Genomic DNA, 461,373 nt, shown 5'->3' on the forward strand with positions numbered 1-461,373 from the left:
AAAAAAATAAGTTAATGGCATTATCCATAAACCGCAATATGACACGATGGATTATCATCGTAGCTTCTTTTATCATTATCTCACTTATTCTTTGGAATACCTATGTGTTTTTTCAGAATTTTAAAAATGAAGAACGTAGCAAAATGGAGATTTGGTCATTTGCGCAAAGAGACTATTTTCAAGCCATTCAAGATGCCGATTTAAATGGAAATGATGATGTGTTTGCCGATTTAGATTTAGCTCTGGAAATCCTTAACAATAACAATACAACTCCGATGATTCTTATCAATGCCGATTCGACAGTTGAGAATTATAGAAACATCATTAACAAAACTGAAGTTGATTCAATCCATAACATCAAAGAGGAGACCTATGTCAAAGAAAATCTTAAAGCGCTTATTTTGAAATATGGCAAGGAAAATGAGCCCATTAAAATTGAAAATAACAAACAAACCCTTTACTACGGAAATTCGCTACTATTAAACAAACTTAAATATTATCCCTTAGCCTTATTGCTAATCATACTTCTATTTGCAGCTGTTGCCTATTTTTTCTACAAGAGTGCAAAAACAGCCGATCAAAATAAACTCTGGACAGGTATGGCTAAAGAAACTGCACATCAAATTGGAACACCTCTATCGTCTTTAGTAGGATGGACTGAAATTTTAAGAAATGAACAAGTCAATCCGGAGTACTTAAAAGAAATCGAAAAGGACATCACCAGACTTCAAACTATTACAGACCGATTTAGTAAAATTGGCTCTATGCCTACATTGGATAAAATGGATGTCGTTAAAGAAACTTTAGATTCATATGAATACCTCAAAGCGCGATCTTCAAAATTAATTGATTTTGAAATTTCAGTACCACAAGAACATTTGTATGTCAACCTCAACAATCAATTATACAGCTGGACAATAGAAAATCTAGTAAAAAATGCTATTGATGCAATGAAGGGAAAAGGAACTTTAAAATTAGCGATTACCAACGATGATAAGTATGTGAAAATTTCTATTCAAGATACAGGAAAAGGGATTTCTAAGCAAAATTTTAATTCGGTATTTCAACCTGGATACACCACAAAAAAGCGTGGTTGGGGATTAGGATTGTCTCTGGCTAAACGAATTATTGAAGATTACCATAATGGAAAAATAAAAGTACTTCAATCTGAAATTGGAAAAGGTACAACCATGCAAATTTCATTGAAATTATTATCTTAGTTGCTGGTTATGAATGAAAAACAATACTTTACACTAAAAGAAGTTCAGCTCAATAACAACTGTCCTGAATGTTATTCTAACGACGGTTTAGAGTTGACATTCAAACAACGTTTTATTGAAAATAAATTCTACAAATCGATTACACAAGAAACCATTCATGACATGCATTGTAAAACGTGTAATACAGATATTTTTCCTGTGCGATGGACCAATGATATTGAGCAGGTTGTTGCCTATCAAGAACGTGCTGTGGTACCAAAACCAAAATCCTTAAAACTAAAACAACTGGCTTGGGTTGTCATTATTGCTGATGCCTTGTTGTTTATTGTAGTGTTGTTATTTATTACAGGCATCTTAAAATTTTAATTACAAAAACGACGCTATCTTACTGGCAATCATTTCAAACGCTTTAGAATCTAAATGTGTTTTGCTTATAAAACGAGCATCTTCCATAGAGTTTAACGGAATTAAATGCACATGTGCATGAGGGACTTCTAAACCAATAACTGTTAACCCAACTCGTTTACAAGGGATTGCTTTTTCTATAGCAATAGCAACTTGTCGCGAAAACTCCATAAGACCATGATAGGTCACTTCGTCAAGATCAAATAGTTTATCTACTTCTTTCTTCGGAATACAAAGTGTGTGGCCTTTCGCATTAGGATTAATGTCTAAGAACGCTAGATAATCTTCTGTTTCAGCTACCTTATAACACGGAATGTCGCCATTTATTATTTTTGTAAAGATGGATGCCATGGCTATTAATTTTAGAGTATATGTAAATATAAAAAGATTCCTCATTAGGAGGAATCTTTTGACTATATATTAACAAGTTTGGGAGTTATCTTGAGATTTCCAAGACATCAAACTTCATGACACCATTTGGCACTTGCACTTCAGCAACTTCACCAACCGACTTTCCTAAAAGTCCTTTTCCGATAGGAGAATTAACCGATATTTTTCCTGATGCTAAATCGGCTTCACCATCAGCAACCAAAGTATAAGTCATCTCCATACCATTGGTTTGGTTTTTAATTTTCACTTTAGATAATACCAACGCTTTTGATGTATCCATTTGAGACTCATCAATCACACGAGCACCAGCTAATGTTTCCTCTAATTTAGAAATTTTCATTTCTAACATACCTTGAGCTTCTTTAGCAGCGTCATATTCGGCATTTTCACTCAAATCACCTTTATCTCTTGCCTCAGCTATTGCTTGCGACGCTCTTGGGCGTTCTATATCTTTAAGTTGCTTTAACTCGTCTCTTAATTTTTTTAATCCTTCCGCAGTATAATAAGATACTTTACTCATAATTCAATCGTTTACTTAATGTATGCTTAATCACTATATTCAAAATATCCCGAAACAAGTTCGGGACTAAAGAAAAAATCTCGCTGTCACGAGATTAGTAATACAAAGATACAAAATATTTAATTCAACATTTAAAATATTGTAAATTGCGGCTCTAAATGAGCACTTAACAAATTAAAATATGCGATTCGTTATCCCAAAAATTCAACACCTAAAAAAAGCACTACTAATGCTGCCTATTTTCTTTTTAACTAATTGTGGCAGTGATGATAACATAAACAATTGCAATTTTTTATTTAATGTTGGTGTGAATGCTACACTGAATTTAAATCTACCCGAATACAGTCAACTCCTCTTTACCAGTAATTCGGTTTACGTTCCTAATCAAGGAAATGCTGGAATTTATGTAACTAATGTTGGTAATGATAATTACCGAGCTTGGGATGCTGCAGATCCAAACCATGCACCTTCATCATGTTCGCTTTTACAAATAGATGGTGCTAATGTGACTTGTGGTTGTGCCGATCAAAATGAATATAGTCTCTTCACCGGACAATCGTTGGGCGATCAGTTACAATGCGGACTTAAAGAATATCGCGTTACCCTTTCGGGTGCAAATTTGGTTATTAGCAATTAAAAATGTAGCGTTAAGCCTATAAAAAAACTCCCAATAGATACTATTAGGAGCTTTTGTTTTATAATGAGTTGTTCTTCGGAAATTTTAAAACTTTAAAGTCACTCCCACTAAAAAGTTAGTTGTAGCTTGCGGATAAAATCCTGCGAAATATCCAGTTGAAATTCCAGTAGGACTATCACTATCTTCAAAATCGAATGACCCGAAATAGCCATTAGACACATACTTTTCATTAAAGATATTATTGACTAATCCAGAAAAAATAACTGATTTAAAAATGGATTTTGGTTGCCACTCATAGGTGATATTGAAATCGTTAATAAAATAGCTTTCTAGTTTTGAATCTGGGTTTTCAGTATTACCCATAAACTGCTCACCGACATATTTACTCAATAATGACATTTGAAAGCCTTCTCTTGGTTGAAATACTAATGCATTGGCTGCAATAAATTCTGGAGAAAATGAAATATCAGTTTTACCTAAATCAAGTAATTCACCATTAACAGATTCGAAAGTTTCCTTGTTTTTGTTTGAGCTAATTGTAAAATTAGGTTGTACTGAGAATTTATCAGTCAAAGCCACAGCAGCATCAACTTCTAATCCTAAACGGTAACTATCGCCACTATTTGCTCTTACAGGATCTCCAGTAGTATCAATTTGACCCGTTAACACTAGTTGCTCATTGTATAACATATAATAGCCATTAACATTCAATCTGAATTTCTGTGTGTTATGTCTCCATCCCAATTCAAAATCATTAAGCTGCTCCGGTTTTACAGTCGCATTATTTTCAAAATCACTTCGGTTAGGCTCACGATTTGCTCTGGCATATGAAAAATACAAACTGTTATTTGAATTGACTTTATAGGTAATTCCTGCTTTCGGATTAAAGAAACTGTAATTTTCATCAACATTAAACGGAAGCCTGTCTGAAGTCAGTCCAGATGTTTCATATCCAACAAGTCGCAATTGTAAATCGCCATACAAACTCACTTTATCATTGATTCTATACGTCGCTTTTGTAAACAAACTCCAATCTGATTTTTTTCCGTTACCTTCATAATAACGATCTCTAATTTCGCTATCGCTGGCAAATTCGGCCCAAATGATTTCCCCAAAATGATCGCCATCATAAATACTGTAGGAGGTTCCGAAAAAGAGATTGACCTCATTATTTTTATAGTTAGCACTTGCGTTTATTACATAAAAGTCATTATCCAGCCAACGACGTCTAATCAAATCGGTAGTACTCACAGTTTCATCGCCAATCTCGATAGGTGTTAAATCATAATCGGCAAAGTCTTCATCTTCTTTATATTGTTCAAAATACCCTCTTCCGTAGGTATAATTCAAACCTAAATTAGTAGACCATCGGTTATTGTAACGTTGATTCCAATGTAACTGATAATGGTCTTGATTGTAATTGTCAACCTCATTATCGTAGAACTGAGGATTTCCGTCGGCATCCGTGTAAGCACCAGACGGATTAAAAGTTCGGTTGTCTTCTAAAGTTTCAGCATCAATACCATTCCAGGCCTGATAAGTCACTTCTTTTCCACCAAATGTTATGGCTTTAATTAAGGTATTGTCATCTACATAAGACCCTTGTAAAAAGTAGGATTTTAAATCGGTTTCAGCTCTATCAATATATCCATCTGAAGTAATATTTGATAAGCGACCCGCAATTTCAATATGGTCATTTATTAAACCTGTACTAAATTTTACCGTATGTTTTCTGGTATTATAACTTCCGAAGGCATTAGAAATTTCGCCATTAGATTCTGAAGAAACAGCATCAGTGAGTACATTGATACTAGCACCAAATGCTCCCGAACCATTGGTTGACGTCCCAACACCTCGTTGCAATTGTAAACTTTCAACTGAGGACGCAAAATCACCTAAGTTCACCCAAAAGGTACCTAACGATTCGGCATCATTATACGGAATTCCATTAATAGTTACATTGGTCGACTGCGCATTAATCCCACGAACTCTAATACCTGTATACCCAACTCCTGCTCCAGCGTCGGTTGTGGTCACCACAGATGGTAAGTAGTTTAAAAGCACCGGAATATCTTGCCCTAAATTACGTTTGGCCAACTCTTTTTTACTAACATTAGAGTGTGTGATTGGTGATGTCGCGTTTACTCTAACCGCTTTTACTAAAACCTCATCTAATGTTTCAGTCTTGGTAGAGTCTTGCTGTTTTTCATTGTTTTGTGCCAGGGCACTTACGGATAGCACAAAAAGTGCTACAAAAAGAAATGTGTTTTTCATTACGATTATACGTCATAATCGAATAAAAAGAGGTCATTATTCTTTGTTAATAATTAAAATTATGAACATTAATATAAATGTGATTAGAAAAATGCTTTAGCATTTTTTTGCACTCACTAAAAATGTCTACTGGACATTTTATTAACGTTCGCTTGCTTCCTAAACAGCATTACCTGTTCTAGGTTCAATGGGTATGATCTCAGCCGAAAATAGGCACCCCTTTTTTGAGAACGCTGCAAAGATAATTCAGAATTATCATTTGATCATCAAGAATTGCTGAATTTTTTTTAATCAATTTCAGGAGGTTTTCTGTTGGCTTTTTTTTCAGAAGTTCTACGCTTATTTGCTAGCCGTTTCTTAATTACTGCCTTAGGAGTTTTTGTTGGGATACGTTCTTTATCTTCTATCAAATTGGTTTTGAGTAATTCTAAAAACCGCTGTATAATAATGGCTTTATTTCTAAATTGACTTCGACTTTCACCACATTGCATTATTAGAACATGTTCCTTTGTTAATCTGGATTGTAAATTAGTTTTTAGGCGTTCTATTTGAGCTTCACTAAGCGCTAAAGAATTGTGCAAATCAAAACTTAGCTCTACTTTAGATGCCGTTTTATTGACGTGTTGCCCTCCTGCTCCTGAGCTTCTGATTGCTTTAAAGGTCAATTCATTTTTTATGGCATGCTCATCAAACATTAGTACTTAATTTGATGAGGCGCTTTAAGCAAATCATTGACCGTTTTAACCGGGTTAAAAGTAATTAAGGGCACTTCTACAAAAATGGTATTCCAATTAGCCATGCTACCATTCCATAACCCAGGAAGTTCTAATGCTTTGAGATCTTTTCCTGTTTTAGTTTTCATGGTGATGAATGCTGCTTTGGCATCTATGAACTTCTTTAAATCGAATTTTTCACCTTTGTAATTTTTAATTCCGCAAACCAAATCTACAGGATTAAAATGTGTAGCGCCTTTTAAAATATCTTTTTGTTGCTTGCTTTTTTTATTGATTTGGGCAGACTCTACGATTTGTAGAGAGGTATTTCCGCTTTCATCTTTTATCCAAAATGGGCCTCCACCAGGTTCGCCTTCATTTTTTACCATCCCACAAACACGGATTGGTCGATTTAGTTTTTCAGCTAAATATTCAATTTGATATTTAAGAGAATATTTTTCAAATTCTGAACTTATCCTCACATTCATTCTATTCACTAAAAACTCTGCAATTTCAATGAGTTCATTTTCAGAAAGATTGCCTTTATCAAGCCGGTTAAGATATATAAAAGCCTGCTCCTGAACTTTAATTAAAATTCCTGCAAGTACTTTTTTATACTTTGCTACATCGGCTTTGTATTTATACGTGACTACATTGTCGATGTTCTTAATGAAAATAATATCAGCATCAAGATCATTTAAGTTTTCAATAAGGGCACCATGACCTGATGGTCTAAACAATAAAGTGCCATCATCGTTTCTAAACGGTTTATTTTTAGGTGTAACAGCTATAGTATCTGTCGATTCTTTTTGATAAGAAAATGAAATATCAAACTTTGAACCTGTTTTTTCTTCTACCTTTTTTTCAATACGTTTAAATTCTTCGTCGAATTTATGATTGTGTTTTTCTGAAATCGTAAAGTGCAGTTTTGTAGCATCTTCATTAGATGAATACAAAGCAGACTCATACAAATGTTCACCAAAAGCGGTTGAAATTTCTTGGTTTTTATAAGTATGAAAAGGCAATAACCCTTTTGGGAAATTCCCATAATCGAGCTTATCAGCATCCAACATCATTTGAATGAACTTTAAGCGTTGTTCATTAATAGATAATGCATCAAAATCTGGATATGCTTGTTGAAGTCGTTCCTGTACAATATGGTAAAACGGAAACTTATCTAAACCAATAAAAAACAAGGACAAGTCTTTGCTTTTATGTCTATTGATATAAGAATTGATACTTTCTTTGTTAAGATCATATTCATCTAAAAACTGAAATAAAAACTTAAACATTCGTGTCGCTGCTCCAGAAGCTGGGACAAATTTCAAGATACAAACCGAATCTTTTTTGGCTTCAAAGCTGGAAATAAAGTCTTCTATTTGAGCCTTAGACAATCTTAAAATTCCTTGATCTATTGTTGCTTCAGATACCAGATTTGCATAAGGGATACCATCTTCAAAAAGTTTAATTTGTTGTTCAACTTGTTTTACAGTTAAGCCTTTGCGTTCTATGTGATTTATGTCTTCTTTCGAAAAGTTCAATGCGTATGGTTTATAAGTTTTTCTATATGATCTTTACATGTATTTAATCGTTCTTTGAAGTCGCCTTTTACCAGTACATATGGTTTTTTAGTAGCAACTAATGCTTGTTCAAACTGATTAAACAATTCTAATCTGTTATTGGGTTGATCTCGAATACCATCGGCTTCCCAAACTGTGTCAATATAAGTTAAAAAATACAAATCGTAAGTATTTTCTTGGGCATATTTTTTGACTTCTTGCGGACAATATCCATCGTAATAAAATTGAGAATACACTTGAGTTTCTAACAAATCGGTATCGCAAATCAAAAGGGTATTGGCGAAATGAAGTTGTTTGTTTTCCAAATGCATTTGTCCGATAGCAATTGGGAGCACATCATCTTTGGTTATTGACAGGTTGTTTTTTGCCTTAGCTTCGGCATAACTACGTGAAAACTCCTCAACATATACAGTGTTATAATAGGTAGCCAGTTCTTGAGCAAGTGTTGATTTTCCAGTAGATTCTGGGCCATACAACACTACTTTTATACAGTTTGGGTTTGTATCTGTGATTTGTTTAAGCTTTTCTTCCATGCTAAATAGCCAAAAATGGCAATAAATGTAAATCCTAAATATTGAAAACTAGTGAATGTAAATCCTTTATAAAAATAAAGTGGTACTGAAATTATATCTCCAATTATCCAGAATATCCAATTTTCTAATTTGCGTCTGGCCATGAGCCACATTCCAACAAAAAATATCGCAGTTGTAATGGTATCAACATAAGCAACCCAACTGGTCCATTTATCAAAGGCTTGATATACTATATATACAAATGCTAATGTCGCTATAAAAATTACTACACTTATTTGTTTTTCTTTTGACGTTGTTCTGGATATTGGTGTAACGTGTGTATCATGTACTTTTCTTGTCCATATGTACCAGCCATAAACACTCATGATAAAATAATAAACATTTATCATCATGTCTCCTAATAATTCCCATTTAACAAGTAAATACACAAATATAGCTGTACTTATCATACCTGTCGGAAACACCCAAATTTTATTTTGTTTGGAGGACCACACAGACAAAAAGCCAAATATTACAGCCGTTATTTCTAAAACAATATCAGTATTAGAATAGGTATTATATTGCCCAAAGAGAAACTCAAAAATGTGGTTCATAATCGTAGCGATCAGATTTAACGATTTTCATATGAAGCAATCCATTTTCAATAAGTTCAAAAGCCTCTTTAATTTCGACAGTCAACAGAGTCATGACCTCATCATAGGGGCCATAAACCTGAGTGCTCAAAGGGTTTTCAAGTACTTTTAAATGAGATGCACGAAGCTGTTTAATAAAATGAATAATGGCAGGCTCGTAATCGTCATGTAATGGAGTTAATGTAAGTTCTACAGATATGTTCATAATATTTTCCGTAAAAACGGGAGTCTTTTTATTGTTAATTTCATACTAGAATTTTAAGGCATCAAAGAAGTGTTCATCTTCTTCAAAAGCGGTTCCTATAACCACTAAATCTGCTCCAGCTTTATAGGCTGCATCTAATTGTTTTTTCGTTTTAATACCACCTCCAACAATTAAAGGGATATCTAATTCTTGTTTTACAAAACTAATAATTTCTAGTGGCACAGGGCTTAATGCTCCACTTCCAGCTTCTAGATATATGAGTCGCATCCCAAGTAGTTCACCTGCCTTAGCCGTATGAGCTATGCGCTGGAGATTCTCTCTAGGTAAAGGTTTAGTTTTAGTGACCTTTTCCACGGAAGTTTCCTTACCGTTTTCAATCAAAATATAACCTGTTGGAATAATTTCTAAGTCTGAATCTTTAAGTTTAGAAACTGCTTCAACATGTTTTCCGATAAGGTAATCAGGATTATGGCCTGAAATTAAAGACAAAAATAGTAAAGCATCAGCTTGATGCGTTATTTGGCTAACATCACCAGGAAACAAAACAATAGGTAATTCTGTATATGACTTAATTTCATTTACTAAAATTTCCGTAGCATATTCATCAACGGTACTTCCGCCTACAAAAATATGAGTCGCTACAGATTGATTTATTTTCTCAACAAAAACAGCAGCCTTTTTAATATCCATTTTATCAGGATCTATCAAAACAGCCAATAAGGTTTTACCTTCAGAAATTGCGCCTAATATGTTATTATAAACTGCTTTCATTTTAAGTGATAACATAAGCACATGTAAATCCTTCAAACTCTAAAAAATGCGTATTGTATCTGTATTTTTTATTATTATAATCAATCCATGCTATTGTTTCACCATCTTCTAACATAAACGGAATCACTAAAAAATGCTCTCTAAATAACATGCCTGGTGTCGCAAATAACTTGTATAGTGATTCTTTAATTCCCCAGATAACAGTAAGCTTTTTTATGTAATCTGCATCGCTTTTATTTAGATAATTAAATTCATAGTCTACAAACTTTTTAGCTATAATAGCTATTTTATCACGTTGCTTTTCGATATCTATACCAACTTCGGCATCGCTAATAATAACTCCAGAAAAGATAAACGAATGTGTAATCGATATATGTTTACCATCCTTTAAATGAGGTTTACCATTAGCATCATAAAACAAATCCTGATCTGTGTATCCAAAATCGCGTAAAAGATGCCTCACACTTAAAAAACCACGCTGATGTAATTCGCTTTTCATTCCCAAAACGCGCTCTAAGCTATTTGGTTTTAAATTTAAAGGCTGAAGTAAATCGTCGTACGACTCTGTAATCTTCCAGATTTTAACAGTAGTTTGTGAGTTTACTTGGATAGTTTTATAAAGTGGCATTTAATTATCTGAAACTTAATGGTTATCTTTGCAGCGCCTTAGGCGAATTAACATATTTAGACAGGCGAATTTAACCAATTTTAAAGTCTAAAGCCAAAGGTAAACCATATAAATAAGAAAGAATAAAATAGACAAATGGATAAAACTATGACTTACGTACCTTACAAAGTAAAAGATATGTCTCTTGCTGCTTGGGGAAGAAAAGAAATCGAGCTGGCTGAAGCCGAAATGCCAGGACTTATGAGTCTTCGTGAAGAATACAAAGATTCTCAACCACTCAAAGGAGCTCGTATTGCAGGATGTTTGCATATGACCATTCAAACTGCGGTTTTAATTGAAACCTTAATTGCTCTTGGCGCTGAAGTTACTTGGAGTTCTTGTAACATTTTTTCAACTCAGGATCAAGCTGCCGCTGCAATTGCAGATGCTGGAATTGCTGTATATGCCTGGAAAGGCATGAACGAAGAAGAATTTGATTGGTGTATCGAACAAACTTTATTCTTTGGAGAAGATCGCAAACCATTAAACATGATTTTAGATGATGGTGGAGATTTAACCAACATGGTTTTAGACAAATACCCTGAACTAGCTGAAGGCATTAATGGTTTATCTGAAGAAACTACTACTGGAGTTCACAGATTGTATGAGCGTGTAAAGAACGGCACATTGCCAATGCCAGCAATTAACGTTAATGACTCGGTTACAAAATCAAAGTTTGATAATAAGTATGGCTGTAAAGAGAGTGCTGTTGATGCCATTCGTCGTGCAACAGATATTATGTTGGCAGGAAAACGTGTGACTGTTTGTGGTTATGGTGATGTTGGTAAAGGTACTGCTGCTTCGTTTAAAGGTGCAGGAAGTATTGTGACGGTTACTGAAATCGATCCAATTTGTGCACTACAGGCTGCTATGGATGGTTTTGAAGTGAAAAAATTAGAAACTGTTGTTGGTAATTCTGATATAGTTATCACTACTACAGGTAACAAAGATATTGTACAAGCGCGTCATTTCGAAGCGTTAAAAGATAAAGCTATCGTTTGTAATATTGGACATTTTGACAACGAAATTGATATGGCTTGGTTAAATAATAATCATGGTCATACTAAAAATACAATCAAACCTCAAGTTGATAAATATACTGTAAATGGTAAAGATATTATTATTCTAGCTGAAGGTCGTTTGGTTAATCTAGGTTGTGCAACAGGTCACCCAAGTTTTGTAATGAGTAACTCGTTCACAAACCAGACCTTAGCACAAATTGAGCTGTGGAACAATGCTGATGCCTACAAAAACGACGTATATATGCTACCTAAGCATTTAGATGAAAAAGTTGCAAAATTACACTTAGAAAAAATTGGTGTTGAACTAACCGAATTACGTGATGACCAAGCGTCATACATTGGTGTTTCTAAAGAAGGTCCTTTTAAACCTGAGCATTACAGATACTAATCATTGCTTTGAAAAAGAAATTTAGTAATCAAAGAATCCCAAACATTTACGTTTGGGATTTTTTTATTTCTAAGTAAAAAAGTTCTTAACTTCACACAAATAAAGTTTATGAGCTTAAAAAAGTTAAATTACACCTTAGATAGTTTAGAGGCAAACATTGAAAATCATCGTGTTTTAAATCCAAAAATATCAAAAGCAGATGTTGCCTGGCATTTGGATCACAGCCTCAAAGTCATCAATAGTGTGATTGCTGCTATGCAAAACTCAGATCATACTACATACAAGAACAATTTTAGTTTCTTAGGAAAAGTGTTCTTCACTCTTGGGTTTTTCCCCAGAGGAAAAGCCAAAGCTCCAAAACATGTAAAACCTCCAGAAATAATTCTTAAAGACGATCTTATCTCGCAAACCAAATTAGCAAAAGCCAATATTGAAACAATTGCTGGTTTAGACAAGAATGCCTATTTCAAGCATCCATTATTTGGAAATGTAAATACGTCGAGAGTATACCGGTTTTTATGGTTACACTCAAAACATCATTTAAAGATTATCGATGAGATATTAAATGCAAAGTGAAGCGGTATTTAATGTGATGGCACCTGTAATCGGTCATTAAAAATCCACTTTTTGACTAAGCTAGAATTGGTTGATATTTCAGCAAACACATAAATATTCGAAACAAAACAAGCTGATGTTTCGGCTAACTCCATGACAACTTTATTATCGCAATAACTCGAATGTAAAAAGTAAAGCTCTTTATCCTTTATAAGCACATAACCAACATGATTATCAAGGCCGACAAAATAAATTCCATCCTGATAAACCGAATTTAGTTTTTGTTTTAAAGACTCAAATGTTTGGTTTCTATAAATTTTAAGTTCAGAATTTGATTGTAGCATCCTAGCCTCAATCAATCCTGCTTGTTGAGCCATTTTGTAACGATTAAGATTAAAACCCAAATGCTTTAGCGTCGTCGACACAAAATAGCCACAGGCTATTTCTCCTTCATTTGGACTATTGGTGTGACCATTAAAATCCCATTGGGTATTATACCAATGTGGAACAATCTCGTTTAACAATTTAGAATATAAATATTTTGAAGCCGTATCAATTGCTTTGGTCGATTGGGTTTGATATAAACGGCTAAAATAGGCTCGATCGACAATGATCTTATCAATATTAGCTTTATAATCGCCTGTAGGTTTAAAGTTTATATTAAGTTGTAATGAATCTAATTCTGGCGCTTTAATGTCAAGCAAGACCTGAGAGGTTTCATCAGTTTTTTGAGTAATAACTACTTGTTTATCAGCGCTCATCTGACATGACATTACTAATACTAGAACTAAATATAAAAAAGATTTGATTGCCTTAAAAGATTGATTATAGTACTACAACTCTTTTTTATTATAATTATTATCATAGTATATTTACATATGCAACTTACACCAAAACTGACCAATATAGACACCTCGATTTTTACAGTCATGAGTGCTCTGGCTCATAAGCATAAGGCAATTAATTTATCTCAAGGTTTTCCTAATTTTAAAAGTGACCAAAAGCTTATTGATGCCGTTTCAAAAGCAATGCATTCTGGATATAACCAATATGCACCTATGGCAGGAAATTTAGATTTACGCAATGCCATTTCTAAAAAATTTGAGTTGCTGTACCAAACAACTTATCATCCCGAAACAGAGATTACAGTAACTGCTGGAGCTACACAAGCTATTTTTACTATCATTTCTACTTTTGTAAAACCAGATGATGAAGTCATTATTTTTAAGCCTGCTTATGATTGTTACGAACCTGCAATAAAACTCAATGGTGGCAAACCTATTTCTGTAGCGTTATTAGCACCAGAATACTCTATAGACTGGAATCATGTTGAGCAGTGTATTACTTCGAAAACAAAAATGATCATTATCAATACGCCTCATAATCCGAGTGGAACTGTGATGCATAAAACTGATATGCTTAAACTTCAGGAGTTAACTGACGGAACAGATATAATTATTTTAAGTGATGAAGTGTATGAGCATATCATTTTTGATGAAAACCTACACCAAAGTGCGTGTTTGTTTTCAAATTTAAAAGCACGTAGTTTTATTACTGCTTCCTTTGGAAAAACATTTCACAATACGGGATGGAAAGTCGGTTATTGCTGTGCACCAAAAGCACTTATGGAGGCCTTTCGAGCTGTGCACCAATTTAATGTGTTTTCGGTACATCATCCCACGCAAAAAGGACTGGCCGACTATTTAGATGAACCCAATCATTACCTAGAATTATCTCAATTTTACCAAAAGAAACGCGATACGTTTTTAAACCTTATTAAAGATTCGAGGTTTTCATATACACCATCAAAAGGCACCTATTTTCAAGTGTTAAACTTTTCTGATATTACTTCAAAAAACGATATAGATTTTGCTACATATTTAACTACAGAAAAAGGTATTGCTTCCATTCCAATGTCGGTTTTTAATGACCACAATCGCGATGATAAAATGCTGCGTTTTTGTTTTGCAAAAACGGATGAGACCTTAAAAGCCGCTGCTGACATTTTGAACAAAATTTAACTTAAATTTAAGTGACCTATACACTACTTTTGTGTCTTAATTATAACTTTTAAAAACACATTTAATGAAATATATAATAATCATAATAGTGATGGCTTTCAGTGTCACAATGAATGCCCAACAAGTTGAAAAAGACGGAAAAACCTATGAGGTAAAAAAAGATAAAATTTTTCTTAATGGAGAAGACGTCACTGAAACTCTAAATTTAGAGGAAAGGGCAGCTATTTTAAAACAGGCAGCTACGATTTCGGAAAAAATGAAAATGAAAGAAAAAGCTGAAAAAGAAGCCGAAAAACTAGAAAAAGACAAGAAAAAAGCTGAAAAAGCTCAGAAAAAAGCTGAAAAAGAAGCTAAACGCGCAGAAAAGGCTTTGAAGAAAAAGCAAAAGGCGCAGGATAAGTTCGAAAAAGCGAATAAGAAGCTAAAAGATGCCGAAAAAAAATATGAAAAGCTAAAACGCAAAGGCAAACTTTCTCCAAATGATGAACTTAAATGGTTGGATAAACTTGAAGGTTTAAGAGAGGATGTCGCCAAAGCAAAAAAAAAGATGTAAATTGCTTTCTTCTAAGACAAAAATCTATTTCAGTCTAAATTTTAAATTCTGAAATAGATTTTTTTTTGCTTAAAATTTGTAATTTTAGTTCATGTATGACATATTAAAAATAGCATTAGTACAGTCTAATTTAGTTTGGGAAAATCCAGAACAAAACCGAATTAATTTTCGAAATACAATTGAAGCTATAACTGACCCAGTAGATCTTATTATACTTCCTGAGATGTTTACATCGGGATTCACAATGAATGCCGATCCGGTTGCCGAAAATATGACTGGAAAAACCATCATTTGGTTACAACAATTAGCTCAACTTAAACAAGCCGCAATAACCGGAAGCCTTATTATTAAAGAAGATCACAAGTATTACAATCGGTTATTGTTTGTACATCCTGATGGTACTATCGATCACTATAACAAACGTCACACTTTTACATTGGCTGGTGAACATAAGGTTTATGAGTCTGGTGCACAACATAAAATAATCACATATAAAGGCTGGAAACTAAAACCATTGGTATGTTATGATTTACGCTTTCCGGTATGGTCGCGAAACACTGAAGAATATGATGTCTTATTTTATGTTGCTAACTGGCCTAAAATCCGCATTGCAGCCTGGGATACTTTATTAAAAGCACGAGCTATTGAAAACATGAGCTATTGTGTTGGAGTAAATCGTGTAGGTTTAGATGGAAATGGTTATGAGTACTCCGGACATTCTGCTGCTTATGATGCTTTAGGCGAGCGTTTAGACACTATTCCTGAGGCTAAAGAAGCTATTGACATCATCACACTCGATAAAGAGCACCTATCAACATATAGAACTAAACTAGGCTTTTTAAAGGATAGAGATACCTTTACTCTAAAATAAATTCAATAATTGGATCCCAATTGGCTCTGGCATCGATAAGTTCGGGATAATGACTAATGCGTTCAGGCTGTTGTTGTTTGAGGTAATTTCCAGAATCCCATTTTTGATTACCATTAGTATCAAAAACAACTCGTAAAAAGTATTTTCCAGGGTTTAAATTTCTAAAATCAAACAACTGTTCTTCTGATGCAAACTGCTCGTAAACAACCTCTTCCTTTTCATTAGTTAATTGAACAATAACGGGATAAGTGACATTCCTTAAGGTTATTCTCATATTAGAATAATCGGCATAGGTTTTTGTACGTGCAGCAAAATTAAGAGTATCATTTACATTTCCGAAGAAATCCTCTATAGCACCTGGCAACATGGTAATGTTATAGTTGTTAGATTGCATTTTTTCAAACCTAATTTGTACTTTATTTTCTAAGGGTTGGTAACTGGATTCGAAAGGAACAATCACCGAATCTCTATCCATAACAGTAATACGGTTTTTGTTTAATTTTTGAATTGGAATCGTTGTTGTGTACTCAAAATCTTCGCTAAAACCCAGGGTTCCCGACGACAAAGATTGCACAACCAAGGTATCTTTATCAATTTGCCTAAAGCGATGGTTAACGGTATCTATATATGTTTTATTTCGGATAACAAACTTTGCAGAATCGAGTTCCATTTTAGGCTTATACCAGTAAAATAACGTATCAGAACTCGGGTCTTTAGTAATTCTATTTTCAAAGCCTTCAGGTTGGTCTCCCAGCATTTCTATCTCCATAGATTTATGGTCTCCTTCATAACCGAAAGCAATCTTTTGTCCTGCAACTTGTTTTGGTCTTTTGGCGTCAAAATTTAATGCTTCCTTAAATACTTTTATAGTATATAACGAATCGGTTGGTGCAGTAATAAATCCTTCATAAAACCCTATTTTATCATTGTTTTGCTGAAAGGTATAATTTCCGTTTTCCTCTTTTAGAGCTATTAACTTATAAGTTCCGGGTTTAATATTATCGATACTGAATGTTGTTATACTATCTAAGGTATTTGTAATGTATTTAGGTTTTTGTTTATAGACAGTTGAATCTGTATAGGTTGAATCTTGCTCATATAGCATAACCGAGACAAAAGTGTCAGGTTTTCTTTTTTCAGCATCAATAATTAGTCCTTTAACAGACAAAGAATCAATATAGTCACCTGTTGAAAACACATATTTAAAGTAGTCGTATGGGTTTTCTTCATTGTTATCTACAATACTCTGGCCAAAATTAAAAGCATAAGTAGTATTATCTTCTAAAGTATCGTTAATAATAATCTTGATGTATTTACTTGCCGTACTTAATGGCGTCACAGTAGGCTCTGTGCTCATCGGAGGTGATACTATAAGTTGCTTTTGAAGGTTTTTAATTTTGACATATTCATCAAAATAAATTCGTATTTCTTTACCCTTGAAATTTGTTGAGTAATTTTTAGGTGTAGATCGTATAATTTTAGGCGCATCTACATCTTTTGGTCCTCCAGAAGGTGTTCCCCTATTGGCACAACTCGCTAACATAGCGATGATGGTAAATAGGATAAATCCTTTTAAAACATTTTTATGCATTCCCGTGTGAAATTTCAACAAATTAACAACAAACCACTTTATCCGCAAAACAATTAACGTCGTTTTAATCTGTAATTGCCATTGTTGCTAAGCTCAATTTAAGACCTTCAATCTTTAGTAAGCAATTGGCACAATCTTCAATGGTAGCTCCAGTTGTAATAATGTCATCAACCAGTAACACGTGTTTGTTTTTTAATGCAGTGTCATTTACAATTTTGAAATTTGTGGTCTTTTGTGCATTTCGTTTCAAACGATCTTTAAAAACTTGGGTTTTAGTGTTTTTGGTTTTCACTAAAACTGAAGTATTAAAATCGGCATTTAAGGCATTGGCCAGAGCTTTTCCAAACCAATCGACCTGATTATAACCTCTGGATTTTAATTTTGTTTTGTGAAGTGGTACAGGAACAACAACATCAATAGTTTTATAAGCTTCAATAACTTTTAATTCTTCTCCAAGCCAGTCGCCCAAAACTTTTCCTATTTCTTGCTGACCTCTGTATTTTAGGTTATGCATTAATTGTTGAACAATTCCTTTTTTAGAAAAATGGAGTAAAGCAGTTGCCTGATTTAATTTTACTCTTCCATAGAGCATTTTATGAACTGCATTGTCTGTATCACTATGAAAATTTGTTAGCGGTAATTCATGTCTGCATGACGTACAAATTTGCTGCTCGTTGTCGGACAAATGTGTACTACAAGCACTGCAATTTTGTGGAAAAAACAAGTTTAACAAGTTTTTTATCATTTCAACGAATAAAATTAAGTTTCTATAACATATTATCTAGTTTCGCAAGATAAAATAACGATATTAATAATGATAGTTAACCCTCAATCATTTAACTACAGATTAATTATTGGTTCTTTAATAGTAGCGGTCGCAATTTTAACTGTTTACAGTTTTACGAGTTATAAATCCATTGTAGCGCACCAGCAATTTATAGAACAGGAAAAGAAGCTAGTTGAAAGTGAATTGTCCCAAATAATCACACGCTATGATGACGTTTCAATTTCAAATGATCTGATTTCTTCGCAGCTAGAAGATGCTAAAAGAGATACTAAATTAGCTTTAGATTCTCTTAGAATGCTTCGTAGTGACCTGTCTGTAATTTCAAAATTCAAAGCTCAGCTCTTTAATCTAAAACTTAAAAATAAGGCTTTATTCAAAACCATAGATTCATTAGACGAGGTTAATCAGGATTTAGAGCAAGAAAAACTGCTCGCTTATAACGAATTAAAAAAACAAAAGCGTGAGAATTTTTCTCTTTTAAAAGAAAACAAAAATCTGGAAAAGAGTCTCGAAAAAGGAGCGCTTCTTACTGCCAATTCATTTAAAGCTAAAGGATATGAAAAATTCTTTGGAGCCAAGCGTTCAAGTAATAAAGCAAAACGTGTTCAGAGTATAGAAGTTTGCTTTACACTTGCCGAAAATGCTTTAACTGAAGCTGGCGAAAAAGAAATTTACGTTCAAATACTCAATCCGAAAAATAATGTTGTAGCCGATAAAGGTGCAATCAATTTTGGGAATTCTTCACTGATTTATAGTGCTAAAGAATTAATCAACTATGACAATAAAGTTAAAGAAGTTTGTCTAGATATTGATGCCGACATTGACGAACAACCTCTGGTGAACGGCACCTACTATATTTCTATTTTTCATAAAGACAGAAAACTAGGAAGTACCGAAGTGAAACTTAAATAAATAACAAGACATAAATAATTAAAAAACCGCTCTGTTAATTGGAGCGGTTTTTTATTTTTGCACTATGGCAAACGAAGATCAATTTAAGAAAGTAATCTCTCACGCAAAAGAGTACGGTTACGTGTTCCAAAGTAGTGAAATCTACGATGGATTAAGTGCAGTCTATGACTATGCTCAAAATGGAGCAGAATTAAAGAAAAACATACGCGACTACTGGTGGAAAGCCATGGTACAGATGAATGACAATATTGTAGGTATTGATGCGGCTATTTTTATGCATCCTACAACATGGAAAGCTTCTGGCCACGTCGATGCATTCAACGATCCTTTAATTGACAACAAAGATTCTAAAAAGCGCTATCGTGCTGATGTTTTAGTTGAAGATTATTGTGCTAAAATTGAAAACAAAATTGAAAAAGAAGTCAAAAAAGCTGAAAAACGCTTTGGAGATGCTTTTAATAAAGATGAATTCATATCTACCAACGGAAGAGTTTTAGGCTATCAGGAAAAAATTGACAGCATCTTAAAACGTTTAGGACAATCTTTAGAAAAAGAAGATTTAGCCGATGTAAAAGCACTCATTGAAGAGTTAGAAATTGCCGATCCTATGACAGGTTCAAGAAACTGGACAGACGTTAAGCAATTTAACCTCATGTTTGGAACTAAACTTGGAGCTAGTGCCGAAAGCGCTATGGATTTGTATTTGCGTCCTGAAACAGCTCAAGGTATTTTTGTTAATTTTTTAAACGTTCAAAAAACGGGACGTATGAAAATTCCTTTTGGAATTGCTCAAACCGGAAAAGCTTTTAGAAATGAGATTGTTGCCAGACAGTTTATTTTTAGAATGCGAGAGTTTGAACAAATGGAAATGCAATTCTTTATCAAGCCAGGAACTCAAAAAGAATGGTTTGACCATTGGAAAGAAACACGAATGAAATGGCATTTATCACTCGGAATGGGTAATGATAATTACCGTTTTCATGACCATGAAAAATTGGCGCATTACGCTGATGCTGCAACAGATATTGAATTCAAATTTCCATTCGGATTTAAAGAATTAGAAGGGATACATTCACGTACCGATTTTGATTTAAAGCAGCATGAAGAATACTCTGGTAAAAAACTTCAGTACTTCGACCACGAAGATAATGCCAGCTACACGCCTTATGTTTTAGAAACGTCTATTGGTTTAGACCGTATGTTTTTAGCGGTATTTTCTAATGCTTTAGAAGATGAAACATTAGATGATGGAAGCGTGAGGACTGTTTTAAAACTGCCAGCAGTATTAGCACCGACAAAAGCGGCTGTGTTACCATTGGTTAAAAAAGATGGATTACCTGAAATAGCGAAATCTATTATTGAAGATTTAAAATGGGATTTTAATGTAACTTACGATGAAAAGGACGCTGTAGGAAGACGTTACAGACGCCAAGATGCCAACGGAACACCTTTTTGTATCACAGTAGACCACGACACCTTAGAAGACAATACTGTTACCATTCGCCATCGAGACACCATGGAACAGCAGCGCATTAACATTGCAGACTTACGGGACATCATTAAAAAAGAGGTTGATGTAAAGCATTGGCTTCAAAAAATGAAGTAAGAGTTCTTTTTTGATCAAACTTACAGAATAAAAAAACGCGCAAATAGTTATTTGCGCGTTTTTTCATAGTAATTAAAAGTAAAATCGTTAAAAACGATAACCAACTGTAATTCCTAATTTCCCTACAAAATCAATACCTGATTCGTTAGCATTAAACAAATTACGGCCTACACCAAGACTTAGTTCGCCAACAAATCCATTATTAGTTACCCACTTGCCTCCTAATCCGATACCTAAAGCAAAGTCTGTAATATTATCCTCTTCTACACTTAGAATATCGCCTTGATTGTCAAAATAGGTAATTCTGTTTCCTTCTACATTATTTAACATTCCGAAACCTTCTAAAAAGAATCCTGCAGCGTATTTCTCACCAAAATACAATCTATAATATGGTGAAATATAATAGTTAAGATCCGTATCCAGATCATTATCATAAACAACAAAACCATTGATTCCTATGGCTGATTCTTCATTTAAAAGGTATTCATACGTACCTTCAAATGCGCCAACAATTAATGATAAGGCATTTAGTTTTACTTCACTTTTAGGAAAGTCTACATCCTGATCTGCAATATCTTCATCTTGAGCAAATAATGGTATGGTAAATAAAAAGACGAAAGCACATAAAATAGATTTTTTCATAGTTATAAATAGTTAAGATTAATTAGCATATTGTAGCAACAATTATACCATTAAAGATGGTAAAAGCATCTAAAGGTTGCGTTAAAAAATTAAAAATAAGCTTTCAGTTGAACAGTCCCTGTATGAATCGTTTTGCTGGTTTCGGTCTTTCGTCCGAAATAATTTAAATTCAAATCTAAAAATTTAGTAAGTTTCTTTTGAGCTAATAAACTCCATGTAAAATTATTTCCGGGTTGTAAGCCTTCTAAAATCTGATAGGCTACAGGTGTATTTGCATTTCCGGTAAATTCATTTTTAAAGAAATTAACTTCACCAGTCAATGCCAGTTGATTCGTGTTATTATAAGTAAAAGAGAGTCCGTAATTACTCTGTAACAATTGCTCCATACTTCCAATAGTATTGTCTTTTGAAGTGTATTGATAAAACACATCAAATCGTGCATTTTCATTAAATATGTATGATAATTTGGGCTGAAACCTTACTTCATCCAGCTTGTAATTACGTGTGACAAAATTTTCATTTAAACTTTCATTCGTCTCCAAACTAGACTGTAAATTTATCAACCAGCTCGTCCAGAATTTATGGTTGAATTGCACTTGATGACTCTGCAATTTATTCTCCTGAAAACCTATTGACAATGTCGTTCTGTTGGTATTTGATAAAAAGGTATAAGATGTTGTAAAATGCTGTTGTCCTCTATTAAAGAATACTACATTTCTAATGCTATTATTTAATGCCAATTGGCTTTCTTCATCTGTCGAAAACGGATTCAAATCAAACTCCTCACCTTCTCGTTTATTTTTCCTATCAATTAAAAAAGAGGTTTGATTATAAAAATGAGACCAGAATTTCTTCATGTTATCTTCGGAAACAGACCATTGTTTCGGATTAATGGTCAGCGTTTGGCTAAAGCGATTTTGATGGGTTTTCACAAACACCTGATTAGGCAACAACACCCGAATATAATCCCCTTGATCAGAAAATTGAGCAACTTCAAATTCATTGAGTTCTTGTATACCATTCTCGTTATAATCTATCCAGGTATACGCACCTTGACCAGGTTCTACTTCAACATAGGTAAAATCCTGTTGTGGTAATGTTCCCGAATTGGTTTCAAAAACCGTATTCCAAAGCACTAAATTATTCCATAATTTTTGACTAAAGTTTAATCTGGAGTTTAATGAATTTTCATCTTCAACACTATCATCATCACTTTTTAACCTACGGAAATTGGCATAAATACCTAAATTGGTATTTTGATTTTGAATGATTTTTGATTTTAAATAATAAGTGTTAGAGCTATTTACACGTTTAACCTCATTGGCCCTTAAGCTATCATTCACTCGGTGTTTATAACCAATTTCAACAAAAACACCTGTACTGTCGCCATAACCTGTAAAGGCTTCATAAGACGTAAAACGCTGACTCAAATTGGTTAATTGATTGGTTGCTCGTTCGCGTTGTTCGCTATCTTCAAGAGCTATTTTGGCTCCAACCCATTGTTTGTTAAAAGTATAAGTTACTCTATTAAATGAACGTATAAACGTAGAGGTCGACAAGTTACTTTTATTACTCAAAAAACTTGAGTTTGTAAATATATTGAAGTCTTTTAATTGAAGATTAGCTAATACATTATGACGGTTTCCGTTAAAATTTTCAGAGTAATTCAGATGTTCAAACTTATACGTTGCAATACCCTTTTTCGAATGTATGAGGTCTAAACCCGAAGACCATAACATCTGGTTTCCTAAGGGATTTTCGAGATTCCAATCTCTATCAAATTCGGCGCGATACAGTCGCTGGATGGTATTAAAGTTTTTATTGATAATATCGACATCAGCATAAGCATTAAGATTCCAGAGGCTGTCAGTTTTAATAATAGTCTGGTTGACTTTAAGTTTGGCGGCAAAACCGTCATTATCATTATCATCTAAACTAGAAAATAAGTTAACATCATTTTTACTTCCAGAAAGTTCAAAAAAGATGTCGGTTTGCGCACTGGGTTTATAAGTTCCGTTAACCACTGCAACCTGAAGTTTTTCGGGTGCAATTAAACGCACAATAGGGTCGTAATTTCCTTGCGGAATGCCATTAACAGGAGCGATATATTCAAAAATGTTTTCAACAGCATTACTGTTTATCAAGACATAATTACCTTGGTTTTCACCAACCAGAGTAAACCGAACGCTAAACAATTCGTCATCTGGATTGTTTGAAAATACAAATACTTCATTGCCATCAACAATATCTTTTCGATATAATATTCGGTTGTCATCAAAAGCTTCAGCAACATCAGAAGGCGCAACCATTAAGGTTTCGTCGTCTCCAGCATTTGATAAGATTTCAACCTGTTCAGGAGACAGGTTTTGTTGTAATGGCTGGTTTTTTGCATCAGCTTCAGAATAGACAAACACCCCAAGTTTTAACGTTTCTGTTTCATATGATCCGCCTCCAAAAATGGTAAACCTCGAAAAGTTTCGCTCACTAAATTGGTAATCAACAGTGATACGCATTTCTGAAGTGATTGGATACGTTGAATTAAAAATAATCTCTCCAGCATTATAATCGATAATATAATCTTTGTTTTCACCACGTTCAATAGGAATGCCGTTAACGTAAACCGTTTCACTTCCCGAAACAATTAGCACAAATAATTCGTTATTGGGTCCAGTAAGTTTATAGGGTCCTTGATTACCTTCTTGAGCAGTAAATTTACTCGTTGTAAATTGTCCACGCACTAAAGCTCCAGAGGCGAAGGCATTTGTTTTTGATGTTTCACCATCAAAATTAGCACTAACCTGCAAGCCCTGTACACGCTTGGTGAAATTTGCAAAATAGCTATTGGTATTAACCAAATCGATATCTCCGGCTCTAATGTTCCAAGAGTCGCTAAACAGCTCTATAAACACTTGATCAAATTCGTCTAAGCGTTGCGAATATCCACTTTCCTGCAATGGTATATTTGCATCTTGAATGGAGGCTCTAAGTGAGACTTTATCACTTAATTTTCCGGAAATTTGCAAATCGAGTTCACTATTTAATACTGAATTTTGATTGTTCCCTAAGGTCACACCTCTCGAGATACTTCCAGATGTACTTAAACCATCAAACGGCGTAAAACTTTGCTCTACATTAGATTGGTTGAGTTTATAAAGTTTTTGAAGATTGCCAGTGTTTTGTACAATTATCTTATCGTCGAGCTGAAAATATTTCCGCGTTAAAAAATCGGGATAACGCAAATAATCGATAGCTACAGAATCGACATCGATAGGTTTTTTAAACCTGAGAACTGCCTTAGCAAAATCAACACTGTAATAAGACGTATCGATTGTGGTTTGATCTTTCCGTTTTAATATAAACCAACTTGAATTTATACTCACAGTATCGATTTGTATCGAATCTTTAACAGCCACTAGTTTACGCCTGTAATTAGAGCTATCTTCTTGAGCTAAAGCACAAAAAGACATCATAAAACATAAAATAGAAATAGCAATTTTCATTCCCTATATAAACTTCTAAAGACAGAAATTATTTTATGGTTAAAATGCCCTTAAAATAATAGTGTAAAAGTACAGTATTATTTAATTTAGACCGATAATAGACATTTAACAAAAAATATCTAATAAATTTATATTATGAAAATAGTTTCTTACAACGTAAATGGCATCAGAGCAGCAATGAACAAAGGCCTAATCGACTGGCTTACAAGTGCAAATCCAGACGTGATTTGTTTGCAAGAAATTAAAGCCATGAAAGAGCAAGTTGATATAGAAGCTATTGAAAATGCAGGTTACAAATACAACTATTGGTTTAGTGCGCAAAAGAAAGGTTATAGTGGAGTTGCTATTTTGAGTAAAACCGAGCCTGATCATGTTGAGTATGGAACAGGTATTGAATCTATGGATTTTGAAGGCCGAAATATTAGAGTTGATTTTAATGGTCTATCTATTATGAGTATGTACTTACCTTCTGGAACCAATGACGCGAGACTGGCACATAAATTTGAGTATATGAATATGATTCATCAGTATTTAAATGACTTACGCCAGGAGAAACCAAATTTAGTTGTATTGGGAGATTATAATATTTGTCATGAAGAAATAGACATTCATAATCCAAAAATGAAAGGTGTCTCGGGATTTTTACCTGAAGAGCGTGAATGGCTTGGGAATTTTATAAATAGTGGTTTTATAGATTCTTACAGATATCTACATCCCGAAAAGCAGGAATTTTCCTGGTGGAGCTACAGAGCCAATTCTAGAGCTAATAATAAAGGCTGGCGTTTAGATTATGCTATGGTGAGTGAGCCTTTACAAGAAAATATAAAACGTAGCGTTATCCTTACTGAAGCTGTCCATAGTGACCATTGTCCAATTCTAATTGAAATAAAACACTAACATTAAAACAACTTAACCTGATTACCATGATTAAAAAATTGTCATTAATAGCACTTAGTTTATTATTAACCACATCTTGTGTTTCTAAAAAAATATATACCGATTTAGAAGATAAATATGCTAACCTGAAAAAAGAAAACCGAAAATTATCTGATGATAATGCCAGTTTACAAACTGCTTTAAATAAAGCTAAAAATGAACTCAGCACTTTGCAAGATAACTATGACAATGCCATTGCTAACCGAAACCGATGGGAAGGCGAATATAAAGCTTTAGTTAACGAACATAAAAACCTTGAAGATTCCTATGAGGCATTAGAAAAAAACAGTAGTGCTTCTATTGCTGCAAATTCAAAAAAGAATAGAGAACTACTGGCACAACTAGAAGCTAAAGAACAAGCCATATTAGCTGAAAACAGGAGACTAGAACAGCTTAAAAAAGAATTAGAGTCTAGATCACAGCGCGTTGCCGAATTAGAAAATGTGATTGCTTCTAAAGATGCAGCCATGACACAATTAAAGAATGCAATTTCTAAAGCCTTAACCAATTTTGAAGGTAAAGGCCTCACTGTAGAACAACGCAATGGTAAAGTATATGTATCTATGGAAAATAAACTTCTTTTTGAATCTGGAAGCTGGGCAGTTGGCACACAAGGCAAACAAGCGGTAAAGCAGCTTGGTGAAGTTTTAGCTGATAACCCAGACATTGCTATTTTAATAGAAGGTCACACAGATAATGTCCCTTATAAAGGCAATGCACAATTAAGTGGTAACTGGGATTTATCAACTAAGCGCGCCACAGCCATCGTTAATATATTGAGAGAAAATGCGAGTATTAACCCAGAGAATTTAACAGCAGCTGGTCGTGGTGAATTTGCACCAATTGCCAGTAATGATACTGCTGAAGGTAAAGCCAAAAACCGTCGTATAGAAGTTATTTTAACTCCTAAACTGGATGAGATCTCTAAGCTTCTGAACGATATTTAATATCTAAAATCTTAACATACATTTAGATGGTTCTGTTTATATAAGCAGAACCATCTTCTTATCTTTACATTTATAAAAAAACAAGGCAACTAGGTTCGCAGATGATAATCGAACCCTATTAAACTAAAATAATGAGATTCTGAAACAAGTTCAGAATGACGATACTATGAGATACACAACATTACCAAAAACCGATATAAAAGTTAGTAAAATATGTCTTGGGACTATGACCTGGGGAAATCAAAATACTCAAGAAGAAGGGTTTGCCCAAATGGATTTAGCTTTAGACAAAGGTGTTAATTTCTTTGATTGTGCAGAATTATATCCTGTGCCAGCTACTGCTGAAACTTATGCAGAAACCGAACGTATTATAGGAAACTGGTTTGAGAAAACAGGACATAGAGATAAAATTGTATTAGCTACCAAAATAGCAGGAACAGGTGATTATACAGCGCATATTAGAACTAATGGATTTAGTAAAGCAGCACTTCATGATGCTGTTCATAATAGTTTGAAGCGTCTCAAAACCGATTATATTGATTTATACCAATTGCATTGGCCAGAACGTGATACCAATACGTTTGGAATTAGAGATTATACACATAATCCTAATGACCCATGGACTGATAATTTTAATGAAATTTTGCATAACCTCGATGAACTTATCAAATCGGGTAAGATTCGCCACGTAGGAATTTCAAATGAAAAAGCATGGGGAACCATGCGTTACTTAGAAGAATCTAAAACCAATAAACTTCCGCGAATGATTACCATTCAAAATGCGTATTCGTTATTAAATCGTGTGTTTGAAGGTGATATGGCAGAAATAGCCATTCGTGAGGAGATCGGACTCTTAGCTTATTCGCCAATGGCATTTGGTGTGCTTTCAGGCAAATATATTAATGGGACCGCAGGTGAAAATGCACGATTAAAGTTATTTCCGAGATTTTCGAGATATAGTAGTGCTAAGGCTACCGAGGCTACAAAACGTTACATGCAAATTGCTAAAGATCACAATATGACTTTAGCACAAATGGCTCTGGCTTTTGTAACCGACAGACCATTTATGACGAGTAATATTATTGGAGCAACTTCTTTAGAACAGCTGGAAGAAAATATTGATAGCGTCGATATTATACTAAACGATGAGATTCTTAAAGCAATTAATGACGTGCATGCAGAGATTCCTAATCCTGCGCCATAAGTAACATTATGACAGCTAAAATAAACTTAATATTATTCATTTTAATGATTAGCTCTATGAGCTGTAAAGCTCAACAGACAAATGGCTCCTCATCTGACGTAATTAGTATTACGTCAAAACTAATTGGCGCTTGGGTTTCAGAGGATGACGCAAATTGGACCATAGAATTTACAACAGATGGAAAATGTTATTGGCACTACACCAATGACGATACAGATACTCATGACTTTTCAGTATCTACATCATCACCTCAATGTGGATATGATGTTAGAACCAATGTTACGGAAGACTTTTATCTACGTTTAATTGACCAAAGTGATGCTTCAGAAAGCTGCTATGAAATACTAGGTGTAAATGAAGATTCCCTATCACTAAGTACAATTAGCTTAACTGTGAAAAATTATCTATTCAATAAACAGTAGATATAATATACTCATTAAAAACAAAAACCCCTTTCCGTTATACGAAAAGGGGTTTTAGATATTATTTGATTTCCTTACCATTTTTGTCAAAAAAATGATATTCAAGATATGTGTAAGCATCTCTAGGTAAAACTTTTACCCATTTTTTGTGTTCTAAAAACCATTTAGAACGTACTGATGGAAACCCTTTGGTTAAAAAGGCTGCTATAAATGGATGCGCATTTAAGGTTATCTTTTTATAGTCTTTTTTGAAAAGCCTTTCTAGGTCTTGCGTAATGTTTTGAATCACTTTAATAGGTGCTTCAATTTCACTACCTGCAACACCATTAGGATTTTCTTCTTTTGTTTTAATGTTGCGTTCTGGGCGAACACGTTGTCTGGTAATTTGTATTAGACCAAACTTACTAGGCGGCAAAATTTTGTGTTTTGCCTTATCATCTTTCATTTCGTCACGAAGATGATTGTACAATTTTTTTCGATTCTCTGCTTTATTCATATCAATAAAATCTACTACGATAATGCCTCCCATATCACGTAAACGCAATTGTCGGGCAATTTCTGAAGCAGAAATCATATTAACTTCTAGAGCAGTGTCTTCTTGATTTTTTTCTTTGTTAGATCTGTTCCCACTATTGACATCAATAACATGCATCGCTTCGGTGTGTTCTATCACCAAATAAGCACCTTTTGCCATAGATACTGTGCGACCGAAAGACGTTTTGATTTGACGTTCGATGCCGAACTTTTCATAAAGTGGCACGCCATTTTTGTACATCTTAACTATTGATTCTTTTTTAGGAGCAATTTCTTGAACATAATCTTTAATTTGTTCATACAGCACTTCGTCATCTACTGTAATTCCTGAGAATGAATCGTCAAAAATATCTCTTAAAATAGAAGAGGCTTTGTTCATTTCACTCAAGACTTTACTAGGATGATGTGCTTTGTTTAATTTTCTACACATTGCTGTCCATCTATTCAGCAAATTCTGTAAATCTTTGTCGAGTTCGGCAACTTTTTTGCCTTCTGCGACCGTACGAATTATAACTCCAAATCCTTTTGGTGTTATACTCTTGACCAAACGCTTTAAACGTTCTTTTTCTTCTTTAGATTCAATTTTTTGAGAAATTGAAATACGATCAGAAAATGGTACCAAAACTATATAACGACCAGCAATAGATAACTCGCTACTAATACGAGGACCTTTGGTTGAAATTGGTTCTTTTACAATTTGTACTAATAGAGACTGATTTGACTTTAAAACATTGGCTATGCTTCCGTTTTTGTCAATATCTTTCTCAAACTGAAAATTTTTCAGTAAAAAATCGGTATGTCTACCTGCGCTTACACGTTTAACGAATTTTAAAAGTGAAGGCAATTTTGGTCCTAAATCATGATAATGCAAAAATGCATCTTTTTCATAACCTACATTTACAAATGCAGCATTTAGACCAGGAACAGCTTTGCGTATTTTGGCAATAAATATATCACCAACAGCAAAGTTGTTATCATCTTCATCTTTGTGTAACTCGATAAGTTTTCCATCTTTTAATAAGGCAAAATCAACAATATCAGAACTCGATCTAATAATCAATTCTTTTTCCATGTTGTTAATTTTAATCTATCTCAATTCATTTTGAAACAGATGGATTTTATTTTGACACAGGATATTTAATCCAGCAAACTCATGCACCACGTAGGTAAAACGCAATGAAACTCATGAATTTTATATCAAAGAACGTTGTTTTTATAAATTGAAAAAGTAGTTAAAAAACTACTTTCTCAATTTATTTCTTTTTGTGACGATTAGCGCGTCTACGTTTTTTACGCTTATGCGTCGCTACCTTGTGTCTTTTTCTTTTTTTACCACTTGGCATAAATAAGTCTTTTTTAAATTAATGTTTGTTTTAATGTTTTAGTTGACCTCAACATTGGTCTTAACACCTTCTACAAATACTTTTGCAGGTTTAAATGCAGGAATATTGTGTGCTGGTATCTTAATTGTTGTGTTTTTTGAAATATTACGTCCAGTTTTTTCAGCTCTTGTCTTTACGATAAAACTTCCGAAACCTCTAAGGTACACGTTATCTCCTCCTTCTAATGAAGATTTTACTTCTTCCATGAATGTTTCAACTGTTGCTTGAACATCTCCTTTCTCAATTCCTAATTTGTCAGAAATTTTAGCTACTATATCAGCTTTTGTCATTGTTATTAATTTTTAGGGTTATCTATTAATTATAAGGGATGCAAATATAGGTAATTTAATTTCAATATTTCAAGCGTAATTAATTAAAATTTAACCTAGTAAAGATTTATTTTTGCAAATATTTATTCTTTTAAATGAATTTTACGAAAATTTTAACACATTGGTATTCAGTAAATAAGAGGAGTTTGCCTTGGCGAAATACTAAAAATCCCTATTACATTTGGTTGTCTGAAATAATTATGCAGCAAACTCAAATTAAACAAGGATTACCATATTATGAAGCTTTTGTTACCAATTACCCAACGGTTTTTGATTTGGCTCAGGCAAATGAACAAGATGTTTTGAAACTCTGGCAAGGTCTCGGTTATTATTCTCGTGCTCGAAATTTACATGCTTCAGCCAAATACATAGCTCACGAATTAAACGGCCACTTCCCTACAACTTACTCCGACTTACTAAAATTAAAAGGTGTTGGTGATTATACTGCCAGTGCTATTGCTTCAATTTGTTTTAATGCACCTACGGCTGTTGTTGACGGCAATGTTTACAGAGTACTTTCCAGATATTTTGGGATAGACACTCCTATTAATAGTACTAAGGGCATTAAAACGTTTAAAACTTTAGCAACGACCTTACTGGATACTAAAAACCCTGGAGATTATAATCAGGCAGTTATGGAATTTGGTGCTACACAGTGCAAACCTAAAAATCCAGATTGTACTGTATGCCCTTTAAAAAACAGTTGCGAGGCACTTCAACAACATCGTGTTGATCAACTTCCTGTTAAACTTAAAAAAACTAAAGTCACAAACAAACATTTCAATTTTTTAGTATTCATTTCCGAAGATCAAAGAACACTCTTTGAAAAACGTTCTGAAAAAGGAATTTGGCAAAATCTGTATCAGTTCCCTTTGATAGAAAGTGAAGATGCAATTTTGTCTGAAGACTTTAAAACCCATCCTTTAGTTAGTCGGTTTTTTGACACTATTGACTTTTCATATAGTCTTTACAATACTGAAACGATAATTCATAAACTATCGCACCAGCACTTATACACAAAATTTTGGATTATTGAAGTGAAACAACTTCCTGAAAAAGGTATTCCTATTTCAAAACTAAAAACGTATCCTACACCTATATTGATAGGTAATTTCATAGATTCTTTTAACTTTTGACGCAGTGCTTTCAAAATTTTAGCAACTTAAAACATACTGTTTTTATTGCTTTATAACTAGTTAAAGCTAATTATGGGCTTTCATATTTTTTTTATACTTTTATTAACCAACTTATTGATTTCAAAATGTTTAATTTTGCAGTCTAAATTAAAATGAAATATGTCAGGAACATTAAATAAAGTGATGCTTATTGGGCATTTGGGAGATGAAGTTAAGATGCATTATTTTGATGGTGGAAACTGTGTTGGACGATTTCCGTTAGCAACGAATGAAACTTATACCAACAAGCAAACTAATGAACGTGTCACCAATACCGAATGGCACAATATTGTGGTTCGCAACAAAGCAGCCGAAATTTGTGAAAAGTACTTATCTAAAGGTGATAAAGTCTATATTGAAGGACGCCTCAAAACCAGAAAATGGCAGGACGATAAAGGTGCAGACCGTTATTCTACCGAGATTCAGTGTACTGATTTTACATTTTTAACAACTAAAAATGAGAGTCAAGGTGGAAATTCGCCATCTTCAAACCCTCAGCAAGCGGCTCAAAAACCTGCTGCAAATCCTGTTTCTGAACCTTTAACTGAAGATAACGATGATCTTCCGTTTTAAATAAACTAAACTTAAATTATTTACCTTGGATCCTGAACCCACGAGTTTAATAATCACAATGCTTTCGGTAAACGTATCATTCGTTTCTGGACTTATTTTACTTTTTATTTTACTATTGTTTTCTGCATTAATTTCTGGTGCTGAAGTTGCATTTTTCTCACTAATCAAATCTGACATTGACGCAGGTTTAGAAGAGAATCCAAAAAAATTTAATATTATTTCAAAGCTTCTCTCGCGTCCAAAAAAACTATTGGCTACAATCCTTGTTGCTAATAATTTTATCAATATCGGGATTGTTATTTTGTTCTCCTATTTAGGAGAAACCATGTTTAAAAACATTGAGGTCACCTGGATGAGATTTATTTTAGAGGTCGTTGTCATCACCTTCTTAATTTTACTCTTCGGAGAAATCGTCCCTAAGATTTATGCGAGTAGAAATCGTGTTAAATTTTCAACATTTATGGCCATTCCTTTACAGGTTTTAGATGTGATTTTTTCACCCATAAGCTTACCAATGCGACATGTTACTCTAACGATTCATAACAAGTTAGGTAAGCAAAAATCTAATCTTAGTGTTGATCAACTTTCACAAGCCTTAGAATTAACTACCGATGGAGACACTACTGTTGAAGAGCATAAAATATTACAAGGTATTGTTTCCTTTGGAAATACAGACACCAAGCAAGTGATGCGTCCTAGAATGGATATTTTTGCGCTTAATGAAGACACGCCGTATATTGATATAATTCCTGAAGTCATTAAAAATGGATATTCTAGAATCCCAGTTTATAAAGATAGCATTGACAATGTTACTGGTATTTTATATATCAAAGACTTACTACCACACATAGAGCGTAAAGAGTTTGAGTGGACCACATTACTTCGCGAACCGTTTTTTGTACCTGAGAATAAAAAACTGGATGACCTTATGGTCGAATTCCAAGAGAAAAAAGTCCATTTAGCTGTTGTTGTCGATGAATATGGTGGCACCTGTGGAGTTGTATCCTTAGAAGATGTTATTGAAGAAATTGTAGGTGATATCAGTGACGAATTTGATGACGATGATGTTATATACACCAAAATTGATGATAAAAATTATTCGTTTGAAGGTAAGACTACTTTAAAAGATTTCTATAAGATTTTGAAATTTAATGATGAAGCAACTTTTGAAGAATACAAAGGTGAAGCTGAAACCATTGCTGGGTTTGTTTTAGAGATTTCTGGTATTTTCCCAAGACGTCACAGTAAAATAAATTTCAAAAATTACGTTTTCACTATAGAAGCAATTGACAAAAAACGTATTAAACAGATTAAGTTTACTATTTTAGACTAATGACCTTAAAAAAAATTATTATTCCACTACTGGCTGTTGCTTGTTTTTCTTGTGGTAACGACCCATTACCTAAGCCTAAAGCCATGTTGAGGCTAGAGTATCAAAAACCAGAATACTCCAAAGTAGATGTACGCTTACCTTTCACTTTTGAAAAGAATAGCAATGCCGATAAAATTTCAAACATCAAATTAGATGGTATTAACAATACGTATGGTGTTGATATCAATTATCCTAAAATGAAGGGCACCATCTATCTCACTTACAAAAAAGTCAATGCTACAAATCTTGACACCTTACTGAGAGACGCTCAAAATTTAACTCAAAAGCATACGATAAAAGCCGATGAGATTGAAAGTATCATATATGAAAATCCTAGTCAAAATGTGTATGGGATGTTTTATGAGGTTGGTGGCAATGCTGCATCTCAATCTCAATTTTATGTAACAGATAGCATCAATCACTTTTTAAGTGGTTCTTTATACTTTTATGCGAAACCCAATTATGATTCGATATATCCAGCTGCAGTATATCTTAAAAACGATATCAAGCATATTATGGAAACAATAGCGTGGAAAAAATAACGATATGCATTTTGTATTAATACTAAAAAAAGCCTTGACAAATTTGTCAAGGCTTTTTTAATATTCTAGTGAAAATGATTAACTCAATTAGTTAGCAACCCATTCTCCACCCATTTTGATTAGGCTGAAATCTTCTGTAGCGTTACTTCCGATATAAACATCAACAGTAACAATATACTTTTGCTCTTCAGCTGCTCCTGGATCTAAATTGTCTAAAATTAAACCTAAAGCAGTGATCATCATCTCGTCACTCCAGTTTGTGCTTCCTCCAGTTCTATTGAAGTTACCAAAGTTATCAAGGTTACCTGCTGCAGCTTCAAAACCTGGCTCATCAATTAATGCAGCTGCGGCTAAACTATAATCAGAACCTTCTAAGGTATATCTAATCGTATTATCTGGTACCCAAATACCATTTTCTAATCCAAACTGTAAAGAAGTTTCAATAACACTTTCATGACCTATCCATTCTCCGTTAGTATACGTGTATAAGTTACCTCTTGTTCCTAATCCGCTGTTACTTGAGAAGTACTTGTAAATCACAAAGATTTCATCTTCTTCCTGAGCAAAAGGATAGTTAAGTTCTAAAAATGTTGGTAAGTAGTTATCAGCTGGTGTACCACTACTAAAGTTATTGAAAGCACCTGGTTGTCCAGAACCTTCACCCATTGAATCGTAATCAGAAGTACTTAAATAGTAAACACCTTCAGCAGCTTCCCATTCACCACCTTCGTATACGAAATACTCACCTTTAGCATCTGTTTCGCCAGAAACACCAATAGCTCTTACAGCTAAATCCTGCACTCTCCATCTTGGAGAATCTGAATCTGTAGAACTATACTTAAGTGCAATATGAATTGTTTCGTCATCATAATCTGAAAAATCAAAATCTTCTGAAGTTGTTAAATTTCCGTAGATCGTTTTATCAAAAGCAAAAGCCTCCCAAGTTGCAGCCATGATATCTCCTCCAGTTGTATAGTCTGTAGATACTAAAATATCGATTAAAGTATCATCACCTAAGAAGTCGATTTCCTGAGTAATCTGTAATAATAAATCAGACTGACCTGTTAGGTCAATTTCAGGAGAAACTAACCATTCTTCGACAGCATTAGGCATTGTAGTAAAACCAGAACCTTGAACATTAGATGAACCAACTGTCCATCCTAAATCGGCAGGTCCAGAAACATCTATAGATTCAAAACTATCGTAATCTGCAGGGAACTCAGCGCTATATAAGTTAGCTAAACCAATTTCAGGAGTTGCTACATACTGGTCATACTCCACAAGAACGATTTGTCCTTCTGTTGGTGCTGCAATTTGAGCACTTAATACAGCTGGAATCTCTTCAGTTGGATCAACATTTGGATAGAATCCAAAAGCATCACTTCCTGTTGTAGCATAATCAGCATTTGTAAATTCATAAGTATCGGCACCTGTGTAATCACTTACACCTTCTGCAGATCCTACAAATAAGTTATACGTTACCAGAGCAGAAGAACCATCTCCAAAGAAAGGGTATCTGTCGGCTAGTAAACCTGGTATAGCAATTCTAGCATCTTCATCAGAGCTAAAGTTTCCGAAATCTAATTCTAACTCGTCATAATCATCATCAGTTAATGTATACTCTACATCTCCAATAACTGGATTATCCTGATTAGCAAGATCATTATTAATATCTTCAACAGGATCACATCCTGTGAAAATTGCGCCTAAAAAGGCTAATACATAAACTATTCTTTTCATTGTTCTATTTTTTTAAAATTTAAGTTTTGCTCCAACACTAAATGTTCTACCAAAACCATAGTATACTAATGCTGTCTCTGCATTTGATCCTGTACCATCTAATGCATCTGCAATATAATGGGTATTAAACACATTGTTCATTCTAGCGGTTAATGAAGCATCAAACTCTCCAAATGAGAATCCGTGAGTAATTGCTGCATCAAAAACGCCATAAGCAGGAACTTCCCAAGGATCAGGAGCACCTTCTGTACCTCTATCACTAGGATCGAAATCAGCATATAAACGATCAAAGTAGTTGTAATCAACACTCAATCTTGTTTTAGCACCAAATTTATAGTTAAGTCCGAGTGCCATTGTTGTTTGAGCAGCATCACCAACAGGTGTATCTTCGATAAATAAATCTACCGTATCAACGACTTCTTGTTCTTCATTTAAAATTTCAACACCAGTTACATCTTCTTCCCATCTCCAGTCTCCTAAAGAAACCATACCTGTGATATCTAATCTATCTGTCGCTTTATAGACAAAATCAACTTCGATACCTTGGTGGATTGCGTTTACACCTAAAATGTTAGCAAATCCTGTTTCATCTTCACTTAATTGAAATGGAATTGTTTCTGTTCTATCTCTCCATGCAGTTCTGTATAAGTTTACATTAGCAGATAATTTATCACCTCTAAATCCGTAACCTAATTCAAAACTTAAGATTTTCTGGTTTTCAGCATTCTCATTAATTTCTTCGTTATTAAAGTTAGGGAAAACCGCATCAAAATCTGCTGCTTTTTCAAAATACCCTAAGTTAACGAATACATTATGCTTATCTGTAAGTCTGTAGTTTGCACCACCTTTAGCTCCAAAACCAAAGAAGTTATAACGATCTGTTTCTCTTAAAGGATCGTCTGGAGTATATTGGAAATAATCAACTCTTTTGTAAGACGTGTTTGAGGCATTTAAAGAAATAAATGTGTTAAACTTTTCATTTACATCATACTCTAATTGAGCAAAAGCACCTAGCCATCCTACAAGACCATCGTTATAGTAAGATACTTTATCACCTACTCTAGAGATTCCTGTTGGATTATTTACATTATCTTCATTTATGATAAACTGACCACCTAATAAATCGGTCACTTCTCTAAAGTGAATTCCTTTATAGTTTCTGTAATCTAAACCAGCTAAAAGTACTAAGTCATCAGACAAATCTGATTTTAAAGTTGATAACACTCCATACCAGTTATGGTCATTACGTGATGCTCTTAATGCAGCACTAGAACCATTAGCTCCATGAGCAATGTTTTCTTCAACAATACGGTCAAAATCTAAAGGACCAAACTCTCCAATACGGTAATCTGGGCTTGTAAATTTAAATCTTGCATCACCTTCAAATCCTGGTGTCTCAGCATCACTTCCAAGAGTTCCACCTCCACCACCAGATCCAAACGATACATAAGCAGCAGTTGAAATACTTGTTTTGTCATTAAGATCCCAATAGTGATTTAATGATATTTGAGGTTTGTGATAGAAGTTATCTTCTATAAATGTTACTTGTCCATTTTTATATCCCCAATCTGAGTTATACTTGATCCCATCTTCACTACGTCTGTAGGTATCAATTAAATGTCTGTTTTGTCTTTGACCGTGACGTTGTTTTGCTCCAAAAGCTGTAAATGATAATTTGTGTTGGTCATTGATTTCTTTAGATACGTTAACAAAATAAGATACCGCATTAAACTGTGTTCCTCTAACATATCCGTCACCATCTGTTTTAGCAGCTGAAACTGTAGCAGCAAAACCATTATCCATTAATCCTGTAGAGTACGTCACACCAAATTTAGTATAACCATCGTTACCTAAAGTAGTCATGATGTTTCCACCCTCTTCAGCATCGGTTGTTTTAGTTAAGATGTTAATTGTACCACCAACAGAAGGCACAGCAACTCTAGCAGCACCAAGACCTCTTTGTACTTGCATAGAACTTGTTACATCACCTAATCCTGCCCAGTTACTCCAAAATACACGACCATTTTCCATATCGTTTACTGGTACACCATTAATCATTACAGCAACGTTTTCAGAGTTGAATCCACGTAAGTTAATACGTCCATCACCAAAACCACCACCAGATTTAGTAGCATACACACCAGGCGTAGATTTTAATACTTCAGGAAATTCTTGAGTTCCTAATTTCAATTGAATGTCAGCAGCTCTTACTGTAGATACAGCAACAGGTGTTTTTCTATCAACTGCAACAGAAGCAATAATTTGAACTTCTTGTAAACCAACTTCACTAGATTCTAATACAATAGTTCCTAAGTCCTGCGTTGCAGAAAATGGAATAGTTTTAGAAGTGTACCCAACGAAGGTAATCACGATTTCTCCAGAAGAAGCTTGTGTTTTAAGGGTGAAATTTCCATCAAAATCGGTGTTAATACCATTTGATGTCCCTTTTTCAACAACATTCGCACCTGGTAATGGCTCATTGAAATCTGAACCGACAACTTTACCAGTAATTGTGCTTTGTGAAAAGGCAAGTGTAGTACAGCAAAATACAACAAATACCAATAAACATTTTGAAAATTTTTTCATTGTTTAAGAATTATTTAAGAGTTTTAATTTTCGGCAAAAATACGCTTGAACTGGCGATACTATATTACCTTAATGTTAAGAATTATTAACATTCAAAATTACTTAAAATTTTCTTAAAATTTTGTGTTTAGACGCTTTCAGCTAAACAATTCTTCAACAACTCTAACGCAGGCTTTTATAGTGTTTAATTAGGTTTTTAGTCGAACCATCATGATTGTTGATAACATTATCATCTTGCAACTCTTTTAAAATTGAATTTGCAAGTTGTTTTCCTAATTCTACACCAAATTGGTCATAACTAAAAATGTTCCATACAATTCCTTGAACAAAAATTTTGTGTTCATACATCGCGATGAGTTTACCTAAACTTTCAGGAGTTAGTTTATCGACAAGAATCGTTGTTGTTGGTTTATTTCCTTTAAACACCTTAAATGGTGCTAATTCGTTTCGTTTTTCTTCGGAAAGATCTTGTGCATTTAATTCTTCTAAAACGGCCTCTTTAGACTTCCCATTCATCAAAGCATCTGTTTGAGCAAAAAAGTTAGACATAAGCTTGTCTTGATGGTCCTGATTCCCGTGAAGTGATTTTGAAAATCCGATAAATTCGGCAGGAATCAATTTAGTTCCTTGATGAATTAGCTGAAAAAATGCATGTTGTGAGTTTGTTCCTGGTTCTCCCCAAATAATCGTTCCTGTTTGATAATCTACAGCATCACCATTTCGGTCTATACTTTTACCATTACTTTCCATTATCCCTTGTTGCAAATAGGTTGCAAACTGATTTAAATATTGCGAATACGGAATAACGGCTTCACTTTCAGCGTTAAAGAAATTATTATACCAAACACTTAATAGCGCAGTAATTACAGGAATATTTTTATCAAAATCTTCAGTTTTAAAATGGGTATCCATTTTATGTGCTCCTAGAAGAAGTGTATCGAAATTCTCAAAACCAACGGCAAGGCTTATGGATAGTCCTACCGCGCTCCAAAGAGAAAAACGTCCGCCAACCCAATTCCACATTGGGAAAATATTATGTTCATCAATTCCGAATGCTTTGACCTTTTCAATATTAGTAGATACAGCCACGAAATGTTTAGATACTGCATCTTTAGGCGCATGATTTAAAAACCATTGTCTAATTGTATTGGCATTGGACAATGTTTCTTGAGTTGTAAATGTTTTTGAAACAATTACAAATAGTGTCGTTTCCGGATTTAAATGTTTAATAACTTCATTGACATGATCGCCATCTACATTACTTACAAAATGTGTTTTTAAGTGGTTTTTGTAAAACGACAATGCATCTACAACCATTGCTGGTCCTAAATCTGAGCCACCAATTCCGATATTTACAATATCTGTAAATGGTTTATTTGTATGGCCTTTTATGTTTCCATTAATGATGTCGTTGGCAAAGTCTTTAATTTTATGTTTGACTTCAAAAATTTCGGACATTACATTGTTGCCTTCAACAAGAACCTCAGCATTTTCTGGATTTCTTAATGCCGTATGCAATACTTCACGACCTTCGGTTTGATTTATAACCTCACCTCCAAAATACTTTGACATGGCGTCTTTTAAATCGACTTCATTTGCCAGCTCAATTAACAAATCAAGCGTTTCTTTAGAAATTCGATGTTTTGAATAATCTACGAAGAAATCGTCCCAAGAAATAGACATTTCATGTGCTCGATTTGTATGCTCGGCAAATAATTCTTTAAGGTGCTTATGTTCAATTGTTTTGAAATGCGCTTTTAATTTTTGCCAAGCTTTGGTTGTTGTCGGATTGATGGTTTTTAGAGCCATTAGTGTATTTTTGATGTTAGTGTCTCCTCTTCGATTGGTAATTCAATGGTATTGTCTTCAAATTGAATATGATCCAGCTGAGATTTTAAAGGTTTAATAAATTCGGTGTACTTTGATTTAAGCGAATCTGGAATAGATTCGGCTGCAGGCAATTTTTCTTTAAAAGGATCTACTTGTTTTCCATTTTTCCAGAAGCGATAACACACGTGCGGACCTCCTGTGTTTCCTGTCATTCCTACCCAACCAATGACATCTCCTTGTTTGACAAAATCTCCTTTTTTGACATTTTGGGCTTTCATATGAAGGTATTGGGTACTGTAGGTTCCGTTATGTTTAATCTTTACATATTTCCCATTTCCACCACGTCTGGTTGACTCGGTTACTGTTCCATTGGCAGTTGCAAGAATTTCTGTACCTATTGGAGCAGCAAAATCGGTTCCTCTGTGTGGTCTCAGTTTATAACCGTAATATTTGATACGTCGATTGAGATTATATCGTGACGAAATTCGGCTAAATTGTACTGGTGCTTTTAAAAATGTACGTCTTAAACTTTTAGTGTTTTCATCAAAATAATCGGAAATATTCTTAGTACTATCAACCTGAAAATTAAATGCATAAAATGGTTCGCTTTTATGCTCAAAATAAGCAGCCTCGATGCTTTCTATTCCAGCGTAAATGGTATCTTCAATAAATCGTTGTTTATAGACAATTTTAAAACGATCACCTTTTTGAAGTCTGAAAAAATCTATAGTCCAAGCATAAATATCGCTCATATCATTAATAAGCTGATATGGTAATCCTTGAGACTCCATTGTTTCAGACAAACTATTCATCACGATACCTGAAGCTTCTTTCTGCACAATAGTTATCGGCTTTTTCCCTGTGTAAGCTTTAATAGAATCGGTCATTTTTATGACGACATAATCAATACTATTAGGCTGGTAAATAAAACATTCGGGAGTTTGAAGAGAATCTTTAGCACATAATAAGGTATACGGCTTACCTGCTTTAAGTTTTGTAATATCAAAACTGTCTTTCGTTTTTTCGGCAATGTTAAAAATCTTAGGGTAGCCAATGTTGTTACGCTCTAGTATTTCACCAAAACTATCACCTGCTTTGATGGTATCTCGTTTTACTATATAGTCTTCAAGAACAAAGCCAAACTCTTTATCAGGTTCTGGCTCTACATAAGTTTCTAAAGGTGTTACATCTGGCTTTTCGTCTTCTTTGCATGACATAAAACCCATACAGATGAATAGTGCTATTACTAAGTATTTTGATTGCATTAAGTTAATAAGTTATATGTTTTCTCCCCAATTTTCAAGTTCTTCTTTGCTCCAAAGTTCAGGAAAAAATATGCGTTTTTGGTATTTTGGGTGCATATATTTTTTCCAGTCGCTACCACCTGTAGCTTCACCATCACCTGTACCACTTTCGATATAATGTCTTGCTGCATTATAATGCGCCATAACCCAAGTGATATTGACCGTATAATCAAAGTGTCTCATTGCTTTTACCAAATCTTCATCTTGTTGATCTTTTTTAGGTAATTCTTTAAAACGTGACCAGAGATTTTTAGTATTATAAGTTTGCATAAAGCGAATAAAATCACCTTTGTAACGCTTTTCAAAGTTAACTAACAAGGTAGATTTTTTACCTGTTTTGTAGTCTTTTCCGGCAGCTTGCCAGTACAAGTGTTCAAAAGCGTGTTCAAAAGGCGTATTTCTATCAATAGTTTTTCTAAATCTAAAGTCGATAAGGTTTATAAGTTCAGTTGACGCAAATTCAATCATTCTATATTGCGCACTTTGAAATCCGCTGGCAGGAGTCAAGGTATATCGGAATTTCATGTATTGTTCAATTTCCATACCTTCTCTCATGATATTGAATGAGGTTGTAAGCATATCAAAATAACGACTTATACGCATGATTTTATTTTCGAAAAATTGAACATTCAAGTCTTCTTTTTCGGCGACTTGTTGAATCTCCCATAAAATCATTTTAAAAATAAGTTCATTAATTTGATGGTAAGCTATAAACACCATTTCATCTGGAAGCGTTGTACGCTGTATTTGTAGATTAAGCAGTGCGTCAGTTTGTATATAGTCCCAATATGTAATAGGCTTGCTGTAAAGCAAGCCATATAGGTGATCGTCTGTATCTTGGTCTATTGAAGTATACTTCTCCTGAAGTTGTTTTATTATATCGTCAAATTGTTGTGGTTCACTCATGTTAGTTAGTCAAATTCTACTTGTATAGGATGCTTTAATCCTTTAAACGCTTCGAGGTCTGCTCGCAATGAACCTACGGCTAAATCGGCCTTTATTTTCAATGGAATTTTATTATCATCTGCGCTTACCCATAAGGTTAAACTCTCCTGCTCTTTAAATACGCGTCCAGCCATTACATAAGGTCTGAACTTTAATGTTTTCATTTTACCACCAAGATCTGTATCTATGGTTTCTCTACCTAAATATTTAAGCTTGAAATTATAGTTTTCTTCATCAAAAAACATATTAAGCGATACGATATCACCAACTTTGATATCATTTGTATTGTAATTATTTCTTAAATAATAAAACGCAGACACCATGTCTTGTACATCTTGTTCTGTAGCAATGGTCTTTTTTGTTTTATACTTTTTGTTTTCAACTAAAGCTTCTTTTTTTTGTTGGTCAAATTTAATTTCGATGTCTTTTGTATGACCGCCTTCATCTATCTTTCTGATAAATTTATAAGGCATTCCTGTTTCCTTATCAAAATAGCTTTCATATCTATCTTTAACTTTAAAAAACCACTTTATAGCTCCTGTAGTCCAACCTTTACCTACTACATGATATACTGGTTTTCCGTCTAATTTTGTTTCATTAACAGAAAGCGTAGCATTTCCAGCTTTGAGAAACCCGCTGTAGCTCATTCTAAATTTAAACCATTCACCATCTTGAAATGCGCTTTTCTCCTGGGCAAAAGAGGCTTGCATACAAAATAATACACCAATTATAAGTAGTACTTTTTTCATTGTCGTAATTATTATAAATGAAACTTTTAGCGTTTCATTTTATTGTTCAGTAGGGAGAAATACAATTACTATTCCAAAAATATAAATTTTATTGAAACCTTTATAAATAAAGGTGTTATAGTTGTGTTAGATTTTATAAAAAACTCCATCGAGTTGCGATGGAGTTTTTAGTATTTAAATTGAAATTATAAGGTTCCTCTTTTAGCCTGTTCTCTTTCAATAGATTCGAACAAGGCCTTAAAATTACCTGCTCCAAATCCTTGTGCTCCCATTCTTTGAATAATTTCAAAGAACAATGTTGGTCTGTCTTCTACAGGTTTGGTGAAAATTTGAAGCAAATAGCCTTCTTCATCGGCATCGACAAGAATAGATAGTTTTTGAAGCTCTTTGATATCTTCTTTCATCATATCCATGTGAGAACCCAATCGGTTAGGAATATCGTCATAATACGCTTGAGGTGGTGGAGGTAAAAATTCGACACCTCTCGCTTTTAATTGCGCTACTGTTTTAATAATATCATCGGTTGCTACTGCTATGTGCTGTACCCCTGAGTCTTCATAAAAATCTAAATATTCTTCGATTTGGGATTTTTTAGCTGCTTTTGCGGGTTCGTTGATTGGGAATTTTATGCGTCCGTTACCATTACTCATCACTTTACTCATTAATGCAGAATACTCGGTATGGATTTGTTTATCGTCAAAAGACAAGAAATTAACAAAGCCCATCACATCTTCATACCATTTTACCCAGGTATTCATTTGTCCCCAACCTACATTACCAACCATATGATCGATATATTTTAAGCCCACAGGTTCTGGGTTGTAATCAGATTCCCATGGTTTAAATCCTGGTAAAAATGTGCCTTTATAATTTTTGCGTTCTACAAACATATGCACTGTTTCACCATAAGTATAAATTCCGGCTCTAACGACTTCTCCAAATTCATCGGTTTCGACTTTTGGTTCCATATAAGATTTTGCACCACGCTTGGTGGTTTCTTCATAGGATTTTCTGGCATCATCCACCCATAGCGCAACCACTTTTACGCCATCGCCATGCTTTACAATATGATCGTTGATAGGAGATTTACTGTTTAATGGCGTTGTGAGCACCAATCGTATTTTATCTTGTTTTAAAACATAACTTACAGAATCCTTTGAACCTGTTTCTAAGCCTTTATAGGCATAGGATTGAAAGCCGAATGCTGTTTTATAAAAATGTGCCGATTGTTTTGCGTTTCCGACATAAAATTCGACATAATCTGTTCCTAATAGTGGTAAGAAATCTTGAGCTTCTTCAAAAATTTTCTCTAATCCGTAATTGACACTTTTTACTTCTTTTGCCATGATTGTACTTATTTATGTGTTTGTTCGTTAATGCATTTTGCCTGCTAACGAATGTTTTGTGTTTGTTTTTAGCCCTGATTGAAGCGGCATCCTTTTTTGTTTTTCTCAAAAAAGATACAGCTGAAAGCAGGAAATAGCTTCTAATACTACTCGAAAATTTATTCTAACCAGGATTTAAAATACGCTTCATCTGCAATTTTCAAAGCCTCTTCTGTGATTTGTAATGGTTTGAATGTATCGACCATCACAGCCAGTTCGTCGGTTTTAACTTGTCCGATACTACGTTCGGTTGCACCTGGATGCGGACCATGCGGAATTCCTGCAGGATGTAAGCTGATATGGCCAGCATCGATATCATTTCTGCTCATAAAATCGCCATCGACATAGTAGAGCACCTCATCACTATCGATATTACTGTGATTGTATGGCGCCGGAATACTATCGGGATGGTAATCGTATAAACGCGGTACAAAACTGCAAACTACAAATGCATCGGTTTCAAAGGTTTGATGCACTGGTGGCGGCTGGTGAATTCGACCTGTTATAGGTTCGAAATCATGAATTGAAAACGCGTAAGGATAATTGTAACCGTCATATCCTACAACATCAAAGGGATGTGATGCGTAAATCATTTCGAATATATCGTCTTGTTTTTTAACTTTCATAAGAAATTCGCCAGACTCGTTATGGGTTTCTAATTCTTGAGGCTGACGTAAATCGCGTTCACAAAATGGCGAATGTTCTAACAATTGACCGAACCAGTTTCTATAGCGTTTTGGCGTGTAAATTGGTCGGCGAGACTCTACAATGAAGAGTCTGTTGTCTTCGGTATCGAAATCCATTTTATAAATAATCCCGCGCGGAATGACTAAATAATCGCCATACTTAAAGTCTAGGTTTCCGAGTTGAGTTCTAAGCTTTCCTGATCCTTTATGAACAAAAATAAGTTCATCGGCATCAGAGTTTTTATAGAAATAATCGGTTGTTGACTGTTGAGGAGCTGCTAAAATAATTGTACAATCGCTGTTGGTTAGTACCGCTTTTCTACTTTCTAAATAATCAAGTTCTGGTTTTACTTGAAACCCTCTAAAGCGATAAGATTGAATATGATTTGCTTTTGCAATTTTAGGTGCAACACTGTATTGTTTTTTAATGGCTTTAACCTGAGTTGGCCGCTGCTCGTGATAGCTATTGGTTGACATCCCGTCGAAACCTATGGTGCCGAATAATTGTTCGGCATAAAGGCTGCCATCTTCTTTTCGAAATTGTGTATGTCGTTTGGGTGGAATTTTTCCTAATTTATGATAAAAAGGCATCTTTTTAATATTTAAAAGTTGATCTGTTTATACGTTTTGAGGTATAAATTAAAGTGTTTTAAAGATACAAAAAATGCTAGCTTATTCAGGATTTCTCTTGATAAGAAAATGGAGGTGGCTTAATAAATCTTTAAAGATGAGATTTGACATGATTCAAATATCGGGAAAATTAATAATATTTTAAAACCAAAGTTGCTGCTATTCGCTGTAACTGTAAATAAATCCTGCTTTTAGTCCTTAAAAACCTGATAATTAAGATGTAATATAAATTCAGCATGTTTTTGTCATTTCGACATAAATCACTTATTTTTAAGTAACTAAACAATTAATTATGATGTTTAAAATTAACTTATTGGGTTTGGAGTTGAAATTACCTAACTCAGTGTATATCTTTATTTGGTGTTTTTGTGGCATCTGTATTCTTGGGTATTATTTTATCATGGATATTGTTAGTCCTGAAAGCATAACTCCTTCAAAATATAAACTATCAACACAAATTTTTTGGTTTTTATTTTTTCTGTGGTACGTTGTTAAATATCTAAAATCCTTAAATACAGATAACTCCTAGGGGTTATCTGTATTTTTCTAATAATAATAATTATGATGTATTATCTTCTAGCGCCTTTATTTGCATTAGCTTTTACTAAACGTATAAGTTATTTAAGCAATGCCATAAAAAACCAGAATAGAGATAAGATAAAATTTGAAACACTATTCTTGTTTCTAACGATTATAATTTCAATTGGATTAGTAGCAACTATTCAATCGTTAAAATTCTAATAAACTGTCTGCTTTTATAAAGGCTTAAAACCAGAATCCAATATTAAAATACCAGATGCTTTCTCGTTGTTCTGGTGAGTATGCGAATTTCGCTTGTACTGGCCCTAAAAACGTTTCAATCCCATACCCTAATCCATAACCTCTATAATCGGGAAGTGTAAACCATTCTCCCGATTCGAAAATATCATCGTCAACATTTGCCCAGTTAGTTTCTAAAGTAATGTGATGCTTATCAAAAATCTCATAGTCTGCACTGGCATAAGCTTTCACATAACTATTACCTGTTAAGGTTACAAAATCATAGCCCAAAAATGGAACAAAATTATTGATGAAGTTATTTCCATAACCGCCTAAAGCAAAATCTAAAGTTGTTGTAGACTTATCGCCGATTTTAAACCCTCCACTAGTTTCAAGGTTAAAACTTAGTTTATCTGACAAACTAAACGCATAGCCAATATCTGCTTTAGCAATTGAAAACTGATCAAAATTCTTGTTGAATTTAGAAGCATAGATATACGAATGAAAATCTCCACTGAAATAAAAACCTGATGATGGGTAATATTTGTCATCGTAAGTATCCAGTTTTAATGTACCAAAAGCACTAAAGTAATCGGTATGTTCAAAAAGAAATTCATCTGTAGTAGTATTGACAGTAATGGTTTTTGATTTAATTGTCAATCGCTTGTGCTCTGCACCTAAGCTTAGCGCAAAGTCTTTTCTAAACAAAGTTTCGAGATAAAACTGATTGGTTTGATCCTTTAATTTAACATCGAGCTGATTAACACCTATTGCATTAATTTCAGCGTCATTAAGTATCACCTCACTATTAACACCCTTTTCAAACTGATTATATCGTGATCGTAATCCAACACTCCAATAAAAACCCTTGTCAATTAAATAGTCAAAGTTATATCGCACATTATCACCTAAAATAACATCTAAGGATGCAATATCATTTTTAAAAAGCAGACGTTTTTTAGTGAGATTTACAAGTAATGCACTTTTGTATAAATCATCATAATGAAGTCCAAATTTTAGAAATGTAGTTGTCATATTTTCTTGAACTTTAGTACTTAAATCATAACCCTCTTGATCCTTTGATTTTTTGAAATCATATATAAACGAGTCAAAATTATTTGTTGCAATTAAATTATTTACTCCAGTATTAAAGTCGTTGTAACTCACCTTTTCGCTTCCTTTCAATTTGAGTTTACCAAGCACATATGATCTGGTATACCGCTGATTACCTTCAATATTAATTGTGTTGATCACAATACTATCTTTACTGATTAAATCTAATTCAGACCTATAATTACGTGGTTTAAGTTTTGGAAGTTTTGACAACTCATCACATCGTTTTAAGGCGGCTAATTTTCCGTTTTCAATAATTTTTTTACCTTCTTTAAATGAAACTACCGAAAAATCTTTTATATCTGGTTTGATATAAATATCGGTCTTTTTCGACTTCAATTTCATATCATTGATCGTTCTGAAATTATTAATTTGAAGCAGTACATCAGGAGCCGATGTCATTTCCTCCCTAGTTGCCAAACCATCTTGAACATCAACACCAATTATAATATCTATGCCTTTTTTCCTAAGTTCATCTATTGGGTAATTATTTACTACTCCTCCATCAATTAACAGGTTGTTATTGATATTTACGGGCTGAAACAAAGAAGGAAAAGCACCACTTGCCGTAATGCATAAAGGTAAATTTCCGGAGTCTAACATTACTTGCTCTCCTGTTTCCACATTAGTTGCTATACAAAAAAACGGTATGGGAAGCTTATCAAAATCACTTATTTCACTCACGTGAAGTGTCAGTTTAGATAATAAGTTAAATACATTTTGACCACGAGATAAAGCTGAGGGCAACTTGAGCTTAAACTTATTAAAAGGAAGTGCAATAGCATACTTTTCGGTGTTATCGCGCTCATAAAATGTTTTGGCCGAACGCGGTAAATTATCATTAATCACCTTATCAAAATCTAAACTTCTAAAAATAGAATCCAATTGATTACCAGAATACCCAGAAGCATATAAAGAACCTACTATAGCTCCCATGCTTGTTCCAGCGATATAATCTATTTTAATTCCTAAGCTATCTACAACTTTTAAAACTCCAATATGAGCAAACCCTTTTGCTCCACCACCACTCAAGACTAAACCAACTTTAGGTTCATCTATATCAGTTTTCGTTTGTGCTTCCGAAGGAAGCATCACACAAATGAGTAATATGATGAGGATAAAATATTTCACTTTTTACTGTAATAATCGATTATTTTTTGAGCTCTAGATAAACCAACAACAGCTTCTAAATCTTCTTTTTTTGCTTCGGAAATACGCTTAACCGACTTAAATTTTTTTATTAAGGTGATAACGGTTTGCTCTCCAATTCCGGGAATCGTTTCTAATTCTGTTGTTAAGGCACTTTTACTTCGTCTGTTTCTATGATGTTCTATTCCGAAACGGTGTGCTTCATTACGTAACTGCTGAATGATTTTAAGGGTTTCACTTTTTTTATCTAAATATAAAGGAATTGGATCGTCTGGATAAAATAATTCTTCTAAACGTTTCGCTATTCCGATAATTGCAATTGTATTTCTGAGATTTAAAGCATCTATGCTTTTTAGTGCTGAAGATAATTGCCCTTTTCCTCCATCGATTATGATCAATTGAGGCAGCGGTTGATTTTCATCCAACAAACGCTTATAGCGACGGTATACGACTTCTTCCATAGATGCAAAATCGTCTGGACCTTCTACTGTTTTTATGTTAAAATGTCGGTAATCTTTTTTACTTGGTTTTCCATCTTTAAAAACAACACAAGCAGCAACCGGATTTGTACCTTGTATATTAGAATTATCAAAACATTCGATATGTCGAGGCTCTTCAGGCAATCTTAAATCGGTTTTCATCTGAGCCATAATTCGGTTGGCATGACGGTCTGGATCTATGATTTTAACCTGTTTGAAACGCTCCATACGATAATATTTAGCATTTCTAAGTGATAAATCCAAGATGTGTTTTTTATCGCCTAATTTAGGAATAGTGATCTTCACATCATCCCCTAAATTGACCTTAAAAGGCACGTAGATTTCTTTCGAATTGGAATGAAAACGTTGTCTGATTTCGACTATAGATAACTCCAACAATTCTTTATCTGTCTCGTCTAATTTTTTCTTAATTTCTAATGTATGTGATCTGATGATACTTCCGTAGGATAATTGCAAAAAGTTGACATATGCATAACTTTCGTCACTCATTATACTAAAGACATCTACATTACTAATCTTAGGATTAACTATGGTAGATTTAGCCTGATAATTTTCTAAAACTTCAATTTTTTCTTTGATACGTTGGGCATCTTCAAACTTCATCTCTTGAGACAACTTCTTCATTTGCGCTTTAAATTGCGATAATGAATCTTTAAAATTTCCTTTTAAAATTTCTCTAATCGCTACAATATTTTGGTTGTAATCATCTTCGGTTTGTAAGTCTTCACAAGGGCCTTTACAGTTTCCCAAATGGTATTCTAAACACACTTTATATTTCCCAGCAGCTACTTTGTCTTTAGAAAGATTAAAATTACAGGTGCGTAGCTGATACAGTCCTTTAATCAAATCGAGTAAGGTATGTACCGTTTTCATGCTGGTATAAGGTCCGAAGTATTCTGAACCGTCTTTAAACACACGTCGCGTCGAAAACACTCTTGGAAAACGTTCTTTTTTTAAACATATCCAAGGGTATGATTTATCATCTTTAAGCAATACATTATAACGTGGCTTATATTGCTTAATGAGGTTATTTTCTAAGAGTAGTGCATCATTTTCTGTCTCAACAACAATGTGCTTAATATGTCTTATTTTTTTTACTAATACTCTGGTTTTACCATTGTCGTGTGTTTTGGTAAAGTATGAACTTACTCTTTTTTTGATGTCTTTGGCCTTTCCAACATAAATGAGGTTATCATCTTCATCAAAATACTGATACACACCTGGTTGATGAGGCAAGGTTTTTATTTGTATGTCCAGAGCAGGCTTTTGCATTGTTCCAAAGTTAATATTTACTATTTAAAACAGCTTTTATATGTGTTAAAAAATTAAATGAAAAAATGTTTTTTAGAACCGACTAATACTTACCTTGCGCCACTTTTTAAACCCTTTAAATGACAAAAAAAATTATTGGACGTGTTGATAAGATTGACTTTCCAAAATTGAATTTAACCCATATTGATGTAAAGATAGATACTGGTGCCTACACATCAGCAATTCACTGTTCGAAAATTATAGAAAAAGATAATACATTGATTTGCACCTTTGAAAGCAAAGGACATCCAAACTTTAAAAGTGAAAATATTGTATTTGAAAATTATACATTCACAGATGTAAAAAGCAGTAACGGATTTAAAGAAAATCGTTACAAAATAAAATCTGAAGTCATATTCTTTGGTAAAACTTATAAGATTAACTTAACTTTAAGCACTAGAGACGATATGAAATTTCCCGTTTTAATAGGACGACAATTTCTTAGTAAAAAATTTCTAGTTGATGTTAACTTAGAAAACGTTTCTTTTAATAATACGCACAAATGAATATAGTCATTTTATCAAGAAACCCTCATTTATACTCTACACAAAGATTAGTAAAAGAAGGCGAAAGCAGAGGTCATGACATGGAAGTTATCGACCCTCTTAAATGCGATATCATTATCGAAAAGGAGAAGCCTACCATCTATTATAAAGACCGATATTTAGACTATGTCGATGCTATTATTCCAAGAATTGGTGCTTCGGTTACCTTTTATGGATGTGCTGTAGTGAGACAGTTTGAAATGATGGGTGTATTTACAATTGTTACCTCAGACGCCATACAACGCTCTAGGGATAAATTACGCAGTTTACAACGTTTAAGTAAAGCTGGTATAGGCATGCCAAAAACGGTGTTTACAAATTACTCACGTGATGTAGAAGAGGTTATTGAACATGTAGGTGGAACACCTGTTATCATAAAACTATTAGAAGGAACGCAAGGTTTAGGAGTTGTTTTAGCGGAAACTAAAAATGCTGCCGAATCTGTTTTGGAAGCCTTCAACGGATTACAGGCACGAGTCATTGTTCAGGAGTTTATTAAAGAGGCTAAAGGTGCAGACATTAGAGCTTTGGTTGTCGACGGACAAGTTGTAGGTGCTATGAAACGTCAAGGTAAAGAAGGTGAGTTTCGATCTAATCTTCATCGTGGCGGAAGTGCAAATATTATCAAATTAGATACTGACGAATTAAAATTAGCAATGAATGCTTCCAGAGCTTTAAAACTACCTGTTTGTGGTGTTGATATGTTACAATCTGCAAGAGGCCCTTTGCTTTTAGAAGTTAATTCTACACCAGGATTAGAAGGCATTGAAGGCGCTACAGGTAAAAATATAGCACGAGCAATTATTACTTTTATAGAACGTAATAGAAACTAACGCAACACTACAATGAGCAACAAAGAGATCTTAGAAATTCTTGGAGAAGAGGTGCCTTTAGGGAAAAGTGCTACAGTAAGTTTTAATGTCGCCAAACTTCATACACAAAATAGTATTGATGTTCCTGTCATTATTGAGCGTTCAAAAAAACCTGGACCAACCATTTTAATAACCGCTGGTATTCATGGTGATGAAATTAATGGTGTTGAAATTGTCAGACAAATTATCGCTAAAGGCATTAACAAGCCTAAAAAAGGAACTATCATTTGTGTACCTGTAATTAATGTGTTTGGTTTTATTAATTTAAATCGTGAATTTCCTGATGGACGAGATTTAAATCGCGTATTTCCTGGAATTAAAGGTGGATCTCTAGCCAGTAGAGTGGCTTTTAAACTTGTAACTGAAATTTTACCACATGCCGATTTGGTAATGGATTTTCACACTGGTGGTGCCGATCGATTTAATGCTGCTCAGGTTAGAATTATTAAAGGCGAAAAAAACTTAAAAGAACTCGCAAAAGTTTTTGGAGCTCCTTTTGTTTTATATTCAAAAAACCTCAACAAATCTTTTAGAAACACCTGCTATAAATTAGGAATTCCGATATTGCTTTTTGAAGGTGGAAAATCATTTAATATTGATAACACCATTACAAATACAGGTGTAAATGGTGCTAAACGAGTATTGCATCATTTAGGAATGCTTAGCAGTAAATTTAAAGTCTCAAAGCCTAAAAAATCCTGTGTGTTTATTTCAGATAGCAAATGGATTCGCGCCAACTACTCTGGCATGTTTAAATCTACAGTTACAATTAACACCAAAGTACAAAAAGGTGATATCATTGGTAATATAACCGATCCTTACGGAAGTTTTAACCATTTTATAAAAGCGCCAAATGATGGGTACATTTTTAATATTAACGAATCTCCAATCACATATCAAGGCGATGCTATTTTCCATATTTCAACACAGGTAAAAGATGACTAAGGATCAATTGCGAAGCGTGCATAAATTGTTACGAAATAAACTGTCTCAAGAACAAGTTGAAACGCTAAGTCTAAATATTGCAAACCAGCTTCTCACTTTAGCTATCTGGGACTATGAGTTTTATCACTTATTTCTGTCGATTACAGAACACAATGAGGTTAATACAGATTATATTTTAAATATTCTCTCCGGAAAAGATAAACATATCGTCATTTCTAAGAGTGATTTTCAGACTTTAGACATGTCGCACTACTTACTTACGGATAGTACTAAAATCAAAAAAAACCGATGGAATATTCCAGAGCCAATTGATGGCATTTCTATCGATCCTAAACAAATTGATGTGGTATTTATTCCGCTTCTCGCATTTGATAACACTGGAAATCGTGTAGGCTACGGCAAAGGTTTCTATGATAAATTTTTAGCGAAATGCAGACCAGATACGATCAAAATAGGTCTTTCATTTTTTGATAGTGCTACGCTTGTTACCGATGTTTTTGAAGGCGATATTAAATTAGATTATTGCGTAACTCCTGAAAAGGTTTATAAGTTTTAAGCTTCAACGGTTGTTTTAGGTTTTTCTGAAACAGTAAAAACACGCTTATTAAAGACTATTAAAATTCCAATTCCTGTGCTAATTGCCATATCTGCTATATTAAAGACAGGGTCGAAGAAACTAAATGACTTGCCTCCAAAATACGGAATCCAATCGGGTAAATATCCACTCCAGATAGGAAAATGAAGCATATCTACAACTTTACCATGAAATAATGTATCATAGCCTTGTTCAGGCAAAAATGAAGCAACCTGTCCAGAACTTGAATCGAATAAAACTCCGTAAAATACAGAATCTATTATATTTCCAACTGCTCCTGCCAGAATAAGTGAAATCGCAAAGATTAATGTTTTAGAACCAGCGTTTTTTATTGATTTTTTTAACCAGTATGCAATTCCGATAACGGCTAAAATCCTAAAAACCGTCAAACATACTTTTGCAGTTCTGTCTGACATAAATGTTATAAAATCACTCAATTTTGTTCCCCAAGCCATACCTTCATTTTCTACAAACGCGATTTGAAACCAATCAAAAATTATGGTTTTATCGTTTAGTGCAAAATGAGTCTTGATATAAATTTTACTTATCTGATCAATAAGTAATATAAGGATGATAAGGAGTGTTGCTTTTTTTAAAGACATTGTTCTGTATTAGAAACCACAAAAATAGGATTATTATTGATAAACGTTACGCCTATAAAAAAACGTCTCAAAAGAGACGTTTTGTATATTGAAATGATAAAAATTTACTTCTGCATATTTTTAGCTTCTATACTCAATGTTGCATGAGGCACTAATTCTAATCGCTTTCTATTGATTAGTTTTCCTGTAACTCTGCAAATACCATAGGTTTTATTTTCAATTCGGATTAAGGCATTTTTAAGATCACGAATAAACTTTTCTTGACGAATCGCTAACTGAGAATTAGATTCTTTGCTCATAACGGCACTACCTTCATCAAATGCCTTAAAGGTTGGTGATGTATCATCTGTTCCATTGTTATGATCATTCATATAAGCACTTTTGATAAGTTCTAAATCATGCTGTGCTTTTTCTATTTTATCCTGAATAAGCGCTTTAAACTCATTTAAATCTTTATCAGAATATCTTACGGTATTATTTGCTCCCATAATTCTACAATTTTTTAATAAACAACTTGGTATTTACATCATCAAAGGCAATTTCTATACCATTATTTAAGTCTTCTAAAATTTCCAATTCATCGGTTAATGTTTCGGTTTTTATGTACTCTAAATTTGTGTTTATTGCGTTAATAATTTGTTCGTCTCTTTTAAACTGTACTGCAATTCTATCTGTAAGTTCAAAACCTGAGTCTTTGCGTAAGTTCTGAATCCTATTTACCAATTCTCTTGCAATACCTTCTTTTCTTAAATCTTCGGTCAGTGTTACATCTAATGCGACAGTTAAAGCTCCCGAACTAGCCACAAGCCAACCTTCAATATCTTTGGATGTAATCTCAACATCTGATTGTTCTAATGTAATACTTTTTCCATTAATTTCAACGACTAAAACTCCGTTTTGCTCGATTTTTTTAATATCATCAGCATTAAAGTTGTTAATCGCCTGAGCTACAGCTTTCATATCTTGTCCAAAACGCGGACCTAATACTTTGAAATTTGGCTTTATTTGTTTTACCAATATATCTGAAGCGTCCTCTAAAACCTCAACATTTTTGACATTGACTTCAGATTTAATCAAATCGGCAACCGCTAAAATTTCGTCCTTTTGTGTTTGACTATCAATAGGAATCATAATTTTTTGTAATGGCTGACGCACTTTAATTTTTTCTTTAGCTCTTAACGACAATACTAATGAAGAAATTGTTTGAGCGCTTTCCATTTTACGTTCCAAACTCTTGTCTACATAGCAAGCATCAAAGGTTGGGAAATCTGCCAAATGCACACTTTCAAAAGCTTCCTTTTGAGTAACAGAATTTAAATCCATATACAAACGATCCATAAAGAAAGGCGCTATTGGTGCTCCTAACTTAGCGATAGTTACCATACATGTGTACAAGGTTTGGTATGCTGAAATTTTATCGGTTTGATAATCGCCTTTCCAGAAACGTCTTCTACTTAAACGCACATACCAGTTACTTAAATAATCTTGCGTAAATTCTGAAATAGCTCTTGCTGCTTTTGTCGGCTCATATTCGGCATAATATTCGTCAACTTTTTGAATTAAAGTATGCAATTCGGATAAAATCCAACGGTCAATTTCTGGGCGTTCAGCTAATGGAATATCAGCTTCAGCATAAGTGAATGTATCAAGATTTGTATATAAAGTAAAGAACGAATAGGTGTTGTAAAGCGTTCCGAAGAACTTACGTTTCACCTCTTCAATACCATCTAAATCAAATTTTAAATTGTCCCAAGGATTGGCATTCATAATCATATACCAACGAGTAGCATCAGCACCATAGTTCCCTAAGGTTTCAAAAGGATCGGTTGCATTACCAAGACGCTTAGACATTTTTTGTCCGTTCTTATCCAAAACTAAACCATTAGACACGACGTTTTTATAGGCTACAGAGTCAAACACCATCGTTCCAATAGCGTGTAAAGTATAAAACCAGCCACGAGTTTGATCAACACCTTCGGCTATAAAATCGGCTGGAAATGATTTATTATCATCAATGAGCTCTTTATTTTCAAACGGATAGTGCCATTGTGCATAAGGCATAGAACCAGAATCGAACCATACATCAATTAAATCACTTTCACGTTTCATTGGTTGTCCTTTTGGAGAAACCAATACAATCTCATCAACGATATTTTTATGCAAATCGATTTTAGAATAGTTTTCATCGGAATTATTCCCGACTTCAAAATCGGCAAATATATCTTTTGAAAGCACACCTGCTTCAACGGCTTTTGCCATTTCATTTTTAAGTTCTTCAACCGAACCAATACAAAGTTCTTCTGTGCCATCTTCAGTTCTCCAAATTGGTAGTGGAATTCCCCAATAGCGTGAACGGGATAAATTCCAATCATTGGCGTTGGCGAGCCAGTTTCCGAAGCGTCCAGTTCCTGTAGATTCAGGTTTCCAGTTGATGGTATTATTCAATTCTACCATTCGCGTTTTCACATCGGTTACTTTAATAAACCATGAATCTAACGGATAGTAAAGTATGGGTTTATCTGTACGCCAGCAATTAGGGTAACTGTGTTTATATTTTTCAACCTTAAAGGCTTTGTTTTCTTCTTTTAATTTGATGGCAAGCTCAACATCAACCGAGCGCTCAGGTGCTTCCCCATCATTGTAATATTCGTTCTTCACATATTTTCCTGCAAACTCACCTAGCTCTGGTCTAAAACGACCTTGTAAATCAACAAGAGGTACCAAATTACCGTTTTCATCTTTAACTAATAGAGGCGGCACTTCTGGTGTTGCTTGTTTGGCAACTAAAGCATCATCAGCTCCAAAAGTAGGTGCAGTATGTACAATACCTGTCCCGTCTTCGGTAGTCACGAAATCACCAGAAATGACTCTAAAGGCATCTTGCGGATTATCATTTGGAAGTACATATGGCAGCAATTGTTCGTAGGTAATTCCGACTAAATCAGCACCTTTAAACTCTTTAACCACATAGTAAGGAATCTTTTTATCTCCTGAATTATAGGCTAACAATTCAGATTTATCATCCACCAAATGAAACTTTCCAGAGAATTGATAGTTCACTAATTTTTTAGCCAGAATCACATTCATAGGTTGAAATGTATACTGGTTATAAGTTTCTACCAATACATAATCAATCTTTGGCCCTACAGTTAATGCCGTATTACTAGGAAGCGTCCAAGGTGTTGTCGTCCATGCCAGGAAGTAGATATCGCCTTCGTTTTGTAGAAATTCTGGTAATGAGTTTTCATTTGCCTTAAACTGTGCAACAACAGTAGTATCGGTTACATCCTGATAAGTTCCTGGTTGATTGAGCTCATGCGAACTTAAACCAGTCCCAGCTTTAGGCGAATAAGGTTGTATAGTATAACCTTTATATAGTAAGCTTTTGTTATAAATTTGTTTAAGCAACCACCAAACGCTCTCCATGTATTTTGGATCGTAGGTGATATATGGATCGTCCATGTTGACCCAGTATCCCATTTTTTCTGTAAGGTCATTCCAAACATCGGTATAACGCATGACTGCTTTACGGCAAGCTGCGTTATAATCTTCGACAGAAATGGTTTTCCCAATATCTTCTTTTGTGATGCCCAATTCTTTTTCTACGCCTAATTCAATAGGCAAACCATGCGTATCCCAACCAGCTTTACGTTTTACTTGAAAGCCTTTCATCGTTTTATAACGTGGGAAAATATCTTTGATAGCACGTGCTAAAACATGGTGTACTCCAGGTAATCCATTTGCAGAAGGTGGTCCTTCAAAAAAGACGTAAGGTTTATGACCTTCTCTTGTGGAGATACTTTTTTCAAAGATGTCGTTTTCTTCCCAGTAGTTAAGAATGTCTTCTGCAACTTTAGGTAAGTCAAGTCCTTTATATTCAGGAAATTTAGCGCTCATGATATCAATATTCTAATCGAGTCGCGAAATTAAGGAATTTTGATAAAATTATATGTGTGTAAAGGGCAAAAAAGAGAATGTGAGACGAACATGTAAACTTGAATAACAAAGATATATTAGCCAAGGTTTGAAAAAGAGCAAAAAACGAATTAAAAAAAGATAATCTTTAACAGAATAAGTAAGGCTATTAAGGATAAGATTCTTTTTGTGTTTTTCATTGGAAGTACGAAGAATTAGTGTTCATTTAATAAGACACTGATACCCGTAAAAAGTCACATGAGAATCGATTTTTTGAACGTGTTTATCCGTTTAATCTAAAATACGATAATGGTCATTTTTAAATCGCTTAGCCTTATCCAAAAGGAGTTTAGCTTCCTGATCACTGACATTGGTTTTGGACACCACATTTTTAAATCCTTCAGAATAGATTTTTTTAACGGGTTGACCTGCTGTACTTGAGATTATACACACCAGATTATGCTTATGAAAATAGTAGCTTTCCTGAACAGTTGTATTTGAAATTTCGGTATTTTTTATTCTGAAGAGCTCTCCAGAGCTTTTATCAAAAAGTACTGAGTATTTAAATCGTCCGACATCTTTAAAGCCATCCTTATCGGTTAAAGCACCTTCAGTAAACTCTTCAGTTAAACTGGCGTTATTATCTATTTCGGCAATATAATCTTGTGTTGTTTTGATAAATGACTCCTCTGTTTTAACTGTTTTATTTCCACAAGAAAACACAACTAAAACTACTATTAAAAACGCTAAACAATTTCTCATTTTACTAAAGTACGTCATATAAATAGAAAATAAAAAAGGCCATTTCAAAAACTGAAACAGCCTTACTTTAATTTGTATCAAATATTTAATTGATTATAATTTTTTTGGTTTCCACACGAGATTTCATTTTAAGGTACACGACATAAGTCCCAGAGTTTACATTTGAAATCTCAAGTCCATTATCTAAATCATCGGCGCTAACATTAGAAAACTCTCTTACAGATTGCCCTAAAATATTAAGCAGTAAAAGTTGATCAACATCCGTTTGAAGTCCTTTAGCAAACAGCTTATCCGTATCATTATTAAAATAGATAAGATTGTATTGATAATTATCGTCTTCGGTAGATAGTGTATCACCTTCTAATTGAAATACTATTTCAAATCTTGTATGAAATACGCCTGTTTCCGAAGTGAATTCATAAGATTGGTTCGTTTTCAAATCAAAATAAGCACCTGTAAAGTTATCTTTTAAATAAACAGGTTGGTCATTATCAATATTCTCAAAATGCGTTGCTTTAATCGCATAACTATAGTTTCCTGATGCATTTAAAGCTAATGGTACTGATTTTTCATCGGAAATAGAACTGTATGATTGTATTAGCATTAATTCATCATCTAATAACAAATTTAAATCATCATCATTCTCATTTGAATTTTTAGCATCGTACCCATAATCGTAAGCATCGGAAGTAAAGTCGCTAAATCCTAATAACAACTCTCGACGTGATGAAGGACCATCAACAGAAGTAAATTCTAAACGAATTTTTTGCATTACAGCATTAGCTTCAGAAGTTGTTTCATTACTTTGAGAACCATCATTTCTCATAAACACAGCACCTGTATCTGATGTTCCGTTAGCATCGGCTTCTTTTATAAAAAGTCGCTGACTATTTTTAAAAGTAACTGCTCCATTAGATATAATTTCGGTCACGAATCCTTGTCCGACAGGCAAGTATCGCGTTGGTAGTTTAGTTCCTTCTTCTAGCCCGCTACTTCCTCCATCTAAACCAATAAATTGAGATGCTCTTACCGATCCTATTTTATTCACTACCGCATAACCACCATTATAATCACTTAAGAAATGTGAGTCACCACTCCATTGCTGCCATAATTGAATTGAACCACCAATAACACCTGCATTATCATCGATAAACTCATGTACATCAATTGCTGAAGGATATGGATTTCCTAATAAATAATCTGTTTTTGAAATTGAAGGGACTGAACCGCTTCCACCTGTATCGGTAACACTAATAGTTATAGTTCCGTTATTAGGTTTCCCTTCAAATAGATATTGTTGTTCTGAATCTGTTGTTCCTGTTCCTTTTTGAGTATAGCCAACTCCAGGCTGTATGGCTGTATTTTGAGTAATTGACACATAATCATTGTATGTGACTCCATTTTGGTAAGTATATAGCCAACGAGTACTCACTCGACCTATTTGATGGTGTGCACTTGTAAATTGTATGGCATTACCATCTCCTTTTTTTAATAGGTTTAATGCAAAATCACTGTTATTTGGATGATTAGTACTTGTATTATTATCTATCAATGATGACGCTGAAGAAATGCCTACAGGAGAAGCCCAGTAGTTGTACCAATACACACTCGAATTTCCTTCTTGACGTCTTAATATTTTCCCTGCAGATGACGTTACCAAATCACTCTTTTCACCTTGGACTAATTGTGAATCATCGCTTAAATCCAGTGTTCCGTTGAGCTCAAAATACCAGGAGTTTTCTACTTTATGATCACCATTTATAGTTAATTTTTTATTCGCATCAATAAATAAACCTAGATGCGTATGCGAATTTGTAGAAACCACATTATTGTTGACCTTAACGATGCTCCAGTCTTTATTTGTTGCAGCATTTTCAATATCCCAGACATCACCATGCAACCAAGTTGTTTCTGCGCTCCAATCACCATCAGCATGTGTTTCGAATGGCATAGGAGCTGTTTGCTCTTGTAAGGTGGTAATATTATTTAAACGTAAGGTGTTTGAGTTAAGAGAAAAGTCTGTTGTAATATTATTTTTAATATCAGTCATTGGGTAATAAGCCAGAAGGTTTGACCATGATACTGTATTTGAATTTGTAACATCAACAATATCCTTAGGAATCACTTTTCCTCTTAAAACACCAGCATTATTTTCTATTTCCTGAAATACAATTTGTTGAATTTGACTTTTTGATAAGGCTATATCAAAAATGCGAACCTCATCGACTTTTCCGTTGAAATATTCTTTATTCGTTATATCACTTGATTTTCTACCAATTTCAAAATTACCATTAGAATCACTTGAATTCTGAGTTTTTTCACCAATATGATTGGTGTAAATCGTATCAGAAACTAATTCGCCATCAATGTATAAAAACACGGCTCCTGTAGCATTAGAAAATGTTCCAACGACATGGTGCCATTCGTTATAATTTACACCAGATGTAGGGTAAGCTGTGACAGTTCCGGCAGGAGTTCTTAAAGTAAAGCCTAACATATTGCCATCCTTTGCAACTAATCGGCATGAAACATCTTCACCTGCAATAGTAGAAAGGCTCTGCACTGCATTTTCTGGATCTATTTTTACCCAAGCCATAATAGTCACTTGGTCTAAATCGTTTAAGAAACCATTACACGATAAATAATCGTCAAGACCATCCAAATCTAAGTTAGAGGCTACTGGCGGATTAGTATCAAATAAATCGCGATAATCTAAATCACCTCCTGAGGCTAAATCGCCATCTGCATCAGGTAAAATTGATAAATCTGTAGGGTCGTTGATATCCTCATTTACATCGTAGATTGGATCGTTAACTGTAGATTCGAAAATATCATCTAGTCCATCGTTGTCTGTATCGTTTCCTGAAACAGCATTAGCCATGCCATTTTCAGAGATATCAGGGATACCATCGTTATCAGAATCATCATCAAGAAAATCCAGTATGCCATCGCCATCTGTATCAATAGCTGTAAATCCTCCACTTGGATAATTTGTATAAACACCTGCAGCGTTTACACTTCCCGATGGTGGTAAATAACCAATAGTTGATTGTGCTTCTACATTATCTGGAATTCCATCATTATCACTATCAATATCTTTATAATTAGGTATTCCGTCATTGTCGGCATCTGTATAGACAATAACAGGGTTTGTGAAATTCGTAACACAAGAAAATTCTAAACTAAAATACCTAACAACATTATTAATATTTGCTCTAGCAAGTACTCCTAGCTGGAACGTGATGCTCGATAAATCAAAATATCTGGCTTTTACATTAATTGTTGAGAATGCATTTGAGGTACCTTGATAATTAACATTTCCTGAGGTAGCTACTAGGAAATCGTCTTGTTGGGTTATCGTAACATCTGTTGGATCATCAATAACATAACTGTAAGGAGTTGGAATTTTAACACGCTCAGCTTTGAGATTATCACCATCAATATCATTAAGATTGATAAATACTTCTGGGACTACGATAGGTGTAAATGTTCCTGACGTTACAAATTCAACTTTAAACTCGGCGTAGCCTTCTTCTCCTGCTGTTAAACTAGTAGATCGTACACCTGGCTTTAAGTAGGGCGTTTGCGATGAATTATCATCTAACAAATCACAAGTTGCATTAACAAAACTATTAACAGTCATAATGGCATCAATACCGACACCTACATCAGCAAACCTAAAGACTTCACCTGTAAGTTCAGTATATGTTAAACCATCTCCAACTTCTTCTGTTGGAGGATTAGAAAAATCAAAATCGTTTTCAGCACCACATTCATTAGCTGTAATTATGGAGCTACCTTGCTCAATAACATCCAAAATACCATCGTTATCATCATCTTCATCAATTGAATCGATAATAGTATCTCCATCAGTATCTTGGGTATAAGAAAATTGTGGAACTGAAAATAGCAGTAGGATTAATACTAAATGTAGTAGTTTTAGCTTCATAGCACAACGGTCAATAATTTCAGACTATAAGTCCAGTAGATTTATTAGAGGGACATCTATTGAATATGAAGATCTTAACTATACTAATTTACCTCATATTCAGTACAATAGTAAGCATTTGTTCGATATTGAACAAAGCCTCTGCAGTGCTTATTAGATAAAGTGTTTGAGAAATCAGTTGAAATGTAAATTACCTGAAATGAAATACCAAAAAAAGCGTTTAAAAACTAGTGAAATGAGCCTTTTTAAACCAGAAAACCAACCAGATCTTCAATTTTAGAAATCCGTTGAATTTTAATAGAGGTGTCTTTTAAAGTAATTTTATTGTATTTAGATACAAAAATGGTTGAAAACCCTAGTTTTTCAGCCTCTAAAATACGTTGTTCCACACGCTGCACTGGTCTAATTTCACCTGATAATCCAACTTCAGCTGCAAAACAAAAATCTTTTGGTATTGCTTCATCTTCATTAGAAGACAAGATAGCAGCAACAACGGCTAAATCAATAGCTGGGTCATCAACTGTAATTCCACCTGTAATATTTAAAAACACATCTTTAGCTCCAAGTCGAAAGCCTGCACGTTTTTCTAAAACTGCAAGTAGCATATTGAGTCGTTTGGCATTGAAACCTGTGGCACTTCGTTGTGGTGTTCCGTACACGGCTGTACTTACAAGTGCCTGAGTTTCTATCATTAGTGGACGCATACCTTCTAAAGTTGCTGCGATGGCATTTCCGGATAATTCTTCATCCTTTTGAGAAATTAAAATCTCTGAAGGGTTAGACACTTCTCTCAACCCTGACCCTTGCATTTCATAAATACCTAATTCGTTTGTAGAACCAAACCGATTTTTATTAGCTCTTAAAATTCTGAAAATATGATTGCGATCACCTTCAAACTGCAAAACGGTATCGACCATATGTTCCAATATTTTTGGTCCGGCAATGTTTCCGTCTTTAGTAATATGACCAATCAAAATAACTGGAGTTGATGTTTCTTTTGCAAATTTGATGAGCTCTGTTGTACATTCTTTGATTTGAGATATACTACCAGAAGAAGACTCGATATAGTCACTATGCAATGTTTGAATCGAATCTACAACCACAATGTCTGGTTGTAAAGTTTCTATTTGCTTAAAAATATTTTGGGTTTTGGTTTCTGTAAGAATATAGCAATTATTAGAATTGGGATAAATACGTTCAGCACGCATTTTAATTTGCTTTTGGCTTTCTTCACCTGAAACGTATAAGGTTTTATAAGGTAATTTTAGTGCTATTTGAAGTAGCAGTGTGCTTTTACCAATACCTGGCTCTCCTCCTAAAAGCGTTAATGATCCAGGCGTTAAACCTCCACCTAGAACACGATTAAACTCCTCATCTAAAGTATTTAACCTTGCTTCTTGCGAAGTGTCAATTTCATTAATTTTTAAGGGTTTGGAGGCGCGCTTAGAGGTGTTGGCAGGTGTTTTCCAGTCACTCTTTTCTGGTTTCTGAATTACTTCTTCTGTAATGGTATTCCACTCTTTACAAGCCGTACACTGACCCTGCCACTTAGAATATTGTGAACCACAGTTTTGACAAAAAAAGGTCGTTTTTAATTTAGCCATATTCGTTTTCCGAAGCCTCGGAAATTCAAGAATTAAAGTTTCAGCTAAATTAAGATTTTTTAATTGATATCTTTAAACCAACTCACAATAAACAGCATTTTAATTGCTGCTAATTTTGAACGGTTAATCGATAAAATTGAAGCCTTTATTTTATGATATATACCTTCAAAAAAGTAATCGGTAGAATAAATACTGTATTTAGTTTTCTTCGTCTTCATCATCATCTTCTTTTTCACTATCCTCGGCTACTACTTTTAAGTCTTCTACATGCGACATGATAAAATCTCTGTTGATGTGAGCCATTTCATCAAGTATTAAAGCAGATTCGTAAAGTTTTACTGCCTTTTTAGTCTTTCCTGATTTTTCAGCATATTGTGCCATATAATAAGTACCAAAAGACGATCTAGGGTTAAGTTTATTAGCTAATTTTCCAATTTTTTGTATCGATTCTAAATCTTTGCGCTCTTCGGCAACTGTGATAAGCTGTTGTAGTTCTTCTTCTGAAATAGGCTTAAAAATTCCGAACAAATCATCAATACGCTTATAGCGATCAACAATATAATCATCTAAAGTACCTTCATATGGAAGTACTTTTTCTTTAAGTTCTTTCTCATCAAGAGGTTTATACAATTCAAAAATACGATCCATAGCTTTAGACAAAGCACCAGTTACTAACTGATAATGCGAATCGCCTTTAAGCTCATCAAAGTAATAGGTTAAGTGTTGGTTATCGTTCGTTTTTAATGTTTCGTGAGCCGTTAAAATAGTCTCTCTAATAGGTTTTATGTCTCCATCTGAAGTTGCCATATAATAGAAAATATCATCTTCTAACCACTCCAAACGCGTTACCACATTTTTGCCCATTGTCCCTTTAAAATCTGGACTTAAATTAATATACGCCTGAAATACTGGTTCCTCATGAAATAAAAAGGCATTAATAAAATTACCCATGATATTGTGACCTACGGCTACTTTAAATTTACTGGTATTGTAATTGGCATCTATATGCGGAATTAATTCTTGCTCAACAAATTTATAAAAGCGATCACCTGATTCAAATGGCAAACCTGATACCTCATCGAAATAGCTATCATAAAAACGCTCTTCACCTTGAATGATGCCAACAACAATAGATTTTGGCATTTCATCAAAATGTGTTTGAAAACTCACTTGACCATTTACAGGTTCAAATAAATACTCACCATCAAAAACGATAATTACAGGGTGCTTTAATTCTGACTCCGGATCATAGTCATCTGGAAGCTTAATTTTTAAATCTCTTGTTGTATTGAGGTTTCGAGATTCGAAAGTCTCGTAAATGACTTGCGCAGAAATTTGAGCACAAAAGCATAACGAGATGATAAAAAGTAGGGCATTTTTCATCTTAAGTAGGTTTAATTTAGGGACAGTAAATATACCTAAAATAAGTTAAACTACTAATTTATTCGATGAAATGCATAAAATTAATTAATTTCGATCTTGAATGTCGTAGATTTTATCCAGCAACATATCTTTAGAAATAAACTCTGAAGCTTCTAATAAAAGGCCAGACTGGTAATTTTGTAAAGCTTTTTTCATATTACCTTCCATTTCATAATACTGACCAGCATAATAGGCACTTATCATAGACTCTGGATATTCTCTTCTTGCTAATTTTGACAAGTTCTTCAATGCTTCAACATCGTTCTTTTTCTTTGCTGCAGCTAAAATAGCTCTAAGATCATTTTCGACAACCTTTTTTTCAAAGCCATAGAAAAATTCAATATCCTCATACTTTTTCATTAGATAATCATAAGGGCTACCTTCGTAAGCAAGGACTTTTTCTTGATACTCCTTTTTGTTGATTGGTTTATATAATCCGAAGATTTCGTTAATGGCTTTTGGAATTCCCAGTCCTACTAATGAATAATGATCTGCATCTGTAAAATCATCAAACCTATAGTGCAATTTGGCATTCTCAATTGCACTTAAACCTGTATTAAAAGCTAAGATATCTTCCCTTAATACTTTAACGTCATTATCAGAAGTCGCCAGGTAATAAAATGTATCTTCAAGAGTTGTGGCAAGTTTTTCTTGTAATCGAACAGACATTTCCGGAGATAAATCTGGACTAAATGCGATGTATCCTCTAAATAAAGGTTTGTCTTTAAATAAATAGTAATTTAAAAAATTTGCACTTTGGTCATGACCAACAACAATTCTAAAATCTGAGGTCAAATAATTATCATTAATATATGGAATAAGCTCCTGACCAATGAATTCAAAAAACTGAGAACCTCCTTCGTCAGACGGAAAATATGTTTCATCACTGTATGATAAATCTGCATCTCTGGTTTTTGCCTGGTTGACACCAACAATAATAGATCTAGGCATGTCTCCCCAATAAGAATGGTAATCTGCATTACCAATTATAGGTTCAAATAAATAATCACCATCAAATACAACAACTAATGGATATAAAATATCGCCTTCTGGATCATAATTTCTAGGTAATTGAATTTTAATCTCTCTAGATTCTCCTAATCTGGAAGACTCTATCGTTTCGTAAATGACTTGCGATATCGTTATTTGACTACAAAGGCAAAAACATATAAGTAAGAAAATTTTATTCATGACGGCTGCGTTTATTTACTAGAGCAAGGTAAAAAATTATTTAATTCTATTATAAATTGGTAAATATATAAACGATAAACTACCAGCAATTATAATCATTATGGTTTGAGAAGACCACATAATCCATCCAAAAGCATAGCTTGGGTCTTTAGCAATTTGAAATGTCGTAAAAGCAGCCATAACAGCGGCAGGATAGACAAATATTCCTCCATTAGTTGCCGCAATTGTAAAGCTTGCCGATATAAATGCTACTAATATAGCACCAACACTAACCTTGTCTAAATCTGGCAATGCAAATGTAGTCACATAAAACATTAACAAATACATGCCCCAAATAAATAAGGTATGCGCAATAAATGCCCATTTATGTTTCATTTTAAAAATACTCAAAACACCTTCCATAAGGCCAGTCATAAATGTTTTGACTTTTACCGCAAACTTGGACTGGCTTCGTTTTATAAACATGTATAGGGCAACAAGAATGATAATACCTATAACTCCAAACAGGATTAATTTTTCAGGATGAAATGATTTTTGTAGAAGGTTGAGAATAAAATCAAATTCTAAAATCAATGTTATGGTAATAATACCTAACATGACAATTAAATCTGCCATACGCTCAGCAACTATAGTTCCAAAGCTTTTTTCAAAAGGCACGTTCTCATAATTAGTTAATACAGCAGCCCTTAGTACTTCTCCAGATCTAGGAATACCGTAGTTAGCCAGGTAAGTAATAAAAACAGCCATAATACTATTGGGCAATTTTATTTGATATCCCATAGGTTCCAGAAGGTATTTCCAGCGATAGGCCCTAGACAAATGACTTAAAAAGCCAAAAAACACACCTAAACCTATCCACCAATAATTAGCAGACTTAACATAAGGAATGATTTCATCAATAGGTAGCTTAGAAAAAGTAAACCAACCAAAAAACACAGCTAAAGCTAGCGGAATTATTAACCTTAGGCGTTTTTTTAGTTTTGGGCTCAAAATTTATTTTAAAAGATTAGTAGCCTCATCAGGGAACACCAATGAAGGCTTAAAAACTTTGGCGTCTTCAATATCCATAAACGCATAAGTAATTAAGATAAGTGTATCTCCAACTGCTACTTTACGAGCAGCAGCTCCATTTAAGGTTATTTCACCACTATTTCTAGGTCCAGGAATACAATAAGTTTCTAGGCGTTCGCCATTATCATTGTTAACGATTTGAACTTTTTCACCTTGAATAATATTTGCGGCTTCCATTAAATCTTCATCAATAGTTATACTACCAATGTAATTAAGGTCTGCGCCTGTTACTTTTACTCTGTGAATCTTAGATTTTACTACTTGAATTTGCATGAGGCAAAGATAATTAATTTAGTGCGATATTGTCAATAAGTCTAATATCATCTGCATATACAGCAATAAACGCCCTATATGACTTTTGGTTTGATTTTCGTTTAACAGTTTTGAGCGTTTCTACATCTGCTATAATAAAGTATTCTAACTCTAATAAATCATGTGTAGCAAATTGCTTAGTCACCCATTCTGTAACCTTATTAGCACTTTTTGTGCCAAACTTTTCTTTGGCAGTCTTAAGAGTTTTGTAGATAAAAGGTGCTGCTTCTCGGTATTCTGGTTTTAATCTCATATTACGAGAACTCATCGCTAAACCGTCTTTAGCTCTGTGTATTTTACACCCAATAACTGTAACTGGAATGTTGTTTTTTTCTACAAGTTTTTTGATAATCATTAGTTGTTGAAAATCTTTTTCTCCAAAATAAGCCTTATCAGGTCTTACAATTTCAAAAAGGCGTTTCACTATAGTACCAACACCATCAAAATGTCCTTCTCTGAAGCGACCTTCCATTTCATGCTCTAAACCATCATATGAAAAAGATACAGACTCTACATGTTCACCATAAATATCATCTACACTGGGAGCATATACTATGATTTTTTCTTCGGAAACGGTCTTTAATAAGTCAACATCACTGTCTAGAGTTCGAGGATATTTAACCAAATCCTCCTTATTGTCAAACTGTGTTGGGTTTACAAAAATACTCACAACAACAAAATCATTTTGCAATAAACCTTGTGTTATTAAAGATGCATGACCTTGATGTAGCGCTCCCATTGTAGGTACAAAACCAAGGGTTTTCTTTTCAGACTTTAACTTGTCTACATAGGTGATTAAGTCTGTTTTCGTTTTAAAAATCTTCATACCATAACAAAAGTTTAACAGCGTGCAAACTTAATATTTTACTAGCAATCTGCATAAATTTTTGTAATTTTGCATGTTTTTTACTTTTAATTCCTAAAACGACAGATTTATGAAAGATAAGAGAATATTGTATGTGTCATCTGAGGTTGTACCATATTTACCAGAAACCGAGATTTCTTCAATGTCATTTGAAGCTCCAAAAATGGTAAACAAACAAGGAGGGCAAATACGAATATTTATGCCGCGTTATGGGAACATAAACGAACGAAGACATCAACTCCATGAAGTGATTCGATTATCTGGAATTAATCTAGTCATCAATGATTTAGATATGCCTTTGATTATCAAGGTAGCTTCTATTCCGAAAGAAAGAATACAAGTTTACTTCATCGATAACGAAGAGTATTTTAAAAGAAAAGCAACCTTAACAGACGAAGATGGTAAGTTGTTTGATGATAATGATGAACGCGCAATTTTCTTTGCTAAAGGCGTTATTGAAACTGTTAAAAAATTAAACTGGTCTCCAGACATTATACATGTTAATGGTTGGTTAGCAGCACTACTCCCACTATACTTAAAAGAATTTTACAAAAACGAACCGTTATTTACAGAAAGTAAAATTGTGACCTCTGTATACAATCAAAGCTTTGATGGTACGTTAGATAAGAATATGATTAATAAAGTGAAATTTGATAATGTAGAGGATAGTAAAATTGAAATTTTAGAAAAGCCAACGTATAATAATCTCATGAAGGTTGCAATAGACAATTCTGATGCTCTTATAAAAGGGTCTAGCGAATTACCTAAAGAACTTGATGAGTATTTAGAGGCTTCAGACAAACCTGTTTTAGACTATTTCCCATTAGAGGATTTTGCCGATCACTATACTGAATTTTACAACACTAAAGTTTTAGATTAGTAAACACATTTATGAAAAAAAGAAAAATTGCCCTTAAAAATTTGGCAGTATTAGCGCTATTAATAAGCTCCTTTATTGCTTGTGATAAAGATTTTTCAGATATTGATTCTGATATTATCAATAATGATAACGCAAGTCATTTTAATACTAATTCTCAAGACTTCGACGTTATTGCATACACCAAAGTACTAGACCCTGTTCAAACAAGCAGTTTACCTATAAATATGATAGGGGTTTATAATGATCCAAATTACGGAATGACAACTGCAAGTGTTGTTACGCAAATATCCTCTCCAACCATAAATCCTGATTTTGGTGAGGGTGTTGAACTAGACTCTGTAATATTAACTATTCCATATTTTAGCACACCTACCGAAATAACTGAAGAAGGCGAAACCTTATATGATCTGGATTCGGTTTTTGGAAGTTCACCAATTAAATTATCTCTTTATGAAAGCAACTACTTTCTAAGAGATATTAACCCAAATAGCGAAGACAATATTAACGAACCTCAGTTGTATTATTCTAATATGTCTACTGGTTTAGATAATATCAGTTCTGCATTACTTGAAGGTGTAGAAATTCCTGTAAACAACGGTGACATTGATTTAGATAATTTTGTACCTAGTGATACTCAAATCAGACTAACTGATGGAGATGAAGAACTTACAGGACTTCTTGCTCCTTCTTTACGACTAAGCCTTGGCGTTGGTTATTGGTTTAGCAAAATTATTGATATGCAAGGTGAACCTGAATTGAGTAACCTTAATAATTTTAGAGATTATTTTAGAGGAATTTATATTAAAGCAGAACCTATTAACGGTTCAGGAAATATGATGCTTTTAAATTTGCTCAACAGTGGCGCTAACATCACATTATATTACACAAAAGATAATGATCTTGGAGAAGAAGTTAGACTTGATGGAACATATACGCTAAATTTTAATGGCAATCGTGTGAACTTCTTATCGAATGACTTTACAATCCAACAAGGTAATGACGTTGAAGGTGATGAAAGTTTATACCTAAAAGGCGGACAAGGTTCAATTGCTGAAGTTAAATTATTTAATGGTGATGATATTGACGAAGATAATTCTACCAATAATATTTTCGAAACATTTAAAAACGAATTTGTAGAAACTGATGAAGAAGGCAATTTTGTCAGCAGTAAAAAGTTAGTTAACGAAGCAAATCTTGTATTCTTCGTCAATCAGGATTTGGTCAATGGAGGCGAACCAAATCGTGTCTATATATACGATATTGATAATCAAAGACCTCTTCCAGATTATAGTTTAGACATTGCTAACACATCGTTTCCAGAGTTTTCCAGAATCAATCACTTAGGTAGATTACAACGAGAAGGTGATGAGTTTGATGGCGATGGTATTAAATATAAACTCCGAATTACAGAACATATTAACAATCTATTGTTACGTGATTCTACAAATGTTAAACTTGGTTTAGCTGTATCAGGAAATATCAACTTAGAAAATAATTCATTTCAATATGATATTTTAAATACATCAGACACAGACGAAACGATACCTGTTAGCGCAATTGTTTCGCCTAGAGGAACGGTTTTGTTTGGAAACAATACCAATACAGTTAACGATGAAAAAAAGCTATATTTAGAAATATTTTTTACTGAACCAAACAACGAATAAATATGTGTGGAATTGTCGGATACATAGGACATAGAGAAGCTTACCCAATTATTCTCAAGGGACTAAAACGATTAGAATACAGAGGTTATGACAGTGCTGGAATAGCGCTTTATGATGGTACAGATATTAAATTATCTAAAACTAAAGGTAAAGTTGCTGACTTAGAAACCAAACTCGAACAGGAAATTTCAACAAGCGGATCGCTTGGTATTGGTCATACACGTTGGGCAACACATGGTGTTCCAAACGATGTAAATTCTCATCCTCATTACTCAAATTCTGGTGACTTAGTTATTATTCATAATGGAATCATCGAAAATTATGAGTCCTTAAAAAAAGAACTTATAAAAAGAGGGTATACTTTTAAATCTGATACCGACACCGAAGTTTTAGTCAACTTAATTGAAGATGTCAAGAAAAATGAAAACACCAAACTAGGTAAAGCTGTGCAAATAGCATTAAATCAAGTTGTAGGTGCTTATGCTATTGCTGTTTTTGACAAAAATAAACCTAATGAAATTGTCGTTGCTCGCTTAGGAAGTCCTTTAGCAATTGGTATTGGAGAAGATGAATTTTTTATTGCCAGTGATGCATCGCCATTTATTGAATACACCAAAAATGCGATTTATTTAGAAGATGAAGAAATGGCAGTTGTACGTCGTCATAAAGGTGTGAAAATTAGAAAAATTAAAGATGATTCTTTAGTTGATCCTTATGTTCAAGCCTTAAAGCTCAACTTAGAGCAAATCGAAAAAGGCGGTTATGATCATTTCATGCTCAAAGAAATTTATGAGCAACCTAATGCTATTTTAGATACCTTCAGAGGTCGGTTATTAACTAATGAAGCGATTATTAAAATGGCTGGCGTAGAGGATAACATGAAAAAATTCCTCAATGCTAACCGAATCATTGTTGTTGCCTGTGGTACTTCATGGCATGCTGGATTAGTTTCAGAATATATATTTGAAGATTTAGCACGTATTCCTGTTGAAGTTGAATATGCTTCAGAGTTTAGATACAGAAATCCGATAATTACTGAAAATGATGTCGTTATTGCTATTTCTCAATCAGGAGAAACTGCCGATACACTGGCCGCAATTAAACTAGCAAAATCTAAAGGAGCTTTTGTTTTTGGAGTATGTAACGTTGTTGGCTCTTCTATTGCCAGAGAAACTCATGCTGGTGCCTATACACATGCAGGTCCAGAAATTGGAGTAGCTTCAACTAAAGCATTTACAACACAAATTACAGTATTAACTCTCATTGCGCTTCGTCTTGCTAGAGCAAAAGGAACGATATCTAGTTCAGATTACAGACATCATTTAATCGAATTAGAACTAATTCCGGCGAAAGTGAAAAAAGCACTTGAGTCTGATGCTTATGTCAAAACTGTTGCTGCAATCTATAAAGATGTACACAACTTTTTATACCTAGGACGTGGTTACAACTTCCCTGTTGCACTAGAAGGCGCATTAAAACTTAAAGAGATTTCATACATACATGCTGAAGGGTATCCTGCTGCAGAAATGAAACATGGGCCTATTGCATTGATTGATGAAAATATGCCAATTGTCGTTATTGCTACTAAAAAAGGACATTATGAAAAAGTTGTAAGTAACATTCAAGAAATTAAATCTCGAAAAGGTAAAATTATTGGTATTGTTACTGAAGGTGACCAACAGGTAAAAGCGTTAGCAGATCATGTAATTGAAGTTCCTGAGACTATTGAATCACTTACACCATTATTAACTACGATTCCTCTACAGTTGTTATCTTACCATATCGCATTGATGTTAGGTAAAAATGTAGATCAACCACGTAACCTTGCCAAAGCTGTTACTGTGGAATAAAACAAAATTACACTCATTTTATAAAATAGGCTGAAAATGTATAAAACTCATTTTCAGCCTATTTTTTTATGCAAAAAGCAATTTTAAGATGCTTTTTTTGTTAAAAATATATTATGCGTGCATAATTTTTGTGCTTTTTTTCATTTCAGTATCATTAAATTATTTATATTGCTTTACTAAATTTAACTAATTCCCTAAAATGAAGACAATTATTAAGATTATGATGCTGTTTTGTTGCGTGTTTACATTTGCACAAACAACAGTTAAAGGTAAAGTCAGCGATAATAATGGAATTCCACTACCTGGTGCCAATATTATTGTTGTTGGTACAACCACAGGTACAATTTCTGATTACGATGGAAACTATACACTAGTAGTGGATCAGGAGCCTCCCTTTTCAATTCAAGTCAGTAGTGTTGGTTTTGAAACTGTAACAGTTGAAATTACAACAAACCCTCAAACCATAGATATTACTATGATTGAAGGCACCTCACTAGACGAAGTTGTTATTTCAGCTTCAAGAACTCCTGAACGTATTTTTGAATCTCCTGTAACCGTGGAGCGTTTTGGACTTAAAGACATTAAAAATACATCGGCACCATCCTTCTTTGATGGTATTGAAAACTTAAAAGGTGTAGATTTAAATACAAACAGTTTAACTTTTAAATCGGTTAACACTAGAGGTTTTGCAACCTTTGCCAATAACAGATTTATGCAACTTGTTGACGGAATGGACAACTCCTCTCCTGCTTTAAATTTCGCCTTAGGAAATTTATTAGGGATGTCTGAGTTAGATGTTAATACCGTTGAACTTCTGCCAGGAGCATCATCTGCATTATATGGTGCAAATGCTTTTAATGGTATCATGTTTATGACGAGTAAGAACCCTTTTGATCATCAAGGTGTAAGTTTTTATGCAAAAACAGGAATCACATCTAGTGATAACGCAGGAGACAATAATTTTGTTGATGCTGGAATAAGAGTTGCTAAAGCGTTTTCAGATAAGTTTGCAGCTAAAGCGTCTGTGTCATTTTTAAATGGTACTGAATGGTTTGCTACAGATTACAGAGATTTCGAAAACCCAGGACAAACAAGATTAGACCCTTCTTATGATGGTTTAAATATATATGGTGATGAAGTGTCTACAACGTTAGACTTTGATGAGATAGCAGCAGGTGCTTTACCAATTCCTGTAGCTACAGATTATGGTTCTTCTACTATTAGCCGTACAGGATATGAAGAACGTGACCTTATGAATTATGAAGCCGAAAGTTTAAAAGCAGATTTTGCTTTGCATTTCAAACCTTGGGCTGATGATTTCGAAATTGTATTAAACTCTAAAATTGGTAGAGGTAATACTATTTATCAAGGTGCAAACAGATATTCAATTCAAGACTTTTTTATGCAACAGCATAAATTAGAAGTAAGAAATGACAACTTTTTTGCTAGAATTTATACAACTGCAGAAAAAGCTGGAAATTCTTACGATACTAGGTTTACAGCTATTAACGTCAATAGATTCTGGAAAGGAGATACCGAGTGGTTTACAGATTACGCTGGAGCCTTTATTGGAAACTTAGCAGGCCAAGGCATTTTTGCTAACCCAACTCAAGATCAAATTGCAGCTGCGCATGCTGCCGCTAGAGCTGCTGCAGATACAGGGCGTTTATTACCTGGAACTGCTGAATTTGACCAAGCATTAGAAACCATTACTTCAGATGGTAATTTAGAAACTGGTTCTAAGTTTACTGATAACTCTAAAATTTATCATGGAGATCTTAACTACAACTTCAGCCATCTTATCGATTTTGCTGAAATCATGGTTGGAGGATCATGGAGACAATACTCTTTAAACTCAGGAGGAACAATCTATACTGATAATGATGGTCCAATTGAATATAACGAATATGGTGCCTATACTCAAATTCAGAAAAAATTAATGGACGACAGATTAAAACTAACAGGTTCTATTAGATATGATAAGTCTGAGTTCTTTGATGGTTTTGTATCACCAAGAGTTTCTTTTAACTATACTGCAGATGAAGATGAAAAACATAACATTCGTGGATCTTTTCAAACTGGTTTCAGAAACCCATCTACTCAAGATTTATTCATTGGTTTAAATGCAGGACGTGCTATTTTAGTAGGATCAGCTCCTGATAACTTAGATCGTTATACAGCAACAAGTGCTCAATTAAGTACTGCTGGACAACTAATCGCAGGATCGAACACTGTACAACTTAATGGAGGTGATGCATATACAAATGCGTTTAGCTTAGCGTCAGTAGAAGCTGGAGCTCCAGCATCGGCAGATGTAAGCTTAGTTAAGCCTGAAAGAGTTACTGCATATGAAATTGGATATAGAGGTAAAGTTAACAAGTTTATCATCGATTTAAGTGCATACTATAACTCTTATGAGGATTTCATTTCTAACCGAACTGTACTAACACCTCTTTATGGAGAAGTTGGAGATAATACGCTATCATTGCTAGCCTTACAAAATGGCGATTTTCAAGCGTATCAAACCTATACAAATTCAAATGCTGATATAAGCTCTTATGGTGCTTCTATAGGTGTTGAAACTAAAATCCTAAACGGATTTGACTTTGGTGTAAATTACACCTATGCTAAATTAGATTATGACGAAAGTCAAGATCCTGATTTTGAAACTAATTTTAATACGCCAGAACATAAAGTAAAAGCATCTTTTGGGAAAACAGATTTATTAAAAAACTTTGGTTTTAATATTAACTGGAGATGGAATGATTCATTTTTATGGGAATCGACTTTTGCTGATGGTATTATTCCGGCAAGAAACATAATAGATGCTCAAGTGAACTTAACTGTTCCTTCGATAAAATCAACTTTTAAAGTAGGTGGTGCAAATATTTTATCTCACGACTATGTTAGTGCGCCAGGTTCTGGTGCTGTGGGAGCTCAATACTTTGTGTCATGGACTATAAATCAATAAAAAATACAACTATGAAATTAAATAATAACATATGGCTTTTAGCTATACTTTTGATAGGGTTTACAGCCTGTGAGAGTGATGATGATACACTTGCTGATCCTTTAATTGAAGAAACAGATGTTAACACGCCTACACCTGTATATACAAGTGGAACTGCAGATTTTTCAACTTTCGTTGCAATAGGAAATTCTCTAACTGCAGGATTTTCTGATAATTCACTGTTTATGAAAGGACAGGAAGTCTCTTTCCCTAATATTCTTTCACAACAATTTGCATTAGCAGGAGGAGGAACATTTACGCAACCAACTATTAATGACAATGTTGGTGGACTATTACTTGGTGGAATGCCAATTTCAGGACCTCGATTAGTATTCGATCCCGTAAACCAAGTGCCTGTTTCTTTTAATGGAACACCAACAACAGACATTTCTAATGTTGTCCCTGGACCATACAACAATATGGGAGTTCCTGGAGCTAAAAGTTTTCACTTATTAGCACCTGGATACGGAAACATTGCTAACTTTCCTGCTGCAGCCAATCCTTACTTTATAAGAATGGCATCGTCGCCAAATGCAACTGTTTTAGAAGATGCATTAGCGCAAAATCCAACATTCTTTTCTCTGTGGATTGGTAACAATGATGTTTTAGGATATGCAACAACTGGTGGTGACGGATCTAATCCAATTACAGACCAAGCAACTTTTGATGGTGCAATGACTGCCTTAGTGTCATCATTAGCTGCAAATAATACTAATGGGATAATTGCTAACATTCCAAATGTTACTGATGCTCCTTATTTTACAACTGTACCATTTGCTCCTTTAGACCCTTCTAACCCAGCATTCGGTCCTCAAATTCCAACATTAAATGGAATTTTCGGACAATTAAATCAAGTGTTTGCTTTTTTAGAAAGTCAAGGTGTACCAAATGCAACCGAACGTTCAATCGTATTTTCTCAAACAGCAGCAAGCGCAGTAGTCATCAAGGATGAATCTTTAGCCGACTTATCGATGCAAATTGCTGGTGTATTAAATGCCAGTCCAACATTCCCTGCTTTTGTAGAATCTTTTGGTTTACCTGCAGCTGCAGCTCCTGTTGTTGCTAACTTATTAGGTTTTGTTTACGGTCAGGCTAGACAAGCTAATGCTAATGATTTAATTGTACTTCCAAGTTCATCAATCATTGGTACTGTAAACGCAGACCAATCGGCATTCTTACAGTCACAAGGATTACCAGAAGCATTAGCAGATCAATTTGCTGTTGAAGGTGTATCATTGCCTTTGGAAGATAAATGGGTTGTTATTCCTACTGAGCTAGCTGAAATTCAAAATGCAACAACTGCATTTAATCAAACTATTAGCAACTTAGCAACACAATTTGATTTAGCCTTTTTTGATGTGAATACATTTTTTAATGGTGTAGCATCAAGCGGTTATCAGGCAGGTAGTGCATTTATGACTGCAGATTTTGTAACAGGAGGAACATTCTCACTTGATGGAGTTCATCCTTCACCAAGAGGTTACTCTGTAGTAGCCAATCAAATGATTGACATTATTAATACGAAATACGGTTCTAATTTACCTACGGTAAATCCTGTAGATTATACAGGTGTTTACTTAGATTAAATAGAAATTCAACACATAATAAACACCTTGATTCTGATGTCCAGAATCAAGGTGTTTTTTTATACATAAAAAAGCCTTAAAAATTACTTTAGTTTTAAATTAAAAAATATATCTTTGCAGCGCGAAAAACGAATGTTTTTTCAATCGAAATATCTAAACATTAAACACATAAGTAATGTCAAAAGTTACAGGTAAAGTTGCACAAATAGTAGGTCCAGTTATCGATGTTGAATTCGGAGCTGGTGCTGAACTTCCAAAAATCTATGATTCTTTAGAAATTAAAAAAGCCGATGGCTCTATATTAGTACTTGAAGTACAGTCTCACATTGGTGAAGACACTGTGCGTACAATTGCGATGGATTCATCTGATGGTTTAAGTAGAGGAACTGAAGTTTCTGCAACTGGTGCTCCTATTCAAATGCCAATTGGTGGCGATATCTACGGACGTCTTTTTAACGTAATTGGAGATGCTATTGATGGTATTGGAGATTTACCAAAAGCTGGTGATAACGGTTTACCAATCCACAGACAAGCACCTAAATTTGAAGACTTATCAACGTCTACAGAAGTTTTATTTACTGGTATTAAAGTTATTGATTTGATCGAGCCTTATGCTAAAGGTGGTAAAATTGGTTTATTTGGTGGTGCTGGTGTAGGTAAAACGGTATTAATCCAGGAGTTGATTAACAACATTGCTAAAGGACATGGTGGACTTTCAGTATTTGCTGGTGTAGGTGAACGTACTCGTGAAGGGAACGATTTACTTCGTGAAATGTTAGAATCAGGAATTATCAAGTATGGTGACGATTTCATGCATTCTATGGAAGATGGTGGTTGGGATTTATCAAAAGTTGATAAAACTGCAATGAAAGATTCTAAAGCAACTTTCGTTTTCGGACAAATGAATGAGCCTCCTGGAGCTCGTGCTCGTGTAGCACTTTCAGGATTAACTATAGCAGAATATTTCCGTGATGGTGCTGGTGACGGACAAGGAAAAGATGTTCTTTTCTTCGTAGATAATATCTTCCGTTTTACACAAGCTGGATCTGAGGTATCTGCATTACTTGGTCGTATGCCTTCTGCGGTAGGTTACCAACCAACATTAGCAACCGAAATGGGTGCGATGCAAGAACGTATTACATCAACTAAAAAAGGATCTATTACATCTGTACAAGCGGTTTACGTACCTGCAGATGATTTAACCGATCCTGCTCCTGCAACAACCTTTGCTCACTTAGATGCAACAACTGTATTATCACGTAAGATTGCTGAGTTAGGTATTTATCCTGCGGTAGATCCATTAGATTCTACGTCAAGAATTTTAACAGCCGATATTTTAGGTGCTGAGCATTATGATTGTGCACAAAGAGTAAAAGAGTTATTACAACGCTACAAAGAATTACAAGATATTATTGCCATCTTAGGTATGGAAGAATTATCTGAAGAAGATAAAATGGCTGTAGGTAGAGCAAGACGTGTACAACGTTTCTTATCTCAACCATTCCACGTAGCTGAACAGTTTACTGGTATTCCTGGTGTATTAGTTGATATTAAAGAAACAATCAAAGGGTTTAATATGATTATGGATGGTGAATTAGATCACTTACCAGAAGCAGCATTTAACCTTAAAGGAACTATCGAAGAAGCTATTGAAGCTGGAGAGAAAATGCTTTCAGAAGCTTAATCTAAAATTACAGAAACATGTATTTAGAAATTGTATCACCAGAAGCAACCTTATTTAGCGGAGAAGTAACTAGCGTTACAGTACCAGGTGTTATGGGAGAGTTTGAAATGTTAAACAATCACGCACCTATCATCTCTTTACTAAAAGAAGGAAACGTAAAAATTAATGGTAATATTACTTTGGAAGAAGAGGTTGAATCTTTATTCAACAAAACAGATAAAGGATTTTGGTTACCAATCACTTCTGGAACAATTGAAATGAAAGATAATAAAGTGATTGTTTTAGCCGACTAAAATAATTATTATATCATATAAAAAACGCCAAACATAACTGTTTGGCGTTTTTGTTTTTTACACTGTTTTAGACTTTCTTAATCACATTGGTGACGATGCCCCAGATTAAAAAATTATTGTCTTCTGTAATATTTATAATGGGATAGTTAGGATTCTCTGGTTGTAACCAAATTTCATCAGCACTCACACGTAAGCGTTTTACTGTAAATTCACCATCTAAAAAGCAAACAGCAATTTTATTGTTTTCGGGCTCTAAACTTCTATCAATAACCAATAAATCGTTATCCTCCAATCCTGCTCCAATCATAGATTGCCCACTAACACGTGCATAAAATGTAGCCTCCTTATTCTTAACGAGTTCTTCATCTAATGATAACCGCTGTTCTTTAAAGTCATCTGCTGGAGACGGAAAACCGGCAGATATTCCTGCATCAAATAATGGTGCTGCGGCACCTTCAATAGTTTCGGGTGTGAAGAAGATTAAACTTCCAGGCGTTTGTGTTTTCATTTTACTACAATAATATCGTTAATATTTGTGGTGTATCTTGGGGATAATCGCTCTTGTCGCATTTTCCAGGTGCGTTTTAAATCTTGATTCCCTAATTTAATTTTATGGCTTTTATACTTTGAATTTAAATGATCAATAGATTGCATCAATGGTTGATGCTTGGGGTTTTCGGCATCAAATAAATGCAACTGGTGATTATTTGTTTGAACCAAGCCAGTAACAATCACTCCTGCACGTTTGTACTTTATTCCCGTTTTAAAGATAGACTTTACAGCATTAACAGCACAATTACTTATAATTAAAGATGAGTTTGTAGGATAGGACAAACTTACACTTTTACTGGCTCGATGCTGTTCTAAATCTTTTTTATGTTTGTCGCTACTTAATAGCACTATCACCATATAGCAACTCGACCCTTGCTTACGTAATTTTTCAGCACAACTCGTTGCAAAGGTAGAGATACGTTCTTCTATATTATCTATATCAGAATAGGTGTATTCAAAACTTCGTGTGGTCGCAATAGCACGTTTATTTTTAGGCTCATCTAACAAAATTTTAGAATGCCCTTCTAAGTCTTTTTTAAGCTTCCATTCGGTAATCGAAAAGGTTTTGCGTACCCAATCATCAGATAATTGAGTAAAATCATAGGCTTTTTTACACCCTTTTGCTTGCAATCGTTTATGCAAACCACGACCAATTCCCCATACATTTTCAATATCAATCCATTTTAAAGCTTTGATACGCTGTTCTTCTGAATTGATCACATAAACACCTTTGGTTCGCTTCGGAAACTTTCGCGCGACTTTATTAGCGACCTTAGACAAGGCTTTGGTTGGAGCTATTCCGACACAGACCGGAATGCCTGTCCATTTCAAAATACGCATTCGTATCTCATTTCCGTAGCTCTCAAAATCATAATGATCAAAGCCCTTAAACTCTAAAAAAGATTCGTCGATACTGTATACCTCAACATCTGGAGTAAACTGTCTGAGAATATCCATAACGCGACTACTCATATCACCATATAAAGGATAATTAGATGATAATACATGAATACCATGAGCCTTACAGAAACTATCCCATTTAAAAATAGGAGCTCCCATTGGTAAGCCTAAGGCTTTTGCTTCATCGCTTCGTGAAATTACACAACCATCATTATTACTCAAAATAGCAACAGGTTGTCCTTGTAAATTAGGGTTAAAAACACGCTCGCAAGACGCATAAAAATTATTACAATCCACAAGTGCAAACATATGTGTAAATATACAACAAAATGTTTGAATTTAATTTGCGGCAGACTGTTAAAATTTAGTCTTTAACGTACTCCAAAATATCTGCTGGCTGACAATCTAAAGCTTCACATATGGCTTCTAACGTTGAAAACCGAATAGCCTTGGCTTTACCCGTTTTTAGAATAGAAAGGTTCGCTGTGGTTATACCAACAATTTCAGCAAGCTCATTGCTTTTCATTTTTCGCCTGGCGAGCATCACATCAAGATTAACTAGTATTGGCATAATTATATGGTTAGTTCGTTGTCCTCTTCGGCTTGTTTTCCACGTTTGAAAATTTCGGCAAGTATATAAAATGCCAATCCTGCCGGAATTAAAAAGGTAAACTCTGCTTTGAGCTCATTAAAAAAGTTAAATGTTGATTCACCAATAAGCGCAAGAAGAAATCTTAAAATTAGTACACTAACCGTATATTGAATAAAGATATCTCCTATTTTTTTGAAATACTTGATGTTAGTGTCGCTAAAATAATTTCCGCTGTCTATCTCTTTCAGAATTGATAAAAAATATGAGAACCCATATATAAGATAAGCTCTCCAAAAAAATAAGGCAGCACTAATAATGTAATAACTCCACTGAATGGCATTTTTTGATGTCAACCAAGACTCATTACTGTCTGCTGATTTTGCCCAATTTTGAAATGCCTTGAATTGATTAAAATCAAATTCACGTATATCATTCAGCAATATCGAAACTGCCGATAGCAAAACAACCCATGTTATAATGATCAAAATAGTTGTATTGTCTTTCATGATTATATTGTTAATTCGTTTTCTGATTGAATAGCAATAGCGCGTTTAAATAAGGAGGCTACAATAAAAATGACACCTGCCATAAATACATAGGCCGATGCTCCTATATCAATTTGCGCAAACATCACTTTAGTAGCCAACCAGGTCAAGTAGACCTTTCCAATAGCACCTAGTATACCAACACTTAATGACACATAACTAATTTTAAAAATCAACTTCAAGACCTCATCCTTAAAGGGCATATTATAATCCACTTGCTTAAAAATCTTTATAAGAAGGTAAAACATATAGGCTTTAAAACTGGCCATCAATACAAGTAAAATTACAACGCATATAAAATAGGTGGTATTAAAATCATACATATCAGAAAGGTCTATACCCATATACAAGTTTTCAGTAGCATTCTTATTGCCGAAAAGACTCAAAATAGATACAATGGCTATTGCTCCAGCCTTTATACAATAACCGATAAATACAATCCAAGACACAACATTCATCAGTTTAAAAATCTGTTTAGTTTTCATTTTATTATTGTTTAACGATAACAAATATATAAAAATTATTGATAAACAATAATTTTTTATCTAAAAAGAATAATTTAAAGAACCACAAATTACTCAGCATTAAGGGTTTCATTGCCTATATTTGTACTTATGGACGCAACGATTAGATACATACGAAAAATACCCATTTGGAAAATTATGATTGGGTTTGCCGCATTAGGTGTTGGTGTTTTAGGACTTATTGTACTAACGCCATATGCATTAGTGCCACTTCTTTTTGGAGTCATGATGCTAAAGACTGAAGGCTCTGAAATCGATTTGGAATCCCAGACCTACCGAAACGTCAATGCCTTTTTAGGTTTTACTTTTGGAAAATGGCAAAAACTGCAAAATCCAGAATACGTATCTGTATTTAATACCACCGAAGATATAACCGTTAGAGCCTTAACTGCTGAAACGACTAACACTTTTCCGATTATTGTGTTGAATATCTTTTACGAAAGAAATAAAAAAATAACCGTCTATAAAACCAAACAAGTCAAAGATGCTTTTGAGGTGGCCTCACATATTGCAGATGCCTTATTAATTGATCTTTTAGATGCGACTGAAAAAGGAGATTATAAATGGGTAGATAAAAATCACCTTAGAACGCATGGCGACATTGTATACATAGACTAATTATTAGTAATGCTCCCTAAAAAACTCCAATACAAATTAAATAAACGTCTGCAAGACAATGCCCTTAGACGATTAAGCGAATCGAATACGCTTGTAGATTTCTCATCTAATGATTACTTGGGATTTTCCAGGTCTCAAACCATATTTGATCAGGCTCATATCCTTTTAAAACAAGAAGATATGATGCAAAATGGAGCAACAGGATCCCGATTATTATCTGGGAATCACAAATTATATACCAGTACAGAACAACAGATAAGTACGTTTCACCATTCGGAAACTGCCTTAATTTTTAATTCTGGTTATGCTGCTAATTTAGGCCTGTTTTCAGCTGTTCCACAACGAAATGACATTATTCTATACGACGAATATTGCCATGCTTCTATACGTGATGGGATTTCAATGAGTCATGCAAAAGCCTACAAATTTGAGCACAACAACTTAGACGTTTTAGAACAGCTCATTGAGCGTCATACCGAAACTGATTCGGCATCTCTGCAGGAGATATATATTGTTACCGAATCGGTTTTCTCAATGGATGGAGACTCTCCTGATTTAAAACGCTTATCAAAAATTAACCAACAGTATAATGCCAATCTTATCATTGATGAAGCTCATGCGCTTGGAGTTTTTGGCACAAAAGGAGAAGGGCTCGTCAACGAATTACACATAGAGGATTCTGTTTTTGCAAGAGTCATTACCTTCGGAAAAGCGCTTGGTTGTCATGGCGCAGCTATTTTATGTAGTCAGGAGCTAAAAGATTACCTTATCAACTTTTCAAGACCATTTATTTACACAACGGCATTTCCTCCTCATAGCATAGCTACAATATCAGTATCTTATGATGCACTTGATACTGAAAGTGGTCTTTCTGCTATTACAATCCTTCAACACAACATTCACTTTTTTAAACTAGAACTCAAACGCCTTAATTTGCAGCAATTATTTACACAAAGTGATTCGGCCATTCAATGTTGTATGATTTCTGGAAATAAAACTGTAAAAACTATAGCAGATATGCTTCAGCAACATGGGTTTGATATTAAAGCTATTCTTGCTCCTACTGTTCCAAAGGGAAAAGAACGTCTTCGGTTTTGTTTGCACAGTTATAATTCTTCAGAAGAAATCACCAAAGTCTTAGAGTTACTTGCTACTTTTGTTTAAATATAATATTTCTTTATGATAGATAATTATACTGTACTGGCAACATTTCCGTATTCTACTGAAGCACAGATCACGAAATCTAAACTCGAAAACGAAGGTGTTTCGGTACTACTATTAGATGAAAAAACGGTAGATTCTGATCCCTTGATAAGCCAGGCAATTGGAGGTGTAAAACTTTTGGTAGCTAATGCCGATTTTGAAAAAGCTTTGCAAATTTACAATGATATAAGACCTTACGAAGTTGATTCAGAAGGAAACGCCATAGCATGTCCGTCCTGCCAATCTAATCATATTTTAATAGCTCCTTTAGAACGCAAAAACCTTTTTTATATGTTATTTCCATTTTTTGAAAAGACAAAATACATTTGTAACGATTGTAAAACTATCTTTTAAATGAGTACATATTTCATCACAGGTATTGGCACAGATGTAGGAAAAACAGTTGCAGCAGCTATCATTACTGAAGCCTTAGAGGCCGATTACTGGAAACCTATTCAAGCTGGAGATTTAGATAATTGTGACACTAAAAAGGTGCAACGTTTGATATCTAACACAAACTCTAAATTTCATGCTAATAGTCATGCTTTACAAACACCAATGAGTCCGCATGCAGCAGCAGACATCGATGGTATTACTATAAATTTAAAAACGATACAAGCTCCAAAAACTAACAATCATTTGGTAATAGAAGGTGCTGGAGGCTTATTGGTCCCGATAAATAGCACACAAACAATTTTAGACCTCATCCAACCCGATTATAAGGTTATTGTTGTGTCAAGACATTATTTAGGAAGCATAAACCATACATTGTTAACCCTAAATACATTAAAAGACAAAGGCATTGAGGCTTCTGTTATATTTAGCGGAAATGAGCATAAAACCACAGAAGACATTATCATGACTATGAGTAATGCCCACGTTATTGGTCGCATAGATGAAGAACCGTATTTTGATAAAAATGTAGTAAAAGCATATGCTGAATTATTTAAAAAAGACATAAACACAAACTAATATCGTTGCATTCTGAAGCTTCAACAGTTATCAGAAGTCACCTAAATAATGAGATGCTGAACCAAGTTCAGCATGACGCTTATGACACTAAAAGAAAGAGATAAAAAGCACCTTTGGCATCCACTCACTCAGCACAAAACGCATCCAGATCATATCGCAATTATAAAAGCTAAAGGTTGCGAATTAACTGATGAAGAAGGCAATACTTATATCGATGCTATTGCCTCGTGGTACACGTGCATGTATGGCCACTGTAATTCGTATATCACAAATCGCGTTGCTGAGCAAATGCAAACTCTGGATCAGGTCGTTTTTAGCGGATTCACACATCAACCAGCTATCGAGCTTTCAGAAGCATTAATAAGCATACTTCCAAAAAATCAAAAGAAACTCTTTTTTAGTGATAATGGTTCGACTGCAGTTGAAATAGGCATCAAAATGGCTTTACAATATCATTTTAATAAAGGAGAGACGCGCAATGTACTTGTCGCTTTTGAAGATGGTTTTCATGGCGATACTTTTGGAGCAATGAGTGTATCAGGGTTATCTGTATATAACGGACCCTTTGAAGATTTCTTTCTCGATGTTAAACGTATTCCTACACCTAACGGAAATAATCATGAGCAAATTTTAGAACAACTCCGAAAGTTGATTATGACTAATGATATTGCAGCTTTTGTTTATGAACCTTTAGTTCAAGGTGCAGCCGCTATGAAAATGCATGATGCTGAAGGCTTAAATACTATATTAAAATTTTGTAAAGACTATGGTATTCTTACCGTTGCCGATGAAGTAATGACAGGTTTTGGTAAAACAGGACATTTTTTTGCTTCAGATGGTATAGAGGAAAAACCAGATATCATGTGTTTAAGTAAAGCACTAACCGCCGGATTATTACCTATGGCAATAACAAGCTGTTCACAAGACATTTATAACGCGTTTTATAGTGACGACATTAAAAAGGGATTATTTCACGGGCATACCTATTCTGCAAATCCCTTAGCCTGTAGAGCGGCTTTGGCTGGTATTGAGCTATTAACATCTGATGATATTCAAAATCGCATCAAGCGTATTATCAACTCACATCAACAATTTGGCGAACATATCAAACCACACCCAAAAGTGGCATCAATAAGACAAACCGGAATTATTTTCGCCTTAGATCTAGATGTTAAAATGGAGCGCTACGGAAATTTACGCGACCGATTATTCGATCATTTTATGACTCATGGTGTGTTTTTAAGACCTTTAGGACATACCATTTACATTTTGGCACCATATGTCATTTCAGATACAGAGCTTAAAAAAGTATATAGTGTCATTGAGGAGGCCTTAGATATTTTATAAAACAGTTTCTCTGCTATTAATTTCGTTGACTAGTATATTTTTTTTACTTTTACTTATCTCACTATATTAAAGTTAATACAGTTTTGTTGACAGCATTCCGTATTAACGGCATGCACAAATAAATTTTTACAAACTCAAAACCAACCCATTATGAGTAAGAAATTGTGCTACGCAGTGATGTCGCTGTTTATGTTTTCCGTATGTTATTATTCCTGTGAACAAGACCATTACAAAGAACCTGAGCTTGTACCTAAAACGTATAGTTTTAATATTCCTAATAAGGCTAATTTCAATTTTTCTCAAATTTCAGAAAACAGGTCATCTGTCATCCCTTACACAAATACCCTACAGGTAAAAAACATAAGTGACGACGACTTTACATTAGATTTTATTGTGTTTTCATTTAAAGACGATGTATTAAACTACAACAATTTAGCCTTTATAAAACAGGCCAGCACTGAGATCACATCAGGTAGTACTACAGACTCTATAGCGTTAGAGCAAACCAATCAATTGTTTACGAATACAAATGTGATGACGTCGATTTTAAATTTCAGTAATCCAAATAGTGATCACGACTTTAACGGTTTATACACTGGAGAACTTAATGTCTATACACCTACAGAAACCGATACTACATTTCAACGAAGTGTGACTTGCACTGGCTTTGTGGATTATCAAGGTGCCTTTAATTTTTTTATTGAAAATGAAGATGAAAATGATGTTTCACGATTAGAGGGTAGCTTTAATTCGCAGCACTTAATCTCCGGAAACATATTAGATCGAAATGCGTCTAATCTATCTGCGATAATTAATAGTCCGCAAGACACATTACAGTTCGATGACAATCATCTAACGGGTTATATCAACTATACGAATAACACAGAAGCACGTCTGTTACATTTCAATTTAACCAAACAAAACTAATATCATGAAACTAAAACTTACTATCCTACTATTATTTGTTGTGTTTGGTTTGCATGCACAAAAAGAACTTCAACCTTATACATTTTCTTTATCTGAAAAGGAGAAAACTGAAACCATAATGATATACGCTTCGGCAGAATCGATAAACAGCATTACTTTCACTCTAAAAAATGAAAAAAATGAAACTTTAAAAACAAAAAAAGATAATAGCGAAGAAGTCGATATTACCTTTAAAGTCTTTCCATTTACCGAAAACTCTTTTAGGACTCATTTGGTAGAAGCAATCAATAGTATAGAAGAAAAAGACGAAGCTAATAAAGAGTATAATATTTTTAAAACAACGCTTGCACCTCTTAAGCAAACCGAAGAAGACGACAAAGCATCAGCTGATGATGACTCTAAAGAACAACTTGCTTCACTACTAAGTAATCGGAAAAAAACTGTTCAAAGGGTTAGAAATATTTTTCAGTTTTTTGATGCTCTTGCGATAACGGCATTTCAATATGATACCGAACCTGTTGCGGGAATTTTAAAATATGAGCAATCTGTAATTATCAGAAAAAATAATATTAATGGCATAGACACAAAAGATTACTTTAAAAAGGTAACAAAACATGTCACCAATTTGATCATCAAGGCAAAAGACAGTAAAGAAAACTTTTTACAGAACTTGAATCAAGAAGGCACTAATAAAAACTATCTTGACGGAGATCCTTTTTTAACCTTTCTGACAAAAAAAATTGAAGTAAAAGCTGATGATAATGATTATATATACAAAAGATATTACAGTAAAAATCTAGAAAATGAGATCAACTGTTTAAAAAATCAATTTCCTGAAAGTGAAAAACTTACCGAAATCATTCAACTCAGAGCCAAGCTGAATTTAAGCACATTAGATAAATGTCATCAAGCGCCAAATCCCAACACATCAAGTGAAACAACGAGCTCAGAAAGCACAACGAGTGGCACAAACAAATCAAATACAACAACTACAGAAACCATTGAGGACACTTATCTATCAAAATTATTCGACTATTACCAAAGCTTAAAACGAATCAATACAAGTTCAAAAACTAAATCTATATTCGAAATTCATGTTAGTAATAAACTTAAAGAATGGTATGCTACGTACAAATTTGGTGAATTTATGAAAGGCGAATTAGCTAATAATTACTTTAAAGAGAAATACCGTAAAAACCTCTGTGAAAAGATTGAATCGGCATATTCAAAATTAATTGATGATTCCAACAAGAAGATTGCTAATCTAAAAAAAGAGACATCAAAATATGAAAAAACTAAAGACTCATTAACGCAGCAACTGTTATTAAATGACGTCGATATTAAAAATGCTCTTGTAAGTAAAAATCAAAATTTAATTGACAGCTACTTAACACCTAAGCAAACGAAATTACAAGAGTTACTCGTTGAAAACAAAACTAATATAACTAATGGAGAAGCTACTGTTAAAGAGATGGGCTCCAGAATTAAAGCATATGAAATTTCGAGAATAAAATTTGCTGATAAAGCTAAAGGCTTTCAAAACGACATTAACTTTTTAATTGCCCAACGAAGTAATCAAATTGTAGATATCCCATTTTGGAAATTTGATGTCGAAAATATAGAAATTGATTTTAATGACGGTTTTATCGAACACATAACAGTTACAGGTAAAGCCGTTCATCCGGAAATTGATAAAATTGCCATTCTCAATTCTATTAAAGGTAAGTATGAGGTTTTTTATACAGACGTTAATCTAGATGACGCATTTAAAGGATTTTATCAAGAACCTTATATCAAGGATATTTTTAAAGAAACAATGAAAAAAGAGTATAAATTCGATAATGAATTTCCTATTGGCTTTAGCTCTAAAACAGATTTTGCAGATTTAAAAGGTTACACATTATACGCTTTTGAAGGATTCGAAAAAGTATTTTCACTACCACTCAACAATGTAATTAGTTTATATATTCAACGTCATCAAAATGACCGTTTGGATTTTAGTCCTAAAGATCAAGTGTTAACCTTGCCCTTAGACGATCCAGATAAGAATCATCAAGTCGAGCTCAAAAAAGAGAAATCCTCTAAAATTTTAAATGCTAAAATCTTTACCGATTTTAATGGTTTAAAAGAAAGTGAACCTAACGGATTAGTTCAAATTGAAATCGAAAAGCAAATTCCATTATGGACCAAACGCATGCCATTAGGTCTGGGAAGGAGCTCAAATTATGGCTTTGCCAATTATGCTGTGTTCAATTTAACCTGGGCAAAACTCAACGAAGAAGATCGTGAGCTACAAGTTAAAAAAGCAGAAAGTTTTGTAAATAATGAATCACAGATTGATAATTACATCACCTATCTGGATTTAATACGTTATGAAAATGTATCTGTAGGTGTCGACTTAAATATTGTTTCTTTTGATTTTCCGCTTATAAAAACCCGTTTAGAACTTAATGGAGGCGTGCATTATGGAAGAGTTAAAGTTGTAGACGACATCCCTGTTGCAGATGAGCAAAACCCCGAAACTACGACACGCTTATTCGAAAAAGACGTCAATATGATTCGTCTTTATCCGGATGTGATTTTAAGAATTCGCCCAGAAGAGCGATTTGGTGGCTACCTTCGATTTAGACCATTTAGAACTATCGTTCCAGATAACGAGGAGTTTTTCTCGGTGTATTCAGCAGAAGATTTCCTAGAAAACCCAGACAGGTCTGAAGCGCTAAAAGACCAACGTTGGTTACAACGATACGAGTTTGGAGCGTTTTACACCCCTTCGGCAGATAGCGATAATAAGTTTTTCTTCCGTTATAGATATACCAATACTTCCAAATGGGAAACGAATGGTTACAGTGAAATACAATTAGGATATCAAATCTATCTAAAGTTTTAAATTTGACTAGCGGTTATTTTTTTTGATGAGGGTTTAAATCTTACTTTTGCCTAAAATTTAAACCTTTTGCAGCAACCCATTTCCATAACTGCTATTTCGTCAATTTCACCTTTAGGCACTCAGCCTGAAGACATCTGGACTTCCTACAAATCTGAGTCCCACTGTTTTACCCAAAAACACGATGCTTTAGTTGCTAAGATTGCTACAGACATTAAAAAGTCTATCAAGGTTTTAAGACACTCCAACCCAAAGTATAAAGCTCTAGATGACACAGTTTTATATGCTATTTATGCCTCTCGACAAGCTGTAAAAAATGCCAATTGGAAGGCTACAGATAACTTCGGAATCAACATTGGTTCATCTCGTGGTGCAACTGCCTTATTTGAAAATTATCATAAAGCTTTCCTCAGTAAAAACAAAGCTGAAACATTAACATCACCAACCACAACCTTAGGAAATATCTCCTCATGGGTTGCACATGATTTACAAACCAAAGGCCCAGAAATCTCACACTCAATCACCTGCTCTACAGCATTACACGCCATGCTTAACGGAATTGCATGGATCAATTCTGGTATGTGCGACAAGTTCTTAGTTGGAGGTAGTGAAGCACCTCTTACACCTTTTACTATTGCTCAGATGCAAGCCTTAAAAATTTATTCGGAGGCTAAAAATAATACGTTTCCAAATCAAGCATTAGACCCTAACAAAACTCAAAATACTATGATTTTAGGTGAAGGTGCTGCAATGGCATGCCTTGAATCTGGTGAAGTACCAAATGCTTTAGCTAAAATTATAGGCGTCGGTTATGCTACCGAAATTTTAGAACACAATGCATCGCTATCAACCGATGCAATTTGTTTTCAACGCTCCATGACTATGGCTTTAGGCAAGCTAAATCCAGACGATATCGATGTTATTGTCACACACACGCCTGGAACAATAAAAGGGGATCAAGCCGAAATAAATGCTATTCAAAAAGTTTTTTGTAACAAAATTCCTTCATTAACTACCAATAAATGGAAGATAGGTCACAGCCTTGGTGCTTCCGGACTTTTAAATATTGAAATGGCACTTATGATGTTGCAACATAAAGAATTCATTTCGGTACCTTACCTAAAAGTTGACACACCTAAACGCATAAAAACAATTCTTGTAAATGCTGTTGGATTTGGTGGAAATGCTGTGTCTATTTTGCTTTCAAAATAAAATTGTAAGAACCTTTTAAAGGTCTTATATTTCAATATTAATTTTTAATACGAACCGATTATGGAATGGTTTTCTGCTTTAGATGGATTCTCTCAATTCTTTTGGATTATTGCGCTAATAGGCTCACTACTCTTTGTCTTTGTAATCATCACAACTTTTGCAGGAATTGATGGTGGCAGCGAAATTGGTGACGTAGATGCCGATATTGATGCCGACACCGGAATAGGCTTTCAGTTTATTACCTTTAAAAACCTTGTAGGCTTCTTTACTATTTTTGGATGGACAGGCATTGCTTGTCTTAATGCCGGATTATCAAAACCGCTTAGCGTTATAATTGCCGCTGCTTGCGGACTCCTAATGATGGCCATAATGGCTGCCATGTTTTTTTCGATGCAGAAATTAGCCGATAGCGGAACTCTAGACTATAAAAATGCTGTCGATGCGATTGGCGAAGTCTACCTCACTGTTGGCGCAAATCGTTCAAAAATGGGCAAAGTAAGTGTTCGTGTTCAAGGCACTTTAAGAGAACTTGAAGCCCTTTCCGATTCGTTAACCGAACTCAAATCCGGAACCATTATTCAAGTTGTAGATGTTACCAGCAATGGTATATTAATCGTAGAACAAACTAAAAAACCTATAGAACCAATTAAAACAAAAACCTATGAAATTCCTTCTGACACAACCAGACTTTGATTTAGGCTTTCCAATAGTTATCGTTATTGCGATACTCATTGTATTTGTCTTTCTAATTATTCTTATTAAACGTTATAAACGCTGTCCTTCAGACCGTATTTTAGTGGTCTATGGAAAAGTTGGTGGTGGTCAATCTGCTAAATGTATTCATGGTGGTGCTGCCTTTATTTTTCCTGTAATTCAAGACTATGAATTTTTAGATCTAACACCTATTTCAATAGAAGTTAATCTTGTTAACGCTTTATCAAAACAAAACATTCGTGTTAATGTTCCGTCGCGATTTACCATTGGTGTTTCTACCGAACCTGGTGTGATGCAAAATGCTGCCGAACGTTTATTAGGGCTTGCACAACAAGATGTACAAGAATTGGCTAAAGAAATTATTTTCGGACAATTACGTTTAGTTGTTGCTTCTATGGATATTGAAGAAATTAATAGCGACCGAGATAAGTTTTTAACTAATATTTCGCAATCGGTAGAATCTGAATTAAAGAAGGTAGGACTCAAATTAATCAACGTAAACATCACCGATATTGTTGATGAATCAGGTTATATTGAAGCTTTAGGTAAAGAAGCTGCAGCGCACGCCATTAACGCGGCTCGTAAATCGGTTGCCGAAAAAACCAGAGATGGATCTATTGGTGAAGCTAACGCTGTTCAAGATGAACGTACACAAGTTGCTGCTGCAAATGCTCAGGCTGTTGAAGGTGAAAACACTGCAAAAATAGCCGTCGCCAATTCTGATTCCTTACGTCGTCAACGTGAAGCCGAAGCTGAACGTGTCGCTATTGCTGCCGAAAAAGTACAAAGCGCTAAAGCCTTAGAAGAATCCTATGCTGCTGAAAAAGATGCCGAAATAGCCAGAGCAGAACGCGAACGCTCATCTCAAATGGCCGATGTTATCGTTCCAGCTGAAATTGATAAACGCAAAGTTGAAATTGATGCCGAAGCCGAAGCTGAAATGATTCGTCGCAAAGCAAAAGGTGAAGCAGATGCCATCTTATTTAAAGCGCAAGCTGAAGCACAAGGTCAGTTTGAAGTCTTAACGAAACAAGCTGCTGGTCTGCAAGAAATCGTTAAAGCGGCCGGAAACAGCAGTCGTGATGCGGTGTTGTTATTAATTGCTGATAAATTGCCAGAATTAGTAAAAACCCAGGCCGATGCCATTAAAAATATCAAAATTGATAAAGTTACCGTTTGGGAAAATGGTGGCAATGGTGAAGACGGAAAATCGTCTACCGCAAATTTCTTATCTGGAATGTACAAATCAGTGCCTCCACTTCAAGAGATGTTTAATATGGCTGGTATGGATTTACCGGAATACTTAAAAGGGAAAGACAAAACTAAAACGGAAGACCCAAAAACACTTCCGAAGCAAACAGATCATAAAGAAAGTTAACCCATATAAAAATCCGCCACTGAGCGGATTTTTTTTGTTCATTGGTTTATAATTATATTTACACGAAACATTCTAATTATGACATCAATTATTAAAACATGCTTCACTTTAGTTTTATTTCACACCATTGCCTTTTCGCAAACCGATCCTAACATATTTGATAAGTTCGAATCTAAGTTTTATACCATTGATGGCTATCAAATCAACGTCGAAGTTTTAGGTGAAGGTGATCCTGTTTTCTTTCTGCCTGGCGGACCTGGAAATTCTCATGATTATATGCAAGGTGCTTTTGGTCACTACTATAAAACAAATACGGTTGTGTTTTTTGATTGGTTGGGTCGTGGAAAAAGTGATAATGCAAAAGATGTTTCCGAATACAGTGTAGAAAGCGATGTGGAGATGATTGAAAAACTTCGGAAACTTTTAAAATTTGATACAATATCACTTGTTGGTCATTCCTATGGTACTGTTCCAGCACAGGCGTATGCCATAAAATATAAGGATAATGTGGATCGCATGGTTCTTATTAATGGGTTTCATTCTGGAGCGATGTGGCAAGCCAATTGTGATAGTTACAACCATTATGCTAAGACACATTTTCCCGAAAAATGGAAAGTTGTAGATTCATTACGCCATTTAGGTTATGTATCAAGTCAAGAGCCTTTAAAAACCGTATATGGTAATTTTCCGACCAAATACGTTTACTATCACAATACCAAACTAAAGTCCAAATCGCCTAAAACAAAACACCGAAGTTGGGCTGGTGACGTTTATACAACAATTATAGGTGTAGATGGTGATTTTGATGTATCGGGAAGTATGATTAACCAAGATTACAGACAACATTTAAAAGACGTAAAAGCCAAAACTTTAATCGTTGCAGGCCGTTACGATGGTGTATCAACACCAGAATTTGCTATACAATACAAAACGTTTATGCCGCAAGCTCAATTTGAAATGTTTGAGCAAAGTGCTCATAATCCATACCTTGAAGAACCTGAAAAATTTTATGCGCTTTTTGATAAATTTATGGGTATAAAATAGGTATTTTTGAACGCTATAAAGACGAAACAATATGAGTAGAACTAGACATAATTGGACGAAAGAACAAATCCTAGACATCTATAATACACCTTTAATGGAATTGCTGTATAATGCAGCAACAATTCATCGTAAACACCATGACCCAAATACGGTTCAGGTCTCTACGTTATTATCTATAAAAACAGGTGGTTGTCCTGAAGATTGTGGGTATTGCCCACAAGCAGCACGTTACCACACCAACATTGAAGGTAATGATTTAATGACAGTTCAACAGGTGAAAGCTCAAGCTTTACGCGCAAAATCTTCAGGAAGTTCTAGAGTATGTATGGGAGCCGCCTGGCGTAATGTAAAAGACGGCGAAGAATTTGATCAGGTTTTAGAAATGGTAAGAACCATTAACAAACTGGATATGGAAGTCTGCTGCACACTTGGAATGATTACCGAAAATCAGGCGCAACGTTTAGCCGAAGCGGGTTTATATGCCTACAATCACAACTTAGATTCTTCCGAAGAATATTATAAAGAAGTGATTTCTACGCGTGGATATGAAGACCGCTTAGAAACTATTGATAATGTTAGAAAAACTAATGTAACCGTGTGTTCTGGTGGTATTATTGGCATGGGAGAAAAAGAAGAAGACAGAGCCGGAATGCTAGTCGCTTTATCGACTTTAAATCCGCAACCAGAATCGGTTCCTATTAATGCCTTAGTAGCTGTTGAAGGTACGCCTCTTGAAGACCAAAAACCGGTGTCTATTTGGGATATGGTAAGAATGGTCGCAACGACAAGAATTGTTATGCCTGAAACTCAAGTGCGCTTAAGTGCTGGTCGTACCGAAATGACCAGAGAAGGTCAGGCTATGTGTTTCTTTGCAGGAGCAAATTCTATTTTTGCCGGAGACAAACTTTTAACAACTCCAAATCCTGATGTCAATGCCGATATGGAAATGTTTAAACTGTTGGGCTTAAATCCGCAAAAGCCATTTATTAAAAAAATGCAGCCTGAAACCGTTGAAGCTCAAGATTCTCAATATCAATCTTTAGGAGAAAAACCTAAATGGTCCCGACCTGAGCATTCTATCGAGCGAAATGAAGAGGCTAAACTTAAAGCCAAGGCACTTAAATAACCTATGCCAATACTCGTTGCTATTATCTTTATAATTTTAGGTATTCTTATCAAATACGGCAAAATGTATATGCTTATTGCTGGCTATAATACCATGTCTAAAGAAGAACAAGATAAATACGACATCGATGGTATTGCCAGTGTTTTTAGAAATGCCATGTTTGGCATGGCTTTTATATTAATTTTAGGCACTATCATATCCAAATGGTTAGCAAACCCTAAACTAGAAACCTATGCCCTTTTTATAGCATTGGCTATTGGTTTACCTTATCTGCTCATTGTATCTAATTCTGGCAAATACAAGGTTAAAAAAGACAACTAAACATTTATTTTATTATAAAGCTTAGACATAATGGCTGAAATTCTATGTTTGAATTGTAAATTTTAACATACAATTAATTGGGTTTGGTAACGTTTTCTTAACTTTGAACACTAATTTTTTTTGATGCCTACATTGAATCTTCAAGACATTCCTCGTGTGAAGAACATCACCAAAGAGGAGTTTATATCCAGCTACTTTAAACCGCAAAAACCTGTGGTTATAGAACGCTTTATAGAAGATTGGCCTGCTTACAACAAATGGAATCTTGATTATATGAAAACCATTGCAGGTGATAAAACGGTACCGCTTTACGACGACAGACCTGTAGACTATAAGGATGGCTTTAACGAGCCTCATGCAAAAATGAAAATGAGTGCTTATGTAGATTTACTAAAGAGCGAACCTACCAAATACCGCATTTTTCTTTGGAATATCCTAAAGGAAATCCCACAATTACAACAAGATTTCTCCTATCCCGATTTTGGCTTGAAATTAATGAAAAGCTTGCCAATGCTGTTTTTTGGTGGTAGAGATTCTCATACGTTCATGCATTATGACATTGATTTGGCGAATATTTTCCATTTTCATTTTGAAGGTAAAAAGCAATGCATCTTGTTTGATCAAAAGCAAAACGATTATTTATATAAAATTCCGCATTCCCTAATTACAAGAGAAGATATCGATTTCTCTAACCCAGATTTTGAAAAATGGCCAGCTCTTCAACATGCAAAAGGCTGGACTTGCGAATTAAATCATGGAGAAGTGCTGTATATGCCCGAAGGCTATTGGCATTATATGAAATATCTCACTCCAGGATTTTCAATGAGTTTAAGAGCTATTGCAAGACATCCTAAAAACTTAGGGAAAGCCTTGTACAATGTTTTAGTCATGCGTCATTTTGATAACCTCATGCGACGTGTTAAAGGACAAAACTGGATTGATTGGAAAAACGAACAGGCTATTAAACGTACAGAAAAGAGTTTTTAGCAAAAACACTTCAGTATTAAAAACTTGTAATATATTTGCCAACTCAAATTTTAGACATACAATTATGAAAAAATTACTTTTAGTTATCGCTTTAGTTTCTGTTTCATTAGTAAACGGACAAGCATTTGAAGGAAAAGGAGACCAGAAGTTTCAAGTTGGAGCTAACATTCAAGATGAAGCTACAGGTATTAATGTAAGTTTTGATTACGGATTAGGAGATAATATTTCAATTGGTATATCGTCTGCTTACGCTTTAGGAATTGATGATAGATTAGATGCTGACTTTGGTGATCGTTTCGATTTAAAAGCCAGATTTAATGCCAACTTAGGTAATGTGTTAAACATCGATGAAAATTTTGATGTTTATCCTGGTTTAAGCCTTAGTTTAAAAAACTTCGGAGGTCATGTTGGTGCGCGCTATTTCTTTTCTGATGGCTTCGGAATATTCACAGAAACAACATTTCCGTTAGCAAAATACAGTAATGACAAAACAGATATAGGCTACTATATTCACAATCAATTTGCTGTAAATATTGGAGCAACATTTAATTTGTAATCCACATAAAAAGATAAAAAAAGCATCCTGATTCAATTTAGGATGCTTTTTTTATGGAATTAATTCCCGTATTTTATCGTAGACCAAATGTGATTCCCAACCGCGATACAACAAATAATCAGCTAGTTTTTTACGCTTCTTTTGAGTGTTTGATGCTTTGATGGTCTCAAACTTTCGCTCTGCAAGCGAATTAAACGTCTCATAATAATCTACATCGTCAATCTCTTTTAGAGCTATAGCAATAAGCGTATTGTTAATATCTTTTCGCTTCAATTCTAATTGTAAACGTTGTTTTCCCCATTTCTTTATTCTGAATTTTCCTCGCACAAAAGCTTTAGCAAAACGTTCTTCATTTAAAAAGTTATGTTGAAGTAAATGAACTATAATCTGGTCTCTCGCCTCAGGAATCATCTTCATATCATATAATTTTTGGGTCACTTCTTTATGACAACGCTCTTGATAGGCACAATACTGTTCTAAGCGTTTTTGCGCTTCGTCGACGGTATACGTTTTTGATAGATTCATACTGCGAAAATATAACAATTTGTTAATAAATGTCATACCTTAATCGCCTAGCTTATAAGTATTTTTGCGTAAATTTGCATGTTTGCTTCATAAGCAAGCTAGATATATTTAAATAATTCATCCCTATGAAAAAGAATTACTCCTTTATATTAATAGCATTGCTATGCGCTGTTTTGTCTGGTTATGGGCAAGGTTCGGAAACTCTTACTAATTTAAATGCTTCAGCTTCAAGTTATGTTGATGGCTCTTATACTGGTGATAACGGAGTTACATGGTCATATACTACTGCTAGAACAGTAACAGCTACTGATAATATAACTGGCACTTCAATTGGTTTCGGAAGACCTGGAAATGGTCCTGTGCGATCTTTAAGTGCAACATCAAATGCTAATGGCGTTGGAGATTTATCTTACACTGTTTCATCTTATTTTACTGGAGGTACTGCAGCCGACAGAACTATTGAGGTTCATGTTAATGGAACCCTTTACGATACTTATACTCTAGCTGCTGAAGGTCCAGATTATAGTAGAACTGTTACAGTAAACGAAAGTGGAGCCGTATTAATAGAATTTTTCTCTGTAGGAACCAGGCAAATGGTTTTAGATGATATTTCTTGGACTGCAGCTGCTGTGACCGATCCAAACTTAGCAATTTCAGGAACAACAAATCATGGAAATTCTTGTTTAACTACTGCTGCATCAACAATTCAATACACCATTAGCAACAGTGGCATTTTACCAGCTGCTGGTATAAATGTAAGTTCTGATGATGCTCAATTTGTTGTATCTAACCTCTCATCAACAGCAATTGCGGCTTCTGGCTCGGCAACTTTCGATGTCACATTTACGCCAACAGCGCTTGGCGCACAAACAGCTACTATATCGGTTACAAGTACTACACCAACAAGTAATTCACCTACTATAAATATTACTGGTACTGGTATTTCAGCACCAACTATTTCAACACAACCTACTAATCAAAATGAAGTCATTCCTAATACCGCAACGTTTAGTGTCACTGCTGCAAATGCTGTAAGTTACCAATGGGAAGTTAATTCTGGTTCAGGTTGGGGTAATGTTTCCGGAGGTACAGGAGCAACGACCGATACTTATACCACTGCTGCAACTTCGGCTGTTATGGATGGTAATCAATACCGCTGTGTGGTTACTAATGCTTGTGGTTCTACAACATCTAATCCTGCAACATTAACACTATCTAACAGTTCTCCTAATAACGCTCAAAGTTTAAGTGGTTGTTTTGAAGATACTTCTGTTATTTTAACATGGAATAATCCTGCAACGCCACCAACTGGAGGCTATGTGATTTTTGCCATAGCTGGCACTACCGACCCAACATCTCCTCCAAATGATGCGGATACTTATACGGCAAACTCCGACTTTAGTGCGGCACCTTTTGAAACACCTGCATCTTTAGGTAAAGTGGTATATAAAGGCAATGGCACAACGGCTACTGTCACAGGTTTAACAGAAGGAACAACCTATTCGTTTAGAATTTTCGCATACAATGGCGGAACACTCACTGGCTGGTCTAATGGAACATCTGGTGGTAGTAATTTAGAAGGACTTGCTCAAGGAGATATTAGAAATTTTACAGCAACACCACTAACCAATCAAGTCACATTAAATTGGTTAAACCCATTACCAACTTCTTGTTTTGACGATATCCTTATTGTTGCCAATGAAGGTCCTGTGGTATTTACGCCTACAGGTGATGGTTCTGCTTATACAGCTAATTCAAATTATACAGGTCCGAATCAAGTGGTGTATAAAGGTTCAGGAAACACCGTTGCAGTAACCGGTCTTACCAATGGAACAAGCTATTGTTTTAGAGCATTTATCGTAAGAGGAACGACCTGGACTGGAGGTGTTGAAGTGTGTGCTGTACCATCTTTAACCTATTGTACTTCTGAAGGTGATGGTGGCGATGGTTATTTTACTTTGATTAACAACGTGAGCTTTAATACTATTGACAACCCTTCACCTATAACTACTGATAATGCGTATTCTGATTTTACTTCAATTTCAACAGATGTTGTTCTTGGCGAAACTTATAATCTTGAAGTACGCGTAGAAACAGATGGTGCTTTTACAACAACTGCAAGAGCATGGATAGACTGGAATAATAACGGATCTTTTGAAGCCAGTGAACAATATGAATTAGGGAATGCTTACGACGTTATTGATGGTGCAACCGACGGTAGCCCATTAGCTATTGAAGTTCCAACCAATGCCGTGATTGCAGCAACAAGAATGCGTATTTCAAATAGATATGGGACAAACGCTCCTACATCATGTCTAACTCCTTTTGATGGTGAAGTTGAAGATTATACGATAAACGTTATTCAACCTGCTACTGCAGAAATGAATATCAAAGGAAATAATATCACTATTCCAAATGGCTTTAATGATGCCGCTAATGGTGGTTTAAATCAAACACTTTTTGCTTCTACAAATGTAGGAGCCAATGGTCCTGTTAAGATTTATACTATTGAAAACATTGGTGCAACAACGTTAAATTTAACAGGTGCTCCAAGAGTACAACTTGCAGGTGCACATCCTGGAGATTTTACAGTAACCGTACAACCTGGAGCTACAGTAGGATCATTAGCAACATCTGAGTTTAGAATTCGATTTGATCCAACTGCAGATGGTGTTCGTACAGCTATTGTAACCATACAAAATTCTGATAGTGACGAAAATCCATACACTTTTGCTATTCAAGGTACTGCAGTATGTAGTACAACATTAATCAGTTCGATTTGGCCTAATCAAGGTCCGGAAAACACAGAAGTCACGATCACATCAGCAAATGATTTAACTGGAGCTACAGCAACCATCAATGGTTTGCCAATGACTACTGTATCGTCTTCAGCTACCGAACTGGTTGTGCTGGTTCCAAGTGGTGCTTCATCTGGGAATATTGCCGTACAATTCAGTACAGGCTGTTCGTCTACGAATTCATTTACAGTAATTGATACTGCAATTAGCGGATGCGATACCACAAATGCGAATACACTTAGCGAACTTTTTATAAGTGAAATTACCGATGCTGAAACCGGTAGCTCATCTTACGTAGAAATATATAATGGCACACCTAATACTGTAAATCTTTCTGATTATGCTGTGAATGTGTATAACAACGGGAATACTAGTCCTTCAAGTTCTAATGCTCTTAGTGGTAATTTGGCATCTGGAGGAGTTTACGTCATTACAATTGGTACGACATCGTGTTCACCATTAAATAACTTAAGTGTCACTCCAGATCAAACGTTTGGTTCATCAAGTGGTATTAATTTTAATACTGACAGCTCTGATGCGATTAGTTTGTATAAAATTTCAACCGATACAGACGTTGATATATTTGGCCTATATGAAAGTGACAATTGGGCAAATGGATTAGGAATAGGTGTTGACGGTGTTAATTTCCGTAGAAGAAATGATACATCGCCGCTTCCAAACCCAACTGAACATCACTTTGATATTAATGAATGGGATATCATCGATTGGACAAATTGTGGTGATTCTGATTATGTCGATATTGGTCAATTTGATTTTTCAACAGGTGTTCCACCTACAGTATCAGTACTTAATTCACCAACATTTAGCTGTACAACCACTGTGCAATTATCTGTTACTGGAACTGAAGGTGTTTCTGGTAATCAAGGATTGACTTATCAGTGGTATTATTTAGTACCAAGTGCAAATGCCTTTGTCGTTGTTCCTAATACTGCCGATTTTAATAACGTATCAACTAATGCAACATTAGACATCGTTAATCCATTATCCTATGTCGATTATCAATTCTATTGCCAGGTAAGAGAAGATAATGCTACATGCTATGTTGCTTCTAACGCTGTAAAACTTTCGGCTATTACAACAATTTGGGATGGTAGTGACTGGACCAATTTTACAGCTCCTACTGAAGACGATATTGCTATTATCGATGGAACTTACGATACCGCTGTAGATGGAGATATTGATGCTTGTCAGTTAATCGTTAATTCAGGTACTGGTCGTATTTTAAATATTGCAAATTCTACTTATGTCAGAGTTGTTAACGATCTGACAGTAAACGGAAATGTTATCGTAAAAACAGATGGTGCATTTGTTCAAGACAATGATTTAGCAATTGTTGACGGAGACGTACTAACTACAAGAGATAAAATTTCCGTAGAAAAAGAAACAGCACCTTTAGCAACGTATCAAGAGTACACCTATTGGAGTGCTCCAGTTGAGGGAGAGCTCATAAGTAATGGGTTAAATGAAGCTGACCCGCTTCGTATCTTTTGGTTTAATGCGGAAAATTATCGTGATTCGACCCAAGAAACCAATAATGATGATGCCGCAGTTCCTGGTCAAGATGACATAGATGACATGGCACCTTTTGACTGGCAGCCAGCTGCTCAATCTTCTACCATGCTTCCTGGAGTTGGATACGCTGCAACACATAACAGTATTGGTTTTACTCCTTCGCAATACATATACATTTTTGAAGGGCCTTTTAATAATGGTATTATTGAAGTTGATTTGTACCGAAATGATGCTGAAATGGCAGATACCAACTGGAATTTTATAGGAAACCCTTATCCTTCAGCTATTGATGCAGATGAATTTTTAAATACGCATACCTATGATGCGACAACCAATCCTACTGGTGTGATTAATGGTGCTATTTTCTTCTGGTCTCATAATACGGCTGCTGATGGAAATACAAATGGTAATGAGGTTCTAAATTACTCACAGAGTGATTATGCTGTTATAAATGGAACTGGTGAAACAGCTGGAGGTGATGGCTTACCAGTAGATCGTTTTATTCCTTCTGGCCAAGGCTTTTTTGTATCGATGCACAATAGCGCCTCATCAACAGTTTCATCTGGATCTATTAGAACAACACCTATTGCTTTTAATAACAGTATGAGAGTTACTGGAAATAATACACAGTTCTTTAGAAACGATAATAGCTCTGGTCCAAACAAAATTCGATTGAATTTAACAACCGAATCTGGTGTATTTAATCAAATCTTAATTGGATACGTTAATGGTGCTACAGATGCTGATGATGGTATGTATTTTGATGCTCATAAAAATTTGTCTGCCAATGCAAATTCTATCATCTACTCTTTATTAGATACGCCTGAGAGCAAGAAATTTGCAATTCAGGGTAAAGACCCAAATAACTTAGGTTTAGATGAAATTATCCCTCTAGGGTTCTACACTTCGATTGAAGAAGCAACTTTATACACGATTGAAATCGCTGATTTAGAAGGTGCGTTTATGACTCAAAATACAGTGTACCTAAAAGATAAGTTACTTGGCATTGTTCATAATTTATCGGAAAACAACTATACATTCACTTCGGAAACAGGAGAATTTAATGATCGCTTTGATATTGTGTTTCAAGCTGAAGCCCTTTCGGTTACAGAAAATGAAGCCTCTTCAAATGACTTATCTATAACTGAACTTGGTGATAGTGATGTGGAATTTTCGGTAGGACAAGGTTTTGTTATCAAGCAGGTAGAAATCATTGATGTTGTTGGACGAACGATTTACAAATTAAAAGGTAATAACAGCACCGAAGTTTTTAACTTATCGCGTTTAAGTCAAGCGGCATACATTGCTAAAGTGACACTTTCTAACGGACAGGTTATTACCAAAAAAGCGGTAAAGAGACATTAAACCAAATAATGGTATTGTAAAAAAAGAGGCTTCAGTTTTGAAGCCTCTTTTTTTATAAACTATAACGTAGTGAAACGATGAAGTTTCTACCTGGAGCTGCAATACCTGAAGAATACGTTTGATAGCGTTGATCTGTGATGTTTTCTAAAGATGCAACTATTGTAGCTGCATCAGTGATATCATATTGTGTTCTTAGGTTAAGTGTATACCAAGATGGCGCATATGGATTTCCATTACGATCTAAAGCGTAGATATAATCTTTGACCTGTTCGGAAGGTGCCAATTGGGTAAACGACAATTCATTGTTGTATTCTGCAAAAGCATCAATTTGAACTTTATCATTTTGCCATACAAAATGGGTGTTTCCAAAATTTGGAGCAATATGTCTCACAGGAACCTCAACACCTTCATCTTCTTCAGTTCCTCCAATAATATTGTATTGTGAAGTGAGTTTAAACTGTTTGGAAAAATTGAGTTGAATTCCAGCTTCAAATCCGTAAATCCAGTTTTTTGATGCATTTTGAATAGCTTGAACGTTACTCAACTCGCCATCATACTCAATTTGAGACTCACCATTTAAGGTAAAGTCTCTTCGGATTAACGCATTATCTAAAAAAGTATAATATGTTGCCATATCTATTATAAAAACCTCATCAAAATTAAGCTTTAAACCCAATTCGCCTCCATAAGCATACTCAGGTTTAAGATGTTGATTAGGCACCACAACCGATCCTGGTTCAGAATCAAATACTTTACCTATATCATCTATATTAGGCGCTCTAAAAGCCGTTGACGCATTAAATTTCCATTGTATCATATCATTAGGTATCCAGCGTATTCCAGCTGTTCCTGTTAGTGCTCCAGTATTGAGCTCTGTACCATCAAACGGTAAGTTTAAATATTGATTATTTGCTTTAAAATCTGCATTTGCCAATATATGGTTGTATCGTAATCCAGATTGAAACACAAACTTTGCATTTGGTTTATGTTTAAAACTCGCATAAGCTGCTATAGATTGCCAGTTAGAACCATTTGGATACCTAGACACTGTTGGACTTGTAGTATTAGACACAATATTAAAGGTTTCTCCTGTAGATTTCACGTGATTATATACATATTCTAGTCCGTAAAAAAGTTTGCTTCTTTCGTTTAAATCTTTTTCTAAATCGACATTTAACGAATACGCATCTACAGCCTCTTCTCTTATATTTCTTTCTTCAGATTGAAAATCTCTATCTAATCTACTTTCCTGAAAATTTTGATATGCTAAAGTCGCTTGAACTTTATCGTATAAATTAGAACTACTGCTTAATTTAGTCACTTGAAAGTTTCCCATGAACCAGCGTTGCGGACCGTAGTTCCATTCGGCTGACCTTAAATTTTCATCTCTGTATCTTATGAGTCTGTCATATCGCGAGTAGGACGACGTTGTGGTATAATACAATCCTAAATCAAAACTCAAATCTTCAAAAGGTTCATATTTTACCTTTTGCAAAACATTAATCTGGTCATAACCTGTAGGAGTTTGAATACGTGGAATGTTGTTTTGAACGATAACATCTTCACCATTAATAGTCTCGACATATTCTGGTCTCAAATAATCCTCTGGACCATGAGCTCCCATTCGTAAATCATCAAAATCGGTATAACTTACACTGGTTAAAAACGCCCATTTTTTTAATCCGAAATTGACATCTATATGTCCTGTCTTTTCTTTATTTGCTGTAGCGTACCGGGTTGCAACGTTGGCATTAAAGTACAAGGAATCCCTATAGGATAATTGAGGTTTTTTTGAATAGAAACTCATCACGCCTCCTATGGCATCACTTCCATAAACGACCGAGCCTGCGCCTAAGGTAATTTCGGTGTTTTGAACAGAAAACGGATCTACAGAAATCACGTTTTGTAAATTTCCGCCTCTGAAAATAGCATTGTTCATTCTAACACCATCTACAGTAATTAGTAGTCGGTTGGTAGAAAACCCTCTTATCATTGGGCTACCACCACCTAACTGACTTTTTTGAATGTAAACATTACCTGTGCTTTCGAGTAAATCGGCACTGGTTTGTGGATTTTCAAATTGAATATCTCCAGCATTAATATTGACTATCGTTTGAGGAATATCTCGTTTACTTTGTTCAAACTTAGAAGCAGAGACAACCACCTGATCTAAATTTTCAATACTTGGTGTTAAATAAACGATATAATTGTCCTTTTTAATATCTGACTTTTTCAATGCTTTTTTGATATACAGTATATTCTGAAAATAAATCATTTCGTCCTCAGAAAACTGGTCTAATGACGCCTCGCCTTCCAGATTGGTAATAGCAGATTTATTTTTTTTAGTATTGAAAATCGTAACACCAGATATTGGAGTATTAGTTGCATCTTCAACAACTCTAACCGTTTGTGAGTTACATATTGCCAAGGAAAAGATAAAAAGTACGGAAAGCGTAAATTTCATAAAGATTATTTAAATACCTGATTGAAAATTTGCAGAGATTTTGGTTTTTTAAAACTGCCCAAATGTAATTCAAAATATAACAATAGCATCGTTAGAAAGGATAGTCTTTGTTTTGAATTTAGTTTTACATTATCTAATTCATCAAAATTTGTGCCTAACAGCGCTTTTAAGACTGTTAAATTTTCACCTGAAATACTGTATAAATCTTGCTTTTTAGACTCAAATGACCCACTGTTTAAATTAAAGTACATGTGATTGACATCTGTTGTGTCAGGGTAAAACCCTAAGTGCTTGGTCAATTTAAGTAAAAATAATAAATGGAAATTTGAAAAATCATCTTTGGTATCAAGCCATCTAAACGTCGTTTCGATATAATTATAAAGGCTTAGATTTTCTTCTTCTTCTCGCAATACCGAAGCCAATACTTCTGCTAAAAACATCGTGATGGCACTTTTTAATACATTGGTGTGCAAACTGGTAAAACTATAATCTAGCCTTAGATCTTTTATGGTTTGCAGAGATTGATTTTCTCTGTAATTTTCTTCGATTTGAAGTTGAGAAAGCAACTGAAAATAGGCAACCTTAGAATGTCCTTTTTTACGATTTAAAACCCCTCGTAACAAATAGCTCACTACGCCTTTATGGGACGTAAAGCATTTAACAATAAGATCATTATCTCTATACCTTAGTTTCGAGAGAACAATAGCTTTGGTTTTAATTAACATGGAACCTGTTGTTATCTAACGATAAGCACTTTTAATACTTTAGTTTCAAAAGAGTCTAAATCTGATATTAAAAACAAATAAACACCCGAAGCGACAACATTACCTCTGAAGTTTTTACCATTCCATACACCAGTGCCTCCATCGATTGCAAAATTGTAGTTTGCTGAAGATGATCTTTGGTTGACTCTGGATTGCGCTTCGGCAACAAGATTGCCTTCAATATCTGTAATCTTAATATTTACATTTTCGGTCAACCCACTAACTTTTACACCATTATTAATATCATTTAAATCATCAAAACCTAAGATATTATATTCTGGTCTTACTGGGTTTGGATAAATATAGGCTTCTTCTAATGTTTCTTTGGGTTTAGTTCCGCCAGAAGAAAAAGACACCAAACCTCTGCTTGTTGCAAAATAGACTCTCCCAGATTCAGAATCTATGGAAATATCACTAATAGAATTTGACGGAAGTGGAGAATTATCGCTCGTAAAATGAAAGATTGTTTCTTGTCCGTCAGGTGAAAAATAAAACACTCCAGAATCTAAAGTTCCTATCCATTTATTATCAGATCCATCAATTTTTATATCTGTAATAAACTGACTGGAGAGTAATTCGGTAGGTATGCCATTTTCGAGAATCACAATTTCGTTTACAGTTGGTGCTGGATTATCGATAAAATTTGTCGTATTAAATAATACCCTTAAACCAGATGAAGTGCCTATCCAAAGTTGATTTCTACTATCTAATGCTAAGGCTGTCACTTGAGCTGTTGGCATGTTTTGTTCTTCATTGAAAAGGTTTTTAATCTGATTCGTATCCGTATCATAACCAATAACGCCGTTGTTATAAGCCGATATCCATTTCATTCCACCAGTTCCAACAACGATGTCACCAAAGCCGCTTTCATCAAATATATAATCTGAAATTAATTCTGAAAAACTATAACCTTGCCATTGATCGGTTGAAGGGTCATAAGATTTTAAAGGACGCTCAACTTTTGAGGTCATCGTCCACAATACACCATTACTATCAAATTGAGATGCTGCTTGTCTAATTTGAGGTACATTAGGTAATGGGATTTCCAATCCGCTATTATTTTCATCATACAAAATTGTAGCTTGCTCATCGTTCATTTCAAGAATTCCATCTATAAATGAGCTGATATAGACCTGACTGGGATTAAAAGGATTAATTGCTATATCACATAAGTTTCTGGCATTTAATAAGCTATCAAAAGGAATATTGTTCCACGCTTCTTCTCTGTAAACACTAATGCCTCGACTTCTTGCTGGTGATGGATTAAATGATACCGTATAATCTCCATAAGTGGCCCATAAAACCCCATTTCCTGCTTGAATTTTAAATGCATCATTACGTGAAGGTCCCTCTGGTAAAATGATCTCAAATGGTTCACTACCATCATCAATAGTTTTTAAAACCCCTGTACTGTTTGTGCCGATGTAAATATGATCTTCCAGAAATGTTGCGCAGGTAAAACTGGTATCAAAATCAGCATTGGTCGTAGCGGTTTGTAGTTGGTTGAAATTTTCATCATATAAAAAAACATCTTCAATCAATGTGACAACCAAGTGGCTATTGACAGCATTGACATCAACTGGCAAGGTAGGATATGTAATTAGAGGGTTAAGGTTGTCATTGATGAGTTCATGTAAAACATTATTTAATTGAAGTACATAAAGTTTACTCCCTAAGGTTTGAATCGCAGGGAAATTACCAACAGTTACAGTTGACCATTGTTGATAGTCAATTAAATTTGGATTATCTAGTGACGCTTTTCTCAGGCCATTTCCGGAGCTACAGGCAGCATATATCGCGTTATTGAAAATGGCTGTTTGGTTGATGACAATCTGACTTCCTCCGTTACCAATAAAATAGGTATCACCAAATTGTAACTGATTTAAATCGTATATGGAAATTCCGTAATCTGTTGAAATATAAACAAGGCCATTATCTTCATTGAAATGGTTGATGTGCTTAAGTGTTGGAGAAATTGACTCTTTCTCAAGAATATCAACAACCGATAATATTTCAGAATTAGAATCAAAAACAATTTCTATCAATCCAGACTCGTATCCTATCATTAATAATTCGAAATCTTCACTATAAGTAATCGTCGAAATATTACCTCCTGACAGACCATTAATTGTGGTTAAAGTTTCTATTTCATTAGAAAACACGTCATAACTAAAAACTGCGTTTTCAGAAGCGGCAAAAATTTTATCATTCCCCTGGGTGATATCTTTGATTTCAAAAAATGAAAAATAGCCTTCCCAAAGTGTAGAAAAATCTTGAGAAACACCTTTAAAAGACATAAGGGCTAAAAGTATAAATACTATTCGCTTCAACATATTAATTAATTTTGTCAAATATATTTATATCTAACGACATTTTCTTCAATATCATATAAGACCTATTAATAAAAAAGCTTTCAGCGGTAAACTGAAAGCTTTTAATTTTATGTTGATACGTTATTAAACGACACCTTGAGCAAGCATTGCGTCTGCTATTTTAACAAACCCAGCAACATTTGCACCTTTAACGTAGTCTATATAACCGTCAGATTGTGTTCCATACTCCACACAAGACTCATGAATATCATCCATAATTTTGCGAAGCTTTTCATCCACTTCCTCTCTTGTCCAGTTAAGTCGTAAAGAGTTTTGGCTCATTTCTAATCCTGAGGTAGCAACACCACCAGCATTAGATGCCTTTCCTGGTGAGAATAACACTTTAGCTTTTTGTAAAGCAGCAATGGCTTCTGGAGTAGTTGGCATATTTGCTCCTTCTGCAACTGCTATAACTTTATTATCAATTAATTGCTTAGCCTCATCTCCATTTAATTCGTTTTGAGTAGCACATGGTAAAGCAATATCACAATTTACAGACCATGGTCTTTCGCCTTCATGATATGTTGCTGATGGATATTCATTAACATACTCGCTTATACGGCCACGCTTTACATTTTTAAGATTCATTATAAAAGCTAATTTATCAGCATCTATGCCTTCTGAATCATGAATATAACCACCAGAATCAGACATAGTAATTACTTTAGCACCTAATTGTGTTGCTTTTTCACAAGCAAATTGTGCCACATTTCCTGAACCTGAAATAATAACTGTTTTTCCTTCAAATGAATCGCCATTAGTTGCCAGCATATTTTTAGCAAAATAAACACAACCATAACCTGTTGCCTCTGGTCTAATTAACGACCCACCGTAGCTAATTCCTTTACCCGTTAAAACTCCTGTAAATTCGTTTTGTAATCTTTTATATTGACCAAATAAAAATCCTATTTCGCGTCCTCCTACTCCAATATCTCCTGCTGGCACGTCGGTATTAGGTCCAATATGTCTAAATAACTCAGACATGAATGATTGGCAAAAACGCATAACCTCATTATCACTTTTTCCTTTAGGGTTAAAGTCAGATCCTCCTTTTCCTCCTCCCATTGGAAGTGTTGTTAAAGAATTTTTAAACACTTGTTCAAACCCTAAAAACTTAAGAATACTTAAGTTTACCGACGGGTGAAAACGAAGACCACCTTTATATGGTCCGATAGCAGAGTTAAACTCAACTCTGAAACCTCTATTTACCTGAGTGTTTCCTTGATCATCAATCCATGGCACTCTAAAAATAATAGTTCGCTCTGGTTCAACCATACGTTCTAAAAGCATTTTTCCTTGATATTTCGGATTTTCCTCAATAAAAGGGATAACAGTTTCTGCAACTTCGTGCACAGCTTGTAAAAATTCAGTCTCATGACTGTTTTTATCTTTTACAAGATTTAAAAAAGCTTCAATTTTATCTTTCATGTATTAAAGTATTATTAATCGATCTTGATTTTTGTACTACAAAGATACATTATCTTTAAAATGTACGTACTTTTTTTTTAATATTCTCAATAGAAGTTTAATACACTATTAAATTATCATTATACCGTTGTTCGGATATTTTTACATTTCGTCTAATCATTTGGTAGTTCATCCAGTTTTTATATATTTGTTAGCAAACTAGCCCTCAGCAAAATATGACCTATGACGCTTAATTTTAAACAATTAACATTTATATTCGTATTCATACTTGGTATAAACGAATGTTATTCGCAGCTTGGTTTTTCACACGAAATTGGTGTTATAGCTGGTCCAGTAGCCTTTCAATCAGACTTTGGTGTAAGGCAAGATTTTGAAACTAACTCAGGTAATACTGGTATTGGGATTGGGATTGTTCATTACATTAATTTTGCTTACAGAGCAGATTGTAACTGCTATTCTACAGATACGTATTTCAACGATCATTTTAAATTAAGAAATGAAATTTCTTGGAATAAAACCAAACTCAATCACTTTGGAAAATGGGTAGATGCTTCCAGAACTAGTGCAAATGCTGAACGTTTACGTCGTCACTCTGGAGTTGCTCAAAACTTTGATATTGGTACTCAAATAGAGTACTTTCCTAAAAGTATTAGAGATTTTCAAGGTTTTGCATATTCTTTTGCACCTTTTATTAGTCTAGGTGTACACTTTACATCCTACAATCCTACAGTTGAAACCACATATGGTGATGGTAATATTGAAAACATGAACAATTTCTATCAACCATGGGTTAATGCTGCTAATCCGGACACTAATGATGATCCTTTTCTATTTAATGGAAGTGGCACTGGATGGTCTGTTGTAGGTAGTGTTGGTACACGTTATAAATTAACGGTTCTCTCTGATTTGATGGTCGATTTAAGATGGCAATATTACTTTAATGATGAAATTGATGGTTTAGATCACAATCTGAGTTCTAACAAAGCTAATGACTGGCTTGTTTGGCTAAACTTTGGATACATCTATTACCTCGATTAAAACAACTTATAGACATAAAAAAAAGACCAAGCCATCATAGTTTGGTCTTTTTTATTTGAACTTAAAATACTATTATCCTATTGCTTGTTTTAAATCGGCAATTAAATCTTCTTCATCTTCGATACCTACACTCAATCTAATTAAAGAATCTACAACTCCCGTTTTCTCCCTTTCTTCCTTAGGAATACTTGCATGTGTCATACTCGCTGGATGACCAGCTAATGATTCTACACCACCTAAAGATTCTGCTAAAGTAAAAATCTTAAGATTTTCTACAATTTTGATGGCTTCTTCGTAATTGTTGCCTTTAGTCGTAAAAGATACCATTCCTCCAAAATCATTCATTTGAGCTTTAGCGATGTCATGATTTGGGTGACTTTCAAATCCTGGCCAGTATACGGCTTCAATTTTAGGATGGTTATTTAAAAATTCGGCAACAGCTCTACCATTTTCACAATGACGTTGCATTCTAATGTGTAATGTTTTAATTCCTCTTAAAGCTAAAAAGCTATCCTGAGGACCACAAACAGCTCCACTTGCATTTTGTATAAAATACAATCGGTCAGCCAGGTCTTTATCTTTTACAATTAGTGCTCCCATAACCAAATCACTATGACCTCCAATATACTTTGTAGCCGAGTGCATGACAATATCAGCGCCTAAATCTAATGGACGTTGTAAATATGGCGTAGCGAAAGTATTATCTACAGCTAATAATAACTGATGTTTTTTAGCAATCGCTGCTGTAGCTTTGATGTCAATAATATTCATCATTGGATTGGTAGGTGTCTCTACCCAAATGAGTTTTGTTTTCTCATTGATATAGCGTTCAATATTTGACACGTTTTCCATTCCTATGAAATGAAATTTAATTCCGAATTTCTTAAAAATACTCGTAAACAATCTATAAGTTCCTCCATAAAGGTCATTCGTTGAGACCACTTCATCTCCTGGTTCCAACAGCTTAATCACAGCATCAATAGCTGCTAACCCAGATCCAAAAGCTAATCCATGTTTTCCGTTCTCAATACTGGCAAAAGCATTTTCTAATGCATTTCTGGTAGGATTGTGCGTTCTGGAATACTCGTAACCTTTATGACCTCCAGGTGTAGATTGCGCGTAAGTTGATGTTTGATAAATTGGAGGCATGACACTTCCGTAAGCTGGGTCGTGTTCTTGTCCTCCATGTATTGTTTTTGTGTTGAATTTCATAAGTTATTGTTCTGTTTTTTCTGAAAATCATAAGTCGGAAAATGACTAAAATCATTTCATTGCCTTATAGCAAACAACAAATTTAAGGTTTAATTCGTTGTATTCAAATCTAAGTAATACCTTTATTGAATGTTTAACAGAATCTTGGATATTTTGAAAAAAATCAGCCTGCTATTTACCCTATTAGCCTTAGTTATTTCTTGTAATAAAGAGGTGAAAATCGATTTTACTGAAACCCATATAGAAACTTCAGAAGCTGCTGATATTTCTATCAATTTTCCTAAAGCTGAAGGGACCGAAATTATTGCCAATCGTATTAATAATACGCTTCAGAATTATATCATCAACCAAACTAACATTTCAGAAGATTCGTTAGAACATGTATCTATCCATGATGCAATTTCTAGGTTTAATTACGAGTTTAATAGTTTTAAAAACGATTTTCCAGAGTCATCTCAACAATGGGAAGCGTTTATTGATGGTGAGGTCACCTATAGTTCACCAGAAATTATTTGTATTGCAATAAATTCTTATCTCGATACTGGAGGTGCTCATGGAAATACCAATGTGAGGTTTTTTAATTTTAATCCCCAAACTGGTACTGTGTTAAATATGAAAGACCTAATAAGCAACCAGGAAGGACTTTCAAAAATTATAGAACGTGAGCTATTAAAAAATATTAAGAACGACACTGAAAATCAACCAACTGAAGATGTTTTCTTTGGAAAAGACTTTCAACTACCAGAATCAATAGGCTTTAGTGATGAAGGCCTAATTGTGTTATATAATCCTTATGAAATTGCCGCATATGCTCAAGGCATTATAGAGTTTACAATTCCGTTTACAGAGGTTAATTCGTTTTTAAACGTAAATTAATCTGCATTTTGGGATAATCGCTTAATGATTGGTTCAACCGTAAGCCCTTGACCAATAATAGAAAATACGACGATGATGTAAGTCATGACTAAAAATAATTCGCGATGCATCTCTTCGGTTAAACTAAGTGCTAAAGCAATAGAAATACCACCTCTTAATCCGCCCCAAGTCATAATTAAGTTGGTATGTTTTACAAACTGTAGTTTTTTATCAAAGAATTTTATTGGTAGCCATAATGACACATATCGACTTAGTAGCACAAGCGGAACAGCAATTAAACCTGCCAGTATATAATCTAAACTAAAGGTAAGTACCAGCATTTCCATCCCTATCATAACAAATAAAATGGTATTGAGTAACACATCGATTAATTCCCAGAACTTATCAACGTAAGTTTCGGTAATTTTAGACATGGCCGATTGTCTTACGGTATCATTCCCTACAATTAATCCAGCAGTAACCATGGCTAATGGTGCAGATAAATGCCACTGGTGAGCTAACAGGCTTCCTCCCATAACTGTCGCAATGGTTATAATTACCTCAACTTCGTAATCATCAATAGACTTTAGTAACTTATAGGTGATGTATCCTAAAATGAGTCCTAATGCAATACCTCCCAAAACTTCTTGTCCGAATAACTTAGCAATCTCACTAAATTCAATAGCGGCATCTGGCTTGGCAGCAATAGCAAAAATGGTTAAAAACACAACCACACCAACACCATCATTAAATAAGGATTCACCAACAATTTTAGTTTCGAGTTTTTTAGGTGCACCCGCTTTTTTTAAAATGCCTAATACAGCTATTGGATCTGTTGGAGATATTAATGCTCCAAACAATAAACAGTATATAAATGACACATTAAGGTTTAAAAGCTGAAGTAAATAATAGGTTAATATTCCGACCAAAAATGTAGATACCAAAACGCCGAGAGTTGCAAAAACCATCACAGGCCATCGCTGGATCTTCAGCTGGTTAAAATTAGTATGTAAAGCGCCTGCGAAAAGCAAAAAACTCAACATGATATCGAGTAAGACTGTTTTAAAGTCAATTTGTGAAATGAGTGCTTTTTCTCGTAATAATAAAGTATCATCAAACTGTCCGATAGCCACAACGATAATTGTAAAAACAATGGTGATGAGCATTAACCCAATGGTAATGGGTAGCTTTAAAAACTTAACATTGATATACCCAAAAAGTGCTGATAATACAATTAAAACCGATACAATTGCATAATAATCCATAGGTCTCTAAATTTTCGATAAAAGTAACTATTTTTCTTTTGAAATCTATTTACTTTGCACAATGGAAACTCATAAAATCCCGCATTGAGTTATATCAATATTTGTAATATCACCATGAAAAAAATATACCATCTAAAAACTTGTAGTACCTGTGTAAGAATTATTAAAACTTTAGACTTACCTGATGACGTTATATTTCAGGATATTAAAACTGAAGAGATTACAGTAAAACAACTAGAAGAACTTGCAAAATTAGCTGGTAGCTATGAGGCGTTGTTTAGTAAGCGCGCTAAACTCTATAAAGACATGGGGTTAAAAAATCAAAATCTCACTGAAAAGGATTTTAAGCAGTACATTTTGGAGCATTATACGTTTTTAAGCCGACCAGTTTTGGTTTATAACGATCGAATTTTTATTGGTAATAGTGCAAAAACAGTAGAAGCCGCAAAGGCTTTTATCCACTCTAATGAATAGCAGGAAGTTTGCAATTATAGCATTATCGTTAGTTCAGCTTTTATATGGTTTGAATTACACCTTTGCGAAGTTTCTCATCAACGAAGGGTTTATAAAAACTTTTGGATTAACCCTTTGTCGCGTTGGTGGAGCTACGCTCCTATTCTGGATATTTGGCTTCTTTTTCAAAGCTGAAAAAATTGACAAAAAAGATTACTTTACCTTCTTTCTTGGAGCTGTATTTGGTGTGGCCATAAATATGCTCCTATTTTTAAAGGGCTTAGAACTTACGTCTCCAATTCACGCCTCAGTGATTGTTACAACAACGCCAATTATCATTTTGGTTTTATCGTCTTTCTTTTTAGCTGAAAAAGTAACAAAACTCAAAATTCTGGGAGTTGTTCTCGGGTTTTGTGGTGGAATTCTACTAACCGTTTTAGGGAAATCTACTCGTGTGGGAGATAATGTTCCCTTAGGAAACCTCTTTATTTTCATCAATGCGATTTCCTATAGTATTTACATCATAATTATTAAGAAATTAACGGCTAAATACCATCCATTTACATTTATTAAATGGCTATTCTTATTTGGACTACTTATGGTAATTCCTTTTGGATACACCGAAGCTTCTGAAATACAATGGCACACCTTTACACCTTATGTCTGGCTTTCGGTAGCCTTTGTCGTCATTGGAGCAACATTTGCAACCTATGTTTTAAATCCGTTAGCATTAAGATCGCTTAAAGCGTCCACAGTTGGAGTATTTATTTATCTTCAACCTGTAATTGCTGGTGTATTTGCGATTCTTATGGGAGTAGACGTTGTAAGTCCAGTAAAAATTATTGCGATGTTACTTATTTTCTCAGGCGTTTATCTGGTGTCTAAAAAACCAAAAGTATCAGCTTAAATTTTTAGGGACTTTCCCTTCAACTCTGGTATCTTCTTTGGTAAGCGTTTTAAAGTTTTTGGTTCTTGGAAATAACTGTGAAAATTTCAATAAGGCTTCTGGCAAGGTTGTTAGTTTTCGGGTTTTTAAATCTATCCAGGCGCCTAACATATCACTTGAGGCTAAATGTTCGCCTTTATCATTGTAAAAATTATGCTCAAATTTAAAGAACATTCCATCCTCACTTAAGCCAGATAATTCTAGACTTACAGTAACAGGTTTTCCTATAAATGACTCTTTATAGTAATAAGTATGTTCATAAAATACAACTGGTCCAACACCATGTTTTGAAAGTGTTTCCATAGAAAATCCGTATTCTATAAAAAAGCCCATTCTGGTATGACTCATAAAGTTGGTGTAAGCCGAATTGGCTAAATGACCATTCGCATCAATATCACTCCAGCGTATTTCAAAATTCTTTTTGTACATCAATATTTTTTTTAAGGCTGCAAAGTTATAGTTTTTTGATAATGTGAAGCTATGATTTATAACTTTATGATTTTGCTTACCTTTGCTCAACTTTTAAAATTCGTTCATGATACAATCAATGACTGGTTATGGTAAATCTGTTATACAGCTACCAACCAAAAAAATTTCAATTGAAGTCAAATCACTAAATAGTAAAAACCTTGACCTCAACACACGTATGCCTTCTATGTATCGTGAAAAAGAATTAAGCATTAGAAAACTAATTGCTTCAAAGTTAGTGAGAGGTAAAGTAGATTTCTCGTTATACATGGAAATCACAGGTGAAGAAACCTCAACACAAATCAATAAAACGGTTGTTAAACAGTACATCAAACAATTGAGAGAAGTTGTTGATGGCGATACTACCGAATTATTAAAAATGGCGATTCGTTTACCTGACGCAGTAACGACCGAACGTGATGATATTGATGAAAATGAGTGGAAGCAGATTGCTGAAGTTATTGACAATAGCTTAGAGAAGATTCAAAAATACCGATTGGATGAAGGCAAAAGTCTCGAAGCCGATTTTATCAATCGTGTTGAAAATATTTCGAAATTGTTAGACGACGTTATTGCTATGGATCCTGATCGTATTGAAGGTGTTAGAGAACGTTTAAATAAGGGGATTTCAGAAATTAAAGAGAAAGTAGACGAAAACCGTTTTGAACAAGAACTCGTGTATTACATTGAAAAATTTGACATCACCGAAGAAAAAGTGCGCTTAAAGAATCACTTAGATTACTTTAAAAAAGCTTTAAAATCTGATGATTCTAATGGAAAAAAATTAGGATTTATCTCTCAGGAAATGGGACGAGAAATTAATACTATAGGTTCAAAATCTAATTATGCACCAATGCAAAAACTGGTGGTTCAAATGAAAGATGAACTCGAAAAAATTAAGGAACAGTTATTGAATGTGCTGTAATATACATGAACTTTAAAACAAACTTGTGTCAGAAATAAAAAATAAAAAAAGAGGAAAACTAATTGTCTTTTCAGCACCATCAGGTTCAGGAAAAACAACCATTGTTAGACATTTACTCAAACAGAAAGAACTTAATTTAGAGTTTTCAATTTCAGCAACATCCAGAGAAAAACGTGGTAATGAAATTCACGGAAAAGATTATTATTTTCTAGACATCAAAGATTTTAAAAACCGAATTAAAAATGATGAGTTTTTAGAATGGGAAGAGGTATATCGCGATAATTTCTATGGCACATTAAAAACGGAGATTGAACGCATCTGGGGAAAAGGCAAACATGTGATTTTTGATATTGATGTGTCTGGCGGACTCAGAATCAAAAAGAAATTTCCTGAGGAAACCATCGCTATTTTTGTTAAGCCACCAGATCTTAATGAACTTATTATAAGGCTTAAAGAACGTGGTGAAGAAAGCGAAGATAAAATTAGCATGCGTGTTGCCAAAGCACCTGCCGAACTCGCTACAGCGCCTTTATTTGATAAAATTGTGCTCAATAAAGATTTAGATAAGGCACTTGAAAACGCTTATACTTTAGTTTCAGATTTTATTAAACAATAAACTATGAAAATCGGACTCTATTTTGGGACGTTTAATCCCATTCATGTTGGTCATTTAACGATTGCAAATCACTTAGCCGAATTTAGTGATCTCGATAAAATATGGTTTGTAGTCACTCCACACAGCCCTTTTAAAAAGAAAAGTTCTTTGCTGGATAATCGTCAGCGTTATGAAATGGTGTATCGTGCCACCAAAGAATATACGAAACTCGAGCCTAGTGATATTGAGTTTAATTTACCTCAGCCTAATTATACCATAAATACACTCACTTATCTTCAGGAGAAATATGCTGAGCATGAATTTGCATTGATTATGGGTGAAGACAATCTGAAGAGTTTTCACAAGTGGAAAAACTACGAACTCATTTTAGAACATCATGACATTTATGTCTATCCCAGAATTTCTGAAGGAACTGTAGAAACTGAGTTTGACAATCATAAAAAGATTCATAACATCGATGCTCCAATTATGGAGTTATCATCAACATTTATTCGTAAATCTATAAAAGAGGGAAAGAATGTTAGACCAATGCTACCCGAACATGTATGGGAATATTTAGACGAAATGAATTTTTATAAATAACATACAATATTTCACCGTAAACTTACGTTTAACATTAATGTTAATGTTAAAAACTAATTTTAATAATAGTTTTTTTTTTGATGAAAAAACCATTATTTTTATAGTCTTAAAAAGTTTAAATCCCACATGAATTACACTCTTATCATAGGTCTTTTTTTCTTAGCGATATTATTGTATAAGGTTTTTGAATGTGTGCGCAGGAATCGTCTCAGTACGCTTGGAAAAATTAAGTTTGCGATTTCTGCAGTTTTAATTCTATCCTTCTTAACAACTGGCTATTTCCTTACCTATCCCGATTCATTGTACTGGTTTATTTTCTCAGCTGTGATTATATTATCTCTTAGCTTATCCTCTTCTTTAGTTAGAAACGAGTTAAAACGCTATATGGAACTTAGCAGAAAAGATAAAATCATCAATGCTTGTTACTACACACTAATATTAGTGTCTATTACTATTATTTTTTAAAAGTGATAAAAAGCATTTTTTAAATGCTCTAAGGACATTTCCTTTTTATTCAGAACGATAGCAATTATATCAAAACGAACTTCAACATCCAGTTGATTGGTATTTACAAATGCATCGATAGCTTTAATAATTCGTTGTATTTGTTTGGGTTTTAAAAAATCCTGAGGATTACCAAAACCTCGACTAGCACGTGTTTTAACCTCAACTACAGCTAGTATATTTGATTTTTGGGCAATGATATCGACTTCGGCTTTTTGATAGACATAATTACGAGCTATAATTTCATACCCATCTTTTAACAGAAAATCAACTGCTAAGTCCTCACCTTTTTTTCCTAATTCATTATGATTAGCCATTTATCTTTTATAATTAGCATCAATATAGCGTATCGCTTCATCCTGACTTAAAACTGCAAATTTTTTATAACGATGGTGAACATCGACAATTTCATCTAAAGCCTTTTCTATTAGCGCTTTGTTTTTCCATGTATTGAGATGTGCAACTACTGTGTTTAAACAACCATTTTTATAAGCTATTTGTCCGAGTACATGAACTAAAGTGTCTGAAACACGTTTGGTATCATCAAACTCCAGCGTTTTAAGAAGCGGCAATATATCTTGCGGATGCGTACGACCGCGAAGTTCAATACCATGACAAATTTCTCGTCTAATTTCTTTATCAGGATGCTTGAGATAGGTTTTACACCATGCTAAAACAGGAACAGGGTTCTTCTCTCCCATTTTTTTAATAGAACCTATAACGGCATTTCTAACACGATGGTGTTGGTCAAATAACCCTTTATCCATATAGTGCTGAACCTTATCGAAATGAAATTTACCAATTTCGCCAGCTGCATTTATAACCGTCTGGCGAATCAATTCATCTTCAGATTGCATCAATGTATCTAACACTGAAAAAATCGCAGATTGTAAATCTGGATGTTTATAGAAAATTTTGCCAATAGCCAGATAGGCTGATTTCCGAATATAAGTATCCTCATCTGAAAAATAACTGATACTGTTTTGTGATTGACCATGTTTTAAATCAGATGTAATAACGTCGTTGATCTGTTTTACCAGCTCATCCCGTTCTGATTTTTTTAGATCGTAAAACCCCATAATTAATCATCAAATGTAAGTATCGTTTTATCCTTACTAACCTTTAGAGTAATCTGATGTCCTAAAACCATGGCTCTATTGTCAGGTTCGTGGCCTGCAGGCATATTGAAAGCAATTGGAAAATCATAATCTGAAAGCGCATCTAAAATTAATTGCTCAACAGATGTTCCCCAGAGTGTAGTGTTCTTTCGCAATTTTGTCATATCGCCAACCAGAACACCATTACAATTATCAAAATAACCAGCACGCTTCATACTTTGTAGCATGCGATCAATATGGTATTTGTATTCTCCAATTTCTTCTATAAAAAGGATTTTGCCTGATGTATCGATACTTGTTTTAGAACCTAACATGGTATGAAGCATTGTTAAGTTTCCGCCAACTAATGGTCCGCTTGCTTCTCCTGTTCTATTATACTCAGATCCGTTTAATGTATAATTAACTGGCTTACCGAAAATCGTAGATTTAAAGGTTGCAACGGTTTCTTTGATATCTTCTAAATCTTTAGTTAAACTCACACCCATTAAAGCATGAATAGATTGAAATCCTTCATTATGTATTTGATTATGTAATGCCGTTATATCACTATAACCAATTAACCATTTTGGATGCTTTTTAAATTTTGTATAATCTAATTTGTCTAAAATTCTAACTGCTCCATAACCACCTCTGGCACACCAAATAGCTTTTATACTTGGGTCGTCTAATGCATTCTGAAAATCCTCACATCGTTCGTCATCGGTACCTGCAAAATGATCGGCCTGCTTAAATACGTGCTTTCCAACAACAGTCTTTAAGCCAAAACTATGTAATAGCTTTACAGCACGTTCCACTTCTTCATCTCTATTTTTTAGTATTCCTGATGGCGCAACTATTGCTACAGTATCTCCTGCTTTTAAGTAAGGTGGTTGTATCAAAACAGCTTGGTTTTTTAGAACAGATTTATCCTGAGCAGTTACATTTCCGAAGAAAAAACAGAGTAAAATCAGGAATAAAAAGTAACGGATTTTTGACATATTGTAAATGTACATTTTTTTTTAGATGTTTAAATTTAATAATTCTTAAAGCATCAATTATTTACAAAATTAGGAACGTAGATCATCATTGAATTATTAGATTGAGAATGTTAAGTATTTAATTATAGAAATCCTGTCTAAAATTTATAATACTCACTTCAAAATCCTTTGTAAAATGTGTACTTTTGTGGCTTGCTAAAACACATTCAAAATGTCTAAACGATATACTATTACCGCAGCTTTACCTTACACTAACGGCCCAATTCATATTGGTCATTTAGCTGGTGTGTATGTACCTGCAGATATTTATGCTCGCTATAAGCGTTTAACGGGAAACGATGTCGCTTTTATTTGCGGAAGTGATGAACACGGTGTACCTATTACAATTAAAGCAAAAAAAGAGGGGGTTTCTCCTCAGGATATCGTTGACAAATATCACGCTATTATAAAAAAATCTTTTGAAGATTTCGGAATTACCTTTGACAATTACTCTCGTACTTCTGCAAAAATTCATCATGATACAGCATCAGAATTTTTTAAAACACTCTATGATAAACATGAGTTTGTTGAAGAAATTACGGAGCAACTTTACGACGAAGAAGCGAATCAGTTTTTAGCCGATCGTTTTGTGACAGGCACTTGCCCAAAATGCGGAAATGAAGAGGCTTATGGTGATCAATGCGAAAACTGTGGTTCGAGTTTAAACGCCACAGATCTTATTAATCCGAAATCGGCCATCACTGGTAATGTTCCAACACTTAAAGAAACCAAACACTGGTTTTTACCTTTAAATAAGCATGAAGATTTTTTAAGAGAATGGATTTTAAAAGGTCATAAAAAAGACTGGAAACCTAATGTTTACGGACAAGTAAAGTCGTGGATAGATGACGGTTTACGTCCAAGAGCAGTAACACGTGATTTAGATTGGGGAATACCTGTTCCTGTTCCTGGAGGCGAAGGCAAAGTACTTTACGTATGGTTTGATGCACCTATTGGTTACATTTCTGCCACTAAAGAATGGGCGGCAAAAGAAGGTAAAGACTGGGAACCTTACTGGAAAGATAAAGACACCAAATTGGTTCACTTTATCGGTAAGGACAATATTGTATTTCACTGTATTATTTTCCCTTCAATGCTAAAGGCTGAAGGCTCTTATATCTTACCAGACAATGTTCCTGCAAATGAGTTTTTAAATTTAGAAGGCAACAAATTATCAACCTCTAAAAACTGGGCGGTTTGGTTACCAGATTATTTAGAAGATTTTCCTAACCAACAAGATGTTTTACGTTATGCTTTAACTGCCAATGCTCCAGAAAGTAAGGATAATGACTTTACCTGGAAGGATTTTCAGGCGAGAAATAATAATGAGCTGGTAGCCATCTTCGGAAATTTTATTAATCGTGTTGTTGTTCTAACCAATAAATATTACGACGGTATTGTACCAGAAGCTTCAGAGTTTACAGATATAGACACCGAAACATTAGCTGCAGTAAAAGCGTATCCTGCAGTCATTGAAAGTTCTATTGAGCGTTACCGTTTTAGAGAAGCGAGTCAGGAATTGATGAATTTAGCACGCTTAGGTAATAAATACCTTGCTGACGAGGAACCTTGGAAATTGGTAAAAACTGATGAAAAGCGCACCAAAACAATAATGTTTGTGGCTCTTCAAATCGCCAGTGCTCTAGCAACATTAAGTGAGCCTTTTTTACCATTCACTTCCACAAAACTGAAAGGGGTTTTAAATACTGATGCTAATTCCTGGGAGGACATTTCAACAAAAGATATACTTCTCGCATCTGGTCATCACATTGGAAAAGGTGAGTTGTTATTCTCAAAAATTGAAGATAAAACCATTCAAGAACAGCTCGATAAATTAGAAGCCAGTAAAAAAGCTAACGAGGCGGCAAATAAAGTTATCGAACCGCAAAAAGACCTCATTACTTTTGATGATTTTACCAAATTGGATATACGCGTCGGGACTATTCTTGAAGCTGAAAAAATGCCTAAAACAAAAAAGCTACTTGTCTTAAAAGTAGATACAGGAATCGATACAAGAACCATTGTTTCTGGTATTGCAGAAACTTTTACACCCGAAGAAGTTATAGGAAAGCAAGTTACGGTTTTAGTTAATCTAGCTCCTAGAAAATTACGAGGTATCGAAAGTGAAGGTATGATTTTAATGACCGAAACTCCTGAAGGACAATTGGTATTTGTAAATCCGGATACAGCGGTAGATAGTGGTTTACAAATAAGTTAGGAGTCTAATTATTAATGGTCTGCTTTTTGCAAACCTATTTAGTATTAATCATAAATACTCAAAAAGAATGAAATTAATAATGCTAAACCTTTTTGCGATACTTGTTTTGTTAACTGGTTGCAATTCGAAAAACAAACAAAATAATACTAGTACAGACGCTGAATCTAAAGTCGAAACCTCAAAAGTGCCTATATCTATTGAAAATACCACATGGAAACTAGTAACTCTTATGGGACAAGATGTAAGTCATAAAAATGCTTATATCATTTTTTCAAAAGATCAGAAAGTATCAGGACATGGTGGTTGTAATAATTTTAGTGGGACTTACAGTATCACAGCTAATTCAAAATTATCAATTTCTCAGGTTGCTAACACATTAAGAGCTTGCGAACATATGGATGTAGAGAACACATTTATGTCTGTATTAGAAAAAATTGACAACTACTCGCTTAAAGACAAAACATTGAGTCTCAATAAAGCAAAAATGGCACCATTAGCTGTTTTTGAAGCCGTCGCAAAATAAGATCTATTTTCATACTACAACAGGAAATACGCTAAGGTTGTTTTGTAATTAGATAGACACGTGTTAGATTAAAGCCTTAAAAACAAGGGCTTTGCATGTTTAAATTATCAATAAAATACTGTTGTTTTTGATAATATGGCAAAAATTTACAGATAACACAGCAGATAATTTATCAAAAAGATAAAAATTGTATATTAACATCTTCTAACCAAATTTTTATTTTTTATGAAAAAAACTACGTCTTCTAAATTATCAAAGCAACTTACCAAATATGGAGCTTTAACAGCTGCTATTGCTGGTGTTGCTGATGCCAGTGGGCAAATAGGATATACCGATATCGGTCCTCCTGATTTTGTTGGTGGAGCCAATCTTGAGTATATGCTGGATTTAAATAATGATGGTACCAATGATTTTAGAATCTTTAATGTAAATTCTTCTTATACATCTTCTTATGGAGGTATATACATTTCTAATCAATTATTTATTAGTCCTTTAGCTGCTGGGAACGAGGTATTAGGTTCTGGTGGTGGTACTTTCGCATATCCATTTGCTTTAAGTGCAGGTGAGGCTATTTCTAGTGGAGGTTCTTCTTGGAATGATAATGGATTCACTTCTGGATTTCAATCACTAAATTATAGCTCTTGCAGTTATGGAAACTGGTGTGATATTACTGATGGCTTTTTAGGTCTTCGTTTTGATGCAGGTGGAGGAAACATTCATTATGGCTGGGTTCGTTTAGATGTAGGAACCGCTAGTGATGTATTTACTATTAAAGATTATGCTTGGAATTTAACTGTTGGTGAATCAATATTAGCTGGACAGCAAACTCTGGGTGTAAATGAAAGTATTTTAAATGATGTTAGAATTGTTGCCTTAAACAAAAGCATAGGATTATACAATCTACCTGAAGCGACTAGCTACAGTTTAGTTAATATGACTGGAAAGCGTATCTTAGAAGGAACAACTTCTGGTGATAGTTTTGTAGTCGAGGCAAATACTTTAGCGAGTGGAGTTTACATCATTGAATTAACTGATGCAAATTCAAAAGCTGTACTAAGAAAGAAACTGGTGCTTTAAATTACCTTTCTAAAATAATCAAAAAGCGTTTTTCTTGATAAGAAAAACGCTTTTCTTTTAAGCCTTATTTCTATATAATGTTTTATCTACACAGCCTAACATGGCTTCTTCATTCATCGCTTTTCCGATAAATAAGGATACTTTTTCAGCTACACTTTGCGTCTCATTCAATGCATCCTTGTAGTCTATATAAATTAACTCTACACCAGGTTCTTTAGACTTCCACGATTCTACTTGTTTTAAATGATTCTCATAGGTTTGAAATAGTTTTACTGGTAATGTTTCAGTATCTCGACCTATCATTTTTTGTTGAGATTTTACGACTTCATTTAAATCTCTGGTCATAAAAATCACTTTATAACGATATTTTGTATCTAAAAACTTAAGCAGTGGTGCAACTACTTTGAGCGCTTTATTTTGCGCTTTTCCTAACCAGCTATTATCCTTATGAAGTGCCATTACGGGATTATATTCTAAATAGCCTTTAGGATTAGAAATATCGGCTTTTCTATTAGAATCTGTTAAGATATCAAGTCCGCCACTCTGAAGCATTTGCATCATTAGAGAGGTTCCAGATCTAGGCAAACCAGAGACAATAACAATCTGATCTTCAAAATATTTGTTATTCGTTTTATCGTTAAACTCTAAAGCATGATCTGTTTTCTCTTTAATATTTTCAATCGCCTTTTCAGCACGATAATGGGTTTTTGGTTTAAGTGCCGCAGCCGTTTCATAAGCTTTTTTAGCGTTGTCTAAATCTCCTAGTTTCTCTAAAGCTTCACCAAGCGTATAATGTGCTTCAGGAAAATATTTAATAAGTTCAATAGCAGTTAAGGCATGTTCGGCAGCTTCTTCGTAATCATCAATTCTAATTAAAACATAAGCTAAAGCCTGATGATACCTTGCATTATCAATTTCATACTTCAATGCATGTTCAAAAGCATCTTTGGCATCCTGAAAACGATTTAAGCGTGTGTATATTTTTCCTATTTGAAACCATACCTCTCCATTGGGCTTATTGTTTTTTGCCTTTACTAAAAGCGCCAATGCTTCTTTGACTTTATTTTTACTTAATAGAATTTTAGCTTCAGAAAAGTAGGTCTTGATTTCAAATTTTTTGTCTCTGGTTCGTAATTCATTAAGATAGATTTCAGCTTTATCATATTCTTCTAAAGCCAGACTTATGGTTAACAAGTCCATATAATAAGGAATGATATCAATAGGATCTTTTTCTTTTATTAATTCTAATAAAATAGACTTAGACATCTCGTAATCTTTTTTGCCCATATATACTTTGGCCAAGTTGTGCTTAAGATCACATTTTGTTTTTAAAATTGCGGTTTCTATATTCTCATCTGGTCGATCTATATAACCCAGTTCTATAAGTTGCTCAAGAGCCTCTTGGTCATTTAGAGTACTATTCTCATTATTACCAGCATTTGAGTGCTCACCAAAATCACCTTCTACACTTTCCCAGCTTTCAATATACTTTGGAGGTTTGGGCGTTTTAAAAATGTCTAGAGCTACTTTTCCATCCATATCTCTACCAACAGGCAAATCAAACATGTGCAATAGTGTTGGCGCCACATCAATAAGTCCAAGACCAAAGGTTTTTTCATTCTGCTTAATGTTTGGTCCAGCAGCTACAAATATGCCAAACTGCCTATGTTCTAAAGCTGGTGCTGCCTGATATTTTGGCATTTCCAAAATACGTTTGTTTCCCGATTCATAACCATGATCAGACATGACAATAATGGTAGTATCCTCTCCTGCCAAATCGATCATTCGCTCTAGCATCATATCTTGAAAACGATAAGCACCTGAGATAACATCTTTATATATTTCAAATAATTCTGTAGGTATAGGTTTCAGTTTTGGTGGGTAAAACTTCATAAAGGCATGGCAGAAATGATCAATAGCATCATAATAGACTGCCATAAAATCCCATTCTGAATGTTGCATAGCATGTGTTGCTGCACAATGAACAGAGACATTTTCAGCTAAAATTTTACAAAAGGTAATAAGGCTCTTACTTTCTTCCGTATTAATTTTATCAGCTTTAGGAATAAAAGGCAGAATATGTGCCTCAGTAACCTCTTGAGGAAACATTCTTAAATCTTGTATCTCTTTTAAATAATCGGCAGGATTTACACTTCCCTTTGGAATAGGACTTTTTTTCCTAATATCTTTATTAACCTTTTGAAATTTATCTGAAACAACTATACCATTTATAGGTTCGGCAGGAAAACTTGGCCACCAACCTATCAGGTTACTCTTTAAACCTTGATTGTGAAAAATATTCCACAAGGCTCTGGATTTTCTAGAATGAACCGTAACTGGCTGAATTCCTTTTAAATCTGGCATAATTTCTAAAAACCCTAAAACACCGTGTTTGTCTGGCGTTTTTCCTGTAGCAACTGTTGACCATAACATGGGAGAATATGGAGGATTCATTGTTGCCATATTACCATATACACCTCTATCGATAAGTTTTTTTAGAGCTGGCATTTGACCTTTGGCCAGTAAAGGCCCTATGATTTTCCAATCGGCAGCATCCCAGCCAATAAGTAATACTTTATTTTTTTTCTTCATCGTTTTGCTTCAATTGCGCTTCTTTTTTTACTGCCCTCCATGCTCTTATACCTACATCACCTAAAGCTAATAATCCGAGTGATCCTTTTTCGGTGATTTCAATAGAATGTTTTTGTGGTTTTTTATCCATAATTATATGTCTTGTCAAACATAAAAATAGAATAATTATGCGATGTATATTTACATTTTTCCAATTTTAAATATTGAACTATAATTTTTGTGATATTAATATCTAGCAGCTATAAATACTAAGAATTATTCATGATTAATCACTCTCAAAAATCTCAATATTTATAGTAAAGTTAATCTGTTACAGTTGAGTTCTAGTTGAATATGTTTGTTAAAAAAGCTACATAGGAATAAGGCCTAGAATAAAATTGATGATAAATAAGCCTTATGAAAATGAACAATTTAAATGTTAAATTTTATTTAGATTTAATTTAAATAACTATTTTTGCATTGTTTTTCAGCAAAAGTAATGGGTAAAAAAAAAAAAATAAGAAACTGAAAAAAGAGCGTGTTAAAGTTCTTCAAGATTCTGGCATTGACAGTTTAGGTAAAGTAAAATCTAAATGCTGTAAAAAATTCAAAAAATCTGAATTTAAGCGCTGTAAAAAATGTCCTTGTTTTGATTTAATCAAAAAAGTGGCTTAAATCTTTTAAGCTTTTGTAATGTTTTATTCACTAATCAGACTTAGTGAATATGACACACACTTTTAAAGAATTTTCTACCAATGCCATTTTCAATATTGGAAACGAAACCGATTTAAAATCATTTCAGACTCCAAAACAAGCTGAGTTTTATACCTTTATCTGGGCTCAAACCGAACCTATAGACATCATTATTGATAGCCTTCCAATAAGCTTAGCTCCTCATAGTATTTTAGCATTAACTCCTATACAATATTTACAATATGTAGATGGACAAAACGCAATTGTGTATCAGTTTAACAGGGAGTTCTATTGCATAAAAGATCATGATCAAGAAGTGAGTTGTGTAGGTGTTTTGTTTTTTGGAAACGTTAATATTCCGATAATTCATCTGGATGAAAGCGAACAGCGAAAGTTTAATATACTTCATGAGGTTTTTATTGATGAATTAGACACTAAAGACACTATTCAAGCCGAAATGTTACGTATGCTTATGGCTCGATTTATTATTAAGAGCACGCGATTACTTAAAGCAAAAGAAGGCATAGTTGAAACTGCTAAAAGTTCGAAAGTTAGTCTATTAAGATCATTTAATTATTTGGTAGAGCAACATTACAAAACCGAGCATAGTGTTTCTTTTTATGCTGCCCAACTGTTTAAATCTCCAAAAACATTATCTAATAATTTTGCCAAGTTTAATCAAAGTCCGTTACAAATTATACACGAACGCATCGTACTTGAAACCAAACGGCTTTTAATTTATACCGATAAAACTGCAAAAGAAATTGCTTACGACGTAGGTTTTGAAGACGCCTCACATCTAAGTAGATTATTTAAAAAATATACTTCTCTATCGCCTTCAGACTTCAAAAAACAGCTAAACACTTCAAGTCAGGAAAAATTGACAAGCCAATAGGCAAATTGTTCATTCTTTAACATGAGTTAGCATTGCATCTTTGTATCGTTAAATCAAAACAGTATAAAGATGAATTTAAAACACATATCTATTTTCAATTTAATTGAAATATTCACAAAAAATCACTCTAAAATCGCACATACTATCAGTCCGAAAACTCATTGTGAACAAAAACATATTCACGATTTTTATTGTGATGCCGAAAAACCCTTTATCAGTCACATTTCCGAAGCAAAAGTTTAGAAAAGGGAAAAATTGACATCTCACAAGGAAAAAATTCTATTCTAAACCCTTTAACAACATTGCATCTTTGCAGTGTAAATAATTAATAAACATTTAAAATACATATTATGAACACATTTAATGTACCCACAAAAGAAAACGTAAGCCCAAACAATCAGGCTATTTTTGACAACCTAAATAATGCTTTAGGATTTGTACCAAACCTATATGCAACATATGCTCATAGTGATACAGCCCTTGAAAACTACTTGACATTTGCTAATGCAAAAACCTCGTTAACCGCTAAAGAAAAAGAAGTTGTAAACCTTGCTGTAAGTCAGGTAAATGAATGTCTCTATTGCTTATCTGCTCATACAGCTATTGGAAAAATGAACGGATTTACAGAAGATCAGATTTTAGAATTAAGAGCTGGTTTTTCTACAACCGATTCAAAATTTGATGCATTGGCAAAATTAGCCAAAAACATCACTGAAAACAGAGGAAGAACAACGCCATCCGTTTTAGAAGACTTCTTTAATGCAGGCTATACAAAAGGTAATTTAATTGATGTTATTTCTTTGGTAGGTGAAAAAACCATTTCGAACTACACACATAACACAACTCAGGTTCCTGTTGACTTTCCTGAAGCTCAACCTTTAACATTACAAACTATATAATCATAAAAAACAGAAACAAAACACATAAAATCATGAAAAAAATCATTTCAATTCTCGTCATTGCCTTTGCATTTACATTAACTACAAATGCTCAAAATCATATGAGTAAAGACAAAGCGACCGTAGTTGCTTTAGAACAAACAAAAGGAGAATTTACCCAAAAGGAAATTACCTTAAAAGCTGGTGCTTATATCTTTGAAATCACTAACAGTAATGTTGGCCATGACGTAGGCTTCGTTCTAGCTCCAAAATCAAATCCTGATGCTCATATCAAAACGGCTTATGTAACAAAAGCGGTTCAAAACAATTCAAAAGAGACATCAAATATTACAACCTTGGAAAAAGGAGAGTATGTTTACTTTTGTCCGTTAAATCCAACACCTCAATACACATTGATTGTGAAGTAGTGTACATCACTAAACAGGGATTATAAAAAAGGAGTGTTTTTAGTTTTAAAAAACACTCCTTTTTTTATGCTGAATTTCTACTAGCATTAATATTTCCGAAGAGTGAGCGTGTCACAATTTTCTCAAAAACAGCTATCTGCTCTTCATCCCTAACCTCAGCTTTTTCTAGCTCCTGAATTTTCTTAAGAGCATATTGCTGAATGGTTAAAAGCGGTAAAACGATAGACTCTCTCATGTCAATAGACGCTTTACCTGCAGGTTCTTCTTCCATGAGTTCCTTTGATCCCGTAAGTTTTAATAAGAGACGTTTTGAGGTTTCGTACTCGGTGTAAATGATGGTCCAAAATGCACCAAATTCTTCGTTATCTGCCATATATTTTGTCAGATCAAAAAATGATTTTGATAAAGACATCATACTGTTTTCTACTAGAGTTTTAAAGAAGCTCGAGCTTGAATACAGCTTTTTTACACGATCAAATTGACCTTTTTCCTCATAGTACTTAAGGGCTGTACCAACTCCAAAAAAGCCAGGTACATTTTGTTTTAACTGACTCCAACTGCCAACAAATGGAATTGCTCTCAAGTCTTCAAAAATTAACTTATCAGATGTTCCTCGTTTAGATGGTCGACTACCAATATTAGTTTTCGCATAGTATTTTAAAGTACTCATACGCTCTAAATAAGGCACAAACATTGGGTGGTTCTTAAATTCTGAATAGGCTTTGTAGCTCAAGCTTGCTAAATCATCCATGACTTTGATGTTTTCCTTAAGCATCGCAGCATTGGTATCATTTAATCGATTTAAAATACCAGAACTTATTAATTGTTCTAAGTTATATTGAGAAGACTCTAAAGTTCCAAAATTAGAACTAATGGTCTGACCTTGAATAGTTAACTGCACTTCTTTATCTTCGATTGTTGGTCCTAAAGACGCATAAAACTGATGTGTTTTCCCACCTCCTCTAGCTGGTGGTCCTCCTCTACCATCAAAGAAAATAACCGTTACATCGTATTTTCTTGACACTTGAGTAAGACGTTCTTTAGCCTTAAAAATAGCCCAGTTTGCCATTAGGTATCCACCATCTTTTGTACCATCACTAAAGCCTAACATGATAGTTTGCCTATTTCCACGTTTTTTCAAATGCTTCGCATAGTCTGGATTAGTATATAATTCTTCCATAACAGCAGGTGCATTTTCTAAATCGGTAATGGTCTCAAATAAAGGTCCTATATCTACGGTTAATTCCTCTTGAAATGCAACAAGCTTCAGCATGGCGTAAAGCTGCATTACATTAAGTGTGGTTTGGTTATTACTGATAATGTATCGACTTGCAGCTTTCTCACCATTGGTTTCCTGAATGGTTTTTATCGCCTTCATCGTATTTAATGTCTTTAAAACGTCTTCTTCATCAAATAAAGATACATCGACAGAACCCTTAATTTTTGAAAGCACTTTAACTTGTTCTTTTTCAGTTAAATCATGATAGTTTTTTGGGAAAATAGAACTTCCAGAAGCAATAACTTTATCGACCATTGCATTAAAAACTGCTGCATGAGCTCTACTGTCTTGACGAATATCTAATATTCCGAAGTGAAAGCCAAACAACTGTGTTTTATTGAGCAAACTGTTCACTTCGTCAATATATAAGGATTGATGATCTTTTTTAACAATTGCTTTAATGTCGTTTAGTTCTGAAACTAAATGCGCTAAAGTAATTGGGTTTTTCTGAGATGTGGTAAATGCTTTATATAATTGAATTTCAATTTTAGATATACGATCTTCAACACCGTTAAAAGTCAGTTTACGCTTTAAGCGTCTGATATCTCTATAATAATTTTTAAGTATGGTTTCTCGTAACCTAGCTGCAACTTTAAGTGTAATTTCTGGGGTTACAAAAGGGTTCCCATCACGATCACCTCCTGGCCAGAATCCTATATTGATGATGTCGTTTTCAATGTGTTTCCCTTCAAATATATTTTGCTGTATATAGTCGTAAATTTGTCCGAAAGAATAATAAAAAACATGCTCTAAATACCAAATTAAACTCACAGCTTCGTCATAAGGTGTGGGCTTTTTATGCTTAAAAAAAGGCGTTTTTCCTAGTTGAGCAAGAAGGTCATTTATTCTTAACAGATCATTTTCTTTAATCGCCTCGGTTAAATCTGTAATAATTCCCAACACACTACCAGGATAAAACTGGGTTGGATGTGCTGTTAAAACAATTCTGACTTTAAATTCTTCCAGATAGCGCTGTAAATCTTCAAGCTTGTTTTCAGAAATGGCTGATTCTTTTAAGCTTCTCAGCGTTCCGATACCATCCATATTATTTACTATTGGAAATGCTGCATCCTCAATAGCATCAAATAAAACCACCTGTCTTTCGATGTATTGAATAAACCTGAATAACAAATTTAACTGACTTTCTTTTGAACGTCTTGCCTGATATTTTTTGAAAAATGTTTCAACAATAATTGTTGGATCATCACCTGCCTTAAACCCTTTTTGACAGGTTTCATGAAACAAAGGCAATAACGCACCTGTTTTAGTTATTGAATCGAAAGGTAAGGTCATGAAAATACTGTTGTATATCTGGTATTTTGACTTTACATTTTGCTTAAACCTTGTTAGTTTGGGTTGTGTAGACATCTTAAAACTTTTTATAAAGGTAGTGAAGCTTCATTATTTTTATAAATAATTCAGCGTTTTTGCGAAATTCCCAAAATAAAGACAATCAATTGATAATGATTTATTTATTTACGTGTTTTATTGCTAATACAATTATGCTTTTAAGTCATAAAAAAAACCAAAATAGGTTTTGATTTAAATATAATTATTTTAGATTTGATCTTATCAATATAGTATTTTTTCTACACTTTTAAATCGCTCTAAATGAAACCATCATTTTCTATTATTTGCCTCAGAATCAGTTTACTTTTTTTATGTATTTTCTCCTTCCTTACTGGGTTCTCTCAAGAAAACACGAATGTAATTGAGTCATATGCGACATATTCAAAATTACCTAGAGAAATAGCTTACGTTCATTTGAATAAATCAATATATATCAAAGGTGAATGTATTGGCTTTAGTGCATATATACTAGATAAAAACACTAAAAAACCCTCTAGTATAACGACCAATCTGTACTGTACGGTTTCTAATAAAGACCGCTCAATTGTAAAAAGTCAAATGATAAAAGTTAACAACGGTTATGCCGTTGGAACTTTTGATGTTAATGAAGATTTTACATCTGGTGACTACACATTTATGGCCTATACCAACTGGATGAAAAATTTTGATGAACAGAATATTTTTGTAGAGTCTATAAAAATTATTGATCCGGAAACGGATAATATTATTAAATCGGAAACTATTGAAAATAATTTAGACGCTCAATTTTTACCAGAAGGCGGACATCTTGTTGCTGATATTCAAAACACTATAGGTATTGTTGTAAAAAACACAGAAGGGTTTGGTGTGCCTCAGATAACAGGCGAAATTTTAGACAATACCAACACTGCTGTAAGTTCGTTTAAAACTAATGACTTAGGCATTGGGCGCGTATTACTCACTCCAATAATTGGGCAATCTTATACGGCTAAAATTGAGCATTTAGGTAAAACATTCAACTTCAACATTAGTGATATTAAACCAAGAGGCATAGCCTTATCTTTAACAGATCTGGGTAAAAATGTAGCCATCAAACTCAGCACCAATACATCTACCTTATCAGATATCAAAAATAACACCTACAAACTTGCCATACATAATGGAAATGAAATGAAAGTGATTGATTTTGGTTTTGAAAACCTAGACGTGTTGAAACTCATAAAAAAGCAAGATTTAAATCCAGGTATCAATATTTTTACGGTCTTCGATAAAACTAACAAACCTTTATTAGAGCGTCTTTATTTTAATCATGATAAAGTTAATATCCGTTCCGTTAATAATCCTAAAGTCACAAAAGATTTTGATTCTTTAAAAGTTAGTTTTTCAGTAAATAAGCTTAGTGCTAACACAAAACACAATATGAGTGTTTCCGTTTTACACTCAGACACCAAGTCATATGGTAGCCACCAAAACATTGCATCATACACTTTATTGCAACCCTATGTGAATGGCTACATAGAAAATGGCGCCTATTATTTTCAAAATATTGACCGAAAAAAGAAATATGAACTTGATAATCTTTTAATCACTCAAGGATGGAGCAGTTATGATTGGAATACGATTTTTAATAAACCACCTACAAATACATTTGTATTTGAGAATGGCATCGGTTTTCAGGCCAATATCAATTCAAAAAAATCTAATCAATTTTTAATGTTTGCGCTAAGAGAAAGCAAAGGTGACGTATTTGTCGTTGGAGATTCTGAAAAAAGCTTTATTAAAACCGGACTTTTTCCTAGTGATAATGAAAAATTAAACATCGGTGAAATTAACAGTAAAGGTAAAATGGATGAGCCTAATCTTTATATTCAATTTTCACCTTCAAAGATTCCAGAATATATCAATTCATACAAGGTTTTAAAACCAAACTCAATTCCGTACACTGTAGCCACTCAAATACAACCGTTTGCATCATCAATTTTAGATGGCACTCAAGAACTCGATGAAGTTCTTATCGAAGCTAAAAGGGAAGAAACCAGAATGGAACAACTAGAACGGCGAGCTGCTGGAACGCTCGATTTTTTTGATGACAGAAAGCGACGATCTAACAGAACTTTAGCACAGTATTTAAGCAGAAAAGGCTTTGTAACTTCAGATTATGGAGGCATATTAACTATTACAGTTAGAAATCCTTTAACACCAAACAACACAACTCCAGTTGTGTATTTAAATGGTAGTTTACTCTCCGATTTCGGATTTCTAGCAACGTTTGATATGAATAGTGTTGATTATATTGAAATTAACAAATCTGGTGTTGGAGAAGGTATGCGAGGAGGTGCTGGTGTTATTAAATTATGGACTGATCCCAACATTCAATTTAGATCGCAGTATGGAGAAAACTATAAGGATTATGAGTTTCCGTTAACCTTCTCAAAAGCAAAAACATTTTACACACCTAAATATAATTTTTACAAAAGTCAGTTTTTTAAAGAATATGGTGTGGTTGGTTGGAAACCAAAAGTTGTATTGGATACCGATGGAATTGCTAGATTTCAAGTCTTTGACACCTCTAATGATTATATTAAAATTTTTGTTGAGGGAATTGATAATGATGGAAATTTTATAATAGATGAAAAAATTATAACAGTCAATTAATGGTTTACTATCACATAAGAATGTGAATTAATTGATGCTTAAAAACTTAGTTAAAAGCCATTTCAATTTTATATGATTAAATGAGACTTTTCAATAAAAAAAGAATAACTCAATCTATAATAGCTTACTTAACGGATTTATAAGAGTAAAATCTTTTGGATTGACTTAGGTCTATAATAGAGTTATTTTGTAACTTTAGACCTTAAAAATCTTTAAAAGAAAAATTAATGAAAAACAAAACTACTTACATTAGAAATTTTTATTTAAAAGCTATAGATAAGCGTTTCGTACTTACCCTTATTCTTGCTTTAACATATTCAACGTTTTCGTTTTCACAAGTTCAAGTTGTTGGAGGTCCTTACTATATGGATGGTCCTGCATGTGAATACCCGGAAGTTTTTGACATAAATAATGAGGCCATTTCAATTCCTAGTGCTGTTACAGTTTCTTCTGGAGAGGCAAGAGGAACAGCAACATGTTCTGTAATTAATGTGACCTATAATGGTTTTTCTGGACCAGCTCAAACGGCTTTCCAATACGCTGTTGATATTTGGGCTAATACCATAGAATCTACTGTGCCTATTACGATCAATGCGAACTATGTAGAACTTAATCCTGGTGTTTTAGGAAGTGCAGGTGCTACGGGATTTTATCAATTAACTGGAGGAGATATATTACCTAATACTATTTACCCAGCTGCTTTAGCAGAAAAATTAGTTGGTACCGAATTAGGTGGAGCTAACTCTATTGATATCCAAGCTAACTTTAGTAATCAAATCAACTGGTATTTTGGATTAGATGCTAGTCCTAGTTTTAACCAGTTTGACTTTGTATCTGTTGTATTACATGAACTTGGTCATGGCTTAGGTTTTCTTGGTTTCGGAAGAACAAATGCAAATGGTACAGAAGGTCTTTTAAGAAACTCTGGGTTTTTAAGCCCTTATGATAATTATGTAGAAAATGGAGCAGGGATTGATATCGATCAATTTGCCGATCCTTCTTTCGCACTACTCACTCAGTACACAAGTGGAGATTTATTTAGCAATAGTCCTTTAGCAACTGCTGCAAATAATGGAGTTCGTCCTGAGATTTGGGCGCCAAGTAATTTTAATCCTGGATCTAGTTATAGCCATTGGGATGATAATGTATTCCCAAACAATAATGAAAACTCATTAATGACTCCATCTATTGGAAACGGTCAAGCTAATCACAATACAGGACCAATTACACGTGCGCTTTTCGAAGAAATGGGATGGACTATTTGTGATGCACTTAGCGTTGATGAATTCACATTAGAAAGTCTGCAAGTTTCTCCTAATCCATTTAATGAGGATATAAGAATCGTACTTCCAGGAAATTATAACGATAGTGATTTTAACATTTCAGTATTTGATATCAATGGAAGAGTTGTTTTTGAAAAAGAAACATCAAGCATTAATAGAATTATTGATCTTAATTTATCTGAACTACAAACTTCAGTATATTTTATGAAAATCAATGATACCAATAGTGGTTTATCTGTAACTAAAAAAATTGTAAGACAATAAGCTAAGCTTAAGGTCACATATAAAAAAACCCACAACGTTTTGTTGTGGGTTTTTTATTTTCAATATATAATAATATCATTATTTACTTAACATCAACAATTCGTTGCAGATGATTTCAGTTGTATAGCGTTTTACACCATCTTTATCTTCCCATGAACGGTTGGTTAATTTACCTTCAACAGCAATTTCTTTGCCTTTTGTAACATAATCTTCAACCACTTTTACAAGTCCGCCACGAACGACAATATTATGCCAATGTGCGCGCTCTACCTTGTTTCCTTCTTTGTCTTTGTAGCTGTCATCTGTAGCTAAAGAGAATTTAGCCATTTTGTTTCCGTCTTCGAAGTTGATAATTTCTGGATCTTGTCCTAATCTTCCAATCAACTGTACTTTGTTTCTAAGTGCATTCATAATTTTTAAATTTATGCTTACCAGTAAAGGCAAGCGTGTTAAACAGTTAATACTATTGAACCTTCATTGATTCAACAGTGCAAATATGATATGGTTTGCAAATCAAAGTCGGTTGTTACTTATTTAAAGGGAACTATATACAACAATACACTAAAAAATGAAAAAAACAAACACAGATTACGTAATTGAGGAACTTAAGAGAATAACATTTCCATTACCTAGAAAACGAATGACATCGTCTCAGTTAAAAGAAATTGAGAATCAAATTGAAGAAATAGAGGAATCTATATTAGTTTTTAAAGAACATATGAAACGTTTTAAAACTTAATCCCATTCAACAGTTAACTCATCATAACCTAAAGTGTCGGGGGTTACTTTTAATGTGATTAAATTTTCGTGGTGCATTATTTTTAGAATTACATAAACTTCATTACCATGTTTTAAATAATCACCCTTTCTAGGTACTGATTGAAGATTAAGTACTGCAATTTCATTACCATTTGATTGATTTACTATTCTGAATTTCATTTGGTTGGTTTTTAAAAGTTAAACATCTAATATACAATAAAATGAAAAATATATTTAACAACAATACACCAAGAGGTGCGAAAAAAATTAGGCTATGAGTGATAAACTAATTTTTCAATTATTTGACATGATTTGTTTTATAATAAACTCATATATAAGTATTAGACCTAATATTATTCCTATTATCCAACTTAATTTCTCAATCCAAGAATTTTTACTAGCGGTATTCTCGGTCTTGTGGACTATATTTTGTTTTATTGGTTTATTAAATTCTATTTTTCGTGATGACTGAGCAATACTACCTATGGTAGAATTTGAAAAATCATTGTTAGTAACATTTGCTAACGGCTTGGTTGGTTTGGAGTAATCACGACCTTTGTCAGTTAGGTATATTTTATTTGAGCCTTGAAATTCAGCGTAATTATTTAAAACTAAGTGTTTTCTAATATCAAAACTTAATTCTTGATATTGTTTTATTTCTAAATCTGACAATTCAAGTTCTTTTGCTAAAGAGTAGACATTAAATTTATCATATCTAGGCGCTCTTGTAAGAGTTAAATCTATGAAATCTTGTAACGCCTTATCTTTACCTTGTGGGTATTCAACTGGAAGACCGAAGTTATTTGCTTTAGCCATAAGTTTATATATTGGTTTAGTTCACTAATCTACAAATAATTAAAACACAATTATTAGAATTAAATTACACTAAATATTTGTTTTAGTGTAATTAACTTCTTATATTTGATATATCAAAAACCAACAGCCATGTTTAACAAAGAAGTAAAATCAATCCTAGACTTAATACAAGCATTTCCAAATGAACAAGCTTGCATCGAACACTTAGAGGTTTTACGTTGGAGTAATGGCGTTGTGAGTCCTTTTGAGCCTACTTCTAAAGTATATAACTGCAAAGGAAACCGTTATAAGTGCAAAGAGTCTGGTAAGTACTTTAATGTAAAGACTGACACTATATTTGATAATACAAAAATGCCATTACAAAAATGGTTTATTGCTATATGGTTGGTTACTTCACACAAAAAAGGTATTTCATCTTTACAATTAGGTCGTGATTTAGGCATAACTCAAAAAAGCGCTTGGTTCATGTTACAGCGTATTAGAAACTGTTTTGGACTTAATGATGATAATCAAGATAAACTACAAGGTGAAGTTGAAATAGACGAAACTTACGTAGGTGGTAAAGCGGGAAACAGAAGCGCAAAAATAAGAGCGGACAAATCAGAAGCTACAAAAGAACACTATAAAAAGTCAACTGTATTAGGTATGGTTGAGCGTGGTGGTGATGTTAGAGCAATGCATGTACAAAATGCTACTGAAATATCGTTGTTACCTCCTATCGTTAATAATATCGCTTTTAATAGTTCTATTTACACAGACGAGTTAACGTCTTACAATAAGTTAGAGCGTGTTTACGACCACCAAACAGTAAAACATGGACGTGGTGAGTATGTAAGAGGTCGTGTATCTACAAACTCAATAGAGAGTTTTTGGGCGTTGTTAAAGCGTGGTATTTACGGAATATATCACTTCACGTCTAAAAAGCACTTACAGTTATACGTTGACGAGTTTGTATTTAGATATAACACTCGTAAAAACACTACTGAAAGTGAAAGATTTAATTTACTTTTGAGTAATATTGAGAATAGAATTACTTATAAAGACTTAATTAATGGCTAATATTAAGAAAATACGAATAGATGACGAGTGGTATTGCTCAATTAATGATGTTTTAAAGCTAATGAAAGACACTAACGATATAGACGATTCAATAAGAGAACTTAAAAAGCTAAATACTATTGTAGTTAAAGCTAGAGGTTCTAAAAAAGAAGATGAACCAGAGTTATCAGATTTTAATAAAAAGCTAAAAAAAGGGCTGGATTGGAATCCTAAGAAAGAGGGTTAGACTAAAATTGAATATTTAATAAATCTGGATAAGTAGAACAAACCATGCTTTTTATTGATTTCTCTAATTTTTTTAAATCGCTATTATTTCTATTTATTAGTACATAAGAACTTGCATTTGGATATGATTTATGCATAAATGTTTTATCACCTATTAATTGCGGTATATGATAAGTATATAATCTAAACCTTTGGTTTTTCTTATAACCCTCTACTTTTTCTGATTCAACATCAATTGTCCTAGCTCCAATAAATCCAAAAGACGCATTAGGATGCTTTATTAAAAGTTCTGGTATCGCTTTTGCACAGGTAATCAATATATTGGCTACGTCACCACGATTGACGACTATTGAATATTTTCTAGGACTTGCTTTATGTATTTTTGCGTAGAACTTAACAGCAATAAAATCATATGCATGTAAATCACAATATATTATATAATGTAATTTTGTTACGGATGAAAAAAATTTGTAAACGTATCTATATTCGTGAGCAGAACACTTTGGGTGAGTTTGAATAAATCTTATATTATACCCTTTGTGTGTTAATTGCATTTAAGGCACTAGCATAGGTCGTACAGCCCCATTAAGTCTAACAACTTTTCCATTAGTCAAGACTTGTCTTAACTCAACAGCCTCCACATCTTCTAAAGATACCCAACCTAGACGGTCTCCTTTAGTTTTTAAGGATTTTTTATAAGTAACTTTATTAGAGTGTACATGCTTTTTTATATGTCTCTTAACTGTTCCCATTGGTTTATGATGTATACTATTATATATTATAACACTATTAATCAATACAATATTACAATATGTATGCCATATTTTGTATGTTACAACACAACTAAATATCTATCGTGTGTGTGTCTTACTATAGACAAAAACTATAGCTAGTCTAGACTAAAAAAGCTATAACCATAGATTTTATCTATACTTATAAGACGTAATTTACTTATATAAGTTACACTTTAACTATCAGATTTACAAAGACTTTAACACTTAATTTTGTATATTTCATACCTTAGTTATACTTAAATACATTGTAAATAATGAGTAAACAAAAGGCAGTTGAAGTACTAGAAATGATTTATAAGCACTCAAAAGAGGGCAAAGACGTTCGTTACGTAGATAATCTTGATGTTAAAGGGTTTGTTGTAGAATTATTTAGTAAATTTGATATTAGATAGCAATTCGTTTTCGGACGTGTTTCTGGGTGGTCTGTTTGGAATCAATAACAGAGTATAGAATAGTTGCTGTTAGTTCTTTTCATAAAAAGGTTTGTTTCGACGTTAAACGTCTCGCAAGATGCATATAGATAACTAGTAAGTCTATGGAACAAATTCTTTAATAGATAATACCCTAATTCTTGTTGGGTTTGTCAATAGTGAATTCTAGTGTAAAGTTGTATGTAGTTCCCTATTTAAAATCGTTTGTAAACGTTTGTAGTCGTTTGTAAATGTTTTAAAATATTGATATATAGGCATCTATATATATTTTAACTCTTGATTCAAATAAATAACTTATCTTTAAATAAAAAACATTGAAGTTCATAAAGTCAGTCCTAATTTGTATTGTTATTTGCTTAATTATAGCCTGTTCTAAACCCGAAACTGGCCATTCTATTTCAAATACTGTAGAAACTATTGACTATGATGATGGTGATGGAAATACAGGAGATGGGTCTGAAGCATTGTCTATTAATGAACAATTACAACCGTATTACGATAGATTTATAGATGAAATGTTAGCAAGAGGTGAAGACTTAAGAGATATACCTATTAGCATTTTACTGGTAAGTCCAACCGAACAGTCTAATAATTTAGGATATTGCGGACTCGGATACTACAACTATGATGGTACAGGTAATTCTAGAGTGGAGATAGTTTACAATTCACGCTGCTGGATTAATTTAACCGATATTGAAAAGGAAAATTTAATGTTCCACGAGTTTGGTCACGCCTTATTAAACCGTCCACATATTTCTAGCCCTCATACGTTTCCTAATGGTTCGGCTAGATCAATTATGTGCAGTTCTGGGTATTGCTCAGGATTTGGGATTTATAGTGTTCACCAAGATACGCAGCGCAGTTTTTATCTGGACGAATTATTAGATGTAAATATAGACGCGCCCTATTGGTCGGCTTCAAAAAGTTCAAGTACAACCTTAGAGGAGGATGACATCACAGCAAGTGCAAGTGGATGGGTTTCTGAATCTATACTTCAAGATAATAATACCTCTAACCCTTATAGTTATTCGGTTTCTAGTGCTGATTACTTATCCTCGTCATATGCTTTGGCGATTACTGCTACAGCAAATTCGCAAAGCAATTCTTATGGCAATTGGTATAAGGATTTTGTGATTTCAGATTTTGACGACTGTTCGAATATTGTTGCTGAAATCAATTTTAAAACAACAGCATACCTTTCAAATGGATATCTCAATGTATTAATTGATTTATTTGATGATGTAAATTCTGAAACTGAATTTCATCGCTATTATACCGAACCTGGTACAACTGAAGTTGGTTCAGGATATTACAGAATACAAACCAAAGCTATTTGCATTCCTAATGAAACCGCAAAAATTAGAGTGCGATTGTATATGAAAAGTGAATCAAATGCCACAGCATATTTTGATAATCTTAGAATTATCTTATTCGAATAATTAAACATACTATGTCAAAACAATGTCCAGAATGCGGCGATAAAATAGTTGGCAGAATTGATAAAAAATTCTGTAGTGATGCCTGTCGTAATGCCTATAATAATGCGATTAATAAAGACAGTAAAAACCTCATTAGAAATACCAACAACAGACTTCGAAAAAACTATCGCATATTAGAAGAATTAAATCCAGATCAAAAAAAGAAAATTTCCAGAGCACGACTAATAGAAAAAGGATTCGATTTTAATTATTTCACAAGCATCTATACCACAAAAGCAGGAACAATCTACTATTTTGTATACGATCAAGGCTACCTCCCTTTAGAAGATGAGTATTATGCCTTAGTAAAGCGCGAACGTTAAAAAACTGTAACAACAGAGCAAAGTTGTATACTAATACTATACAACCAAACCAACTAAAATGGCTACTCCATTCATTATTTTTCTTATTATTTGTGCTTTTGCCATAATTGGCTACTTAGCGTATTACTTTAACGGAAAACAAGTAATTATCAGAACGCTTTCTAATATTCCGCATAAGCCAGCTTCAAGTTTAAAAACCAACGAACTTTCAAAAGTTACCGGAAAAGCACTTCATGTTGAAGAACCACTTATAGCACCTTATTCAGGAAGAAAATGTGTCTTTTATCAAATAAAGATTCAGCAAAAAGTAAGTTCTGGTAAAAGTTCTCATTGGAAAACTTTAGTTAAAGAAGAACGGTTTCAAGATTTTTTTGTTGATACCAATGGTGATTTTGTTATTGTTAAACCTCAGGAACATCCTCGAAATTACATCTGTCATTTGGTAAAAGATGAAAAGCAATCCTCAGGAACATTTAATGACCCAACGGCAAAATTTGTTGCCTTGTTAAAAAGATATGATATCGATGCTGAGACCTATTTTGGATTTAATAAACGCCTACGTTACTACGAAGGTATCATAGAAATTGGAGAACGTATAACCGTTGCAGGAATTGCTAAATGGAAATCGCTAAGCGAACCATTACCCGAATATCCATATTCTAAAATAGCAACTTTGGAAAGTGAAGGCAAACAAAAGTTGATTATTACAGACTTACCTGAAGTACAACCAAATCACAGAAAGAGGTAAACGACTACTTCCAGTTTTGTCCTTTTAACTCGATAGCTGCAATTAAGATATCTTTCTGGCTGATTTGCCCTACCAGTTTGCCATTTTCTACAATAGGAAAACGTCTTATTTTAGACTCAAGAAACTTGTTAGCCGCATCAAAAACATTCATGTTTCCATCTATGGTTTCGACATTTTTTGCCATTCGGTTTTCAACAGTATGTTGCTCCATTGGCATATTGTAATAACGACTTTCACTAATTTGCTTGAGACAATCCCCTTCAGAAATAATGCCAACAAGTTCATTGTTATTATTGACTACTGGTCCTCCAGAAATTTTGTTTTTTATTAGTGTTTGAATGACTTCCTCTACTGTTTGTTCTGGTTTAAAAGTGATTAAATCACGAGTCATAAAATCACTAACCTTTATTGCTGTCGCTGTTGCAGAATTCTGCTGCTTCCTTGCGCCTTGAAAACTTTTAATGCCCATAACCAATTATTTTTTTGTGTTGAATTTAAAGTTACTGAAAATAAGTGAATTATACCACATTCAAAATCAGCTTAATAATTTGTACATTTCAAGACACTTAAAAAATGACTATTGAATCCTAAAATTTGTATTATTGGTTGTGGATGGCTTGGATTTCCTTTGGCTAAAAAATTAATAGAATCAGGCTATAATATTCATGGTACAACGACTTCAGAAAATAAAATTGAACATTTAAAAAATGCTGATATAAGCCCATTTCTAATTCGTTTTTCACCTGAAGGTATTTCGGGAAATCTCAAAGCATGTCTTTCAAACTGCCAAATACTCATTATTAATATTCCGCCTGGATTACGACAAAATAAGGAGTTAGATTATGTTCAAAAAATGAAACATCTTTTATTTGAGGTTGAAACATCTTCAATTGAAAATGTGTTATTTATAGGATCTACATCGGTATATGATGATGATATAACATGTCCGGTTATCACTGAAGATTCACCAACGTCCAAATCTAAAATTGCGTCAAAATTACTCGACGTTGAAGCCCAATTTCAGAAAAGCAAACACTTTAAAACGACTATTTTGAGATTTAGCGGACTTTTTGCAGAAGATAGGCATCCTGCGACATACTTGTCTGGGAAAACACAACTTAAAAATGGAAAAGCTCCTGTTAATCTTATTCATCGGGATGATTGTATTTTAATTATTCTGAAACTGATAGAAAATCAGGTTTGGAACCACATATTCAATGCTTCAACAACACCTCATCCATGTAAAAAAGACTATTATACTTCGGTTTGCAGAAGGCTTGAAATTCCAATTCCTGAATTTGATAATTCTAGTATAAGTAAAGGAAAAGTTATAGATTCTACAAAGTTGGTACAGCTTTTGAATTATAATTTCAAAGTAAAACTTTAACAATTAGCAGACTTTTAAGAATTTATGCCAGATATTTTTTTAGTTTTGGCGCAATTAATCACGAATACAATGAAAAAACTTATACTTCTTTTAGCAGTAATTACAACATTTGGTGCCACAGCACAAAATCAATCAGAACTTTTAAAACATTTTGAAGGCTATTACAAGCAAATGAAAGGTCAAGGTGATGTTCAAGGTGTAATCAATGCCATGACACATTTAAATGTCATACAACCGAGTCAGCAACGCTTAGACACTCTAGCTTATATTTATGTATCTGAAGGTAGAAACTTAGAAGCATTGAACACTATTGGTATTGATAAAAATGCTACAGATTCTGACTTAAATACCGAAGTAAAAGCCATAGCATTAAAAGGTGTGAACCAACCAGAACGTGCTTTAGTGTTTTACGAAGAGTTATTTAAAAGAAATGCTAATTCTTACCTGGCTTACGAAATTGCAGATTTAAAAATTCAAACTCAAGACTTAGCTGGTGCTAAGGCAAGTATTGATTACGGTTTAACGAATGTAAAACCTGAAATGAAACGTGCATTCTACGAGTCTCAAAGACCTTATGAAGTATCTCTCAAAGGTGCATTAACTTATTTAAAAGCACTTATTTTATTTAATATGAATCAAACCGATAATCTTGACACCGCTATAAATTTACTCAACGAAGCCATGACTATGGATTCTAATTTCAATTTAGCAAAATTGAGTAAGGATGCTCTTGTTGCAAGAAAAACAGAGAAGGCAGAAAAGAAAGATTAATCAATATTACGGTTTCAATCAATAAAAAAAGCACCCAAAATTGGGTGCTTTTTTATTTATAATTAATGTATTATTACCAGATTCTAACTCGCTTTTCAGGAGCTAACCACATCGCATCACCTTCTTGTATACCAAATGCCTCATAGAATGCATCGATATTTTTTAAAGGTTGAATAGCACGTACCATACCTGGAGAATGCGGATCTGTTTTAACCTGACTTTCTAATCCGTCTGGTCTGCTTAAAGTTCTCCAAACGGTTGCCCATGACATGAAGAAACGTTGTTCGGCAGTAAACCCATCGATATCCTCTGGTCTGCCATTTTCTTCAAAGTATAGTTGTAAGCCATCATAAGCACCAAGCACTCCTCCAAGATCACCAATATTTTCTCCTAAAGTGAACCTACCATTGATAAAGACGCTGTCAGCGACTTCAATAGCAGAATATTGCTCTACAAGAGCATCTCCTCTTTTCTTAAATTCAGATAAGTCTTCTGGTGTCCACCAGTTAATTAAGTTTCCATTGCTATCAAATTGAGACCCTTGATCATCAAAAGCATGAGAGATTTCATGACCAATTACGGCTCCAATTCCACCATAATTTACAGCTTCGTCAGCCGTATAGTTGTAGAAAGGTGGTTGTAAAATAGCTGCAGGGAAAACAATTTCATTATTTAAAGGGTTAAAGTAAGCATTTACCATTTGAGGTGGCATTCCCCATTCTGTTTTATCTACTTTTTGACCTAAATCAGCCAAAGACTCTTTTAAACTCCAATCTGAAAAAGCCATCATATTTTCAGCATAGCCATTCCCTTCTTTAATCATCAACTCAGAGTAATCTCTCCACTCATCTGGATATGCAATCTTCACTGTAAATTTATCTAGCTTTTCAATCGCTTTTACTTTAGTTTCTTCGCCCATCCAATCCAGTTTATTGATTCTGGCTTTAAAGGCTGTTATGACATTAGCAATCATTTTTTCAGCCTTTTCCTTTGCTTCAGGTGGAAATTTAGCATCTACATATAACTTTCCGATAGCTTCTCCAACACGTCCGGTAACATGATCCATAGCACGATCTTCGGCAGGTCGTTGCGATTCGGTTCCACTTAAAGTTTTACTGTAAAATTCCCAGTTTGCTTTTTCAATTTCGGTCGTTAAATATCCTGTTGCTCCATTTAAAGTACTCCATTTCATCATAGTTTTGATGTCGTCTATACTTGTAGAAGTCAATATGTTTTGAAGCGCTTTCATGTACTTTAGTTCAATCACATAAACAGTATCTAGTTTTTGTTCTATACCCATATCAGCTATAAATTTATTCCAGTCAACTGCAGGAGTTAATTTTGATAGCTGTTCAATACTTCTTGGGTTATTTAAATTACTAAAGTCACGACTTTGTGTTTTATCCAGTTGTGGCTCAGCTAACTTCGTTTCTAGTTCCAAAATCATTTCAGCAGCTTTTCTGGCTTCATCTTCACTGTAATCGACATATTGCATCATTCTAGTAACATGATCTACGTATTGCTGGCGACGCTCTTTAGATTTTTCATCTTGTAAAACGTAATAATCACGATCTGGTAATCCTAATCCTCCTTGGGTAATATAAGGTGCGTATGTGCTACTGTCATTAATATCTGGAAACACAGCAAGGTTATAAAACGGAGCACCTACACCGCTTGTTTTAGCATAAACTGTTTGTACATCAGATAAGTTTTGTATACCATCAATTGCTTTCATTAATGGCTCTAACGGTTTTGTACCTAATTCGTTTCTGGCAGTTGTATCGAGTTCAGATTCAAAAAACAATAATGCTTTCTTCTGATCGCTACCTTCTTCGTAAGCGTTTAATTCTTTTGCTGTTTTTACAATTTCTAAGACATCATTTCGAGTAGATTTACGCAGTACTCCAAATCCGCCCCAACTCACTTCTTCTTCTGGAATTTTAGTTGTTTTCATCCAGTTTCCGTTAACATAATTGTAAAAATCATCTTTAGGATTTACTGAAGTGTCCATGTTCTCGAGATTAATTCCTGGAATTTTCTCAACCATAGCAGTCTCCGTTTTTGGCTCTTCTTTACATCCTAAAAATGCAAAAAGTCCAAACACAGAAACCACCAAAATACTTTTGATATTGGCTTTCATAATGTTTGTTATAGTTATTTTGATTAAAATTAGTTATTAGTTAGAAGCCTGAAGATTTGATTTGTTACATATTAACAAAATATTAAGATAAATAAATAACTCATTTGGGCTTCTTATTCAGGTTTTAGAACATTATTTTTATCAAACTCAAACTTTTTATTGATTTGTAAATTGAGGTTTGAAACACTTATTAAAAGTTCCTTAACAGCTTGAAGCTGTTCTTTTTTTTCAATGTTGCTAATCCTTAAAAGGCTATTCAACTTTTGAGTTTTAGTTTCAAAAGCGGTGGTCCTAGCTAAAATTTCATTGGTTTTGAGTTCTTCTGGCATTTCATTTCTAAATTCTAGCAAGAAGGTTTTTAATAGTATACTTTCGCCTCTAAAAAAGTTAAGATCTCCTTTGTTAAGTAACTCGATTTGTGCATTTAACTCTCTAAATTTTTGCCAATCTGCTACAGCTTTTTCAGAATCTGCACTTAATCCGTAATCGGGATATCGCAATGCTTCAATGTCTTTTTGAGAAATGGTTCTGGCATCTATTTGCTCTTGAGTTTCTTTGATAACTCCAGAAACATTATCGTCATTACAATTGGTCATTAACAGCAAAAAACTAAAACAAAAAACCGCTATAAAACGCATCATGAGGTGTGTACAATTTGTCGTAAATATAGGTAAAGCGAATAAATCTCATAAGCAATTAAGAAAAAATTAATGTGATGTTAATTTTGTAGTTTTATGTTTTATCTACTCCTAATTCTTGTTACTTTTGCTAGGATTTAACTTCTTATTTATGCCTAGAGTTTTAATTATTGGTGCTGGCGGACAAATTGGGTCTGAGCTTACGTTTAAACTAAAAGATATTTACGGATCAGAAAACGTCGTCGCTACTGATATTAACTTTAATAATCTGGATGTGGTTAACTCTGGCTTATTCGAAATTGTAGATGCGCAAGATTACAACTCCATTAGAACTTGTGTAGAAAAGCATCAAATAGATACTATTTATCTCATGGCTGCAATGCTTAGTGCAACCGGAGAAAAGTATCCTATGAAAGCCTGGGATTTAAATATGGATTCATTGTTTCATGTCTTAAATCTGGCTAAAGAAGGATTTATTAAACATATATTCTGGCCTTCAAGCATAGCAGTTTTTGGCCCTACAACACCTCAGGTACAGACACCTCAACATACAACCATGGAACCTACAACGGTTTATGGTATTACAAAACAGGTTGGTGAACGCTGGTGTGAATATTATCATACCAAGTATGGTGTAGATGTAAGAAGTTTACGTTATCCAGGAATTATTAGCTGGAAAACCATGCCAGGAGGTGGCACTACAGATTATGCTGTAGAGATTTATCATAAAGCCATTTTAGAAGGTGAATACACTTGTTTTTTATCAGAAAACACCGAGCTACCTATGATGTTTATGGACGATGCAATTAATGCAACTGTACAATTAATGCAAGCTAATCCTGAAGACGTTAAGATTCGCTCATCTTATAATTTAGCAGCCATAAACTTTACACCCAAGCAAATTTCCGAAGCTATACAAAAGCATATTCCCGAATTTAAAATCTCTTACGAACCAGACTTCAGACAGCAAATCGCAGATAGCTGGCCAAAATCTATCAATGATACTTCGGCGCGAACAGATTGGAACTGGAAGCATGAATTTGACTTAGAAAAAATGACTTCAGAAATGATTACCCAGTTGCGTAAGACTTATAAATCTTCTGAAAAAATCTCCTAATACGTGATGACATTTTAAAAGTTTAAAGATGTACCTGTAAAGAGGTATTAATCTTAAACATATTAAAATGAACTCAAAACTAATTCCTTTAGCCATTACTTTAATTGGAGCACTATGCTTTGGTGGAAGTTTCTTTATGTCTAACTCTACTTCTGGAGATTTAGACGTCAGTATAGATAAAACGGCTTTTATCATGCCAGCAGCGCATCGTGTGTATGCAAATCCTGATGCTCTAAATGGGAAATACTATTTATTTAAAGCTAAAATCACAAATAATAGCAACACAACCTTAGAGGATGTCACTGTAAAATACCGAGTTCCAGATTATATAGATTGGACTGAACTTACGGTTTCTGGAGAAATGTTTCCGGGACAAACGATTGTTATTCCTTGTTATCCTAAATTTAAAGATAATATCACTGAAAAAACTACTGAATCTGTAGAAAAAGCTGAAATAGAAATTACTTGGGATGGTGCTGAAGAAGATGACATCATTGAAGAAGAGTTTACATTTAAATTAACCAATAGAAATGAATATGTGTATACAGGTATCAAAAAGGAAGAAATAAGTACTTGGTCTGATGTATATGATAATGACGCACTCATAGCTTGTTTTGTAACACCTAATGATCCTGTGGTGAAATATTACACGCAAAATCTTCAGGAAAAACTAATGAAAGGTGAAGCTGCATCAGTAACAAAAAAACCAGAAGATGGTGTAAAATTCTTAGCTGGAATATACGAAGCTACTAGAAAATCTCACATGGTTTATAGTGGCACTAAAGGTATTCCACAATCTACTGATGATGTCGCTTCGATGATACAACAAGTGAGATTACCTCGTGAAGTAATTACCGGAAACACTGGATTATGCATAGAATTGAGCTGCTTATACGCAAGTGTGTTATCTGCTGCTGGAATAGATCCTGTTATCTACATGGTTCCTGGTCATGCCTATCCTGGATTTAGAATGAATGGTCAATATTATGCCATCGAGGCTACAGGGATTGGAGGCGAAGGGCTAGGTAATATCATGTCTGCAGAAGATGCATTTAAGCAAGGACAAAAACAACTTCAGGAGTTTATTCAACGATCACAAAGTGGTGATCCGCGTTACACTATTGTTGACATTCATGCCGTAAACCAACAAGGCGCAACAGCAATGGACTTAAAGGACAACGATTTTATGCGAAATAAAGTGGATGATATTGTTGCATCCTGGTCTAATGGACAGCCTGTAAATCAAACGAATAATCCTAAAAGACCAAGCAATAATACAATTAACGTTCCTGATAATCGTGTAAGAACAACCAGTGCACTTTCATTTTCAATTCCAAATGGATGGCAAACCATGATGAGACCTGTTCAGGATATGCCAATTCTAACAGCACAAGTTGTTGCTCCAGACCAAATGACAACAGTAAGTATATTTGATATTCCGGTCTCAAATACACAACAGGCATTAGCAACCATAAATCAATATTTCTACAATTATGGCATGGAAATGCAATACCAATCCAACGGAAATAGTATTACGGGTCAAACCTATTCTCAAAACGGAACCTTTAATTGGGTAGGCAAAACATTACGTACCAGCAATGGAATTCGATTTGTAGCCGTTGGAGCTCCAGACTATCTCTACAATCAAAATTCAGGAATTATAAACCAAGTTTATAACAGCATTAGATAAACCTAAAATATATACACATGAAAACACTTAAAACACATACAACTGCTATTTTACTTATACTGTCATTGGTTTGTTATTCGCAACAATCCAATCAAAAAATAGAAATGAGAATTGATAATATTGGTAATGCTAAAATTAATATTTCCATGACCATGAATGCTGCGCAATGGCAACAGTGGAACGGTACTTATGGTGCTAATCCTTCGGCATTGAAACGTGATATTGAACGTAGCATGCCTGCTTTTATCGTAGACGATTTTAAACTCGATAAAGATGACATGAATAGATCATTTAACTTAAGTCTAAATGCTTATGGTGTTTGCAAAATTGATAAACGAGGACGATGGGTTATGGATACCGATCAAAAAGATGCTCAACTTACAAAACTTACCGATTACAAATACATGCTTGTTAGTAGTCCTATGGAATTTGGTGGTGCAATTCAGCAAACCTACATTATTGAATTTCCTGAAACAGCTCAAGATATTAAAGTTGATACAGATTCGTTTGGAAAATCAGTTTTTGAATTTGAAATGGATAATCCTTCATCAAATTTTAATGTTTTACGCTGGTCTGGATTATTATTAATTATTGTTGGTGGAGGCTGGTTTGGAAAAAACGCCATATCAAAACAGTAATGATGACATTATACTATTATTTCGATGTATAGTCAATATATAAAAAAATAAAACGAGTCGTTTAACGTGGAAAATTAGATTTGGCAGTATAGTATTTGTTGAACAATGAAATAATTGTATCTTTCTCATGCTTAGCTATTAAAGATGAGGGAGGCTTACAAAATTGATCACCAACTACAACTAATTACCGCTATTAAAGACAATAATTCTATTGCCTTAAAAGAATTCTACACGTCAAATTACCCAAAAATTGAAGCATTAATTTTAAAAAATAGCGGATCACAAGAACATGCAAAAGATGTATATCAAGAAGCGTTTATCAGCATGTGGAATAACGTAAGAAACGAGTTATTTACACCGCAAAATGATTCAGCTTTACAAGGATATTTATATCAAATTGCTAAAAACAAATGGATGGATATTCTACGATCAAAGCGTTTTAGGACAACACAAGCATTAACCGAAGAACGCATGGTGTATTTAAAACAAGATGATACAGTTGATGACCACAATGCATACGATGAAAAATTAAATACAACCATGACTGCTTTCAAGGACTTAGGTCAGCCTTGTAAAGATTTATTAAAGACCTTTTATTTTGAAAAAAAATCTTTGCGCGAAATCGCTTTAGATTTAAATATTGAAGAGACCTCTGTACGTAATAAGAAATACAGATGTATGGAAAAATTACGTGCCATAGTTTTAGCCTCTAAATCATAAACAATTGAAAGATAATAGCAACATATCACAAGAATTATTAGAAACCATTGAGCGTTATTACAACGACACAATGTCTAAGCAAGAACGCATAGACTTTGAATTACGCTTAGATGAAAGCTCTGAGTTTAGAACTCAGGTTGAAGACATCAAAACTTTAATTTTAGGCATTGAAAACCAATCGTTAAAAGAGCAATTGGATGTTTTTCATAAAGACATTCCAACGCACTCTGAAACGCCATCGGCATCAGGCATTTTCACCTTTCGGAAATTGGCTGCGGCTGTCATCATACTCTTGGCTGTCACAGGTTTTTGGTGGTTTAACACGCCTCAAAATGACAAATTATATAGTAAGTATTTTACTCCAGATCCAGGTCTGCCAACAACCATGAGTAGCAATTCAAACTATGATTTTTATGATGCTATGGTCAATTATAAACAAGGTGATTACCAAACAGCCATAGCTAAATGGGACGCCATACAACCTAAAAATGACACCTTGAATTATTTTTTGGGTGTTGCTTATTTAGCAAATAAAAATGAAGCAAAAGCCATTGGGTTTTTAAATAAAGCTACTCAAAACACAGATTTTCCGTTACTAAATGATGCACATTATTATTTAGGTTTAGCGTATTTAAAAGATGGTGATATTGACTTCGCAAAAAAGAACTTACAGAAGAGTTCGAATGAAAACAGTAAAAAATTACTCGAAAAATTAGATTGAGCTCATGGAATCATTCAAGAAATCACTTATTGCGCTATGTTTCTTGACGGCTTCCCTTGCTTCTGCTCAATACGCAAATTCTGAAAGTTTAAAACAGCTAGATAAACTTATAAGTGAAAAAAAACACAATGAAGCTAAGCGTTATCTTAAGGAGAGTATCGACATATTTAAAGCAAAAAAAGACTATTATCTTCTAACCGATTATATTTATTATACAGGTAAAATTAACCTTCAGCTTTATGATAAAAAGCGAGCCAACACCTCTGTACAAGACTATGTAGAATCATTAACCTCAGCAACAGATTCTGCAAAAGTATTACGACAAATTAAGCTAGAGCTTGCCACATATTATGAACTTCTTGGAGAGACTCAAAAAGCGTATAATTCAAACTTAGAGGCGCTCCAGATCACTAAAAACTGGAATGAGGCAACTCCAGAGCATTTGGGACTGATTGAAAATAATCTTTGTGTGCTCTTAACAAGAAAAGGAGATATTGCAAACGCTATAAAACATGGCAACAATGCACTAAAACACTACGAATCGTACCCTAAAACAAATAAAACTAATCTTTATGTACTTTACAGCACCATGGGTGGCTCAATGTGGTATGAAGCCAAAATTGATAGTGCATTATATTTTTATCAAAAAGCTGAAAAGACCTTAAAATTGATGGAACCAAATCCTACAAATTCATTTTATAGGCCAGCTATCTTAAATAATAATATTTCAGCAATCTACTCTACTCAAGGTAATTTGGAAAAAGCTTTAGATGCCATGAAATTCACGGTTAATAATCTTAATCAATATATCGCTTCAGATGTTGCTGATTCTAAAAAGGAAAACGGTTATGAGTTCCTATTTATGTCTATTGAAAACTTTGCTGGAATTTATAAGGATATCGGTAATTTAGAAAAAGCAAAAGAACTGTTAGAGTATTCATATAACGCGAAGAAAAAACACTTTGACTCGGAAAGCCCTGAATTATACAAAGCGAAAATTTTACTAGGACAAATCCATTTAGCATTAAAAGATTACAATCAAGCTAAAACTTTTTTAGACGATGGTCTGTCACATATTGAGAGAACTGAAAGCGGTAATAATTTTTGGGCTGCTGATGGACATTCCTATAAAGCAAGACTTCATGAGGAGTTAGGTGACATTAGCCTTGCAAAACAGCATTATGAAAATGCCGAAAATCTATACCAAGCTGCACTTCAGGGTGCTTATGACAATATTTATTTAGATTTCATCATAAATGCGAGTCATTTTTACGCCAAAAACGATGATGAAGAAAAAGCATTGGCCATGGCACAAAAAGCCTATGAATATATTAAGGAAAATCAAGGTTCAACGACTGCCTTTGAAATTCAACAAGCGTTAAATCTTGGTGAAATACATTATGAATTAGGAAATTATAACGCTGCATTAAACAACGCTGAGACGACTGAAGAATTGCTCAAAAAAATGCTTCCTACACAAACCAATCCTTTAGATTCCACAAAAATTATTCTATACAAACCACAAACTATTTTACTTAAATCGCGCTCAGAATACAAACTAAACGGAAAAAATAATTCTATTGCTGACTTAAAAATGCAATTTAAGACCTTAAAAGAAGCCATTTCTATTGTAGAAAAACAAAAAACATACCTTGGAGATGATACAAGTGTTTCACTTTTAATTGAAAGAAATTCTGATCTTTTTGAGTTTACAAAACAGCTGGCTTTAGATTTATATAAAACAACCAAAGACAAGGCTTACCTCTTAGAAGTGATAAGTATGCACGAATCTATTTTATACAATAAGATTAGAGCTCAATTAAACTCAAGAACTTCGATGACTTATGCCAATATTCCTAGCAACATCCTTGAGCAAGAAAAGATAATTAAAAATGCCATTCAAGAATCTTTAGGAAAAAGTGACAATTTAGAAGCTTACATAAAAGCCAATTCGCAATGGAAAACGCATTTGGAAACGTTAAAAAAAGATTATCCAAAATATTATAATCTGCGATTTGCTTCTATAGCTAAATCTTTAAAAGACATTGAAACCAAACTCCCAGAAAACACAACAATAGTTCGATATATCTATGTCGATGAAGAACTATACGCCAATCTAATTTCAAAAAGCGGAATAGAAATTTTCAAACTCCATCCAGAAGGGTTAAACTCAAAAATTACCAGTTTACAGGATGAAAATGCCTTATTTCAAAACAGTTTCAATCTCTCCTACGAGTTGTATCAACAATTATGGAAACCCTTTGAACAATACATTAAAACGAAAAAGGTCGTTATCATTCCTGATAGGGATTTATTCAACCTCAATTTTGAAATGCTTACTAATAAGGAGCTTTCCGATCCTAAGGAATTAGCAACACAAAGTTTGCTTTCACAATACACAATCTCGTATAATTACAGTCTTTTTTTAATTGACAACGGAAGTCATAGTGTTTCGTATAATAACAATTTTGTTGCCTTTGTTCCCGAGTTTAATGATCAAATGAAATCTGATTATCTATTATCTATTAAAGACTCCCTAAACATCGACAAAACCTACCTCACCTTGTTACCGCAACCCTTTACAAAAGATTTGGCAAACCTTTCTACGCGATTATTTAAAGGCACCTCTTTTTTAAACGAAAATTCAACAGAGCATATTTTTAAAAATAGCGCCAAAGAGCACAAAATAATTCATATTGGTACACATGCCGAATCGAACAATATTTCACCTGAACTATCACGATTGGTATTTGCCAAGTCTATGGATTCTACAAATACCGACGATAATTATTTATATACTTATGAAATATATAACACCAATCTCTCTTCAAATTTGGCGATTTTAACTGCTTGCGAAACCGGGAAACCCACCTACCAAGCTGGAGAAGGCATGATATCGTTGGCACACGCCTTTAATTATGCTGGTAGTGAAAGTATGTTAACCAGTTTATGGAAAATAGACGAACAATCCAGTGCTCAAATCATTCAAAGCTTTTACAGATATATCAAAAAAGGATTACCAAAAGATGAAGCCTTACAAAAGGCAAAGTTAGATTATATCACAACCGCAAAAGGAAGAACTACAGCTCCGCAGTATTGGGCTGGATTGGTTCTCATTGGAGACACGTCACCAATTGCTTTAAAAAGCACTCCAAATCTGGCCTTTTGGTTAAGTATCATTACTGTATTTCTAATATTAATTATGGTAATTTTTAAGAAAAAATTCAAAAAAACTAACTCATGACAACCTCATAATTTTTTTTATCTCAATTAAAGATGAAATCGTATAACATTAAAGGAAATAGGAATCGAAAATGTAATGGGTATCCACTACTTATCATGATTATTTTGGTCCTTATCTGTCCATTTTTATCCTATTCGCAATCTGAGAGCGATTATTCAAAAGAACGTATTCAACATTTAATTGATAATGACTCATTAGATCAAGCCGAAACGGAACTTCGTATCCAGAACGACTATTTCACGTCCATAAAACAATATGATTCCTTATCAAACTTAGTTTATTTTCATGGGAAAATTGCCCTTCTAAAAGATGATCCTGATTTTTTATCAAAAAGTGAAAGTGCTCTTGAGCAATTAAAACGTATGACGAATAACCCAGAAGCGCTATACAATGCTTATTCTGATATGGCATCGCTCACTGTCGAAAACGGAATGAATCAAAAATCGTATGATTACAATGCCTTAGGTTTTATTGAAGCTGAAAAAACAAGTCAGGATCGATTGAATAAAATGTCGAAACGAGCTTATGGAATGTCAAGTACGTCTTATTTTATGAGACAATATGATGCTGTTAAAAAGCATGGTAAACAAGCCTTCAAAATAAACCAGCAAAACCCTAATGCAAGTGCTGTAAATATCTACAATGCTTGTAATATTGTTGGTGTAATGATGCAAAGTGAGAACAAACTAGACAGTGCGCTCTATTACTATGAAAAAGGCGTAAAAGCTCTGAAAAAAGCAGATGGTAACGATATAAATGAGCGCTATTATTATCCAGCCATACTTTCAGGAAACATGGCGATTATATACATGAATCAAGGGAAGTTTAATCAATCCTTAAAACTCCAGCAAGACGCGATTAGGAACTATAAAATTACTATCGATTCGTCACAAAACAACCCAAGATTAAGCAATATTAAATACAATTATCTGTCTACCATAAACGATATGGGGAGCAATTATGTAAAGTTAGGTCAAATTGAACGTGCGCAGCAACTCTTTGAATATAATTACAACAAAGCTAAAGTCTATTTTCCTGAGAATAGCATTCAGCAAATTGTATATATTAATCAATACGCACAAGCCAAATGGGTCATAAATGATCGTGAAGCCGCCTTACAACTCATCAATGAAGCAGAGGCTAAATTTAAAAATGTATCAGAAAACTATGCTGGTTACATGACCTTTTCCATGGCAGCAAAAGCGAATATTCTTGAAAACTTTAACCGCATCGAAGAGGCTTATGAGGCTTATAAATATAGTGACGAGCTTTATGACATTGTCAATCCAGGAAATTATAGCCATGACCGACTTACAACACTTCGTGAAGCGACCTTATTTTACTCAAGAAATGGATATACAAATGAAGCCAATAACAATGCGAATCGAATTTTAAATATCATAAAAGAATCGGTTGAAGAAGATGATCTCGAAATGATAAAGACTTATAATTTTATGTCTGAAATTCAATTTAACCTTAGAAACTACGAAACATGCCTAAGTTGGTCTGACAAAGCTATCGCTGTTATTGAGAAAAATGAAGCCCTAAAAAGTGCTGATTCGGTATTTTGGAAAGGGCTGAAAATTCCGTCCACTCTCTATAAAAACAAAGCCAAATACGAGCTTATTGATACCACTAATGTTGCTGCACTTAGCAAGATACACCAAACTCTAAAAAAGCTTATTGATATTCACAATGTGAATACTGCAAAATATGCTTCAGATGGTGATAAAAGTCACTATTTAGAAAACACCAAACCACTCTTTAAGTTTTCAATGAAAATTGGACTCAAGCTTTATCAGTTGACTAACGATCCTATCTATTTAGATTATGTCATTTCAATTCACGAATCGACCATTTACAATCGTATTCGCTCTAAAATCGGACTAAGAGATGATATGAAATTTAAGAATGTTCCGAAGGCAATTCTGGAAAAAGAAACTGCAATAAAAGATAGCTTGGCAACCTTAAGATCGCAAATCGATATTGGTGATGAGACCATTCAGAAATTCATGGCTAAAAATGAAGAATGGTACCACTTTTTGGAAAATTTAAAACAAAAGCACCCAAAGTATTACCATATGCGTTATGAGATGGTAAAACAATCCTTAGGAACGGTTCGGGAGAACATCCCATCGAACACAACAGTCGTTCGCTATTTTTTTACAGGTGATGAACTTTATGCCTTTGTAGCCAACGCTAACACCAATACACTGTATCAATTGGATACCACAAATTTGACCAATCAAATTGAGTTGATTTCTACAACCATGTATGATTTGGAAGATGAGCACATGTTTAGAACACTACATCAATTATATAAACAACTCTGGCAACCACTCGAAAAGTCTATCACAACAACAAAGGTTATAGTTATTCCTGATCGCGAACTGTTTAATCTGAGTTTTGAAACCTTAACGACACAACCCATTAATCATTTAAAAACCTTAGCAGATTCAAGTTTACTTTCAAAACATATTATGTCTTATAATTATAGTTTGTATTTATTAGACAAAAACAAAACAATAGGCCAATATGACGACGATTTCATTGCATTTGCTCCTGGCTTTAACAAAATGATGAAAGAGCAATACAGAATCAATATCACTGATTCTTTATCTGTAGACAAAACCTATCTCACACTTTTACCACAGCCATTTACTGAAGACCTGGTCATTGAATATTCACGATTGTTTAATGGTCATTCTTTCATTAATGAAAAGGCCTCCAAACAAGTGTTTACAAAAGAAGCCAAAGAACACAAAATCATTCATATTGGCACACATGCCGAATCTAATAATAATGCGCCAGAGCTGTCTCGATTGATATTTGCAAAGACTATAAATGACACTATTATTTCAGAAGATAATTCGCTATACACTTACGAAATTTACAATCAAAACCTAGCTTCAAATCTGGCTATATTAACAGCTTGCGAAACGGGTAAACCTACTTACCAAGCAGGTGAAGGTATGATTTCATTAGCGCATGCGTTTAATTATGCTGGTAGCGAAAGTATCCTAACAAGCCTATGGAAGATCGATGAACAATCTAGTGCCCAAATCATAGAGTACTTTTACGGTTATCTTAAAGAGGGCTTACCAAAAGATGAAGCACTTCAAAAAGCAAAGTTAGAGTATATTACAAATGCTAATGGAAGAACTATGGCTCCGCAATATTGGGCCGGATTAGTATTAATTGGAGATACGAATCCCATTGAACTTAACAACTCTTCAAACCTCGTGTTTTGGTTAGGTATTGCAGTTATAATTCTAATTTTAATTGCAGTTATTATGCGTAAAAAACGTAAGGCATAAAAAAGAGTTTCCATATTACTGAAAACTCTTTACTTAAATAATAAACCCTAAAAATAATTCCCCTATGAATAGCATTAAGTTTATTAATTAGACATCGCAATTCTCATAAAATGTGAGCATGAAAAAGTCATCAACACGATGTATTGATGACTTGCATTATTAATTACTCTTGTTTAATTGGATATCATCACTCTCTTAATAACGATTTGATTTGTTGATTTATCATTAATGTTTAAAAAGTAAAGACCAGATGTTAATTGACGAATATCTATCATCGTTCTGGTAGATGTAAAGTCTCCCTTATTTACAATTTGTCCCAATTGATTAATTAAGTGCCAATCTCCGTTAATTAATGTTTCAGATTTGATATTTAAAACATCTTTTGCTGGATTTGGATACACACTTAAAATTTCCGCAATAGTAAGTTCATCAACATCTAATGTGGCATCAGGACCTAATAAATAAATTGAACCATCTTTAACTTCTACTGAAAAAATCACAAAATTACCACCATAATCGGCTTCGATAGTCTCTGGAATATCAGTTACTGTAAGTGAAGATGAAGTCACTATTTCAAAAATTGCATCACTAGACGGCAAATAACCTAAAACAACATTAAAATCACCACTGATGTCAGCATTATTTTGAACCACAAGTCGGTCATATTCGGTGCCAACGGTTGGTCCATCTATTTCAATATTAAAAGTTGTATTTGTTCCTGTGGTAAGATTACCTGCAATGGTTAAAACACCTGGTGAACTTCCTGGAGATATTTCAGAATTTAATTCAAAACCAGAAGGAAATCGAATGGTTCCACTTCCACCAAAATTAGAAAATTGACCTTCAGTAAACGCTTCTTCTATGACTAAGGTTCCTTCATCACTAATAATATCTGAACCATTATACAAATCTGTCAAGTTTATAGTTGAAATTCCTGAACCTGCTGTTTTTTTAATTCCTCCAATACCTTGAATTTGAAAGGAATGATTTGTTCCGCTATCATAACCAATAGTAATATTATCGGCATTAATATTATAATTAACCAAATTAAAAATTCTAATTCTTCCATTATTAATATTTAAATCTCCTTGATTATGTTCAATATCTGTTTCAAAAGCCCAGATTTCAAAATCATCTTCTATTTCTTTTAAACCAGGACCATCTATAATTAAACTTCCGTAATTAATTAAAAGCGATTGAACATTGACATCTTGTTTTGAAATTTCACCAGCATTCCAAATAATTGTACCTCCAACATTATTATTAATTAATGAATACATCGACAAGTTTCCATTAATGACAAGCGTATTATTTCTTCCAACGATAATCTCTTTAGCACTTGTAGTACCTGCGCCATCTGTATACGCTATATCACCTACACCAGGTTGGTTAAAATACACAATGTCGTCTGCGGTTGGGAGACCATTTGGGTCCCAATTGGCAGGATTGTTCCACAGGCCGTCTCCGCCTTCACCATCCCAGGCTATCGCAGAGGCATAATTTATATCGGTTACTGTATAGTAGATTCCATCAGACTCGCACTCAACACCAAAAGTAACTTCAATACCAGAGGTTTGATTTTCAGGAACAAAAAGAGTTGTTGCTGTACCACATGAACCTTGAGCTCCTTCAATAATTTGAAAAGAATCTCCAATTTGAGGCCCAAATCCAGGCATATAAACTACCATAGAACCGTTAAAAAAGTAATTTCCCTCACAACTTATTTGTGTGAAAATATCAACTTCATTGACATATAATTCTACTGAACTTGTTACATCAACAATAAAGTCACCTAATAACACAATATCGCTTTGGGTAAATAGGGACGATCCATTTCTAAGCTCAAGAGTTCCATAAGGTTCAAACGTAAAGCCTTCGTAGTAAACAAAACCATTATCAATTAAAATATCATCACCATACTGAGGCACATCAAAATAAGACCAGTTAAAGGGGTCACTCCAACTATAACCATCTCCTTCTCCAGTAAATTCGTTTTGAGCTAAAGCACTCATTGAGACACAAAGAAGTGTCATAAAAAATAAAATTCGTTTCATAATTAATAGCATTTATATGTTTATATATGGATACATCGAAACACTATTTAAATGTGAGCACAAAAAACCAACCTAAATTTTTTACATTTAATTAAGACAAACTTTTTATATTGCAGTAATCATGAAATTCAAACTTCTTTTTATTCTTGTCTATAGCTTATTGATTTCTTGTAATCAAGAAAACAAGCAGCAACCTATTGATGCCTTTGATACTGAAAACTTAAACTATGCCAACAAAGTTTTATTAGAAAGTGTCATGGAAGACGCGTTCACTCCTCCTGTTGCCAGTAGAATTTACGCCTATGCACATCTTGCACATTATATTACATTACAAAGTGTTGAAAACGACAGTTTATCTGAAATAACCTCTAAAATAAATGGTTTAGATCAGTTTACCATCCCTGAAACTTCAAATATAGATGCTAAACTTTCGGCCTTATTAGCTTTTTCTAGAATTGGAAAAAAACTGATTTACTCCGAGCAATATTTTGATGAATTAACAAATACCTTAAAAGCCAAAGCAAAAGAGAAAGGGCTTTCAGAAGCACATATTAATCGTTCAGAAGATTATGCAGTGTATATTACAAAACAACTTAGTGATTGGATTGATAAAGATATGTATATCGAAACCAGAACATATCCGCGTTTTACCAGTACCAAAAAACCTGAAAATTGGAGAGAAACGCCTCCAGATTATACCAGTGCCTTAGAGCCTTATTGGGACAACATTAGAACACTCGTTATAGATAGCGCTAATGTTTATAAAGCTAAACCGCTTCCTGAATATGATACTGACAAAAATTCGGACTTCTATAACATGGTATATCAGGTGTATGAGGAGTCGTTAAGTTCTACTGAAGAAAAAGGAAAAATTGCCTGGTTTTGGGATTGCAACCCTATTCTAACAGTACATAAAGGACATATGGTGACGACGATTCACAAGTTTACACCTCCTGGACACTGGCTCAATATTATAAGTCAGATTACAGATAAAGAGCAATCCGACTACTATACTACAACAAAAGCTTATACCTTAACAGCAACAGCAATGTTTGATGCTATTATAGGTGCTTGGCATGTTAAGTACAAAACCGATTTGGTAAGACCTGTTACTTATATCCAAGAATATATTGATCCTGAATGGAGCCCTATTTTACAAACACCTCCTTTTCCTGAATACACAAGTGGTCACAGTGCAACGTCTGCTTCAGCTGCAGAAATATTGACAACACTATTTGGAGAAAACTATGCTTTTACAGATCAAACCCAACTACGATTCGGACTGGAAGAACGTTCTTTTAATTCATTTAAAGAAGCAGCAAATCAAGTGAATTTGAGTCGTTTTTATGGTGGTATTCACTACATGCAAGGTGTAGAAGAAGGTGGAAAACAAGGTACATTTATTGCTCAACAAATATTAAAAAAACTTCAACCCTAATACTGTGTATTATCTAAGATTTATAATTGTTTTGAGTAGTCTGCTATTATTTTTCAACTGTAAAAAAGATGAAAAAAATAGCGCTGATAATCCTAAAACAGCTAACACACCTACCACTCCCGAACCTGCATTATTTGAGTTTTTAGAACCCTCTCTGACTAATGTTTCTTTTAAGAATGAGATTACCGAAACAGAAACGTTTAACATTTTACTCTATGAATACCTTTATAATGGTGGAGGTGTTGCCGTTGGAGATATTAATAACGATGGATTAGACGACATCTATTTCTCTGGTAATACAGTTGAAAACAAACTCTATTTAAATTTAGGAGACTTCAAATTTAAAGACATCACCAGTACAGCACAAGTTAATGGTGGTAATGGTTTTAAAACCGGTGTAACCATGGCAGATGTTAACAATGATGGCTATTTAGATATCTATGTTTGTAAATCTGCAGTAAACGAAACCGATTTTAGAAGAAATTTTCTTTATATCAACAATGGCGATTTGACATTTACTGAAAGTGGAAAAGCGTACGGTTTAGATGATACTGGATTCTCAGTTCAAGCCTATTTTTTTGATGCTGATGGTGATAATGATTTAGATGCCTTTGTTTTGAACCATCCAAGTAACATGGTTGAAGCCAATAGCATAAAAGTTGCTCAAAACGAAAATGGAGAACTAACGATGGTCAAACCTAAATCGTATGAACATATCTCAAACCGACTTTATGAAAATAACAACAATCGCTTTAAAGATATCTCTGAAAAATCTGGTGTCTTAAATGATGCTTTTAGCTTAAGTGCAGTTATTGGTGATTTTAATAATGACTTTAAACCCGATATTTATGTGTGTAATGATTATATAAAACCCGATAGGTTATTTATAAATAAAGGAGGAAATCGATTTGTTGATGAAATTGAATCCTATTTTAATCATACATCTTTCTCCTCAATGGGATCTGATTTTGCCGATGTGAATAACGATGGAAATTTTGACTTATTGACCTTAGATATGTCTCCAAAAGAAAACTACAGACGAAAAATGATGATGATGGCTCAAAACTATGATAAGTTTGAGAAAATGACAACCTATCAGTTTGGAACACAATATTCGGCAAATGCTTTACAAATAAATAATGGTAATAATCATTTTTCGAATATTGCTTTTTTAGACAATCTGGCACAAACCGAATGGAGCTGGAGCACACTACTGGCCGATTTTGATAACGATGGTCTTAAAGATATTCATATTACTAATGGTTATAAAAGAGATGTCACTAATAATGACTATGCGCGATACAAAATGGATGTGCTTCAAAAGCAATTTAATGCTAAAGAAATATCCTTAAAGCATTGGATAGAAGAAATCCCAAGTCAGCCTGTTTCTGCATTCTTATTTAAAAATCAGGGTCAAAGTAGATTTGAAGATGTATCTCATACTTGGAATAGCGGTCACGCCACATTTTCTAATGGTTCGGCGTATTCAGACTTAAACAATGATGGATATCTAGATCTTATTGTCAATAATATAAATGAGTTGCCATTTATCATGAAAAATAAAGGTGGTAGTTTATTTGACAATGCGTATTTAAGCCTTGAACTTGAATACAAAAAAGGAAAAACGAATATTGGAACTCTAGCAAAATTAACTCTCACTGACGGATCTGTTTTAACTGAATTATACAATCCCACTCGTGGATTTTTATCATCATCACAACACCGTTTACATTTTGGTATAAAAAAGGGCTTAGCTGTTGAAACACTTGAAGTTATTTGGCCAGATCAACAAGTTCAGCGTATCGAGAAACCCGAATTAAATCAAATTCTAAACATTAGCAGAACTTCAAATCCGAAGTATATCAATTCTAATATGACTTCTAAATATTTTGAAGATGCAACATCAAAACTAAGTGACGCTTTTACACATACAGAAAATGATTATATAGATTTTAAACGTGAAATTTTATTACACCATAAATACAGTGAAGAAGGACCAGCAGTAGCTATCGCAGATGTTAATAGTGATGGCTTGGAGGATGTCTATTTAGGTGGTGCTTTAGGCTTTGCAGGGAAATTACTCCTACAAACCTCATCAGGAGGTTTTAAATTAGAACCGCAAACCGATTTTGATTCAGACCGTATATTTGAAGATACTGACGCCTTGTTTTTTGATGCCAATTTAGATGGACATTTAGATTTATACGTCGTTAGCGGCGGAAATGAACATCAGGCCAATTCTAAAAACTACATAGACCGTTTATATATTAATAATGGAAATGGTCAATTTATAAAAGATACAGCAGCAATTCCTGATATTTTTGTAAGTGGCTCGGTTATTAAGGTTCATGATATTGATAATGATGGTCAATTGGATGTCTTTATTGGCGGACGTGTTACTCCTGGTCGTTATCCGGAAATTCCTAAAAGTTACCTTTTAAAAAATGATAATGGTGTATTTAAAGACGTCACATCACAATGGTCTCAAGGGCTTTCAAATATTGGAATGGTTACTGATGCTGAATTTTCAGATATAAATAATGATGGCATAAAAGAACTTATCGTTGCCGGAGAATGGATGTCGGTTTCTGTATTTCAAATGGAAAATAACCAATTCGTTAATTCAAGTAAAAACTTTAATCTGACAGACACTAAGGGTTGGTGGAGATCAATTACTGTGAGCGACATCAACAATGATGGTTATAATGATATTCTAGCTGGAAATTTAGGACTAAATTCTTTTTTCAAAGCATCTCAAGCAGAACCAGCAACATTACATTATAAAGATTTTGATAACAATGGAAGCGTTGATGCCATATTATCAACCTATGTCAATAACGTAAGTTATCCTGTACACAACCGAGACCGAATGCTCAGCCATATGGTGATGTTAAAAAAGCGTTTCACCCGATACGACCCTTATGCAAACGCTACAGTTCTTGATTTATTTACTGCTGAAGAATTGAAAGACGTTAAGGTTTTAGAGGCAAATCATTTTGAACACACCCTGTTTTTGAATCAAGGCGGTCAATCTTTTACACTAAAAGTACTCGCTAATGACACTCAAATATCTGTATTAAATGATGCCCTTATTTTAGACCTCAATCAAGATGGTAAAAAAGATATAATTACTGGTGGAAATTTTTACGGAACCGATGCAGAATTTGGCAGATACGATGCATCAATAGGTACTGTTTTAATGCATACAGAGGATTCTAATTTTAAAAGTATTTCCAGTTCTGAAAGTGGCTTTAATATTCCGGGTAATGTGCAACATGTAAAACCAATTACCATAAATAAAGACCAATATATTTTAATTGTCAGAAACAATGATAAATGTAGTTTATTGAAACTAAAATAATACAGTGTAGAAGCAAAAAGCACCTTAATTAAGGTGCTTTAAGTGTTGTAAGTTAAGTTTCGATTTATAAGGTAAAATGTTCTGCAAATCGACGTTTTCCTGAAGTCATTCGAATGTAATAATCTCCTTTTTGCTCTTCAGATAGTGCATAAACACGCTCTAAGATTTTATCACCTTCTAATACGTCTTTATAAATAATCTCATCATTATAATAAAGTGCAACTTTTAAAGGTTCATTATCTAATGCCAATTGGGAGACATACAGTTGATTGTTATCTAATCTTGCCATAGGTTTAAAAACCCTTGAATCTCTGTACGTTAAAAATGTAACCTTATTAGCGTCGATTTTAAAAGGCTTAACAAGAATTTCTACATCTTTATCTAACTCAATAGTGTAATATCCATCTTCTAAGGCTGTAAGATCAAAGTGTTTTGCATATTTACCTTGTCCTGAAATAACCTCTTTATGTAATATAACTCCCTGACTATCTTTTAGAGTCAATTGATATCCCTTTTTAACATCAAGAAATTCGAATTTAGTCATACGAATTGCTGGAGTTCCATCTTTAATTCCTTCTGCGTAGCCTATTACAATAGTTAACATCATTGCTACAATTAATACTTTTTTCATTGTTTTCATCACGATATAGGTTTTAATGATTAACAGTACAAATGTATGACGCTTTAGTCCCTTAGAAAACAACAGATTTGGCAAATTTATATAGTATATTAACTTTAATAATTCAATAAAATTTACTTTAAGTTAATATAGTATACTTTTGTGATAATTTTGAATAGAAAATAAAAATCAAATACTGTAATTTTGTAAGTAACATAATTACTATGAAGCAAAGAAAACCTACTTTAGAAAAGATTAGTCCGAATTTTGGAAGTTCAGTGTTTGTAAAAAAAGGCACTTCCGAAGATAATGAAAGTAAGCCCTTCTGGCATTTTCACCCAGAAATAGAATTGGTCTATGTCAACAAAGGACAAGGAAAGCGTCATATTGGTAATCATCTGTCGTATTTTAACAATAGTCAGTTGATTTTAATTGGTTCTAACTTACCACATAATGGGTTTACAGATCGATTAACTCAACATGGCTCTGAAGTTCTGGTACAATTTAGACCTGAATTTTTAGGAGATAATTTCTTCGATATTCCAGAAATGACCGCTATTAACGCCCTCTTTGAACGTGCTAAAAACGGAATTTTGTTCAAACCCGAAACTAAACGTCGAGTTGGTAAAAAAATTCAAAAGCTTAATGAAGTAGAAGGCTTTGAACGTGTGATGCTACTCTTAAAGATTTTAGATAAGCTCTCTAAAGCTAAAGATTATGAAATTTTAAATGCTGACGGGTTTGTTTTTGAAACCGAACTTCAGGATAGTGCTAAAATTGATATCATATACAAACACATTAATAACAACTTTCAAAATCATATATCACTTGATGAAATTGCCGAAAAAGTAAGCATGACCGTTCCTGCATTTTGCAGATACTTTAAAAAATCAACTGGAAAGACCTTTACAAAACTCGTGAATGAGTATCGCATTGTTCATGCGACTAAACTACTTTCGGAAAGCCAAATTACTATTGCTGATGTTGCTTTTGAATGCGGTTTCAATAACTTTTCACATTTCAATAAACTATTTAAAGAGTTCACTGGAAAAAGTGCTTCAAAATATAGAGGAGAACTTAAACTAATGGTTAAATAATTTAGCTTGCTAAAGATGAAAGATAAGATAGAGACAACTTTAGAGTATTATCAAACAAAAGAGAGGCAAATACTTGATGCTGTTAATTCTAATTCTAAGTTAACTGCTGAAGATATTATTCATTATGGTGAAGAAATGGCTATTATTGTTTATAAAATAACAGCTTTAGAGATTGCCAAAGAAAATTAAGATTTATTTTTCTCCATCCCATTCGGCATAGAACTGTTTCAAAAACCCTTCCATATACTGATGCCTTTCTAGAGCAATTTTTTGCCCTGTTTTAGTGTGCATTCTATCCTTTAATAGTAAAAGCTTTTCATAAAAATGATTAATCGTAGGTGCTGTAGAAGCTTTATAGGCTTCCTTGGTCATATGCAAATTTGGCTTAATTGATGGATCAAACAATTTACGGTTTTTAAAACCTCCATAATTAAAGGTTCTGGCAATTCCTATGGCGCCTAATGCATCGAGTCGATCGGCATCCTGAACCACATCAAGTTCTGGAGAACGAAACTGTTGTTCTTCATTTCCACCTTTAAAAGACACATGTTTTATGATCTTAACAACATGCTCAATTACAGCAGAATCTACATTTAATCTGAACAAAAACTCACGTGCTTTCTGAGGGCCGATTGTTTCATCTCCATCATGAAATTTACTATCGGCGATGTCGTGTAACAAAGCACCTAAAGCCACTACAAATTGATCTACTTTTTCATGTTTAGAAATTAGTAATGCGTTATTATAAACTCTTAAGATATGAAACCAATCGTGTCCACCTTCGGCTTTTTCAAGTTCTTTTTTTACAAAAGCCTTAGTTTGTTTTATAATCGTTTCTGAAGTATTCATTATTTAAAATTAAAAGTCTTTCAAGTTCTAAAAATAAATGATCAATGTTGTATTGAATTATTTCAAACGCGCAGGTTCAACCCATTTAAATTGGTAAGAGTTTTCCGGAATGGTTATTCGGTCTGCTAGTCGTAACATTCGCGCAGGTAATTTCATTAAATAATCTCTTGCTCTTTCGGCATCATCAGAAAGATTTTTAATATTACTAATATCCCATCTATCGATTAATTTTTGCAAAATATCAACATAATCGGCAGATGTATATACACCAATTCGCTGAGCTGTATTTGAAAACTCTTCAAATGCAGTCCCAATTTTATCTCCAGATTCTCTAAGGAAATGTGCTGGCATGGCTATTTTTTTCTTCATCATATAATGAAAAGCCATCATCATCTGACTCGGATCTACCTCAAAAATGCGCTCTACAAATTCAGAATACGCATGATGGTGTCGCATTTCATCACCAGAAATAATTTTACACATCTTTGCTAATTGCTTATTACCTTTTTCTTTGGCAATCTTAGCAACTCTATTATGGGAAATATAAGTAGCCAGCTCTTGAAAACTTGTATACACGAAGTTTTTATAAGGGTCTCTATCTGTACCAATATCAAAGCCATCTGCAATAAGATACTGAGTCGTTTTTTCTATTTCTCGCATATTGACTCGTCCCGATAGATACAAATATTTATTAAGCACATCTCCATGTCTGTTTTCTTCGGCTGTCCAGTGCATAACCCATTTTGACCAGCTATTTCGTCCAACCTGATCAACGCCTTCTACGTCCATCAACCAAGATTCATACGATGGTAACGCTTCTTCTGTAATCATATCTCCAACTAAAACTACCCAGAAATCATAGGGCAATTCTTTTGAAAGTTCTCTAATTTCTTTTACCTCATCATAAAAGTTATCACTTTCAGAATCTGGTAAAAAATCTGTAGGTTGCCAGATTTTTTCAATAGGAATCAGGTATTTTTCGATAAGATGATCAACATCTTTTTCGAGATGTTGCATAACTTCCAGCCGTACATTTTTCAGCGACATATATAAACGGATTAATGGTTAGTAGATCGCGTCAATAATCGTATGTTCTACTCTACTAACTAACGCTCTCTTATCTGTAAAGGTAGCTATTTCTAAAGGCTTATGAACAGTAAATTTAATATGATTTCCAATTCCCATCGGAAACTTACCATAACGTAACATTTTCCATGAGTTATTTACCGTAACAGGAACTATCCAAGCAGAAGGTGTTTTTGATATTAAAAGATCAAGTCCTTTGGTTTTGAAAGGTTTTGGAGTTCCGTCTTTACTCCTAGTACCTTCAGGAAAAATAACACCTGCACGATTGGTACTTTCTAGATAGTCGGCAAACGTCATCATAGCTGGTAAAGCCTGCCGAGGATTTTTCCTATCAATCAAAACCGAACCGCCATGTCGCAAATTAAACGATACGCTCGGTATGCCTTTTCCTAACTCTTTTTTAGCAACAAATTTCACATGGTGCTTTCGCATATACCACATAATAGGAGATATGTCATACATACTTTGATGATTAGACACAATGAGTAGTGGTTTATTTTTGGGAATATCATGTGGGTTATTCCAGGTAAACCGCGTACCTAAAACATTTAGACAACGCATTAAACTATACTGAAGTGCATCAACAGATATTTTATGTGCCTGATAGCCAAAGACTTTAAAACAAAACCACTGAATTGGATGAAAAAACAACAGTGTGATTCCGAAGACTATAAAATAGATAACTGTTAAAGGATAGGCTAGTAGTTTTCTCATGAGACAAAAATAATTCAATGTCGTATATTCACAAAAAAACCACGATTAAATCGTGGTTATAATTATTGGAATACGGTTATGCTTTCTAACAATGATCGTTATAAGCATCCATAAGGTTTTCAGCAATTAATTCAGCTGGACGACCTTCAATATGATGACGCTCTAACATATGAACCAATTCACCATCCTTAAATAAAGCCATGCTTGGTGAACTTGGAGGAAAAGGAACCATATGTGCTCTTGCAGCATCAACAGCTTCTCTATCGACACCTGCAAATACAGTTACAATATGGTCTGGACGTTTTGCATTTTGCAAACTTTGTCTCGCTCCAGGACGAGCATTCGCAGCGGCACAACCACAAACCGAATTTACGACAACTAAAGTCGTTCCTTCTTTTGCTAATGCAGCTTCAACAGCTTCAGCTGTTTGTAATTCTTCAAAACCAACGTTGGTTAAATCCTCACGCATAGGTTTTACTAATTCTGCTGGATACATATATTTTGTTTTTAAATTAATATTTAGACTGCAAAGATACGTAAAATTAGTAGCTATTTATAAGTATTCGGTAAGCAGTTTAAATGCCGTTATTTAAGTTTTCAATAGTTCATCTAAATGTTTTTAATTTTTATTTGACTTCATTTTTCAGTAACAAAGTCTGTATCATTTCTACTAACAAATAGTATATTTGGTATTCACATTAAATAAAATAGATACATGAGTTTTGCAAAATGGGTAGGAGGCGCTTTAGGATGGTCATTTGGTGGTCCTATTGGAGCTATAATTGGTCTTGCTATTGGAAGTTTAATTGATGGTGCAGCCGAACAAAAAGGGTTTTTACTGGGTGATGGAAACTCACAAAACAGACAAAGTTCTAGGCCATCATCTCGACATCGTACACAATCGAGAACAAGAACGCGTCCTCAAACGCAATCTGGTGATTTTGAAGTGAGTTTATTAATTCTAGCTTCGGTTGTTATAAAAGCCGATGGTAAACAAGACCAAAGCGAGTTGAATTATGTACGCCAACAATTTGTAAGCATGTATGGAAAAGATAGAGCCAATCATGCGTTTAGGCTATTTAAAAATATAAGTAAGCAACAAATTCCGACACGAAAAGTTTGTTTACAAATTAGAGAAATGATGGATCATTCCTCACGATTACAGTTGCTGCATTTTCTCTTCGGAATAGCCAAAGCAGATGGTATGGTAACCGATGATGAAGTTTCACAAATTTATATGATTTCTGGCTATTTAGGAATCAGCTCTCGAGACTACTCTAGCATTAAAGCTATGTTTTACAATAGCAGTGATAATGCCTATAAAATATTAGAAATCACCAAAGAGGCAACTGATGAAGAGGTTAAAAAAGCCTACAGAAAAATGGCAAAAAAATACCATCCAGATAAAGTTATTCACTTAGGCAAGGAGCATCAAAAAGGTGCTGAAGAAAAGTTTAGACAAGTTCAAAAAGCTTATGAACACATACAGAAAGAACGTGGGTTTTAATCTTTTAATAATTTGATTTTATTCAGGTGAAGACTTCAATATCTATCTAAAATGCAATCAGATATGTCTTGTTAAATGCCTATCTATTAGACCTGAAAGCTAACTTTTGTGAATTGTGCGTATTAATTTGAGGCATAGAATTTGTGATAAACTTTTAGCTAATCAATACTATTACTAATGACATTCTCGATTTCTTTTTTACTGCTTTTAAGTGCTGTTATTACAAATGCACAAGAGGTTACAGGAACCTACCAGCTACATTCTAAATCTGATGATTTTGAACTTACCCGAACACTTACACTTAATGCCGATGGTACCTTCGATTATTATAATTACAGATGGGTAGAAAGAGGTATTCCTCAAGATACGCATACCTACGGAAAAGGAACATGGACTCAAGATGATAAGGTGATTTCTTTTTTTACTGAAGCTGAAAGTTTAGATGATAAATTCACCTTAGATTTTAGTGGTACAAAAGCCCGGTTTATTAGTAAATCATCAAGAGATAAGTCTGACCGCTCCATTAAAACTGCTCTAAGATTTTACGAATCTGAAATTTTTTGGATAAAAGGAATGAAACTTATTAAACAATAAATCAACCTCTAAACAAAAAGAAGTCATCTTTCATGTCTTCAATTTGTGCGTCTTCATTAGTAATAATGTAATCTATAGCTTGTGTTGTAAATTCATCACCTTTTGAAGTTAAGGATACTATATGATTATCGATGATTATCATATTATTTTTTAAAGCTAAATCTAAAACCGTTTTTGAACGCACTTTTTGCCAATTAATGTGCTCATTTAGATGGTTAACATGACGCTCTTGCACTTCATCATGATTTTTTAAATGGAGTAAAAAGGTAAGTAACGAGACTTCTGTGCGCTGTTGTTTTTCTCTATACAATACCGCTATCACACCTTTACTAGGAGCAAATAAGTATACCATTAAAAATAAAAATCCGAGCATTGTTGTTATCGATCCAGCAATAGAGGCATCGAGCCAATGAGCAAACCAGTAACCAGAAATCGCACTAAACACGCCAAAAATAATTGAGAGTAGCAACATCTTTTTGAGATCTGTAGTTAGTAAATAGGCAGTGGCAGAAGGCGCAATCATTAATGCCACAACCAAAATTGCACCTACAGCATCAAAAGCGCCTACTGTAGTAACAGAGGACACGGTCATCAAACCGTAATGAATTATTACAGGAGAAAAGCCTAATGACGCTGCTAAACCTTTATCGAAAGTACTCAGTTTTAATTCTTTAAAAAATGCGATTAGCAGGATGATGGTAATGATGAGTATGCTTCCAATAATCCATAACGATTTCGGACCAACATCAACTCCCGAAATTATCAAACGATCAAAAGGTGCCAGGGCTAGTTCTCCAACCAGAACAGCATCAATATCGAGATGAATATCATTGGCTCTTTTGGCAATCATAAGTACTCCAATACTAAACAACACAGGAAAAACCAATCCTATTGCGGTGTCTTCTTTTACCAATCCTGTTTTTTGAATGTATTCTACCAAGACTACTGTGATGACTCCAGTTAAAGCTGCCAGAACGATTAATAAAGGTGAGTTTAAATCTTGAGTTATAAAAAATCCAACCACAATTCCTGGTAATATAGAGTGGCTAATTGCATCGCTGATCATGGCCATTTTCCGAAGCACTAAAAACGTTCCAGGAATGGCACAAGCAACAGCAACAAGGCTCGCTATGAGTTGTATTTCTAGTTGAGCGCTATTCATCATTCTTAGTAAGTTGGTTATATAAATTTAATGCCGACTCAAAGCCTTCGTTGGTTAAACTCCATGTAGAACCATCGAGTGTTACATAATTTTTTTCTACCAGTTTTTTAAGGGTTCCTTTTGTATATCCTTGAAAATTATTCAAGATTTTAATTTCATGAGGATGAGATATATTATCGTGTGTTATTGCAATGTCATACATAAATGACAAGGTTTTGTGCAGTTGTAAATCACGTCGATTTTTAATAAATCGAATTTGCTTAAATAATAAACCTCGACTTGGAGAGAACACAAAAGAAATAAACACAAAAACCGCTGCAACCAAAACAATGACCGGACCCGTAGATAAATTATTCTGACTGGCACTAATTGCAGTTCCGAACACACCAGAAAACGCTCCAAATATAGCAGCTAAAAACACCATTGTAGCCAAACTATTAGTCCATTGTCTGGCTGCTGCTGCAGGTGCTAAAAGCATCGCACTCATTAACACCACTCCAACAGTTTGGAGTCCTAGTACTATAGCCAGAACTATAAAACTTGTAATCAATATATCTATTGTTTTTGTATTGAATCCTAATGTTTTTGCATAATCTTTATCAAAGAGTAAAATTTTGAATTCTTTCCAGAACAATAACAGTACGAAGAGGCAAATCCCTGTAACTATAACCATCATCCAGACGTCACTTTCAACAAGCGTAGCCGCTTGACCAAATAAATATTTGTCTAATCCTGCTTGATTTGCATTGGGTTGCTTTTGAATAAATGTGAGTAGGAGCATTCCGAAGCCAAAAAACAACGATAATATAAGTCCAAGTGCTGTATCTGATTTAAGATGCGTTTTGGTGATAATACCTCTAATCCAAAACGTACCAATCAACCCACTCACTAATGCGCCTAGTAATAACGTATTACTATCTTTTGCTCCTGTAATAAGAAATGCAATGGCAATTCCGGGAAGTGCAGCATGTGAGATAGCATCACCAAGTAAACTTTGTTTTCTGAGTACAGCAAAGCTTCCCAACATGCCAGTGACAGCTCCAAGAATTGTGGTTCCGAGTGTAATGGTTCTGAGGGTATAGTCAGAAAATACTAAAGAGAAATACTCCTGAATAGTCATTATTCTTGTATACTTACTTTATAATTAATACCATAGGTCTTGGTCAAATTATCATCGTTGAAAATATCCTTCACCGGACCTGTGGCTATTTTTTTCACATTTAAAAAGGTTACCCAATCAAAATATTCGGGAACAGTTTGTAAATCATGGTGAACTACAATAACTGTTTTTCCTGCTTTTCTTAATTCTTTTAAAATATTGATGATAGCAATTTCGGTCGTAGCATCAACACCTTGAAAGGGTTCATCCATAAAATAGATAGATGCATCTTGCACAAGAGCACGTGCTAAAAATATACGCTGTTGTTGTCCTCCTGATAACTGACTTATTTGTCGGTTTTTAAAAGGCAGCATCCCTACTTTTTCAAGGGCTTCTAAAGCTGCTTTTTTTTGCTTTTGTTTTGGGCGTTTAATCCAGCCTAAACTTCCGTAAGTACCCATTAATACAACATCTAAAGCTGTCGTTGGGAAGTCCCAATCTACACTCCCCTTTTGAGGTACATAAGCAACTAAAGACCGTTGCTTTTCATATGATTTCCCATAAATAGATACACTTCCAGCTATAGGTTTTAAAATCCCTAAAATAGATTTAATTAATGTCGATTTACCAGCACCATTAGGACCTACAATCGCCATCAAAACACCTTCAGGTATTTCTAAATCAATATCCCAAAGCACAGGTTTGTAATTATATGCTACTGTTAAATCATCTACTTGTACAGCGATTTTATGACTCATTATTTTAATGCGTTTACAATTGTGTTTACGTTATATTCAAACATTCCAATATAGGTACCTTCAACTGTTCCTGCATTTCCTAATGCATCAGAATAGAGTGTCCCTCCTATTGTCACTTCATGACCTTTAGATTTTACGGCTGCCTGTAAGGCTTCAATGGTTCGTTTGGGTACTGAACTCTCAACAAAAATAGCTTTGATTTGTTTTTCAATAATAAAAGCAGATAACTTCTGTACGTCTTGAACTCCAGCTTCAGTAGCAGTAGATAACCCTTGTAATCCAACCACTTCAAAATCGTAAGCTTTTCCAAAGTAATTAAAGGCATCATGAGCTGTCACCAAAATTCTTTGATCCCGAGGGAGCTCATTAACAATACCAACAACATTGTTTTCGAGAGCTGTAAGCTTTTCTAGATAAGCCGCTAAATTTTTTGAATAGGCTTCGGCATTTGTGGGATCTTTTTCTGAAAGCACCTCAGCTACTTTTTTTGAAAATTGCTTAAAATAGTTAATATCAAACCACACATGAGGATCGTAATTTGAAGCAAAATAATCAGACCCAATCAAAGTATTTTTATCCAGCGTTTCTCCGAGAGCAATTGGTGTTTTAGTTGCAGTACCCATTTTTTCAAAAACCTCAACAAGTTTACCTTCTAAATGCAATCCGTTATAAAAAATCACATTAGCATTAACCAATTTGGTTACGTCTCCTTCACTGGCTTTGAACAGATGTGGATCAACACCACTTCCCATTAAACCCTGAACATTTACATAATCTCCACCTATATTTTTCACCAAATCGGTAATCATGGTGGTTGTGGTTACGATGTTTAGTTTACCGTTAGTTGGTGTCTCATTTTTACAACTGAAACTTACTATGATTAATACTAGGAATATAATTTTTTTCATTTTTATTTTTTTAATAATCATTATTAGTTAGCGTTCATTAAGCATTCTGAAACTTGCGCCGAAACCCACTAATATATCTTGTCCTTTGGTGATACTTGTTCCGAAATAGGCATCTAATTGCAAATCATTCGACACCAAATACGTAAAGCCTGCGTCCCAGTAATGGTTGGCCAAACTATCTTCGGGCAAATCGCCATAAAGTTCTGCGTATATTCCAAATTTATCCGTAATACTATAACCATAAGCAAGCGTATAGATAGCGGCAGCTTCAGGAGAATCATTTCCCCATTGAGCTCCAATATTATAGCCTAAACTGGATTTTTCGCTTAAGGTATGTGAGAGAGAAAATCTAAAATCGACACCTGTTGTTTCCGGACGGTAATCTTGAGCCGCTGAAAACAATGGAAAAACGTGACCAATTAAAGCTATTTCTGGCATACCATTTTCTTCTTTGGCAATATCAATTTTAACACCCAATAACAATGGAGATAAACCGCTGCTTACATTCGCTAATTTATTGCCATTAACTTTAGTTACACCTTCTACAAAATCCCAGCCCAAACGTAATTCTAAATTATCTAGAATTCCATAACGAATAAGCGTTGTATTATAGGTATAGGATTCCTGCTTTATAGAATTCTCTTCAAAAGATTCATACACTCCTCCTGTTTCGATTTGGAGAATTCCTTTTCCAACTGTTGATGAAGCTTCAGTAGCATCTGGTCTATCAGTTATCAGAGGTTCAGATTTAACACTTGTTTGGGTATCACTTTGTGCAGCAATTGCAGTAGTGACTAGCATGAATAAAATAATTACGTAGGTGTTACTAGTTTTCATCAACATAAATAATTTTAGTAAAATCTTCATTTAAAACAATGGTGTTTGAACCAATTAAAATCTGAGTCATTTTGTTATTAACAAACTGCTTTGAAACCGTAAGTGTATTTCTGTACTTAATCTGGTTTTGAGCACAAAATTCAAAAAACTCTTTATCATCGCTCATTAATCTTGAAATCATATAGGTTTGACCTTCTTTAGCTTCAGACAATGAAATTGAAGTGTTTTTAGTCGTGATTTCTCCTAACGCATTCGGAATAGGGTCGCCATGAGGATCAAATTTTGGATGTCCTAAATACTCACTTATTTTTTCTGCCAACAAATCCGAAGTTTGATGCTCTAAGAGTTCCGCTTCACGATGAATATCATGCAAAGACATGTCAAACATTTTAAACAGTAAAGCTTCCCAAAGACGATGCTTCCTAATTACATTGAGAGCCATTTTAGTGCCTTTTTCCGTAAGTTGGAGTTCTTGATATTTCTCGTAATTCAATAATTCTTTAGCAGCCAGTTTTTTCGCCATATCTGTTGCTGCTGCATTAGAAATACCTAGCTTTTTTGCAATATTCCCAGGCTTGGTATCCTTTATATCATGCATATTATTCTTGTAAATAGCTTTTACAAAATTTTCTATCGCTACAGACATTTATTATTGCTTTAAATTATTTTTAAGTATACTTAAATATTTTACAAAAGTAACTAAAAAATTTAAAGTTAGGACAACTTTATTAGAATTAGTAACTTCACATCATTATTAAAACAACCATTTATGTATCGATTATTCTTTCTGTTGCTAATTATATTAGGTGTTCAAGATATCAATGCCCAATCTGAAAAAATACCATTTCAACCATTAGACGTCTTTGAATTAGAATGGGCATCTAACCCTCAAATTGCTCCTGATGGCTCACAAATTGTATATAGAAGAAATGGTTATGACATCATGAAAGATACATCTAAAGGCAGTCTTTGGATTATTAATGCTGATGGTTCTTCACACCGAAAATTGACGTCTCGAGAAGTAAACGAATCACAGGCCAAATGGTCACCTTCAGGTGATAGAATAGCATTTGTAAGCGCTACTGATGAAGGTTCAGAATTGTATATGTATTGGACTAAAACTGGACAAATCGCTAAGCTATCTCAGCTTGAAAAATCACCAGGCAATATCACATGGTCTCCAGACGGAACACAGATAGCATTTACGATGTTTATATCTCAAAAACCACCTGTTGTAGCCGAGATGCCTGCTAAACCTAAAGGTGCCGATTGGGGAAAACCTGTTCGAATTACAGACCGGTTAAAACATGAGGCTGATGGCAGAGGCTACATGGAACCTGGATTTACTCATATTTTTACAATACCTGCTGAAGGAGGTTCGCCACGTCAGCTAACCACAAATGATTATAATCATAATAGTAATTTATCATTTTCACCCGATGGGAACTTCATTTATTTTTCTGCAAATCGAGTAGAAGATTGGGAATACCGCTTTAATAACAGTGAGATTTATAAAGTCAATATTACAACAAAACAAATAACAACCTTAACGTCGCAAGATGGACCAGATTACAATCCTATAGCCTCTCCTGATGGTAAAACTGTGGCTTTTTTAGGTTATTTAGACAAAGTTCAGGCGCATCAGAATACCGTTTTGCATTTAATGAATACTGACGGCAGTAACCGCAGAATTATATCATCAGCCTTAGATGAAAGTGTCTCTAATATCTCGTGGGACAACTCCGGAAAAGGGCTTTACTTTACTTATGATTTCAAAGGAAATTCTAAAATTGCCTACATCACAACTTCAGGAAAAATCACTAAGCTAGCTGATAACTTAGGAGGTACAACACTAGGACGACCTTATGCTTCAGGTTCATATGCTGTGGCTAATAATGGTACGCTGGTTTACACACAAACCCGACCAGAATATCCTGCCGATTTGGCTATTATTCAGAATAAAAAAGCACCAAAACTAATTACGAGTTTAAATGCTGATGTTTTAGGCCATCGTGAATTGGGAACGACCGAAGAAGTATGGTATACATCTTCGGTTGACGGTAGAAATATTCAAGGATGGATTGTTAAGCCTCCCTTTTATGACAGTTCTAAAACGTATCCGTTACTGGTAGAAAATCATGGCGGACCAATTTTAAATTATGGCGATCGTTTTACTGCCGAAATTCAATTATACGCTGCAGATGGTTACATAGTTTTCTATCCAAATCCAAGAGGAAGCACAAGTTATGGTGAAGAGTTTGGGAACTTACTATATAATAATTATCCTGGTGAAGATTATAATGATGTTATGGATGGTGTTGATTATTTAGTCAATAAAGGCATCGTAGATAATGAAAAGCTCTTTGTTACTGGAGGAAGTGCTGGAGGTATAATGACTGCCTGGATTATTGGAAAAAATGATCGTTTTAAAGCTGCAGTTGTAGCAAAACCTGTAATGAACTGGATAAGTAAAACCTTGGTTGCTGATAATTACTTTGGCTATGCAAATTCTAGATATCCTGGTCAGCCATGGGAAAACTTTGAAACTTACTGGAAATTTTCACCAATTTCACTGGTAGGACATGTAGAAACACCAACTATGGTTATGGTAGGTCTTAATGATTTGAGAACACCTCCTAGTGAAGCTAAACAGTTATATCACGCATTAAAGTTGCGGAAAATTGAAACTGTTTTAGTTGAAATTCCAGATGCATCTCATGGTATTGCCAGCAAACCGAGTAACTTAATTACTAAGGTTGCTCACACTTTAGCATGGTTTAAAAAGTACAACAAGTAGTGCTTTAAAATTGCTTTGTTAACATCTTAGTGACAACCACAATCGTCTTGTCCGCAAGCTTTGTTGGTTGCTACTTTTCTCTTCGGAAACAGGCCAAACTTTTGCAATAAAAACCATATCGCTAATGCTAGTGAAGTAAATACTAATATATTTTGGATAATAGTGTTCATAATTAGTTTGTCGTTTTATATGCTGTAACTTACTTTAAAAACTGGTAGGCTATCAACGCTACAATATAAGCAAATACACTCATAATAACCAGTTGTAATATAGGCCATTTCCAACTATTAGTTTCACGTTTTACAATTGCTAATGTACTCATGCATTGCATTGCAAAGGCATAAAACAGCAATAAGGAAATCCCTGAAGCCAAAGTAAATAACTTTCCTCCGGTTGTACGGTTGGTATCTTTAGCCATTCTATTAGTTATGGTATCCACATCATCATCCTCAACACTATAAATCGTCGCTAATGTACCAACAAACACTTCTCTGGCAGCAAATGAACTTACAATTGCAATTCCTATTTTCCAGTCGTATCCTAGCGGTTTGATTACAGGTTCTATGGCACGACCAGTGATTCCTATAAATGAATGTTCGAGTTTGTGCGAAGCTATTTTTTGTTGCAAATCTTGTTGAGATAAATTACTGGATGCATATTCGGTGGTAACAATTGCTTCAGCATTATTAAAGTTTTCACCTGGACCATAAGATGCTAAAAACCATAATACAATCGAAATGGCCAAAATGATTTTACCTGCACCAAACACAAATGATTTTGTTTTTTCTAAAACGGTTAAAGCTACATTTTTAAACAGCGGAAGTTTATAATTAGGCATTTCAACCACAAAAAATGTTTTGCTCTTAATCTTTAGTATTTTATTTAAAATCCATGCCGAGCATACAGCGGTTCCAAACCCTATCAAATAGAGTAACATTAATGTTAATGGCTGATAACCTAAGCCAAAAATACGTCCTTCAGGAATCACCAATTCAATAATGATTAAATATACAGGCAAACGAGCAGAACAGGTGGTAAATGGAGTAACCAGTATGGTAATTAAACGCTCTTTCCAGCTTTCAATATTTCGTGTAGCCATAATCGCAGGAATTGCACATGCTGTACCTGAAATAAGAGGCACAACACTTTTTCCGCTGAGTCCAAAACGTCGCATAATACGATCCATTAAAAAGACAACACGACTCATGTATCCACTTTCTTCTAAAACAGCTATAAATAAAAACAAGAAGGCTATTTGCGGAATAAATATTACTATGCCTCCAAGTCCTGGTATGATACCTTCAGCAATTAAATCGGTAAATGCACCTTGAGGCATGATGTTTTTTGTCCATTCGCTTAAGGAAGCAAAAGCTCCATCGATAAGCTCCATAGGCACCTGAGCCCAATCGTAAATGGCTTGAAATATGGTCAATAAAATCACAAAAAAGATAAGATAGCCCCAAACCTTATGGGTTAAAATTCTATCTAATTTAATTCGTAAATCTTTAGCTGTACTGAGGTCAATAGACTGTCCTTTTTTGAGTGTATTATTTATAAATTGATAGCGCTTAATCGTTTCTTTTTGTTGCAAGCGCTTCAAATCTGCATTACTCTTTGTTTTAAAACTATCAATTGCATCAACCTGATTTCTATCTATTGTTCCAAAGTTGACATCTTGAGTAATCACTAGCCAAAGCTTGTATAGCAACTGGTTAGGAAATGCATGTCGCAGTTTATCAAAATACGTATTATCAATTTCAGAAGCATTTAAACAAGGTGTAATTGATAAGTCTTTGTAGTTAGATATCAAATCTTTAAGCCCATTAATACCAATTTTTTTTCTGGTACTTATAAGTGCAATTTTTGTCTTCAGTTCTTTTTCCAAATACGGAATATCCAGTTGAATACCTTTATATTCCATACGATCAGACATATTAATCACTAAAATAGTAGGAATCTCTAAGTCTTTAATCTGAGTGTAAAGCAGCAGATTTCGCTTCAAATTTTCGACATCACTAACTACGACAGCAACATCAGGAAAATCTTTATCTTTTTTATTAAGAAGTAATTCTATTACTAGATTTTCATCTAATGACGAAGCATTTAAACTATACGTACCTGGTAAATCAATAATATGTGCTTTAACACCTCTGGGTAATTTGCAAATACCTTCTTTTTTCTCGACAGTAATCCCAGGATAATTACCTACTTTTTGGTTGAGACCTGTAAGTGCATTAAACACCGAAGTCTTTCCTGTATTAGGGTTTCCAATAAGGGCAACATTAATTTGTTTAGGCATTAGAAATCTCTATTAAAATGTGAATAGCAGTTTCTTTTCTAATAGCGAGATGTGTTCCATTAATATTGAGATACATCGGATCTGCAAAAGGAGCAACTTGTAAAAGTTTTACCGAATTGCCTGGCAAACACCCCATTTCTAATAGTTTAAGTGGAATATGAATGGAAGAAACATCTGTAATGATAGCCTCTTGACCTCGTTTTATATCTGCTAAAGTGACCTGCACGCTTATTTAGATTGATTTTAAAGAAGCAAAAATAAGTGAAAAATTCAGTGTAAAAAAATTGTTGTGATAAAACTATTGATATTCTCTTTTCAGTCGCTTTATATCCTGAAGTAAGGAGTCTACTGAAGCCGGACTAATACCATTATATAACCCTCTAATTTGCTTGTCTTTATCGATGAGAGCAAAATTTTCGGTGTGCACCATTCCGTAGTCTTCAGAATCATCATCCTTTACGACTAAATATGATTTTCGTGCTAAATCATAAATTTGTTTGCGATCGCCTGTAACCAAGTTCCACTTTTTATCATTGACGCCTTTTTCAATGGCATAACGTTTCAGTTGTGCTACAGAATCAATTTCAGGAGTAACCGAATGAGATAACAGTAACACCTCATCATCATGCAATATGTCTTGTTGAATACGATACATCTGGTCGGTCATAATCGGACAAATAGTTTGGCATGTCGTGAAAAAGAAATCGGCTACATATATTTTATTGTCATAGGTCTTTTGAGTAATCGTATCACCATTTTGATTGATGAGTTTAAAATCGGCTATTTTATGATATTTCTTTTTGTACTGAATGGTACTATCAACTAAGGATGCATCGACTCTGTTGGGTTGGTAAATTGGCAATGGTTTTTCAACATCCAGAATAGAATAAATTACTGAAATAATAAGTACTGAAACTACTAATAGAACAATGAAGAACATTTTAAACTGCTTGATATAGGCTATCATGTGCTGATTTTTAAAGTAATACTGTAAGATTCGAGTGCAAAAATACGACACAATACCAACAAAATGACTACTTTTAACAAGCTATATTAGAAAAAGAAAAAAATAATTTGATATGAAGTTAAGACTACTTATTCTCTTTGTATATACATGCTCAATGTCATTTTCACAGGATTTTGACGGTACATTAAATAGCATTCGTGAAGCAGAAGCAAAATCGGCATTGAGTCATATCATGCAACGCTCAAACCTCAATACTGGGAATTATGATTTAAAATATCACAGGCTAGAACTAAACGTCGATCCTTCGGTAGCTTTTATTTCGGGCGCTGTGACTTCATATTTTGAAGCAAAAAGTGATATGAGTTCTATTACTTTTGATTTAGCATCAAATATGATTGTTTCTCAAGTATTACAACGTGGTAATCCCTTGGCATTTACTCAAAATACAGATGATGAATTAATCATTACGCTACCAACGACACTAGCTACCGGAGTTTTAGATTCGTTAACAGTGAGTTACTCCGGAAACCCAATAAGCTCAGGTTTTGGTTCATTTGAACAAACCACACATAATGGAGATCCTGTCATCTGGACCCTTTCTGAACCTTATGGTGCTAAAGGCTGGTGGCCTTGCAAACAGGACTTAATTGATAAAATAGATTCGGTAGATGTATTTATGACTACGCCTCAATTTAATGCATCCAATGAGCCGTATATATCTGTTTCTAATGGGTTGGAGCAAAGTCAAATTATCAACGGAAACGAGAAAACAACACATTTTAAGCATCGCTATCCAATTCCTGCGTATCTCATTGCCATCGCTGCAACCAACTATGAAGTATATTCGCATACAGTTCCTAACAATGGAAATCCTTTTGACATTGTCAATTATGTATATCCGGAAAATTTAATTTCTGCACAAAATAGCACACCAGTTACTGTTGACATTATGAACCTTTTTACCAACCTATTTGAAGAGTATCCATTTGCTAACGAAAAATATGGTCATGCACAATTCGGCTGGGGAGGCGGTATGGAACACACCACAGTTTCATTTATGGGAAGTTTTGATCGCAACTTAATAGCTCATGAACTTGCGCATCAATGGTTTGGAAATAAAATTACCTGCGGAAGCTGGAAAGACATTTGGTTAAATGAAGGTTTTGCTACATACCTCTCAGGAATTGTATATGAAAACTTAGATAATAACAATAATTTTATAGCCTGGAAACAACAACGTAATGCGTCAATAACCTCTGCTCCTGATGGCGCTGTGTATTTAAGTGATATTGATACAACAAATGTCAGTAGAATTTTTAATGGCCGACTTTCTTATAATAAAGGCGCAATGGTATTACACATGTTGCGTAAAAAGCTTGGAGATTCCAACTTTTTTCAAGCGCTACAAGAGTATCTGGCAACACCTATACATGCTTTTGACTATGCAAAAACTAATGAATTTATAGCCATAGTAGAAACGTCTTCTAGTGAAGATTTAACTGAATTTTTCAATGACTGGCTGTACAATCAAGGGCATCCGAGTTATACTGTTTCCTGGAATCAACCCACTGATAATGAGGTTTCCATAACTTTAAACCAATCGCAAAGCCATGCGTCAGTCTCTTTTTTTGAAGCACCTGTTCCCATTCGTTTAATTGGTACACTTGGAGAAGAATTAAATCTTATTTTAAATCACACCACTAATGGAGAAACCTTTACAGAAACTGTTAGTTTTGAAATTCAGGACATTATATTCGACCCAGAATCTGATTTGATTTCGGCAAATAACGTGGTTTTACATACCGAAGAATTTGACTCCAACAACACACTAATTGTATATCCTAATCCAACTACTGATGTCCTATATATTGAAAAACCTGATTTAATGAGCGTTTCAGAAATACGCGTTTTTAATACACTCGGACAGTTAATTGGTTCTTACAACTGGCAACAGACTATAAATACGAGTTCTTGGTCTTCAGGAGTATTATTTGTTCAATTTCAAACTAACGAAGGTAGCATTATTAAATCGGTGTTAAAAAATTAGGCATTAAACAGATTAAAATTTTCTAAATCACCCTAAAACACTACTTTTGTCGCTTAGAATTTTTTAGGATTAAAGACAATGGAGTTTGTAATAAGAATATCTCAATTTTTACTGAGTCTTTCATTACTAATCGTATTACACGAATTAGGACATTTTATACCAGCAAAATTATTTAAAACCAGAGTAGAAAAGTTTTACCTCTTTTTTGATATAAAGTACTCTTTATTTAAAAAGAAGATTGGTGAAACCGTTTACGGAATTGGATGGTTGCCTTTAGGCGGTTATGTGAAAATTGCTGGAATGATTGATGAAAGTATGGACAAAGAGCAAATGAATCAACCACCTCAACCCTGGGAATTTCGCTCTAAACCAGCCTGGCAACGCTTAATTATTATGCTTGGTGGAGTTACAGTTAACTTTATTTTAGCTTACGTAATTTATGTTTTTATTGCTTTTATTTATGGTGATAAAACCACTAAAGTTGAAAGTCTAAAAGACGGCTATTGGATTGAAAACAAACTGCTTCAAGATATTGGTTTTAAAACCGGAGACAAGATTTTAAAGGTTAACGACTTAAAGGTTGTTAATGATTATGACGTACGCTCAAATATTATCGGAGCCGAGTCTATTACAATTAGAAGGAATGGGCAAGAAAAAGTCATCACACTTCCTGAGGATTTCTTAGGGCAATTTTCTTCAGCAAAAAGTAGAGATTTATTTGAACGTAGAATCCCATTTATGATTGGCGCTATAGCTGATACTTCATCAAATAAAGATGTTGATGTAAAACCAGAAGATATTATTACTACTATTGATGGCAAACCTTTGCGATATTTTGATCAGTTAGATTCATTAATGACTGGATATAAAAATCAAACCTTAAACGTTGAATTATTAAGAGGAGATGAAACCATTACTCGACAATTAAAAGTTGACCAAAATGGCAAATTCGGAATTCAAGCTGCCTTAGATTATGATCGTTTTGCTGAATTAGGCTATTTTGATATTGCTATTCAAACCTATACTTTCGGTGAGAGTTTTGGTGCTGGAGGAAGAGATTTCGTAGAAACCCTTCAAAAATATGGTGCTCAATTAAAAGCCATATTTAATCCAAGTACTGGTGCTTACAAAGGCGTTGGTGGTTTTAAGGCTATTTATAGCATTTTCCCGAGTGTTTGGAGTTGGCAGGCATTTTGGGCATTAACCGCCTTCTTATCAATTATGTTAGGCGTTCTTAACCTATTACCAATTCCAGCTTTAGATGGTGGTCATGTCATGTTTTTATTATTTGAAATGATCTCTGGACGAAAGCCAAGCGAAAAGTTTTTAGAACGCGCTCAGCTGGTTGGATTCGTGATATTAATTACATTGGTACTGTTTGCCAATATCAACGATTGGATTTAGAAAAAAATTAATTATTTTTTTTAAAAAAATCTTTTTTTAAACTTAAAAAATAGTATATATTTGCGCTCGCTAATGCGATAAACACTCCTCCTTAGCTCAGTTGGTTAGAGCATCTGACTGTTAATCAGAGGGTCCTTGGTTCGAGCCCAAGAGGAGGAGCTTCATTAAAAATCCCACCATTTCTGGTGGGATTTTTTTATTTTCAATCTCAAGCAAAGCCCATATAACTAATCATCTTCCTTTCCATATCTTAATCATTTCTGGGTCAAACTTGGCATAACCTCTTCGTTCTGGATCTTCTTGCAAGTTTAAATAAGTCTTGTAAAAGCGAACTATAGCTGCAAAACTGTATCCATATACACTAGTATTGGTAGGAACAACCATAACCCGTTTATTAGATCTACCTGTTTTTTCATAATCGGCACCAGTTCCTGGTAAGGCAGCATATACATTAGTTTTTGTATTATATGCCATTTGCCCAGAATAGGTATGGCAAAGACCTCTAATCAAAAAATCTTTTACCTCTCTTAGTGTACGAGTAAATCTGCGATTCGAGATGTCACCTGCAGTTCTTGACCTATAGAAAAATAAAGGGTCGTAACTAAAATGTTCTTCGGCAAAGGCTCTAGAAAATGTCAATGAAAAACTATCGGTGTCGATATGACTTCCATAACGCTTTCTAGAAAACTCCACCGAATTATACACTTCTTGAATAACTTTTTTATACAATCTACTTGCCGCGCAACCCCAAATCCAAATGCGAGTGTCAGTATTAAAAGCATTTATAAAGTCTACCCAATCTGTAAAATTCATATTGGTGGTGTTAGTGTCTTTTCGTCGTCCATCTTTGTCCCATGGATCTCGCAATCTAGGCGTGACACCTGTATGTTGATATGCCTCCCTTTGATAAGAGTTTACTAAAACAGGTCCTCCTCGCCAACCATGACCAACTACTGAAAACTCATACACATGACCAAGATTATTCTTTCCTATATTTCTAATAAAATCATAAGCGTCTGCGATGGATATGACATTAGTGTCTTGCTGAATAAAATGACGTTCAGAAGAATAATGTACGCTATCATTTATGGCATCATACTCCTCAGAATGTGTTTCCCAATCTATACCAGTACCATTTGGTGTACCTTCGTCAATTCTTCCAAAGCGCACATCAAATAACACAAATTTGATATTAGAATTATTCTGCCATGAACTGTTTTGATCTAATAGCACATTAGCTCTTCGTTTACAAATGGTAGCCATATTCGTTCTGCCATGATGATACTCGTATCCCGCAACTAAAATGATGTAGGTTTTCATGGAATTTGCTGTATTGGTATCTGATGAATTTGAGATCTAGATCGTAATGTTCTCTCAGCCTGTTCTCTAACTTGCGTTGATATGGAATCGTTGACATCTTGAATTTGATATGTTCTTACAGGTTGTATTCTAGAATAATCGACGTACCTGAATACCGAAGGATTACTAGCCAATACACCACGTATATCTGTATTGGGTCTTGTTGGTGGATTGTTATCACCTCTTACATTGTTGTCTTCTAAGGTTTCGACCAGTTGGTTAATAGCAACTTCATATTGTGTTACCATTGCTAAAAGCTGTGACATATCTGAAGTTAATGTATTAACCTCAGCGCTCAATTCATCATTTTCGTTAGCAATTGGCAGGCTAAAAAATCCAACAATTGCAGTTGATACTAATACTAATGTCATAAAGCCCCATATGGTCTTTACCGCAATACTTCTTGGTTCTTCGCGTTTCAATTCTGAACGCATTAAATAATAGGTTAATCCTATCATAATTAATGCAAATCCAGATACGCCGTAGCTCAATAGTTCTCCTCCTAATGATTCTAGTAAATTATCCATTTTTTTAAGGTTTTATGATTATTTCTTTTGTTGTAACTTCGTTATAATTAGTCTTTTCTTTTCGACCATCTATATATCTTTTAGTGATTTTAAACAGCAATTTTCCCTCTCCTTCATAAGTGTAATGAATGGGTTCTGGAATTCCGTCTACTGAAAATTCCTTTTTAGGTAATTTTTCTTCAGTGCCATCCTCATGTTCTAACTTAAATTCAACACGAACATAATCCAAATCTTCACTTTCAAAAGATGGACCGTCCCATCTAATAAGCAGACCTTGATCTGGTATGATATCTTGTATTTTTAATATTAGTGGGCCACCTGTAGTTTTTCCTTCCTCTAAAACAAGTAATTCTCCATCTGTAGTTATAACCGTAAATGTATAAGCAACTGTATCTCCTTTCTCAAGCACAGGAATACTAATCTCATCTAAGCTAAAATCTGGAGCTTTTGACTTAAAGCGTTGATTAAATTCGAAATCATCTTCAGAAGACTTATAAGTCACTTCTAACATAATTTCTAAATGTTTATCGGGATTTGCTCCTATTGTTACAGGAATAATAGTAACATTCTTAAATTCAAAAGGATCTGCTATAATTAATTCTTCGTCAATTAAAGCCACTGCATTTTCTTTTAAATTTGGTCGTCCATCTGAAAAATAAAAATGACGTTCCTCTTCAATATAGGCATTGCTCTCAGGATGGTTTCTCACTTTCCAAATGACCTCATTATGTGTTTCTGAAAGACTCAAAATCTCTTGATTTAGTTGCTTACCTTCTAAGTCTTTTGAACGTATAAAAACATCAACACCTTTAATTTTATCTGCATCAATGTGTCCTAATCTAAAATTGAAAACTTTCAGCGGCACAAGCACTTGAGGAATGATGACCAAGTCCTGTGAGCTGCTAAAAACAACATCACTAAAAATAGTGGTTGGTGAATGGATATTCTCGATATCTTGACGATAGGTAAATTTAACTTGGTAATAGTAACCCGCTGGCTCGTCGGCTTCTGTAATCCATGCAATGTCTTGTTGTTCTTGATTATTTTTTGTTATGGTAAAACTTGTCAGTGGCGAAGCATCATTTGGAATTTTAAATCCGTCCTGGCCTACAGTTTCTTTTTTACCATCTTTTTTCCTCCAAATTAAAACCTCAGCACTTAGTAAATCATCATCTAATTTATTAAAATCATGAAGTAGGTTAACTTCAAGGTGGTTTTCTCGCCATAAATCTCCAAAAACAACAGTTTGCGTGTACTTCTCTATTTCATCTTTTATTTGATTCCCAATTAACCATAGGTGCGACTGCGGATTATGAGTTTTTAGTGTTGCTGATCGTTGGCGGTAGTCTACTGAAATTTTCTTGTTATGAAATAATTTTTTCTGCTGAAATTTATAAGCTGCTCCAATCAAAATACCATCTCCAGGTGTAGGATTCGGAACACCACTTGGTAAATCTGGAAATTCTGGTGAGACATAAGGACTAAAAAGCTCTCGCATGACCTTATCAGTAAACTCCTTTATCATCTCATCAATCATCTTTTTGGTATCGGGATCGGTAACTTGAGACAAGACATTGACTTTAATATCACCATCTTCGATGAGTTTTTCTTTAATAAATTCAAACTCTGCTTTCGCGGAAACAGTCAATTCTCCATATTTTATTGCAGCACCTGCTGCAATAGCATGCGTTACTTTTTTATGACAACGGTCTAAATCTGCTTCAATAGTCATGTCTAAAGCAGGACGCATGGCTTTTAATTTTAAATCATACAACACACCTCCAACAGAACTTCGCTCACCTTGTAAAGCCCCAGCTATTAGGCTAGCGCCTTTCCGGTCTAATCGTACATTGAAAACAGCTTTTAAATCACTACTCATTAACGATGGTTTTTTTGAACCAATGACGCTTTCAACAAAAGCATCTTCGGAAATGGTATCTTCATCTTGCGTAGTCGTATCTAAAGCAATTAAATCGATAGATCCATCGGTCCATTCGGGAAGGGCAAAAAAGAAATCTTCTGGTAAGTGATGCTGGTCTATTAAAATATCTCTAGCTTCTTCTAATAAGGCTTCATTAGCAATACATTGCACACCTAAAGACATGATGGCTCCTGAGGTGTCTTCTAAAGCCTCAAGACCTCCTTTTATTGCTGTTCCCTCACGAAATATTTGTAAAAAAAAGTCGAATGATGATTCATTATCTTCGTGAATCACTGGTGCTAAACCTACCTCATTTGGTAAGTAATACACCACTTTTTCTTGCTCATGATCTCCGTAGAAAATGATATTTTTATATACACCATATGGTTTTGATAAGTCTAACATAATTACCAGATATCGTTAGGAATAGTTATTTTTATATCTTCATTTGTAGTGGAAATCCACTCCGATTTATAGCGATTTCCACTCTTGCTTTTCGCTTTGTATCGGTACTTATAATTTCGCTTTGAAGCATCAATCATAGGATGTGTGAATCGCAAGGTTTCACCAACCGATTGAAACACTAACTTTTCAATGTCATCCGAATCAATTGCGATGTCATTCTCTGAGTCTTCATATACAATTGTGATACTTATTTCTTTGATTTCTAAATCCTCAAAATCAGGAGCATCAACTAACGTAGCTTTTATACTTCTTTCGGGTTTAGTATCATCCTTAATCATTAGAATAGGTCCTGTATGTTCTTTCCAAGCGCCTCTAATAATGTTTCCTTCGGAAGTAATAACAGTATTTCTAAATTCTAAAACTTCTTTTGGTGTCTCTAAACTCGTCACGACAGAAAATGTAGAACTATCTTGATCTTTCGTAAAATTGAACTTTTCCTCAATCCATACTGCTCTGGTATGGTCCCAAACACGTAATTCGCTAATAATTTTGGAAGTATTATCCCAATTGGATTTGGTCATTAATTCAACTGACCACTTATTTTCAAAAGGATTTGGAATAAAGAAACTGAAATCTGTATGATTGGGTAGCGTTAAGGTATATTCTTCAGAACCTACAATGTAATACTTAACTTCAAGATCAATTTTAACAGGATTCAACTTACTATATAACAAAGACAATACTTTTTGATCTTTACCGTCTTCGGTATCCTTCAATAAAAATGTTTGTGAAAGCAATTTATTATTTGAATCCTTTTCGCTAACAACAACTGTAGTTTCAATGAGGTGTGTGTGATTAAAAATATCGGTATCATCAACTCCAATTTGAAGTTTGACATTTTCAAAATATTCAGTAGGATTAAAATAAATAAATTCTGAATTGGTCTCTTGCCAATCTACTTCCATCTGAGATGGTAAACCTGTACCTTCATTATCTAAGTAGATGGTTGCTTTATATTTATACAGGTATTCGTTTTTTAACTGTCTGGTGTACTTAAAAGTTCCTTTTAATTCGGTTTCCCCTTTATTAAAAATGGATGTATGGTCAATGTCTTTAGTATTGGTTGTGGCGTCCCAAACTTCGCAATCGATTTTTACGGTTCTAATATTATTAATCGTAAAGGTATCTGCTGCTAAATCTAGAGTTATAGTTTCTGTTCTAAATGGTAAATCATCAAGCTCTATCCATTTGAGACGATCTTGCATACCGCCAATATCACGAATCATACTTGATAATAAGGCTTGAGGATAAAACGGATATTTTTTAACTTTTCGTTCTCGAAGATCTACAATCAATTCATTTGTTTGTACCTCATGATTCTCACGAAGAATATGAAATGAGCCAGGATGTACCGATGAGTAAATCATCCCAAAAGCTTGAGCAATTCTGTTCTCTATTTTTTTACTGGCGCTCAATGGAGGCACCGAAGGTTTAAACAAGCGCTTAATAGCTTCCGTTTTTAATTCATTAAGTAGTGTTTTAGAAGCATACTCTGTGACGTCTGGATCTAATTCTTCTATCTCCATTTCTACCATACTTGTTTCTTTGAGGTCATCAAGCGTACTTCCTATTTCCTCTCTATAAAACACATAGTTTTTAACTTTCATGTCTTCAAAATGCTTATAAATACGATCCCATTTGATGCGCATTTTAGCTTTAAAAGTGGGAGCAATTCCTAAGATATTTAATTCATAGTACACATGTCCAGCGACAAGATCTTCATTAAGTGCAGCAACAAGACGCTTGGCTTCTTCACCATCGGTTTTAACAACTAAAGCAGCACGATTATCACCAAAAATGGAAGGCGAAACTCCCGATGTGACATACCAATCGTCAGGATTAGGATTTTCTCCAGCCGAAGCTAGAATCATATAAACCTTTCCGTCGGTTACAGTTACAGGCATTAAACGTTTGGCTGTTTTTCCCCATTTCTCTTTGATTTGCTCTTTTGCTTTTTCTAATATGTCTTGAGAAACTTTTAGCGACACTTCCATAGATAAACTCGTATCGATGACTTGTTTGATGTCTTCGCTAGTGCTGCTCTCAGGCAAAATGGTATAGGCCGATATTGCTGGTCCGGAATCTTTTTGCACAATAGAGGGTTGGATATTTGCGTAATAAAACGTTTCTGGATCTATATCATCTCTAAAGATGGTTAGATTTCCAACGCCCATAAATGGTGGTTGATAGCTTAACATGATCTTATGAGTTTACATCTTTAATAATTAAAAATTTGCCCTTCCCTTCTAAATTAGAAACCGTAATTCCATCACCTTGTTCTGGATACAGCGTCATTGCGTAAGAGTAACTATCGTGGTGATCATCTATTCTTGGAATAAACCAATTAATAGGTTGGCTCGCGTTATCTGAACTCAAAAAGAATTGATGATTTATATTTTGATTTTCATGCTCATAAGTCAGTTCTAAAACTGCATTTTGATATTTCTCTCCAATTTTTAATCGACTCACATCAATTTTCACCTGAAGTATTGGTAAGATAACAGTCTGGTCTCCCGAACTGTTTACCCATCCACTTTTAGAAAACAAGTTATCACCTATGAGTTTGTATCTGTATTTAAAATCTTGTTTATCTTTATGTAACTGAACCAATTTTGCAGTTACTGATTCCCAGTCATCTTCAGCAGATAATTCAACTTTATCTTCACTCGTAAATTGACTTTCGGTATCTTCATACTGAAATTCTACAATAATTTTTTTTAAGCTTTGGTCTGGAGACATGCCTAATTCGACATCTAAATCTAAAGTGTCTTCATATGGATTTGGTGTGAAAATATCTTCAGATTGATTTTGAGAGAAATAGAATTTTTGTTTAGGCATTTCAATGACTTTTCCATTTTTACTGAAATACTTAACAGTATATTCTATTGGAGCATCAATATTGGTATATAATGCTCTTTCTAATTTCTTTCCATCAATCTCCTCTGGAGTAAATAATAAGGAGGTTTTAAAATGCTCTGGCGCATCAGGTGTTTTATAATTAACATCAACTTGGATTCCAGTAATCTTATTATCTCCAGATAATGAACTTAAGGTTGTATGAGGTTTAAAATTGGCGACCATTAAACCTATCTTTCCAACCTCAACATTAATAAGTCCGTTGGTTTCTTTCGTAGGTATTCTTAACGGTTCTGAAACCCCTTTGAAGTAGACTTCTGAAGTATATTTAACGACAGCATCGTCTTGTTTAGGTCTTCTAAACAACCATTTATCTTTACTTTTAGTCTTATCAAATAGCCATGATTTTGATTTATTTGCAGAATCATATTGAGCTGTTACTTTGACTGAAGACACGTAAGGCGCTTCTTCCCAAGCTGCATTTACTTGTATAGGAATTTCAACAGTTCCGACGATATCATCAGCTAAGTCGACAATTTTAGTGACATTTTTTTTATTTTCTTCGCTAACATCTTCTAAGAAATTCATGATGGTAGCTTGAGGTGACATAGGCCACTCAACAACATCACGTTGTGTAAAACGCAACTCTACAAACGATTTCACTTCTTCTTTCATGAGTTCTATCATAGAGCTTTTTCGCTCTTCCTCAGTCATACCGTGAATTCTTGATTTTATAATTTCTTTTACCTTTTCTTCAATGAGTTTGATAGCCATCGTGCGAAGTTGATTGACATGTTCATCAGAAATTTTAGTAGAACCTTTATTGATTTCAATATTCATCAGACCTTCTTCGGTCATGGTCTCTACAACACTGCTTACATCAATACGTTCGACATCAGCATCAGAGCAGCCTTGGTCTTGGTTTTTCCAAACCCGATCTACTTTACGCTCAATAGTTGACTCTTGATGAGATCCTGCCCAAGCTCTAATTTCTAAACTTGGTAACCGAAGTTTTACTTTTAAATCATAACGTGCACTTATGGCTTTGTCTCCTTGCTCTAATGCTTTATACCAAACCGCAGCACCATCGGCACTTAGTCTAATAGCAAAAGCCGCATTATTATCTCCAATTAAACTTGCTGGACCACCAGCAGAAGACCAAGACACCAAGCCACCTTCTTTTTCTTCTAATAAGGTCACCGTACCTTCGGTATATTCTAAGGCACCAAAGACGATTTCTCCCACTTCTGGAACATCAGGTGTTGGAATAGTATCTTGCCCTTTAGCCCTTGCAATTAAACCAAGTCGTTCCTTTTCTAGTTTTACGATATCGTGTCGCCTTTGCTCTTGAATTTTCATTTGCTTGAGTTTTTGAGCGACTTTTGTCTTTTCCTCTTCTGAAATTCCTAAGTTGATATCAAAGTTGATGTATCCACCGGCTAATCCCGATGTTGAAGTATCTGTACCGTTGGCTTTATCGGTCCAAAACAAACCATTAAATACAGGCATATCACCATCCATACGAATTTGAGGTGTTGAACGTGCTAAGTAGAACATATTTGGGTTTTCATCATCTGGGTAAGCGATGATATCGTCTAATACTGATATTTGTGGTAAAGTTGTCATAGTCTTATGGTCTTAATGTTAAACTTGTGGGTAGATATATAAATGTTCTACACCTGTACTTTCACTACTCTTCCATTCTCCTGGAATTGAGGGTTGTAATGTGATATTGGTTTGGCGATATTGGTATTTTCTATTGTCATGATTTGAATTTTGTAGCATCTGCTGGACCGTACTAGACATCTCAACAAGATGTCTTGGGTTGGCTCTATTTAATTCATAAGATCCAATGATTTCGCCATCATCGCGTCTAATTTCTACAAGAACACCGATGATTTTTTTGAAAGGGTCTTTCTCTTCTTCAGACCAAGAGTCCCAATTTTCATATAATGGAGACGTGATGTTAAGGTGCCACATTTCAGAATCTCCTGTAGCTCGATCTATTACAGATGCCATGATAATCTCTGGACTAATATCTGCTCGCATTCCATGCGGTTCACAGACCAAACTATTCCATACCATATTTTCTACTGAAAGTTCGTCGATATCTAATGGATTAATAAACACACCCTGTTTATCACCAGCTTTCAGACTTAGCGGCCAGTCTATTCCGGTGGTGCCTAAATCATAATCTGCATCATAAATAAAATTACCATTTTTAGACAGCATCGTGAGTTCGACGCCTTCAACGTTAACTTCAATAGTTGTGTCATTTTTTAAATAGAAACCCGATGGCACATTTCCTTGTTGATGAAAATCTTCAATCTTATCGACAGTAATAGGAATGTTTTTTAGTTTTTTGAAATTAAGCTCTACATTGATAGGCCTGCTTTTTTTAACCACCAAACCATCTTGGGTCTCTTCTTCTAATTCAAAGTATATTTTACCGATGTCTATGCCGTTGGTTAATAACTCATGTTTAAAAGCTTCAAAAGACTCTAAACTATGATCTGCAGTAATTGTAAATCCTGAAGGATTAATTTCGGCTAATGTTTCTGTAATTCTTTGAGAGAATAATGCCTTATCACTTAAAAACCGTTCTTCTACATTAAAAGAGACGTTTTGATAGCCTCCTAAAACATAATTTTCAACATATTTAATATTTCCTTTGGAGAGTTCTGATAAATCTCCCATCAAATCCTTTTTCGCTCTAGGGTGGAAATAAGGTTCCATATAAATAGTCATATTGATACGATACTCTTTACTCCCATCGTCATCTACATGTTCATATAAATTAAGGTACAATTTGGGTTCTCCAGTGTCGTGATTAACACCAATGCGATACACTTGTGGTAAAAAGAACACCTTATTTGGGTCATTGGTTAACCTGTAGTAATACGAATGACTTATGTCGCCATTTTCAATTTTATTCTCTTGTTGCCATTTGTATTCCTTAGATTCTAACTCATCAAAGAACCCTTGAAAAACACTAGCATCTTCACGATCATAAAGTAGGTTAAGTTCACTTGTAATGATTACTTTTTGAGGTTTTGAAGCTTGTGTTCTTTCAGGTTTAATAGCAAGATCAAGAAGTCTCGGCTGTAAGACGGCATGAAACATTTGTAAGCGAATTGGCTTTGTGCGTTTTAGGTACACCATTTCTGGGTTTGGTCGACCCACATAACACGTAGTATCAAAGCCGTGCTTTTTTATAATGTTAAATGCCTTGTGTGCACTGTTTTTATCAATTCCGAAATCGAACAACGACCTGTTACCTTCAACAATTTTCCAGCGTTTACTTATATATTTTACTTGGAGTTTGGAGGTGTTAAAAGCTAGCGCATCTTCGCCTTTAAGTTTCCCAACTGGCGGATTATTTCCAGAAAGAAAATAGCTGAATGTTTTACCAACAGAGCATCTTCTATCTAATTTATAGTGTTTAATGATATTGAGTGCTTTTTTTGCGTCTTGATTGGTTGCAAAATTCATAAACGGTTTGGCACCAAATAAAGCCATCATTCCCGTTTTCTTTTTACCAGAAATTAAAATTCTATTCTGTACTACAATCAATTTTGAAGCATCAAACGCTGTACAAGTATCTTGGACCTGAGGCCGTCGTCTAGGCGGTTTAGGTTGTATTCTTGGGTTTGGCGGATTAGGCTTAGGAGGATTACTTGCAGGTTTTTGCCACCATACATCTGCCTTAACTACTAGTTTTGATGCTGTACTTGGAGTGACTAATGCTTCATAAATTTGCTCTTTGTCTTCATCTTTGATAATGGTGTGCGCATAGATATGTTTTAATTCGTTAGGTTTTTGAACAGGCAACATTTGTATGACCTCTAATGGCAAAGTCTTCAAGCTCTCATCAGATTTATATTGCAATTCAATTTGTACCGTTCTAAAGTCTAGCGGTATGACATTGGATTGAGGATGAAATGCTTTAACAATTATATTGAGATGCAATATCCCTTCATTATCTTTTGTAAATTGAAATCCCTTTTGACCTGGTAAGCCTCCATTTTCAATAGCATTAGGCAAAAGCTCAAATTGAGGCTGACCATAATTTTTCTTATTATAGGAATATATTTTATCAGAAATAGGCGCCTCATTTAACATTTGAGTCGCATTATTTTGTAAGGTAAGTGCCTGAAAATTTTTCATGATTGCAGGTTTTACCATATAACTCAATTTACTTGCCTTATATACTCCAGCTATTTTTGGAGGGTTTGTTTCTTTTGACATCGTTTTGTGTTTTTTAAAATTCCGGATTAGTTTTCGTCTGCCATTGGATCTGGTAGAGGTGCTTCTTCAGGATTTTTTAGTAATAAAATGCCGCCTTTAATAGTTGCTGGATCTATGTCTATCATTTGATTAGTACCAGCAAATTTTAAGGTGTATTCAAAGACATTACTTCCTGGACTGAAAGCCATAATTTCAAAAGTTTTCATAAAATCTTCTGATGTAATTCGAATGGTTTCTTCCTTGAGATATTTGTTTTCTACATCGTTATGCTGCACATTGACATAAACCACTTTCCATTTTGTCCAATCCAACATTCCTCCATCGATGGTGAGCGATTTTTGATAACGCTTTAAATCGATTGGATCAATGTTTTCATCACTTGTAGCTGTTTTCCATTCAGATGTTTTTACTAATCCGTCTGTGAATTGAGCAAAGTATCGGTATTGAAATTGGTTAGTAGCACCTTCACGTAATCTCATATTCCAATCCCAAGTTTCTGATCCTGAAAACCATTTTGAGAATTCTTCGTTAACGGCATTAACTTCATCTTTATAGAGAATTTCAACCTTTGCAGAGGTCACATAATTTGGATCCATTAATACATCGAAAGATGCTTTGACACGTCCTACTAAATCGTCATCAATAACTAGTGTTTCTCTAGTATCTGTTATATAATCTGATTCGCTTTGTGTCCCATCTAAATAAATCCACTTTTTCTTGTATCTGTAGCTTTTATCTTTATGACCATACATAAAGCATTTCCAATTTCCTAAGGGAGAATCTTGAGTTAAACGTATTTGTTTTTTAGAATCTGGTTTATTGGGTTCTGAAATGTATTCAAGGTCTACAATTGCTTCTTTAACAACTGCCCAATCGATATCACCAGCACTCACTTTAGTTGTAATAAATCCAAGTTTATCGTATGAAATATTAAGCACTCTATCACTTATATTATCTAGTACAATTGGAGGTGGTGCATCGGCTGTACCTCTATATGAAATTTTAGCTTCTGCTTTGTAGAAATCTATAAGTTCGCCATTGGCGTTTCTAGCCATACTTACTCTAAATGTATGCACTTCGCTTCCGTTTTCGAATAGGAATGACCTTGCATTTTGACGCACAATGCCTGTTTTATGATCTTTTTGCTTATATGATAAGTTGACAATCACCGAATGGATGTTATCGGCTTCAAAGTCGGCATTAACTTTAACTTGAACTTCCATCATTTGAACCTCAGGACTACTAACATCTAATATTTTTACAGCTGCTTTACGCTCGCTATCTGTAAGTTGTGCCAAAAGAGAACCACTAGGGTTGACCTGAAATTCTACAGTACTATTCTTTTTAAAATGAAAATTTATATTTGAAATTTTATTTTTTGAAATTTTATTCTTGAAATAATAGGAATGATTTTGGTCTTTTACATGGTCGAATTTTTTGGCTTCTTCAGTAGTACTTCCTGGACCAGTTTGAGGCGTGGTTCCTTCTTCAGAGGTCTCTTGATCTTCGATAAATGCGGTTTCAAAAAATGATTTAATAATGGTATTGGTAACCATATCCATGATATTAGCCATTAACGCTTGTTGCGCTTCTTTTTCTTCTTGGCTTCGTTCACCCGTAACCAGGTCATCATTAACTTCTACTCTTATCACCTTGTTTTGCCTCATCGTCTCTACCAAATTGTGAATTTCACTTTTGTCGATATCGACTTTACTATCAAAAGTTGTTGTTTTTTTACTGATGGTGCGTCCTAAAAATTTTCGGGTACGTGTTCGTTTTCCTTGTTTGACATCTCTTATAAACTCATTGTTTTGTGTTTCAAGAAAGTTATAGATGTCGGTAGATCGTGCAGATACTTTAATTTCCATATTTGCGATATAACCGATGGCCAAACCTGTATAGTTTACAGTAGCTAATAGTGGTGTTTTTTCACTGTTTCCGTCGTCATCTTTAACACCTTCAGATAGTGCTTGATACATGAGTTGAGATCCTTCAATACCATAAGTTGCATACAGTGACGCAGAATTCCAGCCAACCAAAGAAGGTTTTACCTCACCACTTGAGCTTTTAGTAAACGTATCTCCAAAACCAGATAAAACGTTTAAAGTTACTGTACCATTTTTCCAGTTAGGCGCTGCAATTTTAGGTTCTACTCTTTTTGTTAAAGGTTTTAGACGGTACCTTCTATTATGTCTTCTTATTAATACACTTTTATTATTGTTATTTAGCATTTTACGCAAATAATCAAGTGCTTTTTTTTCTTCCTCATTTGTGAGTGCTAAGTCGACCGTAAGTAATAATTGACCTAATTGGGTTTCTACTAAATCTTTATTAGCACTACTCGCATAAGCTATTTCAGCATTTCTTGAAATCAAATTATAACTAAAAGCCAATTTATTGTCCTGATCTCTTTTAATAAGTGGCGTTGATCTAATCGCGTAAAACGTATCTCTTTTTTTATGATCAAAGTAGAAGTCTACATTTGATATTCCTGGGATTGTAAATTTATCTGTTAATGAAAGCATGATCTTATGTTTTAAAGGTTATTTATCTTAATTGATTGTTGTAATTGGCAGCATTAACTGTGGTGAATTTGGAGGTACAACAAAGTTGAGTTCTTCCTGAGTTCCATCATCAGAAAATAATTTTACTGCTGCATTAAGTGTGATTGTTACAGGCACATTTGGTATGATGGCTGTTTGCTCTAAAGTAGATTCGTTTAAGAACAATACACTACTACCAGGATGGTCTTCATCAGTACTTGTTAAGGTCACTTCAATAGCGACTAATTTTCCGCTAAATGTTGTTGCTCCAAGTAACAAAGCCACTTTTAAAGTTCTGAAGCCACTATTATCTAGGTTTATAAGCGGTTGTTCGGTATCATAGTTAATCCAATCCCCTTCTAGAAGCCTTCCGTCGTTTAGTACAAAGCGACTACGACCATTCCATGCTCTTGGATCGTCTTCTTCAACCAACACTGCGAAAGATTTTTTAGGGTCTTCGGGTGTTAGATTTAAAGTAGTTTCCTTTTCTTCTGCATCAGCTGTAGCATATTTAATATCAATTAAAGCTTGTTTTATTAAATCGTGGCTTCCAGCTAAATTAGGAGTGATACTAAAAATCCTAGCTAATGGTCTATCAACAATTACTTGAGAGTCTTTTAAGTTTTCTTCTTCAAATACTAATTTTTCATCTTTAAAGAAAAATTCTGTTCTTAAAAAATAATCGTATTGGTTCTCTGTGGGTGGATGAATAAGGTAGCGCTTCATGGTTGCTTCACCTTCTTTAAGAATTGTAGTTCGTCCGTTTCCACCTTTTTTTGGTGCGAGAAACACCTGTACAGATCGGATTCCTTCATCTTCAAATTGCAATTCTCCTGTTTGGATTTCAACTGGAATAAGCGGTGAATGTGTATCCATATTGATACTCAAATCACGTTTAGTTTCATCTTCAAATACTTGAGAAGTTACTTTCGTCTCTGGACTACCGATAATTGAGCCTGTTTTGTGAATAAACTCTACATAATAATCATAACTCAATGTTCTGTAGTCATCTACAAAGAATTTAATTTTATCACTAAGATTATTTTTATCTAAGGTTAAACTATGTTCATGTAAGCGTTTTGTTTTATCACCTTCATCACCTTTATAACCATAGGATAAGTGAACTACGGCTTCTGTAATATCATACTCATCAAAATCGAAACTTGCTCTAACTTCTAATTCAATTTCTTTAAAAGGTCCCTCTCCAAGTTTTACTAGTAGTAATTGAGTATCTGTATCAAATGACGTTCCTGCGACAGATAAGGGTCCGTTAGGATGGTATTTAATTGTTTTGGCTTCAGATTTATTAAATGTAAATTTTCGTTTAACTTGTTCAGATATTTCTCTTCGTCTTAACGTATAACCAACATTAATGTCGACGTCAAAGGCTTCATCAGTTTCATCCTCTTCGGTATCGTCATCATCGTCGTCGTCTTCATCATCGTCTTCAGTATCAGGAGTTGTAATAGCATCTGATGGTTCTTGATCATCATTACTTGTTTCATCTGTTTCACCTGTTGCTCCTTCTTGATCTTCAGCGCTATCACCAGTGTCTTCTGTATCTTCATCTTCAGTTTCATCTATACCACTGTCATCGTCTTCAGTCTCATCCTCGTCTCCATCTTCGGTATCCTCTCTATCGTTGTCGGTATCTGTTCCGTCAACACTTCCTTCATCTCCTTCTTCACCATCTCCAGAGTCGTCAGTATTGGTATTGTCTGTTTCTTCTTCAGTATCATCTTCGTCATTAGTTGTAGGTGGATCATCTTGTTCATCACCACCTGGAGGACCGTCGGCATCGCCACCTTCCCCATCTCTAACTCTATCTGCAATAGTTTCATTTATAGCTGCACTATAATCTTCGGTAGGAATAGCGGTAGCTTGAAAGATTGTTGGTCCCATTAATTTTTTCACCAATTCAATTCCAGAAGGATCATTAGCTAAAAGGCTAGTTTGTGATTCACCTTGAGCGTATATTGTCTCTTTAACTTTTATAGAGCCTTCGCTCATGAGTGCTCGAATCATGACATCTATATCAGCACTTGCTGCTATTTTTACATCATCATTTTTTACGCTAGCATCCAAATCGAAGGTATGGTTCCAGAAGTCTTCAGTGGCTTTAAAATCTACTTCAATCTCAAGATTATAAGCTTTCATAACACCTAAATAGCTAAGGTCATATATCACAGAAACTTGAGTTTGCCCTTTTTGTTGAAGCATATTCCACATGGCTTGGGCTGGTTTGTTACTGAGTCGAACTGAAAACACAGCCGTTTGCCTCAAGTTTAAAGATGGTTTTGTTGAACCCGCTATCGTTACTTTTAAATCTTCTGTATTATTTTCGTCTGAGCCATCAGTTCCAAACATGACGAGTTTTACATCGCCATCTTTAAAAGGCACTAAAGAGAGGTTAACGCCATCACCATATTTTGAAACAAGTTCACTTTTAATGGCTTCAAATTTATCTTGTGAGGGTCCTAGTTCTACTTGAAGTGTTAGGAAGCCACCAACTCTAGACTCATCATTATCAAAATTGGGGTCGTCCCCTTCTATAATGTCATTATCAGTATACACCATATACTGAATACCTTTACCATCATCTGCTATTTTGGCTTTTTCTTCTGGTAAACAATAAAAACTATTTGGATCTGTATAATCTTGATAAACGACGCACCCTTGAATAACTTCTTGTTTTTCTATATTTAACATGATTTCTGTTTTTTTTGATTATATATTTTGCTAATTTTTATACACCTAAGCTCCTAAAAGTGCTTTCATTAGCGTAACCTAATGCGCTACCGTTTAATGTGTCTTTTTGAAACCTGATAAGAGCTTGAGCCGTTCCACTTCCGAAATCGCCATCAATAGTGCCAGAATAATATGGGTTTCCTGTTCTAGAACTTCTCATTCGAGTTAAACCTCTTTGAAGTCGTTCTACTTGAGACCCTGTAGAGCCATGTAAGACTTTAAATAATGTAGGGTCTGATGAATTAGCCTCAGAAATAGCTAAGACATCGGCACTGTCTAATAGCAAGTATTTAAAATTGGTTTGATTTTCAGCAAAATGGTCATAAGCGTTACTTATAAATTTATCCCAAGCATTCCAGTCGCCATTACTTTGACCTCTAGGAATATACTGTGGTGGGCAACCGACAATAACTTGACAGCCATAACTGCTGTAGTAATCAGACATACAAAATATTGGCGAATAGTTTGTCCCTCTAATAGATCTAACTCTTGTTGTGTTTGGGTTGTTTCTGGCACAATGAATATTATCTCCAGGGTTACTTACTGAAATTGATGCGGTAGGACCATAATCGATAACAGGCTGACCTGATTGTAAGGTATAGTTGGCTCTTCTTAAAGTGATTTGGCTATTAAGCCTAAGCGCCCTATGAGGTTGGTATCCAGAATTACTTCTAGGGTGTTGTCCTTTTCTATAGTCATAAAACCCAGGAACCATGCAATTGAATTGATGTTTTCTCTTTCTATTTCGTTGCACAACTTTTAAGTTAGGAACTGTGCTTCCTGGAAAAACAGCGATTTTTTGTTGTGCAGGTAACCATTGTCCTATCACACATCGTGGATAATAGTAATTAACTCCAACTCGCTGTAATAAATGATCACTTTCAAACTTTATATGGTCTGAATAATCTAAAAGACACACATCATTTGCTGCAGGTAAAGCTCCTCTAATTGCAAAAAGAATCATTTCATCTTCTCTGTTATGAATATCTATACTGTTGAAATGACATACTTGTCTTAAAACTTGGTCGGAAATTGTAAATGAATATTGTGACATTTTAATTAGTTTTTATAAAGTTGATAATTGTCCAAGCATTGCCTTGCGAGTGTCTCTATTAAAAACCCCATCAATGGTTAAATTTGGAATTGTAGTTTGAAATATTTTAAGAGCCGCCTCGGTTTTTGGCCCGAAAATACCATCTGAAGTACCTGGTTTAAAACCACATAATTTTAGGGCATCTTGTAATTGCTCTACTTCAACTCCAGTACTCCCTCGTTTTAAAACTTTAGTGCTTAATTTCATTTTCTTTATAGGTCTTAATCTTCTAAAACCTAAAAGCTGATTTGCAGCATAAGCAGTTTCACCTACTTGATTGGATTGATTTCCACCAAGTGTGTAAATTCTCGTTTGATCTTGAGAATATCCCATAAATACGCCAACATGTCCCTTATATGAATTTGGAGATTCTCTCCAAAATATCACAATGTCTCCTGGCTCTGGGTGTGATACCGGAACCCCTACATTTAACCAGGATCTCGCATTAGCTAATTTTGTAGATTCTAAGCCAGCTTGTTGTGCAATCCAATTCATAAAAATGCTACACCAAGGAGTTTCATCATCGTTTATATGATTAAAGCCCGATTCTTGTGCATATGATACTATTCTCGGATTATGTTGTCTACCAGGAATCTCTCTCGTTCCAATTTCCTTTGATGCTATGTGAATTAAACTACTCATGGCGTTCTGATATTAGATATTATGATTTGTAAGTTCTCCATCGGCATTGATAATCAATACATCGCTAAGATGAAGTAATGTTAATATTGAAGGCAGCATTGATAACGGATATGTTACATTGATAAAACCGCCTCGGTTTATAAAAGCAGGTTTGTGTTTTTCCATAGGTTTTGAAGAAAATTGGAAATCGGCAATGATGCTTTGACTCTGATTTTCATCATCATCTTTATGACTCGTTTCAAATCCATATAACCTTATAGCGGTTTTTGAAGGAGATGTTTGTATAGTGTACCTATGAATTTTTGCTGGATAAGTGATCATTGTAGTCTTGTATTTTTACTCGTAAATATTCGTTCTAAATTGTAAGTAAAAGTACTAACAGATTGTATTATATTTGAAATATAAAATACTGTTTTTCAGGTGGTTATATTCCTGTATTTAAGAAAGAAAAAACCTTATCAGATATGGGAAATTCCTCTAGCACAAAAAAATAACCCCTTTAAAAAAAAGGGGTTTTATGACACATAAATAGTTAGTGAATTATAGTATATAATGCTTTACAAGCAACTATTAAAAACTCAAGATGAATTTACTGCATGAGTTTTTGTTTAGAGGACTTTATTCTATGTCGCATCTTAGGGAAGTTGGTCTTATTAAATTACAAATTCACAATTTTATTTTTGATGGCATAAAGTACTAGTCCAATTTTATTTTTAATATGGAGTTTTTGAAATAAGGTATCTCGATACCCATCAATAGTTTTCGGACTTAAAAACATTTTTTCGGCAATCTCTTTATATGTGAGTTCAGAGCAAACTAATTTAATAAATTCAATTTCTCGTTCTTTTAATTTGTTTTCAGAAGGCCCTTCATCATTTAAAGAGTTTATTAAAATATTAGCCACATTCTTGGTATGATAATACCCAGTTTCTAAGACTTCTTTTAGTGCTGTTTCTAGAACTTCTTTTTCTACATCTTTTAATAAATAGCCTTTAGCTCCAGCTTTTAGCATCTTAATAATAGTTTCATCATTGCCTTCTACCGAAAGTGCAATGACGCTAATTTGGGGATATTCTTTTTTAATAATTTTGGTAGTTTCGATACCATTTAAAATTGGCATGTTTACATCCATTAATACAATTTCAGGAAGCGTATTCGAATTTTTAAGTTGTGTTAAAAGTTCCTCCCCATTTTTACAGATATAAGGCACTTCAAAATTGTCAAAAGAATTTACTAGACCAGCTATAGCTTGTGAAAGCAATATATGATCTTCTACGATAATTACATGATGTGTTTTCATAGGTTAATATTTATATGTAATTATTAATTTGGTGCCTATATTTGGTTTAGAAAAAATTGAAACATTGGCATTAACCAGCTGTGCTCTATTTTTAATATTGTTTAACCCAATCCCTGAGAAATTATTCTTTTTTTCAGAGTCAAATCCTTGTCCGTTGTCCTTGGCTGTAATTAATAATTCTTCAGGTTTGTAATTTACTTTGACAACAAGATTACTTGCTTTAGCGTGTTTGATTGTATTTGAAAAAAACTCTTGCAAAATCCTAAAAAATACAATTTCAGTTTTTTCATTTATTTTTTTTTCTTGACCTTCAATCTGAATAGAAGCATTGATAAAATTAAGCCTGTTAAAACGCTCTATTTCTTGAGCTATAGCCTCTGTAAACTTCATTTTCTTGAGCACATCAGGATTAATTTGTTTAGAAAGTGATCTCAGTTCAGTTAATCCTTTATTCAATGTGTCTTTGACCTCTTCAATATCAGATGCGTTTTGTAATTGTATTTTGGCTAAGGTTAACAATTGACCTATATTATCGTGCAATTCCCAACTGATATTTCTAAAGGTTTCTTCTCTTATTTCTATTTGCGTTTTGGCTATTTCTTGTTCAAAATGTTTTTCAATTTCTTTCTGCTTTAACAGTAAAGTATTTTTACGTTTTTGAAAAATCAAAAATAAAACCACTAGTATTAAACACAGAAATACGAGTGTAAAAACTGCTACTAATATTGTTTGTTCTTCTCTCCCCATATAAATCCTATAATAAAACAAACATTTAATATTATACTTAAAATACTACTAATTTCAAGAATGTACTCTAAGTTTACGACTTCCGTAAAATAATTTCTTATCACTCTTATAGGAAGATTTCCTGATAGGTATAAAAGGTAGCCAACACTAATCCAAAACAGGATGTTTTTTTTAACAAACAAAACCTCGTTTGTATTTAATAATTCTGAAAAATAAAATACAATGCTTATGATTAGAAAAATTGAAGCCATTAAAAAAGGAATCGTTTGTACTTGGATAAAATAATTTTCAAAACATAAATTGATAAAAAAACCAATGATATAGGTTAGTAAAAATATTTTAGTCCATTGTTTATGCTTTGCCTTGCTTAAAGACCTGTTGAATAGTAAAAACAGAAACGAGAAATTAATGAAATGAAAAACATTATAAATAATAATATTGTTAGTATATCCTATTTTTTTTAATAAAAAACCGAAAAACTCGTTGATGGCTGTATACCATAAAATAATTAAAAAATACTTTAGAAAAGTGCGCTTGTATTTGAAGTAATAAATAGTTCCAATAATTGCAACTATCAGTTCTATGTACTTAATACTACTCCTTAATGAAAAAGACGACACCTCTATCAACATATTAATTAATTATTAGGTGGCGGAGACATTTCTCCTTCATTAAAGATTGTACTGATGGTCGTTTTATTACTTTCTTGGGCTAATAGGCTTCTTGCACCAAAACTACTTTCTAAATTAATATCTGTTTTGTTATAAGTATCTAATCGAAGCTTCTTATCGTAATCCAACATGAGTTCTTCGACGATTTTAAAAGACCCTTTTAATACATTATCTCCTTTGGATTCAATAACAAATGGTAAATGATTTAAGTTGACATTTTTTTCTGTTGATCTTTTATTTTTAACAGTTGGTATCATGAAAAAAGTCTGCTGTCTCGGATGTTTAATACGTTTCCCATTAAATTCATTTGAATTTGGATATGCAGCAAAATATAGACGTAGTCCGCTAACATCCTTTGTAGGGTTTTCCTTTTGTATCGTCTCAACAAAATGGATGTATGTTTTCATATCATCTAAAGAAACCCAAACAAATTTGGTATCTTGAAAAGTACTATCGTTGTAATGGTTTTGTAGAATAGGTTCAATTAAATTGGTTCTACTATTATGAAATTCGTGGAACATATCAATGCCTTGTTGTTCTGAGATGATATGCTTTTTAAATAAATTATCGAATGTCTGTTTTTTCTTTTTCTCACAAGAAAAGACAGCAATTACTATTAGTAATAAAATAACGGATGAGCGATAAAAAGTTTTCATGTTAGCTGTTTTTGAGATGTTAAAGTTAATTTGTACGATGTTATATAATGGCAGGAAAAACCCCTAAAGTGATAGCGTGAATGTCCTGTTTTTTTGTTGTATTTCATCATCCAACTCAAAGCAAAAACAAGAGTAAAAAACATCTTGATTTTTTGAAAGTAGTTATAGATGCTTTGTAATTAAAATTAAGCTAATTATTTGGTCTTTTTTGTACGTAGTTCTACGTATATATTCTTCCCTAATAAATATACAAATAATTGATTTTCAATACAATATATTTTTATTTATAAAATTGAAAAGAGATGGATACGGCGTTTTAAGCCATTAAACTCATTTTATTTGAGCTTGACAGCTATGATATTCTAACAATGATTTAAAGCAAAAAATTTAAAATAACTTCATCTGACCATCCTTATAAATCTCATGTAATTCAGTGTTAAGCTTAGGTATAGATTTCCCTTTAAAATATTTAAGTCGTGCTAATGCCACAAGATCATTAATTTGCTTGGCAATTTGCCCTTCACCTCTCATGCGTTGCCCAAAACGTGAATCATTGAGTGTGCCGCCATGACAATTTTCAATTTGATGCAATACCTTGTCTGCCCTATCTGGCATGGTTTTATGAATCCAGTCTGTGAAAATTTCACCAATCGCTCCATTCAATCTAACAATGGTATGGGCTATACTTGATGCTCCAGCTTCAGAAACCGCCTTTGCTAATGGTAAAATCTCATGACTGTTAATAGATGGGATTATTGGTGCTAACATTACGTTAACTGGGATACCATTATCGCTTAAAACTTTAACCGTTTCCAGACGTTTTTTTATGGTTGCTGTTCTAGGTTCAAGAATACGTCTAGTGGTCTCAGATAAAGATGTAATAGACACATTTACACTTACCAAATTATCCTGAGCTAAAGCCTTAAGCATATCTAAATCTCTAAGAATTAAAGCATTTTTTGTAATAATACCTACTGGGTGTTTATATCTTAAAAAGACATCTAAACATTGTCTTGTAATTTGAAATTGTTGTTCCGCAGGCTGATAGCAATCTGTATTTCCAGACATAATAATAGGGTAAGCTTTCCAGCTTTTACGCTTGATATAGGCTTCTAATAATTTTGGCGCATCTTTTTTAACTAAAATTCGTCGTTCAAAATCTAAACCAGCACTAAATCCCCAAAACTCATGACTATTTCTAGCATAGCAGTAAATACAACCATGCTCACAGCCTTGATACATATTCATTGAATACGCCATCCCAACATCTGGACTCTTCACTTTATTGACTATAGTTTTAGGAAATACTTGAAGGTATAAGGTTTTATTTTGATCAGGAACTTCACCCTCTTTATAACAATACTCTAAAAAATCATCACGCTGTTCGTGACTCAATTCAAAAAAACGATTGTGTACATTTTGTTGAGCACCACGACCTTTTATGAGAGATTTTTTAAACATATTTTGTGATTTTTTGTAAAATTACAAAATTATATAATACAAAAAATCACACTATATTTCTTTTATCAACAAATTGTTTTTTATTGTCCTGGAAAATCAGCTTCACGCTTTTCTAAGAATGCTGAAGTTCCTTCCTTGAAATCTTCGGTTCCAAAACACTTACCAAATTGTTTAATTTCTGTTTTAAAACCATCGACGCCATCTTTATAGTTTGCATTAATCGATTTGATAGCGCCTTTAATTGCCACAGAAGAATTTCTCATAATTTTACCAGCTATCTTTTCAGCAAGTGCTATCAACTCACCCTCACCAGTAACATGATTTACCAAACCATATTCTAAGGCCTTATTTGCGTCTATCATTCCGGCTGTCATAATCATTTCCATAGCACGACCTTTACCTACTAATTGTGGTAAACGCTGTGTCCCACCATAGCCAGGAATAACACCAAGAGAAACTTCTGGTAAGCCCATTTTTGCATTAATACTTGCAACTCTAAAATGACAAGCCATAGCCAATTCTAAACCACCTCCTAGAGCAAAACCATTAACTGCAGCAATTACAGGTGTCGATAAATTTTCGATATAATCGAACAATAACTCTTGTCCTTTTGCTGCTAATTTTCCTCCTTTTTTAACATCAAAATCTGCAAATTCACTAATATCGGCTCCTGCCACAAAAGCTTTTTCACCACTTCCAGTTATAATAATGACTTTTGTATCCTTACTCTCGTTTGCAACTTCAAGTGCATCGTGTAATTCTTGAATAGTATCTCTATTAAGTGCATTAAGTTTACTTGGTCTATTGATCGTAATTTGAGTAATTCCGTTACTTGTCTGTGATAAAATATTCTGGTAAGTCATAATGTATTGTCTTATTAAATCTTCGGAAATGTAACCGTAAAAATGGTTCCTTTGCCTTGTTGAGATGTAAAGGTAATATTTCCTTTATAAGTTTCAACAATATTTTTAACCATAGCTAGTCCTAGTCCCATTCCGCTGGTTTTTGTGGTAAATTTGGGTTCAAAGATTTTACTTTCATTTTCTTCGGAAATACCAACTCCGTTATCTTTTACAGTTAGTTTTACCATCTCATTTTCTAATGATACTCTGACTTCAATTAACGGATCAATTTTGTCTTCTGGGATAGCTTGAATTCCGTTTTTAACCAAATTGGTAACAACACGTATCAATTGCGTACGATCAAAATTTGCCATGATGGTATCATCTTCAGAAGAAAATCGTATATAATCTTCGCTAAAAATATCTAAGCCTAATTTAACAATGTTTGACACATTAAGTGTTTCATTTTGTTGAGCTGGCATCTTAGCAAAATTGGAAAAGGCAGAAGCTATAGAACTCATGGTGTCTATTTGCTGAATAAGCGTTTGACTATATTCATCTACTTTTTGATGGATATGTTCATCTTCGGGATTAAATTTTCGCTGAAAGCTCTGAACACTCAATCGCATAGGAGTTAAGGGGTTTTTAATCTCGTGAGCAACCTGCTTAGCCATTTCTCGCCATGCTTGCTCTCGTTCGCTTGTCGCTAACTTTACTGCGCTTTCCTCTAGCTCATCAATCATACTATTATAAGAATTGACTAAGGTTGATATTTCTTCACTGGATGATGTGATATCAATTCTTTTATTACGTTTTTCTAAACGCGTTTCATTAATCTTATCGGAAATTGTTTTTAAGGTTCGGGTAATATACTTTGATAATAAAAAAGCTAAGATTATGGCAATTAGCATCATAAATAAATACGCATAACCCAAACGTTCTAAAAACTCGTTAAGCTCTTTATTTAAGAAATCGTCATTTTCTAAATACGGTAAATTTAATATCGCTAATGGCTTAGATTTGGTATCGTATAAATAGGAATAGGACGACTGAAATGTTTCACCGTTTTTCTGATTTTTCACAACATACCGATGTTCGGCCGTATTAGAAATTTCATTTAAAACATCGGTCTCTATACATCTTGAGATTGAATCGTTTGCAAAACTAGCTTTCGACGTAATTAAAAGCGTGCCATCGGTATTATATAGGTTAATTCTTAAACTATGTATTTCAGCAATTCTATAAATTTCATCTTTAAAAATAAGAGGCACTTTATCTGTTTCAACAGGATAAGTTGTTTCTCTAATCACATAGTTAATATCACTAATTATGGCTTTTTCTTTGCGCTCTAAACGCTCTTTGTGATAATCAATTGCTTCTTCGTTATATTGATATATGGTCACACCTGCTATAAGTATAGATGCAATGAGCACCAATAATATCATAGCAATGAAAATGCGGACTCTTAAAGACAATTTATTTAATCTCATCTTAATTTTTGTAGTTCCTTAAATGTATCAATAATTGAGCCATTATCAAGCATCAGGGTTTTTACGTCTAATATTTTTATACCATTTAAAACCTAACATCAGTAAAATTCCAAGGGCCAAAATTCCTATAACTCCAAACACCCAATTGATGGCACTTTTCAGAATAACTAAAAACACCACTGCAAACAAAATAAAAGTAGCACCTTCGTTCCATAACCTCATAAAATTTGATGTTTTATTTACCTCATCCCGTTGCAATTGCTTATAAAACTGATGTGTTTTTAAATGATATAAAATTAGCAAAACAACAAAGGTTAACTTCACATGCATCCATGGTAGCTTTAACAACACTGGGTTTAAAACCAATAACCAAACAGCAAAAAAAGTGGCTAGTATTGCCGAAGGCCAAGTGATGATATTCCATAAGCGTTTCGCCATTAATTTAAGTTGCCTCCCAAGAATTTCTTTTTCAGGCGATGGTTTTTGAAATGCTTCTATTTGATATACAAACAACCTAGGAATATAGAACAAACCTGCAAACCAGGTAATAATAAAAATAAGATGTAGTGCTTTTATATAATTGTAATACTCCATTAATCTTCTACAAATAAATAGTTTAAATTTTTAGCATTGAAATCTTTATTAAACTGACTAATTCGGTCTGCAATCATCCCATTAAATACATTTAACTGCTCATTGATTTTAGCCGTCAATTCATCTTTAACAGCAATATCTTGATCTGTTGGCGGAAAATCTCCCATACTAACTAATGAATTTAAGTGCCCTAATTTATTGGTTAATCTAATTGGAAAATTCAATGGGTCTTGACCACTTCTGTTTTTCGTTTGATACAAGGCTTCTTCTATTTTGGTAAAGTCCTCTTTGAGACTTTTTGCATCTTCTAACAACTGTTTTAAGTTGTCATTGTCTTTATATTGGGTTTCAAAAGCCGTGAGTTGTTTATTGATAGTTCTAATTTTCTTTATGGATTTGTGAGCATTATCCATAGTTGCATTAACATCTTTAATAAATTCAAACTGCTTTTGCATATCGGCTTGCGTACTTTCTGCTCTCGGATCGGCAAGAATATTAAATGATTGTGATGTTGATTCCCCATTCACATTTAAATGTACTTTATAGGTTCCAGGAATAGCCTTAGGACCACTTAAACTTGCCCACCAGAGAATCATGCCATCGAGTTTTTCGGCACCATCATAAGTCATATTCCAAACAAATTGATTCATCCCTTTCTTCACCTCTAACTTATCTTTCTTTTTGTTTTTTGAAGAGAACGTTTTAATGGTATCGCCTTTAGTATCGAAATAAGTTAAGGATACTTCATCAGTTTCGGCATCATAATTTTTTAAGTTAAAATAAGTCATCACACCATTAGGATGATTAGTTCCTGCGGTTTTACTGCCTTGTCTATAACCACCATCCATACGATACGTGTCTTTAGGCTTAAAAAGTTGAGACGCTTCAGAATTAGAACCATACAACTGATGTAAAACGGTCAAATCATCAATAATCCAAAGGCTTCGTCCTTGAGTAGCTACGATCAAATTATTGTCTTTTAAAGCTAAATCTGTAATTGGTACAATTGGAAGATTTAACTGAAACGGCTTCCAGGTTTTACCATCATTAAATGAGATATACATGCCTGTTTCTGTTCCTGCATACAGCAAGCCTTTCTTTTTCGGGTCTTCACGAAGTACTCTTGTAAAATGCTCGGGATCAATGCCGTCAGTAATCTTCTTCCAGGTTTTACCATAATCGGTCGTTTTATATAAATATGGCGCAAAATCTCCTGTTTTATATTTAGTCCCAGCCACATAGCAGGTTCCTGCATCAAAAGCACTTGGTTCAATACTATTAATCATCATCCACTCTGGCATTCCTTTAGGTGTTACATTCTCCCAGTTTTTTCCGCCATCTCTGGTAACATGAACTAATCCGTCGTCACTTCCAACCCAAAGTAATCCTTCAGTAATTGGTGATTCCTGAGCAGCAAAAATGGTACAGTAATACTCCACAGATGTATTATCTTGAGTGATTGGTCCACCTGATGATTTTAACTTTTCAGGAGCGTTCCTGGTTAAATCCGGACTCACAATCTCCCAGGATTGCCCTTCATTTTCGGTCACATGTACATGTTGTGAAAAGGTATACATACGATCTGGGTTGTGTTTTGAAAATATAATAGGAAAATTCCACTGAAAACGATATTTCATACCTTCGGCACCATGACCCATCGGGTTATCTGGCCAAACATTGATAGCTCTAATTGTTCCGCGTTTGTGATTAACTCGTGTTAAAAATCCGTCATAACTTCCACCATACACAATATCATTATCTTCGGGATCGATAGCAATATGAGCCGACTCTCCTCCTGCTGTACTTTCCCAATCGTCTTCGGTAATTGAACGTCCGTCAGTTCTATGCGGAATTCTAACTGTTGAATTATCCTGCTGTGCCGCATAAATACGATAAGGGAAATGATTATCTGTAGTCACCCGATAAAACTGAGATGTAGGCTGATTGTGATAAGTACTCCAGGTTTCACCTCCATCATATGTAACTTGAGCTCCACCATCATCTCCAATAATCATTCGGTTGGGATCTTCTGGAGCAATCCATAAATCGTGATGATCGCCATGAGGCGCATTGTAAGTTTCAAATGACTTTCCACCATCGGTACTTTTATGATAACGTACATTTAAGACATATACCACATCGACATCTTTAGTATCAGCATAAACCCGTGTATAATACCAGGCACGCTGACGCAATTTTCGTTCGCTATTGACTTGATTCCAGGTTTCGCCACCATCATCACTTCTGTATAAACCGCCTTTATCTTTATGTTCAACGATTGCCCAAACCCGTTGATTATTCACTGGAGAAACCGTTACACCAATAATACCGAGTGTGCCTTCCGGAAAGCCTTTTTTGGTTGAAATTTCGGTCCAGGTTTCACCTTTATCTGTACTTTTCCACAGTGCAGAACCTTCACCTCCTGAACTTAAACTATAAGGTGTACGTTGCACACGCCAGGTTGAAGCATATAAAATTCTTGGGTTTGTTGGGTCAATCAATAAATCGACAACACCAGCCTGTTCATTAGCAAATAGAGTTTTCTTCCAGGTTTTCCCACCATCAATACTTTTATAAACACCTCTGTCTGTAGTGGGCTTATAGATGTTTCCTAAAACAGCAGCATAAACGATATTGTGGTTCGTTGGATCGACCGAAATTCGCGGTACGTGACGTGAATTTTTCAATCCAGAAGACGTCCATGTTTTTCCGGCATCGACACTTTTCCAAATGCCATAACCAGAAGATACATTACCACGAACCGTTTTTTCTCCGCCGCCAACATACATCACATTAGGATCGCTTTTTGAAACTGTAATAGCACCAATACTTCCGCCGAAAAATCCATCAGAAATATTGTCCCAGCTTCGTCCGCCATCTTGTGTTTTCCAAATGCCTCCACCAGTTGAACCAAAATAATACAGGTTTGGTTTGTTAGGCACACCTGTTACAGCAGCACTTCGTCCGCCACGAAAAGGGCCGAGAAGGCGATACTCTAAAGCATCATATTGGGATTCATCAAAAGATTGGGCGTCGAGTTGTGTTACATTTCCGAAGAGAAACACACACAAGAATAAGGTAATTAGTCGCATTGTTTGGATGGTTTTAATGATAGCTTAAAAATAAGCATAAAAAAATACTATGCTACAGACTTATTTAATTTTAACTTCACTTCACGACGCAAGAAGAAAGCCGTAACGAGTGTTGACAGTACATCTGATATTGGAAACGACATCCAAATACCGAGTTCACCAAAAAATAGAGGCAGTATATACATCAGCGGAATAAAGAAAATAGCTTGTCTTGTTAAGGTTAAAAGTAAAGCAGGTAAAGCCTTACCAACCGCCTGAAAATAAGCTGCTCCTATAAGTTGCAAAGCGACAATAGGAACTGCAGCAAAGGCCCATCGCATATTGTTTGGTGTCACCTTAACAACATCCATATCGGTTGTAAACCATTTAGTAATCACTTCTGGAAAAACCATCAAACCAATAAATACAATCGCACCCAAAAGTGTGGCGTATTTTATAGCCGTAAAAATAACTTCTTTAACACGGTCAAATTGTTGAGCACCATAATTATAGCCTGCAATTGGAATAAATCCTTGGGTGATACCAAATACAGGAAATAGCGCAAACATCATCATTCTACCAACAATGGCATAAGCCGTTACTGAAGTTTCACCTCCAAAATTGAATAAGGCATTGTTAACGAGTAAGAAGGTCACACTTACTACAGCTTGTCTTGCTAATGTTACGAAGCCCAAAGATCCTATTTCGGAAACTATCGTTTTATTTAATTTGAAATGTGATAGGTTGATTTTTAATTCGGAGTTTTTCGACAAAAAGTACCATAGAATAAACAGAAACGACACAATATAAGAGCCTGTGGTTGCCCATGCTGCTCCTTCCATTCCCATGTCTAACACGTTGATAAAGATGTAGTCGAAAAGTAAATTTCCGATGGATGGAATCAACATGGCGTACATTGCAAATTTAGGATTGCCTTCAGCTCGAATCACATTATTACCCATCATGACGAATCCTAAAACAGGCACACCATAAAGAATGATCTCATAATAGATTTTTGCCGGATCGAAGATGTTCCCTTTTCCTCCAAAAGCAGGAATAAGTGTATCCACAAAATAGAGTCCGAAAACCGCAAACGAAATTGTAAATAAAAATGTAAGCGTGATTTGGTTTCCGAATGTTTTTAAAGCTTTTGGTTTGTTGTCTGCACCTAAAGCTCGAGAAATAATAGATGAACCTCCAACACCAATTGCCATTCCTAGAGCGGCAATAAAAAAGGACACTGGAAGCACCACATTAATGGCAGCTATAGCTGTAGCACCAATCCATTGACCCACAAAAATGGTGTCAACTAAAATATTGAGCGACATGACTAAAATCCCTATAGACGCTGGAACCGCCTGCTTAATTAAAAGTTGCCCTATGGGTTGCGTTCCTAAATCTTTAGAGGAGGTTTTTGCCATTATGCTTCAATACTTGTAGAAGTTGCCCATTCGTTAATCCATTTTGATAGTAAATCAACAAATGCTTTATCGTCATTTAAGCATGGAACCGTTGTAAAATCTTGTCCGCCCATTTCATGGAAAATTTCTTCCCCTTCCATTGCGATTTCTTCAAGTGTTTCTAAGCAGTCGCTAACAAATGCTGGTGTGACTATCGCCATTTTTTTAATACCTTCTTTTCCTAAACGTTCAATGGTTCGGTCGGTGTAAGGTTGTAACCATGGGTCAAATCCTAAACGCGATTGAAAGGACGTTGAAAAGGTGCCTTCTTTTAAATTGAGTTTTTCACCAACAAGACGTGTGACTTCCAAACATTGGTGTCTGTAGCAAAATTCGTGAGCTGGTGATGGCGTAGCACAACAACTACCATCAATTTTGCAATGTGATTTAGTGATATCACTTTTTCTAATATGACGCTCAGGAACACCATGATAAGAGAATAATAAATGCTCATAATCTTTCCCTTCTAAATGTCGAGCGATAGAATTTGAAAGCACTTCGATATAATCTGTATTGTTGTAAAACGCTTTTAAATCCTGAATTTTTAACTGCGGAAAATGGGCTTGTCGAATCTCTTCAGCCAGGACTAAAATAGTCTCGGTAGTAGCCATTGCAAACTGCGGATACAACGGAATTAAAAACACCTCATCAACGCCTTTATCGACCAATTCCTGAAGTCCTTTTTTAATAGTCATACTTCCGTAGCGCATTGCTAGAGCAACAGGAAAATCTACCTGTTCTTGAATTTTATCTTGTAGCCTTTCAGAAAGCACAATAAGCGGAGACCCTTCGTCCCACCATATTTTTTTATACGCAGCTGCAGATGCTTTTGGTCGTGTGTTTAAAATAATTCCTTTAACCAAGAGCGTTCTTGCCCAAAGCGGGACATCGATAACGCGTTCATCCATTAAAAATTCACCTAAATATTTTTTGACATCTTTAGGCTCAGGACTATCTGGCGATCCTAAATTGACGAGTAAAACTCCTTTCATGTATGTCTTTTATTTTAGCAGTTTTGAAATAATACTTTGAGTGCTACTAGTTACTTCTTTAGTAAATCTGTTCTGATCTTTTCAGGAACAATTGTATCTACTAATTGTTTCATAGCGTCATCATTTCCAATAAATTTCCAATCCTTATATTTTGGATCTTTAATAGCAAACATGCTAGAATCCATATTGACAACCAATGACATTGTTTTAAAATCTGAAGTCACATTATCAGCACCAAATTGAGAATCCATAGTAGCTTTCATAAAGTCTAAAAAGCCTTTTCTATCCTCCTCAGGTTTATCTTTTTCAGACACAAATGTCATTCGCATTTTACTGTTATAGAATACAGCAGCGTAAGTTACACCTTCATATACTTTATTATCTGTAACACTCGTAACGTTGTTTGAAACAAACTCAATTGTCATATCCTTAGAGCTAAACATTTGTTCCATTCCAGCCTTCATTTGTTCTCTGGATGCGACTTCAAATACTTTTGGATACATATAATCTAAAACCCCATCAAAATTTTGATTGGTCATGTAGTCATAATACGTTTGGGCATGTTTTCTAATTTCTGCCTGAGATTGTGAGAAGCTTGACAGCGTAAATAATAAGCTAATTAATAGGGTTGTAAAAAGTTTCATATAAATGGTTTTGTTTTTGCAAAAATACGACAGTAATTGTTATGTTTAATGAGATTTACTATTCTTAGTATAAGTTTAACCCAAAGCCATCAAATACTTTTTAGGTGTTGTGCCATATTTCTTTTTAAATGCTGAAATGAAATGACTCGATGTACTGTAGCCAACTTTAAGTCCGACTTCATTAACATTATGGTTACCTGCTTCCAGGAGTTTTCTAGCGACTTCCATTTTATAATCGAACAAAAAACTGAATACAGAGTCACCATAAATTTGCTTAAAGCCTTCTTTGAGTTTTTTCAAACTCAGCCCAATTTCATCAGATAATTCCTGAAGTGTTGGCGGTTCGGCCATTCGAGCAATGATGATATCTTTTGCTTTGCGAATTTTAATCACATTAGTTTCATCAACTAAAAACGGACATTGCTCAATATCGGCATCTTCACTTCTGTTAAAATACAAACTTAAAAGCTCTAAGGCTTTACCTTTAAAGTAAAGGTGCTTGATAGACGAATTTAAATTATAGTTGATTAACTGATTTAAGGCAATCGCCATCGATGGTGTTATTTTTCCGTCTTTATAGTACTTTTTATCCTTGTTATCATCACTTAAAAAAGTGATATAATCTGCTTCTTGTGAAAATAACCCATGAAATTTTTTAATTGATACCAGTATCGACACCAACCAGGACTTAGCATGTACCTCCAAATGAATAGGTAAATCACGTTGCGGATTATATAACAACAACGAGTTTTCTTCTTCTATTTTAAGTCGGTAATTTCCATTATTGAAAATAAATTCACTCGATCCTTTAATACAGAAGTGAAATTGAATAAACCGACTATCAATCTCACGTTCAACAGTTTGCACCTCGTCCGTTTCATTTTGATAAGTCAGCACAAAAAACCCATCGTCTAATTTTGTTTCATTAAACGAACCGCTAGCGATGTTTTTTAAGCCAGAATCTTCCGAATTATTTTTAATGTTATTTAGATTCATTCTAAACAAAAATGATTTAAAGTGTTGATTTTACTACAAAAATATGACATTTATCATAGTATCAGAAGAAATGCCAATAAAAAACCAGAAACGATACTTAAAGTTCTTCTAGCGTTGTTTTTTATCCATTGACCTTACTATTTTTGTTCTCGTAATTTTCCAAATCAGGTATGGAGCACTACAATACGTCAAAAGGCACTACATTTTACGCGATTGGTCTCAGCTATAAAAAAGCCGATGCCGAAATACGTGGTCATTTTAGTTTGGACGATACAGCAAAACTTGCGGTATTAGAACAAGCTAAACAAAATGGTATTGAGAGCATTGTAGTAACTTCAACATGTAACAGAACTGAAATTTACGGATTTGCTGAACATCCTTTTCAACTCATTCAATTGCTTTGTGATAATACGGTAGGAACTGTTGAAGAGTTTCAACGTGTGGCTTATGTGTATAAAAACAAAGATGCTGTTTCACATATGTTTCGTGTAGGCTCAGGATTAGATAGTCAAATTCTTGGTGACTTTGAGATTATAAGTCAGTTAAAAATTTGTGCAAGACTATCTAAAAAACACAACTTATTCAATCCGTTTTTTGAACGCTTAATCAATGCAGTGATTCAAGCTTCAAAACGTATCAAAACAGAAACCGAAATCTCATCTGGTGCAACATCAGTCTCTTTTGCGTCAGTGCAATACATTTTAAATACGATTGAAAACGTTTCTGAAAAAAACATTCTACTCTTTGGCACTGGTAAAATTGGAAGAAATACCTGTGAAAATTTAGTAAAGCATACCAAAAATGAGCACATCACATTAATCAACCGTACTAAAGATAAAGCTTTAGCCGTTGCTGGTAAATTTAATGTGCTGGTTAAAGATTATGCGAATCTTCAGGAAGAAATCAACACCTCTGACATCTTAATCGTTGCTACAGGCGCTCAAAATCCAACAGTAGATAAATTGTGTATTCAATCGTCAAAGCCTTTATTGATTTTAGATTTGTCCATTCCGAAGAACGTAAATCACAACGTTACCGAATTAGATAATGTAACTTTAGTACACCTTGATGATTTATCTCAAATTACTGATGAAACTTTAGAACGCAGAAAAGCCTATATTCCTGTTGCCGAAGCCATCATTGAAGACATTAAAGCCGATTTCAACGCTTGGCTAGCAACCCGAAAATTTGCACCAACTATAAAAGCGTTAAAACATAAATTAGCAGATTTTGCTACTGCCGAATTAGATACACAACGCAAAAAAATGAGTGATTTCAATGAGGTGCAAGCCGAAGTGATTAGCAATAACATCATACAGAAAATTACCAATCACTTTGCACATCATTTAAAAGGCGATGATGTTTCTACAGATGAAAGCCTCGAACTCATAAAAAAAGTGTTTCAACTAGAAGCTACAAAAGACAATGTCTAAACTCATAAGAATTGGAACTCGCGATAGCGAATTAGCGCTATGGCAAGCCAAAACCGTACAATCACAACTCGAACATTTAGGTCACAAAACACAACTCGTTCCTGTTAAATCTACAGGAGACATTGTACTTGATAAACCTATTTACGAGTTGGGTATTACTGGCGTATTTACTAAAACATTAGATATCGCATTGCTCAATGGCGAGATTGATATTGCTGTACATTCGTTAAAAGATGTCCCAACTTTATTACCTAAAGGTATTGTTCAGGCGGCCGTTTTAAAACGCGGAAATGTTAGAGATTGTTTAGTATTTAAAAGTAACGAAGAGTTTTTATCACAACGTGATGCTGTGATTGCAACCGGAAGCTTACGTCGTAGAGCACAATGGCTTAATCGTTATCCAACACATACTATCGTTGGTTTGCGTGGCAATGTAAATTCACGTTTACAAAAATTAGAAGACAACGACTGGAATGGCGCTATTTTCGCTGCAGCGGGTTTAGGTCGCCTCAATATGAAGCCTGAAGAAAGCTTTAATTTAGAGTGGATGATTCCTGCGCCTGCCCAAGGAGCCGTTATGATTGCAGCGCTTGAAAATGATGAAGAAATACGTACAATTTGCAAAGAGATTAATCATGAAGACACTCAAATTGCAACATCTATAGAACGTGAATTCTTAAATCGCTTAGAAGGTGGATGCTCAGCACCAATTGGCGCTTTAGCTTTTGTAAAAGAGGAAGAAGTCCATTTTCAAGGCATCTTATTAAGTCTTGATGGAAGTAAAAAAATAGAAGTCCAACGTACTGTCGCTTTAGGTAAACACGATGAACTCGCTCAGTTTTGTTCCGATTTTATAATCGAGCGTGGCGGAAAGCGCTTAATGGACGATTTAAAAAAATCATCTCAGGAGGTTAGTATATTTTCGACCAAAACCTTAACCGATGATCAAAAACAATTGTTTCATGATGCTGTGGTTTCTGATAGTACCGATTTTATAAAAATCAGCCTCAATCGTATGACGCATAAAGTCTTACGACCAATGCCAAAAAATGTAATCATTACCAGCAAAAATGCTGTTGAGGCCTTGCTAACCAACTTTGCACCTCAAGAATTACAATTTGAAAACATCTATTGTGTAGGCCGACGAACCAAGCGATTGGTAGAACGTAAAATAGGTCCTGTAAAACATACCGAAAACAACGCTAAAGCCTTAGCCGAATATTTAGTAGACTATATTGAAGGGACTCAAGTCACCTATTTCTGTAGCGATATTCGTTTAGATGAATTGCCTGAAATTTTAAAAGACAATCAAATTGAAGTCAATGAAGTAACCGCTTATGAGACTAAGTATGATGCTGTTAAAATTAAAGACACGGTTAAAGGGGTTATGTTTTATAGTCCGTCAACAGTTCAAAGCTACAAACAGGAAAATGAAAATGATGATATTACTGCATTTTGCATAGGAGAAACTACTGCAAAAGAAGCCCGCAGACATTTTAAAGATGTTAGAATTGCTAAAGTTCCAACGGTAGAAAGTGTCATCGCGCTGGTCAACCAGTATTTTGAATAACGAAGCGTCAAGCTGAATCAAGTTCAGCATTTTAAAGGAATAAAAAACAATGATAAAAAACGATTTATTTTTAAGAGCACTAAAAGGCGAAACCGTTGAGCGTCCACCAGTTTGGATGATGCGTCAAGCAGGACGTTACCTTCCAGAATTTATGGAAATCAAAGCAAAGTATGACTTTTTCACACGTTGCCAAACGCCTGAGCTTGCCAGTGAAATTACTGTACAACCGATTCGTCGTTACGGGATGGATGCCGCTATTTTATTCAGCGATATTTTGGTCATTCCACAAGCCATGAATATTGAAGTCCAGATGAAACCTAATTTCGGACCTTATTTACCAAATCCGGTTCGCACTCAAAAAGACGTCGACAAAGTTATTGTTCCCGATGTTAAAGAAGCTTTAAACTATGTGTATCAAGCCATTAAGGCGACTAAGGAAAAATTAAACGACGAGATTCCGTTAATCGGATTTGCAGGTTCGCCGTGGACGATTTTATGTTACTGCGTGCAAGGTCAAGGCTCTAAAAATTTTGATAAAGCCAAAGAGTTTTGCTTTACAAACCCTGTGGCGGCACATCAATTATTGCAAAAAATCACCGATACTACCATTGCTTATTTAAAAGAAAAAGTAAAAGCAGGATGTAATGCTGTTCAGGTGTTCGATTCTTGGGGAGGCATGTTATCACCTGTTGATTATCAGGAGTTTTCATGGCAGTACATTCAACAAATTATTGATGCGTTAAAAGCCGATGCGCCTGTGATTGCCTTCGGAAAAGGCTGCTGGTTTGCATTAGACACCATGGCAAAATCTGGTGCTTCTGCTTTGGGTGTCGACTGGACTTGCTCTGCCAAAAACGCACGCTATTTAACTGGCGGAAACATTACTTTACAAGGTAATTTTGACCCGACACGTTTGTTTTCTCCGCCTTCAGACATTAAAAAAATGGTCCACCAGATGATTGATGATTTTGGTAAAGACAGATATATTGTAAATTTAGGTCATGGTATTTTACCTAATATTCCGTTAGATCACGCGAAGGCGTTTATTGATGCTGTAAAAGAATATAGGGCATAAGTTGCGTTGGGCGTTACCTAAAGGTCGCGCTCTCACCAGTCGCTATCAAAGATGAGCTCCAACAAAGGCTCCATCGCTAACGCAAAATTGAGATACAATGGTTACTTTAGTCCTAATTTAAAACAGACGTAATTAAAGTGTTATGATAAAAAATATTCTAAAAGGCATCCAGGCGTATTCAGGTGCTTTGGCATTAATTTCAAAATTAAAGCTTTGGAAATACTTTTTTATTCCTATCATCATTAGTATCATCACTGCAACTATAATTGGATTTACAGCCTATGGTTTATCAGATAATCTTGGTCGATTTCTGGCAAAGGTCTGGATTTGGGATTGGGGAAAAGACACCTTTACATCTGTAACAAGTGTTATTGGAGGCATTATCATAATCGCTATTGGTTTGATTCTCTACAAACACATTATAATGGCATTGTCTGCGCCATTTATGAGTCCAGTATCCGAAAAAATAGAAGCTCATCTCACAGGTATAGAAAAACACCATCACAGAAACACCTCGTTTAAAGAGCAACTCTGGAGAGGGATTAGAATCAATATGCGAAATTTAGGCAAAGAACTTCTAATCACACTCCCTATTTTACTCTTAAAATTTATTCCCGTAATCAATATTTTTTCTACGGTCTTATTGTTTTTGATTCAGGCGTATTATGCAGGTTTTGGTAATATGGATTATACACTAGAACGCCATTTTAAATACAGAGAAAGTATTCAGTTTGTGAGAAAATACAGAGGAGTTGCGATTGGAAATGGTATCGTATTTATGCTCTTTTTATTAATTCCGGTTATAGGCGTAATTTTAGTATTACCAATGAGTGTCACAGCAGCATCCTTAAAAACGGTAAATCTGCTTAAAGACGACCAACTGTTAGGAGGTCATAAAACCTTAGTGTAAAATGATACAGTTCGACGGTTTTGAAATCAACCCTATCCACAGTGGTGATGCCTGGAAAATCTGTGACTTTATGGTGGCCAATGCCGATCGCTTAAAACGCTATTTCCCAAAAACCTTAGAACAAAATTTAAACCCGACGCTCTCTCAATTTTTTGTTGAAAAAAAAGTCAAAGCCTTTGAAAACAAGTCTGAGTTTTTATTCACTCTAAAAAAAACGGAAACACGTGAACTTGCCGGACTCATATACATCAAAGAAATCGATTTGGACAATAAGCAGGGAGAATTTGCCTATTGCATTGGGTATCCTTTTGAAGGGCAAGGCTTAACATCAAAATCAATAGAAGTTTTATTGCAATATGCCTTTGAAACCATAGGTTTAAATACGCTTCAAATCATTGTACATAAAGACAATATACCAAGCGTTAGAGTTGCTAAAAAGAATGCTTTTAAATGGCAAAAAACATTAGATAAAAGTTTTACTCCTCCTGGAGAAATAGCTCTGGATATGGAACTATACGAATTATATAAAAATGAAAGATAAATTTTTCAACTACATACACGACTTACAAGATACCATCACTTCAAAGCTGGAAGCCATTGATGGTAAAGCGACATTTCAAGAAGATCTCTGGAAACGTCCTGAAGGTGGTGGTGGAAGAACACGTGTCATAGAAAATGGTGCTGTTTTTGAAAAAGGTGGTGTTAATATTTCTGGGGTTCATGGAAAACTTCCTGAGTCTATGCAAGCCTATTTTGGTGTTAAGGATGCCGATTTTTTTGCCTGCGGACTAAGTCTTGTTCTGCATCCTAAAAACCCAATGGTGCCAACTGTTCACGCCAACTGGCGCTATTTTGAAATGTATGATCAAAAAGGTAATATTGTAGATCAATGGTTTGGTGGCGGACAAGATTTAACGCCTTATTATCTGTTTGAAGACGATGCGACACATTTTCACCAAACTTGCAAAACTGCTTGCGATAAACACCATCCAGAATTTTATCAAAATTATAAAGCGCGTTGTGACGACTATTTTTACAACGCTCACAGAAATGAAGGTCGTGGTGTTGGTGGTTTGTTTTTCGACTATTGCAAACAAACAGATGCGATGAACATGCAAAACTGGTACGACTTTGTCACCGAAGTTGGTAACAGTTTTTTAGAGGCCTATGTGCCCATTGTTGAAAAAAGAAAAGGTTTAGACTACACCAAAGCGCAACGGGATTGGCAGGAAATTAGACGTGGTCGCTATGTAGAGTTTAATCTCGTTCATGATAAAGGCACGCTTTTCGGATTAAAAACCAACGGTCGTATTGAAAGTATTTTGATGAGTTTACCACCTCATGTCCAATGGGTTTATGACCATCACCCAGAAAAAGGCAGCGACGAAGAAAAATTAATAAACGTATTACAAAACCCTATTGATTGGGTTTAAGACATTAAAAAATATACTACTATGTTTCCACTTAGACGAAACCGAAGATTAAGAACCAACGAAGCGATTAGAAGCTTAGTTCGTGAGACCATTATTACACCTAATGATTTTCTTGTGCCACTTTTTGTCGTTGAAGGAAAAGGCGTTAAACAAGAAATTCCATCGATGCCAAACTATTATCGCTTTAGCCTTGATTTATTAGAACACGAAGTCAAAGAGTTATGGGCACTAGGTTTAAAATCGGTGTTACTCTTCGTAAAAGTACCAGACCAATTAAAAGACAATAAAGGCACTGAAGCTTTAAATCCTGACGGACTCATGCAACGCGCCATAAAAACCGTAAAAAATGTGTGTCCACAAATGTTAGTCATGACCGATGTGGCACTTGATCCTTATTCGTCATATGGTCATGATGGTATTATTCAAAACGGCATTATAGTCAACGACGATACCGTTGATGTCTTAGCAGAAATGAGCCTATCTCATGCTCAGGCTGGTGCCGATTTTGTCGCACCAAGCGATATGATGGATGGTCGTATTTTAGCTATACGAGAAGCCTTAGAAGATGATGGATTTACCGATACTGGAATTATGAGCTATTCGGCTAAATATGCCTCAGCATTTTATGGTCCGTTTCGTGATGCTTTAGACTCTGCGCCTGCAGATGTGAAAGATATTCCGAAGGATAAAAAAACCTATCAGATGGATTTTGCCAACCGTTTTGAAGCTTTAAAAGAAACTGAAATGGATATCGATGAAGGTGCTGATATTGTGATGGTAAAACCAGGTTTATGCTATTTAGATATTGTTAGAGAAATTAAAAATGAAGTTGATGTTCCTGTGGCTGTTTATCAGGTTTCCGGAGAATATGCGATGCTTAAAGCTGCCGCCGAAAAAGGCTGGTTAGACCATGACGCTGTGATGTTTGAACAAGTTACTGCGATTAAACGTGCTGGTGCTGATATAATTGCGAGTTACTTTGCCAAAGATGTTGTAAAATTATTATCGTAAATTCGCAATACTAAAACTAAAATCAATCCATGGGATTACTCATTTTCTACGCACTTATTTCAATTTTCTTTTCATTCTTATGCTCTATCTTAGAAGCTGTACTTCTAAGCATAACGCCTACATTTCTCAACTTAAAGAAAAGTGAAGGTAAAGCCTATGCCGAAGACTTAGAACTACTAAAAAAGGATGTTGATCGCCCACTTATTGCGATTCTGACTCTAAATACAATCGCACATACTGTGGGAGCGATTTTAGTTGGTGTACAAGCTAAAGTGGCTTATGCAGAACTCTACGGAACCACCTCAAGAAGTATTTTTGGTATTAAATTCACAGAAGACTTAATGGTTGGTGTCGTATCAACAATCATGACAATTCTTATTTTAGTGGCTTCGGAAATTATTCCGAAAACCATCGGTGCTACTTACTGGAAACAACTAGCCAATTTCACAACCAAAGCTCTAAATGTTTTAATCTTTCCGTTAAAATGGACTGGAATTCTTTGGATTCTTCAACTTACAACGAAGTTAATTGGCGGTAAAGGTCATGGCAGTGTGCTAAGCCGAGAAGGATTTTTAGTTATGGCAGATATGGCTCATGAAGAAGGCGTATTTCAGGAAAATGAAAGTAAAATTATTAAAAACTTACTCACCTTTAAAGAGGTCTTTGCCAAAGATATTATGACTCCAAGAACAGTCATGAAAGCTGAAGACGAAACGACAACCGTTGAGGATTTCTTCAAAAAGAACATGAACCTTCGTTTTTCACGAATTCCTATTTATTCTGATAACCCAGATAATATCAAAGGCCTGGTATTAAAAGATGAGATTTTTAAGGAAATGGCTTTGGATAATGGGACTAAAAAACTATCAGAATTAAAACGTCATATTATTGTTGTGGATCGCAACTTAGCGATTCCAAAATTATTCGAACAATTGGTAGAAACTCGTAATCATATGGCACTTGTGGTTGATGAATATGGTTCAGTAAGTGGTTTAGTAACTATGGAAGATGTGATAGAAACCTTACTTGGGTTAGAAATTATGGATGAAAGTGACAATGTCACAGATCTTCAATATATGGCTAGAAAAAGCTGGGAATCACGAGCTAAAAAATTAGGAATTCTAGACGATAACGCTTCCGAAGACAACAACCAATAATGGAAACTTGCATCATCAATTCGCCTCTTGGTTTTACCAAAATTATTGGTGATAAAGATGGTATTACGCAAGTTACTGTTCTAAATTCTGAAGAAAAGGAAACGGATATTATTCCTGACGAACTGGAAGATTGCGCTATTCAGCTACAGGAATATTTTGAAGGTTCACGTACAAAATTTGATTTAAAATTAAATCCGCAAGGCACTGAATTTCAAAAATTAATCTGGACACTTCTTGAGGAGATTCCCTACGGAAAAACGGTTTCGTATTTACAATTATCAAAACGGCTGGGTGATGTCAAAGCGATTAGAGCTGTTGCTAATGCTAATGGTAAAAATCCATTGTGGATTATAATACCTTGTCATCGTGTTATTGGTAGTGACGGAAGCCTTACAGGATATGCTGGAGGACTACACAGAAAACAGTGGTTGCTGGAACATGAAAGCCCTTATAAACAACAATCTTTATTTTAATGTATAGGTACTTAAGTCAAGTATTAAAACGTTTTGTTAAGCCTTCAACTTTATTTAAATATGGCTTCAACTGGTCGCCCATGTATAGGCGAACCACTGCTAAATTAATTGAAGTTAGTGACGATTTACACAAGGTGGTCATCACGATGAAACCACAGTGGAAAAATCGCAATTTTGTAGGTTCTATATTTGGAGGAAGCATGTTATCGGCTACCGACCCAATTTACATGATCCAGCTTATACAAATCTTAGGTGATGATTATGTTGTTTGGGATAAATATGTTGAAGCACGCTATAAAAGACCTGCTAAAAGCAAAATATTTGGTGTGTTTATATTTTCCGAAGAGGATATTAAACAAATAAAACAAGATGTAGCTCTAAACCATGAAATTGATCTTGTTAAAACGATGAGTCTCGTGGATAGCAACCAAAATAATATTGCTACTTTTAAGAAAACAATTTATATCGCAGACAAGCAATTTTACAAGGAAAAGTTAAAACAACGTCGTACATAAATACAATGAAATACAAATGAAATTTTTAAAAAAATTCTTCAAATGGACATTAGGCATTATCGCCTTATTGGTGTTACTCTTATATATTTTTGATTACGGTTATATCTTAAGAGGTGTGCGTGTGGTCTATTTTACAGGACATGACACAGCATTTATCGATGACTACCCGTATTTTGAAAACGATACCATTAACAAAGGAGCCACTACAGATGAATGGGCTAATCATAAAAATTATAATACCGTAACACCAACACCAGCCTTAGAAAAAGCAAATCAAGATTGGGGAACTATAGCCTATGTGATTATTAAAAACGATAGTATTTGGTTTGAAACTTATTATGATGGTTTTGATGATACATCAAAAACCAATTCATTTTCTATGGCAAAAAGTTATACCTCAGGCTTATTAGGTAAAGCAATTATGGATGGTTATATCGAGAGTTTGGACCAACCGCTTAGTGATTTTTTCCCGGAATACAGCTATGCAAAAACTACTGTGGGAGATTTGTCGTCTATGGCATCAGGATTAGATTGGGTAGAGCATTATACGAGTCCGTTTTCAGTAACAGCCAGAGCAAATTATGATGATGATTTAGCTGAAACCATTTTAAATCAAAAGGTCGTAAAAACTCCTGGAGTTGCATTTGAATATTTGAGTGGCAGCACCCAATTATTGGGAATGGTCATCGAAAAAGCAACAGGAAAAACACTTTCTAATTATCTCTCTGAAAGCTTCTGGAAACCTTTAGGATCGTCGGAAGATGCACTTTGGCAGTTAGATGACGAAGACAACAGACTGGCTAAAGCATTTTGTTGTATCGCTAGTAATGCTAAAGATTTTGCCCGATTTGGAAAGTTGTATAAAGATCATGGACAATGGAACGGACAACAATTATTAGATTCTGCATTTGTAGCAAAATCCATTACACCGCGATTTCCTGAAAGTCCAGAATATGGATATGGATGGTGGCTTAAAGACGTTGGAGACAAAAGTTTTTTTATGATGCGAGGACACTTAGGGCAATACGTTATTGTTGAGCCGGATGACAATGTTATTATCGTTAGATTAGGACATCGAAAATCTCCAGATAACAATACACATACATTTAGTAACGATATTTCTTTGTATATTGAAGAAGCTTACAAGATGTTAGGCACACCTATCAATTAAATATAAATCTCTAAACATTAGAATGACTTAAAACCTTTTTCACTCATGATTTCGAAATTACATATAGAAAATATTCTATTTTTAGATATTGAAACGGTTCCTGAAACCGAATATTATTCTGAATTGGATGACACCAAACAGCAACTTTGGGAACATAAATCACAGTACCAGAGGCGTGACGAATATACTGCTGAAGCGTTTTACGAGCGTGCAGGAATTTGGGCTGAGTTTGGTAAAATCATCTGTATTTCGGTTGGTTATTTTAAAATGGAAGGCGACATCAGAACGTTTAGAGTTACTTCGTTTTATGGTGATGAAGTCAAAATCCTGAAGGACTTTAAAAACCTGTTATTGACTCATTTCAGTTCAAATAAACATTTGCTTTGCGCACATAACGGTAAAGAATTTGATTTCCCATACATAGCCAGACGTATGATCATTCACAATATTGAATTACCATATAAGTTAAATCTCTTCGGAAAAAAACCTTGGGAAGTTCCTCACCTGGATACCTTAGAACTTTGGAAATTTGGCGACTATAAAACCTACACCTCTCTAAAATTACTGACTAATGTATTAGGCATTCCTTCTCCAAAAGATGATATTGATGGCAGTGAAGTATATCGCGTGTATTATAAAGATCAAGAAATTGACCGCATTATCACCTATTGCGAAAAAGACACCATCGCTGTTGCTCAAATTTTCTTAAGATTACGTAGCGACGACTTATTACATGATAATGAAATTATTCATGTATAGAACCAAAACTTTAACTCTAGTTAATGACAACTTTTTGAGTTTTCTTTTGAACACTATTCTTTAATGCCACAATATAAGCGCCTCTTGCCGCAGATGACACATCAATACGATGTATAGTCTGAGTACTGTCTAAAGTTATGTGTTTAACCAGTCGTCCCTGAATGTCGTAGATGCTTAGATCTGTATCCTCAATCAACTGCCCTTTGATATACACAACTTTTGTATTAGTACTTGTATAGATCTCAATAGTGTTGTCTTCAGTAGAAACTGTACTTAAAGTGTCTTCGTTAAATCGTAAAAAGTATCTTCCTATATTACTTAAGTCCTCATTTAATGTTATGGTATAATCACTATTATTTAATAAGGTAAAAGTATTATTCACACTGTCTTCTAAATAGACTTCTATATTTTCTGGTAATGTGCTTTCAGAAATACTAATGGTTAATTGCTGACCTTGAGCTATATGAACACCTAACGGAATCACAGCGTTAGATAAAGCATCAAACCCAAGAGATTGAATTGCCATATCAATACCATTATTATCTTCTAATAGGTGAGAATACAAAGCGAAATTTGAAGGCGCCTGGTCTCCAAAGACGCTAGAATCATAGTTAAAGTCCATTCCGTTAGAAGCATTATTGGTAAAGTAGAAATCTGTTTTATAAACGCCTTGCGTAGTATGACTTAACTCTAATTGTAGATGAACAATACTTGAACTTCCGTCTTGTCTGCCTAGTATAAAATCATCTGAACTTCCTATACTTCGCATTGTTGGTGTAAAACTTATCAAGCCGCTATTAGTTGCAGAGGCTACTAAAAATCCTTGACCTGGTGTGATAATAGCATTGGGATTAGCATCAGAATAAGCCTGATTCCATATTTCCCATCCATTAGAAGCGTTGCCATCATAACCATAGATTCCTGCACTTTGAGTATCAAACTGTGAACTATTTACTGAAAGAAAATCGGAAAGCTTTATATACGACGGATACGGATTTCCTACTAAATTCCATTCTGGATTATTAGGTCCATTATTAACTATAGGTAGACTTAATGCTCTAGTAGTAACTAATCCATCAAATGTAAAGGTACTTGCATCTGTAGATGCTGATCTGTAACCAATCCCAGCATACATAGGTGCTGTTTCAGTAGCTGAATACAATACATAAGTATCTGTAATTTTATCAAATGGTCCGAATAAATATAACGTGTTACCCGTATTACTTACAATATTAGGATTAGCTTGCCTGAAATTTAAAAACGATTCCCCAAATACTGGTGGTGCAATAAGGTCATTGCCTCCAGTACTAGCTGTCGTGTTTACATGACGTTTGTACTGCACATTTCCGATAACAAAATTGTTGACAATCAAACTTGCATATTCATTAGAATCGGATTCTAAAATAACATTGTCATTAGTAATTAAATTACCATTAACCGATAATGACTTTGCTTTTTCAATAATTATTCCTGCGCCAGTATTAACTCTTATATCATTGATTTGAATATCGTCAGTAACTGTATATGTTCCATCTAAAACAATGGCATTATCAGTTCCTGTTAATGCTGATGGTGCATATGGCGTCCAAGCGCTATTTGTGTAAATTAAATCTCCTGAACCAATAAGTTTTACCGTATAGTCTTCTACTTCACCCCAGGTGAATTCTTCACAAGAGGTAGGAATCCCATTATACTTTAAAGACACACGCATTCTTGTATCTGTTTCAGTAGCACTTAACGGAATAGTAAAATTACCACTAATAGGTGTATTGGTCGTAGGTGCTTGAGAAAACACAAGTTCACCTGAGTCTTCAAAATCACCATCTTTATTATAATCAATCCAAACAGCATAACCTTCAGAATAAATCGTGCCTGTCCAAGTAGGTGTTATAGTAATCGTATACTGGTTGCCTTTTCTCAAAGTCGTTGATATATTGGTAAAATCAGAATAAAACTGAGCATCTGAAGAATTATCTATAGTGTTTAATTGTACACGGCTAATATATTCATCATCAACATTCTCACTTTCAGAAACACAATAACTTAAAACTTCCGGTAATGTCAATATTGCCACTTCATTGCTATCTTCTGACTCGTTTCCTGCAGCGTCTTTAGCTATCACTTTAAATACGTAAATCGTTTCAGGAGTTAAGCTTGTAACTTGATAATTTGTCGTTGGGACATTCGCAATAAGCGTTCCATCCTGATACACATCATAAGTCACTACACCTAGGTTATCGGTTGATGCTTCCCATGCTAAATCTACTGTAGTATCAGTAACATTGCTTGCTAATAGATTTAATGGTGTTGTAGGACTTTCTGTATCTGGCGCGAGAGTCGTAATAGAAACCGTATTACTTTGAGGAGAGCTGTTTCCAGCAGCATCTTTGGCAATAACATAAAAATCATAGTTGGTTAAAGGGCTAAGTCCTGTAACTTGATAAGAAGTCGTTGGTATTGTAGCTATCAATACGCCGTCTTGATAAATTTCATACTCAGTAACAGCAATATTATCAGTTGAGGCATCCCAACTTAAGTCTACAGAATTAGCAGTGATATTAGCAGCTGTTAAATTTGTTGGTTCAGTAGGCGCTTCAGTATCTGGAATAGCTGCTTCGGTAAAACTCCCTGTAAAAACACCTCTTCCGTAGGTAGAAGCAATGACCTGATTCGTTGTATCATCACCGCTCACATCCCAGTAATCTAACGACGTTACGCTCACATCACTCATACCGTTATAAGACTGAGTCCATGACGGATTAGCAGTATCAAAATCTATAGTTTGCCAAACACCTAACTGGGTTGCAACAATAGCTTCGTTAGGACTTAAAGGATTCAAAAGAAAGTCTCTCACAGGTATATTAGGAAGATCTCCTTCTTTACTTACCCAGTTTTGACCTTCATCATCAGAATACCAAATGCTTGTTACCCCATAATTATGAATGGTAACAATTAAATCTTCAAAGGTTTCACCAAATCTAACTGAAGACACAGAGCCCACGAAAGGCGTTGTAATTGTTGTCCACGTCGCGGAAGAATTAGTCACATTAGTTAACCTTAATAAGCCTCCATTTGCTGTCCCGACATACCATGTATTTGCGGCAAAAGGTGATGCTCTAAAAGCGGTTGGTTTTGATGTTAAATTCGTAGCATTAGAAAGTGTACCACTAGATGCATTGTTAACATTAATACTTCGAATAGAATAAGACGTACCCGAAGAATTGTTCGACAATAATCGATTAGCATCATCATCATAACCCATTTGATTCACAAAATCTCCAGTCGTTTGACTATTAGCTAAAGACGTGGCACCTCCATTAATTCGGCTCACACCATCCCATGGTAGATCAAATCTGTAGATAACATTAAATACGTAAGTGGCAATCATATAATCACCATCTTTATCTACAAAGGTGTAAAAACCATCACCATCACTTAATTCTTCAGAAGAATTTATACCAGGCGATGTGTTTCCGTCTCTAAAAGCCTGAGTCCCGTTATCTTGTGCGCCAGCAGAAAAAATACCATTGGTGTCACCTGTTCCGTCAGGACCTATTCCTGCTTTAACAAATTGCGTGACATTATAACCGTTGTTTCTGGTGCTAATCGTTCCTCCTGCATTACTCGAATAAGATATACCACCATCATGCCCAAAAAGCATAGCTGTTGAAGAGTTATTTCCAAATGCAATAGAATGCTGATCAGCGTGAACAAATTGATAACCAAAACCACCATACCAATGCGAAAGCTGTGTATATGTTGTTCCTCCATTAGTTGTTTTAAACAAATCGATTCCTCCTACATAAAATGTATCATCATCGGCAGGATCAGCTTCGATTACTAAATCGTAAAATGCTTGTCCGCGACAAAAGTCATTTGCGGCTATATTGGTATCGGCATCGTTAGGTAAATTTAATGAGGTAATACTTCCAAAAGCATTTGTAGTTTCGTAAATATGAACAGGAGAACTATTACCTTCTGTTAATGCATAAATTTTATTAGCATTAGTTGCAGAACACTCCAACTCTACTCTATCTGAATCGGTTAATGGAGACGCTGCAGCTTCTGTCCATGTACTTCCGTTAGTAGAACTAAATACACGGCCTCCACCTTCTCCAATAGCAGAACTAATTGTCCCTACCCATATTCTATTATCTGCACCAACTTCAAAATCGTTTGGAATATAATAATATGTTTCTCCGCCAAAAGAATGTTGCATATTAGCAGATTCTATTCTATTCCAATTAGCACCACCATCTGTAGAACGATAAATTCCTGAAGATTGTAAACCCAGCCAATTATTGGGATTAGCTGCGTCACCATATATATGAGCACCAACTGCCACGAAAAGTTCGGTAGATGTTCCATTATCCCATGCTAAAATATCATTGACGTAATAAATACCTGATAGGAATAAGTTTGCAGCACTAAAGTTAATATCTCCACTATCTGCTGGTGGGATATTTATGGCGTTCCATGTTGTACCACCATCTGTAGTAACATAAACTCCATTACCTACAACATCACCTGCGGTGTATTGTTCTCCTGTACCAACATACCATATATTAGAATTTCTTGGGTCTACGGTTATTGAAGTTACTGATAGATTGCCAGGTACATTATCTACTCTTGCCCAGGTTGAAGCAGCACTACTAATGTTAGTGTTTTTCCATAGTCCACCACTAACACCACCTGCATAAACCGTATTATTTGTCAAATCATTAGGGTCAAACATAATAACACGGGTTCTTCCTCCAACATTGTCGGGTCCTCTTTCTACCCAAGCATTATCTACACTACCCGGAGATCTAAACAAACCTCTTTGTTGCACCAATTGCTCACGTAATAACGATAACTCACCATCATCTAATCTACCCGTAGAAGGATTTAAAGTGAGCTCCCACATTTGCTCAAAATAGCGATTAGGCGGTAAACCATTCTGTTTACGTTTTTTCTTATCCCATGTTAGGGTATTTTTAAACGGACTATTATTTAAATAGGTTTTATGCTTTTCTCTTAATTCTTCAACGGAAAGTTGAGCTTCTATTTCAGTCTTTTCTGATTGAATATTAAATAAATAAAGGGCACCTACAGATAATACAGTTAGGCAAAAAACTATAGTGGGGTATAATTTTTTATTCATATGAGCTTGGGTTAATTTCTGAAAATAAATGATTCAGATGAAATTTTATAATGTGTTAAAACGCTGAAAATAATGAGTTTTGGTTAAAACTGAAGTACAATAAATAGTTTATTTGATTATCGGTATTAAAAATTAAGAATTACCTTACAAAAACCTTTCGATTACTTGCTATACTGACTCCTCATTTGATAAATTGAACTTGGGTTTAGGTCAAAAACAAAGTCCAGACATTATATCTGGACTCTATATCAATTAGTTAAATGTGAAAGTAATAAGGTGTTTTGACCTCACACTCATTATATTATAAGTATTATTTAATCACTACTTTTTCAGTTCTCTCTTGTATACCATTCTTTAGAGTTACCACGTATACTCCTGTTGACATTGACGACACATCTATACGATGGGTATTTTGATCTTTACTTAAAGACCATGTTTTAATCAACCTACCTTGTATATCATGTATTGTGAGTTGCGTATCTTTTAGTAGATTTCCTTTAACAAACAATGTTTTAGGCTGAGTTGTAGTATACACCTCTATTGTGCTCGATTCTGTACTAGATGTGCTTAAAGTAGACTCGGCAAACCTTAAATAAAATCGTCCAGTACCAGAAATATTAGTATTAGCTGTAAAAGTATAGTCTGAGGTATTCAATAACGTAAATGTGTTAGTAAGGTTATCCTCTAAATATACATCTACATCTTGAGAAAGGGTACGTTCAGCAATACTGATCGCGACTTGTTGACCTTCGGAAACATGAACTCCAAGAGGAATAGCAACGTCAGATAAATTTGTCGTACCTATAGACTGAATTCCATAGTTACGTCCCTGATTCTCTTCTACTAGATGAGAATAGATTGAAAAACCTGGAGCGGTTCCAAATAATCCAGAGTCATAATTATAGTCTAATCCTAAAGATGCATTATCAGTAAAATAAAAATCGGTAAAATATAATTTAGAAGTACCACTCATTTGCAACTTTAAATGTGAAATAGCCGAACTATTATCTTGTCTTCCTAAAATGAAATCATCATCACTTCCAATAGTTCTCATAATTGGTGAAAATTCGATGTCTTCCTGATTGAAAGCAGAAGCAATTAAGAACCCTTGTCCAGGTGTAATTTTTGCATTCGGGTTCGCATCAGAATAGGCTTGATTCCAAATGGTCCAACCATCAGAAGCATCTCCATCATAACCATAAATTCCTGATCTCTGAGCATCAAACTTAGAGTTGTTAGCGCTTAAAAAGTCTGACAAGTTTATATAAGACGGATATGGGTTTCCAATTAAGTTCCATTCAGGATTTGTTGGTCCAGATATCACAACCGTTGATTTTACATTATTGGTCTTCACTGCACCTTTAAACGTAAAAGTACTTGCATCTGTTGATGCAGCTCTATAACCTATTCCTGCTTCTAACGGAGCTGTTTCAGTATTTGTATATATTACATAGGTATCAGTAACTTTATCAAATGGTCCAAATAAAAATAAGGTATTGGCTCCATTACTTAATATGTTAGGATTTGCAGCCCTAAAATCAATAAATGATTCTCCATAAACCGGAGGAGCAATTAAATCATTTCCACCTGTACTTGCAGTTGAGTTTACATGACGCTTATACTCTACAATTCCGAAAACAGAATTTGTAACTATTAAACTAGAATACTCATCAGAATCAGATTCTAAACTCACATCATCACTAGAAATTAAATCGCCATTAACGGTTAAAGATTTTGATTTTTCAACAATAATTTCAGCACCATCAAAAACTTTGATATTATTAATTTGAACATCATCTGTTACATTGTAAACGCCATCTAAAACTAAAGCATTTTCTATTACTGTAGTTGGAGAAGGTGCATAAGGTGTCCATGAGTTATTAGTAAAAATCAAGTCATCAGAACCTGCAAGTCTTATAGAATAATCTTCCACTTCACCATACTGAAATTCTTCACAAGCATCTGGAACGTCGTTAAATTTAAACGATACACGCATTCTTGTAACTTCTTCTAGAATATTACCTGTATCAGGAACTGTAAATGACCCAGAAACTGAAGCATTAGAATTAGGTCCAGCTGTAAAAACTTGCTCACCTGAGTCTAAGAAATCTCCATCTCTATTATAATCAATCCATACTGCATAGCCTTCATTATATGGTCCACCAATAAAAGTTGGAGTAATGGTAATAGTATAAGTTTGACTCTTACGTAAAATAGTGCTTATTCCTGTAAAATCAGAATAAAATTGTGCTCCTGAGGTGTTATCAATTGTATTCAACTGAACACGACTTATATACTCAAAATCAACATTCGAACTTTCTGAAACACAATATCCCGTAACGTCATCTAAAGTTGTGAAAGTAATTGCTGCGGCATATTCTGAAGTCTCAGAACTAGAACATTTACTTCTTATTTCTACGATATATTCCGTAAGTGGTAATAGCGCTGTTAAGTTTTGTGTATTTGTTGAAATATCTAAAATATCATTCCATATTGGATTTCCATATTCACGATATCTTAAGTCAAAATCAAATGGAGGTAAGGCATCCCAATTAATTGTTGCTCCAGTAGCTGTTATTGAGTTAACAGCTAGCCCTGTTGGTTCGGCTGGAGGCGTTCCTAAATTTTCCCACTCACAAATCATATTGTTAAATTGATAATCATCCCAGCAATTCGTTGCTGTTGGCTCAATTGGTTCTGTGCCTTCGTTAACCCAAGTACAATATGTTGGAGATGTATCATCATTGTCAAATTGATAGTCATCCCAGCAGTTCGTTGCTGTTGGCTCAATTGGCTCTGTACCTTGGTTAACCCATGTACAATACGTCGGAGATGTATCATCATTGTCTAATTGATAATCGTCCCAGCAGTTTGTCGCTACTGGTTCTATTGGCTCTGTACCTTGGTTAACCCATGTACAATACGTTGGAGATGTATCGTCAGTATCAAATTGATAATCGTCCCAGCAGTTTGTTGCTATTGGTTCTACTGGCTCCGTACCTTGATTAACCCATGTGCAATACGTTGGAGATGTATCATCATTGTCAAATTGATAATCATCCCAGCAGTTTGTCGCTACTGGCTCGATTGGCTCTGTACCTTGGTTAACCCATGTACAATACGTTGGAGATGTATCATCATTGTCTAACTGATAATCGTCCCAGCAGTTTGTCGCTACTGGCTCGATTGGTTCTGTTCCTTGGTTGACCCATGTACAATATGTTGGCGAAGTATCATCAGTATCAAATTGATAATCGTCCCAGCAGTTTGTCGCTACTGGCTCTATTGGTTCTGTACCTTGGTTGACCCATGTACAATATGTTGGTGAAGTATCATTAGTATCAAATTGATAATCATCCCAACAGTTTGTCGCAGTTGGTTCTACTGGTTGAGTGCCACTAACATCCCACATACACGTTGTGTAATTATAGTTAGCAGTTTCCCAACATTCTAATCCTGATGGAGCATCTTGTAATGTGATAGTAACTACAGCTGTACATGTGTCTACATTTCCATTGGTGTCAGTCACAGTAAGTGTAACGTTATTATCACCTTCATCAGCACATGTGAAACCTGTTTGAGATGCCGCAATTGAAGCTATACCACAATTATCAGTAGATCCATTATTTATTTGAGCAGCTGTAATTGTAGCATTTCCTGAAGCATCTAACTGAACAGTAATATTTTGACACACAGCTACCGGGTTTTGGTTATCGACAACTACATTTACAGTAAATGATGCTGTATTTGTGTTTCCATTTCCATCGTCTACTGAATAACTGATGGTTGTTAATCCATCAGGAAATGTGCTTCCACTATTAAGACCTGTTCCGTCAGTTCTTACAGGTGTTAAGCCTGTTCCGCAATTATCAGTAACGGTAGGATCTGTCCATGTTGGCTGATTATTTCCGCAGGTTAATGTAATATTAGCAGGAACATTAACAAATTCAGGATCTACTTGATCTTCAACAGTAACTGTTGCGATACATGTATCTGTTTGATTATCTCCATCGGTCACTGTCAATGTCACATCAACAGGTGTTCCAATATCACTACAATCAAAAGTATCTATATCGATACTTAAGTCGGTAATTAGAACATCATCTGTAGAACCACCATCAACATCTGCAGCAACTATAGTTGCATTACCAGCAGCATCTAACTGAACTGTTATGTTTTGGCAAAGAGCGATTGGTGGATTAGATCCTGTGGCTGGATCGGCTTCTATGTTAATATTATCAAGAGCCATATCACTACTCCAAGACGAACCAGTTACACCTCTAAATCGAATTAATATAACTTTACCATCATAAGAGGAAAGGTCAATATCAGCAGCTGTTTTCCAAGTATTAGCACTATCGTCATTAATTATCGTTTCTGTAGTCCAATTAAGACCATCATCTTCACTAACTTCTAGAGCTACATATCCTATTTCTGCTGGGTTTTCTGTTGAGCTACCTAAATCTGCACCAAACATATGGTAATCAAAACTTATTTTAGCATTTTCCCAATCTGTAAAATCGATACAATCACTGGTAATGATTGCTGTTTTTAACGGACTACCAGCAGGTGTCACATTAGTAGATGCTTCTGTATATACATACCAGGTAGATCCAGATCCTGTTGTTGGTCCTGTATTATTTGAAGGTGTACCACCACTGTCTCTGGTCCAATCGATATCATCATCGGTATTATTAACACCCTGTTTCCATTCATTAATGAAACTTGCATTATTTTCAAAACCTTGTGTGTATGGGAATGACGATATAGTACCATCTAAACAAGCTTCCAGAGTTGTAAATACTTCAGAGCTTGTATATGCTGAAGTCGATGCGGTACACTTTGTTCTTACCTGAACTTCGTATTCAGTAAAATTAGTTAATCCACTAATAGCATAAGTATTCATGGTTAAGTCTAAAACGTCCGTCCAAGGTGTTGTACCAGTTTCTCTATATCTTAAATCGTAAGTTGCCGAAGGGACTACATCCCAAGTAACATCAGCTGTTGATGTCGTAACATTACTTACAACAACATTAGTTGGTACACTGGTAACACATGGAATCTTAATTTCTGTGATTTTAAAATCATCAAAGGTAAACCCTTCAAAGTCGGCATTATAATATGAATCTTGTCTGTTTGATGAATCTGTAAAGAATACAAACCTGAAATTAACAGCACTTTGTTGAGAGAATGTCGAATTGTTTGAAGCATCAATGACAATTTCTTCCATATACCATCGGTCTTGAGTATCACCATCGTATAATGGTTCGCCATCAGGTTGGAAATCGTTATTGGTATTGCTTTTACCTGAATAGGTGTTATTCTCATCTGGCGCACCAGGTTTTGTGAGTTTTCCGCAAAGTGGTGTCCAGGTACTTCCATCTAATGAGGCTTCTAATTGTACGTAATCAAAACTACGCTCTAAATCCCATTTTGCATAGAATTGTACAAGAGCTGTAGAAACACCTGTTAAATCAATTGTTGGATTTAACTGTATTCCATTAGCTAAGCTATTTGAGTATGTCGCTGCACTGTTTGATTTAATTGCAGAGTTACCAGTAGAGTTTGGGTAGTTATCTGTAGTAGTACTCCATGTACCACCAGTTCCTACAGCTGTCCAGTTTGATAAGTTGTCGGTTGCATCGTCAAAAATAACATTTGTTGGTGCATAAGTCTTTTTTATATTGGCTTCATATAATACGTTATCAGACGCATAATCATTGGTGAATACAACTTTAAACTCGACCTCATCATCAGCCTGAATCCCACCATTTAACGTATAAGGAATGCTAACAAATCGCTGGTCTAATACCTGAGCAGCTGAAAAACTTTCAGTTACCGAGTTTGTAGCGCCAGGAATAGTAATATTTGATGAAACTGCAGTTACAGTAACTGTAAAATCTGAAGCTTTCTGACCAAGATTTTCGATAGCAAATTCTAAATTTCCTGATGTTGCTGTTATATCACTTTGATTTAAGTCGTGTATTTTTCCGTATTTACCACTAAAATATGCAGCTAAAAAGTTCATACGCATGGCACGTTTAGCAATTGGTAAGAAATTAGAAGGCGCTGGCCAAAACCCACTACCAGTAGAACCTGCTTCAGACCCTGTTCCATTTTCTGGAGTCCAGGCTAAGGTTTCTTTTCCAGACCCTGTTCCTGTTGGTGTACCATTAGCACTTGTTCCTGCTGGACCACCAAGCATCCAGTCATTCATATTTCCACTGTTAAGAGAACTAATTGAGGTACTTGGTCCATGAGCATACCTGTTATAATAGGTCATATCATGGTTGTATTTTGAGTATTCGTCTGGTCTTGGATTGGTAATGTTTGTTCCTGCATAAGCATGGAGCATCGCATTTTTAAAGGAGTGATGATTTAAAGCTAATTCGAAATCATGGAGTAAAAAGAAATCACGCATAATTTGTGTTTCATTTTCTGAAAATGGACCTGTACCCATATAGGTTTCACTACATGAGTCTGTCGATGAACCACCATTTCCCCAATAATAGGCTGAGTTTCTGTTTAAATCAATACCTTCAACATATGTACCACATGATCCAGGAGCTGATGTGTTTCTGTTTTTACGTTGTAATCCACCTCCATTTGGCGCAACAGTTTGATTGTATACAAATCCATCTGGATTAAAGACAGGGATAAAATATAACGCCTGATTATTAACTAAGTTTCTTATCGCTGGATCGGTATCGTAATTTTCTAATAAGTACCACATGAAAAACAACTGATTCATCACTGTAGCTGATTCTCTTGAGTGAATAAGCGATTGGTATAAGGTCTCTGGTTCACCAGCTTCATCTAAATCTGGATTGTCAGAAATTCTAACATAATAAATAGTTCTGCCTTCAAGTGTGGTTTGGTTAGAAGGAGATGCGTCTGCTTTTGCTGAAATCAGATTTGGATACTGAGCACGCATATCATCTAATTCGTCTAGAACCATTTGATAAGTTAAACAACCTCCAAATGAATTAGGTGAACTGTTAGGATTTAAGTTCCAGTTTGCAGGAGTTGCCCAATCGATCTCATCACATCCATCATATTGACCAACATTGTTTAAAACCTCACTCACACTATACCTAGCATTTTGTAAGGCCATTTGTTTTTCTTGTTCTAACTCTAAACGAGCTTTAGGTAAGTCTGAAATTGCTCTTTCACTGTAGAATTCTTCTAAATCATCAATTAAAACGGTATAGCTTATACCTTGATTAGATAATTGATTAAGGTCATTTTGACTTAATTCTATTTGTAACTTATCCTCAGTAAATATAGCACCACAGGTCATATCTATACCTGCATTATCCAGTGATTGAATTACTGAATCATTAATATTGTTAATTGTGACTCTTTTGTAAATATCTTGCGAAAAGGAATTTTGAATCACTAATAGTAGTAAAACAAATAAGCAGGTAATTTTTCTCATTAGTTTGGAGTTTTAACGAATTTATGTCAATTAATTCGGCTGCTAATATATCACTTTATTTATAATTTACTCCATAAAATGCAAAAAAAACCGATGAAATGCATTTATCTTTATTGGACAAGAATCTATATATCTGATTATCAATAATATGAAAATACGAGTACAATTACAAATAATGAGAGACATATGATGTTTCTTTTACATTCATTAAGATTACAGTATAAAAAAAAGCTCAGACACGAAGTCTGAGCTTTTAGTATTAAGTTAACGGTTAGTGTTTATTGCTTAATAAACTTCTTAGTCATTGTTTCTTCTCCGTCATTAACTTCAATGAAGTATAATCCAGATTTTAAACTAGAAACATTGATTTCTTTTGCAGAATCTCCTCTCATCATAGTTTGACCTAACATATTTAAAATTCTATAAGATGCTTTCGCATTATCAGGTAACTTGACAAATAGTGTATTTCCTTTGACTGGATTTGGATAGATAACAAAGTCATCTTCAGAACCAAAACTATCATTTACATCAACCGTTCTGATAACTTCTAATGTGTTACCTTTTCCTCTAGATCCCGAACCAATTCCTGTTATAGTAACCTGATCTATATAAATTTGGTCATTATTTCCAGAAGCATCGCATTGGAATCTAAATTGAGAGTTACCAGCAAAATTATACTGAGATGCATCTAAAGTCACAGTAGCAGTATAGAATGTACTATTATTAAAGTTTGTTCCTCTAGCATAAGTTGCAACAGTAGTCCATGAAGACCCATTATAATAACGTAACCAAAAATCTTCTCCATTTTCCATACTATTTGCATAGAAGTAGAATTCAACTTCAACCTGATTGTAAGGTGTTAAGTTAAATGAAGGTGAAGTCATTGCTGAAGCCGTTCCAGAGTTATCTCTTATTCTAATAGAGTAAGAACCTTCATATGAACGTGATCCTGAATAACGAAAACAATCGCTTCCGCCATCAGACCATCCATCCCAGCCAGACTCGAAGTAACCTTGATGTAGTACATCAGTTCCGCCAGTAGAGCAAGGTGCACAACTTGAACCTCCACAATCTACGCCTGTTTCATCTCCATTTTGGATACCATCATCACAAGTTGGATCAACAGCACATGGCTCACAATTTGAACCACCGCAATCTACGCCAGTTTCATCACCGTTTTGAACACCATCACTACATGTTGGAGCTGTTCCGCCACCTACACATATTTGTGTTGCTTCTGAACTACTAAACGAACCTCCTGAAGCTAAAACTCCTGAAGCATCTGTCACGCTATACGAACCATTTCCGTATGAACAGCAAATTCCGTCTCCATAAGTATCTGTAATAGTAAATGTGTAGCAACCATCAGGTAAGCATAAATCTTCGGTATAAGTCGAACCATCTGCTTGATTACCATATGTTCCTCCAGAAGCTACAGTAGAACCTGATGCATTTGTAAGAGTCCAAGCCGTTTCTTCAGGATAATTATCAAATGTAATTGATAAATTAACTTCATTATCAGAGCAACCTGATTGACAAGGTGCACAAGATGAACCTCCACAATCTATTCCTGTTTCATCTCCATTTTGAATACCATCTGTACATGTTGGAGTTGTTCCTCCACCATCACATTTATTTGAAAGTGCCAAACTTCTTCTTACACCTCCAGCAGCTAAAACAGCTCTCATTCTATCTTTTTGACCCTGAGTAAATAAGTTCATACAAGAATCGTTTGTATAATCCATATAGTTTTGAACCATATCGGTAGAGCCACAAGATACTTGTCCAATTGGACAACCTCCATTAGATGTTTGGTGTGTTGGTGTATCTGCTACAAAATCATTTCCACAGTTAGAATCACCCCAAATATGACGTAAATTTAAAAAATGACCTACCTCATGTGTTGTTGTTCTACCTAAATCGAAAGGTGACGATAAGTAGAATCCTGAACCTTTGGCAGAACTACCAAAATATTGAGGTCCCATTACTACACCATCAGTTGAAGCACTACCTCCAGGAAACTGAGCATAACCTAAAATTCCTCCACCGATATTACAAACCCACATATTTAAATACTGTGATGTATCCCATGCATCGACACCTCCTTGTGCACTACTTTTCATAGCATCATTAGTTCCCCAACTGGTTCTCGTTGATGATTTTCTTGTAATACCTGTTGTTGCATTTCCGTTTTCATCTACTGATGCCAGACAGAATTGAATTTCCATATCTGCTGCTTGTGACCAAGCATTGTCTGCATCAGCATTAGTACGTCTAAAATCTTCATTTAAAACGTCTATTTGTGATTGAATTTGAGCATCACTGATATTTTCATTACTTGTTCTGTAAATAACGTGTACTACAACTGGAATGGTAATTATGCTTCCATTGACACTTTTCGCCGTTGGACTTTGTATGTAATTTTGAGTGAATGTTTCTATACGTTGCATTCGAGCTTCCAAATCAGGATTTTGTTGTTTTCTGATTTCTAAATTTTCCATAGCTCCGCAATTTCGTTCAATGGCATCTTGGGCAAAGACACAAAACATTGATAGAAAGCATAATAATGTTAAAGTAAAAGTTCTTTTCATGTTGATAGTTTAAAAAATTAGTGTTAAAGTTAAATATTCGCTCATGAAAGTATTAAAATAATGTTAAAATCAAAATTTTACGATAACGTTTTCGTTGAAGCGCATGAATAAAAAACACGACTACGGTTTTACCGTAATTTGGCTTAAATAAATTCTTACATTTTAGCCTTTTTAATTTTCTGAAATTTAAATTCTTGTTATAAAAAAACCCAGACATGAAGTCTGGGTTTTAAATTTAAAATGTTAGAAAGTTAATCTTTCAGGAATCGTTTAGTTTTAGTTTTATCTCCAATAGATAATTGAAGCATATACATTCCACTTTCTAAACTTGACACATCGATGGTTTCAGTGAACGTACCTTTAAGCACAATTTGTCCGATCATGTTTGTAACCTGATAATGCTGAGCTTCAAGTCCGATTAACGACACATTAAGTGTTTCTTTAACTGGGTTTGGAAACAATTTAAACTGATCTATAGTCGTTTCACTTGAAGTTGTTGTATAACCAAAATCATTCGTTGCTCCGCCAACACAGAAGCTTGTCGTTTCTGAGCTGGTAAATGAACCTCCACTAGCAAGTACTGTTCCGCCGTCGGTTAATGTATAAGATCCGTTTCCGTAAGAACAACAAATTCCATCACCATAAGTATCATTAATCACTAAAGAATAACAACCTGCTGGTAAATCAACATCAATATTTAAAGTTGAACCATCAGACTGGGAACCATAAGTTCCTCCTGAGGCAACAGTAGAATTACCACTATCTAAAATAGTCCAAGATGTTTCTTCAGGATAGTTATCAAATACAAAGGTTAAAGTTACTGTTGTATCTCCTCCAGAGCTTCCGCCAGAAGTCAGACTTACAGCATCAACTGCCATATCGCCTTGCCAAGTCGTTCCGGTAATTCCATTGAACCTCAATTGAACTGAACCTCCTGTATAAGCTGACAAATCAACAATAGCTTTTTGCCAAGAATTACCTTGATTACCAGAAGCACTCCAAACTGAAGTCCAGTTGTTTCCATTGTCACTGCTTGCTTCTAAGCTTAAACTTCCCATAGATGATGCACCATACATATGGTAATCAAATGAGAATGTCGCTTGCGTTTCGGCACTTAAATCATAACACGGCGAATTTAAAATAGCGCGTTTTGTAGAATAATTAGGTGATGATGATTCCATATATACATAATATGAACCTGCCGATGCACTTGAAGGTCCTGTATTACTAGAAGGTGTAGTTCCCGAACGTAATGTCCAGTTAAAATCATCTCCCGAACCTTGAGACCAAGCCCCTAGAGTATTTTCAAATCCTTCAGTATAAGGGAAAGAAGACACACCTCCTGAGCATCCGCCAGTTGAAGGTTGCGTAACGATAACTGTTCTAGTACGTTGCGTTGCACTGTTTCCAGCAGCATCACTTACGTTATAGTATCTTGTATAAGTCCCAGCAGAATTGGTGTTAACTGTTCCTGTAATAACGATGCTTGAGGTTAAATCACCATCAACATTATCAGTAGCCGTCGCTCCCAACTCATTATACGTATCTCCTACTTCAAGGTTTATTGTTGATGCACCATTTAAGGTAATTACAGGCGCAGTTGTATCTGCAGGCTGAGTTACAATTACAGTTCTGGTTACTTCTGTCGCATTATTCCCAGCAGCATCACTCACATTATAGGTAACGACATAAGTTCCTGCATTATTCGTATTTACAGTATCACCACCAATAACAATACTCGACGTTAAGTTTCCATCAATATTGTCTGTAGCTGTAGCTCCCAGTTCATTATAAGTATCTCCAACTTCAAGGTTGATGGTTGAAGCACCATTTAAGGTAATTACTGGTGCTGTTGTATCTGGAGTTCCGCCTCCTAAATTTACCGTGTAATCTTCAACTTCTCCATACGTAAAACTTTCACATGCAGTCGGAATTGCATTATACTTCATTGAAACTCGCATTCTTGTATTTCCAATGTATGTTCCTGACGGAATTACAAAACTTCCACTTACAGATGCGTTTTGTGTAGCCGCTTGTGTCCATACTTGTTCTCCAGAATCTGTAAAATCACCATCATGATTATAATCTATCCAAACCGAATAGCCTTCAGCATAAGTCGTACCTGTCCAAGTTGGCGTTACTGTTATTGAATAACTCTGACCTTGATTAAGATTCGTTGAAAGGTTTGTAAAATCTGAATAAAATTGAGCGCCTGACGCATTATCAATACTACCTAATTGTACACGACTTATATATTCGTCATTTACATTTGTACTAGCTGAAGCACAATAATTAAGTTGAACTTCAGTCGTCGTAAAGTTGACTGAACTGGAGTACGATGATGTTGAATTATCAGGACATTCACTTCGTACCTGAACTTCATAGGTTGTCTCAGGAGTTAAACCTGTTAAAGACGTAGTAGTTCCAGACACAGAAGAGGTTATCCATGATGAGCTTCCGACCTGACGATATCTAAAATCGTAAGATGCTCCAGTTACAACATCCCATGACACGGTTGCTGTTGACGACCCATAGCCATCAATAGACACACCTGCTGGAGTTGTTGCATTGCATACAATTGGAGTTCCAGATAAACCAGTAACAATCAACGAATAATTTTGGCTTCCACCAGTTAAGGTGCCTTTATGTGTAATTGTAATCGTATAAGTTCCTGAAGCATTAGCTACATCTACTCTTTCATAAGGATCTTTATTATTATCTCCTTGACCATTAGTTGTAACTCCGGTCAATCTCCAAGGCGTATATGTTGTTCCGCCTTTTGTTACTCTAATATCTAAATCGTTAACTAAAACAGCATTGTTTGAATTGGCTGTAGTTGTAGCAGTACCTGCTCTGTCTGTCCAAGAAATTGAAGCATATAAATCGTTAATCCCATCAGAATCTACTGTGATTTGGTAAGATTGACCATTAGACAGAGTTAATTCTTCAATTTTAGATTCGTTTCCATTGTTAGTGATTGCTTCTGCCGCACGCTTGGTATTCATTAAACCCCATCCATAAATTGCATCAGGTCCATTAGCTCCGGCATCATCTGCAGTATGAAGTGCTAATCCTTTCAAAGTTGCAGCTCTCATATAACTTCCATTGACATTATTGGTATGTTGTTGAAGTAATAATAAGGAACCAGCTACATTAGGCGAAGCCATTGAAGTTCCTGTAATACTATTATAAGCGGTATTACTAGATTCGTAAGTTGAATATACTGACGTTCCATTACCTGTAATATCAGGCTTAATTCGATAATCATCTGTCGGACCTTCGCTACTACTGCTATTAATAGTCACACTAATTAAATTTCCATTAGCATCTATATTAGCATCTTGAGCATTAGCAACAACCATATTGTTTTTAGATGTAGCATGGCCCGAAAGTTTATCATAAGAAGAGTTTCCATCCAAAGGTGCTCCATTAGCCGAATTATCAGAACCATCATTTCCAGCTGCAACTACCATTAAAAAATAAGGTGCATTGTACATGATTTCATCCCAATCTCTTGACTCTGCGATATAACCTCCAAAATAATAGTCCGGTAACCATGGTTGTCCTGTATTTGGGTTTCTAGCTGCAAATCCATAGGAATGATTTGAAACCAGCATTCCGTTTCCTGATGCTGTTGTCGCTTCTGTGGTATCATTATTCCAATCATAACCAACAGCGCTTGCTTGTGGCGCCATTCCTTTTGCATTCGCAACAACACCTGAGGCAATTATAGTTCCTGTAACGTGTGCAGAATGATAATGTAAGGCTGTTGTACCATCACCAATAGAGAACCTATTATTGCCGCCTGGCCCATCATATTCTTGATGAGTAGTACGTGCTAAACCACCATCCCAAACATGAGCTGTCATATTTTGCCCTTCTAAATTGAGTCCTAAAGAACCTCCTGAATTTAAGTGATTTGCTCGAGTAGATCTTGCCGCACTGACATTAAATGTTCTATAATAAATAGGAGTGCCTTCAGGTGAGATTTTTTGAAGTTCCATATAGGTATCTTCATTTTTTATAATTAAAGGCCAGCCGTTTTGTATTGCTATCTGTGTAGCTCTATCTTTTTCGGCTTTAGCTTCTTGTTCAAGTCTTTTACTTAAATCCTGAATTGCTTGTTGATCATAACGACTAGTGATTTGTTCTTTTTGAGGACTGGTTTGCGAATATGCGGTTAGAACCGACAACATAAACACAATTAAATAAATACCATTTAAATAGTTTTTTTTCATGTTAATTAGTAAAATTTTAAGTTGTTTATTTTTAAAAATCGATTGAAAGTATTAAAATTTTAACAATATCAAAATTTAACTACAACGTTTTCGTTGAAGTGCACAAATAAAAAAAATGGTTACGGTTTTTCCGTAAATCAATAACAGAAAATGACTACATTTACCTATGCAGAACTCAAAATTACTCGATATAAAAAATCTTTCGATTTCTTTTTCTTCTGAAGGTATCGAAAGTGAAATTATCCATAACATATCCTATGAATTACAACCCAATGAAATTTTAGGTATAGTAGGCGAGTCTGGTTCTGGTAAATCGGTTTCTTCTCTGGCTATTCTGGGTTTACTTCCAAAGCGTATTTCAAAAATAACACAAGGAACAATTACATTTAATCAACAAAATTTAACATCACTAAGCTCTAAACAGTTTCAAAGCATAAGAGGAAATGAGATTGCAATGATATTTCAAGAACCTATGAGTTCTTTAAATCCGTCTATGACCTGTGGAAACCAAGTTTTGGAAATCCTACTTCAACATACAAGTTTGTCTAAAGCTGAAGCGAAAGCTGAAACCTTATCTCTTTTTGAAAAAGTAAAACTGCCATTACCAAAACGTGTTTACAGTGCCTATCCTCATGAAATTTCAGGCGGACAAAAACAAAGGGTTATGATTGCTATGGCTATTGCCTGTAAACCAAAAATATTAATTGCAGATGAGCCTACTACAGCATTAGATGTTACTGTACAAAAAGATATTATCACACTTCTCAAACAGTTACAGTTAGAAGAACAGATGAGTATTATATTTATTTCTCATGATTTGTCGTTGGTTTCAGAAATTGCAGATCGTATTATGGTGATGTATAAAGGAGCTATTGTTGAACAAGGTGATGTGACTCAAATTTTTAAATCACCAAAACATATCTATACTAAAGCTTTAATTAATTCTAGACCTTCGATGGATAGCCGTTTAAAGCAGCTGCCTACAATAGATGATTTTATGAATAATACTTCAAATTCTGAAATTATCACTTCTGAAAAACGATCTCAAACTCAAAAACAGATATACGCTCAAAAACCGCTTCTGGAAGTCATAAATGTCGAAAAAGAGTTTATTTCAAAATCGGGTTGGTTTTCAAAACCTCAAACTTTTAAAGCTGTCAATAATGTCTCTTTCAAATTATATAAGGGCGAAACTCTAGGGCTTGTAGGTGAATCTGGATGTGGAAAATCAACACTTTCAAATGCTATTTTACTTTTAAATAAAGCAACTTCGGGTTCAATTATGTATCAAGGAGTTGACATTACTAAGCTTTCAAAATCAGATATTAGAAAACTCAGAAAAGATATTCAAATTATATTTCAAGATCCATATGCGTCGTTAAACCCGAGACTCACTGTAGGTAAAGCTATTATGGAGCCTATGAAGGTTCATAACATTGGAACTTCTGATACCGAAAGGAAATCAAAAGTTTTGGATTTGCTTTTAAAGGTTGGGTTAGATGAAAGTTATTTTAATCGCTATCCACATGAATTTTCGGGAGGACAACGTCAGCGTATTGGAATTGCTAGAGCTATTGCTCTTGAACCTCAACTCATTATTTGTGACGAATCAGTTTCTGCCTTAGATATTTCTGTACAAGCGCAAGTACTTAATTTGTTAAATGAACTAAAAACAAACTTTGGCTTTACTTATATATTTATTTCACATGATTTAGCTGTGGTTAAATATATGTCAGATCAATTAATTGTTATGAATAAAGGTAGAATTGAAGAACAAGATGATGCTGATAACATCTATAATAATCCAAAACAGCCTTATACCAAAAAACTTATTCATGCTATTCCTAAAGGATTATAACATGAATAATTTTTTAGTTAAGGTTAAGATGTTTTTGAGCAATCTTAGGGTGTTTTGAAAACCAGTTAATAACTTGTTTTCGGTGTTCGTAGGTTTAGGTAGATTTGGGGCAAAAAAGTTCATTTGGTTAAAATTTACGATAGATTTGGGGCAAAATCATTTCGTAAGCGTTTTAGGTAAATTTGGTTAATTAGGTTATTTCGATTTGGTTTTGCTAATATGAAACTTATTTTCAATAAATCAGTTAAATGACAAAATAAATCGATGAAATGCATTAAATTTTAACATTTAACATGTATTTAACAGATTTTTCTTACAAAATAATAATCATTTTTTACCATCAGTCATAAAAAAAAGCCACTCATTAAAGTGGCTTTATTGATACATATTAATAAATTATCATATATCCATTTCCGGAATTTCGCCATCAATAATTAATTCGCCTTCGGTAGCCTTTTTTATATCCTCTACCGACACATCTGGTGCACGTTCTAAAAGTTTAAATCCTTTATTGGTCACTTCTAAAACAGCCATATTAGTTACCACTTTTTTTACGCAACCAACTCCTGTTAAAGGCAATGAACATTGCTTTAATAATTTGGATGCTCCAGCTCTATTCGTATGCATCATGGCTACAATAATATTTTCTGCACTCGCAACTAAATCCATAGCGCCTCCCATACCTTTAACCATTTTACCTGGGATTTTCCAATTGGCAATATCGCCATTTTCAGCTACTTCCATAGCACCAAGAATAGTTAAATCAACATGCTGACCTCTAATCATTGAAAAACTTGTTGCCGAATCAAAAAAACTTGCTCCTGGCAATGTGGTAATGGTTTGCTTTCCTGCGTTGATAATATCTGCGTCTTCTTCGCCTTCAAAAGGAAATGGCCCCATACCAAGTACACCATTTTCACTTTGAAATTCTACTTCAATATCATCCCTCACATAGTTGGCTACTAATGTTGGAATTCCGATACCGAGATTTACATAGTAACCGTCTTGGACTTCCTTTGCGATACGTTTTGCAATTCCGTTTTTATCTAACATAATTATTGTCTTTGTCTAACTGTTCGTTGTTCAATTCGTTTTTCATAATGTTCACCTTGAAATATGCGCTTAACAAATATCCCTGGAATATGAATTTGATTAGGATCGAGTGTTCCAACTGGCACTAACTCTTCAACCTCAGCAACAGTAATTTTTGCAGCGCCGCACATATTAGGATTAAAATTACGAGCTGTTCCTTTAAAAATAAGATTTCCAGCTTCGTCTCCTTTCCAAGCTTTTACAAAAGCAAAATCGGCTTTAAACGCATATTCTAAAACATACATTTTACCATCAAATTCTCTGGTTTCTTTACCTTCAGCGACCTCTGTTCCAAAACCAGCAGGAGTATATACTGCTGGAAAACCAGCTTGAGCTGCTCTACAACGTTCGGCAAGGGTTCCTTGAGGAATCAATTCAACTTCGAGTTCACCTGATAGCATCTGGCGTTCAAATTCATCATTTTCACCCACATATGACGAGGTCATTTTATCAATTTGTTTGCCTTGTAATAACAAGCCTAATCCAAAATCATCTACGCCTGCATTATTAGATATGCATTTAAGTCCTTTAGTTCCTATACGCACTAATTCTGCTATTGCATTTTCAGGAATTCCTGAAAGTCCAAAACCACCAAACATAAAGGTCATATTATCTTTAACACCTTCAAGTGCTTCTTGAACATTAGCTACTTTTTTACTAATCATTTGTTATAAATTTACTCTTGGAAAATTACGAAATAAAAAAGCCATTCAAAAATGAACGGCTTAAGATTTTATAATAAATTAGGTATTAAAAATCTAGAACACCATCAAGTTCATCGGCAGGATTTGCGCCTTCATCACCATTACCTTTCCACTTGGCACAATCAACCTCAATGGATAGGTTTGCAGGTTTTTCAAAATTATCTTTTGAAATCCCTAATTCTTCGTCTGCATAACAAGACTTCATATACATGCCCCAAATAGGTAATGCCATTGAAGCGCCTTGACCATATGAAATATGTTTAAAGTGTGCTGCTCTATCTTCGGCACCTACCCAAACTCCTGTGACTAAATTTGGTACCATTCCCATGAACCAACCATCACTTTGATTTTGTGTTGTTCCTGTTTTTCCTGCAATTGGATTTGTTAATTCGTAAGGATATCCTGTTATAATTTCTTTATATAGGGTTTGGTTAGCTCTCCAGCTATCTCGAAGTCTGCTTCCCGATCCCGATTCGACAACACCTTGCATTAAATTAACTGTAGTATAAGCAACCTCAGCACTTAAAACATCTTTAGTTTCTGGAGTAAATTGATATAGAATTGTTCCGTTTTTATCTTCAACTCTGGTTACCATTACTGGTTTATTGTAAACACCTTTATTAGCAAATGTAGCATAGGCTGCGACCATTTCATACACACTAATATCTGGTGTTCCCAATGAGATAGCAGGAACGGCAGGAATTTCAGAAGTAATACCTAAGTTTTTAGCCATATCTACAACAGGTTCTGGACCAACTTTATCCATTAATCGTGCTGTTGCTGTGTTTACTGAATTTCCTAAAGCAGATTTTAATGTCAAAAACCCATCGTATCTACCATCAGAGTTTTTAGCTGTCCAAGGCTCTGGATTACCATATTTTTCAGCTTCTATTGTGATTTGTTGTCTTGGGATAGTATCACAAGGTGATAAGTGTAATTGATCTATAGCTGTAGCATACACAAAAGGTTTAAATGTAGAACCTACCTGACGCTTTCCTTGTTTTACGTGATCATACTGAAAATGTCTGTAATTCATTCCTCCTACCCAAGCTTTTACATGGCCAGTTTGAGGATCCATAGACATCATACCTGGTTGTAAAAAAGATTTGTAATAGCGCATAGAATCGATAGGCTTCATCACCGTATCTATTTCGCTAGGTTGCCCATCTTTCCAAGCAAAAATGCTCATTTGAACAGGTTTTTCAAATGACGCTACTATTTCTTTTTCAGATTTACCTTGTGCTCTCAAAACCCTCCAGCGTTCAGAACGTTTCATACTAGCGTTCATTAAATCTTTAATCTCTTGAGGTTCAAGATCTAGAAATGGTGCTGTCTTATTACGGTCTGGTGTATTTTGATTATCAAATTCGGCTTGAAGTCTTGGCATATGTCTAGCTACTGCATCCTCGGCATATTCTTGCATTCTAGAGTCTATAGTTGTGTATATTTTAAGTCCGTCGTTGTATAAATTATATGTTGAGCCATCAGGTTTAGGATTCTTTTTAATCCAGTCTTTCATAAACTTGTCTAAGTATGCTCTAAAATAAGTTGCAGTTCCTTCACGATGCGATTCTGGAGAATAGTTTAAATCCAATTCTGTTTTCTGTAAACTATCTTTTAGTTGTTCTGAAATGTACTCGTATTTATTCATTTGAGCCAATACCACATTACGTCTGTTTTTTACTCCTTCAGGGTTGCGGTGAGGTCTTGGATTGTATAATGAGGAATTTTTAAACATTCCCACAAGCATAGCAGATTCCTTAAGCTCTAGATCTTTTGGCTCTTTTCCGAAGTAAATACGTGATGCACTTCTAATCCCATCGGCATTATTTCCGAAGTCATAAATATTAAAATACATGGCTATGATTTCTTCTTTGGTATACTGACGTTCCAAACGAATTGCAATAACCCACTCTCTAACCTTTTGAAAAACACGCTGGATTTTATTTGAAGAGACTTGCTTTGTGAACAATTGTTTGGCTAATTGTTGAGAAATGGTACTGGCTCCTCCGCCTCTTCCCATTTTTACAATAGCTCTCATAGTGCCTCTAAAATCAATACCAGAATGGTCGTAATGTCTAATATCTTCGGTTGCAACAAGAGCGTCAACCAGTTGTTTTGGCAGCTCTTCATAATCTACTGGTGTTCTATTATCGTCTAAATAAAATTTTCCTAAGGTTTTACCATCAGAAGAAATGATTTCTGTTGCTAAAAATGTTTTAGGATTTTCAAGAATGGTATGATCAGGCATTTCACCTAATGCGCCCCAAGACGCTAATAAAAACATAAAAAAGAATGCAAAAACACCTCCTGCAAATAGCATCCAGAAGCGTCTTACATATTTTGAAAAGTCTTGAGCGTTATCCTTAGCAGGTTTTTTCTTTGCTACTGTTTTTTTTGCCATAATCAATGAGTTTGCGAATGCTCTATTCTAAAACCAACATCTGTGATGCCTTCTAATTTATCAATGCCATCCACACTTCCGTTTTGTCTCATGGCATGTTGTATGGTAACGGTATACTCTCCTGATTCATTAAATATGAAAGGCGTTTGATATCCTTTATACCATAATTTATTTTCTTTAACATCGGTAAATCCTGTTCCTAAAAAAGTCCCATCTGGATTTGCCATTTTATATTCTAATGTGTCCTTAACTGTTTTTCCATTAGGATAATTAAGCTCTATAATCAAAAATAAGTTACTGTATTTATATGCTTCGGTATTCCTTAAATTAACATATAAATTATAGGTATTTGTTGAATCTGGCGGATTGATTTTAAATTCTACTTTATTGTCTTTATCCCATTCATCTGGCACCGATTTATATTCGTCAAATACACGATTAGCATCACAAGATACTGTAACTACTATTATAAATAAACAAATGAGCCAGCACTTATTTTTTTGCATTACTATTCTTTGGTTTTTTGTTATGCGGTCTTTGTTTGTTTCTATTATTTCTACGTTTCTTTTTACGTTTTGGACTATCAAAACGTGTTAAACTGTCTTGACCAACAACGTTTTCAAACTCTGTTTTAGTATCTTCTATAAGTTGAGATGCGTATTCTTCTAAACTTGCTACTTTTTCTTTTCGCTTATTTTTTGCAATAATTTCATTGGCCTGTTCAGTCGTTAATACGTGCCAATTCATCCATTCGCCTTCATATGCATACCACATATGGCCTTTAAAAATATCAGTTTTTTGACATACAGCTTTTCCTTTTTCTGTATACAATCTTGTTTCAGTTTTAGGAAATGCTTTTAATGCATCAAGGTAGGCATCTAATTCGTAGTTAAGACAGCATTTTAACTTCCCGCATTGACCAGCGAGTTTTAGTGGGTTTAATGATAATTGCTGGTAGCGTGCTGCTGAAGTGCTAACAGATCTAAAATCGGTTAACCATGTAGAACAACACAGTTCTCTTCCACAAGAACCAATACCACCAAGTCGGGCTGCTTCTTGACGAAAACCAACTTGTTTCATTTCAATTCTAGTTCTAAACTCTCTTGCAAAAACCTTAATCAGTTCTCTAAAATCGACACGTTCTTCAGCGGTATAATAAAATGTCGCTTTACTAGCATCACCTTGATACTCGATATCAGAGATTTTCATTTTAAGCTTTAAATCGATAGCAAATTGTCTTGCTTTGACTTTCATTGGTTCTTCCTTATCTCTTGCCGCCGACCAAATATCAATATCTTTTTGGCTCGCCTTTCGATAAATTTTTAGAACGTTTTCTTCGTCATCAATATTGATTTTTTTACGTTTCATTTGCACTCTTACCAGTTCACCTGTAAGAGTTACCATACCAATATCATGGCCTGATTTGGCTTGTGTAGCAACAATATCTCCTATGCTTAGTGTTAGATTTTCTGTGTTTTTGTAGTATTGTTTTCGTCCATTTTTAAAACGGACTTCAACACCTTTGAAGGGTTCTTGACCTTGCGGTAACGACATGTTGGCCAACCAATCAAAAACAGTGAGTTTATTGCAGCTATCTGTACCGCAAGTTCCATTGTTTTTGCATCCTTTGGGTTGTCCATCCTTTCCAGTTGAGCAACTGTTACAACTCATGAAATGTTATATATAATCCAGTAAACAAATGTGTTTCTGAATGACGATTAATATTAATTTTGAAATGTAAAGATAAGATTATTTATTCACAAAAATAAGGAAAGAGATACCGACTAATTTTACAAGGGTATTTAAAATATAAAACCCTATATTTAAACATGTTATAAAATTTATTGCTCACATTTTCATCTCAAATCGATGATAAAGCATAACACTTTAAAACCATTGATTATGAAATTTAAAATTACACACTGTTTACTTACTTTTTTCTTTTTAAGTTTTAGCTATTCTCAATCTCCAAATCAAAATGCTAATGGAGGCGAATTTGTTTTTAATTCAGACAAGTCTCCATGTTTAACTACCGAACAAAGAAACCATATAAAAGAAACATTACAAGCTAATGAAGGTCTGCTAAAACGTGAAAACGCACTTTTTGCTTCTCAAAACCGAGGAGGAGGTCATCCTTTATTTATTTGGCCATTAAGAAAAGCTACAGAATCAAATTACAATGAGATTTATGGAATTTCTGGATATGTAGATCATAATCCCAGTTATCCAAATCAATTAACCGATTACAATTGTGGCACTAAATCTTATGATACTAATAGCGGTTATAATCATCAAGGCATCGACATGTTTACCTGGCCTTTTGGATGGAAAATGATGGATAATGATGAAGCTGAAATAATTGCTGCTGCTCCTGGGCAAATAATTGCAAAACACGATGGTGAGTTCGATCGAAGCTGTAATTTTAATAATAATATCTGGAACGCTATATATGTACAACACTTTGATGGTAGTGTTGCTTGGTATGGACATATGAAAAATGGCTCATTAAATCCGAAAAACGTAGGTGATATGGTTGCCGAGGGCGAATATTTGGGTATTGTTGGCAGTTCCGGAAACTCTACAGGACCTCATTTACACTTTGAAGTGTATACAGATAACAGCTATACTCAATTGGTAGATCCTTATGCTGGAAGTTGTAATAACATGAATGTTGATTCTTGGTGGCAATCGCAAAGACCTTATATCAACCCAGGAGTAAATGCTGTATTGACACATGATGCAGACCCTATATTTCCAGCCTGTCCAACAACCGAAACCACAAATGAAGAGAATCAATTTGACCTCAACCAATCCATTCATTTTGCTATATATTTAAAAGACCAGATTGCGGGAACAAGTGTAAACCTTAGACTTATTAGACCTGATAATACAGATTTATACAATTGGAATTTTGACTTAACCGACAATTATCCAGCATCATGGTGGCGATGGATTTTCACATTGGATATTCAAGGCGAATGGAAATGGGAGGCGACTTATGGTGGAGACACTGTAACTCATGCTTTTAACGTTGGTGATCCACTGAGTGTTGAAGATAACGATTTAAGCCAAACTTCGGTGTATCCTAACCCTTTTACCGATCATGTGCAAATCATTTCAGATAAAAAAATTGTGAAAGCTAAGGTTGTAGATGTTTTAGGTAAGTCTGTTCTTTCAATTGAGCAGTTTTCCGAAGGTATTCAGAGTCTTAATCTTGAAAACCTCTCGAATGGTCTATATATTATAAAACTCGAAAGTGATTTGAAAGAGACAAAAACAATCAAACTTGTTAAAGAATAAAAAACAATTAATTAAACTCTATCTCGTAGTTTAATCTATTGGATAGAGTTTTTAATTCTGATTTCGATTTAAATGCATTAGAAAAAAGCAATTGGCTCCACCCTATTTTTTTGGAATAATCATTAAATGACTCTTCTCTCCAATTAAACCCTTCTTTCCAGAATTTATTGGGAGAGACATAACAAAACGTATAATCAAAAATTAGGCTAGACTGGTTTTCTCCCTGAAGTGTCGACAAGGTTTCAGGAGCCATTAAAATGATGTGATTTTCAATGCAATTAGCTCTTATTTCTGAAATCATTTTAGGATAATCCTTTTCAAGAGATGAAATATTAAAATCGTTGTACTCTGTATTTCCTATTTTTTGAATAGGTCTAATTTGAAGAATGTCAAATCCTTTTGCGCTAAAGTGTTTGAAGAAATCCTTTAGTTCGTAGAAATTATCTTTATTGAACGTATAATTAATTCTGACTTTAAAATCATAGGTTGCTTTTAACTTAGCAAAGGCCTTAAACGCATTTTGAAATTTTTCATAGTTCGCTTTTTTCATGAAATTCTCATAACTCTCTTTAGTTACACCATGAAGTGATATGGTGAATTCATTAAGTCCTGCTTTTAATAAGTCTTCTATTTTCTCTTCAGTAAGTAAATTAGCATTGGTCGTTATAGAGATATATGGCACCTTATATTGCTTACCTAATTCTACAATTTTAACTAGGTTTTTGTAAAGTGTAGGTTCGGTTCCACAACCTATTTGAAGTTTTAAAGCTCTTTTGAAAATGGCCTTAGCCACTTGATCTAAGTCATCATCTTTAAATTGACCTTTGAGTGTTTTTACATAATCTGCATCGGTGAAATAGCACATTTTACAACGTAAATTGCATGCCATAACAGGATCTAGGTTAACTGCTAAATAACGTTTATTGAATTTATGGAGCAGGTATAGCGCTAGAAATTTAATTCTGTGGCTTTTAATTTTTCTGTTAAGTTGTAAAAGTTTGTAGATGTTCATTTACACAGTTTTCTTAAAGGTATCAAAAATATTCCTTAAGTCTTTTTTATAGGGTAAATGATCTGCTCTTCCTTTTTTAAAGATATCGTTGCTATTGCCTTGACCTTTGCGAAGTGCTTTTTGTTCTTCATGTGGTAACCTGTTAATTTCCATACATGATGTAGAACAGCAGTTTTCCATTTTTTCTTTACATTCATCACACTGGATAAACAACAAGTGACATGCTTCATTAGCACAGTTCGTATGCATGTCTGCTGGTTTTCCGCATTGATGACAATTGGCAATGACATCATCAGAAATACGCTCAGACCGTCGTTGATCGAACACAAAATTCTTGCCTAGAAACTTATTCTCTAAGTTATTAGCTTCAACTTGTCTCACATAATTTATAATACCTCCTTCAAGCTGAAATACATTTTTAAAACCTTTATGTTTATAATAAGCACTGGCTTTCTCACAACGAATACCACCTGTACAGTACATCACTAATTTTTTATCCTCTTTATGAGCTCTTAAGTCTTCTTCGATTAAATCTAGAGATTCTCTAAACGTATCTACATCAGGAGTAACAGCATTTTTAAAGTGACCTATTTCACTTTCATAGTGATTTCTCATATCGACCAGAACCGTGTCAGGATCTTCTATGAGTTCATTAAATCTCTCAGCATTAACATGAACACCTTTATTAGTCACATCAAAAGTATCATCGTTTAAGCCATCGGCTACGATTTTATGACGTACTTTAACTTTCAGTTTTAAAAAGGCGAAGTTATCGTGTTCTACAGCAATATTTAATCGCACATTTTCTAAAAATGATATGGTATCCAAATGTTGCTTAAAAGCATCGAAGTTTTCTGCAGGCACAGAAAGTTGAGCGTTAATTCCTTCGTGAGCAACATAAATTCGACCCAAGACATCTTGTGCGTCCCAAGCTAAAAACATGTGGTTTCTAAAAATTTCGGTGTTGCCAATTTTGGCGTACTTGTAGAAAGAGATTGTTAAGCGTTCTTTTCCTGCTTTTTCAATAAGTTCGGCTCTTTCTTTAGCACTCAAGTTATTGTACAGTTGCATGCTATACTAATTTTAAGGTTAAAGAATTATTTTGCAAAGGTATTCTTTTTAATAGAATATCAAATGAGTACAATAAAAAAGCCCTTTAGACGATCTAAAGGGCTTTTTTGAGGACTAACTCGTTATTTATATTTTTAATTTGTCTTAAAAACATATAACGAGTTATCCACCATCGGCCTTACAGTTACTGTTAGTCTGTACAGAAACTGTAACGCCTGAAGTTTTGTTAAAAATAATTTTTCTAAAAAATCGCATTTCTTTTTTATCAAAAATTAAATGTTGGATATGCCAGATTTGGCTTCTTTTTCATAGCAAGATTTCCCAATCTCAATTGGTAGATGCAAAAAGTTTAAAAAGGTTGCGTCATTCCATGAAAAAAATTAAAAGTTGTTGTATTTTAGCTAACGTTTCAAAATTAAAAATACAGATAGATGAGCAGTGAAAAAGACGCAAAATTAAAAGCGCTAAAATTAACCTTAGACAAGTTGGATAAAGCCTACGGAAAAGGAACGGTTATGAAAATGAGTGACCAAGCCATAGTTGATGTAGAAGCTATTTCTTCTGGTTCTTTAGGATTAGATATTGCTTTAGGAGTTGGTGGTTATCCTAGAGGACGAGTTATAGAAATTTATGGACCAGAATCTTCTGGTAAAACCACACTGACATTACATGCCATTGCCGAAGCTCAAAAAGCGGGAGGTATTGCTGCTTTTATTGATGCCGAACATGCATTTGACAGAACTTATGCTAAAAATTTAAATGTTGATATCGATAACTTGATTATCTCTCAACCTGACAATGGAGAACAGGCTTTAGAAATTGCCGATAACTTAATTCGTTCGGGAGCTATCGATATCGTTGTTATAGATTCTGTTGCTGCTTTAACTCCAAAAAGTGAGATTGAAGGTGAAATGGGTGATTCTAAAATGGGATTACATGCACGATTGATGTCACAGGCTTTAAGAAAATTAACAGGTTCTATTAGTAAAACGAATTGTACTGTTATTTTTATAAACCAGTTAAGAGAAAAAATTGGTGTTATGTTTGGGAATCCTGAAACCACAACTGGTGGTAATGCTCTTAAATTTTACGCTTCAGTTCGTTTAGACATTAGACGATCTACTCAAATTAAAGAAACTGATGGTACAGTTGCTGGTAACAAAACCAGAGTTAAAGTTGTAAAAAACAAAGTAGCTCCACCATTTAAAATGTGTGAGTTTGATATCATGTATGGTGAAGGTATTTCAAAAGTTGGTGAAATTTTAGATGTCGCTGTCGAGCATGAAATCATTAAAAAAAGTGGCTCATGGTTTAGTTATGGTGACACCAAACTAGGTCAAGGTCGAGATGCTGTTAAAGCATTGATAAAAGACAACCCAGAACTAATGGATGAGCTTGAAGAAAAAGTACGGGCTATCATCCATTCGGCAGAATAAAAAACTCATTACAATAAAAAAATCCCATTATTTGGGATTTTTTTTTGTTTCTAGACGCAACCTTTCTTTAAATTATGCATCTATGTAGTGAAATCTTTTGTATTTCAAAATTAAATTATGTGTATGAAGAAAATTTTTTTATTAAGTTTTTTAATGTTATCACTGTTTTCATGTAGTGTTGAAGATAGTGCCCCAAACTTCTATTATGAGGTTTTACCTATAGAAAGTGTTGATATTCCTGACTCGTTTGAATTTGGAAATGTTCATGAAATTAAGCTAACTTATTTTAGGCCTTCTGGGTGTCATGTGTTTAACAACTTTTTTTATGAAACAGATTTAAACCAACGAACAGTTGCTATTATAACTACTGTTCTTCCTGATACAGATTGTAATCAGGAAGCTGTATTAGAAGAAGTGGCTTTCAATTTTGAGGTTAATAGCACTGGTCCCTATACATTTAGGTTTTGGTTAGGAGTTGATGAAAATGGTAATGACACTTACTATATTGTAGAAGTTCCAGTAGACGATCAGTAATAGAATAAATTAACTAAACTAAATTATGTGAGTTTAGACCAACTCATAGAGCGATGTAAAAAAAATGATGCTCAAGCACAAAGTCAACTATATAAGCTATATGCGAGTAAACTGTTTTCGATTTGCTTGAAGTATTCGCGAAACTATGTCGAAGCCGAAGATAATTTGCAAGACGCATATATTACGATTTTTAAAAAAATAAATCAGTTTAAAAATCAAGGGTCTTTAGAAGGTTGGATGAAGCGTATTACGATTAATACTGCGTTACAACGCTACAGAAGTGTTGGTGTTTTTGACATCGTTAATGAAGGGCAAATTGAAGATGTGACTGTAGATATCGATGATGATCATATTCACATAGATTTTTTGTTAAACATCATTCAAGAGTTACCAGATCGCTATCGACTGGTTTTTAACTTATATGCCTTAGACGATTATTCGCATAAGGAAATTGCAAAACTGTTAGATATTTCTACAGGAACATCAAAATCAAATTTGTCAAGAGCACGTTTGATTTTAAAAGAAAAAATAGAACAATACAAAGCGAGACCCAACTCGCAAAGTTTATAATGAGTGAAAAAAAGAATATAGACAAACTCTTTAAAGAGCAACTGAAAAATTTTGAAGTTGCTCCTAACGATGCTGTCTGGGAACAAATAGAACGCGAACTTCATAAAGACAAGCGCAAGCGCAGGGTAATTCCTATCTGGTGGAAGGTTGCTGGTGTCGCTGCTGTCTTGGCTCTGTTATTTACTGTTGGAACTAAAGTATTTAATACCAATACTGAAAACACTTTAGACCACGATGTCGTTAACACCAATACTAATAATTCTAAGGAGGACATCAAATCAAATCCTGATAAAGATGAGACAACTAAAGGTTCGCCTATTAAACCTTCAGAAGATTCAAATACTACTGAAATTGTAGATACTAAGGTTTCAGAAGAGCAATTCAACCCATCAACTAACACCAATGTTTCGAAGGAGCAATTCACAACTAATACAAACTCAGATTACAAAAATTCTGTGACAACTTCCTCTTCAGAGGATCAACCTTTAGAGCAGCAAAGTGAAAAGAATTCGGTTGTAAACAAATCTCAACAACGTGAAGCCATAGCATCTTCTGATAAACAAAATAAAGACCAAACACAGACTAAGGCAACACAAACTAATGCAGTGGTTAATAACTCTCAAGATTTAAAACCTGAGTCTGAAGATGATCAAAATAAACTCAACAAAGAGCAATCTGAAATTGATCAACTCATCAAAGCATTAAAAGATAGTAATTCAACACGTGTAAGCGCTTCTGATAATTCAGAGAAAGACAATGCATCATCTGTAATAGACAGTTCAAAAGCAAATGAAATTATTAAAGAAGATAATGCAATTGAAACTGCTATAGCTGAAGCTCAAAAAGACAAAGATTCCATTGCAGAAGCCGAGGCACCACTAAAACGATGGAGTGTAGCGCCTAACGTAGCTCCAGTTTATTTTAATACGCTTGGAAAGGGATCTTCTTTAGATAATCAGTTTATAAACAATACCAAAGAAGGAGATGTCAATGTAAGTTATGGTGTAAAAGGAAGTTATGCCATTAGTGAGAAATTAAAAATCAGAGCAGGAATCAACAAGGTTGATTTAGGCTATTCGACTAATAATGTGCTTTCGTTTGATGGCACAAGTCCTGCGGCTAGTGCTCAGCAAATAAAAAATGTGAGACTTAACGATTCTATTAATAACAGTGCTTTTGTAAGTGCTAATAATATCAGTTTTGCTACAGGTCCCGAAATTTTATTTACTAAAGAGCAAGGCTCTATAAGTCAGCAACTTGGTTTTATTGAGGTACCAATTGAGCTTGAATATAGCTTAGTGGATAAAAAAATTGGAGTAAACCTTATTGGTGGTTTTAGCACCTTGTTTTTAAGTGATAATGAAATTTATTCGGTTAGAAATAATGGAGACAAAACACTCGTTGGAGAAGCAACCAATATTAATGACATGAGTTATAGTGCCAATTTTGGACTTGGTGTGAATTATAATATTTCAGAAAAATTACGATTTAATCTTGAACCGACGTTCAAGTATCAAATAAATACATTCACTGATACGTCTGGTGATTTTAAGCCATTCTTTATTGGAGTGTATACAGGACTTAGTTTTAAGTTTTAGGTTTTTTAGTTGGTTAGATAATTATTGCAATATTATATGCAATGATGACGAAAAGCTGCTCTGTGCCAAGGGCAGCTTTTTTGTATTAAGAATTGAATGCATGCAATTGATTTAGTAATAAATCATAGGCTTGAGTATTTAAGCGTTTAGTATCCTCAACGGTTAAGCCTTCGGTTGAAATAAATTTATGCATTTTAACACGCATTTGCCCTGGGCTGCCGCTAAAAAAGGTGTATGAAAATCGCTTTTTATTATCTCCAAACGTAATTGGTACTATAGGAATGTGATGGTTTATTGCCATTCTAAAGGCGCCATCTTTAAATTCGTCTAACACTATGTGTTCGTCTGGAACACCGCCTTCAGGAAAAATACAAATACTCATACCTTGTTGTAAACGTCGTTGCGCTCTTAAAAAAACAGCTTGTCTGCTTTTAGGACTGCTTCTGTCTACCAAGATACTTGTACGCTTATAGAAAAAACCAAATAGCGGAATTTTAGCCAATTCTTTTTTCCCAACAAATACAAACGGATTTTTAACTGTCACTAACATCAACATGATATCTGCCATTGAAGTATGATTGGCAATAAACATATAGCTTTTATGAGCTTCAGGGATTTGTTCTCGTTGTATTTTTACATTGAATCCCATACCTATTAAAATAAAGCGAGCCCATAACCTAGATATTTTAAAAAAGAAAGGGTACCATGATTCTTTTAAAATGGATACAATCAAAATAGGAAATAATACAACAATAGGTAAAGCCACTAAAATGTAGAACCAAATGCGATATAAAACCCAAAATATAGATTTGAAAAACTTCATGAGGCTCAAAACTAGTTAAATTAATTCAACAATTCTACTAAAAAAATTACCTTTGCTGACGATATCAAATGAAATAGTAATTAAATAGATTTTCGTTTTACGAAAAGAGCATATGGCAAGAATACTTACAGGCATACAAAGCACAGGAACACCACATTTAGGAAATATTTTAGGTGCAATTTTACCAGCGATTGAAATGGCTAACGATACTTCTACAGAATCGTATTTGTTTATTGCTAATATGCATACTCTAACTCAGATAAAGGATGCCGATTTATTACGTCATAATACCTATTCGGTTGCAGCCACATGGTTAGCTTTTGGTTTAGACATTAACAAAACTGTATTTTACAGACAGAGTGATATTCCACAAGTAACAGAATTAGCCTGGTATTTAAATTGTTTTTTTCCGTATCAACGTTTAAAGTTAGCTCATGGTTTTAAAGATAAAGCCGATCGTTTAGATGATGTCAACTCTGGGTTATTCATGTATCCTATGCTAATGGCTGCCGATATTTTATTATATGATGCTCATATTATTCCGGTAGGAAAAGACCAATTACAACACATAGAAATGACACGTGATGTAGCGACCCGTTTTCATGCAAAAATGGGAGAAACCTTTGTTTTACCTGAAGGAAAAGTACAAGAAAATACGAAACTCATTCCTGGAACCGATGGTGAAAAAATGAGTAAAAGCCGTAATAATTTTATCAATATTTTTCTTCCTGAGAAAAAACTACGCAAGCAAATCATGTCTATAGAAACTGATAGTACACCACTTGAAGATCCTAAAGACTGGAGTACTTGTAACTGCTTTGCACTTTATAAGTTATTAGCTTCGGAAGCAGAAATTGCAACGATGAAATCCAATTACGAAAATGGTGGTTATGGTTACGGTCATGCGAAACAAGCTTTATTTGAATTGATACTTGAAACATTTGCAACTCAGCGTGAACGTTACAATCACTATATGGAAAACCTCAACGAAATTGATGCTGCATTAGCGGTTGGAGCCGAAAAGGCAGCACGTGTAGCCAATGATGTATTACAACGAGTTCGTGAGAAAGTTGGGTATTAAATTAACTCAAATAACTTCCCAGGAAGCGGTCGTGTCACCCCTTTTAATTCCATAGTCAATAAAATACTAGCCACTTTAAAAATAGGCATTTGACATTCTAAGGCAATAACATCTAATAGTTGTTTACCATGTCCTTTGAGGTAGTTATAAATTACTTTTTCTTCGGAAGTTAATTCGACAAACAGTTGTTTCTGTATCGAAGGCTTTTCTTCTCGTTCTAATTCCCAGTTTAACATATAAGCAATGTCTAAAGGGTTAGAAAGCATGTGTGCTTGCTGTGTTTTAATTAAATTATTACATCCTATACTCTGATTATCAGTAGTACGACCAGGAACTGCAAAAACATCGCGATTGTAGGAGTTGGCAATATCTGCAGTAACTAAACTTCCGCCTTTTTCAGCAGATTCAATAACTATAGTCGCTTCACTTAAGCCAGCGATAATTCGGTTACGCTTTAAAAAATTGTTCCGATCAAAAACAGCTGAGCTCCAAAAATCGGTTAAAAATCCGCCGTTTTTTTCTACATCAGCCATATACTTTTTGTGTGACTTAGGGTAAATTTGATTCAATCCATGGGCTAAACATGCTATCGTTTGTAAGTTGTTTTTTATTGACGATTTATGTGCTGTGATATCTGTTCCGTAGGCAAAACCAGAAACGATTACCGGATTAAAAGGCGCTAATTGTTCAATAAGTTTTTCGCAAAATGCTACACCATAGCTTGTGATCTTTCGAGTGCCTACGATGCTAATTATTCGCTGTGATTTGAGTTCTATACAACCCGATTGAAATAATAACATCGGACCATCAATACAATGTTTTAATTTTTCAGGATAATTGTCATTAGTAAAATAGAGGCATGTAATGTTATTCTCTTTGATAAATTGTAACTCGGTTTCGGCTTTGCTTCTATGAGACGCATCAAAAAGAGTACTAATTGTCGTCGTACCAATACCATCAATTTTAAGCAAATTAGACCGTTTTTCTTTTAGTACGCCTTCTGCAGAACCACAATATTGAATTAACTTTTTGGCAGTAACATCACCAATTTTTGGCACATGCTGTAAGGTGAGCGTATAAATTAAATCCTGATCTGTCATTAATATAGTATATTTTCTATGCGCAAGTAACAAAAAATTAGCTTGTTAATAAATACTTTTCTGGATGTTTTATTCGCATTAAAAAAATTTTAACTTTGTTTTTATGCAATTAGAGACTTACATCAGCGACTTACTATATCGATATGATTGTGTTATTGTACCTCAATTTGGTGCATTTTTGACACATCGTGTTTCTGCCAAAGTACACGAAACAACACATTCATTTTATCCACCTAAAAAGGCCTTATCTTTTAACGAGCAGTTACAAACTAACGATGGACTTTTAGCAAATTATATTGCTGAAGTTGAAAAGGTGCCTTACCAAGTTGCTGTCGAAAAAATTGCAAAACAAGTTAAAGCTATCAAATCATATTTGATTGAAGGCGAAACGATAGCATTAAACAATATTGGTGATTTAATTTTAAACACTGAAGGAAATATCAACTTTGAACCTTCTCATCATATCAATTATTTAACTGATGCTTTTGGCTTATCTCAGTTTTCTTCAGTAAATATTACGAGAGAAGTTCATAAAGAGACCGTTGAGGAACTTGAAGACGTTATTCCTTTAACCATAACTCCTGAAAAACGTAAAAGCAGACCCTATCTTAAATATGCCGCTATTGCTTTAATTGCTTTAACTATTGGAGGTTTTGGAGCATCTAAATTTTATGCAGGTCAAATTGAAAATCATAATCAATTAGCACAGGAAGAAGCTAATGAGCAATTAGATGCTAAAGTACAAGAAGCGACTTTTGTGATCGAAAATCCATTACCTGCTGCAACATTAACCGTTGAAAAACCTACCGGAAACTATCATATTGTTGCTGGAGCCTTTCGCGTTGAAGCAAATTCAGATAAAAAAGTGCAACAGCTTAGGGATTTAGGATTTAAAGCACGTAAAATTGGCGTAAACCGCTATGGTCTTCATGAAGTTGTGTATTCTAGCCATACCGATCGTTTAGAAGCCTTAAAAGCCTTAAGAACGATAAAACGCACTCACAATCGCGACGCTTGGTTATTAGTGAAAGCTATAGACTAATCGCTATCTATTTTATTTCTTTATATTATCTTAAATCGTTTACTTAGGATTTAAAATCGGCTTACCTTTGCACGAATTAAACCCAACAGTTAAATGGAACCAAGAACAGCATTTCAGTCTAAAACAATTATGACCGATTTGGTATTACCAAGTGAAACCAATCCTATAAATAATCTTTTTGGTGGTGAATTGTTAGCGCGAATGGACCGAGCTGCAAGTATTGCTGCTCGTCGTCATAGCCGACGTATTGTCGTAACTGCTTCTGTAAATCATGTCGCTTTTAACCGATCTATTCCTTTAGGAAGTGTTGTCACTATTGAAGCAAAAGTTTCAAGGGCATTTACAAGTTCTATGGAAGTCTTTCTTGATGTCTGGATTGAAGACCGAGAATCTGGTGAATGTATTAAAGCTAATGAAGCCATTTATACATTTGTAGCTGTTGATGAAACCGGTCGTCCTGTAAAGGTTCCTGAACTCATTGCTGAAACTAAGCTAGAAAAAGAACGCTATGATGCTGCTTTGCGACGCAAGCAATTAAGTTTAGTTGTGGCTGGGAAAATGAAGCCTGGCGATGCTACTGAGTTAAAAGCCTTATTTTTTGATTAAACTTTTGGTATGTAAGCTCTACTGATAAACTCAACTTATGAGACCCTGAAACAAGTTCAGGGTGACGTTAGCGATGCTGCCCGATTAAAAGCCCTATTTATTGATTTAACTTTTGGTGTTTAATCCTTAATTATCTATGTGAATTCTAATTGATGGTAATCTCTCTGAATATTATCCTATACTTATCATACGCCCGTTATCAATCTTATAAACAATGGTTTTTCGTCATTCTGAACTCGTTTCAGAATCTCATAACGGAACAATATTATTGTGAGACCCTGAAACAAGTTCAAGGTGACGTTAGCGATGCTACTAGGTTAAAAGCCTTGTTTTTTGATTAAAATTTTGGCATGTAAGCTCTACTGATAAACTCAACTTGTGGGACCCTGAAACAAGTTCAGGGTGACGTTAGTAATGCCACGCGACTAAAAGCCCTATTTATTGATTAACCTTTTAGCATTAAATCCTTATTAACTACCAATGTGAATTTTAATTGATGGTAATCTCTCTGAGTATTATCCTATGCTTATCAAACTCCCGTTTATCAATCTTATAAACAATGTTTTTCGTCATTCTGAACTCGTTTCAGAATCTCATAACGGAACAATATTCTTGTAGGACCCTCAAACAAGTTCAGGGTGACGTTAGCGATGCCACCCGACTAAAAGCCCTATTTATTGATTTAACTTTTGGCATTTAATCCTTAACTACCAATGTGAATTCTAACTGATGGTAATCTCTCTGAGTATTATCCTATGCTTATCAAACTCCCGTTTATCAATCTTATAAACAATGTTTTTCGTCATTCTGAACTCGTTTCAGAATCTCATAACGGAACAATATTCTTGTAGGACCCTCAAACAAGTTCAGGGTGACGTTAGCGATGCTACTAGGTTAAAAGCCTTGTTTTTTGATTAAAATTTTGGCATGTAAGCTCTACTGATAAACTCAACTTGTGGGACCCTGAAACAAGTTCAGGGTGACGTTAGAGATTCCACCCGATTAAAAGCCCTATTTATTGATTAACCTTTTAGCATTAAATCCTTAACTACCAATGTGAATTCTAATTGATGGTGATCTCTCTGAGTATTATCCTATGCATATCAAACTCCTGTTATCAATCTTATAAACAATGGTTTTTCGTCATTCTGAACTCGTTTCAGAATCTCATAACGGAACAGTATTATTGTGGGACCCTGAAACAAGTTCAGGGTGACGTTAGCAATGCTACTGGGTTAAAAGCCTTATTTTTTGATTAAAATTTTGGCATGTAAGCTCTACTGATAAACTCAACTTGTGAGACCTTGAAACAAGTTCAAGGTGACGTTAGTAAAGTTTACATCTTATAAATCCATGAAGCTGGATTTTCAGGTTTGGAATCTTTATAGATATTGAATCCTAACATAGATTCACCTTCGCTATTGGTAAACACCTCTCCTATCACCTGATTTCTTGTGACTTTATCACCTGGTTTTACATAAAACTTAGATAAATTTCTATAAATAGTAATATAATTACCATGTCTTATCATGATAATTGGATTGTAATTTTTTTGAACAATCACTTTAGAAACTTCACCTTCAAAAACGGCTTTTACTTTTGCACTCTTTTCGGTAGCAATCCTTACACCATTACTCTTTATTTTAACCGTTGGATCAATAGGAGATTGTTGAGTTCCATAGCGTACTTTCACTACACCTCGTTCAACAGGCCAAGGTAGTTTTCCCTTATTTGAGGCAAAATTCTTAGCTATTATTTTTGCTTTCGGTGTTAATGCAAAACCTTTAGAAGACGAAGAGTTTCCTGCTTTTCTATTAGATTCAGCGATAGCCTCTTTGATGACGCGTTCAATTTCTTTATCAATCTTATCAATTTGCTGCTGTGTTTGTCTGATTTTTGACGCATACGAACTCATGTTTTTTCGTATGGAAGCCATTAATTTTTCTTGCTCTTTTAATTCTTTTTCGAGTTCTTTTTTGGTAATTCTGTTCTCAGCAACCAGTTGATCTTTATCTTTTTTCTGACGTATTAAGTCGGTATTTAATTCTTGTAATTTTAAAGTTTTAGCTTTAATCAAATCGCCTTGCTCTTTTTGATAATCGGCATACTGTTTAATGTATTGCAATCTTTTGTATGCTTGCTTAAAGTCTTCTGAAGATAGAAGAAACATCACTCTACTTTGTTCAGATTTACTCTTATACGATTTGACAATCATTTCAGAATAATCTTGTTTCAGTGTTGATAATTGATTTCTCAAACTTGAAATTTCATTTTGATTAGCGTTAATTTCACGAGTCAATAAGTTGGCCTGATCATTAGTCACTTTTATTAAATCTCGTCTCACACTTACTTTGTAATTGAGATCTTCAACCAGCGAGATAACCGATTTTTCCTTTTTTTGATCTGAAAATAATAATGAATTGAGCTGATTTAATTCCTTCTGAAATTTGAGACGTTTAGCCTCTAGTGCCTTTTGCTTTTCACTTTGTGCTTGTATTGAAAAACTATTCAATACGACTAACAGAACAAGTATATAGGTTGATTTATTTCGCATTTTCTAAAATTATTTCTTCAAAACCAGAAGGTATTCTAAATGGGAATCTCACATCTTCGTTAACAGAAACCGATTTATACTCCATGACCACATTAAGTTCTTCGGAATCTTCAACAGCTATAATCTTAAGGTTTTTGGGTAGTATCTCTTTTTCGACTTGCTGATAACTCAAGTAATCTATTTGCAGGAATCGCTTTTTTAGAGGTTGAAGCAATTGCTGAGAATCCATTTTAAAATGTGATGGATTAAATAGTAAAAACAACTCTAGTAAAGCACCTTGGTTTTTAGGTTGAAGAATATAGGATTTGTCATTGGTAGAAATGATATAATTATCATCTTTTAAATTAAAAAGCGCTTCTCCAATTAATAAACTTTGAACCTTTTTATAATCGAGGTCAATTCCCAATAAATCACTTAGTAGCTTATAATCACCATCAAAATACTGGTTATTGATTTTGTCATAAAACTTAACACTATCTGGTGTAATCATTGCTCTGGCAAGACCAAGCGTTGCGCTAATCCATATGGTCTTATCCTTTTCCATACGTAAATTAACGGTATATGACGATTCTTTTAAGTCTTGAATTACATCAATCTTAACTTTAGCCTGAAGTGTTTTAAATTTGGCATCTTGCTTACCATTTTCTTTAATTAATTGTCTTGCAGATAACTTGTCGTCGACCTCTCCTTTTGTTACAATACTGCGAGCAGATTTACAGGAAACACATAGTCCAACAAACATACACACTAATCCAATGTTTAAAATCCTCATATATTATTGATCTTTCAATAAAGCTTGCGCCTTTTTAGCAAACGCTTCAGATTGGCTAATATTATTTAACTGCTTATAAGCCTCACTTAATTGTTGGTAGAAATCGGCTTGCATTTTTGGATTTTCAACAATATAGTCCAAGCCCATTTCCAGACTTTCAATAGCTATTTCAGGCTGTTTTATTTTATTGTTTGCAACTCCATTAATTAAATACAAAATAGGCTGCGCCGGAAAAATTTCTATAGCCTCCATACTTTTCTCTGCAGCTTGTTCGTCTTTGTTTATATCGATTTGAAGTAAAAGCACATCTCTAATTATTTTAAACTCATTGGGTTCTTGAGTTAAAGCTTCTTCATAATAGCTGAGTGCTTTTTCTTTATCATTAGATTTTAAGTAATATTCGGCTAATTCTAATAACGTCTTTACACTTTTATCTTCACTTACTAAAGCTGTAATCTCTACCAAATCACCTTCATGTTCTGGATGAGTTCCAACAAACTTAACAAAGTCATTAAGCACTTTTGTTTTAGCTTCAGGTTTAATCACAGGACTGGTTAACACCACTTTCATCGAATTTATAGCATTGTCGGTATCATTTTCATCTAAATAAAACTTGTATAATGCCAAATGCACCAACTGTGACTCCGGATTAATACTTTGTAGGCGCTTTGCAGCATCAAACGCTTTTTTTGTTTCACCTGTTTCACTATACCTATAAATGAGTCTTAAATAGTTAGATTCATCTTCAGGGTTGCTTTTAACACGTTCTTCTAGGTTGTCTATACGATCATCATGATTCCCTGTGATATTGTAAACCTGATTACGCAAATAATCACGATCTTCACTGTAACCTAATTGCTCATCCATTTCATCAAGCAATTTAAGGGCATCTTTATATTTTTTCACGCGAATATACAGTGACGCTAAATCTTGTTTATAATCTGGATGAAACTTGACCAGTTGCTTTACTGTTTTTAAAGCTTTATCCATTTCATCTTGCTGGATATAAACATCATATAATTCGTCTAAAAACCATTCGTTTTCAGGTGATTTAGACACTGCCTTCTTTAATGCATCTTCAGCAGCTCCAAAATTTTTAAGGGCTTTGTAATTTTTTCCTAATTCGTAGTATAATACGGGATCATCATCATTTAAATCGATGCATTTTAAAAGCGCATTTGCCGACTTTTGGTAGTTTTCAATCCCTTTCTGTTTAAGCGCTTCAAAGAAGTATTCTTGAAATTTATCTTCCACATTACCCAAATCGTCATCTGGACGCTTATTAAAATCGACTTGTGCAAAACTGCATGTAGGAAACAGAGCTATTCCGAAGATTAAAAGTAGGATATATAGTTTAGTTTTCATGATGTAGATACTTCGTATGTACTGCTCTTAAGTCAACAATTATTCCAAAACTGAATAATCACCAATACTAATGGCAGTGAAATTACCATCATAAGTAACGTGGTTACCAATCATAGCATTGTCTAAATTAGCATTTTTAATCTTAGTATGGTTTTGAATTAAGCTATTTTTAACGGTTGAATTGTCTATAACACAGTTATTTCCAATAGAAACATTAGGTCCTACAGTTGTATTATTAAGTTCGACATTTTCACCTATAAAGCAAGGTTCTATAATTGTAGAATTATTATTTTTTACTGTTTTTGATACCATTTGCTCTTCACCATCTTCGGTTAAGAAACCTAGCATTTTGGCATTTGTATCTAAGGTTACGTTTTTATTTCCGCAGTCCATCCACTCATCAACCGTTCCTGTTTTGAAAACTTTGCCGTCAGCCATCATACGTTTTATTCCATCATTAATCTGGTATTCACCTCCATTCATAATGTTTTCGTCAAGCACCTCTTGAAGCTTGTCTTTTAATACCGCTACATCTTTAAAATAATAAATTCCGATGACCGCTTGATCACTTACAAAAGTTTCTGGCTTTTCTACCAGCTCAACGATGTCTTCATCTGCATTAAGCTTAACAACACCATAAGCTTCGGGATTAGCCACTTTTTTAGTCCAAATAACACTATCGGCATTGGGATCTAAATCAAATTCAGCACGAATTAAAGTATCTGCATAAGCCACAACGGCTGGTCCTGATAATGAAGGTTTTGCACACATGATTGCATGACCAGTTCCTAAAGGTTGGTCTTGACGGTAAATAGAAGGTTTAGCGCCTAAGCTTGTAGCTAAATCTTTTAAACTATCAACCACGTCGTCACCAAACCAAGCAGGATCACCCAGAACAAAAGCTATTTCATTTATAGGTTGTTTTAATACTTTTGCAATGTCTTTTACCAATCGGTGTACAATAGGTTGTCCAGCTACTGGGATTAATGGTTTAGGTACTGTTAAACTGTGAGGTCTGAGGCGAGATCCACGACCTGCCATTGGTACTATTATTTTCATGAGTTAATCTTCAATATTTACTTGTAATTTATGTTTTTTAGCTATCCTGTTAAAAGCCTCCAGTTGATCTAGTTCTTTCATTTCAGAATATATAAAGCCGATATGTTTTTGTGCATCAATATTATATGGCGAATCCATTTCGACATAGAGGTAATAGGCTTTAATCATATTTTCTAAAGCAGGTTCATAGTCTTTTTGAAAATATAAAATTCTGCCCATTCCGTAATAACCTTCGGGATCATCATCATAAATTGATTTATAGTTCTCATAAGCCTGTAATGCATTTGTAAGATCATTTTTAAGTGAATAGGCTACAGCAATATTCATGAGCGGCATTTTTCCCTTCGGATCAATGGCTAGAGATGTTTTATAACACCTAATCGCTTCATCAAAATTATTTACTTTTCGGTAACTATACCCTAAATTGTCCCAAGCAAAAGCAAAATTTTTATCTTTTTTAACCGCCTTATTAAATAACACAATTGCGCTGGTATATTCTTGCTTTGCAAAAGCAAGTTGCCCTTTTTCATAAAACTTCATGGCTTTTTTACGATCTGAATATGAGTTTTCACTCGCCTCATTATCGGTAAAGTAAATTTGCTTCATTTGTGGGCAATTCTCATAGAGATACTCTTCAATACGTTCGTAGTTCTCATCCATGATAATGATATTTTGATTGTCAGTATCAACAGATATAGAGTCTATTTTAGAAATGTCTTCAATTTTACTGAGTGTATCATTCACTTTTTTTAAACCAGATGTCATCATTTGGTTCATCTGATACATCATATTGGCGGTTGTGATACATGTCTTTATTTTTTCACTTTTCTCTTTCTTACTTAGATCAAAATCTATCTCATTAATACATGTACAGGCTTCTCTTGAAATGTCTTTGATTTTTTTAGAGATATCATCCTCTTGTGATATTGAGCTGAAGCTAGATATTAAAGCAAAAATAATCAGTGAAATTTGTTTCATGTTTGTCATTTTTATTTTGTTCCGGTACTTCCAAAACCACCTTCTCCACGAGCTGTTTCAGATAATTCGTCAACATCTACCCATTCAGCACGTTCATGCTTAGCGATGACCAGTTGAGCAATACGCTCTCCGTTATTGATTATAAAATCGTCACCAGATAAATTAACTAATATAACGCCTATTTCTCCTCTGTAATCTGCATCAATCGTTCCAGGTGCGTTAAGAACTGTGATTCCTTTTTTAGCAGCCAATCCGCTTCTGGGTCTTACTTGAGCTTCTATACCAACTGGCAACTCGATAAATAGTCCCGTTCCTACAATACTTCGTTCTAAAGGTTTTAATGTTCTTGGTTCAGATAGGTTAGCACGTAAGTCCATTCCTGCTGAAGCAATCGTTTCGTAATGTGGTAAATCGTGATTTGACTTGTTGATGATTTTGATTTGCATTTTATCGTTTTAATAGTTGTTTTATTTCCTTTTTTTCTGAAAAGAACACAATACTCAAAAATACAATTAACATTGAAATTCCTATCATATAATTGGCTCTAAAATAATAGAATGACAAAACAGACATGCTAATGGAGAGTGCCATATACAATCCTATCTTTTTTAGGTTATACGGGATTGGATAGTATTTTTTTCCGAAGTAATATGACAATAGCATCATAATACTATAAGCTGCAAGTGTTGCAATTGCTGAAGCTTTATAGCTATAGGTTTTGATAAAAGCAATATTAATTATAAGCGTTATAACGGCACCTATAATTGAGATATAAGCTCCAAATTTTGTTCTGTCTGTAATCTTATACCATACTGAAAGGTTGTGATAAATTCCTAAACAGAAGTTGGCCAGTAATATAACCGGAACAACCCACATCGCTTCCCAATACGCTTCACTTCTTACTATTAAAGGTTTTAAAATATCTGCAAAAACGACTACTGTCAGCATAATAACAGACCCGAAAGCAACAAAGAATTCTAAAATTTTAGCATAGTTTTTTTGAGGGTTATCACTTTTAGCATGACTAAAAAAGAAGGGTTCGATTCCCAATCTGTATGCGGTAGCAAATAAAGTCATAAACAGTGCTATTTTATAACATGCCGAATACATACCTATTTCGGTTTCGGCTACATCAGGAGGAAGCAATCTATCTAATAAAATACGATCAAAAGTTTCATTTATCGAAAATGCAACACCAGCAATTAAGACAGGAAAGGCATATCGAAACATGGTTTTCCACAGTTGCTTGTCAAACTTATACTTTACATTTATATAAAAAGACGTTAGTAAAATCAGTGTCACAGCACTGGCGATAAGGTTAGCTATAAAGATGTAACTGATTTCAAAATTAGGCTTATAAATAGCGTCAAACACATTACCATCAACAGCTAAGTCTTGTAATGCCAGTAAAAAGAATAAGTTGAATCCTAAATTAATTATGACATTTAGAATTTTGATAATTGCATAGCGCATAGGTTTTTGAGTCGCTCTCAACCATGCAAAGGGAATAATAACTAAAGCGTCTAAGAGTAAAATCCAAATTACAAGATTAATGTATTTGACATCAATTTGGATGATTGATGCTATGTGATTCTGACATAGTAGAGCTAAGCTGAAAAAACAAAAAGAGGATACTATCAGAGAGATGGTTGATGTCCCTACTACTTTACTTTTGTCTTGTTCTTTATTAAAAAAACGAAAGAATGCAGTTTCCATTCCGTAGGCTAAAATCACATTAAACAATACAAAATATGAGAAGATAACCGACACTTTGCCGTATTCTGCTACTGAAGACAACACACCTTTTGTCGTATATAATGGCACTAATAAGAAACTTAACATTCGAGGTAAAACAGTAGCTAAACCATAAATGAATGTTTGCTTAAAAAGAGATTTTAAAGTGCTCAAGAGTTTTAATTTGTTCTGCTAAAAATACGTTTTTAGCAAACATCAACAAAGATAAGTTAATGCTTATTTGCAGGAGCGCTAGGGTAATTGAGAGGCGCTTTTTCAACCACATTAGAAATCTTATAATATTCTATTTTTTCTCCTTTTTTGTAACTGACAACACATTCGTTATCATTAAGTTTGAAAGGGATGTTCTCTTTTTTTTCTGGCATCTTATTTACGTATTCCTCTTTTGCATCACTGCTTAAAATAAGGTCAGTAGGTTGATTGATTTCAGTTTTAAAGCGTCCGATATATAATGGCTTGTCAGGATACGTTTCTAACTTAGAGCCTTTCCCTCTAAAGTAAACACTATCCAATTGAATAGAAGTGTCAGATACAGGAATAAAAATAGTTAAGCCAGAACCTCCTCCTTTTACTCCAGCGCTCCAGCTTTCACAATACACCTCGCCAAACTGAACAGGTGATTTCTCTTGTAATTTTTGAGCCGAAGAGCAGTGAGAAAAACTTGCCATAAGTGTCAATATTAGTAATAATGATGTGATTTGCTTAAGTATTTTCATGACCACAGATTAGGTTTCATAAATATACGATTTCAAAATTTGTGCCATAAAAAAAGTCTTGCTGTGTAGCAAGACTTCATATTATTATGGTAAATGCTTATTAATCTTCATCATCATCAAGTGTTGCCATTCCTGATGAAGCAGCTTTTAAATAAATTGATGGAGGTCCGTTTTCATAATACGTACCTGCCACTTCATTTAATTGCGTAATTTTATGATATTTCACTACTCCGTTCTCGATATAGCTAATAACACATTCGTAATCTTTTAATGTAAATGGGTAGTCGTCTGGACGCTCAGATTTTTTAAAAGTATACCCTTTTGTTGTATTTTGAAGAACAGCGACATAGCGGCTGTCTTTTCTTTCTAATTTTCCTTTTAAGTTTCTGAAATAGATACTATCTATTGTTACATTTTGACTAATATTAGTCACAGGAAGATACACATTTAAGCCTGTAGTTCCCACTTTTATACCAGCATACCATTCTTGAAATGATACTGTTTTAATGTTAAAGGGAGTTTGAATTTCAAATTGGGTAGCGGCTACTTTTGGACTTGCACATTGAAAAGTAGTTGAAATAATTGCCACAAAGGCCATAGTGAAAGTCACTTTTTTTAATGATTTCATGTCGGTTAAGGTTAAGATTTGGATGAGCAATATATACAAAAAAAATCATTTAATCGGCTAAATGCAATTTTTATCGACAACCTACATTATTAGCAAATCTCACAATACCCAATTAATGACTATAATTATGCTCACAATCCAATCTAAACCACTAATTACCCATGCTTTACAATTATGAATTAAGCTAAGACTCAATGGTTTTTACATCTGTAGGCCTTTTAATATTGAGAGTTCTTTTTTGATTTGATTTCTAATAAAAAATCCCATTACAATTAAGATAATTACTGCCGAACAAATAATATATGTATAAAAACCTTCAGAAAGTTCCTTCTTAAAAGTAGGCAATAACAGTATGAAGCCTAAACTATATAAAATGATAATAATAGGTGTTGTGATATAATGCGTTCTTATTCTGCTTTTATAATAAGTAATTATGTTGGTACGAAAAGCCGTTGAATTTTTAGTGATATCTATGCCCTTTAGTTTTTTAATACTAAAGTATTCAATAAAGATTCTCACTAATAATGAACTTATCATTAACAATAAAGCTAGGGTTACTGTTCTGTTATTAAAGGCCTCCACATAGAAAAAAAAGCCTATTAATATAACTACTGTAATCCATAAAACACGATTCGTTATAGCTTGCTTTTTCCTAAGACCATTCATTTTACTGACTATTAATTTTGAACCTTCATCAGGTGTGTTTTGTTGAGGTTGGTTTTCCCATTGGGATTTTAAATCTTCAAATGTTGTCATTTTTTAACGCATTTAGTTAATTCGTTCTTGATTCTATGGATTCTTACTCTAATGGTTTCGTGAGATAAGCCCATAATTTCTGCTATTTCTTTTTGTGGCAATCCTTCTAGTTCTAATAGAATAATACTTCTATTTTCACTGTTTAAGCGGCTAATACAAGTATAAAGTTGCTTAAGCTTAGTTTCATTGTCTTTTAAAAAATCATCATTAGACTGTTCGGGTTCATTACGTTGCGATGAAAGTCTAACCATTTTTTTCTTTTTTCTCAATTCCAAAAGGCAGGTATTCACCGTAATTCTGTAAATCCATGTCGATATACTAGATTGGTTTCTAAACGATTCTAAATGTTCCCATACTTTAATAAAAACATCTTGAGTCAAATCCTTTGCAAGCATACTATCACCATTAGTATATCCTAAACACAAGCGAATCACTTTAGAATAATTAGCGTTATAAACGGTTTCAAATTTGTGCTCTAAGGATGTCATGGTTATTGTAACTCTTCTTTAACTCTAGTTAATAACCATTCGGGCTGATCGAACATAATGAAATGTGCAGAATCTTTAGCATACTCAATTGTATAGTTCTTTAAATTTTTATACTGAGTTTCATAAGTTGTCTTCACTACATCTTCACCATAAGGCTGAGTAGCAGCGAGAATAGTTATTGGGATAGTAATCTTGGCAATTGTTTCTCTTAAATCTAATTTAAGTAAATCTGTATAACCATACACATAAGTTTTTCGGTCTGCTTTTAGCATCCAATCTTTAATTAAAGCCTGCCTATCTTTATTTAAAGACATTGCACTGGCCATTTGTGTAGCCATAAGTTCAAAACTCTTCGCATCCATCTGCAATAATCTTTCATTATACGGATTATCATATACTATGGTTTCACTATTAAAATTTGGCATCATCAATGCACCTGTTGAAGGTAAGGCGTCAACAACAATTACTTTGTTGTATCTGGCATTCTCATCTGCAGCTAGCCATAAACCTAATGTCCCTCCCAAGCTATGTCCTATTATTGTTGCCTCTTCCAATTTATGGTCTGAAATATATTTACTAATACTGCTCTTAATTTTAGACAACCATGGCGTATCTATAGGAGGCACGTCACCAAACCCAGCAAAAGTAAAGATATGACACTCGTTGGTTTTAGATAAGTTGGCTACTAAATCTTCCCAAACCGCTCCAGTACAAGTAAATCCTGGAAATAATACTATTGGATCTCCTTGACCTCTAACTTCAACTTCAAAGGCTTCACTTTGAGCGTTTAATGTAATACTCCATATAAAGAGGGTAAATAGGATAATGTTTTTAATTGTTTTCATATTGTAAATGTTTATTGATTTTTCTCTTTAGATACAAAATCAATAAAATGTTACAGAAAATTATTAAGAATAAAAAAACCCAACGCTTTCACATTGGGTTTTATAAGTTTATGTAAGATGCTGAAACGCGTTCAGCATAATGTCTAAAACAGTTAGTTGTTTAATGCTTCTGCACCACCAACAATTTCAAGAATCTCGTTAGTAATTGCAGCCTGACGTGCTTTGTTGTACGTTAATTTAAGCTGATCTCTAAGCTCTGTAGCATTATCGGTTGCTTTGTGCATTGCAGTCATACGAGCGCCGTGTTCTGAAGCGAAACTGTCTCTTACCGACTTATACAATTGTGTTTTTAATGACTTCGGAATGAGTTGTTCAACGATTTCTACTTTTGAAGGCTCAAAGATATAATCGGTGTTTGTATTAGTGTCTCCTTCCATTGGAACAATTGGTAAAAACTGCTCGGTCATTACAATTTGAGTCGCTGCATTCTTAAACTTGTTATAGATAATTTCAATTTTATCATAATCACCTGCAACGAACTTATCCATCAACATTTCAGCAATTTCGGCAACGTTATCAAAAGTTAAATCATCAAAAACTTCACTTTTATTTGCAATAACACTGTTTGTCTTCTTGAATGCATCATTTGCTTTCTTTCCAATGGCTAAATAAGATACCTCTTGGTTTACGTATTTCTGAGTAGCAAGATTAGTAACCTCTTTAATGATATTAGAGTTAAAAGCACCTGCAAGACCTCTGTTAGAAGTTATTGCTACAAGGAGTACTTTTTTTACTTCACGTTGATCAGCAAATTTACTACCAGAATCACCTTCTAACGTCGCACTTAAGCTTTGTAATAGCTCAGTCAACTTATCAGAGTAGGGACGCATAGCAGTAATAGCATCTTGAGCTTTCTTCAATTTAGCAGCAGATACCATTTTCATGGCACTGGTAATCTGCATCGTTGATGATACTGAAGATATTCTGTTACGTATTTCTTTTAAGTTTGCCATATTTCAAAATATGAAAATATCCCTGTTCCAATACAGAACAGGAATGTTAATTATGCTCTATACTTTCCTGATAAGTCTTTAGCTACACTTGTTAATGTATCAATAACCTCATCAGTTAATTTTCCTGATTTTAATGTTGCAAGCGTATCTGAATGTTTCGCTCTTAAGAACTCAATAAAATCTCTTTCAAATTCTTTTACCTTGTTTACAGGAACGTCTCTTAATAAGTTTTTAGATCCTGCATAAATGATTGCAATTTGATCTTCAACTGTAAACGGATCGTTTTGTGCTTGTTTTAAGATTTCAACGTTACGCTTACCTTTTTCGATTACATTTAAAGTTACTGCATCTAAATCTGAACCAAACTTAGCAAATGCTTCTAATTCACGGAACTGAGCCTGATCTAGCTTTAATGTACCAGATACTTTCTTCATCGATTTAATTTGCGCATTACCACCAACACGAGATACAGAAATACCTACGTTAATTGCTGGACGTACACCAGAGTTAAATAAATCTCCATCTAAGAAAATTTGTCCATCAGTAATAGAAATTACATTGGTAGGAATATATGCAGAAACGTCACCCGCTTGTGTCTCAATAATAGGTAAAGCCGTTAAAGAACCTCCACCTTTCACCATTGGTTTTAAGGTTTCTGGTAAATCATTCATTTGTTTTGCAATCTCATCATCATTAATAATTTTTGCAGAACGCTCTAATAATCTTGAGTGTAAGTAGAAAACGTCACCTGGATACGCCTCACGTCCTGGAGGACGACGTAATAATAAAGAAATCTCACGGTAAGCAACGGCTTGTTTTGATAAATCATCAAATACAATTAAAGCTGGTCTACCAGTGTCTCTAAAATACTCTCCAATAGATGCGCCAGTCATTGGTGCATATACTTGCATTGCAGCAGGATCTGATGCATTTGCAGCTACTATTGTCGTATAGGCTAAAGCGCCTTTTTCTTCTAGAGTTTTAGCAATGTTTGCTACTGTTGATGCTTTTTGACCAACAGCTACATATATACAATATACAGGGTTACCTGCATCGTAAAATTCTTTTTGATTTAAGATGGCATCAATACAAACTGTAGTTTTACCAGTTTGACGGTCACCAATTACCAACTCACGTTGTCCTCTACCTACTGGAATCATTGCATCAATAGCTTTGATACCTGTTTGTAAGGGTTCTGTAACGGGCTCACGATAGATTACACCAGGAGCTTTACGTTCTAGTGGCATTTGATAAGTTTCACCAGCAATTGGACCTTTACCATCGATTGGATTTCCTAAAGTATCAACAACACGTCCAACAATACCTTCACCTACATTAATAGATGCGATACGTGATGTACGTTTTACTGTAGATCCTTCTTTTACTCCTACTGAAGCTCCTAATAATACGATACCTACGTTATCTTCTTCTAGGTTAAGTACAATACCTTCTAAACCGCCATCGAATTCCACTAACTCACCATATTGAGCGTTAGCTAATCCGTAAGCACGTACAATACCATCACCTACTGTTAATACTGTTCCAACTTCGTCTAATGAAGCTCCTGCTTCAAAACCTGAAAGTTGTTGTTTTAAGATTGCTGATATTTCAGCTGGTTTTACTTCTGCCATCTTTATTTAGTATTATTTCTAAGGGTTATGTTAAAATGAACCGTTAGAAAATTTTAATTTAATGTAAATTCTCTTTTTAATGTATTCAATTGATTAGCAATACTAGCATTGTACTGGTTATCACCAACACGTAAAATGAAGCCTCCAATGATGCTTTCATCAACTGTATTTTTAATCTCTATTTTTTTAGCACTTGTTAATTCTTTAACCTTAGCAAGCACTTTGTTTTTTAAGTCATCTGTAAGTTCAACAGCTGTAGTAACATAAGCCACTTCAATGTTTTGTGCTTTTTCAAATAACTCAACATATTTTGTAGCGACATCTCCTAAGATGTTAACTCGCTTATTTTTAACTAGGATATCTAACAAGCCTGAAAGCATCGGGTTAGCGTTAGGAAACACTTTTAATAAGGCATTTTTCTTATCGCTAGACTTAATCACAGCACTTTGAAGCATCTCTTTTAAGTCCTTATTATCGTTCACAGATTTAGCCACTAATAGCATATCCTCATTTACTGCCTGAGCTGTATTTTGAGTTTGTGCCAAGTCTAAAACTGCTTTTGCGTAACGAATTGCTGCTCTTGTTCCTGCCATATCTTAGTTTAATTTAGCTTCACCTAACATCGACTCTACCAATTTTAATTGCTTGTCTTTGTTTGATAATTCTTCTTTAACAACTTTTTCTGCAATCTCTAAAGATAAGTTAGCAACTTGTGCTTTAAGATCTGAAATCGCTGCTTGTTTCTCACTAGCGATTGCAGCCTGAGCTTGTTCTATAATTTTACTCGCTTGAGTTGAAGCTTCTCCTTTAGCATCTTCGATCATCTTATTTTTAAGATCTCTAGCTTCTTTAAGCATAGCTTCACGTTCTAAACGTGCCTCTTGTAATAACTTTTGGTTATCAGCCTGAAGATTTTGCATTTCCATCTTAGCCTTTTCAGCTGAGTCTAAAGCATTTTTGATGCCTTCTTCACGATCATTTACGGCGTTTAAAATTGGTTTCCATGCATATTTCTTCAAAAGAAATAAAAGCAATAAAAACAACGCTGTTTGAAAAATGAATAACCCTAAAGAAAATTCTCCTAATAACTTTTCCATAATTTATATTATTGTTATCTCGTTAATTTTTAAATAAAGCAACCTTGCAACCAACCGTTACAAGGTTACTTCTTTTGGTTTTTAATTATACCGCAAATAATGCAGCAAATCCAATACCTTCAATTAAAGCTGCTGCAATAAGCATAGCTGTTTGGATTTTTCCGTAAGATTCTGGTTGACGAGCGATTGCTTCCATAGCAGAACCACCAATTTTACCAATACCAATACCAACTCCGATTACAACTAAACCTGCACCTACCATTACTGGGATTTCCATAATAAATATATTTAAAAATTAAACATTCAAAATTAATACAATTACAAGTGTTGTACTTCACCTTCATGCGCTTCAGCATGATCATGAGTTTCAGCAGCGAAACCAAAGTAAAGTGCTGATAACATTGTAAATATATATGCTTGTAGCAATGCTACTAATACTTCAATAAGCGAAATAGCAAATGCCAAACCAAATGACATTGCTCCTCCCATCCAAGTTCTAAATAAGAATATAAGACCTATTAAACTCATCAATACAATATGTCCTGCCTGCATGTTTGCATACAAACGAATTAATAATGAGAAAGGCTTAATAAATATTCCTAAGACTTCAATTGGGATTAATATGATATATAAAGGAAGTTTACCGTACCAAGGCATAGAGTCTCCTAACGGATCAAAAATATGCTTCCAGTAATCTTTTGTTCCTGTAAAGTTTGTCAATAAAAAGGTCAATAACGCAAGAGATGCTGTTACGGCTATATTACCAGTAACATTCACGCCTAATGGAGTTAAACCAAAAATATTTAGAAACCATATAAAGAAAAATACGGTTAATAAAAACGGCATGTATTTCATGTATTTCTCTTTTCCAATATTTGGAATAGCAATATCGTCTCTAATGTAAAGAATGATTGGCTCGAAAAAACGACCAACGCCTTTAGCTATACCACCATTATTTGAATATGATTTGGCTAACCCTCTAAATAAGAAAAACATGAGTAAACCTGTAATAAGAATCATCACCACACCTTTTGTGATAGAAAAATCTAAAGGTTTTACGTTAGTAGCATGGTGCTCATCATCATAATTGATAGTGCCAGCAGCGTCTGTTTTATAAATTTTTCCGTGGTATAACTTGTAATAGCTATCACCTACCTCAGCTACTGTTTCACCATGATGAAACTTTGATGAAGAAAATATTTTTAAACCATCATCCCAAAGAATTACTGGTAATGGAAACCCTACGTGTGCTTTATGTCCATCATCCTTAGTGTAGGAAAATAAATTAAAATCGTAAGAATCCTGAAGGTGATGTTGAATGTAGGCTTTACGTTCTGCTTTTTTGGCAGCTTTAGTCGCTTCGTCTTGTTTTTCTAAATCACAAGAAAAAAAGCACAACATCAATACAAATAAGGCAACTAGTTTTTCTATTCTATTTCTCTGCATATCACTTTTTATAATAGTGGCTTAAAAATCGCTGCAAAGGTATGCTTTTATCTCAAAAACAAAAACTATTTTAAACTTTATTTGTTGGAGTGAATTTCTTGAGTTAAAATGTAAGTTTTATTCAAGATTATTTAACCATTTAGCCAAGCTAGAAGTTTCAATTACTAAGCACAAAAGGTATGGTATAAAAAATGCGGCAAACTCAAGTTTAGATATTGTTCCATCGGCCTTGTATGCACCATAGAAAAGAATGAAAAATACAACAAATTTAAAAATACTTCCTGCCAGAAATAAAAAGCCAAGTTGTTCTTTGTATTTCTCTTTCATTTTAAGCAAAAAGCCATATATAGAAATAGCTAAAACAGCATTTACAACATAGGCAAGAACAATTTTGTTTTCAAATAATGGATGTTGAAGATAATACAAAGCCAAAAGATGAATACCAAACGCAATTGCAAGGATTAAGATAAGTTTTGAGGAAAACCTGAGTAATTGTTGACTCATTTATTTGTGAATTCTATTAAGTTGTTTGACGACTATAAACAGGGATGCGGCGACACCAAATAAGGTACAAAATATGATATAAAGTTTATCTCCATCATTATATGTGCGATCTAACCATTTACCGAGCATAACAAAACCGTAGATAATAGCTCCCATTTCGAAACCAATACCAGTAAGAATTGCAGCATTTCTAAGTTGTTTTCCCTTTTTCTTGATTGGTGGTTTGTTGTGGTCTTTGAATTGTGGTTTGTTGTCCTGCTCCATGACTTAACTCTTTTGGGTTACCTTTACCTCGCATAAGGCATGTTGCGTTAAATGTTGCTCCAGGTTCAACTGCTAATTTACCTACTTCTACTTCGCCTTCAACATGAGCAGATGATTTTAATGATAAGGTATCAGATAGCATTAATTTACCTGAAAATTTACCTTCAATATCAGCATTAGCACTTTTAAGGGTTCCGTTGATTATTCCTGTTTTTCCAACTACTACTTTTCCGGGAGTTTTTATATTTCCTTGGATTGATCCTTCAATTCTGAAATCACCATCACTTATAATATCTCCAGTAATGATAGTTCCTTTAGCAATTGTATTTTGTTGTGAAATTGTGTCTGAAGCCATACGTCCTGTTTTTTTATCTGAAAACATAGGTCAAGATTTATTGAGATTCTAAGTATTCGTTAATGTTTTTATGTCGTTGTACAATTTCGTAGTTAGGCGAAGAAATTGAATAAAAATTTCGGTCAATTTTATTTTTGTTTTCTTTTAGGATTTCTGCAAAACCTGATGCTCCCTGGCTACTTGTGAGTCCGTGAACCACAACAAAAGTCGTATTCGCATCATACACATCCACAGAGGTTGTTAAGTTGAAATGGTTAACTTTTGAAGTTGCATCATCTAACTGTTTTACAAAATCTTCAATCTGATCTTTTTCCTCATTAGAAAACGGATAAAGTACATTGAAGTGCTTAGCATCATCATTACTTACAAACTCTTTTTTAGCTAAAACCGGAATAACGTTTTCTAAAATCTCTTTAGCTTTCTTTCCTTCTTCAGAATTTGGATACGTTAGCGCAATAAAGTTAACCCCTTTTTTATAAGCCTCAAATCCATGTAATCTACCATTTGCAGACGCTTTTAAGATTTCAAATTTAGGCACCATAGGATCGCCTTCAAATTGAGCAATATAGGTTTCGGCCTTAGAAATCACCTCAGCATATTCCTGATTTCCAAATTGTTTGAAAATTCCAGCGTATAAGCTTTCAGGACTGTTTTCATCTGAAGAAAATTCTGATTTAGGGTTTAATAATATTTGTGCATATCTCGATTCGGGATAATTATTAATAATATCCTCCTTCATAGCGTTTGCCTTAGAGGACAAGCCTAACTCCATATAAATCTTGTGCAGGTTATATTTTGAAGGTAGAATCAAACGGTCTTCAGGATTATTTTGAAGCAATGTTTCCAATTTTGATTTAGCCAGTTCGTTTTCTTTAAATTTTTCTTTATAAATCAATCCTAACTGATAATATGCATAATTTCTATCTGTAGCAATACTGTCGATAACCTTTTGATCTGAAGGTATCTTAGCTATGTAGAATTCTGGATCAAATCGTTCTTCATTAGTTGCATTAGCTGCAACATCTTCAACTTGAAATGTACCAGCTCCTTTCGCTGCTGTATTTGATAATCTCCAGTTATCTTTTAACTCTCTATTTCCCCAAATTTTCACAAACTCATTTTTTCCGTAGGACACAGTAGTTTGATTATAAAAGTAGAAATCCTGATCTTTTCCAGCATCTTTACTTCCAGCGTCATTTCGTGAAGAGTTGGTCGAACCTGCATTATTAGCCAACTTGTCGAGCCCAGTATTTGAATTGCGTCGCTCTTCGGCCTCGGCTTTTTCTCTTTCAGCTTCGGCTATGGCTTTCAACTCGTCTGTATACGTTTTGAAATAGGCAAGTCGGTCGGTTTCAGACAAGTTAACCAATCTTAAAATACTGTCATTCACCTGAGCGATATCTTCGTAATAGATCACATCTTCAAGATTCTCGCGTTTACGCTTGATTACACGATAAGGCTTTGAATTAAGCTTCATATGAATCATTGTGCTATCATAATAGGCTCCAGCTATTTTGTAATTGGCTTTATCAAAACTCATATCACCAAGCGTTGCATAGTCTCTGGCCTGTAGCTCTTTATCTCCTAAATTGGTTCTCAGGGATTTATTATAATACGCAAAAGCCATAGAGTCTCTTTGATTTTCTCTGTGAAATTCTGCAATTCGGTAATAAATTTTATCTAAAAAAGGACGGTTTTCGCGATCTTCTTCTAAGTCGGTAAGGTATTCTAAAAATTCTATTTGGTTTCCATTTTCCATATCGAAGTTATTCGATTTGGCTAAGTGAGCATTAATGTAATACGGTCTTGGTATTTTACGATGCATTTCGATTACTTTATCAAAAGCAATATTAGCACTGTCTTTCTCTCCAAACTCATTATATAATTGACCAATAATATAATTAAAGCGTGCTTTTTCTTTATTTTTTTTAGTGTAATCGGCAGCAATGGCTAATTGTGTCAATGCACTATCTTTTGCTTTAATATTGAGATAAGCTTGAGCTAAAATAGACGTTGCATCTGCCAAATCCTGGTCTTCGAGTTCTTCATTTTCTAATAAGCGCTTAAGATTTTCAATAGCCAATTCGTTATTTTCTAATCGAATGTTGGCTTTTTCTCGCCATACTTTGGCCGTATTTATCTTATCACTAGCTGGGTATTTGTAGAGTATGTAATTGAATGCTTCTAATGCAGGAACAAAGCGTTGGTCAAAATAACGGGCTTGACCTAATAACAAATAAGCTTCATCTATTTGTGGATTATGTTCTTTTCCTTTGATATTCATGCCGTGCTTTTGCACTGCTTTAATCGCTTTTTCTTCGGCTCGTTCGAAGTCTTGATTTTTAGATTGTCCAGGTAAGACAATTTCATCCTTAACTTGCATACGTTCAATTGGAAGTAACTCCCAGAAGTTATCTGTTGCAGCATCATCAACAGTTTCTCTACCTTTCTCCAGTGCAATATTTCCGTTGTAAAGAATATTATATTTAGTACCTAAAGCGTGGAAATTTCGGTTAATGAACGTGTCTTTTTTACGGGAACAACTTGTGATAAACATTGAGCCGCAAAAGAGTACGATAAAGACTTTAAAAGATGTATTCAAGTGGTTTAGTTTTTTGTAAATATTATAACTAAAATCGCTTACATATATTATGCAATGCTGTAAAAATAAGCATCTTTTTGAATTATTATCTAAAAATGGCAGGTTTTTAGATGTATTGCTGGCTTCTACACCATCTCTGTACCCGAAAAATGGGCTTCGAGTTCTTTAAGTGTAGCTGCGTTGGTTTCAAGGTCTTTGATAACTTCCCCTTTTTCTAAAACCACGATACGCTCACACACGTCAGTTACATGTAATAAGTCATGACTAGATACTAAAACGGTAACCCCTTTCTTTTCTGCTAGGTCTTTAATAATTCCTTTTAAGCGTATTTGTGTGGTAGGATCTAAATTTGCAAAAGGTTCGTCTAAGATTATAACTTCAGGATTTCCGATAAGTGCAGCAACGATACCTGCTTTTTTCTGGTTTCCTTTACTTAAATCTCTCAGGTATTTTTTCTGACCTAAAATTTCACCATGAAAAAAGTCTTCAAACTGTGATATTACGTTATCGACATCGGCTTTATTTTGTCCGCGAAGCTCTCCAATAAAATAAAAATATTCTTCAGGTGTTAAGTATCCGATAAGAAAACTTTCATCGATAAAAGCTGACGTAAATGGTTTCCAGTCTTCGCTTTCATCTACCACAATAGCATTGTTTGTGATGTTTCCTGTAGATGGTTTTATGAGGTCTAGTAACAAACTAAAGTAAGTTGTTTTTCCGGCTCCATTATTACCTACTAGTCCAAAACTTTGTCCTTTAGGGATATTTAATTCATCTATTTTTAGAACAGTTGTTCCGTTATATGCTTTTGTAAGGTCTTTAGTATGTATCATATGAATATATATTATTAGCTATCTTGACTAAAGGCGTCAATCATTTTATACTTTGAATCTAAATATTTCTGTGTGATAAATTTTATAAGTTTTTGGTGTAGTAATATCCCTGTTATACCTAAAAGCGCCAGGGCAAGTAATCCTATTTCAAAACTTATGAAGTACGCTGTTATTCCAAATATTGCTGCAGGCAATAACATTAGAGGAATCCCGATAATCCATTGTACAGCTCCTGTTCCCTGATAATTAAATGCGGCTCTTTGATTTAAATCGATTTTCTTGCGGTTAAAAGAGCCTCCATACATGATGACATAGCTATTTACACCAATATTATAAATTGCTGCGGCAAAGTGTGCTGCCAAGATTTTCCATCCAAAATACACATAAGGTATACTTAAAACAAACATGATAATTACACTCAAAATCATAAGTGTATACTTAGATTTTAAGTACTGTTCATACTTGATGTTCTGGCTCATAAGCATTTTATAGTATCCACTATCCCAAGCCGGAATAAACTGCCCAAAGTTGATTAAGAAAATCCCAGTAACAAAGATTCCAACAAACCCAAAAATCATAGGCGAATCGGCAAACTGAGGGTTTGGATAAAATACCAAGCCATATAATAGTCCTAATATTAATAAAAACATAGATGAGCGCGGTCTTTTATTTCGCCAGATTAATTTTAAGTCTAACTGCATAAAAGGTGCAATATCTCCAAAGCGCTTTGTCCACTCCATTGAAGAGGCATTAACTTCGCTAACCTTGCTCTTTAACGAACTATCCAGATACAGTTTAGATTTAAGCATTTTAAAATTGATGATATACAATCCTATTAAGATAGCTATCGGAATTACAATGTAAATCGGATTATTATATATGCCCATAAACGCATTGGATACTAAATTTGTAAACGACACAATATTAAAATGGTTTAAAGCAAATAAACTTCCGGCAAATACGATAATTGGAAGGTAAGACAGTTCTCTTTCCGAAGAAAAACTTTCAATAATAAAGTTTAAGAAATTGATGATAAGAGTTACAACGATAATACCTAAAAACCAGAACAATACTGAAAGTTTAGGATAGCCATTAAAGAGTAACATGATACTAAATGGCACAAACGCAAATAGTGGTAAGAAATTAAAAAATGAAAAGCCTGACTTTCGTAAAACATAATGAACTACTTTGTTGCGTTTAACGGGCAATGTTAGTAGTGGCTTTACTGACATTACAGGTAACTTCTGTAAAAAGAAACGCATTAACATATCGCCTAGAATGTAAAAAAACATGAATCCGTTTACGATAAGAAAAGGATCTTTATCTGGGAATGCTTTTTTTAACCCTGGATATAACGCAAGTCCCATTGCTAAAAACGATACCATAAAGTAGAGTGCGAAAAAGATCATTAAAATTTTAAGCCCTATACTTTTATTAAAACTTGCCGAGCGAAAAAACTGCTTCCATTCGAGGTTTAAGAAATGTTTTAGTCTCATGTTTTGTGGTTGCTTGTTAGTATCTGGTTTGATTATTCTAAAATTATGATTTCTTTTGATATGAACTGTTAGTAGAATTTAACTTCATTTTGTTACAACTTAAATATAAATCCTAGAACGATTTCTTATTTTTACAAAAAAATAACTCTATGTCACAATTTCATAAGCTCGCAATAAACTCAATAACGCAAGAAACAGAAAAATCAGTATCCATTGGTTTTGATGTTCCTGAAGCACTAAAAGCTACGTTTCAATTTAAAGCAGGGCAATATATTACTTTAAAAACTACAATTAATGGTAACGAAATAAGACGAGATTATTCATTATGCACCTCTCCAAAAAGTGGTAATTTAAAGGTGGCTGTTAAAGAAGTTGAAGATGGTACCTTTTCCTCTTATGCCAATAACACATTGCAGGTTGGAGACATTTTAGAGGTCGCTCCACCCAAGGGTCGGTTTGTATTTGAGCCCAATGATTCTAAAACAAAAAACATTGCTGCTTTTGCTGCTGGTAGTGGAATTACGCCAGTATTGAGTATCATAAAATGTGCGCTTGAAGAGGAAATTCATAGTAAAATCATTTTGGTTTATGGAAATAAAACCACCAAAGACACTATGTTTTTAAATGAGCTTCTCGAACTTCAACATCAATACAGTTCTCGCTTTTCTATTCAGTTTGTGTTTAGCCAAGAAGATGAAGACGATGCCATATTTGGTCGTGTTGAAAAAAGTACTGTTAATTATGTGATGAAGAACAAATATAAGCACGTCGAGGTTGATGCTTATTATCTTTGTGGACCTGAAGGTATGATTCATACTGTAAAGGATGTTTTAACTGAACATGATATCGATGAAAATCGTATTCATTTTGAATTATTTAAAGCAGCGAAACCTACTGAAATAGAAAGTAATACAATTGCTGATGGTAGAACCAAAGTAACAGTTTTGTTAGATGATGAAACATCTGTATTTGAGATGTCTCATAAGCAAACGGTTTTAGAAGCAGCTTTAGATGAAGATATCGATGCGCCTTACTCTTGTCAGGGAGGTATTTGTAGTAGTTGCATTGCAAGAGTTACTGAAGGAAAAGCAACCATGAGACAAAATAATATTTTAACCGATGGTGAATTAGCTGAAGGCTTAATTTTAACCTGTCAAGCACATCCAACAACATCCACATTGGTTGTTGATTATGATGATGTTTAATTACATTTTGTCCGAAAATATTGTCTTTAATCGTAATAATCAGCATTTTATCGAAAAACACGAATATATTCTTACAAATTCTTGATAGGCAATTTTAATCAAAATAAATTCGTTCCAGATTAGAATTTAATCATTAGGGATTATCTAAAAAATTCTAAATCTTGCCTCATTCTTCTGGAATGAGGCTTTTTTATTTTAGCAGCTCTGTTATTTTATCTATAATTTGCTCTGTAGTAATAGTTCGCATGGCATTTTGATATCCTTCTGGAAGTGCATTACCATATACTGATGTTGGTATTTTTGGAAATTGTGTTCTGTCTGCAAGAAGTGCAGATGCCATAGTGTGATTAAATGGCAAAAAACCAGCATAAGGGTGTGTCACTCCCCAAATGGTAAGGACTTTAACGCCTAACATGGCAGCTAAATGCGCATTACCTGAATCCATAGCCAGCATTAAGTCAAGGTTTGAAATAACATCCAGTTCTTCTTTTAAGGTAAACTGACCTGCTAAATTAACAACATTGTCATATTGGTTTGCAAACTCTTCAAGTGTTTGTGCCTCTTTATCTCCTGCTCCAAATAAAATAACCTTATACGTTTTTGAGAGTGTTTCAATAACCCTTTCCATTAAATCTAAAGGATACATCTTTCCTTCAAAAGCTGCAAAAGGTGCAATACCAATCCATAGTTTTGAATCTGTCCCAATACGAGTATGTACAGTTGGTTCCAGATTTGATTTCTCTGGAAAAACAGGTGTTTTTAAATCGATGTTATAGCCTAATTTTTCAAAGACATCAGCATAGCGTTGGTGCGTTGTTTTAAGTTGTTTAAATGCGCTTCCATCAACTAAAGCTTTTTTATCCTGTCGTCCTTTGTCTATTTGTACGACTTGTTTTCCGAAGCAAAAGAATTTTAAAATATTGCTACGTAAGACATTATGCAAATCTGCAATGGCATCAAAACGCAATGCTTTAAGTTCTCGGGATAATTTCCAAAGTCCAAAAACACCTTTGTGTGCACTGTTGATTTTGGCTTCAAAAACCTGAACATTAGGAATGTCCCTAAAAAAAGGTTTAAAAAAAGGTTTGGTTAGTACTGTTAGTTGTACTTCAGGATATTGAGACGTCAATGCTCTTAATACTGGCACAGTCATAGCGACATCTCCCATTGCGGAGAGACGAATTACTAGAATGTGTTTAGGTTTTGGCATCTCAACAAATCAGATGAGATCCTGAAACAAGTTCAGGATTAGGCGTTCTTACTTCTGTGAGCGTAGTACAGGATTTAACTCGTCGTCATTATACATTTTCATTTGCTTATACACTTTCATGTATTTATCACCTTTACTAATATCATCTAAAAGCGTATCAATCGCTGTAGATAGATCGACACGTTGCTCTAATAAAATATCAAGCTTTTTTTGGCAAGCTTCTTTGTGAGCATCAGAAGCATCTTCACGTGTTGCTTCTTCATTCATATGATATATTTTAAGTGCTAAAATGGATAATCTATCAATTCCCCATGCAGGACTTTCGGTATTAATCGTAGCATCTGCTTTAGGTGTTACATTCTTATATTTTTCAAGAAAATAACTATCAATATACTCAACCATATCGGTTCTGTCCTGATTAGAAGCATCAATTTGGCGCTTAAGTTTTAGAGCCGCAACTGGGTCGATTTGTGGGTCTCTAATGATATCTTCATAATGCCATTGAACAGTATCTATCCAGCATTTACGATACAATAAATGCTCTAACAAATTTGAGGTTTTATCGTATGCATTTGTAAAGGGTTGATCTACAGTATTAATGATGTGATATTTTTCAATAACATCCTGAAATATTTTATTTGCGCTTTCTGAAAACATAATCTCTAATTTTAAAGTGCAAATATAGAAGTAATTATTAACTTTATCTCCCTTAAAAGTGACTACGAAACATGCATATACATCATCTAGCTCAAGAAAATTCTATTTTAAATTCTTTTATTTCTGAAATAAGAGATGCTCAAATTCAAACAGACCGAATGCGTTTTAGGAGGAACATAGAGCGGATTGGAGAAGTTTTATGCTATGAAATGAGTAAAACATTAGATTATAAACCAAAAACCATTACGACACCTTTAGGAAAAAGTAATACACAGTTATATACTGATGAGATTGTGCTCTGTTCGATTTTAAGAGCAGGCGTACCACTTCATAGTGGTTTACTTAATTATTTTGATGATGCTGAAAATGCTTTTATTTCGGCCTATAGGCATCATAAGCACAATCCTGAAACATTTGAAATTATTGTCGAGTATTTAGCCTGTCCGAGTCTTGAAGGAAAAACACTCATACTTGCCGATCCTATGTTGGCCAGTGGCCAATCTATGGTTGCTACTTTTGAAGCGCTTAAGCCCTTTGGAACTCCTAAAAATATTCATCTGGTGAGTGTGATTGGTGCTCAGGATGGTGTGAATTTTGTGAATAATCACTTCGGAAAAGATACACATTTATGGATTGCAGCTATAGATCAAACATTGAGTGATAAAGGATATATCATTCCCGGTTTAGGTGATGCAGGAGATTTAGCATTTGGAAAAAAACTACAACATTAATAGCGCTATAGGCGTAAGAATGATAGTCCAAAGTAACGTTTCTTTAAACCAGTTTTCTGAAATCACTTCGAGGTAATTTGTCATAATTATTGACAGTGGAGCAAATAAGAAAATGAATTCACTTCCGTTTTTTGATGGTGCAAACACAACTATTAACAAAGCCAGAACTGCAGTGATTATAATCAATTTAAATGAAGGTCTGTAGGATTTCATTTGCGACTTTATATTTTTAATATAATAGAATAAAGCCCAAAGCCCAAAAGATAATAATAAGGTTGAGGCTACAATAACCTGTTTAGAGTTTAATGTTGTGTAATCTAAGCTATAGTCAAATAAACTATGAGCAAAGTCTAATATATCAACATTGAAAATGATAAGATAGCATATAGTGATAACTCCTACTGTGGCAATACCAATGAGTGGAATGATATAGTTTTTAATATCAGTAATTCCGTAAGTTAATAATGCTATAAAAATAAGTGCAAAAAACACCCACGACCAAAAATAGAATAATGTCGCCACAGCAATCCAAAAAGAGGCGTCAAAAAGTTTTTTCTTTATGTCTTTTTGAGTTCTAAGACTTATTAAACGTCTTAATGCTAATAAAACAAAGAGATTCGCAAATATGATTTCAGAGTTTAAAATAGCCTGAGGTAGCATTGCAAAGAACAGTACATAAAGTACAATATTGTAACTGTTCTTTTTAGTTAGGCTATTTCGTGTCACAAGAAAATCAAAGACAAATACTGAAAACAAACACACTAAAAACAACCCTGTTTGCTTCGAAATTAAATAGATATCAATCCCTTCTGAGAAGGTGTTTAATTTAGACAATACAAAAACCACAAGCAGTATTATGCTTACCACTATGTAATGAATCGGTTTTGATTTGCTAAAAAAATTTGAAATCATTGTTATGGTTTTGTCTCTTTACTATTTTAAAATGAAAAAAATATGTAATTTTGCACTGTAAATATATGATTATACCCTTGAAGCTCGCAATGAGGTTCTAAAAAACATCTTATAATGAAAGACTTTTTTTACGCAATACAAGATTTATTCGTTAATGTACTATTCGCACCTTTTGATGCTCTAAGAGCCCTAGAACTTGAAAATTGGTGGTCGGCTAATTTTATGTCTTGGCTTTTTATCATTGTTGGTATGGTAGCCTTTGTATATTGGATGCTTCAGCTTAAAAAATATAATGATAATAATGAGGAAGATAAAACGATATCTTCTCATTCTTACCTATAAATCGAAACCAATATCTTTTCGATAATTCATCTTATCAAAATGTAGTTTAGCTATATTTTGATAAGATTTTTTTATGGCCTCTTGATATGTATCTCCATAAGAAGTTATAGCCATAACACGTCCGCCAGAGGTTATAATTTTACCATCCTTTAAACTTGCACCAGCATGAAACGGTATGGAGTCTTCAATGTGTTGCAAACCTGTTATTTCCTTTCCTTTTTCATAAGCTTCTGGATATCCTCCAGAGACTAACATTACAGTAGTTGCCGCGCGTTCATCAATTTCAATATCAATTTCGTTTAAACGCTCATCGGCAATAGCCTTAAAGATTTTAACCAAATCGGTTTTTAGTCGTGGTAGCACAACCTCTGTTTCCGGGTCTCCCATTCTCACATTATATTCTATCACTTTAGGGTCGTCTCCTACTTTTATTAAACCAATAAACACAAAACCTTTGTAGGGTAAATTATCTTTTTGCAATCCGTTTATTGTCGGCTTTACGATGCGTTCTTCTATTTTATTTAAAAACGTATCTGTAGCAAAAGGCACTGGAGATACTGCTCCCATACCACCAGTATTTAGTCCTGTGTCGCCTTCTCCTATACGTTTGTAATCTTTTGCTGTTGGCAAAATTTTGTAGTGTTTTCCATCGGTTAATACAAAACAACTTAATTCAATACCATCCAGGAACTCTTCAATAACAACTTTAGAACTTGCGTCTCCAAATTTAGCATCAACCAACATGTGTTTTAATTCAGCTTTCGCTTCATCTAAGTCGTTAAGAATTAAAACCCCTTTACCAGCGGCTAAACCATCGGCCTTCAATACATACGGCGGATTTAAAGTCTCTAGAAAAGCATAGCCTTCGTTTACTGTTGTAGCGTCAAAACTTTGGTACGCTGCTGTTGGAATATGATGCCTAAATAAAAATTCTTTAGCAAATTCTTTACTGCCTTCAAGCTCAGCAGCAGCTTTTTGCGGACCAATAACATCAACGTGTTTTAATTGGTCGTCGTTTAAAAATGCATCGTGAATACCTTGAACCAAAGGATCTTCTGGCCCAACAACAACCATATCTATATTTTCCTTTAACACTAAAGCCTTGATAGCTTCAAAATCGGTTACGCTAATATTTACATTAGTTGCAATTGCTGCAGTACCAGAGTTACCTGGAGCTACAAAAAGCTTTTTACACAATGGACTTTGAGCTGTTTTCCAAGCAAATGTATGCTCTCTTCCGCCAGAGCCAAGAATTAAAATAGTCATGGTTTTAATTTGTTTGCGTAAAAATAATCGTTTTTAGCTTTTAAGTTAACTTCGCAACAAGACTTTTTTTTCTTTACTTTACAATAAATACAAACACTCGCTTTTTTTGAACATTTTTAATTTTTCATTACGACTTAATGGCTTTCCTCTAGAAAAGGCAAGAGAAGAATTAGCTGCAATTCAAGAAAAAAATGATAGAGATTATGATGCTCATATACATGACAAAAGGCAAGCTATTTTTCAATACCATATAGAGCATAATCCGTATTATAAATCTTTAGTTAAAACTTCTAGTTATAACGATTGGAATACAATCCCAGTCATGACCAAACGGGATTTACAATTACCCTTAAATGATCGCTTAACTAAAGGCTTTATTTCTAAAAACGTTTACGTCAACAAAACATCAGGTTCATCAGGTGATCCTTTTATTTTTGCAAAAGACAAATACTGTCATGCATTAACCTGGGCTGTTATTCAAAATCGTTTTGGCTGGTATGGTTTAGATTTTAACACCTCTAAACAAGCTCGGTTTTATGGCATTCCTTTAGATAAAAAAGGCTATTACAAAGAGCGTTTAAAAGACAGTTTAACTAAGCGTTACCGATTTTCGGTATTTGATTTAAGTGATGCTGCATTCGAAAAGCACCTCAACAAATTTAAATCAACTGCTTTTGATTATATCAATGGTTACACCAGTCCTATTGTTCAGTTTGCTAAATTTTTAAACCGAAAACAATTAAATTTAAAAACAATTTGTCCAACATTAAAAGCATGTGTGGTGACTTCGGAAATGTTATTTCATAATGATAAATTGCTCATGGAAAGCTCTTTTGGAGTTCCCGTAATTAACGAATATGGCGCTTCAGAATTGGATTTGATTGCATTTCAAAATCCCGATAATGATTGGCAGGTCAATAGTGAAACTCTATTTGTTGAAATTTTAGATAAAGATGATAACCCGCTTCCTTATGGAGAAGAAGGTCGTGTTGTCATCACATCACTTTATAACAAAGCTCATCCGTTTATAAGGTATGATATTGGCGATATTGCCATCCTTTCAAAACAAAGTACGCTTAGAACTCCTCTATTAGAAAAATTAGTTGGACGAACTAATGATATTGCCGTTTTACCTAGCGGAAAACGGGCTGCTGGATTGACCTTTTACTATATCACAAAAAGTATTATTGAAGATGATGGTAAGGTTAAAGAATTTGTTATCGAGCAATTAGATAAGCATCATTTTAAGATTATATATGTCTGTAACGACCCACTTTCCGAAGAAAAAATTAAAGCAATTACTAAAGAAATGGAAACGTATCTTGAAAGCGGACTAACGATTTCTTTTGAAAAACAAGACCATTTAAAACGTTCTAAAAGTGGAAAACTCAAGCAATTCACCTCTTATGTTACAGATGAACGATGAATAAAACTGTTTTAATTATTACGAGTTATTTCCCTCCGGAAATTGGAGCTGCCTCTAATAGGATATTTCAATTAGCTGAGGGGTTACATAACGCCAATTGTAATGTTACTGTTTTAACACCTTTGCCTAATTATCCTACAGGGAAAATATTTGATGACTACAAAGGAAAATTTACGCATCAATCTCAAGAAAACGGCATTACGGTTAATCGGCTTTGGGTTTATGCCAGTAATTCAAAAAATAAATTATTGCGTTTAATAGCAATGTTATCTTATAGCTTTAGTTTGATTTGGTTTTTTATGTGGCATAAGATTCCTAAAACGGTAATTATACAGTCACCTCCCTTGTTGGTTGCTTTTACCTCAATGCTATTTTTACGTAAGAAAAACAGAAACCTTATTTTAAATGTAAGTGACCTCTGGCCAATAGCAGGTTTTGAACTTGGTGCATTAAAAAAGAATTTTAGTTATAAATTATTAGAAAAAATAGAGCGCTTTAATTATAAAAAGGCTAGCATTATTTTAGGGCAAAGCGAAGAAATATTGACTCATGTAACCTCATTATATCCAGACAAGACTACATTTTTGTATCGTAATTTTCCAGAATTTAAAGCTCCTATAATAGAACATCATTCTGAAAGTGGAACACTTAAAATTGTTTATGCCGGACTTTTAGGAATAGCTCAAGGTATTTACAAACTTTGTAATGAATTGGATTATTCTGGTCTAGAATTCCATATTTATGGCTCAGGTGCTGAGCAGAACAAAATTGAAGCCTTTATTTCGCAACATCCAGAATTGCCCATCTTTTTTCACGGTCGCGTGACAAGAGAAGCGTTACACCAGGTTTTAATGGCTTATGATGTCGCGATTATTCCTTTATTAAACAGGATTTACGGAAGTGTACCTTCAAAGATTTTTGAATATGCGCACTTAGGTTTGCCAATGCTTTATTTTGGTGGTGGTGAAGGTGAAACTATTATTGCAAAACATCACTTAGGCTGGATTGCTGAAGCAGGAAATTACGAGCATTTAAACACTGTTATTTCAACCATTAAGGCGGAACATATTTCGGAAGAACGCAAAAAAATGATTCAGAAGGAAGCAGTCTCAAACTTTAGTTTTAAAGCGCAAATGAATCGTTTCAAACAGTTAATTTAATAAGCTTTGTCTTCGCCTTTGATGGCATTGGTAAAGGTTTGTGTTATGATTTTTAAATCTAATAGTAAAGACCAGTTTTCTATATAGAAAATATCATACTTTACGCGCCCAATAATGTCTTTATCTGTTTCTACTTCTCCTCTAAAACCACTTATTTGAGCAAGTCCGGTAATACCTGGTTTAACAAAATGTCTTACCATAAACTTGTCTATTTTTTTAGCGTACATATTGGTATGACTTACCATATGAGGACGAGGTCCTACGACAGACATATCGCCAAACAGTACATTAAAAAACTGTGGTAATTCGTCAATACTCGTTTTCCTAATAAATTTACCAATTTTGGTAATTCGCTGATCTCCTCTGGTTGCCTGATAAAGATGAGCGTTTTTGTTTGGGGTCATCGACCTGAACTTGTAGCAGTCAAATTCTTTATAATTAAAGCCATTTCTGGATTGCTTAAAAAATATTGGGCCTTTGGATTCCAACTTTATCAAAATTGCAATTATAGGTGTTAACCAAGACAATATGAAAATAATGACCAAACTCGAAAATACAATATCAAAAAACCTTTTAATTACCATATTAAAAGAATCTTCAAGAGGAATATTCCTCAACGATAATATTGGAATATAATCGTAGTACTCGTACTTTAATTTTTTTGAATAGATGTCTTTATTATCCGGTAAGAATTTTAATATTTTAAGGTTATTATCAGCGAAGTCTGCTATGTCACTTATTTGCTGATTGGAGAGTTCACTTATAGAGCAATAGATTTCATCGATATCCTCTTCAATGATATAATCAAAGTAATCCTGAAGTTTGGTTTCTTTTTTATCTTTAAAGCTAAATGTTTTCAGGTGCACATAGCCATACTCAGGGTTTTTGTTAAAAAAATTCTCTAAGGCGTGGGTTTTTTTATTAGCGCCAAAGATTACAGTGCGTCTAAAGTTTCCGCCAAAAGACACGCGGTATTTCTGCAACAAATAATACACTGTGAATTTAAAAAATGCGATGCCTAAAAACACAAATAAGATATACTTAAATATAGTTAGAGGGTAAATATCTAAGTTGTGATAATAGCCAGAAAAAGCAAACATAACAAGTGTAAACAATACCATCTGAGATAGTATCAAAGAGAAAATTTTAACCTCTCTTGTGTATCTGTACACTTCATAGAATTTAGAGTAAACAGATAATGTTACCCATGCTATTGAAGAAAAAACGACAAACACAACGGGATCTATATTTTTAAAAAAATACAGAATAGCCAAACCATTTATGATACTTAAATCTATTAAGTATGAAATTGGCCTTAAATATCCTGAATATCGTCCTTGTTTAAATAAACTCAATTTACGCTTTAATGTGTTTTGAGAAATCTCTATGTTCTCTTTTAAATAAATCTTCTTGAGACAAGCCTTTAAAATATTCAAAGGTAGTCTTCATGCCCTCTTCTCTATTTATTTTCGGTTCCCAATTTAATATCTTTTTTGCTAATGAGATATCGGGTTGTCGCTGCATTGGGTCATCTACAGGTAAATCTTTATAAATTACTTTTTGAGATGTATTCGTAAGTTTGATAATTTCTTCAGCAAAATCACGTATTGAAATCTCATTTGGATTTCCAATATTTACAGGATAAGCGTAATCACTTAGAAGCAATCTATAAATACCTTCAACCTGATCATCTACATAACAAAATGAGCGTGTTTGCGAACCATCACCAAAAACGGTTAAATCTTCGCCTCTCAATGCTTGTCCCATAAATGCAGGAATTACTCGTCCGTCATTTAATCGCATTCTAGGGCCATAGGTATTAAAAATTCTAACAATTCGAGTTTCCAATCCATGAAATCGATGGTAAGCCATGGTAATAGATTCCTGAAAACGCTTAGCTTCATCGTAAACGCCTCTTGGGCCTATAGTATTAACATTTCCGTAGTAATCTTCGGTTTGCGGATGAACTAGTGGATCTCCATAAACTTCAGAGGTCGATGCAATTAATAATCTGGCTTTTTTAGCTTTAGCCAGACCTAAAAGATTATGTGTTCCTAAGGAACCAACTTTTAAGGTTTGAATTGGTATTTTTAAGTAATCTATCGGACTAGCAGGTGATGCAAAATGTAATATATAATCCAGATGTTTATCAATAGAAATATGTTTGGTGACATCATGCTCGATGCATTCAAAATTGGCATGAGACTGTAAATGTTCTAAGTTTCGTTTGTCTCCAGTGATATAGTTATCCATTCCAATAACATAATACCCTTCTTTAATAAAACGATCACATAAGTGAGAGCCTAAAAAACCAGCTGCTCCTGTTATTAATACATTTTTCATGAATTAGTGGTATTTCTTCCTATTGATGAATAGTAAAACCCTTCATTTTTAACATCTTCTAAATCGTATAAATTACGTCCGTCAAAAATTACTGGGTTTTTCATGTTTGATTTCAATTTATCAAAATCTGGTGTTCTAAATATACTCCATTCTGTACATATAATCAAAGCATCAATATCTTTGGTTGTATCGTACATGTTTTTGGCATAAGTTAGCGTATCTCCAAACTTTTTTTCAATGTTTTGCATTGCCTCAGGATCAAACACTTTTAAGGCTGCTCCTTTTTTTAACAAAGCTTCTATGATATATGCCGATGGTGCCTCTCTAATATCATCGGTTTCAGGCTTAAAGGCAAGTCCCCAGATTCCAAAAGTTTTTCCTTTTAAATCATGATTAAAATACGCATCAATTCTGGGAATAAGTATCTTTTTTTGCGTGTCATTAACCTCGATAACTGATTTCAAAATATTAAACTCGTAATCATTGTCTTGACCAGATTTAAACAGAGCTTTTACGTCTTTAGGAAAGCATGAACCTCCATAACCAATACCTGGAAACAAGAAACGTTTTCCAATTCGGGAATCGGTTCCCATTCCTACTCTTACTTTATCAACATCGGCTCCTACTTTTTCACAAAAGTTTGCGATTTCATTCATAAATGTAATTTTGGTCGCCAGAAATGAATTTGCCGCATACTTTGTAAGTTCGGCAGAACGCTCGTCCATTACAATAATTGGATTTCCTGAGCGAACAAAAGGCTTATAGAGTTTTTTCATTAAAGCTGTAGCTTTCTCTGAGCTAGAACCAATAACAATTCGTTCAGGTTTTAAAAAATCGTCTACAGCAAACCCTTCTCTAAGAAATTCAGGGTTTGAAACAACATCAAATTCGACATCAGTTTCTTTAGAAATTACTTCTCTAACCTTATCAGATGTTCCAACAGGTACTGTACTTTTATCTACAATAACCTTATAATTTTGTATGGCTTTTCCTATGTTTTTAGCTACTCCAAGCACATAAGACAAATCTGCCGAACCATCTTCGTCTTCGGGTGTTGGCAGTGCTAGAAAGATGATGTCACCATGGTCTAACCCTTCGTTTAAAGAGGTTGAAAATTTAAGTCTGTTTGCCTTAATATTTCGTTCAAATAATATATCTAAGTGAGGTTCATAAATTGGAACAACACCATTTTGCATTTGTTCCACTTTACTTTGATCTATATCTATACAAAGTACTTCATTTCCGGTTTCTGCTAAACATGTTCCTGTGACTAAGCCTACATAACCAGTGCCTATTACTGAGATCTTCATTAATTATGATATTTATAAACAAAAATAGAAAAATTAAGACGGTAGAATATAATAATTCATTTAAAAAAATCCTTTACTTTTCTAACTCTAAAATAAAGTTGTCTAGGATGTTTTCTTTAGAATAATTTTTAACAACAAATTGCTCAGCATTTGCACCTAACTGAGTACAGAGTTCTTTGTTATTTTTTAGTTCATTAATACAATCTATAACACTATCTACAGAGTTATCACTGAAATAGTAACCGCCTTGTGATTTTTGATAGACTGTAGCTACTTCAGAAGCTTTATTTCCGGTCACTATAGATGGTTTTGAACTCGCCATCATACCTAGCAACTTCGAAGGCATTACAGTATCAATAACATCACTTTTTTGAAATAAGACATGAACGTCTGCACTTGATAATAGTGACGGAAGCTCTTCATATGGCACTAAATTGAAGTGTTTAACGAAGTCATACTGTTGTATTTTTTGAACGACTTTAGTTTTTTCTGCACCTTCACCAACAACAATAACTTCAATTCCCGTTGAGGTTTTGAGCCCTTCTAAAACCGCGAAGAAAAAATCCCAGTCTTGTTTGGCTCCAATGTTTCCTGAGTATAAAATTTTAAAATTATCTGACTTAAGATAATCGTGCTTTTGAATTGTTTTTACTCGAAACTTTGAGGTGTCTAACCAATTTGTAAGGTAATATGTGTTGGCGTTTTTAACCTTTTTATTTAGTTTATTAAGCATTCCGTTGCTAATAGTACTAATGGTGTCAGCGCGCTTTAATAAAAACTTTTCTACCCAAAGAATACATGTTATGAAAAAGGATTTATTGCTGCTTAGAAGTCCGGAATCAATAGCAGCATCAAATTCAAAATCCTGAATATGAATCCATAGTTTAGATCGGTATCTAAGTTTTAAAAGCCATCCCAGGAGAATTGATGAGGTAAAAGGAACAATACAGATGACATAGTTGGGCTTGTCTACCTTAAAAAGGTTTATAATATTTCCGAAGGTAAAGCTAAGTAAATGAATAATTCGCTTTGAAAAGGTAGGATTAGAAGGTACATATTGCTTATACCTGTATACCGTTACATTATTGATAACTTCCTTATACCATCTGGTTTTATCTTTGTAATCTGATCTTATTTGCCATTGAGGATAGTAAGGAAAGCCAGTAATTATAGAAACGTTGTAGCCTTTAGACTGTAAATATTCTGCTTGTTGAGTTGTATATAATCCAATCGCACTATCTTCTGGGTAATAGTTGACACCAACAATTGTAATATTAGTTTTACTCAAGTTATCTTTTCTTTAAAAATTTTGCTGGAGATCCTACGTAAACTGAAAATGGTTCTAAATCATCAATTACAGAACTTCGGGCTCCTACAACAACACCATCTCCTACAGAAATTCCGGGAGCAACAAAAACATCTGTTGCCAGCCAACATTGGTCTCCTATTTTTATTTTTTCAGCATAAATATCAAAACGCTCACTTTTATAATCATGCGAACCAGTACACACATATCCTCTTTGAGAAATCACTGTGTTTTTCCCTATTTCAATGTCTCCCAAAGAATACAATACGACATCATCACCAATCCAACTATTCTCACCAATCGTTATTTTCCAGGGATATGTCATTTTAACGCTAGGTCTTAAAATGACATTTTTACCAATTTTAGCACCAAAAAGTTTTGCTAGGAAACGTCTCCAACCGTATAAAAATTGAGGCGACATTGCAAATAAAGTACCCTGAACTATCCACCACAACTGTACGGTAATTGCAGATTTACCCCTAAATCCTTTAGGTGTTTTGTATAAATTTAAGTCTTGTACTGAATTACTCATGTGCTAAATTAGGCCTTAAATATACTAACTGCATTTTCAATAAAGCTTTTTACTCGGTATTTTTCTTTAGCTTCTTTATAGTTATTACCTTGAATCACACTTGCTTTTTGCTGATTTGCCGCAATATCTTTAATCGCATTTGCAATACTTATCGGGCTTTCTTTTTCAACATAGAACCCATTGATAGATTCTTTAAATATATCTGGTATGCCTGCGTGATTTGTTGTTAAAACAACATTGGCTGTAGCCATTGCCTCTAGTATTGAAATTGGCTGACCTTCCATAGCGTACCACGTTGGAAGAATGAAGGTGTTGGACCAATATAACAAGTCTTTTTTCTCTTGTCCGCGAACCACGCCACAATATGTCGTATGCTTTAAACTATCGAAATAGCCCAAAGCTTTACTTTTATTGGTCTCATCAATATTACCTGCGATTTTCGCCTCGTATTCAAAGCCTTCTGCTTCTAATATTTGAAGCGCTTCAAGCAAAGCAAATATGCCTTTTTCTTCCATGAGATTACTTAAAAAGACAAGTTTGGGTTTTGTAAAAGATTGAAGTTTTTCTTTTGCCTGTTCTGGTGAAGGAAATACATAGTCTTCAACAAAATTATACAATACATAAATGCTTTTATTTTCAATAAATGGCGACATGTTCCCTGTTAACGTTTCAGATAAAACTATACCTTTCGTTGTTTTGCTCAACAGCATTTTAAATATGCGCTTTTTTATTCCTTTAAGCTGACTGTATTCTTTGCCTACATAGTTTCCATGAATATGGGTTACTAACTCCTTTCCTAATAGTTTCGACAAGAGTATGAATAAGGTGTATTTCACTACACCAAAAAAGGTTTGACCAGGTGTTATATATACGATGTCTGCTTTAAAAATTTTATACGCGTAGAAATTTAACTTGAGATAAAATAGAAGCTTTGAAATTGAGAAGGCACCTAAACTTTCATCAAACTTATTATAAGAGGTATTGATAGTATCTACAGTATAGTCACCATACTTGGCTAAGTTATCAGCAACAACCTGGTTAGCTAAAGAGACTCCTGTTGTGGGCTCTGGAATTGGACCAATAATTAATACATTTTTCATTACTCTTCTTGAGGTGCTTCTTGTAGGCTTTTAAACGCGAGCAAATTAATAAAAAAAGAGAAGAGTAACGCTCCGTTTTGTCTTTCTAATATATTTTCTGTCATTAATGCCGATAAGAATATAATTATAATAGAAAAATAAATAAAGTTACGTCTTTTGATGGCTAGTTTAAAATTATAAACAATCATATAACCCAAAGCTAATACTCCTAGAATACCTGAGCTTAACCAAGCGCTTAGAAACTGATTGTGCGAATTAAAATAGAGTCCATTAAATATGTTGCTTTTTTCCTGATAGCAGCTTAAAAGCACGCCTTTAGTATCTCCAATACCACAACCAAATATTGGGTTGTCGTAGATTTTAGCTAAAGCACATTTATAAATGTTGAGTCGGTAACTTGTTGATCCCAGAGTGCCATTTTCAGAATTAAAAAAGGCATTAATAAACTCCATATATCTATTTCGTATAGGTTCAATAAAATATGAAAATGCTAAGAATACTATTAATATTGATACATAGGTATAAATAACTTTCTTATTCTTTTTTCTTAGGAAATACACTGCAAAAAGCAAAGTTGTAATTGCTATTATCCCTTTCCGCGCCAGCATGACAAGTATTAATACTAAAAAAAGTATTGAACTATAAAAGAGAATACGTTTTGCAATTGATTTAAAATAATGTGATATCTGTGTAGCTATAAGTAGTGAAATAGAAATGTATAATGAGGCATAAATGGGATGCATCGAATACTTTCCGTATTTAGAATTTATACGTTCGCTATAGTCTCTAAAAATGAATTCGTTTAAATGGTCATTGAAAATATTTTGTATAAGCACACAAACAAAAAACAAGGCTGTAGATATGTAAAAAATAAGATAAAACTTCTTTAAGAAATTATCATAGTTAATAGTATAAGTACTATTTATTAAATAAAACCCTATTGAAAACACAGGCATAGAAGCAATTACCATCAGCCTTTTTAATCCAAGATCTAAATCGCTTGAGTATAATAGTGATAAACTTAAAATTAAAAACAATGATGTATTAGCAACTAATGGTTTTATTAATGTAGCGTTGTATACTGGTTTTTTTAGCGCTAATATGACTATAAGTATTACAAATAAAAACAAAGAAATATTTCTTAAATTTTCAGGAAGTAATATTGAGGCTCCTAAAAAACAGATGCTAAAAAAGTGAAAGTTTACCAGTTTATCTTTTGTGAGCCTTTTTATCATTTAGAACTTTTTTTAAAGGACATTTTAAGAACTAAATCAATGGCTTTAGGAACAACTAATACGCCTATTAGTGTTCCAACGAAATACGAAAAACCGTTGGTAAAATCACCTCGTAGCAAGAACATGAGGTGTACAGCAAAATAAAAAGCCATAATTTTTTTTAACGGATCATTTCCTTTGAGCCAATACAGAAACTTGACTACAAAATAAGCCAGAAAAAAACTCAATAGTATGACTCCAAAAACACCAAAGTTTATATAACCCTCGGCAACGATAGGGTTAGAGAGGTTACTGTATTCAAAGCCATAATCTTCGATGACATAATCTCCAATTAACTCACCAGTTGAAATGGGCTTGGAAGTCCACAAACTTCTCGGAATAAAAAACAGCAAGCCACTTAGTATTTGATAACCATACGAAAGCCCATTTTTTACAGTATAATCTACAGTAGCCATTACATTTGCAAAAGCATCATAATGCAGTGTGTTAAATGTTTTAGTAATGCTTTCCCGGTTATATCTTTCAACTATTAAACCTGGATCGGCTATTATTTGGTCTATTGAAGCATCTAAATGCGTTAAACCAGATATCATTGGAAATAATATGACCAGAGAGAAAAACAAAAACACAAAAGACTTAATATTTGAATTTAGCAGTTTAGGCGTAAATAAAAATAAGAGCGTTATATATATAGGTCCAATGGCGTTTCTCTTTTCTGTTAGAGGGTTTTTGAAAAAAAGGAGTAGCGCTAAAAACAATATCAGAACAAAAAATATGACTATTGTATTGGTGTTTAATTTCTTTTTACTCTTGGTTTTGAGGTAAGCATAAGCAAGTACTAGAGCACCAAATGGCATCATAAACAATACCTTTTTCAGTATTAACTGACTTGACACAGATAATTCATAGAGTCTTGTACTTCTCCAATGTGACTCGGTTAATAATGTTACGAGGTAATCAAAACTCATAACCAGAGTTGTAATTCCTATTATTAACATTATGATCAAGTTTAGTGGCAGGTATTTACTTGATTTATACGTTGTTATTTTAATGGTTTTTCGTTTTCGTTTTTTGAAAAATAAGTACGCCCAAAAAAAGATGATATGAGATATTAATATCAAAACATTGGTGTAGAACACTGCGCCTTCCGAATAGGGAAAATAATTAGGAAAAAGGTTTTCAGAGTCTGTAAATGCTTTGATTTGCACCATGGGAGCAAGCAAGAAAAACAAGAAATTAAATGTGATATACGCTGATAAAAAAGGCGAATAATCCTTTTCTATCTTGAGGTGATACAGGAATATGATGGTTAACATTAACCAGGTCATAAAAAAAGAAGTCCAAACAAATAAGTTAACAAAAAATGATGTAAACAAAATTGCACTAACAGCTAAGTATAAGACTATAATTATATTACTTAATTTCATGTTAGGTAGTTATTGTTTTTTCAATTTTAGGCCTTCTTAAATTTAAATATAGACAAATTAATTTTATCCTTTTTTAACACATAGAGTAAACCCAAAATATTCCAAAATGTAAACGAAAATGCGGTACTTACAGCAGCTCCTAGCATTTCATATTTAGGGATTAATACCAAGTTCATAATTATGTTTAATATGAGGGCAACCAGTAGCACTCTCTGAAAAAACACTTGCCTTCCTGTCATGTTTAAATACAAACCTACTGGTCCGCACAATGTATTAATTATTTGACCAAACAAAATAACATACAAGGCTTGTTTAGCCAATACGTAGTTGTCACCAAAAAATGATAAAATCAAATCAGAAAATATAATAATCCCAATAATTAAAGGTATTGACAAAGATACGTTTAAAGTGGTTGCCTTGGTAATAACGCCTTTTAAATCCTTTTTGTTGTTTTCAAAAAACAGTTTGGATATTTGAGGAGCAATTGTCGCATTAATTGATGTGAGTATAATGCCAACAACTGCTGAAATTTTAATAGCAATCCCATAATATGCAACAGTAGTAAATGTATAATATTTCTCTAGAACATAAATGTCAAAACTCTGCATAATCAATAATGAAATTAAGCTGAAAGACATGGGAAATGACACCTTTAAAATTTCCTTATAAGAAATATTTAAAGCCGCTTTTGAAACCTCAACTTTTTTCATTTTTAACACTATAAGTATAGAAGAGTAAACAGAGAGTATTAGAAACGAGAGTATGAAAGCATCAAATAATAAATCGATTCTTTGGACGTAAATTAATACCAGAATCAAAACCAAAAGCACTCCAAAACGACCAATGTTTCTAAGTGTTTCAGACGTATAAAGCAAGTCTAAGGCTCGTAATACCTCCAGGTTAAGTAAAGTGATTGCAAATGGTAGTAATGCGATAAAAACTTTGGTTAAAACATAGGTTAGTTGTTCATCTTGAAAATAAGCTATGTTTAGAAGCTTAGACGCTATTAAAAAGCAAGTGAGAATCACCACATACATGGTCAATAAGAGCTTGATTTTTTTCTTGTATAGCGATACAATTTTACCAAAGGCACCTAAGGCGTCTAACTTTCCTGAAAATTGCAAAAAGGAACTATTCATTCCTAATAATGTAAGTGCACTTAAGACAATGATTGTAGAATTAAAATAATTGTATTGTCCAACAAGTTCTTCACTGGCATTATTGGTGATAAATAGCAATACAAGAATTTGTAAAACTGCTCCTGATGCTCTTAAAACTAACACATAAAGGCTCTTTTTAACAACAGAATCCTTTAATGTATTTAAAAGCTTATTAATGGAGGTCATATAGATGGTTTACAACGTTTTTTTACCAGTCTAGGCTATCTTCATAACCCAGCTCAATTAGCATGTCTCCTGCGTGTTTTTTAAACACATTTTTGGCGTCTTCATTAAAATGATTTTTCCAATCACCAGAGATTCCTTTTCTTAAAAAACTATTCGTGTTTTCTTCTCCAGGCTTTCGTTTGGTTTGGTTTTCAAACGAAAACTTATTGACGATGCTTTGCACATGTGATGTATCAAAATCATCTTCATTAAAAAATTGCATGAGTTTGGTCGTTTCAGAAAATGTATCTTTTAACATGTCTTCATATCTGATAAGATACACATTTTTCTGATTTTTAGAGGCCTCTAACCATTTTTGATTATAGGCTTTCCAGTTTCCAGGATAATTAAAAAAGATGAGTTTAGAAGGTTCGTCTGTAAACAAAAATTCAATATATGTAGCTAGGTTATTTTCTATATCACTATAATCTTCAAACTTAAGTTTACTTCGATAATAATTAACCAGTTTAGGGTCCTTTTTGTTTTTATCATTCCAAACCAAATGGTGGAAATAAGACGATACCATAATATCCCGACCATCTCTTAAAAGCCAAACTATGTATTTGTTTTTATCAATCAAATATTTAGGTTGATAATGGCTGTGATATACCGCCTTTTTTAGTATTGGATATTTATTCCTCGGAAAAGGTAAGTTTAAACAGCCCGATATAAGTTGTGCCAACCAGGTACCACCAGATTTAGGATATTCAACAACTAAAACAGACTCATTAGCTAAGGTAACTGAGTTAATATATAACAGTCTCGTAGCATGTTCAAATTTACCTAGTATCTGTTTTAATTTCATAGTTATTATTAAGTTTTAAAAATGTGGAAAAAGAGTTTACTCGGTAATAAATGAGTTAATTACCTTTCTTCTCAATATTATTGTTGGTGTATGCGTACCATCTACTTTGTTTGTTTTTATTGTATTGGTTAACGCGTCGAAGGTAATGTGCTTATTGAAAGCAAAATAGTCATTTAATTCATCTCCAGTGGATGCAGATATCGCTTTGTCTCCATAAGACACATCGATACTTTTAATTTGAACTTCTTTAAATTCAGCATTTCCAAGACTGATAAAAACTTCTTGAGAAATATTATCAGGATCAAATTTAGCAGTAATTCTATCAAACCCTGTGCTTGGTGAAACTTTTTCAGTAATATGAATATTCTTTGTTTGTAATTCATCAACAACAATATTATTCATCATAATTTTAAAGACATCATCCTTATTGGTTTTAAAATGAAGTGTCATTACAAACGATTTTTTCTCTTCTTGGACTTCAGTGATTTTTTGAGTCTCCTGCTCTTGCTCTTTTGGACTATTATTGCATGTAAAACACAACATAGCTACTACTGAAATAAATATAATTTTTTTCATTATAATTTTATTATTAATTAACTTTTTCAAACCTTAACGTATTCGGCACAAAATATATATTACCACTAGTATGTGTTGGAGCTTCCCATCTAATAACTTCTAATGATTTATCTGTAGGACCACAAATTACATTTACACTATTTGACTGAACTTTACCAAAAAGAGTACATCTAAACCAACCGTCTCCCAGCGATTCTATTTGTGCCTTTTCATTAGTAAAATCACCATTTTTAGAAACACCATCAACAATACCTTTGTCTAAATTGAATACTGCATCGACTCTATTAGGATAAACCCCCTGTATTCTTAGTCCGAAATTACTATTATTATCTCCTTTTTTGACGACTAAACTTACCTTATGTAATTCGCCTTTTAGACTTTCTCTTTTAGATATTAAATATGCGGTTTGATCAGCAACAGACCTACTGACTTTATAAACCTCTTGATTTTGATGTTGAAATTCAGACGGTTCTAAATTCACCCTTATTGTATTCCAATGTGTTAAACTAATAGTGGATTGTACAGGTTTAGCAGGTATTGGAATCGAGTCTTTTTCAATTTGAGGCTTTATAGTTTCAGTATTAATTACAACAGGTATGTTTGTTTCCTTCGTAAGGATGTCTAAAAACATTGGACCTGCTTTTTTTATTCCAAATTTATTGAGATGTACCAAATCACTAAAATCATCGTAGTCCAAGTTTAACTCGTTAAATGACGTATTCAAATTCACATAGGTGACATTTTGAGCCATCAATAAATTTTCAATGTATTTGAAAAACCCAAAGTCATTTTTTTCATATAACATGTTAATTGATGGCGCCGTTACAAAAATCACTTTCAGATTGAGTTCTGAACATTTATTAACAATATCTAAAATTAAGTTTTCATATTCCTGACTCAATTTATACGCTTTGGCATTAGCAATTTGTGTTGGATATTGAGCAGCCATACCTTTTAGGTTTTTTCTCAAATTTCGTTTTTCCTGATTCAATTTTGTTGATACAAATAATTCGAATCCATTTGATTTTCCAGCCTTTAAAACTTTTAATCTGTTATGCGTTTGTTCAATGTTTTCAGGTAATTCATTATGAAATCTAACAGTCGGGCTTAGTACTTTAGGATAATCTTCGATCGAATAAAATTTCTTCAGAATTTTAAAGTAATCGGCAGAGAATTTAACTTCATCCAAAGCCGCCATTTGTAAAAACTTTAAACGTTCGGTATCATAATCCTTAAACTGCCAAGGTGAAATACCAACAATTAATGCTTTATTTGGTTGTAAATCTTCATTGTCGATAAAATCAAGAAAAAGTCTTCTCGTAATCGAAAAATGTTGCGCCGAGCTTCCTATGTTTAGACTGTTAGTCCCCAAAATACTATCAAAAGAACGAGTGTCAAATGATCGAGTGGACAAGGAGTTGCCCATATAGATAAAATCATAATCGACTTCTTTATCTTTTAACTTATTGTAAGCTTGATGAAACAGTTCATCTTGCACACAAAATCTATCGATAAAGCCTATAAAAGCTATAGCGATAATGATAAAAATAAGTGCTTTAGAATATAATTTTAGCATTTCTTTTTTTTAAAATTGAAAGTATATGAACTGAGATTTATCTTCGTTACCATACATTCCGAACAATACTATTGTCATAAAAATCACGACATAAACACTCCATCTAAAAAATATAGATTGTTTATTTAAAAGTGATACTATTTTTAATCTATTGTGATAGACTTCAAAAACCAATAATAATAAAATAAAAATTAACAGGATGATAAGGTTACCTTGACTTAGCCCCATATCGTATAGTCGATCTGTAAATATTACAGTAAAGTTATTATTAAAACTATTCTTGATGAGTGTCGAAGCCGTTTTAAAAGTATCTGCTCTAAAGAAAATCCAGGCAAAAACTACTATAGAAAATGTTATTAAAGAAAAGAATAACTGATTTGAAAAATTGTCTTTGTCTAAATTAAGCTTAGCAAATACTTTTTTTCTCAGTTTGTATGTGGCTTTTTCAAGAACAATAATTACTCCATGAATAGCTCCCCAAATGATAAAATTTAGTGCAGCACCATGCCATAATCCACTTACTAAGAACACAATAAATAAATTAGCATAGGTTCTATACTTTCCCTTTCGGCTTCCGCCTAATGGAATGTAAACATAGTCTCTAAACCAAGTCGATAATGAAATATGCCATCGTCTCCAAAACTCGGTAATTGATCTTGAAAAATAAGGGCTGTCGAAATTCTTCATCAAATCAAACCCCATTGTTCTGGCTGCTCCGATAGCTATATCTGAGTATGCTGAAAAATCGCAATAGATTTGAAAGGCAAATAAAATTGTTGCAAGTACAACTTCTATCCCTTGATAGTCTGCTGGGTTATTGTATACTTGATTCACAACTACAGCAGCCCGATCTGCAATGACCATTTTCTTAAACAGACCAAAGGCCATTAGCAATAAACCAGACTTTATCTGTTTATAGTTGAATGTATATGTTTTATAAAATTGAGGCAATAAGTGTGAGGCTCTTTCAATTGGTCCTGCAACTAACTGAGGAAAAAACGAAACGAAAGCGAAAAAAGACAACCAGTTTTTTGTTGGTTTGAGTTGGTTTCTATAAATATCAATCGTATAACTCAGTGTCTGAAATGTATAAAAACTAATTCCTACCGGAAGAATAATATTCAACGTTGATATTTCAAGGTCTTTTCCAAATAACTTAAATCCTTCTACAAAGGATTCAATAAAGAAATTTGTGTATTTGAAGTAAACCAGAAATCCAAGATTGACAAACAGACTTACTAAAAGCAGCCCCTTTCTTTTCTTTTTATTTTCTGTTTTATATAGTTGTTGTCCAACAATGTAATCGACTAAAGAACTTATCGCAATTAAGCCTAGAAAACGCCAGTCCCACCATCCATAAAAAAAATAACTTGATACTAAAATCAAGCTATTTCTCAACGTTAAGTTTTTAGATACTACCCAGTATAAAGTAAAAACAATAGGAAAAAATATTGCAAAATCTATAGAGTTAAATAGCATCCTTAAACCACAAAATAAAGATTAAACAATCATTCCTGCTGCAACCGTTTCGTTAGTTGCATCGTCTATAAGTATAACACTTCCGGTAGTTCTATTTTCTCTGTAAGAATCAACCATAAGCGGCTTGGTTGTTCTTATCTTTACTTTGGAAATATCATTCATTGTTAGCTCTTTATCTTCAGTATTACGATCTAAGCTTTCAATATTTATTTTATAAATAACCTCTTTTATCATCGCCTTCTGTTCATTACTTGTATGGCGTATGCTATATTTTGCTCTTGGTTTGGCTGGATTATTATGCAACCAACATAACATGACTTCGATATCCTGAATAGGTTCGGGCTTGTTGTTTGAGCGTACTATCATATCACCTCTACTAATGTCAATATCGTCTTCTAAGGTGATTGATACAGACATTGGTGCATGCGCTTCTGACAAGCTTTTGTCTAGTGTATCTATCGATTTTATTTTTGAGGTAAAACCTGAAGGCATCACAGTAACATCATCTCCTACTCGTAAAATTCCACTAGCAACTCTTCCAGCATAACCTCTATAATCTCTATGGCTTTCACTTTGTGGTCTTAATACCGTTTGAACAGGAAATCTTGCATCAACTTTATTAATATCACTACTAATATGCATCGTTTCTAAGGTGTGCAATAGCGGAGCGCCTTGATACCAATCCATGTTTTTTGAGCGATTAACTACATTATCGCCATTAAGTGCACTAATTGGAATAAATCGAATGTCTTGTACTAATAATTTGGAAGAAAACTCTTCAAACTGATGAATCACTTTATTGTAAGCATCTTCAGAATAATCTACCAAATCCATTTTGTTTATACATACGATAACATGAGGGATTTGCAACAACGACGCTATAAATGAATGTCTTTTGGTTTGTTCAATAACACCATGTCTGGCATCTACAAGAATTATAGCTGCATTTGCTGTTGAAGCTCCAGTAACCATATTTCGTGTATATTGAATATGTCCTGGTGTATCTGCGATGATAAATTTACGTTTAGGTGTTGTAAAGTATCTGTATGCAACATCTATAGTAATTCCTTGCTCTCTTTCGTCTTTAAGTCCGTCTGTAAAAAGTGCTAAATCGACACCTTCATGGCCTTTCTTTTTACTTGTGTTCTCAATAGCCTGTAATTGATCTTCAAAAATAGACTTAGAATCGTATAATAAACGTCCTATTAATGTACTTTTCCCGTCGTCAACACTTCCTGCTGTTGTAAAACGTAATAATTGATTATTATCTAACATTTGTAGTTTCTTTTTTTAAAAATATCCTTGACGTTTTCTATCTTCCATTGCCGATTCTGAACGCTTATCATCACTTCTGTTTCCACGTTCTGTTTGACGCATTCCAGAAACTTCATCTGCAATTTTTTCTAATGTATCTGCATCAGACTCGATACCTCCTGTAATAGTGATATCACCAAGTGTTCTAAATCGAATTTTCTTTGTTACAATTTCTTCATGATCCTCTAATACTAAAAATTCAGAATTAGGAATCCAGCTATCTTGTCTCCAAACCACTTCACGTTCGTGAGCAAAGTATAACGAAGGAATGGCTATGTTTTCTCGTTTGATATAGTTCCAAACATCCATTTCTGTCCAGTTACTTATAGGAAAGGCTCTAAAATGTTCACCTTCAAAATGTCTTCCGTTAAAAATATTCCAAAGCTCTGGTCTCTGGTTTTTAGGATCCCATTGTCCAAAATCGTCTCTGTGTGAGAAAAAACGTTCTTTAGCTCTGGCCTTTTCTTCATCTCGTCGTCCTCCACCAATAGCACAATCAATTTTATTAGATTCGATAGCATCTAAAAGTGTGGTAATTTGAAGAGCATTTCTAGTTGCATTTTTTCCTTTTTCTTCAGCTACGCGTCCTTCATCTATGGACTCTTGCACAGAACCTACAATAAGTTGAACTCCTAAATCAGCAATAATATCATCTCTAAATTTTATCGTTTCAGGAAAGTTGTGTCCTGTATCAACATGCATTAGCGGAAATGGTATTTTTGCAGGATAAAATGCTTTTTTAGCCAAATGCGTTACAAGTATGGAATCTTTTCCTCCCGAGAATAAAATCACCGGATTGTCAAACTGTGCCCAGACTTCACGTAAAATAAATATCGCTTCGCTCTCTAATTCGTCTAAATAATTTAAATAGTACTTACTCATTTTTGAGTTGTAATTTTGGTGTTATAAAATCAACGATTCGTTTTACAGAATCTTCTATAGGTTCATTTTCTGTTTTAATTTCAATATCAGGATGTTCTGGAGCTTCATAAGGCGCAGATATTCCGGTCATATTTTTAATTTCTCCCGCTCTGGCCTTTTTGTACAGTCCCTTTACATCTCTTCGTTCACATTCTTCAATGCTGGTATTGATATAAACTTCGACAAAGTTAACATCTTTAACGATAGTTCTAATGTTCTCTCTATCTTTTTTATAGGGTGAAACAAAAGCTGCTAAAACCACTAAACCTGCGTCTATCATTAAATTAGATACTTCGGCAATACGTCTTATGTTTTCAGTTCTGTCTTCTGGAGCAAATGAAAGGTCGTTATTAATCCCTTTTCTTATGTTGTCACCATCTAATGAATAGGTGCTTATATTTAAATCAAACAATGCCTTTTCAACTAAGTTTGCAATTGTTGATTTACCAGAACCTGAAAGGCCTGTGAACCAGATTAAAAATGAATTATGATGATTAGCTTCTAGTCTATCGTTTTTTGAAACCTGATAGTTATGCGGTATGATATGTTTAGCCATATTATTTTTTTTTACCGAAAAAAAAGTGTCTAATTCTACCTAAAGGTAATTTTAGCCATAATCTTTCATGTAAATAATAAAGTGCGAATTTCGTAAATAATTCTGTAAGTGCAATATATAATGCAATTTGATCAAAAGATTCTAATACAGAACCTGAAATAATGAAAGTCATTGTCGTTGCAATAACACGCCAGGAAATGGTTTTTTGTAAGGTTTGTTTTTTGGTAACTAACTTATTGAAGAGAATTTTTTGCCAAACCCTTTCGTGAGCATAATACACAAAAAACTTTATTAAAAACTCAATAGACCCAATCTTTATGGCACTTTCAATACTGCAATTGCCAGTTAAGCACGTGATAAGTAGAACCACTAAGATGGTATCAGTCGTGGCTACAACTCTCCATGAGATGCCTTTAAGAAGACTTCTGATATGGGACTCTTGTTTGTATGTATTCATATATCAGGTTAGTTCTTCGACACTATAAACCACGGATTTAATAGGTTTTCTTTATTATAAAGCAGTGGTTTGTTGGTTTCTTTAGATATTACATCAATTCCAACAGCATTGCAAATGGCTTGACCAGCAGCAGTATCCCATTCCATGGTTGGTGCAAATCTAGGGTAAATATCTGCATTTCCTTCAGCGACAAGACAAAACTTAAGCGAGCTTCCTTTTGAAACTATTTGCACCTCTTTTCCAGTCGCTTTTAATTGCTCGACGAAATCTAAAGTCTCCTGACTCATATGAGATCGACTCCCAACAACTTCAACAATCGTAGTGCCTTCTTTCGGACTAAGTGGCTTCGAGTGCTTTACAACCTCTTCAAATGTCGCATTATGAGTATCTAGCTCAGCTTTAAATGTCTTGTTTATTGTGACATCAGCATAATACAAGGTTTTAATTGCAGGCACATAAATAACACCTAATTGAGGAACGCCATTTTTTACTAATGCTATATTTACAGTAAACTCTCCATTTCGTTTGATAAACTCTTTAGTTCCATCAACAGGATCTACAATCCAGCAAGTTTCCCATTCTTGTCTTACAGCATAGTCTATTTGTTTATTTTCTTCACTAATAATAGGAATTGGAGTGGGCTGTAAAAACGAATTAATAATATCGTTAGCCTTTTTATCAGCCTCTGTTAATGGTGATTTATCATCTTTAAGTTCAATATTAAAAGCCGTGTCATACACCTGCATGATCACCTCTCCTGCTTTTAAAGATGCTTCTATAGCTGTTTTTAAATTCTTATTTGTTTCGATACCAGTCATACATTTCTTTTATTCCGTTCTCTAAATTCATTTTATATGTCCAACCTAATGCCTTGAGTTTTGACACATCTGTTAGTTTTCTTAGTGTGCCATCTGGCTTATTGGTATTGTAGTGCAATTCTCCTTCAAACCCAATGATTGTTTTAATGGTTTCAGCCAGTTCTTTAATCGAAATATCTTCACCTGTACCAATATTGATATGTGTATTTCGTATCTCTTTACTACCTTCGGAAAACGTATCTTTAAAATCTCTGTTTTCCATAATGAATACACAGGCATCTGCCATGTCTTTAGACCATAAGAATTCTCGTCTAGGTTTTCCAGAACCCCAGATTTCAACTCCTGAATCTGATACGCCAAATGACGATAAATATGTTTTTGCCTCTTCTATACTAGAAAACCCTGTGTCTGATAAGACCTCATCATATTGATTTTCATGTAACAGTTTTGCTAAATGAATTTTTCTAATGAGCGCAGGAAGTACATGCGATTTTTCTAAATCAAAATTATCATTCGGACCATAAAGGTTCGTAGGCATTACAGAGATAAAATTAGTCCCATATTGCAAATTATAACTCTCACACATTTTAATTCCTGCAATTTTTGCAATTGCGTAAGGTTCATTTGTATACTCTAACGTATCTGTAAGAAGATAATCTTCTTTCATAGGTTGCGGTGCATTTTTTGGATAAATACACGTGCTGCCAAGAAATAATAATTTTTTCACATTATGCTTGTAACTTTGATGAATTACGTTGTTTTGAATCATCATGTTAGCATAGATGAAATCGGCTCTGTAGACATTGTTAGCTACAATTCCGCCTACTTTAGCTGCCGCTAAAAATACATACTCTGGTTCTTCAGATTTAAAAAACTCAGCAACTTTAGATTGATTGGTAAGATCTAATTCTTTATGTGTTCTGGTTACAATGTTTGTATATCCTTTTTGCTGAAGGTTTTCTAACAATGCACTTCCAACGAGACCTCTATGACCTGCGATATATATTTTTGAGTTTTTATTCATTAGTATCTGAAATATAGGATTTAGAAATTAATACTTGATTAGATTCTAACTTGCCTTCAATAATATTAATTTTCAAATTATTGGATGAATTTCTTGTTTCACCAACCAAACCTAATTCACTATCAGGTTTGCATTAAACTTGATTACTTATTAATACTCATGGAAGCTTTTTAAAGGTCATTATTCAAAGTAATTTTTGATTCTATAACCACCATCTTTAAGATATTGCTGCTTTTGCATTAGTTTTAAATCACTAGACATCATATCTTCTACCAGTGCTGGTAAATCATATTTAGGAACCCAACCAAGCTTTTCTTTTGCTTTGGTAGCATCTCCAATCAGTAAATCTACTTCTGTTGGTCTAAAGTATTTTTCGTCAACAGCAACAACTTCTTTACCAATTTCAATTTGATAATCTGGATTGCTACACGATTTTATATATCCTTTTTCATTTGAACCTTCGCCTTTAAATTCAAGTTCAATACCAACATGCTCAAAACACATTCTAACAAAATCACGAACTTTAGTAGTTTTTCCGGTTGCAATAACCCAATCTTCTGCGGTATCTGCCTGAAGAATCATCCACATCATTCTAATATAGTCCTTAGCATGTCCCCAATCTCTTTGAGCATCTAAGTTTCCTAAATAGATTTTATCCTGAAGTCCTAAGGCTATTTTAGACGTTGCTCTGGTAATTTTACGGGTTACAAAAGTTTCACCTCTTATAGGTGATTCGTGGTTAAATAATATCCCATTACATGCATACATTCCGTAAGCTTCTCTGTAATTAACCGTAATCCAGTAGGCATACATTTTGGCTACTGCATAAGGGCTTCTTGGATAAAATGGCGTTGTTTCTGTTTGCGGTACTTCTTGAACTTTACCGTACAATTCAGATGTAGATGCTTGATATATTCTGGTCGATTTTTCTAAACCTAAAATTCTAATTGCTTCCAAAAGTCTTAATGTTCCTACACCATCAGCATTGGCAGTATATTCTGGTGTTTCAAAAGATACATGCACATGACTCATCGCTGCAAGATTATAAATCTCATCAGGCTTTACATCTCTAATAATTCTAATAAGATTTGTGCTGTCTGTTAAGTCGCCATAGTGTAAGAAAAAGTTTTGGTTTTCTTCATGAGGATCCTGATATAGATGATCTATTCTGTCTGTATTAAATAAAGACGATCTTCTTTTAACTCCGTGAACAATATACCCTTTCTTTAATAAGAATTCACTTAAGTAGGCTCCATCTTGACCTGTAACTCCTGTAATTAATGCTACTTTTTTCTGCATTTTTTCTGTTTAAAACTTTAAAATAATCTATTCCTTAACCTGTTTAATAATCTGCAAATGTATGATTTTTGTTGGTATTTTTCATCTCAAATAAAAACCTTAATCATAAGTTAAGCTTTTAAGAACATCATCAACGCTATCTTGCCACCTATTAGGCTCTTGTTTTGTTAATGAAATAACCTTGTCATTACTTAAAACGCTGTATATCGGTCGACTAGCTTTTGATTCGAAAATTGGAGTGGGAATTACTGCCGAACTTCTTTTAAAATACTGTGCTATATACAACCCAACATCGAACCAGGTTGTTTCTCCTATAGCTGAAAAGTGATATATCCCGTACGCTTTTACCCTGTTGGTTATTAAGAACATTATGAAATTGGATAAATCAACACAGCTTGTTGGAGTCCCCTTTTGAGTTGTGATGATACGCAATTGATGCCCTGACTTTAATTTACTGTAAACTGTTTTTATGAAGTTTTTATTAAACTTCGAATACAACCAAGAGGTTCTGATTATAAAATAGTTGGAAAGATTAGATTGGATATGTTCTTCGCCTAAGCGTTTAGATTTTCCGTAACTATTAATTGGATGAGTTGGGTCATTTTCTTTATAAGGTGTTGTACTGTTTCCGTCAAAAACATAGTCGGTAGACATATGAATCAATACGGTATTATGAGCTTTACAGGCTTTTGACAAATAGGCTACGGCATGCGCGTTGACCATCATGGCCTTGTCAGTTTCGGTTTCAGCTAAATCGACATTAGTATACGCTGCACAGTTCACACAAAAATCAATTATGTTGTCTTTAAAATAACGCTGAATCTCTTCTTGATTTGTGATATCCAGTTGAGACTTTTCTAAAAAGGTAAACTCTATTGCTTCTGCAAACCTACCAGAAATTTCCCTGAGAGTCTTACCTAGTTGACCGTTAGCTCCAGTGACTAAAACTTTACTTCTCATTCAAATACGTAGATAATGTTGGTAATGCTTTGTCTTTATCTGAAAGAATGATGTCTTCATCTGAAATTCCCCAGTCGATATTTAAGTCTTTGTCATTGTAAATGATACCTCTTTCGGAGTCTTTGTGATAAAAATTATCACACTTATAGTTGATAACTGTATGAGGTTCTAATGCTATAAAACCATGAGCAAAACCTCTAGGAACGAATAATTGTTTTGCGTTTGTTTCAGATAATTCTATACTCAAATACTGCTTAAATGTTGTGGAATGTTCTCTTAAATCGACCACAATATCGCGTATGCTTCCTTTAACAACTCGCACTAATTTTGCCTGTGCATGGATACCTTCCTGAAAATGTAATCCTCTTATAACATTTTTGCGGGACGACGATTCGTTATCTTGAACAAAGCTGATGTTCTGGTCTGCTATGTCATTAAACTGATTTTGATTAAACGATTCAAAAAAATAGCCACGTTCATCCTTAAAAACTCTGGGTTCAATAATAAAACAATCTTTGATAAACGTATTGGTTCTCTTCATGCTTAGCGCTCTAAAATATTCAATAAATGTTTACCATAACCACTTTTGATAAGGGGTTGTATTAAAGCATTAAATTCTTCTTTATTAATATAACCCATTTTATAAGCAGTCTCTTCAATAGCTCCAATTTTTAAACCCTGTCGCTCTTCTATCACCTGAACAAATTGAGACGCCTGCATTAATGAGTTAAATGTACCTGTATCTAACCACGCTGTCCCTTTATCTAATACACTTACTTTTAACTGTTTTCGTCGTAAATAGGCTTTATTAATATCGGTTATTTCTAATTCACCTCGATGACTAGGTGTTATGCTTTTAGCAATGTCTATTACCGAATTATCATAAAAATAAATACCTGGTACGGCAAAATTTGATTTTGGTTTTTTGGGTTTTTCTTCTATAGAAATAGCATTACCATTAGAATCAAATTCGACCACACCGTAACGTTCTGGATCATGAACATGGTAGGCATAAATGATACCACCTTCAGGGTCATTATTGGCTTGTAATAATTCTTCAAGCCCAGTTCCGTAGAAAATATTATCGCCTAATATGAGTGCAACTTTATCATTTCCGATAAAATCTGCTCCAATAATAAAAGCTTCTGCTAAACCCTTAGGTTCGTCTTGAACAGCATACTGAAAATTGCATCCAAAATTTTTACCGTCACCTAATAACTTTTGAAATAAGGGTAAATCGTTAGGTGTTGAAATGATAAGAATGTCTTTAATTCCTGAACTCATTAAAGTTGATAAAGGATAATATATCATTGGCTTATCATAAATAGGCATAAGCTGCTTACTTACGGCTAATGTTATTGGGTGCAGCCTAGAACCGGTGCCTCCTGCTAATATTATTCCTTTCATAAAATTATAGTTTTAGAGTATAACAACAATACTATTGTTTTTAAACTCAGCTGTATTGCTTATCATAATACGATTGATACGCGCCACTAGTCACATTATCAAGCCAGTTTTTATTATTCAAATACCAATCTATTGTTATTTTAAGTCCTTCCTCAAAAGTAACAGATGGTTGCCATTGTAACTCATTTTTGATTTTGGTGGCATCAATTGCGTATCTCAAATCATGACCTGGACGGTCTTTGACAAAGGTTATCAAGCTTTCAGAGTGTCCCTTTTCTCTTCCTAATACCTCATCCATTTGTTGACACAAGTGCTTGACTAAGTTAATGTTTTTCCATTCATTAAAACCGCCTATATTATAGGTTTCACCTGTCTGGCCTTTATGAAAAACGGCATCAATTGCTCTAGCATGATCTTTAACATATAACCAGTCTCTGGTATAATTACCATCGCCATAAAGCGGTAATGGTTTATTTTGAATACTATTATTTATAAATAGTGGAATTAACTTTTCAGGAAATTGATTTTCACCATAATTATTTGAGCAATTCGAGATAACATAAGGAATCTTATAGGTTTCGCCATAAGCTCTGACAAAATGATCTGAACTTGCTTTGGAGGCCGCATAAGGCGAGTTTGGATCGTAAGCAGTTGTTTCGGAAAACAAACCCTCGTGTCCAAGTGTACCATAAACCTCATCGGTGCTTATATGGTAAAATAACTTTCCTTCGAAATCGTGTTTCCAACATGCTTTAAAAGCGTTTAATAACACAATTGTACCAATCACATTTGTTTTAACAAAAACCAATGGATCACTTATAGATCTGTCGACATGAGATTCTGCAGCCAGATGAATAACGCTATCAAACTTATATGTTTGGAAAAGTTTATTAATAAATATTTCATCTGTTATATCGCCTTTAATAAACGTATAATTAGAGGCTGATTCAACATCAGAGAGGTTTTCCAGGTTGCCTGCATAAGTTAAGGCATCAAGGTTAACTATTTTATATTCAGGATATGAATTGACAAATAATCTTACAACATGAGAACCTATAAAACCAGCTCCTCCAGTAATTAAGATGTTTTTATTTTTCATAGTTTTTAACAAAACGTATAGCATTAATAGCTATAAAGATAAGCATCATAAATACCAATGCTAAAGCAGGTAAAATCAAAGAATAGCGTTTAGACAAATCATTTGATCTTAGTCCTATTTCAGAAAAATCGGAAAGCACATCATAATACACGCTTTCTTCAATTTTAAGCTGATCTAAAACTCGAATGGAGTCTCTCAAACGAAGTTCACTTTGAAATAAATCAAATTCTCGTGTAGGTATTCGTTCTTGAGTTAAAGGCATGAAACCTTCCATACCGATTGTAACTGCACCTTTTTCAGATTCTTTATTTAGTATTTTGATATATAATGCCTGAAGAGAGTCTATTTTTCTTAGATTTCTTAAATAGGTCTCCTTTTTCACTACCAGTGTAGAATCTCGTATTCGCATTCGTTTTTGAGAATATTTATTTTTACTAAACTCGGTATCAAATCCATTGGATAGCTTTTTAAAAACATCTCTTTTGCTAGCTTCAACTTTTACACTAAATAAATCACTAGAGTATAAATCCCTATTATCGACAAAATCTTCAAAACTAACATCTTGCGCTCTGACACTATCTATAGATTTGATGTAGCTATCATATTGAACAACCAGATCATTTTCAGTTTCTGGACCTATTTCAATTTCAAATCCTTTTAATGTCCTGGCTTCGTCTTCAGAAATTTCAAAAATGGTAGAAAGTTCTCCAAGGTTTTCACTTTCTAATAAAGAGTTATAATAGTCAATATTACTAACTAATTGGTATTTTGATTCGAAATAAGGCTTTATTAACATCTCTGAGTAATAAAGCGGTTCTTTCATTTTCTCTATACCAAACCCAATTAACAAACTTCCTAAAAGCACAATAGCAATGAGTTTAAAATTGTCTATAACGGCTTTTAATAAATATATTATATACGAAAAAATGCCTTTGAAAATACAAGATATAAAACCAAATATTTTATCAAAAAACCTTCCAATTGCATTAAACAAAACCCCTAAATCTACTTCTTCATTTGGGTTGTTATTAGGTAAATTTTCACTCATGTCGTTATATTAGTTATTAAATATTTGTTGTAATATTTTTCTGGTTATTAAGTATGTTGGTTTTACACCTGATGTTCCTAAACCTCCTGAGGCTAATGTGCTTCCTGTTTCTAACGGATTATCACTTGCATAATAGGCATATCTTACTTTAACATCGGGATTTATACTACCTCTAACTTTAGAAGCTGCTTGAATTGCTTTTTGATAGTGTGCTCCTTCCATTTCTAATCCTATCACATTCCATGTCGAATTGTAGAAGAATTTCAATATTTCCTTGTTTTGTAAGGATGTGCCTAAAACAGTAATCATAGAACCTTCATACACATCTACTCCTTGATTATTTAAATCGGCTTTGCATAATTCGTTTTCGAACGGATAATTATCTGCTGTTCCTTCAAAAATATGAGCAGAAGGAATCATAATGTCGCCTTTGCCACCTTCCAAAATTCCAGCTTTACCCATAATTGAAACAGATTCTACATTGAGATGTACTTTCTCACCATCAACTTTTATGGGCTTGAGAAGCTCATCGATTGTTTCATAAGCCTGTTCTCCAAAAGCATAATCCATAACAAATATGACTGGCTTTTCTGCTTTATCGAAACCATCACCTACTTCAATATCTGTTAAAGAAAAATCTATTTTCTCTGTATCAAAAATTTGAACATCAATATTGGTTCCTGATGTGTCCTTAATATAAGTCATCCCTCTCTGCAACGCTACTTGAGTGATTTTATTGCGTAATGCTTTGTTTTCTTTCTGGCTTATCGCTTCGTATACTTCAAAAATGTCTTTTTTTGAGGTCATCGTCTTTAACGCGATTGGAGCAAATATAGAATTCATAACGCTATGCATATTGGCGCTAATTACGTGTATTGGGCGTTTTAAAAGGTTGTTGTCATTCAACACGGCTTTTATATTATCTGCCCAAATTTCACCATGAATATGGTGTCCTAATCGCTCTCTTAATACAGGACTAAATGTCACTGTACGTTTATTATTATTTATAACCTCTTCTATAGCTAGTTTTCCTAACCAATACACAATATGAAGTAAGCGTTCGGGTTTGGTTTTGGTGGTAAACAACGCATGCGCATTGGTAAGTTCTTCAAAGGTTCTTCCTAAAATATTTGCGGTATGTGTAATCGCAATTTCGCGCTCTTGTTGCGTGAGTTTCTTTTTAGAGAGTACCGCTTTTTCTAGCTTAATCCAATCTCTTGTGGTTGTTCCTTTATCATCAATTAAAACACGCTTACTTATTTTATGAGATTCTACAAAGAGAAAGGTAAGATGCGTTAATATGTCATAAATTTCAGAGCGACCCCTTGTGATTTCGATGTTCATTTGCTCATCATCAATACGGTAGCAGTTACGACGTCGTTTTGGAGGTATGATTGGTTTGAAATGTGAATTTCCATAGCCTTCATCACTTGTTAAATTAATAAATGAACACTCTTCAATTCCTTCTGGAAGTCTATCTATAACATATAGTAACCCTTCTAGCTCTGCCTTTTCTTCTGAAATAGAGCCATAAATTTCTGGTCTTAATAATAGTAAGGATTCTCTTAGTGTTTCACCAGAAACACCCATCGGTTTATAAAAACCACGATTGAACAAATGACGCATTGTAATGTACATTCTTTCAATGGCATTTGAACTTTCTTGAGCCCTTGTTCTTTCGTGAATTTTCTTTTTATTCATTCGCATAAGGTTTGCGAACAAATATAGTATTATTTCGTTAATTTCTGAGTGTATAACGCATCAGCGATTTTTCTATCGTTAGATAGTCTCGGAATCTTATTTTGACCGCCTAATTTACCGATGGATTTCATATAGTCCTGAAAGCCATTTTTCTTCACAACTGTAATTTGAATTGGTTGTAGAACCTTGCCAATAATTAAATCATAATAATAGCTGTTTTGTTGTTGCATAGAGGCGTCAATACGTTGTGCTAAAGCTGATATATTGTCGGGTTCATCTTCAAATTCAATAAACCATTCGTGAAAGGGAAGTCCAGACTCTGGATTAATTTGTGGCGCTACGGTAAACTCAGACACACTAATTTGAGTTGATGCTGTTGCATCCCGAAGTGCATATTCGACTTCTTTTCCAATAACATGCTCACCAAAGGCAGAAATAAAATGTTTGATACGCCCAGAAACAATTACTCTGTAGGGCTTGATAGATGTAAACTCAACGGTATCTCCAATATTATAGGCCCAAAGACCTGCATTGGTTGAGACAATCATGACATAATTCACTCCAAGTTTAACGTGTTCAATTGTAATACGCTTAGGGTTTTTATCAAAAAACGTATCGGCTTCTATAAATTCATAAAACATTCCTGAATTTAACTGCAATAGCATTCCTTTTTCGTCTTGTTTATCCTGATAAGCAAAAAACCCTTCGCTGGCAGGATAAAGCTCTATACTGTCAACTTTTCGACCGATAAGGTTTTCAAATTTAGAACGGTAAGGCTCGTAATTAACACCTCCAAAAATAAACAGGTTAAAGTTTTTAAACACATCACCTACCTTCTGCCCTGTTTTACTTTGTATTTTTTCAAAATACATTTGTACCCAAGATGGGATTCCAGAAATCACAGTCATATCTTCTGGTAATGTTTCCTCAACAATAGCCTCAACTTTGGTTTCCCAATCGTCAATACAATTGGTTTCCCATGACGGCATTCGGTTTTTTTGAAGATATTTAGGGACATAGTGTGCTACAATTCCTGATAAGCGACCTAACTGTACTCCGTTTTTATCTTCTAAAATTGGACTTCCTTGTAAAAATATCATTTTCCCATCAACAAATGCGCTATTACCTGTTTCGGCGATGTACATCAAAATTGCATTTCGAGCTGCCTCAACATGTGTCGGCATACTTTCTTTGGTTAAAGGAATGTATTTTGCTCCAGAAGTTGTTCCAGAAGTCTTAGCAAAATATAAAGGCTTTCCTTTCCAAAGTATATTTTCTTCACCAGCAACCACTCTATCTACATAAGGTTTAAGTGCTTCATAATCTCGAATTGGCACTCTGTCAATAAAATCTTGATGCGTCTTTATAGATTTAAAATCATGGTCTTTACCAAATTCTGTATGAGACGCTTCTTCGATTAATTTTAGAAATACTTTATTTTGCGTTTCAACGGGTTTATTTGACCATTTGAGAACAGATGTTTTTACACGTTTTGCAAAGAGCTTTGCTAGTAGTGGTTTGAGAGCTAACATTAATTAAAGTCTATAAAATTTGTTGGATTTACAGGGTAACCTCTGTTCCATAATTCAAAATGTAAATGCGGTCCTGTTGTCAACTCTCCAGTATTCCCTGTCATTGCTATAACCTCACCTGATTTTACTAAATCACCTTGTTGTTTGGTTAATGACGCGTTGTGCTTATATACGGAAATGAGCTCATAACTATGCTCGATAATAACGACATAACCTGTTTCTGCTGTCCACTCTGCAAAAATAACTGTGCCATCAGCTGTAGCTTTAACAGGAGTATCTTTTGCAACAACAACATCTACAGCATAATGTCTATCTTTAATATTGTAACCTTCTGAAATGGTCCCGTTTACTGGAGGAAACAACACAAAGTTAGATGATGAAATCGTAGATTCAAATACATTATACTTGTCTTCTTTATCAACTAAATCCCTTAAAAGAGAATCTTCTTTAGTCGGTTTTAAATCTAAGTTACTCGCATCAATACTTGATGCGTCAATAATAGAATCTCGGTTAAAATCTACGGTACTCACATCGCCAGTTAATACTTTTTTAATCGAAGCATAATACTGCTCGTTAAGGTTGATAACCTGCTGTAATGAGTCGGTTTTATAATTTAATACTGTAGCTTGTTTTTTTAAAGCCGTAGACGAATATCCAGGAATATATTCTTTAAGCGATGTAAATGCGATTAAAAAAATGGTACCTGCAATCAATATAATTGTTCCTAAAGATAGAATCACAAAAACATTAAGACGTGTTAATTTTATTGCAAATCGTTCCTCAAAAGTATCTTCGTTTAAAACAACCAAACGGTATTTGTGAAGTAGTTTTTTAGAGAATTTTTTGTCTTTATCTTTTGTTGCCATAGGAATACAAAATTAAATAAAATAAGCCCAAGTTTTAAGCGCTACTCTTAAAGTTTGTGATTAAACGCTTATTTTGAAGTTTAATTATTAACTTTGCAATTCAAATTTAAACGTTATGATAGCATCAGGCATATTTTTAGCTTTTGGAGCATGGCAAATTGCTTTAATCGTAGTTGTCGTCTTATTATTGTTTGGAGGTAAAAAAATCCCCGAACTAATGAGAGGTCTTGGTAGTGGTATTAAAGAATTTAAAGATGCCAGTAAAGAAGAGGATACTTCAAAAACCACAAACGATAAAGAATAGTTTTAGATACTATTCAATAAAAAAAAGAGACGTGATAATCACGTCTCTTTTTTTTATTGTATTGCTATAGATTTTATGATGGACTCTAGTTCAAAGATATAATCTCGTTTGGCTATAGACGGAGCAAAAACATAACCTTCAACGATAACATATCGGTTATTCACTTTGTCTTCGATAGCATAGTTTATGAATGGCCCAGACATGTAAGCGTTTTTCAAATCCCAAAGTCCTCTGGTTTCATAACTCGCTTTATTATCAACAATCACTTCATTAATAAAGGGAGTAAAAGCGGGTTCGGTAGACATATAAGTGCCTTCTAAAGCGCCTTCGATGTGAATTTTCCCAACAGAATCTCTTACTCTTACAACATCAACAACTGCACTATCTCCTTTTCGTATAGCCGAAAATGGAACCTCATATACCATAAGGTCTACATTTCCAGTTTCAATATCTCTACGAATCCAGAAAAAATCGTCTTCAGCTTTAGCGATTCTATAGGCCGAAGGAAATTGAAGTGAAACACCTAAAGCTTCTTTTAACTTTGAGTCATCAAATAGTGATTTACTTGTACGTCTTTGTCTTTCGGTAACTTCAGTTTTTTTGAAAGCATCAATAATCTTTTCGGCATTAGCGTTAATTTGATCTATAATTTCTGCATTTGTCTGACCAGAAATTACAACCATAGTTTGCGGTCTTGCATAAGCATCTGTCGCTATTTTTGTAGCAGCTTCTTTGCCTTTTTCAATCTTTAAAACTGTTCTGTTTTTTTTAGCAAACCCTGTGAAGACAGCAGGAGGCATTTGACTCATTGTAAACTGTGCTTCTTCGTTTGATAAGCCTTCAACAGGAGCTGCAAGAACATCTCTTACAACATCTCCAACCTTATTCTCCCAAAGTAGATTATCGGCAACAACAACAATACTATTTATATTTCCGGAGGATGCTGAAACATAGCGTTGTTCTTTTTTATCGTTGCAAGAAAAAAATAGTGTAATAATTAGCAGAAGAGTTAATGAGTTCTTTATCATTTTTTTAGAATTTGATTCGCTTACTTTGAAACAACTAAGGTCATTCCAATTTTTAGTTTATTACTGCTAATATCGTTCCAATCTTTAATATTCTGAACTGAAACTCCAGGAAATTTTTGAGATATGCTCCACAACGAATCTCCTTTTTGTACTCTATAGGTTGATTTTCCTTCGGTATTAATTACTTTTTTAGCGGCCTTTACAGACGCTGTTGTTCCTGTAGTTGCTGGCTTTCTTGGATAAATAGTTAAGCGCTGACCAATTTTTAAATTATTACTCCTAAGTCCGTTCCATTGTTTGATCTGACTAACTCTAACACCATATTTTCTGGCTATTTTTCCTAGATAATCACCAGATTTAACACGATACCTTACTTTGCTATCCGAATCAAAAAACTGAGGTAACGGCTTTTCGCGTTTATTCAACTCTTCATCAACGATAGCATAAATCTGGTTTTCATTAGTTACAAATTTACCAACCGCTTCTCTTGGTAATCTTAGTGTATAATTTTCGCCTTTGATATAAGGAATGATGTCTAATTTATACGATGGGTTTAAAAACTGAAGTTGCTCAATTGGAACATCAACCAATTCTGAAACCTGATCTAGTGTGATCATTTTTTTGACATGAATCGTATCGGTTTCGACATAATGGTAATTGGGTCTTTCAACTTTAAAACCGTGTTCTTCGGCAAATTCAAAAATATACATCGTGGCTAAAAATGCTGGAAGATATCCTGCTGTTTCACGAGGAAGATGCTTTCTGATATTCCAATAATTTTCATAGCCACCAGAACGACGAATCGCTTTAGTAACATTTCCTGGTCCAGAATTATATGCTGCCAAGGCTAAATCCCAGTCTCCAAAAATTTTATATAATCTTGCTAAATATTTACTGGCTGCCTCAGTAGATTTTATAGGATCACTACGCTCATCAACATAACTGCTTACATTGAGTCCATACTCCTTACCTGTTCCAAACATAAATTGCCATAAACCCGTTGCACCAACTCTAGATCGAGCCCTGGGTTTAAGTGCAGACTCAACAATGGCTAAGTATTTTACCTCTAAAGGAATGTCATAATTGTCAAGTGATTCTTCAAACAGCGGGAAATAATAATGACTTAAAGACATTAAACGAGACATTGAATTTCGACGATGCTTTAAGTAAGATTTGATAACACTTTCTAATGAAGTGTTGTATTCAATATTAAATGGAGTTCTGGCATTAAGCCGCTTTAACCTTGCTTTTAAGGTGTCTGTAGACAACTCAGGATAATCTACAGGCTCGTATTTTAGCTCTGAAACAGATTGATAAATCGTATCAAATAAATTATTACTGTACAGTTCTTCGAGCCATTTTTTATCAATTTCACTGGCGAGTTTATGATCAACTAGTGTGTTTACAGCTGTAGAATCAGGTTTAGGTTTAATGTTGAGGTGCGCTTTAAAATACGTTTTACCATCAATGATGGTATCAACTACATAAGTTTGGCCTTCAACAAAATCGGTTTCTGTTAGCCTTTCAGTTTTAGTGACCTTTGGTATAGAATCCTGACTAAAACATAAAAATGTACATAACAAAAATCCAAAAGTTAGGAGTATTAGCTTCGGGTTCATTGGTTAAAATATTTAACTATCATAACGATAGGTCAGCTAAAATCGTATTTTTTTGGCTAAAATGAAAGTTTAACAAGACAATTTAACAAGAGTTGTAAGATTCTTCTGAAATGTAAAAACTGAGATTATATTCTTTTATTCTAAAATTGCAGCAATTCCAGGAAGTGTTTTACCTTCAAGGCTTTCTAGCATAGCGCCTCCACCAGTACTGACATAACTCACTTTATGTTCAAAACCAAATTGTTTGACGGCAGCTACTGAATCTCCTCCTCCAACAAGAGAAAATGCTCCATTTTTAGTGGCTTCGGCGATTGAATCTCCTAGAGCTATTGTTCCACTAGCAAAATTTTCCATTTCAAAAACACCTAACGGACCATTCCATAAAATGGTTTTACATTGCATCACAACATCATGAAAATTAGCTTTAGATTTCGGACCTGCATCCAATCCTTGCCAACCATCAGGAATAGTTGTTACATCCATCACTTGTGTATCTGCATCATTACTAAATGCATTTGCAGCTAAAACATCTACAGGTAGATGAATTTGAACATTTTTCTCTTTTGCTTGTTTCATGATATCAATGGCAAGATCCATCTTATCATCTTCACATATCGAATCTCCAATACGTCCACCTTGAGCTTTAATAAATGTAAATGTCATTCCGCCTCCAATAATCAAATGATCTACCTTATCAAGTATATTTTCAATGATGGTTATTTTAGAAGACACTTTAGCGCCACCAAGTACTGCTAAGACAGGTTTTTCTCCTGTTTTCATAACCTTGTCAATACTCTCAATCTCTTGTGCCAGCAAACTTCCGAAGCATTTTGCATCTGGAAAAAATTGTGCAATAACTGTTGTTGACGCATGTGCTCTATGTGCTGTACCAAAAGCATCATTTACGTAAATATCTCCAAGTTTAGACAAGGATTCGGCAAAATTTATATCGCCTTGCTTTTCCTGGTCATGAAAACGTAAATTTTCTAATAATAATATTTCACCAGGTTTAAGGTTTTCTGCAGCTTCTTCAGCTTTAGGACCAACACAATTGTCGACGAATTTAACAGAAACTCCTAAAATATTTTCTACTTTACTAATGATATGCTTTAATGAAAATTCATCCTGAACTCCTTTAGGTCGTCCTAAATGAGACATTAAAATGCAACTACCTCCATCTTCTAAAATTTTTATAATCGTAGGTTTTGCTGATACAATACGTGTGGCATCAGTAACTTCAAAATTTTCATTTAAAGGCACATTAAAATCTACGCGGATTAATGCTTTTTTGGAGTCAAAATTGAAGTCGTTTATGGTTTTCATTTGTAGCGTTTTTATGTGGTTTAAAATCAAATTTTTATAAAATATAATCACAAATGTAACAATAAAATAATCTGATAAAAACTGTTTTTTTACGAAAACGATTGCAGTAATAAGATACCTATACATTTAAAAAAAATATGTAGGTTTGCTTTATGTTATTTTCGGAAATATTAGGACAAGAGCATATTAAAAATCACCTTACTAAAAGTGCTGATTATGGACGTATACCTCATGCACAATTATTTGTTGGTCCTGAAGGCTCTGGAACACTTCCAATGGCAATAGCTTATGCGCAATATATTTTATGCGGAAATACAAACGGAAATAATATTGAAGGAAATGAGGCTTGCAACTTAAAATTTAAAAACCTCTCACATCCCGATTTGCATTTTGTTTTTCCGGTAGCAAAAACCGATAAAGTCAAAAGTCATCCTGTCTCCAGTCATTTTATGGAAGAATGGCGTCAGCTTATAGAAAAGCAGCCCTATGGGAATTTATTTGATTGGTATCGTATTCTAGGAATCGACAACAAACAAGCGCAAATAGGTGTAGACGAGGCTCATGATATTGTTAAAGCTTTAGCACTAAAATCCTATGAAGGAGGCTATAAGGTTATGCTTATTTGGATGGCTGAAAAAATGAATAATTCAGCAGCCAATAAACTTTTGAAGCTCATTGAAGAGCCTCCAAACAAAACTATTTTTATCCTCATTACTGAAGACGAAGAGCAAATTATAAATACGATTAGGTCTAGATGTCAAGTACTGCATTTTCCGCCGCTAGCTGAAGAGGTTATTAAAGCAGCACTAATTAAAAATTATCAAATACCTGAAGTTGATGCTGTTAAAATAGCGCATCAAGCTAATGGTAATTACAATAAAGCATGTGATATTGTTTATAGCGATAGTGAAGATACACAGTTTGAAGAGTGGTTTGTATTTTGGATTCGTTCAGCATTTAAAGCTAAAGGGAATAAAAGTGCTATTCATGATTTAATTTCTTGGAGCGAAACCATAGCCAAAACTGGTCGTGAAACTCAGAAACAATTTTTACATTTCTGTCTTGATTTTTTTAGACAAGCGCTACTATTAAATTATAAAGCTGATGATTTGGTATTCATGGAACCAAAAACGAGTTTCAAATTAGAAAAGTTTGCGCCTTTTGTTCATGGTAATAATATTATGGATATTTCAAACGAGCTTCAAGATGCCATTTATCATATTGAACGTAACGGAAATTCTAAAATCATTCTTACAGATTTATCTATTAAATTAACACGGTTACTACATAAAAAGTAGGATATTTATATGCTCAACTTGTTGAGTCACTAACCACTAACCCATACATACATGAAAATCAACATTCATTTCATATTTTGTTTGCTTTGTTTTACTAATTTATCGGTTTCCCAAAGCACTCAAAACGAGACATCCCCATTAACTTGGGAGCAACAATTAGAATATCGATTTGTGCCTAGCATTGCAGATCAAATTAAAAACAACACATTTATTGCCGCTGATTTGTTAAGCGATAGAGAAAAACTTGGAAGACCCAAATTATGGTCTGGTAATAAGGTGGTTCCAGGAAAGGGCTCACAAGGTCCAGATCAACTTGCTCAATTACAAAGAAACGCACCTCAGCAACAAATGAGGTCTACGAATTTGGTTTTTGACTCTACAACAAATACTGCAACACCTTCAGACCCTACAGGAGCTATTGGTTTAGATTTTTATATTGCGTCTTGGAATACTGCCTTTCAAATTTTTAATAGAGATGGTTCACCTGCAGCTGGAATGCCTAATGCAGCTGACCTAGCTACTGTTTTTGGTGAAAACCCAGGAGATCCAATCGTACTTTATGATGCTGCAGTAGATCGTTATATATTAACACAGTTTTCAGGAAACCCAAACGGATTTAGTATTGCAGTTTCTCAAACCAATAATCCGGTAACTGGTGGATGGCATGTCTATTCATCTTCAGCTTTTCAAACGGGAGCTTTTCCTGATTATACTAAATTCTCAATTTGGTCTGATGCCTATTATATTACTGCAAATATTGGTGGTGGCAACGGAAATGTTTGGGCTATAGAAAGAGATAAAATGCTTGTTGGTGATCCTACTGCGAGTATACAAGCTTTTACTGCTCCCGGACTCGTAACAAGCGGTTTTTTTAGTCCGCAAGTATTTAATGTTGGTAACAGTGATTTACCTGCAACTGGTAATGCTACTATGGTATACATGCAAGATGATGCCTGGGATGGTGTTGATGATGACCACTTAAAATTATGGACGATAAATGTTGACTGGGTTACACCTGCCAACTCTTCAATATCAACTCCTATAGAAGTTCCGGTTACAGACTTTACTGGTGTTTTTGATGGTGGAGGTTTTAACAATTTACAACAACCAAACGGCATTAGTATTGACGCTATGCAAGCCATAATCATGAATCAGGCTCAATTTAGAAAGTTCGCTACGCATAATTCAGTAGTATTCAATTTTGTGGTTGATGCTGGTGTGGGCGAAAAACTAGCTGCAGTACGTTGGTACGAATTAAGACAAGCAGGTGATGGTCAACCCTGGTCTATTTATCAGGAAGGAACTTATATTGCTCCAGAAGGCAGACATGCGTTTGCAGCGAGTATGGGTATGGATGCTACAGGAAGTATCGCTATGGCTTATAGTTCGGTTAGTACAACCGAAAGTGTATCACTACGCTATACAGGACGCTTTGATGGTGACCCTCTCAATGTTATGACTGGTATTGAAGAAATCATTGTTCAAAGTAATACCGATAATCCTACAACTAGATATGCTGATTATTCACATTTAACTATCGACCCATTAGATAATGAGACATTTTGGTTTACTTCAGAATACTTCAGAAATGGAAACCGAAGAGATGCTGTTGCTTCATTTCAAATAACTGCTCCGCTTCCAAATGATGTTGGGATTACTGCCATCACTACTCCTGAAAATGGCGTACTATCTAATATGGAAACGATTACAGTTACCGTTAGAAATTTTGGTGAAAACGAACAGTCAAATATTCCTGTAGGCTATACTATTAACGGAGGCACAGCCATAAATGAAACCTTTGCAGGACCTATTGCTGCTGGCGAAACAGCATCTTATGTTTTTATACAAAATGCTGACATGTCAATTAATGGACAAGATTATGAAATAACGGCATTTACAGGATTAACTAATGATGATAACACTACTAATGACAGCTTTACAAAACTAGTGACAAATGCTGTAGTATATTGTGAACCTTCTGCTACCATTTCTTGTTTTGTTGATGGTATAAAACAATTTATACTTGCCGACATTTCTGTAGATGATGGTGGTGATGGCTGTAATACATCTGGTGCTTCTCAAGGTTATGCCGACAGAACAGACCAAATGACTAATTTAGATAGTAATGCTGGAAACAATGTGTACACTCTACAAGCACAAACCAACTGGAATGGCGGTGCAAATATTGAAGCTTTATCAGTATGGATTGACTTTAATGATAATGGTACCTTTGAAGATTCTGAACGTTTAATATCAGGAGCTTTCTTTACTGCTGTAGATGCTCTGGTAGATTTCACTCTTACCATTCCAACAGATGCTGCATTAGGAACCCATGTTTTAAGAGCTAAGGCAATAGATACCTCAGCTAATGGTGATATTTTAAACCCTTGTAGTGACTTTAGTTATGGGGAAGTTCAGGATTATTCAGTAACCATTATTGATAGTTCTTTGAGTTTACCTGAAATTGATCTGAATAATTCAGAGTTTTCAATTGTAAGTCATCCTAATAATCAATTTGAAATCATATTAAAAACCCCAATCAATGATACATTAAATCTTAGTGTATACACAATTGGCGGACAAATATTGACTTTTAATAATATTGAAAAAGAATCAAACGATGCCTATAGATATGAGTTAGACATGTCGTATGTTTCTAGTGGTGTTTATGTTGTAAAAATTGGAAGAGGCACAGTCTTTAAATCAGCTAAGATTATTGTAAAATAACAGTGTCATACTTAAAAAAACAGAGCGGTAAAATTACCGCTCTGTTTTTTTATATAACTGAATATCTGTGCTTTAGATGTTATTCTTTAGCTTTGTACTTCGCGTTAATTGCCTCAATAACCTTATCTGTTATATCGTTTTGTTCTTGACCATACATCACACTTCCAGCTTCATTTTTTCCAAGAATAAAACTATAGCCATTTTTCTTTCCATAATCGGCAACAAAAGTTTTAACATGGCTTATCACTGAATCAATTTCTACATTAAAAGCATCGGTTAAGACTTGTTGCTCTCTTTGTAATTGTTGTTGTAACAATTGTTGTTTCTGACCTAAAGCTTGACCTTGTTCTTGTTGTTTCTTTTGAGAAAGTTTAGACGCATTCACTTGAAAAGATTGTACTTCTAATTGAAATGCTTGACCAATACTATCTGTTCGCTTTTTAAAATCTTCGTCTTTTAATTTGTACTTTGCCTCTACATCAATTTTTTCTTGATACGCATTAATGATTTCACCATTATCTACAAATGCAATTTTTTGTTGTTCTTGACAAGATGCTAAAAGTAGCACTAAACTTAATACGCTTAATATATTTTTCATTTTAGGTTTATTTAATTTCTGCAAATGTATAAAAGTGAATGTATTTTTAACACAAAAACATTGCTATAAATATTTTTTATAGTAATTAGCAGCATCATTTTTAATTTCTATTGAATTCGGGTTTTTTAAAAGACACTTTCTGATTAGAGAATTTATAATTAAACCCATGGCATATAATTTGTATGAGACTCTCTTAAATCGCTTAAAATTAAGTTTTAGTTCTTTTTTATGATATAAATCAAAGATGAGTACTCTCCAGAGCGTTTTGCTTTAACATTAGATAACCAGCCAATCCAAAACGCTTTAAAAGGATTCATAAAACCTTTTTTATATTTTTCAGAAAGTAAGGAAACATAATAGGAATCAAATGTCATAGGAACAATTTTAATAATGCTCATATTTACATTAGAAAATAATTTAGAAATTGCAGTTTTCGAAAAATGCCACAAATGTCTTGGGACATCAAAAGCTGCCCAAAAGTGTTTATAATGATTTGCATCGAAACTTTTAAAATTTGGTACCGCAATAAGTAAAGTTCCATTAGCTTTTAAAAGTGAATTTAAAATGGTTATATGATTATGTAATTCTGGCAAATGTTCAAGCACATGCCAAAGCGTAATGACATCAAAACTGCCTGGTTCAAATTTGAGCAATTGCTCAATATCATAAACAGAATTTTCGGTTTTTTGATTGGCTATCGTTCTTGCATTTTCATTAGGTTCAATTCCAGAAATTGTCCAATTGTCATCTTTTGCGGTTTTTAAAAAATCTCCTGTACCACAGCCAACATCTAAAAGTGTTTTATTTTCAGAATGCAAATCATTAATAAGTTTCAATTTACGTTTTAGCGCAATAGACTTTACAGATTGATAAACTTTCTCAAACAAATTTCGTTTAGCATCAGTATGCGAAATATAATCTTCACTCTTATAATAATCACCTAATCGTGCATCGGAAGGCCTCGGATATGTTTCCAGCATATCCAATTCTTCGTTATATAATAACTGAAATTCTTCACTTGAAACAGAATGATCTTTTACAGTTAAATAGATATTCTTTTTGATTGTAGTACTCACAAATAAGAGTTTGAAATTTATGATTGCTTATATGTTCCACGTGAAACATATAGGATTGGAATCCGAATTATCGACCTAAATATACCAACAATACTGAAACATCTGCTGGAGAAACACCACTAATTCTCGATGCTTGAGAAATCGTAACGGGCTGTATTTTGGTTAATTTTTGAATCGCTTCAGTACTCATAGATTTCAGTTTTGTATAGTCAAAATTATTTGGAATCTTAACATCTTCTAACCTATTAAGTTTGTCGGCATTGTTTTTTTCTTTTTCGATATAACCAGAATATTTTATCTGTATTTCGGTTTGCTCAATGACTTCAGTATCTAAATTGTGCTCTTGAATATAGTTCTCTACAGACTCAATTTTCCGCATGTCTTCTGTGGTAATATTTGGTCTTGAAAACAATTTAAACATCTTATCAGATTGCTTTACTAAAGATGAATTTTTAGATTCTAAAATAGGATTAACCTCTTCTGGTTTGACACTTGTATCTCTAAAAAATTGCACAAAATTATCAGATTGTAACTGTTTTTCCTCCATACGTCTTAGACGTTTTTCACCAGCTAAACCTAAATTATAACCTTTAGGAGTTAATCTAAAGTCGGCATTATCCTGACGGAGTAAAGTTCTATATTCCGCTCGGGACGTAAACATTCTGTAAGGCTCTTCTGTTCCCTTTGTAATTAAATCATCTACTAAAACGCCAATATAAGCTTCATTACGTTTGAGAATAAATTCGTCTTTCTCCCGGACTTTTAATGCGGCATTAATTCCTGCCATCAAGCCTTGAGATGCTGCTTCTTCATATCCTGTTGTTCCGTTAATTTGTCCAGCAAAAAACAAACCATCCACTAATTTCGTTTCTAAAGTATGTTTTAATTGCGTCGGTGGAAAATAATCATATTCGATAGCATAACCAGGTCTAAAAAACTTTACATTTTCAAAACCCGCTACAGATTTTAAAGCTTTATATTGAACGTCTTCTGGTAGCGACGTAGAGAAACCATTTACATATACCTCAACCGTATTCCATCCCTCAGGTTCAACAAACAACTGGTGCCGATCTTTATCTGCAAAGCGGTTTATTTTATCTTCTATTGACGGACAATATCTTGGTCCAGTACTTTGTATTCGACCATTAAACATTGGTGAACGATCAAAACCTTCACGTAGCAAATCATGAACCTCAGGACTTGTATACGTCATATGACATGAGCGTTGCTCCTTTAATGGTTTTATGTGTTCTAAATACGAAAATTTTTCAGGCTGATCATCTCCTGGTTGTTCAATCATTTTTGAATAATCTAAAGATCTACCATCGACTCTTGGAGGTGTACCCGTCTTCATTCTACCAGAATCAAACCCTAAATCGATAAGCTGTTCAGTAATTCCTGTTGCGGCACGTTCACCTGCTCTTCCTCCACCAAAGTTTTTATCACCAATATGAATTAAGCCGTTTAAAAAAGTACCATTAGTTAAAACTACTGTTTTCGATTTAATTTCTAATCCGAGTGATGTTTTAACACCAACAACTTTATGGTTTTCTACCAATAAACCTGAGACCATTTCCTGATAAAAATCTAAATTTTTAGTCTGCTCTAAAAGCAAACGCCAATCTTCAGCAAAACGCATACGATCACTTTGAACTCTCGGACTCCACATAGCTGGTCCTTTAGATTTGTTAAGCATTTTAAACTGGATTGCAGAAGTGTCACTAACAATTCCACTGTAACCACCTAGCGCATCAATTTCTCTTACAATTTGCCCTTTAGCAATTCCTCCCATAGCAGGATTACATGACATTTGAGCAATGTTTTGCAAATTCATTGTAATGAGTAGTGTTTTACTTCCCATATTGGCAGAAGCAGCTGCAGCCTCACTTCCTGCATGGCCAGCTCCAACAACTATAACATCATACTCTTCGTTAAACATACGTTTTGTATTGTTCCACGTGGAACATTAAAGATTTAAATTTTAAGGTTTGCAAATATACGTCAAATCCTTGTATATCAATGCCGCTTATTTAAGTAGTAATTCTCCTTCGTTCGCATGCGGTGGGCATCTTCATCAGTTTTGTCTTTATATCCACAATAATGAAGTACACCATGAATGATTACACGATGTAATTCTTCCGAGAAATCAACGTCATAATCCTTAGCATTATCAACTACGCGTTCAACTGAAATATAAATATCTCCATGTAGTTCTTTTCCGACAGAAAAATCAAAACTAATAATGTCTGTTAACGTGTCGTGATTGAGAAATTCAACATTGAGTTTGTGCAAATAATCGTCATCACAAAAAATATAATTGAGTTCTCCCTCGTTACAGTTTTCGGTTGTTATGGTCTCAGAAATCCACTCTGAAACTTTCGCCTCATTATCGAGTTTAAAATCGGTTTCGTAGTTAAAACTAATCATTAGCTTTTTTAAAATACTCTTGAACTTTCTTTTTATAAATCTGTTGCAAAGGTAATGCTTGGCGATTTAAAATTTCAGTAGTATTAAAATATTCTTTTGCCTTAGGAAGTTGATTAGGAACCGAATTATCGTAAGTCTTATTATTTGTTTCAGATTGACGCTTATTATCTTGCCCTTGCATGAATGTGGCGTTTTCCAGCTTTAATAATTGATGCTGTAAATCCATCATTTTTTGAAGCGTCTGATTAGTGAATCCTTTATTGATGAGATCTAATTCAATCTCTTCCATTTGTTTTAATAATTCTCCTCCAAGACCTTTTTTTCCCTCTTTTCCAAGTCTGTTTTCTAGAGCTTGTCGTAATTGCTGTTGACGTTGGTAAATTTCATAAAGTTCACCATTTTGAGTTTCGCTATCACCTTCACCTTGTCCTTCTCCCTCTCCTTGCTGTTGACCTTCTTTACCTTTTTCACCACCTTTCTTTTTGCCGTTTTCTCCTTCTTCAGAATTTTGACCTTCTCCACTTTCACCGTTTTCTCCATCTTTGGGTTTCTTGCCCTTCTCTCCTTTTTTCATGCCTTCTTCCATCTTTTTATTAAGCTCTTCCTGGCTCATAATAATATCAGGCAGTTGTTCGCCCTGACCTTTACCTTGACCCATAGATGGGTTCATTTGCATGTTCATATTGTCCATCACGTCACTTAAAAAGCTTGCTAATTCGTTCGTAGAAGTAATAGCATATTGTTGAGATGAAATTCCTTGATATATTTGATTTTCAGATAGTTGTGATAAAGATTTGTCGATATTATAAAACACATTGGTGATTTGAGAGTTAACCTGCTCAGAAATAACAGGTTGACGTAAAGACAACGCAAATAAGCTATCGTCTATATGTTCAAAATGTTCGCGTAAATTGTTCTGTTTTCTTAAAAACTTTCCATACTCATTATGATTAACCTCAATACTTTTAAATTGATTCATCAGGTTTTCCTGATCGAAAGAAAACAAAACTAAATTATCTAAAATTTGCCTCAAAACTGCAATGTCTTCTTGCATCTGCTCTCCACCACCCATAGACATCGCCTGAGCCATTTGCTGACTCATTTGCTTCATTTTTTTTGCCGCTTGTTTTTGTTTTTTCTTAGCCTTTTGCTGTCCTTGTTTCGGACTTTGAGGTTCTGATTCCTGATTTTCCTGAGGCTCTTGAGAATCTTGCTCGCCTTGCTGCCCTTCTTGTTCTTTGTCTTTCTCCTCTTGTTTCTCGAGAGCTTCAGTAGCCTCTTTCTGATCTTGCTTTATAGACTCTTCGGTTGGTTTGTCCTGAGGAAGATCCATAGGTTTTTTAAGCTCCTGATTTTCCTTATCCAGATCTTCCATTTCCTTTTGAAACTCTTCAAACTTCTCGTTAAGCTCCTCTTGTGCTTCTTTGGTATTGTTCTCTTTATTTTCTTCAGATAGCTTCTCCTGCTCCTCTGATAAATCTTCAAGTTCCTTTAAGAGTTTTTCAGCTTTCTTCGCCACATAAAAACGCTTAGTCAGTTCTAATAGTTGTTTTAAACTCTTTTCCTTATTCTTGTTTTGTTTTGCTAACTCTTCAAGTTTTTGAGTAAATTCTTCCTTGTTAATCTTATCTTTCATCTTCTCCAACTCATCCAAAAGCTTTTCATCTTCTTTTAACTGCGCTTCATTTTCTTCTAATCGTTTTTGAAGGTCCTCTTTAAATTGATCTTTTTCCTGATCTTCATTCTGAAATTCTTCAATATTTTCTTTTAATTTTTTATTGAAGTTTTTCATTAATTGCTCCTGCTCCTTTTGGCGCTTGATAAAGTTTTCAAACTTCTTTTTATCATTAAAATTGAGCTCTTTCTTTTCCTTTTGAGTTTTAGATAATTCTTTAAGCTCTTTATCTTGCTCTTTAAGTTTGTCAAAGGTTTTACTGATGTCTTTTATCGTTTCGTTTTGTTCTTGCAACTGCTTCTGCTCCTCCTCGTCCTTAGTAAGCTTTCTATAACTAAATACTGAACTTTTTGAACTTTTATAATTATGTATGGCGTCATTATCAAATACCTGAAAATATAATTCGTAATCAACACCTTCCTCTAAATTCAACTGATTAGGAAATGCACTTACAAATTCATCAAAATTGGATTGAGATACAGGCATGCTTTCATACGACTTATCACCTGGATTTTGACTCGGATAATACACTAATTGTAACTTACTCAATCCGTAATCATCACTAACCTGGCCAAAGAAATAAAGCGTTTGATTATCCAATGAATCTTTTTCCATCTTCACATTCATTTCAGGATAACTATCTTTTATAACATTAATAGAAAACGCTAAATTCTCATAATCTTTTAATTGTTCGTTACTTGTACTAATACTATAATCCGTATTATTAAAAATACGTTTTGTCGCCTCAAACTTTCCTTCGGAAATATTCTCAAAAGTCACAGTGTCTTTTGCATATAGAACGACTTCATTTGTGGACTTGGTATTAACCTTCCACGTTACATTAGTACCTTCCGGAATTGTAGAATTACCTGTACTTTTTAAAACCTCATCTTGCTTTTTTGTATAAGCAGGATAATCAAGTACCATTTCAAAATTAACAAGTGTAGGGACTTTAATTATATCTAAATTATAATTTTTAGATAGCACATCATTAGCAGATAAACTAAATGACAGCGCTTCTTTTGGTTGTGCAAATACATACTCAAATTGGCCAGCTGCTGTTTGCTGCATGAAAAAAGACTGGTTATTAAAATGAATTTGTGCATTTTCAGGAACGATATCTCCTGCTGTATTCACAATGACCTTGAAATCTTTGTTTTCTATTGCTTTTAAGTCGTCATTAACCACAAAAAACTGAAAAGGCGCAGGAGGCTCATAAGCTGTGTTATAATTAACAACACGCTCATAACTATCACTAAACCAATTAATTTTCCCTGTTATAAATGATAAAAGTAAAATTGCTACAGGAATTGCAGCATATTTTAAATATTTAGTGTTTTTCTTGAAGTTTACGGCTAATTTGAACGGAATTGGACTTAATTCGGCCGATTTTTGCTCAATACTCGCCTCAAGTAGCTCAGATTGCTGACTGTTTTGACGTAATTGAAGTACGTTTAAAAGTTTATCATTGACTTCAGGGAAATGATTTCCTATAATTTTGGAAGCATCATGATAGTCTATCCCTTTTTGAAGTTTAAATAATTTGGCTAATGGAAACGCTATAAACTTCGAAAATAATGCTAATTCAACCGCTACAAAGACCCAGAATAAAATTGTTCTAGCTGTAGGGTTTAACCATAAAAAATACTCAATAAGTAATGTTGCTATCAGATACAAGAGTCCGATTGCAAAAAACAAAATAGCGCCTTTCATTAATTCATTCGTATAAAAACGCCTAATAAATTGCTCTAATTTACCTTGTATGTGATTAAAATTGTTAGCCATACTTTTAATTAACTCACTAATATAGAATTTATTTTCATCTGTAAATGCCTAAATTTGGTAAGATTCTGTTAATTTCGAGGAGTTGTGTTAAAATAGAGACCATCTCAAAACCATTTTAAATGAAAGATCTCAAATACTTTGCTGCGTATTCTATTCCGTTGGTGGCATGTTTAGGCCTCTATTTTAAAGGTGCATTCGTATTTCTAACACCTATATATGCCTTTATAATGCTTCCGGTTTTAGAACTTATACTTCCTGTAGATTCTACAAACTTATCTTCGGAAGTCGTAGAACATAAATTAAAAAAACAGTTATTTGACTGGTTGTTATATCTCAATCTTCCTATAGTTTATGGTATGTTATTCTTCGGAATATATGAAGCTACAAACACTCCTATTGAAACATACGAATTGGTAGGAATGATCATCTCTGTAGGTATTGTTTTAGGAGTGAATGGTATAAATGTAGCGCACGAATTAGGTCATAGACAACACACCAACGAACGCTTTATTGGAAAAGCACTACTTCTGCCCTCTCAATACATGCACTTTTATATTGAGCATAATTTTGGTCACCATCTTCATGCTGCTACACCTGAAGATCCAGCAACAGCAAAATACAACCAAAGCTTATATTCTTTTTGGTTTACTTCTGTTTTTAGACAATATACAAATGCGTGGAAAATTCAAAAAAAACTCCTAAAAAACAACAAAAAAGGTGCTTTTTCACTAAAAAATGACATGTTTTGGTATGTTTTGCTTCAAATCGGGTTTTTGGCAATTATATTTTATTTCTTTGGAACTATCGGACTTATTTTCACAGTAACTTCAGCCATTGTTGGGTTTTTATTATTAGAAACAGTCAATTATATTGAACATTATGGTTTAACGCGTCTCAAAACAAAATCAGGCCGCTACGAACGGGTTAAAGAAATTCACTCTTGGAATTCTAATCATATTATTGGTAGAATTGTATTGTATGAACTCACAAGACATAGTGATCACCATTATAAATCTTCAAAAAAGTATCAGGTTTTAGATTGCCATGAAGAGAGTCCGCAAATGCCATATGGCTATCCAACATCAATGGTATTGGCTATGGTTCCTCCTCTATGGTTTAAGATTATGAATAAACGCGTACCAAAAGAAATGATTTTAACTTAACTATTTCTATTCCTAAATATCGTTTTATCTTTGCTGTCATAAAATTACGAATATGACCAAACCCGTTCGCGTGCGTTTTGCACCAAGCCCAACAGGACCTTTACATATTGGAGGCGTAAGAACCGCCCTTTTTAACTATCTGTTTGCTAAAAAACATAAGGGAACATTTGTGCTTCGAATTGAAGATACAGACCAAAATCGCTATGTTGAAGGTGCTGAAGATTATATCGTAGCATCCTTAAACTGGTGCGGAATTCCGTTTGATGAAGGTGTTGGAAAGAATGAAAAATTTGGTCCTTATCGACAAAGTGAGCGTAAACATTTGTATAAACAATATGCTGATGACCTTATTGAAAAAGGTCATGCGTATTATGCCTTTGATACAGCAGAAACTTTAGATTTCCACAGAAAAGACCATGAAGCTAAAGGAAAAACCTTTATTTATAATTGGCATAACCGACTCAAATTGAGTAACTCCTTATCGCTTTCTGAAGCAGAGGTCAAAGCAAAACTTGAAGCTGGAGAAGATTATGTTATTCGCTTTAAATCACCTCAAGATGAGACGCTTCATCTGCAAGATATTATACGTGGTCACATAACAATTGATACCAATATTTTAGATGATAAAGTGCTGTTTAAAAGTGACGGGATGCCAACGTATCACTTGGCGAATATTGTTGATGATCATTTGATGGAAATCTCTCATGTGATTCGTGGTGAAGAATGGTTGCCGAGTTTAGCATTGCATTATCAACTTTATAATGCTTTTGGATGGGAAGCGCCTCAATTTGCGCATTTACCACTTATTTTAAAACCAACAGGAAAAGGAAAACTTAGTAAACGTGATGGTGATAAATTAGGCTTTCCAGTGTTTCCGTTGGAGTGGACAGACCCTAAAACTGGTGATGTCTCTAGGGGTTATAAGGAAGACGGTTACTTTGCTGAAGCTATGGTGAATTTCTTAGCTTTTTTAGGCTGGAATCCAGGAACTGAACAAGAGATTTTTAGTGTAGACGAATTGGTTGATGCTTTCGAATTAGAGCGCGTTAACAAAGCGGGAGCGCGTTTTGATCCTGATAAAATCAAGTGGTTTAATCATCACTATATGCAGGAGCAAGATAATTATAACTTGGCTTTAGCTTTTCAAAACATAAAACCAGAGTTAGTTGAAATTGATAGTCAGTACATTGAAATGGTCATTGCCTTGATTAAAGAACGTGCTACATTTGTTGGTGATTTTTGGGATTTGAGCCATTATTTCTTTGTCGCGCCTTCAGAATTTGATGAAAAGGCATTTAAAAAAGCTATAAAAGACGATACCGTAACTATTTTGACTAAAGTTAAGGAGCTTGTTGAAAGCGTTGAGGATTTTACTGTTGAAAACCTTCAAAATACAGTTAAGGGCTGGATTACCTCTAACGATATTGGCTTCGGAAAAGTTATGATGCCATTACGATTAGCACTTGTTGGTGCATTACAAGGTCCTGATGTGTTTGATATCATCTATATGATTGGTAAGACTGAAACCTTAAAGCGGATTGATTATTTGATAGCATCAGCTTAATCTGTGCTCTTAAAATGTAATCATAATTGCAAATGACAACATGTTTTGATGACCTTCAAATTTTTCATAAGCTGGTGTTGTCGTTAGGTTTTGATCGTTGAGCTTATTAAGTATATTGGTAAATCCATAACTATAACTGGCTCTCAATTTAAAATTGCCAATTCCAGCCGATGCACCAATAACACCATTAGCATTAAACTGGGAAATTTCTGAGATATCTTCTGCTAACAAGCTGTCATAACCTTGAATGATATAATTGCTTTGGTTATCTTTTTCAAGTTCTAATTCACTATTATATTGCAATTGTGGACCTAAATCTAATGTGACATTATTACTCAGTAGTTTCACATGTAACATAAAAGCCACCTGAACAGCCATTAGCTTATACTCTATTTGTTCTTGTGTCGTTGCTAATACAGATGGTCGACCAGAAATTTCTAAGTTATTTTGAGAAAACTGCAATCCATAACTCACGGTGTACCATTTATGAGGAATATCGACAGTTGCAATCATACCACCAATGAAACCCGTACCGCTTTTTGTATTAAAATTATCGGTTGCGATATCATATTGAGTTAAACCTCCAATGATTCCAATACCATTTTTAATGGCATAACGCTTGTGCTGAGCAATAGTTGTTGTAACAAAACCGATACAAAGTGCTACTAATATAATAAACTGCTTTTTTTGCATACCCTAAGTGTGTGAATTGAACAAATATAACTTAATTTAGTAATTCATTATTTTCCTAACCATTTAAAAAAAACTTGTTATGGGTCAATTTATTTATATTCCTATTATTTTTTTCGGCTTAATCATCCTGATTTCGTCATTCTTTGTCGTGAAACAACAAACTGCTGCTGTTATAGAGCGTTTTGGTAAATTTCAAAGTATTCGGCACTCTGGTTTACAACTTAAAATTCCGTTAGTAGACAGAATTGCCGGAAAACTTAGTTTAAAAATTCAACAACTCGATGTGATTATCGAGACCAAAACTTTAGACGATGTATTTGTACGTTTAAAAGTATCTGTTCAATATAAAGTTATTAGAGATAAAGTATATGATGCTTTTTATAAGTTAGATTATCCTCATGATCAAATCACCTCTTACGTATTTGATGTGGTTCGTGCTGAAGTACCAAAAATGAGATTAGATGATGTCTTTGTGAAAAAAGATGATATCGCATTGGCAGTAAAAGCCGAATTAAATGACGCGATGATGGAGTATGGTTATGATATCATCAAAACTTTAGTGACTGACATAGATCCAGATGCGCAAGTAAAAGCGGCTATGAACAGAATTAACGCTGCAGACAGAGAAAAAACAGCAGCTCAATTTGAAGGTGATGCTGCTCGTATTTTAATTGTTGAAAAAGCAAAAGCTGAAGCTGAAAGTAAACGTTTACAAGGTCAAGGTATTGCTGATCAGCGTCGAGAAATTGCTCGTGGTTTAGAAGAATCCGTTGAAGTCTTAAATAAAGTGGGTATCAACTCTCAAGAAGCCTCAGCGCTTATTGTTGTAACGCAGCATTATGATACGCTACAAGCTATTGGTGGTGAAACCAACAGCAACTTAATTTTGTTGCCTAATTCACCTCAGGCAGGAAGCAATATGCTAAATGATATGGTAGCGAGTTTTACAGCCAGTAACCAAATTGGTGAGGCTATGAAAAATGCTAAAAAGAAGACCAATAACGACAACGACTAATTTGTGTCTTGATTTAACTATACTAAAAAGCCTTAAAACTTTGTTTTGAGGCTTTTTTAATGTCCTGCTTTATACTTTTTTATCATAGCCTTTAAACCATCCAAATAATCTTGAAGCTCTTTTTCCATCGTCGCATCATTATATGGTTTTGGTAGTGTGCTCCTGGTTTCGTCTAAATATTTTTGAAGTTCTGGATAATCGTCTTGAATTTGACGTGTAACTTTTGATATTTCGGTAAGAATTTGACTTGTCTTGTTCATAATCTTTTAACTTTAAGTGCTTATTAATTTACTTATAAATAGCTGTATTTCAAAGCACTTTAATACAATTTTATCATTGTGACACACCAAAGGGATGACGCTCTTCCCAATCTCTGATAGGGTTGGCGTATTTTACAACCAGTTTTAAAATGGTATTAGCAATGACATTATTGGTATGCTTTAAATAAATGTACATATCATGAGGTTGCGCACCAACAGAACTTTTAATTTCCATGGCTGTTCTTGCAAAAATGACAGTCTTATACTGGTTTGAAATACCATAAAACACCATATCAAATAGCATATTTAAATACATTTGATATTGATGCTGTAAGTCTTGCTTATAGCCTAAAAAATACGTCTCTAGCTTATCGTGATTACGAATTAAAGTATAAAAACCAACAAGGTCATCATTAAGAAAGTACCCGAATACTTTGAAAGTATCCTGAAGCTGTAATTTAAGACTGTAAAAATGATTTTGATGCAATTTAAAGGAGTTAACACCAGCATTATCTGACACGTTTTCATATAATTCATAAAGAGTTTTAGAAAAGGTTTTCACGTCTTGTAGATTAAGTTCTTTACAATGTATATCAGTACATTTTTTTCTGGCGGTTTTGTAGCGCCTACGATACTTTTTATTGAATGCAGACACATAATCTTCAGGAGAATTCCAATCTGGACTCACATCAAAAATCATATTGGGTTGCACCTTGGCTTTGTATAACTTATGACTTCGGAAAAACGATGTACTATGATGAATAGAGTCGTTTTCAAAGTAGTCTTTAAAGCCAATGATTCTTATTTTTTTTCCATAGTTTTTCTTTATCGTGGTCGTGAGTTCTTTTATTCCTTCAGAAATACAATTAAGAAATTCATCTTGCGACAAGGCACTAGAATCAAAGAAAAGTCCGTGCTGACCAGTATGCATAAGGTTTCCGACGATTAAGGCATTACCTTTAACAATTTTTGAAATGAGCATCTTTCCGCAGCGCTTAAAAAACTGATTCGATGTTTTTCGAAACACATCATCGAGATACATTTCCACACGTTGAATAGTAGCAATACCCACTAAACTATCGGAAACAAAAACACCTAAGAAATAAGTAGAAATGTTAGTCGGACTAGAATTTTCTAAAGCCTTTAAAAAAGGTGTTTTTAGAAAAATGTCATCCACATGAAGTTCATCCCATGAATTGGGTAAATCGGCAACCGAGTTATATAGTTTGTAATGTATCAATGCAAAAATAAAGGCTGAAAATTACAATTCTCAACCTTTAATGATGTTAAATAAGTTTAAAATTAAGCGGTCCATCCACTAATAATACTTCCCATTATGGCAAGTGTGACAATCCAGTATCCAGCATTAATAAAAATATATTTCCAGCTCTTACGTTCAAATAATGCATTAATACCAATTATAGGCAGCACCATAAATATACCTGCCATAGCACCATGAAGGGCTCCATGCTTAAACGAACGGTATTTTCCTGCCCATTCTTCCATAAAAGCTTGTGTAGTAGCACCCTCTAATTGTCCTTCGGTCATACCGTAAACTCCTGTTTCATGAACAACTAAAAATATGGTGAAAAAAGCTAATAAAGCTGATAGTAATAATGACACTCCAAAAATGACCGCCATATTAGCGCCTTTCATTTTTTCTTCTGTCATTTCAGCAGCACGCATCCATGCAGTTCCAAATATTTTTGGATTATACCAAATAAAGCCGAGAATAATTGGCACAATAGCAGCAACAAGAATTGCTAAATAATTAGGTTCCATAATGTATTTTGATTAAAGTTAGTGTTATAAATATAGCTTAAAAATGATATAATAGATGTTTTTTTAACGTTTCAGGCTATATTATATATAAAAGAAACCCATAAAATCTCAGCTTTATGAGTTTCCTAATCTATGGATTTTTAAAGTCTTAAATAGCTTTAGCCTCGGCGACTAAAATGTCATTTTTATCTTCTAAAGCTTTTTCAATAAATGCTTCAATATCTGCATTACGTTCTTGTCCGTTTTTAAGTAAAACGCCTAAAGCAATCATCGTCGCAATACGAGTTCCAGCTTTTTTTGCAGCGGTATTAAAAAGTGGTTGCAAATCTTCATAACTGACCGATTCAGCAAGTTTTATAATTTCAGCTTTAGATCTTTCCTGCTTTGCTTCGGGTAAATTCGTATATTTTTTACCCAACTGTTTAATCACTTCAATAGCAGGACGTTTGTGTTGTGACTGCTGCGGCTTATTTTGTTGTTGTGGCTTTGGTTTTTGCTTTGCCCAGGAATCTCTAAGTCCAACCGTTTTATTGAACACTAAATGGCCTGGTTTTGAGTCGTTATCTACATTAAAATAGCCTAGACGTTGAAACTGAAAACGGTCTCCAATTGCTGCATCAGCTAAACTTGGCTCTACAAAAGCATTAATCACTTTTAACGAATTAGGATTGATAAAATCCATAAAATCCTTATCCTGGTGACTATCTGGAGCCTCATCCATAAATAAGCGATCATATTCCCTTACCTCAGCTTTTAAAGCGTGTTTGATAGACACCCAATGCAATGTTCCTTTAACTTTCTTTTCGGTATTTGTAGAATAGGTACAGTGAATTTCGGTAATCTGACCTTGGTCATCTTTAACCACACGTTCCCCTTTAATAATATAAGCGTTTTTAAGTCTGACTTCACTACCTAATTTCAGTCTAAAAAACTTACTACTGGCTTCTTCTTTAAAATCGGCTCTTTCGATATATAGCGTTTTAGAAAAAGGTACTTTTCTCAAACCTGCACTATCATCTTCAGGATTATTTTCGGCATCAAACCATTCTTCTTTATCTTCAGGATAATTGGTAATAACCAATTTTACAGGGTCTAAAACAGCCATAACTCTTGGTGCTGTTTTATTTAAGTCTTCACGAATACAAAACTCTAAGAGCGACACATCAATCACATTTTCGCGTTTCGCAACACCAACTTTTTCTATAAACTGACGAATAGAATTAGGTGTATAGCCACGACGTCGCAGACCTGAAATGGTAGGCATTCTTGGGTCGTCCCAACCAGAAACGATACCCTCTTGAACCAATTTGAGTAATTTACGCTTACTCATGATGGTGTAACTTAAATTTAAACGCGCAAATTCACGTTGTTTCGGAAGCATTGGAAGCGTATTGGCTGCATAATCATACACATGCTCCTTAAACCAGTCGTAAAGCTCTCTATGCGGCTTAAATTCAAGCGAACATAAAGAATGTGAAATTTGTTCGATATAATCACTTTCACCATGCGTCCAATCGTACATTGGGTAGATACACCACGTATCGCCTGTTCTGTGATGGTCTTTCTTTAAAATACGATACATGATAGGATCACGCATTAACATATTGGGATGTTGCATGTCTATTTTAGCACGTAAAATATGCTCGCCTTCATCAAATTCGCCATTTTTCATGCGTTCGAACAGGTCGAGGTTTTCTGCTATACTTCTATTGCGATACGGACCATCAACACCAGGTTGCGTAGGCGTACCTTTTTGCTCAGCCATGGCTTCACTAGACTGAGAATCGACATAAGCTTTTCCGTCTTTTATTAATTGAACCGCCCAATTGTAAAGGGTTTCAAAATAATCTGAAGAATACAATTCGTTAGCCCATGTATAACCTAACCAAGCAACATCACGCTTGATGGCATCGACATATTCTTGTTCCTCTTTTGCTGGATTGGTATCGTCAAAACGAAGGTTTACTGGTGCATTATACTTTTCTCCTAAACCAAAACTTATACCGATAGCTTTGGTATGACCAATATGCAAATAGCCATTGGGTTCGGGAGGAAAACGAAAACGAAGTTTATCTTTTGACAAGCCGTTGGCTAAATCTTCTTCTATGATATGCTCTATAAAATTGAGCGATTTTGTTTCTTCAGACATGCTTTTTAAATAATAGACAAAGTTATTAAATAATATATCAAAAAAACATCTAAAATGAATTGAAGGTATAATTCATATTTGCGTCTTATATTTGTTTTAAAATAGAATACTTTGGGAATAATTAAAGTTGAAAATATTCGTGTTTTTGCACATCATGGATGTTTAAAAGAAGAAACTAAAATTGGTAGTGATTATCGTGTTGATGTTGAGGTAAAAGCCGATTTACAAACTTCGGCAGTAACAGACTTGCTTAGTGATACTGTAGATTATGTGCTTTTAAACAGAATTGTAAAAGAAGAAATGCAACAACCTTCAAAATTACTAGAAACTGTTGCTAAACGCATTATAAAACGTATTTTTGCTGAAGAATCGTTGGTAAAAAAAGCATCGGTAAGTGTGAGTAAGCTTAACCCTCCTATTGGTGGAGATGTAGAAAGCGTAACGATAAAAATGACCGAAAGACGAAAAAACTAAGGGTTTGTCTTGTTAAATGGTAAATTTTTATAAATTTGCTGACTCGCTAGAATTAACGAGTACCCTTTTTTAAAAGGTATCAATGGCATCTTGGCCGAGTGGCTAGGCAGAGGTCTGCAAAACCTTGTACAGCGGTTCGAATCCGCTAGATGCCTCCAAAACCTTCAACCTAAGTTGAGGGTTTTTTTGTTTCTATATTTTTATCGATTTATATATCACGTTTAATTTAAAAATCTGATATTTGGCGACTTAAACTCAAAATCATACTATGAAAACAATTAAATTATTAACCGTATTAACAATCGCATTTTTAAGCTTGACAATTATCTCTTGTTCAGACGATGATTCTTCTGGAGGTTCATCATGTAGCAACTTAGTAGATCAACCCGTTCAAGGTAGTTTTAGAGGTACAGATTTTGTGTCTCCTGCAGGATTTTATAAAGTACTAAATTTTGGAGAAACCACAACTATTAGATGTGATATATACGTTAAAGAAAGTTTAGATTCAGACTGTTTCTTTCCAACGTTTGAAGGTGATCAAGACACTATTTTATTTTCAATTTCTAGTTTTGATCTACAAACGATTACCTTAGAGGAGTTTGGTGAAAATACTCTAAATTTTAATCGAATTACTATAGAAGAAAACGGCCCTGTTACAGAAGTTGAATTGGCTGAATGTGGTACTATTGAAATTACTGCTTACGATGCAGATGCTGGAACTCTTGAGGGTACTGTAGTTGCTAAAGGACAATTTGGAAGTACTGTTAATGGAAACTTTACACTTTTATTATGTGAGGATTAACCTCTTAATACTAAAAATAAAAAAGCCTTTAGAACTAGAATCTAAGGGCTTTTTTTATACTTAAATTAACTCCTTTTCACTATAAAGTAGTCAAGTAGAAGTAAACCACTTAAAAGCAAAACACCTAAAGTAAACATTATATTTCCATAAGGCCAGTGTTGAATTTTAAATATAATGCCAACCACTAAAAGGCAAGTTGTTAGTCCGAAAAATAGATAATACAATGATTTTAAAAACAGATGACCTTTAAGTTTTCTGTTAGAAATGAAATCAAGCCCTTCTTCTATTAACCACCAGATACATAAGACTAACAGTAAAATTTCAAAAATATACGGAAGGCTCATAATATGGAAAACACCTATAATATATTTAAAAACCCATAGTAATACGATAACGAGTTTAACGTAGTCTAATATGACTTTCTCTTTTTTATAAAAAAACCGAATAAGATATAGTAGTAATATCGATATACTTCCAAAACCCATTAAAGGGTTTGCATAAGGCCAATGCATCACTTTAAATAAAGCACCATATATTAAAATAATAACGGCTAATCGTAACGGAAGGGTTAATATTTTAGACGCAGGTTTATTCACAATAATGCATTGAATTTAATTATACCAGACTGCATAACGCTGTCTTCGTAATTCTAAAGCTAAAGTTTCTTCCATCTTTAAAGCTTCAGCTCTGGTGGCTAATGACGGAATATGATTGTATAAACTCGGTCGTAAATAGGATCCATATTTTTCTACAATATTAGACGATAGTTTATAGCCTTTTTTGTTTCGGTAACCGGTTTTGTGTTGTTCAAAACGCTCCTTAGGTGTTTTACTGGTCATACCCACATACAAACACTCTAAAACACCATTAAATTGTGGATTTGCTGCTCTAAATTTTCGGTGCTCGGTAAATACCCTTTTAGATAATTCTACAACGTAAATACGGTATTCGGTTTTAGGCATGTTGTTAAAATGGAATTATAAGCGATGCTCAATTTCTTCTTGTAGTCGTTCTTTTCCTTTTGGGAAAAAGCCCTGAACCAGTAATAATATACCAAAACCCAGAATTACTAAAGCAACTATTTTTTTTGTTTTGAATATAAGCCTAGGAGTTAATCGATTTCTGAGACGTTTGGCAATGGCAATTTTCACTAAATCTGTTAAGAAATAAACTGTGAGCATTGTACTGATGAATACAAAAACCCCATTTTCAGACTCTGTGATTGAACTTCCGATGACTATAAACCCAAGCCATCCTAATAAGACACCAATATTTATAAAATTGAGTAGAAATCCCTTAACAAAAAGCTTTCCGTAGGCGTTCTTTTGAATTTCTACTTTATGATACTCCTTAACGATGGAACGGAAGGATTTGGAAGTTTTTATAAATGAAATTAAGCCATATACAGCTAAAAGTACACCACCAAAAATTAGAAAATTAGGATCGTCTTTTATTTTATTGATTAAGTTATTGGTACTGTAAAATGCTAATAAGATAAAGACGATATCTGCAAAAATGACTCCTAAATCGAATATAAGAGCACTCTTAAATCCTTTGGTAGCACTAGTTTCGAGCAGTACAAAAAATACTGGTCCAATAGTGAAGGCAAGGATAATTCCGAAGGGAATAGCTGCTAAAATATCATCAAACATAAACGTACATCGCTTTCCTACAAAACTAATAAAAATTGGCGTGTACTCAACTTGATTATCAAGCTGTTTAGTTCATATGTTTAATTCGTCCGCCTAATCGTGTTTTCTCGTCGACACTTTCTGGATTCCCATAAATGAATACATCACCTCCAGCCGTTACTCGAGCTGTTACGGTTTTAGACGCATTAACATCGGCTTCTCCAGCAGCTGTAATACTCACAGACGTATTTTTGGTTTCGAAAGCCATGCCTTCGTAAACGCCACCAGTATTTAACGAAATATCTTGAGAGATGGCTTTGCCTCTGGTTTCAATGATACCTCCAGAAATGGCTTTTATATTCACCTGATCAACATCTAATCCTATTTTTAGATGTGCACCTTCCTGAGCTTTGAGTTCTATTTGACTTTGTTCTATAAGTTCGTTAGAAGTGATATAGGCACCTTCATTACCATCAATGATTTGAAGATTTGTATAATATACAGATACAAATGTGCGATCACCATTAAAAATCTTATCGGTTTTCATTCGTATTTTTAAGGTACCATCTTTATTGATTACAACAACATCTTCAATATCGTCGCCAGTAATTTCTACTTTAGGTGTATCGCCTTTAATTAAATTTACAACTATAAGATCATAAACCTTAACTTCATTAAAATCGCCAACTCCTTTTTCTTTAGGGTTTTGAGCTGTTAACAGTGACGATATTACAAGTAATGTGATAGTAAAAAGAGTTCTCATTTAAATCTGGTTTTAAAATATTTACGTTTAGTTTCTGTATTAAAGATGCTAAGAAAAGTTAATTGTTACAGTTTTAAATGTTAAGCTACAGAAACTGCAGTTCCGGTTACCGAAACCATGGCGTAATTACTTGCCATTAATTCAATTTCGACTTTAATACCTACAACGGCATTAGCGCCTACTTGCTTGGCATTATCTCTAAGTGCCTGAAAAGCGACTTCTTTAGTTTCGTCAATGCTTTCTTTTAAGGCTTTGTAATACTTAGACATGCTAAAGCCTAAGGCTAATTTTTTTTCGTTAATAGCAACGCCTGTTACAATGCCTTTGTAATCTTTAATTTGAAATCCTTCGATAGTGTTTGTTGTCGTTAGTACCATAATAGCTTGTTTTATAATTGGTATGATGTTCTTTAAAAACGTTACAAATATTTGCGTTAAGGATGGCAGTGGCATCCTTTTGGTTGTTACCAAAAGATATAACGGACAGCCTGACCTTTAAGTAACGCCCAAATTAAGAAGCTTCATGCTTACCGATTAAAGTAAAATCTAAATGTTTTTTAACCAAATCGGTGTTTTTAACTTTCACAACCACCTCATCACCAAGTTGATACATGGTTTTTGAGTTTTTACCAATCAAGGCATAATGATCTTCATCAAAAGCATAATGATCGTCTTTCATATCGCGTACGCTGACCATACCTTCACATTTATTGGAGATAATTTCTACATAAATTCCCCAATCGGTTACACCAGAAATCACACCGACAAATTCTTCATTTTTATGATCTTCCATAAAGCGAATCTGCATGTATTTTATTGAATCTCTTTCGGCCTTAGTGGCGAGATTTTCCATATTACTGGAGTGGTTACATTTATCTTCGTAAGCCTCTTCACTTACCGATTTTCCGCCATCTAAATAATGTTGAAGTAAGCGATGTGCCATCACATCAGGATATCGTCTAATAGGCGAGGTAAAATGACTGTAATAGTCAAAAGCGAGTCCGTAATGTCCGATATTATGCGTCGAATATTCGGCTTTACTCATGGTACGAATCGTAAGTGTATCGACCAGGTTTTGTTCCTTTTTACCGTTAACATCCTTAAGAAGATTGTTTAATGAGGCAGACACACTTTTTCGGTCTTTAAAATTGAGTTTATAACCAAAGCGTCCGACCACATTTTGTAAGGCTGCTAATTTAGAATCATCGGGTTCGTCGTGCACACGATAGACGAAGGTTTTCTTTTGTTTACCCACAAATTCACCTACTTTTTTGTTGGCTAATAGCATAAATTCTTCAATCAATTTATTAGCATCTTTACTCGTTTTAAAGTACACACCTACTGGATTAGCCTCTTCGTCTAAATTGAATTTCACTTCGACTTTATCAAATGAAATAGCGCCTGTGCTCATACGTTTACGACGCATGATTTTAGCAAGTTCGTCGAGTTTTATAACAGCATCGGCAACAGCTTGATCAGCTTTATAAGGTTGTCCGGTTAAGGATACTTCTTTGGGAATCGAATTGCTTTTAGACTCAATAATCGCCTGCGCTTCTTCGTAAGCAAAACGCGCATCAGAATAGGTGACGGTTCGACCAAACCACTGGTCTTTTATTTCGGCTTTATCATTCATTTTAAACACTGCAGAAAAGGTGTATTTTTCTTCATGCGGACGTAATGAACATGCGCCATTTGATAAGATTTCAGGAAGCATTGGCACTACTCTATCTACCAAATACACTGAGGTTGCACGCTCATAAGCTTCATCATCGAGAATGGTACCTTCCTGTAAGTAGTGAGAGACATCAGCGATATGAATTCCGATTTCATATAAACCATTATCCAGCACTTTAAAAGATAAGGCATCGTCAAAATCTTTAGCATCTTTTGGATCGATAGTAAAGGTTAAATCTTGTCGCATATCACGACGCTTAGCGATTTCTTCTTTGGTAATAGAGGTATCAATTTTATTAGCAAATTCTTCGACTTCGTGCGGAAATTCCATTGGTAAACCGTATTCGGCTAGAATGGCATGAATCTCGGTATTATGCTCTCCTGGTTTTCCGAGAACTTTGAGGACTTTTCCGTAAGGAGAATCGGCTTTTTCTGGCCAATCTTCGAGAGATACCAGTACTTTATCGCCTTCTTCGGCTTTGTTAATTTTATTGATAGGTACAAAAATATCGGTATACATTTTATTGCCATCGGGAATCACAAAAGCATAACTTTTATGAATTTGGATCACACCAACATATTCACTCTTTGCACGTTTGATAATATTGGTAATCTCACCTTCTATCTTGCCACGTTTTCTTCGTTTATAGGCATAGAATTCAACCTCATCGCCATGAAGGGCTTTATTCATATTATTTGAAGCGATGTAAATATCTTCATCAAAATCATCACTAATGATATAACCTGAACCTCTGGACGCCATATCGACGATACCTATATGGTATTCGGTATTAATGATGGCTTTAAATTTGCCACGATCTACTTCTTCAATCTCTTTCTTTGATTTGAGCTGCTGAAGTTTTTTAATAATTTGATTTCTGCTACTGGCATCATTAACACCAAGTTTAGCAGCAATTTGTTTATAATTAAAGGTTGAGTTTCTATCTTTTTTTAAAATACTTAGAATGGTATTTGTAAGGTTGGAAATCTTGTTATGTGATGGTTTCCTTTTTTTCTTTTTTGTCATTTAATTTGTAATCATATTCATTTCCTAAAAGTGTTAGGAATTCTAAATTTTTAACTTAATAGAAGGAGGAGAGAAGCTATTAAGTTTCTGCAAATCTACGGTTTAATTATTTAATGGTGTTTCTATACTGTTAAATTAATAGAAAGCTCTTGTAAAAATACTGGTATTTAATAGTATTCTAAATCATTTTACTTTGTAAATATCATTTCAGTAATACAATAAATAAATTCGAAAGTTTTACTTCTAAGAATAATTTCATAAAACTATGTTATCAACATATATATACATATCATCTTTTTTCTTTTAAAATTTAAAAAATAAAATGATGCTTATTATTGTTTGTTAATAGCGTCTATAACTTTTTAAACTTTTGTTTTGATATATGACTTATAAGAATTACTTAATATGTAGTTAACATTAATTTTACATTTAAATACCTCATTTTAAAGCGAATTTCAAATACTATTAACAGCTGTTCATAACCTATGTTGACAACTTAAATTTGAAAAGTATTTCTAAAATTCTTGTTGGTATCTTAAGATTTGCATGCTGATAACTTCGCTAAAAAAAACGACTAACTTTTTAGGTTATCTGATTTCAGTTTTGGTTTGTAAAAATTATTAGATAATCCTAATAAAAGTTTTAAATACTTAAGATAAGATATGAACACGTAATGCATACAAATAACTATAGTAGTTAACAATTCAAAAAAAGAATGATAGAGACTCTAATTTCAAACCTAAAGTTTATGTATAACTAAGCTGAGTTTCCTTCGGTTTATTTGTTAGCAATTATTAACTTTAAGGTTTTAAACAACACTTCAAAATCATGAACATTTCAATAGGTAACGATCACGCAGGAACCGAGTATAAACAAGCTATTGTAGCACATTTAGAAGCTAAAGGTTATACTGTTAATAACTACGGAACAAATACAAATGATAGTGTTGACTATCCAGATTTTGTACATCCGGTTGCTCAAGATGTAGAATCTAAAAAAGCAGATTTAGGTATCATAGTCTGTGGTAGTGGTAATGGCGCAAATATGACTGCTAATAAACATCAAGGTGTACGTTCGGCATTATGTTGGACTAAAGAAATTACAGCATTAGCCAGACAGCATAATAATGCTAATATTTTAAGTATTCCTGCGCGTTTTACAGCTCTAGAACAAGTTATTGAAATGGTAGATACCTTTTTAAACACAGAGTTTGAAGGTGGTCGCCATCAAAAACGTGTTGATAAAATTCCAGTATCATGTTAAATGAGTCATTCTCATAACCATACGCACAATCATAAAGATTTAAAGGGCCAAAAGCTTTTGATTTCTATAGTACTAAATATAGTAATCACAGTAGCTCAGGTTGTTGGTGGATTAATATCAGGAAGTTTATCATTATTAAGTGATGCGCTACATAATTTTAGTGATGTATTATCTTTAATTGTAAGTTATGTAGCTTCTAAACTAACAAAGAAAAAAGCATCTATAAATAAGACATTTGGTTACAAACGAGCCGAAATACTTGCTGCATTTATCAATGCCAGTACTTTAATTATTGTTGCTGTTATTTTAATAAAAGAAGCAATAGAACGATTTCAGAATCCGCAAGTCATAGATTCTCAACTTGTGATTTGGCTGGCCTTATTAGCTATATTAGGTAATGGTTTAAGTGTGTTATTATTACGAAAAGATTCAAAACACAATATAAATATGCGTTCGGCTTATCTACACTTATTAACAGATATGCTGGCTAGTGTTGCCGTATTAGTTGGAGGCTTACTTATGACGTATTATCAATTATTTTGGGTAGATAGTTTATTGACCTTATTAATAGCGTTATATTTAATCTGGGTTGGATACGATTTATTAAAAACATCTACAAAAATGTTAATGCTGTTTACTCCAGAGCATATTAATATTAAAGATGTGGTTAGAGTTGTCAATAAGTTACCAAAAGTTAATAAATTACATCATGTTCATATCTGGAATTTAAGTGATGATGAATTACATTTAGAAGCTCATTTAGATTTAACTGAAGATATTAGTACGACAGAATTTAATGCGCTCCTTGTTGACATTGAAACTATTTTACATGATGAATTTAATATTAATCATGTTACTATTCAACCTGAGTTTAATAAAGAAGATCCAAAAGAAGTTATCGTTCAAGATTAAGTTATCATGATAGACATTAAAGTTAAAACCTTTCAAGAATTAACAACTCAGGAGTTATACGATGTACTTCAACTTAGAAGTGAAGTTTTTGTTGTAGAACAGGATTGTGTTTACCAGGATATTGACGGAAAAGATCAAAATGCATTACATATTATTGGATATAAAAACACTAATTTAGTGGCTTATACAAGAGTTTTCAAACCTGGTGATTATTTTAAATATGCCAGTATAGGTAGAGTAGTGGTACGAGAAAACGAACGTCAGTATCAATACGGATATGATATAATGAAGGCCTCAATTGAAGCTGTAAAAACACATTATAACCAAACAAAAATTAAAATTTCAGCTCAAACATATTTAAAACGATTTTATAACAATTTAGAATTTTTTGAAGTAGGAGAGGAGTACCTTGAAGATGGTATTCCGCATATTGCTATGATTAGAAATTAATTATTCTCACCACTAACATAAGTCACTAAAATTTCAACACGACGGTCAAATTTAGGTTCACCTCCTAACGGAAATTTTCTGCGCATGCCTACATATTTCATTCGCTTGGTACTTACACCTTTTTTAGCTAAATAATCATAGATGTATTTGGCTCTGGCTACTGATAGATTTCGTTTTTTGGTCTTTCGGTCTATAGCGTCTCTACTATTTTGTGTACAACACACATGACCTTGAATTGTGAAATAAATATCTTTTCGCTCTAATAATGCCTGAGCAATACTTTCGAGCGTTGGTTTAGATTCTGGGAGTAATTTGCTATATCCTGTTTTAAAAAGAATATTGTCTAAGGTAAACTTATCACCCGATTTTAAGGTCCCTTTGATAATATCTTCAACCTTGGGTTTTTCTTCGACTACTTTTTGAACTCGAGGCGGATTATAAGGTTGTACGATAATTTCAACTTTTCGGTTAAGACCTCTTATTTTATGAATGTCTTCCTCTTTAACTAATTTAAGCAACACCTCACCTTTTCCATCGACATTAGTAATTATCGATTCATCAAATTCATTATTAGAAAAGATAGTTTTTATCGAGTTTGCTCGATTTTGTGATAAGACTAAATTATACGAATCACTTCCTCTATCATCAGTAAATCCGTAAATAGATACTTTCTGGATATCAAGCGTTTCTATTTCAGATAAAAAGAGTAGAAGTCTGTAATGTTCTGTAGGCGGAATTTCATATTGATCTGTCTCAAAATACACTTCATGCGTCATTGCTTCTTGTGCGAACAAAAATTGTGATATAAGCAATGCTATGAGTACTATGTTTTTCATTAGACGATTAAAATCCAGAATTAAATATAATTTATTTTCAGATGTTCATCAAATTTAGTCGATGATCAGTTCAGATAACTTAAGTAATTAGATGGGTTTTTTAAGATTTCAACACCCTTTTGAATTTCAAAATTATTTGAGATATAGTAAGTGTATAACCCTTCACGATAGAAATAGCGTTTTACAATTTCATCTGAAAGCAACGACAGTAATTGTGTCTTATTTTGATCAATAGCTTTATTTTTATAAGTATTTAAAGCCGAAACCAAACTCGAATAATTCGTATCTATTTCATTAGCTAATTGTTCTTCTTTAGCCACTGAAAGCGCATCGGCAAAAGCCTTTTCGGTTTTTGTTTCAAAACTAAAATTATTGGCTTTTAAAAACCTTTTAAAATCACTGAAATCAGCATCGGTTAAGCTGAAATTTTCTAAGTCAGTTACAGAATTCTTATAATAGTATTCTGTGGCATACTTAAAAATTAAGTTTTCGTTGACAATTGCTTTTGTAATCGTACTGAGTTTAGTTTCATCTAATTCAAGATCTGGTTGCACACCACCACCATCATAAACCGTTCTTCCTTTTTTTGTTTTAAAGGCATTATAATTCTCTTGTTTAACACGAGTCGCTTTACCATTTTCATCGCGATTCCAGTAATCTAAAGCCTGGATACAACGTCCTGAAGGTGTATAATATCTGGAAATCGTAATTTTCATTTGCGTTCCATAAGTTAATTTTTTTGGACGCTGAACTAAACCTTTTCCAAAGCTTCGAGCTCCAATAACCACTGCACGATCTAAATCCTGTAAAGCACCAGATACAATTTCGCTGGCCGAAGCACTGCTTCCGTCGATAAGCACCACTAACGGAATTTCGGTATCAATAGGTTCCTTTGAGGTGTAATAGGTTTTATTATATTTTTTGACTTTAGATTTTGTGGTAACCACCAGTTGATTTTTTGGTACAAAAATATTTGTCACATTAACAGCTTCTCTTAGCAAGCCACCTGGATTTCCACGTAAATCAAGAATCAATTTTTCGGCGCCCTGATTTTTTAAATCCCGTAATGCTGTAATCGTTTCAGAAGACGTTTTTTCATTAAATTTTCTCAAAACGATATAACCAATATTATCGTTAATCATAGAATAGTGTGGTACAGCATGAATATCTACAGCTTCACGTTTAATGGTAGCGGTTTTTGTTTCACCTTGTCTTACATAGGTGACATTAACCGAAGTACCAGCACCACCTTGTAATAAATTTCCGGCATCATCTTTAAAGTCGGCAACAACAACATTATCAACTTTAATAATCTCATCTCCTGCTTTTAATCCGGCCTTATCGGCAGCATAGTCTTTGTAAGGTTCTACAATGACCAATCTGTCTTTTAAGGTTAATACATTAGCACCAATACCTGTATAATCTCCAGCATTATTAATTCTTGCTGCTTCAACATCTTGCTCATTATAATAATTAGTGTAGGGATCCAAATCTTCGAGCATACCTTTTATCGCAGTATCCATAAGGTCACCAGGATTAGTTTCATCAACATAATTCATGTTGAGTTCTTTAAAAAGTGTGGTGAAAATTTCTATTTGTTTGGCAATTTCAAAAAAGTCACTTTTAAAAGCAGTTCCACTAAAAAAAATAGTTAAAGCTAAAAGTGGTATAATAATGCGTTTATGTAGTAGTTTTCGCATGATATTTATATTTTGTTGTTAGGATACTTTTTTAGAAAAAGTATGTAAAAGTTCTTTCATTTTCTTGTCTACGGAATCAAAATCCGTTCCATCCTTACCAATGTACAAAATCATTAACGCATAAGACGATAAAATGTTGTTAAAATAAGCACTTTTATTAAGGCGATACGATTCTCTTAGCAAGCGTTTGATGCGATTTCTATCTACTGCTTTTTTAAAATTTCGCTTACTTACCGACACTCCGGTTTGAAAGGTAACAGTTGTATCTTCAAATTCTGTTTTCAAATACACCATACGTAATGGGTAGGCTGAAACCGACTTGCCTTCGGAAAATAACTGCTCAATTAATTTCTGGCTTTTCAGTTTTTCTTTTTTTGGATAAGAAAACGACATTTAGTTTTTAGATTTCTGAGACACCAATTGTTGAAGGTCTACAATTTTACTCTCCAGTTCGTGCAGTCGGTCATAAACATCAACAGGTTCTGGCATTTGTTTAGAGGCAAACATCGTCACATACCAGATTTCCATAATATCTTCGGCGTTGATTGTATAAGTTGGATAGTTACCATCCTTATTATCACTTTTTAAGATCAATTTTCCACGTTCTTCAATACGATTGATTACACGTTTAAGTACGACACCATCGTTTTTACTGATAATGATATACACACGACCGTCTTTGATGTCGTTAAAATTTTCAACATAGCGTCCAAACACCATGTCACCATCAAAAAACGTACGTACCATAGAATTTCCTTGAACTTCAAAACAGCGAAAGGTGCCATTGGTAAGTTGAGGCATATGAAAAGCAGGCAAGGTTTCGATATATTCGGCATCGCCATAACCATCTAAATAACCCGCTCTGGCTTTTGCTGGAACATAGACGACATTTTCTTCACCTTCAGGAGTTGTAGAAATAACTTGCGGCATTCCAGAATATGTTGGAGTATTTACTATTTCAGATTTAAGCATCACGTTACTTTTTCCAAAAAGGTAATCTGGATTAATCTCAAACTCATCAATAATTGCAGAAAGCACATCATAACCTGGTTTTGTTTTTTTTCGAGATCCATCTTTTTGTGGTCTTCCGTTAACAATGCTGTCTATAGTAGTTCCTGTGACACCAATACGTTTTGAAAACGCATAATTATTAAGGTGAAAATGATTAATAATAGCGGTGATTTTTTCGTCTATGGATTCCATAATGATAATGCTATTTAATAAAACTTTTTACAAAATGTTTTTGCAATTTGTTTGTTTTAATTTGTAAAATGTTTTATATTTGTACTCTATTTGAATGCTAAGATACGAAAAATACTCAAAAATCAAACATTTGTGATATTTTATTAGCATTTACTTCAGATTTTTATAATTAAGACGTCTTATTAAAATCTACGATGGTTACGTATTCCAACATTTTATGGAATGCGATGAAAGTTTATGCCTTAGTTATTAAGGCTTTGCATTAGGATAAACTGTTAGAAAAGCGAAATGATAACAGTTCCTATAAGGAGCTTAAAAAAACAAGTATAAACTTTAAACAATTTACAATGAGTAAAACAATTAAAAACAATCTATTTAGGTTTGTTACTTTAAGAAATCCGCAGTTAATCGACAAAAAGGAAAACAAGCCAGGATTTGTATTTCATCCAGATGAAAAAAGCGGAACATTCTTTTCTTCTATTACCAATGCTGACCCAAAAGATCGAAAAGACTTACTTAAGCAAAAGGCTGAGGATTTTATTGAAACAGCTTTAAAAACAAGGACAGAAGCACGATCTATTAATGAAAAGCTATATTTATTTTCATCATGGTTAATGCGTCATAAAAATGCATTGTCATTTGTTGATATCAAAAAAAATTCTGAGGATGTAGGTGTATTAGATACTACACAATTACTTTCGGTTTGGGATAATTTAATATATCAAACGATTGAAAAAAAATCAACATATGTAAGAGAAGCTATGATTCAGCTTCTTGTGGCTAATCAATTCTTAGAAGAATTTCTTAGATTTTCTGAAGACCTAAGTGATGATATTACATTTACAGAAGATCAAGAAAAAGAATTTATAAGACGCGCTAATGCTAGTGTAGTGATGTCTAAATTATTATTTAGTGACACTAAAATATCTCAAAATCAAAAACGTGTAGCAACACAAGAGCAAACATTAAGATCATTAGATTTTGGTGAGATTGTAGTAACAAAAGAGCGCATCAAAAGAAAGAAAACACTTCTTAAAGAGCTTAAACAGATAGAGGTTGATTATATAAAAACAACAGCTCAAGCTTCAGAGGCAGCTTTTAAAGTTCATAAAGAACTTGTTGAGCAGTTAAAAGATGATGCAGAGGTTATCATTGAAGAGACTAATCCAGAAACAGGTAGAACCACAACTAGAAAAACCTATCCAGGTCTTAAATTACCAGAGTTTGAGTTTACTCCCGATGAACCTATAAATAAAAGTTATTTATCAGGTAAACTCTCAGATGAATCTCTATCAGAATTTTTAGTCTCTAATTTAGAAAATTATGACACGTTTTCTGAAGTTGAAAAAGCGATTAAAACAAGTATGAGTAATGACCAAAAAGTTGTTATTTCTAAAATGCCAAAAACACCTAAAAAAGTAAATGTTGGTGGCGCTACATTTAGAGCAAATAATCCTTTAGGTAATGCTTTCGATTATAACATTAGTCCGCTATCTGGTATTTATCCTTCCGGAGAACGAGAAATTTTCATGTTGGTTTTTAACTATGTTCAAGATTCGCCTATTCAAAGTATTAACTACACGATTACTTTTGATAATGATTCTGAAATAAGTGAATCGGCATTTGAAATTACTTCAAGCAATATCGATACAACATTTGTGAAGTTATTTCCGTCTCTAATTGCTTTCCCATCAGGAACTCAGAACTATACATTAAAGGGCCAAATTACATTAGAAGACAATCGAGTCTTAAGTTTTGACAAGTTTGTTGATATTAAGAGTCGTTCTAATTTTGGGATGTTTGACGTAAAAACAGATTCAGAAACTCCAACAGAGGTTAGTATAAAGCCAGAGTTGTTTGGTGTTACTAATTTGGGTATTGCCGATTTCAGAAGGGTTGAACAAGAAGTATGTTGTTACGTTCCTGGAGAGGTGTCTCATATAGAAAATGTGATGGCTCGCGAGTACAAAGAACGCTCAACACGTAATTTAGTTAGCTCTGAGGTTACTACCGAAAAGACCGATGAAAGAGAGCGTGAAAATTTAAGCGATACAACCTCAACTGAGCGCAACGAAATGCAAACAGAAGTATCTTCAGTTTTAAATGAAGATCAAACACAAGCTCAAGGTGGTAATGCTAACATGAGCTACAACGGAACTGTCTCGTTTAGTGCAGGTGCTTATTTTGATTCATCAAGTTCAAGCTCTGCTTCAAATTCTAATTCATTAGCTCAAACTTATGCACAAGAGGTTACAGAGCGTGCAATGGAACGTATTGTTCAAAAAACACAAACCAAACGAACCTCACGTATCTTAAAAGAGTTTGAAGAGAATAATAAACACGGATTTGATAATACTAAAGGCTCACAACATGTGACAGGCGTTTATCGTTGGGTAGATAAAATTTACAAAAACACTCTTATCAATTACGGGAAACGATTAATGTATGAATTTGCTATTCCAGAACCGTCAAGATTCTTTAAAGAAGCAATTTGGAAACAAATTGAGAATAATGAAGCCGAATCAACTATAATTATTCCAGATGCTCCTATTCATCCAAATGATTATGAGTTTGCAGGACAAGAATTTGTAAAAAGTGCAGCCGACATCACAGAGGACAATTATCAGGAACTTGCAGCACAATACAATGCCGAAGTATCTGAACCACCTATTCAAAGTACACATATTGGAAAAGCCTTTTCGTACTTAGGAAATCCAAGCGGATCAGAATGGGACGAAAATACATCTGAAGCTGTCGAATTAGAGATTCCAGAAGGATATTATACCGTTTATGCTAAGGCAAATTGGTATGATAGTGCAGATAACCATATTAATAATTCGGTAGTATTAGTAGGTGAAAAAAGAATTCTTTTCAATTCATCATCATATCCTGTTTCTGTTTTTCTTCCTCCTTTTATGCCAACTTTAATTGATAACTATACAGAAAAAATTCCTATTTCAGTATCTCAATTAGGTAACTTATCTGGTAGTGTTAATGTGAGTATAGGTATAAACAGACTGCCTGAAACTTTAGAAAAATGGAAAAACGAGACTTATCATGCAATTATGAATGCTTATAATGAACGTTTACAAGAATATAATGATGCACAAAATCAAGATATTATTCCTTTTGTGGATAAAGAAAAAATTCAATTTAACCCACTGCATAACCGAAGTCTTGAGAAAAACGAAATTAAGCGTATCGCAATCGAACTTCTAGCTAAACCTTATGAGGTTGTTACAGCAAAAGACGATTACATTTCAGGTTCAAACTTGAGAGTTCAAAGAGACCAAGCATTTCAAAACCACGCATCTGCTGTGAAGTTTTTTGAGCAAGCTTTTGACTGGGATATTATGGCTTATATTTTCTATCCGTATTTCTACGGAAAAGAAGCTAACTGGAAAGAATTGTTCCAGGCACAAGATGCTGCCGATCCATTATTCCAAGCCTTTTTACAATCAGGAATGGCGAGAGCCGTAATACCAGTTAGACCAGGCTTTGAAGATGCTGTGAATTGGTATATGGAAACAGGAGAAATCTGGAATGGTCAAGGCTTAGTTGTTGACCAAGATGATGATCTCTACGTATCTGTGGCTGAAGAAATGCAAACTATTGAAGGTGTTGTAGAAGGTACTTGGGAAACAAGATTACCTACAGCATTAACAATTTTACAGGCCGAATCTGCATCTCTTCTTGAAGGCGGATTGCCATGTTTTTGTGACGAATATTCTAATGATAATACAATTATGTCAAGTTCAGAGCTTTTAAGTGGTGATGATGGTACTGCTGGTGTTGGTGTTGATCTTTTAGACTAATGTTTAACTGAAATAGTATACCATAATGGAAGCAAAAACACATCAAATAGATAAGATTGTATACTCGCTGTGGACAAAGCCTAGCGGAAATATACTTAAAAATGCAGTGAATTGGCACTCACCAAAAGCACAACTTGCGTGTTTAGCGCTGTCTGTATTAACATCTAAAGCGTTTTTTTCTGAAATTGAACTGGTAACAGATAGTGAAGGTTGGGAAGTGATTAAGCAACTCAACCTTCCTTTCACCTCTGTGAAGACAATTTTAGATGATATCCCAGAGTCACAATATGATTTTTGGGCATTAGGAAAAATACATGCATACAAAGCACAAGACAAACCCTTTGTGCATTTAGATAATGATGCAATTCTATGGAAAGGTCTTCCAAAATGGGCACTAGACGCACCAATTTTTGTACAAAATACTGAAGACAAAAACTGGTTTAAAAGCGCTTATGCATCAGAAATTGAACATGCCACAAGCATACTCAGTTATTTTCCAAAAAACTGGAACAAGACTAAAGAGGCATATTGTACAGGCATTTTCGGAGGTACAGATCTCGATTTTATTCAGCGGTATTGCAAAGAAGCTTTAAAGTTTATCAATGATAAACGAAATGCAGACGCATGGAAAACCATTGAAAACAAAGGATCATATTGTATCATTTTTGAGCAATATATTTTGGCTTGTCTTATACAATATTATAAAAAAGATACGGTATTTTTTGATAAGTATTTAAATAAAAAACGCTTGCGAAATTTAGGCTACACGCATATTTGGGGAGCAAAAAATGATAAAAATATCGAAGCAATTTTATTAAAGCGATTAAAACAAGAAGACCCAAAAACACTAGAACGCGTGCTTAAACTTTTTAAGCAAAAAGCAGATATAAAAGCTGCATAGCAAGTCTCATAAATCAAGTCATAATTCACAACCGAGATTAAACCCACTCTGGATAAGATATTATACACTAAAGTAAGCTTTGGTTAGGGGTTTTATGGCTTGATTTTATATGAGAATGATAAAGACAATTATGAATAACGGCGTAACCCAAACTCTATTAAAGACTATCGTTAGAACCGTTTTAAAATATAGAAAATTATGAGTATAAATTTTGAATTAGCAGAGACGCTTGGTTATGAGTCAGGCTTTGAGCCTCCAACCAAATTAAGTGTTGCAGAAAGAGTAGAAATTGTTAATAAAAAGAGATTTATTGAGGCTATTAAAAAAGCCATGAATAATCGTAGTAGGTATTTTAGTCATTTAAAAAAAAAATTACACCAACAAGGCTTTTAATACCTCTGTAAACCCGTTGAACTTTGAAGAACTAAAAGGCTTAAATTATGGTAAAATTAAAATTATTGGCTTTAATATATTCAAAGAAGCAAGTGAAAACGAATCACTTCAAATTAACTTAAAAAAGTATAAAGTAAAGCTTCAAAAACTAGATCCAGTTCGTGAAGTACATTCTTATGTTATTTCATTTGAATATAAAGAATGCCCAGACTATAAACTTTGGATATTTGTAAATGATACTGAGACACTTGAAATATTACAAAAAGCTTGGTTTTTAAGTAAAGAGGATATAAAGATCCATCGTAGCTGGTTAGAAGAGTTTCGAAAGAATAAAGGAGATGTTGATATATTAGATTGGCTATACCTCAATGCACCTATACGTATCATGCGTTTTGTAGGCATTAATCAGATGCTTAATGACCTAACCAGCTTATTAGGTCATAGCGTGGATACTTTTGGAACAGACGAAGAAACTGCTGTTACGAGGTTGCTTCAAGCCCTTTATAAAGAGATTGAGTTTTTTGAAAATTACGAGAAGCAACAAGGAAGAAGTTCTAAGAATCATAACGATGAATTTCTTAATCAATTAATAAGTAGCAAGTATATGAATACCTTTGCTGAATTTAAAAATGGTGATGGCAGAGAAGTTGATTTAAACCTTTTAGAATCCCTATCTGTTAGATTGGATGGAGATAATTATAAAGCTTTTTTACAGTTTATTTGGAGTATATGGAAAAACTCGACTTATGCAATATTCGACCCAGTATTAAACCCTTATATAAATCCATCAAAGAATAACAAAGGCGTCGATACTATTGGACCAATGTCGCTTGGTTATCGCTCCAATAAAAGCATGGGGTTTCATACAGATAACGCTGAAATTGAGCGTATTGGCGGCAATAAAATCAAAGTAGATATTAACATAAAAACAGGTGTTTTTGACCATATCGAAGTGGATCTTTATGGCGTTGATGGAGGGAGCGCTACGCTGTCTACAGAACGAGAAATAAATCATATTTACATGTACCATTATTTTTCACCCATATCTATTTCAAAAGCAGAGAACCCTACTTTTATTTTTGAAGACAAAGACCAAAAAGAACAAACATTTACTTTTTTACCCGCATTTATTCTTCTAGAACGCGAGAAAAAGGCCTTTTGGGAAAATATAGTAGTTGGAGCAGAATATACAGTTGATCTCATTACCTCCCTCTCTGGTTTTGCTAATATTCTAAAAGTAGGTAGACTGGCTAAAATACTCAAAGCAGGCCATTCTCTAAGATACAAAACTAAAGCTGCCACCAATACCCTTAAAGGGGTAAAAGCTTTCGCAGGAGCGATAGAGATATCTAGTGGCGTTGGTAATATCTTAATAAAACTCTTAGGGTTTAAAGACTCAGAATTAGGTAAGGCTATAAGTAAATATTTATTTTATTTTGAAATGTTATCTTTAAGTGGCGAATTAACGTTTGCCCTTGATGTTGCCTTAAAGAAGAGTGCGAAAGAGGTTTTAGATAAAGTAAATGATTCAAAAAAGGGTTTAGATGGCATAGTCATTGATGACAATGGAGCAAAGCGTAAATTATCTGATACTGAAATAGAGGAGGTTGTTGAGTATTTAGAGGAAGTATCTGAGTTGAAGGCAAAAAAAAGAACTCAATTTAAAGAATTTCTAAAAAAATGGGAAGGAAAAAGTATTGTCAATTTGACAAGAAAAGAAATAGCTGATAATTTAAAGGGGTTTACAGAACAAGCAAATAAAGTTGCAAAAATAGTAGAAGATGGAGTTTTTGAGTTTTCAATTTTAAATGAGAAAGCCTTTAAAAAAAAGTATCTTGACATAGGAGGAGAGGAAGCTGATTATACCAAATTTAAGATTGAAGCCTTTTCCTATGGTGATGAGAATTTTTTTAGATCCACAAAGTCTGTAGGAGAGTTTATGAGTGAATTAGTACACGAAGGCACACATACACTAGACTATCTTAAAAAAGAGGCGCTTATAGAAAGTGCTAAAACACTAAAAGGAACTGATAGGTTAAATAAATTGAAAAATATATATAAACAATTTGGAGATAATCATTCTTATGAAAAACGAGCCTATTTCCATGAACGAGCTTTTCAAGAAGCAACGGGGTTAGAAACGGAGTATACAAGTATAGAAGATATGATAGATCATATAAAATATAGTTATAAAAAAAATTAAAGATATGAGACAAGAAATTACAGAATTATTTAATGAAATGATAGCTTATGTTAGAGACATTAATATTGAGCTACCAGAAAGACACTTATCCAAAGCATTTATTGAAATGAAATCACCTGATTTTGGGTTATCAACAAAATCCTTAATACAATGGATAAAAAGGATAAAAAAAGATTTACGTCTTGAAATTTATGAATTTAAAGACGTAAAGCAGGATAAATTTGAGTCTCTTTTTAAATATTGTCCACTTCTAAATGATGTTTTTATATTGAATAAAAATAGCATCGTTTGGAATGAAACTCTTACTAATGAGGAAATATTAGAGATTATAGATTATGTTGATATCAATTATCAAATTACCTTAAGGGTTAGGTATCGAGAAGAATAGTGTTAAAACTAATCCCTCGCTAGCGCTCGTCTGTGACGAGTGACGGTAAGAGTAAATAACTAAAACCTACAATATATTCATTGTAGGTTTTGTATTTTAGAGATATGAGCAGAAAATACAAGTTTCACAATAAGTCAGTTGAGAGTGGATTTGTGACCAACCCAATAGACTGGAAATATTCTAGCGCTAGTAACTTTCAAGACGACCAAAGTGTGTTAGAGATTGATGATGCTGGGTTTTTAGGGTGATTAAACTTAAATGCACTCGTCACAGACGAGCGCTAGCGAGGGGCATTAAAAGACAGTGCTAAAAACACAGATGAAGCCAAGCGAATTGATGAAGTTGTTGAGCATTTAGAGAAGCTTTCCAGAGGAATTAACAAAAGCGTTAAAAGAAAAAAACGACTTGCTAGGACTCAAAAAGAAGGATCAATTCATCAGTCGTTTTTCCAAAACTTAGAAGTCAACCTTAAGCAAGAGGAAACAACAAACCTAATTTCTGGACAAACTAAAGACTATACTTGTGTAGCAAATTCCTTAAGAATGGTATTGTCTGATGCAGGGAAAATAGAGTTTGAAGATACTTTAGCGGAAGCTCTTAAAACCGACAAAAATGGCGCGCGTGTTGCTGACATTCCTAAAGCCTTGGATGATATAGGCATTACAGATGTAATTGTTACTAAACACATCAAAAATGTTACTTTTGGGATATTAGAAAAAGCACTAAAAGACCCCTCGCTAGCGCTCGTCTGTGACGAGTGACTAAAGAGAAAAACAAAGCTACAATGTAATTCATTGTAGCTTTTGTAATTTTATGAGTATTATGACCTAAGGTTTTGTAATACTTATAATTGTTAAATACCACACGGATTGTAAATCCGCGCGATTAGGTTTAAAAAACCCACAGCATTAAAAACAAATTAAAATGACGGAAATTGAACGTATAAAAAACAACAATAATGGAGAGCTGCCAGAAGAAAGCTACAGATATATAATAGTTGAAAATATAGATAACCCTGAAGAAGCCTTGACTATATTTAAGAAAAGTATGTTAGCGATTTTAGAAAACAAGCATATAGCCTGGGATAGTCCTAAATGGGAAAAATTATTCCCAAAAGAAGTTGTGTCGTTTACTAACCAATTAGAAGATGATGATTATAAAGATGAATTATTATCTCATATTTCCCATTTCGTGGATGATATTTTAGACGTTAGAAACTGGCAGTGGTATAGCTCACAATTGTATGACGATGGATTTGAGGTGGTAATTTTAGGTAGAGATATAGGCGGAATAGCTTTACGTCTATTGCACCATCAAGGGATACCACATTCTAGTTTAGCTAGTGGCGACGAAAAAACAAAATACAATGTTATTAGATCCGGTTTGGATGTATTAACATATAAAACATGGAACCCACAAACATTAGAGTTAAAGTAAGACAGATTAGATATCCCTCGCTAGCGCTCGTCTGTGACGAGTGACTAAAGAGAAAAACAAAGCTACAATGATTACATTATAGCTTTTGTAATTTTATGAGTATTATGACCTAAGGTTTTGTAATACTTATAATTGTTAAATACCACACGGATTGCAAATCCGCGCGATCGGGTCAGATTACCTATTGAGAAGTATAAAAAAAACAAGCTTAGAGGAATCTTTAAAGTTTTATAAAGAATTAATGAAAATATAAAATCATGAAAAAATTATTTGAAATATTAAAAAAGGTAGAACAAGAATCTATTGAAAATATTATTTTAGGCTTAAATGAAAAAGTGGATAAAAAAGGTTTAAATGAACTAGAAATAAATAATATTTCTGAATTAGAAGAATATATAATATCAGGAAGACATTACCAAGAAATCTCTCAAGGTGCAGAGTTTGATGTTTTGTTTTCTATGAAGCATCCAGAAAATTATATAATTACAGATGCTAAACTTTCAGAAATACGTATCGGAAGAGGGCAAGAAGTTGATGTTTTACCTGAAGACACCCCAGGCGAATGTTTAATAAAGTTCGAAGGGAATAAGCCAGAAATGCTATCAAAACTAAATATATGGGGAGAACAGTTTAACGAGGAGAAAAATGATTTTCTCTATTTGACATCGCAACCTGTTATGAATAGAATCACAGAGCTTCTTAATAAATAAGGCCCTCGCTAGCGCTCGTCTGTGACGAGTGACTAAACATAAAAACAAAGCTGCTAATGTTAATCATTGCAGCTTTTGTACTTTAGTACTATGAGCAGAAAATACAAGTTTCACAATAAATCAGGATTATATTTTGTATCCTTTGCTACAGTATATTGGATAGATGTATTTACAAGGCAACTTTATTTTAAGGTTTTAGTAGATAGTGTTGATTACTGCAGAAAAGAGAAGGGTATGGAGTTGTACGCTTATTGTTTTATGCCGAGTCATGTACATTTTATATGTCGTTCATCAAACGACCAGCCTATGGAATTACTTAGAGATTTTAAAAAGTATACCTCTAAAAAAGTTATTGAAGCTATAGAGAACAATCCACAAGAGAGTAGGAAAGACTGGTTATTGTCAATGTTTAAAAAAGCAGGAAAAGACAAGGGTAATATCACTAGCTATCAATTTTGGCAGCATCACAACAAGCCTATAGAGTTGTGGAGCGATAAGGTTATTAAACAAAAGATAGATTACATACACAACAACCCTGTTGAGAGTGGATTTGTGACCAACCCAATAGACTGGAAATATTCTAGCGCTAGGAACTTTCAAGATGACCAAAGTGTGTTAGAGATTGATGATGCTGGATTTATGAGTTGATTTTATCTTGTGTGCACTCGTCACAGACGAGCGCTAGCGAGGCGGACTGCATTTGAAGAAAATAAAAACAGATAAAATGGAAATAACAAAATACAGACCTTTTATAAAGGAGCAATTTACCAATGTAGCCAATCAATACAATTTAAAATGGGGCGAAGAAAGCAACAACTACATTTTGACATTGGAAAATGAAAAAGTTTTACTTCGACTTGGCACTTTTCGGAGAGAAAGTGGCATGAGCATTACGTTAACCAATAAAGTAAAAAAAGAATATTATTATGATTTTCCTAAATTAAAAGGCTTTGAGAGCTTTTACGATGGATTAACAATAGATGAACTAGCCAGTGAGCGAGCTTTAGGAGATGATATAAAGGCGACTGTTTATTTATATAGAGTTTTCTTAGAAAATCATTGTCAAGATATGCTTTTAGGTGATTTTTCGCTGGTTGGTCCTGGACTCAAGAACTAAGCCGATCGCGCGGATTTGTAATCCGTGCACAAGCAATATTAAAAACACACACCTATATGGTGTGTGTTTTGTTTTAGTACTATTTTTATTTGTCGTAAATTTTCTATATTTTAAATAAAAAAGGTGTCAACAAAATATAAAGCAACATTGAGTGATACAGGTTATTTTTTAACTATAATAACCGTAGGTTGGATAGATGTATTCACACGCTTAGACAACGTTATGTGATAATTAGAGCCTTATTTTTGCCAAAAACAAAAAGCCATAGAGGAATACTATGGCTTTTGTAATTTAGTATCATAAATAGAACCCATGTACCTAGCCCTAGACGTTCACTACAAAACCAATTACGCTAAGAGCGTTGGCATCACTTTTTTAAGCGCAAATGATCAAACACCACAAGACACTTATATTGAAATTGTAGGTGATGTTGCGGCCTACCAACCAGGTGAGTTTTACAAACGCGAACTGCCTTGTTTGCTTAAAGTGATTTCAAAAGTAGACCTCAATACGATAACCACTATTATTGTGGATGGTCATGTCTATGTCGATAATGATGGTCAATTTGGGTTAGGTGGTTATTTATACGAGGCTTTAGATAAAAAGATTCCAATTATTGGCGTGGCCAAACGCCGATTTCATACCAATAAGGAAACCGTTAAAAATGTCTTTAGAGGCAGGAGCAACAACCCACTACACATTTCAGCAATCGGTATGAATCTCGACCAGGCAGCGCAATTTATTCTGGCAATGCATGGTAACCACAGACACCCAACACTTCTCAAAACCCTAGACGGAATTACAAAATCGAAATAAAACAAATTACAAAATTTAACATATAATTTTTGTAAAATGTTTGTATATTGCATGTAATATGTTTATATTTGTATTCGCTTTTCTAACAAGGTTTATCCTTAGTTATGCTAATTATAATTTGAATTTTCAGTTAAAGAAACTGAATACTTTTTGTCTTCATGCGAGTTAAAAAATAAAACATAGCCTTAGCTAGGATTTTTTTCTTAATGACGCAAATAGCAGAAAGAAACGGCTTATTACTGTACAATTTATGTTGTAAATAGCAATTAAACAATTCGTGTTAAGTGGAAACTCATAAAGCCTAGATTAATCCTATTCTGGTTAAGATATATAAACAATAAGTAATCTTTGGTAACGAGTTTGGTCTACTTAAAATTAATTCAAACATATGTGTAAAATTAGTATTAAGAAAGTTAATCACTTCTTTTAAATGTGATTCAGCTTTTTAATACGAAAACGCAGTGTTTCCAGAGGTGAATACATTTTTATTCGCTTCAATCCATAAAAATTTAGAACCGATGAACATTATCACCAAAGCGCTATCAGAATATGGCGTTAAAGAAATTGTTGGCTCCAAAGACAACTCTAGAATTTTGAAATACTTTAATGAATTAGGTTTTGATGGATCAAAACTTAAAGACGAAACGGCCTGGTGTAGCGCTTATGCTAATTGGGTTGCAAAAACAGCCGGATACGAATATTCGGGAGATCTAACCGCAAGAAGCTGGTTACGAGTTGGGACCTCAACTCGAACACCCAATGTCGGCGATATAGTGGTGTTTTGGCGAGAATCACCAAGCAGCTGGAAAGGTCATGTTGGTTTTTTTATTAAAGACACCAAAAACTATGTCTATGTTTTAGGAGGCAATCAGAGACACATGGTATGTATTAAAGCATATCCAAAACCAAAAGTGTTAGACTATAGACGGCTAGCACATACTTAATAACCCATAAAAACAACAGATATGGAAAAGGTAATCAAATTTATGTTTTGGTTGCTTGCACTCCTGTCTCCTGTGAATGCTGTTATGGTAACGATGGTCTTTTTGATTATTGTCGATTTTATTACTGGTGCTTACGCCTCAATTAAAAATCGAATCCCCATTCGTAGCTCTAGAATTGGACATACCATTTCAAAGTTTTTTATCTATAATCTGGTCATCTTGGCGGCCTTCTTTCTAGAAGCCTACATTGTCAACGAAGTACCATTTTTAAAGATTATTGCTGGATTTATTGCAATTACTGAAATCAAATCCATTTTAGAAAACTACAATGCTATTTATGGTAAAAATCCTTTTAAAGCGTTGGTTAATCTTATTAAACTAACACCGCTTAAGGATACCATAGAAACACTTACAGAAGATGACAAATCGAAATTAGAAAACGATTCGGAGTGAAGTCATTAAAACATTAAAAGCCATTGAAGTCTCTAATCTCGTTTCAGGAAGCGAAACCGTTTAGAGACTGAGGCTTTCTTATTCTGTATTGAGTTGTTATAAATACTATTAAAATATGAAAACACAATCTATGACTACAGAAAGAACCTTACTATTCATTATTCTAGCGATTATCGTTTTTAATCTGTTTTCCAGAAGGTGTAGTACAACAACCTCTTCAGTAAAACAATCTCCTATAACCACTATCGTACGCGATACCATTTGGCAGACAAAAGTAGATACGTTTAAGGTTCAAACCTTAAGGTACCAAACGGTTTATGTCCATAAAGATGATACTGCAACAATAGCTGAAATACTGCCGCAGAAAAGCGATACGACTGCCTTTATTAAAGCCAAAGTTTACAAAGACACTTTACACCATGACGATATCGATATTTTTAGTTACAATTTGATCGAAGGACAACTCTTAGATAGCGAGATATCTTATAAGCTGAAAGTCCCTCGCGAAATTACTACAACCAAAACCATCGAATATCCCAAAACGTATAGAAGTGGACTCTATCTTTTTTCGGAAATAGGAGGTCATCAAAATGCGTTTAATAACATTAGCCTGGGTTTACAATATAACCGTAAAGGCAAATGGCTGGTGAGTTACAGAACAAACCTTAATCAATTACAACAACCGACACATCACATTGGTGTTGGGATTCGGTTATTTAAATAATATGAAAATAAAAAACCACAGCGCATAACACTGTGGTTTTTTTATATCAGATTTTAATCTCTTATTGCTTTACAATCTTTTTAGTAAGCGTAGAGTTTCCTGAATTTATAGTAATAAAATAAACTCCAGAAGCAGATTCTGAAAGATCTAATGTGTTCACATCATTAGCATTTAATGCACCAGACGTGATTGACTGACCTAATAAATTTGAAACAGAAAACTTAGCATCTTGAACGTTTGCAAGTTTGATATATAGTACATCAGAAGTAGGATTTGGATAAATTGTAAGTAAATTATCTAATCCAGCTTCATCGACACTTAAAGGATCATTAACTTCAAATGTTACAGATTCAGCAGAACCAAACTCACCAGTACTATCAATAATTATATTACCACTGTCATCTTGAAGGTTATAGCTACCAAAACCATAAGCACAGCAGATACCATCACCATAAGTATCGGTTATGGTAAAGGTGTAGCACTCATTAAACGTAGGAATTGTAATAATTTCTTGTATGGTAACCTCATCGTCATAATCTGATGCAGGACCGCTATCGACGACTGTACCAGAAGAGTTTACCAACTGCCAATCAGTTTCTTGTCCAAACTCGTCTGTTGTAAGATTAAATATAATTGTAGCAGTAGAAAAATCAGGAGATACCAGGAAGTTGTATGTGAATACATCATTACTAGTATTTTCATCAGTATTTCCGTTAGGATTTGAAATAGATACCACAAACGTATGATCACCAGAACTTAAATTTGTGTAAGGTGCAATGGTTTCAACAGCACTTTCGTTAGTCGCTAATGAACCTGTCCAGTTAATTGTAGTCACAGGCGAACCATCTAAGCTATAGGTTATTGTTGCTGAGGTTAATGTTATTTGTCCTGAATTAATAACAGTTATTGAAGGCGCAAAGTCTTCATTACATATTTCAGGGCTAACACTTGTTCCTAAGGTAACACGAGCATCATAATTAAATGTTTGTGTTGGAGGAAATTGATCAATTTCAATTGGGTCTGTTCCAGCAGGATCTAGCCAGTCTCTTAATCTTGAAGAGGCACTACCTCCAAAATCCCAACCAACACCAAAGCGTCCGTAAATATCAAATCCGCCATTATCGTTGGTTCCCGAACAAGCAGCAGATCCACCAGATAACATACCTATCACTTTTCCAGATTCATTAAATAAAGGTGATCCAGAAGAGCCTCCTTCAGTAACACCAAGATCCCAATCAGCAATACGCCACATATCAGCATTTGGATTTCCGTTAAAAGCTGTAGATATTCTCGTTGCACCTTGGTCATCTCTACATACTTTTTGAATATCTCCACTTGGGTGATGAATACCAAAGTTAAGCGAAGGAGTTGCCGTTGTAGAACGGTTCCATCCTGCCCAAACCAAGTTGGTATTATTAATAAAAAAAGTGGGGTCGGTGATTTCTACCAATTCCATATCAGATTGTGAACTATTAGCTCTTAAAATAGCACCACTAACGGTTTGGTCGAATGAACCATTTGGGCTAGGAGCAGTTGTACCACAAGATGGGTTTGGACTTCTCCAGTTAAATCTGAACGCCCAAGTGCCTTCACCACCACCACAGTGATTAGCAGTTAAAAAATATGGCGTACCATCGTTATTTGTATTGTTAACCAAAGATCCAGAGCAAAAACTCGTGTTTCCTGTTAGTAGCATTCCTGCCGAAGCTTTAACGTTTTCCTTAAGCGTGTCAACACCAAATGGGTCTGCTCCTGCTGGAGTAATGTCGCAATCTACATCATGATTACAGTTTCCTGAATCGCCTAAAGCTTTTTGAAATGAGTCTGCTGTTCTGTAACCATGTACAACTGAACCTAAGGTTAATTTTAAGTCTCCTGTGGCATTTGCTGGCTCATAGTACTCTAACCATGCTTTACTGCCATTAACGGTCCATGTTCCCAATACTTCTTCTGCATTGTTGTTATGGTGTGTAAATGGTCTGAGTAAATCAGTTTTATCATCACTATAAACATAAAGTTTAGCGCCAATTGGGAGTTTAAATCTATCAAAGACGAAGTTTAGGGTAAGAGCACCTTCAGAGGAATAACTCATTTTCCAAATGCGATCACCATTTTCTAAAGTCGTCCATTTTCCTTTTTCTGTGATATCATGATCTACGTATTTTTCTACTCCAAATCGCCAAGGTTTTGATTTGTCGTTATCGTTAATTGCATCTTCATCTCGAAGTGCTTTTAAATCAATAACGGGTAATTTAAAGGCCTTAATCGAGGTTTCGCTCGCTATTTGAGAATTCCAACTGGGTGGCTGAACATCTTCTGGTATTTGAGCCTGAGAATAGATGTTTGCCCAAATAAAAATGAATAGTATGTGTAGTGTTCTTTTCATAAAGTGCAGTTTTTTTTAATATTAAAATAATGGTTTGATAAAATTTCAAACAAGATACAACAGAATTGTAGAACTACCTTATGTAGATCAGTTTTAATTTATAAATAATTAGCACTCAGATAGTTTCTATTTTTTCACTCCTGTACTGTTATTGTCAGGTTCAATATCTGCCATAAAACCCTTTGGGTCAATCACTACAGACTTTACTTTTTTTGAAGCTTCAAAGCTATACACTGGATATGACCATGCCCAATCAGGCAAAAGTGTAGCCGATGAGGTTTTCTCGCCTCTCATATCGCGTAACGGGATATAAAAATCTTCAGTGGTATCATCGGTATAGGTTACTGTTAAATCGATAGGCATTGGCATTAAACCAATGCGCTCTAATGTCACTGTTTTTCCTCTAGGCTTTTTTACAGCATAGTCAATGGTATTTGTCGTTTGAGCAAAATCTATGAGATACCAATCGAGCTCTAATCCTGAAACTTTTTCGGCCACTCTAATAAAATCTATTGGTTTAGGGTGTTTAAATGCCCATTCATTAAAATAACGCTTCAAGGCTTTATCTAAGTTCTCCTCTCCAATAATATAACCCAGTTGAACCAGAAACACACAACCTTTATAATAGGCTGCTTTAGAATAAATACTATTATGATCATACTTGTCAGCAAAAGTGGTCATAGGTTGTTCTTCTCCAGAAAGAGCTAAAGATTTGTAAGACATATATGCTCTAATCCAAGGGTTAGGCATGTCTTTTTCAAACATATCGTTCATGGCTTTATACTCGATATAAGTTGCAAAACCTTCATCCATCCATTCGTGCTTTGCTTCATTATTTGCTAATAAAAACTGAAACCAGGCATGTGCCATTTCGTGAGAGATTGTTCCTTTAAACAACCCGTCAAAAGTGCCTTCGCCTAAAACCAATGTACACATACCATATTCCATTCCGCCATCACCACCTTGAATTATTGAATATTGCTCATAAGGATATTTCCCAACAAGGTCACTAAAATAAACCATAAGCTGAGATGCATAAGGCTGAAGATATTTCCAGTTATCTAACTGTTCTTGAGCCATAGTTTCTTTGTAAAAGAAATGTAACATCGGTCCGTCAGGAACCTGTAATTTATCATGAATATATTCTGGATCGGCAGCCCAAGTAAAATCATGAACATTAGGTGCAAAAAAATGCCAGGTTTGTTTTTCTTCTTCGTGTATAACGGTTTTGGAGCTGTAACCATGACCAATCTCATCAGGGTTTTGTAGATAACCTGTTCCTGCAATAGTGTAATCTTTATCGATTGTTATTTTAACATCATAATTTCCCCAAACCCCATGAAACTCTCTGGCTATATATTCGTAGGCATGCCACCCTTCGTCATCATACTCTGCTAATTTTGGATACCATTGCGCCATAGATAATGCAACACCCTCTTTGTTATTACGACCTGAGCGACGAATTTGAACAGGTACCTGTCCATTAAAAACCATATCAAAATTTACAGTTTCACCAGGTTGAATGGGTTGGTTTAGTTTAACTTCAACGACAGTTCCGGATAATTCATAAGATAAAGGCTCTCCGTTTTGTGTGAGAGATTGAATTTTGATGTATCCAATTTCATCGGCTTTTAATCGTGCTATCCGACTACCATAAATTGGGTGTTGTTCTGTACCAACATTGGTCATAAACCTTCGATCAGGACTTTTAATACTCTGTACTCTTGCATCCATTTCACTATTAGGTTGAAAAGCATTAAAGTAGAGGTGATAAAACACCTTATCTAAAACGTCTGGAGAGTTGTTTGTGTATTTAATATTTTGTGTTCCAGAAAACTGATAGGATTCCACATCCATATCTATAGCCATGGTATAGTTGGCCTGCTGTTGCCAATAAGTATCAGTTTTATAAGTCATTTTAAGGTTTTGCGCTTTTATTTCCGAAGAATAAAAACATACAGATAAGCACAGTATTAGGACAATTGGTAATCGCATGAATGTAATTTTAATTAGAGTTTGAGATTTGTGAGGCCATAATTAGGGCGTTGTAAGCATTTACAATTTTTCCAGATTTAGAAATATCTGATAAGGATTTTATAGTTCCGTTAGCGCCAACAACAACTTTGGTTTTAACAGAAAGCCCAGAATCTATCAGAATTTGCTTTACCTGAGGCGCTGATAGGTTTGGATATTGTGAACGAATTAATGCAGCAACTCCAGAAACATTTGGCGCTGCCATTGATGTGCCTCTTTGGGATTCGTATTCGTTTTCAGGTATAGACGAGTAGATATCACTTCCGGGAGCAAATACATCAACGGTTACTTTTCCGTAGTTAGAATAATCACCAACCATATTTGCGCCATATTTAGGTTGTAAAGCACCAACAGTTATAAAATTATCAGCAACCTCAGGTCCTGTACCAATAGCGTCATTAGGAAATTTATGATAAACATCTATGTTTTCTGCTTCATTTCCGGCACCATGAACAATGAGCACATCCTTTTGAGCCGCATAAACAATAGCATCTCTCACCCAATCGCTATGTGTTGAAAACGATTTTCCAAAACTCATATTAATAACTTTCGCACCATTATCTACAGCGTACCTAATAGCCAATGTCACATCTTTATCATATTCATCACCATTAGGTGTTGAGCGAATAGGCATAATTTGAACATTATTAGCCACGCCCTTTATACCTTTACCATTGTAGCGCTCCGCAGCAATAATTCCCGAGACATGTGTTCCGTGGCTCTGGTCTTTTGTTGGAGGTCTTACATTATTATTTCCATAACCAGGCTTATCGTTTAAATCATCAGGATTATCTCCAGTTTTGCGTCCGTTGAGGTTTTTATTTAGATGAACATTTAAGCGTTCATTTATATTATCCAAATCTCTTTTTATAGCTTTTATACCTTCATGCATGTACTCGTATCCATTACTGTACATCAGTTGCGCATATTGTATTGCCGTTATAAGATTTTCATTTTCGGTTTTTAGGGCTAACACTTCTTTTTTAGTGTAAATAGATGTTCCAAAGTGTTGTGTTAAAACTTTATCTGCGGAAACAGTGCCTTTATAAACCTCATCATAGTCTGTTTTAAGCTGAGAGTATTTTTGATATTCCTGATTGTATAAGGCTTCAGCTTCAGCAAATCTCGGATGACTTCGATCTCCTGATGCAAGAATTCGGGTATATTCCATTTGTTCATCATAGCCGTCTCCAACAAAATTCCACCCGTGAACATCATCGATATAACCATTGTTGTCATCGTCTTTTCCGTTGTTTGGAATTTCATCAGTATTGATCCAGATAACATCATCTAAATCTTCATGATCAATATCTGTAGCGCCATCAATAACAGCCACGATAACGGTTTTACCTTTTTTGTTTTTTATAATTTCGGTATATGCTTTATCTACACTCATTCCTGGGATGGTATCTTTGACCAGGTCTAAATGTGCCCAAGATCGTTTTTCAGATTCTGTCAGCGGAGAAACTTTAATCGGTGAGGAATCAATATTTTCTACAGGTGTAGAAAGCATTCCACCAGTTGATGCACAGCCCAGTAAAACAGAGGGCAGTACTAATGAAATAGCAATTGCTTTAAATGTGTTTTTCATGGTACTTTAATTAAAAAATATCTTGGGTCTTAAAGGTATCCTTTAAGCGCACACCTTTTTCAGTATGTTGTACTGTTATAATTTCATTATGAGCATCATGTTCTAAAAACAAATAATAATCATTATCGGCTGCCAGATTTAAAAACCGCTCTTTTTCATCTAAAGTTAAGAGAGGCCTTGTGTCGTAGCCCATCACAAAAGGCAAGGGTAAATGCCCAGCAGTTGGCAATAAATCTGCCATGAAGCAAATGGTTTTTTCTTGATACTGAATCATTGGAATCATTTGTTTTTCGGTATGGCCATTAGCAAAAAAGATATCAAAACCCAGTTCAGAATCTTTTAAAATATCTAGTTCTGGAAGCGCGGTAAATTTCAAATGACCACTAGCTTCCATTGGTAAAATATTTTCCTTTAAAAACGAAGCTTTTTCTCTACGATTGGGTTGTGTTGCCCATTTCCAATGGTTTTTATTACTCCAGAAATATGCATTTTTAAAAGCAGGTTCATAACCGGTTTTGTCTTTATTCCATTGAATACTTCCGCCACAATGATCAAAATGTAAATGTGTCATAAATACATCGGTGATATCATCTCGGTGAAAACCATTAGCTTTTAACGATTTATCAATAGTATCATCACCCCAAAGATGATAATAGCCATAAAATTTCTCGCTCTGTTTGTTGCCCATACCTGTATCAATTAAAATCAACCGATCACCTTCTTCAATTAACAAACATCGAGCCGCAATATCAATCATATTGTTAGCATCAGCAGGATTAGTTCTGGTCCACAACGATTTTGGAACAACACCAAACATAGCGCCACCATCGAGTTTAAAATTTCCTGCATTAATAGGATATAACTTCATGATTGCAAATTAAGAAATACGATTGTTAAGGCGATAGGTTTTAGCAGTTTATTAAGATATCACCAACTTTTAACGTTTTTGAAGGTCTGAAAGAGCTTTATTTTATCTGGTACTAGCAAAGCGTTGTTTACTAAAAATGAGGAAGCTTGGCTTTTTTTCTTCAGAAATAGACTCTATAAAACAAATGCAGGTCTTACCATTTTTGAAGGTTTTAGTTATGTAGTTGAAATGTTTCATTTATATTTAACATTTTTAAATGCAAGTTTATGTTAGAGTTAGCAGGAATCATCATCTTAGGAATATTAGCGCAATGGGTAGCTTGGAAATTTAAAATACCGGCAATTTTACCACTAATTTTAATAGGGTTATTGGTTGGACCAATTGCCGCTGAGTTTTTATCCCATGATGGCACCAAGTGGATTGAACCGATTTGGAATGAAAAAGAAGGTCTTTTTCCTGGAGAAAGTTTATTCTATTTTGTCTCTCTGGCTATTAGTATCATTCTTTTTGAAGGTGGATTAACGCTTAAACTGAGTGAGATTAAAAATGTCGGACCAGTAATTACAAAGCTCATAACCGTAGGTTCGCTTGTGACTTTCTTTGGAGCGGCAATAGCAGCTCGCTTCATTTTTGACTTGAGTTGGGAAATTTCATTTTTATTTTCTGGTTTGATTATAGTTACAGGGCCAACAGTAATTACGCCTATTCTAAGAAATATTCCACTAAAAAAAGATGTGTCTGCTGTACTCAAATGGGAAGGTATTTTAATTGATCCTATAGGAGCTTTGGTCGCTGTATTGGTTTACGAATTTATTAGTGTTGACGCTGGTGGAGAGTTTACAAAAACCGCTCTTATTGAGTTTGGTAAAATTGTACTCTTTGGATCAACATTCGGCTTTACATTTGCTCATGCCCTGAACCTTATTTTAAACAAAAAACTAGTTCCGCACTATTTAATGAATGTATTCACCTTAGCAGCGGTTTTGGGCGTTTTTGTCTTATCAGATGCGTTTGCTCACGAATCGGGTCTGTTAGCAGTTGTTGTGATGGGAATGGTGCTGGGGAATTCCAACTCCCCTTATTTAAAAGACATCTTATATTTTAAAGAATCACTAAGTGTATTACTTATATCAATTTTATTCATCTTACTCGCTGCGAATATTAATTTTGACGAACTACTACTAATTTACAATTGGAAAACCGTAATGCTTTTTGCAGCAGTAGTCTTTTTAATTAGACCGCTTGGTGTGTTTTTGAGCACAATGGGCTCAACATTAAAACTCAACGAAAAACTTTTTATAAGCTGGGTTGGACCTCGAGGTATTGTTGCTGCAGGTATCGCCTCTCTATTTGGATTAAAACTCGCAAGTATAGGTGTTGTTGGAGCCGAATATATTACACCTTTGGTATTTGTAATCGTTTTAGGAACTGTATTATTAAATGCTACAACAGCACGATTATTTGCAAAACTAGTTGGTGTATTTTTAACCCAGTCTAATGGTATTTTAATTGTAGGTGCTTCAAAAGTATCAAGATTACTAGGACACTATTTAGAAAGTAACGGAAGGCACGTGGTGCTTATTGATAGCAATCAAAATAATATTGCTAAAGCTAAGGAGCTAGGTATAGAAGCCTTAAATACTAATATTTATTCTGAAACATTAACAGATAACATAGAATTAAATGATGTAGGTTATTTAATGGCGATGACCGGAAATTCAGATATTAATAAGTATGCGATTAATAAGTTTAGTAAGCAATTTGGAGAAAATGGTGCGTTTAGATTAGTGACTTCTGAAGAGATAAATAATCCCGAAAAAAATCCAAAAGAAGGTTTGTTTTCACATACCGATGATTATACTAATTTAGCTGAAGTAACTCGTAAATTTCCATCGATTCAAGAGATTGAAGTTAATGATAAAGATCATTATAAAACACTTATTGAAATTACAAATAATGATAAGGATATGATTCCTTTATTTTTAAAAGATGATGAGGGTGAGTTTCATATTATTTCTTCTAATAATACTGAAATTGATGATGTAGGAGACAACTGCAAGTTGGTGTACTTAGGAAAGCCTTTTGATGTCGAAGAAGTTGCTCATGAAGAGGATTAAAAAAAGAGGCTTTAGATGACACTAAAACCTCTTCAGATAAAGACCAATTCAAAGTATCAATTTTAAAACACAGTCTTTTATATTTACTCAAATTAGAGTAACCTTATATACTTAAAAAGTATGCCTTATAACTATTCTAAAGGGATTATCTTTATTAATAAATAGCGATGTTCCATCGACTTCAAATTCGCCACCACTTTCTGGCTTAAACGTAAAGCTCTCGTAGATAAATATTGGAAACTGTCCGCCAACAGACCAATCTTCACAAATTCTAATATTTATACCTCCATAGGCGCATCCGATCAGACCTGAAAAATCATCTTTAAATCCATTATTATCATTACTTCCTGTTGCATAATTTGCCATAATACCAACAACAAATTGTGTTTCTTGACTGGGTGTAGCAGCAAAATTGTATTGAAGTTTAGGACCGCCCTTAATAACACTCGAACTAAAATCTCCAAAACTTGTATGTTGATAGCTTGCTTCAGCTCCGATGTACCAGCCTTTCTCCTCGCTAGAGTTTAGCTGATATAAATATTCGCCAAACAGACAAAATGTAGTTTCTTCGAAATCTTGACCAAAGCCAACACCTGCTCCAAAGCCAATAGTTTGATCTGGCATAAGGTCATTAATACCCTCTATATCATCTACAGCTGCAAGTGGATCTGAGTAAGGAGGTTCTTCATCGTCTTCTTTTTCTCCACAGCAGTTTAGTGAAAGCACTGAAAGTGTTGTGTTTTTAGGTTTGGTAAAAGTAATTTTTGAGCCTGTTAGTATTCCTGAAACTGTAGCGGCATATTCATAACTACCATTTTTTACCTCTGTAGCGGCATCGTCATTACTACAAACACAATCCACAATTACAGTGGTCTTAATGTTCCAGGTCGCATTAGGGTAATTTATTGTTTTTATGGAGATTGTATTGGTAGCGTTATATTTGCACTTGTCGTTGATGTTGTACTCATTGTTAAACTTATAATTTGTTGTTAATCCCTTTAAGGCTTGATAGTATTCACGTAAAACGTCAATATCCTTAGATAATATTTCGCCACGGAATTCTGTATTACCTTTAATATCATTAACATCCTTTCCTGTATATGCCTTTACAAATGCTTCAAAACTGGCATCATTATTTAGAGCATGTAATGCTTTATCTGTTAGCGATTCAAATGTGCCTTTATCAAGAGTTTCGTTTATAGCTATCGCTTGTATTTTAGAAAACAAATATTCTGTTACAGAATTCAATTCATTAATATTCAGTTCTAAGTTAGATTTATTAATGCTGTTGATCAGGTCATTTGCTTTACAGGGTTTGTTATCTTTCCAATTGTGTAGTGTTTCAGTTTTTAACATCGCATTAAATGCACTTGTTAGGTTTTTTTGAGCGTCATATTTTTTTGTCAGATCATCGTTAGGAAGTGTCTGAGCATTTAAGTATGATATATTTCCAAAAATACACATCGCCACAAATACGATAATTAAGGGTGATATTGTTTTCATAATAGCTTATTTTGAATGAAAATTGAGTGTTAATTTTTTTAAAAACCCTTACTTTAATTACTAAAGCAAGGGCTCTCCACAAATTATGATTATCTATACATAACCATAGTTTTATTTACACTGCTTTTCAGATTAGTCTAATTTAATTCTTGCATAACCCATAATTAGGTTGTCTTTATTAATCCCTATCCATGTGTTTTGCTGTTCAAATTCAAAACCATCAGATTCATAATTTTGTTGAGACCATGAAGCTATTGGGATAGTTACTCCTAGGTCTAATTTAGAGCTAAGGGAATAGTTGGCTCCAACTTTTAATTCGCCTCTATATTCTGTAAGATCTTCCTTGAAGTCAAAATTTTCAAGCGTTCCAAATCCATAACTAAGGTCTATCCCATAAGTAAGGTCTAGCTTACCATTTTTACTGGCGCGATCAAATAGTGTGTATCCTGCACCAACACGAGTTACATTTAACTTGCGGTCATCAGCACTTTGTGAATGATGTGTTGCAAATCCTTTTAAATAACTGGCTGTATTGAAATTGTCTTTAGAAATTCTATGGTTATAACCAGCACCAATGCAAAATGAGGTTTCACTGTCGCCTTCGGTAGAATTTAATCCGAAGCCTCCTGATGTTTCTATAAAGTGTTGTGGGTAGGCAACTAATTGATTGTTTCTAAAGTCTTCAAGGACCTGTTCTTCAAGTTTTTTAAAGTCGATCATCCCATTTTCATCTCTAGGGATGTCTTGTCCATCAAGTTCTGCATCAAATAGAGCCGCACATCCAAAATTTGTAGATAGAAGTCCGAATAATAAAATAATACCTATCGATTTCGTTATTATAGTTTTTGTTTTCATAATATGTGGTTTTAAAAATTTATAAATTATCGTTTTGAATCTGGCAATGTAAATATTAGAGAAAGTATGAGGAGATTGTTTTTGTTTATCAACCCATAAGTTTGATTGTTTGTGACTTCATTGCCATCAGATTTCAGAGTTTGTTTTTCAACAGTTAAGAGGTCTGTTTGTATCATCATTGACCATTGTTTTGTCAATAATATGTGTAGCCCAACAAATAATCCGAAGGAAAACCTCGTGAGATCATTTTTAAACCCGTCCTCAAACTTGTTAGTTCCAAAGGCATATTTTGCAAAAACACCATATTGCGCACGAACTTGTTGAAAACGTTTAGAAAGAACAGAAAGCATCATTACTCTTAAAGAGAGGTCTAACAATCCTACCGTCAGGAATTCAGCATTGGTATAATTATATCCGACGCCAAGAGCAGCATAAGCCGCTTTATTAGAAAATGTCGCAAACCTTAGATAATATGCCGCATGTAAGCACCAAAGGGTTTCCAGATCGGTAAAACCGAAGCCTGCACCAAATGCAATCATATTAAAAGCAAAAGCGGCTAAGTTTTCCTGAGCATCATTTTGGGTTATACTTTTTGGAGCGTTAGAGAAATCGTACTGTATGTTTTCGTCCAAACTAATTTCGTAGGTTCTTAAGTCTATAGTTTCTGACGTAAGAATTGATTGATTAAAATCGAGCTCGGTATCAAATACATTTTGAGCCGTTAATACTGTAGTAATACTCATAAAAAAAACAAGTAGTACTTTGGATAATAGATGTTTAGTTTTCATAATATGTGAATTTTGGTTATTTGTATATATCTATTTTTTTAACATAAAAGCACCTGTAGACACGATTGATATCTCTTGGAGTTTTAACCATAGATTTAGCTTCGTGTCTCCAGGAGTCTAAGTCTTGGTCAGGTGCATCCTTATCTCTGCTAAACAGGCGACAATAACAATTTTTTGCTTGTCCTTTTTTAGTGCCTAGACACCAAACCTCATCATTATGTTCTATTGGTTGATTACAGTGATGATCACATAAATGATAACCATCTAGTATGCTTTGTTCTTTTCGATCTTCGGAAGTAAATAGATCGGTTTCCATAGTACTTAATAATTAATAGCAATTCGAAATTAGAGGAAGATGTGTGTTTGGGCTTTTCGTATTTTAAAAAAAGCATGTAGTAATCTTGTATCCCTTAAAAAAAGGATATACTATTTATGCATTTAAAGCATGGAGATAATTTTAATTAACTGATTTTTAGCTATTTGCGTAATGCATTTGGAGAGAACCCGAATTCTTCTTTAAAAGCTCTACTAAACCAGCCAGGACTATTAAAACCTGTTTGATAGGCAACCTCAGACACAGTAAATTCAGAATTTTGAAGTATTGTTTTTGCTTTTTGCAAACGAACTCGACGTATAAAAACAGCGGTTGAATCATCGGTTATAGCCTTTAATTTTCTATACAATTGAGACTCACTTAGGTTTAAGGTTCTTGCTAATCGCATCGAATTAAATGACGCATCTTCTAAGTGCTGTTCGATACTAAATAAAACCTTATTCATAAATGTAGCGTCTTTGTCTTCAAGGTCTTTACTCGAAATGGCATCCCAAGACGAAGCACTGGTATATTTTTGATAGAGTAATGTTCTCAGTTTAATAAGCTCTTGAATTCTTATAAAGAGTTCTGCTTTATTAAATGGCTTGGTGATAAAAGCATCGGCACCATTAGAAAGTCCTCTAATTTTATCCTGTTCTGAGGCTTTAGCAGTTAACAGTATAATTGGGATATGTGATGTTCTTTCGTCGTTCTTTAATGTTTTACAAAGTTCAAAGCCATTTTTTTCTGGCATCATAACATCACTAATGATTACATCTGGTATAAATTCAATTGCATTTTCAATACCTTCATTTCCATTATTGGCTATTATAATTTGATAATAATCTTTTAAAGCAGCATATAAGAGGTCTAAAATATCTTTATTATCATCGACTATTAATATAACTGCATCTTCTTTCTGTGAGTTTACCGAAGGTTCTGTTGTTATAGACTGAGTAGAATTAGATAACATTAATGTATCAATCAAAGGGGCTTTTAGGGATTCAACCTTTGCTGTATTTGAAATAGGGAAGCTAATATTAAATGTGCTGCCGACATGTATTTCACTTTCAACGGTTATAGAGCCATTCATGAGGTGAATTAGTTCTTTGGTAAGAGTGAGTCCGATACCCGAACCTTCTTCAGTATATTCAATATCGTTATCAACCTGATAGAATCGATCAAAGATATATGGCAAATGATGTGCTTTAATTCCTTTTCCTGAATCTTTAACATGAATCAATACAAGATTATTTTCAGTTTTTAAATGTACTATGACCTGATCATTTTTATTACAGCTTTTAATAGCATTACTCAGCAGGTTGGTCATTATTTTTTGAATGGCTTGGGCATCAAAATCGGTTATGAGTTCTTGGTTTTCTGTATAGTAAGTCAGCTGTATTCCTTTGGTTTCTGCATAAGATGAAAAATGACCGACAATTTGTTTTATATACCAAACCAAATCAGCCTGAATAAGGTTCAAAGTCATTTTTTGCTTATCAATTTTGGCAAGATCTAACATTTGATTGACCAGCTTAAGAACAGTGTCACTATTATGTTCAATGGTTTTTAATGATTTGACTGTGTCTTGGTCTTTTTTATTCTGAAATGCGTCACTTAAATTAGAGGCTACGCCTTTGATTACAGTTAATGGCGTTCTAAACTCATGCGTAATATTAGTATACAATTTGGTTTTTAACGCGTCTAATTCTTCTAATTTTTGTGTTTGTTGTTGCTGTAACTTTTTTTGTAGCTGAAAATAGTATAATGCAGATATAAATGACAAGAATATTAAAGCATAAGTTGCATATGCCACATGTGTTTTCCACCAAGGAGGTGTCACTTCCAGAGCCAATTTTAAAGGTTCGGAGTTCCAGATTTCACCTCTGGTTTTTCCTTGAACCATAAGTGTATAATCTCCTGAAGCCATATTTAAAAACTGAATTTCTTTTCGGTCTTGAAGGTCATTCCAATCCTTGTCATTGGGTAATAGTTTGTAGACGTAACTATTATTTTTTTGAGGATTAAAATCTAAATCTGAAAATTCTAAATAGAAAGGAAATTGATTATAAGCCAGCTTAATTTTAGACGCCTTATCGTCGTTTTTACTAATCAATGATTTGAAAAATTGATTGGTATTATTAATTTTTACATTGGTAAATGTTAGCGCTCCCTGTTTGTCTAATTTGCTAATATCAAAAGGATCAAAGTAGTTGTAACCATTAGTACCACCAACGTAAATAATACCATTATCATCTTTGTAACTACCTCCTAAATTAAACTCATTACCTTGTAACCCGTCATTAGCATTATAATTAATAAACCGTTCCTTATCTTTATCAAAACTGAAGATTCCTGCATTAGTTGTTAACCATAAAAGTCCCGAAAAATCTTCTTCAATGGCATAAACAACACCGTTCGTTAACCCATAATCTTCATTGTAATTTTTAAAAGTTTCGGTTTCAGAATTATATTTATTAATACCATTTAATGTTCCAATCCATAAGGTGTTATCACTATCTTCATAAATACTAAGTACTGTATTATTACTGATAGAGTTAGGGTTTTTGTCTTCGTTTTTAAACCATTTAAATTTAGGGTTATTAAAATTTGAAGACGAAAACCGCATTCGATTTAAGCCATTTTCAGTACCAATCCAATACGTATTAGTATGGTCTTTATAAACGACATAATTTACATTAGTGCTAATACTATTACTGTCGTTAGGATTATTTTTAAACTGCTGAAATCTATAATCTTTAAGTTCTAGGTCACCTATAAAACGATGAGTGCCACCTCCTAATGTGGCAATCCAAACATCACCATTGCTATCTGTATATATATTTCTAATCTTCGGATTGTTGAGGCTTAATGAATCAATTTTGTGTTTTTCAATAACAGAAAACTCTGGAAAATCTGGATTAAAAGTATCTAGTTTAGCTGTAATTATACCTTTTTGAGTACCAACCCACAGGTTCTTTTTGGAGTCTATCGCAACACTTCGTACAGTGCTATGAGGAAAGTTATTAAAATAATATGTGGTGTCATTTGTAATTAAGTGTAATCCTTCTAAAGTGCCAACCCAAAGACCTTGTCTGTTTTTTGCAAAAGTGTATACATGTTCATTTTTTAAGGTGTTTTTACGAGGCTTATTTTTTTGTACCAAGCCAAATACAGGATTTTTCAAAGTAGCTTGATAGAGTTTATCGGCACCTAACCACAAAAAATCTTCTTCAGCAAATACACAGTTAATTCTATTGGTTAACAAACCAGTTTCTTCACTAGAACCTGTATCAAAGGTTGAGGTTTGTAAAAAGGATTTTGAGTCTAAATCAAAGTTTTTACACCAAAAAAAGCCAGCATCTGTTGCTAAAAATAATTGGTCGTTCTTCGAATTTATGTCAAATACAGCAACAGTTTTATTAGTGTTTAGAGAAATGTTATGAATTTCATTTATGTCCAGATTATTATAAAACAATCCATTATCTGTTCCTATCCATATCCCATTTTTTGTTCCATAAAAGTTGTGAATTTTATGAGCTTTAAAGTCATAGTTTAGTCGTTTAAAGTCATAGTCAGTATCACCAATAGTTGCATAATACACATCTCCATCTCGTGTGCCCACCCATATTTTATTTTTAATGACGTTTAGTGCTGTAATGTTTGCTGGAGTGCTATCAAAAAACGGAATTTTAGAAACCTCTATACCATTATTTGTTATGGTTGCAATAGCCAAACCTTGATCCAAAAAAGAGGCAACAATATGACCTGTATGATTTAAAGATAGCTTGTTGCATTGAATGTTGCTAGGTAGCCTAGGAATTTCAATTTTAGTGAATTGATCTGTACTAGGTGAATAATAACAAATGCCATTATTTTTAGTTGCTATCCAAATATTACCAATAGTATCTTCGGCAAGTGCATTTATAAAGTTACCAGAAATCCCTTTAGGCTTATTTTTTTGCGATTTATAAACTTTAAATGAGTGACCATCAAAACGGTTTAAACCATCTTGAGTCCCTAACCATAAAAACCCATCACTGTCTTTAAGTATGGTGTTAATAGTTTCCTGTGAAAGCCCTTTTTCAACGCCATACTTAAAAAAATCTAACTGTTGTGCATAAAGTTTAGATGTTAGTATATAAACAAAACACAAGATAAGACCGATTGATTTTAGAAATGTGACTCTAAAACGCATGTGTATATAAAGGTTGGTTGTCCTAAATGTACAAAAAAACCGAAGAGAAATCTTCTAGGTTATGGCTAGGTTAATAAAATGAAAGTTGAGTTTTGTAACGTTTTGAATATTATAATATTAAATCATTTAAATTAAAATAAGGTGAAATAGGCATCAAAAAAACAAGAATTATGAAAGATTTAGTTTTTTTAAATGAATCCTGAGTGTTAATCATTTAATTTTAATACAGCCATAAATGCTTGTTGAGGTATTTCTACATTTCCAACTTGACGCATACGTTTTTTACCTTTTTTCTGCTTTTCTAATAACTTTCGTTTACGAGAAATATCACCACCATAACACTTTGCCGTTACATCTTTTCTAAGGGCTTTTATGGTTTCCCGAGAAATAATTTTGGCACCAATAGCAGCTTGAATTGGAATATCAAATTGCTGTCTAGGGATAAGCTCTTTTAGTTTTTCACACATTTTTTTACCAATCGTATGTGCATTATCAGCATGTATTAAAGCCGAAAGCGCATCTACGGTTTGAGCGTTTAATAAAATATCTAAACGGACTAATTTTGAGACTTTCATTCCAATTGGCGAATAATCAAACGAAGCGTAGCCTTTTGAAACTGTTTTTAATCGATCGTAAAAATCAAAGACAATTTCAGCAAGAGGCATTTCAAAGGTTAATTCAACACGTTCTGGTGTTAAATAGGTTTGGTTCATAATCATACCACGTTTTTCAATACAAAGCGACATGACATTACCAACAAAATCAGCTTTTGTAATAATGGTTGCTTTAATAAAAGGCTCTTCTACACGATTAATTGTTGTGGGTTCTGGTAAATCTGACGGATTGTTTACAATAAAAGCTTCATCAGGATTTTTATTAGTATATGCGTGATACGATACGTTAGGAACAGTTGTAATCACAGTCATATCAAATTCACGCTCCAAACGTTCTTGAATGATTTCCATGTGTAGCATTCCTAAGAATCCACAACGGAAACCAAAACCTAGAGCTGCAGAACTTTCAGGTTGAAATACTAATGAGGCATCGTTGAGCTGTAGTTTTTCCATAGAGGCACGTAGCTCTTCGTAATCTTCGGTATCTACTGGGTATATACCAGCAAAAACCATAGGTTTTACATCTTCAAAACCTTCAACAATATTTGTCGTTGGATTAGCAAAATCGGTTATGGTATCACCAACTTTTACTTCTTTAGCGGTTTTAATTCCTGTAATTAAATACCCTACATCACCTGCCTTTACACTTTTTTTAGGAACCTGATTAAGTTTCAATGTACCAACTTCATCAGCATAATACTCTTTATCTGTAGCAACAAATTTAATTTTTTGCCCTTTTTTAATTTCTCCGTTAAAGACTCTAAAATAAGTTTCAATTCCTCTAAACGTATTATAAACCGAATCAAAAATCAAGGCTTGTAATGGTGCTTCTGGATCGCCTTTTGGAGCAGGAACACGTTCGATAATAGCTTTTAAAATATTATCAACGCCAAAGCCTGTTTTTCCACTGGCATGAATAACTTCTTCAGGGTCGCAACCTAAAAGATCAACAATATCATCTGTAACCTCTTCAGGGTTTGCACTAGGCAAATCTACTTTGTTAAGCACAGGAATAATTTCTAAATCATTTTCGAGAGCGAGGTATAAGTTTGAAATGGTTTGCGCCTGTATGCTTTGTGCCGCATCTACAATCAATAATGCGCCTTCACAAGCAGCGATAGATCGTGATACTTCATATGAAAAATCAACGTGACCAGGTGTGTCAATCAAATTAAGCACATACTCTTGTCCTTCATAAGTGTATTCCATTTGAATGGCATGCGACTTAATGGTAATACCACGTTCGCGTTCCAAGTCCATACTATCTAAAAGCTGGTCTTGTTTTTCACGAGCAGTCACAGCGCCAGTAAAATCGAGTAGTCGATCGGCAAGCGTACTTTTTCCGTGGTCAATATGTGCAATAATGCAAAAATTTCTAATATGCTTCATAACATCCTAATTCATCTCGATAAAGATTTGCAAATATAATTGATTTATTACGCATAAAACGTTATAAATGTTTACAAAACCTTAATAAGTGTGGAAAAACCGTAAATACTATTTAAAAACAAATGTTATCTTGCAAGATAAAACCCTTATTAATTTGAAATTCCTACTTCATTCGATGTTGTTTTTGTTGTGCTCATTAATGAGCCAGGCGCAAGAATTATCTGTATCCGGAACAGTTGTCGATGCTAATAACCAACCTATTGAGTTTGCAACAATTATATTGATGGATCTTGATGAGAGCCGTGTTTTAAATGGTACATCTACAAATGAAAATGGAGCATTTAGTTTAAATAACCTCGAATTAAACACCTATGTTGTTAAAATTCAATTTATTGGTTATCAGGAATACAAACAAAAGATTGTACTTACAGGGCACTTAGATTTAAAAACAATTCAACTTAATGATGCTATTGAGAGTCTGGACGAAGTGAATATTACCGTCAAAAAACCAACACTCAAACGTGAGGCTGACCGACTCATTTTTAATATAGAAAATACAGCGCTTACCGAAGGCAGCATGCTGCAAGTGTTAAAAAGTACGCCAGGCGTTCTAGTTATTGGTGATGAAATAACGGTTAAAAATTCAAACCCAACAGTTTATATTAACGACAAAAAAGTTCATCTCTCTTCCGAAGATTTAAATCAACTATTTGAAGGGTCTTCAGCACATGCAATTAAGTCTGTTGAAGTGATTACCAACCCATCTGCAAAATATGATGCTGAAAGTGGCGTGGTATTAAATATCGTGATGAGTAAAAACTTGATTACGGGTTATCGAGGTAATGTGTCTACGCATTATACACAGGCTGTTTTTCCAAGGTATAATTTTGGAACAAGTCACTTTTTTAAAAATGAAGATATCAGCTTTAACATCAATTATGGGTATTCAAAAGAAAAAATCAACAGAGATGGTGATGATACCGTAAATTTTTTAGACACTTCGAATAATCTTGATGAAAGCTGGCGCTCAATTACCAACAGAAATACCTGGATAGATACTCATAACTTAAACGCTAATTTTGATTATTTTATAAATGAAAATAATACGTTAAGCTTGTCAACCAATTCACTATACGTACCTTATTTTAAGTATCGTATTTCAAATGGTACAACGATCTCTGATGCTAACGGTACTTTTTTATCACATTTTACAGCAGACAATCTATCACGTGATGACAAATATAATTTAGGCTTTGACTTAGATTTTAGCCACGATTTTACCAAAGGAAAACTAGCACTTAATACACATTTTACAACGTATAATTATGAACGCTATCAACGTGTTATAAGTGAATTTTTTGATCAGAATAACAATTTTCAAAGTACGTCAGCATTTAATACAAATGCCAATCAAGACACTCAAATTTTAGCAGCAAAAATAGATTACAGTTTGCCTATTTCAGAAAACTCAAACTTTGAAACTGGTGTTAAATTTTCATCGATTCAAACGGAAAGTGCCGTAAATCAATTTGATGTAGATACCAACACTGGAAATGAAACGATAGATTTACAAAATTCTGATGCTTTTGATTATAACGAGCATATTTATGCAGCTTATGCAAACTATTCAACCAGCACAGAGACATTCAACCTCAATGTTGGTTTAAGAGTAGAACAAACAGACCTTGAAGGTATTTCACCGTTATCTAACATCATGAATACTCAAGATTATTTAGAGCTGTTTCCAAATGTTAGTTTTCAGTATAATATTTCTGATAGTTACAGCGTGAGTGCCAATTACAAACGAAGTATTTCAAGACCAGGATATGCTAATTTAAACCCGTTTCGGTTTTTCCTGAATGAAAATTATGTTGTTACAGGTAACCCTAATTTAGTGCCAACCTTTGTAGATTATTATGAGCTTAAAACAACATTGTTTGATGGCTTGGTTACAGTTGGAGCTTATTATCAAAACTTTGATGGCGACATCTCAGAAATTCCCAGACAAAATAACACCACCAATATTATTGAATATACTTCAGTAAATTTTGATAAGACGGTTGAATATGGTTTTGACTTAGAATTGTATCATGATATTACCGACAATTGGAGTTCCTATTTTGTAACCTCCTTTTATAACCGCGAAGAAGAAACTAATTTTGGTAATGGCTTTGTCACTCAAACACAATGGTCTAATTACTCTAATTTAACAAACAGTTTTTCTTTACTAAAAGACAAGAGTTTAAATGTGTATTTTGATGTGATCTGGCTCGGAAAAAACCTTCAGGCATTTCAAACTGTTGAAGACCGATTATTTAGTCAGTTGGCCATTTCAAAAACCATCCTTAATAAACAAGGTACCATTTCTTTATCTGTAAATGATGTGTTCAATATGCATAATTTTGACGTTGCAACACGATATCAAAATCAATTCAACACGCAGTTTATTGACGTCGATGATCGTTATATAAAATTAGGGTTCAGATATAAATTCGGAAACACAAAACTTCAAACTAACGAGCGAACTACAGATTTAGAAGAACGCGATCGTTTAAACAAAAGCGGAAACTAATCCTTCCACTCTGCGATAAATAAGTTAGTATCTCTTCCGCCTCCATTGTTGCGATTTGAAGAGAAGGCTAAATACTTTCCATCATTAGAAAATACAGGAAACGCATCAAAGGTTTCGCCATGCGTCACACGTTCTAGATTCTTTCCGTCGATATCAATTAAGTATAAATTAAATGGAAATCCGCGTTCAGCCTCAAAGTTTGAAGAGAATAAAATTTTCTCTCCCGAAGGATGAAAAAACGGACTCCAGTTGGCATTACCCAAATCGGTTAACTGACGCAAATCACTTCCATCAGCATTACAGATGTAGAGTTCCATTTCGGTAGGCTCAACTAAGCCTTGAGCTAATAAATCTTTATAATCTTTTATCTCTTGTTCTGTTTTAGGACGAGATGAACGGAAAATTAATTTGGTTCCGTCAGGTGAAAAGAAAGCGCCTCCATCGTAACCCAATTCGTTGGTAATTTGCTTCACATCAGAACCATCAATATTCATGGTATATAATTCTAAATCACCACTTCGGGTTGAAGTAAATACAATTTTATCACCTTTAGGAGATACAGTTGGTTCGGCATCATAGCCAATTTCGTTGGTTAATTGCTTTACAATATTACCTTCTAAATCGGCAACAAAAATATCATAACTATCATAGATGGGCCAGATGTATTTTCCGTTTTTACGCAACGGTGTATCTGGACATTCGTCTTGCTTTAAATGTGTTGACGCATAAATGATATGTTTATTGTCTGGTAAGAAATAAGCGCAGGTTGTTCGCCCTTTTCCTGTACTTACCATGGGAGGAGCCTGATCTTTAAAAGTCTCATCTGCATGCATCAAAAACATTTGATCACAGCCTACATTCCATACTTTATTATTTGACTGAAAAACGAGTTGCTTATCATCAAAACTCCAGTAAGCCTCAGCATTATCGCCTCCAAATGTCACTTGACGAATTGATTTAAAGTGTTTTTCTTCAGGATATATTAAAGAGTCCTTTATAGCTTCAACAGTTTCTGTTTGAACTGTTTTCTCTGCTTCGGAAGTGGTTTTCGTTTCATTTTTGCAGTTGAACAGTAATAATCCGAATATAAATAGGTATATGTATTTCATGTTAATAATGACTAAATTTGTTCAAAATTAAGACTTCATAAGATGAAAAACATATTATTTATCCTTTTTTTGACTGTTTTTGTTGGCTGTAAATCAGATTCCGAAGAAAAAATCCAACCGGTAAGTATTAAGGACGATGTTTCTTTTTTAGCCGACGATAAGCTCGAAGGCCGTCAAACAGGAACCGATGGAGAAAAAGCAGCAGCAGATTATATCGCTCAACGTTTTGAACATTTAGGTTTAAAAGCCAAAGGGACTGAAGGCTACTTTCAAGCATTTTCATTTAAACCTAAAACCGATCCACATCAAGAGGTAAAGTACACCGTAAAAGATGGCGATAGTACTATTACAGGAACTAATGTGGTAGGATTTTTAGATAACCAGGCCGAACATACCATTATTATTGGTGCGCATTACGATCATTTAGGTTATGGCGCTGAAGGTTCATTATATAGAGGCGAAACAAAAGCAATTCATAATGGTGCCGATGATAATGCAAGTGGTGTTGCAGTATTACTTAACCTTGCCGACAAGTTAAAGTCTGCCAACAAAGGCAACAATTATTTGTTTATGGCTTTTTCTGGTGAAGAAATGGGATTGTTGGGTTCTAACTATTTTACAAAACACCCAACCATAGATTTAAAAAAGGCGAATTATATGATTAATATGGATATGGTTGGTCGCTTAAAGCAAGACAGTACTTTGGCAGTTTATGGTGTTGGAACATCTCCCATTTTAAAGCAGGTTGTTAAAGCCAATAACTCTAAATTTAAAATCATAGAAAATGAATCTGGTGTTGGTCCAAGTGATCATACGTCGTTTTATAATAGTGATCTTCCGGTGTTACACTTTTTTACAGGTCAGCATGAAGATTATCACAAGCCTGGTGATGACTCTGAAAAGTTGAATTATGAAGGTATGGCTACTATTTCAGACTATATTTTTGAAATCATTTCCGATTTAGACGATAATGGCAAGTTGCCATTCAGAAAAACAAAAAATGAAAGTGATAATTTACCACGATTTAAAGTTGGTTTGGGTGTAACTCCCGATTATTTATTTGATGGTAAAGGCATGCGAATTGATGGTATAAGTGAAGAAAAACCAGCTCAAAAAGCCGGACTTCAAAAAGGAGATATTGTTGTAAAATTAGGCGACAGCTTAGTTACAGACCTGAAGAGTTATATGCGCGCCTTATCAACTTATTATAAAGGTGATAAAACTAGAGTTGTAGTTAAACGTGGTGAAAATGAAGTAGAAGCAGATATTCAATTTTAATAACAGTTTGTGTCCTACAAAAAGCAAAATATTAGTTGTAAAATCCACCTGATTATTTCGGTGCTTATTGTTGTTCCCGTTGCTTTTCTCTATGCATTTTTTCCAGATGCTCAGTTCGAATTATTCCCCAAAACTATAGATGAGCACAACTTTTATAAAGCTGTAATGGGATTGTATTTAGGGTTTTCGGCACTGTGGATTTTAGGTGTTTTTAAAGCTAATTATCTTAAAACAGCATTGATTACAAACGTCATTTTTATGTTGGGTTTAGGCTCAGGACGAGTATTGAGTATGTTGATAGACGGCACACCAACTTCAGGTTATATTTTCGGAGCGGTTGCCGAAATAGGACTTGCTATATATGGCATCTGGGTATTAAAAACAGTTAAACTCCAGCCATAAGAGCGCCGCAAATACCGAAGCTAATAATGACATAAACTACAGCCAGAATGAATAATACTTTAGCGGCTTTTCTATATTTTTTATAAACTAAAGCGCCAATAATAGTTAGTAAAATAGATGGGCCGAACATGATTAATAAAATCATGATTAAAAAGCCGTCAAAGTTCATATTTGGTCCTAAAATCATCATTGTTTCTATTTTAAAATCCGAAGCCTCCACAAATTCCGAAGCCTATAATTGTATACAGCGTAGCAATAATTAAAATTATTTTTCCCTGTTTCTTATCTTTCGCGTATTTAATGAACCCGAAGATAAACAAGAATAAAGGAACGATAATTCCGAAGAAAATCATCAAAAAAATAATCCATTCCCAGCCACTACCTGATAGTACAAAAGCGGTCATATACGTTCTTTTTTAAGTTCTTCTAAGCGCTCTTTTTTATCGTCGCGATAAAACAAGTTCATGGTTTCAAATGGAATAATTTTATTGTCTTTATCCACAATATGCACACAGGACTTTTTAATGGCACGCACATCAAAATTATAAGCATCTATAAATTGCATAATGATAATTCTAAACAAATTATCATAACCCAGTTCTGGTGCATCAATATTGGGTAAACAGCATAGGATTGATTTTAAGTTTTCTTCCGCTTTTTCTACAGAATTTCCGGTACTAAACAATTCAATCATCTTGCCATGAAGCTGCTCATCTTGTTCGTAAATAATGGTGTTTTTACTGTTGTCTAATAAGTCATTCGGATTGATATATCGCGTTAACGGAAATACTTCGCCATCCAATTTTAAAGCATATCCCATGACCAAAGCGTCTGGGTTACAAGGCACAGGAAGTAAATCATCACTATTAAAAATTGAGGTTTGTTCCATGATTTTACGGCGAACTTCCGTCAAGGTCATGCGATCGGTTTCGGGATTAAAATTATCTAAACGACCTGCAATTTGTGTGGGCTGAAACGTGACGCCTCGCACACATTGTTGTTGCAGAGCGTAATCAATAATTTTTCCGATTTCACCATCATTCAACCCTTTTTGGAGCGTCACCACCAAAGTCGTTGAAAGGTTTAAGCGGTTCAGGTTATCCAAAGCCTGTTGGCGAACAGCATTTAAATCGGCGCCACGTAATTCTTGCAGCACTGCGTTTTCAAACGAGTCAAACTGAAGGTAAATCTCAAAATCTGGCGCATAGCTTTTAAGGCGTTCAGCAAAAGCAACATCTTTCGCAATTTTAATACCGTTAGTATTCAGCATTAAATGTCTAATAGGCAGCGATTTCGCATAATCCATAATGTCCCAAAACTGCGGATGGATGGTAGGCTCGCCTCCCGAAATCTGAACCACATCAGGCTCTTTTTCATTCGTAACGATGGCATCCAGCATGGCTTTAACCTCTTCCAGAGTACGATGTCTTCCATAGGTTGGCGACGACCCAGCGTAACAGGTCGGACATGTTAAATTGCAACGATCGGTCACTTCAACAACAGTCAAACAGCTGTGTTGCTCATGATCTGGGCATAACCCACAATCATAAGGACAACCATAATGCGTTTTGGTATTAAAAGTATGAGGAGTTTCGCTGGGTTTATTATAGTTTCGTATGTTTTTGTAATACGTAATATCATCGGCAATGAGCACCTTACTATTGCCATGTTCATTACAGCGTTTCAGCATGTAAACGTTTCCATTTTCAAATACAATTTTAGCGTCTACACGCCGTAAACATTCTGGGCAAAGGCTTAGTGTAAAATCGTAATAGGTGTATTTTCTAACTGGCATATTTAAGTGTTATTCTGTAGTTGGGCGTTACCTTTTGCGCTTCTGTAAGCTTTAAATCTAAAAAAATCTGGTTAAAATCTTCCAGAAGCGCAAAACGTCGGGCTATTCGCTAAATCTTTTTTTCGTACCTCAAAAAAGGATACCGCTGCTATCCCTAACGCGATTTCAAACGAGAGAATAGTTGAGCAATAGTCTTTGAATAATACAACCAACAAATTACACATAAATATTGAATAGTACTGAGTTCGAAGATGTAAAATACATTCGGTTTTAAAAATTCAATACAAAAGCGAAACCCAAAGTAAGCCAGCATAAATAGTTTAAAAAGAGTGCCATTTTTCAGTGTTTTCTTTGTCTTAAGCTGTTGTAATGCTATAAATAAGAAGACCAAAAACACCAATTCGTAAAGCGATGTTGGATGTCGTGAGAGTCCGTCACCTAAATCCATCCCAAATATGGAGCTGGTTACATTTCCGTAGGTAAATTCGTTGATACCAGAAAGGAAACAGCCAATGCGACCAATAAAAATGCCCAGAATAATAGGAAACACAAACAAGTCTCCCGAAGATGTTTTTTCTCCAATAATTGTTTTGGCAATTTCAACACCCAATAGACCACCAAATAATCCACCCATGATGGTTTTGGTATTAAGAAGCTGAATGATATTGGTTTGAGACACATCAATCAAAGGGTTTTCTAAAAACCCAACCACACGCGATCCAATTAAAGCACCTAAAGCGGCTCCAAGAATAATCGACAAGCGATTTCCTGAAGAGATATGATCATTAGATTTTCGTCGCAATACCACATAATATCTAAAGGCGATAAAAAATGCTACATATTCTAATATCAAATGTATATTAATAGCAATACCAAAAAGTTCGGGTTCAAATGGAATTGTCAAATTGGTATGGTATTTAGTTAAACCGTGTTGAAGATACACAATTACCTAAAAAACTGTAATTTTGCGCAAAATAAATCGAGTTTGGTAAAAATAGGCGATATAGAACTTCCAGATTTTCCGTTGTTGTTAGCTCCAATGGAAGATGTTAGCGATCCACCGTTTCGAGCTTTATGCAAGGAACAAGGTGCCGATGTGGTGTACACCGAGTTTATTTCCAGTGAGGGCTTAATTCGCGATGCGGCAAAAAGCGTCATGAAACTCGATATCTATGAAAAAGAACGTCCTGTTGGGATTCAGATTTTTGGAGCCAATATGGACAGTATGCTACAAACCATAGATATTGTTGAAAAATCTAATCCCGATATTATTGATATTAATTTTGGCTGTCCGGTAAAAAAGGTGGTGAGTAAAGGTGCAGGTGCAGGTATCCTAAAGGATATCTGCCTGATGGAAAGCCTAACAGCCGAAATGGTAAAACGTACTAACTTGCCAGTAACCGTTAAAACCCGTTTAGGCTGGGATCACGATTCGATTAAAATCGTTGAAGTTGCCGAACGTCTTCAGGATGTAGGTTGCAAAGCGATTTCTATCCATGGAAGAACTCGTGCTCAAATGTATAAAGGAGAAGCCGATTGGAAACCTATTGCAGCTGTAAAAAACAATCCGCGTATGCACATTCCTGTATTTGGAAATGGCGATGTAGATTCTCCTGAAAAAGCAGCGCTTATGCGTGATAGTTTTGGTTTAGATGGTTGTATGATTGGTCGTGCGACCATTGGGAATCCCTGGTTTTTTAAGCAAGTGAAGCACTTTTTTGAAACGGGTGAACATTTAGCGCCAATTTCTATGGCAGAACGCGTGGATGCCGCGAGACGTCATTTACAAATGTCTATCGATTGGAAAGGCGAAAAATTAGGTGTTTTTGAAACCAGACGTCATTACACCAATTACTTTAAGGGCATTCCAAATTTTAAAGAACACCGTATGAAAATGGTGACTAGTGACGATTCTAAAGATGTCTTTGCTGCCTTTGATGAGGTTTTAGATAAGTTTGGTAATCACCAATTTGTTTAAACGACTTAGCCTTTTACCAGCTTTTTTGTAATTCTTTGTGAGGCTAATTTTGAGGCTAATACTCCTAAAACAATAATGGTAGCCATCACTATAAAAATATTTACAACTTTCAATTCTACTGGGTAAGGTAATGATGGCGTCAGCATGATTAGCGCAAATTGTTTTTGTAAAACCACAATTATCAGTCCTAAAACCAAACCAATTATTCCAGAAAGAATAGTCATTAAACTCCCTTGTAAAAAGAAAATACGTCTGATAGCCTTAGTTGTTGTACCTAGATTAAATAAGGTGTGCAAAGATTCTTTTTTATCTAAAATCATCATGATTAGTGCGCCAATAACATTAAATAGAGCAATGATAATTACAAGTGTGAAGATGAGGTAAACCGCTACATTTTCGGTGTTGAGCATTTTATACAAGGCATCATTGAGTTGTGCTCTGTTTTTTATTTGTATGGTATCACCTAAAAGGGTTTGAAGCTGATTAGAAACTTCGGTTTGGTCAGCTTCAGGATGTAATTTAAATTCTATGGATGATATTTGATTATCATCGTAATTAAGCAGGTATCTTGCGGTTTCAATATTGGCAAAAATATATTCGTTATTGAGTTCTTCATTAATATCAAAGACGCCAATATTATAAGCTTTGATCGAATTGAACGCTCCTTTTACAGATGTTATTTGCCCTTTTCCAGGCTTTGGAACATAAATTTTTTGATGTCTGGTGAGATCTAAAACGCCGTAAGATAATTTATTAGAAATTCCGCCTCCTGATACAATTTGATCGGTATCACGTTCAAGCCAATTTCCGTAGTAAATCATCGAATCAATAGAAGTAACTGTCCTGAAATTCTCATCAACACCTTTCATCGTTACAATTTGACGCTTATTGTCAAATTCTAAAATCACGCGCTCCTCAATGGTTTTTGTAAAACTCTGGACCCCTTTTATAGATTGAATACTGCTAATATCGCTTTCAGAAAGTGTGAAAGATTTTCCTTCTACAGGAAGCGCTTTGAGATCGGGATCAACAAATGAAGAAAACTCTAAACTAAAACTTTTTAGACCAGCAAAGCCAGATAATACGATGAATAAAGCAGCTGCCGCAATAACGGTTCCTGAAGCTGCAATAATAGTCATGATATTTATAGAGTTATTACTGCTCTTAGAAAAAAGATATCGCTTCGCTATGTAAAGAGCTACATTCACTTATGACTTTTTGCGTTTGTCTAAAGTATCTTGATCTTTAATTGGGTTATCTTCTCTTTTTAGTGATTTTTCAATGCCTTCAATATATTCGAGGGAATCATCAATAAAAAATTCGAGATTAGGCATGCGACGTAATTGATTTTTAGTGCGCTGTGCTAATTCATGACGAATTAAAGGCGTGTTAGAGCGTATACCTTTAATGAGTTCAGAGGCTTCTTTATTAGGAAAGATGCTGAGGTACACTTTGGCAATAGATAAATCGGTGGTGACACTTACTTTGCTTACCGAAATAATAACACCACGTAAACCACCATCTGTAGCTGCTTTTTGTAATACATCTGCAAGATCTTGTTGCAGAACGCCGCCTATTTTTTTTTGTCTTTGAGTTTCTTGTTCCATAATGATAAATTTAAGTCGTTTTGAAACGGTCATTTAGTTTCTAATATAACGACTTTACTACAAATTGTAGCAATGCGCTGCAAAAGTAGATGATATTTAAGGATTATCTTATTTTTGATAGCAAAATTCATACCTTATATACGATTTCCGGTTTGACTACGGAAACCAAAACACGAAAACATGAAAAAAATTGAACATATTGGTATTGCAGTAAAAGATATAGAAGCATCAAATACGTTATTTGCAGCTCTTTTTGGAAAAAAGCATTATAAAACTGAAGCTGTAGAAAGCGAAGGTGTCATCACCTCTTTTTTTAAAACAGGACCTAATAAAATAGAGTTATTACAAGCGACTCATGATGAGAGTCCGATTGCAAAGTTTATTGAGAAGAAAGGCGAAGGCATTCATCATATTGCATTTGCAGTTTCAGACATAGAAAAAGAGATTGAGCGTTTAAAATCCGAAGGTTTTAAAATGATACATGAAAAACCAAAGAAAGGCGCCGACAATAAACTCATTGCTTTTTTACATCCAAAAGCAACAAATGGCGTTCTCATTGAGTTGTGTCAGGATATTGACCAATAATATTGACACAAATTTCTTGTAGAGTATTAAAATATGTAGTAATATTGCAGCCTTATTGGTCCCATAGCTCAGTTGGTTAGAGCACCTGACTCATAATCAGGTGGTCCTTGGTTCGAGCCCAAGTGGGACCACTTCATAAGACGAAAGCCTTACAGAGATGTGAGGCTTTTTTGTGTTTTATAGCCAAAGACGATTGAAGCGACTTGAAAATTGACGAACACTATCATTGAAACTTAAAAATGACACCCACTTAAATTCAATTCAATAGATTAATAGTTAAACTGAAACTAAAATTTATAGGGAGTTACTATATACTTATCTATTTTTTGTAGATTGAACCTTTGTAAATTCGATGATATAAATCAAATAAATTTTTGCCTTGAATATTAATTTCACGAGAATTATTAGTTACCTACCTTTTAAAAGAAATGCACTAATTTTCGCATTAGTACTCTTACTATCCATTTACTTTATTAAAATGGAATTCTTTGTAGAAGAAACGACTATTGCACTCTACCTTAAGTTATTTGCTTGGTTGATTGGTACATTTATATTGATTTTAGTTGGTGTCGGGTTTTTATACACCTTAATTTGCTATTTGTATTTTGTTGTCAATAAAAAAAGTATCAATCCTAAAATAGATATCGGACTTGATGGTAATATTAAAGGAGAAGCCGGACAAGTACCTGTAATTATTTCTTTACCCAAAGCTTTACTTCCATTACTAGGATACATAACAATAAAAATAGAATTTAATACGGGTGATTTTTCAGATGCCATAGTTATTAATAAATACTCCAAAGGCTTTGAAAAACTACTTCCTAAAGAAGGCTCATCGTTAATCTGGTTGCCAGATCGAAAGCAATACCACATTAAAGGTTATGTCATAAGTTTTATAGATTATTTACAGTTTTTTCGGTTTACAACCTATAAGAAATCTAAAAATGCGTTTTACCTGCATTCTTCTGAAATGGACATTCCGGTAAAAGAAATTACTCCATCTAAGACAGAAGAGGAAATTGAAAAAATTAAAACCTCTCGAAAAGTACAAGGGGATTTTTTAAATTATAAAGATTTCGAAGTTGGTGATGATGTACGTAGGATTGTTTGGAAAATCTTTGCAAAAAACAGAGAATTGGTCATACGAACTCCTGAAGTGATTAATCCTTACGCGTCTCATATTAAGTTTTATACGAGTTTTTACAATGTATTAACTAAAGATCTTACTTCTACATACGCTACCAGTATGCTTAATTATTATAAAGACATCGTTTTTAATGTGTGTTTAAACATTAAAAAAATGGAGAAAAAAGTAGAATTCAATATTGATCAGGCGGTTAATGAATTTGTAACCGTAAACGAATATGATCGTATCGGTTTTCAATTAAGTTCAGCGAACTGGCAGAATAATTCCTCAGTTAATGAATTAAAAGCTTCAGGAGAATCAGTAATATGTGTGTCGTCTTTGGTTAGTATTGATGAGTTAACAACACTGATACAAAAAGGCTCGTCTAATATAATTATTGTGAAGGTATCTCGTCATTTAGATCATCAAAATGTATTTAACTTCAAAAATTTATTCCTAAGGAAAGACCAAAACAGTGAACTTAGTAAATTAAAATGGTCTTTGTCAAGTACACGTAAAAAGTTAAAAACAAATGAGGACGACATAGAGAAACTAGTGTCTAACTCTAATTTTACAGGACAGATTATATGAAACATATAGACTATAAAGAACTGACGCTGGGATTACTGTTTTTAATCCTTCCTACGATACTCATCATGTATCCTTTATTAGGCTTTCTATCCGAATATTATTCTTTGCTTTTTGTCAACAAACATATTTTGATTGGTGTTTTTGCTGCAGGTATAATTACAGCATATTTATTACATAAAACTAAAATTAGATTCTTAATTATTTTTGGACTACTCCTGCTCGTTATTAATCTTATATATAGTTCAATTAGCGCTTCGTCTTTCAATGAGTTTGATGCTTATTATGTGGCAAACAGATTTAAAATAAACACAAGCATATTTGTATTTGGTTGGTTTTCTGGCTTTGCAATATCCAAATGGAGATATTACTTAATTGTGTTTTCAATACTACTAACGACTATATCGGTAATTCTCATTTCAGACATGGAAATGTCTAATGTAAAAGACATGATATGGCTTATTGCTCCAACAGTCTTATACCTATTTTATGGACTTTACGTAAAAGAGTTACTTAAAACGATAAGAAATCAGAAGAAAACCAATTACCTTATGGTTGTCTTGAGAATTTTTCTATTCTCATTGATTGCTTTATTTCTGTTTTGGGCAACCATTCAGCTTTTAGATACAAAGATTAATCATATCCAAAATGAAATCACTCAAGGACAAGGGGAAGATGAAGAAGGTGATTCAGACGATGAGGAAGATAAAGAAAAGAAAGACTCTAAAGACGATGGTGGAAGCTCAGGCGCAAAGTTTAATTTAGATGATTATTTAGGACTTCGCGATAGGTTAAGTGTATCTGATGAACTTTTATTTTGTGCCAATATTGATAACTTCATAAACGAATCGACACCTAATCCTCAGTACATTACGCTTTACCATTTAAATCAATACAATCCAACATTAGAACAGTTTGAGATTGATCCGGATAGTATCGTACGGGATTTGTTTTTACCAAACCCAACAAAAATCCCACAATATTTCAGTCAGCAAAATGACTCTGTTCTTATTTATGATAAAATGGAACGAGCCATTAAAGAAGTTAAGAGTACAATTTACATAGCAGGTCTTAGCCCAGAAGTTTTTGTGGCACCTAGTACAGCTTATGCTTGTCAGCCTATTTCCATAGAAGAAGAATTTAAAAAGGATTATAAGTTTGCTTACAATGTATATTCTGAGGTGTCCGAACTCAACAGTGCCTATTTTGTCTATAACACAACCGAACGGTCTATTGTTAATTACCAGGAACGCAGATATCGTACTTTAAGAACTGCTAAAAATTATGATGAAGAAGATGATCGTTTTATGGAGTATTATACCGAAGTACCTGATGGAGACCTCTATAATAAAATAGGACAACTGGCTGATAGTCTTACAGAAGGCGACCAAACCACTATAGATAAGATATTAAGCATTCGTAACTACTTCTTATCGGAAGATGAAAACGGAGAGCCATTATATACCTACACATTAACTCCAGGGAAACCGACAGACCCAAATATTCCAAATGCGAGTATGCTAGGTGAGTTTATTTTCAATACACACGAAGGTTACTGTACTTATTATGCGACATCTTCATTGTTTATGTTGAGGTCTTTAGGCATTCCAACCAGAGTTGCTGTTGGATTTATGACTGTAGATAGGAGTCATAAAACTCCAGGCTGGTACTGGTTTTATGCAGACCAAGCTCATGCATGGACCCAAGTATATATTCCAGAATATGGTTGGTTAGATTTTGATATGACCGTTAGTAATAGTGATGCCGAAGAAGCGCCTCAACCCGATGGGACACCTCCAACACCACCTACAAAAGAAACCTACGTTGGAAAAGGCTTAATTACCGTTGTAGATACTATTGGTAAATCAATGCAAGTTCGCGTTGACAAAATGATTGTTAATGATAACGGAATTTCTCTCGATAGTACTGATGTTATTGATATGAAATTTGATGTTAATCAAGCCAAAGTATTTGCAGGAGAACAAACAATTTCTTTAGCCAATGTGAAGCTTGGTGACACCGCAGTCATGGTGTCTTTTGACTATAAACTTGGTAGAATACGACCGAAATACAAAAGTGAAACTATAGAAGATTACATGACGCTATTTCCAGACCCTATTACAATTATGGAAGTTCATGTCCCAAAAATTGAAGAAGATAAATTAAACGAGGCTAATGAAGAAGAGCAAGATAGTGCTATTAAAACTCTAACCGATTGGTCTATTTACATCCTAGCGGCTATACTACTTTTACTGTTTATACTGGTCTTATCACCATTATGTTATTATTGGTGGTTATCTAAAAAAGCTAAAAACAATACATCTGTGGTAGAATTGTCTCAGGTAAATTATAAAAACGCTCATTTTGTTCTCAATCAAATGGGTGTTCAAAGAGGGCATCTTACACCTATGGTTTATGCAAGAGATATTGTAGATCCTAAATTTGGAACTCATTTTGAAGCCTTCGTAAAAATATACCAGAAACTGAAATATAGCGAAGACGAACTTACCGATGATGAGGTTACATTAGTACAAGGTTTTCATTCAGATTTTAATCAAAAAGTGTTATCAAAATATACGAAATCACAACAATTTATCAATTTTATAAAACCAAATAAATGGATTCATTATATGTTGAATCTTAATTTAAAAAAATAACATGTCATTATGAATCAAGACTTAGAGCAGACACATTCAGAAAACTTAAAACCAGCAACTACTTCGGTTGAAGATAAGTCTGGGCAAAATATAGATGTATTAATTGAAAACATAGGCAAAGTCGTAAAAGGTCATAGAGAACAAATCGTTCAAATCATCACCTGTCTTATTGCTAAAGGACACATTCTATTAGAAGATAATCCTGGTTCTGGTAAAACAGTAATGGCAAAAACTTTAGCCTATTCGTTATCGGGTAAGCATGAACATTCCGATTTTAAGCGCATTCAGTTTACTCCAGATTTATTGCCAATGGATTTAATTGGATCGCATTTATATGATGAGAGCAACAAAGATTTTATTTTCAAAAAAGGACCTTTATTCTGTAATATATTATTAGCAGATGAAATCAACAGAGCATCGCCAAAAGTACAATCGGCATTACTGGAATGTATGGCAGAAAATCAGATTTCTATTGGAGACCAAACCTATAAACTTGAAGACCTTTTCTTTGTAATAGCGACGCAAAACCCAATTGAAATGGAAGGAACTTACCCTTTACCAAATGCACAATTAGATCGTTTCTTTATGAAGATTAGTTTTGGTTATGTAAGTGAAGATATCGAATTAGAAATCTATAAAAAACAACTAGAAATTCAAAGGTCACAAGATGCCGTTGAAGCGGTGTTAAATATGACAGATATTTTAGCCCTCAGAAGCAAAGCTGAAGAAGTTCATGTCGATGACGAAATTATACAAGGGATTAATAATATTGTTAGAGGAACAAGAGAGCATTCTGGGATTTTACTAGGCGCTTCTGTTAGAGCAGGAATCATACTTCTTAAGTGTTTGAGAGCATATGCAGTAATCAATAAACGAAATTATGTCATTGAAGATGATTTGGCATCACTAGTAAAACCAGTACTTCAACATAGACTTCTGTTTAAAAGCAGAGGAGACGAAACTAATGCTGTAGATAGTATCGTTAAAAAAGAAATTACACGCTTATCAAGACTTAATTTAAAAAGATAGTTAGTGAAAAAGGCAAACATAAAAACAAGCTTATATTTTGTATTCTTCTTCTTTGGGTTGATGACTGTTTTTGGTCAGCGCATTGAAATTGATAGGCTCGAACGCGAGTTTAGAGGAAGTCCCAGTGGCAGAAAAGCCTACGAGCTTTCTCAAAAAATGATACAATTAGACAGCACCTATTATGTGGGCCATTTTTTTGAAGCTAATTACCGTTATGACAGAGCCTCAGATAAAAGAGGTTATGAGTCGGCCATTAAATCACTTGTAAAAGCCATTGAATTACTCGAAAAAGATTTTCCTCGAGCACTTAAAAGAACAACAGATATTAGCGCTTATATTGATCGTTATCAATTTCAAAGAAAGTATGTCATACTTATCTATTATTTGTCTAAAAGCTATGAAAACATAGACAAACCTGGAGAAGCTATTAAGGTGGTTAGGCGACTTCAAAAACGTGATTTTGTATTCAATTTTGGTATCAATCCTTATAGTAATATTTCATGGATTTATCTGCGTAATAGAATGTACAGTCCAGAGAAATATGAGTTTCTAAAACCTACAATTGAAGAAAACCTTGAAATGGCATCCAAATATGCCGATTCTATTAAAACCAGTGATAAACACAACCAATGGTTTTTAAATACATACTGGCCAAGTAGTGCTAATGATGCATTGCTGAGTTATTATCATTATAAAAATATCATCTATTCGCATCAAATCAAACTAGATTCGGCTGAATATTTTAGCGAGCAGTTACGAAGATATAACAGGTTGTCTTATAACAACTACGGAAACCTTCAATTTATTCAAGCTAAATACGACAAAGCTGAAGAAAGTTATGAAATAGCACGAGATGAAGATAATTATGAGGACAAAAGCGTCAAGGAATTTGACTACATGCAATCTGCCATAAAGATTTTTAGAAACGATTTACCAGCTTCAAAATCCATCATAGAGAAATCAATAAAATATCTGGGTACAGCACCAGGATTTGGATGGAATAATATCGCACTGAGCCGAGCACATTATTATGCTGGAGACTTAAAAAAATCTAAAGAGTTTCGTGATAAAGCCGCAAATTTTAAAGAAATACATGTCAATAGTACTTGGGGAGAAGTTGCCTATAATCGAAACACTCTTTTATTTAAATATTTATACCATAAGAAATCAATAAAAGAGATTAAATTTAGAGATGATAACTATTGGTATAAGCCTAAGAAGCTGTATGAGATCTCTAAGCACCATTTCAAACAAGAAAACGCACACCTATTACTTACCAGTGAACTTTCGGCCGATCCAGAACGGTTTATAGGCTATTATAATTTATTTGCTTCTGAAAACAATTTGTTTTTTGATGAAATATGGGAGCTCATCAAATACTTTAACCCTGAATACTTTATTCGAATATTTAAAGACAAATTAAAAGAAGATGAGCGCGAACATGTCCATAAATACTTCAACTATTTTATTGCTCAGTTTTATCTGGAAGATGGAGAATACGATGTGGCAATTAAAGAATTTCAAAAGGTACTAGATGACGAATTCCTTGATCCTGTTAATGAGAAACTACTCATCGCAAGAATTAATGAAGGGCTGAGTAAAGCGTATTCAGAAAATGATAATGACGAATCTGCACATGAAAGCCTTTTGGCATTTTATAATAATTTCCCGCAATTGGTCCCATATTCAGACCTTAAAATGAAATTTAATCTCGAAGTGGTGAATAATGCGTTAACACCAGAGCAGGAAACCATCATCGAAGAACTTGAAGACAGTAACATAGAATGGGTCGAAAATGATTCGTACTGGCCAACCTTGAGAATAAGTCTCACAAAAAAAGACGAAAATCAGGTTATTGATTATCAGGTAAATGTCGATGGGGAAACTAAGTTTGAAGGTAACTTAACTTTAGAAAAGGGAGAACATTCAGGACAGTTAATCGCTTTTAGAGCTTTTGGAATTACGCTGGAATAATCTAAAATAACTCAAAAACAACATTATATAAGTCTAATCTACACCAGTAGTTTAGACTTTTTTTATGCACTGAACCCAATTATCAACGAATTCTAAATCATTCTTAACGAATTCTAGAAGCACATAAATTTCACTGAGGTGTGCACATATCTTTGAAGTATCAAAATAAAAGTATAACCCAAAAACAACATATTATGAAAACTTTAAAGAACACCCAAACCGTAAACAAAACACAGTCAAGAGCATCAAAACTTTTTCAGGCGATAATGATTTTAGCACTACTTTTTGTAGCCTCTGATATCTATGCACAAACAAAAGAAGTACAATTTGAGGTTTACACCAATTCTGCAGCCAAAGCATCACAATATCTTTTAGGCGATGATGTTGCTCTACGAGATTGTGCTTCGGTAAACTGTGAAAAATTAACTACACTCAATATTGGAACCCGAGTAAGATTACTAGCAAAAAGCGAAACACCTCAAACCATAAACGGAATTACAAGTCGTTTTTATAAAATAAAAATGGGACCACAAGTGGGATGGATTTGGGGCGGACTCATTTCACAAAAAACGATGGTGAGCCAGATAAACCCAGAAGTCAAATTTGTATTTGGTGAAGCTGGTGTCGATTATAAAGGCTACAAAAGATTCCAGATTAGAGCTGTACGAAGTGGAGCGGAGATAGATAAAATCTATGTAAAATCTGAAACGTTAAACCATGACTTAATTAACTTGTTAGAAAAAAAAGATAATGCCTATGGAACTGATGTGATTAGCCTATGCAGCAATGAAGGAGAAAGTTGTGAGACAACAGATAGTAAATCTTACATTGTATTTAAAGATAATAAGTTGATGCAAACAAATAATCTGGCAGCACTTAAAAAGGTAAAGTTCAACAGGTCAAACTACGCCTTCTCTTGTGAGCTAGACAATCAGTAAAAGAAAATAATGGCAATTAGTTGATGTTGTAATTCATGTTTTGAGCGCTGTATATCCTAGAGAGTACAGCGCTTTTAACCGTTATTAAAAAACAATATACTTGAAGCCCAAAAACTGCGTTCAAAATTGTAAGTTGCAATGAGATAATTAAACCTGGGTTGAAAATTAATATTACATACAAACTATTTGCTTTTGTTTTCTTTGGAATAACACTAACACTTTATGCTCAAAATAAACAGTTAAGGGCATTTACTCTTGAAGACGGTTTGCCTCAGTCACAAGTTTATGCGATTTCTCAAGATGATAAAGGCTATTTGTGGTTAGGAACTCAAGGTGGAGGTTTAGCCTGTTTTGATGGGAATAACTTTAAAGTGTTTAATGAAAATCATGGTTTAGGATCTAACTATATTAATGCGTTAACAACGATTAATAACAGCGTTTATATAGGAACCAAAAGAGGGTTGACAATTAAATTAAAATCAAAATTCTTAAATATTGAATTACCCGAGGTGACTAAAATTAGTCAGATTAATGAAGACATTTTAATACTAACTAAGGCTGGTATGTATAGGCTCGAAGATGATTTTTCAACAGTTAAACTAACACTTCACCCTGAGATTGATAAGATTCAAATCAACGATTTAATTACACTTAATGATACATTTTGGCTTGCGACTCAAGATGGTTTATGGCAATTTTCCGGATTAATTAACGATCCAAAAGCAATGCAAAAAATAGAGCGTGGAGATTTTAAAGCGTTAATAACTTATAAGAGTAAAATCATTGCCTCAACCTTTAATGATGGAACTTTGGTTTTTGAATCGGGTGATTTTGACAACCAGATTTTAATTCGAGAACCTCTTCGTATCAATAGTATTTCGGTGTTAAATGACAATCAACTATGGATTGCTACAGATAATAATGGTGTTTCTGTAATTAGTTTAGAAACTAATTCTGAGTTATTTACTTTGAAAAGTTCTAACGGACTCACAGTTCCCAACGTAAAACAAGTACTTCAAGATCGACAATCTAATATCTGGATGGCGACATCAGGAGGAGGTTTGTATAAATATTTTCAGAATAATTTTAAACATTACAGTACAGAAACAGGACTTAATGGAAACCGGGTCTATGCTGTTCACCATACCAATAATACCATTTGGATTTCAAATTCAGAAGCAGGACTTATGCGAATTGACAACTATGGAATTCACAATATTGATATTCCTGAAACCTTTTCCGAAGTAAAAATTAAAACCATTACAAGTGATCCTAATGGAAATATTTGGGCGGGTTCTGATGGTCGTGGATTATTATTCCGAGGAAACATTCGTGTAGATTCTTTTGCTGTCGATACTTTAAAGCGAAGTAAAAAACTAATTCCTAAAACAGTTGAGGTTGCCAGAGTCTTAAATACCGAAAACGAATTTCCATTTGATTGGATTCGCGAAATCCATGTCGATAACAATGCTATTTATGCTGCAACCTATTCCAGCGGAATTGTAAAATTTAATTACAGCCCTGAAATGGATAGCTTAACAGTTTATAAAACCTATGCAACGGCTCAAGGTATAAAAGATTTGTATATTCATGATATGACCAAAGACGATAAAGGGCGAATTTGGTATACAACACGTAGCGGTCATTTAGGATATTTATATAAGGATACCATCACACATTTAGGAGCTGTTTTAGGTTTAGAAGTTCCAATTAATACGATAGTATTTCAAAACAACACGATGTTTTTGGGTACTGCCGGACAAGGTATTTGGTGGTCTAATGATGAAGATTACAGCACGTTTAAAAAGTTGAAAGGGCTAAAAGAAGGTGCTTCCAAAAACATATACCAGCTTATTTTTGATAATCAAGGTTATCTTTGGGTTGGAACCGAACGTGGTGTAGACAAACTGGAACTGGATAAAGACACTCAAATAAAAGATGCTTTTTTCTTTGGAAGAAATGATGGTTTTCTAGGCATAGAAACCTGTCTAAATGCAGTCGATAAAGATGATAGAGGGCATTTGTGGTTTGGAGCACTCTACGGACTCACAGAATACCAACCAGCAGAAATTAATCAAAACACCGAAAAGCCTGTTATTTACTTAGAAGACGTAAAAGTGGCCTTTAAAAGTATAGATTCTATTTCTCTTTCAGATTGGACCAATACCAATAAAGTACTTCAATTAAATTCAAATCAGAAGCAAGTAAGCTTTAGTTTTAAAACTGTTGATTTAGATCATCCTAATGGCGTGGAATATCGTTATAAATTAAATGATAATGCTTGGAGCCCTTGGTCTAATGTGGCTACCCAAGACTACTCTGAACTTAATTATGGAGCGCACGATTTTGTTGTTCAGTCCAGAAACCATCGCTGGAACGAAAGTGAACCGCTTCGTTTTTCATTTCATATAGAAAGTCCGTTATATAAAAGAGGCTGGTTTCAATGGTCTATTATTGGACTGGCATTATTAGCATTAGCTCTTATTACACAGCAGTATATTAAACGTATAAAGCAAAAAAACATAAAAGATAAAGAACGCTTAGAGCTCGAAAACCATCTGCTAACTTTAGAACAAAAAGCCTTGCGTTTGCAAATGAATCCACATTTTATTTTTAATGTGTTAAACGGCATCAAAGCAATGGCACCAACAAAGCCAGACAAGATGAATGAAACGGTAAACAGCTTTGCGACCTTACTGAGAGAGACCTTAATTAATTCGAGAAAAGATACCATTGGTCTAGATCAGGAAATAAAAACATTACGTCATTATGTTGAGGTGGAGCGCTTAATGGCCGAAAAACCTTTTACGTATGATATCATTATCAATAGCCATTTAGACGTTGAAGAAATTTTAATTCCGCCTATGCTTATACAACCTTTTGTGGAAAATGCAATTCGACACGGTATTTTAAAAGGAGGACGAGAAGGGGTGTTAAAAATTCAGTTTGACACAACCGAAGAAGACTTGCAAGTGACCATTTCAGATAATGGCATTGGAATTTATAGTTCTCAGCAGCTTAAGCCTAAAACCGATCACCAGTCTATGGCGCTTAAAGTAACCAGAGAACGTTTAACATCAATTTCCGGAAAAGACGCTTTAAGTATTTCAGAAATAAAAAATGAAGATGGTAGCATTGGTGGCACTGTCATTGTATTTAAAATCCCATTAGAAACCGATTATTAATTATGTTAACAGCAATTATTGTAGAAGATATGAAAGATGCTATGGAACTTTTAAAAAGTGACATTGAAACGCATCATTCTGAAATCAAAATTATAGACACAGCTAAGAGTGTCATTGAAGCTGCAAAAATACTTCAGAAAAAACAGCCAGACATTTTGTTTTTAGACATTATGCTGGGCGATGGAACAGGCTTTGATGTATTAGAGATTTTTCCAAATTTGACGTCAAAAATCATTTTTGTAACTGCTAGTGATGAATTTGCGATTAAAGCTTTCAAATTTGCTGCAATTGATTATGTGTTGAAACCTTATGCACATGACGAATTATCTCAAGCCATTGAGCGTGCTAAGCAACAAATACAACCTAGCAAAGAGCGTTTAAACATTTTAAAAGAAACCTTATCGGCTCCAGAAAAGAAACCAGACAAAATTTCTTTACATACGCTTGATAAAATTATTATAGTGAATCTCGATGATATTATTAGATGTGAATCAGATAGCAATAATACAATGTTTCACCTTCAAGATAAACGTAAAATATTTGTGACTAAAACATTGAAGTATTTTTCAGATATGCTCAAACCTTATGGGTTTTTAAGAATACACCAAAGCCACCTAGTGAATTTACAATGTATTAGTGCTTTTATTAAAACTGATGGCGGTTATCTAATGCTTAAAAATGGAGAGAATGTACCTGTTTCAGTTAGAAAAAAGACAGAGGTTATCGATATCCTTGATCAAATGCACAGATAATCTTAATTTTCAGGAAAACCAAGGTTTAATTTTTTTCGTAAGTAAAACTGTAAAACGCATTATAACAATTATTTAAAACTAAAAAAACATATATTTTCTTTTGATTATCGTAAAAAAGCATATATTTGAGTTTAATATAAATTTAACGTAAAACCCCGAAAACAAGCATTTCGTCGATTTTTTTTGCGTTTTATGGATGTTTTTTTGCTATTTAATTTTGTTGAGACCTTTTTTTTTATACATTTACGCCATAATGAGAATACAAAACAAGAAAATCCTAGCCTCGATCTTATTTGTATTAATAAGTTTTGTATGCGTTGCGCAAGGCGGTGAACCACCACCACCTATGCCGCCACCTCCACCAGGATTACCAATTGATGGTTTTACCACAATTGCTGTGATTATAGGTGCATTTATAGGTATTAAAAAGACAATTAAAAATTCTAGGCAATAAATTCCTTAAAGCCTAGCTTCATATAATTTTTGTATATATTTCCCTAAAACATCAAATTCAAGGTTTATTATTGAGCCTGTTTTTAAGTGTTTAAAATTTGTATGCTCATAAGTATAAGGGATAATAGCGACACTAAAACTGTTTTTTTGTGAATTAACAACCGTCAAGCTTACACCGTTTACAGTAGCAGATCCTTTTTCAATAGTGACATTTCCTAAGCTATCATCATAATTAAATGTAAATATCCAGCTTCCGTTTTCGTTCTTAATAGAAGTACAAATACCAGTTTGATCAACATGACCTTGAACGATATGACCATCTAAACGGTCACCGAGTTTCATGGCACGCTCTAGGTTAATGGCATCACCAATTTGTAAATTACCAATATTGGTTTTATCGATGGTTTCTTTAATAGCAGTAACAGTGTAATGTGCTCCTGAAATATCCACAACAGTCAGGCAAATGCCATTATGAGAAACGCTTTGATCAATTTTTAATTCAGAAGTTATATGACTCTGAACCGTCAAGTGCATGTTGTCCTGCTCTTTTTTGATATTTGTAACAATGCCAAGATCTTCAATAATTCCTGTAAACATAGTGTCGATTAAATAGTTAAATTTGCAATTACAAAATTACGGACATTAGAAAACATCTTGATGGAAAAAGACAAAAAAATAAAACTAGGAATTTCAATAGGCGATTTAAATGGTATTGGATCAGAAATCATAATCAAAACGTTTGAAGATAATCGTATGTTGGAGTTTTGTACTCCTGTGATATTTGCTTCGATTAAAACCATGTCTTTTTTTAAAAAGCACTTTAAGAGTGCTATCAACTTTCATGGCATTAATCACACCGATCAAATCATTCATGGAAAAGTCAACGTACTCAATGTCTGGAAAGAAAGTGTCTCAATTAATTTTGGAGATGAAGATGTAAAGATTGGAAGTTATTCGGTAAAATCTTTAGAAGCGGCAACAAAAGCCTTAAAGGAAGATGCAATAGATGTACTGGTTACTGCACCAATACACAAGCACAATATTCAGTCTGATAGTTTTAAGTTTCCCGGCCACACAAATTATTTAGCCGAAAAGCTAGGAGGAAAAAGCTTAATGTTTATGGTAACACCTACTTTAAAAGTTGGCTTGTTAACAGATCACGTTCCGGTAAAAGATGTCCCAAATTATATCACATCCGAACTCATCCATGAAAAAATAAACACAGTCTATAACTCCTTAATTAAAGATTTTAGGATAAGTAAACCTAGAATAGCAGTTTTGGGTATTAACCCTCATGCAGGTGATAATGGTGTTATTGGAGAAGAAGATGATAACGTTTTAAGACCAACATTGGAGCAAATTAAAAGCAAAGGGAAGATGGTGTATGGTCCATATTCTGCTGATAGTTTTTTTGGATCGGCTAACTATAAAAACTTTGACGCAATTATAGCATCTTATCACGATCAAGGCTTAATACCATTTAAAACTATTGCTTTTGGTCATGGTGTAAACTATACTGCAGGCCTAAATAAAGTAAGAACGTCTCCAGATCATGGAACCGCTTTTGAAATAGCTGGAAAAGGTGAAGCAGATTATGGCTCTTTTAAGGAAGCTGTTTTTATGGCATTACAAATTTTTAAAAACAGAGAGGAGTATGAAGAATACTCAAAAAACCCGTTAAAAAAAGCGCCTAAAAAATCATAATTTGCGTTATAAACATTTTTTGTTTATAACTATCGTTTAATAAATTAAAATTTATATATTTGCAGGCTCAAAATGAATGCGATGATGAAGCCTTTTAAGGAATATACGATACCATTTGTTGGTCTCAAAGTAGGAAAGCACCATTTTGATTATCAAATTGATAAAGCGTTCTTTGAACATTTTGAGTATGATGATTTTAATGATGTCAACGTTACAACAGAGTTGGTTTTAGAAAAAAAGACAACCTTGTTGGAGTTGTATTTTGAAATTTCTGGTAGTGTAAATGTCAACTGTGACCTTACAAATGAACCTTACGACCAAAGTGTTGAAGGTGATTTTAAATTGGTAGTTAAGTTTGGTGATGATTACAACGATGAATTTGAAGATATATTAATCATTCCACATGGTGAATATGAAATCAACGTGGCACAATATATTTATGAGTTAATCATATTGTCTATGCCTGCGAAACGTGTTCATCCTGGAGTTGAAGACGGAACATTAGATTCAGAAATACTTAAAAAGTTAGAAGAATTAAGCCCAAAAAGTTTAGGCGAAAAAGAAGAAACATCAGAGGAAATTGATCCTCGTTGGAATACATTAAAAAAACTATTAACGGATAAATAACATATAAAATGGCACATCCTAAAAGAAAAATATCTAAAACAAGAAGAGATAAAAGAAGAACACATTATAAAGCATCTGTTCCTACAATTGCTACGTGTCCTACAACAGGAGAAGCACATCTTTACCACAGAGCTCACTGGCACGAAGGTAAATTATACTACAGAGGTCAAGTATTGATTGATAACTCTGAAGCAGAAGAAAATTTAGCATAAGTATTATGCATGCATATAATAAAACGCTCAGCTTTGGGCGTTTTTTTTATGTTTAATTTCTCTAAGTCTTAAAAACGACTTAATTTGCACCTTATTCGTTCAAAATTTAGTATTTTCATTAAAATATTACCTTTTTTTAACGATTTTCGTCTTTTTTGGACTGTTTTTTAAAAATATAATATGAGTAAAATCACAGCTGCAATCACAGGAGTGGGCGCTTATGTACCTGAATATCGATTGACCAACCAAATTTTGGAAACCATGGTCGATACCAATGACGAATGGATTACCACACGTACAGGAATTAAAGAACGCCGTATTCTTAAAGAAGAAGGAAAAGGCACATCTTTTTTAGCAATTAAAGCTGCTCAAGACCTTATTGATAAAAAAGGTATTGACCCTAAAGACATAGAATTAGTAATCGTTGCAACTGCAACACCAGATATGAAAGCTGCCTCAACCGCAGCTTTTACTGCAACTCATATAGGTGCAATCAATGCATTCTCTTTCGATTTAGAAGCCGCATGTTCAAGTTTTCTCTTTGGAATGTCGGTAGCTTCAAGTTATATCGAATCTGGAAAATATAAAAATGTATTGCTTATTGGAGCCGATAAAAACTCTTCTTTTATCAACTATAAAGATAGAGCTACCTGTATTATTTTTGGTGATGGTGCTGGAGCAGTATTATTTGAACCTAATCATGAAGGTTTAGGACTGCAAGATGAAATATTGAGAAGTAATGGCGAAGGACGTGAGTTTTTACAAGCCACTTATGGAGGGTCGTCTTATCCAATTACTGCAGATACATTTAATGAAGGGAAACATTATGTGTTTCAAGAAGGAAGAACAGTTTTTAAAAATGCCGTATTTAATATGGCAGATGTCACTGAACGTATTTTAGAAAGAAACAATTTAACCAACGATGATATCTCATGGCTAGCTGCACACCAAGCTAATAAGAGAATCATCGAAGCTACGGCAAGTAGAGTATCGTTAGAGCCTGCTAAAGTCATGATGAATATCCATAAATATGGAAATACAACATCTGCTACTTTACCATTGCTCTTACACGATTACGAATCGCAATTAAAAAAAGGCGATAAAATTATATTCGCAGCCTTTGGAGGCGGATTTACTTGGGGCTCAATTTATTTAAAATGGGCTTATAATTCATAACCAACTTTTAACTAACTAATTAAAAAGACTAATAATTATGGATATTAAGGAAATTCAAAACTTAATCAAATTTGTAGCCAAATCTGGAGCAAGTGAGGTTAAACTAGAAATGGATGATGTTAAAATCACCATTAGAACTGGATCTGATGACAAAGGGGATTCAACCACTTATGTTCAACAAATACCAGTAAACCAACCTGTTACTCAGGCAATCCCTGTAGCGGCTCAAGCTCCTGTAGCTGCACCAGCAGCAGATGCTCCCGCAGCAGCTTCAGCAGATGATTCAAAATATATCACAATCAAATCACCAATAATCGGTACGTTTTACCGTAAACCATCTCCAGACAAACCTGTATTTGTCGAAGTTGGATCTACTATAGGCGAAGGTGACGTATTGTGCGTTATTGAAGCTATGAAATTATTCAATGAAATTGAATCCGAAGTGTCAGGTAAAATTGTTAAAATTTTAGTTGATGATTCTTCTCCAGTAGAATTCGATCAACCTTTATTTTTAGTTGATCCATCATAACCAAATTTAAAATTCCAAAATACAATTCCACCATTTAGGAATTTGGAATTTGAGATTTTAAATAGCAATAAGTTATGTTTAAAAAAATATTAGTAGCTAATAGAGGTGAAATAGCACTACGTGTTATTAGAACCTGTAAGGAAATGGGTATTAAAACAGTCGCTGTATACTCTACAGCAGATGCAGAAAGCTTACATGTGAAGTTTGCTGACGAAGCTGTTTGTATAGGACCTCCTTCAAGTAGTGAATCTTACCTTAAAATATCAAACATCATTGCGGCTGCAGAAATTACAAATGCAGATGCCATACATCCTGGATACGGGTTTTTATCAGAAAACGCTAAGTTTTCAAAAATCTGTGAAGAGCATGATATTAAATTTATTGGTGCATCACCCGAAATGATTGATAAAATGGGAGACAAGGCAAACGCTAAGGCAACAATGATTGCTGCAGGAGTGCCATGTGTGCCAGGAAGTGAAGGTGTTATTAAAGATTTTGAAGAGTGTAAAAAACTAGCCAAAGAAACCGGTTATCCAGTCATGCTTAAGGCATCAGCTGGAGGTGGTGGAAAAGGAATGCGTGCCGTTTGGAAACCAGAAGATTTACAAAATGCATGGGAATCTGCTCGTACCGAATCTAAAGCAGCCTTCGGAAATGACGATATGTACATGGAAAAACTCATCGAAGAGCCACGACATATTGAAATTCAAATTGTAGGAGATTCTACAGGACGTGCATGTCATTTGTCAGAACGTGATTGCTCTGTACAACGTCGTCACCAAAAATTAACCGAAGAAGTTCCTTCACCATTTATGACCAAAGCCTTACGCGAAAAAATGGGTAAAGCCGCAGTAAAAGCTGCAGAGTACATTAAATATGAAGGCGCAGGAACTGTAGAGTTTTTAGTAGACAAACATCGTAATTTCTACTTCATGGAAATGAATACACGTATTCAGGTCGAACACCCAATTACCGAGCAGGTTATTGATTTCGATTTAATTCGTGAGCAAATCTTGGTGGCAGCAGGTGTTCCAATTTCTGGTAAAAACTATACTCCAAACTTACATTCTATTGAGTGTCGTATCAATGCCGAAGATCCATTTAATGACTTTAGACCTTCGCCAGGACGTATCACAACACTTCATGCGCCAGGAGGACATGGTGTTCGTTTAGATACACATGTATATGCTGGTTATGTCATTCCGCCAAACTACGATTCAATGATTGCAAAGTTGATTACCACTGCGCAAACACGTGAAGAGGCTATTAATAAAATGAAACGTGCTTTAGACGAATTCGTGATTGAAGGTATTAAAACAACCATTCCATTCCACAGGCAATTGATGGAGCATCCAGATTATTTAGCAGGTAATTATACCACTAAATTCATGGAAGATTTCGTCATTCAACCTGAAGAAGAATAATAAAATAACGACTCCGAAATTAACCTTTCGGAGTTTTTTTATACAGTTTATTTGGGTGTGCTTTTATCTCAAAGTGTTGAGACAAAAGTCAGGCTCTCGCAAGTCGCTCTCTTTGAGGAGCTCCAACAATTGCTCCATCCTTAACACAAAAACCATTACATTAGAGCAATGAATTTAAGCTACTGGGAAATAAAATCATGGCTCACCAATATAGATTACACTATAGTTGGTAGCGGCATCGTGGGTCTTAATTGTGCCTTACAATTAAAAAAACGGTTTCCTAAAGCAACAATTCTAGTGCTAGAAAAAGGGATGCTACCTCAAGGCGCAAGTACAAAAAATGCTGGCTTTGCTTGTTTTGGTAGCCTAAGCGAAATTATTGACGACCTTAAAACACATACTGATGAAGAAGTCTTTCAACTCGTAAAAAAGCGTATTGATGGTTTACAAGTATTACGAAGTACTTTAGGCGACACAAATATAAATTATCAGCAATTTGGAGGCTACGAATTGTTTTCTAAAACAGATGATTTATTTGAAAATTGCTATTCCAAAACTGATGACATCAACCAACTGTTATATCCATTGTTTAATGATGAGGTTTTTAGTTTTAAAACGAATGCATTCGGTTTTAAAAATTGCCACGAGCGTTTGAGTTTTAATCAGTTTGAAGGTCAGATCGATACAGGTATGATGATGAATACTCTAATCCAAAAGGTCTATGATTCAGGAATTAAAATACTTAATAATATCACTGTAGAGCAGTTTTCTGAAGCTACAAATTCAGTTAAAGTCAAAACGAATGCTTTCGAATGTTCAACATCAAAATTACTCATTGCTACAAATGGCTTTGCTTCAGGTTTAGGCATTTCCGAAGTCAAACCCGCAAGAGCACAAGTGCTAATAACGAAACCAATCCAGGATTTGCATATTAAAGGAACCTTCCATTTAGACCAAGGCTATTATTACTTTAGAAATATTGACAATCGTATCTTGTTTGGAGGCGGTCGAAACCTCGATTTTAAAGGTGAAGAAACGGCAGCATTTGGTCAAACAGAACGCATTCAAAATGAACTTGAACATCTTTTAAAATCAACAATTTTACCTAACACTACTTTTGAAATCGATCAGCGATGGAGCGGTATTATGGGTGTTGGTCAACAAAAAAAACCGGTGGTCAAACAACTCAGCAATCACGTCTATTGTGGTGTGCGTCTTGGCGGAATGGGTGTGGCTATTGGAAGTCTTATCGGACAAGAGTTAGCAGATTTGGTACACGCTTAAAAAATGAAATTTATAAAACGCTTTTTTAGATTTGTGTTTAAAACCTTGTTCTGGGTTTTTATATTTTCTATTGTAATTGTCGTGATATTTAAATGGGTTCCAGTACCTATAACTCCATTAATGATTATTAAAAACATAGAGCAAACCGATGCTAATAAAAAAGGCTGGCAACACGATTGGGTACCATTAGAAACCATATCAACCAACTTACAACTGGCCGTTATTTGCAGTGAAGATCAGTTGTTTTTAACACACAACGGATTTGACATTAAAGCCATTGAAAAAGCTTACGAAAACAACAAAAAAGGACAACGTATTAAAGGCGCAAGTACCATAAGTCAGCAAGTCGCTAAAAACGTATTTCTTTGGCCAGAACGCAGTTGGTTACGCAAAGGTTTAGAAACCTATTTTACATTTTTAATCGAGCTTATTTGGAGTAAAGAGCGCATAATGGAAGTTTATCTCAATAGTATTGAAATGGGTCCTGGTATTTACGGCGCAGAAGCCGCATCTCAATACTGGTTTAAAAAAACAGCGTCAAGGTTATCTAAGGATGAAGCCGCTGCAATTGCCGCTATACTGCCTAATCCAATACGCTATCGAGCTAACCCAGCAACACCATATATTTCAAGTAGAAAAGTATGGATTACCAAACAAATGCGCTATTTTGGAACCCTACACTATCCAAAACGAGAAAGCGATGAATAGCAGTCTGAAACACACTTTATTTGAACAATGTCAGCATTTTGTAGACGGACGCTTAAATGCTATTCAACAAACCATAAGCGAGATTCAGGAGTCGCTTAGTTCTGAAACCAAAAGTTCGGCTGGAGATAAGCACGAAACTGGTCGTGCTATGCTTCAGTTAGAGCGTGAAAAAGCAGGACAACAATTGGCTGAAATTCAGAAACTAAATCAAATATTATCTAAGATAGACCTATCTAAACCTTCTAAAACAATCGGTTTAGGCAGCCTGGTTTTTACAACACAAGCTCATTATTTTATAATAATTAGTGCTGGGCAACTACTAGCACAAGACCAACAATTTTATGCGATTTCAGCAAATACTCCCATTGCAAAATTACTTCTGGGAAAACAAGCAGGTGACTTAATTACATTCCGTAATCAAGAATTTACAATTATAGAAGTCCGTTAATTTTAATCTCAATCAATTTCGACTTATCTTTAAGGAAATTGATTAAGAAAAAGATATTGAATACAAATTCCTCAACCTTTGATGTGATTATCGTTGGAGGTGGATTGGCTGGATTATCTAGTGCAATTCACTTATCAAAGTATAAACTGAGCGTCTTAGTTATTGAAAAAAACAAGTATCCAAAACATAAGGTTTGTGGTGAATATGTATCAAATGAAGTCTTACCATATCTTAATTTTTTAAACCTTGACGTATTTCAATTAGGCGCTAAAAGGATTGACACATTTCAGTTATCTACTAAAAAAAGCAAACTTATTTCTGCTACATTGCCTATGGGTGGCTTCGGGATTAGTCGGTTTTGTTTAGATGCTGCATTAGCTGAAAAAGCAATAGAGCATAACGCTCAGATTTCACAGGATACTGTTGAAGATATTCAGTTTTTCGATGATAGGTTTTCCGTAGCTACCAAAAACAGTAAAAGCTATAAAGCGAAAATAGTGATTGGTGCTTATGGGAAACGTGCTAATGTCGACCTAAAACTCAACCGGAAATTTATAAAAACAAAGTCGCCATACTTAGCTGTAAAAACGCATGTTACAGGTGAGTTTCCTGACAATGTGGTCGCTCTTCACAATTTTGAAGGAGGCTATTGTGGTGTTTCTAAAGTTGAAAATGACCGTATCAATGTGTGTTATATTACTAATTATAAGTCTTTTAAAAAATTTAAAAGCATTGATGAGTTTCAACATGAAGTGCTGTTTAAAAATGAACATTTAAAGCACATTTTTAATCAAACATCTCCCGTTTTTGAGCAGCCAATCACTATTAGTCAGATTTCTTTTGAAAATAAAAGCCCTATTGACCATCATATCATCATGTGTGGTGATACTGCTTCACTCATTCATCCTTTATGTGGTAATGGGATGAGCATGGCTATAAAAAGTGCACAAATCGCCTCTAAGCTTATTGTGAAATATTTTAATTCGGAAATTCCTAATAGAGAAGCCTTAGAAAAGCAGTATCTTAGAGAATGGAACGCCGTTTTTAAATCGCGTTTAAAAACAGGTCATAGAATAGCAAACCTATTTAATCACTCTAAACTTTCCGAAGTTTCGATGCAAGTATTACAATGGTTTCCCATGATTTTACCACATATTATAAAACGAACCCATGGAAAATTAATGCAGGTGAAATGAGTTTACTAGTGAACACAAAATATAGAAGTGACCAGCAGGAAATCATGGATGATTTAAGCTATGATGGTCCGATACTATTAGACGCCTTAGATAAACTGGCAAAAATAAATCAATGGCTTGGCGGGAATGCTGTGACGATTAACGGACTAAAAAAAGTCCTAAAAAATCATCCCAAAAGCGAACTTGTTACTATTATTGATTTGGGCTGTGGTGGTGGCGATATGCTTAGAGACGTCTCGCGATTTGGAAAGCGTCATGGCTACCGTTTTCAATTAATAGGAATTGATGCCAATCCCAATACGATAAGCTATGCGGAGTCCCAATCTAAAACCTACGATAACATACAATTTAAAACAATTGATATTTTTTCTGAAGCGTTTGAACAACTCGACTATGATGTGGTTCTAGCAACACTGTTTTTACATCATTTTAAAGATGAAGCGCTTATTTCGTTTTTGAAATCAGTTTTAAAACAAGCTAAGTATGGTATTGTCGTCAACGATTTACACCGACATAAATTAGCGTACTATTTATTTAAGGTGTTGTGCACAACGATACAAAACAAAACCATTGTTGAAGACGGACTCACCTCTGTATTACGAGGATTTAAACGAAAGGAATTAATTCATATCTCGGAAGAACTAAATGCCAATTATCACATACGTTGGAGATGGGCTTTCCGTTTTCAATGGATATTGAAGCAAAACTAATATGAGCGTAAAAATAACATCAGTAGCAAAACAACTGCCTAAATACACGAGAGAAACCAAAGATATTATTCCGTATTTAGATCTGTGGTTATCGGGTCAGGAGGAACGTTTTCAGCGAAAAGTCATCAAGCTTTTTGAGAATGCTGGTGTGGATCGTCGCTATTCTATTATGGATGCCGAAGCCGTATTTTTAAAAACATCTTTTGAAGAAAAAAATGCTATTTATGCACGTGAAGTTGTCAAACTGGCCGAGCAATCCTTAGTCAAAGCTTTAAATAAAGCCAAGCTACAACCTACCGATATTGATTACATTATTACGGTTAGTTGCACCGGAATTATGATTCCGTCCATGGATGCCTACCTAATTAATAACCTCAAAATGAAACAGGATATCGTTAGACTCCCCGTTACAGAAATGGGTTGTGCAGCAGGTGTTTCAGGAATTATTTATGCTAAGAACTTTTTAAAAGCCAATCCCAATAAACGCGCTGTTGTCATTGCTGTAGAATCACCAACAGCGACCTTTCAGTTAGATGATTTTTCAATGGTGAATATTGTGAGTGCTGCTATTTTTGGTGATGGCGCATCAAGTGTTATTTTATCCTCTTATGAAGATGAAAAAGGTCCGAAAATCATTGATGAAGCGATGTATCATTTTTATGATGCCGAAACGATGATGGGCTTTAAACTCGTCAATACAGGATTACAAATGATTTTAGATAAAGCGGTTCCTGAAACTATTTCTGAACATTTCCCAAAAATTGTCCATCCGTTTTTAGAACGAAATCACAAAACGATTGCAGATATAGAGCATTTGATTTTTCATCCTGGCGGCAAAAAAATTGTCCAAACCGTTGAGGATTTATTTGGATCTTTAGGAAAAAATATAGACGATACCAAAGCAGTTTTAAGAGATTATGGCAATATGAGTAGTGCCACTGTTTTATATGTTTTAGAACGCTTTATGGATAAACAATTGCCACAAGGAGATCTTGGATTAATGTTGAGTTTTGGTCCAGGATTTTCGGCACAACGTATATTATTAGAATGGTAAGAGAATTTAAAAATAAAAACTATTGGGCACTCATCTTAGGAGGTTCCAGTGGATTAGGTTTAGCAACAGCCAAAAAACTGGCAGCACATGGGATGAATATTTGTATTATCCATAGAAATTCAAGAACTCAAGAGGCCGAAATAGCTTCAGAATTTGAAACCATTAAAGCAGAAGGCATTCAGTTTAAATCGTATAATGTAGATGCGTTTAAAGTTGAAAAGCGCACACAAATCATTTCAGAATTAAAACCTATTTTAGGTTCCGAATCACGTATAAGAATCCTAGTTCATAGTGTCGCCAAAGGCAACTTAAAACCGATGATTTCCGAAGATAATCCAACCTTAAAAACCGATGATTTTAACTTAACCATCAATGCGATGGCCATTAGTTTATACGATTGGAGCAAAGCCCTTTTTGAAGCAAAATTATTCGCACAAGATGCTCGAATTATCAGTTTTACCAGCGAAGGCAACACTAAAGCCTGGAAGTATTATGCGGCTGTTTCTGCAGCTAAAGTTACTTTAGAAGCCATCACCAGAAACATCGCTTTAGAATTTGCACCTTTCGGAATAAAAGCCAATTGTATTCAGGCTGGTGTGACAGATACGGCCTCTTTACGGATGATTCCAGGAAGTGATCAAATCAAAGCTCATAGCCTAAAACGCAATCCACATAAACGTTTAACGCAGCCTGAAGATGTCGCCAATGTCGTGTATCTTTTATCTAAAGATGAAGCGCGCTGGATTAACGGTTGCGTGATCCCTGTGGATGGCGGCGAACATATTAATTAACCATGACAGCACAAGAGATCATAGCGCGTTTACCTTATCAAGATCCGTTTTTGTTTGTGGACACCTTGACTGAAATTACTTCGGAAGGTATCACCGGACAGTACACTTTTAATAAAGACGCCTATTTTTATAAAGGTCATTTTAAAAACCGTCCCATAACGCCAGGTGTTATTTTAACAGAATGTATGGCGCAAATCGGACTCGTTTGTTTGGGAATGTATATGCTGAAGGAAGAATTACGAGGAAATGCTATTCCGCAAATTGCACTTACTTTCAGTCAGATAGATTTCTTTTTGCCAGTATATCCTGGAGAACAGGTGACCGTCGTATCTGAAAAAGACGTATTTCGGTTTCATAAACTGAAATGCAATGTCAAATTATACAATGAAAAAGGCGAATTAGTCTGTCGCGGAAAACTATCAGGAATGATTAAAATTCCCGAAAAGTCAGAATTATAATATGAAAAACAGAGTCGTTATTACAGGGTTAGGAGTTGTTGCACCAAATGGCGTCGGACTTGATGCGTTTAGCAAAGCCATCAAAAATGGTCACTCTGGAATCACACATCACCAACAATTGGCCGACTTAAATTTCTCCTGCTGTATTGGAGGTATTCCGCATATTTCTGAAGACAAAAAGCTGGAGTATCTTACACCTTTACAATTAAGAGGCTTCAATAGTTCGGGTATTTTGTATGGTTGTATTGCAGGAATTGATGCCTGGAAAGACGCAGGATTTTCTATAACTAGCGATAGTAAACTAGATTTTGATAGTGGTACTGTCTTCGGAACAGGCACTTCGGGTGTTGAAAAATTTAGAGAGGCTATTTACAAACTTGATGATGGTGATGTAAAGCGTCTCGGAAGCACTGTTGTGGTGCAGACTATGGCGAGCGGTATTAGTGCATTTCTCGGTGGAATTCTAGGATTAGGCAATCAGGTAACAACCAATTCTTCAGCATGTACCACAGGAACTGAAGCTATTTTGATGGGTTATCAACGGATTAAAAACGGACAAGCTAAACGCATGCTCGTTGGAAGTTGCAGTGATGATGGACCTTATATTTGGGGCGGATTTGATGCGATGCGTGTCATGACTTATAAGCACAATGAATCTCCAGAACAGGGTTCGAGACCTATGAGCGCAAGTGCTTCAGGTTTTGTGCCAGGCGCTGGTGCTGGTGCTTTAGTTTTAGAATCTTTAGAAAGTGCTTTAGAGCGTCAGGCAACGATTTATGCTGAGGTTTTGGGCGGACATATGAACTCGGGTGGTCAACGTGAAGGCGGAACAATGACAGCGCCAAATGCCGAAGCGGTGCAACGTTGTATTACTGATGCCATTGCCAATGCTCAAATTTCTGCAGCAGCTATTGATACCATTAACGGCCATTTAACAGCCACTTCAAAAGATAGCTTAGAGATTGAAAACTGGACCAAAGCCCTACAAAGAAAAGGTGATGATTTTCCTTATATTAACTCCTTAAAATCGATGGTTGGTCATTGTTTGGCTGCCGCAGGAAGTATTGAAGCTGTGGCGACTGTACTTCAGTTGAAAGAGCAGTTTGTGTTTCCAAATATCAATTGTGAAGATGTACATCCGGAGATTTCTGCATTGATTTCAGAAGAAAAAATTATTAAAACAGCATTAGAAACAGAACTAAACATTGCCGTAAAAGCCAGTTTTGGTTTTGGCGATGTCAATGCTTGTGTTATCTTTAAGAGCTATAATTAAGTTATGACAAACGACGAATTAATTGCCAAGTTAAAAACCATTGTTCAACCCTATATTCAAGATGAAGCGGCTTTTGAAACGCTTTCAGAAGATACCGATTTTATTAACGATTTAAAGATTAATTCTGCGAATCTCGTCGATGTGATTCTGGATGTTGAAGACGAATTTGATATCAGAATCGAAAATGAAGACATGGAAAAAATGACGTCTGTAAAGGCGGCAATGGCCATCGTTACCGAAAAATTAGCAGCTCAATGATAGGTAATGATATTGTCGATTTAAAACACAGTGCTTCCAATTGGAAACGACAGCGTTTTTTAGATAAAGTCTTCACTAAAAAAGAACAGTTTCTTGTTTTGTCTTCTGAAAACCAACATCAAATGCTTTGGTTGTTATGGAGTATGAAAGAGGCAGCGTATAAAGTTTATGTGCAGCAGTTTGGTGAACGGTTTTTTAATCCGAAACGTTTGGTGTGTGCGCTCATTTCCGAAGCGGAAGGATTTGTAAGTATCAACAACGTTGTGTATGTCACATCCTCAGAAATTACTGAAGACTATGTGTACACCATTGCAAATGCAAACTGTCAAAAAGCGACAAATAGTTCAGTTATTAAAACTGAAATACAACTGTATCATACCCAAAGTAGCTTACTGAAACAGGCTTTTATAGAATCGGTTTCTGAAACTACAAACATAGAACCGAATGTGTTGAACATTAAAAAGACAAAACAAGGCGTTCCGCAGTTATTTATAAATTCTGAAATATCAACCCTTTCCTTTTCATTAACCCATTGCGGCCGATTTTCCGGGTTTGTGTATTGCTAAATTAAAAAGCAGACTAACCAAAGTCAGTCCGCCTTTTCCTTTCTAAGACCTATTATTTACGCTTCTTATCTTGGCGTCTTTTGTTTTTCCAAGGTGCATTTTTCTGCCAGTCGCCTGCCATGATACAGCCATAAGGCATGACTTCGTCAATAACAGTACCCAAACCGTAGTCGTCCATTTGTTGTCTTACAGCATTCGCATTTTTGTAGGCGCTAGGCAACTCGGTAATATCGATTTCTTTTGAGAAAAACCGAACATCCAAACCTCGCGTTTCTTCTTTAAAGATTTGCATGATGGTTCCTGTTTTACTTTTCCGGTGTTGTGTTCTGCTCACATTACGACCAGCACCATGAGGCGCAAATCCTAAATTGGTCTTGGTGGTCGCACCTTCAACAATCAAAACAGGCTCGCTCATATTTAACGGAATCAATCTCGGGCCCGTAATATCTGGCATAAACTTCGCATCTAAAGGTGTGGCACCTTTGGCATGGTAAAACAAATCGCCATCCTTGAATACAAAATTATGTTCGTTCCAGTATCGGTTTTCGATATCAATATCCAGTGTTTCGGCAACCGAATTATGCAAAACTTCGTGATTCGCTTTGGTCCATTGTCTAATTACCTGCAAGGCCTCCCAATAGGATTGTCCTTCATCAGTTTCAAATGGAATCCAGGCGTTTTGCTTTTTAGTTTCAGGTGATAATTCTTTTCTGAAACGTTCGGCAATTTTCATCCCTTTGGTATACAATCGCGCTCCCGGACCTCTAGATCCATGATGAGTGACCAGCATGGTATTTCCGGTTTTTTTTGAGGTTCCAACAAATAAGAAATGGTTACCATCACCTTGTGTTCCCAAGTGTGATCTCGCAATCTGAATCATTTGTCCGTCATTCAATAAATAGTTCGCTTCAAAAGCCTCTAATAGTTCCTTTGGAAATCGAAACTGTGCATTTCTATCGCGTCCACCAGGACCAAAATGGGTATTGGCATGAGCTGCATCTAAAATTGCTTTTGGGTCTGCTTTACCAAAATCGGTAAGCATGACCGAACAGCAAATATCGGCACTATGCATGCCTGGATGAATGGCATTTTTGGCCACCGCAACACCACCAACAGGAATGGTTCCGTCTGGACCTGCAGGACAAGCATCTGGCATAATAGCACCATCCACTAAGGTTGGTGTTTTCATTAAGGTTTGCATGGAGTTGATGACTTTAGAAACGTTATCTTCTTCCAGTTCGTTTTCTGCTTTTATATTGATAGAAAAATCAACAGGCTTTGCATGCAAGGCTATGGGATCTGGTGACTTGAATTGCTCAAGGTATGTTTCCATTGCGGCGCCTTTCAAACCATTCTCATTAATATGAGCGATGGCTTCTTTCATCCATTTACCTTGTTTAAAGCCTAAAGCGATAATGTCTTTTCCTGTAATTTTTGTTTCCATATTCATTTCCCACGAAAGTGGGAATCTTTTTAAATTAATATTCTATTTTTAATGAGATTCTTCGCTTTCGCTCTGAATGACATATTTATTATACTACAAAGATGATACTGTGTTACGCAATGTTTTTGCGTAGTTAATTTTTTTCTTAATTATTTTGATGAGATTCTGAAATTGAAGATTCATGAATACCTTAATTGGAAATAAATATTTATGAATAAATAAATTCAGAATGACGTTGATATTTACTGATCTCGCGTTAGCGATTGCAACGGCATCCTTTTGCTTTTTTGCAAAAGATATAGTGGAAAGCGCGACCCTCTGAAGCTTTTCAGCGAAAGAGGGTAACGCCATAACACTAATTATTCACCGAGAAAATGTCTTTTAATTGCTCGATCACGTTGCCCTTACCAGCAACCGTAATTTCACCAATTTTTTCGGCAATTTTCTCAACGTATTCCATCTCTTTTAATTTAAACAACATCGTGTTGTCTTCCATTAATTTAGCGGTATTTAACAAGCTACGTGTTGACGCTGTTTCTTCACGACGTGTCACCACATTGGCTTGTGCTTTTTTGTGAGCAATTAATACCTGATTCATAATATCTTTCATGTCTCCTGGTAAAATCACGTCACGCATACCTGTATGCAATACGTTTACACCCAAAACATTAGCTTGTGCTTTTACATCGTTAAAAACGGCTTGAGCAATGGTTTCTTTTTGCTCTAACAATTCGTCTAATGTGTAGGCTCCAACAAATGCTCGCAATGCCAATTGTAAGGTAATGTACAATTGCTTTTCGTAATCTTTATTGCGCATTAAAGCGATTTCAATATCGGTGACTTTATATTGCGCGTAAAAATTAATACGAACGGTTGCTTTGTCTTTAGTCAATAATTCCTGACCTGCAACTTCTAATTGCAACTGACGCATATCTGCTTTAAGGATTTTAATGGTTTGATCGTTTTTCCAGAAATGGTAGGTACCATGCTCAAGGGTTTTAACGAAGGTATCATTAACAATCATAATGGCTTTTTCGTAAGCCGCTACTTCAAATACACGAATGTATTGACGCAATTGCATATGGCTAAATAATGTTTTGCTGATGTCTTCTGTGATGTCAATTTTGCTCAAATCGGCAGTCACAAATTTATAATCGACCAAGCTATTCCAAAACGCATAACGACCAGCGGTTAATACACGCTTAAAGTTATTGTTTTCGTATACCAAAACGATTTCATCATCTTTAACATCGATAATGGTCAACATGTTGGCCAAAGCTTGATCTTTAAGTAAGATTTCTAATGCTTTTGGCGCATTGAATGCTTGTGTCAAATCGTAGGTTACGACTTGTTCGCTAAATCGAATCCAATGCTTTCCAGCAGTAATAACACGTGTGTAATTACCATTTTTAAACACCAAACCTACCATACCTGCATAAATTCTTACTCTTTGCATGATTTCTAATTTTTTGTTCTGTAGTTTCTTTTTTCACTTCAGAACGGTTAAACATTTATAATAGAGTTCCGCCTAGCGGAATGACTATTCAAAAGATCCCGCTTTTCAGCGGGATTAGTTCAACTTACGTTTTCTGAAAAGTCTAAAAAGACTTGTTCATAAATCGAGTTTCACCAACAAAGCGAAAGAAAACCATCTTTCAAACGACGGAAATACAACCGATTACAAGTGTTTTACGTGTTGTTTTGCAGACGATTAATTAGTTTGGACTTGACTAATTTTCAAATCCTTACCAAAAAATGAATCTTTAAAAGAACAACTAAAACGGCTTTTAATACCTATGTATCTCAAGGTGTTTTCTGGATTGCTTTGTCAATAAATTGCCAAAGCCAGTTTTAATTCACTTTGTTTTTGTCATTTAAAGTGTGACGCACTTGGTGACCTGTTTTTAAAAGCTGGTCTTCTTTTCTAAAGATGGATTTTAAGCCCATTTTAAACTGTAACCTAAATACAGCGCGTCTACCATTCCGCCACAAGATCGTCTAATCTTGGTAGGATTCGAACCTACACTTGTCTATTGCTTGACCGCTAAGCTATCCCAAATTTTCGGGAACAGGATTCGAACCTGTGTACATAGATGGAGGTTATTATTTGGCTAACAACCGAAGCCTTCAAGTCAAGTTGCATATAAAAACCTGATACTAAACAGTAAGGATTTATACATTGGTGCTATACAGAAACACCTAACAAGACCTGCTTGATATTATCTCCTGCAAAAGCAGGTCATTCAGTCTGAGAAGCAGGATATAACTTCGTTTTTCCTGCAATGCCTCAGCTTGAATCAAATTCAAATACATTTGATTTGATTACTTTGTCTGAGAAGCAGGACTCGAACCTGCAACCTCTCGCATCCAAAGCGAGTAAACAGCCAATCGTTATCTTCTCAGATTTTTTTAAAAGAACTTTTATTAAGCTCTGCCAGTTCCCTCGACTGGCAGAGCACTACTACCAAAGTCTAACGTATAAGACTTCTTTATGATTACACTGCAAATATTTAACCCTATTGCGCAATCTTTTTGCGTAGTAATAAAAATTTTGAAAATTTATTGAGATGCATACATTTTGTCTCTCCTGTCTATTTCGCCTAAGGGGCTTCCTTTGAAGGTTAAAATGTTTACAAATCCATTCTCTTCAACGATTAAAGAATCTTGTTCTTTAACAGCACCTATCGTTTTGTTTCCATAATCTCCAGTGAGTTTATTGGTTGCTGGATCAACGTCTCCCCAAAGTTTATCTGGTTTACCGTTGTCTATGGGTTCAACAAAATAGGTAATACCTGTTATTTTTGAACTCACAATAAATCGTCCTGTTTGATCGGTTCCGGTTAGGAATCGTTTCATTAATTCTTGTCGTTTCATCATCTTAATTTTTAAATGGTGGTTCCCATGTTTTTAAACTCATTATATGTTTGACTTCCTCGTAGCTTATCGGATAGAAATCGTGACAATCGACACCAACGTCAAAGCTGTTCATTGTTGGGTCATCCTGTAGCGTACCATGTGAATGACCGTACAAATGCCATGTACCTCTAAAGCTTGATCGCCAAACGCGCATTGCATAATGCAAAAGGATGATTTTTTGTTTGCCATTAGGCGCATCTGCATCATTGACATTGAGCTCGAAATAATCTTTAATCCATTCAAATCGGTTAGGATTTGCTAAGGCAGCACCTTCGTGATTGCCTCTTATAAGAAAGATTTTTCCGTTTAGTTGTTCAAGAATGTCTCGCATTCGTTCTGCTTTACAGAGTCCGAAATCACCCAAATGATAGACCTTGTCGTGTTTGTTGACGCGACTGTTCCAGCGTTTGATGAGTTCTTGGTCCATCTCTTCTACACTACCAAATGGACGGTTGGTGAATTTTATAATATTCTCATGACCAAAATGATGGTCTGAAGTGAAGTATATGTTTCTTGTTTTATTCATGTTTTCTAATTGTTTTTACTGAAATTCTCATAAGATTTTCAGGTTTATTTTTTCTTCTTTTTTGACTTCTCTTTTTTCGTTTTTTTCTTTTTGGAAGTCTTCTTTTTCTTTGGTTTTATTTTGTCTTTAACTCTGTTGATTTCAGAATCCACAAACGTTATAAAACTGTTGTTATAAACAAACAACTTCGCTTTTTTAAAAGTTTTTAGTGCTTTTTTATACGCTTCCTGACATTCAAAAAGTTGCGCTTGTAAAACTAAAAGCTCGCCTTTGCCAACAGCTTTCACATTATGAGCAAAGTCTATTAATTTTTGCGCTTCGTCGAAATCGTGATTCCAGATTAAAACCAAGATGTACATTGGGTACACTTTAATAAAATCCATTTTATTTGCCAGTGCTTCGGCAAAATAGGATTTGGCTTTTTCATAATCTCCAAACTGTTCTGCTTGTAAGCGTCCCATGAGGTATAAGGCGTAGGCATTATGACTCTCGTATGACAAGGCGTAGTTTAGATTTTCTACGGTTTCTTCTAAATCGTATGGATAAGCATCTATGGCTTTTAACACGTAGTTGTTTAACAAATTCGTGTCCATTATGTTATGTTTTAATAATTCTTTTTTGCGATATATATCGCTTGAGCCCAGTTACTGAGCTTTGTGTTCTAACTGTTTTGGAGGAGGTTTAACCGAATGGTTAACGATTGAAAACAAAAAATCCGAAACAGTTTTAATTAGCTTCGGATTTTTCATATATAAATTTGAAAAGTTTATCTAACGATAGTCGCGAAGCATCACAAAAGGCGGTATTCCTTTTAGACTGTTTTGATATGTTACAAATAAACTCATAGTTTCTAATTTTTAATTCAACTTCTGTTTGTTGTGTTTTGGTTGAAATGCGTTGCAAAGATTTAGATTAATTTTTTAATTTTCAAAATTTATTTTTGGTTTCACTCAAAAATTGAGCACATAATACGAAGTATTATATTTTTTTAAAAAAAGCAAATAATTTTTGTTTTAATGTCAAATTCTTGTCTAAATGATAAGAATTTAGATGCTCCAAAGGCTTTTTTAGCGCTCCCATGATTTTAGCATTTAGGGTAAGGATTAAGACTAGTTGCGCAATCGTTTTGCGCACTAAAAATTTTCAATTAAATTGAAGTCTAAAATCTTATAAAATGGCCGTTAATAAAAATGCATTAATTCGCTATAAAACCATTGACAAATGTCTTCAGAATCATTTCAGGCAATGGACACTCAATGATTTAATTGAGGCTGTTTCTGATGCGCTTTATGAATATGAAGCTAAGGATGTTGATGTGAGTAAACGAACGGTTCAATTAGATCTTCAAATGATGCGAAGTGATAAGTTAGGATATAATGCACCCATTGAGGTTTATGATCGAAAGTATTACAGATATGCCGATGAGGATTATAGTATTACTAATAGTCCGATTTCCAATCAAGATTTAAGCAAATTATCAGAAGCGGTTTCATTTTTAAAACAGTTTCAGGGGTTTTCTCATTTTTCAGAGTTAGGAAGTATGGTTCAAAAACTGGAAGATCATGTTTACACTCAAAAAACCCACGAAAAGTCTTTAATAGATTTTGAAAAAAATGATAATTTAAAAGGCTTAGTATTTTTAGATCAATTGTATCAATTTATTCTGAAAAAACAAGCGATAGAAATGACCTATAAATCGTTTAAAGCGCGTCAAGAAAGTACGTTTGTTTTTCACCCTTACTTGCTTAAAGAGTTTAGAAATCGATGGTTTGTTATTGGAAAACGAAAGTCTAATGAAGGAATCATGAATTTAGCTCTAGACCGTATCATTGCTGTCAAAAAGAGTGATAAACCCTTTATTGCTGATAATGATTTCGATTCTGAAGCCTACTACAAAAACGCTATTGGTGTTTCTGTGAGTCCGTCACTAAAACCCGAAACTGTTGTACTTTATGTCCATCACAAACAAGCGCCATACATTTTAACTAAACCTTTTCATCATACTCAAAAAGAAATAGCTAGAGATAATTATGGTGTGACGATTGCTTTGGAAGTTCAGTTAAATTTTGAACTTGAAAAAGAAATTTTAGGCTTGGGAGAAGGGATTAAAGTAGTGGCGCCAGAACGTTTAAAGCGAGCAATTAAAGAGCGGTTGTATGATGCTGTTGATGTATATGAAACCGAAATTAACGATAAAAATTTACGTACAATATCCAAACGATTAGAGTACAAAGGTTTTGGGATTTTAAATCACGTCTATACCAAGCGCGATATTAGAAAATTAAAGGCAAAATTAGAGGCCTATATCAAGCATCATAATGAACAAGCTTTTGGCATGCGCGAAGTCCTTTTGAAAATGCCAGAACTAAAGGATATCCTGTTTAATAAAAATTTCAAAAAACTTATTAAGACCATAAATAAAGAGGCGTTTTTAACCAAAGCCATTTATTTTGATAAATCTCCTCAAGACAATTGGTATGTGAGCTGGCATCAGGATGTGCCCATTAATGTTTTGGAAAAGATAGAAACCAAAGGCTTTACATCGTGGACCAACAAAAAGGGTGTGATTGGTGTGCGTCCTCCTGAAGACATTTCAAAAAATACGTTTGCCATGCGTATTCATTTAGATGACACAACGGTTAAAAATGGCGCTTTAAAAGTGATTCCAGGGTCTCATCAAAAACGTTTAACAGACGAAGAAATTAAGTTGATTACGACCAATTCAATACCTTTTGTAAGTGAATTGGGAGCAGGTGGAGTTCAGTTATTAAAACCTTTATTATTACATGCCTCTTCAGCATCTAAAGTACAACGACGCCGACGGGTTTTACACTTAGAATTTTCTTCAATAGAATTGCCAAACGGTTTGCAATATGCCGAACGCGAAGATTTATAATTCTATTTTAAGGTAGATATTTTGGTTTTTTTGAAGTAGAATAAGGCTCTCAAAAAACACCTTTTCGCCATTTAAATCTGCTTCAACTAAATAAAAATTCCCTTTAAAATAACTTGTAATAATAGTTGCTTTTAAGTCTGAAGCTTCAACAACTTTCAGTTGATGCGCATAAACAATTTGGTTGTCAATTACATTAAATTCGTCAAAAAAGGAAGCAATTAAAGGCGTTTTTGGAGTTTTATATAAAGCCTCTGGTCTATCGTAGGCTTCGATTTGATTGTTGTTTAAAACGATGATGTTATCAGCAAATCCGAGGACATCATTTTTATCATGAGTAGCCACAATACACGTTATATTTTTTGATTTCAGATATTTAAAAACATTACGTCTTAGTGATTGTTTTTTAAAGTTATCAATATGACTAAAAGGCTCATCTAGTAAGATGATTTCAGGTTGTTTTGCCAATGCTCTTGCTAGTGCCACACGTTGTTTTTGTCCGCCAGAAAGCGTCTTCACTTTAGTTTTAGAAAAAGCTGTAAGCTCTACGACTTCTAGGAGTTCTGCAGTGCGTTCTTTTTTTTCCTTTGGAAAGAAGTTAGAGAGAAACTTTCCGATATTTTCTTCGACAGAAGTGAAGGGCATTAAATCAAATTCTTGGGCGACGTATTTCATAAAATCATAACCAATAACGAGATTGTGTTTTGGTCCTAAAATTTCGGTGTCTTTCCAATAGATATTTCCGAAGTTAACATCGTATTCGCCGTACAGCACTTTTAAAAGTGTGCTTTTTCCAGAACCACTTTCACCAATTACAGCTAAGTGTTCCCCTTGCTGAACTTTAAAAGACAGGTCTTTTAAAACAGGAGTTTTAGCATATGAAAATGTAAGGTGTTTTACGTTGAGCATGATGGTGTAAAAATACTATAAAAAAAGCCGCTCTACTGTAGAGCGACTTTTAAAAAGTTATATAAAAGATTAGCCTTTTACCTGTTCTTTTGTTTTGCTAGGCAAGACTTCAAATCCCATGTTATATAGGGTGAATCCAAAAATATCGGCATACTGTTCGATGGTTTTAGAAACTGGTGTTCCTGCGCCATGACCAGCATCGGTTTCAATACGAATAAGCGTTGGATTATTACCAGATTGTTTGTCTTGCAATTCGGCTGCAAACTTAAAACTGTGAGCAGGTACAACACGGTCGTCGTGATCACCAGTCGTCACCATAGTCGCTGGATATTCAACACCTTCCTTAACATTATGAACTGGCGAATATCCTTTAAGGTATTCGAACATTTCTTTGTTGTCGTCGGCAGTTCCGTAGTCATAAGCCCATCCAGCTCCAGCAGTAAATGTGTGGTAGCGTAGCATATCAAGAACACCAACTGCAGGTAAGGCCACTTTCATTAAGTCTGGACGTTGCGTCATTGTTGCTCCAACTAATAAACCACCGTTTGAACCACCTCTAATGGCCAGATAATCACTAGATGTATAGTTGTTTTCGATAAGATATTCGGCAGCAGCTATAAAATCGTCAAATACATTTTGCTTTTGCAATTGTGTTCCTGCTTTGTGCCATGCTTTACCGTATTCTCCACCACCACGAAGATTAGGAACGGCATAAATGCCGCCTTGCTCCATCCAAACGGCATTAGCAATACTAAATGATGGCGTTAAACTGACATTAAAGCCACCATAGCCGTAAAGAATTGTTGGGTTTTTTCCATTGAGCTTTAAACCTTTTTTATGTGTTATAATCATTGGAACTTTGGTTCCGTCTTTCGAATTGTAGAATACTTGTCTGCTTTCGTAATCACCAGGATTGAAATCGATATCAGGTTTACGATATAATTCTGAAGTGCCTTTTTCAATATCATATAAATAAATACTTCCAGGCGTTACGTAGTTAGTAAAAGAATAGTATAACTCTTTATCTTCTTTTTTAGCACCAAATCCATTAGCACTTCCAACACCAGGTAATTTGACTTCTCTTACAAGTTTACCATCATAATCGTATTGTAAAACTTTTGAAACCGCATCTACCATATATTCGGCAAAAAAGTAGCCACCACCAGTAGATGGGCTTAGTACGTTTTGCGTTTCAGGAATAAAATCAACCCAGTTTTCTGGAGTAGGGTTTGAAGCGTCAACAGTCACAATTTTCTTATTTGGAGCATTGAGATTTGTGACCAAATAAATTTTGCTACCTACGTTTTCAATAGGATACGTGTCACTATCGGTATGATCTAAAATTGTTACTAAAGGACTATTAGGTTTTGAAAGATCTTTTAAAAATAATTTATTACCTGAAGTTGATACACTAGCAGAAATAAAAAGGTACTTATCATCTTCAGAGACCGAACCACCAATATAACGATGTTTTTCGGAAGCTTTTCCTCCAAAAATCACGGGATCATCTTTTTGAGATGTTCCTAATTTGTGATAGTAGACTTTATGTTGATCGGTTTTAGCAGACAGTTCGCTTCCTTTAGGTTTGTCGTAACTTGAATAGTAAAAACCTTCATTTTTATACCAGGACATCCCACTAAATTTGATATCAACCAGAGTGTCTTCAATAATTTTTTTGCTTTCGGTATCCATAATCAGGATTTTTCGCCAGTCGCTACCACCTTCAGAAATAGCATAAGCTAATGTTTTTCCGTCTTTAGAAAAACTTGTACCTCCAAGTGAAATGGTACCATCTTCTTTAAATGTATTTGGGTCTAAAAAAACAGTTGCTGTATTTGGGTCTTCTCCTGTTTTGTAACGGTAAATGACATATTGGTTTTGTAAACCGTTATTTTTATAGAAATAGGTGTAGTCACCTTCTTTAAATGGCGCGCCTACTTTTTCGTAGTTCCAAAGTTTGGATAAGCGTTCTTTGAGTTCTTCACGATAAGGAATGTTGTCTAGATATCCAAAGGTGGCTTGGTTTTGAGACTTTACCCAGTTTTCGGTGTCTTTGCTTCTGTCATCTTCTAACCAGCGATAGGGATCTTTTACATCTGTACCAAAATAATTGGTAACAGTATCGACTTTTTTTGTTTCAGGATAGTTAATCACAATATCTGATTTTTGTTCTTTTACATCTTCCTTACATGCGCTGAAAGCTATTATGGTAATTAGTATTAAGGAAATTTTCTTCATAGTGTTATAGGTCTAGATTACTGGTTCAAAAATAAAGAAAAAAGCCTCTACAACTTAATGTAAAGGCTTTTTTAAGATATCATTAAGAGTTTTATTGCTTAATAAATTTTTGATTTTTTACAGTGCCATCAGACATAATACTTAAAATATAATTTCCAGCACTTAATTGAGAGACATCAATAGTTTTAGAAGCGTTTAATGAATTTGTCATCACACGTCTGCCACTAAGATCATATACGCTGTAGAAAGCGTTTTGTAACTCTAAACCAGTATTAATAGTAAGGATGTCTTTAGCAGGATTTGGAGATAATTCTAAATCTGACGCAAGAGCTTCGTTATCGCCAACACCTAAAGTATCACAAGAAATTCCACTTCCTTCAACAGCAACAAATGATTGGTTAATAGGAGGGTTTAAGAACGTTTCACAATTAGAGTTTGGACCAGGCCAATAAATTATGATATGTGATACAGTTGTATCTGTTCCGATTCCGAAGTGTGTATTTAAAGTACTCATGAACTCAAAACCTTCACCGCTTCTTACGTCTCTTACTTGAACACCACTTTCAGTATATATTTCTACTCGAGCTCCAATCCCGTCAATATTACTTGCGGTTCCTACAGTATTTATTTTAATCCAATTATTTGGAGTTGTAGCGTTCATATAGATAACGTCATTATAATAGGTGTCAATAAAACCGTCATTGTTTAAATCACCAAATGAACCATTTTTGTAGTTGATTTGTGTGTCATCTAAATCTTCAAACGTCATATCGCCTTTACCATACATAATCATACCGTTACAAGCAATGTCTAAATAACCATCGTTATCAAAATCGTAACTTACATTTTCATGACCCGTTGGAGCAGAACTTACGTTTGAAGCTGCTGTAACATCGACAAAGACACCACCACCATCATTTCTATGTAATTTATGAGCTCCAGAACTTGCACCGACGAATAAGTCCATATCACCATCATTGTCGTAATCTCCCCAAGATGATGACCAAGTTTGCATTGGGTCATCTAATCCTAAAGAAGCTGCATTTTCAGTGTACGTACCATCACCATTATTAGTGAGCATGTTATTTCTTCTTCTATCTGTTTCTCCACCACATTTGGCGATAAACATATCTATATCTCTATCGTTATCATAGTCAATCCATATGGAACCGTAGTTTCCTCCAGACGAATAATCCCCTAGATTTACTGGCGCACCAGCAGTAACATTAGATTGATAGAATGTTAAATCATAATTATTAGATTGTCCTTTATTGATATAATAAACGTTAGGAGCGACATCATGACACACAAAAGCGTCAAGATTACCATCGTCATCAATATCTACAAAATTTGAGCGTTGTGAAAACACATATTGAGAGCCAGAAATTTCCTGAAATCCATTACCAGTACCATCAGATCTCATAAATGTTACTCCAGAACCACTTCCATAAAGTAAATCGGTGTAACCATCTCGGTTAAAATCTGCTGCAGCCATACTCCAACTAGGAAGATAATCAGCTGAAGGTGTAGGAATATTAACTTCATTAAAGCCTCCAGAATTTAATTGATAATGGATATTAACATTATTGGTAGATGCTGATACAATATCATCTAAATGATCACCATTCATATCTACCACAGTTAAATCATAACCTCCAATTGGATACGGTTGCTGTATAAAGTTAACTCTTGCAGGTGTTAATGTTGTAAAGCTTTGTGGGCCAATCCAATTGCTGTAATCGCTTCCGCCACAGTAACCCCTTACATATACCTCATAACTTGTTCCGTTAGTTAAGCCTGTTAGAGGATACGGGTTGTTTGAACTCGTTGTTGTTCCTGAACCAGATGGTATACCAGAACCAGGGCTTTGTACAACAATTTCCCAGCTAGATTCAGAACTTCCAGCTTGCCAATATACATTAGCAGCATCTACACCTATATTTGCAACCGAAAGATTTGTAATATTTGGGCATGCAGGAGGTAGCTGAGAGCTAATGGTTGGCGATTGGAAACAAAACCCCCATCCCCAGAAACCACCAACAGTAGAATCATCATAAGAAATTCTATATTGAAAGTTTGATAGCTGATTGGCAGAAAATGCTGAAATATCTAAGACATCAGATACGTAGCTTGTGTAGTCAGCAGAACAAAAATTATTTGTTGCACTGCTCGAACCGTCAATATCATTTCCCCAGTCTTCCCAAGAATTTGAATCGGCATCCCAATATTGTAATTTCAGTATTTCTCCAATATCATGAAACACATAGCTTGAACTTACTGTAATCCAATATTCACCAGCATTATGAGCTGCAGTCAAATTAATTGCAGGAGACTCTGCGGCAATGTTATCTTGGTTGCCACTACTAGCGTCGTCGTCGTCGTAAGCGAAACGATCATCAGTAGTGGTTGGATTAGCTTCTAATACATTAGAATCTGTTAAATAAGTACCAGTAAGTGTCCAACTATTATCAGGCCAGTTGGCAGGCTGGTTAAGGGTTTGGGAAAAACTAAAAAACACACTTAACATAAAAAGTGTTAGAGTAATTTTTTTCATATTTGGATAATTAATTAAAAAGTTAATAAAAATAGCAAAAAAGCCTCTAACTTGTTAAATTAGAGGCCTTTTTTTCTATTTAGTTTTTGATAAACTTTTGATTTCTTATAGTGCTTTCAGTCATTATACTTAAAATATAATTTCCAGCACTTAATTGAGAAACATCAATAGTTTTAGAGTCATTAAGTGCGTTTGTCATTATACGTCTACCACTGAGATCATAAATGCTAAAGAACGCGTCATGCAATTGTAGTTCGGTACTAATATTTAATATACCATTAGTTGGGTTAGGAGATAATATGATATCAGACGAAAGTAACTCATCATCTACTCCTAATGTATCACATGACACACCTGAACCTTCAGTTGCAGTAAACGGTTGATTGATTGCTGGGTTTAAAAATGTTTCACATCCTGAATTAGGCCAGTAAATTATGATATGAGATATACTCGTATCATCACCAATCCCAATATGAGTGTTTAAAGAGTTCATATATCTAAAACCATCACCACTTTTAACATCTCTAATCTTAACTCCAGAAGGCGTATACACTTCAACTCTTGCTCCAATCCCGTTAATATTACTTGTAGTACCAACCGTATGGATTTTAATCCAGTTATTGTTACTTTCAGCATTATTAATATACATGTTACCAGAGTTAAAAGCATCAATATATCCATCATTATTTAAATCTCCGTAAGCTCCTCCTCCTGGGAAGATATCAGTATAGACATCAAATGTTAGATCTCCCTTTCCAAATAAAATATTTCCACCAGAAACTAAGTCGAGGTTACCATCATTATCAAAATCAAATGTCACTGTCTCGGTAGAGGTGTCAGCTAAAGCGCTTACTCCAGAACCTGCAGTTACTTCGGTAAAAAAGCCATTGTCATTTCTCATGATTCTGTGATCTGATTTAAAACCATTTGAAGCAGTTGCTAAAGAACTTGCTCCAATAAAAACATCCATATCACCATCGTTGTCAAAATCTCCCCAGGCAGCCGACCAAGTTTGTGTTTGGTCATCTAAACCTAAAGTGGCAGCGTTTTCAGTATAGTTTCCGTTACCATCATTGGTATGCATTTCATTTTCTCTACGAGCAGGCTCTCCTCCACACTTAGCAATAAACATATCTAAATCCCTATCGTTATCATAATCAATCCATATTGAACCATAATTCCCACCAGATGGGTAATCTCCTAAGTTTACAGGCGCTCCTGCAGTCACTCCAGATTGGTAAAATGTTAAATCATAGTTTCCCGATGCTCCACTATTTATATAATATACATTAGGCGCAACATCATGGCAAACAAAGGCATCAAGGTTACCATCATTATCGATATCGGCAAAATTTGAACGTTGAGAAAAGATGTCTTCAGGACCAGAAATTTCAGTAAACCCAGTTCCTGTTGAATTTGCTCTCATGAATGTAACTCCATTTTGTCCTCCATACAATAAATCGGTATAACCATTTCTATCGTAATCGGCAGCTGCTAAACTCCAACTTGGAATATTGTCTGCATTGGATGTACTAATGTTTTTAGTAGTGAAACTTCCATCAGAATTTTGTTCTCTAATGTTAACATTATTGGTAGAGATAGTAACCATATCATCTAAGAAATCACCATTCATATCAACTACAGCTCTTCTAGAGTCACCAGAACTTCCTGACGATTGAGAATCAAAAGTTACAGGTAATGGAGGTGGAGGATTATAAGTTATTGCTTCTAAGCAAAATGCTACATCTGAAAGTGCTGTGCCTTGAAAATCATAAATTTGAATGACAAGGTTATCACCAATTGTCCAACCAGTAAGGTTTGTAGTAGCAAACGTATCAGCACACGCCAACTCCACTGTTCCTGTTTCATCCCAAATCACGACGCCAGGATTTCCTGGGCTATCAGATGAGAAAAACAAGGCATTTGTAGTTGCTGTCCATGTAAAAAACTGATCTAAACCAGATAATCTACAACCTCCTTGTACACCACTATCAGTTGTGCCATCTGTAGAAAATGGGAGATTAAATGTTGCAACAGAACAACCTGTCCCTTCAGGAGAAGGTGTAATAGGAATTGCTCCAGCAACATTATCATTAGCAGGCTGCCCAAAAGTTTGGGTACAAAATGCTAACGCTAAAACTGTTAATACTAGTAATTTTGATTTCATAATTTGTAATTTATATTTATTCACATTCTCCGGTTAGAGAATTAATCCATTCTTCAATAAGTCTTACCCCTTCTTCATGTTTAAGGGTTCTGCCAAGTAGCGGCATTCTGTTTTGCTCTTCAATAGAGTTTACTCTAAATCGGAGTACAGAAGCATCAATGTTTCCAGGAACTACAATATGAGAAGTCCCGGTAATTTGTGTGTCTGGCGGCACACAAACACCTTTATTTGTATCGTCTTCATTTTCATGAAAAGCAAATCGCATAGGTCTGTATTCACAATAACTTTCTGCCGAATGACAATGCGCACAATTGATATCTAAATAAGAACGTACTCTTAAATTTAAGTCTAATGACTCATCTTCCCAGTTTACGGTTGAGACAATAGCTGTTGGCAGATTATCTTCTAAATAACCAATTTCAATCCACTTTTGTAATTGATTAGATGTTCCGTCTTCATAGGTTAAATCTCTATTTAAGTTTTGAGGTTTCGGACCAATAGGTAAAGGCGTTCCAAATTTATTATGACATGTAAAACATTCGTTTCTTGACGGAATTCTATAATTTGTTGACTGGGTTATTCCATTTTCTACCCATTCAATATTAGTAAAGCTACCTGCATTGGTAAAGGTGGCTTCGGTTTGTTCATCATTCCAAACATATTTAGCAAAATCCCATCCTTCATCTGTCATGTACATTAAGCGCGTTTCTATAATACGAGTAGTATTTGATGGTTGAACATTATCGTAATAAAAATTCTTGATGAGCACAGCGCCTACTGGAAAATCAATAGGTGTGAAATCACTATTGTAATT

General features: G+C 34.3%; 394 protein-coding genes and 4 tRNA genes (1 of these 398 running past the window's edge). 172 read left to right on the plus strand and 226 right to left on the minus strand.

Annotated elements, in window-relative coordinates:
* Nucleotides 1–14: 14 nt before the first annotated feature.
* Together H7350_RS02095 and H7350_RS02100 are read left to right on the plus strand one after the other, a co-directional pair.
* The gene (locus tag H7350_RS02095) at nucleotides 15–1,220 is read left to right on the plus strand and encodes a sensor histidine kinase (protein ID WP_204344214.1); all 1,206 of its coding nucleotides are present in this window, start codon (nucleotides 15–17) and stop codon (nucleotides 1,218–1,220) included.
* Nucleotides 1,221–1,229: 9 nt separating this feature from the next.
* Nucleotides 1,230–1,586: a hypothetical protein gene (locus tag H7350_RS02100; RefSeq protein ID WP_204344215.1), complete on the plus strand. Its 357-nt coding sequence runs from the start codon at nucleotides 1,230–1,232 to the stop codon at nucleotides 1,584–1,586.
* Here H7350_RS02100 and H7350_RS02105 read toward each other — a convergent pair whose 3' ends face one another.
* Nucleotides 1,587–1,976: an HIT family protein gene (locus tag H7350_RS02105; RefSeq protein WP_204344216.1), complete on the minus strand. Its 390-nt coding sequence runs from the start codon at nucleotides 1,974–1,976 to the stop codon at nucleotides 1,587–1,589.
* An 85-nt stretch (nucleotides 1,977–2,061) separates the two neighbouring features.
* Nucleotides 2,062–2,535, minus strand: coding sequence for a transcription elongation factor GreA (greA, locus tag H7350_RS02110; protein ID WP_204344217.1), 474 nt, complete (start codon nucleotides 2,533–2,535; stop codon nucleotides 2,062–2,064).
* A 181-nt stretch (nucleotides 2,536–2,716) separates the two neighbouring features.
* Between greA and H7350_RS02115 the strand changes: the two genes are divergently transcribed.
* Nucleotides 2,717–3,172, plus strand: a complete 456-nt coding sequence (locus tag H7350_RS02115; RefSeq protein ID WP_235989243.1) for a Rieske (2Fe-2S) protein — start codon at nucleotides 2,717–2,719, stop codon at nucleotides 3,170–3,172.
* A gap of 84 nt (nucleotides 3,173–3,256) precedes the next feature.
* On the opposite strand, the gene H7350_RS02120 is transcribed toward H7350_RS02115, so the two are convergent.
* The 8 genes from H7350_RS02120 to H7350_RS02155 all read right to left on the minus strand — a co-directional run bounded on the left by H7350_RS02120 (nucleotide 3,257) and on the right by H7350_RS02155 (nucleotide 10,508).
* Nucleotides 3,257–5,446 (minus strand): TonB-dependent receptor, encoded by a 2,190-nt coding sequence (locus H7350_RS02120; RefSeq protein ID WP_204344218.1) that lies wholly within the window; start codon nucleotides 5,444–5,446, stop codon nucleotides 3,257–3,259.
* 287 nt (nucleotides 5,447–5,733) lie between these two features.
* On the minus strand, nucleotides 5,734–6,141 hold the full coding sequence (gene arfB, locus H7350_RS02125; protein WP_204344219.1) for an alternative ribosome rescue aminoacyl-tRNA hydrolase ArfB: 408 nt from the start codon (nucleotides 6,139–6,141) through the stop codon (nucleotides 5,734–5,736).
* Nucleotides 6,141–7,700 (minus strand): DUF4301 family protein, encoded by a 1,560-nt coding sequence (locus H7350_RS02130; protein ID WP_204344220.1) that lies wholly within the window; start codon nucleotides 7,698–7,700, stop codon nucleotides 6,141–6,143. Before H7350_RS02130 ends, arfB begins: the two co-directional genes overlap by 1 nt.
* Nucleotides 7,697–8,272 carry an AAA family ATPase gene (locus H7350_RS02135; protein WP_204344221.1) on the minus strand — a complete coding sequence of 192 codons (576 nt, stop codon included), beginning with the start codon at nucleotides 8,270–8,272 and terminating at the stop codon, nucleotides 7,697–7,699. Before H7350_RS02135 ends, H7350_RS02130 begins: the two co-directional genes overlap by 4 nt.
* A complete protein-coding gene (pnuC, locus tag H7350_RS02140; RefSeq protein WP_204344222.1) occupies nucleotides 8,224–8,865 on the minus strand; it encodes a nicotinamide riboside transporter PnuC in 642 nt (213 codons plus the stop codon). The genes H7350_RS02135 and pnuC overlap by 49 nt, the downstream gene beginning before the upstream one ends.
* A complete protein-coding gene (locus H7350_RS02145) occupies nucleotides 8,849–9,109 on the minus strand; it encodes a hypothetical protein (protein ID WP_204344223.1) in 261 nt (86 codons plus the stop codon). The genes pnuC and H7350_RS02145 overlap by 17 nt, the downstream gene beginning before the upstream one ends.
* Nucleotides 9,110–9,154: 45 nt before the next feature.
* A complete protein-coding gene (locus H7350_RS02150; protein WP_204344224.1) occupies nucleotides 9,155–9,880 on the minus strand; it encodes a phosphoglycerol geranylgeranyltransferase in 726 nt (241 codons plus the stop codon).
* Nucleotide 9,881: 1 nt separating this feature from the next.
* Nucleotides 9,882–10,508: a 4'-phosphopantetheinyl transferase family protein gene (locus H7350_RS02155; protein ID WP_204344225.1), complete on the minus strand. Its 627-nt coding sequence runs from the start codon at nucleotides 10,506–10,508 to the stop codon at nucleotides 9,882–9,884.
* 135 nt (nucleotides 10,509–10,643) lie between these two features.
* On the opposite strand from H7350_RS02155, the gene ahcY reads away from it, so the two are divergent.
* Both ahcY and H7350_RS02165 read left to right on the plus strand, forming a co-directional pair.
* Nucleotides 10,644–11,957, plus strand: a complete 1,314-nt coding sequence (ahcY, locus tag H7350_RS02160; RefSeq protein ID WP_204344226.1) for an adenosylhomocysteinase — start codon at nucleotides 10,644–10,646, stop codon at nucleotides 11,955–11,957.
* Nucleotides 11,958–12,065: 108 nt separating this feature from the next.
* Nucleotides 12,066–12,533 (plus strand): DUF1569 domain-containing protein, encoded by a 468-nt coding sequence (locus tag H7350_RS02165; protein WP_204344227.1) that lies wholly within the window; start codon nucleotides 12,066–12,068, stop codon nucleotides 12,531–12,533.
* Nucleotides 12,534–12,541: 8 nt separating this feature from the next.
* On the opposite strand, the gene H7350_RS02170 is transcribed toward H7350_RS02165, so the two are convergent.
* Nucleotides 12,542–13,273, minus strand: a complete 732-nt coding sequence (locus H7350_RS02170; protein ID WP_204344228.1) for a hypothetical protein — start codon at nucleotides 13,271–13,273, stop codon at nucleotides 12,542–12,544.
* Nucleotides 13,274–13,390: 117 nt separating this feature from the next.
* Here H7350_RS02170 and H7350_RS02175 point away from each other — a divergent pair, with 117 nt between their 5' ends.
* The 3 genes from H7350_RS02175 (at nucleotide 13,391) to H7350_RS02185 (ending at nucleotide 15,957) form a co-directional block, all read left to right on the plus strand.
* Nucleotides 13,391–14,533, plus strand: coding sequence for a methionine aminotransferase (locus tag H7350_RS02175; RefSeq protein WP_204344229.1), 1,143 nt, complete (start codon nucleotides 13,391–13,393; stop codon nucleotides 14,531–14,533).
* 64 nt (nucleotides 14,534–14,597) lie between these two features.
* On the plus strand, nucleotides 14,598–15,086 hold the full coding sequence (locus H7350_RS02180; RefSeq protein ID WP_204344230.1) for a hypothetical protein: 489 nt from the start codon (nucleotides 14,598–14,600) through the stop codon (nucleotides 15,084–15,086).
* Nucleotides 15,087–15,177: 91 nt separating this feature from the next.
* Complete coding sequence (locus H7350_RS02185; protein WP_204344231.1) at nucleotides 15,178–15,957, plus strand: amidohydrolase; 780 nt, start codon at nucleotides 15,178–15,180, stop codon at nucleotides 15,955–15,957.
* Here the strand turns inward: H7350_RS02185 and H7350_RS02190 are convergent.
* Together H7350_RS02190 and H7350_RS02195 are read right to left on the minus strand one after the other, a co-directional pair.
* A complete protein-coding gene (locus H7350_RS02190; protein ID WP_204344232.1) occupies nucleotides 15,944–17,548 on the minus strand; it encodes an Ig-like domain-containing domain in 1,605 nt (534 codons plus the stop codon). The genes H7350_RS02185 and H7350_RS02190 overlap by 14 nt on opposite strands.
* Nucleotides 17,549–17,612: 64 nt before the next feature.
* Nucleotides 17,613–18,272: a ComF family protein gene (locus H7350_RS02195; protein WP_338101622.1), complete on the minus strand. Its 660-nt coding sequence runs from the start codon at nucleotides 18,270–18,272 to the stop codon at nucleotides 17,613–17,615.
* 90 nt (nucleotides 18,273–18,362) lie between these two features.
* Between H7350_RS02195 and H7350_RS02200 the strand changes: the two genes are divergently transcribed.
* The gene (locus tag H7350_RS02200) at nucleotides 18,363–19,247 is read left to right on the plus strand and encodes a hypothetical protein (RefSeq protein ID WP_204344234.1); all 885 of its coding nucleotides are present in this window, start codon (nucleotides 18,363–18,365) and stop codon (nucleotides 19,245–19,247) included.
* A 64-nt stretch (nucleotides 19,248–19,311) separates the two neighbouring features.
* On the plus strand, nucleotides 19,312–20,853 hold the full coding sequence (locus H7350_RS02205) for a glycine--tRNA ligase (protein ID WP_204344235.1): 1,542 nt from the start codon (nucleotides 19,312–19,314) through the stop codon (nucleotides 20,851–20,853).
* Nucleotides 20,854–20,940: 87 nt separating this feature from the next.
* Here the strand turns inward: H7350_RS02205 and H7350_RS02210 are convergent, their stop codons facing one another.
* Together H7350_RS02210 and H7350_RS02215 are read right to left on the minus strand one after the other, a co-directional pair.
* On the minus strand, nucleotides 20,941–21,495 hold the full coding sequence (locus tag H7350_RS02210; protein WP_204344236.1) for a DUF3575 domain-containing protein: 555 nt from the start codon (nucleotides 21,493–21,495) through the stop codon (nucleotides 20,941–20,943).
* 89 nt (nucleotides 21,496–21,584) lie between these two features.
* The gene (locus tag H7350_RS02215; protein WP_204344237.1) at nucleotides 21,585–24,995 is read right to left on the minus strand and encodes a hypothetical protein; all 3,411 of its coding nucleotides are present in this window, start codon (nucleotides 24,993–24,995) and stop codon (nucleotides 21,585–21,587) included.
* A gap of 135 nt (nucleotides 24,996–25,130) precedes the next feature.
* On the opposite strand from H7350_RS02215, the gene H7350_RS02220 reads away from it, so the two are divergent.
* The 4 genes from H7350_RS02220 (at nucleotide 25,131) to H7350_RS02235 (ending at nucleotide 28,504) form a co-directional block, all read left to right on the plus strand.
* The gene (locus tag H7350_RS02220; RefSeq protein WP_204344238.1) at nucleotides 25,131–25,892 is read left to right on the plus strand and encodes an exodeoxyribonuclease III; all 762 of its coding nucleotides are present in this window, start codon (nucleotides 25,131–25,133) and stop codon (nucleotides 25,890–25,892) included.
* 26 nt (nucleotides 25,893–25,918) lie between these two features.
* Nucleotides 25,919–26,878 (plus strand): OmpA/MotB family protein, encoded by a 960-nt coding sequence (locus tag H7350_RS02225; protein WP_204344239.1) that lies wholly within the window; start codon nucleotides 25,919–25,921, stop codon nucleotides 26,876–26,878.
* A 166-nt stretch (nucleotides 26,879–27,044) separates the two neighbouring features.
* Nucleotides 27,045–28,082 carry an aldo/keto reductase gene (locus H7350_RS02230; protein WP_204344240.1) on the plus strand — a complete coding sequence of 346 codons (1,038 nt, stop codon included), beginning with the start codon at nucleotides 27,045–27,047 and terminating at the stop codon, nucleotides 28,080–28,082.
* Between the two features lie 8 nt (nucleotides 28,083–28,090).
* A complete protein-coding gene (locus tag H7350_RS02235; RefSeq protein ID WP_204344241.1) occupies nucleotides 28,091–28,504 on the plus strand; it encodes a hypothetical protein in 414 nt (137 codons plus the stop codon).
* Between the two features lie 61 nt (nucleotides 28,505–28,565).
* Here the strand turns inward: H7350_RS02235 and H7350_RS02240 are convergent, their stop codons facing one another.
* Complete coding sequence (locus tag H7350_RS02240) at nucleotides 28,566–30,110, minus strand: Rne/Rng family ribonuclease (protein WP_204344242.1); 1,545 nt, start codon at nucleotides 30,108–30,110, stop codon at nucleotides 28,566–28,568.
* A 309-nt stretch (nucleotides 30,111–30,419) separates the two neighbouring features.
* Nucleotides 30,420–30,710 (minus strand): HU family DNA-binding protein, encoded by a 291-nt coding sequence (locus H7350_RS02245; RefSeq protein WP_028870804.1) that lies wholly within the window; start codon nucleotides 30,708–30,710, stop codon nucleotides 30,420–30,422.
* Nucleotides 30,711–30,844: 134 nt separating this feature from the next.
* Between H7350_RS02245 and mutY the strand changes: the two genes are divergently transcribed.
* The 4 genes from mutY to gldD all read left to right on the plus strand — a co-directional run bounded on the left by mutY (nucleotide 30,845) and on the right by gldD (nucleotide 34,411).
* Nucleotides 30,845–31,885: an A/G-specific adenine glycosylase gene (gene mutY, locus H7350_RS02250; protein WP_204344243.1), complete on the plus strand. Its 1,041-nt coding sequence runs from the start codon at nucleotides 30,845–30,847 to the stop codon at nucleotides 31,883–31,885.
* A 159-nt stretch (nucleotides 31,886–32,044) separates the two neighbouring features.
* Nucleotides 32,045–32,497 (plus strand): single-stranded DNA-binding protein, encoded by a 453-nt coding sequence (locus H7350_RS02255; protein ID WP_204344244.1) that lies wholly within the window; start codon nucleotides 32,045–32,047, stop codon nucleotides 32,495–32,497.
* A 25-nt stretch (nucleotides 32,498–32,522) separates the two neighbouring features.
* Nucleotides 32,523–33,830, plus strand: coding sequence for a gliding motility-associated protein GldE (locus H7350_RS02260; protein WP_204344245.1), 1,308 nt, complete (start codon nucleotides 32,523–32,525; stop codon nucleotides 33,828–33,830).
* Complete coding sequence (gene gldD, locus H7350_RS02265; RefSeq protein ID WP_204344246.1) at nucleotides 33,830–34,411, plus strand: gliding motility lipoprotein GldD; 582 nt, start codon at nucleotides 33,830–33,832, stop codon at nucleotides 34,409–34,411. Before H7350_RS02260 ends, gldD begins: the two co-directional genes overlap by 1 nt.
* Nucleotides 34,412–34,498: 87 nt before the next feature.
* On the opposite strand, the gene H7350_RS02270 is transcribed toward gldD, so the two are convergent.
* The 10 genes from H7350_RS02270 to uvrC all read right to left on the minus strand — a co-directional run bounded on the left by H7350_RS02270 (nucleotide 34,499) and on the right by uvrC (nucleotide 51,059).
* Entirely contained in the window at nucleotides 34,499–36,151 is a 1,653-nt protein-coding gene (locus tag H7350_RS02270; protein ID WP_204344247.1) for a choice-of-anchor J domain-containing protein, read from the minus strand.
* A gap of 12 nt (nucleotides 36,152–36,163) precedes the next feature.
* Nucleotides 36,164–38,737, minus strand: a complete 2,574-nt coding sequence (locus tag H7350_RS02275; RefSeq protein ID WP_204344248.1) for a TonB-dependent receptor — start codon at nucleotides 38,735–38,737, stop codon at nucleotides 36,164–36,166.
* Nucleotides 38,738–38,899: 162 nt separating this feature from the next.
* Nucleotides 38,900–40,546 (minus strand): glucose-6-phosphate isomerase, encoded by a 1,647-nt coding sequence (gene pgi / locus H7350_RS02280; protein ID WP_204344249.1) that lies wholly within the window; start codon nucleotides 40,544–40,546, stop codon nucleotides 38,900–38,902.
* Nucleotides 40,546–41,832 (minus strand): peptidoglycan DD-metalloendopeptidase family protein, encoded by a 1,287-nt coding sequence (locus H7350_RS02285; RefSeq protein WP_204344250.1) that lies wholly within the window; start codon nucleotides 41,830–41,832, stop codon nucleotides 40,546–40,548. Before H7350_RS02285 ends, pgi begins: the two co-directional genes overlap by 1 nt.
* A gap of 12 nt (nucleotides 41,833–41,844) precedes the next feature.
* Nucleotides 41,845–42,777 (minus strand): tryptophan 2,3-dioxygenase family protein, encoded by a 933-nt coding sequence (locus H7350_RS02290; RefSeq protein WP_204344251.1) that lies wholly within the window; start codon nucleotides 42,775–42,777, stop codon nucleotides 41,845–41,847.
* A gap of 5 nt (nucleotides 42,778–42,782) precedes the next feature.
* Nucleotides 42,783–43,565: a DUF3108 domain-containing protein gene (locus tag H7350_RS02295; protein ID WP_204344252.1), complete on the minus strand. Its 783-nt coding sequence runs from the start codon at nucleotides 43,563–43,565 to the stop codon at nucleotides 42,783–42,785.
* Nucleotides 43,566–43,750: 185 nt separating this feature from the next.
* Nucleotides 43,751–44,911, minus strand: coding sequence for a 4-hydroxyphenylpyruvate dioxygenase (gene hppD / locus H7350_RS02300; RefSeq protein WP_204344253.1), 1,161 nt, complete (start codon nucleotides 44,909–44,911; stop codon nucleotides 43,751–43,753).
* A gap of 158 nt (nucleotides 44,912–45,069) precedes the next feature.
* Nucleotides 45,070–46,227 carry a homogentisate 1,2-dioxygenase gene (locus tag H7350_RS02305; RefSeq protein WP_204344254.1) on the minus strand — a complete coding sequence of 386 codons (1,158 nt, stop codon included), beginning with the start codon at nucleotides 46,225–46,227 and terminating at the stop codon, nucleotides 45,070–45,072.
* Between the two features lie 804 nt (nucleotides 46,228–47,031).
* Nucleotides 47,032–49,269: a patatin-like phospholipase family protein gene (locus H7350_RS02310; protein WP_338105752.1), complete on the minus strand. Its 2,238-nt coding sequence runs from the start codon at nucleotides 49,267–49,269 to the stop codon at nucleotides 47,032–47,034.
* Nucleotides 49,266–51,059: an excinuclease ABC subunit UvrC gene (uvrC, locus tag H7350_RS02315; protein WP_204344255.1), complete on the minus strand. Its 1,794-nt coding sequence runs from the start codon at nucleotides 51,057–51,059 to the stop codon at nucleotides 49,266–49,268. Before uvrC ends, H7350_RS02310 begins: the two co-directional genes overlap by 4 nt.
* Nucleotides 51,060–51,178: 119 nt before the next feature.
* On the opposite strand from uvrC, the gene H7350_RS02320 reads away from it, so the two are divergent.
* Genes H7350_RS02320 through H7350_RS02335 form a run of 4 tightly spaced genes read left to right on the plus strand, consistent with a single transcriptional unit; the run spans nucleotide 51,179 to nucleotide 54,016 of the window.
* Nucleotides 51,179–51,604 carry an ATP-dependent zinc protease family protein gene (locus H7350_RS02320; RefSeq protein ID WP_204344256.1) on the plus strand — a complete coding sequence of 142 codons (426 nt, stop codon included), beginning with the start codon at nucleotides 51,179–51,181 and terminating at the stop codon, nucleotides 51,602–51,604.
* Entirely contained in the window at nucleotides 51,601–52,476 is an 876-nt protein-coding gene (gene rimK / locus H7350_RS02325) for a 30S ribosomal protein S6--L-glutamate ligase (protein ID WP_204344257.1), read from the plus strand. The genes H7350_RS02320 and rimK overlap by 4 nt, the downstream gene beginning before the upstream one ends.
* 12 nt (nucleotides 52,477–52,488) lie before the next feature.
* On the plus strand, nucleotides 52,489–53,460 hold the full coding sequence (locus H7350_RS02330) for a succinylglutamate desuccinylase/aspartoacylase family protein (protein ID WP_204344258.1): 972 nt from the start codon (nucleotides 52,489–52,491) through the stop codon (nucleotides 53,458–53,460).
* On the plus strand, nucleotides 53,453–54,016 hold the full coding sequence (locus H7350_RS02335; protein WP_204344259.1) for a 5-formyltetrahydrofolate cyclo-ligase: 564 nt from the start codon (nucleotides 53,453–53,455) through the stop codon (nucleotides 54,014–54,016). Before H7350_RS02330 ends, H7350_RS02335 begins: the two co-directional genes overlap by 8 nt.
* Here H7350_RS02335 and H7350_RS02340 read toward each other — a convergent pair.
* The 12 genes from H7350_RS02340 to panC form a co-directional block, all read right to left on the minus strand.
* On the minus strand, nucleotides 54,013–54,657 hold the full coding sequence (locus H7350_RS02340) for a lipoprotein signal peptidase (protein ID WP_204344260.1): 645 nt from the start codon (nucleotides 54,655–54,657) through the stop codon (nucleotides 54,013–54,015). The genes H7350_RS02335 and H7350_RS02340 overlap by 4 nt on opposite strands.
* Before the next feature lie 104 nt (nucleotides 54,658–54,761).
* On the minus strand, nucleotides 54,762–55,145 hold the full coding sequence (locus H7350_RS02345) for a TraR/DksA family transcriptional regulator (protein WP_204344261.1): 384 nt from the start codon (nucleotides 55,143–55,145) through the stop codon (nucleotides 54,762–54,764).
* A gap of 4 nt (nucleotides 55,146–55,149) precedes the next feature.
* On the minus strand, nucleotides 55,150–58,554 hold the full coding sequence (gene ileS, locus H7350_RS02350) for an isoleucine--tRNA ligase (RefSeq protein ID WP_204344262.1): 3,405 nt from the start codon (nucleotides 58,552–58,554) through the stop codon (nucleotides 55,150–55,152).
* A 309-nt stretch (nucleotides 58,555–58,863) separates the two neighbouring features.
* Nucleotides 58,864–59,334: a hypothetical protein gene (locus tag H7350_RS02355; protein WP_204344263.1), complete on the minus strand. Its 471-nt coding sequence runs from the start codon at nucleotides 59,332–59,334 to the stop codon at nucleotides 58,864–58,866.
* Nucleotides 59,335–59,419: 85 nt separating this feature from the next.
* A complete protein-coding gene (locus H7350_RS02360; RefSeq protein ID WP_204344264.1) occupies nucleotides 59,420–63,283 on the minus strand; it encodes a LamG-like jellyroll fold domain-containing protein in 3,864 nt (1,287 codons plus the stop codon).
* A 245-nt stretch (nucleotides 63,284–63,528) separates the two neighbouring features.
* Nucleotides 63,529–64,887 carry a DNA repair protein RadA gene (gene radA, locus H7350_RS02365; RefSeq protein ID WP_204344265.1) on the minus strand — a complete coding sequence of 453 codons (1,359 nt, stop codon included), beginning with the start codon at nucleotides 64,885–64,887 and terminating at the stop codon, nucleotides 63,529–63,531.
* 59 nt (nucleotides 64,888–64,946) lie between these two features.
* A complete protein-coding gene (locus tag H7350_RS02370; RefSeq protein WP_204344266.1) occupies nucleotides 64,947–65,105 on the minus strand; it encodes a hypothetical protein in 159 nt (52 codons plus the stop codon).
* Nucleotides 65,086–66,270 (minus strand): alpha/beta hydrolase-fold protein, encoded by a 1,185-nt coding sequence (locus H7350_RS02375; RefSeq protein WP_204344267.1) that lies wholly within the window; start codon nucleotides 66,268–66,270, stop codon nucleotides 65,086–65,088. Before H7350_RS02375 ends, H7350_RS02370 begins: the two co-directional genes overlap by 20 nt.
* A gap of 84 nt (nucleotides 66,271–66,354) precedes the next feature.
* On the minus strand, nucleotides 66,355–67,500 hold the full coding sequence (locus H7350_RS02380) for an alpha/beta hydrolase (RefSeq protein ID WP_204344268.1): 1,146 nt from the start codon (nucleotides 67,498–67,500) through the stop codon (nucleotides 66,355–66,357).
* Between the two features lie 36 nt (nucleotides 67,501–67,536).
* Nucleotides 67,537–68,490, minus strand: coding sequence for a lysylphosphatidylglycerol synthase transmembrane domain-containing protein (locus tag H7350_RS02385; RefSeq protein WP_204344269.1), 954 nt, complete (start codon nucleotides 68,488–68,490; stop codon nucleotides 67,537–67,539).
* A 3-nt stretch (nucleotides 68,491–68,493) separates the two neighbouring features.
* Entirely contained in the window at nucleotides 68,494–68,844 is a 351-nt protein-coding gene (gene panD / locus H7350_RS02390) for an aspartate 1-decarboxylase (RefSeq protein ID WP_008270229.1), read from the minus strand.
* Between the two features lie 13 nt (nucleotides 68,845–68,857).
* Complete coding sequence (gene panC, locus H7350_RS02395; protein WP_204344270.1) at nucleotides 68,858–69,709, minus strand: pantoate--beta-alanine ligase; 852 nt, start codon at nucleotides 69,707–69,709, stop codon at nucleotides 68,858–68,860.
* 109 nt (nucleotides 69,710–69,818) lie between these two features.
* On the opposite strand from panC, the gene H7350_RS02400 reads away from it, so the two are divergent.
* The 7 genes from H7350_RS02400 to H7350_RS02430 all read left to right on the plus strand — a co-directional run bounded on the left by H7350_RS02400 (nucleotide 69,819) and on the right by H7350_RS02430 (nucleotide 80,715).
* Nucleotides 69,819–70,628 (plus strand): glycogen/starch synthase, encoded by an 810-nt coding sequence (locus H7350_RS02400; protein WP_204344271.1) that lies wholly within the window; start codon nucleotides 69,819–69,821, stop codon nucleotides 70,626–70,628.
* A gap of 11 nt (nucleotides 70,629–70,639) precedes the next feature.
* Complete coding sequence (locus H7350_RS02405; RefSeq protein WP_204344272.1) at nucleotides 70,640–72,292, plus strand: BamH family beta-barrel-assembly machinery protein; 1,653 nt, start codon at nucleotides 70,640–70,642, stop codon at nucleotides 72,290–72,292.
* A gap of 2 nt (nucleotides 72,293–72,294) precedes the next feature.
* Entirely contained in the window at nucleotides 72,295–74,142 is a 1,848-nt protein-coding gene (glmS, locus tag H7350_RS02410) for a glutamine--fructose-6-phosphate transaminase (isomerizing) (RefSeq protein ID WP_204344273.1), read from the plus strand.
* A 199-nt stretch (nucleotides 74,143–74,341) separates the two neighbouring features.
* A complete protein-coding gene (locus H7350_RS02415) occupies nucleotides 74,342–77,113 on the plus strand; it encodes a TonB-dependent receptor (protein ID WP_204344274.1) in 2,772 nt (923 codons plus the stop codon).
* A gap of 11 nt (nucleotides 77,114–77,124) precedes the next feature.
* Nucleotides 77,125–78,738: an SGNH/GDSL hydrolase family protein gene (locus H7350_RS02420; protein WP_204344275.1), complete on the plus strand. Its 1,614-nt coding sequence runs from the start codon at nucleotides 77,125–77,127 to the stop codon at nucleotides 78,736–78,738.
* 175 nt (nucleotides 78,739–78,913) lie between these two features.
* The gene (gene atpD, locus H7350_RS02425; RefSeq protein WP_204344276.1) at nucleotides 78,914–80,422 is read left to right on the plus strand and encodes a F0F1 ATP synthase subunit beta; all 1,509 of its coding nucleotides are present in this window, start codon (nucleotides 78,914–78,916) and stop codon (nucleotides 80,420–80,422) included.
* A 17-nt stretch (nucleotides 80,423–80,439) separates the two neighbouring features.
* Nucleotides 80,440–80,715: a F0F1 ATP synthase subunit delta/epsilon gene (locus H7350_RS02430; RefSeq protein ID WP_204344277.1), complete on the plus strand. Its 276-nt coding sequence runs from the start codon at nucleotides 80,440–80,442 to the stop codon at nucleotides 80,713–80,715.
* 67 nt (nucleotides 80,716–80,782) lie between these two features.
* Here the strand turns inward: H7350_RS02430 and H7350_RS02435 are convergent, their stop codons facing one another.
* The 5 genes from H7350_RS02435 to H7350_RS02455 are packed head-to-tail and all read right to left on the minus strand — an operon-like array spanning nucleotide 80,783 to nucleotide 83,789.
* A complete protein-coding gene (locus tag H7350_RS02435) occupies nucleotides 80,783–81,223 on the minus strand; it encodes a LexA family protein (protein ID WP_204344278.1) in 441 nt (146 codons plus the stop codon).
* Entirely contained in the window at nucleotides 81,220–82,476 is a 1,257-nt protein-coding gene (locus tag H7350_RS02440; RefSeq protein WP_204344279.1) for a Y-family DNA polymerase, read from the minus strand. Before H7350_RS02440 ends, H7350_RS02435 begins: the two co-directional genes overlap by 4 nt.
* 55 nt (nucleotides 82,477–82,531) lie before the next feature.
* On the minus strand, nucleotides 82,532–82,738 hold the full coding sequence (locus H7350_RS02445) for a helix-turn-helix domain-containing protein (RefSeq protein WP_204344280.1): 207 nt from the start codon (nucleotides 82,736–82,738) through the stop codon (nucleotides 82,532–82,534).
* A 2-nt stretch (nucleotides 82,739–82,740) separates the two neighbouring features.
* Nucleotides 82,741–83,265, minus strand: coding sequence for a DUF2975 domain-containing protein (locus H7350_RS02450; RefSeq protein WP_204344281.1), 525 nt, complete (start codon nucleotides 83,263–83,265; stop codon nucleotides 82,741–82,743).
* Between the two features lie 2 nt (nucleotides 83,266–83,267).
* Nucleotides 83,268–83,789 carry a DUF2975 domain-containing protein gene (locus H7350_RS02455; RefSeq protein WP_204344282.1) on the minus strand — a complete coding sequence of 174 codons (522 nt, stop codon included), beginning with the start codon at nucleotides 83,787–83,789 and terminating at the stop codon, nucleotides 83,268–83,270.
* A gap of 129 nt (nucleotides 83,790–83,918) precedes the next feature.
* Between H7350_RS02455 and H7350_RS02460 the strand changes: the two genes are divergently transcribed.
* The 15 genes from H7350_RS02460 (at nucleotide 83,919) to H7350_RS02530 (ending at nucleotide 99,120) form a co-directional block, all read left to right on the plus strand.
* On the plus strand, nucleotides 83,919–84,446 hold the full coding sequence (locus H7350_RS02460; protein ID WP_204344283.1) for a hypothetical protein: 528 nt from the start codon (nucleotides 83,919–83,921) through the stop codon (nucleotides 84,444–84,446).
* Between the two features lie 9 nt (nucleotides 84,447–84,455).
* Nucleotides 84,456–85,610 carry an aminotransferase class I/II-fold pyridoxal phosphate-dependent enzyme gene (locus H7350_RS02465; RefSeq protein WP_204344284.1) on the plus strand — a complete coding sequence of 385 codons (1,155 nt, stop codon included), beginning with the start codon at nucleotides 84,456–84,458 and terminating at the stop codon, nucleotides 85,608–85,610.
* Between the two features lie 15 nt (nucleotides 85,611–85,625).
* Entirely contained in the window at nucleotides 85,626–86,003 is a 378-nt protein-coding gene (locus H7350_RS02470; RefSeq protein WP_204344285.1) for a putative signal transducing protein, read from the plus strand.
* Nucleotides 86,004–86,621: a dethiobiotin synthase gene (bioD, locus tag H7350_RS02475; protein WP_204344286.1), complete on the plus strand. Its 618-nt coding sequence runs from the start codon at nucleotides 86,004–86,006 to the stop codon at nucleotides 86,619–86,621.
* A gap of 81 nt (nucleotides 86,622–86,702) precedes the next feature.
* Entirely contained in the window at nucleotides 86,703–87,968 is a 1,266-nt protein-coding gene (bioA, locus tag H7350_RS02480; RefSeq protein WP_204344287.1) for an adenosylmethionine--8-amino-7-oxononanoate transaminase, read from the plus strand.
* Between the two features lie 150 nt (nucleotides 87,969–88,118).
* The gene (locus H7350_RS02485; RefSeq protein WP_204344288.1) at nucleotides 88,119–88,895 is read left to right on the plus strand and encodes a hypothetical protein; all 777 of its coding nucleotides are present in this window, start codon (nucleotides 88,119–88,121) and stop codon (nucleotides 88,893–88,895) included.
* A gap of 4 nt (nucleotides 88,896–88,899) precedes the next feature.
* The gene (locus tag H7350_RS02490; RefSeq protein WP_204344289.1) at nucleotides 88,900–91,785 is read left to right on the plus strand and encodes a hypothetical protein; all 2,886 of its coding nucleotides are present in this window, start codon (nucleotides 88,900–88,902) and stop codon (nucleotides 91,783–91,785) included.
* 66 nt (nucleotides 91,786–91,851) lie between these two features.
* Nucleotides 91,852–92,994 carry a beta-ketoacyl synthase N-terminal-like domain-containing protein gene (locus H7350_RS02495; protein ID WP_204344290.1) on the plus strand — a complete coding sequence of 381 codons (1,143 nt, stop codon included), beginning with the start codon at nucleotides 91,852–91,854 and terminating at the stop codon, nucleotides 92,992–92,994.
* Between the two features lie 60 nt (nucleotides 92,995–93,054).
* Nucleotides 93,055–93,687, plus strand: coding sequence for a hypothetical protein (locus H7350_RS02500; RefSeq protein ID WP_235989244.1), 633 nt, complete (start codon nucleotides 93,055–93,057; stop codon nucleotides 93,685–93,687).
* Nucleotides 93,656–95,086, plus strand: a complete 1,431-nt coding sequence (locus H7350_RS02505; RefSeq protein ID WP_204344291.1) for a flotillin family protein — start codon at nucleotides 93,656–93,658, stop codon at nucleotides 95,084–95,086. Before H7350_RS02500 ends, H7350_RS02505 begins: the two co-directional genes overlap by 32 nt.
* Before the next feature lie 78 nt (nucleotides 95,087–95,164).
* A complete protein-coding gene (locus H7350_RS02510) occupies nucleotides 95,165–96,130 on the plus strand; it encodes an alpha/beta fold hydrolase (protein ID WP_204344292.1) in 966 nt (321 codons plus the stop codon).
* A 31-nt stretch (nucleotides 96,131–96,161) separates the two neighbouring features.
* Nucleotides 96,162–97,256 carry a biotin synthase BioB gene (gene bioB / locus H7350_RS02515; RefSeq protein ID WP_204344293.1) on the plus strand — a complete coding sequence of 365 codons (1,095 nt, stop codon included), beginning with the start codon at nucleotides 96,162–96,164 and terminating at the stop codon, nucleotides 97,254–97,256.
* A gap of 3 nt (nucleotides 97,257–97,259) precedes the next feature.
* Nucleotides 97,260–97,577, plus strand: a complete 318-nt coding sequence (locus tag H7350_RS02520) for a DUF3784 domain-containing protein (RefSeq protein WP_204344294.1) — start codon at nucleotides 97,260–97,262, stop codon at nucleotides 97,575–97,577.
* A gap of 123 nt (nucleotides 97,578–97,700) precedes the next feature.
* The gene (locus tag H7350_RS02525; protein WP_204344295.1) at nucleotides 97,701–98,564 is read left to right on the plus strand and encodes a cupin-like domain-containing protein; all 864 of its coding nucleotides are present in this window, start codon (nucleotides 97,701–97,703) and stop codon (nucleotides 98,562–98,564) included.
* 64 nt (nucleotides 98,565–98,628) lie between these two features.
* The gene (locus H7350_RS02530; protein WP_204344296.1) at nucleotides 98,629–99,120 is read left to right on the plus strand and encodes a DUF6646 family protein; all 492 of its coding nucleotides are present in this window, start codon (nucleotides 98,629–98,631) and stop codon (nucleotides 99,118–99,120) included.
* Between the two features lie 51 nt (nucleotides 99,121–99,171).
* On the opposite strand, the gene H7350_RS02535 is transcribed toward H7350_RS02530, so the two are convergent.
* Complete coding sequence (locus H7350_RS02535; protein WP_204344297.1) at nucleotides 99,172–99,645, minus strand: regulatory protein RecX; 474 nt, start codon at nucleotides 99,643–99,645, stop codon at nucleotides 99,172–99,174.
* A 125-nt stretch (nucleotides 99,646–99,770) separates the two neighbouring features.
* Between H7350_RS02535 and H7350_RS02540 the strand changes: the two genes are divergently transcribed.
* Nucleotides 99,771–105,341, plus strand: a complete 5,571-nt coding sequence (locus tag H7350_RS02540; protein ID WP_204344298.1) for a GEVED domain-containing protein — start codon at nucleotides 99,771–99,773, stop codon at nucleotides 105,339–105,341.
* 52 nt (nucleotides 105,342–105,393) lie between these two features.
* Here the strand turns inward: H7350_RS02540 and H7350_RS02545 are convergent, their stop codons facing one another.
* The 4 genes from H7350_RS02545 to gdhA all read right to left on the minus strand — a co-directional run bounded on the left by H7350_RS02545 (nucleotide 105,394) and on the right by gdhA (nucleotide 112,369).
* Entirely contained in the window at nucleotides 105,394–107,805 is a 2,412-nt protein-coding gene (locus H7350_RS02545; RefSeq protein ID WP_204344299.1) for a TonB-dependent receptor, read from the minus strand.
* Nucleotides 107,806–107,810: 5 nt separating this feature from the next.
* Nucleotides 107,811–108,530, minus strand: coding sequence for a DNA repair protein RecO (recO, locus tag H7350_RS02550; RefSeq protein ID WP_204344300.1), 720 nt, complete (start codon nucleotides 108,528–108,530; stop codon nucleotides 107,811–107,813).
* An 11-nt stretch (nucleotides 108,531–108,541) separates the two neighbouring features.
* Nucleotides 108,542–110,902, minus strand: coding sequence for a type IX secretion system anionic LPS delivery protein PorZ (gene porZ, locus H7350_RS02555; protein ID WP_204344301.1), 2,361 nt, complete (start codon nucleotides 110,900–110,902; stop codon nucleotides 108,542–108,544).
* A 123-nt stretch (nucleotides 110,903–111,025) separates the two neighbouring features.
* The gene (gene gdhA / locus H7350_RS02560) at nucleotides 111,026–112,369 is read right to left on the minus strand and encodes an NADP-specific glutamate dehydrogenase (RefSeq protein ID WP_204344302.1); all 1,344 of its coding nucleotides are present in this window, start codon (nucleotides 112,367–112,369) and stop codon (nucleotides 111,026–111,028) included.
* 222 nt (nucleotides 112,370–112,591) lie between these two features.
* On the opposite strand from gdhA, the gene H7350_RS02565 reads away from it, so the two are divergent.
* Complete coding sequence (locus H7350_RS02565; RefSeq protein ID WP_204344303.1) at nucleotides 112,592–113,407, plus strand: THC0290_0291 family protein; 816 nt, start codon at nucleotides 112,592–112,594, stop codon at nucleotides 113,405–113,407.
* Nucleotides 113,408–113,479: 72 nt separating this feature from the next.
* Here the strand turns inward: H7350_RS02565 and H7350_RS02570 are convergent, their stop codons facing one another.
* Nucleotides 113,480–114,619 carry a cystathionine gamma-synthase gene (locus H7350_RS02570; protein WP_204344304.1) on the minus strand — a complete coding sequence of 380 codons (1,140 nt, stop codon included), beginning with the start codon at nucleotides 114,617–114,619 and terminating at the stop codon, nucleotides 113,480–113,482.
* 129 nt (nucleotides 114,620–114,748) lie between these two features.
* Between H7350_RS02570 and H7350_RS02575 the strand changes: the two genes are divergently transcribed.
* The gene (locus H7350_RS02575; RefSeq protein WP_204344305.1) at nucleotides 114,749–115,495 is read left to right on the plus strand and encodes a DUF3298 and DUF4163 domain-containing protein; all 747 of its coding nucleotides are present in this window, start codon (nucleotides 114,749–114,751) and stop codon (nucleotides 115,493–115,495) included.
* Here H7350_RS02575 and H7350_RS02580 read toward each other — a convergent pair.
* Nucleotides 115,492–116,739, minus strand: coding sequence for a cation:proton antiporter (locus H7350_RS02580; protein WP_204344306.1), 1,248 nt, complete (start codon nucleotides 116,737–116,739; stop codon nucleotides 115,492–115,494). The two genes, H7350_RS02575 and H7350_RS02580, sit on opposite strands and share 4 nt — an antisense overlap.
* Nucleotides 116,740–116,853: 114 nt before the next feature.
* On the opposite strand from H7350_RS02580, the gene H7350_RS02585 reads away from it, so the two are divergent.
* Both H7350_RS02585 and H7350_RS02590 read left to right on the plus strand, forming a co-directional pair.
* A complete protein-coding gene (locus tag H7350_RS02585; protein ID WP_204344307.1) occupies nucleotides 116,854–117,213 on the plus strand; it encodes an arsenate reductase family protein in 360 nt (119 codons plus the stop codon).
* Nucleotides 117,206–118,099: a DMT family transporter gene (locus tag H7350_RS02590; protein ID WP_204344308.1), complete on the plus strand. Its 894-nt coding sequence runs from the start codon at nucleotides 117,206–117,208 to the stop codon at nucleotides 118,097–118,099. Before H7350_RS02585 ends, H7350_RS02590 begins: the two co-directional genes overlap by 8 nt.
* Here the strand turns inward: H7350_RS02590 and H7350_RS02595 are convergent.
* The gene (locus H7350_RS02595) at nucleotides 118,091–118,567 is read right to left on the minus strand and encodes an acyl-CoA thioesterase (protein WP_204344309.1); all 477 of its coding nucleotides are present in this window, start codon (nucleotides 118,565–118,567) and stop codon (nucleotides 118,091–118,093) included. The genes H7350_RS02590 and H7350_RS02595 overlap by 9 nt on opposite strands.
* 106 nt (nucleotides 118,568–118,673) lie before the next feature.
* Between H7350_RS02595 and H7350_RS02600 the strand changes: the two genes are divergently transcribed.
* The 3 genes from H7350_RS02600 to nadD are packed head-to-tail and all read left to right on the plus strand — an operon-like array spanning nucleotide 118,674 to nucleotide 120,729.
* Complete coding sequence (locus tag H7350_RS02600) at nucleotides 118,674–119,531, plus strand: YicC/YloC family endoribonuclease (RefSeq protein WP_204344310.1); 858 nt, start codon at nucleotides 118,674–118,676, stop codon at nucleotides 119,529–119,531.
* A gap of 25 nt (nucleotides 119,532–119,556) precedes the next feature.
* Nucleotides 119,557–120,147: a guanylate kinase gene (gene gmk / locus H7350_RS02605; protein WP_204344311.1), complete on the plus strand. Its 591-nt coding sequence runs from the start codon at nucleotides 119,557–119,559 to the stop codon at nucleotides 120,145–120,147.
* Nucleotides 120,148–120,150: 3 nt separating this feature from the next.
* The gene (gene nadD / locus H7350_RS02610) at nucleotides 120,151–120,729 is read left to right on the plus strand and encodes a nicotinate (nicotinamide) nucleotide adenylyltransferase (RefSeq protein WP_204344312.1); all 579 of its coding nucleotides are present in this window, start codon (nucleotides 120,151–120,153) and stop codon (nucleotides 120,727–120,729) included.
* 461 nt (nucleotides 120,730–121,190) lie between these two features.
* Here the strand turns inward: nadD and H7350_RS02615 are convergent, their stop codons facing one another.
* From H7350_RS02615 to H7350_RS02625, 3 genes are read right to left on the minus strand one after another with little or no spacing between them, the layout of a single operon-like run.
* Entirely contained in the window at nucleotides 121,191–121,550 is a 360-nt protein-coding gene (locus H7350_RS02615; protein ID WP_204344313.1) for a YraN family protein, read from the minus strand.
* Nucleotides 121,551–122,312: a HEAT repeat domain-containing protein gene (locus H7350_RS02620; protein ID WP_204344314.1), complete on the minus strand. Its 762-nt coding sequence runs from the start codon at nucleotides 122,310–122,312 to the stop codon at nucleotides 121,551–121,553.
* Nucleotides 122,313–122,314: 2 nt separating this feature from the next.
* Complete coding sequence (locus H7350_RS02625) at nucleotides 122,315–123,328, minus strand: S66 peptidase family protein (protein ID WP_204344315.1); 1,014 nt, start codon at nucleotides 123,326–123,328, stop codon at nucleotides 122,315–122,317.
* 211 nt (nucleotides 123,329–123,539) lie between these two features.
* Between H7350_RS02625 and metG the strand changes: the two genes are divergently transcribed.
* From metG to H7350_RS02640, 3 genes are all read left to right on the plus strand, one after another.
* Entirely contained in the window at nucleotides 123,540–125,585 is a 2,046-nt protein-coding gene (metG, locus tag H7350_RS02630) for a methionine--tRNA ligase (RefSeq protein ID WP_204344316.1), read from the plus strand.
* A 67-nt stretch (nucleotides 125,586–125,652) separates the two neighbouring features.
* Nucleotides 125,653–126,108 (plus strand): META domain-containing protein, encoded by a 456-nt coding sequence (locus H7350_RS02635; protein ID WP_204344317.1) that lies wholly within the window; start codon nucleotides 125,653–125,655, stop codon nucleotides 126,106–126,108.
* Between the two features lie 225 nt (nucleotides 126,109–126,333).
* On the plus strand, nucleotides 126,334–127,185 hold the full coding sequence (locus H7350_RS02640) for a T9SS type A sorting domain-containing protein (RefSeq protein ID WP_204344318.1): 852 nt from the start codon (nucleotides 126,334–126,336) through the stop codon (nucleotides 127,183–127,185).
* A gap of 57 nt (nucleotides 127,186–127,242) precedes the next feature.
* Here H7350_RS02640 and H7350_RS02645 read toward each other — a convergent pair whose 3' ends face one another.
* Together H7350_RS02645 and H7350_RS02650 are read right to left on the minus strand one after the other, a co-directional pair.
* A complete protein-coding gene (locus H7350_RS02645) occupies nucleotides 127,243–129,777 on the minus strand; it encodes an alkaline phosphatase family protein (RefSeq protein ID WP_204344319.1) in 2,535 nt (844 codons plus the stop codon).
* Nucleotides 129,761–129,907 carry a hypothetical protein gene (locus H7350_RS02650; RefSeq protein WP_204344320.1) on the minus strand — a complete coding sequence of 49 codons (147 nt, stop codon included), beginning with the start codon at nucleotides 129,905–129,907 and terminating at the stop codon, nucleotides 129,761–129,763. Before H7350_RS02650 ends, H7350_RS02645 begins: the two co-directional genes overlap by 17 nt.
* Nucleotides 129,908–130,480: 573 nt before the next feature.
* On the opposite strand from H7350_RS02650, the gene H7350_RS02655 reads away from it, so the two are divergent.
* The 3 genes from H7350_RS02655 to H7350_RS02665 all read left to right on the plus strand — a co-directional run bounded on the left by H7350_RS02655 (nucleotide 130,481) and on the right by H7350_RS02665 (nucleotide 132,650).
* A complete protein-coding gene (locus H7350_RS02655) occupies nucleotides 130,481–131,344 on the plus strand; it encodes an AraC family transcriptional regulator (RefSeq protein WP_204344321.1) in 864 nt (287 codons plus the stop codon).
* A gap of 350 nt (nucleotides 131,345–131,694) precedes the next feature.
* Nucleotides 131,695–132,243 carry a carboxymuconolactone decarboxylase family protein gene (locus H7350_RS02660; protein ID WP_204344322.1) on the plus strand — a complete coding sequence of 183 codons (549 nt, stop codon included), beginning with the start codon at nucleotides 131,695–131,697 and terminating at the stop codon, nucleotides 132,241–132,243.
* A gap of 32 nt (nucleotides 132,244–132,275) precedes the next feature.
* Nucleotides 132,276–132,650 carry a cupredoxin domain-containing protein gene (locus H7350_RS02665; RefSeq protein ID WP_204344323.1) on the plus strand — a complete coding sequence of 125 codons (375 nt, stop codon included), beginning with the start codon at nucleotides 132,276–132,278 and terminating at the stop codon, nucleotides 132,648–132,650.
* A gap of 64 nt (nucleotides 132,651–132,714) precedes the next feature.
* Here the strand turns inward: H7350_RS02665 and H7350_RS02670 are convergent, their stop codons facing one another.
* The gene (locus tag H7350_RS02670; protein WP_204344324.1) at nucleotides 132,715–135,297 is read right to left on the minus strand and encodes a phosphoenolpyruvate carboxylase; all 2,583 of its coding nucleotides are present in this window, start codon (nucleotides 135,295–135,297) and stop codon (nucleotides 132,715–132,717) included.
* A 243-nt stretch (nucleotides 135,298–135,540) separates the two neighbouring features.
* Here H7350_RS02670 and H7350_RS02675 point away from each other — a divergent pair, with 243 nt between their 5' ends.
* Nucleotides 135,541–137,913, plus strand: a complete 2,373-nt coding sequence (locus H7350_RS02675) for a hypothetical protein (RefSeq protein WP_204344325.1) — start codon at nucleotides 135,541–135,543, stop codon at nucleotides 137,911–137,913.
* A gap of 227 nt (nucleotides 137,914–138,140) precedes the next feature.
* On the plus strand, nucleotides 138,141–139,460 hold the full coding sequence (locus H7350_RS02680; RefSeq protein WP_204344326.1) for a T9SS type A sorting domain-containing protein: 1,320 nt from the start codon (nucleotides 138,141–138,143) through the stop codon (nucleotides 139,458–139,460).
* Between the two features lie 78 nt (nucleotides 139,461–139,538).
* Here H7350_RS02680 and H7350_RS02685 read toward each other — a convergent pair whose 3' ends face one another.
* Nucleotides 139,539–139,871: a single-stranded DNA-binding protein gene (locus H7350_RS02685; protein ID WP_204344327.1), complete on the minus strand. Its 333-nt coding sequence runs from the start codon at nucleotides 139,869–139,871 to the stop codon at nucleotides 139,539–139,541.
* 157 nt (nucleotides 139,872–140,028) lie between these two features.
* Between H7350_RS02685 and H7350_RS02690 the strand changes: the two genes are divergently transcribed.
* The gene (locus H7350_RS02690; RefSeq protein ID WP_204344328.1) at nucleotides 140,029–140,199 is read left to right on the plus strand and encodes a hypothetical protein; all 171 of its coding nucleotides are present in this window, start codon (nucleotides 140,029–140,031) and stop codon (nucleotides 140,197–140,199) included.
* Here H7350_RS02690 and H7350_RS02695 read toward each other — a convergent pair.
* Together H7350_RS02695 and H7350_RS02700 are read right to left on the minus strand one after the other, a co-directional pair.
* The gene (locus H7350_RS02695) at nucleotides 140,196–140,399 is read right to left on the minus strand and encodes a hypothetical protein (RefSeq protein ID WP_204344329.1); all 204 of its coding nucleotides are present in this window, start codon (nucleotides 140,397–140,399) and stop codon (nucleotides 140,196–140,198) included. The genes H7350_RS02690 and H7350_RS02695 overlap by 4 nt on opposite strands.
* Before the next feature lie 114 nt (nucleotides 140,400–140,513).
* On the minus strand, nucleotides 140,514–141,035 hold the full coding sequence (locus tag H7350_RS02700; protein WP_204344330.1) for a hypothetical protein: 522 nt from the start codon (nucleotides 141,033–141,035) through the stop codon (nucleotides 140,514–140,516).
* 129 nt (nucleotides 141,036–141,164) lie between these two features.
* On the opposite strand from H7350_RS02700, the gene H7350_RS02705 reads away from it, so the two are divergent.
* Together H7350_RS02705 and H7350_RS02710 are read left to right on the plus strand one after the other, a co-directional pair.
* The gene (locus H7350_RS02705) at nucleotides 141,165–142,094 is read left to right on the plus strand and encodes an IS1595 family transposase (protein WP_204344331.1); all 930 of its coding nucleotides are present in this window, start codon (nucleotides 141,165–141,167) and stop codon (nucleotides 142,092–142,094) included.
* Nucleotides 142,087–142,320 (plus strand): hypothetical protein, encoded by a 234-nt coding sequence (locus tag H7350_RS02710; RefSeq protein ID WP_204344332.1) that lies wholly within the window; start codon nucleotides 142,087–142,089, stop codon nucleotides 142,318–142,320. Before H7350_RS02705 ends, H7350_RS02710 begins: the two co-directional genes overlap by 8 nt.
* Before the next feature lies 1 nt (nucleotide 142,321).
* Here H7350_RS02710 and H7350_RS02715 read toward each other — a convergent pair whose 3' ends face one another.
* Together H7350_RS02715 and H7350_RS02720 are read right to left on the minus strand one after the other, a co-directional pair.
* Nucleotides 142,322–142,873: a hypothetical protein gene (locus H7350_RS02715; RefSeq protein ID WP_204344333.1), complete on the minus strand. Its 552-nt coding sequence runs from the start codon at nucleotides 142,871–142,873 to the stop codon at nucleotides 142,322–142,324.
* Nucleotides 142,874–143,071, minus strand: a complete 198-nt coding sequence (locus tag H7350_RS02720) for a hypothetical protein (protein ID WP_204344334.1) — start codon at nucleotides 143,069–143,071, stop codon at nucleotides 142,874–142,876.
* 296 nt (nucleotides 143,072–143,367) lie between these two features.
* Between H7350_RS02720 and H7350_RS02725 the strand changes: the two genes are divergently transcribed.
* From H7350_RS02725 to H7350_RS02740, 4 genes are all read left to right on the plus strand, one after another.
* Entirely contained in the window at nucleotides 143,368–143,505 is a 138-nt protein-coding gene (locus H7350_RS02725) for a hypothetical protein (RefSeq protein WP_204344335.1), read from the plus strand.
* 353 nt (nucleotides 143,506–143,858) lie between these two features.
* Nucleotides 143,859–144,983: a hypothetical protein gene (locus tag H7350_RS02730; protein ID WP_204344336.1), complete on the plus strand. Its 1,125-nt coding sequence runs from the start codon at nucleotides 143,859–143,861 to the stop codon at nucleotides 144,981–144,983.
* A gap of 11 nt (nucleotides 144,984–144,994) precedes the next feature.
* Nucleotides 144,995–145,345: a hypothetical protein gene (locus tag H7350_RS02735; protein WP_204344337.1), complete on the plus strand. Its 351-nt coding sequence runs from the start codon at nucleotides 144,995–144,997 to the stop codon at nucleotides 145,343–145,345.
* 58 nt (nucleotides 145,346–145,403) lie between these two features.
* Complete coding sequence (locus tag H7350_RS02740) at nucleotides 145,404–146,093, plus strand: hypothetical protein (protein ID WP_204344338.1); 690 nt, start codon at nucleotides 145,404–145,406, stop codon at nucleotides 146,091–146,093.
* Between the two features lie 4 nt (nucleotides 146,094–146,097).
* On the opposite strand, the gene H7350_RS02745 is transcribed toward H7350_RS02740, so the two are convergent.
* On the minus strand, nucleotides 146,098–146,562 hold the full coding sequence (locus H7350_RS02745) for a CBS domain-containing protein (RefSeq protein ID WP_204344339.1): 465 nt from the start codon (nucleotides 146,560–146,562) through the stop codon (nucleotides 146,098–146,100).
* Nucleotides 146,563–146,673: 111 nt separating this feature from the next.
* Between H7350_RS02745 and H7350_RS02750 the strand changes: the two genes are divergently transcribed.
* Nucleotides 146,674–147,480, plus strand: a complete 807-nt coding sequence (locus H7350_RS02750; protein ID WP_204344340.1) for an NAD(P)-binding domain-containing protein — start codon at nucleotides 146,674–146,676, stop codon at nucleotides 147,478–147,480.
* Nucleotides 147,481–147,549: 69 nt separating this feature from the next.
* Entirely contained in the window at nucleotides 147,550–148,251 is a 702-nt protein-coding gene (locus H7350_RS02755) for a hypothetical protein (RefSeq protein ID WP_204344341.1), read from the plus strand.
* A gap of 73 nt (nucleotides 148,252–148,324) precedes the next feature.
* On the opposite strand, the gene H7350_RS02760 is transcribed toward H7350_RS02755, so the two are convergent.
* Nucleotides 148,325–150,391 carry a M13 family metallopeptidase gene (locus H7350_RS02760; RefSeq protein WP_204344342.1) on the minus strand — a complete coding sequence of 689 codons (2,067 nt, stop codon included), beginning with the start codon at nucleotides 150,389–150,391 and terminating at the stop codon, nucleotides 148,325–148,327.
* Nucleotides 150,392–150,504: 113 nt separating this feature from the next.
* A complete protein-coding gene (locus tag H7350_RS02765) occupies nucleotides 150,505–150,987 on the minus strand; it encodes a hypothetical protein (RefSeq protein ID WP_204344343.1) in 483 nt (160 codons plus the stop codon).
* 193 nt (nucleotides 150,988–151,180) lie between these two features.
* Between H7350_RS02765 and H7350_RS02770 the strand changes: the two genes are divergently transcribed.
* From H7350_RS02770 to H7350_RS02800, 7 genes are all read left to right on the plus strand, one after another.
* Nucleotides 151,181–152,146 (plus strand): NAD-dependent epimerase/dehydratase family protein, encoded by a 966-nt coding sequence (locus tag H7350_RS02770; RefSeq protein WP_204344344.1) that lies wholly within the window; start codon nucleotides 151,181–151,183, stop codon nucleotides 152,144–152,146.
* Between the two features lie 67 nt (nucleotides 152,147–152,213).
* Nucleotides 152,214–153,836 carry a hypothetical protein gene (locus H7350_RS02775; RefSeq protein WP_204344345.1) on the plus strand — a complete coding sequence of 541 codons (1,623 nt, stop codon included), beginning with the start codon at nucleotides 152,214–152,216 and terminating at the stop codon, nucleotides 153,834–153,836.
* 17 nt (nucleotides 153,837–153,853) lie between these two features.
* On the plus strand, nucleotides 153,854–154,474 hold the full coding sequence (locus H7350_RS02780) for a hypothetical protein (RefSeq protein WP_204344346.1): 621 nt from the start codon (nucleotides 153,854–153,856) through the stop codon (nucleotides 154,472–154,474).
* Nucleotides 154,475–154,618: 144 nt separating this feature from the next.
* Nucleotides 154,619–155,194 (plus strand): RNA polymerase sigma factor, encoded by a 576-nt coding sequence (locus H7350_RS02785; protein WP_204344347.1) that lies wholly within the window; start codon nucleotides 154,619–154,621, stop codon nucleotides 155,192–155,194.
* A 4-nt stretch (nucleotides 155,195–155,198) separates the two neighbouring features.
* Nucleotides 155,199–155,915 (plus strand): tetratricopeptide repeat protein, encoded by a 717-nt coding sequence (locus H7350_RS02790; protein ID WP_204344348.1) that lies wholly within the window; start codon nucleotides 155,199–155,201, stop codon nucleotides 155,913–155,915.
* Nucleotides 155,916–155,919: 4 nt separating this feature from the next.
* Nucleotides 155,920–159,159: a CHAT domain-containing protein gene (locus H7350_RS02795; RefSeq protein WP_204344349.1), complete on the plus strand. Its 3,240-nt coding sequence runs from the start codon at nucleotides 155,920–155,922 to the stop codon at nucleotides 159,157–159,159.
* 32 nt (nucleotides 159,160–159,191) lie between these two features.
* A complete protein-coding gene (locus tag H7350_RS02800; RefSeq protein ID WP_204344350.1) occupies nucleotides 159,192–162,476 on the plus strand; it encodes a CHAT domain-containing protein in 3,285 nt (1,094 codons plus the stop codon).
* Between the two features lie 173 nt (nucleotides 162,477–162,649).
* Here the strand turns inward: H7350_RS02800 and H7350_RS02805 are convergent, their stop codons facing one another.
* Nucleotides 162,650–164,530: a T9SS type A sorting domain-containing protein gene (locus tag H7350_RS02805; protein WP_204344351.1), complete on the minus strand. Its 1,881-nt coding sequence runs from the start codon at nucleotides 164,528–164,530 to the stop codon at nucleotides 162,650–162,652.
* A 121-nt stretch (nucleotides 164,531–164,651) separates the two neighbouring features.
* Here H7350_RS02805 and H7350_RS02810 point away from each other — a divergent pair, with 121 nt between their 5' ends.
* Nucleotides 164,652–165,968 (plus strand): vanadium-dependent haloperoxidase, encoded by a 1,317-nt coding sequence (locus tag H7350_RS02810; RefSeq protein WP_204344352.1) that lies wholly within the window; start codon nucleotides 164,652–164,654, stop codon nucleotides 165,966–165,968.
* Nucleotides 165,969–165,972: 4 nt separating this feature from the next.
* The gene (locus tag H7350_RS02815) at nucleotides 165,973–169,329 is read left to right on the plus strand and encodes an FG-GAP-like repeat-containing protein (RefSeq protein WP_204344353.1); all 3,357 of its coding nucleotides are present in this window, start codon (nucleotides 165,973–165,975) and stop codon (nucleotides 169,327–169,329) included.
* 64 nt (nucleotides 169,330–169,393) lie between these two features.
* Here H7350_RS02815 and H7350_RS02820 read toward each other — a convergent pair whose 3' ends face one another.
* Nucleotides 169,394–169,960, minus strand: a complete 567-nt coding sequence (locus tag H7350_RS02820) for a hypothetical protein (RefSeq protein ID WP_204344354.1) — start codon at nucleotides 169,958–169,960, stop codon at nucleotides 169,394–169,396.
* A 212-nt stretch (nucleotides 169,961–170,172) separates the two neighbouring features.
* On the opposite strand from H7350_RS02820, the gene H7350_RS02825 reads away from it, so the two are divergent.
* Together H7350_RS02825 and H7350_RS02830 are read left to right on the plus strand one after the other, a co-directional pair.
* Nucleotides 170,173–171,045: an AraC family transcriptional regulator gene (locus H7350_RS02825; RefSeq protein ID WP_204344355.1), complete on the plus strand. Its 873-nt coding sequence runs from the start codon at nucleotides 170,173–170,175 to the stop codon at nucleotides 171,043–171,045.
* A 15-nt stretch (nucleotides 171,046–171,060) separates the two neighbouring features.
* Complete coding sequence (locus H7350_RS02830) at nucleotides 171,061–171,234, plus strand: hypothetical protein (RefSeq protein ID WP_204344356.1); 174 nt, start codon at nucleotides 171,061–171,063, stop codon at nucleotides 171,232–171,234.
* 3 nt (nucleotides 171,235–171,237) lie between these two features.
* Here H7350_RS02830 and H7350_RS02835 read toward each other — a convergent pair whose 3' ends face one another.
* The 4 genes from H7350_RS02835 to H7350_RS02850 all read right to left on the minus strand — a co-directional run bounded on the left by H7350_RS02835 (nucleotide 171,238) and on the right by H7350_RS02850 (nucleotide 174,190).
* Complete coding sequence (locus tag H7350_RS02835) at nucleotides 171,238–171,894, minus strand: HD domain-containing protein (protein ID WP_204344357.1); 657 nt, start codon at nucleotides 171,892–171,894, stop codon at nucleotides 171,238–171,240.
* 57 nt (nucleotides 171,895–171,951) lie between these two features.
* Nucleotides 171,952–172,941, minus strand: coding sequence for an acyl-ACP desaturase (locus H7350_RS02840; protein WP_204344358.1), 990 nt, complete (start codon nucleotides 172,939–172,941; stop codon nucleotides 171,952–171,954).
* An 18-nt stretch (nucleotides 172,942–172,959) separates the two neighbouring features.
* On the minus strand, nucleotides 172,960–173,694 hold the full coding sequence (locus H7350_RS02845) for a lysophospholipid acyltransferase family protein (protein ID WP_204344359.1): 735 nt from the start codon (nucleotides 173,692–173,694) through the stop codon (nucleotides 172,960–172,962).
* An 85-nt stretch (nucleotides 173,695–173,779) separates the two neighbouring features.
* Nucleotides 173,780–174,190: a BrxA/BrxB family bacilliredoxin gene (locus H7350_RS02850; RefSeq protein WP_204344360.1), complete on the minus strand. Its 411-nt coding sequence runs from the start codon at nucleotides 174,188–174,190 to the stop codon at nucleotides 173,780–173,782.
* Nucleotides 174,191–174,409: 219 nt separating this feature from the next.
* On the opposite strand from H7350_RS02850, the gene H7350_RS02855 reads away from it, so the two are divergent.
* Together H7350_RS02855 and H7350_RS02860 are read left to right on the plus strand one after the other, a co-directional pair.
* Entirely contained in the window at nucleotides 174,410–175,201 is a 792-nt protein-coding gene (locus tag H7350_RS02855) for a TerB family tellurite resistance protein (protein ID WP_204344361.1), read from the plus strand.
* A gap of 177 nt (nucleotides 175,202–175,378) precedes the next feature.
* Complete coding sequence (locus H7350_RS02860) at nucleotides 175,379–175,795, plus strand: hypothetical protein (RefSeq protein WP_204344362.1); 417 nt, start codon at nucleotides 175,379–175,381, stop codon at nucleotides 175,793–175,795.
* Nucleotide 175,796: 1 nt separating this feature from the next.
* Here the strand turns inward: H7350_RS02860 and H7350_RS02865 are convergent, their stop codons facing one another.
* From H7350_RS02865 to H7350_RS02890, 6 genes are read right to left on the minus strand one after another with little or no spacing between them, the layout of a single operon-like run.
* A complete protein-coding gene (locus H7350_RS02865; protein WP_204344939.1) occupies nucleotides 175,797–176,957 on the minus strand; it encodes a metal ABC transporter permease in 1,161 nt (386 codons plus the stop codon).
* Entirely contained in the window at nucleotides 176,950–178,077 is a 1,128-nt protein-coding gene (locus tag H7350_RS02870; RefSeq protein WP_204344363.1) for a metal ABC transporter permease, read from the minus strand. The genes H7350_RS02865 and H7350_RS02870 overlap by 8 nt, the downstream gene beginning before the upstream one ends.
* The gene (locus tag H7350_RS02875) at nucleotides 178,077–178,814 is read right to left on the minus strand and encodes a metal ABC transporter ATP-binding protein (RefSeq protein WP_204344364.1); all 738 of its coding nucleotides are present in this window, start codon (nucleotides 178,812–178,814) and stop codon (nucleotides 178,077–178,079) included. The genes H7350_RS02870 and H7350_RS02875 overlap by 1 nt, the downstream gene beginning before the upstream one ends.
* Nucleotides 178,814–179,722, minus strand: a complete 909-nt coding sequence (locus H7350_RS02880; RefSeq protein ID WP_204344365.1) for a metal ABC transporter solute-binding protein, Zn/Mn family — start codon at nucleotides 179,720–179,722, stop codon at nucleotides 178,814–178,816. Before H7350_RS02880 ends, H7350_RS02875 begins: the two co-directional genes overlap by 1 nt.
* Nucleotides 179,723–179,749: 27 nt before the next feature.
* Nucleotides 179,750–180,559: a transporter gene (locus H7350_RS02885; protein WP_235989245.1), complete on the minus strand. Its 810-nt coding sequence runs from the start codon at nucleotides 180,557–180,559 to the stop codon at nucleotides 179,750–179,752.
* A complete protein-coding gene (locus H7350_RS02890; protein WP_204344366.1) occupies nucleotides 180,549–181,205 on the minus strand; it encodes a metal-dependent transcriptional regulator in 657 nt (218 codons plus the stop codon). Before H7350_RS02890 ends, H7350_RS02885 begins: the two co-directional genes overlap by 11 nt.
* Before the next feature lie 123 nt (nucleotides 181,206–181,328).
* Here H7350_RS02890 and H7350_RS02895 point away from each other — a divergent pair, with 123 nt between their 5' ends.
* Nucleotides 181,329–183,356 carry a S9 family peptidase gene (locus tag H7350_RS02895; RefSeq protein ID WP_204344367.1) on the plus strand — a complete coding sequence of 676 codons (2,028 nt, stop codon included), beginning with the start codon at nucleotides 181,329–181,331 and terminating at the stop codon, nucleotides 183,354–183,356.
* Nucleotides 183,357–183,382: 26 nt separating this feature from the next.
* Here the strand turns inward: H7350_RS02895 and H7350_RS02900 are convergent, their stop codons facing one another.
* The 4 genes from H7350_RS02900 to H7350_RS02915 form a co-directional block, all read right to left on the minus strand.
* A complete protein-coding gene (locus H7350_RS02900) occupies nucleotides 183,383–183,526 on the minus strand; it encodes a FeoB-associated Cys-rich membrane protein (RefSeq protein ID WP_204344368.1) in 144 nt (47 codons plus the stop codon).
* Nucleotides 183,527–183,555: 29 nt separating this feature from the next.
* Nucleotides 183,556–185,655 (minus strand): ferrous iron transport protein B, encoded by a 2,100-nt coding sequence (feoB, locus tag H7350_RS02905; RefSeq protein WP_204344369.1) that lies wholly within the window; start codon nucleotides 185,653–185,655, stop codon nucleotides 183,556–183,558.
* Nucleotides 185,648–185,881: a FeoA domain-containing protein gene (locus H7350_RS02910; protein WP_204344370.1), complete on the minus strand. Its 234-nt coding sequence runs from the start codon at nucleotides 185,879–185,881 to the stop codon at nucleotides 185,648–185,650. Before H7350_RS02910 ends, feoB begins: the two co-directional genes overlap by 8 nt.
* A 72-nt stretch (nucleotides 185,882–185,953) precedes the next feature.
* Nucleotides 185,954–186,622 carry an SCO family protein gene (locus H7350_RS02915; protein ID WP_204344371.1) on the minus strand — a complete coding sequence of 223 codons (669 nt, stop codon included), beginning with the start codon at nucleotides 186,620–186,622 and terminating at the stop codon, nucleotides 185,954–185,956.
* A 112-nt stretch (nucleotides 186,623–186,734) separates the two neighbouring features.
* On the opposite strand from H7350_RS02915, the gene H7350_RS02920 reads away from it, so the two are divergent.
* The 3 genes from H7350_RS02920 (at nucleotide 186,735) to H7350_RS02930 (ending at nucleotide 190,232) form a co-directional block, all read left to right on the plus strand.
* The gene (locus H7350_RS02920; protein WP_204344372.1) at nucleotides 186,735–188,669 is read left to right on the plus strand and encodes a M1 family metallopeptidase; all 1,935 of its coding nucleotides are present in this window, start codon (nucleotides 186,735–186,737) and stop codon (nucleotides 188,667–188,669) included.
* Nucleotides 188,670–188,747: 78 nt separating this feature from the next.
* Nucleotides 188,748–190,073 carry an RIP metalloprotease RseP gene (gene rseP, locus H7350_RS02925; protein WP_204344373.1) on the plus strand — a complete coding sequence of 442 codons (1,326 nt, stop codon included), beginning with the start codon at nucleotides 188,748–188,750 and terminating at the stop codon, nucleotides 190,071–190,073.
* A gap of 85 nt (nucleotides 190,074–190,158) precedes the next feature.
* Nucleotides 190,159–190,232 (plus strand) — tRNA-Asn (locus H7350_RS02930).
* A 72-nt stretch (nucleotides 190,233–190,304) separates the two neighbouring features.
* On the opposite strand, the gene H7350_RS02935 is transcribed toward H7350_RS02930, so the two are convergent.
* From H7350_RS02935 to H7350_RS03045, 23 genes are all read right to left on the minus strand, one after another.
* Entirely contained in the window at nucleotides 190,305–191,393 is a 1,089-nt protein-coding gene (locus H7350_RS02935; RefSeq protein ID WP_204344374.1) for a hypothetical protein, read from the minus strand.
* Nucleotides 191,390–191,959 carry a hypothetical protein gene (locus H7350_RS02940; RefSeq protein ID WP_204344375.1) on the minus strand — a complete coding sequence of 190 codons (570 nt, stop codon included), beginning with the start codon at nucleotides 191,957–191,959 and terminating at the stop codon, nucleotides 191,390–191,392. The genes H7350_RS02935 and H7350_RS02940 overlap by 4 nt, the downstream gene beginning before the upstream one ends.
* A gap of 4 nt (nucleotides 191,960–191,963) precedes the next feature.
* Entirely contained in the window at nucleotides 191,964–194,285 is a 2,322-nt protein-coding gene (locus H7350_RS02945) for a hypothetical protein (RefSeq protein WP_204344376.1), read from the minus strand.
* Nucleotides 194,286–194,287: 2 nt separating this feature from the next.
* Nucleotides 194,288–196,543, minus strand: a complete 2,256-nt coding sequence (locus H7350_RS02950) for a hypothetical protein (RefSeq protein ID WP_204344377.1) — start codon at nucleotides 196,541–196,543, stop codon at nucleotides 194,288–194,290.
* Nucleotides 196,544–196,547: 4 nt separating this feature from the next.
* On the minus strand, nucleotides 196,548–198,827 hold the full coding sequence (locus tag H7350_RS02955) for a hypothetical protein (protein WP_204344378.1): 2,280 nt from the start codon (nucleotides 198,825–198,827) through the stop codon (nucleotides 196,548–196,550).
* A gap of 18 nt (nucleotides 198,828–198,845) precedes the next feature.
* The gene (locus H7350_RS02960; RefSeq protein ID WP_204344379.1) at nucleotides 198,846–201,449 is read right to left on the minus strand and encodes a hypothetical protein; all 2,604 of its coding nucleotides are present in this window, start codon (nucleotides 201,447–201,449) and stop codon (nucleotides 198,846–198,848) included.
* A 26-nt stretch (nucleotides 201,450–201,475) separates the two neighbouring features.
* Nucleotides 201,476–203,974, minus strand: a complete 2,499-nt coding sequence (locus tag H7350_RS02965; protein ID WP_204344380.1) for a hypothetical protein — start codon at nucleotides 203,972–203,974, stop codon at nucleotides 201,476–201,478.
* A gap of 27 nt (nucleotides 203,975–204,001) precedes the next feature.
* Entirely contained in the window at nucleotides 204,002–206,701 is a 2,700-nt protein-coding gene (locus tag H7350_RS02970; protein WP_204344381.1) for a hypothetical protein, read from the minus strand.
* A 37-nt stretch (nucleotides 206,702–206,738) separates the two neighbouring features.
* On the minus strand, nucleotides 206,739–207,794 hold the full coding sequence (locus tag H7350_RS02975) for a peptidoglycan-binding domain-containing protein (protein ID WP_204344382.1): 1,056 nt from the start codon (nucleotides 207,792–207,794) through the stop codon (nucleotides 206,739–206,741).
* 12 nt (nucleotides 207,795–207,806) lie between these two features.
* Complete coding sequence (locus tag H7350_RS02980; protein WP_204344383.1) at nucleotides 207,807–208,475, minus strand: C40 family peptidase; 669 nt, start codon at nucleotides 208,473–208,475, stop codon at nucleotides 207,807–207,809.
* A gap of 12 nt (nucleotides 208,476–208,487) precedes the next feature.
* Nucleotides 208,488–208,796, minus strand: coding sequence for a hypothetical protein (locus tag H7350_RS02985; protein WP_204344384.1), 309 nt, complete (start codon nucleotides 208,794–208,796; stop codon nucleotides 208,488–208,490).
* A 337-nt stretch (nucleotides 208,797–209,133) separates the two neighbouring features.
* Nucleotides 209,134–209,775, minus strand: coding sequence for a response regulator transcription factor (locus H7350_RS02990; protein ID WP_204344385.1), 642 nt, complete (start codon nucleotides 209,773–209,775; stop codon nucleotides 209,134–209,136).
* 3 nt (nucleotides 209,776–209,778) lie between these two features.
* The gene (locus H7350_RS02995) at nucleotides 209,779–210,444 is read right to left on the minus strand and encodes a sensor histidine kinase (protein ID WP_338105753.1); all 666 of its coding nucleotides are present in this window, start codon (nucleotides 210,442–210,444) and stop codon (nucleotides 209,779–209,781) included.
* Nucleotides 210,445–211,159: 715 nt separating this feature from the next.
* On the minus strand, nucleotides 211,160–211,849 hold the full coding sequence (locus H7350_RS03000; RefSeq protein WP_204344386.1) for a hypothetical protein: 690 nt from the start codon (nucleotides 211,847–211,849) through the stop codon (nucleotides 211,160–211,162).
* Between the two features lie 387 nt (nucleotides 211,850–212,236).
* Entirely contained in the window at nucleotides 212,237–213,310 is a 1,074-nt protein-coding gene (locus tag H7350_RS03005) for a PA0069 family radical SAM protein (protein ID WP_204344387.1), read from the minus strand.
* An 80-nt stretch (nucleotides 213,311–213,390) separates the two neighbouring features.
* Entirely contained in the window at nucleotides 213,391–214,173 is a 783-nt protein-coding gene (locus H7350_RS03010) for an enoyl-CoA hydratase/isomerase family protein (protein WP_204344388.1), read from the minus strand.
* A gap of 14 nt (nucleotides 214,174–214,187) precedes the next feature.
* Complete coding sequence (locus H7350_RS03015) at nucleotides 214,188–215,642, minus strand: sensor histidine kinase (RefSeq protein ID WP_204344389.1); 1,455 nt, start codon at nucleotides 215,640–215,642, stop codon at nucleotides 214,188–214,190.
* Nucleotides 215,643–215,687: 45 nt separating this feature from the next.
* Nucleotides 215,688–216,236, minus strand: coding sequence for a CopD family protein (locus H7350_RS03020; protein WP_204344390.1), 549 nt, complete (start codon nucleotides 216,234–216,236; stop codon nucleotides 215,688–215,690).
* Nucleotides 216,236–219,328 (minus strand): WD40/YVTN/BNR-like repeat-containing protein, encoded by a 3,093-nt coding sequence (locus H7350_RS03025; RefSeq protein ID WP_204344391.1) that lies wholly within the window; start codon nucleotides 219,326–219,328, stop codon nucleotides 216,236–216,238. The genes H7350_RS03020 and H7350_RS03025 overlap by 1 nt, the downstream gene beginning before the upstream one ends.
* A 47-nt stretch (nucleotides 219,329–219,375) precedes the next feature.
* Complete coding sequence (locus tag H7350_RS03030; protein WP_204344392.1) at nucleotides 219,376–220,728, minus strand: MATE family efflux transporter; 1,353 nt, start codon at nucleotides 220,726–220,728, stop codon at nucleotides 219,376–219,378.
* Nucleotides 220,728–221,759, minus strand: a complete 1,032-nt coding sequence (gene hemH / locus H7350_RS03035; RefSeq protein WP_204344393.1) for a ferrochelatase — start codon at nucleotides 221,757–221,759, stop codon at nucleotides 220,728–220,730. Before hemH ends, H7350_RS03030 begins: the two co-directional genes overlap by 1 nt.
* Nucleotides 221,760–221,809: 50 nt before the next feature.
* Nucleotides 221,810–222,403: a hypothetical protein gene (locus H7350_RS03040; protein WP_204344394.1), complete on the minus strand. Its 594-nt coding sequence runs from the start codon at nucleotides 222,401–222,403 to the stop codon at nucleotides 221,810–221,812.
* A gap of 75 nt (nucleotides 222,404–222,478) precedes the next feature.
* Nucleotides 222,479–223,399 (minus strand): helix-turn-helix transcriptional regulator, encoded by a 921-nt coding sequence (locus H7350_RS03045; RefSeq protein ID WP_204344395.1) that lies wholly within the window; start codon nucleotides 223,397–223,399, stop codon nucleotides 222,479–222,481.
* A gap of 170 nt (nucleotides 223,400–223,569) precedes the next feature.
* On the opposite strand from H7350_RS03045, the gene hemA reads away from it, so the two are divergent.
* The 12 genes from hemA to H7350_RS03105 all read left to right on the plus strand — a co-directional run bounded on the left by hemA (nucleotide 223,570) and on the right by H7350_RS03105 (nucleotide 234,906).
* Nucleotides 223,570–224,832, plus strand: coding sequence for a glutamyl-tRNA reductase (hemA, locus tag H7350_RS03050; RefSeq protein ID WP_204344396.1), 1,263 nt, complete (start codon nucleotides 223,570–223,572; stop codon nucleotides 224,830–224,832).
* Nucleotides 224,825–226,402 carry a hydroxymethylbilane synthase gene (hemC, locus tag H7350_RS03055; protein WP_204344397.1) on the plus strand — a complete coding sequence of 526 codons (1,578 nt, stop codon included), beginning with the start codon at nucleotides 224,825–224,827 and terminating at the stop codon, nucleotides 226,400–226,402. The genes hemA and hemC overlap by 8 nt, the downstream gene beginning before the upstream one ends.
* Before the next feature lie 49 nt (nucleotides 226,403–226,451).
* Entirely contained in the window at nucleotides 226,452–227,477 is a 1,026-nt protein-coding gene (gene hemE / locus H7350_RS03060) for a uroporphyrinogen decarboxylase (RefSeq protein WP_204344398.1), read from the plus strand.
* A gap of 142 nt (nucleotides 227,478–227,619) precedes the next feature.
* Complete coding sequence (locus tag H7350_RS03065) at nucleotides 227,620–228,387, plus strand: EI24 domain-containing protein (protein WP_204344399.1); 768 nt, start codon at nucleotides 227,620–227,622, stop codon at nucleotides 228,385–228,387.
* A gap of 1 nt (nucleotide 228,388) precedes the next feature.
* The gene (locus H7350_RS03070; RefSeq protein ID WP_204344400.1) at nucleotides 228,389–228,928 is read left to right on the plus strand and encodes a GNAT family N-acetyltransferase; all 540 of its coding nucleotides are present in this window, start codon (nucleotides 228,389–228,391) and stop codon (nucleotides 228,926–228,928) included.
* Complete coding sequence (gene hemF / locus H7350_RS03075) at nucleotides 228,918–229,820, plus strand: oxygen-dependent coproporphyrinogen oxidase (RefSeq protein WP_204344401.1); 903 nt, start codon at nucleotides 228,918–228,920, stop codon at nucleotides 229,818–229,820. Before H7350_RS03070 ends, hemF begins: the two co-directional genes overlap by 11 nt.
* A 21-nt stretch (nucleotides 229,821–229,841) precedes the next feature.
* The gene (gene hemB, locus H7350_RS03080) at nucleotides 229,842–230,831 is read left to right on the plus strand and encodes a porphobilinogen synthase (RefSeq protein WP_204344402.1); all 990 of its coding nucleotides are present in this window, start codon (nucleotides 229,842–229,844) and stop codon (nucleotides 230,829–230,831) included.
* Nucleotides 230,832–230,860: 29 nt separating this feature from the next.
* Nucleotides 230,861–231,988, plus strand: coding sequence for a CNNM domain-containing protein (locus H7350_RS03085; RefSeq protein WP_204344403.1), 1,128 nt, complete (start codon nucleotides 230,861–230,863; stop codon nucleotides 231,986–231,988).
* Nucleotides 231,988–232,461 (plus strand): methylated-DNA--[protein]-cysteine S-methyltransferase, encoded by a 474-nt coding sequence (locus H7350_RS03090; RefSeq protein ID WP_204344404.1) that lies wholly within the window; start codon nucleotides 231,988–231,990, stop codon nucleotides 232,459–232,461. Before H7350_RS03085 ends, H7350_RS03090 begins: the two co-directional genes overlap by 1 nt.
* A complete protein-coding gene (locus H7350_RS03095) occupies nucleotides 232,461–232,976 on the plus strand; it encodes a DUF4442 domain-containing protein (RefSeq protein ID WP_204344405.1) in 516 nt (171 codons plus the stop codon). Before H7350_RS03090 ends, H7350_RS03095 begins: the two co-directional genes overlap by 1 nt.
* Nucleotides 232,977–232,992: 16 nt before the next feature.
* Complete coding sequence (locus H7350_RS03100; RefSeq protein WP_204344406.1) at nucleotides 232,993–234,147, plus strand: serine hydrolase domain-containing protein; 1,155 nt, start codon at nucleotides 232,993–232,995, stop codon at nucleotides 234,145–234,147.
* Between the two features lie 45 nt (nucleotides 234,148–234,192).
* On the plus strand, nucleotides 234,193–234,906 hold the full coding sequence (locus tag H7350_RS03105) for a 3'-5' exonuclease (RefSeq protein WP_204344407.1): 714 nt from the start codon (nucleotides 234,193–234,195) through the stop codon (nucleotides 234,904–234,906).
* Nucleotides 234,907–234,922: 16 nt separating this feature from the next.
* On the opposite strand, the gene H7350_RS03110 is transcribed toward H7350_RS03105, so the two are convergent.
* From H7350_RS03110 to H7350_RS03125, 4 genes are all read right to left on the minus strand, one after another.
* A complete protein-coding gene (locus H7350_RS03110) occupies nucleotides 234,923–240,049 on the minus strand; it encodes a fibronectin type III domain-containing protein (protein WP_204344408.1) in 5,127 nt (1,708 codons plus the stop codon).
* A gap of 310 nt (nucleotides 240,050–240,359) precedes the next feature.
* Entirely contained in the window at nucleotides 240,360–247,487 is a 7,128-nt protein-coding gene (locus tag H7350_RS03115; protein WP_204344409.1) for a M14 family zinc carboxypeptidase, read from the minus strand.
* A 278-nt stretch (nucleotides 247,488–247,765) separates the two neighbouring features.
* Nucleotides 247,766–250,078 (minus strand): M43 family zinc metalloprotease, encoded by a 2,313-nt coding sequence (locus tag H7350_RS03120; protein ID WP_204344410.1) that lies wholly within the window; start codon nucleotides 250,076–250,078, stop codon nucleotides 247,766–247,768.
* Between the two features lie 251 nt (nucleotides 250,079–250,329).
* Complete coding sequence (locus tag H7350_RS03125; protein WP_204344411.1) at nucleotides 250,330–254,316, minus strand: immunoglobulin-like domain-containing protein; 3,987 nt, start codon at nucleotides 254,314–254,316, stop codon at nucleotides 250,330–250,332.
* A 166-nt stretch (nucleotides 254,317–254,482) separates the two neighbouring features.
* Between H7350_RS03125 and H7350_RS03130 the strand changes: the two genes are divergently transcribed.
* Nucleotides 254,483–256,174 carry an ABC transporter ATP-binding protein gene (locus tag H7350_RS03130; RefSeq protein WP_204344412.1) on the plus strand — a complete coding sequence of 564 codons (1,692 nt, stop codon included), beginning with the start codon at nucleotides 254,483–254,485 and terminating at the stop codon, nucleotides 256,172–256,174.
* A gap of 399 nt (nucleotides 256,175–256,573) precedes the next feature.
* Here H7350_RS03130 and H7350_RS03135 read toward each other — a convergent pair whose 3' ends face one another.
* The 5 genes from H7350_RS03135 to H7350_RS03155 form a co-directional block, all read right to left on the minus strand.
* Complete coding sequence (locus H7350_RS03135; RefSeq protein WP_204344413.1) at nucleotides 256,574–257,227, minus strand: CoA transferase subunit B; 654 nt, start codon at nucleotides 257,225–257,227, stop codon at nucleotides 256,574–256,576.
* A 2-nt stretch (nucleotides 257,228–257,229) separates the two neighbouring features.
* On the minus strand, nucleotides 257,230–257,931 hold the full coding sequence (locus H7350_RS03140) for a CoA transferase subunit A (protein ID WP_204344414.1): 702 nt from the start codon (nucleotides 257,929–257,931) through the stop codon (nucleotides 257,230–257,232).
* 85 nt (nucleotides 257,932–258,016) lie between these two features.
* Complete coding sequence (locus H7350_RS03145; RefSeq protein WP_204344415.1) at nucleotides 258,017–260,374, minus strand: penicillin-binding protein 1A; 2,358 nt, start codon at nucleotides 260,372–260,374, stop codon at nucleotides 258,017–258,019.
* Nucleotides 260,375–260,376: 2 nt separating this feature from the next.
* Nucleotides 260,377–260,880 carry a gliding motility lipoprotein GldH gene (locus tag H7350_RS03150; RefSeq protein WP_204344416.1) on the minus strand — a complete coding sequence of 168 codons (504 nt, stop codon included), beginning with the start codon at nucleotides 260,878–260,880 and terminating at the stop codon, nucleotides 260,377–260,379.
* The gene (locus H7350_RS03155) at nucleotides 260,867–262,045 is read right to left on the minus strand and encodes a PSP1 domain-containing protein (protein WP_204344417.1); all 1,179 of its coding nucleotides are present in this window, start codon (nucleotides 262,043–262,045) and stop codon (nucleotides 260,867–260,869) included. The genes H7350_RS03150 and H7350_RS03155 overlap by 14 nt, the downstream gene beginning before the upstream one ends.
* Nucleotides 262,046–262,276: 231 nt before the next feature.
* Between H7350_RS03155 and H7350_RS03160 the strand changes: the two genes are divergently transcribed.
* Entirely contained in the window at nucleotides 262,277–263,674 is a 1,398-nt protein-coding gene (locus H7350_RS03160; RefSeq protein ID WP_204344418.1) for a peptidoglycan DD-metalloendopeptidase family protein, read from the plus strand.
* Between the two features lie 7 nt (nucleotides 263,675–263,681).
* Here the strand turns inward: H7350_RS03160 and H7350_RS03165 are convergent, their stop codons facing one another.
* A complete protein-coding gene (locus tag H7350_RS03165) occupies nucleotides 263,682–264,686 on the minus strand; it encodes a radical SAM protein (protein WP_204344419.1) in 1,005 nt (334 codons plus the stop codon).
* The gene (trhO, locus tag H7350_RS03170) at nucleotides 264,687–265,757 is read right to left on the minus strand and encodes an oxygen-dependent tRNA uridine(34) hydroxylase TrhO (protein WP_204344420.1); all 1,071 of its coding nucleotides are present in this window, start codon (nucleotides 265,755–265,757) and stop codon (nucleotides 264,687–264,689) included.
* 431 nt (nucleotides 265,758–266,188) lie between these two features.
* On the opposite strand from trhO, the gene recA reads away from it, so the two are divergent.
* The 4 genes from recA (at nucleotide 266,189) to H7350_RS03190 (ending at nucleotide 269,895) form a co-directional block, all read left to right on the plus strand.
* Nucleotides 266,189–267,193, plus strand: a complete 1,005-nt coding sequence (gene recA / locus H7350_RS03175; RefSeq protein WP_204344421.1) for a recombinase RecA — start codon at nucleotides 266,189–266,191, stop codon at nucleotides 267,191–267,193.
* A gap of 123 nt (nucleotides 267,194–267,316) precedes the next feature.
* The gene (locus tag H7350_RS03180) at nucleotides 267,317–267,727 is read left to right on the plus strand and encodes a hypothetical protein (protein WP_204344422.1); all 411 of its coding nucleotides are present in this window, start codon (nucleotides 267,317–267,319) and stop codon (nucleotides 267,725–267,727) included.
* Nucleotides 267,728–267,754: 27 nt separating this feature from the next.
* Nucleotides 267,755–268,297, plus strand: coding sequence for a sigma-70 family RNA polymerase sigma factor (locus tag H7350_RS03185; RefSeq protein WP_204344423.1), 543 nt, complete (start codon nucleotides 267,755–267,757; stop codon nucleotides 268,295–268,297).
* Nucleotides 268,297–269,895: a hypothetical protein gene (locus H7350_RS03190; RefSeq protein WP_204344424.1), complete on the plus strand. Its 1,599-nt coding sequence runs from the start codon at nucleotides 268,297–268,299 to the stop codon at nucleotides 269,893–269,895. Before H7350_RS03185 ends, H7350_RS03190 begins: the two co-directional genes overlap by 1 nt.
* 85 nt (nucleotides 269,896–269,980) lie before the next feature.
* Here the strand turns inward: H7350_RS03190 and H7350_RS03195 are convergent, their stop codons facing one another.
* Nucleotides 269,981–270,718 carry a lysophospholipid acyltransferase family protein gene (locus H7350_RS03195; RefSeq protein ID WP_204344425.1) on the minus strand — a complete coding sequence of 246 codons (738 nt, stop codon included), beginning with the start codon at nucleotides 270,716–270,718 and terminating at the stop codon, nucleotides 269,981–269,983.
* A 112-nt stretch (nucleotides 270,719–270,830) separates the two neighbouring features.
* Between H7350_RS03195 and trpS the strand changes: the two genes are divergently transcribed.
* The gene (gene trpS, locus H7350_RS03200) at nucleotides 270,831–271,799 is read left to right on the plus strand and encodes a tryptophan--tRNA ligase (protein WP_204344426.1); all 969 of its coding nucleotides are present in this window, start codon (nucleotides 270,831–270,833) and stop codon (nucleotides 271,797–271,799) included.
* Here the strand turns inward: trpS and dprA are convergent.
* On the minus strand, nucleotides 271,796–272,899 hold the full coding sequence (dprA, locus tag H7350_RS03205; RefSeq protein ID WP_204344427.1) for a DNA-processing protein DprA: 1,104 nt from the start codon (nucleotides 272,897–272,899) through the stop codon (nucleotides 271,796–271,798). The two genes, trpS and dprA, sit on opposite strands and share 4 nt — an antisense overlap.
* 103 nt (nucleotides 272,900–273,002) lie before the next feature.
* Between dprA and H7350_RS03210 the strand changes: the two genes are divergently transcribed.
* Both H7350_RS03210 and H7350_RS03215 read left to right on the plus strand, forming a co-directional pair.
* On the plus strand, nucleotides 273,003–273,941 hold the full coding sequence (locus H7350_RS03210) for an HU domain-containing protein (RefSeq protein ID WP_204344428.1): 939 nt from the start codon (nucleotides 273,003–273,005) through the stop codon (nucleotides 273,939–273,941).
* Nucleotides 273,942–274,034: 93 nt separating this feature from the next.
* Nucleotides 274,035–274,547 carry an acyl-CoA thioesterase gene (locus tag H7350_RS03215; protein WP_204344429.1) on the plus strand — a complete coding sequence of 171 codons (513 nt, stop codon included), beginning with the start codon at nucleotides 274,035–274,037 and terminating at the stop codon, nucleotides 274,545–274,547.
* Between the two features lie 1,336 nt (nucleotides 274,548–275,883).
* Here H7350_RS03215 and H7350_RS03220 read toward each other — a convergent pair.
* The 24 genes from H7350_RS03220 to H7350_RS03335 form a co-directional block, all read right to left on the minus strand.
* Nucleotides 275,884–277,101, minus strand: coding sequence for a murein hydrolase activator EnvC family protein (locus H7350_RS03220; RefSeq protein WP_204344430.1), 1,218 nt, complete (start codon nucleotides 277,099–277,101; stop codon nucleotides 275,884–275,886).
* Nucleotides 277,091–277,873 carry a lipoprotein insertase outer membrane protein LolB1 gene (lolB1, locus tag H7350_RS03225; protein ID WP_204344431.1) on the minus strand — a complete coding sequence of 261 codons (783 nt, stop codon included), beginning with the start codon at nucleotides 277,871–277,873 and terminating at the stop codon, nucleotides 277,091–277,093. Before lolB1 ends, H7350_RS03220 begins: the two co-directional genes overlap by 11 nt.
* Nucleotides 277,874–277,876: 3 nt before the next feature.
* Nucleotides 277,877–279,238 (minus strand): tetratricopeptide repeat protein, encoded by a 1,362-nt coding sequence (locus H7350_RS03230; protein WP_204344432.1) that lies wholly within the window; start codon nucleotides 279,236–279,238, stop codon nucleotides 277,877–277,879.
* Between the two features lie 39 nt (nucleotides 279,239–279,277).
* Complete coding sequence (locus H7350_RS03235; RefSeq protein WP_204344433.1) at nucleotides 279,278–280,297, minus strand: sugar phosphate nucleotidyltransferase; 1,020 nt, start codon at nucleotides 280,295–280,297, stop codon at nucleotides 279,278–279,280.
* A gap of 3 nt (nucleotides 280,298–280,300) precedes the next feature.
* Nucleotides 280,301–281,275 (minus strand): tetratricopeptide repeat protein, encoded by a 975-nt coding sequence (locus tag H7350_RS03240; protein WP_204344434.1) that lies wholly within the window; start codon nucleotides 281,273–281,275, stop codon nucleotides 280,301–280,303.
* An 11-nt stretch (nucleotides 281,276–281,286) separates the two neighbouring features.
* Nucleotides 281,287–281,721, minus strand: a complete 435-nt coding sequence (dut, locus tag H7350_RS03245; protein WP_204344435.1) for a dUTP diphosphatase — start codon at nucleotides 281,719–281,721, stop codon at nucleotides 281,287–281,289.
* 1 nt (nucleotide 281,722) lies between these two features.
* Nucleotides 281,723–283,183: an oligosaccharide flippase family protein gene (locus H7350_RS03250; protein WP_204344436.1), complete on the minus strand. Its 1,461-nt coding sequence runs from the start codon at nucleotides 283,181–283,183 to the stop codon at nucleotides 281,723–281,725.
* 56 nt (nucleotides 283,184–283,239) lie between these two features.
* Complete coding sequence (locus H7350_RS03255) at nucleotides 283,240–283,746, minus strand: hypothetical protein (protein ID WP_204344437.1); 507 nt, start codon at nucleotides 283,744–283,746, stop codon at nucleotides 283,240–283,242.
* 100 nt (nucleotides 283,747–283,846) lie between these two features.
* Entirely contained in the window at nucleotides 283,847–284,374 is a 528-nt protein-coding gene (locus tag H7350_RS03260) for a hypothetical protein (protein WP_204344438.1), read from the minus strand.
* Nucleotides 284,375–284,575: 201 nt separating this feature from the next.
* The gene (locus H7350_RS03265; RefSeq protein ID WP_204344439.1) at nucleotides 284,576–285,130 is read right to left on the minus strand and encodes a hypothetical protein; all 555 of its coding nucleotides are present in this window, start codon (nucleotides 285,128–285,130) and stop codon (nucleotides 284,576–284,578) included.
* Complete coding sequence (locus H7350_RS03270) at nucleotides 285,127–285,618, minus strand: RNA polymerase sigma factor (RefSeq protein WP_204344440.1); 492 nt, start codon at nucleotides 285,616–285,618, stop codon at nucleotides 285,127–285,129. Before H7350_RS03270 ends, H7350_RS03265 begins: the two co-directional genes overlap by 4 nt.
* A gap of 2 nt (nucleotides 285,619–285,620) precedes the next feature.
* A complete protein-coding gene (locus H7350_RS03275) occupies nucleotides 285,621–286,463 on the minus strand; it encodes an alpha/beta fold hydrolase (RefSeq protein WP_204344441.1) in 843 nt (280 codons plus the stop codon).
* A 152-nt stretch (nucleotides 286,464–286,615) separates the two neighbouring features.
* Nucleotides 286,616–287,476, minus strand: a complete 861-nt coding sequence (gene atpG / locus H7350_RS03280; protein WP_204344442.1) for an ATP synthase F1 subunit gamma — start codon at nucleotides 287,474–287,476, stop codon at nucleotides 286,616–286,618.
* Nucleotides 287,477–287,526: 50 nt separating this feature from the next.
* Nucleotides 287,527–289,107, minus strand: coding sequence for a F0F1 ATP synthase subunit alpha (atpA, locus tag H7350_RS03285; RefSeq protein ID WP_204344443.1), 1,581 nt, complete (start codon nucleotides 289,105–289,107; stop codon nucleotides 287,527–287,529).
* A gap of 53 nt (nucleotides 289,108–289,160) precedes the next feature.
* Nucleotides 289,161–289,700, minus strand: a complete 540-nt coding sequence (gene atpH, locus H7350_RS03290) for an ATP synthase F1 subunit delta (RefSeq protein WP_204344444.1) — start codon at nucleotides 289,698–289,700, stop codon at nucleotides 289,161–289,163.
* Between the two features lie 3 nt (nucleotides 289,701–289,703).
* Complete coding sequence (locus tag H7350_RS03295) at nucleotides 289,704–290,204, minus strand: F0F1 ATP synthase subunit B (protein WP_204344445.1); 501 nt, start codon at nucleotides 290,202–290,204, stop codon at nucleotides 289,704–289,706.
* Between the two features lie 85 nt (nucleotides 290,205–290,289).
* Complete coding sequence (gene atpE / locus H7350_RS03300; RefSeq protein WP_033959615.1) at nucleotides 290,290–290,481, minus strand: ATP synthase F0 subunit C; 192 nt, start codon at nucleotides 290,479–290,481, stop codon at nucleotides 290,290–290,292.
* Nucleotides 290,482–290,522: 41 nt separating this feature from the next.
* Nucleotides 290,523–291,650 (minus strand): F0F1 ATP synthase subunit A, encoded by a 1,128-nt coding sequence (gene atpB / locus H7350_RS03305; protein WP_204344446.1) that lies wholly within the window; start codon nucleotides 291,648–291,650, stop codon nucleotides 290,523–290,525.
* A gap of 117 nt (nucleotides 291,651–291,767) precedes the next feature.
* Nucleotides 291,768–292,154, minus strand: coding sequence for a DUF6168 family protein (locus H7350_RS03310; RefSeq protein ID WP_204344447.1), 387 nt, complete (start codon nucleotides 292,152–292,154; stop codon nucleotides 291,768–291,770).
* On the minus strand, nucleotides 292,155–292,418 hold the full coding sequence (locus tag H7350_RS03315; RefSeq protein ID WP_235989246.1) for an AtpZ/AtpI family protein: 264 nt from the start codon (nucleotides 292,416–292,418) through the stop codon (nucleotides 292,155–292,157).
* A complete protein-coding gene (locus tag H7350_RS03320; protein ID WP_204344448.1) occupies nucleotides 292,345–292,800 on the minus strand; it encodes a bactofilin family protein in 456 nt (151 codons plus the stop codon). The genes H7350_RS03315 and H7350_RS03320 overlap by 74 nt, the downstream gene beginning before the upstream one ends.
* Before the next feature lie 10 nt (nucleotides 292,801–292,810).
* Nucleotides 292,811–295,375 carry a type IX secretion system periplasmic lipoprotein PorW/SprE gene (gene porW / locus H7350_RS03325; protein WP_338105754.1) on the minus strand — a complete coding sequence of 855 codons (2,565 nt, stop codon included), beginning with the start codon at nucleotides 295,373–295,375 and terminating at the stop codon, nucleotides 292,811–292,813.
* A 125-nt stretch (nucleotides 295,376–295,500) separates the two neighbouring features.
* Nucleotides 295,501–296,208 (minus strand): ABC transporter ATP-binding protein, encoded by a 708-nt coding sequence (locus H7350_RS03330; protein WP_204344449.1) that lies wholly within the window; start codon nucleotides 296,206–296,208, stop codon nucleotides 295,501–295,503.
* 14 nt (nucleotides 296,209–296,222) lie between these two features.
* Nucleotides 296,223–297,704 (minus strand): DUF5687 family protein, encoded by a 1,482-nt coding sequence (locus tag H7350_RS03335; protein WP_204344450.1) that lies wholly within the window; start codon nucleotides 297,702–297,704, stop codon nucleotides 296,223–296,225.
* 149 nt (nucleotides 297,705–297,853) lie between these two features.
* On the opposite strand from H7350_RS03335, the gene H7350_RS03340 reads away from it, so the two are divergent.
* Nucleotides 297,854–298,909, plus strand: coding sequence for a ferredoxin--NADP reductase (locus H7350_RS03340; protein ID WP_204344451.1), 1,056 nt, complete (start codon nucleotides 297,854–297,856; stop codon nucleotides 298,907–298,909).
* Between the two features lie 190 nt (nucleotides 298,910–299,099).
* Here H7350_RS03340 and H7350_RS03345 read toward each other — a convergent pair whose 3' ends face one another.
* Both H7350_RS03345 and H7350_RS03350 read right to left on the minus strand, forming a co-directional pair.
* Entirely contained in the window at nucleotides 299,100–300,119 is a 1,020-nt protein-coding gene (locus H7350_RS03345; RefSeq protein ID WP_235989247.1) for a glycosyltransferase family 9 protein, read from the minus strand.
* A gap of 48 nt (nucleotides 300,120–300,167) precedes the next feature.
* Nucleotides 300,168–300,776 (minus strand): DUF4254 domain-containing protein, encoded by a 609-nt coding sequence (locus H7350_RS03350; protein WP_204344452.1) that lies wholly within the window; start codon nucleotides 300,774–300,776, stop codon nucleotides 300,168–300,170.
* A gap of 71 nt (nucleotides 300,777–300,847) precedes the next feature.
* On the opposite strand from H7350_RS03350, the gene upp reads away from it, so the two are divergent.
* On the plus strand, nucleotides 300,848–301,507 hold the full coding sequence (gene upp / locus H7350_RS03355) for a uracil phosphoribosyltransferase (RefSeq protein WP_204344453.1): 660 nt from the start codon (nucleotides 300,848–300,850) through the stop codon (nucleotides 301,505–301,507).
* Here upp and H7350_RS03360 read toward each other — a convergent pair.
* Nucleotides 301,496–302,419 carry a DUF6427 family protein gene (locus H7350_RS03360; RefSeq protein ID WP_204344454.1) on the minus strand — a complete coding sequence of 308 codons (924 nt, stop codon included), beginning with the start codon at nucleotides 302,417–302,419 and terminating at the stop codon, nucleotides 301,496–301,498. The genes upp and H7350_RS03360 overlap by 12 nt on opposite strands.
* Before the next feature lie 114 nt (nucleotides 302,420–302,533).
* On the opposite strand from H7350_RS03360, the gene H7350_RS03365 reads away from it, so the two are divergent.
* Nucleotides 302,534–302,761 carry a DUF6341 family protein gene (locus H7350_RS03365; RefSeq protein ID WP_204344455.1) on the plus strand — a complete coding sequence of 76 codons (228 nt, stop codon included), beginning with the start codon at nucleotides 302,534–302,536 and terminating at the stop codon, nucleotides 302,759–302,761.
* On the opposite strand, the gene purD is transcribed toward H7350_RS03365, so the two are convergent.
* Nucleotides 302,756–304,027, minus strand: a complete 1,272-nt coding sequence (gene purD, locus H7350_RS03370; RefSeq protein ID WP_204344456.1) for a phosphoribosylamine--glycine ligase — start codon at nucleotides 304,025–304,027, stop codon at nucleotides 302,756–302,758. The genes H7350_RS03365 and purD overlap by 6 nt on opposite strands.
* Nucleotides 304,028–304,133: 106 nt before the next feature.
* Here purD and H7350_RS03375 point away from each other — a divergent pair, with 106 nt between their 5' ends.
* Both H7350_RS03375 and H7350_RS03380 read left to right on the plus strand, forming a co-directional pair.
* Nucleotides 304,134–305,453: a phenylacetate--CoA ligase family protein gene (locus H7350_RS03375; protein WP_204344457.1), complete on the plus strand. Its 1,320-nt coding sequence runs from the start codon at nucleotides 304,134–304,136 to the stop codon at nucleotides 305,451–305,453.
* Entirely contained in the window at nucleotides 305,450–306,613 is a 1,164-nt protein-coding gene (locus H7350_RS03380) for a glycosyltransferase family 4 protein (RefSeq protein ID WP_204344458.1), read from the plus strand. The genes H7350_RS03375 and H7350_RS03380 overlap by 4 nt, the downstream gene beginning before the upstream one ends.
* On the opposite strand, the gene H7350_RS03385 is transcribed toward H7350_RS03380, so the two are convergent.
* From H7350_RS03385 to H7350_RS03520, 28 genes are all read right to left on the minus strand, one after another.
* Nucleotides 306,610–307,968 (minus strand): undecaprenyl-phosphate glucose phosphotransferase, encoded by a 1,359-nt coding sequence (locus H7350_RS03385; protein ID WP_204344459.1) that lies wholly within the window; start codon nucleotides 307,966–307,968, stop codon nucleotides 306,610–306,612. The genes H7350_RS03380 and H7350_RS03385 overlap by 4 nt on opposite strands.
* A gap of 1 nt (nucleotide 307,969) precedes the next feature.
* A complete protein-coding gene (locus tag H7350_RS03390; RefSeq protein WP_204344460.1) occupies nucleotides 307,970–308,956 on the minus strand; it encodes a UDP-glucuronic acid decarboxylase family protein in 987 nt (328 codons plus the stop codon).
* The gene (locus H7350_RS03395; RefSeq protein ID WP_204344461.1) at nucleotides 308,953–310,266 is read right to left on the minus strand and encodes a UDP-glucose dehydrogenase family protein; all 1,314 of its coding nucleotides are present in this window, start codon (nucleotides 310,264–310,266) and stop codon (nucleotides 308,953–308,955) included. Before H7350_RS03395 ends, H7350_RS03390 begins: the two co-directional genes overlap by 4 nt.
* Before the next feature lie 73 nt (nucleotides 310,267–310,339).
* Nucleotides 310,340–311,554 carry a WcaI family glycosyltransferase gene (locus H7350_RS03400; protein ID WP_204344462.1) on the minus strand — a complete coding sequence of 405 codons (1,215 nt, stop codon included), beginning with the start codon at nucleotides 311,552–311,554 and terminating at the stop codon, nucleotides 310,340–310,342.
* A gap of 1 nt (nucleotide 311,555) precedes the next feature.
* Nucleotides 311,556–312,104 carry a putative colanic acid biosynthesis acetyltransferase gene (locus H7350_RS03405; RefSeq protein ID WP_204344463.1) on the minus strand — a complete coding sequence of 183 codons (549 nt, stop codon included), beginning with the start codon at nucleotides 312,102–312,104 and terminating at the stop codon, nucleotides 311,556–311,558.
* Nucleotides 312,105–312,112: 8 nt separating this feature from the next.
* Nucleotides 312,113–313,204 carry a glycosyltransferase family 4 protein gene (locus tag H7350_RS03410; protein WP_204344464.1) on the minus strand — a complete coding sequence of 364 codons (1,092 nt, stop codon included), beginning with the start codon at nucleotides 313,202–313,204 and terminating at the stop codon, nucleotides 312,113–312,115.
* Nucleotides 313,204–314,439 (minus strand): O-antigen ligase family protein, encoded by a 1,236-nt coding sequence (locus tag H7350_RS03415; protein ID WP_204344465.1) that lies wholly within the window; start codon nucleotides 314,437–314,439, stop codon nucleotides 313,204–313,206. The genes H7350_RS03410 and H7350_RS03415 overlap by 1 nt, the downstream gene beginning before the upstream one ends.
* Entirely contained in the window at nucleotides 314,436–315,755 is a 1,320-nt protein-coding gene (locus H7350_RS03420) for an O-antigen polymerase (protein ID WP_204344466.1), read from the minus strand. Before H7350_RS03420 ends, H7350_RS03415 begins: the two co-directional genes overlap by 4 nt.
* A gap of 137 nt (nucleotides 315,756–315,892) precedes the next feature.
* Nucleotides 315,893–317,212, minus strand: a complete 1,320-nt coding sequence (locus tag H7350_RS03425) for an MATE family efflux transporter (RefSeq protein ID WP_204344467.1) — start codon at nucleotides 317,210–317,212, stop codon at nucleotides 315,893–315,895.
* Nucleotides 317,213–317,234: 22 nt separating this feature from the next.
* Nucleotides 317,235–318,056 (minus strand): sulfotransferase domain-containing protein, encoded by an 822-nt coding sequence (locus tag H7350_RS03430; RefSeq protein WP_204344468.1) that lies wholly within the window; start codon nucleotides 318,054–318,056, stop codon nucleotides 317,235–317,237.
* 36 nt (nucleotides 318,057–318,092) lie between these two features.
* On the minus strand, nucleotides 318,093–318,632 hold the full coding sequence (locus H7350_RS03435) for a hypothetical protein (RefSeq protein WP_204344469.1): 540 nt from the start codon (nucleotides 318,630–318,632) through the stop codon (nucleotides 318,093–318,095).
* Nucleotides 318,633–318,645: 13 nt separating this feature from the next.
* Nucleotides 318,646–320,208: a phage head spike fiber domain-containing protein gene (locus tag H7350_RS03440; RefSeq protein WP_204344470.1), complete on the minus strand. Its 1,563-nt coding sequence runs from the start codon at nucleotides 320,206–320,208 to the stop codon at nucleotides 318,646–318,648.
* 9 nt (nucleotides 320,209–320,217) lie between these two features.
* Nucleotides 320,218–321,594, minus strand: coding sequence for an MBOAT family O-acyltransferase (locus H7350_RS03445; protein WP_338105755.1), 1,377 nt, complete (start codon nucleotides 321,592–321,594; stop codon nucleotides 320,218–320,220).
* A gap of 114 nt (nucleotides 321,595–321,708) precedes the next feature.
* Nucleotides 321,709–322,962: a sulfate adenylyltransferase subunit CysN gene (cysN, locus tag H7350_RS03450; protein WP_204344472.1), complete on the minus strand. Its 1,254-nt coding sequence runs from the start codon at nucleotides 322,960–322,962 to the stop codon at nucleotides 321,709–321,711.
* A 15-nt stretch (nucleotides 322,963–322,977) separates the two neighbouring features.
* On the minus strand, nucleotides 322,978–323,883 hold the full coding sequence (gene cysD / locus H7350_RS03455; RefSeq protein ID WP_204344473.1) for a sulfate adenylyltransferase subunit CysD: 906 nt from the start codon (nucleotides 323,881–323,883) through the stop codon (nucleotides 322,978–322,980).
* Nucleotides 323,876–324,478, minus strand: coding sequence for an adenylyl-sulfate kinase (gene cysC / locus H7350_RS03460; protein ID WP_204344474.1), 603 nt, complete (start codon nucleotides 324,476–324,478; stop codon nucleotides 323,876–323,878). Before cysC ends, cysD begins: the two co-directional genes overlap by 8 nt.
* Nucleotide 324,479: 1 nt before the next feature.
* Complete coding sequence (locus tag H7350_RS03465) at nucleotides 324,480–324,935, minus strand: DUF2061 domain-containing protein (protein WP_204344475.1); 456 nt, start codon at nucleotides 324,933–324,935, stop codon at nucleotides 324,480–324,482.
* An 8-nt stretch (nucleotides 324,936–324,943) separates the two neighbouring features.
* A complete protein-coding gene (cysQ, locus tag H7350_RS03470) occupies nucleotides 324,944–325,753 on the minus strand; it encodes a 3'(2'),5'-bisphosphate nucleotidase CysQ (protein ID WP_204344476.1) in 810 nt (269 codons plus the stop codon).
* A complete protein-coding gene (locus H7350_RS03475) occupies nucleotides 325,731–326,777 on the minus strand; it encodes a GDP-L-fucose synthase family protein (protein ID WP_204344477.1) in 1,047 nt (348 codons plus the stop codon). The genes cysQ and H7350_RS03475 overlap by 23 nt, the downstream gene beginning before the upstream one ends.
* A 180-nt stretch (nucleotides 326,778–326,957) precedes the next feature.
* Nucleotides 326,958–328,076, minus strand: coding sequence for a GDP-mannose 4,6-dehydratase (gene gmd / locus H7350_RS03480; protein WP_204344478.1), 1,119 nt, complete (start codon nucleotides 328,074–328,076; stop codon nucleotides 326,958–326,960).
* Between the two features lie 99 nt (nucleotides 328,077–328,175).
* Nucleotides 328,176–329,036 (minus strand): dTDP-4-dehydrorhamnose reductase, encoded by an 861-nt coding sequence (rfbD, locus tag H7350_RS03485; RefSeq protein ID WP_204344479.1) that lies wholly within the window; start codon nucleotides 329,034–329,036, stop codon nucleotides 328,176–328,178.
* Entirely contained in the window at nucleotides 329,026–329,577 is a 552-nt protein-coding gene (gene rfbC, locus H7350_RS03490) for a dTDP-4-dehydrorhamnose 3,5-epimerase (protein WP_204344480.1), read from the minus strand. Before rfbC ends, rfbD begins: the two co-directional genes overlap by 11 nt.
* Nucleotides 329,578–329,579: 2 nt before the next feature.
* Complete coding sequence (rfbA, locus tag H7350_RS03495; protein WP_204344481.1) at nucleotides 329,580–330,443, minus strand: glucose-1-phosphate thymidylyltransferase RfbA; 864 nt, start codon at nucleotides 330,441–330,443, stop codon at nucleotides 329,580–329,582.
* Between the two features lie 46 nt (nucleotides 330,444–330,489).
* Nucleotides 330,490–331,542, minus strand: a complete 1,053-nt coding sequence (rfbB, locus tag H7350_RS03500) for a dTDP-glucose 4,6-dehydratase (protein WP_204344482.1) — start codon at nucleotides 331,540–331,542, stop codon at nucleotides 330,490–330,492.
* Nucleotides 331,532–332,590, minus strand: coding sequence for a hypothetical protein (locus H7350_RS03505; RefSeq protein ID WP_204344483.1), 1,059 nt, complete (start codon nucleotides 332,588–332,590; stop codon nucleotides 331,532–331,534). Before H7350_RS03505 ends, rfbB begins: the two co-directional genes overlap by 11 nt.
* A gap of 9 nt (nucleotides 332,591–332,599) precedes the next feature.
* Entirely contained in the window at nucleotides 332,600–334,291 is a 1,692-nt protein-coding gene (locus H7350_RS03510) for a DUF6909 family protein (protein WP_204344484.1), read from the minus strand.
* A 29-nt stretch (nucleotides 334,292–334,320) separates the two neighbouring features.
* The gene (locus H7350_RS03515; protein WP_204344485.1) at nucleotides 334,321–335,823 is read right to left on the minus strand and encodes a GH3 auxin-responsive promoter family protein; all 1,503 of its coding nucleotides are present in this window, start codon (nucleotides 335,821–335,823) and stop codon (nucleotides 334,321–334,323) included.
* The gene (locus H7350_RS03520; protein WP_204344486.1) at nucleotides 335,823–336,689 is read right to left on the minus strand and encodes a M23 family metallopeptidase; all 867 of its coding nucleotides are present in this window, start codon (nucleotides 336,687–336,689) and stop codon (nucleotides 335,823–335,825) included. Before H7350_RS03520 ends, H7350_RS03515 begins: the two co-directional genes overlap by 1 nt.
* 115 nt (nucleotides 336,690–336,804) lie before the next feature.
* Here H7350_RS03520 and tatA point away from each other — a divergent pair, with 115 nt between their 5' ends.
* Nucleotides 336,805–336,993 (plus strand): twin-arginine translocase TatA/TatE family subunit, encoded by a 189-nt coding sequence (gene tatA / locus H7350_RS03525; protein ID WP_204344487.1) that lies wholly within the window; start codon nucleotides 336,805–336,807, stop codon nucleotides 336,991–336,993.
* A gap of 53 nt (nucleotides 336,994–337,046) precedes the next feature.
* On the opposite strand, the gene H7350_RS03530 is transcribed toward tatA, so the two are convergent.
* The 3 genes from H7350_RS03530 to H7350_RS03540 form a co-directional block, all read right to left on the minus strand.
* Nucleotides 337,047–338,021 carry a DUF4837 family protein gene (locus H7350_RS03530; protein WP_204344488.1) on the minus strand — a complete coding sequence of 325 codons (975 nt, stop codon included), beginning with the start codon at nucleotides 338,019–338,021 and terminating at the stop codon, nucleotides 337,047–337,049.
* A 20-nt stretch (nucleotides 338,022–338,041) separates the two neighbouring features.
* On the minus strand, nucleotides 338,042–339,640 hold the full coding sequence (locus H7350_RS03535; RefSeq protein WP_204344489.1) for a LysM peptidoglycan-binding domain-containing protein: 1,599 nt from the start codon (nucleotides 339,638–339,640) through the stop codon (nucleotides 338,042–338,044).
* 135 nt (nucleotides 339,641–339,775) lie between these two features.
* On the minus strand, nucleotides 339,776–340,963 hold the full coding sequence (locus H7350_RS03540; RefSeq protein ID WP_204344490.1) for a phosphoglycerate kinase: 1,188 nt from the start codon (nucleotides 340,961–340,963) through the stop codon (nucleotides 339,776–339,778).
* Nucleotides 340,964–341,115: 152 nt separating this feature from the next.
* On the opposite strand from H7350_RS03540, the gene H7350_RS03545 reads away from it, so the two are divergent.
* Nucleotides 341,116–342,261 carry a DNA polymerase III subunit gene (locus H7350_RS03545; protein WP_204344491.1) on the plus strand — a complete coding sequence of 382 codons (1,146 nt, stop codon included), beginning with the start codon at nucleotides 341,116–341,118 and terminating at the stop codon, nucleotides 342,259–342,261.
* Nucleotides 342,262–342,312: 51 nt separating this feature from the next.
* Entirely contained in the window at nucleotides 342,313–344,988 is a 2,676-nt protein-coding gene (locus H7350_RS03550) for a GEVED domain-containing protein (protein WP_204344492.1), read from the plus strand.
* A gap of 79 nt (nucleotides 344,989–345,067) precedes the next feature.
* Here H7350_RS03550 and H7350_RS03555 read toward each other — a convergent pair whose 3' ends face one another.
* The 5 genes from H7350_RS03555 to H7350_RS03575 form a co-directional block, all read right to left on the minus strand.
* A complete protein-coding gene (locus H7350_RS03555) occupies nucleotides 345,068–345,586 on the minus strand; it encodes an OmpH/Skp family outer membrane protein (RefSeq protein ID WP_204344493.1) in 519 nt (172 codons plus the stop codon).
* 215 nt (nucleotides 345,587–345,801) lie between these two features.
* Nucleotides 345,802–346,662, minus strand: a complete 861-nt coding sequence (locus H7350_RS03560; RefSeq protein ID WP_338105756.1) for a class I SAM-dependent methyltransferase — start codon at nucleotides 346,660–346,662, stop codon at nucleotides 345,802–345,804.
* 67 nt (nucleotides 346,663–346,729) lie between these two features.
* Nucleotides 346,730–348,601, minus strand: a complete 1,872-nt coding sequence (gene mnmG, locus H7350_RS03565) for a tRNA uridine-5-carboxymethylaminomethyl(34) synthesis enzyme MnmG (RefSeq protein ID WP_204344494.1) — start codon at nucleotides 348,599–348,601, stop codon at nucleotides 346,730–346,732.
* A 77-nt stretch (nucleotides 348,602–348,678) separates the two neighbouring features.
* Nucleotides 348,679–349,089: an rRNA maturation RNase YbeY gene (ybeY, locus tag H7350_RS03570; RefSeq protein WP_204344495.1), complete on the minus strand. Its 411-nt coding sequence runs from the start codon at nucleotides 349,087–349,089 to the stop codon at nucleotides 348,679–348,681.
* On the minus strand, nucleotides 349,082–352,549 hold the full coding sequence (locus H7350_RS03575) for a DUF4175 family protein (RefSeq protein WP_204344496.1): 3,468 nt from the start codon (nucleotides 352,547–352,549) through the stop codon (nucleotides 349,082–349,084). Before H7350_RS03575 ends, ybeY begins: the two co-directional genes overlap by 8 nt.
* Nucleotides 352,550–352,668: 119 nt before the next feature.
* Here H7350_RS03575 and H7350_RS03580 point away from each other — a divergent pair, with 119 nt between their 5' ends.
* Nucleotides 352,669–353,712, plus strand: a complete 1,044-nt coding sequence (locus H7350_RS03580; RefSeq protein WP_204344497.1) for an alkane 1-monooxygenase — start codon at nucleotides 352,669–352,671, stop codon at nucleotides 353,710–353,712.
* A gap of 52 nt (nucleotides 353,713–353,764) precedes the next feature.
* On the plus strand, nucleotides 353,765–355,276 hold the full coding sequence (gene gltX, locus H7350_RS03585) for a glutamate--tRNA ligase (protein WP_204344498.1): 1,512 nt from the start codon (nucleotides 353,765–353,767) through the stop codon (nucleotides 355,274–355,276).
* Between the two features lie 9 nt (nucleotides 355,277–355,285).
* Here the strand turns inward: gltX and H7350_RS03590 are convergent, their stop codons facing one another.
* The gene (locus H7350_RS03590; RefSeq protein ID WP_204344499.1) at nucleotides 355,286–355,969 is read right to left on the minus strand and encodes a porin family protein; all 684 of its coding nucleotides are present in this window, start codon (nucleotides 355,967–355,969) and stop codon (nucleotides 355,286–355,288) included.
* 79 nt (nucleotides 355,970–356,048) lie between these two features.
* Here H7350_RS03590 and H7350_RS03595 point away from each other — a divergent pair, with 79 nt between their 5' ends.
* Nucleotides 356,049–356,984 (plus strand): SPFH domain-containing protein, encoded by a 936-nt coding sequence (locus tag H7350_RS03595; protein WP_204344500.1) that lies wholly within the window; start codon nucleotides 356,049–356,051, stop codon nucleotides 356,982–356,984.
* Nucleotides 356,985–357,040: 56 nt separating this feature from the next.
* On the opposite strand, the gene H7350_RS03600 is transcribed toward H7350_RS03595, so the two are convergent.
* The 4 genes from H7350_RS03600 to H7350_RS03615 all read right to left on the minus strand — a co-directional run bounded on the left by H7350_RS03600 (nucleotide 357,041) and on the right by H7350_RS03615 (nucleotide 361,175).
* Nucleotides 357,041–357,244, minus strand: coding sequence for a hypothetical protein (locus H7350_RS03600; protein ID WP_204344501.1), 204 nt, complete (start codon nucleotides 357,242–357,244; stop codon nucleotides 357,041–357,043).
* 73 nt (nucleotides 357,245–357,317) lie between these two features.
* Complete coding sequence (locus H7350_RS03605) at nucleotides 357,318–358,484, minus strand: GNAT family N-acetyltransferase (protein ID WP_204344502.1); 1,167 nt, start codon at nucleotides 358,482–358,484, stop codon at nucleotides 357,318–357,320.
* Nucleotides 358,485–358,546: 62 nt separating this feature from the next.
* A complete protein-coding gene (locus H7350_RS03610) occupies nucleotides 358,547–359,026 on the minus strand; it encodes a DUF1761 domain-containing protein (protein WP_204344503.1) in 480 nt (159 codons plus the stop codon).
* Between the two features lie 148 nt (nucleotides 359,027–359,174).
* Nucleotides 359,175–361,175, minus strand: coding sequence for a glutamine--tRNA ligase/YqeY domain fusion protein (locus H7350_RS03615; RefSeq protein ID WP_204344504.1), 2,001 nt, complete (start codon nucleotides 361,173–361,175; stop codon nucleotides 359,175–359,177).
* Between the two features lie 111 nt (nucleotides 361,176–361,286).
* On the opposite strand from H7350_RS03615, the gene folB reads away from it, so the two are divergent.
* The 3 genes from folB to H7350_RS03630 all read left to right on the plus strand — a co-directional run bounded on the left by folB (nucleotide 361,287) and on the right by H7350_RS03630 (nucleotide 362,451).
* Entirely contained in the window at nucleotides 361,287–361,649 is a 363-nt protein-coding gene (gene folB / locus H7350_RS03620; protein WP_204344505.1) for a dihydroneopterin aldolase, read from the plus strand.
* 84 nt (nucleotides 361,650–361,733) lie between these two features.
* Nucleotides 361,734–361,807, plus strand: a tRNA-Cys gene (locus H7350_RS03625).
* Between the two features lie 110 nt (nucleotides 361,808–361,917).
* A complete protein-coding gene (locus H7350_RS03630; protein WP_204344506.1) occupies nucleotides 361,918–362,451 on the plus strand; it encodes a hypothetical protein in 534 nt (177 codons plus the stop codon).
* 65 nt (nucleotides 362,452–362,516) lie between these two features.
* Here H7350_RS03630 and H7350_RS03635 read toward each other — a convergent pair whose 3' ends face one another.
* From H7350_RS03635 to rnr, 6 genes are all read right to left on the minus strand, one after another.
* Nucleotides 362,517–363,047, minus strand: a complete 531-nt coding sequence (locus H7350_RS03635; protein WP_204344507.1) for a GldL-related protein — start codon at nucleotides 363,045–363,047, stop codon at nucleotides 362,517–362,519.
* A 15-nt stretch (nucleotides 363,048–363,062) separates the two neighbouring features.
* On the minus strand, nucleotides 363,063–363,413 hold the full coding sequence (locus H7350_RS03640; protein WP_204344508.1) for a ribose-5-phosphate isomerase: 351 nt from the start codon (nucleotides 363,411–363,413) through the stop codon (nucleotides 363,063–363,065).
* Nucleotides 363,414–363,428: 15 nt separating this feature from the next.
* Nucleotides 363,429–364,103, minus strand: a complete 675-nt coding sequence (locus H7350_RS03645) for a LysE family translocator (protein ID WP_204344509.1) — start codon at nucleotides 364,101–364,103, stop codon at nucleotides 363,429–363,431.
* Nucleotides 364,104–364,170: 67 nt separating this feature from the next.
* Nucleotides 364,171–364,845: a head GIN domain-containing protein gene (locus H7350_RS03650; RefSeq protein ID WP_204344510.1), complete on the minus strand. Its 675-nt coding sequence runs from the start codon at nucleotides 364,843–364,845 to the stop codon at nucleotides 364,171–364,173.
* An 80-nt stretch (nucleotides 364,846–364,925) separates the two neighbouring features.
* Nucleotides 364,926–365,297 carry a YbjQ family protein gene (locus H7350_RS03655; RefSeq protein ID WP_235989248.1) on the minus strand — a complete coding sequence of 124 codons (372 nt, stop codon included), beginning with the start codon at nucleotides 365,295–365,297 and terminating at the stop codon, nucleotides 364,926–364,928.
* A 58-nt stretch (nucleotides 365,298–365,355) separates the two neighbouring features.
* Nucleotides 365,356–367,545, minus strand: coding sequence for a ribonuclease R (gene rnr, locus H7350_RS03660; protein WP_204344511.1), 2,190 nt, complete (start codon nucleotides 367,543–367,545; stop codon nucleotides 365,356–365,358).
* Between the two features lie 828 nt (nucleotides 367,546–368,373).
* Between rnr and rpiB the strand changes: the two genes are divergently transcribed.
* The 3 genes from rpiB to H7350_RS03675 are packed head-to-tail and all read left to right on the plus strand — an operon-like array spanning nucleotide 368,374 to nucleotide 370,170.
* The gene (gene rpiB, locus H7350_RS03665) at nucleotides 368,374–368,808 is read left to right on the plus strand and encodes a ribose 5-phosphate isomerase B (RefSeq protein WP_204344512.1); all 435 of its coding nucleotides are present in this window, start codon (nucleotides 368,374–368,376) and stop codon (nucleotides 368,806–368,808) included.
* Nucleotides 368,809–369,720: a cation diffusion facilitator family transporter gene (locus tag H7350_RS03670; protein WP_204344513.1), complete on the plus strand. Its 912-nt coding sequence runs from the start codon at nucleotides 368,809–368,811 to the stop codon at nucleotides 369,718–369,720. It abuts the gene before it with no gap.
* Nucleotides 369,721–369,726: 6 nt separating this feature from the next.
* A complete protein-coding gene (locus tag H7350_RS03675; RefSeq protein WP_204344514.1) occupies nucleotides 369,727–370,170 on the plus strand; it encodes a GNAT family N-acetyltransferase in 444 nt (147 codons plus the stop codon).
* On the opposite strand, the gene H7350_RS03680 is transcribed toward H7350_RS03675, so the two are convergent.
* The 4 genes from H7350_RS03680 to H7350_RS03695 form a co-directional block, all read right to left on the minus strand.
* Nucleotides 370,167–371,006, minus strand: a complete 840-nt coding sequence (locus H7350_RS03680) for an OmpA family protein (RefSeq protein ID WP_204344515.1) — start codon at nucleotides 371,004–371,006, stop codon at nucleotides 370,167–370,169. The two genes, H7350_RS03675 and H7350_RS03680, sit on opposite strands and share 4 nt — an antisense overlap.
* A 65-nt stretch (nucleotides 371,007–371,071) precedes the next feature.
* Nucleotides 371,072–372,706 (minus strand): S41 family peptidase, encoded by a 1,635-nt coding sequence (locus H7350_RS03685; RefSeq protein WP_204344516.1) that lies wholly within the window; start codon nucleotides 372,704–372,706, stop codon nucleotides 371,072–371,074.
* An 18-nt stretch (nucleotides 372,707–372,724) separates the two neighbouring features.
* Complete coding sequence (gene rnpA / locus H7350_RS03690) at nucleotides 372,725–373,099, minus strand: ribonuclease P protein component (RefSeq protein WP_204344517.1); 375 nt, start codon at nucleotides 373,097–373,099, stop codon at nucleotides 372,725–372,727.
* Nucleotides 373,100–373,909: a S24 family peptidase gene (locus tag H7350_RS03695; RefSeq protein ID WP_204344518.1), complete on the minus strand. Its 810-nt coding sequence runs from the start codon at nucleotides 373,907–373,909 to the stop codon at nucleotides 373,100–373,102.
* Between the two features lie 347 nt (nucleotides 373,910–374,256).
* On the opposite strand from H7350_RS03695, the gene H7350_RS03700 reads away from it, so the two are divergent.
* From H7350_RS03700 to H7350_RS03770, 15 genes are all read left to right on the plus strand, one after another.
* On the plus strand, nucleotides 374,257–377,724 hold the full coding sequence (locus H7350_RS03700) for a hypothetical protein (protein ID WP_204344519.1): 3,468 nt from the start codon (nucleotides 374,257–374,259) through the stop codon (nucleotides 377,722–377,724).
* A 25-nt stretch (nucleotides 377,725–377,749) separates the two neighbouring features.
* The gene (locus tag H7350_RS03705; protein WP_204344520.1) at nucleotides 377,750–378,625 is read left to right on the plus strand and encodes a DUF6734 family protein; all 876 of its coding nucleotides are present in this window, start codon (nucleotides 377,750–377,752) and stop codon (nucleotides 378,623–378,625) included.
* A gap of 198 nt (nucleotides 378,626–378,823) precedes the next feature.
* Complete coding sequence (locus H7350_RS03710; protein WP_204344521.1) at nucleotides 378,824–379,018, plus strand: hypothetical protein; 195 nt, start codon at nucleotides 378,824–378,826, stop codon at nucleotides 379,016–379,018.
* Nucleotides 379,019–379,034: 16 nt separating this feature from the next.
* Complete coding sequence (locus tag H7350_RS03715) at nucleotides 379,035–381,221, plus strand: hypothetical protein (RefSeq protein ID WP_204344522.1); 2,187 nt, start codon at nucleotides 379,035–379,037, stop codon at nucleotides 381,219–381,221.
* A gap of 4 nt (nucleotides 381,222–381,225) precedes the next feature.
* Nucleotides 381,226–381,609, plus strand: a complete 384-nt coding sequence (locus tag H7350_RS03720; protein ID WP_204344523.1) for a hypothetical protein — start codon at nucleotides 381,226–381,228, stop codon at nucleotides 381,607–381,609.
* Nucleotides 381,610–381,713: 104 nt separating this feature from the next.
* Nucleotides 381,714–381,857: a hypothetical protein gene (locus tag H7350_RS03725; protein WP_235989249.1), complete on the plus strand. Its 144-nt coding sequence runs from the start codon at nucleotides 381,714–381,716 to the stop codon at nucleotides 381,855–381,857.
* A gap of 294 nt (nucleotides 381,858–382,151) precedes the next feature.
* Nucleotides 382,152–382,370, plus strand: coding sequence for a hypothetical protein (locus H7350_RS03730; RefSeq protein ID WP_204344524.1), 219 nt, complete (start codon nucleotides 382,152–382,154; stop codon nucleotides 382,368–382,370).
* 163 nt (nucleotides 382,371–382,533) lie between these two features.
* Complete coding sequence (locus tag H7350_RS03735) at nucleotides 382,534–383,046, plus strand: hypothetical protein (protein WP_204344525.1); 513 nt, start codon at nucleotides 382,534–382,536, stop codon at nucleotides 383,044–383,046.
* 257 nt (nucleotides 383,047–383,303) lie between these two features.
* The gene (locus H7350_RS03740; protein WP_204344526.1) at nucleotides 383,304–383,756 is read left to right on the plus strand and encodes a hypothetical protein; all 453 of its coding nucleotides are present in this window, start codon (nucleotides 383,304–383,306) and stop codon (nucleotides 383,754–383,756) included.
* Nucleotides 383,757–383,846: 90 nt separating this feature from the next.
* Nucleotides 383,847–384,404 carry an REP-associated tyrosine transposase gene (locus H7350_RS03745; RefSeq protein ID WP_204344527.1) on the plus strand — a complete coding sequence of 186 codons (558 nt, stop codon included), beginning with the start codon at nucleotides 383,847–383,849 and terminating at the stop codon, nucleotides 384,402–384,404.
* 76 nt (nucleotides 384,405–384,480) lie between these two features.
* A complete protein-coding gene (locus H7350_RS03750; RefSeq protein ID WP_204344528.1) occupies nucleotides 384,481–384,873 on the plus strand; it encodes a hypothetical protein in 393 nt (130 codons plus the stop codon).
* Between the two features lie 312 nt (nucleotides 384,874–385,185).
* Nucleotides 385,186–385,689 (plus strand): endonuclease V, encoded by a 504-nt coding sequence (locus H7350_RS03755; protein ID WP_204344529.1) that lies wholly within the window; start codon nucleotides 385,186–385,188, stop codon nucleotides 385,687–385,689.
* A gap of 518 nt (nucleotides 385,690–386,207) precedes the next feature.
* Nucleotides 386,208–386,633 (plus strand): TIGR02594 family protein, encoded by a 426-nt coding sequence (locus tag H7350_RS03760; RefSeq protein WP_204344530.1) that lies wholly within the window; start codon nucleotides 386,208–386,210, stop codon nucleotides 386,631–386,633.
* A 21-nt stretch (nucleotides 386,634–386,654) separates the two neighbouring features.
* The gene (locus H7350_RS03765; protein ID WP_204344531.1) at nucleotides 386,655–387,086 is read left to right on the plus strand and encodes a phage holin family protein; all 432 of its coding nucleotides are present in this window, start codon (nucleotides 386,655–386,657) and stop codon (nucleotides 387,084–387,086) included.
* A 115-nt stretch (nucleotides 387,087–387,201) separates the two neighbouring features.
* Complete coding sequence (locus H7350_RS03770; protein ID WP_235989250.1) at nucleotides 387,202–387,810, plus strand: hypothetical protein; 609 nt, start codon at nucleotides 387,202–387,204, stop codon at nucleotides 387,808–387,810.
* 61 nt (nucleotides 387,811–387,871) lie between these two features.
* On the opposite strand, the gene H7350_RS03775 is transcribed toward H7350_RS03770, so the two are convergent.
* The 4 genes from H7350_RS03775 to H7350_RS03790 form a co-directional block, all read right to left on the minus strand.
* Complete coding sequence (locus tag H7350_RS03775) at nucleotides 387,872–390,196, minus strand: T9SS type A sorting domain-containing protein (protein ID WP_204344532.1); 2,325 nt, start codon at nucleotides 390,194–390,196, stop codon at nucleotides 387,872–387,874.
* 126 nt (nucleotides 390,197–390,322) lie between these two features.
* The gene (locus H7350_RS03780) at nucleotides 390,323–392,191 is read right to left on the minus strand and encodes a M1 family metallopeptidase (protein WP_204344533.1); all 1,869 of its coding nucleotides are present in this window, start codon (nucleotides 392,189–392,191) and stop codon (nucleotides 390,323–390,325) included.
* A gap of 10 nt (nucleotides 392,192–392,201) precedes the next feature.
* Nucleotides 392,202–393,821, minus strand: a complete 1,620-nt coding sequence (locus tag H7350_RS03785; protein WP_204344534.1) for a S8 family peptidase — start codon at nucleotides 393,819–393,821, stop codon at nucleotides 392,202–392,204.
* Between the two features lie 10 nt (nucleotides 393,822–393,831).
* A complete protein-coding gene (locus H7350_RS03790; protein WP_204344535.1) occupies nucleotides 393,832–394,689 on the minus strand; it encodes an MBL fold metallo-hydrolase in 858 nt (285 codons plus the stop codon).
* A 266-nt stretch (nucleotides 394,690–394,955) separates the two neighbouring features.
* On the opposite strand from H7350_RS03790, the gene H7350_RS03795 reads away from it, so the two are divergent.
* A complete protein-coding gene (locus tag H7350_RS03795) occupies nucleotides 394,956–396,806 on the plus strand; it encodes a cation:proton antiporter (protein ID WP_204344536.1) in 1,851 nt (616 codons plus the stop codon).
* Nucleotides 396,807–396,917: 111 nt separating this feature from the next.
* On the opposite strand, the gene H7350_RS03800 is transcribed toward H7350_RS03795, so the two are convergent.
* The 6 genes from H7350_RS03800 to lepA all read right to left on the minus strand — a co-directional run bounded on the left by H7350_RS03800 (nucleotide 396,918) and on the right by lepA (nucleotide 406,466).
* Nucleotides 396,918–398,309 carry a hypothetical protein gene (locus H7350_RS03800; RefSeq protein WP_204344537.1) on the minus strand — a complete coding sequence of 464 codons (1,392 nt, stop codon included), beginning with the start codon at nucleotides 398,307–398,309 and terminating at the stop codon, nucleotides 396,918–396,920.
* A 132-nt stretch (nucleotides 398,310–398,441) separates the two neighbouring features.
* Nucleotides 398,442–399,164 carry a hypothetical protein gene (locus H7350_RS03805; RefSeq protein ID WP_204344538.1) on the minus strand — a complete coding sequence of 241 codons (723 nt, stop codon included), beginning with the start codon at nucleotides 399,162–399,164 and terminating at the stop codon, nucleotides 398,442–398,444.
* A gap of 26 nt (nucleotides 399,165–399,190) precedes the next feature.
* Entirely contained in the window at nucleotides 399,191–399,952 is a 762-nt protein-coding gene (locus H7350_RS03810; RefSeq protein WP_204344539.1) for a hypothetical protein, read from the minus strand.
* Nucleotides 399,953–399,968: 16 nt separating this feature from the next.
* Entirely contained in the window at nucleotides 399,969–400,268 is a 300-nt protein-coding gene (locus H7350_RS03815; RefSeq protein WP_204344540.1) for a hypothetical protein, read from the minus strand.
* Between the two features lie 160 nt (nucleotides 400,269–400,428).
* Nucleotides 400,429–404,463, minus strand: a complete 4,035-nt coding sequence (locus tag H7350_RS03820; RefSeq protein WP_204344541.1) for a hybrid sensor histidine kinase/response regulator transcription factor — start codon at nucleotides 404,461–404,463, stop codon at nucleotides 400,429–400,431.
* A 206-nt stretch (nucleotides 404,464–404,669) separates the two neighbouring features.
* The gene (lepA, locus tag H7350_RS03825) at nucleotides 404,670–406,466 is read right to left on the minus strand and encodes a translation elongation factor 4 (protein WP_204344542.1); all 1,797 of its coding nucleotides are present in this window, start codon (nucleotides 406,464–406,466) and stop codon (nucleotides 404,670–404,672) included.
* Nucleotides 406,467–406,620: 154 nt separating this feature from the next.
* Here lepA and H7350_RS03830 point away from each other — a divergent pair, with 154 nt between their 5' ends.
* Nucleotides 406,621–409,038 (plus strand): TonB-dependent receptor domain-containing protein, encoded by a 2,418-nt coding sequence (locus H7350_RS03830; protein ID WP_235989251.1) that lies wholly within the window; start codon nucleotides 406,621–406,623, stop codon nucleotides 409,036–409,038.
* Here the strand turns inward: H7350_RS03830 and H7350_RS03835 are convergent.
* Nucleotides 409,035–410,147, minus strand: coding sequence for a TolB family protein (locus H7350_RS03835; RefSeq protein WP_204344543.1), 1,113 nt, complete (start codon nucleotides 410,145–410,147; stop codon nucleotides 409,035–409,037). The genes H7350_RS03830 and H7350_RS03835 overlap by 4 nt on opposite strands.
* Nucleotides 410,148–410,189: 42 nt before the next feature.
* On the opposite strand from H7350_RS03835, the gene H7350_RS03840 reads away from it, so the two are divergent.
* Both H7350_RS03840 and H7350_RS03845 read left to right on the plus strand, forming a co-directional pair.
* Nucleotides 410,190–411,425 (plus strand): M28 family peptidase, encoded by a 1,236-nt coding sequence (locus H7350_RS03840; protein WP_204344544.1) that lies wholly within the window; start codon nucleotides 410,190–410,192, stop codon nucleotides 411,423–411,425.
* A gap of 9 nt (nucleotides 411,426–411,434) precedes the next feature.
* A complete protein-coding gene (locus tag H7350_RS03845) occupies nucleotides 411,435–411,827 on the plus strand; it encodes a DUF4345 family protein (protein ID WP_204344545.1) in 393 nt (130 codons plus the stop codon).
* On the opposite strand, the gene H7350_RS03850 is transcribed toward H7350_RS03845, so the two are convergent.
* The 4 genes from H7350_RS03850 to H7350_RS03865 all read right to left on the minus strand — a co-directional run bounded on the left by H7350_RS03850 (nucleotide 411,811) and on the right by H7350_RS03865 (nucleotide 414,526).
* Nucleotides 411,811–412,017: a hypothetical protein gene (locus tag H7350_RS03850; RefSeq protein WP_204344546.1), complete on the minus strand. Its 207-nt coding sequence runs from the start codon at nucleotides 412,015–412,017 to the stop codon at nucleotides 411,811–411,813. The genes H7350_RS03845 and H7350_RS03850 overlap by 17 nt on opposite strands.
* 10 nt (nucleotides 412,018–412,027) lie before the next feature.
* On the minus strand, nucleotides 412,028–412,231 hold the full coding sequence (locus H7350_RS03855) for a hypothetical protein (protein WP_204344547.1): 204 nt from the start codon (nucleotides 412,229–412,231) through the stop codon (nucleotides 412,028–412,030).
* The gene (locus H7350_RS03860; protein WP_204344548.1) at nucleotides 412,228–413,622 is read right to left on the minus strand and encodes a radical SAM protein; all 1,395 of its coding nucleotides are present in this window, start codon (nucleotides 413,620–413,622) and stop codon (nucleotides 412,228–412,230) included. The genes H7350_RS03855 and H7350_RS03860 overlap by 4 nt, the downstream gene beginning before the upstream one ends.
* Nucleotides 413,623–413,776: 154 nt before the next feature.
* Entirely contained in the window at nucleotides 413,777–414,526 is a 750-nt protein-coding gene (locus tag H7350_RS03865; RefSeq protein WP_204344549.1) for a prolipoprotein diacylglyceryl transferase, read from the minus strand.
* An 81-nt stretch (nucleotides 414,527–414,607) separates the two neighbouring features.
* Here H7350_RS03865 and dusB point away from each other — a divergent pair, with 81 nt between their 5' ends.
* Entirely contained in the window at nucleotides 414,608–415,600 is a 993-nt protein-coding gene (dusB, locus tag H7350_RS03870; RefSeq protein ID WP_204344949.1) for a tRNA dihydrouridine synthase DusB, read from the plus strand.
* A gap of 5 nt (nucleotides 415,601–415,605) precedes the next feature.
* Here dusB and H7350_RS03875 read toward each other — a convergent pair whose 3' ends face one another.
* Nucleotides 415,606–416,739, minus strand: coding sequence for an ABC transporter permease (locus H7350_RS03875; protein WP_235989252.1), 1,134 nt, complete (start codon nucleotides 416,737–416,739; stop codon nucleotides 415,606–415,608).
* A gap of 69 nt (nucleotides 416,740–416,808) precedes the next feature.
* On the minus strand, nucleotides 416,809–417,207 hold the full coding sequence (rbfA, locus tag H7350_RS03880) for a 30S ribosome-binding factor RbfA (protein WP_204344551.1): 399 nt from the start codon (nucleotides 417,205–417,207) through the stop codon (nucleotides 416,809–416,811).
* Between the two features lie 180 nt (nucleotides 417,208–417,387).
* Between rbfA and mce the strand changes: the two genes are divergently transcribed.
* The 10 genes from mce to H7350_RS03930 all read left to right on the plus strand — a co-directional run bounded on the left by mce (nucleotide 417,388) and on the right by H7350_RS03930 (nucleotide 430,495).
* Nucleotides 417,388–417,792 (plus strand): methylmalonyl-CoA epimerase, encoded by a 405-nt coding sequence (gene mce, locus H7350_RS03885; RefSeq protein WP_204344552.1) that lies wholly within the window; start codon nucleotides 417,388–417,390, stop codon nucleotides 417,790–417,792.
* A 57-nt stretch (nucleotides 417,793–417,849) separates the two neighbouring features.
* A tRNA-Ile gene (locus tag H7350_RS03890) sits at nucleotides 417,850–417,923 on the plus strand.
* A 347-nt stretch (nucleotides 417,924–418,270) separates the two neighbouring features.
* The gene (locus H7350_RS03895) at nucleotides 418,271–419,509 is read left to right on the plus strand and encodes a DUF58 domain-containing protein (RefSeq protein WP_204344553.1); all 1,239 of its coding nucleotides are present in this window, start codon (nucleotides 418,271–418,273) and stop codon (nucleotides 419,507–419,509) included.
* Complete coding sequence (locus H7350_RS03900; RefSeq protein ID WP_204344554.1) at nucleotides 419,506–422,163, plus strand: transglutaminase-like domain-containing protein; 2,658 nt, start codon at nucleotides 419,506–419,508, stop codon at nucleotides 422,161–422,163. Before H7350_RS03895 ends, H7350_RS03900 begins: the two co-directional genes overlap by 4 nt.
* Nucleotides 422,164–422,172: 9 nt before the next feature.
* Nucleotides 422,173–423,192 (plus strand): AAA family ATPase, encoded by a 1,020-nt coding sequence (locus H7350_RS03905; protein ID WP_204344555.1) that lies wholly within the window; start codon nucleotides 422,173–422,175, stop codon nucleotides 423,190–423,192.
* A 3-nt stretch (nucleotides 423,193–423,195) separates the two neighbouring features.
* Nucleotides 423,196–425,166, plus strand: coding sequence for a hypothetical protein (locus tag H7350_RS03910; RefSeq protein WP_204344556.1), 1,971 nt, complete (start codon nucleotides 423,196–423,198; stop codon nucleotides 425,164–425,166).
* A gap of 194 nt (nucleotides 425,167–425,360) precedes the next feature.
* Nucleotides 425,361–426,104 carry an SH3 domain-containing protein gene (locus tag H7350_RS03915; protein WP_204344557.1) on the plus strand — a complete coding sequence of 248 codons (744 nt, stop codon included), beginning with the start codon at nucleotides 425,361–425,363 and terminating at the stop codon, nucleotides 426,102–426,104.
* A 158-nt stretch (nucleotides 426,105–426,262) separates the two neighbouring features.
* Nucleotides 426,263–429,289, plus strand: a complete 3,027-nt coding sequence (locus H7350_RS03920) for a ligand-binding sensor domain-containing protein (protein ID WP_204344558.1) — start codon at nucleotides 426,263–426,265, stop codon at nucleotides 429,287–429,289.
* Between the two features lie 2 nt (nucleotides 429,290–429,291).
* A complete protein-coding gene (locus H7350_RS03925) occupies nucleotides 429,292–430,041 on the plus strand; it encodes a LytR/AlgR family response regulator transcription factor (protein ID WP_204344559.1) in 750 nt (249 codons plus the stop codon).
* 253 nt (nucleotides 430,042–430,294) lie between these two features.
* Complete coding sequence (locus H7350_RS03930; protein ID WP_204344560.1) at nucleotides 430,295–430,495, plus strand: hypothetical protein; 201 nt, start codon at nucleotides 430,295–430,297, stop codon at nucleotides 430,493–430,495.
* Nucleotides 430,496–430,500: 5 nt separating this feature from the next.
* Here the strand turns inward: H7350_RS03930 and H7350_RS03935 are convergent, their stop codons facing one another.
* Nucleotides 430,501–431,091, minus strand: a complete 591-nt coding sequence (locus H7350_RS03935) for a riboflavin synthase (protein ID WP_204344561.1) — start codon at nucleotides 431,089–431,091, stop codon at nucleotides 430,501–430,503.
* A gap of 60 nt (nucleotides 431,092–431,151) precedes the next feature.
* Between H7350_RS03935 and pdxA the strand changes: the two genes are divergently transcribed.
* The 17 genes from pdxA to H7350_RS04020 all read left to right on the plus strand — a co-directional run bounded on the left by pdxA (nucleotide 431,152) and on the right by H7350_RS04020 (nucleotide 444,912).
* A complete protein-coding gene (pdxA, locus tag H7350_RS03940; RefSeq protein ID WP_204344562.1) occupies nucleotides 431,152–432,198 on the plus strand; it encodes a 4-hydroxythreonine-4-phosphate dehydrogenase PdxA in 1,047 nt (348 codons plus the stop codon).
* A gap of 84 nt (nucleotides 432,199–432,282) precedes the next feature.
* A complete protein-coding gene (locus H7350_RS03945; RefSeq protein ID WP_204344950.1) occupies nucleotides 432,283–432,825 on the plus strand; it encodes a YceD family protein in 543 nt (180 codons plus the stop codon).
* An 8-nt stretch (nucleotides 432,826–432,833) separates the two neighbouring features.
* Nucleotides 432,834–433,037 (plus strand): 50S ribosomal protein L32, encoded by a 204-nt coding sequence (gene rpmF, locus H7350_RS03950; protein ID WP_204344563.1) that lies wholly within the window; start codon nucleotides 432,834–432,836, stop codon nucleotides 433,035–433,037.
* 180 nt (nucleotides 433,038–433,217) lie between these two features.
* Nucleotides 433,218–434,213, plus strand: a complete 996-nt coding sequence (locus H7350_RS03955; RefSeq protein WP_204344564.1) for a beta-ketoacyl-ACP synthase III — start codon at nucleotides 433,218–433,220, stop codon at nucleotides 434,211–434,213.
* A 37-nt stretch (nucleotides 434,214–434,250) separates the two neighbouring features.
* Nucleotides 434,251–434,742, plus strand: coding sequence for an acetyl-CoA carboxylase biotin carboxyl carrier protein (gene accB / locus H7350_RS03960; RefSeq protein WP_204344565.1), 492 nt, complete (start codon nucleotides 434,251–434,253; stop codon nucleotides 434,740–434,742).
* A 74-nt stretch (nucleotides 434,743–434,816) separates the two neighbouring features.
* On the plus strand, nucleotides 434,817–436,166 hold the full coding sequence (accC, locus tag H7350_RS03965) for an acetyl-CoA carboxylase biotin carboxylase subunit (RefSeq protein ID WP_204344566.1): 1,350 nt from the start codon (nucleotides 434,817–434,819) through the stop codon (nucleotides 436,164–436,166).
* 168 nt (nucleotides 436,167–436,334) lie between these two features.
* Nucleotides 436,335–437,450: an NAD(P)/FAD-dependent oxidoreductase gene (locus H7350_RS03970; protein WP_204344567.1), complete on the plus strand. Its 1,116-nt coding sequence runs from the start codon at nucleotides 436,335–436,337 to the stop codon at nucleotides 437,448–437,450.
* Nucleotides 437,451–437,453: 3 nt separating this feature from the next.
* Nucleotides 437,454–438,158: a monofunctional biosynthetic peptidoglycan transglycosylase gene (gene mtgA / locus H7350_RS03975; RefSeq protein ID WP_204344568.1), complete on the plus strand. Its 705-nt coding sequence runs from the start codon at nucleotides 437,454–437,456 to the stop codon at nucleotides 438,156–438,158.
* On the plus strand, nucleotides 438,151–438,606 hold the full coding sequence (locus H7350_RS03980) for a GreA/GreB family elongation factor (protein ID WP_204344569.1): 456 nt from the start codon (nucleotides 438,151–438,153) through the stop codon (nucleotides 438,604–438,606). Before mtgA ends, H7350_RS03980 begins: the two co-directional genes overlap by 8 nt.
* Nucleotides 438,607–438,662: 56 nt before the next feature.
* A complete protein-coding gene (locus H7350_RS03985) occupies nucleotides 438,663–439,802 on the plus strand; it encodes an NAD(P)/FAD-dependent oxidoreductase (RefSeq protein WP_204344570.1) in 1,140 nt (379 codons plus the stop codon).
* Entirely contained in the window at nucleotides 439,799–440,512 is a 714-nt protein-coding gene (locus tag H7350_RS03990) for a methyltransferase domain-containing protein (protein WP_204344571.1), read from the plus strand. The genes H7350_RS03985 and H7350_RS03990 overlap by 4 nt, the downstream gene beginning before the upstream one ends.
* A 1-nt stretch (nucleotide 440,513) precedes the next feature.
* On the plus strand, nucleotides 440,514–441,566 hold the full coding sequence (locus H7350_RS03995) for a type III polyketide synthase (RefSeq protein WP_204344572.1): 1,053 nt from the start codon (nucleotides 440,514–440,516) through the stop codon (nucleotides 441,564–441,566).
* Nucleotides 441,560–442,357, plus strand: a complete 798-nt coding sequence (locus tag H7350_RS04000) for an SDR family oxidoreductase (RefSeq protein ID WP_204344573.1) — start codon at nucleotides 441,560–441,562, stop codon at nucleotides 442,355–442,357. Before H7350_RS03995 ends, H7350_RS04000 begins: the two co-directional genes overlap by 7 nt.
* Nucleotides 442,358–442,359: 2 nt before the next feature.
* Nucleotides 442,360–442,815, plus strand: coding sequence for a 3-hydroxyacyl-ACP dehydratase FabZ family protein (locus H7350_RS04005; protein WP_204344574.1), 456 nt, complete (start codon nucleotides 442,360–442,362; stop codon nucleotides 442,813–442,815).
* Between the two features lies 1 nt (nucleotide 442,816).
* The gene (locus H7350_RS04010; protein WP_204344575.1) at nucleotides 442,817–444,088 is read left to right on the plus strand and encodes a beta-ketoacyl-[acyl-carrier-protein] synthase family protein; all 1,272 of its coding nucleotides are present in this window, start codon (nucleotides 442,817–442,819) and stop codon (nucleotides 444,086–444,088) included.
* A 3-nt stretch (nucleotides 444,089–444,091) separates the two neighbouring features.
* Nucleotides 444,092–444,346: an acyl carrier protein gene (locus tag H7350_RS04015; RefSeq protein ID WP_204344576.1), complete on the plus strand. Its 255-nt coding sequence runs from the start codon at nucleotides 444,092–444,094 to the stop codon at nucleotides 444,344–444,346.
* Nucleotides 444,343–444,912, plus strand: coding sequence for a 4'-phosphopantetheinyl transferase family protein (locus H7350_RS04020; RefSeq protein ID WP_204344577.1), 570 nt, complete (start codon nucleotides 444,343–444,345; stop codon nucleotides 444,910–444,912). Before H7350_RS04015 ends, H7350_RS04020 begins: the two co-directional genes overlap by 4 nt.
* 52 nt (nucleotides 444,913–444,964) lie before the next feature.
* Here the strand turns inward: H7350_RS04020 and H7350_RS04025 are convergent, their stop codons facing one another.
* The 6 genes from H7350_RS04025 to H7350_RS04050 form a co-directional block, all read right to left on the minus strand.
* The gene (locus H7350_RS04025; protein WP_420825358.1) at nucleotides 444,965–446,356 is read right to left on the minus strand and encodes an RtcB family protein; all 1,392 of its coding nucleotides are present in this window, start codon (nucleotides 446,354–446,356) and stop codon (nucleotides 444,965–444,967) included.
* A gap of 355 nt (nucleotides 446,357–446,711) precedes the next feature.
* A complete protein-coding gene (locus H7350_RS04030; protein ID WP_204344579.1) occupies nucleotides 446,712–447,812 on the minus strand; it encodes a slipin family protein in 1,101 nt (366 codons plus the stop codon).
* A gap of 874 nt (nucleotides 447,813–448,686) precedes the next feature.
* Nucleotides 448,687–448,759, minus strand: a tRNA-Pro gene (locus H7350_RS04035).
* Nucleotides 448,760–448,915: 156 nt separating this feature from the next.
* Nucleotides 448,916–449,230 carry a hypothetical protein gene (locus tag H7350_RS04040; RefSeq protein ID WP_204344580.1) on the minus strand — a complete coding sequence of 105 codons (315 nt, stop codon included), beginning with the start codon at nucleotides 449,228–449,230 and terminating at the stop codon, nucleotides 448,916–448,918.
* A 4-nt stretch (nucleotides 449,231–449,234) separates the two neighbouring features.
* Nucleotides 449,235–449,798 (minus strand): metallophosphoesterase family protein, encoded by a 564-nt coding sequence (locus H7350_RS04045; RefSeq protein ID WP_204344581.1) that lies wholly within the window; start codon nucleotides 449,796–449,798, stop codon nucleotides 449,235–449,237.
* Between the two features lie 44 nt (nucleotides 449,799–449,842).
* Nucleotides 449,843–450,391 (minus strand): tetratricopeptide repeat protein, encoded by a 549-nt coding sequence (locus H7350_RS04050; RefSeq protein WP_204344582.1) that lies wholly within the window; start codon nucleotides 450,389–450,391, stop codon nucleotides 449,843–449,845.
* A gap of 581 nt (nucleotides 450,392–450,972) precedes the next feature.
* Here H7350_RS04050 and H7350_RS04055 point away from each other — a divergent pair.
* Complete coding sequence (locus H7350_RS04055) at nucleotides 450,973–452,694, plus strand: WYL domain-containing protein (RefSeq protein WP_204344583.1); 1,722 nt, start codon at nucleotides 450,973–450,975, stop codon at nucleotides 452,692–452,694.
* Here the strand turns inward: H7350_RS04055 and H7350_RS04060 are convergent.
* The 5 genes from H7350_RS04060 to H7350_RS04080 form a co-directional block, all read right to left on the minus strand.
* Nucleotides 452,689–453,600: an ABC transporter ATP-binding protein gene (locus H7350_RS04060; protein ID WP_204344584.1), complete on the minus strand. Its 912-nt coding sequence runs from the start codon at nucleotides 453,598–453,600 to the stop codon at nucleotides 452,689–452,691. The genes H7350_RS04055 and H7350_RS04060 overlap by 6 nt on opposite strands.
* A 69-nt stretch (nucleotides 453,601–453,669) precedes the next feature.
* Entirely contained in the window at nucleotides 453,670–455,838 is a 2,169-nt protein-coding gene (locus H7350_RS04065) for a prolyl oligopeptidase family serine peptidase (RefSeq protein ID WP_204344585.1), read from the minus strand.
* 91 nt (nucleotides 455,839–455,929) lie between these two features.
* Nucleotides 455,930–458,392 (minus strand): FG-GAP-like repeat-containing protein, encoded by a 2,463-nt coding sequence (locus H7350_RS04070; RefSeq protein WP_204344586.1) that lies wholly within the window; start codon nucleotides 458,390–458,392, stop codon nucleotides 455,930–455,932.
* 79 nt (nucleotides 458,393–458,471) lie between these two features.
* Entirely contained in the window at nucleotides 458,472–460,559 is a 2,088-nt protein-coding gene (locus H7350_RS04075) for an FG-GAP-like repeat-containing protein (RefSeq protein ID WP_204344587.1), read from the minus strand.
* Between the two features lie 16 nt (nucleotides 460,560–460,575).
* Nucleotides 460,576–461,373: the 3' portion of an Ig-like domain-containing protein gene (locus H7350_RS04080; RefSeq protein WP_204344588.1), read on the minus strand. The gene runs 573 nt beyond the window's last position; the window shows 798 of its 1,371 coding nt (coding positions 574–1,371); its start codon lies off the right edge, out of view; the stop codon is at nucleotides 460,576–460,578.

This window comes from Psychroserpens algicola (assembly GCF_014526325.1).
Classification (GTDB): domain Bacteria; phylum Bacteroidota; class Bacteroidia; order Flavobacteriales; family Flavobacteriaceae; genus Psychroserpens; species Psychroserpens algicola.

Coding starts and splice junctions, on each gene's coding strand:
- H7350_RS02095 (WP_204344214.1), top strand. CDS start 15: ATGGCATTATCCATAAACCGCAATATGACACGATGGATTATCATCGTA.
- H7350_RS02100 (WP_204344215.1), top strand. CDS start 1,230: ATGAATGAAAAACAATACTTTACACTAAAAGAAGTTCAGCTCAATAAC.
- H7350_RS02105 (WP_204344216.1), bottom strand. CDS start 1,976: ATGGCATCCATCTTTACAAAAATAATAAATGGCGACATTCCGTGTTAT.
- greA (WP_204344217.1), bottom strand. CDS start 2,535: ATGAGTAAAGTATCTTATTATACTGCGGAAGGATTAAAAAAATTAAGA.
- H7350_RS02115 (WP_235989243.1), top strand. CDS start 2,717: ATGCGATTCGTTATCCCAAAAATTCAACACCTAAAAAAAGCACTACTA.
- H7350_RS02120 (WP_204344218.1), bottom strand. CDS start 5,446: ATGAAAAACACATTTCTTTTTGTAGCACTTTTTGTGCTATCCGTAAGT.
- arfB (WP_204344219.1), bottom strand. CDS start 6,141: ATGTTTGATGAGCATGCCATAAAAAATGAATTGACCTTTAAAGCAATC.
- H7350_RS02135 (WP_204344221.1), bottom strand. CDS start 8,272: ATGGAAGAAAAGCTTAAACAAATCACAGATACAAACCCAAACTGTATA.
- pnuC (WP_204344222.1), bottom strand. CDS start 8,865: ATGAACCACATTTTTGAGTTTCTCTTTGGGCAATATAATACCTATTCT.
- H7350_RS02145 (WP_204344223.1), bottom strand. CDS start 9,109: ATGAACATATCTGTAGAACTTACATTAACTCCATTACATGACGATTAC.
- H7350_RS02150 (WP_204344224.1), bottom strand. CDS start 9,880: ATGAAAGCAGTTTATAATAACATATTAGGCGCAATTTCTGAAGGTAAA.
- H7350_RS02155 (WP_204344225.1), bottom strand. CDS start 10,508: ATGCCACTTTATAAAACTATCCAAGTAAACTCACAAACTACTGTTAAA.
- ahcY (WP_204344226.1), top strand. CDS start 10,644: ATGGATAAAACTATGACTTACGTACCTTACAAAGTAAAAGATATGTCT.
- H7350_RS02165 (WP_204344227.1), top strand. CDS start 12,066: ATGAGCTTAAAAAAGTTAAATTACACCTTAGATAGTTTAGAGGCAAAC.
- H7350_RS02170 (WP_204344228.1), bottom strand. CDS start 13,273: ATGAGCGCTGATAAACAAGTAGTTATTACTCAAAAAACTGATGAAACC.
- H7350_RS02175 (WP_204344229.1), top strand. CDS start 13,391: ATGCAACTTACACCAAAACTGACCAATATAGACACCTCGATTTTTACA.
- H7350_RS02180 (WP_204344230.1), top strand. CDS start 14,598: ATGAAATATATAATAATCATAATAGTGATGGCTTTCAGTGTCACAATG.
- H7350_RS02185 (WP_204344231.1), top strand. CDS start 15,178: ATGTATGACATATTAAAAATAGCATTAGTACAGTCTAATTTAGTTTGG.
- H7350_RS02190 (WP_204344232.1), bottom strand. CDS start 17,548: ATGCATAAAAATGTTTTAAAAGGATTTATCCTATTTACCATCATCGCT.
- H7350_RS02200 (WP_204344234.1), top strand. CDS start 18,363: ATGATAGTTAACCCTCAATCATTTAACTACAGATTAATTATTGGTTCT.
- H7350_RS02205 (WP_204344235.1), top strand. CDS start 19,312: ATGGCAAACGAAGATCAATTTAAGAAAGTAATCTCTCACGCAAAAGAG.
- H7350_RS02210 (WP_204344236.1), bottom strand. CDS start 21,495: ATGAAAAAATCTATTTTATGTGCTTTCGTCTTTTTATTTACCATACCA.
- H7350_RS02215 (WP_204344237.1), bottom strand. CDS start 24,995: ATGAAAATTGCTATTTCTATTTTATGTTTTATGATGTCTTTTTGTGCT.
- H7350_RS02220 (WP_204344238.1), top strand. CDS start 25,131: ATGAAAATAGTTTCTTACAACGTAAATGGCATCAGAGCAGCAATGAAC.
- H7350_RS02225 (WP_204344239.1), top strand. CDS start 25,919: ATGATTAAAAAATTGTCATTAATAGCACTTAGTTTATTATTAACCACA.
- H7350_RS02230 (WP_204344240.1), top strand. CDS start 27,045: ATGAGATACACAACATTACCAAAAACCGATATAAAAGTTAGTAAAATA.
- H7350_RS02235 (WP_204344241.1), top strand. CDS start 28,091: ATGACAGCTAAAATAAACTTAATATTATTCATTTTAATGATTAGCTCT.
- H7350_RS02240 (WP_204344242.1), bottom strand. CDS start 30,110: ATGGAAAAAGAATTGATTATTAGATCGAGTTCTGATATTGTTGATTTT.
- H7350_RS02245 (WP_028870804.1), bottom strand. CDS start 30,710: ATGACAAAAGCTGATATAGTAGCTAAAATTTCTGACAAATTAGGAATT.
- mutY (WP_204344243.1), top strand. CDS start 30,845: ATGAATTTTACGAAAATTTTAACACATTGGTATTCAGTAAATAAGAGG.
- H7350_RS02255 (WP_204344244.1), top strand. CDS start 32,045: ATGTCAGGAACATTAAATAAAGTGATGCTTATTGGGCATTTGGGAGAT.
- gldD (WP_204344246.1), top strand. CDS start 33,830: ATGACCTTAAAAAAAATTATTATTCCACTACTGGCTGTTGCTTGTTTT.
- H7350_RS02270 (WP_204344247.1), bottom strand. CDS start 36,151: ATGAAAAGAATAGTTTATGTATTAGCCTTTTTAGGCGCAATTTTCACA.
- H7350_RS02275 (WP_204344248.1), bottom strand. CDS start 38,737: ATGAAAAAATTTTCAAAATGTTTATTGGTATTTGTTGTATTTTGCTGT.
- pgi (WP_204344249.1), bottom strand. CDS start 40,546: ATGGCTCTAAAAACCATCAATCCGACAACAACCAAAGCTTGGCAAAAA.
- H7350_RS02285 (WP_204344250.1), bottom strand. CDS start 41,832: ATGCAATCAAAATACTTAGTAATAGCACTATTCATCTGTATGGGTTTT.
- H7350_RS02290 (WP_204344251.1), bottom strand. CDS start 42,777: ATGAGTGAACCACAACAATTTGACGATATAATAAAACAACTTCAGGAG.
- H7350_RS02295 (WP_204344252.1), bottom strand. CDS start 43,565: ATGAAAAAAGTACTACTTATAATTGGTGTATTATTTTGTATGCAAGCC.
- hppD (WP_204344253.1), bottom strand. CDS start 44,911: ATGGCAAAAGAAGTAAAAAGTGTCAATTACGGATTAGAGAAAATTTTT.
- H7350_RS02305 (WP_204344254.1), bottom strand. CDS start 46,227: ATGCCTTTTTATCATAAATTAGGAAAAATTCCACCCAAACGACATACA.
- uvrC (WP_204344255.1), bottom strand. CDS start 51,059: ATGCAAAAGCCTGCTCTGGACATACAAATAAAAACCTTGCCTCATCAA.
- H7350_RS02320 (WP_204344256.1), top strand. CDS start 51,179: ATGACAAAAAAAATTATTGGACGTGTTGATAAGATTGACTTTCCAAAA.
- rimK (WP_204344257.1), top strand. CDS start 51,601: ATGAATATAGTCATTTTATCAAGAAACCCTCATTTATACTCTACACAA.
- H7350_RS02330 (WP_204344258.1), top strand. CDS start 52,489: ATGAGCAACAAAGAGATCTTAGAAATTCTTGGAGAAGAGGTGCCTTTA.
- H7350_RS02335 (WP_204344259.1), top strand. CDS start 53,453: ATGACTAAGGATCAATTGCGAAGCGTGCATAAATTGTTACGAAATAAA.
- H7350_RS02340 (WP_204344260.1), bottom strand. CDS start 54,657: ATGTCTTTAAAAAAAGCAACACTCCTTATCATCCTTATATTACTTATT.
- H7350_RS02345 (WP_204344261.1), bottom strand. CDS start 55,145: ATGGGAGCAAATAATACCGTAAGATATTCTGATAAAGATTTAAATGAG.
- ileS (WP_204344262.1), bottom strand. CDS start 58,554: ATGAGCGCTAAATTTCCTGAATATAAAGGACTTGACTTACCTAAAGTT.
- H7350_RS02355 (WP_204344263.1), bottom strand. CDS start 59,334: ATGAGAAATTGTTTAGCGTTTTTAATAGTAGTTTTAGTTGTGTTTTCT.
- H7350_RS02360 (WP_204344264.1), bottom strand. CDS start 63,283: ATGAAGCTAAAACTACTACATTTAGTATTAATCCTACTGCTATTTTCA.
- radA (WP_204344265.1), bottom strand. CDS start 64,887: ATGGCTAAATTAAAAACGACCTTTTTTTGTCAAAACTGTGGTTCACAA.
- H7350_RS02370 (WP_204344266.1), bottom strand. CDS start 65,105: ATGAAGACGAAGAAAACTAAATACAGTATTTATTCTACCGATTACTTT.
- H7350_RS02375 (WP_204344267.1), bottom strand. CDS start 66,270: ATGAAAAATGCCCTACTTTTTATCATCTCGTTATGCTTTTGTGCTCAA.
- H7350_RS02380 (WP_204344268.1), bottom strand. CDS start 67,500: ATGAATAAAATTTTCTTACTTATATGTTTTTGCCTTTGTAGTCAAATA.
- panD (WP_008270229.1), bottom strand. CDS start 68,844: ATGCAAATTCAAGTAGTAAAATCTAAGATTCACAGAGTAAAAGTAACA.
- panC (WP_204344270.1), bottom strand. CDS start 69,709: ATGAAGATTTTTAAAACGAAAACAGACTTAATCACCTATGTAGACAAG.
- H7350_RS02400 (WP_204344271.1), top strand. CDS start 69,819: ATGAAAGATAAGAGAATATTGTATGTGTCATCTGAGGTTGTACCATAT.
- H7350_RS02405 (WP_204344272.1), top strand. CDS start 70,640: ATGAAAAAAAGAAAAATTGCCCTTAAAAATTTGGCAGTATTAGCGCTA.
- glmS (WP_204344273.1), top strand. CDS start 72,295: ATGTGTGGAATTGTCGGATACATAGGACATAGAGAAGCTTACCCAATT.
- H7350_RS02415 (WP_204344274.1), top strand. CDS start 74,342: ATGAAGACAATTATTAAGATTATGATGCTGTTTTGTTGCGTGTTTACA.
- H7350_RS02420 (WP_204344275.1), top strand. CDS start 77,125: ATGAAATTAAATAATAACATATGGCTTTTAGCTATACTTTTGATAGGG.
- atpD (WP_204344276.1), top strand. CDS start 78,914: ATGTCAAAAGTTACAGGTAAAGTTGCACAAATAGTAGGTCCAGTTATC.
- H7350_RS02430 (WP_204344277.1), top strand. CDS start 80,440: ATGTATTTAGAAATTGTATCACCAGAAGCAACCTTATTTAGCGGAGAA.
- H7350_RS02435 (WP_204344278.1), bottom strand. CDS start 81,223: ATGAAAACACAAACGCCTGGAAGTTTAATCTTCTTCACACCCGAAACT.
- H7350_RS02440 (WP_204344279.1), bottom strand. CDS start 82,476: ATGTTTGCACTTGTGGATTGTAATAATTTTTATGCGTCTTGCGAGCGT.
- H7350_RS02445 (WP_204344280.1), bottom strand. CDS start 82,738: ATGCCAATACTAGTTAATCTTGATGTGATGCTCGCCAGGCGAAAAATG.
- H7350_RS02450 (WP_204344281.1), bottom strand. CDS start 83,265: ATGAAAGACAATACAACTATTTTGATCATTATAACATGGGTTGTTTTG.
- H7350_RS02455 (WP_204344282.1), bottom strand. CDS start 83,789: ATGAAAACTAAACAGATTTTTAAACTGATGAATGTTGTGTCTTGGATT.
- H7350_RS02460 (WP_204344283.1), top strand. CDS start 83,919: ATGGACGCAACGATTAGATACATACGAAAAATACCCATTTGGAAAATT.
- H7350_RS02465 (WP_204344284.1), top strand. CDS start 84,456: ATGCTCCCTAAAAAACTCCAATACAAATTAAATAAACGTCTGCAAGAC.
- H7350_RS02470 (WP_204344285.1), top strand. CDS start 85,626: ATGATAGATAATTATACTGTACTGGCAACATTTCCGTATTCTACTGAA.
- bioD (WP_204344286.1), top strand. CDS start 86,004: ATGAGTACATATTTCATCACAGGTATTGGCACAGATGTAGGAAAAACA.
- bioA (WP_204344287.1), top strand. CDS start 86,703: ATGACACTAAAAGAAAGAGATAAAAAGCACCTTTGGCATCCACTCACT.
- H7350_RS02485 (WP_204344288.1), top strand. CDS start 88,119: ATGAGTAAGAAATTGTGCTACGCAGTGATGTCGCTGTTTATGTTTTCC.
- H7350_RS02490 (WP_204344289.1), top strand. CDS start 88,900: ATGAAACTAAAACTTACTATCCTACTATTATTTGTTGTGTTTGGTTTG.
- H7350_RS02500 (WP_235989244.1), top strand. CDS start 93,055: ATGGAATGGTTTTCTGCTTTAGATGGATTCTCTCAATTCTTTTGGATT.
- H7350_RS02505 (WP_204344291.1), top strand. CDS start 93,656: ATGAAATTCCTTCTGACACAACCAGACTTTGATTTAGGCTTTCCAATA.
- H7350_RS02510 (WP_204344292.1), top strand. CDS start 95,165: ATGACATCAATTATTAAAACATGCTTCACTTTAGTTTTATTTCACACC.
- bioB (WP_204344293.1), top strand. CDS start 96,162: ATGAGTAGAACTAGACATAATTGGACGAAAGAACAAATCCTAGACATC.
- H7350_RS02520 (WP_204344294.1), top strand. CDS start 97,260: ATGCCAATACTCGTTGCTATTATCTTTATAATTTTAGGTATTCTTATC.
- H7350_RS02525 (WP_204344295.1), top strand. CDS start 97,701: ATGCCTACATTGAATCTTCAAGACATTCCTCGTGTGAAGAACATCACC.
- H7350_RS02530 (WP_204344296.1), top strand. CDS start 98,629: ATGAAAAAATTACTTTTAGTTATCGCTTTAGTTTCTGTTTCATTAGTA.
- H7350_RS02535 (WP_204344297.1), bottom strand. CDS start 99,645: ATGAATCTATCAAAAACGTATACCGTCGACGAAGCGCAAAAACGCTTA.
- H7350_RS02540 (WP_204344298.1), top strand. CDS start 99,771: ATGAAAAAGAATTACTCCTTTATATTAATAGCATTGCTATGCGCTGTT.
- H7350_RS02545 (WP_204344299.1), bottom strand. CDS start 107,805: ATGAAATTTACGCTTTCCGTACTTTTTATCTTTTCCTTGGCAATATGT.
- recO (WP_204344300.1), bottom strand. CDS start 108,530: ATGTTAATTAAAACCAAAGCTATTGTTCTCTCGAAACTAAGGTATAGA.
- porZ (WP_204344301.1), bottom strand. CDS start 110,902: ATGTTGAAGCGAATAGTATTTATACTTTTAGCCCTTATGTCTTTTAAA.
- gdhA (WP_204344302.1), bottom strand. CDS start 112,369: ATGAAAGATAAAATTGAAGCTTTTTTAAATCTTGTAAAAGATAAAAAC.
- H7350_RS02565 (WP_204344303.1), top strand. CDS start 112,592: ATGACGCTTAATTTTAAACAATTAACATTTATATTCGTATTCATACTT.
- H7350_RS02570 (WP_204344304.1), bottom strand. CDS start 114,619: ATGAAATTCAACACAAAAACAATACATGGAGGACAAGAACACGACCCA.
- H7350_RS02575 (WP_204344305.1), top strand. CDS start 114,749: ATGTTTAACAGAATCTTGGATATTTTGAAAAAAATCAGCCTGCTATTT.
- H7350_RS02580 (WP_204344306.1), bottom strand. CDS start 116,739: ATGGATTATTATGCAATTGTATCGGTTTTAATTGTATTATCAGCACTT.
- H7350_RS02585 (WP_204344307.1), top strand. CDS start 116,854: ATGAAAAAAATATACCATCTAAAAACTTGTAGTACCTGTGTAAGAATT.
- H7350_RS02590 (WP_204344308.1), top strand. CDS start 117,206: ATGAATAGCAGGAAGTTTGCAATTATAGCATTATCGTTAGTTCAGCTT.
- H7350_RS02595 (WP_204344309.1), bottom strand. CDS start 118,567: ATGTACAAAAAGAATTTTGAAATACGCTGGAGTGATATTGATGCGAAT.
- H7350_RS02600 (WP_204344310.1), top strand. CDS start 118,674: ATGATACAATCAATGACTGGTTATGGTAAATCTGTTATACAGCTACCA.
- nadD (WP_204344312.1), top strand. CDS start 120,151: ATGAAAATCGGACTCTATTTTGGGACGTTTAATCCCATTCATGTTGGT.
- H7350_RS02615 (WP_204344313.1), bottom strand. CDS start 121,550: ATGGCTAATCATAATGAATTAGGAAAAAAAGGTGAGGACTTAGCAGTT.
- H7350_RS02620 (WP_204344314.1), bottom strand. CDS start 122,312: ATGGGGTTTTACGATCTAAAAAAATCAGAACGGGATGAGCTGGTAAAA.
- H7350_RS02625 (WP_204344315.1), bottom strand. CDS start 123,328: ATGTCAAAAATCCGTTACTTTTTATTCCTGATTTTACTCTGTTTTTTC.
- metG (WP_204344316.1), top strand. CDS start 123,540: ATGTCTAAACGATATACTATTACCGCAGCTTTACCTTACACTAACGGC.
- H7350_RS02635 (WP_204344317.1), top strand. CDS start 125,653: ATGAAATTAATAATGCTAAACCTTTTTGCGATACTTGTTTTGTTAACT.
- H7350_RS02640 (WP_204344318.1), top strand. CDS start 126,334: ATGAAAAAAACTACGTCTTCTAAATTATCAAAGCAACTTACCAAATAT.
- H7350_RS02645 (WP_204344319.1), bottom strand. CDS start 129,777: ATGAAGAAAAAAAATAAAGTATTACTTATTGGCTGGGATGCTGCCGAT.
- H7350_RS02650 (WP_204344320.1), bottom strand. CDS start 129,907: ATGGATAAAAAACCACAAAAACATTCTATTGAAATCACCGAAAAAGGA.
- H7350_RS02655 (WP_204344321.1), top strand. CDS start 130,481: ATGACACACACTTTTAAAGAATTTTCTACCAATGCCATTTTCAATATT.
- H7350_RS02660 (WP_204344322.1), top strand. CDS start 131,695: ATGAACACATTTAATGTACCCACAAAAGAAAACGTAAGCCCAAACAAT.
- H7350_RS02665 (WP_204344323.1), top strand. CDS start 132,276: ATGAAAAAAATCATTTCAATTCTCGTCATTGCCTTTGCATTTACATTA.
- H7350_RS02670 (WP_204344324.1), bottom strand. CDS start 135,297: ATGTCTACACAACCCAAACTAACAAGGTTTAAGCAAAATGTAAAGTCA.
- H7350_RS02675 (WP_204344325.1), top strand. CDS start 135,541: ATGAAACCATCATTTTCTATTATTTGCCTCAGAATCAGTTTACTTTTT.
- H7350_RS02680 (WP_204344326.1), top strand. CDS start 138,141: ATGAAAAACAAAACTACTTACATTAGAAATTTTTATTTAAAAGCTATA.
- H7350_RS02685 (WP_204344327.1), bottom strand. CDS start 139,871: ATGAATGCACTTAGAAACAAAGTACAGTTGATTGGAAGATTAGGACAA.
- H7350_RS02690 (WP_204344328.1), top strand. CDS start 140,029: ATGAAAAAAACAAACACAGATTACGTAATTGAGGAACTTAAGAGAATA.
- H7350_RS02695 (WP_204344329.1), bottom strand. CDS start 140,399: ATGAAATTCAGAATAGTAAATCAATCAAATGGTAATGAAATTGCAGTA.
- H7350_RS02700 (WP_204344330.1), bottom strand. CDS start 141,035: ATGGCTAAAGCAAATAACTTCGGTCTTCCAGTTGAATACCCACAAGGT.
- H7350_RS02705 (WP_204344331.1), top strand. CDS start 141,165: ATGTTTAACAAAGAAGTAAAATCAATCCTAGACTTAATACAAGCATTT.
- H7350_RS02710 (WP_204344332.1), top strand. CDS start 142,087: ATGGCTAATATTAAGAAAATACGAATAGATGACGAGTGGTATTGCTCA.
- H7350_RS02715 (WP_204344333.1), bottom strand. CDS start 142,873: ATGCAATTAACACACAAAGGGTATAATATAAGATTTATTCAAACTCAC.
- H7350_RS02720 (WP_204344334.1), bottom strand. CDS start 143,071: ATGGGAACAGTTAAGAGACATATAAAAAAGCATGTACACTCTAATAAA.
- H7350_RS02725 (WP_204344335.1), top strand. CDS start 143,368: ATGAGTAAACAAAAGGCAGTTGAAGTACTAGAAATGATTTATAAGCAC.
- H7350_RS02735 (WP_204344337.1), top strand. CDS start 144,995: ATGTCAAAACAATGTCCAGAATGCGGCGATAAAATAGTTGGCAGAATT.
- H7350_RS02740 (WP_204344338.1), top strand. CDS start 145,404: ATGGCTACTCCATTCATTATTTTTCTTATTATTTGTGCTTTTGCCATA.
- H7350_RS02745 (WP_204344339.1), bottom strand. CDS start 146,562: ATGGGCATTAAAAGTTTTCAAGGCGCAAGGAAGCAGCAGAATTCTGCA.
- H7350_RS02755 (WP_204344341.1), top strand. CDS start 147,550: ATGAAAAAACTTATACTTCTTTTAGCAGTAATTACAACATTTGGTGCC.
- H7350_RS02760 (WP_204344342.1), bottom strand. CDS start 150,391: ATGAAAGCCAATATCAAAAGTATTTTGGTGGTTTCTGTGTTTGGACTT.
- H7350_RS02765 (WP_204344343.1), bottom strand. CDS start 150,987: ATGACCAATTGTAATGACGATAATGTTTCTGGAGTTATCAAAGAAACT.
- H7350_RS02770 (WP_204344344.1), top strand. CDS start 151,181: ATGCCTAGAGTTTTAATTATTGGTGCTGGCGGACAAATTGGGTCTGAG.
- H7350_RS02775 (WP_204344345.1), top strand. CDS start 152,214: ATGAACTCAAAACTAATTCCTTTAGCCATTACTTTAATTGGAGCACTA.
- H7350_RS02780 (WP_204344346.1), top strand. CDS start 153,854: ATGAAAACACTTAAAACACATACAACTGCTATTTTACTTATACTGTCA.
- H7350_RS02785 (WP_204344347.1), top strand. CDS start 154,619: ATGAGGGAGGCTTACAAAATTGATCACCAACTACAACTAATTACCGCT.
- H7350_RS02795 (WP_204344349.1), top strand. CDS start 155,920: ATGGAATCATTCAAGAAATCACTTATTGCGCTATGTTTCTTGACGGCT.
- H7350_RS02800 (WP_204344350.1), top strand. CDS start 159,192: ATGAAATCGTATAACATTAAAGGAAATAGGAATCGAAAATGTAATGGG.
- H7350_RS02805 (WP_204344351.1), bottom strand. CDS start 164,530: ATGAAACGAATTTTATTTTTTATGACACTTCTTTGTGTCTCAATGAGT.
- H7350_RS02810 (WP_204344352.1), top strand. CDS start 164,652: ATGAAATTCAAACTTCTTTTTATTCTTGTCTATAGCTTATTGATTTCT.
- H7350_RS02820 (WP_204344354.1), bottom strand. CDS start 169,960: ATGAAAAAAGTATTAATTGTAGCAATGATGTTAACTATTGTAATAGGC.
- H7350_RS02825 (WP_204344355.1), top strand. CDS start 170,173: ATGAAGCAAAGAAAACCTACTTTAGAAAAGATTAGTCCGAATTTTGGA.
- H7350_RS02830 (WP_204344356.1), top strand. CDS start 171,061: ATGAAAGATAAGATAGAGACAACTTTAGAGTATTATCAAACAAAAGAG.
- H7350_RS02835 (WP_204344357.1), bottom strand. CDS start 171,894: ATGAATACTTCAGAAACGATTATAAAACAAACTAAGGCTTTTGTAAAA.
- H7350_RS02840 (WP_204344358.1), bottom strand. CDS start 172,941: ATGTCGCTGAAAAATGTACGGCTGGAAGTTATGCAACATCTCGAAAAA.
- H7350_RS02845 (WP_204344359.1), bottom strand. CDS start 173,694: ATGAGAAAACTACTAGCCTATCCTTTAACAGTTATCTATTTTATAGTC.
- H7350_RS02850 (WP_204344360.1), bottom strand. CDS start 174,190: ATGTATCCAGCAGAATTAGTAAAACCTATGCGTGAGGATTTAACCAAC.
- H7350_RS02855 (WP_204344361.1), top strand. CDS start 174,410: ATGAGTTTTGCAAAATGGGTAGGAGGCGCTTTAGGATGGTCATTTGGT.
- H7350_RS02860 (WP_204344362.1), top strand. CDS start 175,379: ATGACATTCTCGATTTCTTTTTTACTGCTTTTAAGTGCTGTTATTACA.
- H7350_RS02865 (WP_204344939.1), bottom strand. CDS start 176,957: ATGAATAGCGCTCAACTAGAAATACAACTCATAGCGAGCCTTGTTGCT.
- H7350_RS02870 (WP_204344363.1), bottom strand. CDS start 178,077: ATGACTATTCAGGAGTATTTCTCTTTAGTATTTTCTGACTATACCCTC.
- H7350_RS02875 (WP_204344364.1), bottom strand. CDS start 178,814: ATGAGTCATAAAATCGCTGTACAAGTAGATGATTTAACAGTAGCATAT.
- H7350_RS02880 (WP_204344365.1), bottom strand. CDS start 179,722: ATGAAAAAAATTATATTCCTAGTATTAATCATAGTAAGTTTCAGTTGT.
- H7350_RS02885 (WP_235989245.1), bottom strand. CDS start 180,559: ATGAAAACTAGTAACACCTACGTAATTATTTTATTCATGCTAGTCACT.
- H7350_RS02890 (WP_204344366.1), bottom strand. CDS start 181,205: ATGTCTGTAGCGATAGAAAATTTTGTAAAAGCTATTTACAAGAATAAT.
- H7350_RS02895 (WP_204344367.1), top strand. CDS start 181,329: ATGTATCGATTATTCTTTCTGTTGCTAATTATATTAGGTGTTCAAGAT.
- H7350_RS02900 (WP_204344368.1), bottom strand. CDS start 183,526: ATGAACACTATTATCCAAAATATATTAGTATTTACTTCACTAGCATTA.
- feoB (WP_204344369.1), bottom strand. CDS start 185,655: ATGCCTAAACAAATTAATGTTGCCCTTATTGGAAACCCTAATACAGGA.
- H7350_RS02915 (WP_204344371.1), bottom strand. CDS start 186,622: ATGATAGCCTATATCAAGCAGTTTAAAATGTTCTTCATTGTTCTATTA.
- H7350_RS02920 (WP_204344372.1), top strand. CDS start 186,735: ATGAAGTTAAGACTACTTATTCTCTTTGTATATACATGCTCAATGTCA.
- rseP (WP_204344373.1), top strand. CDS start 188,748: ATGGAGTTTGTAATAAGAATATCTCAATTTTTACTGAGTCTTTCATTA.
- H7350_RS02935 (WP_204344374.1), bottom strand. CDS start 191,393: ATGAAAACCTACATCATTTTAGTTGCGGGATACGAGTATCATCATGGC.
- H7350_RS02940 (WP_204344375.1), bottom strand. CDS start 191,959: ATGGATAATTTACTAGAATCATTAGGAGGAGAACTATTGAGCTACGGC.
- H7350_RS02945 (WP_204344376.1), bottom strand. CDS start 194,285: ATGTTAGACTTATCAAAACCATATGGTGTATATAAAAATATCATTTTC.
- H7350_RS02950 (WP_204344377.1), bottom strand. CDS start 196,543: ATGTTAAGCTATCAACCACCATTTATGGGCGTTGGAAATCTAACCATC.
- H7350_RS02955 (WP_204344378.1), bottom strand. CDS start 198,827: ATGACAACTTTACCACAAATATCAGTATTAGACGATATCATCGCTTAC.
- H7350_RS02960 (WP_204344379.1), bottom strand. CDS start 201,449: ATGTCAAAAGAAACAAACCCTCCAAAAATAGCTGGAGTATATAAGGCA.
- H7350_RS02965 (WP_204344380.1), bottom strand. CDS start 203,974: ATGCTTTCATTAACAGATAAATTTACAATCCCAGGAATATCAAATGTA.
- H7350_RS02970 (WP_204344381.1), bottom strand. CDS start 206,701: ATGTTAAATATAGAAAAACAAGAAGTTATTCAAGGGTGCGTCGTTTAT.
- H7350_RS02975 (WP_204344382.1), bottom strand. CDS start 207,794: ATGTCACAATATTCATTTACAATTTCCGACCAAGTTTTAAGACAAGTA.
- H7350_RS02980 (WP_204344383.1), bottom strand. CDS start 208,475: ATGAGTAGTTTAATTCACATAGCATCAAAGGAAATTGGAACGAGAGAG.
- H7350_RS02985 (WP_204344384.1), bottom strand. CDS start 208,796: ATGATCACTTATCCAGCAAAAATTCATAGGTACACTATACAAACATCT.
- H7350_RS02990 (WP_204344385.1), bottom strand. CDS start 209,775: ATGAAAACACATCATGTAATTATCGTAGAAGATCATATATTGCTTTCA.
- H7350_RS03000 (WP_204344386.1), bottom strand. CDS start 211,849: ATGAAAACTTTTTATCGCTCATCCGTTATTTTATTACTAATAGTAATT.
- H7350_RS03005 (WP_204344387.1), bottom strand. CDS start 213,310: ATGTTTAAAAAATCTCTCATAAAAGGTCGTGGTGCTCAACAAAATGTA.
- H7350_RS03010 (WP_204344388.1), bottom strand. CDS start 214,173: ATGACTTACCAGAATATTTTATCACAGACAAGTAACGGAATTACTCAA.
- H7350_RS03015 (WP_204344389.1), bottom strand. CDS start 215,642: ATGAGATTAAATAAATTGTCTTTAAGAGTCCGCATTTTCATTGCTATG.
- H7350_RS03020 (WP_204344390.1), bottom strand. CDS start 216,236: ATGGAGTATTACAATTATATAAAAGCACTACATCTTATTTTTATTATT.
- H7350_RS03025 (WP_204344391.1), bottom strand. CDS start 219,328: ATGCGACTAATTACCTTATTCTTGTGTGTGTTTCTCTTCGGAAATGTA.
- H7350_RS03030 (WP_204344392.1), bottom strand. CDS start 220,728: ATGGCAAAAACCTCCTCTAAAGATTTAGGAACGCAACCCATAGGGCAA.
- hemH (WP_204344393.1), bottom strand. CDS start 221,759: ATGAAAGGAGTTTTACTCGTCAATTTAGGATCGCCAGATAGTCCTGAG.
- H7350_RS03040 (WP_204344394.1), bottom strand. CDS start 222,403: ATGAAACTTTTTACAACCCTATTAATTAGCTTATTATTTACGCTGTCA.
- H7350_RS03045 (WP_204344395.1), bottom strand. CDS start 223,399: ATGAATCTAAATAACATTAAAAATAATTCGGAAGATTCTGGCTTAAAA.
- hemA (WP_204344396.1), top strand. CDS start 223,570: ATGGAGCACTACAATACGTCAAAAGGCACTACATTTTACGCGATTGGT.
- hemC (WP_204344397.1), top strand. CDS start 224,825: ATGTCTAAACTCATAAGAATTGGAACTCGCGATAGCGAATTAGCGCTA.
- hemE (WP_204344398.1), top strand. CDS start 226,452: ATGATAAAAAACGATTTATTTTTAAGAGCACTAAAAGGCGAAACCGTT.
- H7350_RS03065 (WP_204344399.1), top strand. CDS start 227,620: ATGATAAAAAATATTCTAAAAGGCATCCAGGCGTATTCAGGTGCTTTG.
- H7350_RS03070 (WP_204344400.1), top strand. CDS start 228,389: ATGATACAGTTCGACGGTTTTGAAATCAACCCTATCCACAGTGGTGAT.
- hemF (WP_204344401.1), top strand. CDS start 228,918: ATGAAAGATAAATTTTTCAACTACATACACGACTTACAAGATACCATC.
- hemB (WP_204344402.1), top strand. CDS start 229,842: ATGTTTCCACTTAGACGAAACCGAAGATTAAGAACCAACGAAGCGATT.
- H7350_RS03085 (WP_204344403.1), top strand. CDS start 230,861: ATGGGATTACTCATTTTCTACGCACTTATTTCAATTTTCTTTTCATTC.
- H7350_RS03090 (WP_204344404.1), top strand. CDS start 231,988: ATGGAAACTTGCATCATCAATTCGCCTCTTGGTTTTACCAAAATTATT.
- H7350_RS03095 (WP_204344405.1), top strand. CDS start 232,461: ATGTATAGGTACTTAAGTCAAGTATTAAAACGTTTTGTTAAGCCTTCA.
- H7350_RS03100 (WP_204344406.1), top strand. CDS start 232,993: ATGAAATTTTTAAAAAAATTCTTCAAATGGACATTAGGCATTATCGCC.
- H7350_RS03105 (WP_204344407.1), top strand. CDS start 234,193: ATGATTTCGAAATTACATATAGAAAATATTCTATTTTTAGATATTGAA.
- H7350_RS03110 (WP_204344408.1), bottom strand. CDS start 240,049: ATGAATAAAAAATTATACCCCACTATAGTTTTTTGCCTAACTGTATTA.
- H7350_RS03115 (WP_204344409.1), bottom strand. CDS start 247,487: ATGAGAAAAATTACCTGCTTATTTGTTTTACTACTATTAGTGATTCAA.
- H7350_RS03120 (WP_204344410.1), bottom strand. CDS start 250,078: ATGAAAAGAACTTTTACTTTAACATTATTATGCTTTCTATCAATGTTT.
- H7350_RS03125 (WP_204344411.1), bottom strand. CDS start 254,316: ATGAAAAAAAACTATTTAAATGGTATTTATTTAATTGTGTTTATGTTG.
- H7350_RS03130 (WP_204344412.1), top strand. CDS start 254,483: ATGCAGAACTCAAAATTACTCGATATAAAAAATCTTTCGATTTCTTTT.
- H7350_RS03135 (WP_204344413.1), bottom strand. CDS start 257,227: ATGTTAGATAAAAACGGAATTGCAAAACGTATCGCAAAGGAAGTCCAA.
- H7350_RS03140 (WP_204344414.1), bottom strand. CDS start 257,931: ATGATTAGTAAAAAAGTAGCTAATGTTCAAGAAGCACTTGAAGGTGTT.
- H7350_RS03145 (WP_204344415.1), bottom strand. CDS start 260,374: ATGGCAAAAAAAACAGTAGCAAAGAAAAAACCTGCTAAGGATAACGCT.
- H7350_RS03150 (WP_204344416.1), bottom strand. CDS start 260,880: ATGCAAAAAAATAAGTGCTGGCTCATTTGTTTATTTATAATAGTAGTT.
- H7350_RS03155 (WP_204344417.1), bottom strand. CDS start 262,045: ATGAGTTGTAACAGTTGCTCAACTGGAAAGGATGGACAACCCAAAGGA.
- H7350_RS03160 (WP_204344418.1), top strand. CDS start 262,277: ATGAAATTTAAAATTACACACTGTTTACTTACTTTTTTCTTTTTAAGT.
- H7350_RS03165 (WP_204344419.1), bottom strand. CDS start 264,686: ATGAACATCTACAAACTTTTACAACTTAACAGAAAAATTAAAAGCCAC.
- trhO (WP_204344420.1), bottom strand. CDS start 265,757: ATGCAACTGTACAATAACTTGAGTGCTAAAGAAAGAGCCGAACTTATT.
- recA (WP_204344421.1), top strand. CDS start 266,189: ATGAGCAGTGAAAAAGACGCAAAATTAAAAGCGCTAAAATTAACCTTA.
- H7350_RS03180 (WP_204344422.1), top strand. CDS start 267,317: ATGAAGAAAATTTTTTTATTAAGTTTTTTAATGTTATCACTGTTTTCA.
- H7350_RS03190 (WP_204344424.1), top strand. CDS start 268,297: ATGAGTGAAAAAAAGAATATAGACAAACTCTTTAAAGAGCAACTGAAA.
- H7350_RS03195 (WP_204344425.1), bottom strand. CDS start 270,718: ATGAAGTTTTTCAAATCTATATTTTGGGTTTTATATCGCATTTGGTTC.
- trpS (WP_204344426.1), top strand. CDS start 270,831: ATGGCAAGAATACTTACAGGCATACAAAGCACAGGAACACCACATTTA.
- dprA (WP_204344427.1), bottom strand. CDS start 272,899: ATGACAGATCAGGATTTAATTTATACGCTCACCTTACAGCATGTGCCA.
- H7350_RS03210 (WP_204344428.1), top strand. CDS start 273,003: ATGCAATTAGAGACTTACATCAGCGACTTACTATATCGATATGATTGT.
- H7350_RS03215 (WP_204344429.1), top strand. CDS start 274,035: ATGGAACCAAGAACAGCATTTCAGTCTAAAACAATTATGACCGATTTG.
- H7350_RS03220 (WP_204344430.1), bottom strand. CDS start 277,101: ATGCGAAATAAATCAACCTATATACTTGTTCTGTTAGTCGTATTGAAT.
- lolB1 (WP_204344431.1), bottom strand. CDS start 277,873: ATGAGGATTTTAAACATTGGATTAGTGTGTATGTTTGTTGGACTATGT.
- H7350_RS03230 (WP_204344432.1), bottom strand. CDS start 279,238: ATGAAAACTAAACTATATATCCTACTTTTAATCTTCGGAATAGCTCTG.
- H7350_RS03235 (WP_204344433.1), bottom strand. CDS start 280,297: ATGAAAATAATAGTACCAATGGCAGGTCGTGGATCTCGCCTCAGACCT.
- H7350_RS03240 (WP_204344434.1), bottom strand. CDS start 281,275: ATGAAACAAATTTCACTGATTATTTTTGCTTTAATATCTAGCTTCAGC.
- dut (WP_204344435.1), bottom strand. CDS start 281,721: ATGCAAATCAAAATCATCAACAAGTCAAATCACGATTTACCACATTAC.
- H7350_RS03255 (WP_204344437.1), bottom strand. CDS start 283,746: ATGAAAATACTTAAGCAAATCACATCATTATTACTAATATTGACACTT.
- H7350_RS03260 (WP_204344438.1), bottom strand. CDS start 284,374: ATGAAATCATTAAAAAAAGTGACTTTCACTATGGCCTTTGTGGCAATT.
- H7350_RS03265 (WP_204344439.1), bottom strand. CDS start 285,130: ATGACAACATTTGAAGATTTAAAATCCCAATGGGAAAACCAACCTCAA.
- H7350_RS03270 (WP_204344440.1), bottom strand. CDS start 285,618: ATGACATCCTTAGAGCACAAATTTGAAACCGTTTATAACGCTAATTAT.
- H7350_RS03275 (WP_204344441.1), bottom strand. CDS start 286,463: ATGAAAACAATTAAAAACATTATCCTATTTACCCTCTTTATATGGAGT.
- atpG (WP_204344442.1), bottom strand. CDS start 287,476: ATGGCAAACTTAAAAGAAATACGTAACAGAATATCTTCAGTATCATCA.
- atpA (WP_204344443.1), bottom strand. CDS start 289,107: ATGGCAGAAGTAAAACCAGCTGAAATATCAGCAATCTTAAAACAACAA.
- atpH (WP_204344444.1), bottom strand. CDS start 289,700: ATGGCAGGAACAAGAGCAGCAATTCGTTACGCAAAAGCAGTTTTAGAC.
- H7350_RS03295 (WP_204344445.1), bottom strand. CDS start 290,204: ATGGAAAAGTTATTAGGAGAATTTTCTTTAGGGTTATTCATTTTTCAA.
- atpE (WP_033959615.1), bottom strand. CDS start 290,481: ATGGAAATCCCAGTAATGGTAGGTGCAGGTTTAGTTGTAATCGGAGTT.
- atpB (WP_204344446.1), bottom strand. CDS start 291,650: ATGCAGAGAAATAGAATAGAAAAACTAGTTGCCTTATTTGTATTGATG.
- H7350_RS03310 (WP_204344447.1), bottom strand. CDS start 292,154: ATGAGTCAACAATTACTCAGGTTTTCCTCAAAACTTATCTTAATCCTT.
- H7350_RS03315 (WP_235989246.1), bottom strand. CDS start 292,418: ATGGAGCAGGACAACAAACCACAATTCAAAGACCACAACAAACCACCA.
- H7350_RS03320 (WP_204344448.1), bottom strand. CDS start 292,800: ATGTTTTCAGATAAAAAAACAGGACGTATGGCTTCAGACACAATTTCA.
- H7350_RS03330 (WP_204344449.1), bottom strand. CDS start 296,208: ATGATACATACTAAAGACCTTACAAAAGCATATAACGGAACAACTGTT.
- H7350_RS03335 (WP_204344450.1), bottom strand. CDS start 297,704: ATGAGACTAAAACATTTCTTAAACCTCGAATGGAAGCAGTTTTTTCGC.
- H7350_RS03340 (WP_204344451.1), top strand. CDS start 297,854: ATGTCACAATTTCATAAGCTCGCAATAAACTCAATAACGCAAGAAACA.
- H7350_RS03345 (WP_235989247.1), bottom strand. CDS start 300,119: ATGCCAAAACCTAAACACATTCTAGTAATTCGTCTCTCCGCAATGGGA.
- H7350_RS03350 (WP_204344452.1), bottom strand. CDS start 300,776: ATGTTTTCAGAAAGCGCAAATAAAATATTTCAGGATGTTATTGAAAAA.
- upp (WP_204344453.1), top strand. CDS start 300,848: ATGCATATACATCATCTAGCTCAAGAAAATTCTATTTTAAATTCTTTT.
- H7350_RS03360 (WP_204344454.1), bottom strand. CDS start 302,419: ATGATTTCAAATTTTTTTAGCAAATCAAAACCGATTCATTACATAGTG.
- H7350_RS03365 (WP_204344455.1), top strand. CDS start 302,534: ATGAAAGACTTTTTTTACGCAATACAAGATTTATTCGTTAATGTACTA.
- purD (WP_204344456.1), bottom strand. CDS start 304,027: ATGACTATTTTAATTCTTGGCTCTGGCGGAAGAGAGCATACATTTGCT.
- H7350_RS03380 (WP_204344458.1), top strand. CDS start 305,450: ATGAATAAAACTGTTTTAATTATTACGAGTTATTTCCCTCCGGAAATT.
- H7350_RS03390 (WP_204344460.1), bottom strand. CDS start 308,956: ATGAAAAATGTATTAATAACAGGAGCAGCTGGTTTTTTAGGCTCTCAC.
- H7350_RS03395 (WP_204344461.1), bottom strand. CDS start 310,266: ATGAAGATCTCAGTAATAGGCACTGGTTATGTAGGCTTAGTCACAGGA.
- H7350_RS03405 (WP_204344463.1), bottom strand. CDS start 312,104: ATGAGTAATTCAGTACAAGACTTAAATTTATACAAAACACCTAAAGGA.
- H7350_RS03410 (WP_204344464.1), bottom strand. CDS start 313,204: ATGAAAAATGTATTAATTATTGGTCCAATTCCAGAGCCCACAACAGGA.
- H7350_RS03415 (WP_204344465.1), bottom strand. CDS start 314,439: ATGATAAAAAGGCTCACAAAAGATAAACTGGTAAACTTTCACTTTTTT.
- H7350_RS03420 (WP_204344466.1), bottom strand. CDS start 315,755: ATGTTAACCATCATATTCCTGTATCACCTCAAGATAGAAAAGGATTAT.
- H7350_RS03425 (WP_204344467.1), bottom strand. CDS start 317,212: ATGACCTCCATTAATAAGCTTTTAAATACATTAAAGGATTCTGTTGTT.
- H7350_RS03430 (WP_204344468.1), bottom strand. CDS start 318,056: ATGAAATTAAAACAGATACTAGGTAAATTTGAACATGCTACGAGACTG.
- H7350_RS03435 (WP_204344469.1), bottom strand. CDS start 318,632: ATGAAAAAAATTATATTTATTTCAGTAGTAGCTATGTTGTGTTTTACA.
- H7350_RS03440 (WP_204344470.1), bottom strand. CDS start 320,208: ATGCTAAAATTATATTCTAAAGCACTTATTTTTATCATTATCGCTATA.
- cysN (WP_204344472.1), bottom strand. CDS start 322,962: ATGTTAGATAATAATCAATTATTACGTTTTACAACAGCAGGAAGTGTT.
- cysD (WP_204344473.1), bottom strand. CDS start 323,883: ATGAGTAAGTACTATTTAAATTATTTAGACGAATTAGAGAGCGAAGCG.
- cysC (WP_204344474.1), bottom strand. CDS start 324,478: ATGGCTAAACATATCATACCGCATAACTATCAGGTTTCAAAAAACGAT.
- H7350_RS03465 (WP_204344475.1), bottom strand. CDS start 324,935: ATGAATACATACAAACAAGAGTCCCATATCAGAAGTCTTCTTAAAGGC.
- cysQ (WP_204344476.1), bottom strand. CDS start 325,753: ATGACTGGTATCGAAACAAATAAGAATTTAAAAACAGCTATAGAAGCA.
- H7350_RS03475 (WP_204344477.1), bottom strand. CDS start 326,777: ATGAATAAAAACTCAAAAATATATATCGCAGGTCATAGAGGTCTCGTT.
- gmd (WP_204344478.1), bottom strand. CDS start 328,076: ATGCAGAAAAAAGTAGCATTAATTACAGGAGTTACAGGTCAAGATGGA.
- rfbD (WP_204344479.1), bottom strand. CDS start 329,036: ATGAGAAGTAAAGTTTTAGTCACTGGAGCTAACGGTCAACTAGGTAAG.
- rfbC (WP_204344480.1), bottom strand. CDS start 329,577: ATGAAGAGAACCAATACGTTTATCAAAGATTGTTTTATTATTGAACCC.
- rfbA (WP_204344481.1), bottom strand. CDS start 330,443: ATGAAAGGAATAATATTAGCAGGAGGCACCGGTTCTAGGCTGCACCCA.
- rfbB (WP_204344482.1), bottom strand. CDS start 331,542: ATGAAAAATAAAAACATCTTAATTACTGGAGGAGCTGGTTTTATAGGT.
- H7350_RS03505 (WP_204344483.1), bottom strand. CDS start 332,590: ATGAGTGAAAATTTACCTAATAACAACCCAAATGAAGAAGTAGATTTA.
- H7350_RS03510 (WP_204344484.1), bottom strand. CDS start 334,291: ATGAATAAAAAGAAAATTCACGAAAGAACAAGGGCTCAAGAAAGTTCA.
- H7350_RS03515 (WP_204344485.1), bottom strand. CDS start 335,823: ATGTTAGCTCTCAAACCACTACTAGCAAAGCTCTTTGCAAAACGTGTA.
- H7350_RS03520 (WP_204344486.1), bottom strand. CDS start 336,689: ATGGCAACAAAAGATAAAGACAAAAAATTCTCTAAAAAACTACTTCAC.
- tatA (WP_204344487.1), top strand. CDS start 336,805: ATGATAGCATCAGGCATATTTTTAGCTTTTGGAGCATGGCAAATTGCT.
- H7350_RS03530 (WP_204344488.1), bottom strand. CDS start 338,021: ATGATAAAGAACTCATTAACTCTTCTGCTAATTATTACACTATTTTTT.
- H7350_RS03535 (WP_204344489.1), bottom strand. CDS start 339,640: ATGAACCCGAAGCTAATACTCCTAACTTTTGGATTTTTGTTATGTACA.
- H7350_RS03540 (WP_204344490.1), bottom strand. CDS start 340,963: ATGAAAACCATAAACGACTTCAATTTTGACTCCAAAAAAGCATTAATC.
- H7350_RS03545 (WP_204344491.1), top strand. CDS start 341,116: ATGTTATTTTCGGAAATATTAGGACAAGAGCATATTAAAAATCACCTT.
- H7350_RS03550 (WP_204344492.1), top strand. CDS start 342,313: ATGAAAATCAACATTCATTTCATATTTTGTTTGCTTTGTTTTACTAAT.
- H7350_RS03555 (WP_204344493.1), bottom strand. CDS start 345,586: ATGAAAAATATATTAAGCGTATTAAGTTTAGTGCTACTTTTAGCATCT.
- mnmG (WP_204344494.1), bottom strand. CDS start 348,601: ATGTTTAACGAAGAGTATGATGTTATAGTTGTTGGAGCTGGCCATGCA.
- ybeY (WP_204344495.1), bottom strand. CDS start 349,089: ATGATTAGTTTTAACTACGAAACCGATTTTAAACTCGATAATGAGGCG.
- H7350_RS03575 (WP_204344496.1), bottom strand. CDS start 352,549: ATGGCTAACAATTTTAATCACATACAAGGTAAATTAGAGCAATTTATT.
- H7350_RS03580 (WP_204344497.1), top strand. CDS start 352,669: ATGAAAGATCTCAAATACTTTGCTGCGTATTCTATTCCGTTGGTGGCA.
- gltX (WP_204344498.1), top strand. CDS start 353,765: ATGACCAAACCCGTTCGCGTGCGTTTTGCACCAAGCCCAACAGGACCT.
- H7350_RS03590 (WP_204344499.1), bottom strand. CDS start 355,969: ATGCAAAAAAAGCAGTTTATTATATTAGTAGCACTTTGTATCGGTTTT.
- H7350_RS03595 (WP_204344500.1), top strand. CDS start 356,049: ATGGGTCAATTTATTTATATTCCTATTATTTTTTTCGGCTTAATCATC.
- H7350_RS03600 (WP_204344501.1), bottom strand. CDS start 357,244: ATGAACAAGACAAGTCAAATTCTTACCGAAATATCAAAAGTTACACGT.
- H7350_RS03610 (WP_204344503.1), bottom strand. CDS start 359,026: ATGGAACCTAATTATTTAGCAATTCTTGTTGCTGCTATTGTGCCAATT.
- H7350_RS03615 (WP_204344504.1), bottom strand. CDS start 361,175: ATGTCTGAAGAAACAAAATCGCTCAATTTTATAGAGCATATCATAGAA.
- H7350_RS03630 (WP_204344506.1), top strand. CDS start 361,918: ATGAAAACAATTAAATTATTAACCGTATTAACAATCGCATTTTTAAGC.
- H7350_RS03640 (WP_204344508.1), bottom strand. CDS start 363,413: ATGCCTAAAACCGAATACCGTATTTACGTTGTAGAATTATCTAAAAGG.
- H7350_RS03645 (WP_204344509.1), bottom strand. CDS start 364,103: ATGTTTGATGATATTTTAGCAGCTATTCCCTTCGGAATTATCCTTGCC.
- H7350_RS03650 (WP_204344510.1), bottom strand. CDS start 364,845: ATGAGAACTCTTTTTACTATCACATTACTTGTAATATCGTCACTGTTA.
- H7350_RS03655 (WP_235989248.1), bottom strand. CDS start 365,297: ATGCCACTGCCATCCTTAACGCAAATATTTGTAACGTTTTTAAAGAAC.
- rnr (WP_204344511.1), bottom strand. CDS start 367,545: ATGACAAAAAAGAAAAAAAGGAAACCATCACATAACAAGATTTCCAAC.
- rpiB (WP_204344512.1), top strand. CDS start 368,374: ATGAACATTTCAATAGGTAACGATCACGCAGGAACCGAGTATAAACAA.
- H7350_RS03670 (WP_204344513.1), top strand. CDS start 368,809: ATGAGTCATTCTCATAACCATACGCACAATCATAAAGATTTAAAGGGC.
- H7350_RS03675 (WP_204344514.1), top strand. CDS start 369,727: ATGATAGACATTAAAGTTAAAACCTTTCAAGAATTAACAACTCAGGAG.
- H7350_RS03680 (WP_204344515.1), bottom strand. CDS start 371,006: ATGAAAAACATAGTACTCATAGCATTGCTTATATCACAATTTTTGTTC.
- H7350_RS03685 (WP_204344516.1), bottom strand. CDS start 372,706: ATGCGAAAACTACTACATAAACGCATTATTATACCACTTTTAGCTTTA.
- rnpA (WP_204344517.1), bottom strand. CDS start 373,099: ATGTCGTTTTCTTATCCAAAAAAAGAAAAACTGAAAAGCCAGAAATTA.
- H7350_RS03695 (WP_204344518.1), bottom strand. CDS start 373,909: ATGGAATCCATAGACGAAAAAATCACCGCTATTATTAATCATTTTCAC.
- H7350_RS03700 (WP_204344519.1), top strand. CDS start 374,257: ATGAGTAAAACAATTAAAAACAATCTATTTAGGTTTGTTACTTTAAGA.
- H7350_RS03705 (WP_204344520.1), top strand. CDS start 377,750: ATGGAAGCAAAAACACATCAAATAGATAAGATTGTATACTCGCTGTGG.
- H7350_RS03710 (WP_204344521.1), top strand. CDS start 378,824: ATGAGTATAAATTTTGAATTAGCAGAGACGCTTGGTTATGAGTCAGGC.
- H7350_RS03720 (WP_204344523.1), top strand. CDS start 381,226: ATGAGACAAGAAATTACAGAATTATTTAATGAAATGATAGCTTATGTT.
- H7350_RS03725 (WP_235989249.1), top strand. CDS start 381,714: ATGAGCAGAAAATACAAGTTTCACAATAAGTCAGTTGAGAGTGGATTT.
- H7350_RS03730 (WP_204344524.1), top strand. CDS start 382,152: ATGGTATTGTCTGATGCAGGGAAAATAGAGTTTGAAGATACTTTAGCG.
- H7350_RS03735 (WP_204344525.1), top strand. CDS start 382,534: ATGACGGAAATTGAACGTATAAAAAACAACAATAATGGAGAGCTGCCA.
- H7350_RS03740 (WP_204344526.1), top strand. CDS start 383,304: ATGAAAAAATTATTTGAAATATTAAAAAAGGTAGAACAAGAATCTATT.
- H7350_RS03745 (WP_204344527.1), top strand. CDS start 383,847: ATGAGCAGAAAATACAAGTTTCACAATAAATCAGGATTATATTTTGTA.
- H7350_RS03750 (WP_204344528.1), top strand. CDS start 384,481: ATGGAAATAACAAAATACAGACCTTTTATAAAGGAGCAATTTACCAAT.
- H7350_RS03755 (WP_204344529.1), top strand. CDS start 385,186: ATGTACCTAGCCCTAGACGTTCACTACAAAACCAATTACGCTAAGAGC.
- H7350_RS03760 (WP_204344530.1), top strand. CDS start 386,208: ATGAACATTATCACCAAAGCGCTATCAGAATATGGCGTTAAAGAAATT.
- H7350_RS03765 (WP_204344531.1), top strand. CDS start 386,655: ATGGAAAAGGTAATCAAATTTATGTTTTGGTTGCTTGCACTCCTGTCT.
- H7350_RS03770 (WP_235989250.1), top strand. CDS start 387,202: ATGAAAACACAATCTATGACTACAGAAAGAACCTTACTATTCATTATT.
- H7350_RS03775 (WP_204344532.1), bottom strand. CDS start 390,196: ATGAAAAGAACACTACACATACTATTCATTTTTATTTGGGCAAACATC.
- H7350_RS03780 (WP_204344533.1), bottom strand. CDS start 392,191: ATGCGATTACCAATTGTCCTAATACTGTGCTTATCTGTATGTTTTTAT.
- H7350_RS03785 (WP_204344534.1), bottom strand. CDS start 393,821: ATGAAAAACACATTTAAAGCAATTGCTATTTCATTAGTACTGCCCTCT.
- H7350_RS03790 (WP_204344535.1), bottom strand. CDS start 394,689: ATGAAGTTATATCCTATTAATGCAGGAAATTTTAAACTCGATGGTGGC.
- H7350_RS03795 (WP_204344536.1), top strand. CDS start 394,956: ATGTTAGAGTTAGCAGGAATCATCATCTTAGGAATATTAGCGCAATGG.
- H7350_RS03800 (WP_204344537.1), bottom strand. CDS start 398,309: ATGAAAACAATATCACCCTTAATTATCGTATTTGTGGCGATGTGTATT.
- H7350_RS03805 (WP_204344538.1), bottom strand. CDS start 399,164: ATGAAAACAAAAACTATAATAACGAAATCGATAGGTATTATTTTATTA.
- H7350_RS03810 (WP_204344539.1), bottom strand. CDS start 399,952: ATGAAAACTAAACATCTATTATCCAAAGTACTACTTGTTTTTTTTATG.
- H7350_RS03815 (WP_204344540.1), bottom strand. CDS start 400,268: ATGGAAACCGATCTATTTACTTCCGAAGATCGAAAAGAACAAAGCATA.
- H7350_RS03820 (WP_204344541.1), bottom strand. CDS start 404,463: ATGCGTTTTAGAGTCACATTTCTAAAATCAATCGGTCTTATCTTGTGT.
- lepA (WP_204344542.1), bottom strand. CDS start 406,466: ATGAAGCATATTAGAAATTTTTGCATTATTGCACATATTGACCACGGA.
- H7350_RS03835 (WP_204344543.1), bottom strand. CDS start 410,147: ATGAAATACATATACCTATTTATATTCGGATTATTACTGTTCAACTGC.
- H7350_RS03840 (WP_204344544.1), top strand. CDS start 410,190: ATGAAAAACATATTATTTATCCTTTTTTTGACTGTTTTTGTTGGCTGT.
- H7350_RS03850 (WP_204344546.1), bottom strand. CDS start 412,017: ATGATGATTTTAGGACCAAATATGAACTTTGACGGCTTTTTAATCATG.
- H7350_RS03855 (WP_204344547.1), bottom strand. CDS start 412,231: ATGACCGCTTTTGTACTATCAGGTAGTGGCTGGGAATGGATTATTTTT.
- H7350_RS03860 (WP_204344548.1), bottom strand. CDS start 413,622: ATGCCAGTTAGAAAATACACCTATTACGATTTTACACTAAGCCTTTGC.
- H7350_RS03875 (WP_235989252.1), bottom strand. CDS start 416,739: ATGACTATTATTGCAGCTTCAGGAACCGTTATTGCGGCAGCTGCTTTA.
- rbfA (WP_204344551.1), bottom strand. CDS start 417,207: ATGGAACAAGAAACTCAAAGACAAAAAAAAATAGGCGGCGTTCTGCAA.
- mce (WP_204344552.1), top strand. CDS start 417,388: ATGAAAAAAATTGAACATATTGGTATTGCAGTAAAAGATATAGAAGCA.
- H7350_RS03895 (WP_204344553.1), top strand. CDS start 418,271: ATGGAATTCTTTGTAGAAGAAACGACTATTGCACTCTACCTTAAGTTA.
- H7350_RS03900 (WP_204344554.1), top strand. CDS start 419,506: ATGAAACATATAGACTATAAAGAACTGACGCTGGGATTACTGTTTTTA.
- H7350_RS03905 (WP_204344555.1), top strand. CDS start 422,173: ATGAATCAAGACTTAGAGCAGACACATTCAGAAAACTTAAAACCAGCA.
- H7350_RS03915 (WP_204344557.1), top strand. CDS start 425,361: ATGAAAACTTTAAAGAACACCCAAACCGTAAACAAAACACAGTCAAGA.
- H7350_RS03925 (WP_204344559.1), top strand. CDS start 429,292: ATGTTAACAGCAATTATTGTAGAAGATATGAAAGATGCTATGGAACTT.
- H7350_RS03930 (WP_204344560.1), top strand. CDS start 430,295: ATGAGAATACAAAACAAGAAAATCCTAGCCTCGATCTTATTTGTATTA.
- H7350_RS03935 (WP_204344561.1), bottom strand. CDS start 431,091: ATGTTTACAGGAATTATTGAAGATCTTGGCATTGTTACAAATATCAAA.
- pdxA (WP_204344562.1), top strand. CDS start 431,152: ATGGAAAAAGACAAAAAAATAAAACTAGGAATTTCAATAGGCGATTTA.
- H7350_RS03945 (WP_204344950.1), top strand. CDS start 432,283: ATGAAGCCTTTTAAGGAATATACGATACCATTTGTTGGTCTCAAAGTA.
- rpmF (WP_204344563.1), top strand. CDS start 432,834: ATGGCACATCCTAAAAGAAAAATATCTAAAACAAGAAGAGATAAAAGA.
- H7350_RS03955 (WP_204344564.1), top strand. CDS start 433,218: ATGAGTAAAATCACAGCTGCAATCACAGGAGTGGGCGCTTATGTACCT.
- accB (WP_204344565.1), top strand. CDS start 434,251: ATGGATATTAAGGAAATTCAAAACTTAATCAAATTTGTAGCCAAATCT.
- accC (WP_204344566.1), top strand. CDS start 434,817: ATGTTTAAAAAAATATTAGTAGCTAATAGAGGTGAAATAGCACTACGT.
- H7350_RS03970 (WP_204344567.1), top strand. CDS start 436,335: ATGAATTTAAGCTACTGGGAAATAAAATCATGGCTCACCAATATAGAT.
- mtgA (WP_204344568.1), top strand. CDS start 437,454: ATGAAATTTATAAAACGCTTTTTTAGATTTGTGTTTAAAACCTTGTTC.
- H7350_RS03980 (WP_204344569.1), top strand. CDS start 438,151: ATGAATAGCAGTCTGAAACACACTTTATTTGAACAATGTCAGCATTTT.
- H7350_RS03990 (WP_204344571.1), top strand. CDS start 439,799: ATGAGTTTACTAGTGAACACAAAATATAGAAGTGACCAGCAGGAAATC.
- H7350_RS03995 (WP_204344572.1), top strand. CDS start 440,514: ATGAGCGTAAAAATAACATCAGTAGCAAAACAACTGCCTAAATACACG.
- H7350_RS04000 (WP_204344573.1), top strand. CDS start 441,560: ATGGTAAGAGAATTTAAAAATAAAAACTATTGGGCACTCATCTTAGGA.
- H7350_RS04005 (WP_204344574.1), top strand. CDS start 442,360: ATGACAGCACAAGAGATCATAGCGCGTTTACCTTATCAAGATCCGTTT.
- H7350_RS04010 (WP_204344575.1), top strand. CDS start 442,817: ATGAAAAACAGAGTCGTTATTACAGGGTTAGGAGTTGTTGCACCAAAT.
- H7350_RS04015 (WP_204344576.1), top strand. CDS start 444,092: ATGACAAACGACGAATTAATTGCCAAGTTAAAAACCATTGTTCAACCC.
- H7350_RS04020 (WP_204344577.1), top strand. CDS start 444,343: ATGATAGGTAATGATATTGTCGATTTAAAACACAGTGCTTCCAATTGG.
- H7350_RS04025 (WP_420825358.1), bottom strand. CDS start 446,356: ATGGAAACAAAAATTACAGGAAAAGACATTATCGCTTTAGGCTTTAAA.
- H7350_RS04030 (WP_204344579.1), bottom strand. CDS start 447,812: ATGCAAAGAGTAAGAATTTATGCAGGTATGGTAGGTTTGGTGTTTAAA.
- H7350_RS04040 (WP_204344580.1), bottom strand. CDS start 449,230: ATGAAACGACAAGAATTAATGAAACGATTCCTAACCGGAACCGATCAA.
- H7350_RS04045 (WP_204344581.1), bottom strand. CDS start 449,798: ATGAATAAAACAAGAAACATATACTTCACTTCAGACCATCATTTTGGT.
- H7350_RS04050 (WP_204344582.1), bottom strand. CDS start 450,391: ATGGACACGAATTTGTTAAACAACTACGTGTTAAAAGCCATAGATGCT.
- H7350_RS04055 (WP_204344583.1), top strand. CDS start 450,973: ATGGCCGTTAATAAAAATGCATTAATTCGCTATAAAACCATTGACAAA.
- H7350_RS04060 (WP_204344584.1), bottom strand. CDS start 453,600: ATGCTCAACGTAAAACACCTTACATTTTCATATGCTAAAACTCCTGTT.
- H7350_RS04065 (WP_204344585.1), bottom strand. CDS start 455,838: ATGAAGAAAATTTCCTTAATACTAATTACCATAATAGCTTTCAGCGCA.
- H7350_RS04070 (WP_204344586.1), bottom strand. CDS start 458,392: ATGAAAAAAATTACTCTAACACTTTTTATGTTAAGTGTGTTTTTTAGT.
- H7350_RS04075 (WP_204344587.1), bottom strand. CDS start 460,559: ATGAAATCAAAATTACTAGTATTAACAGTTTTAGCGTTAGCATTTTGT.